At 37.2% G+C, this 461373-nt stretch carries 469 protein-coding genes, 3 tRNA genes, 3 rRNA genes, 1 other RNA gene, 18 pseudogenes and 5 riboswitches (2 of these 499 only partly in view); of the genes and pseudogenes, 247 read left to right on the top strand and 247 right to left on the bottom strand.

Translation table 11 applies throughout. The features are described from left to right. From lysS to JEM45_RS08530, 26 genes and pseudogenes are all read right to left on the bottom strand, one after another. Positions 1 to 536 carry the beginning of a lysine--tRNA ligase gene (lysS, locus tag JEM45_RS08655; RefSeq protein WP_198687302.1) on the bottom strand. 952 nt of this gene lie to the left of the window's left edge, so only the first 536 of its 1488 coding nucleotides appear in the window; its start codon is at positions 534 to 536; its stop codon lies off the left edge, out of view. A gap of 22 nt (positions 537 to 558) precedes the next feature. Further along, complete coding sequence (gene folK, locus JEM45_RS08650; RefSeq protein ID WP_198687301.1) at positions 559 to 1026, bottom strand: 2-amino-4-hydroxy-6-hydroxymethyldihydropteridine diphosphokinase; 468 nt, start codon at positions 1024 to 1026, stop codon at positions 559 to 561. Beyond that, the gene (gene folB / locus JEM45_RS08645; RefSeq protein WP_198687300.1) at positions 1026 to 1391 is read right to left on the bottom strand and encodes a dihydroneopterin aldolase; all 366 of its coding nucleotides are present in this window, start codon (positions 1389 to 1391) and stop codon (positions 1026 to 1028) included. The genes folK and folB overlap by 1 nt, the downstream gene beginning before the upstream one ends. Further along, positions 1391 to 2179 carry a dihydropteroate synthase gene (gene folP / locus JEM45_RS08640; RefSeq protein ID WP_166627027.1) on the bottom strand — a complete coding sequence of 263 codons (789 nt, stop codon included), beginning with the start codon at positions 2177 to 2179 and terminating at the stop codon, positions 1391 to 1393. Before folP ends, folB begins: the two co-directional genes overlap by 1 nt. A gap of 150 nt (positions 2180 to 2329) precedes the next feature. Beyond that, positions 2330 to 3265 (bottom strand): cysteine synthase A, encoded by a 936-nt coding sequence (gene cysK / locus JEM45_RS08635; RefSeq protein ID WP_198687299.1) that lies wholly within the window; start codon positions 3263 to 3265, stop codon positions 2330 to 2332. 70 nt (positions 3266 to 3335) lie between these two features. Further along, complete coding sequence (gene hslO / locus JEM45_RS08630; protein ID WP_198687298.1) at positions 3336 to 4208, bottom strand: Hsp33 family molecular chaperone HslO; 873 nt, start codon at positions 4206 to 4208, stop codon at positions 3336 to 3338. 157 nt (positions 4209 to 4365) lie between these two features. Beyond that, positions 4366 to 6435: an ATP-dependent zinc metalloprotease FtsH gene (ftsH, locus tag JEM45_RS08625; protein WP_026866177.1), complete on the bottom strand. Its 2070-nt coding sequence runs from the start codon at positions 6433 to 6435 to the stop codon at positions 4366 to 4368. A gap of 72 nt (positions 6436 to 6507) precedes the next feature. Next, positions 6508 to 7050, bottom strand: a complete 543-nt coding sequence (gene hpt, locus JEM45_RS08620) for a hypoxanthine phosphoribosyltransferase (RefSeq protein WP_198687297.1) — start codon at positions 7048 to 7050, stop codon at positions 6508 to 6510. Then, complete coding sequence (gene tilS, locus JEM45_RS08615; RefSeq protein ID WP_026866179.1) at positions 7034 to 8278, bottom strand: tRNA lysidine(34) synthetase TilS; 1245 nt, start codon at positions 8276 to 8278, stop codon at positions 7034 to 7036. The genes hpt and tilS overlap by 17 nt, the downstream gene beginning before the upstream one ends. A 63-nt stretch (positions 8279 to 8341) precedes the next feature. Next, complete coding sequence (locus JEM45_RS08610) at positions 8342 to 8722, bottom strand: S1 domain-containing RNA-binding protein (RefSeq protein WP_026866180.1); 381 nt, start codon at positions 8720 to 8722, stop codon at positions 8342 to 8344. Positions 8723 to 8803: 81 nt separating this feature from the next. Then, positions 8804 to 9193, bottom strand: coding sequence for an FtsB family cell division protein (locus tag JEM45_RS08605; RefSeq protein WP_035855733.1), 390 nt, complete (start codon positions 9191 to 9193; stop codon positions 8804 to 8806). Between the two features lie 75 nt (positions 9194 to 9268). Beyond that, positions 9269 to 9541 carry an RNA-binding S4 domain-containing protein gene (locus tag JEM45_RS08600; RefSeq protein ID WP_026866182.1) on the bottom strand — a complete coding sequence of 91 codons (273 nt, stop codon included), beginning with the start codon at positions 9539 to 9541 and terminating at the stop codon, positions 9269 to 9271. Next, complete coding sequence (locus JEM45_RS08595; RefSeq protein WP_198687296.1) at positions 9531 to 10703, bottom strand: MazG nucleotide pyrophosphohydrolase domain-containing protein; 1173 nt, start codon at positions 10701 to 10703, stop codon at positions 9531 to 9533. The genes JEM45_RS08600 and JEM45_RS08595 overlap by 11 nt, the downstream gene beginning before the upstream one ends. Then, the gene (mfd, locus tag JEM45_RS08590; RefSeq protein WP_198687295.1) at positions 10700 to 14170 is read right to left on the bottom strand and encodes a transcription-repair coupling factor; all 3471 of its coding nucleotides are present in this window, start codon (positions 14168 to 14170) and stop codon (positions 10700 to 10702) included. Before mfd ends, JEM45_RS08595 begins: the two co-directional genes overlap by 4 nt. Next, positions 14163 to 14735, bottom strand: a complete 573-nt coding sequence (gene pth, locus JEM45_RS08585; protein WP_198687294.1) for an aminoacyl-tRNA hydrolase — start codon at positions 14733 to 14735, stop codon at positions 14163 to 14165. The genes mfd and pth overlap by 8 nt, the downstream gene beginning before the upstream one ends. A 69-nt stretch (positions 14736 to 14804) precedes the next feature. Continuing rightward, complete coding sequence (locus JEM45_RS08580) at positions 14805 to 15452, bottom strand: 50S ribosomal protein L25/general stress protein Ctc (RefSeq protein WP_026866186.1); 648 nt, start codon at positions 15450 to 15452, stop codon at positions 14805 to 14807. 114 nt (positions 15453 to 15566) lie between these two features. After that, a complete protein-coding gene (locus JEM45_RS08575; protein WP_370545424.1) occupies positions 15567 to 16508 on the bottom strand; it encodes a ribose-phosphate diphosphokinase in 942 nt (313 codons plus the stop codon). 55 nt (positions 16509 to 16563) lie between these two features. Continuing rightward, a complete protein-coding gene (gene glmU, locus JEM45_RS08570; RefSeq protein ID WP_198687292.1) occupies positions 16564 to 17919 on the bottom strand; it encodes a bifunctional UDP-N-acetylglucosamine diphosphorylase/glucosamine-1-phosphate N-acetyltransferase GlmU in 1356 nt (451 codons plus the stop codon). A 262-nt stretch (positions 17920 to 18181) separates the two neighbouring features. After that, positions 18182 to 18466, bottom strand: a pseudogene (gene spoVG, locus JEM45_RS08565) (septation regulator SpoVG); the annotation flags it as partial. Between the two features lie 80 nt (positions 18467 to 18546). Next, positions 18547 to 18921, bottom strand: a complete 375-nt coding sequence (locus JEM45_RS08560; RefSeq protein ID WP_198687290.1) for a RidA family protein — start codon at positions 18919 to 18921, stop codon at positions 18547 to 18549. Positions 18922 to 18939: 18 nt separating this feature from the next. Further along, positions 18940 to 19770, bottom strand: coding sequence for a pur operon repressor (purR, locus tag JEM45_RS08555; protein ID WP_198687289.1), 831 nt, complete (start codon positions 19768 to 19770; stop codon positions 18940 to 18942). 62 nt (positions 19771 to 19832) lie between these two features. Continuing rightward, positions 19833 to 20678 (bottom strand): 4-(cytidine 5'-diphospho)-2-C-methyl-D-erythritol kinase, encoded by an 846-nt coding sequence (gene ispE, locus JEM45_RS08550; RefSeq protein WP_198687288.1) that lies wholly within the window; start codon positions 20676 to 20678, stop codon positions 19833 to 19835. 139 nt (positions 20679 to 20817) lie between these two features. Continuing rightward, a complete protein-coding gene (locus JEM45_RS08545; RefSeq protein ID WP_026866192.1) occupies positions 20818 to 21519 on the bottom strand; it encodes an ABC transporter permease in 702 nt (233 codons plus the stop codon). 1 nt (position 21520) lies between these two features. Beyond that, entirely contained in the window at positions 21521 to 22366 is an 846-nt protein-coding gene (locus JEM45_RS08540; RefSeq protein ID WP_198687287.1) for an ABC transporter ATP-binding protein, read from the bottom strand. A 172-nt stretch (positions 22367 to 22538) separates the two neighbouring features. After that, positions 22539 to 23231: a hypothetical protein gene (locus JEM45_RS08535; RefSeq protein ID WP_198687286.1), complete on the bottom strand. Its 693-nt coding sequence runs from the start codon at positions 23229 to 23231 to the stop codon at positions 22539 to 22541. An 18-nt stretch (positions 23232 to 23249) separates the two neighbouring features. Then, complete coding sequence (locus tag JEM45_RS08530; protein WP_198687285.1) at positions 23250 to 24155, bottom strand: LytTR family DNA-binding domain-containing protein; 906 nt, start codon at positions 24153 to 24155, stop codon at positions 23250 to 23252. 174 nt (positions 24156 to 24329) lie between these two features. On the opposite strand from JEM45_RS08530, the gene JEM45_RS08525 reads away from it, so the two are divergent. Then, a complete protein-coding gene (locus tag JEM45_RS08525) occupies positions 24330 to 24893 on the top strand; it encodes an NADPH-dependent FMN reductase (RefSeq protein ID WP_198687284.1) in 564 nt (187 codons plus the stop codon). Positions 24894 to 24952: 59 nt separating this feature from the next. Here JEM45_RS08525 and JEM45_RS08520 read toward each other — a convergent pair whose 3' ends face one another. The 6 genes and pseudogenes from JEM45_RS08520 to metG form a co-directional block, all read right to left on the bottom strand. Beyond that, the gene (locus tag JEM45_RS08520; protein WP_198687283.1) at positions 24953 to 25525 is read right to left on the bottom strand and encodes an NADPH-dependent FMN reductase; all 573 of its coding nucleotides are present in this window, start codon (positions 25523 to 25525) and stop codon (positions 24953 to 24955) included. Between the two features lie 114 nt (positions 25526 to 25639). Further along, a complete protein-coding gene (locus JEM45_RS08515) occupies positions 25640 to 25906 on the bottom strand; it encodes a Veg family protein (protein WP_026860087.1) in 267 nt (88 codons plus the stop codon). Positions 25907 to 25980: 74 nt separating this feature from the next. Beyond that, entirely contained in the window at positions 25981 to 26865 is an 885-nt protein-coding gene (rsmA, locus tag JEM45_RS08510; RefSeq protein ID WP_198687282.1) for a 16S rRNA (adenine(1518)-N(6)/adenine(1519)-N(6))-dimethyltransferase RsmA, read from the bottom strand. A 2-nt stretch (positions 26866 to 26867) separates the two neighbouring features. Further along, positions 26868 to 27425: a ribonuclease M5 gene (rnmV, locus tag JEM45_RS08505; RefSeq protein ID WP_198687281.1), complete on the bottom strand. Its 558-nt coding sequence runs from the start codon at positions 27423 to 27425 to the stop codon at positions 26868 to 26870. A 94-nt stretch (positions 27426 to 27519) separates the two neighbouring features. Further along, positions 27520 to 28285, bottom strand: a pseudogene (locus tag JEM45_RS08500) (TatD family hydrolase). Between the two features lie 15 nt (positions 28286 to 28300). After that, positions 28301 to 30268, bottom strand: a complete 1968-nt coding sequence (gene metG, locus JEM45_RS08495) for a methionine--tRNA ligase (protein WP_198687280.1) — start codon at positions 30266 to 30268, stop codon at positions 28301 to 28303. Positions 30269 to 30493: 225 nt separating this feature from the next. Between metG and JEM45_RS08490 the strand changes: the two genes are divergently transcribed. Next, positions 30494 to 30775, top strand: coding sequence for a transition state genes transcriptional regulator AbrB (locus JEM45_RS08490; protein ID WP_026866202.1), 282 nt, complete (start codon positions 30494 to 30496; stop codon positions 30773 to 30775). 36 nt (positions 30776 to 30811) lie between these two features. On the opposite strand, the gene rsmI is transcribed toward JEM45_RS08490, so the two are convergent. The 19 genes from rsmI to JEM45_RS08395 form a co-directional block, all read right to left on the bottom strand. Further along, on the bottom strand, positions 30812 to 31624 hold the full coding sequence (gene rsmI, locus JEM45_RS08485; protein WP_166627035.1) for a 16S rRNA (cytidine(1402)-2'-O)-methyltransferase: 813 nt from the start codon (positions 31622 to 31624) through the stop codon (positions 30812 to 30814). A gap of 2 nt (positions 31625 to 31626) precedes the next feature. Continuing rightward, positions 31627 to 31878, bottom strand: coding sequence for a GIY-YIG nuclease family protein (locus JEM45_RS08480; RefSeq protein WP_026866204.1), 252 nt, complete (start codon positions 31876 to 31878; stop codon positions 31627 to 31629). Beyond that, the gene (locus JEM45_RS08475; protein WP_198687279.1) at positions 31871 to 32605 is read right to left on the bottom strand and encodes a tRNA1(Val) (adenine(37)-N6)-methyltransferase; all 735 of its coding nucleotides are present in this window, start codon (positions 32603 to 32605) and stop codon (positions 31871 to 31873) included. Before JEM45_RS08475 ends, JEM45_RS08480 begins: the two co-directional genes overlap by 8 nt. 36 nt (positions 32606 to 32641) lie before the next feature. Then, positions 32642 to 32953 carry an initiation-control protein YabA gene (locus JEM45_RS08470; RefSeq protein ID WP_026866206.1) on the bottom strand — a complete coding sequence of 104 codons (312 nt, stop codon included), beginning with the start codon at positions 32951 to 32953 and terminating at the stop codon, positions 32642 to 32644. Continuing rightward, on the bottom strand, positions 32953 to 33762 hold the full coding sequence (locus tag JEM45_RS08465; protein WP_198687278.1) for a PSP1 domain-containing protein: 810 nt from the start codon (positions 33760 to 33762) through the stop codon (positions 32953 to 32955). The genes JEM45_RS08470 and JEM45_RS08465 overlap by 1 nt, the downstream gene beginning before the upstream one ends. Before the next feature lie 6 nt (positions 33763 to 33768). Then, positions 33769 to 34674 (bottom strand): hypothetical protein, encoded by a 906-nt coding sequence (locus JEM45_RS08460; protein WP_198687277.1) that lies wholly within the window; start codon positions 34672 to 34674, stop codon positions 33769 to 33771. 1 nt (position 34675) lies between these two features. After that, positions 34676 to 35005 carry a cyclic-di-AMP receptor gene (locus tag JEM45_RS08455; protein WP_026866209.1) on the bottom strand — a complete coding sequence of 110 codons (330 nt, stop codon included), beginning with the start codon at positions 35003 to 35005 and terminating at the stop codon, positions 34676 to 34678. Then, positions 35002 to 35634 carry a dTMP kinase gene (gene tmk, locus JEM45_RS08450; protein ID WP_198687276.1) on the bottom strand — a complete coding sequence of 211 codons (633 nt, stop codon included), beginning with the start codon at positions 35632 to 35634 and terminating at the stop codon, positions 35002 to 35004. The genes JEM45_RS08455 and tmk overlap by 4 nt, the downstream gene beginning before the upstream one ends. A 12-nt stretch (positions 35635 to 35646) precedes the next feature. Beyond that, positions 35647 to 36870 (bottom strand): Orn/Lys/Arg family decarboxylase, encoded by a 1224-nt coding sequence (locus JEM45_RS08445; protein WP_198687275.1) that lies wholly within the window; start codon positions 36868 to 36870, stop codon positions 35647 to 35649. A 90-nt stretch (positions 36871 to 36960) separates the two neighbouring features. Further along, positions 36961 to 37075, bottom strand: a 5S ribosomal RNA gene (gene rrf / locus JEM45_RS08440). Positions 37076 to 37148: 73 nt separating this feature from the next. Further along, positions 37149 to 40035: ribosomal RNA gene (locus tag JEM45_RS08435) — 23S ribosomal RNA — on the bottom strand. 194 nt (positions 40036 to 40229) lie between these two features. Then, positions 40230 to 41779, bottom strand: a 16S ribosomal RNA gene (locus tag JEM45_RS08430). Together the 16S, 23S and 5S rRNA genes form the textbook arrangement of a ribosomal RNA operon. A 362-nt stretch (positions 41780 to 42141) precedes the next feature. After that, entirely contained in the window at positions 42142 to 42738 is a 597-nt protein-coding gene (recR, locus tag JEM45_RS08425; RefSeq protein WP_026867057.1) for a recombination mediator RecR, read from the bottom strand. Next, positions 42739 to 43062, bottom strand: coding sequence for a YbaB/EbfC family nucleoid-associated protein (locus JEM45_RS08420; RefSeq protein WP_026867056.1), 324 nt, complete (start codon positions 43060 to 43062; stop codon positions 42739 to 42741). It lies immediately after the preceding gene. Between the two features lie 67 nt (positions 43063 to 43129). Further along, on the bottom strand, positions 43130 to 44764 hold the full coding sequence (gene dnaX / locus JEM45_RS08415) for a DNA polymerase III subunit gamma/tau (protein ID WP_198687982.1): 1635 nt from the start codon (positions 44762 to 44764) through the stop codon (positions 43130 to 43132). Between the two features lie 115 nt (positions 44765 to 44879). Beyond that, positions 44880 to 45146, bottom strand: an RNA gene (gene ffs, locus JEM45_RS08410) — signal recognition particle sRNA large type. Between the two features lie 48 nt (positions 45147 to 45194). After that, complete coding sequence (locus tag JEM45_RS08405; RefSeq protein WP_198687274.1) at positions 45195 to 46256, bottom strand: carboxypeptidase-like regulatory domain-containing protein; 1062 nt, start codon at positions 46254 to 46256, stop codon at positions 45195 to 45197. Beyond that, positions 46246 to 47049, bottom strand: a complete 804-nt coding sequence (locus JEM45_RS08400; RefSeq protein WP_198687273.1) for an ABC transporter ATP-binding protein — start codon at positions 47047 to 47049, stop codon at positions 46246 to 46248. The genes JEM45_RS08405 and JEM45_RS08400 overlap by 11 nt, the downstream gene beginning before the upstream one ends. A 142-nt stretch (positions 47050 to 47191) precedes the next feature. After that, complete coding sequence (locus JEM45_RS08395) at positions 47192 to 47653, bottom strand: YehR family lipoprotein (RefSeq protein WP_026867052.1); 462 nt, start codon at positions 47651 to 47653, stop codon at positions 47192 to 47194. 118 nt (positions 47654 to 47771) lie between these two features. Between JEM45_RS08395 and JEM45_RS08390 the strand changes: the two genes are divergently transcribed. After that, on the top strand, positions 47772 to 48218 hold the full coding sequence (locus JEM45_RS08390; RefSeq protein ID WP_198687272.1) for a DUF1801 domain-containing protein: 447 nt from the start codon (positions 47772 to 47774) through the stop codon (positions 48216 to 48218). A 63-nt stretch (positions 48219 to 48281) separates the two neighbouring features. On the opposite strand, the gene JEM45_RS08385 is transcribed toward JEM45_RS08390, so the two are convergent. Beyond that, the gene (locus tag JEM45_RS08385; protein WP_235678855.1) at positions 48282 to 48827 is read right to left on the bottom strand and encodes a GMC oxidoreductase; all 546 of its coding nucleotides are present in this window, start codon (positions 48825 to 48827) and stop codon (positions 48282 to 48284) included. Between the two features lie 125 nt (positions 48828 to 48952). On the opposite strand from JEM45_RS08385, the gene JEM45_RS08380 reads away from it, so the two are divergent. From JEM45_RS08380 to JEM45_RS08370, 3 genes are all read left to right on the top strand, one after another. Beyond that, positions 48953 to 49384 carry a hypothetical protein gene (locus JEM45_RS08380; protein WP_198687271.1) on the top strand — a complete coding sequence of 144 codons (432 nt, stop codon included), beginning with the start codon at positions 48953 to 48955 and terminating at the stop codon, positions 49382 to 49384. Between the two features lie 77 nt (positions 49385 to 49461). Continuing rightward, positions 49462 to 49866 (top strand): general stress protein, encoded by a 405-nt coding sequence (locus JEM45_RS08375; RefSeq protein WP_166626456.1) that lies wholly within the window; start codon positions 49462 to 49464, stop codon positions 49864 to 49866. A gap of 83 nt (positions 49867 to 49949) precedes the next feature. Beyond that, complete coding sequence (locus JEM45_RS08370; protein ID WP_166626455.1) at positions 49950 to 51236, top strand: D-serine ammonia-lyase; 1287 nt, start codon at positions 49950 to 49952, stop codon at positions 51234 to 51236. A 174-nt stretch (positions 51237 to 51410) separates the two neighbouring features. Here the strand turns inward: JEM45_RS08370 and JEM45_RS08365 are convergent, their stop codons facing one another. The 8 genes from JEM45_RS08365 to JEM45_RS08330 form a co-directional block, all read right to left on the bottom strand. Further along, complete coding sequence (locus tag JEM45_RS08365; protein ID WP_026867048.1) at positions 51411 to 52655, bottom strand: MBL fold metallo-hydrolase; 1245 nt, start codon at positions 52653 to 52655, stop codon at positions 51411 to 51413. Positions 52656 to 52672: 17 nt separating this feature from the next. Beyond that, entirely contained in the window at positions 52673 to 54028 is a 1356-nt protein-coding gene (locus tag JEM45_RS08360) for an ABC transporter substrate-binding protein (RefSeq protein WP_198687270.1), read from the bottom strand. A 6-nt stretch (positions 54029 to 54034) separates the two neighbouring features. Further along, entirely contained in the window at positions 54035 to 54856 is an 822-nt protein-coding gene (locus JEM45_RS08355; protein ID WP_198687269.1) for a carbohydrate ABC transporter permease, read from the bottom strand. Between the two features lie 12 nt (positions 54857 to 54868). Further along, the gene (locus JEM45_RS08350; RefSeq protein WP_198687268.1) at positions 54869 to 55762 is read right to left on the bottom strand and encodes a carbohydrate ABC transporter permease; all 894 of its coding nucleotides are present in this window, start codon (positions 55760 to 55762) and stop codon (positions 54869 to 54871) included. Next, positions 55752 to 56807: an ABC transporter ATP-binding protein gene (locus JEM45_RS08345; RefSeq protein WP_035856455.1), complete on the bottom strand. Its 1056-nt coding sequence runs from the start codon at positions 56805 to 56807 to the stop codon at positions 55752 to 55754. Before JEM45_RS08345 ends, JEM45_RS08350 begins: the two co-directional genes overlap by 11 nt. A 303-nt stretch (positions 56808 to 57110) precedes the next feature. Continuing rightward, positions 57111 to 57902, bottom strand: a complete 792-nt coding sequence (locus JEM45_RS08340; protein WP_198687267.1) for a VLRF1 family aeRF1-type release factor — start codon at positions 57900 to 57902, stop codon at positions 57111 to 57113. Positions 57903 to 57998: 96 nt separating this feature from the next. Continuing rightward, a complete protein-coding gene (locus JEM45_RS08335) occupies positions 57999 to 59180 on the bottom strand; it encodes an MFS transporter (protein ID WP_035856450.1) in 1182 nt (393 codons plus the stop codon). 89 nt (positions 59181 to 59269) lie between these two features. Further along, entirely contained in the window at positions 59270 to 60682 is a 1413-nt protein-coding gene (locus tag JEM45_RS08330) for an FAD/NAD(P)-binding protein (RefSeq protein ID WP_198687266.1), read from the bottom strand. Between the two features lie 107 nt (positions 60683 to 60789). Here JEM45_RS08330 and JEM45_RS08325 point away from each other — a divergent pair, with 107 nt between their 5' ends. Genes JEM45_RS08325 through JEM45_RS08315 form a run of 3 tightly spaced genes read left to right on the top strand, consistent with a single transcriptional unit; the run spans position 60790 to position 63046 of the window. Continuing rightward, positions 60790 to 61302 (top strand): pyridoxamine 5'-phosphate oxidase family protein, encoded by a 513-nt coding sequence (locus JEM45_RS08325; protein ID WP_198687265.1) that lies wholly within the window; start codon positions 60790 to 60792, stop codon positions 61300 to 61302. Positions 61303 to 61312: 10 nt separating this feature from the next. Beyond that, a complete protein-coding gene (locus JEM45_RS08320) occupies positions 61313 to 61828 on the top strand; it encodes a GNAT family N-acetyltransferase (RefSeq protein ID WP_026867042.1) in 516 nt (171 codons plus the stop codon). 21 nt (positions 61829 to 61849) lie between these two features. Beyond that, positions 61850 to 63046, top strand: a complete 1197-nt coding sequence (locus tag JEM45_RS08315) for a CynX/NimT family MFS transporter (RefSeq protein WP_035856440.1) — start codon at positions 61850 to 61852, stop codon at positions 63044 to 63046. A gap of 47 nt (positions 63047 to 63093) precedes the next feature. Here JEM45_RS08315 and JEM45_RS08310 read toward each other — a convergent pair whose 3' ends face one another. From JEM45_RS08310 to JEM45_RS08295, 4 genes and pseudogenes are all read right to left on the bottom strand, one after another. Then, a complete protein-coding gene (locus JEM45_RS08310) occupies positions 63094 to 64272 on the bottom strand; it encodes an Nramp family divalent metal transporter (RefSeq protein ID WP_198687980.1) in 1179 nt (392 codons plus the stop codon). Positions 64273 to 64335: 63 nt separating this feature from the next. Next, positions 64336 to 65276 (bottom strand): annotated as a pseudogene (locus tag JEM45_RS08305) (agmatinase family protein). A 360-nt stretch (positions 65277 to 65636) separates the two neighbouring features. Continuing rightward, on the bottom strand, positions 65637 to 67799 hold the full coding sequence (locus JEM45_RS08300; protein ID WP_198687264.1) for a DEAD/DEAH box helicase: 2163 nt from the start codon (positions 67797 to 67799) through the stop codon (positions 65637 to 65639). Positions 67800 to 67905: 106 nt separating this feature from the next. After that, positions 67906 to 68388, bottom strand: a complete 483-nt coding sequence (locus JEM45_RS08295; RefSeq protein WP_235678853.1) for a response regulator transcription factor — start codon at positions 68386 to 68388, stop codon at positions 67906 to 67908. A gap of 208 nt (positions 68389 to 68596) precedes the next feature. Between JEM45_RS08295 and JEM45_RS08290 the strand changes: the two genes are divergently transcribed. The 6 genes and pseudogenes from JEM45_RS08290 to JEM45_RS08265 all read left to right on the top strand — a co-directional run bounded on the left by JEM45_RS08290 (position 68597) and on the right by JEM45_RS08265 (position 73485). Further along, the gene (locus tag JEM45_RS08290) at positions 68597 to 69220 is read left to right on the top strand and encodes a DUF2848 family protein (protein WP_051220529.1); all 624 of its coding nucleotides are present in this window, start codon (positions 68597 to 68599) and stop codon (positions 69218 to 69220) included. Between the two features lie 5 nt (positions 69221 to 69225). After that, positions 69226 to 70023, top strand: a complete 798-nt coding sequence (locus tag JEM45_RS08285; RefSeq protein ID WP_026867038.1) for a carbon-nitrogen family hydrolase — start codon at positions 69226 to 69228, stop codon at positions 70021 to 70023. Between the two features lie 23 nt (positions 70024 to 70046). Then, positions 70047 to 71033: a TRAP transporter substrate-binding protein gene (locus tag JEM45_RS08280; RefSeq protein ID WP_198687263.1), complete on the top strand. Its 987-nt coding sequence runs from the start codon at positions 70047 to 70049 to the stop codon at positions 71031 to 71033. Positions 71034 to 71048: 15 nt separating this feature from the next. Further along, the gene (locus tag JEM45_RS08275; RefSeq protein ID WP_051220528.1) at positions 71049 to 71522 is read left to right on the top strand and encodes a TRAP transporter small permease; all 474 of its coding nucleotides are present in this window, start codon (positions 71049 to 71051) and stop codon (positions 71520 to 71522) included. Beyond that, positions 71504 to 72789, top strand: a pseudogene (locus JEM45_RS08270) (TRAP transporter large permease). Before JEM45_RS08275 ends, JEM45_RS08270 begins: the two are co-directional and overlap by 19 nt. 24 nt (positions 72790 to 72813) lie before the next feature. Then, positions 72814 to 73485 carry a GntR family transcriptional regulator gene (locus JEM45_RS08265; protein WP_051220527.1) on the top strand — a complete coding sequence of 224 codons (672 nt, stop codon included), beginning with the start codon at positions 72814 to 72816 and terminating at the stop codon, positions 73483 to 73485. Positions 73486 to 73538: 53 nt separating this feature from the next. On the opposite strand, the gene JEM45_RS08260 is transcribed toward JEM45_RS08265, so the two are convergent. From JEM45_RS08260 to JEM45_RS08200, 13 genes and pseudogenes are all read right to left on the bottom strand, one after another. Next, positions 73539 to 74855 carry a purine-cytosine permease family protein gene (locus tag JEM45_RS08260; RefSeq protein ID WP_051220526.1) on the bottom strand — a complete coding sequence of 439 codons (1317 nt, stop codon included), beginning with the start codon at positions 74853 to 74855 and terminating at the stop codon, positions 73539 to 73541. A 13-nt stretch (positions 74856 to 74868) separates the two neighbouring features. Further along, positions 74869 to 75195 (bottom strand): cupin domain-containing protein, encoded by a 327-nt coding sequence (locus JEM45_RS08255; protein WP_051220525.1) that lies wholly within the window; start codon positions 75193 to 75195, stop codon positions 74869 to 74871. A gap of 6 nt (positions 75196 to 75201) precedes the next feature. Next, on the bottom strand, positions 75202 to 76881 hold the full coding sequence (locus tag JEM45_RS08250; RefSeq protein WP_198687262.1) for a hydantoinase B/oxoprolinase family protein: 1680 nt from the start codon (positions 76879 to 76881) through the stop codon (positions 75202 to 75204). A gap of 1 nt (position 76882) precedes the next feature. Further along, entirely contained in the window at positions 76883 to 78919 is a 2037-nt protein-coding gene (locus tag JEM45_RS08245) for a hydantoinase/oxoprolinase family protein (RefSeq protein WP_026867034.1), read from the bottom strand. An 18-nt stretch (positions 78920 to 78937) separates the two neighbouring features. Then, positions 78938 to 79477, bottom strand: a complete 540-nt coding sequence (locus tag JEM45_RS08240) for a helix-turn-helix domain-containing protein (RefSeq protein ID WP_026867033.1) — start codon at positions 79475 to 79477, stop codon at positions 78938 to 78940. Positions 79478 to 79700: 223 nt separating this feature from the next. Beyond that, positions 79701 to 81584: pseudogene (locus JEM45_RS08235) on the bottom strand (endonuclease MutS2). Positions 81585 to 81900: 316 nt separating this feature from the next. After that, positions 81901 to 82227, bottom strand: coding sequence for a branched-chain amino acid transporter permease (locus JEM45_RS08230; protein ID WP_026867028.1), 327 nt, complete (start codon positions 82225 to 82227; stop codon positions 81901 to 81903). Next, positions 82227 to 82934 (bottom strand): AzlC family ABC transporter permease, encoded by a 708-nt coding sequence (locus JEM45_RS08225; protein WP_198687261.1) that lies wholly within the window; start codon positions 82932 to 82934, stop codon positions 82227 to 82229. The genes JEM45_RS08230 and JEM45_RS08225 overlap by 1 nt, the downstream gene beginning before the upstream one ends. Before the next feature lie 16 nt (positions 82935 to 82950). Further along, positions 82951 to 83505, bottom strand: coding sequence for a helix-turn-helix domain-containing protein (locus tag JEM45_RS08220; RefSeq protein WP_026867027.1), 555 nt, complete (start codon positions 83503 to 83505; stop codon positions 82951 to 82953). A 482-nt stretch (positions 83506 to 83987) separates the two neighbouring features. After that, positions 83988 to 84461 (bottom strand): nucleoside 2-deoxyribosyltransferase, encoded by a 474-nt coding sequence (locus JEM45_RS08215; protein ID WP_166626438.1) that lies wholly within the window; start codon positions 84459 to 84461, stop codon positions 83988 to 83990. A 51-nt stretch (positions 84462 to 84512) separates the two neighbouring features. Further along, positions 84513 to 85904 (bottom strand): Na+/H+ antiporter NhaC, encoded by a 1392-nt coding sequence (gene nhaC / locus JEM45_RS08210; RefSeq protein ID WP_198687260.1) that lies wholly within the window; start codon positions 85902 to 85904, stop codon positions 84513 to 84515. 25 nt (positions 85905 to 85929) lie between these two features. Then, positions 85930 to 87024, bottom strand: coding sequence for an NAD/NADP-dependent octopine/nopaline dehydrogenase family protein (locus JEM45_RS08205; RefSeq protein ID WP_198687259.1), 1095 nt, complete (start codon positions 87022 to 87024; stop codon positions 85930 to 85932). 83 nt (positions 87025 to 87107) lie between these two features. Further along, the gene (locus tag JEM45_RS08200) at positions 87108 to 87461 is read right to left on the bottom strand and encodes a DUF2200 domain-containing protein (RefSeq protein ID WP_198687258.1); all 354 of its coding nucleotides are present in this window, start codon (positions 87459 to 87461) and stop codon (positions 87108 to 87110) included. 70 nt (positions 87462 to 87531) lie between these two features. Here JEM45_RS08200 and JEM45_RS08195 point away from each other — a divergent pair, with 70 nt between their 5' ends. From JEM45_RS08195 to JEM45_RS08180, 4 genes are all read left to right on the top strand, one after another. Then, on the top strand, positions 87532 to 88413 hold the full coding sequence (locus JEM45_RS08195; protein WP_198687257.1) for an SAP domain-containing protein: 882 nt from the start codon (positions 87532 to 87534) through the stop codon (positions 88411 to 88413). 140 nt (positions 88414 to 88553) lie between these two features. Further along, positions 88554 to 89732, top strand: a complete 1179-nt coding sequence (locus JEM45_RS08190; protein ID WP_166626434.1) for a M20 family metallopeptidase — start codon at positions 88554 to 88556, stop codon at positions 89730 to 89732. A 15-nt stretch (positions 89733 to 89747) separates the two neighbouring features. Then, positions 89748 to 90554 carry a DUF3100 domain-containing protein gene (locus tag JEM45_RS08185; RefSeq protein ID WP_026867021.1) on the top strand — a complete coding sequence of 269 codons (807 nt, stop codon included), beginning with the start codon at positions 89748 to 89750 and terminating at the stop codon, positions 90552 to 90554. A gap of 2 nt (positions 90555 to 90556) precedes the next feature. Next, positions 90557 to 91012 (top strand): hypothetical protein, encoded by a 456-nt coding sequence (locus tag JEM45_RS08180; protein WP_198687256.1) that lies wholly within the window; start codon positions 90557 to 90559, stop codon positions 91010 to 91012. A 42-nt stretch (positions 91013 to 91054) separates the two neighbouring features. Here JEM45_RS08180 and JEM45_RS08175 read toward each other — a convergent pair whose 3' ends face one another. The 5 genes from JEM45_RS08175 to JEM45_RS08155 form a co-directional block, all read right to left on the bottom strand. Next, complete coding sequence (locus JEM45_RS08175; RefSeq protein WP_198687255.1) at positions 91055 to 91456, bottom strand: hypothetical protein; 402 nt, start codon at positions 91454 to 91456, stop codon at positions 91055 to 91057. 128 nt (positions 91457 to 91584) lie between these two features. Continuing rightward, complete coding sequence (locus tag JEM45_RS08170) at positions 91585 to 93237, bottom strand: BCCT family transporter (protein ID WP_166626431.1); 1653 nt, start codon at positions 93235 to 93237, stop codon at positions 91585 to 91587. 325 nt (positions 93238 to 93562) lie between these two features. Next, positions 93563 to 94444 carry an RluA family pseudouridine synthase gene (locus JEM45_RS08165; RefSeq protein ID WP_166626430.1) on the bottom strand — a complete coding sequence of 294 codons (882 nt, stop codon included), beginning with the start codon at positions 94442 to 94444 and terminating at the stop codon, positions 93563 to 93565. 23 nt (positions 94445 to 94467) lie between these two features. Next, the gene (locus tag JEM45_RS08160) at positions 94468 to 94911 is read right to left on the bottom strand and encodes an SRPBCC family protein (RefSeq protein WP_026867016.1); all 444 of its coding nucleotides are present in this window, start codon (positions 94909 to 94911) and stop codon (positions 94468 to 94470) included. Between the two features lie 32 nt (positions 94912 to 94943). Further along, positions 94944 to 96347, bottom strand: coding sequence for a YfcC family protein (locus JEM45_RS08155; protein WP_198687254.1), 1404 nt, complete (start codon positions 96345 to 96347; stop codon positions 94944 to 94946). A 356-nt stretch (positions 96348 to 96703) separates the two neighbouring features. Here JEM45_RS08155 and codB point away from each other — a divergent pair, with 356 nt between their 5' ends. The 4 genes from codB (at position 96704) to JEM45_RS08135 (ending at position 100125) form a co-directional block, all read left to right on the top strand. Next, complete coding sequence (gene codB / locus JEM45_RS08150) at positions 96704 to 97984, top strand: cytosine permease (RefSeq protein WP_198687253.1); 1281 nt, start codon at positions 96704 to 96706, stop codon at positions 97982 to 97984. Beyond that, the gene (locus JEM45_RS08145; RefSeq protein ID WP_198687252.1) at positions 97962 to 99236 is read left to right on the top strand and encodes a cytosine deaminase; all 1275 of its coding nucleotides are present in this window, start codon (positions 97962 to 97964) and stop codon (positions 99234 to 99236) included. The genes codB and JEM45_RS08145 overlap by 23 nt, the downstream gene beginning before the upstream one ends. A gap of 104 nt (positions 99237 to 99340) precedes the next feature. Then, positions 99341 to 99487, top strand: coding sequence for a hypothetical protein (locus tag JEM45_RS08140; RefSeq protein ID WP_166626425.1), 147 nt, complete (start codon positions 99341 to 99343; stop codon positions 99485 to 99487). Then, positions 99487 to 100125 carry a DsbA family oxidoreductase gene (locus tag JEM45_RS08135; RefSeq protein ID WP_198687251.1) on the top strand — a complete coding sequence of 213 codons (639 nt, stop codon included), beginning with the start codon at positions 99487 to 99489 and terminating at the stop codon, positions 100123 to 100125. Before JEM45_RS08140 ends, JEM45_RS08135 begins: the two co-directional genes overlap by 1 nt. A gap of 35 nt (positions 100126 to 100160) precedes the next feature. Here the strand turns inward: JEM45_RS08135 and JEM45_RS08130 are convergent, their stop codons facing one another. Then, a complete protein-coding gene (locus JEM45_RS08130) occupies positions 100161 to 101300 on the bottom strand; it encodes a glycerate kinase family protein (protein WP_198687250.1) in 1140 nt (379 codons plus the stop codon). A gap of 117 nt (positions 101301 to 101417) precedes the next feature. On the opposite strand from JEM45_RS08130, the gene JEM45_RS08125 reads away from it, so the two are divergent. Then, the gene (locus JEM45_RS08125; RefSeq protein ID WP_166626422.1) at positions 101418 to 102416 is read left to right on the top strand and encodes an acrylyl-CoA reductase family protein; all 999 of its coding nucleotides are present in this window, start codon (positions 101418 to 101420) and stop codon (positions 102414 to 102416) included. A 128-nt stretch (positions 102417 to 102544) separates the two neighbouring features. On the opposite strand, the gene JEM45_RS08120 is transcribed toward JEM45_RS08125, so the two are convergent. Together JEM45_RS08120 and JEM45_RS08115 are read right to left on the bottom strand one after the other, a co-directional pair. Then, positions 102545 to 104140, bottom strand: a complete 1596-nt coding sequence (locus JEM45_RS08120; protein WP_198687249.1) for a M20/M25/M40 family metallo-hydrolase — start codon at positions 104138 to 104140, stop codon at positions 102545 to 102547. Between the two features lie 126 nt (positions 104141 to 104266). Further along, positions 104267 to 104773: an SRPBCC family protein gene (locus JEM45_RS08115; protein WP_166626420.1), complete on the bottom strand. Its 507-nt coding sequence runs from the start codon at positions 104771 to 104773 to the stop codon at positions 104267 to 104269. A 100-nt stretch (positions 104774 to 104873) separates the two neighbouring features. On the opposite strand from JEM45_RS08115, the gene JEM45_RS08110 reads away from it, so the two are divergent. Further along, positions 104874 to 105554: a DUF554 domain-containing protein gene (locus JEM45_RS08110; protein WP_166626419.1), complete on the top strand. Its 681-nt coding sequence runs from the start codon at positions 104874 to 104876 to the stop codon at positions 105552 to 105554. Between the two features lie 34 nt (positions 105555 to 105588). Continuing rightward, positions 105589 to 105661 (top strand) — tRNA-Ala (locus tag JEM45_RS08105). A gap of 178 nt (positions 105662 to 105839) precedes the next feature. Here JEM45_RS08105 and JEM45_RS08100 read toward each other — a convergent pair. From JEM45_RS08100 to JEM45_RS08085, 4 genes are all read right to left on the bottom strand, one after another. Then, the gene (locus tag JEM45_RS08100; RefSeq protein WP_198687248.1) at positions 105840 to 106244 is read right to left on the bottom strand and encodes a hypothetical protein; all 405 of its coding nucleotides are present in this window, start codon (positions 106242 to 106244) and stop codon (positions 105840 to 105842) included. Positions 106245 to 106582: 338 nt separating this feature from the next. Next, positions 106583 to 107611, bottom strand: a complete 1029-nt coding sequence (locus JEM45_RS08095; protein ID WP_198687247.1) for a M42 family metallopeptidase — start codon at positions 107609 to 107611, stop codon at positions 106583 to 106585. A gap of 117 nt (positions 107612 to 107728) precedes the next feature. Continuing rightward, positions 107729 to 109483 (bottom strand): GMC family oxidoreductase, encoded by a 1755-nt coding sequence (locus JEM45_RS08090; protein WP_198687246.1) that lies wholly within the window; start codon positions 109481 to 109483, stop codon positions 107729 to 107731. After that, on the bottom strand, positions 109483 to 110277 hold the full coding sequence (locus JEM45_RS08085) for a gluconate 2-dehydrogenase subunit 3 family protein (RefSeq protein ID WP_198687245.1): 795 nt from the start codon (positions 110275 to 110277) through the stop codon (positions 109483 to 109485). The genes JEM45_RS08090 and JEM45_RS08085 overlap by 1 nt, the downstream gene beginning before the upstream one ends. Before the next feature lie 288 nt (positions 110278 to 110565). Here JEM45_RS08085 and JEM45_RS08080 point away from each other — a divergent pair, with 288 nt between their 5' ends. From JEM45_RS08080 to JEM45_RS08070, 3 genes are all read left to right on the top strand, one after another. Further along, the gene (locus JEM45_RS08080; protein WP_198687244.1) at positions 110566 to 111300 is read left to right on the top strand and encodes a hypothetical protein; all 735 of its coding nucleotides are present in this window, start codon (positions 110566 to 110568) and stop codon (positions 111298 to 111300) included. Positions 111301 to 111399: 99 nt separating this feature from the next. Continuing rightward, a complete protein-coding gene (locus JEM45_RS08075; RefSeq protein WP_198687243.1) occupies positions 111400 to 112134 on the top strand; it encodes a class I SAM-dependent methyltransferase in 735 nt (244 codons plus the stop codon). A 24-nt stretch (positions 112135 to 112158) separates the two neighbouring features. Beyond that, the gene (locus tag JEM45_RS08070) at positions 112159 to 114303 is read left to right on the top strand and encodes a DNA topoisomerase III (RefSeq protein ID WP_198687242.1); all 2145 of its coding nucleotides are present in this window, start codon (positions 112159 to 112161) and stop codon (positions 114301 to 114303) included. 131 nt (positions 114304 to 114434) lie between these two features. On the opposite strand, the gene JEM45_RS08065 is transcribed toward JEM45_RS08070, so the two are convergent. The 3 genes from JEM45_RS08065 to JEM45_RS08055 form a co-directional block, all read right to left on the bottom strand. Continuing rightward, positions 114435 to 114731: a HesB/YadR/YfhF family protein gene (locus JEM45_RS08065; RefSeq protein ID WP_198687978.1), complete on the bottom strand. Its 297-nt coding sequence runs from the start codon at positions 114729 to 114731 to the stop codon at positions 114435 to 114437. Positions 114732 to 114812: 81 nt separating this feature from the next. Further along, on the bottom strand, positions 114813 to 115499 hold the full coding sequence (locus JEM45_RS08060) for a phosphoribosylaminoimidazolesuccinocarboxamide synthase (RefSeq protein ID WP_166626415.1): 687 nt from the start codon (positions 115497 to 115499) through the stop codon (positions 114813 to 114815). A gap of 173 nt (positions 115500 to 115672) precedes the next feature. After that, positions 115673 to 116266 (bottom strand): TetR/AcrR family transcriptional regulator, encoded by a 594-nt coding sequence (locus JEM45_RS08055; RefSeq protein ID WP_026866999.1) that lies wholly within the window; start codon positions 116264 to 116266, stop codon positions 115673 to 115675. Between the two features lie 147 nt (positions 116267 to 116413). On the opposite strand from JEM45_RS08055, the gene JEM45_RS08050 reads away from it, so the two are divergent. Then, entirely contained in the window at positions 116414 to 117616 is a 1203-nt protein-coding gene (locus JEM45_RS08050; protein ID WP_026866998.1) for an ABC transporter permease, read from the top strand. A 27-nt stretch (positions 117617 to 117643) separates the two neighbouring features. Here the strand turns inward: JEM45_RS08050 and JEM45_RS08045 are convergent, their stop codons facing one another. Then, on the bottom strand, positions 117644 to 118561 hold the full coding sequence (locus tag JEM45_RS08045; protein WP_198687241.1) for a DMT family transporter: 918 nt from the start codon (positions 118559 to 118561) through the stop codon (positions 117644 to 117646). Between the two features lie 157 nt (positions 118562 to 118718). On the opposite strand from JEM45_RS08045, the gene JEM45_RS08040 reads away from it, so the two are divergent. Together JEM45_RS08040 and JEM45_RS08035 are read left to right on the top strand one after the other, a co-directional pair. Continuing rightward, positions 118719 to 119231: a CHAP domain-containing protein gene (locus JEM45_RS08040; protein ID WP_235678851.1), complete on the top strand. Its 513-nt coding sequence runs from the start codon at positions 118719 to 118721 to the stop codon at positions 119229 to 119231. A gap of 120 nt (positions 119232 to 119351) precedes the next feature. Further along, positions 119352 to 120026, top strand: coding sequence for a hypothetical protein (locus tag JEM45_RS08035; protein ID WP_051220521.1), 675 nt, complete (start codon positions 119352 to 119354; stop codon positions 120024 to 120026). Between the two features lie 57 nt (positions 120027 to 120083). Here the strand turns inward: JEM45_RS08035 and JEM45_RS08030 are convergent, their stop codons facing one another. From JEM45_RS08030 to JEM45_RS08010, 5 genes are all read right to left on the bottom strand, one after another. Then, positions 120084 to 121256, bottom strand: coding sequence for a hypothetical protein (locus tag JEM45_RS08030; protein WP_026866995.1), 1173 nt, complete (start codon positions 121254 to 121256; stop codon positions 120084 to 120086). A gap of 16 nt (positions 121257 to 121272) precedes the next feature. After that, positions 121273 to 121626, bottom strand: coding sequence for a DoxX family protein (locus JEM45_RS08025; RefSeq protein ID WP_198687240.1), 354 nt, complete (start codon positions 121624 to 121626; stop codon positions 121273 to 121275). A 117-nt stretch (positions 121627 to 121743) separates the two neighbouring features. Next, entirely contained in the window at positions 121744 to 122814 is a 1071-nt protein-coding gene (locus JEM45_RS08020) for an ABC transporter ATP-binding protein (RefSeq protein ID WP_026866993.1), read from the bottom strand. Beyond that, entirely contained in the window at positions 122789 to 124540 is a 1752-nt protein-coding gene (locus JEM45_RS08015; RefSeq protein ID WP_035856381.1) for an ABC transporter permease, read from the bottom strand. Before JEM45_RS08015 ends, JEM45_RS08020 begins: the two co-directional genes overlap by 26 nt. A gap of 12 nt (positions 124541 to 124552) precedes the next feature. Beyond that, positions 124553 to 125629: an ABC transporter substrate-binding protein gene (locus JEM45_RS08010; RefSeq protein ID WP_026866992.1), complete on the bottom strand. Its 1077-nt coding sequence runs from the start codon at positions 125627 to 125629 to the stop codon at positions 124553 to 124555. 160 nt (positions 125630 to 125789) lie between these two features. Between JEM45_RS08010 and JEM45_RS08005 the strand changes: the two genes are divergently transcribed. Then, positions 125790 to 126677, top strand: a complete 888-nt coding sequence (locus JEM45_RS08005) for a LysR family transcriptional regulator (protein ID WP_026866991.1) — start codon at positions 125790 to 125792, stop codon at positions 126675 to 126677. Positions 126678 to 126720: 43 nt separating this feature from the next. Continuing rightward, a complete protein-coding gene (locus JEM45_RS08000) occupies positions 126721 to 127608 on the top strand; it encodes an acetamidase/formamidase family protein (RefSeq protein WP_026866990.1) in 888 nt (295 codons plus the stop codon). A 64-nt stretch (positions 127609 to 127672) separates the two neighbouring features. Here JEM45_RS08000 and JEM45_RS07995 read toward each other — a convergent pair whose 3' ends face one another. Then, positions 127673 to 128125 carry a CNNM domain-containing protein gene (locus JEM45_RS07995; RefSeq protein ID WP_026866989.1) on the bottom strand — a complete coding sequence of 151 codons (453 nt, stop codon included), beginning with the start codon at positions 128123 to 128125 and terminating at the stop codon, positions 127673 to 127675. A gap of 207 nt (positions 128126 to 128332) precedes the next feature. Then, positions 128333 to 128587: a hypothetical protein gene (locus JEM45_RS07990; protein ID WP_198687239.1), complete on the bottom strand. Its 255-nt coding sequence runs from the start codon at positions 128585 to 128587 to the stop codon at positions 128333 to 128335. Positions 128588 to 128602: 15 nt separating this feature from the next. On the opposite strand from JEM45_RS07990, the gene JEM45_RS07985 reads away from it, so the two are divergent. The 7 genes and pseudogenes from JEM45_RS07985 to JEM45_RS07955 all read left to right on the top strand — a co-directional run bounded on the left by JEM45_RS07985 (position 128603) and on the right by JEM45_RS07955 (position 134486). Then, positions 128603 to 129277, top strand: coding sequence for an IS6-like element IS257 family transposase (locus JEM45_RS07985; RefSeq protein ID WP_198687238.1), 675 nt, complete (start codon positions 128603 to 128605; stop codon positions 129275 to 129277). Between the two features lie 375 nt (positions 129278 to 129652). Next, entirely contained in the window at positions 129653 to 130537 is an 885-nt protein-coding gene (locus tag JEM45_RS07980) for a cidABC operon transcriptional activator CidR (protein ID WP_010529476.1), read from the top strand. 154 nt (positions 130538 to 130691) lie between these two features. Further along, on the top strand, positions 130692 to 131078 hold the full coding sequence (locus JEM45_RS07975; RefSeq protein ID WP_026867301.1) for a CidA/LrgA family protein: 387 nt from the start codon (positions 130692 to 130694) through the stop codon (positions 131076 to 131078). After that, positions 131075 to 131758: an LrgB family protein gene (locus JEM45_RS07970; protein ID WP_008592735.1), complete on the top strand. Its 684-nt coding sequence runs from the start codon at positions 131075 to 131077 to the stop codon at positions 131756 to 131758. The genes JEM45_RS07975 and JEM45_RS07970 overlap by 4 nt, the downstream gene beginning before the upstream one ends. A gap of 112 nt (positions 131759 to 131870) precedes the next feature. Then, a pseudogene (locus tag JEM45_RS07965) lies at positions 131871 to 132581 on the top strand (thiamine pyrophosphate-binding protein); the annotation flags it as partial. 229 nt (positions 132582 to 132810) lie between these two features. Beyond that, complete coding sequence (locus JEM45_RS07960) at positions 132811 to 133485, top strand: IS6-like element IS257 family transposase (protein WP_198687238.1); 675 nt, start codon at positions 132811 to 132813, stop codon at positions 133483 to 133485. Between the two features lie 242 nt (positions 133486 to 133727). Continuing rightward, the gene (locus JEM45_RS07955; RefSeq protein ID WP_198687237.1) at positions 133728 to 134486 is read left to right on the top strand and encodes an aminoglycoside adenylyltransferase domain-containing protein; all 759 of its coding nucleotides are present in this window, start codon (positions 133728 to 133730) and stop codon (positions 134484 to 134486) included. 52 nt (positions 134487 to 134538) lie between these two features. On the opposite strand, the gene rpsN is transcribed toward JEM45_RS07955, so the two are convergent. The 3 genes from rpsN to JEM45_RS07940 form a co-directional block, all read right to left on the bottom strand. Continuing rightward, positions 134539 to 134808: a 30S ribosomal protein S14 gene (gene rpsN, locus JEM45_RS07950; protein WP_026867169.1), complete on the bottom strand. Its 270-nt coding sequence runs from the start codon at positions 134806 to 134808 to the stop codon at positions 134539 to 134541. Positions 134809 to 135365: 557 nt separating this feature from the next. Further along, positions 135366 to 135587 (bottom strand): hypothetical protein, encoded by a 222-nt coding sequence (locus JEM45_RS07945; RefSeq protein WP_026867170.1) that lies wholly within the window; start codon positions 135585 to 135587, stop codon positions 135366 to 135368. Positions 135588 to 135888: 301 nt separating this feature from the next. Continuing rightward, positions 135889 to 135963, bottom strand: a complete 75-nt coding sequence (locus JEM45_RS07940; RefSeq protein ID WP_156889177.1) for a type I toxin-antitoxin system Fst family toxin — start codon at positions 135961 to 135963, stop codon at positions 135889 to 135891. 492 nt (positions 135964 to 136455) lie between these two features. On the opposite strand from JEM45_RS07940, the gene JEM45_RS07935 reads away from it, so the two are divergent. Then, positions 136456 to 137223 carry a hypothetical protein gene (locus JEM45_RS07935; protein ID WP_198687236.1) on the top strand — a complete coding sequence of 256 codons (768 nt, stop codon included), beginning with the start codon at positions 136456 to 136458 and terminating at the stop codon, positions 137221 to 137223. 52 nt (positions 137224 to 137275) lie between these two features. Here JEM45_RS07935 and JEM45_RS07930 read toward each other — a convergent pair whose 3' ends face one another. Further along, entirely contained in the window at positions 137276 to 137878 is a 603-nt protein-coding gene (locus JEM45_RS07930) for a recombinase family protein (protein WP_026867172.1), read from the bottom strand. 293 nt (positions 137879 to 138171) lie between these two features. On the opposite strand from JEM45_RS07930, the gene JEM45_RS07925 reads away from it, so the two are divergent. From JEM45_RS07925 to JEM45_RS07885, 9 genes and pseudogenes are all read left to right on the top strand, one after another. Beyond that, entirely contained in the window at positions 138172 to 138492 is a 321-nt protein-coding gene (locus JEM45_RS07925) for an ArsR/SmtB family transcription factor (protein WP_026867173.1), read from the top strand. 77 nt (positions 138493 to 138569) lie between these two features. Then, the gene (locus JEM45_RS07920) at positions 138570 to 139499 is read left to right on the top strand and encodes a cation diffusion facilitator family transporter (protein ID WP_026867174.1); all 930 of its coding nucleotides are present in this window, start codon (positions 138570 to 138572) and stop codon (positions 139497 to 139499) included. A gap of 1221 nt (positions 139500 to 140720) precedes the next feature. Next, positions 140721 to 142065 (top strand): annotated as a pseudogene (locus JEM45_RS07915) (NAD(P)/FAD-dependent oxidoreductase). Between the two features lie 296 nt (positions 142066 to 142361). Beyond that, positions 142362 to 142646: pseudogene (gene merR / locus JEM45_RS07910) on the top strand (Hg(II)-responsive transcriptional regulator MerR); the annotation flags it as partial. A gap of 153 nt (positions 142647 to 142799) precedes the next feature. Continuing rightward, positions 142800 to 144350 (top strand): IS21 family transposase, encoded by a 1551-nt coding sequence (gene istA, locus JEM45_RS07905; protein WP_198687235.1) that lies wholly within the window; start codon positions 142800 to 142802, stop codon positions 144348 to 144350. Further along, positions 144347 to 145102, top strand: a complete 756-nt coding sequence (gene istB / locus JEM45_RS07900) for an IS21-like element helper ATPase IstB (protein WP_026867177.1) — start codon at positions 144347 to 144349, stop codon at positions 145100 to 145102. The genes istA and istB overlap by 4 nt, the downstream gene beginning before the upstream one ends. 399 nt (positions 145103 to 145501) lie before the next feature. After that, positions 145502 to 146443, top strand: a pseudogene (locus JEM45_RS10935) (NAD(P)/FAD-dependent oxidoreductase); the annotation flags it as partial. Next, on the top strand, positions 146426 to 146884 hold the full coding sequence (locus tag JEM45_RS10930) for a hypothetical protein (RefSeq protein ID WP_235678970.1): 459 nt from the start codon (positions 146426 to 146428) through the stop codon (positions 146882 to 146884). The pseudogene JEM45_RS10935 and the gene JEM45_RS10930, both read left to right, overlap by 18 nt. A gap of 13 nt (positions 146885 to 146897) precedes the next feature. Then, positions 146898 to 147047, top strand: coding sequence for a hypothetical protein (locus tag JEM45_RS07885; protein ID WP_156889175.1), 150 nt, complete (start codon positions 146898 to 146900; stop codon positions 147045 to 147047). 255 nt (positions 147048 to 147302) lie between these two features. Here JEM45_RS07885 and merB read toward each other — a convergent pair whose 3' ends face one another. From merB to merR (JEM45_RS07845), 8 genes are all read right to left on the bottom strand, one after another. After that, positions 147303 to 147956 (bottom strand): organomercurial lyase MerB, encoded by a 654-nt coding sequence (gene merB, locus JEM45_RS07880; RefSeq protein WP_026867179.1) that lies wholly within the window; start codon positions 147954 to 147956, stop codon positions 147303 to 147305. Positions 147957 to 148088: 132 nt separating this feature from the next. After that, the gene (gene merR2 / locus JEM45_RS07875; protein ID WP_051220548.1) at positions 148089 to 148478 is read right to left on the bottom strand and encodes a mercury resistance transcriptional regulator MerR2; all 390 of its coding nucleotides are present in this window, start codon (positions 148476 to 148478) and stop codon (positions 148089 to 148091) included. Positions 148479 to 148641: 163 nt separating this feature from the next. Continuing rightward, entirely contained in the window at positions 148642 to 149154 is a 513-nt protein-coding gene (locus JEM45_RS07870; protein WP_156889176.1) for a hypothetical protein, read from the bottom strand. Positions 149155 to 149358: 204 nt separating this feature from the next. Next, on the bottom strand, positions 149359 to 151002 hold the full coding sequence (gene merA / locus JEM45_RS07865) for a mercury(II) reductase (protein ID WP_026867180.1): 1644 nt from the start codon (positions 151000 to 151002) through the stop codon (positions 149359 to 149361). A 19-nt stretch (positions 151003 to 151021) separates the two neighbouring features. Further along, positions 151022 to 151702 carry a cytochrome c biogenesis CcdA family protein gene (locus JEM45_RS07860; protein WP_026867181.1) on the bottom strand — a complete coding sequence of 227 codons (681 nt, stop codon included), beginning with the start codon at positions 151700 to 151702 and terminating at the stop codon, positions 151022 to 151024. Beyond that, entirely contained in the window at positions 151699 to 152193 is a 495-nt protein-coding gene (locus JEM45_RS07855) for a TlpA family protein disulfide reductase (protein WP_026867182.1), read from the bottom strand. Before JEM45_RS07855 ends, JEM45_RS07860 begins: the two co-directional genes overlap by 4 nt. Position 152194: 1 nt before the next feature. Next, the gene (locus tag JEM45_RS07850; RefSeq protein ID WP_026867183.1) at positions 152195 to 152479 is read right to left on the bottom strand and encodes a hypothetical protein; all 285 of its coding nucleotides are present in this window, start codon (positions 152477 to 152479) and stop codon (positions 152195 to 152197) included. Between the two features lie 27 nt (positions 152480 to 152506). Then, positions 152507 to 152905, bottom strand: coding sequence for a mercury resistance transcriptional regulator MerR (gene merR, locus JEM45_RS07845; protein WP_026867184.1), 399 nt, complete (start codon positions 152903 to 152905; stop codon positions 152507 to 152509). Between the two features lie 906 nt (positions 152906 to 153811). On the opposite strand from merR (JEM45_RS07845), the gene JEM45_RS07840 reads away from it, so the two are divergent. The 9 genes from JEM45_RS07840 (at position 153812) to JEM45_RS07800 (ending at position 162611) form a co-directional block, all read left to right on the top strand. Further along, on the top strand, positions 153812 to 154180 hold the full coding sequence (locus JEM45_RS07840) for an ArsR/SmtB family transcription factor (protein ID WP_026867185.1): 369 nt from the start codon (positions 153812 to 153814) through the stop codon (positions 154178 to 154180). Then, positions 154173 to 156407: a heavy metal translocating P-type ATPase gene (locus JEM45_RS07835; protein WP_198687234.1), complete on the top strand. Its 2235-nt coding sequence runs from the start codon at positions 154173 to 154175 to the stop codon at positions 156405 to 156407. Before JEM45_RS07840 ends, JEM45_RS07835 begins: the two co-directional genes overlap by 8 nt. After that, complete coding sequence (locus tag JEM45_RS07830; RefSeq protein WP_198687233.1) at positions 156404 to 157024, top strand: CadD family cadmium resistance transporter; 621 nt, start codon at positions 156404 to 156406, stop codon at positions 157022 to 157024. Before JEM45_RS07835 ends, JEM45_RS07830 begins: the two co-directional genes overlap by 4 nt. A 409-nt stretch (positions 157025 to 157433) precedes the next feature. After that, entirely contained in the window at positions 157434 to 157967 is a 534-nt protein-coding gene (gene resA, locus JEM45_RS07825) for a thiol-disulfide oxidoreductase ResA (RefSeq protein ID WP_026867188.1), read from the top strand. An 88-nt stretch (positions 157968 to 158055) separates the two neighbouring features. Beyond that, positions 158056 to 158760: a cytochrome c biogenesis protein CcdA gene (locus tag JEM45_RS07820; protein WP_026859514.1), complete on the top strand. Its 705-nt coding sequence runs from the start codon at positions 158056 to 158058 to the stop codon at positions 158758 to 158760. Positions 158761 to 158869: 109 nt separating this feature from the next. Further along, positions 158870 to 159376 (top strand): CueP family metal-binding protein, encoded by a 507-nt coding sequence (locus JEM45_RS07815; protein WP_026859513.1) that lies wholly within the window; start codon positions 158870 to 158872, stop codon positions 159374 to 159376. 255 nt (positions 159377 to 159631) lie between these two features. Continuing rightward, a complete protein-coding gene (locus JEM45_RS07810; RefSeq protein WP_198687231.1) occupies positions 159632 to 161680 on the top strand; it encodes a copper-translocating P-type ATPase in 2049 nt (682 codons plus the stop codon). 108 nt (positions 161681 to 161788) lie between these two features. Beyond that, positions 161789 to 162220 carry a CopY/TcrY family copper transport repressor gene (locus tag JEM45_RS07805; protein ID WP_166626279.1) on the top strand — a complete coding sequence of 144 codons (432 nt, stop codon included), beginning with the start codon at positions 161789 to 161791 and terminating at the stop codon, positions 162218 to 162220. A gap of 139 nt (positions 162221 to 162359) precedes the next feature. Beyond that, complete coding sequence (locus JEM45_RS07800) at positions 162360 to 162611, top strand: copper ion binding protein (protein WP_198687230.1); 252 nt, start codon at positions 162360 to 162362, stop codon at positions 162609 to 162611. 179 nt (positions 162612 to 162790) lie between these two features. On the opposite strand, the gene JEM45_RS07795 is transcribed toward JEM45_RS07800, so the two are convergent. Further along, the gene (locus JEM45_RS07795) at positions 162791 to 163414 is read right to left on the bottom strand and encodes a YdhK family protein (RefSeq protein ID WP_198687229.1); all 624 of its coding nucleotides are present in this window, start codon (positions 163412 to 163414) and stop codon (positions 162791 to 162793) included. 707 nt (positions 163415 to 164121) lie between these two features. Between JEM45_RS07795 and JEM45_RS07790 the strand changes: the two genes are divergently transcribed. Together JEM45_RS07790 and JEM45_RS07785 are read left to right on the top strand one after the other, a co-directional pair. Further along, complete coding sequence (locus JEM45_RS07790) at positions 164122 to 165510, top strand: sensor histidine kinase (protein WP_198687228.1); 1389 nt, start codon at positions 164122 to 164124, stop codon at positions 165508 to 165510. Continuing rightward, positions 165503 to 166174 carry a response regulator transcription factor gene (locus JEM45_RS07785; protein WP_026867194.1) on the top strand — a complete coding sequence of 224 codons (672 nt, stop codon included), beginning with the start codon at positions 165503 to 165505 and terminating at the stop codon, positions 166172 to 166174. Before JEM45_RS07790 ends, JEM45_RS07785 begins: the two co-directional genes overlap by 8 nt. Before the next feature lie 110 nt (positions 166175 to 166284). Here the strand turns inward: JEM45_RS07785 and JEM45_RS07780 are convergent, their stop codons facing one another. Together JEM45_RS07780 and JEM45_RS07775 are read right to left on the bottom strand one after the other, a co-directional pair. Beyond that, positions 166285 to 166611 carry a four-helix bundle copper-binding protein gene (locus tag JEM45_RS07780; RefSeq protein WP_026867195.1) on the bottom strand — a complete coding sequence of 109 codons (327 nt, stop codon included), beginning with the start codon at positions 166609 to 166611 and terminating at the stop codon, positions 166285 to 166287. A 203-nt stretch (positions 166612 to 166814) separates the two neighbouring features. Further along, the gene (locus tag JEM45_RS07775) at positions 166815 to 168383 is read right to left on the bottom strand and encodes a multicopper oxidase family protein (protein ID WP_026867196.1); all 1569 of its coding nucleotides are present in this window, start codon (positions 168381 to 168383) and stop codon (positions 166815 to 166817) included. A 402-nt stretch (positions 168384 to 168785) separates the two neighbouring features. Here JEM45_RS07775 and JEM45_RS07770 point away from each other — a divergent pair, with 402 nt between their 5' ends. Continuing rightward, the gene (locus JEM45_RS07770; RefSeq protein ID WP_235678967.1) at positions 168786 to 169304 is read left to right on the top strand and encodes a recombinase family protein; all 519 of its coding nucleotides are present in this window, start codon (positions 168786 to 168788) and stop codon (positions 169302 to 169304) included. 4 nt (positions 169305 to 169308) lie between these two features. Continuing rightward, positions 169309 to 170586 carry a site-specific DNA-methyltransferase gene (locus JEM45_RS07765; RefSeq protein ID WP_198687227.1) on the top strand — a complete coding sequence of 426 codons (1278 nt, stop codon included), beginning with the start codon at positions 169309 to 169311 and terminating at the stop codon, positions 170584 to 170586. A 103-nt stretch (positions 170587 to 170689) separates the two neighbouring features. On the opposite strand, the gene JEM45_RS07760 is transcribed toward JEM45_RS07765, so the two are convergent. From JEM45_RS07760 to guaB, 4 genes are all read right to left on the bottom strand, one after another. Further along, positions 170690 to 171556, bottom strand: coding sequence for an IS3 family transposase (locus tag JEM45_RS07760; protein WP_051220504.1), 867 nt, complete (start codon positions 171554 to 171556; stop codon positions 170690 to 170692). 20 nt (positions 171557 to 171576) lie between these two features. Next, the gene (locus JEM45_RS07755) at positions 171577 to 172248 is read right to left on the bottom strand and encodes a helix-turn-helix domain-containing protein (RefSeq protein WP_198687226.1); all 672 of its coding nucleotides are present in this window, start codon (positions 172246 to 172248) and stop codon (positions 171577 to 171579) included. A gap of 98 nt (positions 172249 to 172346) precedes the next feature. Continuing rightward, positions 172347 to 173891, bottom strand: a complete 1545-nt coding sequence (guaA, locus tag JEM45_RS07750) for a glutamine-hydrolyzing GMP synthase (RefSeq protein WP_235678849.1) — start codon at positions 173889 to 173891, stop codon at positions 172347 to 172349. An 18-nt stretch (positions 173892 to 173909) separates the two neighbouring features. Continuing rightward, on the bottom strand, positions 173910 to 175379 hold the full coding sequence (guaB, locus tag JEM45_RS07745; protein WP_026867114.1) for an IMP dehydrogenase: 1470 nt from the start codon (positions 175377 to 175379) through the stop codon (positions 173910 to 173912). Positions 175380 to 175635: 256 nt separating this feature from the next. Here guaB and JEM45_RS07740 point away from each other — a divergent pair, with 256 nt between their 5' ends. Next, complete coding sequence (locus JEM45_RS07740; RefSeq protein WP_166626409.1) at positions 175636 to 176016, top strand: general stress protein; 381 nt, start codon at positions 175636 to 175638, stop codon at positions 176014 to 176016. A gap of 62 nt (positions 176017 to 176078) precedes the next feature. On the opposite strand, the gene JEM45_RS07735 is transcribed toward JEM45_RS07740, so the two are convergent. Together JEM45_RS07735 and JEM45_RS07730 are read right to left on the bottom strand one after the other, a co-directional pair. Continuing rightward, on the bottom strand, positions 176079 to 176750 hold the full coding sequence (locus JEM45_RS07735) for a YfbU family protein (protein WP_166626408.1): 672 nt from the start codon (positions 176748 to 176750) through the stop codon (positions 176079 to 176081). A 97-nt stretch (positions 176751 to 176847) separates the two neighbouring features. Beyond that, complete coding sequence (locus JEM45_RS07730) at positions 176848 to 177594, bottom strand: helix-turn-helix domain-containing protein (RefSeq protein ID WP_035856580.1); 747 nt, start codon at positions 177592 to 177594, stop codon at positions 176848 to 176850. Between the two features lie 123 nt (positions 177595 to 177717). Here JEM45_RS07730 and JEM45_RS07725 point away from each other — a divergent pair, with 123 nt between their 5' ends. Beyond that, positions 177718 to 178173 (top strand): general stress protein, encoded by a 456-nt coding sequence (locus JEM45_RS07725; protein WP_198687225.1) that lies wholly within the window; start codon positions 177718 to 177720, stop codon positions 178171 to 178173. A gap of 22 nt (positions 178174 to 178195) precedes the next feature. Continuing rightward, entirely contained in the window at positions 178196 to 178390 is a 195-nt protein-coding gene (locus JEM45_RS07720) for a hypothetical protein (RefSeq protein WP_198687224.1), read from the top strand. A 77-nt stretch (positions 178391 to 178467) separates the two neighbouring features. Here the strand turns inward: JEM45_RS07720 and JEM45_RS07715 are convergent, their stop codons facing one another. Further along, positions 178468 to 179367 carry a VOC family protein gene (locus tag JEM45_RS07715; protein ID WP_026867110.1) on the bottom strand — a complete coding sequence of 300 codons (900 nt, stop codon included), beginning with the start codon at positions 179365 to 179367 and terminating at the stop codon, positions 178468 to 178470. Positions 179368 to 179529: 162 nt separating this feature from the next. On the opposite strand from JEM45_RS07715, the gene JEM45_RS07710 reads away from it, so the two are divergent. After that, complete coding sequence (locus JEM45_RS07710; RefSeq protein WP_026867109.1) at positions 179530 to 179955, top strand: DUF2188 domain-containing protein; 426 nt, start codon at positions 179530 to 179532, stop codon at positions 179953 to 179955. A gap of 53 nt (positions 179956 to 180008) precedes the next feature. Here the strand turns inward: JEM45_RS07710 and rpsR are convergent, their stop codons facing one another. The 19 genes and pseudogenes from rpsR to rpmH form a co-directional block, all read right to left on the bottom strand. Beyond that, positions 180009 to 180248 (bottom strand): 30S ribosomal protein S18, encoded by a 240-nt coding sequence (rpsR, locus tag JEM45_RS07705; RefSeq protein WP_017547433.1) that lies wholly within the window; start codon positions 180246 to 180248, stop codon positions 180009 to 180011. 139 nt (positions 180249 to 180387) lie between these two features. Next, entirely contained in the window at positions 180388 to 181161 is a 774-nt protein-coding gene (locus JEM45_RS07700; RefSeq protein ID WP_026867108.1) for a hypothetical protein, read from the bottom strand. Position 181162: 1 nt separating this feature from the next. Continuing rightward, on the bottom strand, positions 181163 to 181489 hold the full coding sequence (locus JEM45_RS07695) for a PadR family transcriptional regulator (RefSeq protein WP_026867107.1): 327 nt from the start codon (positions 181487 to 181489) through the stop codon (positions 181163 to 181165). A gap of 169 nt (positions 181490 to 181658) precedes the next feature. Then, positions 181659 to 182348 carry a molybdate ABC transporter permease subunit gene (modB, locus tag JEM45_RS07690; RefSeq protein ID WP_026867106.1) on the bottom strand — a complete coding sequence of 230 codons (690 nt, stop codon included), beginning with the start codon at positions 182346 to 182348 and terminating at the stop codon, positions 181659 to 181661. Continuing rightward, positions 182329 to 183123 (bottom strand): molybdate ABC transporter substrate-binding protein, encoded by a 795-nt coding sequence (gene modA / locus JEM45_RS07685; RefSeq protein WP_051220541.1) that lies wholly within the window; start codon positions 183121 to 183123, stop codon positions 182329 to 182331. Before modA (JEM45_RS07685) ends, modB begins: the two co-directional genes overlap by 20 nt. 95 nt (positions 183124 to 183218) lie before the next feature. Continuing rightward, positions 183219 to 184148 (bottom strand): molybdate ABC transporter substrate-binding protein, encoded by a 930-nt coding sequence (modA, locus tag JEM45_RS07680; protein WP_026867104.1) that lies wholly within the window; start codon positions 184146 to 184148, stop codon positions 183219 to 183221. A 220-nt stretch (positions 184149 to 184368) separates the two neighbouring features. Further along, a complete protein-coding gene (gene ssb / locus JEM45_RS07675) occupies positions 184369 to 184869 on the bottom strand; it encodes a single-stranded DNA-binding protein (RefSeq protein WP_026867103.1) in 501 nt (166 codons plus the stop codon). Positions 184870 to 184895: 26 nt separating this feature from the next. Continuing rightward, positions 184896 to 185198: a 30S ribosomal protein S6 gene (gene rpsF, locus JEM45_RS07670; protein ID WP_026867102.1), complete on the bottom strand. Its 303-nt coding sequence runs from the start codon at positions 185196 to 185198 to the stop codon at positions 184896 to 184898. A gap of 168 nt (positions 185199 to 185366) precedes the next feature. Continuing rightward, the gene (ychF, locus tag JEM45_RS07665) at positions 185367 to 186467 is read right to left on the bottom strand and encodes a redox-regulated ATPase YchF (RefSeq protein WP_026867101.1); all 1101 of its coding nucleotides are present in this window, start codon (positions 186465 to 186467) and stop codon (positions 185367 to 185369) included. Positions 186468 to 186485: 18 nt separating this feature from the next. Further along, the gene (locus JEM45_RS07660) at positions 186486 to 186665 is read right to left on the bottom strand and encodes a DUF951 domain-containing protein (protein WP_026867100.1); all 180 of its coding nucleotides are present in this window, start codon (positions 186663 to 186665) and stop codon (positions 186486 to 186488) included. A gap of 3 nt (positions 186666 to 186668) precedes the next feature. Then, entirely contained in the window at positions 186669 to 187601 is a 933-nt protein-coding gene (locus tag JEM45_RS07655; RefSeq protein ID WP_235678847.1) for a mechanosensitive ion channel family protein, read from the bottom strand. Positions 187602 to 187622: 21 nt separating this feature from the next. After that, positions 187623 to 188396 carry a ParB/RepB/Spo0J family partition protein gene (locus JEM45_RS07650; RefSeq protein ID WP_051220540.1) on the bottom strand — a complete coding sequence of 258 codons (774 nt, stop codon included), beginning with the start codon at positions 188394 to 188396 and terminating at the stop codon, positions 187623 to 187625. A 100-nt stretch (positions 188397 to 188496) separates the two neighbouring features. Beyond that, entirely contained in the window at positions 188497 to 189309 is an 813-nt protein-coding gene (locus JEM45_RS07645) for a ParB/RepB/Spo0J family partition protein (protein ID WP_026867098.1), read from the bottom strand. Between the two features lie 15 nt (positions 189310 to 189324). After that, a complete protein-coding gene (rsmG, locus tag JEM45_RS07640; protein WP_026867097.1) occupies positions 189325 to 190038 on the bottom strand; it encodes a 16S rRNA (guanine(527)-N(7))-methyltransferase RsmG in 714 nt (237 codons plus the stop codon). After that, positions 190035 to 191905: pseudogene (mnmG, locus tag JEM45_RS07635) on the bottom strand (tRNA uridine-5-carboxymethylaminomethyl(34) synthesis enzyme MnmG). The gene rsmG and the pseudogene mnmG overlap by 4 nt, the downstream one beginning before the upstream one ends. Before the next feature lie 33 nt (positions 191906 to 191938). After that, positions 191939 to 193315 (bottom strand): tRNA uridine-5-carboxymethylaminomethyl(34) synthesis GTPase MnmE, encoded by a 1377-nt coding sequence (gene mnmE / locus JEM45_RS07630; RefSeq protein ID WP_026867095.1) that lies wholly within the window; start codon positions 193313 to 193315, stop codon positions 191939 to 191941. Positions 193316 to 193328: 13 nt separating this feature from the next. Beyond that, complete coding sequence (gene jag, locus JEM45_RS07625; RefSeq protein WP_166626405.1) at positions 193329 to 194183, bottom strand: RNA-binding cell elongation regulator Jag/EloR; 855 nt, start codon at positions 194181 to 194183, stop codon at positions 193329 to 193331. Positions 194184 to 194198: 15 nt separating this feature from the next. Then, entirely contained in the window at positions 194199 to 194534 is a 336-nt protein-coding gene (gene rnpA, locus JEM45_RS07620) for a ribonuclease P protein component (protein ID WP_026867093.1), read from the bottom strand. A gap of 116 nt (positions 194535 to 194650) precedes the next feature. After that, positions 194651 to 194788, bottom strand: coding sequence for a 50S ribosomal protein L34 (gene rpmH / locus JEM45_RS07615; RefSeq protein WP_026867092.1), 138 nt, complete (start codon positions 194786 to 194788; stop codon positions 194651 to 194653). Between the two features lie 435 nt (positions 194789 to 195223). On the opposite strand from rpmH, the gene dnaA reads away from it, so the two are divergent. The 6 genes from dnaA to gyrA all read left to right on the top strand — a co-directional run bounded on the left by dnaA (position 195224) and on the right by gyrA (position 203871). After that, on the top strand, positions 195224 to 196564 hold the full coding sequence (gene dnaA / locus JEM45_RS07610) for a chromosomal replication initiator protein DnaA (RefSeq protein ID WP_198687223.1): 1341 nt from the start codon (positions 195224 to 195226) through the stop codon (positions 196562 to 196564). Between the two features lie 167 nt (positions 196565 to 196731). After that, positions 196732 to 197865 carry a DNA polymerase III subunit beta gene (gene dnaN / locus JEM45_RS07605; protein WP_026867090.1) on the top strand — a complete coding sequence of 378 codons (1134 nt, stop codon included), beginning with the start codon at positions 196732 to 196734 and terminating at the stop codon, positions 197863 to 197865. Positions 197866 to 198058: 193 nt separating this feature from the next. After that, positions 198059 to 198277, top strand: coding sequence for a S4 domain-containing protein YaaA (yaaA, locus tag JEM45_RS07600; protein WP_370545354.1), 219 nt, complete (start codon positions 198059 to 198061; stop codon positions 198275 to 198277). After that, entirely contained in the window at positions 198274 to 199377 is a 1104-nt protein-coding gene (gene recF / locus JEM45_RS07595; RefSeq protein ID WP_026867088.1) for a DNA replication/repair protein RecF, read from the top strand. The genes yaaA and recF overlap by 4 nt, the downstream gene beginning before the upstream one ends. Before the next feature lie 14 nt (positions 199378 to 199391). Further along, positions 199392 to 201311, top strand: coding sequence for a DNA topoisomerase (ATP-hydrolyzing) subunit B (gyrB, locus tag JEM45_RS07590; protein WP_026867087.1), 1920 nt, complete (start codon positions 199392 to 199394; stop codon positions 201309 to 201311). A gap of 16 nt (positions 201312 to 201327) precedes the next feature. After that, positions 201328 to 203871: a DNA gyrase subunit A gene (gyrA, locus tag JEM45_RS07585; RefSeq protein WP_198687222.1), complete on the top strand. Its 2544-nt coding sequence runs from the start codon at positions 201328 to 201330 to the stop codon at positions 203869 to 203871. Between the two features lie 107 nt (positions 203872 to 203978). On the opposite strand, the gene JEM45_RS07580 is transcribed toward gyrA, so the two are convergent. Further along, positions 203979 to 204434, bottom strand: coding sequence for a DUF2975 domain-containing protein (locus tag JEM45_RS07580; protein WP_198687221.1), 456 nt, complete (start codon positions 204432 to 204434; stop codon positions 203979 to 203981). Between the two features lie 136 nt (positions 204435 to 204570). Between JEM45_RS07580 and hutP the strand changes: the two genes are divergently transcribed. The 18 genes from hutP (at position 204571) to rlmH (ending at position 224015) form a co-directional block, all read left to right on the top strand. Further along, positions 204571 to 205014, top strand: coding sequence for a histidine utilization transcription antiterminator HutP (gene hutP / locus JEM45_RS07575; protein WP_026867084.1), 444 nt, complete (start codon positions 204571 to 204573; stop codon positions 205012 to 205014). Between the two features lie 93 nt (positions 205015 to 205107). Then, positions 205108 to 206598 carry a histidine ammonia-lyase gene (gene hutH / locus JEM45_RS07570; RefSeq protein WP_198687220.1) on the top strand — a complete coding sequence of 497 codons (1491 nt, stop codon included), beginning with the start codon at positions 205108 to 205110 and terminating at the stop codon, positions 206596 to 206598. A 21-nt stretch (positions 206599 to 206619) separates the two neighbouring features. After that, positions 206620 to 208278 (top strand): urocanate hydratase, encoded by a 1659-nt coding sequence (hutU, locus tag JEM45_RS07565; protein ID WP_198687219.1) that lies wholly within the window; start codon positions 206620 to 206622, stop codon positions 208276 to 208278. Continuing rightward, complete coding sequence (gene hutI, locus JEM45_RS07560) at positions 208278 to 209510, top strand: imidazolonepropionase (RefSeq protein WP_026867081.1); 1233 nt, start codon at positions 208278 to 208280, stop codon at positions 209508 to 209510. The genes hutU and hutI overlap by 1 nt, the downstream gene beginning before the upstream one ends. Positions 209511 to 209814: 304 nt before the next feature. After that, the gene (serS, locus tag JEM45_RS07555) at positions 209815 to 211092 is read left to right on the top strand and encodes a serine--tRNA ligase (RefSeq protein ID WP_198687218.1); all 1278 of its coding nucleotides are present in this window, start codon (positions 209815 to 209817) and stop codon (positions 211090 to 211092) included. A 66-nt stretch (positions 211093 to 211158) separates the two neighbouring features. Continuing rightward, positions 211159 to 212079: a DUF2232 domain-containing protein gene (locus JEM45_RS07550; RefSeq protein ID WP_198687217.1), complete on the top strand. Its 921-nt coding sequence runs from the start codon at positions 211159 to 211161 to the stop codon at positions 212077 to 212079. Between the two features lie 2 nt (positions 212080 to 212081). Next, positions 212082 to 214058 carry a DHH family phosphoesterase gene (locus JEM45_RS07545; protein ID WP_198687216.1) on the top strand — a complete coding sequence of 659 codons (1977 nt, stop codon included), beginning with the start codon at positions 212082 to 212084 and terminating at the stop codon, positions 214056 to 214058. Beyond that, entirely contained in the window at positions 214055 to 214501 is a 447-nt protein-coding gene (gene rplI / locus JEM45_RS07540; protein WP_166626395.1) for a 50S ribosomal protein L9, read from the top strand. The genes JEM45_RS07545 and rplI overlap by 4 nt, the downstream gene beginning before the upstream one ends. Positions 214502 to 214524: 23 nt before the next feature. Further along, on the top strand, positions 214525 to 215913 hold the full coding sequence (gene dnaB / locus JEM45_RS07535) for a replicative DNA helicase (protein WP_235678845.1): 1389 nt from the start codon (positions 214525 to 214527) through the stop codon (positions 215911 to 215913). A 114-nt stretch (positions 215914 to 216027) separates the two neighbouring features. After that, positions 216028 to 217314 (top strand): adenylosuccinate synthase, encoded by a 1287-nt coding sequence (locus JEM45_RS07530; protein ID WP_198687215.1) that lies wholly within the window; start codon positions 216028 to 216030, stop codon positions 217312 to 217314. Between the two features lie 216 nt (positions 217315 to 217530). After that, positions 217531 to 217602, top strand: a tRNA-Glu gene (locus JEM45_RS07525). A 34-nt stretch (positions 217603 to 217636) separates the two neighbouring features. After that, positions 217637 to 217709: transfer RNA gene (locus JEM45_RS07520), tRNA-Asp, on the top strand. Positions 217710 to 217828: 119 nt separating this feature from the next. Continuing rightward, positions 217829 to 218533 carry a response regulator YycF gene (gene yycF, locus JEM45_RS07515; protein ID WP_198687214.1) on the top strand — a complete coding sequence of 235 codons (705 nt, stop codon included), beginning with the start codon at positions 217829 to 217831 and terminating at the stop codon, positions 218531 to 218533. Beyond that, entirely contained in the window at positions 218534 to 220384 is a 1851-nt protein-coding gene (gene walK / locus JEM45_RS07510) for a cell wall metabolism sensor histidine kinase WalK (RefSeq protein WP_198687213.1), read from the top strand. Next, complete coding sequence (locus tag JEM45_RS07505; protein ID WP_198687212.1) at positions 220377 to 221690, top strand: YycH family regulatory protein; 1314 nt, start codon at positions 220377 to 220379, stop codon at positions 221688 to 221690. The genes walK and JEM45_RS07505 overlap by 8 nt, the downstream gene beginning before the upstream one ends. Further along, a complete protein-coding gene (gene yycI, locus JEM45_RS07500; RefSeq protein WP_198687211.1) occupies positions 221690 to 222436 on the top strand; it encodes a two-component system regulatory protein YycI in 747 nt (248 codons plus the stop codon). Before JEM45_RS07505 ends, yycI begins: the two co-directional genes overlap by 1 nt. 11 nt (positions 222437 to 222447) lie before the next feature. After that, complete coding sequence (locus JEM45_RS07495; RefSeq protein ID WP_026867070.1) at positions 222448 to 223230, top strand: MBL fold metallo-hydrolase; 783 nt, start codon at positions 222448 to 222450, stop codon at positions 223228 to 223230. A gap of 305 nt (positions 223231 to 223535) precedes the next feature. Then, the gene (gene rlmH / locus JEM45_RS07490; protein WP_026867069.1) at positions 223536 to 224015 is read left to right on the top strand and encodes a 23S rRNA (pseudouridine(1915)-N(3))-methyltransferase RlmH; all 480 of its coding nucleotides are present in this window, start codon (positions 223536 to 223538) and stop codon (positions 224013 to 224015) included. 192 nt (positions 224016 to 224207) lie between these two features. On the opposite strand, the gene JEM45_RS07485 is transcribed toward rlmH, so the two are convergent. From JEM45_RS07485 to JEM45_RS07445, 9 genes are all read right to left on the bottom strand, one after another. Beyond that, positions 224208 to 225200 (bottom strand): LacI family DNA-binding transcriptional regulator, encoded by a 993-nt coding sequence (locus JEM45_RS07485; protein WP_026867068.1) that lies wholly within the window; start codon positions 225198 to 225200, stop codon positions 224208 to 224210. A 51-nt stretch (positions 225201 to 225251) separates the two neighbouring features. Continuing rightward, a complete protein-coding gene (locus JEM45_RS07480) occupies positions 225252 to 225536 on the bottom strand; it encodes a hypothetical protein (RefSeq protein ID WP_198687210.1) in 285 nt (94 codons plus the stop codon). Positions 225537 to 225721: 185 nt separating this feature from the next. After that, positions 225722 to 226204, bottom strand: coding sequence for a metallophosphoesterase family protein (locus JEM45_RS07475; protein ID WP_198687209.1), 483 nt, complete (start codon positions 226202 to 226204; stop codon positions 225722 to 225724). Then, positions 226201 to 227247, bottom strand: a complete 1047-nt coding sequence (locus JEM45_RS07470; protein ID WP_198687208.1) for a hypothetical protein — start codon at positions 227245 to 227247, stop codon at positions 226201 to 226203. The genes JEM45_RS07475 and JEM45_RS07470 overlap by 4 nt, the downstream gene beginning before the upstream one ends. 23 nt (positions 227248 to 227270) lie before the next feature. Next, on the bottom strand, positions 227271 to 229148 hold the full coding sequence (locus JEM45_RS07465; RefSeq protein WP_198687207.1) for a glycoside hydrolase family 97 protein: 1878 nt from the start codon (positions 229146 to 229148) through the stop codon (positions 227271 to 227273). Further along, positions 229138 to 230250, bottom strand: a complete 1113-nt coding sequence (locus JEM45_RS07460; protein WP_026867064.1) for an ABC transporter ATP-binding protein — start codon at positions 230248 to 230250, stop codon at positions 229138 to 229140. The genes JEM45_RS07465 and JEM45_RS07460 overlap by 11 nt, the downstream gene beginning before the upstream one ends. 29 nt (positions 230251 to 230279) lie before the next feature. Further along, positions 230280 to 231146 carry a carbohydrate ABC transporter permease gene (locus tag JEM45_RS07455; protein WP_198687206.1) on the bottom strand — a complete coding sequence of 289 codons (867 nt, stop codon included), beginning with the start codon at positions 231144 to 231146 and terminating at the stop codon, positions 230280 to 230282. Between the two features lie 15 nt (positions 231147 to 231161). After that, on the bottom strand, positions 231162 to 231896 hold the full coding sequence (locus JEM45_RS07450; RefSeq protein WP_198687205.1) for a carbohydrate ABC transporter permease: 735 nt from the start codon (positions 231894 to 231896) through the stop codon (positions 231162 to 231164). Positions 231897 to 232130: 234 nt separating this feature from the next. Further along, complete coding sequence (locus JEM45_RS07445) at positions 232131 to 233459, bottom strand: ABC transporter substrate-binding protein (RefSeq protein ID WP_051220538.1); 1329 nt, start codon at positions 233457 to 233459, stop codon at positions 232131 to 232133. 291 nt (positions 233460 to 233750) lie between these two features. Here JEM45_RS07445 and JEM45_RS07440 point away from each other — a divergent pair, with 291 nt between their 5' ends. Beyond that, on the top strand, positions 233751 to 234044 hold the full coding sequence (locus JEM45_RS07440) for a SemiSWEET family sugar transporter (protein ID WP_026867061.1): 294 nt from the start codon (positions 233751 to 233753) through the stop codon (positions 234042 to 234044). A gap of 689 nt (positions 234045 to 234733) precedes the next feature. Here JEM45_RS07440 and JEM45_RS07435 read toward each other — a convergent pair. Next, entirely contained in the window at positions 234734 to 235240 is a 507-nt protein-coding gene (locus tag JEM45_RS07435) for a carboxymuconolactone decarboxylase family protein (protein ID WP_051220537.1), read from the bottom strand. Between the two features lie 117 nt (positions 235241 to 235357). On the opposite strand from JEM45_RS07435, the gene JEM45_RS07430 reads away from it, so the two are divergent. After that, positions 235358 to 235921, top strand: a complete 564-nt coding sequence (locus JEM45_RS07430) for a TetR family transcriptional regulator (RefSeq protein ID WP_051220536.1) — start codon at positions 235358 to 235360, stop codon at positions 235919 to 235921. A 235-nt stretch (positions 235922 to 236156) separates the two neighbouring features. Continuing rightward, a complete protein-coding gene (locus JEM45_RS07425) occupies positions 236157 to 237578 on the top strand; it encodes a sodium:solute symporter family protein (RefSeq protein WP_198687204.1) in 1422 nt (473 codons plus the stop codon). A gap of 132 nt (positions 237579 to 237710) precedes the next feature. Here the strand turns inward: JEM45_RS07425 and JEM45_RS07420 are convergent, their stop codons facing one another. The 3 genes and pseudogenes from JEM45_RS07420 to JEM45_RS07410 form a co-directional block, all read right to left on the bottom strand. Then, complete coding sequence (locus JEM45_RS07420; protein ID WP_169515939.1) at positions 237711 to 237860, bottom strand: hypothetical protein; 150 nt, start codon at positions 237858 to 237860, stop codon at positions 237711 to 237713. Positions 237861 to 238979: 1119 nt separating this feature from the next. Beyond that, positions 238980 to 240287, bottom strand: a complete 1308-nt coding sequence (locus JEM45_RS07415; protein WP_198687203.1) for an NtaA/DmoA family FMN-dependent monooxygenase — start codon at positions 240285 to 240287, stop codon at positions 238980 to 238982. Positions 240288 to 240299: 12 nt separating this feature from the next. Further along, positions 240300 to 241048, bottom strand: a pseudogene (locus tag JEM45_RS07410) (3-oxoacyl-ACP reductase). 105 nt (positions 241049 to 241153) lie between these two features. Continuing rightward, positions 241154 to 241256: riboswitch (TPP riboswitch) on the bottom strand. 234 nt (positions 241257 to 241490) lie between these two features. Continuing rightward, a riboswitch (TPP riboswitch) is annotated at positions 241491 to 241600 on the top strand. Positions 241601 to 241670: 70 nt separating this feature from the next. Between JEM45_RS07410 and JEM45_RS07405 the strand changes: the two are divergent. From JEM45_RS07405 to JEM45_RS07390, 4 genes are all read left to right on the top strand, one after another. After that, the gene (locus tag JEM45_RS07405) at positions 241671 to 242261 is read left to right on the top strand and encodes a thiamine phosphate synthase (RefSeq protein ID WP_198687202.1); all 591 of its coding nucleotides are present in this window, start codon (positions 241671 to 241673) and stop codon (positions 242259 to 242261) included. Positions 242262 to 242356: 95 nt separating this feature from the next. After that, positions 242357 to 242557 carry a sulfur carrier protein ThiS gene (gene thiS, locus JEM45_RS07400; protein ID WP_198687201.1) on the top strand — a complete coding sequence of 67 codons (201 nt, stop codon included), beginning with the start codon at positions 242357 to 242359 and terminating at the stop codon, positions 242555 to 242557. Between the two features lies 1 nt (position 242558). Further along, positions 242559 to 243326 carry a thiazole synthase gene (locus tag JEM45_RS07395; RefSeq protein WP_115885531.1) on the top strand — a complete coding sequence of 256 codons (768 nt, stop codon included), beginning with the start codon at positions 242559 to 242561 and terminating at the stop codon, positions 243324 to 243326. Continuing rightward, positions 243326 to 244330: a HesA/MoeB/ThiF family protein gene (locus tag JEM45_RS07390; RefSeq protein WP_166626380.1), complete on the top strand. Its 1005-nt coding sequence runs from the start codon at positions 243326 to 243328 to the stop codon at positions 244328 to 244330. The genes JEM45_RS07395 and JEM45_RS07390 overlap by 1 nt, the downstream gene beginning before the upstream one ends. A gap of 397 nt (positions 244331 to 244727) precedes the next feature. Here JEM45_RS07390 and JEM45_RS07385 read toward each other — a convergent pair whose 3' ends face one another. After that, positions 244728 to 245870: a cation:proton antiporter gene (locus tag JEM45_RS07385; protein WP_198687200.1), complete on the bottom strand. Its 1143-nt coding sequence runs from the start codon at positions 245868 to 245870 to the stop codon at positions 244728 to 244730. Between the two features lie 297 nt (positions 245871 to 246167). Here JEM45_RS07385 and JEM45_RS07380 point away from each other — a divergent pair, with 297 nt between their 5' ends. Both JEM45_RS07380 and JEM45_RS07375 read left to right on the top strand, forming a co-directional pair. Continuing rightward, positions 246168 to 246464: a dehydroquinate synthase/iron-containing alcohol dehydrogenase family protein gene (locus JEM45_RS07380; protein ID WP_198687199.1), complete on the top strand. Its 297-nt coding sequence runs from the start codon at positions 246168 to 246170 to the stop codon at positions 246462 to 246464. A gap of 168 nt (positions 246465 to 246632) precedes the next feature. Next, positions 246633 to 247457, top strand: coding sequence for a hypothetical protein (locus JEM45_RS07375; RefSeq protein ID WP_198687198.1), 825 nt, complete (start codon positions 246633 to 246635; stop codon positions 247455 to 247457). Between the two features lie 88 nt (positions 247458 to 247545). Here the strand turns inward: JEM45_RS07375 and JEM45_RS07370 are convergent, their stop codons facing one another. The 8 genes and pseudogenes from JEM45_RS07370 to JEM45_RS11010 all read right to left on the bottom strand — a co-directional run bounded on the left by JEM45_RS07370 (position 247546) and on the right by JEM45_RS11010 (position 257777). Next, entirely contained in the window at positions 247546 to 249351 is a 1806-nt protein-coding gene (locus JEM45_RS07370) for a M3 family oligoendopeptidase (protein WP_198687197.1), read from the bottom strand. A gap of 143 nt (positions 249352 to 249494) precedes the next feature. Next, positions 249495 to 249764, bottom strand: a pseudogene (locus JEM45_RS07365) (DUF1307 domain-containing protein); the annotation flags it as partial. Between the two features lie 15 nt (positions 249765 to 249779). Beyond that, the gene (locus tag JEM45_RS07360; protein ID WP_198687195.1) at positions 249780 to 249941 is read right to left on the bottom strand and encodes a DUF1307 domain-containing protein; all 162 of its coding nucleotides are present in this window, start codon (positions 249939 to 249941) and stop codon (positions 249780 to 249782) included. A gap of 225 nt (positions 249942 to 250166) precedes the next feature. Continuing rightward, positions 250167 to 252296: a bifunctional glycosyltransferase/CDP-glycerol:glycerophosphate glycerophosphotransferase gene (locus JEM45_RS07355; RefSeq protein WP_198687194.1), complete on the bottom strand. Its 2130-nt coding sequence runs from the start codon at positions 252294 to 252296 to the stop codon at positions 250167 to 250169. Beyond that, entirely contained in the window at positions 252289 to 253890 is a 1602-nt protein-coding gene (locus tag JEM45_RS07350; RefSeq protein ID WP_198687193.1) for a glycosyltransferase, read from the bottom strand. The genes JEM45_RS07355 and JEM45_RS07350 overlap by 8 nt, the downstream gene beginning before the upstream one ends. A gap of 262 nt (positions 253891 to 254152) precedes the next feature. Then, positions 254153 to 255259, bottom strand: coding sequence for a YSIRK-type signal peptide-containing protein (locus JEM45_RS07345; protein WP_166626370.1), 1107 nt, complete (start codon positions 255257 to 255259; stop codon positions 254153 to 254155). A gap of 370 nt (positions 255260 to 255629) precedes the next feature. After that, on the bottom strand, positions 255630 to 257255 hold the full coding sequence (locus tag JEM45_RS07340; protein WP_198687192.1) for a BCCT family transporter: 1626 nt from the start codon (positions 257253 to 257255) through the stop codon (positions 255630 to 255632). Between the two features lie 306 nt (positions 257256 to 257561). Next, positions 257562 to 257777, bottom strand: coding sequence for a VOC family protein (locus JEM45_RS11010; protein ID WP_370545422.1), 216 nt, complete (start codon positions 257775 to 257777; stop codon positions 257562 to 257564). Between the two features lie 330 nt (positions 257778 to 258107). On the opposite strand from JEM45_RS11010, the gene JEM45_RS07330 reads away from it, so the two are divergent. Beyond that, positions 258108 to 260165 carry a heavy metal translocating P-type ATPase gene (locus tag JEM45_RS07330; RefSeq protein ID WP_198687191.1) on the top strand — a complete coding sequence of 686 codons (2058 nt, stop codon included), beginning with the start codon at positions 258108 to 258110 and terminating at the stop codon, positions 260163 to 260165. A gap of 66 nt (positions 260166 to 260231) precedes the next feature. Here JEM45_RS07330 and JEM45_RS07325 read toward each other — a convergent pair whose 3' ends face one another. Next, positions 260232 to 260579 (bottom strand): c-type cytochrome, encoded by a 348-nt coding sequence (locus JEM45_RS07325; RefSeq protein ID WP_198687190.1) that lies wholly within the window; start codon positions 260577 to 260579, stop codon positions 260232 to 260234. Between the two features lie 142 nt (positions 260580 to 260721). Here JEM45_RS07325 and JEM45_RS07320 point away from each other — a divergent pair, with 142 nt between their 5' ends. Next, complete coding sequence (locus JEM45_RS07320; RefSeq protein WP_198687189.1) at positions 260722 to 261150, top strand: Rrf2 family transcriptional regulator; 429 nt, start codon at positions 260722 to 260724, stop codon at positions 261148 to 261150. 115 nt (positions 261151 to 261265) lie between these two features. Next, entirely contained in the window at positions 261266 to 261904 is a 639-nt protein-coding gene (locus JEM45_RS07315) for an NAD(P)-dependent oxidoreductase (protein ID WP_198687188.1), read from the top strand. A gap of 60 nt (positions 261905 to 261964) precedes the next feature. Here the strand turns inward: JEM45_RS07315 and JEM45_RS07310 are convergent, their stop codons facing one another. Then, entirely contained in the window at positions 261965 to 262723 is a 759-nt protein-coding gene (locus JEM45_RS07310; protein WP_026865974.1) for an SDR family NAD(P)-dependent oxidoreductase, read from the bottom strand. Between the two features lie 133 nt (positions 262724 to 262856). Here JEM45_RS07310 and JEM45_RS07305 point away from each other — a divergent pair, with 133 nt between their 5' ends. Further along, entirely contained in the window at positions 262857 to 263393 is a 537-nt protein-coding gene (locus JEM45_RS07305; protein ID WP_026865973.1) for a DUF1697 domain-containing protein, read from the top strand. A gap of 48 nt (positions 263394 to 263441) precedes the next feature. Next, entirely contained in the window at positions 263442 to 263936 is a 495-nt protein-coding gene (locus tag JEM45_RS07300; protein ID WP_198687187.1) for a dihydrofolate reductase, read from the top strand. A gap of 56 nt (positions 263937 to 263992) precedes the next feature. Here JEM45_RS07300 and JEM45_RS07295 read toward each other — a convergent pair whose 3' ends face one another. Then, entirely contained in the window at positions 263993 to 264667 is a 675-nt protein-coding gene (locus JEM45_RS07295) for a TVP38/TMEM64 family protein (protein ID WP_198687186.1), read from the bottom strand. A 165-nt stretch (positions 264668 to 264832) separates the two neighbouring features. Between JEM45_RS07295 and JEM45_RS07290 the strand changes: the two genes are divergently transcribed. Beyond that, entirely contained in the window at positions 264833 to 265849 is a 1017-nt protein-coding gene (locus JEM45_RS07290) for a DUF418 domain-containing protein (protein ID WP_198687185.1), read from the top strand. Positions 265850 to 265903: 54 nt separating this feature from the next. On the opposite strand, the pseudogene JEM45_RS07285 reads toward JEM45_RS07290, so the two are convergent. Further along, positions 265904 to 266587: pseudogene (locus JEM45_RS07285) on the bottom strand (SDR family NAD(P)-dependent oxidoreductase). Positions 266588 to 266678: 91 nt separating this feature from the next. Between JEM45_RS07285 and JEM45_RS07280 the strand changes: the two are divergent. Beyond that, positions 266679 to 266969, top strand: a complete 291-nt coding sequence (locus tag JEM45_RS07280; RefSeq protein ID WP_026865969.1) for a hypothetical protein — start codon at positions 266679 to 266681, stop codon at positions 266967 to 266969. A gap of 112 nt (positions 266970 to 267081) precedes the next feature. On the opposite strand, the gene JEM45_RS07275 is transcribed toward JEM45_RS07280, so the two are convergent. The 4 genes from JEM45_RS07275 to JEM45_RS07260 all read right to left on the bottom strand — a co-directional run bounded on the left by JEM45_RS07275 (position 267082) and on the right by JEM45_RS07260 (position 268910). Next, positions 267082 to 267459 carry a thiol-disulfide oxidoreductase DCC family protein gene (locus tag JEM45_RS07275; protein WP_026865968.1) on the bottom strand — a complete coding sequence of 126 codons (378 nt, stop codon included), beginning with the start codon at positions 267457 to 267459 and terminating at the stop codon, positions 267082 to 267084. Positions 267460 to 267540: 81 nt separating this feature from the next. Beyond that, positions 267541 to 268173 carry an NAD(P)/FAD-dependent oxidoreductase gene (locus tag JEM45_RS07270; RefSeq protein ID WP_198687184.1) on the bottom strand — a complete coding sequence of 211 codons (633 nt, stop codon included), beginning with the start codon at positions 268171 to 268173 and terminating at the stop codon, positions 267541 to 267543. A gap of 159 nt (positions 268174 to 268332) precedes the next feature. Then, positions 268333 to 268440, bottom strand: a complete 108-nt coding sequence (locus JEM45_RS07265; protein WP_156889122.1) for an FAD-binding protein — start codon at positions 268438 to 268440, stop codon at positions 268333 to 268335. Between the two features lie 86 nt (positions 268441 to 268526). Continuing rightward, the gene (locus JEM45_RS07260) at positions 268527 to 268910 is read right to left on the bottom strand and encodes an RrF2 family transcriptional regulator (protein WP_026865967.1); all 384 of its coding nucleotides are present in this window, start codon (positions 268908 to 268910) and stop codon (positions 268527 to 268529) included. Positions 268911 to 269057: 147 nt separating this feature from the next. Between JEM45_RS07260 and JEM45_RS07255 the strand changes: the two genes are divergently transcribed. Continuing rightward, entirely contained in the window at positions 269058 to 269444 is a 387-nt protein-coding gene (locus JEM45_RS07255) for a hypothetical protein (RefSeq protein ID WP_026865966.1), read from the top strand. A gap of 27 nt (positions 269445 to 269471) precedes the next feature. Here JEM45_RS07255 and JEM45_RS07250 read toward each other — a convergent pair whose 3' ends face one another. Further along, complete coding sequence (locus JEM45_RS07250) at positions 269472 to 269858, bottom strand: GtrA family protein (RefSeq protein ID WP_026865965.1); 387 nt, start codon at positions 269856 to 269858, stop codon at positions 269472 to 269474. 150 nt (positions 269859 to 270008) lie between these two features. Between JEM45_RS07250 and fabF the strand changes: the two genes are divergently transcribed. Genes fabF through JEM45_RS07230 form a run of 4 tightly spaced genes read left to right on the top strand, consistent with a single transcriptional unit; the run spans position 270009 to position 273416 of the window. Then, positions 270009 to 271244 carry a beta-ketoacyl-ACP synthase II gene (gene fabF, locus JEM45_RS07245; protein WP_026865964.1) on the top strand — a complete coding sequence of 412 codons (1236 nt, stop codon included), beginning with the start codon at positions 270009 to 270011 and terminating at the stop codon, positions 271242 to 271244. 29 nt (positions 271245 to 271273) lie between these two features. Then, positions 271274 to 272155 carry a DegV family protein gene (locus JEM45_RS07240; protein ID WP_026865963.1) on the top strand — a complete coding sequence of 294 codons (882 nt, stop codon included), beginning with the start codon at positions 271274 to 271276 and terminating at the stop codon, positions 272153 to 272155. Beyond that, the gene (gene plsX / locus JEM45_RS07235) at positions 272156 to 273142 is read left to right on the top strand and encodes a phosphate acyltransferase PlsX (protein WP_051220432.1); all 987 of its coding nucleotides are present in this window, start codon (positions 272156 to 272158) and stop codon (positions 273140 to 273142) included. A 43-nt stretch (positions 273143 to 273185) separates the two neighbouring features. After that, a complete protein-coding gene (locus JEM45_RS07230; protein WP_156889121.1) occupies positions 273186 to 273416 on the top strand; it encodes a glycine zipper domain-containing protein in 231 nt (76 codons plus the stop codon). A 104-nt stretch (positions 273417 to 273520) separates the two neighbouring features. Here the strand turns inward: JEM45_RS07230 and JEM45_RS07225 are convergent, their stop codons facing one another. Then, positions 273521 to 274492, bottom strand: a complete 972-nt coding sequence (locus JEM45_RS07225; RefSeq protein WP_342664959.1) for a YkvI family membrane protein — start codon at positions 274490 to 274492, stop codon at positions 273521 to 273523. Between the two features lie 274 nt (positions 274493 to 274766). Between JEM45_RS07225 and JEM45_RS07220 the strand changes: the two genes are divergently transcribed. Genes JEM45_RS07220 through JEM45_RS07210 form a run of 3 tightly spaced genes read left to right on the top strand, consistent with a single transcriptional unit; the run spans position 274767 to position 276800 of the window. Further along, a complete protein-coding gene (locus tag JEM45_RS07220) occupies positions 274767 to 275660 on the top strand; it encodes a MurR/RpiR family transcriptional regulator (protein ID WP_026865960.1) in 894 nt (297 codons plus the stop codon). 6 nt (positions 275661 to 275666) lie between these two features. After that, positions 275667 to 276314, top strand: coding sequence for an HD domain-containing protein (locus JEM45_RS07215; protein ID WP_198687183.1), 648 nt, complete (start codon positions 275667 to 275669; stop codon positions 276312 to 276314). A 15-nt stretch (positions 276315 to 276329) separates the two neighbouring features. Beyond that, a complete protein-coding gene (locus JEM45_RS07210) occupies positions 276330 to 276800 on the top strand; it encodes a peptide-methionine (S)-S-oxide reductase (protein ID WP_026865958.1) in 471 nt (156 codons plus the stop codon). 52 nt (positions 276801 to 276852) lie between these two features. Here JEM45_RS07210 and JEM45_RS07205 read toward each other — a convergent pair whose 3' ends face one another. The 3 genes from JEM45_RS07205 to JEM45_RS07195 all read right to left on the bottom strand — a co-directional run bounded on the left by JEM45_RS07205 (position 276853) and on the right by JEM45_RS07195 (position 280646). Beyond that, positions 276853 to 277986, bottom strand: a complete 1134-nt coding sequence (locus JEM45_RS07205; RefSeq protein WP_198687182.1) for a trans-sulfuration enzyme family protein — start codon at positions 277984 to 277986, stop codon at positions 276853 to 276855. A gap of 121 nt (positions 277987 to 278107) precedes the next feature. Beyond that, positions 278108 to 278821 carry an aggregation-promoting factor C-terminal-like domain-containing protein gene (locus JEM45_RS07200; protein ID WP_026865956.1) on the bottom strand — a complete coding sequence of 238 codons (714 nt, stop codon included), beginning with the start codon at positions 278819 to 278821 and terminating at the stop codon, positions 278108 to 278110. Between the two features lie 256 nt (positions 278822 to 279077). Next, the gene (locus JEM45_RS07195; protein ID WP_198687181.1) at positions 279078 to 280646 is read right to left on the bottom strand and encodes a YhgE/Pip family protein; all 1569 of its coding nucleotides are present in this window, start codon (positions 280644 to 280646) and stop codon (positions 279078 to 279080) included. A gap of 142 nt (positions 280647 to 280788) precedes the next feature. Between JEM45_RS07195 and JEM45_RS07190 the strand changes: the two genes are divergently transcribed. From JEM45_RS07190 to mqo (JEM45_RS07175), 4 genes are all read left to right on the top strand, one after another. Then, a complete protein-coding gene (locus JEM45_RS07190) occupies positions 280789 to 281379 on the top strand; it encodes a TetR/AcrR family transcriptional regulator (RefSeq protein ID WP_026865954.1) in 591 nt (196 codons plus the stop codon). Between the two features lie 107 nt (positions 281380 to 281486). Further along, positions 281487 to 281909 (top strand): universal stress protein, encoded by a 423-nt coding sequence (locus tag JEM45_RS07185; protein WP_026865953.1) that lies wholly within the window; start codon positions 281487 to 281489, stop codon positions 281907 to 281909. 21 nt (positions 281910 to 281930) lie between these two features. Continuing rightward, positions 281931 to 282353: a universal stress protein gene (locus JEM45_RS07180; RefSeq protein WP_026865952.1), complete on the top strand. Its 423-nt coding sequence runs from the start codon at positions 281931 to 281933 to the stop codon at positions 282351 to 282353. Between the two features lie 69 nt (positions 282354 to 282422). After that, positions 282423 to 283898 (top strand): malate dehydrogenase (quinone), encoded by a 1476-nt coding sequence (gene mqo / locus JEM45_RS07175; protein ID WP_198687180.1) that lies wholly within the window; start codon positions 282423 to 282425, stop codon positions 283896 to 283898. A gap of 22 nt (positions 283899 to 283920) precedes the next feature. Here mqo (JEM45_RS07175) and JEM45_RS07170 read toward each other — a convergent pair whose 3' ends face one another. Next, the gene (locus JEM45_RS07170) at positions 283921 to 284349 is read right to left on the bottom strand and encodes a MarR family winged helix-turn-helix transcriptional regulator (protein ID WP_026865950.1); all 429 of its coding nucleotides are present in this window, start codon (positions 284347 to 284349) and stop codon (positions 283921 to 283923) included. Positions 284350 to 284416: 67 nt separating this feature from the next. Next, a complete protein-coding gene (locus JEM45_RS07165) occupies positions 284417 to 284653 on the bottom strand; it encodes a DUF896 domain-containing protein (RefSeq protein ID WP_026865949.1) in 237 nt (78 codons plus the stop codon). Positions 284654 to 284808: 155 nt separating this feature from the next. Between JEM45_RS07165 and JEM45_RS07160 the strand changes: the two genes are divergently transcribed. Next, entirely contained in the window at positions 284809 to 286473 is a 1665-nt protein-coding gene (locus tag JEM45_RS07160) for an ABC transporter substrate-binding protein (protein ID WP_198687179.1), read from the top strand. A gap of 37 nt (positions 286474 to 286510) precedes the next feature. On the opposite strand, the gene JEM45_RS07155 is transcribed toward JEM45_RS07160, so the two are convergent. Further along, positions 286511 to 288766 carry an ATP-binding cassette domain-containing protein gene (locus JEM45_RS07155; RefSeq protein ID WP_198687178.1) on the bottom strand — a complete coding sequence of 752 codons (2256 nt, stop codon included), beginning with the start codon at positions 288764 to 288766 and terminating at the stop codon, positions 286511 to 286513. A gap of 149 nt (positions 288767 to 288915) precedes the next feature. Here JEM45_RS07155 and JEM45_RS07150 point away from each other — a divergent pair, with 149 nt between their 5' ends. Genes JEM45_RS07150 through JEM45_RS07135 form a run of 4 tightly spaced genes read left to right on the top strand, consistent with a single transcriptional unit; the run spans position 288916 to position 293440 of the window. Next, positions 288916 to 290448 carry a DUF6583 family protein gene (locus JEM45_RS07150; RefSeq protein WP_198687177.1) on the top strand — a complete coding sequence of 511 codons (1533 nt, stop codon included), beginning with the start codon at positions 288916 to 288918 and terminating at the stop codon, positions 290446 to 290448. A 28-nt stretch (positions 290449 to 290476) separates the two neighbouring features. After that, positions 290477 to 291697, top strand: coding sequence for an ABC transporter permease (locus JEM45_RS07145; RefSeq protein ID WP_198687176.1), 1221 nt, complete (start codon positions 290477 to 290479; stop codon positions 291695 to 291697). Further along, entirely contained in the window at positions 291694 to 292800 is a 1107-nt protein-coding gene (locus JEM45_RS07140; protein WP_026865944.1) for an ABC transporter permease, read from the top strand. The genes JEM45_RS07145 and JEM45_RS07140 overlap by 4 nt, the downstream gene beginning before the upstream one ends. Then, positions 292787 to 293440, top strand: a complete 654-nt coding sequence (locus tag JEM45_RS07135) for an ABC transporter ATP-binding protein (RefSeq protein ID WP_198687175.1) — start codon at positions 292787 to 292789, stop codon at positions 293438 to 293440. The genes JEM45_RS07140 and JEM45_RS07135 overlap by 14 nt, the downstream gene beginning before the upstream one ends. 36 nt (positions 293441 to 293476) lie before the next feature. Here the strand turns inward: JEM45_RS07135 and JEM45_RS07130 are convergent, their stop codons facing one another. Further along, positions 293477 to 294052, bottom strand: a complete 576-nt coding sequence (locus JEM45_RS07130) for a TetR/AcrR family transcriptional regulator (RefSeq protein ID WP_166626338.1) — start codon at positions 294050 to 294052, stop codon at positions 293477 to 293479. Between the two features lie 143 nt (positions 294053 to 294195). On the opposite strand from JEM45_RS07130, the gene JEM45_RS07125 reads away from it, so the two are divergent. The 3 genes from JEM45_RS07125 (at position 294196) to JEM45_RS07115 (ending at position 299214) form a co-directional block, all read left to right on the top strand. Continuing rightward, the gene (locus JEM45_RS07125) at positions 294196 to 297423 is read left to right on the top strand and encodes an efflux RND transporter permease subunit (protein ID WP_166626337.1); all 3228 of its coding nucleotides are present in this window, start codon (positions 294196 to 294198) and stop codon (positions 297421 to 297423) included. Between the two features lie 129 nt (positions 297424 to 297552). Continuing rightward, a complete protein-coding gene (locus JEM45_RS07120) occupies positions 297553 to 298236 on the top strand; it encodes an AraC family transcriptional regulator (RefSeq protein ID WP_198687174.1) in 684 nt (227 codons plus the stop codon). 81 nt (positions 298237 to 298317) lie between these two features. Continuing rightward, positions 298318 to 299214: a DMT family transporter gene (locus tag JEM45_RS07115; protein ID WP_166626335.1), complete on the top strand. Its 897-nt coding sequence runs from the start codon at positions 298318 to 298320 to the stop codon at positions 299212 to 299214. Positions 299215 to 299261: 47 nt separating this feature from the next. Here the strand turns inward: JEM45_RS07115 and JEM45_RS07110 are convergent, their stop codons facing one another. Next, on the bottom strand, positions 299262 to 299831 hold the full coding sequence (locus JEM45_RS07110) for an immunodominant staphylococcal antigen IsaB family protein (protein ID WP_026865938.1): 570 nt from the start codon (positions 299829 to 299831) through the stop codon (positions 299262 to 299264). A 237-nt stretch (positions 299832 to 300068) separates the two neighbouring features. Here JEM45_RS07110 and JEM45_RS07105 point away from each other — a divergent pair, with 237 nt between their 5' ends. Further along, on the top strand, positions 300069 to 300617 hold the full coding sequence (locus JEM45_RS07105; RefSeq protein WP_198687173.1) for a helix-turn-helix domain-containing protein: 549 nt from the start codon (positions 300069 to 300071) through the stop codon (positions 300615 to 300617). A 21-nt stretch (positions 300618 to 300638) separates the two neighbouring features. Further along, positions 300639 to 301598, top strand: coding sequence for a zinc metalloprotease (locus tag JEM45_RS07100; protein ID WP_198687172.1), 960 nt, complete (start codon positions 300639 to 300641; stop codon positions 301596 to 301598). 53 nt (positions 301599 to 301651) lie between these two features. On the opposite strand, the gene JEM45_RS07095 is transcribed toward JEM45_RS07100, so the two are convergent. The 7 genes from JEM45_RS07095 to JEM45_RS07065 form a co-directional block, all read right to left on the bottom strand. Beyond that, on the bottom strand, positions 301652 to 302734 hold the full coding sequence (locus JEM45_RS07095) for an MGDG synthase family glycosyltransferase (RefSeq protein ID WP_198687171.1): 1083 nt from the start codon (positions 302732 to 302734) through the stop codon (positions 301652 to 301654). Between the two features lie 146 nt (positions 302735 to 302880). Next, a complete protein-coding gene (locus tag JEM45_RS07090) occupies positions 302881 to 303672 on the bottom strand; it encodes an energy-coupling factor transporter transmembrane component T family protein (protein ID WP_198687170.1) in 792 nt (263 codons plus the stop codon). Further along, a complete protein-coding gene (locus JEM45_RS07085; RefSeq protein ID WP_235678844.1) occupies positions 303662 to 305113 on the bottom strand; it encodes an ABC transporter ATP-binding protein in 1452 nt (483 codons plus the stop codon). The genes JEM45_RS07090 and JEM45_RS07085 overlap by 11 nt, the downstream gene beginning before the upstream one ends. After that, positions 305073 to 305654 (bottom strand): ECF transporter S component, encoded by a 582-nt coding sequence (locus tag JEM45_RS07080; protein ID WP_026865933.1) that lies wholly within the window; start codon positions 305652 to 305654, stop codon positions 305073 to 305075. Before JEM45_RS07080 ends, JEM45_RS07085 begins: the two co-directional genes overlap by 41 nt. A 60-nt stretch (positions 305655 to 305714) precedes the next feature. Continuing rightward, positions 305715 to 305805, bottom strand: a riboswitch (TPP riboswitch). Positions 305806 to 305857: 52 nt separating this feature from the next. Beyond that, positions 305858 to 306271, bottom strand: a complete 414-nt coding sequence (locus JEM45_RS07075; protein ID WP_198687169.1) for a 6-pyruvoyl trahydropterin synthase family protein — start codon at positions 306269 to 306271, stop codon at positions 305858 to 305860. A 12-nt stretch (positions 306272 to 306283) separates the two neighbouring features. Beyond that, positions 306284 to 307780, bottom strand: coding sequence for a pyruvate kinase (locus JEM45_RS07070; RefSeq protein WP_198687168.1), 1497 nt, complete (start codon positions 307778 to 307780; stop codon positions 306284 to 306286). Between the two features lie 60 nt (positions 307781 to 307840). After that, positions 307841 to 308104 (bottom strand): 4a-hydroxytetrahydrobiopterin dehydratase, encoded by a 264-nt coding sequence (locus JEM45_RS07065; RefSeq protein ID WP_035855308.1) that lies wholly within the window; start codon positions 308102 to 308104, stop codon positions 307841 to 307843. Positions 308105 to 308231: 127 nt separating this feature from the next. Here JEM45_RS07065 and JEM45_RS07060 point away from each other — a divergent pair, with 127 nt between their 5' ends. Both JEM45_RS07060 and glnA (JEM45_RS07055) read left to right on the top strand, forming a co-directional pair. Continuing rightward, positions 308232 to 308660 carry a pyridoxamine 5'-phosphate oxidase family protein gene (locus JEM45_RS07060; RefSeq protein ID WP_198687167.1) on the top strand — a complete coding sequence of 143 codons (429 nt, stop codon included), beginning with the start codon at positions 308232 to 308234 and terminating at the stop codon, positions 308658 to 308660. A gap of 73 nt (positions 308661 to 308733) precedes the next feature. Further along, positions 308734 to 310068, top strand: a complete 1335-nt coding sequence (gene glnA / locus JEM45_RS07055; protein WP_156889120.1) for a type I glutamate--ammonia ligase — start codon at positions 308734 to 308736, stop codon at positions 310066 to 310068. Between the two features lie 46 nt (positions 310069 to 310114). Here glnA (JEM45_RS07055) and JEM45_RS07050 read toward each other — a convergent pair whose 3' ends face one another. Together JEM45_RS07050 and JEM45_RS07045 are read right to left on the bottom strand one after the other, a co-directional pair. Continuing rightward, complete coding sequence (locus JEM45_RS07050; protein WP_198687166.1) at positions 310115 to 310843, bottom strand: SDR family NAD(P)-dependent oxidoreductase; 729 nt, start codon at positions 310841 to 310843, stop codon at positions 310115 to 310117. A 34-nt stretch (positions 310844 to 310877) separates the two neighbouring features. Next, positions 310878 to 312308 (bottom strand): phosphate--AMP phosphotransferase, encoded by a 1431-nt coding sequence (locus JEM45_RS07045; RefSeq protein WP_166626330.1) that lies wholly within the window; start codon positions 312306 to 312308, stop codon positions 310878 to 310880. Between the two features lie 146 nt (positions 312309 to 312454). Further along, a riboswitch (FMN riboswitch) is annotated at positions 312455 to 312584 on the top strand. 133 nt (positions 312585 to 312717) lie between these two features. Between JEM45_RS07045 and ribD the strand changes: the two genes are divergently transcribed. From ribD to ribH, 4 genes are read left to right on the top strand one after another with little or no spacing between them, the layout of a single operon-like run. After that, complete coding sequence (ribD, locus tag JEM45_RS07040) at positions 312718 to 313761, top strand: bifunctional diaminohydroxyphosphoribosylaminopyrimidine deaminase/5-amino-6-(5-phosphoribosylamino)uracil reductase RibD (RefSeq protein ID WP_235678843.1); 1044 nt, start codon at positions 312718 to 312720, stop codon at positions 313759 to 313761. Continuing rightward, positions 313746 to 314360 carry a riboflavin synthase gene (locus JEM45_RS07035; protein ID WP_166626329.1) on the top strand — a complete coding sequence of 205 codons (615 nt, stop codon included), beginning with the start codon at positions 313746 to 313748 and terminating at the stop codon, positions 314358 to 314360. Before ribD ends, JEM45_RS07035 begins: the two co-directional genes overlap by 16 nt. Then, entirely contained in the window at positions 314353 to 315522 is a 1170-nt protein-coding gene (locus tag JEM45_RS07030) for a bifunctional 3,4-dihydroxy-2-butanone-4-phosphate synthase/GTP cyclohydrolase II (RefSeq protein WP_026865923.1), read from the top strand. Before JEM45_RS07035 ends, JEM45_RS07030 begins: the two co-directional genes overlap by 8 nt. Positions 315523 to 315533: 11 nt before the next feature. Next, on the top strand, positions 315534 to 316001 hold the full coding sequence (gene ribH / locus JEM45_RS07025) for a 6,7-dimethyl-8-ribityllumazine synthase (RefSeq protein WP_026865922.1): 468 nt from the start codon (positions 315534 to 315536) through the stop codon (positions 315999 to 316001). A 58-nt stretch (positions 316002 to 316059) separates the two neighbouring features. Here the strand turns inward: ribH and JEM45_RS07020 are convergent, their stop codons facing one another. Further along, positions 316060 to 316398: a DUF6176 family protein gene (locus tag JEM45_RS07020; protein WP_026865921.1), complete on the bottom strand. Its 339-nt coding sequence runs from the start codon at positions 316396 to 316398 to the stop codon at positions 316060 to 316062. Positions 316399 to 316542: 144 nt separating this feature from the next. Between JEM45_RS07020 and JEM45_RS07015 the strand changes: the two genes are divergently transcribed. The 4 genes from JEM45_RS07015 (at position 316543) to JEM45_RS07000 (ending at position 320391) form a co-directional block, all read left to right on the top strand. Further along, positions 316543 to 317994, top strand: a complete 1452-nt coding sequence (locus JEM45_RS07015) for a SulP family inorganic anion transporter (RefSeq protein ID WP_166626327.1) — start codon at positions 316543 to 316545, stop codon at positions 317992 to 317994. 15 nt (positions 317995 to 318009) lie between these two features. Next, positions 318010 to 318399: a universal stress protein gene (locus tag JEM45_RS07010; RefSeq protein WP_026865919.1), complete on the top strand. Its 390-nt coding sequence runs from the start codon at positions 318010 to 318012 to the stop codon at positions 318397 to 318399. A gap of 138 nt (positions 318400 to 318537) precedes the next feature. Beyond that, positions 318538 to 320058 (top strand): acetaldehyde dehydrogenase ExaC, encoded by a 1521-nt coding sequence (locus JEM45_RS07005; protein ID WP_026865918.1) that lies wholly within the window; start codon positions 318538 to 318540, stop codon positions 320056 to 320058. Next, on the top strand, positions 320059 to 320391 hold the full coding sequence (locus JEM45_RS07000) for a DUF779 domain-containing protein (protein WP_166626326.1): 333 nt from the start codon (positions 320059 to 320061) through the stop codon (positions 320389 to 320391). Between the two features lie 79 nt (positions 320392 to 320470). Here JEM45_RS07000 and JEM45_RS06995 read toward each other — a convergent pair whose 3' ends face one another. After that, positions 320471 to 323035 (bottom strand): choice-of-anchor I family protein, encoded by a 2565-nt coding sequence (locus tag JEM45_RS06995; RefSeq protein ID WP_235678842.1) that lies wholly within the window; start codon positions 323033 to 323035, stop codon positions 320471 to 320473. 141 nt (positions 323036 to 323176) lie between these two features. Between JEM45_RS06995 and JEM45_RS06990 the strand changes: the two genes are divergently transcribed. Genes JEM45_RS06990 through arsC form a run of 3 tightly spaced genes read left to right on the top strand, consistent with a single transcriptional unit; the run spans position 323177 to position 325186 of the window. Continuing rightward, entirely contained in the window at positions 323177 to 323494 is a 318-nt protein-coding gene (locus JEM45_RS06990; RefSeq protein ID WP_166626325.1) for an ArsR/SmtB family transcription factor, read from the top strand. Beyond that, the gene (locus tag JEM45_RS06985) at positions 323491 to 324780 is read left to right on the top strand and encodes an arsenic transporter (protein WP_166626324.1); all 1290 of its coding nucleotides are present in this window, start codon (positions 323491 to 323493) and stop codon (positions 324778 to 324780) included. The genes JEM45_RS06990 and JEM45_RS06985 overlap by 4 nt, the downstream gene beginning before the upstream one ends. A gap of 10 nt (positions 324781 to 324790) precedes the next feature. Then, a complete protein-coding gene (gene arsC / locus JEM45_RS06980) occupies positions 324791 to 325186 on the top strand; it encodes an arsenate reductase (thioredoxin) (protein ID WP_026865914.1) in 396 nt (131 codons plus the stop codon). Between the two features lie 52 nt (positions 325187 to 325238). Here the strand turns inward: arsC and JEM45_RS06975 are convergent, their stop codons facing one another. Genes JEM45_RS06975 through JEM45_RS06960 form a run of 4 tightly spaced genes read right to left on the bottom strand, consistent with a single transcriptional unit; the run spans position 325239 to position 329508 of the window. After that, positions 325239 to 326510: a M20 family metallo-hydrolase gene (locus JEM45_RS06975; RefSeq protein ID WP_026865913.1), complete on the bottom strand. Its 1272-nt coding sequence runs from the start codon at positions 326508 to 326510 to the stop codon at positions 325239 to 325241. 12 nt (positions 326511 to 326522) lie between these two features. Then, the gene (locus tag JEM45_RS06970) at positions 326523 to 327578 is read right to left on the bottom strand and encodes a YkvI family membrane protein (protein ID WP_026865912.1); all 1056 of its coding nucleotides are present in this window, start codon (positions 327576 to 327578) and stop codon (positions 326523 to 326525) included. Between the two features lie 14 nt (positions 327579 to 327592). Beyond that, complete coding sequence (gene menC, locus JEM45_RS06965) at positions 327593 to 328699, bottom strand: o-succinylbenzoate synthase (protein ID WP_026865911.1); 1107 nt, start codon at positions 328697 to 328699, stop codon at positions 327593 to 327595. After that, positions 328699 to 329508: a GNAT family N-acetyltransferase gene (locus JEM45_RS06960; protein WP_198687165.1), complete on the bottom strand. Its 810-nt coding sequence runs from the start codon at positions 329506 to 329508 to the stop codon at positions 328699 to 328701. Before JEM45_RS06960 ends, menC begins: the two co-directional genes overlap by 1 nt. Positions 329509 to 329704: 196 nt before the next feature. Here JEM45_RS06960 and JEM45_RS06955 point away from each other — a divergent pair, with 196 nt between their 5' ends. From JEM45_RS06955 to JEM45_RS06925, 7 genes are all read left to right on the top strand, one after another. After that, positions 329705 to 330145, top strand: coding sequence for a MarR family winged helix-turn-helix transcriptional regulator (locus JEM45_RS06955; RefSeq protein ID WP_026865909.1), 441 nt, complete (start codon positions 329705 to 329707; stop codon positions 330143 to 330145). Between the two features lie 17 nt (positions 330146 to 330162). Further along, positions 330163 to 331125 carry a ring-cleaving dioxygenase gene (locus JEM45_RS06950; protein WP_026865908.1) on the top strand — a complete coding sequence of 321 codons (963 nt, stop codon included), beginning with the start codon at positions 330163 to 330165 and terminating at the stop codon, positions 331123 to 331125. 12 nt (positions 331126 to 331137) lie between these two features. After that, entirely contained in the window at positions 331138 to 332031 is an 894-nt protein-coding gene (locus JEM45_RS06945) for a VOC family protein (protein WP_026865907.1), read from the top strand. Between the two features lie 11 nt (positions 332032 to 332042). After that, positions 332043 to 332657, top strand: coding sequence for a flavin reductase family protein (locus JEM45_RS06940; protein ID WP_166626318.1), 615 nt, complete (start codon positions 332043 to 332045; stop codon positions 332655 to 332657). Between the two features lie 19 nt (positions 332658 to 332676). Then, positions 332677 to 333270 (top strand): alpha/beta hydrolase, encoded by a 594-nt coding sequence (locus JEM45_RS06935; RefSeq protein WP_026865905.1) that lies wholly within the window; start codon positions 332677 to 332679, stop codon positions 333268 to 333270. A 96-nt stretch (positions 333271 to 333366) separates the two neighbouring features. Continuing rightward, positions 333367 to 334074: a gamma-glutamyl-gamma-aminobutyrate hydrolase family protein gene (locus JEM45_RS06930; protein ID WP_026865904.1), complete on the top strand. Its 708-nt coding sequence runs from the start codon at positions 333367 to 333369 to the stop codon at positions 334072 to 334074. 85 nt (positions 334075 to 334159) lie between these two features. Continuing rightward, positions 334160 to 335827: an ABC transporter substrate-binding protein gene (locus tag JEM45_RS06925; protein ID WP_026865903.1), complete on the top strand. Its 1668-nt coding sequence runs from the start codon at positions 334160 to 334162 to the stop codon at positions 335825 to 335827. Positions 335828 to 335844: 17 nt separating this feature from the next. Here the strand turns inward: JEM45_RS06925 and JEM45_RS06920 are convergent, their stop codons facing one another. Beyond that, on the bottom strand, positions 335845 to 336522 hold the full coding sequence (locus JEM45_RS06920; RefSeq protein ID WP_026865902.1) for a phosphatase PAP2 family protein: 678 nt from the start codon (positions 336520 to 336522) through the stop codon (positions 335845 to 335847). A gap of 128 nt (positions 336523 to 336650) precedes the next feature. Between JEM45_RS06920 and JEM45_RS06915 the strand changes: the two genes are divergently transcribed. Further along, a complete protein-coding gene (locus tag JEM45_RS06915) occupies positions 336651 to 337409 on the top strand; it encodes a hypothetical protein (RefSeq protein ID WP_035855298.1) in 759 nt (252 codons plus the stop codon). Between the two features lie 50 nt (positions 337410 to 337459). Here JEM45_RS06915 and JEM45_RS06910 read toward each other — a convergent pair whose 3' ends face one another. Then, on the bottom strand, positions 337460 to 338032 hold the full coding sequence (locus tag JEM45_RS06910; RefSeq protein WP_026865900.1) for a thymidine kinase: 573 nt from the start codon (positions 338030 to 338032) through the stop codon (positions 337460 to 337462). 119 nt (positions 338033 to 338151) lie between these two features. On the opposite strand from JEM45_RS06910, the gene JEM45_RS06905 reads away from it, so the two are divergent. Further along, on the top strand, positions 338152 to 338496 hold the full coding sequence (locus JEM45_RS06905; RefSeq protein ID WP_026865899.1) for a zinc ribbon domain-containing protein YjdM: 345 nt from the start codon (positions 338152 to 338154) through the stop codon (positions 338494 to 338496). 41 nt (positions 338497 to 338537) lie between these two features. Here the strand turns inward: JEM45_RS06905 and JEM45_RS06900 are convergent. From JEM45_RS06900 to JEM45_RS06885, 4 genes and pseudogenes are all read right to left on the bottom strand, one after another. After that, positions 338538 to 339446: pseudogene (locus tag JEM45_RS06900) on the bottom strand (iron-hydroxamate ABC transporter substrate-binding protein). 106 nt (positions 339447 to 339552) lie between these two features. Further along, positions 339553 to 340584 (bottom strand): FecCD family ABC transporter permease, encoded by a 1032-nt coding sequence (locus JEM45_RS06895; protein ID WP_026865897.1) that lies wholly within the window; start codon positions 340582 to 340584, stop codon positions 339553 to 339555. Continuing rightward, positions 340581 to 341633, bottom strand: a complete 1053-nt coding sequence (locus JEM45_RS06890) for a FecCD family ABC transporter permease (RefSeq protein WP_026865896.1) — start codon at positions 341631 to 341633, stop codon at positions 340581 to 340583. Before JEM45_RS06890 ends, JEM45_RS06895 begins: the two co-directional genes overlap by 4 nt. Continuing rightward, entirely contained in the window at positions 341626 to 342432 is an 807-nt protein-coding gene (locus tag JEM45_RS06885; RefSeq protein ID WP_035855293.1) for an ABC transporter ATP-binding protein, read from the bottom strand. Before JEM45_RS06885 ends, JEM45_RS06890 begins: the two co-directional genes overlap by 8 nt. Positions 342433 to 342691: 259 nt before the next feature. Here JEM45_RS06885 and JEM45_RS06880 point away from each other — a divergent pair, with 259 nt between their 5' ends. Both JEM45_RS06880 and JEM45_RS06875 read left to right on the top strand, forming a co-directional pair. After that, the gene (locus tag JEM45_RS06880) at positions 342692 to 343543 is read left to right on the top strand and encodes a DUF368 domain-containing protein (RefSeq protein ID WP_235678841.1); all 852 of its coding nucleotides are present in this window, start codon (positions 342692 to 342694) and stop codon (positions 343541 to 343543) included. Between the two features lie 135 nt (positions 343544 to 343678). Continuing rightward, entirely contained in the window at positions 343679 to 344563 is an 885-nt protein-coding gene (locus tag JEM45_RS06875) for a cation diffusion facilitator family transporter (RefSeq protein ID WP_035855289.1), read from the top strand. A gap of 15 nt (positions 344564 to 344578) precedes the next feature. On the opposite strand, the gene JEM45_RS06870 is transcribed toward JEM45_RS06875, so the two are convergent. Both JEM45_RS06870 and JEM45_RS06865 read right to left on the bottom strand, forming a co-directional pair. After that, the gene (locus JEM45_RS06870; protein WP_035855288.1) at positions 344579 to 344851 is read right to left on the bottom strand and encodes a GNAT family N-acetyltransferase; all 273 of its coding nucleotides are present in this window, start codon (positions 344849 to 344851) and stop codon (positions 344579 to 344581) included. Between the two features lie 59 nt (positions 344852 to 344910). Then, positions 344911 to 345825, bottom strand: a complete 915-nt coding sequence (locus tag JEM45_RS06865; protein ID WP_026865891.1) for a LysR family transcriptional regulator — start codon at positions 345823 to 345825, stop codon at positions 344911 to 344913. A 320-nt stretch (positions 345826 to 346145) separates the two neighbouring features. Between JEM45_RS06865 and JEM45_RS06860 the strand changes: the two genes are divergently transcribed. Next, the gene (locus tag JEM45_RS06860) at positions 346146 to 347288 is read left to right on the top strand and encodes a globin domain-containing protein (RefSeq protein WP_026865888.1); all 1143 of its coding nucleotides are present in this window, start codon (positions 346146 to 346148) and stop codon (positions 347286 to 347288) included. 63 nt (positions 347289 to 347351) lie between these two features. Here JEM45_RS06860 and JEM45_RS06855 read toward each other — a convergent pair whose 3' ends face one another. Further along, entirely contained in the window at positions 347352 to 347813 is a 462-nt protein-coding gene (locus tag JEM45_RS06855; RefSeq protein WP_026865887.1) for a hypothetical protein, read from the bottom strand. A gap of 10 nt (positions 347814 to 347823) precedes the next feature. Beyond that, positions 347824 to 349164, bottom strand: a complete 1341-nt coding sequence (locus JEM45_RS06850; RefSeq protein ID WP_235678840.1) for a PepSY-associated TM helix domain-containing protein — start codon at positions 349162 to 349164, stop codon at positions 347824 to 347826. A gap of 128 nt (positions 349165 to 349292) precedes the next feature. On the opposite strand from JEM45_RS06850, the gene JEM45_RS06845 reads away from it, so the two are divergent. The 5 genes from JEM45_RS06845 to JEM45_RS06825 all read left to right on the top strand — a co-directional run bounded on the left by JEM45_RS06845 (position 349293) and on the right by JEM45_RS06825 (position 354656). Continuing rightward, on the top strand, positions 349293 to 349970 hold the full coding sequence (locus tag JEM45_RS06845) for a response regulator transcription factor (RefSeq protein ID WP_026865885.1): 678 nt from the start codon (positions 349293 to 349295) through the stop codon (positions 349968 to 349970). After that, a complete protein-coding gene (locus JEM45_RS06840) occupies positions 349967 to 351349 on the top strand; it encodes a HAMP domain-containing sensor histidine kinase (protein ID WP_198687163.1) in 1383 nt (460 codons plus the stop codon). Before JEM45_RS06845 ends, JEM45_RS06840 begins: the two co-directional genes overlap by 4 nt. 78 nt (positions 351350 to 351427) lie before the next feature. After that, positions 351428 to 352453 (top strand): ABC transporter permease, encoded by a 1026-nt coding sequence (locus JEM45_RS06835; RefSeq protein ID WP_198687162.1) that lies wholly within the window; start codon positions 351428 to 351430, stop codon positions 352451 to 352453. 1 nt (position 352454) lies between these two features. Beyond that, positions 352455 to 353135 (top strand): ABC transporter ATP-binding protein, encoded by a 681-nt coding sequence (locus JEM45_RS06830; RefSeq protein WP_198687161.1) that lies wholly within the window; start codon positions 352455 to 352457, stop codon positions 353133 to 353135. A 114-nt stretch (positions 353136 to 353249) separates the two neighbouring features. Further along, entirely contained in the window at positions 353250 to 354656 is a 1407-nt protein-coding gene (locus JEM45_RS06825; protein ID WP_198687160.1) for a YfcC family protein, read from the top strand. 52 nt (positions 354657 to 354708) lie between these two features. Here the strand turns inward: JEM45_RS06825 and JEM45_RS06820 are convergent, their stop codons facing one another. After that, the gene (locus JEM45_RS06820) at positions 354709 to 355365 is read right to left on the bottom strand and encodes an SDR family oxidoreductase (protein ID WP_198687159.1); all 657 of its coding nucleotides are present in this window, start codon (positions 355363 to 355365) and stop codon (positions 354709 to 354711) included. A gap of 35 nt (positions 355366 to 355400) precedes the next feature. Then, the gene (locus tag JEM45_RS06815; RefSeq protein ID WP_198687158.1) at positions 355401 to 356762 is read right to left on the bottom strand and encodes an aldehyde dehydrogenase; all 1362 of its coding nucleotides are present in this window, start codon (positions 356760 to 356762) and stop codon (positions 355401 to 355403) included. 132 nt (positions 356763 to 356894) lie between these two features. Here JEM45_RS06815 and JEM45_RS06810 point away from each other — a divergent pair, with 132 nt between their 5' ends. Then, entirely contained in the window at positions 356895 to 357839 is a 945-nt protein-coding gene (locus JEM45_RS06810; RefSeq protein WP_198687157.1) for an ABC transporter ATP-binding protein, read from the top strand. Further along, positions 357836 to 359353 carry an ABC transporter permease/substrate-binding protein gene (locus JEM45_RS06805; protein WP_198687156.1) on the top strand — a complete coding sequence of 506 codons (1518 nt, stop codon included), beginning with the start codon at positions 357836 to 357838 and terminating at the stop codon, positions 359351 to 359353. Before JEM45_RS06810 ends, JEM45_RS06805 begins: the two co-directional genes overlap by 4 nt. Before the next feature lie 31 nt (positions 359354 to 359384). Here the strand turns inward: JEM45_RS06805 and JEM45_RS06800 are convergent, their stop codons facing one another. Both JEM45_RS06800 and JEM45_RS06795 read right to left on the bottom strand, forming a co-directional pair. Beyond that, positions 359385 to 360239 carry an aldo/keto reductase gene (locus JEM45_RS06800; RefSeq protein WP_235678839.1) on the bottom strand — a complete coding sequence of 285 codons (855 nt, stop codon included), beginning with the start codon at positions 360237 to 360239 and terminating at the stop codon, positions 359385 to 359387. 63 nt (positions 360240 to 360302) lie between these two features. Beyond that, positions 360303 to 362264, bottom strand: a complete 1962-nt coding sequence (locus JEM45_RS06795; protein ID WP_305066898.1) for a fructose-1,6-bisphosphatase — start codon at positions 362262 to 362264, stop codon at positions 360303 to 360305. A gap of 141 nt (positions 362265 to 362405) precedes the next feature. On the opposite strand from JEM45_RS06795, the gene JEM45_RS06790 reads away from it, so the two are divergent. Then, positions 362406 to 363068, top strand: a complete 663-nt coding sequence (locus tag JEM45_RS06790; protein ID WP_026865874.1) for a PepSY domain-containing protein — start codon at positions 362406 to 362408, stop codon at positions 363066 to 363068. A 41-nt stretch (positions 363069 to 363109) separates the two neighbouring features. On the opposite strand, the gene JEM45_RS06785 is transcribed toward JEM45_RS06790, so the two are convergent. Continuing rightward, positions 363110 to 363397 (bottom strand): YerC/YecD family TrpR-related protein, encoded by a 288-nt coding sequence (locus JEM45_RS06785; RefSeq protein WP_026865873.1) that lies wholly within the window; start codon positions 363395 to 363397, stop codon positions 363110 to 363112. 141 nt (positions 363398 to 363538) lie between these two features. Between JEM45_RS06785 and JEM45_RS06780 the strand changes: the two genes are divergently transcribed. From JEM45_RS06780 to hisIE, 8 genes are read left to right on the top strand one after another with little or no spacing between them, the layout of a single operon-like run. Next, positions 363539 to 364351, top strand: a complete 813-nt coding sequence (locus JEM45_RS06780; protein ID WP_198687155.1) for an ATP phosphoribosyltransferase regulatory subunit — start codon at positions 363539 to 363541, stop codon at positions 364349 to 364351. Continuing rightward, on the top strand, positions 364348 to 364953 hold the full coding sequence (gene hisG, locus JEM45_RS06775; protein ID WP_198687154.1) for an ATP phosphoribosyltransferase: 606 nt from the start codon (positions 364348 to 364350) through the stop codon (positions 364951 to 364953). The genes JEM45_RS06780 and hisG overlap by 4 nt, the downstream gene beginning before the upstream one ends. Continuing rightward, positions 364950 to 366179 (top strand): histidinol dehydrogenase, encoded by a 1230-nt coding sequence (gene hisD, locus JEM45_RS06770; RefSeq protein WP_198687153.1) that lies wholly within the window; start codon positions 364950 to 364952, stop codon positions 366177 to 366179. The genes hisG and hisD overlap by 4 nt, the downstream gene beginning before the upstream one ends. A gap of 4 nt (positions 366180 to 366183) precedes the next feature. Continuing rightward, positions 366184 to 367173, top strand: a complete 990-nt coding sequence (locus JEM45_RS06765; protein ID WP_051220428.1) for a pyridoxal phosphate-dependent aminotransferase — start codon at positions 366184 to 366186, stop codon at positions 367171 to 367173. After that, positions 367166 to 367750 carry an imidazoleglycerol-phosphate dehydratase HisB gene (hisB, locus tag JEM45_RS06760; protein ID WP_166626297.1) on the top strand — a complete coding sequence of 195 codons (585 nt, stop codon included), beginning with the start codon at positions 367166 to 367168 and terminating at the stop codon, positions 367748 to 367750. Before JEM45_RS06765 ends, hisB begins: the two co-directional genes overlap by 8 nt. Before the next feature lie 15 nt (positions 367751 to 367765). Next, positions 367766 to 368467 (top strand): HisA/HisF-related TIM barrel protein, encoded by a 702-nt coding sequence (locus tag JEM45_RS06755; protein ID WP_198687152.1) that lies wholly within the window; start codon positions 367766 to 367768, stop codon positions 368465 to 368467. Next, positions 368464 to 369225, top strand: coding sequence for an imidazole glycerol phosphate synthase subunit HisF (gene hisF / locus JEM45_RS06750; protein ID WP_166626296.1), 762 nt, complete (start codon positions 368464 to 368466; stop codon positions 369223 to 369225). The genes JEM45_RS06755 and hisF overlap by 4 nt, the downstream gene beginning before the upstream one ends. Further along, positions 369225 to 369848 (top strand): bifunctional phosphoribosyl-AMP cyclohydrolase/phosphoribosyl-ATP diphosphatase HisIE, encoded by a 624-nt coding sequence (gene hisIE, locus JEM45_RS06745; protein ID WP_198687151.1) that lies wholly within the window; start codon positions 369225 to 369227, stop codon positions 369846 to 369848. The genes hisF and hisIE overlap by 1 nt, the downstream gene beginning before the upstream one ends. A gap of 109 nt (positions 369849 to 369957) precedes the next feature. On the opposite strand, the gene JEM45_RS06740 is transcribed toward hisIE, so the two are convergent. The 4 genes from JEM45_RS06740 to JEM45_RS06725 form a co-directional block, all read right to left on the bottom strand. Continuing rightward, on the bottom strand, positions 369958 to 370650 hold the full coding sequence (locus JEM45_RS06740; protein ID WP_026865865.1) for a DUF3169 family protein: 693 nt from the start codon (positions 370648 to 370650) through the stop codon (positions 369958 to 369960). Then, positions 370650 to 370853 (bottom strand): helix-turn-helix transcriptional regulator, encoded by a 204-nt coding sequence (locus JEM45_RS06735; protein ID WP_026865864.1) that lies wholly within the window; start codon positions 370851 to 370853, stop codon positions 370650 to 370652. The genes JEM45_RS06740 and JEM45_RS06735 overlap by 1 nt, the downstream gene beginning before the upstream one ends. Before the next feature lie 154 nt (positions 370854 to 371007). Then, positions 371008 to 371472, bottom strand: coding sequence for an SRPBCC family protein (locus tag JEM45_RS06730; RefSeq protein ID WP_026865863.1), 465 nt, complete (start codon positions 371470 to 371472; stop codon positions 371008 to 371010). Positions 371473 to 371532: 60 nt separating this feature from the next. Beyond that, on the bottom strand, positions 371533 to 372069 hold the full coding sequence (locus tag JEM45_RS06725) for a helix-hairpin-helix domain-containing protein (protein ID WP_198687150.1): 537 nt from the start codon (positions 372067 to 372069) through the stop codon (positions 371533 to 371535). 110 nt (positions 372070 to 372179) lie between these two features. Between JEM45_RS06725 and JEM45_RS06720 the strand changes: the two are divergent. Continuing rightward, a pseudogene (locus JEM45_RS06720) lies at positions 372180 to 373605 on the top strand (APC family permease). Between the two features lie 52 nt (positions 373606 to 373657). Continuing rightward, entirely contained in the window at positions 373658 to 374002 is a 345-nt protein-coding gene (locus JEM45_RS06715; protein ID WP_198687149.1) for a DUF488 domain-containing protein, read from the top strand. Between the two features lie 24 nt (positions 374003 to 374026). Here the strand turns inward: JEM45_RS06715 and JEM45_RS06710 are convergent, their stop codons facing one another. Next, complete coding sequence (locus JEM45_RS06710) at positions 374027 to 374575, bottom strand: DUF4256 domain-containing protein (protein WP_198687148.1); 549 nt, start codon at positions 374573 to 374575, stop codon at positions 374027 to 374029. A gap of 88 nt (positions 374576 to 374663) precedes the next feature. Here JEM45_RS06710 and JEM45_RS06705 point away from each other — a divergent pair, with 88 nt between their 5' ends. The 3 genes from JEM45_RS06705 to JEM45_RS06695 all read left to right on the top strand — a co-directional run bounded on the left by JEM45_RS06705 (position 374664) and on the right by JEM45_RS06695 (position 376260). Then, entirely contained in the window at positions 374664 to 375434 is a 771-nt protein-coding gene (locus JEM45_RS06705) for a class I SAM-dependent methyltransferase (RefSeq protein WP_198687147.1), read from the top strand. Between the two features lie 37 nt (positions 375435 to 375471). After that, positions 375472 to 375566: riboswitch (guanidine-I (ykkC/yxkD leader) on the top strand. A 59-nt stretch (positions 375567 to 375625) separates the two neighbouring features. Then, positions 375626 to 375949, top strand: a complete 324-nt coding sequence (locus tag JEM45_RS06700; protein WP_247348499.1) for a DMT family transporter — start codon at positions 375626 to 375628, stop codon at positions 375947 to 375949. Further along, positions 375946 to 376260, top strand: a complete 315-nt coding sequence (locus JEM45_RS06695) for a DMT family transporter (protein ID WP_026865856.1) — start codon at positions 375946 to 375948, stop codon at positions 376258 to 376260. Before JEM45_RS06700 ends, JEM45_RS06695 begins: the two co-directional genes overlap by 4 nt. 47 nt (positions 376261 to 376307) lie before the next feature. On the opposite strand, the gene JEM45_RS06690 is transcribed toward JEM45_RS06695, so the two are convergent. Both JEM45_RS06690 and JEM45_RS06685 read right to left on the bottom strand, forming a co-directional pair. After that, the gene (locus JEM45_RS06690) at positions 376308 to 377297 is read right to left on the bottom strand and encodes an NAD(P)/FAD-dependent oxidoreductase (RefSeq protein ID WP_166626293.1); all 990 of its coding nucleotides are present in this window, start codon (positions 377295 to 377297) and stop codon (positions 376308 to 376310) included. Between the two features lie 136 nt (positions 377298 to 377433). Then, complete coding sequence (locus JEM45_RS06685; protein ID WP_198687146.1) at positions 377434 to 378597, bottom strand: MFS transporter; 1164 nt, start codon at positions 378595 to 378597, stop codon at positions 377434 to 377436. A gap of 110 nt (positions 378598 to 378707) precedes the next feature. Between JEM45_RS06685 and JEM45_RS06680 the strand changes: the two genes are divergently transcribed. Beyond that, positions 378708 to 379634, top strand: a complete 927-nt coding sequence (locus JEM45_RS06680) for a cation diffusion facilitator family transporter (protein WP_198687145.1) — start codon at positions 378708 to 378710, stop codon at positions 379632 to 379634. 33 nt (positions 379635 to 379667) lie between these two features. Next, entirely contained in the window at positions 379668 to 380774 is a 1107-nt protein-coding gene (locus tag JEM45_RS06675; protein WP_198687144.1) for an alanine racemase, read from the top strand. A gap of 49 nt (positions 380775 to 380823) precedes the next feature. On the opposite strand, the gene JEM45_RS06670 is transcribed toward JEM45_RS06675, so the two are convergent. From JEM45_RS06670 to JEM45_RS06660, 3 genes are all read right to left on the bottom strand, one after another. Continuing rightward, positions 380824 to 382455, bottom strand: coding sequence for a BCCT family transporter (locus JEM45_RS06670; RefSeq protein WP_198687143.1), 1632 nt, complete (start codon positions 382453 to 382455; stop codon positions 380824 to 380826). A 197-nt stretch (positions 382456 to 382652) separates the two neighbouring features. Further along, on the bottom strand, positions 382653 to 383921 hold the full coding sequence (locus JEM45_RS06665) for an amidohydrolase (RefSeq protein ID WP_370545353.1): 1269 nt from the start codon (positions 383919 to 383921) through the stop codon (positions 382653 to 382655). A gap of 19 nt (positions 383922 to 383940) precedes the next feature. Next, a complete protein-coding gene (locus tag JEM45_RS06660) occupies positions 383941 to 385467 on the bottom strand; it encodes an AbgT family transporter (protein ID WP_026865850.1) in 1527 nt (508 codons plus the stop codon). Positions 385468 to 385653: 186 nt separating this feature from the next. On the opposite strand from JEM45_RS06660, the gene JEM45_RS06655 reads away from it, so the two are divergent. The 9 genes from JEM45_RS06655 (at position 385654) to JEM45_RS06615 (ending at position 393582) form a co-directional block, all read left to right on the top strand. Beyond that, the gene (locus tag JEM45_RS06655; RefSeq protein ID WP_166626288.1) at positions 385654 to 386532 is read left to right on the top strand and encodes a DegV family protein; all 879 of its coding nucleotides are present in this window, start codon (positions 385654 to 385656) and stop codon (positions 386530 to 386532) included. Between the two features lie 48 nt (positions 386533 to 386580). Continuing rightward, positions 386581 to 387354, top strand: a complete 774-nt coding sequence (locus tag JEM45_RS06650) for a DNA alkylation repair protein (protein ID WP_166626287.1) — start codon at positions 386581 to 386583, stop codon at positions 387352 to 387354. Between the two features lie 124 nt (positions 387355 to 387478). Continuing rightward, on the top strand, positions 387479 to 388324 hold the full coding sequence (locus JEM45_RS06645; RefSeq protein ID WP_166626286.1) for a PepSY domain-containing protein: 846 nt from the start codon (positions 387479 to 387481) through the stop codon (positions 388322 to 388324). Positions 388325 to 388404: 80 nt separating this feature from the next. Beyond that, positions 388405 to 389079, top strand: coding sequence for a response regulator transcription factor (locus JEM45_RS06640; protein ID WP_166626285.1), 675 nt, complete (start codon positions 388405 to 388407; stop codon positions 389077 to 389079). A gap of 4 nt (positions 389080 to 389083) precedes the next feature. After that, positions 389084 to 390457, top strand: coding sequence for a sensor histidine kinase (locus JEM45_RS06635; RefSeq protein WP_026865846.1), 1374 nt, complete (start codon positions 389084 to 389086; stop codon positions 390455 to 390457). Continuing rightward, positions 390441 to 391211, top strand: coding sequence for a prolipoprotein diacylglyceryl transferase (locus JEM45_RS06630; RefSeq protein WP_166626284.1), 771 nt, complete (start codon positions 390441 to 390443; stop codon positions 391209 to 391211). Before JEM45_RS06635 ends, JEM45_RS06630 begins: the two co-directional genes overlap by 17 nt. A 69-nt stretch (positions 391212 to 391280) precedes the next feature. Then, on the top strand, positions 391281 to 391715 hold the full coding sequence (locus JEM45_RS06625) for a MarR family winged helix-turn-helix transcriptional regulator (RefSeq protein WP_026865844.1): 435 nt from the start codon (positions 391281 to 391283) through the stop codon (positions 391713 to 391715). Between the two features lie 132 nt (positions 391716 to 391847). After that, positions 391848 to 392366 (top strand): GNAT family N-acetyltransferase, encoded by a 519-nt coding sequence (locus JEM45_RS06620; RefSeq protein WP_166626283.1) that lies wholly within the window; start codon positions 391848 to 391850, stop codon positions 392364 to 392366. A 13-nt stretch (positions 392367 to 392379) separates the two neighbouring features. Next, the gene (locus JEM45_RS06615) at positions 392380 to 393582 is read left to right on the top strand and encodes an MFS transporter (RefSeq protein ID WP_035855250.1); all 1203 of its coding nucleotides are present in this window, start codon (positions 392380 to 392382) and stop codon (positions 393580 to 393582) included. A 44-nt stretch (positions 393583 to 393626) separates the two neighbouring features. On the opposite strand, the gene JEM45_RS06610 is transcribed toward JEM45_RS06615, so the two are convergent. Further along, positions 393627 to 395054 carry an aldehyde dehydrogenase family protein gene (locus JEM45_RS06610; protein ID WP_166626282.1) on the bottom strand — a complete coding sequence of 476 codons (1428 nt, stop codon included), beginning with the start codon at positions 395052 to 395054 and terminating at the stop codon, positions 393627 to 393629. Positions 395055 to 395135: 81 nt separating this feature from the next. Further along, positions 395136 to 395483: a hypothetical protein gene (locus JEM45_RS06605; RefSeq protein WP_026865841.1), complete on the bottom strand. Its 348-nt coding sequence runs from the start codon at positions 395481 to 395483 to the stop codon at positions 395136 to 395138. Between the two features lie 185 nt (positions 395484 to 395668). On the opposite strand from JEM45_RS06605, the gene JEM45_RS06600 reads away from it, so the two are divergent. Continuing rightward, positions 395669 to 396685 (top strand): PTS sugar transporter subunit IIC, encoded by a 1017-nt coding sequence (locus JEM45_RS06600; RefSeq protein WP_235678961.1) that lies wholly within the window; start codon positions 395669 to 395671, stop codon positions 396683 to 396685. A gap of 237 nt (positions 396686 to 396922) precedes the next feature. After that, positions 396923 to 398425, top strand: coding sequence for an SLC13 family permease (locus tag JEM45_RS06595; protein WP_198687142.1), 1503 nt, complete (start codon positions 396923 to 396925; stop codon positions 398423 to 398425). Between the two features lie 46 nt (positions 398426 to 398471). Here the strand turns inward: JEM45_RS06595 and JEM45_RS06590 are convergent, their stop codons facing one another. The 3 genes from JEM45_RS06590 to JEM45_RS06580 form a co-directional block, all read right to left on the bottom strand. After that, a complete protein-coding gene (locus JEM45_RS06590) occupies positions 398472 to 399464 on the bottom strand; it encodes a YeiH family protein (RefSeq protein ID WP_198687141.1) in 993 nt (330 codons plus the stop codon). A 115-nt stretch (positions 399465 to 399579) separates the two neighbouring features. Then, a complete protein-coding gene (gene putP / locus JEM45_RS06585; RefSeq protein WP_026865837.1) occupies positions 399580 to 401145 on the bottom strand; it encodes a sodium/proline symporter PutP in 1566 nt (521 codons plus the stop codon). A gap of 170 nt (positions 401146 to 401315) precedes the next feature. Then, positions 401316 to 401756, bottom strand: coding sequence for a YtoQ family protein (locus JEM45_RS06580; protein WP_026865836.1), 441 nt, complete (start codon positions 401754 to 401756; stop codon positions 401316 to 401318). Between the two features lie 103 nt (positions 401757 to 401859). Here JEM45_RS06580 and JEM45_RS06575 point away from each other — a divergent pair, with 103 nt between their 5' ends. The 3 genes from JEM45_RS06575 (at position 401860) to mqo (JEM45_RS06565) (ending at position 404562) form a co-directional block, all read left to right on the top strand. Next, positions 401860 to 402531, top strand: a complete 672-nt coding sequence (locus JEM45_RS06575; RefSeq protein ID WP_026865835.1) for an HAD family hydrolase — start codon at positions 401860 to 401862, stop codon at positions 402529 to 402531. A gap of 11 nt (positions 402532 to 402542) precedes the next feature. Next, a complete protein-coding gene (locus JEM45_RS06570; protein WP_166627137.1) occupies positions 402543 to 402872 on the top strand; it encodes a hypothetical protein in 330 nt (109 codons plus the stop codon). Positions 402873 to 403050: 178 nt separating this feature from the next. After that, the gene (mqo, locus tag JEM45_RS06565; protein ID WP_255527068.1) at positions 403051 to 404562 is read left to right on the top strand and encodes a malate dehydrogenase (quinone); all 1512 of its coding nucleotides are present in this window, start codon (positions 403051 to 403053) and stop codon (positions 404560 to 404562) included. A gap of 59 nt (positions 404563 to 404621) precedes the next feature. On the opposite strand, the gene JEM45_RS06560 is transcribed toward mqo (JEM45_RS06565), so the two are convergent. Then, positions 404622 to 405713 carry a PLP-dependent transferase gene (locus JEM45_RS06560; RefSeq protein WP_026865832.1) on the bottom strand — a complete coding sequence of 364 codons (1092 nt, stop codon included), beginning with the start codon at positions 405711 to 405713 and terminating at the stop codon, positions 404622 to 404624. A gap of 193 nt (positions 405714 to 405906) precedes the next feature. On the opposite strand from JEM45_RS06560, the gene JEM45_RS06555 reads away from it, so the two are divergent. Beyond that, positions 405907 to 406824, top strand: a complete 918-nt coding sequence (locus JEM45_RS06555; RefSeq protein ID WP_198687139.1) for a hypothetical protein — start codon at positions 405907 to 405909, stop codon at positions 406822 to 406824. A gap of 133 nt (positions 406825 to 406957) precedes the next feature. Further along, entirely contained in the window at positions 406958 to 407941 is a 984-nt protein-coding gene (guaC, locus tag JEM45_RS06550) for a GMP reductase (RefSeq protein ID WP_035855240.1), read from the top strand. A gap of 51 nt (positions 407942 to 407992) precedes the next feature. Here the strand turns inward: guaC and JEM45_RS06545 are convergent, their stop codons facing one another. Next, positions 407993 to 408847 (bottom strand): prephenate dehydrogenase, encoded by an 855-nt coding sequence (locus JEM45_RS06545; protein ID WP_026865829.1) that lies wholly within the window; start codon positions 408845 to 408847, stop codon positions 407993 to 407995. A gap of 407 nt (positions 408848 to 409254) precedes the next feature. Between JEM45_RS06545 and aroF the strand changes: the two genes are divergently transcribed. Further along, a complete protein-coding gene (aroF, locus tag JEM45_RS06540; RefSeq protein WP_198687138.1) occupies positions 409255 to 410292 on the top strand; it encodes a 3-deoxy-7-phosphoheptulonate synthase in 1038 nt (345 codons plus the stop codon). Positions 410293 to 410307: 15 nt separating this feature from the next. Next, positions 410308 to 410598, top strand: coding sequence for a chorismate mutase (locus tag JEM45_RS06535; protein ID WP_198687137.1), 291 nt, complete (start codon positions 410308 to 410310; stop codon positions 410596 to 410598). 33 nt (positions 410599 to 410631) lie between these two features. Here JEM45_RS06535 and metA read toward each other — a convergent pair whose 3' ends face one another. Continuing rightward, on the bottom strand, positions 410632 to 411555 hold the full coding sequence (gene metA, locus JEM45_RS06530; protein ID WP_198687136.1) for a homoserine O-succinyltransferase: 924 nt from the start codon (positions 411553 to 411555) through the stop codon (positions 410632 to 410634). 105 nt (positions 411556 to 411660) lie between these two features. On the opposite strand from metA, the pseudogene JEM45_RS06525 reads away from it, so the two are divergent. From JEM45_RS06525 to JEM45_RS06515, 3 genes and pseudogenes are all read left to right on the top strand, one after another. After that, positions 411661 to 412973, top strand: a pseudogene (locus JEM45_RS06525) (Na+/H+ antiporter family protein). 202 nt (positions 412974 to 413175) lie between these two features. Then, positions 413176 to 413352, top strand: a complete 177-nt coding sequence (locus JEM45_RS06520) for a hypothetical protein (RefSeq protein WP_156889119.1) — start codon at positions 413176 to 413178, stop codon at positions 413350 to 413352. 78 nt (positions 413353 to 413430) lie between these two features. Continuing rightward, positions 413431 to 414210: an N-acetylglucosaminidase gene (locus JEM45_RS06515; RefSeq protein WP_026865824.1), complete on the top strand. Its 780-nt coding sequence runs from the start codon at positions 413431 to 413433 to the stop codon at positions 414208 to 414210. 25 nt (positions 414211 to 414235) lie between these two features. Here the strand turns inward: JEM45_RS06515 and fdhD are convergent, their stop codons facing one another. Next, a complete protein-coding gene (gene fdhD / locus JEM45_RS06510; RefSeq protein ID WP_035855233.1) occupies positions 414236 to 415033 on the bottom strand; it encodes a formate dehydrogenase accessory sulfurtransferase FdhD in 798 nt (265 codons plus the stop codon). A gap of 113 nt (positions 415034 to 415146) precedes the next feature. Between fdhD and JEM45_RS06505 the strand changes: the two genes are divergently transcribed. The 4 genes from JEM45_RS06505 (at position 415147) to glnA (JEM45_RS06490) (ending at position 421738) form a co-directional block, all read left to right on the top strand. Further along, the gene (locus tag JEM45_RS06505) at positions 415147 to 416388 is read left to right on the top strand and encodes an L-lactate MFS transporter (protein ID WP_198687135.1); all 1242 of its coding nucleotides are present in this window, start codon (positions 415147 to 415149) and stop codon (positions 416386 to 416388) included. 56 nt (positions 416389 to 416444) lie between these two features. Next, complete coding sequence (locus tag JEM45_RS06500; RefSeq protein ID WP_166627143.1) at positions 416445 to 418802, top strand: FdhF/YdeP family oxidoreductase; 2358 nt, start codon at positions 416445 to 416447, stop codon at positions 418800 to 418802. 111 nt (positions 418803 to 418913) lie between these two features. After that, positions 418914 to 420266 (top strand): sodium-dependent transporter, encoded by a 1353-nt coding sequence (locus JEM45_RS06495; protein WP_235678959.1) that lies wholly within the window; start codon positions 418914 to 418916, stop codon positions 420264 to 420266. 134 nt (positions 420267 to 420400) lie between these two features. Then, positions 420401 to 421738 carry a type I glutamate--ammonia ligase gene (glnA, locus tag JEM45_RS06490; protein WP_026865820.1) on the top strand — a complete coding sequence of 446 codons (1338 nt, stop codon included), beginning with the start codon at positions 420401 to 420403 and terminating at the stop codon, positions 421736 to 421738. Between the two features lie 85 nt (positions 421739 to 421823). Here glnA (JEM45_RS06490) and JEM45_RS06485 read toward each other — a convergent pair whose 3' ends face one another. Continuing rightward, complete coding sequence (locus tag JEM45_RS06485; protein WP_198687133.1) at positions 421824 to 423488, bottom strand: Na/Pi cotransporter family protein; 1665 nt, start codon at positions 423486 to 423488, stop codon at positions 421824 to 421826. 231 nt (positions 423489 to 423719) lie between these two features. Between JEM45_RS06485 and JEM45_RS06480 the strand changes: the two genes are divergently transcribed. Beyond that, positions 423720 to 424832: an HAD family hydrolase gene (locus JEM45_RS06480; protein WP_198687132.1), complete on the top strand. Its 1113-nt coding sequence runs from the start codon at positions 423720 to 423722 to the stop codon at positions 424830 to 424832. Between the two features lie 89 nt (positions 424833 to 424921). Here JEM45_RS06480 and serA read toward each other — a convergent pair whose 3' ends face one another. From serA to JEM45_RS06460, 4 genes are all read right to left on the bottom strand, one after another. Continuing rightward, complete coding sequence (serA, locus tag JEM45_RS06475; RefSeq protein ID WP_026865817.1) at positions 424922 to 426517, bottom strand: phosphoglycerate dehydrogenase; 1596 nt, start codon at positions 426515 to 426517, stop codon at positions 424922 to 424924. A 1-nt stretch (position 426518) separates the two neighbouring features. Continuing rightward, entirely contained in the window at positions 426519 to 427652 is a 1134-nt protein-coding gene (locus JEM45_RS06470; protein WP_198687131.1) for a pyridoxal-phosphate-dependent aminotransferase family protein, read from the bottom strand. Positions 427653 to 427712: 60 nt separating this feature from the next. Then, the gene (locus JEM45_RS06465; protein ID WP_026865815.1) at positions 427713 to 428765 is read right to left on the bottom strand and encodes an AAA family ATPase; all 1053 of its coding nucleotides are present in this window, start codon (positions 428763 to 428765) and stop codon (positions 427713 to 427715) included. Between the two features lie 67 nt (positions 428766 to 428832). After that, positions 428833 to 429081, bottom strand: coding sequence for a hypothetical protein (locus JEM45_RS06460; RefSeq protein ID WP_026865814.1), 249 nt, complete (start codon positions 429079 to 429081; stop codon positions 428833 to 428835). A 64-nt stretch (positions 429082 to 429145) separates the two neighbouring features. Here JEM45_RS06460 and JEM45_RS06455 point away from each other — a divergent pair. Next, a pseudogene (locus JEM45_RS06455) lies at positions 429146 to 430324 on the top strand (lipid II:glycine glycyltransferase FemX); the annotation flags it as partial. Continuing rightward, positions 430218 to 430454 carry a hypothetical protein gene (locus JEM45_RS11005; RefSeq protein WP_370545421.1) on the top strand — a complete coding sequence of 79 codons (237 nt, stop codon included), beginning with the start codon at positions 430218 to 430220 and terminating at the stop codon, positions 430452 to 430454. The pseudogene JEM45_RS06455 and the gene JEM45_RS11005, both read left to right, overlap by 107 nt. Positions 430455 to 430735: 281 nt before the next feature. Here the strand turns inward: JEM45_RS11005 and mspA are convergent, their stop codons facing one another. From mspA to JEM45_RS06440, 3 genes are read right to left on the bottom strand one after another with little or no spacing between them, the layout of a single operon-like run. Further along, a complete protein-coding gene (gene mspA / locus JEM45_RS06450; RefSeq protein WP_235678838.1) occupies positions 430736 to 431053 on the bottom strand; it encodes a membrane stabilizing protein MspA in 318 nt (105 codons plus the stop codon). Then, complete coding sequence (locus tag JEM45_RS06445; protein WP_026865811.1) at positions 431050 to 432204, bottom strand: MFS transporter; 1155 nt, start codon at positions 432202 to 432204, stop codon at positions 431050 to 431052. Before JEM45_RS06445 ends, mspA begins: the two co-directional genes overlap by 4 nt. Then, positions 432201 to 432392 carry an SE1832 family protein gene (locus JEM45_RS06440; protein ID WP_198687130.1) on the bottom strand — a complete coding sequence of 64 codons (192 nt, stop codon included), beginning with the start codon at positions 432390 to 432392 and terminating at the stop codon, positions 432201 to 432203. The genes JEM45_RS06445 and JEM45_RS06440 overlap by 4 nt, the downstream gene beginning before the upstream one ends. Before the next feature lie 263 nt (positions 432393 to 432655). Between JEM45_RS06440 and JEM45_RS06435 the strand changes: the two genes are divergently transcribed. Both JEM45_RS06435 and JEM45_RS06430 read left to right on the top strand, forming a co-directional pair. Then, the gene (locus JEM45_RS06435; protein ID WP_051220436.1) at positions 432656 to 433240 is read left to right on the top strand and encodes a YczE/YyaS/YitT family protein; all 585 of its coding nucleotides are present in this window, start codon (positions 432656 to 432658) and stop codon (positions 433238 to 433240) included. Positions 433241 to 433263: 23 nt separating this feature from the next. Continuing rightward, positions 433264 to 434595: an NCS2 family permease gene (locus tag JEM45_RS06430; RefSeq protein WP_026865809.1), complete on the top strand. Its 1332-nt coding sequence runs from the start codon at positions 433264 to 433266 to the stop codon at positions 434593 to 434595. Positions 434596 to 434758: 163 nt separating this feature from the next. Here JEM45_RS06430 and tnpA read toward each other — a convergent pair whose 3' ends face one another. Next, positions 434759 to 435214 carry an IS200/IS605 family transposase gene (tnpA, locus tag JEM45_RS06425; RefSeq protein WP_166627299.1) on the bottom strand — a complete coding sequence of 152 codons (456 nt, stop codon included), beginning with the start codon at positions 435212 to 435214 and terminating at the stop codon, positions 434759 to 434761. A 404-nt stretch (positions 435215 to 435618) separates the two neighbouring features. On the opposite strand from tnpA, the gene rpsJ reads away from it, so the two are divergent. The 36 genes from rpsJ to JEM45_RS06245 all read left to right on the top strand — a co-directional run bounded on the left by rpsJ (position 435619) and on the right by JEM45_RS06245 (position 454472). Beyond that, positions 435619 to 435927 carry a 30S ribosomal protein S10 gene (rpsJ, locus tag JEM45_RS06420; protein ID WP_026865808.1) on the top strand — a complete coding sequence of 103 codons (309 nt, stop codon included), beginning with the start codon at positions 435619 to 435621 and terminating at the stop codon, positions 435925 to 435927. 22 nt (positions 435928 to 435949) lie between these two features. Further along, positions 435950 to 436612 carry a 50S ribosomal protein L3 gene (gene rplC, locus JEM45_RS06415; RefSeq protein ID WP_026865807.1) on the top strand — a complete coding sequence of 221 codons (663 nt, stop codon included), beginning with the start codon at positions 435950 to 435952 and terminating at the stop codon, positions 436610 to 436612. Positions 436613 to 436633: 21 nt separating this feature from the next. Continuing rightward, positions 436634 to 437254, top strand: a complete 621-nt coding sequence (rplD, locus tag JEM45_RS06410; protein WP_026865806.1) for a 50S ribosomal protein L4 — start codon at positions 436634 to 436636, stop codon at positions 437252 to 437254. Continuing rightward, positions 437254 to 437526, top strand: a complete 273-nt coding sequence (gene rplW / locus JEM45_RS06405) for a 50S ribosomal protein L23 (RefSeq protein ID WP_026865805.1) — start codon at positions 437254 to 437256, stop codon at positions 437524 to 437526. Before rplD ends, rplW begins: the two co-directional genes overlap by 1 nt. A gap of 38 nt (positions 437527 to 437564) precedes the next feature. Continuing rightward, positions 437565 to 438395, top strand: a complete 831-nt coding sequence (gene rplB, locus JEM45_RS06400; protein ID WP_026865804.1) for a 50S ribosomal protein L2 — start codon at positions 437565 to 437567, stop codon at positions 438393 to 438395. Positions 438396 to 438449: 54 nt separating this feature from the next. After that, positions 438450 to 438728: a 30S ribosomal protein S19 gene (gene rpsS / locus JEM45_RS06395; RefSeq protein ID WP_026865803.1), complete on the top strand. Its 279-nt coding sequence runs from the start codon at positions 438450 to 438452 to the stop codon at positions 438726 to 438728. A gap of 34 nt (positions 438729 to 438762) precedes the next feature. Continuing rightward, on the top strand, positions 438763 to 439140 hold the full coding sequence (gene rplV / locus JEM45_RS06390; RefSeq protein ID WP_026865802.1) for a 50S ribosomal protein L22: 378 nt from the start codon (positions 438763 to 438765) through the stop codon (positions 439138 to 439140). A 21-nt stretch (positions 439141 to 439161) separates the two neighbouring features. Beyond that, a complete protein-coding gene (gene rpsC / locus JEM45_RS06385; protein WP_026865801.1) occupies positions 439162 to 439803 on the top strand; it encodes a 30S ribosomal protein S3 in 642 nt (213 codons plus the stop codon). 18 nt (positions 439804 to 439821) lie between these two features. Then, positions 439822 to 440256 (top strand): 50S ribosomal protein L16, encoded by a 435-nt coding sequence (gene rplP / locus JEM45_RS06380; protein WP_026865800.1) that lies wholly within the window; start codon positions 439822 to 439824, stop codon positions 440254 to 440256. Beyond that, positions 440246 to 440455 carry a 50S ribosomal protein L29 gene (gene rpmC / locus JEM45_RS06375; RefSeq protein WP_026865799.1) on the top strand — a complete coding sequence of 70 codons (210 nt, stop codon included), beginning with the start codon at positions 440246 to 440248 and terminating at the stop codon, positions 440453 to 440455. Before rplP ends, rpmC begins: the two co-directional genes overlap by 11 nt. Positions 440456 to 440473: 18 nt before the next feature. Further along, complete coding sequence (gene rpsQ, locus JEM45_RS06370) at positions 440474 to 440737, top strand: 30S ribosomal protein S17 (RefSeq protein WP_026865798.1); 264 nt, start codon at positions 440474 to 440476, stop codon at positions 440735 to 440737. A 28-nt stretch (positions 440738 to 440765) separates the two neighbouring features. Next, positions 440766 to 441134: a 50S ribosomal protein L14 gene (gene rplN, locus JEM45_RS06365; RefSeq protein WP_026865797.1), complete on the top strand. Its 369-nt coding sequence runs from the start codon at positions 440766 to 440768 to the stop codon at positions 441132 to 441134. 27 nt (positions 441135 to 441161) lie between these two features. Next, on the top strand, positions 441162 to 441470 hold the full coding sequence (gene rplX / locus JEM45_RS06360) for a 50S ribosomal protein L24 (protein ID WP_026865796.1): 309 nt from the start codon (positions 441162 to 441164) through the stop codon (positions 441468 to 441470). Between the two features lie 26 nt (positions 441471 to 441496). Beyond that, positions 441497 to 442036 (top strand): 50S ribosomal protein L5, encoded by a 540-nt coding sequence (gene rplE, locus JEM45_RS06355; RefSeq protein ID WP_026865795.1) that lies wholly within the window; start codon positions 441497 to 441499, stop codon positions 442034 to 442036. Positions 442037 to 442055: 19 nt separating this feature from the next. Beyond that, on the top strand, positions 442056 to 442241 hold the full coding sequence (locus JEM45_RS06350) for a type Z 30S ribosomal protein S14 (protein ID WP_017547659.1): 186 nt from the start codon (positions 442056 to 442058) through the stop codon (positions 442239 to 442241). 29 nt (positions 442242 to 442270) lie between these two features. After that, positions 442271 to 442669: a 30S ribosomal protein S8 gene (gene rpsH / locus JEM45_RS06345; protein WP_026865794.1), complete on the top strand. Its 399-nt coding sequence runs from the start codon at positions 442271 to 442273 to the stop codon at positions 442667 to 442669. A 25-nt stretch (positions 442670 to 442694) separates the two neighbouring features. Beyond that, a complete protein-coding gene (gene rplF, locus JEM45_RS06340; RefSeq protein WP_026865793.1) occupies positions 442695 to 443231 on the top strand; it encodes a 50S ribosomal protein L6 in 537 nt (178 codons plus the stop codon). A 24-nt stretch (positions 443232 to 443255) separates the two neighbouring features. Then, the gene (gene rplR, locus JEM45_RS06335) at positions 443256 to 443618 is read left to right on the top strand and encodes a 50S ribosomal protein L18 (protein WP_026865792.1); all 363 of its coding nucleotides are present in this window, start codon (positions 443256 to 443258) and stop codon (positions 443616 to 443618) included. 22 nt (positions 443619 to 443640) lie between these two features. After that, on the top strand, positions 443641 to 444144 hold the full coding sequence (gene rpsE / locus JEM45_RS06330; protein ID WP_026865791.1) for a 30S ribosomal protein S5: 504 nt from the start codon (positions 443641 to 443643) through the stop codon (positions 444142 to 444144). A gap of 14 nt (positions 444145 to 444158) precedes the next feature. Further along, a complete protein-coding gene (rpmD, locus tag JEM45_RS06325) occupies positions 444159 to 444338 on the top strand; it encodes a 50S ribosomal protein L30 (protein ID WP_026865790.1) in 180 nt (59 codons plus the stop codon). Between the two features lie 27 nt (positions 444339 to 444365). Beyond that, positions 444366 to 444806: a 50S ribosomal protein L15 gene (gene rplO / locus JEM45_RS06320; RefSeq protein WP_026865789.1), complete on the top strand. Its 441-nt coding sequence runs from the start codon at positions 444366 to 444368 to the stop codon at positions 444804 to 444806. After that, positions 444806 to 446107 (top strand): preprotein translocase subunit SecY, encoded by a 1302-nt coding sequence (secY, locus tag JEM45_RS06315; RefSeq protein WP_026865788.1) that lies wholly within the window; start codon positions 444806 to 444808, stop codon positions 446105 to 446107. Before rplO ends, secY begins: the two co-directional genes overlap by 1 nt. A gap of 16 nt (positions 446108 to 446123) precedes the next feature. Next, the gene (locus JEM45_RS06310) at positions 446124 to 446771 is read left to right on the top strand and encodes an adenylate kinase (RefSeq protein WP_198687129.1); all 648 of its coding nucleotides are present in this window, start codon (positions 446124 to 446126) and stop codon (positions 446769 to 446771) included. A 138-nt stretch (positions 446772 to 446909) separates the two neighbouring features. Next, complete coding sequence (gene infA, locus JEM45_RS06305) at positions 446910 to 447128, top strand: translation initiation factor IF-1 (RefSeq protein ID WP_017547668.1); 219 nt, start codon at positions 446910 to 446912, stop codon at positions 447126 to 447128. Between the two features lie 30 nt (positions 447129 to 447158). Then, entirely contained in the window at positions 447159 to 447272 is a 114-nt protein-coding gene (gene rpmJ, locus JEM45_RS06300) for a 50S ribosomal protein L36 (protein WP_003156543.1), read from the top strand. Positions 447273 to 447296: 24 nt separating this feature from the next. Next, positions 447297 to 447662 carry a 30S ribosomal protein S13 gene (gene rpsM, locus JEM45_RS06295; protein WP_026865786.1) on the top strand — a complete coding sequence of 122 codons (366 nt, stop codon included), beginning with the start codon at positions 447297 to 447299 and terminating at the stop codon, positions 447660 to 447662. Between the two features lie 30 nt (positions 447663 to 447692). Continuing rightward, positions 447693 to 448082 (top strand): 30S ribosomal protein S11, encoded by a 390-nt coding sequence (gene rpsK / locus JEM45_RS06290; RefSeq protein ID WP_026865785.1) that lies wholly within the window; start codon positions 447693 to 447695, stop codon positions 448080 to 448082. Between the two features lie 80 nt (positions 448083 to 448162). After that, complete coding sequence (locus JEM45_RS06285; protein ID WP_026865784.1) at positions 448163 to 449107, top strand: DNA-directed RNA polymerase subunit alpha; 945 nt, start codon at positions 448163 to 448165, stop codon at positions 449105 to 449107. Positions 449108 to 449126: 19 nt separating this feature from the next. After that, positions 449127 to 449525 carry a 50S ribosomal protein L17 gene (gene rplQ / locus JEM45_RS06280; RefSeq protein WP_183369118.1) on the top strand — a complete coding sequence of 133 codons (399 nt, stop codon included), beginning with the start codon at positions 449127 to 449129 and terminating at the stop codon, positions 449523 to 449525. Between the two features lie 147 nt (positions 449526 to 449672). After that, positions 449673 to 450461: an energy-coupling factor transporter ATPase gene (locus tag JEM45_RS06275; RefSeq protein ID WP_026865782.1), complete on the top strand. Its 789-nt coding sequence runs from the start codon at positions 449673 to 449675 to the stop codon at positions 450459 to 450461. After that, positions 450458 to 451318: an energy-coupling factor transporter ATPase gene (locus JEM45_RS06270; protein WP_198687128.1), complete on the top strand. Its 861-nt coding sequence runs from the start codon at positions 450458 to 450460 to the stop codon at positions 451316 to 451318. The genes JEM45_RS06275 and JEM45_RS06270 overlap by 4 nt, the downstream gene beginning before the upstream one ends. Beyond that, complete coding sequence (locus JEM45_RS06265; RefSeq protein WP_198687127.1) at positions 451311 to 452108, top strand: energy-coupling factor transporter transmembrane component T family protein; 798 nt, start codon at positions 451311 to 451313, stop codon at positions 452106 to 452108. The genes JEM45_RS06270 and JEM45_RS06265 overlap by 8 nt, the downstream gene beginning before the upstream one ends. A 5-nt stretch (positions 452109 to 452113) precedes the next feature. Continuing rightward, positions 452114 to 452848, top strand: a complete 735-nt coding sequence (truA, locus tag JEM45_RS06260; protein WP_198687126.1) for a tRNA pseudouridine(38-40) synthase TruA — start codon at positions 452114 to 452116, stop codon at positions 452846 to 452848. A gap of 174 nt (positions 452849 to 453022) precedes the next feature. Then, the gene (gene rplM / locus JEM45_RS06255) at positions 453023 to 453460 is read left to right on the top strand and encodes a 50S ribosomal protein L13 (RefSeq protein ID WP_026865779.1); all 438 of its coding nucleotides are present in this window, start codon (positions 453023 to 453025) and stop codon (positions 453458 to 453460) included. Between the two features lie 19 nt (positions 453461 to 453479). Further along, positions 453480 to 453872 carry a 30S ribosomal protein S9 gene (rpsI, locus tag JEM45_RS06250; RefSeq protein WP_026865778.1) on the top strand — a complete coding sequence of 131 codons (393 nt, stop codon included), beginning with the start codon at positions 453480 to 453482 and terminating at the stop codon, positions 453870 to 453872. Between the two features lie 264 nt (positions 453873 to 454136). Next, positions 454137 to 454472 carry a DUF3784 domain-containing protein gene (locus JEM45_RS06245; RefSeq protein WP_235678836.1) on the top strand — a complete coding sequence of 112 codons (336 nt, stop codon included), beginning with the start codon at positions 454137 to 454139 and terminating at the stop codon, positions 454470 to 454472. 134 nt (positions 454473 to 454606) lie between these two features. On the opposite strand, the gene JEM45_RS06240 is transcribed toward JEM45_RS06245, so the two are convergent. The 6 genes and pseudogenes from JEM45_RS06240 to JEM45_RS06215 all read right to left on the bottom strand — a co-directional run bounded on the left by JEM45_RS06240 (position 454607) and on the right by JEM45_RS06215 (position 458408). Further along, on the bottom strand, positions 454607 to 454723 hold the full coding sequence (locus JEM45_RS06240) for a monooxygenase family protein (protein ID WP_370545352.1): 117 nt from the start codon (positions 454721 to 454723) through the stop codon (positions 454607 to 454609). Positions 454724 to 454779: 56 nt separating this feature from the next. Continuing rightward, a complete protein-coding gene (locus JEM45_RS06235) occupies positions 454780 to 455232 on the bottom strand; it encodes a DUF3021 domain-containing protein (protein WP_198687125.1) in 453 nt (150 codons plus the stop codon). Further along, positions 455229 to 455666, bottom strand: a complete 438-nt coding sequence (locus tag JEM45_RS06230; RefSeq protein ID WP_026865765.1) for a LytTR family DNA-binding domain-containing protein — start codon at positions 455664 to 455666, stop codon at positions 455229 to 455231. Before JEM45_RS06230 ends, JEM45_RS06235 begins: the two co-directional genes overlap by 4 nt. A 285-nt stretch (positions 455667 to 455951) precedes the next feature. Next, entirely contained in the window at positions 455952 to 457097 is a 1146-nt protein-coding gene (locus tag JEM45_RS06225; RefSeq protein ID WP_198687124.1) for an NADH-dependent flavin oxidoreductase, read from the bottom strand. 141 nt (positions 457098 to 457238) lie between these two features. Further along, positions 457239 to 457968: pseudogene (locus JEM45_RS06220) on the bottom strand (glucose 1-dehydrogenase). Between the two features lie 26 nt (positions 457969 to 457994). Next, a complete protein-coding gene (locus JEM45_RS06215; RefSeq protein ID WP_198687123.1) occupies positions 457995 to 458408 on the bottom strand; it encodes a MarR family winged helix-turn-helix transcriptional regulator in 414 nt (137 codons plus the stop codon). Positions 458409 to 458589: 181 nt separating this feature from the next. Here JEM45_RS06215 and JEM45_RS06210 point away from each other — a divergent pair, with 181 nt between their 5' ends. The 3 genes from JEM45_RS06210 (at position 458590) to JEM45_RS06200 (ending at position 461208) form a co-directional block, all read left to right on the top strand. Continuing rightward, entirely contained in the window at positions 458590 to 459279 is a 690-nt protein-coding gene (locus JEM45_RS06210) for a YjjG family noncanonical pyrimidine nucleotidase (protein ID WP_198687122.1), read from the top strand. Positions 459280 to 459363: 84 nt separating this feature from the next. Further along, a complete protein-coding gene (locus JEM45_RS06205; RefSeq protein ID WP_198687121.1) occupies positions 459364 to 460080 on the top strand; it encodes a 3-ketoacyl-ACP reductase in 717 nt (238 codons plus the stop codon). A gap of 195 nt (positions 460081 to 460275) precedes the next feature. Beyond that, a complete protein-coding gene (locus JEM45_RS06200; RefSeq protein ID WP_235678835.1) occupies positions 460276 to 461208 on the top strand; it encodes a hypothetical protein in 933 nt (310 codons plus the stop codon). A 48-nt stretch (positions 461209 to 461256) separates the two neighbouring features. On the opposite strand, the gene JEM45_RS06195 is transcribed toward JEM45_RS06200, so the two are convergent. Further along, positions 461257 to 461373, bottom strand: partial view of a uracil/xanthine transporter gene (locus tag JEM45_RS06195; RefSeq protein WP_198687120.1) — the 3' portion only. It continues 1254 nt past the right edge of the window; 117 of the gene's 1371 nt are visible here — the last part of the coding sequence; its start codon lies off the right edge, out of view; it ends in the stop codon at positions 461257 to 461259.

The following is a 461373-nucleotide window of genomic DNA, read 5'->3' as shown; positions in this document are numbered from 1 at the left end:
CTTTTAATAAATGTTTCTCTAGACTCTTTACTTGTAATTAAATCTAAGTAACGTTTACGATAACGCTCTTCAACATCTTTTAGACCGTGATATTTATCGGGAAGTGGACGAAGGGCTTTTGTAAGTAATGTAAACTCTGTTGGTTTAATCGATAATTCGCCCGTATTCGTTTTGAACATCGGTCCTTTAACACCAACAAAATCACCTAAATCTGCCTGGTTCCATACCTCAAACGCTTCATCACCAATTTGATCTTTTCTAACGTATATTTGAATCTGACCGTTGATATCTTGGATATGTGCAAATCCAGCCTTACCTTTGCCACGCTTAGTCATGATACGTCCAGCAATTACTGTTACTGACTCATCTTCTCTTTCTGCTAATTCTTCTTTTGAGAACTGGTCCCACTCTTCAACGAGTTCATTAGTATAATGTAAACGGTCAAAACGTTTACCAAATGGATCTAATCCTTGTTCTCTTAATTGTTGCATTTTCTCGCGGCGTACAGCCAGCTGATCATTTAGTTCTTCAGACACTATATTCCACTCCTAAAAGTCATTATTGTTCGTTATCTAATTTGTTTTTAATTTCTTCGATTGTCATTTTCAAAGTTGGATGTTCTCTTTTTGGTGCAATCTCACTCATCGGATCAATCACAAAAGAACGGAGGTGCATTTCCGGATGAGGCACCTTCAAATCTGTTAAATCTAGTTCCAAATCTTCGTATAAGAGTACATCGATATCAATCGACCTCGGACCCCATGTTTCCTTACGTACACGACCAAGTTCACGTTCAATGCCAAGTACGACTTCAAGCAAATCCAAAGGCGTTAAATTTGTCTCCAATTCTACAGCCATATTTATAAAATCTGGCTGATCTGTCTTACCATATGGTTTAGTTTCATATCTTGAAGATATTTTAGTAACGGTAATCCCAGGAACTTCAGATATTTTTTTTAGGGCTTGTCTTAAACTCTCTTCTCTGTCCCCGATATTACTACCGAGTCCGAGATACGCTATAGCCATTATCTTTCCCACTTTCCTTTTAAGGTAATACCCACACTGTCATAGTTACCATCTATCGGTGGATTAGGTTTAGTAATCGTAGTTTCTACCTCTACTATTTTAGCATATCGGTCAAATAGCTGGGCATTGATTTTCCCTGCTAAATGCTCAATTAAACTCACTGAATCACCTTTAACAATATTTTCAACAAGTTCGTATACTTCACCGTAATGTACCGTTTCATTCAAATCATCCGTCAAAGATGCTTGAGATAAATCTAAGCTAATTACTAAGTCAGTAATAAAGTACTGACCAAGCACACGTTCTTCTTTTATTGCACCATGATAAGCATAAGTTTTAATACCGTTGATATGAATTTTATCCATTATAGTTCACCTTTTAACTTCATATAGACATCTGCACCCTGCCTATTCATTTTTACGTTGTGCACTCTCACAGCATCGACACCTGCATCAATGCCTAAAATCGTTGTTGCGAGGGTTGCTGCGTCCCGTTCGTCAGCATCTGTATCATGACCAATCAGTTCTTTTACCATACGTTTACGGCTTGTCGCGAGTAAAACAGGATATCCCTCTTTAACGAGTTCATCCAAGTTACGCATGACCTCGATTTCTTCATCTCTAGATTTTACAAAACCGATACCTGGATCCAGCCAAATTTTTTCTTTCTTAACGCCAGCTTCAAGGGCTTTATCAGCTGATAATTTTAACTCATCAATCATCTCACTAACCACATCTTCATATTGAGCGTGATTGTTGTTGTGCATAAGGAATATTTCAGCATCGAATTCAGCAACAACATCTAAGATTTTTTCATCATAAAGACCTCGCCACTGATCATTAATCATCGTTGCACCCTTTTCTAAGGCTGCCCTTGCAACTTCTGAGCGAAATGTATCTACAGAGATGTCTGTCTTTATACCTGCTGCTCGAATCGCCTGTACGACAGGGACAACCCGCTCTATCTCTGTTTCCACTGTAATTTCACTATAGCCAGGTCGTGTAGAGTAGCCACCGACGTCTATAATATCGACGCCCTCCTCTACCATTTCCTTGGCACGATCTACGGCTTTCTCTACAGAGTCATATTTTCCACCATCGCTAAAAGAGTCTGGTGTTGTGTTTAAAATACCCATTATCTTCAGTTTTTCCATCATACCAACCTCTACTTATACATTTGTTGAATAGTCATATTATAACATGTTTAAAAGTACATGCCTGATTAAAAATCTCATACAAAAAAGCTTAGAAATCTATGTTCATATAGATCTCTAAGCTCTTTAGTTTGGATTAAGATTATTGACTTAAGCTTCAAAGTTAAATAGTGGTGTAGATAAATATCTCTCACCGTTTGATGGTAGTACAACGACCACATTTTTACCTTTGCCTAGTTTTTTTGCTGTCTGAAGTCCTGCTAAGACAGCAGCACCAGAAGAAATTCCACCAAGGATACCTTCTTCTCTACCTAACTGACGAGCAGTATCCATTGCTTCTTCATTTTCAATCGTAATGATTTCATCATAAATATCTGTGTCTAATGTCGTTGGTACAAAGCCAGCACCAATCCCTTGAATCTTATGCGGTCCTGGTTCTTTACCACTTAGAATTGCTGAATCCGTTGGTTCAACAGCAATCACTTGTACATCTTTAAAGTTATCCTTCAACACTTTACCTACACCGGTGATCGTACCACCTGTACCAATACCAGATATGAAAGCATCTATAGACAAGCCAGCACTATTCGCTTGTTCCACTAGCTCTTTACCAGTCGTTCTCTCGTGGATTTCTGGGTTGGCTGGGTTTTCGAACTGTTGGGGCATGAAGTATCCATCTTTCTCAGCAAGTTCTCCAGCTTTTTTAATTGCACCTTTCATACCGTCAGCACCTGGTGTTAAGACAAGTTCTGCACCATATGCACGTAATAGATTACGACGTTCCTTACTCATCGTATCAGGCATAACAAGAACTGATTTGTACCCTTTTGCAGCTGCTACCATTGCCAGACCAATTCCCGTGTTACCACTGGTTGGTTCAACAATAATCGTGTTTTCATTAAGTTTGCCTGCTTCTTCTGCAGCTTCAATCATCGCTAAGGCGATACGATCTTTTACGGAACTACCTGGATTCATAAATTCAACTTTTACATAGACATCTGCACTATTTTCATCTGTTAACTTATTTAATTTCACTAAAGGCGTATTTCCAATTGTTTCTAAAATATTGTTATATACATTACTCACAATCAAACACTCCTATTCCTAGTTTTTAACTATGAATAATATAACATTATCCCTACTATTTTTCAATTAATTAGTGTGTGATAAGGGCTTGAAGCTCTTCTTTTGTAATCCATTCTTTATTACGGCAGAAATGACAATCCGCTTCAGCACCGCCATCTTCTTGAATCATAGACATAATTTCTTTAGGGTCTAAGGCACTTATCGCATTAATAAAGCGTTCTTTAGAACAGTTACATTCAAAACTAACTGGCATCTCACTCAGTTGTCTCCAATTTTCCTCACCGATTGCTTCATCAATAATTTGGTTCGGTGTCATACCCTTAGCGAGCAGTTTAGAAACCGGCGTCATTTCTTTGGCACGTTCATTAAGCCGGTTAATCGTTTCCTCACTTGCTGAAGGTAAAACTTGGATTATAAAGCCACCCGCTGCTTGAATTGTGTTATCCGGGTTTACAAGCACGCCTAAAGCGACAATAGATGGGACTTGTTCACTCGCATAGAAGTAATAAGAGAAGTCCTCTCCTAATTCTCCAGAAACAATCTCAGTAGATCCAGCAAAGTTATCTTTTAAACCAATATTCTTAGCGACTCTAAGGTAACCATTTGTACCAACTGCTCGTCTCACATCAAGCTTTCCTTGATCATTTAAATCAAAGTGGACTTGTGGATTACCAAGGTATCCTCTGACATGACCGTGTGCATCACTATCTACAACAATCGCACCAATTGGTCCACCACCCTCAATGGTAATTGTATTCTTGTCTTCACCTTTTAACATAGCACCCATCATTACTCCTGCACTCATCGCTCTACCTAGCGCTGCAGCTGCAGTTGGGTAAGCCACATGTCTCTGCACTGCCTCATTTATAGTAGCTGTAGTATCTACAGCAAATATTCTTACTTCATCATTTAATCCTAATCCTCTTATTAAGTGGTCTGTCATAGTCGTTCCTCCAAACGATTTTTACATCAAATTTTTTATAAACATAGTTTACTATCATGCATAATATAGGAAACGTCAAAGATAGTCAATTTACGTGCTTTATGTCATTTCCTACGAAAAAAATAAGCGCAGCATCATCCGCTGCGCTTAAAGTTTCTTATCTGTTATCTTTACGGTCTTCTTCTAAGTCATTTGAAGATTGATTTTCTTGGTCAGTCGACTCATCAGGTTCAACCATGTCTGGTCTTTCCTCAACTTGTTCTTCAGACTCAAGGTCTTTTTCATCATGTGACATCTTTTCTTTAACTTCATCATAAGATGCTCCTGCTTTGTCTGAATCCTTATCTTCCTCAACAGGTTCATTATCAAAGTTTCTTTCAGGTAGTTTCCCGTTGTAGAAAAGTCCTTCGATTTGTTCTCTGTCGAGTGTTTCCACTTCAAGTAATGTTTCAGCAATTAATTGAAGCTGTTCTTTATGCTCTGTAAGGATCTGACGACAACGCTCATATTGTGTTTTCACAATGTTTTGCATTTCTTGGTCGATTTCATAAGCGATACTATCTGAGTAATTCGAATCGTTAGACATATCTTTACCAAGGAATACTTGACCGTTTGATTCACCGAACTGAATTGGACCGAGTTTTTCACTCATACCGTATTCAGTTACCATGCTTCTAGCGATACTTGTTGTTCTTTGGAAGTCATTGTGGGCACCTGTTGATACTTCACCGAAGTTAATTTCTTCGGATACTCGACCACCAAGTAATCCAACAATCTTATCTTCCAATTCTGGTTTCGTCATAAAGTAACGATCCTCTTTAGGAAGCATTACAGCATAACCACCAGCTTGTCCACGAGGGACAATGGTAACCTTGTGAACTGTCTCAGCATCGTCTAAGACCATACCGATAATCGTATGTCCTGCCTCATGGTAGGCAACGATATTACGTTCTTTCTTACTCATTACACGACTCTTCTTAGCTGGTCCTGCAATCACACGGTCAGTCGCTTCATCGACATCACGCATATCAATCAACTTCTTGTTTTGTCTAGCAGCGACTAAAGCAGCTTCGTTTAATAGGTTCTCAAGGTCTGCACCAGAGAAACCTGGCGTACGCTGTGCAAGTGCTGCAAGGTCTACAGTCTCATCAAGTGGCTTGTTACGTGCGTGTACTTTAAGTACAGCCTCACGACCTTTAACATCCGGACGCCCTACTTGAATCTGTCTGTCGAAACGACCTGGACGTAAGAGTGCTGGGTCTAGAATATCAGGGCGGTTAGTTGCAGCAATCATAATGATACCTTCATTATCTGCGAAACCGTCCATCTCAACTAATAGTTGGTTTAGTGTTTGTTCACGCTCATCGTGACCACCACCAACACCAGCACCACGCTGACGACCCACTGCATCAATCTCATCGATAAAGATGATACAAGGCGAGTTTTTCTTAGCATTTTCAAATAAATCACGTACACGAGATGCACCAACACCAACAAACATCTCAACGAAGTCAGAACCACTGATTGAGAAGAATGGTACCCCTGCTTCACCTGCTACCGCTCTTGCAATCAATGTTTTACCAGTACCTGGAGGACCAACAAGTAGTACCCCTTTAGGAATTCTGGCACCGATTCTATCAAAGCGACGTGGATCTTTTAGGAAGTCGACAACTTCCACTAGTTCAGCTTTTTCCTCATCTGCACCAGCGACATCGTCGAAGCGAACTTGTTTTTTACTTTGGTCATAAAGCTTGGCTTTACTCTTACCAAAGTTCATCATGCGGCCTCCGCCGCCTCCGCCGCCACCTTGGGCTTGGCTCATGAGGAAGATGAATAAGAAGAAGATAATAAGTAATGGAATAATTGTAAATAACATGCTTGTCCAAGGACTTGGTTCTTCTTCAGGTTCTACATTAAATGTTAGGTCATCTTGATTTCGTGCCGTGTCTGTAATTTGCTGGATATCATCCGCACTATTAAAAGGCACAACAGAAGTAAATGACTCTTGGTCACTTTGATCAGCTAAGCGACCGCTAACTAAATAAACATTGTTTTCAGGCTGCAATGTTAACTCAGCCACTTCACCATTTTCTAGGGCATCGACGAACTCATTATATTGAAGTTCTTCTTCGTCGCCGTCAGAGCCGTTGAAACGTTGGAATATACCAAACATGACAACTGTTAATATGGCGATAAGTAATATGTTACGGCCAGTATTCTTCGGCATCCGTAATCCTCCATTTCTAATACATTACAAAAAATAGTAACAAAAATAACTTTTAACTTCCAGTGATATGATTTAGCTGTAAAATTCAGATTTTAACAAACCAATGTACGGTAAATTTCTGTATTTTTGATCAAAATCCAAGCCGTATCCTACAACAAACCCATCTGGAATTTCTGTTCCAACGTATTTTACATTAACATCTAACTTTCTTTCTTCAACAGGCTTATCTAATAAGGTTACAATTTCAATGGATGCAACCTTTCTATACTGCAGAAATTCGATAATAGAATTTAAAGTTGTTCCAGTTTCAACAATGTCTTCAACAATCAGTATATGCCTACCTTCTACAGAAGTTGATAAGTCCTTAAGTATTTTAACCTCTCCAGTTGACTTTGTCCCAACATAGCTAGAGACATCCATGAAATCAATTTCCATGTGTGTATCCACATGCTTAATGAGGTCTGCCATAAACATAATTGATCCCTTTAAAAGGCCCACCATAATCGGCGTCTTACCTTCATAGTCTTTAGTGATTTTCTCTCCGAGACGTTTGTTAATTGCATCTATATCTGACTCAGAAAGTACAATTTCACTGATATCATTTTTTATTGTCATCTTCTTGCTCCTTCGTTATCTTTAAAATTCGATTTTCAGCTGGTTCAATTATATTATAAATGGTACCGACTGCAACAATTATACCGTGTTGATTCAAAACCACCGGCATCGCCTCTCTTTCGCTTGCCACTATCTTTTTATCGATAAAAAGACGACTGACTTTCTTACTACCGCCTTGTTTAAGTTGAACACGGTCACCATCTAATCTAGGACGTATAGTCAACGGAAGTTCATCACTCGGTAATTTTACCACGATATGATAATTATTATAAATAAAGTTCCCATTATCCTCAACAATCAGAGGTTCGCTAATGGGGCTTAACGTTGTTTTTTTTACATAAACTTGATCGTATTCGATATGTACTGTATGGGAATCAAGTTGATATACCGTCTGTGATGGTCCTGACATCAATGTTTGATCAAGTGATTCCAAAGCCTTTCGACTCATTATAGTTGATGACTCAGATAAGAGTGCATTTAAAATATATATTCTAACTAATGGACTATATTGTTTATAAGTTTCCCTCGAAAGACTACCATTACTAGTAAAGTTTTTAGCAAAACCACTAACAAAATCACTTAACGCATTTATGTCATTTTTTAGGCTCACTAACTGCTTTAAATCTAAAGTCTCTGTGTCTTCGATGTCTGGAACAATATGATGCCGAATATAATTTCTTGTGTAAGTATCTTCATGGTTACTTTCATCTTCAAAATACTTCACCATATGTGTGCGTTGATATTTCTTGATGTCTCTTTTACGTACCATCATCAGCGGCCTTGATATTTTTATACCTGCTCTTTCATTGGCTTCTGGTATACCGAGGTTGCCGTGTAAATACCGTCCAGTTAATAGCTGATGCAAGACAGTTTCATACTGATCATCCTCATGATGCGCCATCAACAAAACATTTAGACGATGTTTTTTTACAATATCTCTAAAGAATGCATACCGCTTTTTACGTCCTGCTTCTTGAGAAAAATGCCCCTCAAAATCAAGAACAACTGACTCAAAGTTTACACGATCTTTTTCAGTCATTTCTTTTATGTAAGCCGCCTCAGATATGGATGCAACTCTTTGATTATGATTAACGTGTAAGACGGTCAAACTTTTATAAGTATCTTTGTAAGTCGTCGTCAAAAGATGATAGAGCACCATAGAGTCGATGCCACCAGACAAGGCCAGGCCAATATGACTTTTTGTTGTCCATGAAATATTCAACTTCAAAAGTAGCACCACCTTATAAAAACTAAAAAGGCTAGAGCGACTTGCTCTGGCCTCTTCATTTCATTATCTACGCCCTCTACCGCCACGACGTGACTCAGCTTGTCTCTTAATTGTAGACATTCTTTCTTCACTGTCTTTTAAGAACCCTGAAAGTTTTTTCTCAAAATCTTCAGGTGACGGTGCCTTCTGACGAGGTTTTGGTTTAGGTTTATCTTGTGCTTTCTTGATAGATAAACTAATCTTGTTATCATCACCGATAGATAATACTTTAACTTCTATTTCGTCACCGACTTTTAAGTGTTCATTGATGTCTTCTACATATTTGTCCGCTACTTCACTAATGTGAACCAAGCCTGTTTTACCGCCTGGTAACTCAACAAACGCACCAAACGGTTTAATCCCTGTAACTTTGCCGATAACTTTACTGCCCGCTTCAACTGACATGTTTATATAATATCCTCCCAAAATCGTTATACATTAATATATTAACACTTAATAAAGGAATAATCATTACATATGTAATGATTATTCCTTTTCCGGCCTTTCTTCTCCAGATTCACCTTCTGGTAAATTGAAGATTAGTTCTCCTTCTTCTGATAAGAAGAACTCACTTCTTGCTATACGTAATATATAGTTGTCATCATTTAATTGTTTAATCTGTTGCTCGAGATCCGAATGCTGCTTATTTTTATTGTCTAGGACTTCAGATGTTGCAGCAACTTCTTGCTCTAGCTCTTGATTGGCCTTCTTTTGATTAATGCCAATCATCAATAAGACGATAACGATTATCATTAGCACACTGCCAAAAACGAGGGCACGACGGCGTGACACACGCGCTTCAGTCTTTAATTGTTTCTTTTCACTATCTCTTTTTTTAGTATAGTTATTCAAAAGACGAACCACTTTGTTGTTCATTTTAGTCACACCTCTCCCATCGTTTTGTACATTATCCTTTATATACAAGATACATCAAATGAGCTTTGGTTTCTATTAAAATTCTGTTTCTTTTTCAATTTTTTCCTCTTTTAATACTTTATACATTCTTTCTGCATCTTCTTTTTTTGTTGTATCGTTTAATTGCATCACTTCATAAGTGACAATACTACGTCCAAATTTGATGACTAAGTGATCTCCAACTGATAAGTCAGTACCTGCTTTTGCCATACGTCCATTGACTTCGATACGACCATCATCACTAATCTCTTTTGCAAGTGTACGTCTTTTAATTATCCTTGATACTTTTAAAAATTTATCAAGTCTCATCTACATCATCCTTTAGCAAGGTTTTTAGTGGGGTATCTGAATGGATGGTTTCTTTCATCCATGCAAGCATTGTCGTTGCATATTCTTTTTCATGCTTAATTTTTTCTTTCTTACCTTCGGCTCTTTTCGCTTCTTGCCACACCTTATTTAAATCTTCCATTGACTCCACTGACTCATCGCCAAAAACATGTGGATGACGTCTAACTACTTTTTGATTTAAAGCAGCTAGAACATCATAGAAATCAAAGTAGCCATCTTTTTTACCTATTGCTGAATGCAAGGCGACTTGTAGAAGGATGTCTCCAAGTTCTTCTACAATACCTTCATCATCTTCATGCTCTATTGCTTCAATGACCTCATACGATTCTTCTAACAAGAATCGTTCAAGTGATTCATGGGTCTGTTCTTTATCCCACGGACAACCATCTTCCGATACTAGCTGGTCAAACACATCTACCATATGCGTGATTGTTCTATCCGCATATCGAATATCATCTTGTTTTGGAACAAACATACACATTAAGTTTGAGTCTGGTACATGATGATCAATTTCCGCGATAGTCGTTTCTATAATATGCTCATCTTCACTGCCAGCCTTGTCTACAAGGTAAGCTTTGGCATCGTAGTGATAATAATCTAGGAGTGTCACCTTCACTTCACTCACAGACAATTGATTATACACTTGAGTAATCAGTGTGTGCTTTTGGTAATCTAAGTCTTTTAAGGACAAATTCGTTCCGTCTAACAACTGAAAGTTCTCATTTACTGGAATATTTAACGCACTTATCACTTCATCTATAAAACTCTGACCACCTTTAATCTCGACGTTGACTTCACCTTTTAGCTTTCTGTCTAATAGCAGTTCAGTCGTCGTCTCGTAAAACATTGGATGCCCTGGTACAGCATAGGTGAGATTACCATTCTGAGCATCCTTCACTAAGGTATCAACGATACGTTCATACACTGCTTCGAAAGTTTCAGATGCCTCATAATATTCATCAAAACTGATTAATTTTATATCACTATCTTTTAAAAGTGACACTGCTGGATGGTCCATGGTTCTCAGATAAATTTTTTCTTCTGCTAATAGTGATTTGTAAACACCTAAGGGCATTTTATCGATATCAGATGTACCAAGCCCGATTACTGTGATTGTGTTCATGACACACCCTCCATTCTACTCTCTTGTATTGCTGCCATTACTGAGACTAAATCTTTAAGTTGTTTCGAGCGTATGGTTAGGTTGATTTCTCCACTCTTGACTGAAATCTTCAAGATTCTACTAAACGCTTGAGTGTCTTCAAATAATTTTTCACCATTGATCTCTGCTGTTGCAGATTGAGATACATTAAGATAGAAGTGACGTGCATCCTCAGATACTTTATAGATACCATATAGAAGTGCATATATTTTAACTTTAACTAAGTCAATTAATGTTTGTACTTCTGTTGGATACTCACCAAAACGGTCGATGAGTTCATCTTCTATATCTCTCAGAGTCTTTAGAGAATTTGCTTTTCTAAGACGCTTGTAAATATCAATCTTAGATTGCTCATGGGTAATATATGTTGCCGGAATATAAGCATCTGCTTCGATATTAATTGGAATATTAACCGGTTCTTCTTCTTTTTCAACACCCTGTTTTTCTTTTACTGCACTTTCTAACATATCACTATACATCTCATAACCAACTGAATCTATAAAGCCTGACTGATTCTTACCAAGTAAATTACCCGCTCCGCGTGTATTCAAATCACGCATGGCAATCTTAAAGCCGGATCCAAGCTCAGTGTATTCCTTAATCGCTTCTAATCGTTTTTCTGCTACTTCTGTTAACACCTTATTCGGTTGATGGAATAAGTATGCATAAGAGATACGATTACTACGACCAACGCGCCCGCGTAATTGGTAAAGTTGACTCAAACCAAAACGGTCTGCATCTTCAATAATTAGCGTATTGGCATTCGGAACATCTACCCCAGTTTCAATGATAGTCGTGGTGACGATAACATCATACTCACCATTAACAAAGGCAAGCATGGTCTCTTCAATTTGCTTTTCAGTCATCTGTGCATGCATGACACCTACTGCAGCGTCTGGTACTAACATTTCTACGTGTGCCAGTTTGTTATAGATTGTCGCAACACTATTGTGGAGGTAAAAGACCTGCCCGTTTCTAGCAAGTTCCCTTTCAATCGCTTCTTTAACAAAGTTTCCATTGTATTCTAAAACATAGGTTTGAACTGGAAATCTATTTTCTGGAGGCGTTTCTATGACAGAAAGGTCTCTTACACCCGTTAAACTCATGTGTAAGGTTCTTGGAATTGGTGTTGCTGTTAAAGTTAAGACATCTACATTATTTTTCAACTGTTTAATCGCTTCTTTATGCTTAACTCCAAACCTTTGCTCCTCATCGACAATTAAAAGACCGAGATCTTTATACTCAATTGATTTACCTAAAATTTTATGCGTACCCACGACGATATCAATCTTTCCTTCTTTAAGTCCTACAGCAGTCTCTCTATTTTCTTTTGCCGTTCTAAAGCGAGACATCATCGCCACATTCACAGGGTAATCCTCAATTCTTTCGATTAAGCTTTCAAAGTGCTGGGCTGCGAGTATGGTTGTCGGCACTAAAAATGCGACTTGTTTGCCATCTTGAACCGCTTTAAATGCTGCACGAATTGCTACTTCGGTTTTTCCGTAACCGACATCACCACAAAGCAGTCGATCCATAGGCTTACTATCTTCCATGTCATTTTTAATTTCACGGATACTCGCTAGTTGGTCAGGCGTTGGTTCATAAGGGAAACGTGCTTCGAGAGCCTCTTGCATCTCTGTATCTGGACTATACTTAAACCCTTCAGACATCGCACGTTCTTGATAGAGTCGAATCAGTTCTTCTGCGATATCATTAACATTTTGCTGAACCTTCGCCTTAGTCCGTTTCCATTCAACACCACCAAGTTTATGCATCTTAGGTTGGCCGTCATCACTTGCCACATATTTTTGCACCAGGTCCATCTGATCCACAGGAATATACAGCTGGTCTGTCCCTTTGTACTGCAACTTCATATAGTCATTATGAATGCCGCTAACTTCAAGGGTTTCAATGCCTAGATATCGACCGACACCGTGATGTACATGGACGATATAATCACCAGGGTTTAATTCCTGATAAGATTTAATTTTCTCTGCGTTAGATAACTTCTTATTACGTTTTTTACGTTTTTGTACTTTGTTATACAATTCTTTAGAAGTTAAAATAGTTGCACTCATGTAAGGCAGGATAAAACCAGATTCTATAGCACCCGTCGTTAAGACAATACCTGAATCACTCGGTATATTTTCAATATAGCTTTGAATTTTTAGGTCTTCAAGAAGTTGCTTTGTTTTATTAAGCTCATCTTCGTCTCTTAAAATAATATTGATGAGATAGTCATTGTCCAACATCTTATTTAAATTCGACGCTAGAATGTCATACTGCCCATAGTAGATTTCTGCTGGTTTAACAGAAATTTTAATCATTTCTCCAATGGACACAGGCATACTCTTCATAAATAAATTAAAGTAAGTAACACCATTTAGGTTTAGCAATCTATCATATTGATGCTCTAAATAGTTGGCCGCACCTTTAAACATTTGCCCTGCTTCTAAGACAGAACTAAAGTAATTATTCACCGCTTCAAACTCTGCATCATAAGCTGATTTAATTGCATTTATATCATCTGCAAACACTCTATGCTTATCGGTCATATAATCTAGGAGTGATTGATCATGATCATCTAAGAGATGAGCGAATTGATTTAAGTGTTCTACAAGTAAATCAGGATGTGTCACCTTGTCATAATATTCATCTAATGACTCTTTAGCGACAGCCTGTAAGCCTTCAGAAGTCTCCTGATATAAGGTGTCAATTTTCTCTATCAATTCCACACGTTCACTCGTATCAACAATATATTCAGCATAGGGTTCAATTTTCACTGATTCAATATTTTCTAAAGAACGTTGAGTCTCTGGATCCAAAAGACGCAGTGAATCAATCTCATCGTCAAATAGCTCTACACGAAGAAATAAATCATGCATATAGATATCAATAATATCTCCTCGAACTGCAAATTCTCCGAAATTAGAGGCCTGATTCATACGTTTATATCCTAAACTAACTAAGAACTCGAGAAATTCATCGTAATCAAGTGTACTTCCTAGCTCTAATGTTTTTTCATAAGCTAACAACTTTTCCTTAGGCATCAACGGTTTTAATAAGGCATGTATAGGCACGATAAATAACCCTGGCTTCTCATGTAGCAAGGCCGATAAGGTCGACATTCTTGCCTTCATAAAATCAGGGCTTTGTTTAGACATGTTTTCAATCATGATGTCACCAACTGGGAAGGTATAGACTTCATCCATAACGTCCATCATGCTATTTGCGAGCTTTTCCATGTGGTGGTTATTTTCAACAAAGACCACATTGGCACGCTCTGAGTTTTCTGTAAGTTCTTTGAGTAAGATTGGTTTAAAGTCATCATTTATTCCAGTGACAAGCAGGTTTTTATCATCGTTGAATGAAATGATGCTCTGGACGCGTTCATCATTTAAAATGCGATCGCTAATTTTATTATGCATTCACATCACCATTATACTTATTCATTACATCTAGGAAGTCATTTGAAACAAAGCTTTGACACGCTTCAGATGACACTTCTAAAACTTTTTGTAAAGTATCTTCATCTGCCTTACTAAACTTACCTAAGACATAACGTGTCATTGGCGTACTATCAGTTGGACGATCTATACCAAGGCGTATACGATTGTACTTTTCGCCACCTAGATGTTGATTCAGAGACTTGATACCGTTATGTCCACCACCGCTACCTTTTTGACGCAATCTTATACGACCAAGAGGTAGGTCAAGATCATCATAAATTACAACAATATCCGATAATTCGATATTATAGTAATCAACAAGTGGTCGCACACCTTCTCCAGATAGGTTCATAAACGTTTGTGGCTTAACCAGCATAATCTTTTCACCGTTGAGTACACCTGTTCCAAAGTGACACTTAAATTTCTGCTGATCTAAGGCTAGACCAAGGTCTTCTTGGAGTTGATCAATCGCCATAAAGCCTATGTTGTGCCTCGTTTTTTCATATTTAGCACCTGGATTCCCCAGGCCAATAATACATTTCATTTCGTCACCTCATAAACGTTAAAAAAGGCGATGGAAAGCCCACCGCCGTTGTGTTTAAAATGTTCAAGATTACTCTTCTTCTTTTTCAGAGTCTTCTTCATCTTTTTGTTCAGTTGCTTCAACTTCAGTTTCTTCTTCTTCAGAAACTTCTTCGTCTTCATCCGGTTCTTCAGTTGGCGCACTAATAATAATTAGTGAGTCTTCGTCTTCGTTTTCGATTACGAAGTTACCTTTTTCACGGATGTCTGCAACGTGAATTGCATCACCAATGTTAAGTTCTGAAATATCAACTTCGATAGTTTCAGGAATGTCAGCTGGTTTAGCAGTTACAGAAACTTCAAATAATGGCTGCTCGATTACGCCGCCTTCTTTTTGCCCTGGTGCCTCACCAGTTAATTCGATTTGAACATCAACAGTCACTTCAGTTTGCATGTTAATTGCAATGAAGTCGATGTGTAAAATTTGGTTTTTAAGTGAATCAAACTGATAGTCACTTACCATTACTTGTTTTGTACCGTTTTCTAATTCAAGATCGATAACGCCGTTACGTCCAACTTCACGGATTAGTTTGATGAATTCAACTTCATCAACTGATACTGAAGTACTTTCAGTTTCATAGCCATATACGACTGCTGGAACTTGTCCATTGTAACGGAGCTCGTTCAGTTCAGATTTCTTAGAATTTTCAGCTCTAGAGCTTGAGGCTAATTTAGCCATAGTTATTTCCACCTTTCATCAAATAAAGCAATTTATAATAACGCCTATCCTAACACATAGCCACGCATTATAATACCACAAAACACACTGTTTTGTAAAAAATATGTTAAATTATCACGTTTGGTCGAATAAAATACTTACTGATTCTTGCTCATGTACTCTGACAATTGCTTGTGCAAGCAGTTCACCTACAGACAGTTCAGTCACTTTCTCAATTTTCTTTTCTCCTGGTAATTGAATTGAATTTGTGACAACTAACTCTTTGATAACTGACTCTTCAATTCGTTCAACTGCAGGTCCAGAAAGTACTGGATGTGTACAACAAGCGTAAACATTTTTCGCACCTTTGTCTACGAGTGCTTGTGCAGCAATTTTAATCGTACCACCAGTATCAATAATGTCATCAATAATGATAGCTGTCTTACCATCAATTTCACCAACAATATTCATCACTTCTGCGACATTCGGACGCGGACGTCGTTTATCAATGATGGCAATTGGTGCTTTTAGGCGATCTGCCATACGTCGTGCACGCGTTACACCACCGTGGTCTGGTGACACGATAACGACTTCGTCTAAATTAATATCTTTATGTTCCAAGAAGTAATCACTTAAGATTGGTACACCCATGAGATGGTCGATTGGAATATCGAAAAATCCTTGGATTTGTGGTGCGTGTAGGTCAAGTGAAATCACACGGTTTGCACCAGCTGTTTCAATAAGATTAGCAACCAATTTGGCAGTGATTGGTTCACGCGCACGACTCTTTCTGTCTTGGCGTGCATAACCATAGTAAGGCATAACAATATTAATAGTATTCGCTGATGCACGTTTTAAGGCATCAATCATGATTAGTAATTCCATTAAGTTTTCATTTACCGGCTGACTTGTCGGTTGAATTACAAAAACATCGCAACCTCGCACACTTTCTTCAACGTTAACCTGAACCTCTTCATCAGAGAAACGATTAACTGTACACTTCCCAAGTGGAATACCGATGTGCTCAGCGATTTCTGCTGCTAGGGGTTCGTTACCTGTTAATGTAAATAGTTTCATTTTGTTAGAACTTTTGTTTTGATTGCTAGAAGCTAACATTTTGATCCTCCAAGTATTATTTTTTGTAGTAGCCGTCTTTTGTCGTTTGCTTACTTCTTGCGATTGCTAGACTATCATTTGGAACATCGTCTGTAATTGTAGATCCTGCTGCAGTTATAGAACGTTCTCCTACAGAAACCGGTGCAACTAAGTTCGTATTACAGCCGATAAACGCATCATCTCCGACCGTCGTTTTAAATTTGTTTACACCGTCATAGTTTACAGTGATTGCACCACAGCCGATATTTGCACGTTCACCAATTTCAGCATCCCCAATATAGCTTAGATGTGATACTTTAGCGCCGTCTTTTAAGACTGCTTTCTTCACTTCTACAAAGTTTCCAACTTTAACAGTAGACCCAAGTTTGGCCCCTGGACGAAGTTGTGCATACGGACCAACAGTCGTTTGATTACCGACTTCAGCATCTGATACTACTGAGTGTTTAATCTCGACTTCATCACCGATTAAACTATTAGAAATCTCACAGTTTGCAGAAATAATCGTACCTTCACCAATAACAGTGTTTCCTTTAAGTACAGTATTCGGATAAATAATAGTATCCATACCAATCTTAACACTTTCATCGATATATGTGTTTAGAGGATCGATAATTGTGACACCTTTTTCTAAATGTCCTTGGTTAATTCTCAATCTAAGTATTCTGGATGCCTCGGTAAGAAGCATACGATCATCAACACCGATAATTTCTTCATGGTCAGCAGTAACATAAGCACCAACACGTTGACCCTTGCTACTTAAAATACCAATGATATCTGACAGGTAATATTCACCAGCTTCATTATCGTTCGTTACTTTTCTTAAAGACTTAAACAACTCAACATTATTAAATAATGCAACACCAGCTGAAACTTCTTTTATATCTTTTTGTTCTTCTCTTAGTTCAGCTGCTTCTAAAATTTCTTTTACTGTGCCGTTTTCCTTACGAATGACACGTCCAAAACTTCCAGGATTTTCTGTATAAGCAGATAAAATTGTCGCTTTAAAACCATTTTGTTCATGCTCACCTTGTAACATCGAGAGCGTGTTAGGACTAATTAATGGCGTATCGCCACATACAACGAGGGTCTCACCTTCTTGGTTTTGGAGCTCACTCTCTAACTGTTTAACAGCATCTGCTGTACCGAGCTGTTCTTTTTGTTCAACCGTTTTAATGTCTTCTGGTAAGATTGCTTTAACCGCTTCTGAATCATTACCTAAAACAACGTAAATCTCTGAAACACCTGCATCTTTCACACTATTGATCACTCTAGTAATCATTGGAATTCCACAAACTTCGTGTAATACTTTCGGTTGTTTTGAATTCATTCGCTTGCCTGTGCCAGCAGCAGTGATTATCGCTCTAACTTGCATAATTAACCCCCATTTAAATACGATGTTTTAATTATATTTCAGACTGTCACATCTTTCAAGACAGAGCTTAGGCCGGACACTAATGGCCCGGCCTAAAATCCAATTATTATTATCTTTTTTCGTCAGCTGTATCTTCAGTGACTTCAGGGCTATTTTCATCATTAACCTTTTCGTTTAAACTCTCATCAGATTCTTCTGATGCTGTTGATTCAAGCGTACTATCTTCGTCTTCTGCTGGATCAGATTCCACTGTTGGTTCAACAGCCTCGTTTGAATCCTCAGACGCTGGATCTTCAGTTTCTTCATAGACACGCATCACTTCTTCTTGTACATGCTGGCGCATCTCTGTGTTGATTGGGTGAGCAATATCTCTAAATTCGCCGTCCGGAGTACGTTTACTCGGCATAGCGACAAACAGTCCATTATTACCATCGATGACGCGCAGGTCATGTACGACAAATGCCTCATCAAATGTCACAGATACTAACGCTTTCATTCTAGTATCTTGATTATTGACTTTTCGTAATCTTACATCTGTTATTTTCATGTGTTTGTCCTCCATAGATTTGTGTTTTAGATCCTCTGTGTAAAACGCTTATCTAACTAAGAACCCACTAAAATAACCAGTTATTCAAATGATGCGACTACTTCAATTTCTACTTTCGCATCTAATGGGAGCCGGCTAACTTCTACACATGATCTTGCTGGTAGTTTACCCGTAAAATAAGTCCCATAAACTTCATTAATTAACGCGAAATCGTTCATATTAGTAATAAAAATAGTAGTTTTAACCACATTTTCGTATGATAATTCAGCCGCTTCAAGAACGCCACCAACATTATCTAAGACTTGCTTCGTTTGCTCTTTGACGTCTTCAGACACAATCTTCCCCTCAAGTGTTAGTGGTACTTGTCCAGATGAGTAGAATAAGTTGCCTGTTTTGACACCGTGGCTGTATGGTCCAACGGCTGCTGGTGCTTTATTTGAATTGATTGGTTCCATGAATATCGACCTCCTAGTTTATTTATCTTTAATGTAATCTAAACAGTTGCCTTCTTCAACTACAAACGACTCGTTGTATTCATCAATTTCCGACACTTTAAGTAAGGACGTATAGTCCTTGAAACGACGATTCGCAACTTGCTTCGCTTCAACAAGTACACTCACACCAGCAACCGTGGCATTGAACTCCTCCATGAGATTCGTAACGCCTGTGATCGATCCACCAGCTCTAAGAAAGTCATCGACAACAAGTACATTTGATCCTTCTTTAAGAGTGCGTTTTGATAAGACCATCGTTTCAATCTTACGTGTCGAACCTGATACATAGTTAATTGAGACTGTTGACCCTTCTGTAACTTTGTTATCCTTTCTAATCACAGCAACAGGTACATTCAATTTACGTGCAACTGCATTAGCCAAGGAGATACCTTTAGTCGCTATCGTTACAACTGCATCGATTTCAACATCACCATACATCGTGGCTATTAAATCCCCGAAATCGTTCATCATCTTAGGATCTCCCATGATGTCCGACATGTATAAATAACCGCCTGGTAAAAGCCTTTCACTTTCCTCTAATTCTTTTTTGAAGTATTTTATAATCTCTTCAGCACGTTCCAGACTAATTTTAGGGATAAACATTGCACCCCCATTTGCTCCAGCTGTGGTTTTTAAGACACCGAGCCCCTCTGAATCCATTACATCCTTAATTATTCTTATGTCCTCACTAATTGATGATTTCGCTTGGCTGAACTTCTCTACGTATGTTGTGAGTGGAATTAATTGGTTCGGATGTGAAACTAAATGCTGGGTCATATAGACCAATCGTTCACTGCGTTTAAATTTCATAACTTAACTCCTAATCCGTATTATTGACAACAATTCTAACATATATGTTCGGTTTTTAACACTTAGCCGAGTAATCTTATTCTATAAACTTCAGAACAGCATCCTTTAATCGCATTATATACGTGATTCGCTTGTCTTTCTTTTTTACATATTCCGAATACCGTCGGTCCACTACCACTCATCATCGCTCCATCAGCACCAGAATCTCTCATATTTTCTACAAGCTTTTTGACCTCTGGATACTTTTTGACCGTCACTTCTTCTAAATCATTTTTCAAGAGTCGAATAATTGAATCATAGTTTCCATCGATGATGGCTGTTTTCATTTGCTCTGACCCAGGCTGATTCTTTCCTGGTCTAAGCGCTGTATAGATAGATTTTGTCGACACGCTAATTTTCGGTTTTGCTAAGATCACCCATCCATGTGGAGGACTCGGTAGTCGCTCAATCATCTCGCCGCGACCTGTTGCGAGTGCCGTGCCACCATATACGCAAAATGGGATGTCTGAGCCGAGCTCGGCAGATAAATCAGCTAGTGTCTCGAGTTCGATGCCGAGCTCGTACAAGGCATTCATGCCACGGAATGTCGCTGCCGCATCCGCTGAGCCACCAGCTAAACCAGCAGCAATTGGAATGTGTTTATCAATGTGAATCGTAACACCCGTTCTTATGTTATATCGCTTCATCATCAGCTCGGCGGCCTGATATGCTAAATTTCGCTTGTTAGTCGGCACAAATTGATTGTCAGTTTCTATGACTATCCTCTTGTCTGTCCTTTTTTCAAAGGACAGGTGGTCATTCAAATCCACTGTTGTCATAACCATGCTCACCTCATGATAGCCATCATTACGTTTATATAGCGTATCCAGTGTTAAATTTATTTTTGCAGGTGCTGTTTCATAGTGCATATTTCCATGTCCTTTGTTAGTTTATTAATCGTCTCGATATATGCGTTATTTTATCATATATTTAAAGATCTAAGGAGGTAAATTAAAACAACCCTCACCAGAAACGGTGCGGGTTGTTTAGAATTATATTAGTTATTAATTAATCATCTGATTTTCTTGCTTTGAAGCCCCATAGTGTCACTACGAAACTGACTGCGACCCAAGCGGCAAGGATAATGAACTCTTTAATTCCACCTTCACCGTTTAAAATGAAGATATGCTGGTATAAGGGGAAGTATTCGGCAATTTTTATAGCGATACTGTCTGGGTCCGTCACCAGTAGTTCGATATAGGGTGTAAAACCAAAGATGAACATGATTGGTATGAGGTACACTGATGTTGTGGCAACTGATTTCACAATCAGCCCAATCCCGATACCTAGGTTGATAAAGAACACACCGAGTAATATTAGGCTCACAATATTTTCCCCTGTCCAATAATCTGTTGGACCAATTACAAATATAGAGGCAACCAAGGAAATAATCGTCATCAATCCGATAACCATGCTCTTACCTACGATAATGTCCATAAAGGTAGCTGGTGATTGTAAAAGACCTCTTAAGGTGTCTTTTTCATTTTCTTCTGCAATCATCGTCATGATTGCACTGAAAGTCACTGCTGAAAATACGACTCCTGCGATGAGCGCTAGGGTTTCAGCGGGTAGTCCGCCTGTCGCGTCGCCTAGGTTAGTAAATAAAAAAGCTAAGATAATCGGAATTAGCACCGAAGTAAACAGCATCATATTCTTCATAAATTCTTTAAGGTCTTTTTCAAAAATCGCCATTATTCTAGTGATATTCATATTAATACAACTCCTTACCTGTTACTTTTTTGAACACTTCACCGAGGGTTGGGAAATCCGTTCTGACATCCACTGCAGCCTCATCAAGTAATACTGATTTTAAGAGGGCTTCGTTGTCCGCTGACTTATCAATCGTTTTTTGTGATCCGTCGTTATACGTGACATGAACGACATTACGCTTGTACTTATGTCTGAGCTCACTTGGTCCACCGTGATCCTGAATCACACCTTGATATAAGAATGCGACATGATCACATAATCTAGTAGCTTCATCCATGTTATGCGTCGTCAGTAGAACTGTTGTGCCTTCATCTCTTAGACCTTCTAACATTTCATGAATTTTTTCTGCTGTTGTAGGATCTAAAGCTGAGGTCGGTTCATCTAAGAATAAGATGTCTGGTTTATGAATAACTGCCTTACAAAGCAGAATTCTCTGTTTCATCCCTTTAGATAATTTAGAAACTGTCTTGTTAATTTGGTCAGCAAGTCCAACATCTTTCAACACGCGTTCAACTGAACCTTTCGGTGCGCCGTATAACTTTCTAAATAATTCTAAATTGTCCTTCACCGTTAATCTTTCATATAAAGAACTCTTGTCGGATAAAATTCCAAGTTTACTCACATACTCATTCTTCCCAAACTGTTCATGATTGAAGCCATTTACAATCACCGTACCTGAGCTAGGTTCAAATTCTCCAGTCAGTATTTTTATAGTTGTCGTTTTACCTGAACCACTTGGTCCGAGAAGACCAAATATTTCGCCCTTCTTCATTTCAAAAGAAACACCTTTTAATGCTCGCTCACTACCAAACGTTTTTTCTAAATCTCTCACTTTAATAACAGTCATTTAAAAACCTCCTAATTCGATTCCTTGTTCGTAATTCAAGCCTAAAAGAAATACAAAAAAGCCGCGATAAGATCGCGGCGAATTGTAGCTATTTCATTTTAAGTTGTGGTATTCAAGCGTTGTATTGTTATGAATTTTTACTAAGTTGTACCAAAAATAAGCTCAACTGTACTCAGTTTTTTTCATCTATTTCTAAACTTCTATAGACAAGGAACCCTATTATACCAAGCCATATCAACAAAATAGCGATGGGCATTACACTAGCGTTATTTTGTAATGCCATCAACTGGTAAACAGGTGTAATGTCTGCCAAAAACCTAATAAACGATACATTTGTGAGCCCCATGCTCTCAACTATGGGTGTCATACCGAGTAAGAACAAGATAATAACACCTGCAACTGCTGATGTTGTTTCTAGTTTTGAGCGAATACCAAATAGTATACCCAGTCCTAAAAATGCTAACATTGCTAGAAACAAGCCAAGCGACAAACTGAGTGACAACATGTCTATACGATCAATAATCACAAGTGAGACAATGATTAACAAGGCTGACATTATGATTACAAGCGCACTTCTTCCAATGATCATTAAACAAAGATCCTTTTTATCTTTGACCACCATACGAATCATACCGTGCTCTATTTCATCTGCAAATAACATAAGTGGCACATTCGTTGTGACTGCAGCTAACACCGTCCCAATAATTATAAAGACCATGATATTTGGTATCGTTTCACCAGCATCTTGCCCAATCATACGGTAGATAAGTGCCATGCCTAATGGCATTAAAAATAGTATAAATACAGAATAATTTGCAAGGTACTCTTTAAAATCACGGTATATTGTTGCATAAATTTTGTGCATTTTAATAAGCCACCCTACCTATAATGTAATGAGACGCTCTTGAATTTCATTATGCTTCGTTCTTGATAAAGGGATTTTAGATTTTTCATGGTTATCGATAATCACAGAGTACGCATTCTTAGACCATGTAATAATCTCCTTCACCTTATGTAAGTTGACGATGTAGGAACGATGACATCGATAAAAACCGTGACTGCTCAACTCAACCTCTGCATTTTGTAAGGTTGTTTCCATCATAAATTTCTCACCATCTAGATTTATATAGACCTTACCATCCTGACTCTCTAAAAATTCAATATCACTAATGTCCACAAAAATCGTCTTATCATTTGCTTTGACTTTAATTTTTGTATTTTGCACTTCTTTATCATCAACTGTATTTTCTGACGTTTCTACAATTTTCAATCCATCCTCATTAATCTTCATAACGTCTGATTGTAATACAAAGGCATCTTCTAAACGAGAGGTTACCACAAGCAGTGACTTATTTTGGTCTATAAGTTGTTCCTTCATCTTATGAAAGAGATGAATATTATCGTTAATCGTATGTAAAAAAGGGTCAATAAACACAATGTGCTGTTCATCCGTTAACAGAGCTTGTATATAATTAAGCTTTTGTATCTCGTTTTTATTTTGTTTTGATAGTTTCTCATCAGGCGTTTCAATTCTAAATTGTTGAATTAAATCATCAACTTTTAGTGGACTATTATACCATTTTTTAAAGTAATGAATATGAGCTTTGAAAGTGATACGTTTATAAACAGGGATATCATTAGTAAACACATTGGCATCCGAATCCCTAACAACTTCCGATAGCCTCTCAAAATAATCGTAGGGCATCTGTACTGCATAAGTCTTGCCATTAACGAGTTGAATCTTATCTTCTGTTGGTTTACCAATCACAGTACCAATCTCTAAGTCCATTAAATAACCCTCCAAGCTAATTAATCTATTTAAATTTATCATGTAAACGTAATCATTACAATTTCATTGAATAATTGAGCTAAAAGACTTTATTTCTCTTTCGAAATAATGTATATTATTAATCAGTTACAAAATGTAACTCAATATTAATTACACACCTCGGAGGTATTTTAAATGACTAAAATTGGTATTGTAACTGGAAGTGTTCGTGAAGGACGCGTCAACTTACAAGTTGCAGAATGGGTAAAAGAACAAGCAGATAAATTAAATCTAGATGCAGAATTCGAAATCGTAGACATCAAAGATTACGAGCTTCCACTTTTCAATGAAGCTATGCCACCAGCAATGGCTAACAAACAATATACAAGTGAAGACATCAACCGTTGGTCACAAAAAATCGACTCTTTAGACGGATTCATCTTCATCACACCTGAATACAACAAATCAACTTCAACTGTACTTAAGAGTCAAATCGACTACTTAGGACCTGAATTTGGTAACAAAGCTGCTGGTATCGTAGGTTACGGTTCAACACTTGGTGTTGCTGCTACACAATCTCTACGTCAAATCCTAGCAAACTTCAACGTTGCTACAGTAGGACCTTTCGGCGCATTCAGCCTATTCACTGACTTCGAAAACATGTCAACTTTCAAGCCAGCTGAAGTACACACTGCAACAATCGAAGCAGTAATTGCAACTACAGCTAACTGGGCTAAAGCTCTAAAAACAATTAGATAATTCAAAGCTTTATATACATTAAAACGCGTACACTTTATTGGTGTACGCGTTTTTTTATCTTACACTATCCCTGTACTATGTTCTTCATATTTACTCAACACATGTCGCTGAGCTTCTCTTTCATTAAAAGTCGCTTCAATCAAACGATCAATTCGGTAGTGAATATCGTCACTTTCTACACCTGTAGAACCAAAGTCAGAATCTATAGCATAGACATAACCTTGTACAATATTTGCCTTCATATAGGCTAAAATAGGCTTAAGTTGTTGCTCAGCAACTAAATAATGTTTCTGAGATCCTGCTGTAATTACCATACCTACAGTCTTATTACGGAATCCATCTGGTGGAAGAAGATCGAATAAGTTTTTTAATGGTGCGGGAATAGAAGCTTGGAAGATTGGTGTCCCTATAAAGACCACATCCGCTTCCATTATTTGTTTTAAAGCACTGGATGTTGAATCATCATAATCCAAATAATTCCTGCCATCACTATAGGGCATATCATAGTCTTTTAAGTCTATATAAGAAATTTCATAATCACTGTACTTCTCATCAATTTTTTCCTTAATTTCAGTTGTAATCTTTCGTGTTTTACTGCCTACAACTGAACCACTCACTATGGCCACTTTCATTTATAGCCCTCCTTTGACATTCATTTATACCTATCATATATAATTCAGACTAATTCAGTCAGTTATTTAGCTCATAAATTAAAAAAACCATCCTAAAGGATGGTTTGTCATATGTTATTGAATAAGAAATTCTTCTGTAAAATCGTCATTATAGAATGTTACTTCTACATTTGATGTTAGAACGTCGGTGTATGTATATGATACACGTTCGAAATTGTGCTCGTCTTGATCTAGTTCAACTACGAAAATCGATGGATATGTTTCTCTTAAAATACCTTTTCTTTCAATCAACTTCTTGCGTCCTCCGTTTGCACGAAGTACACATGGATTTCCTAACTGACAATCAAGAATCTTTTTGATGTCGATTAATGTTTTTGGCATTATACCCCACCTCACTAGATTCATTATATCAAGTTTACATAATTCTGTCAAAAATTAGCCAATAACTGTGCAAATTACACAATTTCCAAGTCACTTTTCTTGAAAGCTTCATAAATTTTTTGATAATCTTCTAAGTTTAAACTTTCCCCTCTGCGATTTGCTTCTATACCTGCATCCTCAAATAGTTGCCTAATCTCATCTTTTTTCTTTTTCCCGTCTAAAAATAGACTTTGATAATTATTTAATATCGTTTTTCTACGATGTAAAAAGGCCCCTCTTGTTAATTTAAAGAATGTTGATTCATCATCAACCTGAACCTTTTTCTCTCTTCTCGTTTTCAATTCTACGATGATTGAATCCACATTAGGTGGTGGCATGAATACAGTTTTTGGTACATTTTGTACTGTCTTCGCTTCAGTGTAATAATCAATCGCAATCGATAAAGACCCGTATGCTTTCGTATTTGCTACTGCACTAATTCGTTCTCCAACTTCTTTTTGCATCATGACATAGTAGCGAGATATTGGGAGATTACCAGTTAAGAAATTCATCAATATCGGTGTTGTAATGTAGTAAGGGAGATTTGCCACAACAACGATTTCATCACAGTCTGACAGATGTGTTTCAATACTATTTGGTACATCTGCTTCTAATATATCTTCATTGATTACTGCCACATTATCATATTCACTTAAAGTATCATCTAAAACTGGAATTAAACGTTGGTCAATTTCAAAAGCGAGTACTTTTTTAGCATGAATCGCCAAATGTTCAGTCAAAGAACCAATCCCAGGACCAACTTCAATGACACCAGTATTTTTATCGATATTTGCTTTACGGATAACTTCCCTAATGACATTTGAATCAATTAAAAAATTCTGTCCAAGACTCTTTTTAAATGTAAAACCATGCTTTGCTAAAATTTCTTTTGTCCGACCTGCACTTGCGATATATTTCATATTTAACTCCTCTTATCTTCAGCTAATATCTCAGCTATTTTTTCACGTGTTATGCCATAACGATTGAGTTTATTTCGAAGTGCGGATGCATTTGCATATCCAATATTTAAACGATTTGTTAGGTACGCTCTACGCGCTTTGGATTCCCTGTCACCAGACAAACCAAAATCCTGCATATCTTTAATACTAATCACTTCTGTATCTATTTCCACACTCGTCACAGAATGTTTAAGGGCCTGTCTGATATCTTCTATTGAAGCATGTTCAACACCTAAACTCTGCCCCACTTTACCTTTTGCCTTTCTCTTTGGCAAAAATGCTTCCTTTATATTTGGAAATCTCGCTATGATTGTATTTCTAATTTTATGTCCTGGAAAATCAGGGTCAGTAAATATAATGGCTCCTCTCGTATTGAGGGCGACTTCTATTTCTCTTAATGTTCTTTCGTTAATCGCTGAGCCATTCGTTTCAATCGTTTGGCAAATGACAGATTCTTTTAAACGCCTCGTGTCATCTCTACCTTCAACGATTACAACTTCTTTTATGATGGGTTTATCCATAAGTTCACCTCTATATCCGCTTAGTATCATACCATAATTTAATATAAAAAATATCAGTGTTTTACCTTGACTGTGCAAAGTAAAACACTGATTTTTATAAATTGAACAGACGTTCAGCATTTTCAGTTGTTGCTTGACCTAGCGCTTCATATGAAATGTTGCGAAGTTCCGCAATTTTCTCTGCCACTAATTTAACATGTGCAGGTTCATTTCTTTTCCCTCTATATGGATGAGGTGTTAAATACGGGGCATCCGTTTCAACAAGTAAACGATCTAATGGAACATGAACTGCAATATCCTTAGGTAGCTGTGCATTTTTAAAAGTCACAGGACCACCTAAAGAAACATAGAAATTCATTGCGATAATCTCATCTGCAGTACGTTCATCTGCAGAAAAAGCATGCATAATACCACCGACTTCATGTGCATCCTCTTCTTTTAAGATTTCTACACAATCAGCAGTTGACTCTCTATTATGAATGATAATAGGTAAATTCACCCGTTTAGCTAAAGCAATTTGTTTTCTAAACAATTCTTTTTGTACGTCTTTAGGTGACTTATCCCAATGATAATCAAGACCAGTTTCACCAATACCGACAATTTTTTTCATGCTTAGACAATTCCTCGATCCACTTGAGGTCATCATCCGTACAATCGATTGCATCCACAGGATGCCAGCCAATGACACCGTATATATCATCATACTCATCAATCATTTCCATAGTACGCTCGATTGATTCACGGTCACAGCCAACAACCACCATCTTTTCAATACCGTTGTCTCTTGCTCTGTCGATGACTGCTTCTAAGTCTTCATTATATTGTTCTGCATTTAAGTGGACATGCGTATCGATTAACACAAAATCACTCCCGTATTATTTTACAACGCTACCATTCTCAATACCATCTGGTACGTCAATTAGTGTCAGGCGATTTCCTTTTTCTGCAGTTAAAATCATGCCTTCAGATTTTTCACCACGAAGTTTTACAGGTTGTAGGTTAGTTACAACAAGTACCTTCTTGCCAATGATATCTCCTGGCTCATAATGCTCATGGATACCTGAAACTATCTGACGTTCTTCATTACCTAAATCGACTTGTATTTTAAGTAATTTATCCGCTTTTTTAACTGCTTGTGCTCCAACAATTGTGGCAACTTTAATTTCTACTTTGTTAAAGTCATCAATTGTTATCGTGTCGCTCTCAGCATCATCAACTTCTTCAACAGGTGTTGAAGGTTTCATTTGATCCTTAATATGTTGAACCTCTTCTTCGACATCGAGTCTAGGATAGATTGGGTTCGGTTTCGATAAAGCTCCGGCGGGCTTAATGACACCGTAAGTTAAAGTAGAATCATAAGTCTGTTGATCTTCATCAACAATATTTAATTGCTTAAATATCTCTTTAGGTCCGTGAGGTAGATATGGTTTTAATAGAACTGCTGCAATACGGATATTCTCCGCTAAGTGCACCATAACATTACCAAGCTCTTCTTTTTTCGCTTCATCTTTCGCTAAAACCCATGGAGATGTTTCATCAATATATTTATTTGAACGGCTAATAATCGTCCATACTGCTCTTAATGCAGTATTGAACTTCATATTTTCCATTGCTGTTTCATATTCGCTGATGTTTTCAGCTACAACAGCTTCAAGGTTTTTATCGATATCATTATGCGCACCTGTATAGCTAGGTAACTCTCCATCAAAGTACTTATTAATCATTGAAATCGTACGGTTGACGAGGTTACCGAGATCGTTTGCTAAATCAAAGTTTGTTCTTTCGATAAATGACTCAGGTGTAAATACACCATCGGAACCGAAAGGTACTTCACGCATTAAGTAATATCTCAGTGAATCAAGACCATATCTTTCAACGATTTGGTCAGGGTAAATTACGTTACCTTTAGATTTAGACATCTTACCATCTTTCATGAGTAACCAACCGTGACCGAGTAACTTTTTAGGCAATGGTAAATCTAGTGCCATTAACATAATTGGCCAATAGATTGAGTGGAAACGTACAATTTCCTTACCGATCATGTGCACATCTGCAGGCCAATATTTTTTAAATAGTTCATCATCATCTGATGCATAGCCGAGTGCTGTAATGTAGTTTGCTAATGCATCGATCCAAACATAGACAACGTGTTTCGGGTCAGATTTTACAGGCACACCCCAAGAAAATGTCGTTCTAGATACAGCCAAGTCTTCTAAGCCAGGCTTAATGAAGTTATTCAGCATTTCATTCTTACGCGTTTCCGGTTGAATAAAGTCCGGATGATCTTCATAGTATTGAACCAGACGATCCGCATATTTACTCATCCTAAAGAAATAGCTTTCCTCTTTTACGAGTTCAACATCGTGTCCACTTGGTGCGCGACCACCAATCATATTACCCTCATCATCCCGGTACACTTCTTCCAACTGTGTTTCAGTAAAGAATTCTTCATCTTGTACTGAATACCAGCCTTCATATTCACCTAGATAGATATCGCCTTGTTCAAGTAAACGTTCAAAGATATATTGAACTGCTTTTTTATGCTTTTCACTTGTCGTACGTATAAATTGGTCATAGGTGATATCTAACATCTGCCATAAGTCTTTCATGGTTTTTGCCATATCATCAACATAATTCTGAGGTGATATACCCATATCTTCTGCTTTTTGCTCAATTTTTTGCCCGTGCTCATCCGCACCAGTTAAATAATAAACATCATACCCACGCATTCGTTTATACCTAGCCATTACGTCACATGCTATCGTAGTATAAGCATTACCGATATGGAGCTTTCCACTCGGATAATAAATTGGCGTCGTGATATAAAATGTTGGTTTTGTCATGGAAAATCCTCCTATAATATACTAATCTACTATATCTAAAATATGTATTTTTTTCAATTACAAGCAGTTTTTAATAGTTTTTAAATTCATTATGTGCTATAGTCATGAATATCCATTTACCATGGATAATTAAGTCATGAATATACAATTATTTTTATTCAATTGACATTTACAATATCCACTCATTATCTTTATGTTTGGGTAGTAATGTAGGAGGAATTCTTAATGAAATCTACAGGAATTGTGCGTAAGGTCGATGAACTTGGACGCATCGTCATTCCTATCGAACTACGCCGCGTACTCGATATAGAAGTTAAAGATGCACTTGAGATCTTTACGGATGACGACAAAATCATCTTGAAAAAATACCACCCACGTATGACTTGTGCAGTAACTGGCGATGTATCAGACGATAATCTATCTCTTGCTGATGGCAAAATCGTTTTGAGTCCTGAAGGCGCAGAACTATTAATTAATGAAATTCAAAGAAAACTCGATAATAAATAATATGTGAGTTAGCCATGAAGATGCTTCATGGCTTTTTTATTTGTGAAACTCGTCATATACATCTTGTTTCTTCATGCCTCTTAGTTCTGAAACAAGTTTAATCGCATCTTTAGGTTTCATTCCTTCATTGACAAGTTCAGAAACATGATCCTTAGCAGTCCCTGTAAAATTGACTGTTTCCTCTTCATAACCTTCAATTACAACAACAAATTCACCTTTTAATGGAATTTCTTTATCCATCATATATAAAAGTTCATTTGCAGTTTTTCTTTCATGTTGCTCAAACTTCTTAGTAATTTCTCTGGAAATAGAAACTAGTCGTTTGGGATCAAACTTTGCCAAGTCTTTTAACAACTGTTTCATTCGGTGTGGAGATTCATATATCACAGCTGTCTTTCGATGGTGCAGAATTTCTGTCAGTTTTTCTTGCCTCTTCTGATTGCTTTTTGGTAGAAAACCAAAATATGTGAATTCATAAGAAGGAATCCCACTTGCAACAAGCCCCATTGTAAAAGCAGATGCCGCTGGAATCACCGTATAGTCTAATGACTCATCCTGTAGGCGACTAACAAGTTCAAAGCCTGGGTCTGAAATTACTGGCATACCTGCATCAGTAACCAAAGCAAACGACTTACCCGATTTAAGTTCTTCAATAATCTCTTCAGTTGCTGTCTCTTTATTAAAGTCATGATAGCTTCTAAGCGGTGTGGTAATTTCAAAATGATTGGTTAGTTTCCTCGTGATTCTTGTGTCTTCACAGAGTATTTCATCAACTGCTGATAAAGTACTTACCGCTCGATACGATATATCATCTAGATTGCCAATTGGTGTGCCAGTTATATACAACATATTCAGCCCTCCATCAAAGCTTTCTTTTCTACTTTCGATAATTGCTTTATTGCGTACTCTCTTTTTAAAGCCTCACTTTTTGTATGATACATCTCCACGTACCTTAAGATTACAGGTAACCGTCCGCGTGTATACTTTGCACCTAGTCCTTTATTATGTATGTCCACTCTATGCTCTATATCAGTGGTATAACCTGTATAAAGCGTATCGTCATTACATTGTAGAATATAGACATAATATACCTTATCAGTCATTGCCGTAATAGACCTCCAACATTTCAGGAGAGTATGTCCCGACTGTGTCATAGATATAAAAAGACTTGAGTACATCAACGTAAGCATTAGAGTTAAATATTGCCTCTACCACTATAAACATCGCTTCTTTTGACTGTGGATCATTATAAACATAACGCGCACGTCTCACCCTAAATCCACTATTGTGAAGTAAGGCAAATACTTCTGCACTTCTTTCAGCTCGATGCACCATATAAAGCCGACCTTTGTTTGTAATCAAGTAGCGGCATGCTTCAACAATACCTTTTAAATCGATGTGAATCTCATGTCTAGCAGTACGTTCAGCATCTCCAATTTTTACAGGTTGGTTGTTTGTAAAATACGGAGGATTGACTGTGATCACATCATAAGTAGAATGATTAAACTTCGATTTTATATCTTTAATATCCAAATTATATACTGAAATCTGACCAGTTTTTCCATTCATTTCTACACTACGTTTAGCCATATCACATAGACGTTCTTGGATTTCAACAGCATCAATTTTTTTATCCGTACGATAACTTAAAAGTAATGGAATGATGCCATTACCACTACAGAGATCCATGATATTTCTATCACGTTTTCTTAATTTTACAAAGTCACCGAGTAATAATGCATCGACTGAGAATGAAAATGTTTCGCTACTTTGAATAATTTTCATTTGTTCTCTGTATAGTTCATCGATTCTCTCACTTGGTTTTAACATCGTTTCACCTCAAAAAGAAAAGCAGCCAACAGCTGCTTAACCTTGTCTTTCATTAAAAAATGATTGGCAGAAGAGGCAATCGTCACCATGTCTATGAGTACCAAAGTGAATACTACATACATGAAACCCTTCATCATATAGACTTTTTAAAGAATTCTCTTTAAATGGAACGTCTTTTTCTTCTTTCTCATTTAATAATTGTTCATAGTTCTCTTTTTCTATCTCTAAACTGACGTTTTCTTCGACCAGTTTAACAGTCAATTCTTTTAAAGTTTGCATCTCTTCATTCATAACATGCAAATTTCGTTCAAGCTGTTGAATGTGAAGGAACAATTGTTCACGGTCCATCAATTCACAACCTCCAGCTTATCAATATCTTCTTCACCATATTCTTCAATATAGTCATCAGAACCCTTTACTCTAACAGCTAGGTCTAAAATATTAATACCAATAACTTTACCGATACCAGCAGGTGTTTTTACTTTCTCGCCTACATCAGGTAACTTCACTCTGGCTTCTTCATAGTACTCATCTTCATAATTGAGACAACACATTAAACGACCACATGCACCAGAGATCTTACTTGGAGACAGTGATAAGTCCTGATTCTTCGCCATTTGAATACTCACGGGCACAAAGTCACCGAGGAATGTAGAACAGCAGTGTGCACGTCCACATGGGCCTATACCACCTAAGTATTTCGCTTCATCACGTACACCAATTTGTCTGAGTTCAATTCGTGTTTTGAATTTTGTCGCTAATATTCTTACCAAATTTCTAAAGTCCACGCGCTCATCAGAAGTAAAATTAAAGATTAACTTTTTCAAATCGAGTGTGTATTTAGCATTGACGAGATTCATTTCAAGCTTTTCTTGTTTGACAGCATCCTTACAAAAATCAAGCGCTTCAGATGCTTTTTCATCATTAACTTTGAATTTAATCAAGTCTTCTTCCGTTGCTAAACGTAGATATTTACCGTCCGGCTCAACGATATTATCTTTTGGAATTTCATAAGTCCCTTTAACTACACTAAGTAGCTCAAGACCTCTTTTTGTTTCTGCAACGATATAATCGTGTCGCTCTATAGAATCATCACTACATGTGATGTAGAGATTGTCATAATAATCAAGTTGCGTCACCTTGATGATTTTAAACATAGTCCATCAACCTTTCGCACCTATGACCATACCTTCAAAAACAAGCATTGGATTGACGTTAAACGTTAACAATCGGTTTGCTTCTTGAATTTCTTCAAGTATTCGAGTTAATTTAGCCGGGTGAACATCATTACCTTCAGGCATATGGGTTTCAAATGGCTTAAAATCCTCTAATCCGATAGCATGGTGTAACGTTTGTCGTACAAATCCACTAATTAGCGCCAAGAGCATGACCTGATCCCTTCGATCATCACATAAATCAAGCATTCGCTTCATATCGATTAGCGTAAGTGGATGGTCATGGATCCAACGATTCGAGAAATTGATGACTTCATTTCTAATAGTAGAAAACTTATCATCTAGCTCCAGAACATGAGTTGTATTTAAAGAGAGGACATTGACAGTCGTTCTTTCCGCTTCTGACAATTGGGGTAATGCATTAATACGATCCTCATCTTCACCTTGGATTGAGATATGTTGACTTCTCGAATGTATCGTTGGCAAAATGCCGCTTTTGTTAATTGTAAGTAGTATGGCAATGGTTTTTTCAGGTGGTTCTTCTAAAAATTTTAACACGCTATTTTCCGCTTGAGGTGTTAATTTCTCAAACTGCTCTATAATATAAACTTTATAGTCAGATTCGATTGGTTTTTGATTCATCCTACGAACCAATTCTTCAATCTGTTCTTTTTTAATCGATGTTTCTTTAGTGGATAAATAGTACAAATCCGGATGATTACCTGATTCTACCAACATTTGGTTTCTCTCAGTATCCCCAAAAATATGCAATGCAAAAAACTTACTATACTTAGACAAGGTTTCTATGGTGTCACCTTCAAACATATAAGTATGGCTCAGCTTTTTGTTATCAATAATTTTTAACAGTTGTTCTTTTACTACCCTGTTGTTCATTCTAGAATCTTTCGAATTGTTCGATTGGTAAGACGAATACTGTTGCGCCGCCTACTTCCACCTCAACTGGGTAGGGAATGTAAGAGTCAGCGTTACCACCCATAGGTGTAACTGGAGCAACTGTTTGCTCTCTGTTACCACATGTGTCATCAATTAATTTCAACAACTCATCGACACGTGCATCTTCTACCCCACATAGGAAAGTTGTATTCCCAGCACGTAAGAAGCCACCTGTAGATGCAAGTTTTGTATTACGGAAATCATTCTTAGTTAATTTATCATTTAATCTTTGGCTATCGTGGTCTTGTACAATCGCAATTACCATTTTCATAAATATTCACCTCTAAAATTTATATATTCTTCAATTATAGTTAAAGTATCGCTGACTACCTTCTCGACTGACTGTGATGCATCGACAACTTTAATCCTTTCAGGGTAAAGCATCGATAACTCATTATAACCCGAGACAACTTTTTTGTGAAAGTCTATAGTCTCTTGATCTAAACGATTATTTTCACGTCTATTGTCACTAATCCGCTTAAGACCAACCTCTGGTGCCAAATTTAAATAGATTGTTAAATCCGGCATATGATTGTCGATTGCAAATTGATTTATTGCCATCACTTCATCAAAACCAATTTCTCTCGCCATGCCTTGATAGGCAAGTGAGCTATCTACAAAACGGTCACAGAGCACAATTTCTTTTTCGTTTAATGCAGGGATGACTCGTTCCACTAAATGCTGACGTCTAGACGCAGCAAACAAAAGTGCTTCAGTTCGCCCATCCATAACGTTTCCCTCATCTAACAGAAGGTCACGAATTTTTTCACTAATCGCAATACCGCCAGGTTCTCTCGTTGTAATTACTGGACAAGTTTTCGATAAGGCCTCATGTACGTGTTTAATCACTGTGGACTTACCAGAACCTTCAGGTCCCTCAAAAGTAATGAAGTAACTCATAATCTGCCTCATTCATAAGTAATAATTAATATTGTTATCTATACCCTCTATTTTAACATGATTAAACAGATATTGTTTGACAGTTTTAATGTCATCCTTAGTAAAGACACTTCCTTTTAACACCAAAGGTACACCAGGAGGATAAGGGACTACATTTTCTATGCATGTCTTATCTATAAGAAAGTTTAAATCAACGTCATTACTATGGTTCTCTTCTACCTCCTCTAGATGTTCTAAACGCTCTAACAACAATTCAAATGGATAACGATCATTTTCGTGCCATAGTGGTAGGCACCACAACACACCTTCATCCGTCGTCATTTCACTGTAGATATTTTGAGCGATAAATTGTGCGTTAAGCTGGTAAGGACCATCCTCACTGTTTAAGAGCAACTTTGCTGGATCATTAACTTCAGTAACACTGATGTTTAAAGTTTTAAGTTTATTAATTAAAGCTTGTCGTTTAACAAAAAAGATTTGATCATCATATGTATTATAAAAATGCTGAGCATATTCGATAGAAGCCAAAACTAAATAGGACGGACTTGATGTTTCAAACTGATTAATATATGAACTAACCTTTTCATAAAGTTCACGTTCTTTCACAAAGATAACAGATGCCATGGTTAAGGCAGGTAGCATTTTATGATAGGATTCAACAACAATATCTGCACCTGTGACATGCGCGCCATCAGGAAAGTGATCCGTTATAGATAAATGTGCACCATGGGCAGCATCTATAAGCACGTAGCCTCCAGTATTTTTAACATGGTTAACGATGGCCTGTAGATTATGAAGAAGTCGTCCTTCATATGATGGTGAAGTTAGCACTAATACTTTATCTTTAAATGAAGCATCAAATATTTGGGTATCTTCTATATAAGTATAAGAAGAGTTTGATAAAGTCAGAGCATTATATACAGATTTATGTAAATCACCTAACAGAACAAAACTAAAATCATCACTGAAAGCAAAAATACTACTCAAAATACCATTTGTTGTCCCATTGACCATTGCTTGTGCATAATAACCAGGTGCCTTACTAGCCAAAGACAAATTCAATTCTTTTAAAACACTTTCCGGGGCATGTAAATTATCTAAGCCTAAAATTTCAGTTCGATCAAAGTCTACAAAGATATGTTCAGATAAATTACCGATGGTTCCATTTTTATGACCCGGTACATGCATAGATAGGGCATTTACTTGTCTTAAATCTCTAAGCGTTTTATATAACACCTTACCACCTCATTAATCTGCACTTATTATTCTTTATATTATAGTATAAATAGACAAAAAAAAGAGACCTAGAAGGTCTCTAATATGTAAGCCTGGCAGCGTCCTACTCTCACGGGACGTCAGTCCAACTACCATCGGCGCTGGAGAGCTTAACTACTGTGTTCGACATGGGAACAGGTGTGGCCTCTCCGCCATCGCCGCCAGACTTTGAATGTATATACATTCAAAACCAAATAGAAGTGTCAGTAAAGAGTGAACGCACTCATTTATTTCTTACTTTGAATAAGTCTTCGATGGATTAGTATTCGTCCGCTCAATGTGTCACCACACTTACACGCCGAACCTATCAACCTCATAGTCTCTGAGGCATCTATTGGGGAAATCTCATCTTGAGGGGGGCTTCATGCTTAGATGCTTTCAGCATTTATCCCGTCCATACGTAGCTACCCAGCTATGCCGTTGGCACGACAACTGGTACACCAGTGGTATGTCCATCCCGGTCCTCTCGTACTAAGGACAGCGCCTCTCAAATTTCCTACGCCCACGACGGATAGGGACCGAACTGTCTCACGACGTTCTGAACCCAGCTCGCGTACCGCTTTAATGGGCGAACAGCCCAACCCTTGGGACCGACTACAGCCCCAGGATGCGATGAGCCGACATCGAGGTGCCAAACCTCCCCGTCGATGTGAACTCTTGGGGGAGATAAGCCTGTTATCCCCGGGGTAGCTTTTATCCGTTGAGCGATGGCCCTTCCATGCGGAACCACCGGATCACTAAGTCCGTCTTTCGACCCTGCTCGACTTGTTGGTCTCGCAGTCAAGCACCCTTGTGCCTTTACACTCTATGAATGATTTCCAACCATTCTGAGGGTACCTTTGAGCGCCTCCGTTACTCTTTAGGAGGCGACCGCCCCAGTCAAACTGTCCATCTGACACTGTCTCCCAGCCGGATTACGGCTGCGGGTTAGAACCTCAACCACACCAGGGTGGTATCCCACCAGTGCCTCCACATAAACTAACGTCCATGCTTCTTTGGCTCCCACCTATCCTGTACAGGTGGAGTCGAGATTCAATATCAAACTACAGTAAAGCTCCACGGGGTCTTTCCGTCCTGTCGCGGGTAACCTGCATCTTCACAGGTACTATGATTTCACCGAGCCTCTCGTTGAGACAGTGCCCAAATCGTTACGCCTTTCGTGCGGGTCAGAACTTACCTGACAAGGAATTTCGCTACCTTAGGACCGTTATAGTTACGGCCGCCGTTTACTGGGGCTTCAATTCGTACCTTCGCTTGCGCTAAGCACTCCTCTTAACCTTCCAGCACCGGGCAGGCGTCAGCCCCTATACGTCACCTTTCGGTTTGGCAGAGACCTGTGTTTTTGGTAAACAGTCGCTTGGGCCTATTCACTGCGGCTTATATTTCTATAAGCACCCCTTCTCCCGAAGTTACGGGGTCATTTTGCCGAGTTCCTTAACGAGAGTTCGCTCGCTCACCTTAGAATTCTCTTCCCAACTACCTGTGTCGGTTTACGGTACGGGCAGATCAATTACTCGCTAGCAGCTTTTCTTGGCAGTGTGAGTCCGTATGCTTCGCCTACTATTTTCGGCTCCCCATCACCACTCAGCCTTATGCATGCCGGATTTGCCTAACATGCAGCCTTATGGCTTGGACGCGCTCTTCCTTCCGCGCGCTCATCTTTTCCTTCTGCGTCACTACTTCACTCAAATGCAATCATCTGGTACAGGAATTTCTACCTGTTGTCCATCGCCTACGCTTTTCGCCTCGGCTTAGGTCCCGACTTACCCAGAGCGGACGAGCCTACCTCTGGAAACCTTAGTCGTTCGGTGGACGGGATTCTCACCCGTCTTTCGCTACTCACACCGGCATTCTCACTTCTAAGCGCTCCACATGTCCTCTCGGTCATGCTTCACCGCACTTAGAACGCTCTCCTACCATTAAAATAAATTTTAATCCACAGTTTCGGTAATATGTTTAGCCCCGGTACATTTTCGGCGCAGCGTCACTCGACTAGTGAGCTATTACGCACTCTTTAAATGATGGCTGCTTCTAAGCCAACATCCTAGTTGTCTGTGCAACGCCACATCCTTTTCCACTTAACATATATTTGGGGACCTTAACTGGTGGTCTGGGCTGTTTCCCTCTCGACAATGGACCTTATCACCCACTGTCTGACTCCCATACATCACATCTATGGCATTCGGAGTTTGTATGAACTCGGTAACCCGGGATGGGCCCCTCATCCAAACAGTGCTCTACCTCCACGATGCTAATATGAGGCTATACCTAAATATATTTCGGAGAGAACGAGCTATCTCCAGGTTCGATTGGAATTTCACCCCTACCCACAACTCATCCGGTCACTTTTCAACGTAAGTCGGTTCGGCCCTCCATTCAGTGTTACCTGAACTTCAGCCTGGTCATGGGTAGATCACCTGGTTTCGCGTCTACAAACATATACTCATTCGCCCGTTTCAGACTCGCTTTCGCTGCGGCTCCACATTCGCTGCTTAACCTTGCATATATTCGTAACTCGCCGGTTCATTCTACAAAAGGCACGCCATCACCCCTTAACGGGCTCTGACTACTTGTAAGCACATGGTTTCAGGTTCTATTTCACTCCCCTCCCGGGGTGCTTTTCACCTTTCCCTCACGGTACTGGTTCACTATCGGTCACCAAGGAGTATTTAGCCTTGGGAGATGGTCCTCCCAGATTCCGACGGAATTCCTCGTGTTCCGCCGTACTCAGGATACATTCTAAATTGTTTCATCTTTCAACTACGGGACTCTTACCCCCTACGGTTGGCCTTCCCAGACCATTCGTCTAAATGTCACAACCCGTTGTGAATGTCCTACAACCCCAGCTAATGCTGGTTTGGGCTCTTCCCGTTTCGCTCGCCGCTACTCAGGGAATCGATTTTTCTTTCTCTTCCTCTGGATACTAAGATGTTTCAGTTCTCCAGGTCTCCTTCGCTAACGTTATGTATTCACGTTAGGATAATACCTCGCGGTATTGGGTTTCCCCATTCGGAAATCTCCGGTTCATCGCTTACTTACAGCTCCCCGAAGCATATCGGTGTTTGTTCCGTCCTTCATCGGCTCTTGGTACCTAGGCATCCGCCATGCGCCCTTCAATACTTAATCGTATTGAAATGTGTGAGTGTATCTCTCGATACTTTGCGTTCTCGTTTCTATTTCTGCTTGAAATGAAATCTTTTTTCTCTTTACTTTACTTCTATTCGGTTTTCAATGTACATACTTTAGAATGTTTCATTTAAAAACATTCAAAACTGAATACAATATGTCTGCCGCTTAATTCCGCTCCGTTATATCCTTAGAAAGGAGGTGATCCAGCCGCACCTTCCGATACGGCTACCTTGTTACGACTTCACCCCAATTATCAATCCCACCTTTGACGGCTACCTCCATTAAGGTTAGTCCACCGGCTTCAGGTGTTATCGACTTTCGTGGTGTGACGGGCGGTGTGTACAAGACCCGGGAACGTATTCACCGTAGCATGCTGATCTACGATTACTAGCGATTCCAGCTTCATGGAGTCGAGTTGCAGACTCCAATCCGAACTGAGAACAGTTTTATGGGATTCGCTTGGCCTCGCGGCTTCGCTGCCCTTTGTAACCTGCCCATTGTAGCACGTGTGTAGCCCAAATCATAAGGGGCATGATGATTTGACGTCATCCCCACCTTCCTCCGGTTTGTCACCGGCAGTCAATCTAGAGTGCCCAACTGAATGATGGCAACTAAATTTAAGGGTTGCGCTCGTTGCGGGACTTAACCCAACATCTCACGACACGAGCTGACGACAACCATGCACCACCTGTCTCTCTGCCCAAAAGGGAAACCATATCTCTATGGCGATCAGAGGATGTCAAGATTTGGTAAGGTTCTTCGCGTTGCTTCGAATTAAACCACATGCTCCACCGCTTGTGCGGGTCCCCGTCAATTCCTTTGAGTTTCAACCTTGCGGTCGTACTCCCCAGGCGGAGTGCTTAATGCGTTAGCTGCAGCACTGAGGGGCGGAAACCCCCCAACACTTAGCACTCATCGTTTACGGCGTGGACTACCAGGGTATCTAATCCTGTTTGATCCCCACGCTTTCGCACCTCAGCGTCAGTTACAGACCAGAGAGCCGCCTTCGCCACTGGTGTTCCTCCATATCTCTGCGCATTTCACCGCTACACATGGAATTCCACTCTCCTCTTCTGCACTCAAGTAAAACAGTTTCCAATGACCCTCCCCGGTTGAGCCGGGGGCTTTCACATCAGACTTATTCTACCGCCTACGCGCGCTTTACGCCCAATAATTCCGGATAACGCTTGCCACCTACGTATTACCGCGGCTGCTGGCACGTAGTTAGCCGTGGCTTTCTGGTTAAGTACCGTCATCTCTAGGCCAGTTACTACCTAAAGTGTTCTTCCTTAACAACAGAGTTTTACGAGCCGAAACCCTTCTTCACTCACGCGGCGTTGCTCCGTCAGACTTGCGTCCATTGCGGAAGATTCCCTACTGCTGCCTCCCGTAGGAGTCTGGGCCGTGTCTCAGTCCCAGTGTGGCCGATCACCCTCTCAGGTCGGCTATGCATCGTTGCCTTGGTGAGCCACTACCTCACCAACTAGCTAATGCACCGCAGGCCCATCCTTTAGTGACAGATAAATCCGCCTTTCATTAAGATTACTTGTGTAATCCAACTTATCCGGTATTAGCTACCGTTTCCGGTAGTTATCCCAGTCTAAAGGGTAGGTTGCCCACGTGTTACTCACCCGTCCGCCGCTCGATTGTAAGGAGCAAGCTCCTTACGCTCGCGCTCGACTTGCATGTATTAGGCACGCCGCCAGCGTTCATCCTGAGCCAGGATCAAACTCTCCATGATTGGAAAGCTTTTACTAAGCTCACTCGATACTGCTGACAGTATCTACTTGCGTTTATATTGTTCGCCTCAATCTGTGCTCCTATCTTAATAGAAGACTTTTTATTCGGAATTAAACGTTGACATATTGTCATTCAGTTTTCAATGTTCTCGTTTGTAAAGTTTGTATGAATTTCTTGTTGACTGTTTTTAATTATAACACGTTGTCGACTCGAACGCAAGTATTAATTTTTGTTAACTCTTATGTTGTGTTTTGTTGTGTTCGTGTTTGTCGCTCAACAAGATATAACTATACAGGACACTAAGAATTAATGCAACCCTTTATTTAAAAATTTATTTAAAAAATTATAAGGGCATGCACGCCCTTATAATTCAGTCCTATATTCTATTGCCTTAGATAGGGTGACTTCGTCCGCATATTCTAGATCGCCACCAATAGGTAAGCCATGTGCCAGGCGAGTTGTCTTGATACCAATCGGTTTGATGAGCCGAGTTAAATACATGGCAGTCGACTCCCCTTCAATATTCGGGTTAGTTGCTAGTATGAGTTCATTTACTTCTTCATCTTTTAATCTTTCTAATAATGAAGGAATGTTAATATCCTCAGGTCCAATTCCGTCCATTGGGCTAATTGCACCATGGAGAACGTGGTACAGACCTTTATACTCACGCATTTTCTCCATAGCAATGACGTCCTTAGTATCCTGAACTACACAAATCGTCGAACGATCCCTATTCTTATCTTGGCAAATATAACACGGGTCTATATCTGTAATATGCCCACATACACTGCAAAAAGTTAACTCTCTTTTAACTTGCATGAGGCTTTTAGAAAAGTCTACTACGTCGTCTTCTTTCATATTAAGTACATAAAATGCCAGGCGCTGAGCTGTTTTCGGCCCAATACCTGGCAATTTCATGAAGCTGTCAATGAGCTTAGATATCGGTTCTGGGTAATGCATTTACATCATCCCTGGAATATTTAAGCCTTTTGTGTGCTTACCAAGACGTTCACTTGTTAGTTCATCAGCTTTGTTCATTGCTTCATTAGTTGCCGCGACAATGAGATCTTGTAACATATCGATATCATCTGGGTCTACAACATCTTCTTTGATTACAACGTCAATGACTTCTTTATGTCCAGAAACAACAACGGTCACCATACCGCCACCTGCAGTACCTTCAACTTGTTCTTCTTTCAGCTTCGCTTGTTCTTCTTCCATTTTCTTTTGCATTTTCTGCATCTGCTTCATCATGCCTTGCATGTTATTCATACCACCGCGCATGTTTTCATCCTCCGATACATTTTTATTTCTTCCATATTATATATGATTATGACTTTTTTACAAAGTATCAATCATTCACCTCAACGATATCTCCAAACATTTTCTTTGCGATATCTGAGGATTTCTCTTCAGTAGACTGGTTTTGCTGAATGTCACTTCTGTGTTGATCAATATAATTTTGTCTGACTTGCTTCCAACTCGAATCTGGGACCCCAACAACTTGTACTTTCTTACCTATAATTTCCAGTATTAACTTTTCAAGCTCTTCTTTTTTGCTGGCATTCTGATTGATAAGTTCACAGTGCACATCATTATCAAACTTGATTAAGACATGCGTATCGCTTGCAGCAACCGGTACAGAATCTTTGATTAGAGCTCGTAAAGATTGAAGACCTTTATCTTCAATGTATTTATAGACCCCTGGCCAACCATCTTTAAGTTTAACTAAATCCTCTTTATTCGCATTTTTCAATACACGTTCTATCTTCTCAATTGAGAACCCTTGCTTACTTCTTGCAACAGTTTTCTTCGGTTTTTCTTTCACTTCAATGCCTTGTTCTATCTTCTCTTGTAGAGCATTAATTTGAGCCTTAAGTTCTACAATCTCATTAGACGAAGCTTCATTGATGTTCGCAGAAGGATGTACTGATTCAAGTACACGAATCAGTTTAACAATGACAATTTCCAAGTGCACACTCGTATTTACTGAAAATCTCATGCTGACCATTGCATCATTTAACACATCAACCATCTTGTACAAAATTTCATTTTCTGTATGAACAAAGGCTGTACCCTCAGTAATCTTATTAGAGTGCTTCATCAATATAACATCTCTTATAAAGAATACAAGCTCATGGACTAGACGTGTCGGGTCCTTACCTTCATCTATAAATTGCTGATATTTATGAAATGCCGCTTCTGTGTTTTTATCCTCTATTGTTTTTAACCAGTCATTTAATTCATCTTGTTCAATACCGCCTGTAATCATTACCGCGTCTTCCATAGTCACTTCATCACTTGAAAAGGCAATGACCTGATCCATAATTGACAATGCGTCACGCATTCCGCCTTCTGCAATTCTCGCAATATAGCGTAGTGCATTTGGATCGTACTTAGTACCTTCTTGGTCCGCAACAAATTCAAGTCGCTCAGTTATTTCATTAAGATCAAGTGATTTAAAATCAAATCTCTGTGTTCTAGAAATAATCGTCGCGGGAATCTTATGGGGTTCTGTAGTTGCTAAGATAAATATAGCATGTGCTGGTGGTTCCTCTAGAGTTTTTAACAGCGCATTAAAAGCACCTGTCGTTAACATATGAACCTCATCTATAATGTAGACTTTGAACTTCGTTTCCGCTGGTGCATACTTCACCTTATCACGAATATTACGAATTTCATCTACACCATTATTACTTGCAGCATCAATTTCAATCACATCGTTCGCACTACCGTCAGTAATAGATTGGCAAATTTCACATTCATTACACGGTTCACCATCCTGTTCGTTCGGACAGTTTAAAGCTTTAGCAAAGACCTTAGCGATACTTGTCTTACCAGTACCTCTTGGTCCACTAAATAAATAGGCATGTGATTCCTTACCGCGTTGAATGGCATTTTGTAAGGTTTTAGTTACGTGACGCTGGCCAACAACATCACTAAATTTCTGAGGCCGAAAAGCTCTATATAACGCCTGATATTCCATCAAAAGGCACCTCATCTTTTCATTATTTCTAGCTGTAATTATAACATATGGTGTGCTTTAGACCCTTATATTTAGGCATAAAAAAAGACTTCATTCTTATGAAGTCAAAAAAGTACCGTGCACCGCTTTGTCGTGTCTGATGAACAAGCGTTACTCGTAAGTTCAACTCAATCACGGCAACCCTACGGCACATAGAATTGGCCACTTAATGCTGCTTCCTTCCGGACCTGACATGGTTCATGACGTTCTATTGCATAGGACCGCAATATCAACATTGAAGCTTACGAGGCAGTCCTCACACTCCAAACCCTCAAAAGCGGGATTCAGCCTTGCTAGAGCGGATTGCAAGTACAGGGCACCGCTACCTCCCCGCTTAGCACGGTAAGTTATATAATATCAAATTACTTTTCTTCATGCAAGAAATATTTGCTTATCTAACAAAACGTCGGTAGACGATAACTCCAATTGTTGACAGTAGTAGTAAGACGCCGACTGAAATTAAAGTAATTTCCAACCCGGATATACTGTCCGAAATTGATTCTTCAGACTTTTCATCTGTTTCTGTTTCTTCTACAGGTACTTCATCCGCTTCAGACGTTTCTTTTTCTTCTTCGGTGTCTTCTTCAACAGGTTCTTCACTTTCAATTTCTTGAACCTCAATAGAATAACCTAGCTTATCTCTATTGCCGACCTCAACATCAATAGGTTCTGTTGTGGTTTGGTAAGAATCGTTTTCTTTCATATTTAATGTATATGTACCTGGAGCCACATCTTCAAAAAGAAATTCTCCATTGGCATCAGATTGAGATTCAACAGAATCTTCTCCATCCGTTAATACGAGCGTAATACCTTCCACACTCGCTTCACTGTCATCAATAACAGAGCCACTAACTGTATAACCTTCTCCCTCAAGCGCTTGAATCGAAATACCTTCTTCATTCTTAGGTTCTTCAGCTACCTCTTCTTCCACAACTGGTTCTGTCTCTTCCACTACAGGCTCTTCATATGTTTGAACAGACTCTTGATATTCCGTTTCATTGGCTTGATCACTATAACCGTCATCTTGAGTCTCTCTTTGATTGCCTTCTACCCATACACCATTGGAATCATAATAACCTTCTGTATTATCGCCCTCTATCCACACACCGTTGGCATCGTAATAACCCTCTGAGTTATTACCATCATTCCAATTATTATCATTATAGTTGTTCGTGTTACTTTGACCACCTTCTACCCAGTTACCATTCGTATCATAATATCCTTCAGACGTCGAACCATCATCCCACGTTTCATTATTAGCATTCGGGTCTTGATAACTATCATTTGTCACACCATTTTGACCTTCATTATATGTATCTGTTTGATTATTATTTTGCCAAGGATCTTGATATTCGTTGTTATATTGATTATTATCTCCTTCAACTGCCTGAACATTTAAAGGACTAAATACAATTAAAAATGCGATAAAGATTAAGATGTATTTATTTTTCATCCTTAGCCTCCGTCTCTTTAATGATTAAACTCGGTCTGTCATTATAAAATCTAACAGCCACCGGTGTCTTATACACTTCACTTAAATTATAATCTGTTAACACTTCTTTTTTTGGTCCTGCCTTTAAAACTTCCCCATCTTTAATAAGTAAAACATGGGTAATTGGTTGAATTAATTCTTCTATATGATGCGTCACATAGAGTAAATGTCGGTCTTCATCACTTATTCTTTTTACAATGTTTAAGACATCTTCTCTCGCTCTCGCATCAAGTCCACTACATGGTTCATCTAAGATCAACAGCTCAGGCCCTCCCATTAGCGCACGTCCAATCAATATCCTTCTTCTCTCACCTTGTGAGAAAGTATCATATGTACGGTCGCGCAAATGACTAAGATTCAACATATGGAGTATTGAATCCGCAAGATCGATTGTTTCAGGATCTAGATCTTCGTAAATACCAAATGAAGCAAATTTACCACTGATGACAATGTTAATTGCTGTCTCTCTATTCAATGTTTGATGAAATTTATCGAGACTGGAGCTGACATAACCAATCTTCTTTCGCATCTCAGGTAAGCTTGCCTTACCAAATTCAGTCCCAATAACCGTAGCTTTGCCACTTGTAGGATAATTATAACCGAGCACAATATCTAAAATAGATGTCTTACCCGAACCATTTAAACCAAGAATTGCCCACTGTTCACCACTATTAACTGTCCAAGAAACATCTTTCAAAATTTCCTTTTTGCCGCGGCGCCACGTAATATTTTTTAATGAAATAATCTCTCCCACGGTTGTCACTCCTAAAACTTCACTTTTAACTCCATTATAACTGTAATACCACCAGTTCAACATAGCTAGAAGATAAAAAAGGATGAGTAGTCTCAAATTCAAGATTTCTCATCCAAAGCTTATATATTATCATTTTGTATTTCTATTCTTCTGAATCTTCACCGACTTCTGTATAACCTTGAGATTCTAACATTTCAGCAGACCTTTCCATGCTGACACCTTCTTCTGGATCACCTTCAAGATCAATACCTGTCACATTTTGTGCTTCATCATAATCTAGTTCTTCATAATTCACTGTTAACTGTTCTACAGCCTCGTCATCACCAAATTCAATACTGTAGTCAACACCTTGTAGACCTTCATATTCTTCAGAGACAGGTCCTAGAATTTCTTCCGCTTCTTCTTTAGTGATACCTAGTTCTTCATAGTTAACGATATTCTCAGCATCTTGACTGATTACTTCATCCCCATTGTAAGTATAGACTAAGGTACTGTCGATACCGCCTTCATTCATTTCAAATGTCCGCGTCTCTTCACTGCTTCCACAAGCCGTCAGTACAAGCATTACAGCAATAAATAAAAATAATGCCCAAGCCTTCTTCATATACATACCCCCATTTGTTTATATTCTATAAATTACCCTAATAACTTACAATAAACATTTTTTTATGTACTGCCTTTATATATTTTTATAGTAAAATTGAATAAAAGGAGGTTAAAGTATGACTTTTGATGAGTATGTAGCATCCATAGATGATAAATGGAAAGATGCATTTCTAAAGACATGGGAAACATTTGAAACACACTTACCACCAGGTTTTGAAGTTAATACTTCTCATGGCATGCCTGGCTTTGACGTGCCATTATCTACCTTCCCTGAAGGCTATCATGTTGACAACTCCCCCTTACCATTCATCGGTATAGCAGCTCAAAAAAGACACCTTGCTGTTTACCATATGGGGATGTACAGAGAGCCTGAAGTGCTTGATTGGTTTACTGAAGAATATCCAAAACACATGACAACAAAGTTAAATATGGGTAAAAGTTGTATACGATTCTCTAACCCTAAAAAAATTCCTTATGAACTACTAGCAGAATTAGCAGAGAAATTTACTGTTGAGGAGTGGATAGAACTCTATAAGTCAAGACCCACAGGACCAGATGCATAAATTAAAACACCTCTATGCCAGAGTATGAACTCGAAGCCTAGAGGTGTCTTTATTACTAAATTCTTAATTCGCAGTCGCTGTCGTAGCATCTTCAACTAATATTCTGTTGTCGTCAAGGTAAGAATCAATTCCTTCTGCTGCACGGTAAGCAAAGGCACCAACTGTACCAGTAGGATTATAGCCACCGTTATGCGGGAAAAGTGACCCACCAATAACGAAGACATTTTCTTCTTCCCACATTTGACAGTAGTTATTTACTACGCTGTTTGAAGAATCCGCACCAACAATGACTCCACCAACAATGTGGTCATTATGAGGCGGGTAAATGTCAAAGTGTTCAGGGAGCTCTGAACGTACAACTTCTGTCGCACCCATTTCTTCCATAATTTCAGCTATGCGCTCACCAATGAAATCATAAGCCGCTCTATCATGATCTGTAATATCATAGGTCACACGTAACAACGGACGACCATAATCATCTTTATATGTTGGGTCCAGTGAGAGATAGTTATTTTTATGTGGAAGTGTAATCATTTGAGCATGTGATGTTAATGACTGTGTAAATGATTTGATTGATTCTCTCTTAAATTCAGCTCCCCAATTTTTCACGCCTGGTGGTACTGTATTTTGTTCAATCGGTCTCTTACCTGTTTGTTTTAAGGCAATACTCGCACCGTGAATAAAGTCTAAAGTTGACTTTTATTATTAAACTTATTTTATTTAGGAGGCAGATTATGAATATTCCTTTTAGACAATTTTTCCATTATTTATTCAGTCACAACCCTGTTGTAGACATCAAATATCAAGAAGAACGTTTCAGTGGCGATATCAAAGTGACGAAGTTTTTAGCTGACGACGCAGTGCGTGAACTTGATAGTCAAGACAAAGAAAGATACGACCGCTTCAGAGAGGACATCACTGCCACTGTTAGGGATCAAATGAGATACTTTAACTTATACCGTTTGGTAACTATTTTCTCCTTACTGTTTGCAGTAATAGGATTAGGATTAATACTTTATTTCAATTCTGGTAATCCTTGGATTATTATAGGTGCGTGCTACTATGCATTCTTCGCCTACTTGTTAGTCGAAGCCTATATTCAAGCAAATAAAAATTACTTTGAAGATCAGCTGTATAAAACTTTCAAACAAGAATATATCAGATAATTAAACGATTAATATTGTTTTAACTCATCTCTCCAGGGTAGATATCTAGTAAATGTTAATCCTCAGGAGGGATGAAAATGTCTAGAGTTGAAACTTTCGTCAACGAGAAAGATTTATTGAATCGAATTCACGAATTGAAAAATGAGTTGAACGTCGACAGAAGAAAATTAACAGTGTATTCAAATGATTCTTTTGAAAGCTTGGAATTAAATGAGGATGTGCAATCGAAGACGATTGATGGTAATGCTAGTGATAAATTAATCACTTATTTCTCTGCAGGTGAGCCTGAAGACAGACGTATCGAAAACATGAAATTAAACCACGAACAAGAAGAAGCTTACAGATTTGCTTTAGAACATCACCAATCCGTGTTGTTTATCGATAGTCCAGATTTTGAAGGTGCGCATAAGACTGAGTTAAAAGATATGAACTATGATGCTGGTACAGTTGTTATCGATATGAACAAGCTTGATGACAAATAGTAAGAAAGGTTCCCCAGCAAGGAACCTTTTTTATTTTGCCTAAATTTAATACACTAAGTGAAAAGGGTTAAGGAGTTGATTTTGTGATTGCAGATAAATCTAAAAAAGAATGGATACGCGAATATCCTAAAATACAAGATTTGATCGATTATAAGGAGACCATCTGGTTAAATGACAATATTAAATCAATGGATACTGTGACAGATGATTTAGCACTTACAGAAGATGATATTCTAGATGCTGAGGCTCGTTTAAAACGTTTTGCACCCTATATTGCACACGTATTTCCAGAAACTACAGACCAAGCTGGTATTATTGACTCTGCTTTAACAGAACTCACTCATATGCCTAAAGCCTTAGAGTCTTTGTTTAATCAAAAAGTTGATGGTCCACTATATTTAAAACAGGACAATCTCCTTCCTATTTCTGGTTCTGTAAAAGCGCGTGGTGGTATTTATGAAGTTTTATGGTTTGCTGAAAAAATCGCTTTGAATGCGGGATTAATCAGCACTGAAGATAATTATATAAAATTTGATAGTGATGACTTTAAAACATTATTTTCACACCACGAGCTAGTCTGTGGTTCGACTGGAAATCTTGGTTTAAGTATCGGAATAATAGGTGCTAAATTAGGATTTAAAGTAACAATCCACATGTCCCTAGACGCACGTCAATGGAAGAAGGATCTTCTTAGAGAAAAAGGCGTAAACGTGGTTGAACATGAAGATGACTATTCCAAAGCAGTCTTACAAGGCAGACAGGATAGTTTAAATGATCCAAATAGCTATTTCATTGATGACGAAAACTCAAAGACCCTATTTTTAGGTTACGCTGTTGCAGCCATTCGTCTAAAAGCTCAACTTCAAGATCAAAATATTAAGGTCGATAAAAACCAGCCCTTGAATGTCTACCTCCCATGTGGTGTTGGTGGCGGCCCAGGCGGCATAGCATTTGGCTTAAAAACTGTTTTCAGAGATTCTGTAAATTGTTACTTTGTCGAACCCACACACTCACCTTGCATGTTACTCGGTATGATGACAGATTATCATGATCGATTATCAATCCAAGACTTCGGTTTGGATAATTTAACTGCTGCTGACGGCCTTGCAGTTGGGCGACCATCAGGCTTTGTCGGTGACTTGTTAAAAAACCTTATTTCAGGAATCAGCACTGTGAGTGATACACATCTGTTTGAAATGTTAACTGCAATCTACGATACTGAATCCATAAAACTAGAACCATCCGCACTAGCGGGTATCTACGGCGCGATTCAAATGGATAAGAGCGGCACACATATTGCCTGGAGTACAGGTGGAGATATGGTTCCCGATGATGTTTGGCAGGATTATTATGAAATGAGTAAGAATTAAGCGGGTTGTTGAATGTTGGATGGGCACGAGGATTTCTCATCACTGCTCTAGTTGAGTTGGATGGAGATGAGTATTCCATGTCACCACCCGAATATCCTTAACCTAGAATGCAAATACCAGCTCACCCCACAAAAAGGAACGGCAAAAATATGCCGCCTTCTTCCTTTCAGCTCATTATTCAGCTGCTTCATCGCTCAAAATTTCCTCTAATTTATATGCTTTAGCCGCTTTTGGTAAAAAGGTCCTGACACCATTTTCGTTCAAAGCTGCTGCTTGTGCCTGAGGTTCAAAAGTATGCCAAGGCACCGTCACATCGGGATCTATATCCTTTACAATATCGATAATGTCTTTTCTAGATGCATGACCTGAGACACTATAATCTACAAAATCAAAACCGACTTCTTCTAAGGTTTTCATCAATACTTCGTATCGTGGATCATAGTCACCCAGTGGTTCTCCGTTCATATGAACATAGACACCTGCTTCTAGTTCACTAATTTTATCGATATCATCAAAATGAGTCTGCACGACTTGATGATTGTAATCACTTAATTTTTTCCATGTACAAACTGCTTCTGTTGTATAGTGTCTTAATAAATCAGAAAATCGTTTATCCCAATATATTGGACGACCTATTCTATGTCCTAAACGATTCAATTCTACCAATCGTTCGACGTTTCTCGGATAGGGATTAATCACTATCGTTCGATTTTCATCGAGTAAGAGTTGTGTAAAGTCATCTATTAAATCTTTCTCACTTCTATAATCTTTATCATCCTCATCCGGAAAACTAAACGACGTACCTTCTATCATGAGTAGATCTACAGATTTAACATGACTAGTTAAATCCTTAATATTTCCCGGGTGATATCCATGTTTTCTAACATCACCACTGTGCAGAATTTTTTTACCATCTACTTCGATTAAGATACTGGATGTACCTACAATATCATGGTCATTAGGGACAAAAGTCACTGTGTAATGTCCGATTTTCACAGGTCTGTTATAGCCAACAGCATGTAGCTCTGCTTTTACTTCTACTTCGAGATCACTCGATAGTAAAGCATCGTATAAGGCTTTCGTTTCTTCTGACATATATACTGCCGTATTTTCTGGCAAGTATTTTAAGCCTGCATTATGGTCTAGATGAAGATGACTGATAAACACTGCTTGGTTTTCATATGGACGATTGGACACACCTGCTAAATCAGATTTAAAACCCTCAGTGTTAAATAGATGTGGAATTGCCGGTAACTTACCCGCTTCAATTAATGCTTCTGTCACAGATAAGTTACCTCCGTCTTCATACATTTCATTCGGCATGCCAAAATCCATAATTAGACGATCCTTACCATTGTCTAATGAAAATATATTGGAGCCTATGGACTGTAGTCCATTCCAAAATATAATACGTTCCATTTTTACGCTCCTAATACCTAATTGTTTTCTTCAATAATTGTCGTCACTTCTTCTTGTAATCCTTGCATTGTTTCTGTTACATCAGCACCATCAATTAGAATTGCATCTTGTGCTTCTAACATCGCATTACGGTACTCACCTGAACCTGCAAACATTGGTGATGCAATCGCATATTCTGTTTCCGCTGCTGCAGCTTCTGCATTCGGGTTTTCTTCTAAATAAGTCTGATATGACTCATGTTCAATTCCAGCTTCTGTAACTGGCACATACCCCGACGCAATTGCCCATTCTGCAGTGTTTTCAGGCTGTAGTAAGAAGTTCATAAATGCCGCTGCACCTTGTTGTTCTTCTTCAGATGCTGAGGCAAAGACTGTAAGATCGTTACCTGCTAATAATGTCAGTGGTTCTCCTTCGTTGTACACTGGTAATTCAGCAGTTGACCAGTTAATACCACTTTCCTCCGCACCAGGTTCAACATGTGATAATCCTGCAGATGAACCAAGGTAAACTGCGATGTCACCACGGCTAAATGGACCTGACATATATCCATCTTCCCCAGCAGTTCTTGCCCATCCTGCGTCAATTCCATCTACTATATACTGCATCGGTTCTGTCGCATTTTCTTCACCGATATCGACTGTTGAAAGGTCATCTGAAATCCAGTCAGCCCCATTTTGTCTCGCCATTGTTTCAAGTTCCATTTCAACACCTGCTTCAAGACCTAAAGCAAAACGCTCATCTCCAGCTTCTTGCATCTCTTCACCTAATGCTTGTACATCTTCAAATGTTGTTGGTAATTCTGCGTCATACTCTTCTAAAATATCTTCATTTACATACATGATTCTTACTGATTTAGAAAAAGGTAAAGCCATCGTTTGATCTTCATATGAAACACCTTCTAAAAATCCTGGAATAATGCTGTCATAAGTCTCTTGATCAAAATTTTCTCCTGACAATAAGTCATCTAATGGGATGATTAAATCATTTGATGACCAGTCAGGAATATTCGAAGCAGTCGCCTGTGAAATTGTCGGTAGATCATCAGATACCCCTGAAGCCATAATACTTTGGTTTAGAGTTTCATAGTCACCTTGATTTTGTTCAACCACTTCATACTCATCTTGTGATTCATTAAATTTGTTTGTTAGTTCCGTGATCGCTTCTTGGTGTGGACCATTCATTGCATGCCAAAAAGTAATTTGTGTCGTGTCACCTGAAGTTTCTTCTGCCGATTCTTCAGAAGTTTTACTACTTTCTGTTGATGTTTCATCTCCTGAAGCTTCTTCTGTCGTACCCTCTTCTCCTCCACCACAAGCTGCAAGTACAAAAATCATCATTGTTAACATTAATCCCATCAATAATTTCTTGTTCATGGTAAATTATCCTTTCGTTCCGGTATTTGCAATACCTTTAATAATATATTTTTGGAAAATCATGTAGAACACTATCATTGGTACAATCACAAATGTCGATGCTGCCATAAGTAGTTCAAAACGCGTACCAGCCTCTGTCGTGAAGGCTTGAAGTCCAACAGGTAAAGTTCTCATCTCAGTGTCATTCGTTACAAGTAACGGCCATAAGAAAGCATTCCATGAGCCAATTACTTTTAAAACAACCATCGTAATAATAGACGAACGACTTAAGGGCACAAGCACTTGCCATAGAAATCTAAAGTCCGAACAGCCATCTATCTTCGCTGCGTAATAGAGGTTATCTGATATCGACTCAAACCTCTGTTTAACGATAAACACTGATAGCACACTGGCTAACCACGGCACAATCAGTGCCATGTATGTATTTATCCAGTCTAAGTTGGCTAAGGTTACAAAGTTCGGAATGATCAATAATTCTCCAGGTACCATCATCGTCGCAAGCAGTAAGGCAAATAGTACATCTTTTCCGTAAAAATTTAATCGCGTAAAGGCAAAGGCTGCAAGAATTGCCGTTAAGACCTCTCCTAAAGTACTCAGTGCTGTAACAATCACACTATTGACGAGGTACCGTACAAAAGGTGCGACTTGAAAAGCTTCAACGTAATTACTAAACACCATCGATACTGGCCACCAGATGGGTGGCATTGCAGTTGCTTCTCCAGCTGTTTTTAACGATGTTGCAATCATCCAGTAAAAAGGAATTATCATTGTTAATGCACCGATGCCAAGTAATACATAGATGATTATTTTCTTTGAAACACTCGCCATGAAATTCCTCCTCTATCTGTAATGTACAAATCGCTTGTTCATCCAAAGTTGGATGAGTGTAATAACGAAAATAATTAGAAACAATACAATTCCTGATGCTGATGCAACACCGTAGTCAAATTCTGTATAGAATTTTTTGTATAAGTAATACACAACGGTAATTGTTGAGTTCGACGGTCCAGGTTGACCATTAAATAAGGCATATATTTCATCGAACACCTTAAAATTATTAATTATTGAAAGAATTGAAACTAAAAATATTGTTGGTCCAAGTAACGGCACAGTCACATTGGTAAATCTTTGCCATGCATTCGCTCCGTCAATTCTCGCAGCATCATAATAGGTTTTACTGATGTTGTTTAAGCCAACTAAGAACAACAAAATATTAAATCCTAAACTCTTCCATATCGCCATAATAATTGCCGCAGGCATAGCCCAATCCGGGTTTGTTAACCAGTTGATACTGTCAATTCCAAATATGCCCAACAAGTAGTTAATTAATCCGTAATTTGAATGGTAGAGCCATCGCCAAACGATGGAAATAGCTACTGTGCTCGTGACAAATGGGAGAAAGTAAATAGATTGAAATAATGGTTTTAAGAAATTGACATTATTTAACAATATTGATATCGCTAAGGCAATCACAATAGAAAGTGGTGTGACAAAGAGTACATAAACAAAAGTGTTCATCAAGGATTCAGCAAATTCTTGATCACTAAACAATGTTTCAAAACTCGTTAAACCATAACCGCTTGTCTCACCTGTAAAGATGTTGTAGTCGTTGTAAAATGCCATCGCAAAAGATTTTATTATCGGGTAAATGTTAAAGACACCAATGATGATAAACAAAGGTAATATGTACCAGAATGCTTGAAAAGTCGTTTTCCAAGTTTTTCTATTCTGCATCTTTAATCACCACTCGATTTCCATATCCATCAAAGAAATGCATAGCATCAAAGTTCGTTGTGAAAGAAACTTTATCACCTTCAGTGAAGTTGATATCAACATCTGTAATGTCGACAATTTGTTCATTATCTAGCTTCAATCGAACTGTACGTTCCTTACCTACGATTTCTATGCGGTCTACCACACCCGTTATAAGACCTGACTCACCATCAACTTGGGTAAATGATTCTGGTCGTATACCGATGAGCTTAACGTCTTTACTCTGTAATCTGTCTCGAAGACTTGAGTCAAAACCTGCTTTTAAATCATCAAAGTCAAAGGTACTAATCTCCGGACTTCCAAGAAACTGAGCGACAAAAATATTATCCGGTCGGTCATAGAGCGCTTGCGGTCCACTATGTTGTTGTATTAACCCTTCATTCAACACCATCACTTTGTCTGAAATACTTAAGGCTTCTTCTTGATCGTGAGTAACAAAAACCGTTGTCACACCCGTCTCCTTTTGAATTCTTCGTATTTCTTCACGCATGCCCTTCCTCAATTTTGCATCGAGATTAGATAATGGTTCATCCATCAACAAAATTGACGGTTCCTTACTGAGGGCTCTCGCAATGGCGACGCGCTGTTGCTGTCCGCCTGACAATTGTCCAGGCTTCTTGTTCAAGTGCTCTGAAATTTGTACAAGTTCTGCTAGTTCTAAGGCTCTTTCCTTACGTTTCTTTTTGTTTACTCCAGCCATTTTTAAAGGAAACATAATATTATCGATAACGGATAGATGGGGGTATAAGGCATAATTTTGAAAGACCATACCCACTTTTCGTGCATTCGCATCTTTTTTCGTAACATCTGTATCACCGAAGAATATTTTTCCGTCCGTTGGCATGAGTAACCCTGATATAAGCATGAGAGTTGTGGACTTACCACACCCAGACGGACCTAGAATTGAAACCAAGGAATGATCTTGAATGTCAAAACTCATGTCGTCTAATATCGTCCTATCATTGCCATCATATTTCATTGATACATTTTCAAATCTTACTTTCATGTAAATCCTCCTTGATCCGTCTGTCTCTCTTACCAGGCGTCTTCAAGTTTAGCAATTCACCTTTAAATCCTTGTTAATTTATAGAAAAGTTATTGTTTCTTTTATCATTTTGAGCTAATCTAAAGTGCTACACTAATATAGATTTAGCTATAAGTAGTGAACAGAATGCCTCAAACATTAGCTTTCTCTGAATAAAGATTTACGATAAACAACCTTGAACCCCACACTTTGTGTTAAAAATTTGTAAAAATTCATAAAAAAAAAGCACTTAACTAGGCTCACATAGTTAAGTGCTTTTAAATTTTAGACTAAGGTATCAAATACTTCTGCAACAATCTCATGATCTTGCTTAGATCCCAGATTTTTTGTAATTACACCAAGGACTTTTGTGCCATTTAAATGCGTTTCTACTTCTTGTACACTCTCTTGACTACCCACTAAGTAGACACCTTCAAGCTTACGCTTTTTGACATCCCTATCAATTTCTGCTGCGAGATTCTTATACCAGCGATGTTGGTTTTCTTCAAACCGTCGTTGGAACTCGTCTCTTCCACCGCCGCGTGTCTGTTGATGGACGACTTCATCATAATCCAACCAACTTTCACTTTCAACGTCCCATGAGAACTTTTTGGTATCTCTAATAATACCTAGTGATGTTTCGATAAAGGTCACATCAGCCTGTTGGACAGACACGATTGCCGTTTCTGGGAAGCGTTGTTCTAATTCTTCAATCTGCTGAGTTTCTGCAGTCTTACCCCAATGGAAAGATGTTGTTACTGGAACTTGTAAAACTCTTGCACGGTAGAGTTCACCATCTGACGAAGCAACGAGAATAAACCCTTTACGCATCTCTCTTTGATGCATGGCCACTTCCTTCTCTACCTTTTCTTGTAACTTCTTCAAAGCTTTTAACTCATCATCAGCGTTTCTGTCCTTCACTTCTTCTTTTAGGGTCTTAAAGCCATTTTTTAAATGAATTTTCCACTCACCATTATTACCGTTACCTGCGCTTGAGTCTGTATTCAAATGAATCGTAAGTATTCCTGTCTCGTCGCGTTTTTCTCTGATTTCTTCAATGATTTTGGCTAATGACATAGATGTATTCCTCCTCATATTAAAACAGATAATTCCAATACAGTACCCTGGTCACGTAAAAATAAACCAGGGTAGCATTTTTTATCTTTTTTAATTTTACTGAGAAATATATTTGTCCTTACGCCCATGTAAGAATAAGTATATCGGAATAATAGCTAAAACAAATATCGATAGAATAAAGTACAAGCCACTGTACCCAAAGGCTGCTACAATACTACCTAAAATAAATGGTCCAAAACCGAGACCGAAGTCTAAGGCAATAAAGTAAGTTGTATTGGCTAGACCCACACGTTCTGGCGGGGTCACCTTGATGGCGAGTGCTTGTGTGATGGACTGAGCATTCCCATATCCAAAACCAATAAATATTGCTGCCAGTAGGAATATTAATGTGTTTGATGCTGTTCCAATAATGAATAAACCGATGGCGAATGAGATTAGTGCTGGGTACATAATGATGTTGGCACCTTTACGGTCAAGTAGAGGTCCAGTAATCGGTCTAGATAAGAGGACCGTAATACCATATACCGTAAAGTATAAGCTACCAGCTTGAACTAAATTGATGCTATCTGCATAGGCTGTCACATAGGATAAAATCCCAGAACAAGCGAAAGCTAAGAAGAACATCACTATAGATATTGGTGCCGCTCGCTTCTCAAAGAAATCACCTAGACTTATGCCTTTACTCACAGGTTTCGACAACTTCATTTGCGGTGCACGAACTGTTAAACCAAGTCCGAGTGCAACGACTGCCATAATTGAAGAAAATACAAAAATACTAGTAAAGCCGTAAACATTGATAAGTGACACACCGATTAATGGACCCACTGCTGTTGCGAGAACGACCGACATACTAAAGTAGCCGATACCTTCACCATTTCGACTAGGTGGAATGACTTGGGCAATAATTGTACCTGTAGCTGTCATCGCAAAGCCCATAGCAATACCATGGAAAATACGTACACCAATCAATGGGTAAATACCCATCGGTATAAAGTAAGTTAACGCCGCTACTAAGACAAATATAGATGAAATGACAAGCATTCGCTTACTACCAACGCCAGCAATTGAACGCCCACCAAATAATCGACCGATCAGAGATCCAATAATAAACGAACTGGACACAAGTCCTGCTAATCCTATCGAAGCACCGTATTCATCAATTGCATACATTGTCATAGTTACCAACAATAGATATTGAGACATCATCAATGCAAAGTTAACGATCGAGGTATTGATGAAGTCTTTGGTCCATAATTTTTCTTTAAATACTTCTGACAAAACAATTGCACTTCCTTAAAATTTAATTGACTCTACTATTCTCCGCCTAATTAATCTACTTGTCTACCACTTTGACCAAAACTTCCTTATTAATTACGTGTGAGAAAATGATTTACTAGATGGTAGGTCTCAGTTGATAACATCGTCACCCCTTTAATTAAATAATCTGAACCGACAGTTAAGGCACCAATTGTATAAAAATTGTGCATCGTTCCATACCTCGGACTGATGACCCTATGGTATTTATCGATCAATAGTCCTCCAAATTCATCCGGTTCAACAAGCATCCTATTGTAGAGATTTTTAATCAATAAGGTGTTATCTTTTCTAATATCAGACACGGGTCCTGTTGCATTGATGAGTACATCGAATGGTTTTTGGTTTTTATCTTCAAATCCAACTAAAAACTCATCATTAACTTCTACCGATTCCATATCATCTAAAAATTCGAGACGTCCTTTATCAATCCATTCAAGTATTTGTTTGGCACCATGCGGTGGCATTGGCGAATGATTGCTTTGAATAAGTTCGTGATATTCTTCCATAAACCGAGTTTTGTCTTTTCTTGATAAATATTTATACAGTACTTTAAATGTATCTTCTAGACTAGTAATAAGATATTGTATCTTTCCGACTTCATCTGGATGTTCTAAATCAAACTTTAAATCAATCTCTGGCCGGTCAGTTTTTCTAGTTAATAATTCTTCTTGTATACCGTGCGCCCTAAGTTCTTTTCTAAATAAATCTACAATACGATCTAATGGGATTAGATCTTGATTTTTGTCGGACATCGCATGCTCAATAGAGAAGTATTCCCCACTGAGATCATAATAAGTGCCTCTAACAGAAGGTAATTCTCCACTTCTCGACAAAACAGTCACCTTAGAATGTCCATTTTTTAATAAATATCTAAAACAATCTATCGCAGACAAACCGCTTCCTATAATTCCAATTCGCCCTTTAACATTTTTCAAAACATCTTCAATTGGATACGGATTATATATGAAGTTCTTTTCACCTTTTAGCTCATAAGGATCACTATATGACATCTCACCATTTGTTAAGAAGATTGCATCATATTTCGAGACAGCACCATCTGTATAAACAGTATAAATATTTTCGTCATTCTCAAATGATATATCTTCAACAAAGCTTTCGACTGTATTTATATTTTGATGACGATGTACAAAATTCATCAGAGTAGAATGTATGTATTCTCCATATAAGCTTCTACTTGTGTAACTTTCAGCTTCATATTTATTACTTTCCAACCACTTAATATAGTCTCCTTGATCTGAAGTGAGTGACATCAGCTCCGCTGGGAGATTCACAATTAAGTTTTCATCATCATGCTGATAGGCATAACCACGTCCCATTGTCTTTTTACCATCATATAAATCAATTTCATAATTCTCGTTAAAACGTTCATCACTTACAAAAAATTTTACTAGAGACGTCCCAGCAACGCCTGTTCCAATAATAGCTATTCTTTTCTTAGCCACATCATCACTACCTTCTTAAGAAATGATTCTCTTTATCTAAAATATACCTATATGTGATAAAATCCAACCATAATATAAATAGGAGTGTCACCATGAATATTAATGAAATGCTTAGCCAATCACCAGTGATGTCTGGACCTTTCCCTAGTTTCGATGATCGTACTTTTAGTTCACCTTTATCTCATTTTCAAGAATGGTTTAAATGCGCTGTTGCAAAAGAAGTGCTGGAGCCAAGAAGTATGGTGCTGGCTACTTACGATCAAACTCACCTTGTAGATTCTAGAGTCCTGGTTATAAAAGCAATGGATGATGAAGGATTCTTTATTGAAAGTGGTAAGGGAAGAACAAAGGTCGAACAACTTAAAGAAAATAGTCATGTAGCAATGAATTTTTACTGGCGAGAACAAGGTAGACAAATTCGCTTGCAAGGTAAAGCTGTAGAAGTAAGATCAGAAGATTTTAAACATGTCAGAGACTATCTCGATGCTAAGACACGAGACTTGGCAGTTTATAAAGTCATACCTGATAGAATGGAATTCTACCAAGCTCTCGAACAGGGCGGTTATGAGAGAATGCTGTATACTAAAGAGAATAATAAGTGGCTAACAAGCTGGCTATAGGAGTATTTATATGACAATACATATTAGAAAATGCAATTTAAATGATTTAGATCATCTTCTCGCGATTAGTTATCAAACATTCCATGAGACATTCATGGCACAAAATTCTGCAGAAAACATGAAGGCTTATTCTGATGAGGCATATACAAAGGAAAACTTTGCAGCTGAATTAAAAAATCCACATTCTCAATTTTTCTATATATTCTATGATGATGAATGCGCTGGTTTCTTGAAATTAAATATTTTAACAGCTCAGTCTGAACCGATGGGTGATGATGCACTCGAAGTCGAAAGAATATATATACTGAATAAATATCAGGGACTTGGGCTGGGTAAAGCATTGTTAAATTTAGCGCATGAAGAAGCTAAACGACTAGATAAGAAGTCGATTTGGTTAGGTGTTTGGGAATTTAACAATAAGGCAATTTCCTTTTATAAAAAGAAAGGTTTTAAAAAAGTGGGTTCACATTCATTTTTTATGGGTGATGATGAACAGACGGATTATATATTCCGAAAAGAATTATGATTGTAATGAGGTGGATAATCTTTGAACAATGAATTGGACCAAAATAATAACAAAAATTTATATATTTTCCTAATAATTGGGGTGATCTTGGTCGCAGCAAACTTGCGTGCACCACTGACATCTGCAGGTGCCTTAGTATCATTCATTAGGGATGACTTTGGCATCAGTAATGCTTTAGCAGGAAGCATTACAACCTTACCGCTTATTGCCTTCGCTTTACTATCTCCATTCGCACCAAAAATTGCGAGACGAATTGGCATGGAAACAACGATTGCACTATCTTTGGTCCTCCTGATTTTAGGAATGTTTATTCGTTCAGCAAGTGGTATTGGACTTCTGTTTACTGGTACATTAATGATTGGCTTAGCCATTGCGGTTGGTAATGTTTTAATGCCAGGTATCGTTAAGATGAATTTTCCGCATAAAATTGGCCTGATGACAGGCTTATATGCAATTGTAATGAATGTCTTTGGCGCCCTTGGATCTGGTTTGAGTATACCGATTGCGACCTCAGGAAATTTCAACTGGCGTAGTGCACTCTTAATCTGGGTGTCTTTATCAATCTTGGCACTGTTAGTTTGGCTCGTACAATTAAAAAATCGAAGCAAACCAAGGGGCAATATTAAAAACCAGCAGTTAGGGGGACTATTTAAGTCTCCACTCGCTTGGAAAATCACCATATTCATGGGTGCCCAGTCCTTAATTTTCTATACATTAATTACTTGGTTGCCAACGATTCTTACTGCCAATGGGTATGATATACATTTAGCCGGTTGGGGTGTATTCGCCTTCCAACTTGCCAGCATTCCTTTTACATTCATTATTCCTGTGGTTGCCGATAAGATGAAAGATCAAGTACTCATCGCTGCTCTGAGCGGGTTAATCATTCTAATAGGAATTGGAGGATTATTACTCGGTCACTCAGAACTATCGCTACTTTGGGTCATTTTACTTGGTGTCGGTAACGGTAGCGCATTTTCATTATCTATGATGTTCTACACACTAAGAACAAGAGATGGCTATCAAGCGGCTGAACTATCAGGTATGGCACAATCCTTGGGCTATTTATTAGCAGCCCTTGGACCCGTTTTAGTTGGTGGCTTACAAGATATTTCAGGATCTTGGTTCCTACCACTAAGTTTAATGCTCATTGTCTCACTCGTTATGGTACTTACCGGTATCGCTTCTGGTAAAAATAGAAATGTTACCGAGTCTTAAAAAATGAAATACACGAACATCTCGTTATAAAGATGTTCGTGTATTTTTTATGCTAGAAATGAGATTACAGCATCAATTACACTGTAAATACCTAAAAACGATACAACAACGACAACTAGGAAGCCTATCACATTTAAAATAGGTCCATTCTTATATTGTCCCATCAATCCTTTTTTATTTATAATGACAAAAATTAGTATTGCAATTAACGGTAAGATGACACCATTTAAAGCCTGTGCTAATAGGATGACTTCTAACGGTTCAAAACCAATTGCAGATGTGACAACACCAATAAGTATTACTGTTCCAAACACGATTTTATACTTGGTGTTTTTCATGCCACCTTCCCACTTGAAGAAAGAACTGACTGTTGCGGCTGCCCCCATAGGAGAAGCCAGAGCAGATGAAAATCCTGCAGCAAACAAACCAACACTGATAAATATCGGTGCCCAAGTTTCACCTAACACTGGTACAAGTGGCCCTGCTAAGGCGATGACACTGTCAATTTCTTGACCAACAATTAATGCACCTGCAGAGATGAGGATAGCAGCAGATATAATCCCACCAATAGTAATAGAAATAATCGTATCCCAGCGTGCAAGCTTCAAGTCTTGCATACCGTTAAAACGTTCATGTACCGTCGTTGCATGAAGGAAGAAGTTGTAAGGCACAACTGTTGTTCCGATCAGAGCAATGACCATAATAATAGAGCCAATAGGAATTGAAGGCATGAACATACCTTGGAATACCTCTCCCCAATTGGGTTGAACCATGAACATCGTCGTGATAAAAGTACCACCCATGATGACCATCAGTCCTATAATAATTTTTTCAACTAGCTTATAACTACCCTGGATGCCAATCAGAAATATTATAATCCCAACAATCGGTGCGAGTATGTTAGTTGGAATGTTGAGCAAGTGACCTAAACCGAGTGATGTCCCTAGAAGATCACCACTCATGTACGCTGCACATCCGACTGCAACAGCAATCATAGAAATCCATACTGTTATAAACTTACCTATTTTATGATTGAACAAATCGTAAATCGCTTCACCTAATCCTCGACGCGTCACAAGTGCTAGTCTGATAATCATCTCTTGAAGGACGATCGTCGCAATAACAGAGAATAAGACAGCCCATAAGAGACTATAACCGAAACCTGCACCCGCACGGGTCATGGCAGTCACAGTTCCAGGTCCAATAAATGAAGCAGTAATAATCATTCCTGGTCCGAGTGCCTTAACAATATCTAAAATCTTGTTAATAATCACCAACCCCTTTAAGGTTTATATCTTGCCTAAATACTTAACATGACCCGCTAAAACGTAAAGTACTGCATATGAGACAAAGTGAGCAGATTGTTGGTTTTGATCCATCATTGGATAGACTTCCACATAATCCATGCCGACTAAACCGAGTTTACCGAATTCATGAATTAAAGTGAGTAATTCGTAAGACGTTAAACCATTACCATCAACTGGCCCACCAGGATTGTATGCGAAGTCCAGGACATCACTACAAATAGACAAGTAAACCACATCAACGTCTTTTGCAGCTTGCTCGTAAATCTCTTTAGCTAAAGTTCTTAGATCATTAGATTCTTTAATTTCATTAATGCCAATAGTTACAGCACCATTTTCCTTAGCATACTTCCCAGTCTCAGGCTTATTACGTGGCCCATGAATCCCCGTGTGAATAATCGATTCATTTCTCACACCTTCTGTTTCATATAACCTCATAAAAGGTGTGTTTCTTGCATATTTCTCACCTTCATAATCAGGCATGTTGTCATAATGTGCATCCAAGTGAATGATTCCAACAGTCTTCCTACTATCTGCCAGTGCTTTTAAAATTGGATACGTTACACCATGCTCACCACCAAAACCAACAAGAAACTTGCCCGTTTTCCATAGCTCAGCAGAAAAATCTTCAATGTTCTGATAAGATTGTTCATTATCATGCGCAACAAATGGCACATCACCCGCATCACCAAAAGTTAAATGTTCCTTCACATCAATATGATCTAACTCAGGTAAGTAACCACTATAACGCGCAGAAGACGAACGAATTTGTTTGGGACCGAGCTCCACACCAGTGTAGTCCCCCACGTACTCTCTCCTTCGAATGGTGCACCATAAAAAATAACGTCTGTATCATATTCACCTTTTTGCACTAAATTCTCTGCCCCTAAAAAACATGGAATATTACCGTAAATATTATCTTTCACTTCAATAACCCCTTTATTTTTATAATAGTTCGATAATTCAATTTATATCATACTTCTATGTTTTTACAAGATAAATTTCTAGCTAATGGTGGAAGGTGGATTGTCTATTCGTTGCTGAATTATTCAGGACGAATAAACTTTTTAGCTTGTTTTTCTATTGGAGTCTAGATTTTTGCCCTCTAATAGAATTTCTCGCCCGTTTTGTCTATTCGACATCCGATTTTTGCTCTTGAGTAGAAATCCTCTCCACATCACTACATTTATATGCGTAGTCGTTGTTCCATTAATCTGGCCATTTTACTAATACACAAAGCGCGATGATCAAACAAATTTGATTGTCGCGCTTCTTTATGTTTATACTTATCCTGCCTGTTTTTCTGCCAATCGTTTTTTCTCCATTTCCATGACTTGTTTGGTCATAGATGCTTCTGACTCTTCTTCTGATTTCAGCAATGCTTCAGCATTCATCTGTCTTTGTGCAATATCTGCAACTTCTGAGTCTCTGGCATACATATCAAATAACTTAGATTTTTCACCAAGTAATTCCAACATGCTAACGTCAATGCTATCTTCAGTCAACAGTCGATAAACGACAACACCCCGTGTTTGCCCCATTCTGTAAGCACGACCAATAGCCTGTTCTTCTGTAGAAGGCTTCCACTGTGGTTCACATAAAATAATAATATTGGCTGCTTGTATATTTAAACCTACCCCACCTGCGATAATCTGAGCGGTCATGACTGCACCAGCTTCTGCACTTGTAAATTCATCGATAATTTTTTGCCTCTCATCATTTGGAACATCACCGGTGATTGCAGGAAATTTTGCTTCTGTCACATGTTCTTGAACTGTCTCGATGACATCTCTAAAGAATGAGAAGACAAGAACCTTATGTCCATTTTCTTTTGCTGAATCACAAATATCAACGAGGGCATCAAGTTTAGGTGATGCTTCAGGTGTCCCACCTTTCCATGCTGCCCGTCTCATCGCCATCATCTGACCTTCAGACACTGCTTGATCGTATATCTCTTCTTCTTTTTCACCAAAGTTAGACCATTGTTCAATGATTTCAAGGTCTGGTAATTCTCCTAGTACATCTGCTCGATTTCTTCTTAGGTATACTGGGGAAATCTCTATTTTAAACTTCTGTGGATCTAAAAGATGAAGTTCTTTTGATATTTTATTAGCAATATCCGGCTGCAATACACCTAATAATTGTTTCATCTCAGCAAGTTTATTTTCTAAAGGTGTTCCGCTCATATAGAGAACATGGCTGGCGAGTTCTGATAAGGCATAGATACTTTTAGAACGTTTGGCCTCAGGATTCTTAACGAAGTGAGCCTCATCAACAACGAGCATATTCAACTCTTTAATGAGACTTTTATCGAAATTACGGGTATGTTCGAAGGTGGTAATCAAAATACCTTTCTTATCTAACCACTCTTGAAATACTTTTTCTCTACCATTGCCATGGTAAATAAAAGCATTGAGCTTAGTGAATTTTTCAGTCTCACGTTTCCAGTTGGCGACGACGCTAAGCGGACAAACAACAATCGTATAAGGCTGATTATTCAAGTTTAGATGATTAATAACAGCAAGTGCCTGGACAGTTTTACCAAGGCCCATCTCATCACCGAGTAGAATCCGCTTATTATATAAAGCATACTTGGCACCAAATTCCTGATAGTTCCTTAGTGTCAGATCTAGTCCATCAACATTTAGTTCCACATTATTGACTGCTTCAACTAATTCTGAAGGAATATCATCTGCCTGCTTTTGATTCGTATAGCCAGTAATATTTTCAATCGCTGTGTAATACTGAATACTATTGTCGATAAAATCTTGTTTTAACGTATCATCAGTCACTTCAAATTCCTTGATTGCAGAATAAGCTGATTTTATATCAGTAAATTTTTGTTCTACCCCTTTTTGATTTACCGCTTCAATTGCAGCATTAACTTCCTCCTTCTCCTGAGCATTTTGAAATAGTTTCATAAAGATATTTTTCTGTTTTTCTATCACAGAGAAGTCTTGTTTAAATTCTTGTTCAAATGCTTCAATCTGATTTTCTACTTTCTCAGCATCAACAACTAGTTTCCTTTTTAGGTAAATTGTACGAAGTAAGTCGAAATCTAATCGTTCAAGCTTATCTGGATCAATACGCCCTTTGGCACGAATATGCACCGACTGCTTTACCTTTTCAACCGCTTCTTTTAAAAGATATGCAGATTTCTCACCTACCCCTTTAATTTGGAGAAACTGCTCTGGGGTATAGTTTGAAATTACATATATATTCTTAAAGCCTGCATTTTCTAACTGACTAAGTGGCATCCCTTTTTCAAAATCTTTAATACTATCAATTGGCATCTTTTCTAATTGATGTTTGGCAGCACGTTCTTTTACATATTGCCAAAGCTCAATAATTTTTGGGTCATAGGCAGGCTCATCATAATTATGTAAATCTGTTTTTATATCTTCTAAGTCTTTTTGAATCTTTTTTATATCCTTCTTACTGCTAACCACAACTTCACCCTCTTTTATCAGACTGTTTATACTATTACCCTAAAATTGATAAAAAATATATAAAAATAGAGATTCGAACCTTGTTATTCGAATCTCTACTGCTAAACTAATTAATTTTCTTAAATTTGTACCCCACGCCCCATACTGTTAGAATCCATTCTGGTTCAGCGGGATCACGCTCTATCTTTTCACGTAACTTTCTAATATGGACTGTCACTGTCGTATTGTCGCCTACAGCATCTAGTCCCCAAATTTTTTCAAACAATTCTTCCTTGGTAAACACCCGGTTAGGGTTTAGCGTTAAAAATAGAAGTAAATCAAATTCTTTAGCAGTTAGGTTAACTGAATGATTCCCGACCTCCACAGTACGACCCTCAATATCGATGATCGTTTGGCCGAATACTATGAACTTCTTAGCATCATCACCTTTCAGTCTGTTGTAACGTTCAATATGCGCCCTCACCCTAGCAACGAGCTCATTAGGGTTAAACGGTTTTACGATGTAATCAATCGCTCCATGACTAGAGCCTGTTAATTTTTCTAAGTCATCACCTTTAGCCGTTACCATAATAATCGGTACATCAGACACTTCATTAATCTGCAATGAGAGATATTTTGTATTAATTATGTAATTCTTAAATATTTCTTAAGTATAATTTTATAATTTCTACTTATCTTTATTTATATTTCTATAATTTTTACATATATAAGTATCAGAAATTTCTGCATGTAAGCCTTTACAAAATATTTTACTTTTATATAATGTATACATAATACATTAAAGGGGATGTTTTTAAATGGTTAAGCTTTTTGCAATTGGTTATGCAGGCAGAGACAAAGATAAAACGTGGGAACATATTGAAGAATTAAAAGAGATTGGCGTTCCAGAGCCAGCGAGTGTGCCGGAACTCTATGCATTAAGCCCTTCTCTTATCGATCAATCAGATGAAATATCAGTGGTTGGTAACAAAACAAGTGGCGAAGCTGAAATAGTTTTAATCTTTGATGAAGATGGTGACGTAAAAGTTACAGTAGGTAGTGATCATACAGATCGTGACTTAGAAACCGTATCAATTCAGAAATCCAAACAAATATGCGATAAGCCTCTAGCTAACGAAACAATTGATTTAAATGATATTAAAGATGAATGGGACGACATTAAATTATTTTGTGATGTCCTAGTTGACGGTGAATGGAAAAAATACCAGGAAGGTACATTCGCTTCTATAATTCCATTAGATGAAATCTTAGAATTTCTAGATCAACATGACGTTCCTAAAAAAGATTCTATTGTTTACTCAGGTACTGTTCCTTTACTAAATGGTTTTATATATGGTGACGGTTACCGTTGCAGTATTCACTCAGAAAAATTAAACAAAACAATTAGCGTTGAGTATAAATTAGAGAAATTAAAGGAGTAACTGATATGAAAATCAAAGTTTTTCAATTTGCAGTCAAAGACGGTAATGTTCAAGAGAATCTCGATAAAGTAGCTTCACTATTCCACTCTAAAGACTTATCAAATACCGATGTCGTTGTACTACCAGAAATGTGGACATCAGGCTATGATTTACCAAACATTCATGATTATGCCGATAATAATTTGGAGCCGACTTTTAGTATTCTATCTGAACTTGCAAAGCAATATGAGGTGAACATTGTTGCAGGATCTGTACCAAATATTAAAAATGGCAATGGTGTTTATAACACTGCCTTCGTCGTAAATACACAAGGTGAACTGGTTCACGAATATTCCAAAATGCATCTAGTGCCAATGCTTAATGAGCCAGAATATCTGAAGGCAGGTAATGAATCTGTTGAGACATTTAAATTAAACGGCGAGAATGCAGGTCTAGCAATTTGCTATGATCTCCGCTTCCCTGAATTGTTCCGTGACCTTACCATGTCTGGAGCTAAAGTCATATTTGTGGTTGCGGAATGGCCAATAGAAAGAACTGATCACTGGCTTACACTGCTAAAAGCAAGAGCCATTGAGAGTCAGTGTTACTTAGTGGGTTCAAATATTATAGGAACTCAAAGTAATCAAACAACTTTTGCTGGTCATTCAATTATCATCAATCCCTTTGGGGAGGTACTTAACGAAGCTTCTAGTGATACAGAAAATGTCATTTCCGCAGAACTTGATTTAAATTACATCGATAAAATCCGCAAGGATATTCCGATTTTTGATAGTCGTCGTAAGGACCTTTACAAAAATCTATAGCCACAATAAAGGGGGATGGAACTATGAAGAAACTCTTTCTTGTCTTGCTTTTAACAATTTTTATATCTGCTTGTAGTAACGAGACAGCTGATGAAAACTCTGGTGAAAAAGTGATTAAACTAGCACACACAGGCTCTGAAACTCACCAATACCATGTAGCAGCTGAAAAGTTTAAAGAAGTTTTAGAAGCTGATGAATCCACCGATATATCCGTGGAAATACACTCAAACGGAACTTTAGGGTCTGAAGGAGATGTCATTGAACAAGTAATAAACGGATCAATTGAAATGACTACAGTGGCGGCGGATAGTAACCTAGCCAACACTGTCCCAGAAATGAATTTATTTGGAATTCCTTTTCTCTTTGAAGATAAAGAGCATGTCTACAAAGCCTTAGATGGTGACCCCGGCAAAGAGATGTTGGAATATGTGGATCAAAAAGGAATGAAAGGTCTTGGCTATTGGGAGGTTGGGTTCAGACATTTAAGTAATAACACTAAGGAAATAGTAACACCTGAAGATGCAGAAAATCTAAGCATTAGAATCCAACCTGCATCAGTTTGGGCAATGTATTTTACAGCAATTGGTGCAAATCCTATTCCTGTTGATTTTAATGAATTATACTCTGCACTAGATCAAGGAGTAGTCGATGGACAGGAAAATCCACTCCCTACAGTAAATTCCATGAAATTTTATGAAGTTCAGCAATATATCTCGCTCACATCACATACCTACACACCTGCCGTCATCTTGATGAGTGATGAGTTTTATTCTTCCTTATCTAAAGAGGAAGTTACTGCAGTAGATAAGGCAATAAAAGAAGCAAGAGATTACCAACGTGAAGAACTGAGTAATCAAGAAGATGAGATTCTTACTATGTTAGATGAAGAAGGCATTACCATTACCGAACCAGATAGAAAAGCATTTGAGGAAGCGACGCTTTCTGTTCGAGATGAAATCTCTGACAAAGTTTCAAAAGATATCATACAAAGTTTCATAGAAGCAAAATAATAAGGATGTGATTAAATGTTTGAGAAAATCGATGATTCAATCACAAAATTCTTAGAATTCATCATGATCTTATGCTTATCACTGACAGTAATCGTAACCTTCTTACAAGTGTTATTTCGTTACTTCATTCAAATTAGCATACCATGGTCTCAAGAATTTTTGATGATTTGTTTTGTCTATAGTGTATTCTCTGGAGCCGCTGTACTTGTAAGTAAAAATGAACATCTTGTAGTAGATTTATTTGAAAAATTACCTAAAAAATACGATGTGCTCTTCAGAGTAATAGAATGTCTGGTCGCTCTGTTTGTACTCTCAATCCTTGTCATATATGGCAGTATTCTAGTCAATCAAAATCTAGTTTCAGGACAAACACTCGGTTTACTTCCCATACAAAGAGCGTACTTGTACATGGCTGTCCCATTATCATCACTGTTTATGATTTATTTCTATGTAAGGAGGCTATATAAAGTATGCTTTGGATATTCCTAATCATTTTACTTTTTGTTCTCATCATCTTGCGTGTTCCTATCGCATTTGCAATGGCGTTTATTTCACTACTAGGAATTATGGGAAGTGATATATCTTTACTCGCAAATGTTCCAAGAAATATATTTAGCGGTACGAATAGCTTTACGCTAGTCGCTATCCCTCTGTTTGTACTAGCAGGTGAAATCATGGCTAAAGGGGGTATTTCCGAACGTCTCGTTAACTTCTCTAAAATAATAGTAGGTCCAATTCCTGGGGATTGGCTTTAGTTGTAATCATCAGTAGTATATTCTTTGCCGCCTTAACGGGTACTGCATTAGCTGCCGCTGCCGCAATTGGAGGAATGTTAATTCCAACCATGTTAAGAGAAGGTTACGACAAAGGATTTACAACTTCTTTAATAGCTTGCGCCTCAACAATTGGACCTATAGTGCCACCTAGTATTGTACTAATACTTTACGGAGTAATTGCAGGAGTTTCAATCAGTGATCTATTTATTGCTGGATTTATTCCCGGAATTCTTATGGCACTCGGTTTGATGGTCTATAGTATTTATGTTGGTAAGAAAAATAATTACGTCATTAAACAGGAAGAGAAAATCACTGTAGGTGTTTTTCTCAAGTATTTTAAAGATGCAATCCTCGCTTTAATGATGCCAGTCATTATCATAGGAGGAATTATTTCCGGACTATTTACAGCAACTGAATCAGGTGTAATTGCTGTTGTTTATGCCCTCATAATCTGTATATTTGTCTATAGAGAAATAACATTTAAAGACATAGTAGCTGTTTTAAAAAGTACAGCTTACACTTCGACAGGTATAATTTTCTTAATTGGTTCTGCAGCTATTTTTATCTGGTATATTAATTATGAAAATATCCCAAATCAATTGATGAATCTGCTTGGATTCGCTGCTGAGAATCCAATTTTACTATTGCTTATTATCAATATTATTCTACTATTAGCAGGAACATTTATAGATACAATCAGTGCCGTAACAATCTTTACACCACTGTTTGCACCAATGATTGTTGCAGCGGGAATTGACCCGGTACACTTTGGCATAATACTTGCAGTAAACCTAACAATTGGTATGGTCACTCCACCATTAGGTGTTTGCTTATTCGTAGTATCTTCAATTGCAAAACAGAAGATACCTGTAATGTTCAAGCACCTATTCCCGCAAGTTGGAATTTTAATTCTTGTACTACTTGCAGTCACTTATTTACCGAGCATCATTATGGCTCCAGTTAAATTCTTGAACGGTTAGATTATCTCAGAAGGAATGATATGTATGAATGATTTCAAAATTAAAGGCATCAAACACAAAACACTGAAAGATACGATTTACACAACCTTAAAAGACATTATTCTAAACGATGGATTTCCTTCTGATGATTATATAAATGAACAGAGCCTTGCCACACAGCTCGATGTATCCAGAACACCCTTAAGAGAGGCAATGTATGATTTAATAAATGAGGATTTAATTGAATTTCGACCAAGGAAAGGCTATCGCTTAAAACAACATACTCAAGAAGAAGTAAAACAGATTTTCCTCTTAAGAGCGACGATTGAAAAAGGTATCAAAGATCCTTTGTTTGATAATGTCGAGGACACAGACATTCAAAAATTGAAGAATATCATTGAGAAACAAAATAGAGCGATGGAAGAAAAAAATAGTTATCACTTTATGCAACTCGATAAAGAATTCCATCGAACAATGTTCATGATTGCCAAATACAATATCTTCTTAAAATCGTATGATGTGTTTCATAACCTCACCATACTTATTGGATCCAAAGCAATTACCAAACAAGGTCGTATGAAAGATGTTATTCAGGAACACATCGAGATTGTTGAAACAATAGAATCTAAAAACAAAGCTGATTTTGGTGAAAGAATAGATAAGCACTTGTCCATGACTTTAGAAGCACTAGACTCCGTAGATTATTTGTCAGAGTAATGAATGAAGAGCCGCCTTTCAAATGAAAGTCGGCTCTTCATTATTAGAAGTTATTATTTTTTCCTCCACTTACCTGGTGTAAATTCATCAGGTTTTATTTTAGCTTTTAAGAACATAAGTAAATAATATGAAATTAACGCGCCAAACAATGATTGGACTGCGGGTAAACCGATAGGATTCATATATTGAGTATAATATCCAATTGCTATACCAATAATTACTGCTACTGTGGCAACGTAGTTCCATTTTTTAATATTCTTCCATTCTCTTGATCTTAAAAAGAAGAAGTCTGCAAAAAGAATCCCGGCAATAGCTGGGTACACTAGTGCAGTAAGGTATAAGAAATCTTCAAAGTAATCTAATATCCCCATCAAAGCTACCGCTAGTGCGATTATGGTACCTAGTAATGTTAGGAACATTCTCCCTTTATTACTATTCACGTTGAGTAAATTCGAGAAGGCAAGACCCATACTATAATTGTTTACTAATTGAGAAGTCCAAGTCGCCAACCATAAAATCAAGAATCCCCATATAGGAAAACCTAAATTTAACATAACACTTACAATATCTGCATCACCGACACCAACAGACATGACTGCACCAACCATAAATAAAGGTACACCTACTCCAATAATTCCTAATGGAATTAAGAGGTTATCTTTCCATGTTGGCTTAGCGTATCTAGTGTAGTCTGCAGCAATCACCCACTGAGACACGTTAACACCTATTACTAAGCTAATTGCAGCTAAAATTGTCATTTCTCCACTAGGATTCCATTCCAATATTTCTGAGAAACCTGTATTTCTTAAAGCAAAATATATACCGCCAATCACAAGAATTAAGCCAGCAGGCACTGCTAAGTAATCTGTCCACTTCATTGAGTTATAGCCAATTATAGATGGTATGGCAAACAATAATCCTGAAACCACAGTAATCACTGCCCACTTGCCCCATTCTTCCTCATAATTTATTCCTAGCATAGCTGCAAGTGCATTTGCTGTTACTGCTGTTTGTAACGCCCACCAACCAAGTGAAGCTATAAAAATAGTTCCACCAGCTATAAGTCTGGCTTGAATATCTCCAAAACTATTTTTTGCTATTACTGAAGAGGGACGTCCTGTTTTTGCACCAATATATCCACTCAAAGCGTTACCAAACCATTGAATAAGTACCATTGCTGCCATGACAATCCAAAATATTTCGCTAATTCCGAAAGCACCTGCAAGTGTTGCACCAACCATTAAGACTGGAACTGTAAACTCCAAACCACCAAAGATTACAGCTGGTGTTAACCATTTTTCTCGACGATTTAAAGGTACACTTTCGAGCGGATTATCATTCCCCATCCCACTTGCTTCTTTATTAGACATCGCGTCACCCCTTTTAAATTAATAAACTTACAATTTTACAAATTTCATTTTGTCGATTGTATGTCCGGTGCTGGGTCCCCTTTTTAATATAGGTGTAGTCACCTGCACGAACGGTATACAATTTACCATCCACCTCTGAGTCTAATTCTCCTTCAAGAATGATTGAGAATTCGTCGTGTTCATGTACCGACCATCCGTCCTCAGGCAAGATTGAATTTCCGGAGATTTCGACATAGTTAAAAGTTCCATCTATATTCTTTTCCTTCAATACATCCTCAAATAGGCCATGCATATAAAGTACATCAGTCTGTTTATTTTCAGGTAAATTTCTTATCTCCATTTAAGATCACCCTTTATATCCATAAAATTCATAAGCTTGCTCAACAGTAATATATTCATTTAATATATCTCTTTCAATATCTTCCTTACTTCTTTCTTTAGGATCACCATAACCACCACCAGTAGCAGTTCTCAATATGACTTTATCGCCTTTATTTAACTTATATTGATTATATTTACCAAATGGTCCTTCAATTGTTCCATCAGCTTTTTCGAATAAGAATTCATTATTGGAGCCGTCCATGCCGCCATTCGTACCCCAAACATTTAATTTGTGATGACCATAGCTCGCCGTGAAGAATTGATTGTCAGTTAGAGCTCTATAACTTCTTATCACACCAGGACCACCTCGATGCTTTCCTGCACCTGCACCATCAGTTCTCATTGAATATTCATCAATAATTACACCGTAAGTCGTCTCAGCTATTTCTACAGGTACATTAAATGTTTCTCCATCTAAGATACAGAATTGTCCTGTATCTCCATCTTGATTATCTGCTGCTCCCCATCCACCTACAGATGGTTCAACGATAAGAAAATCTCCTTCTTTATCTGGATGCTTACCTCCCATTATGACTGTACAAACTGACATCAAGTGTCCTGCGGTTAGTTTTTCTGGCAAGTATGGGGCTAAGACTTTCCAAATCAATTCATTCCCGTACAACATTGACTCCCAGTACATTGAGGTAGGTGCAGGACTAGATGTATTAACAATTGAACCTTTTTCTGCAATGACTTTCAGTGGTCTAAAAGCACCATCATTTATGTCTTGTGCTGGATTGGTAATAGCCAAGAATATAGTCCTAACAGAAGATACTAATCCTGTATATGAACTGTTTATAGGTCCATTCACTTGTGGATCCGTTCCGGTGAAATCACATATAAATTCATCATCAGTAATCGTAATCTTTATTTGTATATTAATTTGGTCATCAGTAATACCATCATCGTCAATCAAATCACTAAGTTCGAAAGTACCTTTCGGCAAATTATTAATTTCTTTTAGAGATAAAGTCTCGCCCTGATCTAAAAATCTCTCAACACTTTCTAAAATAACTTCTTTATCGTACTTATCACATAATTCTTTAAGCCTTTTTTCACCTGTTCGTAAGGCTGCTACTTGCGCCCATAAATCACCAATAGATATCTTAGGATATCTTACGTTTGCTTCAATGAACTTGAGTAAAGGTTCGTTAACTTCATTTTTCGAAAATAGTTTTAAGCATGTAAACTGGAGTCCTTCTTGAAATATTTCTGTTGAGTTTGTAGACATCGATCCTGGATCTTTACCACCAACGTCAGTCCAGTGCGCCTTATTCGCAACAAATGAAATTAATTCACCTTCATAAAATACCGGCATTACTAAACCTACATCATTTAAATGCGATCCCCCTCCTTTATATGGGTCATTAATGATATAGATATCACCTTCTTCTATTGAATCACCGTGTTTCTCGATCGTATCTTTAACCATAAACGACAACATTCCAATAAATCCTGTTACACCATTTCCTTGAGTAACTAGTTCTCCCTTATTGTTAGTTAAACCACATGCATAATCCAACACTTCATAGACAATTGGACTCATTGAAGTTTTAGCTAGTGCTATGAACATTTCTTCGCCAGTCGCTATTAGTGCATCTTTTATAACTTCATAAGTAAACGGGTTTGTTTGATATGATTTCATATTAATTACCTCCTATAGTAATTACGAGGTTGCCATATTTGTCTTTTATCAATGTATCGCCATCATGTAAAATTACAGAAGATGACTTCTCTTCTATAATTGCCGGGCCATTCACCTTTTCGCCCGGGCTTAGTTTGTCTTTATCAAAAACAGATAGGTCAATCCAGCCACTCTCTTCAAAGTAAACTTTTCTTTCTGCTTTAAGAGGTTCCCCTTCTTCTACTTCAGCTTCAACTAATGTCGGTTTATCTAACTTACCTAAAGCTTGAATTTTGATATTTACAATTTCAACTCCGTTTTCCGGTAAAGTGTATGAGTATAATCGATTATGATTTTCGTGGAAATTCTCAATAACATCCTCGATATTTTGTTCATTAATCAAATCAAATGGTACGGGAATTTCAACAGTGTGTTCTTGCCCTTCGTATCTCATATCTAACCTTTTGGTTATCACAATATTTTCCGGTTGAACTCCTTCTGTGCCCAGTGTATCAGCAGCATTGTTAACCATTTCTCTATATGAACTATTTAATCCTGTATAGTCTAAACCTTCTACAGGCACAAGTAATGTTTGAGAATAATCATGACGAATATCGGACATTAGCATTCCCCATGATGCAAAAACAGCTGATGTCGATGGTATGATAACTTTCTTGATTCCTAACTCTCTTGCTAATGCTTGTGAATGCATTGGTCCTCCACCACCAATTGCAACAAGTGTGAAATCTCTAGGGTCATAACCTTTTCTTACAGAGATTAATTTTAATGCGTTTAACATATTGGAGTTTGCAATTTTTATGATACCCATTGCTAAATCAACTGGCTTTATGTTTAGTTCGTTCCCCAGAGACTCATCAAATTGCTTACGTATTTCATCCAATGAAATACTTGTGTCAAAATTCTCTAGAGATAGTCTGCCAAGCAACACGTTAGCATCTGTAGTAGTAGGATTCTCACCATTCCTTCCATATGCTATTGGTCCTGGATCAGCACCAGCAGACTTAGGACCTACTTTTACTGAACCACTGTCATCTATCCAAGCAATGGATCCTCCACCGTTACCAATTTCAATAATATCGACTACCGGTACTTTCAAAGGATACCCAGCAAATTGTTCCGTTTTCTCCATATGATAGTTAGTAGAAATATTCACTTCCCCATTTTCAACAAGTGAACATTTCGCTGTAGTGCCACCTATATCGAGCACAATGAGATTCTCCTCTCGAAGTAGACCTCCCAAAATGGATGCCCCAAAAATACCTGCAACAGGTCCAGATTCCACCATGTTAATCGGACTTTCTTTAGCAATTTCAAATGTACTTGTACCACCATTTGATTGCATAATATAATTCCGTTTACAATTGCTTTTTTCCATAAGATGCTTTTCCAAATTAGTTAGATATTCGTTTGCAATTGGTTTTACATATGCGTTAAAAACTGCTGTTGAAGTACGCTCGTACTCTCTCCACTCTTTACTTAATTCGCTAGATGCAGTCACACTAAACTCGGGATATTTTTCTTTTATGTAACTAACTACTTCTTTTTCATGTTTATCATTTTTATAACTGTGGAGCAATGACACTGCAATCGCTTCTACTTCACATTCTTTAAAGTATTCAATGATGTCATCAACTTCATTTAGTTTTAACTCAGATATTACTTCACCTTTATAATTTAATCTTTCAGATATTTCTTTTCTCAAATGTCTTTCTACAATAGATTGTGGCTTTTTATATTTCACATTGAATAAATCCGGTCTGTTCCCACGACCAATTTCCAATACATCTCTAAATCCTTTAGTAGTAATTAATCCGGTCTTTACACCTTTCTTTTCTGTTAAAGAGTTAATGACTACTGTTGTACCATGAAAAAATATCTCTATTTCTTTAAAATCAATACCTGCCTTTTCAATAACATTGAATATACCTTTCTCAAAATTACCTGGTGTTGTGTCGGATTTTCCGACTGTAATTTTCCCGTAATCATCAACTGCTACTAAATCTGTAAAAGTACCACCAATATCTGTAGCTACTCTCATAATATCTCCCCTTTTAAATTAAAATAGTGTAGGTGTTATCACGCATAGTATTTTTGCAACTTTATCTCCATTATTTTCGTAATGATGTGGTATATTAGACGGAAAATGTATCACATCATTTTTTTCTAACTCGTATTTTTTGTTGTTCACATATACTGTAAGATTTCCTTCAATCAAGTAATACATTTCCTCTCCCACATGTCGAACAGTCTCATTACTACTTCCTGACGGTATTTCTATCAAATAGTTTTCCAATGCTCTATTCTCAAAATCACTAGACATCCTATACATAGTCTGTTCTGAGTATTCAACACTAAGGGGTACAGAATCTTTATACGAAATCTTATAATCCTCTGTCATCAGTGGTGTAAAAAAATATGTGATATTAACGTCTAAGGCTTCAGCAATTCTATTTAGTGAAGTAATAGCTGGAGAACTCTCTCCCCTTTCAACTTGTGATAAAAAGCTGACTGATAGATCAGTTTTGTTGCTCAACTCCTTTAAAGTTAGCCGCCTTTCTAAACGTAATGTTTTTATCGAAGTCGGTATCGTCTTCATTAGTTAGCCTCCAAAATTCCAGTATTACTGTAATTCCCAAATATCTTATCATACTATTCAGATAATTAATAGCGAAAATATAGAATTGTCTGATAAATTATTGAGTGGTCAATTAATTGCTAACAAAAAACTGAGATATGAAAGGATTCATAACTCAGTTAAAAATTTAAATTTTTCGACTGTCTAAAATAGTTTGAACTAGTAACGAGCATAACATGCTGTTTTAATTATTCATTTCTTTCTTAATCTTCTTCAAAGCTTTCTTAGAGCCTCGCTCTATATCGTGATTCATCTTCCTATTTTTATAATCAGTGAATAAGGTATCCAAGTCATAGTCATTTGGATAAATTTCTTGTGCGTTCATTTCAATTTCAGGCGTTTTTGATTCACTACAAGCATCTCGCCTTTATAATACACTTGCACATTTGAGAATTTATCTTCTGTGGCATACACAATCCCATAGTCGTCATAGTCCAAAAGTCTCACCCGGTCGCCTTTGTCATAGATTGTAGTATCTACTGTGACTATTTCTTCTTTCTTCTCTTTACGCACCTTATTTTGATCTAAAATTTCTATACCATAGTCCTTATCGACTATATAATTCTCTGCCCGCTTCAGCACGTTTTCCGGCACTTTCATCTACCGAGAAATACACAGGGCGTTGCTGTCTCCTGACTTTCCAATCTGCAGTTTAAACAGTGGTTCCAGTGTTTCTTGATTAAACTGCATCGCTGCATTCATAAAATCTCCATGCATTTCTAAGTAGCGCTTAATTTCACCATAATGCGTTGTTGCGACAGTCATCGCACCTTTATGATAAAACTCTTCCAACAGTGAAATCGCTAAGGCTGCGCATTCATTCGGTTCTGTCCCACTACCGATTTCATCGAATAATAACAGCGTATTATTATTCACTTGCGGTAAAATATTCGAAAGGTTTTTCATATGTGATGAAAAAGTACTCAGGGCATTTTCTTTGCTTTTATTATCACCAATATCAACAAATATTTGGTCAAAAATCGCAATCTCAGTCTCTTTAGACGCTGAAATATGAAAACCCGACATCGTCGCTAGGGAACGAGACCAATTGTTTTAAGTACGATCGTTTTCCCACCTACGTTTGGACCGGTAATCACCAAACTCCGGTAGTCATCCCCAATCTCAAAATCTAGTGGCACAATATCACCTGACAATAAAGGGTGCTTACAACTGACCAACTTTATCTTGCCATGGTCATTGATTTTTGGCTCTAGCCCATCAATCGCCTTACAAAATCTCGCACGTACACTGATTATGTCGTACTGGGCAATCAACTCAATATTGATGTTGATGACCTGCATATTTTCATTAATCAAGCCTGTCAGTGTCGTGAGAATTTGATACTCTAACATGGCCTCTTCTGCCCTTAAACCGTCCAGTTCTTCACTTAGCTTTCTCACCACATCCGGTTCAACAAAGCCGTTGTTCCCTTCGAAGATAACTCCACAATTGTCCCGTTCACCTGATTCTTATAAGTCGCCTTAATTGGCACAGTAAAACGATCATTCTTCACACTAATAAATGCTTCCTACACATAATTCTTGTTGCTGCTTATAAACTTATTTAACTTATCCTTAATTTTCCCTTCTGTTGTGTCGATAAAAACCTGTACTCTTTTAAGTTCCTTGTATGCATGAGAGTCGACCTTATTGTTTTTAATGGACCCACTGATTTCTTCCTCGAGAGACCTCAGTTCTGTCATCGAATTCACATAAGACGATAGGGTTGGGACAATAAATTCTTTGGTCGACATAAACTCAATAATTCTTCTGCACCCTCTTAAAAAGTCGGTCAAATAGATGAGTTCTTCAGGCGTTAAAATTATGCCCTTTTCTATTTTTTCAATCAGAAAGTCAATATTAGACACATTCATAAAAGACATCTTTGTTCCAGTATCTAAGATATTTCTTGCTTCAGTCGTTTCCTTTAGTCGGTGTCTTACCACTTTTAAATTAGCGCTCGGAGCTTGTTTATCGAATAAGTCTTTTCCTAGGCTGGTGACACAGTAGGATTTCACTAGTGTTTTTAGGTCGTTATATTCTAGTTTTTCATAAGTCATTTCATTCATAATATTTCTCCTCAATGTAAGTTAAAAATAAAAAGCTACGGTTTCCACCGTAGCATTAAAAACAAGCATGAATATACCCATAGAAATTCTTTCTTAGAATAACCAATGAATTCAAGTGCCTGTGAGTAAAGTCGGTAGGAATATTTACACTAGGAAAATAGAGCGCATCAAATAAAGGGTGCAAAATCCGTACTATTTCTTCGCGCTTTTAAATTCCTAGTTCGTTCCTACGACACTCACAACATGTACTTCGTAATTTTATTTTCACTTATTGAAGTCGACTTTAGTACACGGGAAACGAACGCCCATGTAAATGTTAGAACACCGCTTGGACTAATATCATATAGAATATGGTCCCGCCTGCAATGGAAAGCAACATGTTTTCCTTCCAGTAATGCAGGATAATAATTAGACCAATCGCTAAGGCTTCAGGCACAAAACCACCCATTGACGTGACATCTACCTCTCTCAGTGCATAGACGACGAGTAACCCAAAAACTGCAGGCGGTAACATGTAGCCGAGATATTTTATATAGGCTGGTGTTTCTTTATCATTGTTAAATATAAGAAAAGGTAGGAATCTCGTCGTCATCGTACCTAAAACTACACAAGCAATGATGATAATTTCTTGGCTCAAAGACATTACGAGATCACCTCTCTTCTAGACATCATTTTTCTGATTGATGTTAAGGCAATGATGATAATAATCATAGCCGGTAGGATAAAGTTCTCACTACCAAAAACAATTAAGCTGAGTACCGATGCACCCACTCCAATGATGGAACTAATATGATATCTTTCCTTTTTCCATTGATCTAAGAAAATCACAGCAAAGAGTGCTGTCATCACAAACTCTATACCTTCTGTGTTAAAGGGGATTGCAGTCCCAAAAAGGCTACCTAATGTTGTGCCACCTACCCAATAAATCTGATTAAACAAGGTCACATAGAACATAAACCAACCCGTGTTGATGTGAGTCGGTACTTTAGCGGTGGAGTTAATTACAAATGATTCATCACACATGCCATATATTAAATAGAATTTCTTTTTTCCTACACCTTTAAATTTATCCAGCATGGCAATACCGTAAAAAAGATGTCTCGCATTAATCATTAAAGTGAGAAGAAAAGCGCTGACGGGGTTAAATGCACCCAGTAGCATACTACCTGCAACAAATTCCATAGAACCTGCAAATATAAAAATACTCATCAATATCGCGTAAGCAGGGCCGAACCCGAGAGATTCCATATAGATTCCGTAAGCAAGTCCTATAAATGTAAAACCTGCCATAATAGGAATTGTTTTTGGGAAGACATATTTGATTGTTTTTATATGTTCATCAAATGTCATAATTAAACCTTCTTCTTTAATTTTTGTAGTACATAATCATCGTTAGTTTCACTAAATCATCAGTCGGATTAATATATGTATGCTTCTGACTGCCATCGAAGATGATCGCTTCACCTTCTTTTAAATCAGTCACTGTCCCATTCACATCCATTTGAAAACTACCTTGGTTAACAAAGATATGCTCTTCCACACCTGCAGTATGAGCCTCTGCGTGATGACGGCACCCTCGATCAATTTCTACTATATACAATTCAAATAGTTTCTCGGGTGAGAACGGTACGATATTATGAACCCTATAGGCTCCATCTTCTTCTGTAACAGTATGTACATCATCTTGACGAATGACTTTAATAGAATGTTGTTGCTGAGTAATCAGAGATGAGAACGAGACCTTTAAGCCCTTAGCTATTTTCCATAATGTAGTGACTGTAGGAGTAGACTCCCCTCTCTCAATTTGAGCGAGCATCGCCTTACTCACCTCAGTAAGCGCAGCTGTCTTATCTAGACTTAATCCACGTTCCTTACGTATACTTTGTAAGTTGTCTCCGATTAATGCTATATTTTCTTTCATCAACCATTCACCTCCACATCAATTTAAGTTACTATAACATATTTTTGTACGCTATAACATACAGAAAATTTAGAACTGCATGATTTTTAGTGTGATGAAGATAGGAGATCCGCCTCGTTTTTGTTTCGAGGCTTAGCTATCCTATTAGATCCGCTTCGTTTTTGTTTCGAGGCTTAGCTATCCTATTAGATCCGCTTCGTTTTTGTTTCGAGGCTTAGCTATCCTATTAGATCCGCTTCGTTTTTGTTTCGAGGCTTAGCTATCCTATTAGATCCGCTTCGTTTTTGTTTCGAGGCTTAGCTATCCTATTAGATCCGCTTCGTTTTTTTTTTATTAGATCCGCTTCGTTTTTGTTTCGAAGGATTTCTTTTGTAATTCCTATCCTTCGAAACAAAAACGAATATTACCATCTCTCAACAAATACAAAAAATCCCGTTAAACTACAAATATCTGTAGTTTAACGGGATGTATATTAAACACGCCTACGCCTCATCTTTCGCAACCGGAGCGTGAGTGTAATTTTCATAACGAATCGGTGTCTTTTCATTGAAATCATAAGTTGCTAGATCTTCAATGTTTTGGAGGTAAGCATCCAATGAATCAGTTAACATTAAGTTAACTGGCGCTTCTTTTATAGGATCTTTTTCTTGGTATAAAACAATGAATTTATCTAAAGCTTTACCATAACCAATTTCAAAAGCAGTACCTGGGTCGACATGTTCACCGACGTAATCATGAACTGCGACGACTGCATCGCACCACTCTACATGTTTGATATCGTTGTTGTAAATTGTTTCTCTCCATTCATCAGAACCATGTTCAAGGTGATCATCTTGTTGTAAACGTGGCGAAAACACTTCTTCTACAGTTGGGTTCTTTTCCAATGCCGCTTCAACACGCTTTACACGTTCAACTTGTTCTTTATCGAAAAATGGACTTGCTAAGTAAATCCTCATAAAATAACGCACCTCTTTTTTCTTTTAGGATATCATAAAAATTTGCAACACCTAGGCAGCTTTTTTCTTCATTCCGATTCCTGTTACTGCATAAATCATGGCAAATACAATACAGAGGTAACATGGGACAGCCCACATCCAATAATCTCCTACCCCTACACCTAAAACTTCCATGTAGTAAATAGCAGAAACACCCCATGGTACAAATCCTAAAATCATCGTTCCAGAGTCTTCTAATGTTCTAGATAGATTAAGCAAATTTAGGTTCTTCTTATTGTATGCGTCCTTCATTAGAACACCAACCATTATAATAGATATCGATGCAACGCCAGCTGTAAATACAATGATTATACTACCTAAAATTGTTGATCCAATAATTTGCCAAGTGGATTGAACCATTTTTGTAAATGATTCTAATATTCTATCTAAGCATCCTGCTGCTTCTACTATTCCAGCAAAGGCATATCCACAAAAGATTGTCACGACAATTGTTACCATTGAGAATATTCCACCGCGGTTAAGTAGTGAAAGGACTGTCTCTGAAAACTCTGCATTAGAGTTGACCATATCTACCGAAAAGCCATTGGCCATTGCTGTAAAGCCATCAACGAGAGAAAAACCATTGGATAATACCCCAATAATCACTGCAACAACTGAGGATAATAACATGATTGGAACAATCGGTTTTTTAAAGAAGGCGCCCCATAGAATTAATACAAAAGGTAGAAGCATAAATATATTCCAGTTAAATATTTGATCCAAATCTGTTGTTAAACCACTCACACTATTTCCAGAAGCGCTACTCGCATCGATTTGCATACCTGCAATATACCAGACGATTATACCAATTAAAGATGCAGGTAAGGTTGTCCATAACATATGTTTAATATGATCATAAAGGTCTACACCTACAACTAATGGTGCTAAGTTAGTTGTATCCGATAAAGGCGATAATTTGTCACCAAAAATAGCACCAGAAATAATAGCGCCTGCTGTTATACCTAGGGGCATATTCATTTCTACTGCGATACCCATCAATGCGACACCCGCTGTAGCAGATGAGCCCCAAGCTGTTCCTGTTGCTACTGACACAATGGCTGAAATTACAAAGGCGGTTACTAAGAAATATTGAGGATCAATTATGAGTAATCCATAATAAATTAGCATGGGAACTGTTCCTGAATATATCCAAGTTCCAACTATTATCCCGACTGCAAAAATAATAAATATCGCTGGCATTGCTGTATTCAGGCGAGTAGAAATCCCCTTTTCCATATCTTCCCAACTAAGCCCTACTCTATACGCGATAAAAGCTGCATAAGCAGCTGATAATAATAATAATGGCTGGATCGGTATTTCAAAATAACCAAAACCTATACCAATAACAACCGCTAGAAAAACAAAACAAGAAATCGACTCAAATAAAGTTGGTGTTCTCTTCATAAAATTTCCCCTTAGTTTAATTTTTTTACAAACGATTGATAATTTCGTTTACGCTCAAATTAGATAGTCCAACTTTCTCAAGCGTTAAGCCTTCTTTATGAAAGTCCCTATTTAGTATTGTTCCTCCAATTGTAATGACTGCATCGATATTCGGAGTCGGAACATCTGCTTCTCTTCCAAGGTCTGACCAAAAAACCAAGCCGTCTGCAATATCCTCAGTGAAGTATCTAGAGTCCACAGCAGTTGGTCCTTTAATATTTCCATAAACCTTACTCTCATTGAACAAAGTCTGTATATCAGATTCATTGTTCTCGAAATATCCTCTGTTATAGCGACTCGTAATTGCATCTTCTAACTCAAAGCCAAAGGCTCTCCCAATAGCAATTCGTTCACTTTCTATTCCGCGTAATAATCTAACTGTATGTTCTGTAATGCCCTCTTTGTATAAGTAAAATTCACCATTCGAATAATCAATTCGTCCTGCATTAAGTAAAGAAGGGCCAGGGTGAACTTCAGGATTTCCGTTTTCCATGGTCGAGTGTAATACATTTTTAGCTGGTACTAAGCAGTCATACAACGTTTTACACTTATCAATTAACTCACTCGTTTTACTAGCTGGGAAGGCTGAGAAAAATAGTTTTTTTACTCTTAACCCAAGCTCAACTTTTGCTTCCGCTGGAAATGCACGTGTCCCGTAGGTTAAAGAATTTGTTTCTCCAATCTTAAGTTCTTTGTCAAAACCGAGCGCTCTAACTTTGTTTGTGAATCTTATTGCCCCCATAGCACCTGCCCCATTTAGCATTATTACTTGTTCTTTTTGAACAAATGGGGCAAGAGCTTCTGCCATATTTTCTATAGCAAATCCAGGGATTGTTAACATAATCACTTCTGCACCTTCAATAGCTTCTTTTATATCTGTAGTGACCTTATAGACAGGAACAAACTTGTCATTTCCATTCTCATGAAAATGTATACCACCTAGTTCCCTTATTTTTTCTAAATTACTAGCAAAACTTTCATTTTCATAAAGTGTAATTTCAAAGCCTCTATCAGATAAGTCCGCTGCTGCTGTGATTCCACCGTTTCCCGCTCCAATAATTGCTACTTTTTCAACTTTCATTTCAATTCCCCCTTATAAAGATAAGTTACACTAATCTTTATGAAAATAAAATACCTCTACAGAATATTCTGCAGAGTTATTGGCTATCCTTCTCTTAAAATTTTCTCCATCTTTTTACCTTTAGCAAGTTCATCAATCAACTTATCCATATAGCGAATTTCCTGCATTAAAGGATCTTCAATTTCTTCAACTCTTACACCACAAATAACACCTTTGACTTCACGTCTATTTGGGTTCATATTCGGTGCTTGATCAAAGAATTCTTCAAAATTAACACCTTTTTCGAGTTGTTCATGAAGTGCTTCATTCGAATATCCTGTTAACCAAGTGATAATTTCATCCGCTTCTTCTTTGGTTCTATCTTTTCTCTCTGCCTTTGTAACATAATGAGGGTAAACACTAGATACTGCCATCTTAAAAATTTTATGCTCTGCCATATTACTTCACCTCGTTTAATTTTTCATCTATAATTATATCAAACATACGTTCGTAAAGGATGTGATATTATTGACCTTAAATGCAACAGATCTTTTATTCCTTCATCAAATAAAGGATAAGCCAAAACATGTGTTACAACGTTACTATTTTTGGTCGACAGAAGCTCAGTCTATAGACCAACGCTTAGAACATTTACTGTCTGCTGGTCATTTACACGAATCCACACATCTAGCTACTAAATTATCACAATTCACGATTCCTGTAATTAAAGAACTTCTCAGAGCACATGACTTAAAAGTGTCTGGGAACAAGGACATCCTCTTATCACGCTTACATGAGTATGATGGTGTAATTGACTTAAGTCATTTACAAGTAGAGTCTGTTTATATCGTTGATGAAAGTTTACAGGAACTAATGGAACAAACAAGATTTCTTGTTTATATGAGTATGAATGGCCCTTTGACAATTGATGATGCATATTCATTTTACCTTGATCACCCCACACTCACCAATTCAGAAGTCATTATCAAACTCCACGAAAAGGTAATCGCATCTCATCAAAATACTTACCAAGTCATTAAGTGTCATCTCCTACTATCCGATTACTACGATAAGGTACACTATATACAGAGTAAAAGCCTCAATCATTTAAATTCTTTCACTTTACTCATCGTATTAGAAGCTATGAGGCGCTATCTTGAAGTGACACACACACCTGAGGAAATATTTTTTGATATTGATAACAACACCGTTGAAAAATACCGTTCATTGTTACTCATGAAACAATGGACAGTAAGTGACCTATATCAAGGGCTTCTAAGGGCAGGAGAAAATCTACCGTACAGTGATAAGGCAATCACTTTAGCAAGTCAATTTATTATTCGCTATATCATTAATAGTAATAAGGCAGAACAAGAACTGATTTCCGGTATTAAGAGCGGTGACGATTAAACATTGTCACCACTCTTAATTTGTTTTCTCTATAATTCATTTCTATACCCTCTAATTATTTCAGATTATTTTGACTTAACAGATATTTAAGCATATAATTTGGCAATATAATTACTATTATAAAAAGGGGATTGATAGGAATGGAAACACTTTTTGCTAGTCTAGATGAACTAAACGAAGAAATCATTTCAATACGTCGACATTTACATCAACATCCAGAATTATCATTCGAGGAAGTTGAAACACCTAAATACATAGCTGAGTTTCATGAAGTACTTGGCCACGAAGTAAGGACAAGTGTCGGTGGTAATGGTGTCGTCGCTTACTTAAAAGGGGAGCATGACGGACCTACGGTTGCCTTACGTGCCGATTTTGATGCATTGCCGATTGAAGAGGAAACCGAGCTCGACTTCAAATCTGTAAACGAAGGTGTAATGCACGCTTGTGGACACGACGGCCATACCGCTACTTTACTCGGTGTTGCTAAGGCATTAAATAAACACAAGAATGAACTTCACGGTAATGTTGTATTCATCCACCAACACGCTGAAGAATTACCACCGGGTGGTGCGAAACCTATGATTGAAGACGGCGCCCTTGAAGGTGTTGATGTCATCTTTGGCACTCACTTACAAGCACAACTTCCATTGAATGAAATTGCCTACCGCACTGATGCCCTTCAAGCGTCGTCTGATTCTTTTGAAGTGAAGATTCTTGGTAAAGGCGGGCATGGTGCCATGCCTCAAGATACAAAAGATAGCATTTTAATTGCGTCTCAGCTCGTAAATAATTTTCAACAAATAGTTAGCCGACGCGTCAACCCGCTTCAGTCTGCAGTCCTATCAGTCTGTTCTTTTGAGGCAATTGGTCCTTATAACATCATTGCAAATACAGCTAAAATCAAGGGCACTGTGAGAACTTTAAATGAGGAAACACGTGAATTGATGGAGCAAGAAATGGAAAGGGTTATCAAGGGAACATGTGAACTATCCGGTGCAGACTACGAATTTAACTATGAACGTGGGTATCCAGTACTCATTAACCACAAAGAAGAAACTGAATTTGTCGTAAAAGTTGCAGAAACCGTACCTGATGTCGCCACTGTAAAAGAAATTGAACCGATTATGGGTGGAGAAGATTATTCATATTACTTACAAGAAGTTAAAGGCACATACATTTTTACTGGTGCACAACCAGATAATACAGATAATCCATATCCACATCATCATCCTAAATTTGATATTAATGAAAAAGCCTTACTCACAGCAGCTAAAGTACTAGCTAAATCGACTGTTGAATACATGAACCAAAATAAATAACAGTGGGGATATGTCATGGAGAATACTACACTAAACTTATGGAAAGATTGGCGCTTGCATGCTGTTGTCTTTGCCATCGTCATCATAACTGAGTTAATCGGTACGCATCAATTTCAAATTGGTCCAGGTACTGTTTTACTACTGCCAATGCTCTATGCTGTTGTTATCGGTCTAGCAACTTTCTTTACACCATTAATTAGTAAAGTTCAATCAAGTAAAGCTGAATCCTTGGTCTTTATGTCTGTCACCTTATTGATTGCAAAATTCGGTGTTCAAGCAGGACCTGCTCTACCTGAGTTGATTCAGGCAGGTCCTGCACTAATCTTTCAAGAATTCGGTAATTTAGCGACAATATTGATCGCCTTACCAGTTGCTGTGTTTCTCGGGTTAAAAAGAGAAACTATTGGTATGACACACTCAATTGGTCGAGAATCCAACTTAGCACTAATATCAGAAAAATATGGAGTCTCTTCACCAGAAGGTCGTGGTGTTGTATCCATGTATATATTCGGCACATTATTCGGTGCAATATTTTTAGGGCTGACTTCTGGTTTCTTTGCGTCCGTTTTTCCGATTAGTCCACTATCATTCGCCATGGCAACAGGAATCGGAAGCGGGAGTATGACAGCCGCTTCACTCGGTCCACTCGTTGCCATGTATCCTGATCAAGCAGATCTCATCACTGCCTATTCTGGAGCGAGTAATTTACTTACATCCGTCACAGGTTTATACATGAGTATCTTTATAGGTTTACCTTTAACTGAAAAATATTTTTCTCTAATGTCGAGAATTAAAAATAAAAAAGCCAAGGAGAGTGAATAGGTATGGTCGGAAAACTAATAGATTGGACACTCACTCTCAGTATTGTCGCCATCATGACGCTCGTTGGTAATTTCATCGGTTATGAGGTCATGCCTTTAACAGCTTTACCCGGAATCATTACTTTAATGATTATTGTTCTAATAGGAATGGTCATTCATGAAGCTTTACCTTTTAAGAAGCTACCTGCCATTGCTTATATCGGGATACTTGCCTTTGTAGTTACGATGCCATTTTTCCCAGGTTCGGGAAAAATCGTCGCTTGGACTTCAGAAGTAAATTTACTTGCTCTAACTACACCGATTCTTGCCTATGCAGGTATTTCCATAGGTAATTCATGGGTAGATTTTGCTAAGATGGGATGGAAAACAATCATCGTTGGTATGCTCGTCTTATTAGGAACTTATCTTGGATCAGCCATTGTCGCTGAGATAATCTTAAGAATACAAGGTATTGTATAAATAATTACCCGGAGCAAGTCATTGATATGCTCCGGGTAATTTTTATTCTTGAAAGTGATCTTCGATAAAGGCCTTGTAGCCAATCACTTTTTGTGTGTCGTAAAATGTTTTAAATAACTCAACAACTTCTTCTAGTGTTAATGATTCCTTATGATATATCTTCCCAAATTCCTCTGAATCTTTTGCAGGGAGCGCTTCAAATGAGTAGTATTCCTCATCTTTAATACATTGAATTGTATCCACTTCTAGGTTGTAGTTAACAAAGGATAAGGTCGCAAAACTATCTTCTGAATCCACAACATCATGTACAGCACTTTCTACTTGTGACCATGAAGGATTTTCATAATCATCTAAACCGGTGGACAGCTCAACGTAGGGCTCACCATTCTTTAGTTGTTCATCATCTATTTCATCTTCATTTTTTAGGAAGCCAAATATTCCCATAGAAAACACTCCTATATTCTTACAGTATTTAAACAGTCTTTATTTCTTATATATTCCCCTTTTTATTTAAGTTAATCATAAAAAAACTGCTTGGCTTAATTAAGCCAAGCAGTGAAACAATAACTTTATTATTTATTTTCTTCTTCGCTACCATCATCTGCAAGGTGTGGCGCAATCTCATCTGGTAATGTTTCTTCGAAAGCTTCTCTTCTTTCTTCAAGTTCTTTCTCAGTTTTTACTCTATGAGAATCTTTATAAAGTAATTGTTGTCTTTCTAATTCGATAATTCCATATTCACTCCGTAAGGCTTTATATAGAGAAATACCGAGCATAGCAACAATGAACGTGAATGGGAAGGCTGCGATTAACATCGCCATTTCAATGGCTGATAAACCACCAGACCATAGTAATACGATAGCAGTACCAGCTAAGATACCACCCCAGATTAATTTAACTTTAAGTGGTGGGTTTAATGAACCACCAGTTGTTAACATACTGATTACGAATGTACCACTATCAGCTGAAGTTACAAAGAATGAAGCGATAAGTAGTATCGCAACACCCATAATTAATGGTGCAGCTGGGTAGTTTTCTAAGAATGCGAATAGAGCGACTTCATTACCTTCAGTCTCGATTAAGCTATAGATTCCGCCACCTAAGATGTTATCTGATTCAATACCAGCAACACCGAAGATCGCAAACCAAATCGCACTGAAGACAACCGGTACACCCATCACACCAACGATGAATTCTCTAATTGTTCTACCGCGTGACACACGTGCGATGAAGCTACCAACAAAGGCAGCCCAACCGATCCACCATGCCCAGTAGAATAGTGTCCAGTCATTTAAGAATGAACGCTCGCCTGTAAATGAATTCATGTTAAATGTCATACTGACTATGTTATTAAGGTAGTTACCTAAGTTCGTCATAAATGCTTCTAGCATTTGTACAGATGAACCAAAGATAAATACGAATAACATTAAGGCTATCGCAATAATAACGTTACCAATACTCAAGTAACGGATACCTTTATTGACACCTGTAGATGCAGAAATCATAAAGGCTACAGTAATAATTAGGACGATAATTGTCTGCGTCCAAACATTGTTTTCAATGCCGTCAAAGCTGTAGCTAAGACCTGCTGTAATCTGAGTTGCACCAAGTCCAAGTGATGTTGCGATACCGAAAATTGTACCGAATACTGCTAGAGAGTCGATACCTGTACCTAACCATCCTTTAGAACGTTCACCAATTAAAGGTGATAAGGCTGAACTCATAAGTAGTGGTGCATTGTGTCTGAAGTTAAAGTAAGCTAGAGACAGACCCACTACTGCGTATACACCCCAAGGGTGAATTCCCCAGTGGAACAGTGTATGCATCATAGATTCTTCCTGAGCAGCAATAGAACCAGGCTCTGCCGATGGTGGGTTGTGGAAGTGAGTTACAGGTTCGTTAACACCGTAGAACACTAAACCAACACCCATGCCTGCTGTGAATAAGAATGAGAACCAAGTAAAGTAACTGTACTGTGGTTTTTCATCCTGTCTACCTAAACGTATCTTACCGTATGGGCTGAAAACTAAATAAATCGCAAAAATAACAAAAGCTGTCATGCCCAGCATGTAAACCCAACCAAGTTGGTTAGAAATAAAATTGTTAATTACACCAAGAACTGAACCAACATTTTCTGGGAAAAATGCACCCCATAAAATGAAGACAGCTGCTAATGAAACAGAAACGTAAAAGACCGGTGTGAGTACCGATTTTTTTTCTTTCATAAAAAAGTATACCTCCTGTAAATATAGTTTCTGTGATTAAGACAAAACAAAAACGCCAGTCTTAAAAATGATAGTTTATCGTGCTGTATCGTGAAATTTGGGAACTGAAACTTCCCTAAAAAAAGAAAATAGAAATGTTACATGAAAAATCATGTCAAAAACTGCAGTGAGTGCATCTCACAGCTAAAAAGGATTTTACTTGACTTAAAATAAAGCCTTGGACAACTTGTAATGCTAACACAGTTATATCGAAATTAAAACAGTTCTGAAACAATTATTTATAATAATTACAAAAAGCCAAACCCCAATACGGTTTGGCTAGCTTCTATTTAAACCCTCTTGTAAAACTGCTAGGTGGCTTTGATTCAAACCTCAAAGACTTTCCACTAGTTGGGTGTTTAAACTCTATAACACTTGCATGAAGACCAAGGCGATTGATTGGTTTGGTTGTTGATCCATATTTTTTATCGCCTACTATTGGATGGCCAATCGTTTCCATATGCACACGGATCTGATTTTTTCGTCCCGTCTCTAAGTTGACTTTTAATAGAGAAAATCGACGATTTTTTCTCATCACTTGGTAATGAGTAATTGCTTTTTGCCCACCATTGTCTTTAGGACTTGAATGCATTTTAAAGGTCTTATCTTCTTTAAGCCAAGAAGTAATCGTCCCGTCTTCTTTAACTTGGCCCTCTACTAAGGCAATATAAGTTCTTTCACTTACGATGTCTTTCCAGTTATTTTGTAACTTTTGTTGTACTACACGTGATTTTGCAAGTATCATCACACCTGAAGTATCTCTATCTAAACGATGTACTATAAAGATGCGATTGTTTGGTCTGATACTCTGTACATAATCCATTAACATTCTAAAGGCTGTCGCTTTTTTCTCGAGTTTAGAGCCCATAGTTAAGAGTCCATGTGACTTTTCAATGGCAATAATATCATCGTCTTCATAGACAATCTCTATGCCTTTCATCTTAACATCAGGCGATGCGGCACGGTCTCTTAAGGTGACGACATCACCCTTTTTCAAGCATTCATCAAACTGTGTCGTCGGTTTACCATTAATAGTAACTTGGCCTCGTTTTAACATTCCTTTGACTGTACTTCTGCTCTTATTTGGCATCACTTCAAATAGGTATTCAAGTAGTTCGTTATTCTTTTCTACTGTCCATTCGGTATTACCTTTATTCTTATTCTTCATTTAATAATAATCCCTTTCATTGATCAGGCTGATTTATCTTCTAGATATTTAACTAATTTATTCATTTCTTTATTCATAACAGCCTTCACAATAGGTTTCACTGTCATTACAAACATTCTGACTCCCATTTTACTATCGATGCTAGAGCGTACAGTTAGCTCTGAATATTCTCCATTTGGAACGATATTAAATAACGTTGTAATAACGCCTTGTTTAAGCTTAGTTTTCATTGTAATACTACGATTCTCGCTGTATTCAACTATTTCATTTCTAAATCTGTATGTCTTATTTCTAACGCCTAGCGTTATTCTAAATTTTGTACCCTTAGCACGTTTTTCTTTCGTATTATACTCAACTTCCTTTAGGATGGTGAATATGTCTATTAATTGATTGTCATCATTAATTACACTAAAGATATCATCTGCAGATGCATTAACCTTTTCATTTCTATAGCTATAAATTTCCATCTAAGCCCTCACCTGTATCATCGTATTTAAATCTAAAATGGTCCTAGATTTATCAATGTTGCTACCACTAATAGTATCATAGCAATGACTGACCAGATAATAAATAACGGCAAGAACCACTTTGCCCATTTAATCCACGGTACACCCGCAACAGCTAAACTCGCCATTAGTGTGCCTGACGTTGGAAAAAGTGAGTTAGAGAAGCCATCGCCAAACTGGAATGCAAGTATTGCGACTTGACGGGTCACCCCTACCATATCAGAAAGTGGTGCTTGAATCGGAATCATAATTGCAGCCTGTCCACTGCCCGACGGAACAAAGAAGTTAAAGATTGAGTTCATGATGAACATACCTATTGCTGTTGCAACAGGAGGTAAGGCAGATAAAGGATCTGATAGCACACTAACTAATGTATCTAAAACCATGCCGTCTTCCATAATAATGAGTACTGCTCTTGCTAAACCAATGATTAAGGAACCGTATACGAGTCCTTTACAACCTTCCAAGAAAGTTAAGGTAATTTCATTATAGTTCATCTGAGCAATCATACCTGCAATAATTGCAACGATGATAAACAAGGCAGCCATATGATTGGTCGTCCATTGGAACTGGATCACTGCAAATATGAAGAAGATTAAGGCTAGAGCGGTCACAGCCAGTATCCATTTATGTCTTATAGTAAACTTTTCTGTGTTCTTAAATTCTTCTGCTGATGCTTCAACACCCATAATACTTTTTGTAGGGTCATTCAATATTTTTTTACAGTATCGCCATGTAAACCAAATCGTTACAGCAGTTAAAATCACAAAGGCAATCAATCTAATCAGCATTCCCGAAAAAGGTGGTAGTTCAGCTATATTGTGTGCAACACCCACTGTATATGGATTTAAGAATCCTGCTGAAAAACCAATAAAGGCCGCATTAAATGTAATTGCAACTGCTACAATGGCATCGAGTTTTAACGCTTTTGCTAACATTACCCCAATGACTACAAATGCGATGACCGAGTTACCTAATGCACCAACCGCACCGCCGATTGCAAAGAGAACAATAATCGATGAGATTAATAGAAATTCTCTCCCTTGCATCTTATCAATTGCAGAATATATTCCTGCCTGTATAGCACCTGAGCGATTAATGACTTCGAACATCCCACCTGCAAATAGAACTAGAAATATAATATCCGCACTCTCTATCATCCCAGTTTGAATCGCTAAAAAGACATCCATTAATCCTGCAGGTTCACTTTCAACCGTTTCATATGTATCGGGTACAATCGTCGTTACCCCTTCAATTTCCTCTCGTTCAAATGATCCTGCTGGCATTAAGTATGTGGCTAGAACCGCAAGCAACATTACTCCAAATACTATGACATATGTATCCGGAAACTCCCATCTTTTCTTCAATTTCTTGTTTTTTGATGAATTCACCGACATTCATTCACACTCCTTAGTTAAATGATTGTTTCTATATTACCATATGATGAATTTATAATTAAACTTTATTATGCATATTTAAACGTAAAATATTAAGTAGACAGTTCAACTTTTATATGTAATACTATTCATGAACTAAATACTGGTGCCTTTAACTCAGTCCAGAGAGACTGACAAGGACAGCGCGTATAATATCGATTCGGTTAAACATATCCTAATTCTGGGTGTTTAATCTTCTTTATTATAGAAATCAGCTTCTTGTCTTCTTTCGGGCAAGAAGCTTTCTTTTTGTCTGAATGAAACAAGTTGTGCCCTTTCGGCGCCAGTTTCTTAAATAAGAATCTGGAGGAATGAACATGTCTATTCAAGACAAAGAATTTTCACTTACAGCAGTACCTCAGTCTAGCCGTAAAGGATTTTGGAACATCTTAGTCGTTATGGTATCACTCAGCTTTTTCTCTGCCAGCATGTGGTCAGGTGGGACACTAGGAGAAGGTTTATCTCTTTTGAACTTCATTTGGATTGTCCTAGCTGGTAATTTAATTCTCGGTTTATACACTGGATCACTTGCTTACATCTCAGCCAAAACTGGTCTCTCTATTCATCTACTCGCTCGCTATGCCTTCGGTAAAGAAGGTTCATATATTACTTCATTTTTACTCGCAGCCACTCAAGTGTGCTGGTTCGGTGTTGGTCTTGCCATGTTCGCCGTCCCTGTCTCAATGGCAACAGGTGTCAATGTCTACATACTCATCGGTGTCTTTGGAACCTTGATGACTATTTCATCTATATTCGGTCTTAAAGCTCTTGCCATCCTCGGTTTCATCAGTGTCCCTACAATTGCAGTCTTCGGAATTTATTCAACATCAGATGCAGTTGCCTCAATGGGCGGCATGGAAGCACTTATGGCCTATGAGCCAAGTCAAACCATGAGTATCGCTCTGGCACTCACAATCTGTGTCGGTTCATTTATCAGTGCAGGTACTTTAACGCCTGACTTCACACGCTTTAGTAAAACTGCTAAATCAGCCGTATCATCTACAGTCATTGCTTTCTTTATCGGTAACTCATTAATGTTCTTATTTGGTGCCATCGGAGCAATGGCCTTTGGTATCACTGATATTTCAGAAGTCATGATGTTACAAGGACTCATGATTCCAGCCATCATCGTCTTAGGATTAAACATCTGGACAACGAATGATAGCGCCCTTTACGCATCAGGACTTGGCTTTGCAAACATCTTTAAGCTACCTAAGAAGTATATTGTTGTCTTCAATGGTATCTTAGGGACAATCGCAGCAATGTGGTTATACAACAACTTTGTGGGTTTCCTAACCTTGTTAGGTTCAGCCCTACCTTCAATCGGAGCCATTATCTTAACGGATTACTTCATCGTAAGAAAAAGACAATATGCTTCAATTGAAAGTGCTAACTTTAAAGCCTTAAACCCTGTCGCAATAATTGCTTGGATTGCCGGTGTTCTTCTAGCAAACTTCGTACCAGGCATTCCACCATTAAATGCTCTAATCGGCACAAGTGTCATCTATGCAGTCGGCATGAAATTAGCGGAGATGAATGCACCAGTTACAGTAAACACTCCACTTAAAGGAAAGGATGAAATGGCACGTGAATATTAAGAACGCAACTTTAAGAGGACAAGAAGGTCTATGGAATATAGAAATTGAAGATGGAAAATTTAAAACGATCACTCAAGATCAGCTAGAAGAATCAGAGGATAGTATCGATGTGAAGGGTGATTTAGTTTTACCCCCCTTCATAGAGCCGCACATTCATTTAGATACGACTTTAACTGCAGGAGAACCTGAGTGGAATATTAGTGGCACCTTGTTCGAAGGCATTCAGAGATGGTCTGAGAGAAAGGAATCACTGACTATAGAAGATGTTAAAAGTCGTGCGAAAAAAGCAATTAAATGGCAGATTGCTGGTGGCATTCAATACATTCGTACACATGTTGATGTCACTGACCCTGAACTGACTGCACTTAAAGCGATGATCGAAGTCAAAGAAGAGTTAAGTGACTTTGTAGATATTCAGCTCGTTGCTTTCCCGCAGGAAGGGATTTTATCGTATCCGAATGGGAAAGAAATTTTAGAAGAAGCAATAAAACTTGGCGCTGACGTTGTCGGTGCGATTCCTCACTTCGAATTCACTCGAGAGTATGGTGTAGAATCTTTAAAAATCGCCTTTGACCTAGCTGAAAAATACGATAAACTCATCGACGTTCACTGCGATGAAATCGATGATGAGCAATCGAGATTCGTCGAAGTCGTTGCAAATGAGGCCTACCAACGCGGCTTAGGTGAGAAGACAACAGCCAGCCACACGACAGCCATGGGGTCTTATAATGATGCCTACACAGCTAAACTCTCCCGATTGTTGAAGATGTCGAACATTAATTTTGTTTCTAACCCATTAATCAACATTCATCTACAAGGCCGCTTTGATTCGTATCCTAAACGCCGTGGCCTCACACGTGTTAAAGAACTGCAAGCAGCGGGTCTAAACATCTGTTTCGGCCACGATGATATTTTTGACCCTTGGTATCCACTCGGCACAGGAAATATGCTACAGGTCTTACACATGGGCATACATGTCGCACAACTCATGGGCTATGAAGAAATCGTCAATTCAATTGACTTAATTACTAAAAATAGTGCCAAGACCCTACATATTGAAGACCAGTATGGCATTGAAGTTGGTAAGCCTGCGAACTTTATCGTCTTAAATGGGGATAATGAGTATGATGTCATCCGAAAACAAGCCGCTGTCACATACTCTTATAGAAATGGTAAATGTGTGGCGAGAACTAAACCCAGTGAATCTACGATTAATCTCGGCCAAGAGGAAATTATCGATTTTGAAAGATAAAACAGATCCTGCTTACAACATGTAGGCAGGATTTTCGTCTTTTTTAATGCATCCTGTTAAGCTATCATTAGTATAGGAAATTACTTATGGAAAGGAGCATTGCAATGACGGAAAAAGAACAAGAAAAGAAAACTGACAAACAAGTTCAAACGATAGAACCTATGGAATTTGGAAGTTCTACCGGCATGGTATGTGACTTTGAAACAGGGATATGTGGCCCAACTAATGAAGAGAAAGAGGATAAGAAATAATGAAAATTACAATTTGGTCAGACTTCGTTTGCCCGTTCTGCTATATCGGACAAGCTAACTTAGATAATGCTTTAAGTAAATTTGAACATAAAGATGATGTTGAGATTGAGTACAAGAGCTTCCAACTCATGCCTGGTGCAGTGCACACTGAGGGAGAAAGCTATGCAGAAACATTCTCTAAACTAAAAGGTATGCCAGTTGAACGCGCACAAGGTATGCTGCAACAAGTCACAGAAACAGGTAAAAATGCAGGCGTTGAGATTAATTACGATATCGCCAAGCTTACTAGCACATTTAAAGCCCACCGCGTGTTCCAATATGCACGTACACAAGGTAAAGGCACACCGTTCTTTAAAGCATTTTATAAAGCCCACTTCACTGAAGGTGCTGACATCGATGACAATGACACAATTCTACGATTAGCAGAATCTTTTGGCTTAGATACTGATGAAGTACAAAATGTTTTAGCTAGTGAAGACTACGCTCAGGACGTTAATGTCGATATCTCACAAGCCTCACAATTAGGCGTACAAGGTGTCCCATTCTTCCTAGTCAATGACAAATACTCAATCTCAGGTGCCCAGCCACCAGAATTGTTTGAAGAAGCACTCAATAAAATTTATAGTGAAGGACAATAGATAGAAAAAGAGCAGTACGCGTGCGCACTGCTCTTTTATTTGCCTATGTTGAAGAGTCTGATGACTTGCTCTGTCGTCCTTCTAATATTTTCTATCGTCACTTCTTTTTCCATTGCCTGATCCAAGGGCATGGGCTCGGCTTGAATGGAGAAGACTGCATTCAAACCACGTTCATTTAACTGATCGGCATCTTTAGACAGGCTTCCAGCGAGTCCAATGACTGGCACTTGATAGTGCTCGGCAAGTGCTGCAATGCCTACAGGGACTTTCCCCATAGCGGTTTGGGCATCGAGTCGACCTTCACCGGTTATCACTAAGTCTGCAGTTTCAATTTCTTCTTCAATTCCTAACATATCTGTAATCAGAGACACGCCTGTTTCTAGTTGACCACCAAGATAGCCATGGAAGGCCGCGCCTAAGCCACCAGCTGCACCTCCCCCTGGAATTTCTGCTATGTCTATGTTCATGTCCTCTAAGGTTTTATCTGCATAGTGTTTGAGTCCTTGATTAAGTACTTCTAAATCCTCAACTGTCACACCTTTTTGCGGTCCGAAGACATAGGTTGCACCCGCTTCACCATACAGCGTGTTATTCACATCACAGGCCACTCTAAAGTTACAGCCATCAAATTTAGCCGCTTCGTTGGTTTTAATAATTTTACTAATTTGATTTAAGGCCAGACCACCCTGCTCAATGTCCTGTTTGTTTTTATCTAGAAATTGATAACCCATCGCTTGTAGCATGCCAACACCACCGTCATTGGTCGAACTTCCACCTAGGCCTACGATAAAGTTCCTCGCACCGAGTGCATGGGCATATTCAATCAATTCCCCCAAACCATAAGTCGTGGCAAGTTTGGGGTTCAGCTCATCTTGACTCAGCAAGGTTAAACCGGACGTTGAGGCGACTTCTATAATCGCTAGATTTTCACTCGGCACCAAACCCACATAGGATGTCACTTCCTTACCCAGCGGTCCTGTGACCACCTTTGGAATCTTTTGACCGCCTAAACTATTGACCAAGATATCCGTTGTGCCTTCTCCACCATCAGCCATTTCATATGTCTTAACTTCCGCCTCACTGAAGGCTGACTTGATACCTACTTCCACCGCGTCACTTGCTTCCTTCGACGACACACTCCCTTTAAATGAATCCATAGCAACGATTATTTTCATAGCGATCACTCCTTAGCTCCACTTTACCATTCCTTTAGTCATTTCTAAAAACGGATTAAATGCATTCCGAATTATAAGTTAGTAAAATAGAACTATATTATATGAAGGAGGCTATTTATGAATTCGTATCGCGCATTAGTGGTGAACAAATCGACTGAAGATGAAGGTACAGAAATAAGCATTCAACCCGTAGAAAGAAAGCCTTTAGCGGATAATGAGTTGTTTATCGATGTGCATTACTCAAGTATAAATTATAAGGATGGTATGGTGAGTGCCCTTGGACAAATCGCTACGACCTTCCCGATTACACCTGGTATTGATTTAGCTGGTGTGGTGAAAGAATCGAATGATGACCGCTTTAAGGTCGGTGATGAAGTCATTGCAACAAGCTATGATATCGGTACATCAATCGACGGTGGCTACCAAGAATATGCAACACTCCCTGGAGAATACGTCATTCCACTTCCTGATGGATTAAGCTTAAGAGAAGCGATGATTCAAGGTACTGCTGGACTGACAGTAGGAATTGCCATTGATAAATTAGAAAAAGTGGGCGTACACCCTGACAACGGAGATGTCTTAGTTGCCGGTGCATCAGGCGGATCTGGTAGTTTAGCCGTGCGCATGTTAAATCACTTAGGCTATGATGTTGTCGCGAGCAGTGGTTCATCATCCCGCGAAGACTATTTAAAATCTATTGGAGCGAAAAAAGTGATCGCTCGTAGTGAGGTAGAAAACACTCAAGAAGGACCTGTAAACCAGCCACTTTATCAGGCTGCGATTGACCCTGTCGGTGGTTCAACTACAGAATATATTTTAAAAACCTTGGAGCCTGAAGGTGCCGTTGTGACCTATGGCCTAGTTGGCGGCATTGACGTTTCAACGACAGTACTGCCATTTATTGGTCGAGGCATTCATTGGATGGGTGCTGATTCGGTCTACTTCCCAATGGCGAAAAGACAACACATTTGGAAGCGCCTTGCGACTGACTTAAATATCGACCTAGAAAGCGAAGGCCTAGTCAACGAAATTGGTCTAGACGACTTACCACAAGCACTCCATGACATTATCGACGGTAACCTGCAAGGCCGTACTATTGTTAATTTGAAATCATAAAATAAAAAGGGAGTTATCACCCGTGTGCACAATACCGGTGATAACTCTCTTATTTTTTATTCACTTATCACCGATTCTTTCTAAAACGGTGATAACTCTCTTTATTTTTTGCCTACTTATCACCGATTCTATATCGATCGGATCACAGTTTTTAATACCTGTGGCATCATTTCAAAGGCGTTCGCCTTGTGAAGTCGCTCTGTCATCTTGTGCGCATCTTTTCCGAAGGGCCCAATATTCATCACGGGTGCATTCAAGATTTGCATGTCTTTGAAGGGAATCTTATAGGTCTCGCCCCACAGCGGTGCGTTATTAACAAACACTTCCCAGCCATCGTCGTCTGCTTGATAGTTAACATAACTTAAATCAGAAATCCCGTTAAAGTAGTGTTTGTTGGTCACTTCATAGTTAAAGTTTTCTTTAAATGTTTCCTTAGTCACAGCAATCAGCTTCTGAACTAAATCGTCATCTGAGGAATTCACAGCTGGCATATACGGTGGTGCAAACATAAGTACTGTTGCTGGCGCGAGTTCCTGACAGTGTTCCATCAAGCGGTCAGCAATTAAAACGGTCGTCTTTCTTTGATCACTCACACCTTGGTTTAAGACCGCTTCAATCACCTGATTCGCTTCTTCTAGGCTGTATTTATCGATAAAATACTCTAGAACTTCATGGTATTCCATAATTCGAATGCAGGTAAATGGTTCGATGCCATTCGTTTCGGCAATCTTCAAGTAATCCGTTCGACATTGATGCATGGCGTCTTCGGCAATCTCTTTAAAGGTGCCCATGACATCTCGCGCGGTTTGATTCATAGTGAATACGTTGTACAACGAATATGCATGATGGGACGTTTGCACGTCATAGTTTTCTTTTAAATCGTTCGACTGCAGACAGATTGGTAAGGGTGTCGTCTCTCCGTCATAGGTCTCTTGGAATCTGTTGGTAAATTCCATTTCCTTGTTTAAATAAGACGATAAAAAGTGCGCTGTAATCCCATTTAACGGTTCCCCGGCATGGGTCGGAATACCGTAAAACAAGGCTGCCGGCATAATCTTGCCGATGGATCCTGAATATATGTAGTGATTATTGTCCAAGGGTTCTTGAGTGAATGAAGGTTCACCATTTAGGAATAGACGAATGTTTAGGTCGTATTCGTCTTTTATTTGAACCAAACCAGGCACAGCTCGGAGCATACCTGCTGAGGCTACCTCTTCATCCGGCACCGTGACGAGGCAAATATTGATTGGCCATTCTTCTTTTATTGCCTGTTCAAGAATATGCATGTGTAAGGCGAGCCCTGGTTTCATATCCATAACGCCTCGGCCAAACACAAAGTCCCCTGTTTCTAAGTCAACCTTCGTATCTTCAGTTAATAGATCTTTACGCGTTTCAAAAGCTGCAGTTAAATTGACTGGATCAAAGGCAAGGTGAGACAACTGACCGTATTCATCTACGCCAACCGTATCAAAATGACTAATTAATACGACTGTATCCTTTGTCTCATCATTTTTATAAAGCGCAGTTAAAGCATTACAGTTTTTGCCTGCATCAAATAGACGGATTTTATCGTCTTGAGTCGAAAAATAATCCAAGGCCATTAACTTATCCTTCAATTTATGTGGAAAATCAATCTCTCCTTGACTGCCAGACAAACTATTCCAAGACACCAACTCATATAAGAGGGCTTCGATATCCTCTGACTTCTGCCATAAATATTCCATATCAGACACTCCTTCTGCCAAATATCCCATATCATCTTTTTCTACCTATCATACCTTTCTTTCGAAAAATATGCTCGTATTTCCTAGGAAATGTTGGGGAATAAATAAAGCACCCATATCGGTGCCCTAGTGACCTTCGCCTGTATAACTTACCTTACCTGTTTCAACTAACTCTTTTAAGCCCATGAACATGTAGGTGTAGCCTTGTTCAGTGCTATCGTGAAATTCTTTTTCTGCTTTTTTGATATCCTCTTCTGTCCAGTTATCCTCGTGCAAGACGGTAATATCGTGGCTGAAGGTCATGAGCGTGCCGGTTTCGGTTTTATCGAGTTGAACGGCTAGCGTATCTGACTCATCATTGAACTGCGGCATATTAAAAGTGAAGACGAGCTTTTCGTTGTCGACGATTTCTTGATAGGTGCCGATTGCTCTGAAGTCCTGACCCTGTCTGTGGTCGACGATTTCCCATTCCCCACCCACTTTGAGGTCATTTTTTGCGACTTTATTTGTTGCTTGTAAGGTCATAAACCAATTTCTAAATAAATCAGGATTTACCCAGGCTTCAAATACCTTAGACGGTTCCACATCAAACGTTCGAGTCATCGTTAAATTTACTACTGATTTTCCAGCCATTCTATACACCTCTCCTAATTTTTTTCTAATTCACATACTACTTTATACTAAAATAGCGTAAGATAATAACTATCTTGTGTTTGACGTAAGGAGAATTTTAATGTTTGGTACAATATTTAACGTTGTCATGATTATCATAGGTACAACAATTGGTAGCCTATTTAATAGAGGAATTAAGAAAGAATATCACGATGTGTTGATGACTGCCATGGGCCTCGTCGCCTTTGCCATCGGTGTTAACGCCATCGTTCAATATATGCCGCTTAGTAATTACCCTGTTCTGTTTATTTTAGCTCTAGCCCTAGGTGGGGTCATTGGCCAGATGCTTAACCTTGAAGATAAATTTAACAACGCCATTAGTAAATACTCCAAAGGCGATCTAGCCCAAGGCCTATCCACTGCGATTTTACTCTATTGCATCGGGACTTTATCGATACTCGGACCAATCGAAGCTGCAGTCAATCAAAACTATACTTACTTAATTACTAACGGAATCCTTGATGGCATTACATCTATCGTCCTTGCCTCAACCTTTGGATTTGGAATTGTCCTATCCGCAGTCGCAGTATTTATTTGGCAAGGGAGTATTTATTTATTCGCCCTATTTATGCAAAGCTCCATCAACGTTGATATCCTAAACGAAGTCAATATCATCGGTGGAATCTTAATTGTCATGGCAGGCTTAGGTATCCTAAACATCAAATCCTTCAAAACGATGAACTACCTGCCCGCCTTAGCAGTTGTGCCAGTCTTGTACGTCATCTTTAACTTTTTTTCATAATGGTATAAACTATGTTTATTATAAAAGTAAGTTCGGGGCCATAGCTCAGCTGGGAGAGCGTTGCACTGGCAGTGCAGAGGTCAGGGGTTCGATCCCCCTTGGCTCCATTATTTGTTTGGATGGTGATGAGAATCTCTCGTCACTTTTTTAATTTGGTTGAATGGTGATGTGCTTGCCTCATCACCATTCAAATCGATTAGAATTGAAGATCAACAACAGTTCACCGTTAACCTCCAAGCAACTAACAAAAAAGCACCCACTATCTGCAGGTCCCACTTCCAAAGTTTAAAAATATCGTTTTTCTTCACGGGTGTTGTCCGTTTTCTTTTTATAATCAAAGGCTCTAAGTAATGGGATAATAATCATAATTGCCCAGAACTCGAATCGTTTAATATTAAGTAAATTACTCGCCGGTTCTCCCCATAATAGGTTCAAGGAAATCACCAACACCACCAAAAATATAATCCACTTCCGACCGCCTTTAGTATCTGTCTCTTCTACTTTCTCCTCATCGTATGGGCGTTTCACCAACAAGCCCACAACTATAATAAAAGCCACAACTGCTGCAATTGGTCCAAACTGCAGTCCAAATGTGACCCACTCGTATTCATGTAAAAAGTCACACACGATAAAATTCACGACCACAAGTGGTAGCAATATTTTAAAGACAAACCATTCTAACTTCCGCACTTAAAATCACCTACTAAAAGTTAACTTCTTGCACCCATTTTACCCTCACCGACTAATTTTGAATCATCTACCTAGTTCTTAATAAATTCAAAAGTATTTTCTCATCATCACTTAAAAAATGGACAGAAGATCAACACCATTTCGCCGTTGAACTCCGAACACCATGGAAGTTCAACACCACTTCGCCGTCGAACTCCGAGCGTCCTGGAAGTTCAACACCATTCCACCGTCGAACTCCGACCACCCTAGAAAATCAACACGACCCCACCGTTAACCTCCGACCACCCAATAAGTCCTGCCCCAACAAAAAAGCACCTGCAATCTGCAGGTGCCATTACCTAGTTCTCAATGTATTTCTTAATTAACTCAAAAGTGTTTTTCAAAGCATCCACATGGGTTCTTTCCATACCGTGACTGCTCGCGACGCCGGGTCCGATCAGTGCGGCCCTAATATTTGCACCGCCTGCGAGGGCAGCGGAGGCGTCACTGCCATACATCGGGTAAATGTCGACTGCATAGTTCAGCTCCGCTTCTTTAGCAAAGTTAATCAATTTAGTGGTCAGTTCGTAATCATACGGTCCTGAAGAGTCCTTGGCACAAATGGACACTTCGTATTCTGTACATTCTAAATCTAAACCAATACAACCCATATCCACTGCTAGTAATTCCGTAATGTCTTCTGGAATCCATGCTGCGCCATGTCCGACTTCTTCATAGGTCGAGAAGATAAACTTCAGGTTCGTCTTCGGCTTCACCCCATTTTCTTTCAGCATTTTGAGAATGCTCACCAACAAGGCGACTGAGGCTTTATCGTCCAGGAAACGTGATTTAACAAAGCCAGATTCTGTCACGGTCACTTTCGGATCATAGGCCACAAAGTCACCGTTTTGAATCCCCAACTTCTGGACATCTTCCTTATTCTCCACACGCTCATCAATTTTGACCACGAGGTTATCGATATCTCTCTCTTTTTTAGAGGCGTCTTTGAAGACATGAATCGACGGTGATTTCGACAGAATTGTCCCTGTGTACACCTTGTCATCTCTCGTGATGATATCACAATACTCCCCGTCCAAGGTTGGCGTTAATGGACCACCCAATTTTGTTAACGATAAAGTCCCATCACTATTGATCGAACGCACCATTAAACCGAGTGTATCGACATGGGCGCTCAAGGCACGGGTCACAGTACTATTTTCACCTTCAACACTCACCAGTAAATTCCCCTTTGGTGTCACTTCAGTTTCATAACCAATTTGCTCTACTGTAGATTTTAAAAACTCTATGGCATTCATCGTGTAACCTGTCGGACTGTTCACTGACAATAAGTCCTTTAAAAATTCTACAGTCTCATCTTGTTTAAACATGAAAACTCCCCTTTGTAATTTGTTATAAGTTAAGTCCAGTATACACTTTTATAATTACTGCAATCAAAAAAGTGAGGCCCGAGAATAATCTAGGACCTCACTATATATTAGCTATATTTACGAATTTGAACTTTCTGTTTGTGGTTCTACAAGTTGTTCTTCCTCTTCAAGGTATCGCTCAACACCTTCAGCTGCACGGTAAGCTAGTGCACCGATTGTTGGTGTTGGGTGGTGACCACCGAACTGCGGAAAGGCTGAACCGCCAACTACAAATAGGTTGTCTACATCCCACATTTGTAGGTAGCTGTTCACTGCTGATGTTTCTGGGTCTGCACCCATCACGACACCACCTGTATAGTGTCCACCTGCATATACATGGTCGAATTCGTCTGGAAGTGGGTCTGCTTCTACAATATCAGCACCCATTGCTTCCATTATCTCAACACATTTTTCTACTCCGAACTTCCCAATCGGACGTTCGTTTGAACCAAATTTATAAGTCGCACGTAAGAGAGGATCTCCGTACTCATCTTTATAAGTTGGATCTAGGTCTAGATAATTGTGCCAGTATGACATCGCAATACTTGTATACCAAATGTGCAGTGCACTATAGGCATATTTAAGTGACTGTTTCTTATACTCAGCACCCCAGCTTGGTGTATCACTTGGATAGTTATTACTGCTGGAGATGGCACCAAAGCCATACTGCCTTAACTCAATCGCGCCTCCACCAATAAAGTCTAAATCAGTGTGGTCAAAGTTATCTGCTGCATAGTCATTAACTGCTGCACCTAGTGCACCAGCACCCATGTAAAGGTTCCACTTCTCATTTTCGAAGTAACCAATTGCACCATGGAAAGCAGAGTTATATTGACCGTTAAAGTTACGTCCAATAACACCTTCACGCGTTTCTGGATCGTACTGTTCACCGATATCAGACAACATAAGTAGACGGTTATTTGTAAATGCAAATGCAGCTAGTACAACAACGTCTGCAGGCTGTTCAAATTCTTCACCTGTTTGCTCATCTACATACATAACACCTGTCGCTCTTTGATCATCTTCGTTATAAAGGACACGGCGTACGTTTGCGCGTGTTCTTAATTCGAAGTTATCATGTCTAAGTGCAGTTGGTACTACTGTAGCAAGTGGATCTGATTTCGCATCAAAGTCACAACCTGCGCGAGTACAGAAAGAGCAGTACATACATGCATTGAGTTTTTCCCCGTCTGGGTTCTCATAGTTTTGAGACATGTTCCCTGCCGCGATTTGGAAAGGATGTAATCCGAGTTCCGCTGTCGCATCTTTAAATAACTTAAGTGATGGTGTTTCGTTTAAAGGCGGGTTTGGCCATTCCATCTTACGCTCTGGCGCAAGTGGATCCTGTTCACCAGAAATACCTGCAGTTTTTTCCCACTTTTCATAGTAGGGTTCCATTTCCTCGTAGGTAATACCCCAATCTTGTAAGTTCATATCATCAGGGATCTTATCTTCACCGTAACGTTCTATTGTTTGGCTACGGATTTCAAATTCATATGGCCAGTAACGATACGTCGCACCTGCCCAGTGAACACTCGCCCCACCTACGTCGGCACCAAGTTGCATATCTTTCATTGTACGAATAGGTAAGGCTGTCTCATCAATTTCGTTTCTGGATGTAATTGTGTCACCTTTAAGTGATTGCATAATCTCAAATCTATTATCGAATCTAAGCTCATCTTTAACACCGATGTAGTCACTACGCTTCGCATTGTGTCCTTTTTCAAGGCCGACTACATTTTTGCCTGCTTTAGCTAATTCTGCACTGACGATACCGCCAGACCAACCCATGCCGACTACTACAACGTCTACTTTATCTAATTCGGTCGCCATTACATTCCGCCTCCTTGATACGCTCTTAGAGATTCTGGTTCAATCTCTTGGAACTCTTCTTCCATAATTTTATCCATCCAACCCATTCGTGGGCCTGGATATTGAATCATCTTCCAACCTTCCATATTGCGGTTACCGCCGTATGTAGGATCAGAATACACGCCTTCAATAGTTGTACTTCTTAGGAGTGAGAAGAAGGCAGAGGATTTCATACCACCTATTTCAACCTCATCGGCTTCAAATGCTTTTAGAATTTCGTCTTGTTGCTCTCCGTCAAGGTTCACAAACTCATCATCAAATTCTTCAACCGCATATTCCATCATACGTCTTATACCCATCAAGAACATTTCACCACGGTCCATCTTTTCCTGACGACCATGAGTGTCTGATGCCATTGGTTGATAAGGCCCCATACGATAGTCTGTTCCGTTCGTACCCCACGTACCATAGAGCTGCTTATCAATGAAATACGGCACACCAAGCTCGATTGCACCTGGACCGTTATCATCTTCTGGATAAATTCTTTCCGTTGCCGCAGCAAGTGCAGCAAAGTCCTCTTGTCTACTAATGAATGTTCTAGCATCCGCTAAAGCTTGACCCGATTCACCTTCGCCGCTAGCTGTTTCTCCACCAGTATTCGTCTCTGCTGAATCCCCTTCAGATTGGTCTTCACCGAACTTAAATCCAGTAAATCCTCCTAAAAGTGCCCCACCAGCAATCCCACCGGCAGCAACACCTGTTGTCTTCAGGAAATCGCGTCGCGAAAATATTTTCTCATCTTTCTCTCCAGCCATAATATCCCCTCTTTTCTATATTAAAGCGCATGTATGAAATCTAATCTCTTCTCCAGTTTATAGTCGTTACAGAAATATGTCAAAATTAAATTGAATTTCTAAAAATATCCTATTTATTGAAAATTTTTTGACAATTATATTAATCTTATATTCTTATATAAAGGAAGCAAATAGAATTTGTTGTGATTATCTCTCTGTAATATTTGTAACATATTTGAAATATAATATTACATATGCTATTTTAAGTGTAGAAATAAAGTTAGATATTCAGGAAGGATATTTCTTATAATGAAGAAAGTAACTTTATTTAGCACAGCTTTAATTGCAAGCGCTTTAGCTTTTAATGGATTAGGTGCAACAGCACAAGCGGACCAAGCTGAAGAACCCAGTGGTGCCAAAACAGTTTGGGGAGAGTATCTACCAAGTAGTACTGACCCAGATGGTGACGGATGGGCAAACACACACTTTGATGCGTCATGGATGCCACAAGAATCTCAAGACAAAATTAGCGACTTAAGCGTACAAAAAGACTCAGGTGAAATTACTCAAGTTGAATATAACGAAGCCGTTGCGGATATCTTTGCAAGTGAACAAAACAAAGGCATACCAGACGGATATGACGATCCAGCAAACGAACCAGTCAATGATAATAATGACGAAACACCAATTACTGAACCATGGACTGAAGAGAAACTTGCTGATCTAGCTCTAAACAATCCAGAAAAACTTAATGAAGCGCCGCTTCACGACGTACCTTACAATTATCATTTCACTTATGACAATCGTGAATTCTTCTTTAGCTATGATGGTAACGAATGGTCATGGTTATATGAGGATAAGGTATTAACAGAACCGACAGATGAAGCCTACCTCGCTAAGTTAGCTCTACACAATCCAGAAGTTTTAGATGAAGCGCCGCTTCATAACGTGCCTTATGATTTCAACTTCAAGTATGGTAGTTTCGACTTCCACTTTGATTATGATGGCACGTACTGGAATTGGTCATACGAAGTAAGTAAATAATTAAGTTAAGATATTTTGGCATACTGGGGATTACCCTCAGTATGCTTTTTTCATGTTAAATTAGTATAATAAAACAGTCTTAGTCAGGGGTATGCTCCAATGAAAGAAAATAAGTATGATAATCCGAAATTCTTTAATGCCTATAGTCAGATGGCACGCTCAGTCAATAGACTAAAAGGTGCTGGGGAATGGGAAATGTTCAAAACACTGTTACCGGATTTTAAAGATAAAAAAGTTCTTGATTTAGGCTGTGGCTTAGGTTGGTATTGTCGCTATGTAAGCGAGCAAGGCGCACATTCAGTAATTGGAGTAGACATATCTGAGAAAATGATTGGAAAAGCCAAGGACATGACTGATGACCCTAATATTACCTATCTACAAAGCTCGATTGAAGATGTTAATTTTACAGATCAATGCTTTGATGTTGTCATCAGTTCTTTAGCCTTTCATTACATTGAATCCTTTGATACAGTTTGTCAAAGTGTATACAGATGTTTAAAGACTGGAGGTACTTTTGCATTTTCTGTTGAACACCCTATCTTTTCATCTCGTCCCGAACAAGATTGGATCTATGACGACGATAGTAATCCTTTATATTGGCCAATAGATTATTACAACATAGAGAGTAAGAGAGATACACAATTTCTAGAATCTACGGTAACAAAGTATCACCGTACCTTCTCAACTTACATCAACCAATTGATTCAAGCTGGTTTTACTGTAGAATCATTTAAAGAAACTCTACCACCCGATGAAATTATAGGACGACCTAAAATGAAAGATGAGGTCCGTCGACCGATGTTCCTCATGATTCTAGTTACAAAAAATAGTTAGAGTACGCATGAAAGGATGAATGTTTTGGCAAAAAGTCTTGTACTTGCTGAAAAACCATCAGTTGCACGTGATATCGCGCGTGTACTGAATTGTAAGCAGAAAGGAAATGGTTACTTAGAGGGTAACCAATACATTGTAACCTGGGCACTCGGTCATTTGGTGACCTTAAGAGATCCAGAAAAATACGATACTAAATATCAAAAATGGGATTTAAATGATTTACCTATGTTACCTACACCATTGAAACTGACTCATATACCTAAAACGACCAAGCAATTTAAAGCTGTTCAAAGTCAGCTTAATCGTAAGGATGTCAATGAAGTGATTATCGCGACAGATGCTGGTCGTGAAGGTGAGCTTGTTGCACGTTGGATCTTAGATTATGCAAGGGTCAATAAGCCTGTCAAACGTCTATGGATTTCATCTGTAACGGATAAGGCAATTCAAAATGGTTTTAAGAACTTACAGCCAGGTAATAAATATCTTAATCTCTACCATGCTGCCGTCGCTAGAAGTGAAGCGGATTGGTATGTCGGTCTCAATGCAACAAGAGCATTGACAACTAAACACTATGCCCAACTCAACTGTGGTCGTGTGCAGACACCAACACTTGCTATTATTCATGCACGTGAAGAAGCCATTAAGAACTTCAAACCGAGAATATATTATGGTATCGATGTACAAACACCTGTACTTAAATTCAAATGGCAAGATCCTTCCGGTAAAACAAGTATCTTTGATGAAAAGAAAGTCAAATCAGTAGAAGAAAAAATAAATGTTAAATCACTGACTATTAAAGATGTTCAGAAAAAACATAAAAAGCAACATGCCTCAGGACTTTACGATTTAACAGAACTCCAAAGAGATGCAAATAATATCTTTGGCATGTCAGCTAAAGAAACCTTACAGACAACTCAAAACTTATATGAGCGTCATAAAGTCTTAACCTACCCTCGTACAGATTCTAAGTTTTTATCGTCCGATATTGTAGAAACTTTAAAAGAGAGAGTACAAGCGAGCAGTAACGGAGAATTCAGCAAGCCGGCAGCAAAGATTTTACGTTCACCGATTAAAGCCCATGGCTCCTTCGTCAACGATCAAAAAGTAAGTGACCACCACGCCATTATTCCTACGGAAAGTCCGGTATTTTTTGCTGACTTTACCGAAAGGGAAAAACGTATTTATGAATTGGTTGTTAAACGTTTCTTAAGTGTCCTTCTGCCACCTTATGAATATGAAGAGACAACTGTTACTGCTGAGGTGAGTGGGGAAACACTTATCAGTAAGTTTAATCGTGTGATCGATCAAGGGTTCAAAATTTTATATAAAGAAGCAGCTTCAGATGTTGAACACAGCATAAAAGTTGGAGACACCCTTTCTATTAATAAGATTATTCAATCGACAGGTGAAACGAACCCACCATCAAGATTTACAGAGGCCTCTCTACTCCAAGCTATGGAAAATCCAGCTAAGTACTTTGATATGGCGGATCAGCATAAGAAAACATTATCCGCTTCAGGTGGCTTAGGTACTGTTGCAACACGTGCAGATATAATCGATAAGCTGTTTAATACGTTTTATCTGGAGAAAAATGGCCAGGCAATTAAGCTGACATCTAAAGGGAAGCAACTTCTAGAGCTAGCACCTGAGGTTTTAAAATCCCCTGTCACAACAGCTGAGTGGGAAAAACAACTGGAGCAAATTGAAAAAGGTCATTTGAAAAAGGATAAATTTATCGACTCCATGAAACAGCATACCAAAGAGATTGTCGCAGACATTAAAGCCAGTGAGAAAACCTTCAAACATGACAACCTGTCCGGTCGTGACTGCCCAGAGTGTGGTAAGCCATTACTTGAAGTCAAAGGCAAAAAAGGGAAGATGCTCGTCTGTCAGGACAGAGAATGTGGTTACAAGCGAAATGTCGCAAAAACTACCAATGCCCGCTGCCCTAACTGTAAGAAGAAAATGACCTTGAGCGGTTCAGGTGAAGGACAAATCTTCACTTGTACATGTGGTCATAGAGAAAAATTATCTACCTTCCAAGCCCGTCGTAAAAAACAGAATAAAGGTAAGGTCGATAAGCGCACGGTAAATAAATATGTGAATCAAAAAGAAGAACCGATTAATAATGCTCTTGCAGAACAATTAAAAGGTCTTAAATTTGATTAAAAAGTAAGAACAGGGTAGGAAATTGTTGATTTCCTACCCTGATTTTTGTTGATTTATTGATATACTCTTGTTTATATGACGTCGTTACTTTCACGATGGCACACAAATCAATCCGGTCCAGTATACCTGACCTACTGATCTATATACTCATACTTCACTTCATCTTTATCTTCATCAAAGGCGACTTTTAAATCATAGCCATCAAAGAACCACACATCTTGTTCTTCGATGTAAAACTCTATATCTTCTTTCTCAACATGCACTGCTTTCTTAGAGTCATCATTATCAATCTTAAATGCTAAAGAATAACCTTCTCGAATTGGACTTGTCCCATATATCTGGACGATGAATTGCACCTTATCTCCCGCTTCAAGTTCTACTTCATCTTTATACCACTTTAAAGCGTCATCGGTAATCGTAATGTTCATCAAACATGCTCCTCTCCCCATTGGTTACCTTCATTGTACTTAAAATGTCTCAAATATAAAAAAGTAAACCCTCAAGTTATCTTATTCATTGAAGAGATAAGCATTTAATTTCAACGGTTCAATATACGCTCCGTCTCTATATACACGCATATTGCCACCGGAGATTTCATCGATCAGTAAAATTTCTCCTGTTTCCTCATCATAACCAAATTCTAACTTGATATCATATAAGTCTAAGTCTTTCTTGGCTAATTCTTCTTTTATAATCTCACTGATTTTCACAGTTAAGTCTGTAATTTCCTTATAAGATTCAGCGGATAAAATACCCAAAGCTTCAAGGGTCGATTCACTGATAACAGGATCTTGGCGATCGTCGTCTTTTAAAGTCACTTCCACTAAAGCAGGTAAGTCAGCACCCTCTTCAACATAAGCACCATATCGTCTGTAAAAACTGCCGACTGCTTTAAAGCGACATACCACTTCTAATCCTTTACCGTAGACTGCCACTTTTCGAACTTTCATTAAGCGATTTTCAATGTCAGCACTGAGGAAGTGTGTTGGAATGCCACTTTCGTTTATTTTTCCAAAGAAATAACTCGTCAATTCTAATCCAGCCATACCTGAACCTTCAACTTGTAACCCTACTTGGTTTTCTCCTGGATCAAAGACGCCGTCTTTACCTGTCATATCATCTTTAAAATATAGTACAGTGTCACCATTCTGATCTTTGAAAACATCTTTCGTCTTACCCTGATAGATTAATTCCACTACAAACACACTCCTAAAGTCAGTATATATGACTAACATTTTACTGGTTAGGTGTGTAATTATCAAGTAAATGACGAATAAAAATTGGATTTTATGTTAAAATGTTCGTATTAAACTAGGAGGCAGACTAAAAATGATAATATTTACACATTAAAACGAACATTAACGAAAGTTTAAGACTCATAAAAGCCCATCACTTTTGCAGGACCCTGTAGGACGATTTTAAAGATATAGTCTGCAGTTTTTTCTATATCCAGCTCATCTTCTGAAGTATATGAATATTTAACTAAGCCGATGAAAATTGAAGTAAATACAACCACTAGAACTTCTTTCGGAATATCATAATGCATTCGTTGTAAATGTTCACTAAATTCACCTTCAACTATAAACAACATCTTATCTTGCAATTTCTTTTCAAAAGAGTTGATATAGTTAGATTGGAGAATAAGCTGCATCAATTTTTGATTCTCCTCATAGCATCGCAATACCTGAATTAAGGTGTCGTAACGAGATGGTAAAAACTCTTGCTTGAAGTCTTCAGTCGGTAAGTTTTTCCGAAAGACATCCTCTAATTTCTCAATCATTTCATTTTCAAACTGCTTCATCATGTCATACTTATCTTCAAAGTGTAGGTAAAAAGTCCCTCGATTAATATCTGCCTTTTCAGCAATATCATTAATAGTAATGTGATGTAAGTCTTTACTTTTCATTAAATCAAAACACGCATCGATAATTGCTTGTCTGGTCTTCTTTTGTCTTCGGTCCATAGTGTCCCTCTTTTCTTAATGAACATATTTAATTCAAATATTGAGTACTCAATAAAATGGCGGTTTTTGCTTATGGCAACTGATTTAAATGCAGAATACAATAAAGTCACAAGTTATTCAACAATATGTTCATTAAGGAGTGTTTAAATGGATAAACTAAAAAATTCAAACAAAATTTTTCTAGTCCCAATTTTATTTGTTATCGTCTTCACCTTAATCATGCTTCCAGCATTCTCACCAATAGTCAAGGTAGAACCGAATAATATGCCAATCGGTTTAGTCATTAATGATGAAGGTGAAATGGGACAAACGATCGAAAATCAAATCAGTGAAAACGCACCGGATATGGTGTCATTCACATCTTACGATTCTGTTGATGAAATGGAAGATGCAATGGATCAACGTGATATTTATGGCGCAATAGAACTACCAGCGGATTTTTCAGAGAATATTATGAGCTTACAATCTGCAGAAATGACAAAAGCAAATGTTAATATATATGTTAATGAAGGCGCTTCTGCTATGGCTGCGTCTCAAATCGAAACAGCTCTAAATAATATGGTCTCCATGATGAATCAGCAGATCAGCAAACAGATTGTTTCAGGTATTGAGACAAAAACAGAAGAAATGAAATCTCAACTGCAACCTGTCTTAGAAGCTCAAGGTTCAGATAGTCCACTTCAAGGATTATCTAATATGATTTCACCAATTTCACCAGATATGGTCGACGCTATATCTAATCCCATTGAATCTGAGGTAATTAAGGTCAATGAAGCAGGAAGTCTCGCAAACATTCCAATGGCATTCCTTGCGTTTACATGGATTATTTCTATTGTTGGTGCAGTCATGCTGTACTTCTCAGATAATGGCAAAAGGTTTAATAGTCTTGGACAAAAGTACAGCTTTAACTTAGTTCAATCTATAGCACCATTTGTTTATGCACTAACAGCAGGATACTTCGCAACTTGGTTTTCAACATTAATTATGGATATTCAGTATCAGTCATTTAATACAATGGCCTTGTACTTATCACTAGTAATTGCAGCCTTTATGTTGATGATTTTTGCAGTGCTCAAATGGCTGAAACTTCCGAGTATAGTACTATTTGTTCTCTTGATGTTCTTTAGTATGGCAGCAATTCAATTACCACCGGAAATGTTACCTGATTTCTATAGAGATTATATCTATCCTTGGGTACCTTTAAGAATATATGCAGATGGATTAAAAGAAATTCTTTTCTTCAGTAAAGAATTAAATAATGGTTACAGCATGATATTTGTGTGGATCATTATCACTTCTCTTATCTTCATCTGGCTGAAGAATTTTAACGAGAAAAAGAAAACAGCATAAAATAAGAGGCTAGAGAATCTGAAATCTCTAGCCTCTTTTCAATTTACGTTTCATCCATAGTCGCTCTAAATAACCCGTACCAAAGAGTACACCGCCGACAATAAACACAAAGCCAATCAATTGGGTGGCAGCTATTTGTTCTTTTAAGAAAATAACAGAGAATACGACACCAAAGAATGGGACAAAGTTATTAAATATTGCAGTTTTAGAAGCACCAATTTTTTGAATAGCTGAGTTAAAGACCATATGACCAATACCTGTCGCTACAACACCGGATAAGAGTAATATTCCGTATACACCAATTGTCGAATCAGTCATCTCAGACAATCCAGATGGTTCAGTAATCAAACTAATACCCAGTAGTCCAAATGATCCAGCAAGATTCATAATCGCTGTAACCTGTTTAGAATCCAAAGTCGCCGTCGCCTTTTTAATAAAGACAAAACTAATGGCTTGTGCAAACATTGATAAAAACAAGACAAATTCGCCTTGTGATAATTGTAACCCTGAAAATGAACCGCCTTGTATAAAGAAGACACCGATTAAAGCTAAAACAAATCCAACCGATCGCATCTTAGTTAGTCTTTCATTTAAAAATATCATGCCTAATATTGCTGTGGCTAATGGCACTAAAGATAATATGAGTGAACCTGTTGATGCTGGCGTCGTCATCAAACCTATCGCTAAAAACAGGTGGTGTATCATGACCCCAAAAATCATACCAAAAGCAGTAAACACCCACTCTTTTATAGTTAAAGCTCTCAATGACCTTCCAAAAATAACGATAAGCATAGCAGTTACACCAGCAATCATTATCCTAAATGCTGTCATGGTATGTGGAGGAAGGTTCTCTACTAATACCTTTAGAAATACAACATTAAGTCCCCAAATTGCAGTAATTAGAAAAACAAGACCATAAGTAAATATAAGACTTTGCTGCTTCAAGATGCCACCCCGCAATCTGACTTTATTAATTTCATTTATTTTCTCATAAGTGGATAAAATAAACGATATTAAATGCTTGGGTCATCCTTTTATTTGACCTAGGACGTGTATTCTTTAAAATTATAACCAGAAAATATAATCATAATGAGTTGATAAATTGAAGCACATAATTAATACAAAGAATATTGTACTTGTTACTTTAATAATATTGTTAGGCCTATTCGGTTTCTATCTATATAATACCTATCATGCAGAAGATCCTCCAACTTGGATGGCAAATATTAAAGAAGATATAAGACAAATGAGAGATCCAATGCATCACAACACTTATGACAAAGGTGAATGTACCTATTATGTATTCGATAAAGTCAAAGCTGATGGCAACATGATTGAAAAATCATGGCGTGATGCTGAACACTGGGCGAATAAGGCTGAAGAAGATGGCTATATAGTAAATAACACACCAAAAGAAGGTGCGCTTTTACAGACTGACACAGGCCCAATTGGTCATGTGGCTTATATTGAGCATATAAATGATGATGGTTCAGTCCATATATCTGAAATGAACTTACATGAAGCTTATGAGATTACAGAGCGAACAATCGATTCAGAGCAGTTGGAAGCTTATCAAGTCATACATCCTAAAGAAAATCCACATGCACCAAAATAGAGCGATAATAAAGTTGAAAGTGTAATTCATGTAATATTTTTGTAATATAATTGCAATATTTATTTTACCGTGTTATTTTGTCCGTATAGATAAAGTTAGATATTCAGGAAGGGGATTTCTATGAAGAAAGTAACTTTATTGAGTTCATTATTGGTCGCGGGTGCGTTAGCATTCACTGGCATCGGTAACAATGCAGAAGCGGATGAAATTGAATTTGACGCTGCGAAAACCGTTTGGGGTACCTTACAACCAGCAGAATCTGATATAGATGGTGATGGTTGGTCAGATGGTGGATATGATTTCGACTGGCTACCCAAAGCACAACAAGACAAAGTTGAACAACTTGCAGATCAACAAGAGGCAGGAGAAATTACTCAAGTAGAATACAATGAGGCAGTTTCTGATATATTTGACGAAGAACACGCCTTACTCAATGGTCCCTATGGTGGGTTTTTCACATCAGAAAATGAGAACCTTGCAAGCTACGCGTTTTATGCACCTAAAACATTAGATGCTGCGCCACTAAAAGATGGTGCTTATCACTATAACTTTATCTATGATGGTTATGAGTTTGACTTTAAGTCTAACGGTGAAGAATGGACTTGGTCATATGACGAAGCTCAAAATGAATATACGGATGAGGAACTAATTGATTTAGTGCATAACAACCCGGAAGTATTAGATGAAAAGCCAGTTAAATCTGGTGCATATGACTTTAAGATTGAAGATGACAAATACGTTTACCACTTTGCTTCTGATGGGGAACAGTGGACTTGGTCGTATGAGTCAAAATAATATAAGTTAACAGACGAACGCCCCAGAGCAAAGCTCTGGGGCGTTCGTTTTTGTATATCAATCATTCTCTGCTTCTTGTTCAATTTCTTTAGTTGTTTGTTGTCTTTGTTGCTGCCTATATCCATAGGTACTATTTAAAAGTACATCCTCATTATTAACGGAAGACCCTAGTGCACCAATAATTGTAGACAGACTCGTTGCAATCCATGTTGTATATGCATAGGAACTAATATTTACAGCACTCACTGTCATATTTTCTTCAGCCTGACTTGGTGGAATTAATAATGAGGTGAGAACCATAAACATTACAAATAACAGTACATAGTACATCACTACTGTTAACAATAATGTGAAAAACGTTGTTGCATTGTATAGTTTACCTAGAAAAGCATGTTCATCCTTTACTTTACTCTCCCATAAATTATTAGAGGTAATAATCCAAGCAACTAAGGATAATATCGCAACAAACATCAGTACGATTGCTCTAATTGTACTGAAATGTGTGCTTAAGCCCCAAATAGTGGGAAAGACTAAGGCATAAGCACCAGTTGTAAAAGCAATGATAACTATATTTAAAAAGGCTTTAAATAACTTCATTGGTCTGTTGGCATTAATCATACCTGAAATGATCCTAAGTAAGCCTTTTTTCTCTGATTGAACAGTAAATCTTGCATGTGTACTATTTTTTGTATTTGAAGTTTCACGTTCTAATGGAGAGAGTTTTTCAAAAAATCTCTGCCCAATTAAACTTTTTGAACTTTGATATTGAATATCATCATTCGATTTTTCGTTACATTCCTGAGTTTGCTCTGATTCTTTTCTCTCTCTTTCAGAACTACCATAATAGATTTCATTCATCATTTGAAGAATAGACTCCCTGACACGCTTTTTCATTGGGGCAAAGCCAAAACCAGGTAAGCTAATAAATGCGACATGCTCATCACTATGAACTTCAGCAATGATCGGTTTTTTACCATCAAATAAAGGAAGGTCTGTTAAAGTAATCGCGTAATCCCATCCCTTGTTCGACATCTCCGCTTTCGTCCATTCTATTGCCCTATCCGCCCGGTTCGTACCACCCGTCCAACTATCAACATGACACTCGATTTCCCATGTCACATCATTATTAACGTAATGTTTTAGGTGTCTAGGAAGGTCATCTATTAAATCATCGATAATCTCTTCAGCATAATCCGGCGCTGTAATTAAGCCCAGGGTTCTTTTCTGCATGGAATCCACCCTTTCTCTATATTCTCTTAACCATACCCATTAATACAAACTGTAGTGGTAATCTTAAGTAAAGGAGCCGCTTAGGTAGTTCGATCGTACCAAGTGGGAGTTTCTTTCTAGCCATATAAATATTTGCTGGAAAGACAGCAAGTAGGAAAGCATTGATTAAATTTTTAAGAGTCTTGCCCGGTCGTTTGAAGAAAAGTAACAATCCAAATACGATTTCAACCACTCCAGACGCATGAACAATGAAGCGTTTAAAAGGTAAATAATCTGGGACAACTTTTTCAAAACTCTCTTCTCTTTTGAAATGTAGAAAACCTGCAACACTAAATACTATTGCGAGTGAAAATCTATATATGTGGCGCATAAATCAGTCTCCTTTTTTAATTTACTTGGTTCAGTTTAACATAGTTGTTTATAAATATTGTTCGATAAATTAAGAAACATACCTACTACGTTAGTATTAGGTATATTTCTTAACAATTTATACTTTATAAAATTTTGTTCTCTCTTCATTGAACTTTATCTTTACGTAGGATTCTTCATCTAGTTGACTATTGTGAAGCAGCTCTACATTTATACCATTTTTTGTTTGTAATCTAATTCTCCAATGATGACCCTCATAAATACAGTGAGTTACTTTTACTTCCATGACATTGTTCTCTATTTCTGAACCATTATATAGCGATACTTCTTCTATTTGAGACATAATGATTATCTCATCATCCATCAATAAATCAGCTCTGCTATCACTGATAAATTGATATCCTTCGACTTCCACAATACACTTGTCGTGATCAATATAAGTTATTTTTCCTCTCATGGTATTTTGGAAACCTAATAATTCTGCGACAGCCTTTGTAGCCGGGTTATCGAATATTTGTTGAGGTGTATCAAATTGAGCAATTTTTCCATCATCTAAGACAATGATACGATCTGCTAGTGAAAATGCTTCTAAAATATCATGTGTGACATAGATTGTTGTGACTGATAATTCCTTTAATATCTTAGAAAGCTCTGCTCTCATTTCAGTTCTTAATTTAACATCCAAATTAGAAAGTGGTTCATCCATTAATAACACTTTAGGATTTGTTGCTAAAGCCCTTGCTATCCCTACTCTTTGTTGCTGTCCACCGGAAAGTTCAGATGGGGTTTGAGAAAGTAAACCGTTAAGCTGAAGCATTTTAATGTATTTCTCTATACGTTTTTCTCTGTCTAAAGCCTTCATTTTTTGTCTTTTCAATCCATACTCGATATTTTCTTTAGCTGTCATATGTGGCCAAAGTGCATAGTTTTGGAATACCATATTTAAATTTCTTTTCTCTGGTGACACGCTTTTTTTATCGTTAAAGATAGTTTCATTTTCTATAGTGAGTACTCCAGAATCTGATGAGAGGAGTCCTGAAATTATTTGTAATAGGGTAGATTTTCCACTACCTGAATGGCCCAATAGGCATACGCACTCTCCTTCATTTACGGAGAAAGAAATATTCTTAAGGACTTCTTTAGAATCAAAAGCCTTAGTGACATTATCCACGGTTAATATTTGATTCATAAAGCATTATCTTCCTTTTTTTATTATTTTCCATCAATCTACTCAAGATACTATTAATTATCTGAACCGCTATAATAATCAAAACAACTACAGCTGCTCCCAGTACTGAAGCTGCCGTCGCATAGCCATAATCGCCTACTTCAAATGCACGATCAATCACTATAGGCAGTAAGGTATAGTTAGGAGGCTGAAGCATTGATGCGATAGCTAAGTCAAATACACTAGAACCAAATGATGCTAATGTAGCAATGAGCAAGGTATTTCTCACAATCGGTAGCAATATTGTACTCATTCTCATTAGCACACTTGCACCTTGTACTGAAGCAGCCTGTAATAGTACTGGAGACACATTAGAAACCGCACCTAATTGTATCCTTACAGCATATGGAATCGCTCCTGCCACTGCAGCGATAACCAGTAGTGTCGGTGTTCCATATAAATTCAGTCCAAGCGGTTCTAACCATCTTTGATTCCAAATGAAGATATATCCTATACCTAATACAACTCCAGGTACTGCCAAAGAAATCACTGTAAATACTTGTAAAGGTCCTTTCATTTTTGATTCTGTAAAAACCAAAACAAAGGTTACAGTAAACGCTAATATCATACTAATTAATGCTGCAATTATTGCTAAAGAAATTGAATTCTTCAGTCCCTCAAATACAGAAGAAATCGCTGCATAACGATTATCTCCTCCTGCAAAAAGCGTTCGATAATTATCAAATGTCAGATTATCAAAAACCAATCCTCTAGAAAGACTATCCATGAATGATACAGAGACACTTGTAAATACAGGTATTCCTAAACAGATTAAGAGCAATACTAGAGTTATTAAATTAACAAGCCAAGCATTCTTAGGTTCTACTCTCACAGTTCTTGATGCAGTACTCCCTAAAAAGTCGACTTTAGATTTTTTTGTGGCAATAAACAAAATCAACATTGCAAATACTAATATCAATACTAAATAGAAAGATAAAACCCCTGCCATATCAAAACGTACCGGTGATTGGTTGATTGCAGTGTATATCGAGTAAGGCAAGGTTGGAAATCTATACAGTGTTGACAGTGCTGCCGGTAAACCAAAATCCCCAATTATATCAATGAAAACTAAAGTCCACCCTGCGACCACTGATGGCATTGCTAAAGGTAATTGTATAGTACGAAGCACTGTGAAAGGTTTAGCACCGTTCAGTTTAGCTGCATTGTCCAACTGAGAAACGTTCCATTCCATTGCCGCAACAATAGTGAGATAGGCAAGTGGAAATTTGGTCATACCCATAATAAAGATGAGTCCTACTGGTTGAAAAATAAAATCCGTTACCCATTCCCAACCAAAAACAGAACTTGCCATACCCGTTCTATTTGCAAATAATAACCATCCTTGTGCAATCATAAATGAAGGAATTATGAGAAGAATCCATGCAGATAGATCTAACCATTTTCCTAACAAAAATGACCATCTTGCTCTAAAATAAGCAAGTATAAATCCTACTAAAACACCAAGAAATGCACCACCAATTCCAAGAATTAAGGAATTTTTTAAAGATACGAGCCAAAGCTGTCTTTCAAAAACTTCAAATAATATCGTAAAACTATTAAAATCTAATTCACCGAAGAATAGTCCGGGTAATATCGCATTGAGTATTACTGCAAGTAGTGGCAGGAATACCATTACAAACAGTACTCCTGTCACTAAGTAAGCATAAAATTTCCCACTGAATTTCACTGATAAAACCCCTTACTGAACGTTCTGGTCTGCAAACCAAGTTTTAATTTCTTCTTCATATTCTGCAGCCCATTCAGCTTCTGGTAGCATCATTTCTGGATTTTCAGGTCGACCTTCTCTTACTTCCACACCCTCAGCCATAGGAGTGAAGAAACTTGCTGCATCTGAATCAATTGAAGTTAAGAATTCTTGTGTTTCAGCGTCCATTAAAAATTCTACAAATTGTTCTGCTTCTTCAATGTTGTCAGATTCCTTGTTAATTGCTACAACTCTTAAACTACCAGGTGCGCCTTCTTCCGGCCAAATAAGATCTACAGGTTCATCATCTAAAATAGCCTCATATGCATTATGCTCCTGAAGTGCTGCCAAGTGTATTTCTCCATTGATCAATCCAGTTGTTAACGGTCCATTTTTTGGATATATATTAATACCCTTTTCGAATCGCTCAGTATAAATCTCTTTACCTTCTTCAATACCCCATTCATTAAATATTCCAGAAACTAATGGGTAGGCTGGAGCAGCAACTGCAGGGTCCGCATGTCCTATTGGTCCGTCATATTCATAAAATTCTTCCCATGTTTTAGGAACTTCTTCTTCAGTTAGAATGTCCGTGTTGTATGCTATGACTCCTGCTGCATGCATACCGATTGGGAAATATGCATTGTCTTCAGGTATTAATTCTTCGTATTCATCTTTAACATTTGAAATATTTTCAGGTTCAAAATCTGTATGTAAAAATCCTCTGTCTGCTAGATTACGTATTGAACCGTGACCATCCATAAAAATGATATCCCAATTAGGATTTCCTTGTTCCGCTTCTATTTGCGCTAAAGCTTCACCACCACCAAAATGGACACCTTCTACAGAGATACCCGACTCTTCTTCAAACTTTGGTCCAATAACTTCAATAAAATCATTACCGTACAATACTAGCTCGCTGTCTTCTGTTGCTTCTTCAGTTTCTTCAGATGCACTCGCACTATCTACGTTTTCGTCCGCTGATTCTTCTCCAGTTTCATCAGACATACCGCAAGCAGAAAGTAATAAAATGGATGTCAAAAATAAGTAAACTAAGTATTTTTTATTCATAATTCTCCCTCTCTCATTTAATTTCTACTCTAAATATAAGGACTGAATATTAAAGTCATATATGTATAATGTAAATTGAAAGTAAAATATTATCTATGTTATTTATTTTTTAATAGATATTATCTATTATAGAGTTATTGGAAATTGCTGGAGGCTGATTATGAATATTCAACAACTTAAAGTTTTTGTTTACACTGTCAAATACGAAAAACTATACCTAGTTGCCAAAAAATTAAATATTAAGCAACCTACTGTTACTTTTCATCTGAACAAACTCCAAGACAGTCTTGGAGTTGATCTCTTAAAAACAAGATCTTTCCACTCCATAAAATTAACAAAGGCTGGTGAAGAATTTTATAAAACAGCACAGATTATTATCAACCAATATGATGAGCTAGACCTCTTGATGAGTGACTATAAAAATTTAAATAAAGGTTCACTCTCAATATGTAGCAATCACACACCTGCTACATATATGATTCTTCCATATATAAATGACATCACTAAAACACATGATAATTTATCTATTTCTGTACATGTATATGGAACCTCAAGCATAGTTAATAAGGTTAAGAACTTCGAATGTGATATAGGTATTATTAATTCCAATGATTTTAATGATGATGAGTTAATTGCCCATCACTTCAGTGATGATCCTTTAATTGTTGTCTTTACCCCCGATCATCCGCTAAATGAGTTAGACCAGATTACTGCATATGATTTAGAGAGACACTCTTTCATCAATCATGAAGAAGGGTCTACAACTCGTTCCTCTATAGATAATTGGACACGTGAAAACAATATAGATTTAAATGTTAAAATGGTTTCCTCAGGGTCTGAATCTGTTAAAGAGGCTGTAAAATTAGGTATGGGCTTTGCCATACTTTCTTCAACGCTTGTGTCAGCAGAAATTAAAAATGGTACTTTAAGTTTCCATCAAATCCCAAAATGGACCTTAAACAGGAAAGTGTATCTTATATACAGAAAAGGTCGCATTATTACACCTACGATGAAATTATTTATAGAAAGTTTAAAACACCAAGTTTAACCGAATGTTATAATGACAGTAATTTTAAGGGGTGAGTGAACTTATGAAAAAATTAGAATGTGATCAAACAATAAATTATTTCACACCTGATCTGGTGTCTGTGATGACTGTGGATTTAAATGAGCAGTTCAAGGTAGAGACTCATGACTGCTATGGGGGGCAAGTACAAGATGAACATACTTCTAGATGGGACATTGATCGTTCAATTATAAACCTAGCTACAGGTCCGATTTATATAAATGGTTTGAAAGCTGGTGATGTGGTTAAGCTTGATATTGATAATATTGAGCTCGGTTCTTCTGGTATTATGATGACAGCTAAGGGGCTCGGCGTCCTGGGTGATACCATACAAAATGAGTCGACGAAGATTTTATCGGTTGAAGATGGATTCGTGAAGTTTAGCGAACGTCTATGCCTCCCTGTTAAACCGATGATTGGTGTCATCGGACTGGCAACAAAAGAAGATAAAATCCATACTGCTTCACCAGGTTGTCATGGTGGCAATATGGATACGACTGACATTACTACAGGTAATTCTCTTTACCTTCCTGTTTTTCAAGATGGTGGCTTACTTGCTATGGGAGATCTTCATGCAACAATGGGTGATGGAGAACTCGATGGTACCGGGGTAGAAATTGATGGTGAAGTCACTTTAACAGCTTCTAAAGTAGAAGGCTTATCAATTTTAAACCCGATCGTCGAAAGTCCAGATGCTTTTTTCTTTATCGCATCAGCTAAAACATTAGATGAAGCCATTAAAATTGCATCACAAAATACGGTCGATCATCTAACGCTTGTACTTAAGGAAGACTATGAGATGGCCTATCGATTGTTGTCTGCCTGCTGTGACATTCGCATCAGTCAGGTCGTTAATCCTTTAGTCACCGTTAGAGTGAGAGTGCCTAAAACACTGCTCCCTAACTTAATATAAATTTAGTGATAATTTATTTTATTCCACATAAAAAGGTGCATCTGACAAAAGTCAGATGCACCTTTTAACCATTAATCGTAATTAACCAGCCAAAAATAGCTAAATATATGTTTGTAGAACGTGCCATACCAAGTGCTAAAGGTTCAGGGTTAGCAATCGCTAAGTTTTTAGGGTATAACTCACCAAAAATCATTTGGACAACTGTAGATAAGGCTAAAGCCAATACTGTCCCTAAGATTACAGCTAAACTATTACCTACTAAAGGTTCCGCAACAAAACCAATCAATAGTCCAGTTATAGTAATCCCTAATTGAGCACCTGAGAGCATGAACGAAGTTTTTCTCGTTACAGATAGTGCATTTTTAGCCGCACCATTCCCCTCTTCTGCAAGTGTACTTAAACGAGAACGATCGACAGACATATATGCAAATTCCTGAGCAACAAAATAACCATTCGCAGCAATAATCGCGAGAATGATTATGATACCTAAGAGTAATGTTAAAACGGCGCCTAACATTGTGCATCACCTACCCTCTTGAACTTTATGGGTCGACTCGCATCATCCGCTTCATCAGTACTCGTAGTTTCGTTCTTCGAGTATGAATCCAAAATCTCCTACTTCATTGTCATTGTATATTATCTCCTCCAAAAATATAGTTTATAAAAATATTACAGATACTTGCAATCTAAAACAAAAAATACGATTGCAAAAACCCTTCATGATTTAATTTGAAGATGTCGTTGCTGTGACAATAGTTTCAGCTGACTCCACTACTTCCTCCACCGTATCTAAAGCGACGATATTAATGTCCTTACTAAGTACTGCGCTTAAGTCGTCAGTAAATTTCTCTCCTTTACTTGGTGTTCTGTTATATAAATAAATATTTTCGATATCTGCCGCTTCAACTGCTGCAATTAACTGGTAAAATCCTTGTAAGGGTTCTGTTGCAAAGTTGAATTTATAGTATAATTTTAACAAAAAGGAGTCTTCTGTATGAACTATTTCAGATATAAACAATTTAACAAGGATGTTATCACTGTAGCCGTTGGCTACTATCTAAGATATGCATTGAGTTATCGTGATATATCTGAAATATTAAGGGAACGTGGTGTAAACGTTCATCATTCAACGGTCTACCGTTGGGTTCAAGAATATGCCCCAATTTTGTATCAAATTTGGAAGAAAAAGCATAAAAAAGCTTATTACAAATGGCGTATTGATGAGACGTACATCAAAATAAAAGGAAAATGGAGCTATTTATATCGTGCCATTGATGCAGAGGGACATACATTAGATATTTGGTTGCGTAAGCAACGAGATAATCATTCAGCATATGCGTTTATCAAACGTCTCATTAAACAATTTGGTAAACCTCAAAAGGTAATTACAGATCAGGCACCTTCAACGAAGGTAGCAATGGCTAAAGTAATTAAAGCTTTTAAACTTAAACCTGACTGTCATTGTACATCGAAATATCTGAATAACCTCATTGAGCAAGATCACCGTCATATTAAAGTAAGAAAGAAAAGATATCAAAGTATCAATACAGCAAAGAATACTTTAAAAGGTATTGAATGTATTTACGCTCTATATAAAAAGAACCGCAGGTCTCTTCAGATCTACGGATTTTCGCCATGCCACGAAATTAGCATCATGCTAGCAAATTAAGCGAACACTGACATGATAAATTAGTGGTTAGCTATATTTTTTTACTTTGCAACAGAACCGAATTATGAGTATTACTTGGCAAACAAGTTACGTCCACAAATTATTTCATCAGTTGAAGCCAAAGTTGCCTCATAGATCATTTTGTTACGCTTATTCATCAAGGACTTCCCCAATAACATCGGTTGAATACTCTAATTGTAACCCAAGGCTTCACTAATCGCTAAATCACTATCGTATCACCAGAGTGTAAAATTGGAAGTCTCCTAGCGCCACTAATTTAGATGACCTAAATTATAGGGATTTACCATGCCATTCATAACCTGTTTACTTTATGATAATATCTTCATTAAGCATCTGAAACACAGGAGGAATAATATGGATATACAACACATGGTCTATTTTGTTGAAGTTGTAAAACAAGGAAGTATGACTAAAGCATCGGAAAAACTATTTATCGCCCAACCTACTATCAGTAAAACGATTAAAAACTTAGAGGATGAATTGCAATTAATTTTATTTGATCGAAGCAAAAAAAGTTTAAAACTAACAGATGCAGGTAAAATCTTTTTTGAACAATGTAATGAAATTGTAAATTTATACAAAGACTTACCAGTTGTGATGGATAATTTACTTGGGGTTAAAACTGGACATCTCAAAATTGGTCTTTCTCCAATTATGAATGTTAAGAAACTCATAAAAATTTTAGCCGATTTTCATAATTGCTATCCCAATATCACTTATGAGCTTATCGAAAATGGTGGAAAAACAATAGAGCAAAGTATTCAAATTGATGAACTCGATGTTGGAATTACTGCTTTACCTGTTGATGATCGTCTTTTTCAATCCTTTCCATTTTACGAAGAAGAATTAAAACTTGTTGTAAATAAAAATCACCCTTTAGCAGATAAAGAAAAAGTGTCTTTAATACAACTAGAAAATGAAGGCTTTATATTATTTAACGAAAATTTTTATCTGAACGACATAATAACTGACTCTTGTAAACGCGCGGGCTTTATACCTCATATTGTTTCGAAAATTTCTCAGTGGAATTCTATTGAACAAATGATTATTGCACAAATTGGTATTGGTATCCTTCCTAAAAGTATTATTGAAATGCTAAGTGACGATGTTCGAAGCGTTAGTATCGAGTCGCCATCTATTGTATGGCAACTTGGTGTGATATGGAAAAACAATAAATACATGAATTTTGTCACTAAAGAATGGCTTCACTTTATGCAAAAACAGCTGGATTCAAAATAGAAGATATCGCTTACATAGATAAACGTAATATCTATTATGACAAACCACTATTTTTGTAATAACATGTTCCGTCTTATAATGAGTATGTAAACAAAACGAGGGAGGAAGAATTAAGGATTTTTTAGAAGCAAAAGACAATAAGGAATGAAGCCGAATGTTATTTAAGTTTTTTAGAATTCTGTCACAGATTTCCATAATATTTTTAATCACCGCGTTAGGTAATAAGATACAAAGTGTGTTACACATACCAATTGCCGGAAGTATTGTAGGGTTAGCGACTTTCTTTTTATTACTTCAATTCAAAGTGATACCTGAAAGATGGGTTCAAGAAGGGGCTAATATATTATTAGGTACAATGGCTCTCTTTTTCATTCCCTCTATAGTTGGAGGTATGAACATCATTGAACAAATCAACCTTAATTACTTAATATTTATCGCTTTAATCATATTAGGTACATGTATTGTTGCGTTAGCATCTGGTTATTTGGCCGAAAAAATGGTGCAAAAATGGACACCTAACGAAAAGCATGATTCACCATGATTTTAACGGGCTTTATGATGGTTATTTTAACAATATGTATGTATGTCATTGCACGCTATATCCAGAACAAATTCAACTATTCCATACTGAACCCGGCACTGATTGCATCACTGGCAATCATCTTCATTTTAATTATATGCGGCCTTGATTATAAAGATTATATGATTGGCGGCCAATGGATTTCCAAATTTTTAGACTGTACCGTTGTATGTCTAGCTTACCCATTATATAAATATCGACATATGATAATGCGTAATCTTAAAGTCATAATGACCAGTGTGGTATTTGGTATTTTACTTAATTTTATCATTATCTATTTCGTTATGAATTTATTTGGATTTTCAAAACAAATGATTGTTACATTGCTGCCGCGTTCCATTACGACAGCAGTTGGAATTCAAGTATCCCACCAAATGGGAGGATTAGAAACACTTAGCATTATCTTTATTATAGCAACCGGATTAATAGGGAGCATATTAGGTTCTTCTTTAATAAAGATAGGTAACTTCCAAAGCTCAATTGCCAAAGGATTAACTTATGGTAATGCATCCCACGCCTTTGGTACCGCAAAAGCACTTGAACTGGATTTAGAGTCTGGTGCTTTTAGTTCAATTGGTATGATACTCACTGCCGTTTTAAGCTCAATATTTTTGCCTTTTATCATCACATTATTCTATTAATTCCTTGTTGAAGTAATTTTAAATAACGGTAGTGCACGTTAATCCCTTGATGCATAATTGAATACGCAAATTGGCACACTAAATCAAGAAAAATAAAGGAGTAAATGTATGTATGCCTAAAAAAATCAAAGCAAATCACGCATTAATCTCAGCCTTGAAAGCATGGGATATTGATCATGTATACGGAATTCCAGGAGATTCCATTGATGCGGTCGTTGATGGATTAAAAGTTGTAGAAGATGAAATTGATTTTTATCATGTTAGACATGAAGAAGTAGCAAGTCTGGCCGCCTCCAGTTTCACAAAACTGACTGGTAAAATCGGTGTGGCATTAAGTATCGGGGGCCCTGGAGCTATCCACTTAATAAATGGAATGTATGATGCAAAACTGGACAACATCCCTCAATTAATATTAGCTGGTCAATCTGACAGTGATGTTCTCGGTACAAAAGCATTTCAAGAAACAAATCTTACGGAATTGTTCAAAGATGTTGCTGTCTATAATAAACAGATTAAGGAACCGGAAACTATCTTTGAAACAGTAAATGAAGCAATTCGTACTGCATATGCCAAAAAGGGTGTAGCTGTGCTTGTATTACCAAATGATTTATTAACTCAAAAAATTGACGACCATACAGATAAAAAAATAGATAAGGAGCCACCTGCACCAAAGAAACCATCAGTTGAGTCTATTCAAGATGCAGCAAAACTGATTGAAAATAGTAAAAAACCTGTTATGTTAATTGGTTTAGGTACCAAACATGCAAAAAAAGAATTACGCATATTTATTGAAAAAGCAAAATTCCCATCGATTATTACCTTGACCTGGTACCTCCTAAGTTTACAGATGAAATAAAAAATCTGTAGACTTAGGAGGTACCAGGTCAAATCTATAAGCATAGGATTTTATAGTATTTGGTGATCTATTTATAGTATCTAAAAACTTTAAATACTTGTTTACATATAAAAAAGGAATGCCTTCATTAGAGGTTAAAAGGTTCTGTTGCAAAGTTGAATTTATAGTATAATTTTAACAAAAAGGAGTCTTCTGTATGAACTATTTCAGATATAAACAATTTAACAAGGATGTTATCACTGTAGCCGTTGGCTACTATCTAAGATATGCATTGAGTTATCGTGATATATCTGAAATATTAAGGGAACGTGGTGTAAACGTTCATCATTCAACGGTCTACCGTTGGGTTCAAGAATATGCCCCAATTTTGTATCAAATTTGGAAGAAAAAGCATAAAAAAGCTTATTACAAATGGCGTATTGATGAGACGTACATCAAAATAAAAGGAAAATGGAGCTATTTATATCGTGCCATTGATGCAGAGGGACATACATTAGATATTTGGTTGCGTAAGCAACGAGATAATCATTCAGCATATGCGTTTATCAAACGTCTCATTAAACAATTTGGTAAACCTCAAAAGGTAATTACAGATCAGGCACCTTCAACGAAGGTAGCAATGGCTAAAGTAATTAAAGCTTTTAAACTTAAACCTGACTGTCATTGTACATCGAAATATCTGAATAACCTCATTGAGCAAGATCACCGTCATATTAAAGTAAGAAAGAAAAGATATCAAAGTATCAATACAGCAAAGAATACTTTAAAAGGTATTGAATGTATTTACGCTCTATATAAAAAGAACCGCAGGTCTCTTCAGATCTACGGATTTTCGCCATGCCACGAAATTAGCATCATGCTAGCAAATTAAGCGAACACTGACATGATAAATTAGTGGTTAGCTATATTTTTTTACTTTGCAACAGAACCGCCTCTTTCATATTGACTACATTTCTTATATGACTCTCATTTAGTAACAGAACTTTATCACCCTCTTACGATATTTATCTATATTCTATCTACCATTAAAATTAAAATCTATTCATAAAAAGTATACTGTCTCATTATGGTATAAAGGTTATATATAATGCTTTAAATCGGAGTGTTCTTATTATGAAAGAGGATAATATTCAAATCGATAATGTCTTAAATGAGTTGAAAGACTTGTTTACAAATGACTTATTAGGGGTCTATCTGTATGGTTCCTATGTTGAGAGTAGCTTAAAAACCAATAGTGATATTGATTTTTTAGTTATTTTAAATAGAGATATGACATATCAAGAGAAAGAACAACTAATTTCTAAAATTATGCCTATTTCCAAAAGTATTGGAGCGGACAGTAATCTCAGGTACATCGAGTTAACAGTGCTTAATTACAATGACAATGTCCCTTGGACCTATCCTCCTACTGAAGATTTTGTTTATGGAGAGTGGCTCAGGGAAGATTATTTAAACAATATAATTCCAACTAAGAAAACTAATTCAGATCTCGCTATTTTGCTTTACCAGGCGAGGTCAAACTCAATTTCACTTTACGGGGATAAAAATATCAAAAATCTAGTTCCTGAGATTCCTTTGAACGACTTACAAAAAGCGATTGAGGATGCTTCTAGAGTATTAATAGGTGATTATGAGGGTGATGAAACGAATGTCATTTTAACCTTTTGTCGCATGATTCTGACCTATACTACTGGTGAGGTCTATTCGAAAGAAACTGCCGGACAAATTGTTATGGAAAGCTTATCAGATGAAGAAGCTAAGCTAGTTCAAATGGCTGTTAATGATTATAAAACTGGGGAGTATATTGACTGGCATCTTTACCCAGTTGAGACTTTAATTCAGGTACTGCAAAATCGTATAGGACATGAATAATTTATCAATAAAGAGCCAGCAATCTTTTAATTAAGATTACTGGCTCTACTTTTTACCAACTTGCCTTTTTTACACCTGGAATCTGCCCTTTATAGGCATGATCACGAAAGGCAATACGAGACATATTAAATTTACGCATGTAACCACGAGGTCTACCGGTTACACCACAACGGTTGTTTACGCGTGTTGGTGATGAATCTCTAGGTAACTTCTGAAGTGCTTCATAATCACCTTTTTCTTTTAACTCTTTTCTTAACTCTGCATACTGTGCAACCATTTTTTCTCGCTTCTGTGCTTTAACTACTTTAGATTTCTTTGCCAAGTAAACACTCCTTTTGATTTTATCTTCTAACTCATCTAAGTGAATGAATTATAACGTAATCATTACGATTTATCAAAATAAAATATTATATAACAAAAAAACCGATGTATGATTTAAGATACATACATCGGCTTTGAAAGCAACTTTCTTATTCCCACTCAATGATGTACTCCAATTATCACCCTACAAGGGTTAATAAAAATCCTTTTAGATCAATGTTTTCCAACTATTTTCTTAAAAAGAATTCCAATACTATCTGCCCTTTTCCAGATAGTTTGCCCTTTTATTGCCCTGAAAACTCCACTAGGTTCTTATTTAAGAAACTTACTTAATTTAAAGTAAGAAGGCAGCATGTCATGTATAGAATCGATGTATTATTACCTAATTAATCATAGCAGTTATTTAGAGTACTTAAAGTTTATTCAAAAAACACAAGATGTTTCATTCAATCTCTGATGTGCTCCTCCTAAAGTAGACACTTAAAAATTAAAATAAAAAAAGCTTTCTAAATCTAGTAATTTAAGGATTTACAGTAAACGAATTTAATTAAATTGGTTCTAAAAAAAAGTGTTACCTACACTTATAAAGTCGTTATTTACAATAGTATCTCTTAGCTCTTTTCCAATTTCTTTAGCTTTTCTCTCTAGCATAGCTTCTAACTCCTTTTTATTCTGTCCATCTTGAAACTCGACAGTTTCTGAGTATTCTGCTTTAGAATCCTTACCTTCTATGAATTCAAAAACAATATCAAAGTCTACAACTACTTTTTTAAAAGCCATAACCTCTCCCTCCAAATAGCCATTTATTATAATAAAAAAAGTTGGCTTTTTCACTTCTCTCATCATACCAACTATATAATCTAATTAATAGTTCCTTATATTACCACCAAACATACTTAAGTTATCGCTAAAAAATATATCAAAAACGTTTCATTACAAGAATTTTGATTTTAATTAATTAGAATGTTATAATGTAGATAACAAAAATTAGTTCCATGGAATCACCGAACCCCCAATCTACTGGTATAGATTGGGGGTTTTTTGGTGTGGTTATTGTCGCCTACTTATTGTTACGCTTATCTCACCAATAGACAAAGAGCGCAACAATGCCCCCTACGATAATTGGGGCAATGATGTTAACAAAAATTAGTTCCATGGTGTTCACCTCCTTCCTGGTCGATGTTCGCCCAGGAAGTATAGGCGACTATGATATTGTATCATTTTTTATGTCCCGCAATAAGATTCGATCGTGTTTTAATGTAGACGCATCAGTTAGACTGGTTGCCCGTAATATACTGGCTTCTCCGAAACGTCTTTTGATTTTATCATAGGAAAGTTATATTGTGGGGTGTGGGATAAAATAATCCGTGAGGACGCACTCATATGTTGTGATCGACGTTTCTGCATAACTTTTTTCTCCTGTGCTAGAAAAAACAGTGGAGATTCATTTATGCCGAGAAAACTTTTGGTGGGAAAAGCAACCCTGAATAAACTAAAAAACCGGTAGGCATATACCGCGAGGTATCAAAAATGCCTACCTACAGCTTTTGGGTTTTTATGGTTGCCGTTGGTTCACACCAAAAGAAAATTGGAATAAAAATTATTGATATAATTAGTAAAAAATAAAAGTATATGAATGGAGAAGTGGATGCATAATAAACAATCATTTATCGAAAAAATAGTGACTTATGAACCTGTTTTAATTTCTGATTTATTAGCGTTTATTTCCTCAATAATTTTATTAATAATTACTTGGAAATCTGTTTCTAATGCTAAAAAGAGTAATGAAATCACTTTAGATTCTTTGAAAATTTCAGAAGAGACATTAAAGTTACAAAAACAGCAATTCAATGAAAATATTAAACCTGTTTTAGTGATGTATTTTCCTGATGTAATGACAGAAGAGAAATCTCATTTTAACGAAAGTTGGGTTGCTGAGAATGTGTCTATGCTTTTTGGAGATTATCGTTTTAGTATTAAAAATACATCAAAAAACATTGCTTATAATGTGAGGGTTTATTTGTATTTATATGCAGAAAATGAGACTTGGATGAAACATAAAGATAATGGTTATAAGGATTTGGGGTTAATATTTACTACTAACGGATCATATCATTTAGATAGTAATGAAAAATTAAAAAATACTATTCCTTATCACTATTTTAAAGGTAAGATGAAAAATTTTTATACTGACATTTATATAATAGTTTCGTATGAAAATAAAATTGGAGATGTTTATGAAGAAGGTTATGTATTAAGACAAATGGGTCATGTTTATGGTGAATCTCATGTCACTGTAAGTTTTGAACCAAAAAGTATGGAGGTTGTAAAACTAAAAGAGACAGTATTGAATCAAAAAGAATTTTTAGAAAAACATTTTGAGAAAGATCTTTTTTATTATTTTGTGCCTAAATAATTTTGATTTCTTCTTATCTTGATACTATACGTCACATTTCTGTTGATAAACACTATTTCATTTCTTTCTTAATTCTATATATAGTCTGTCGTGTAATTCCTACTTCTTTCACAATTTGGGATATGGCAATGCCTTCTTTCAACTGAGAAACGACACGATGATACACGAGTCGCTTTTGAGGATCTTTCGCATTTGGAAAGTAAAGTATCGGTCGGCCTTTATAGATTCCTTTACTTTTTGCCAATTTAATACCTTGGGCTTGTCTACGCTTTGATTCCGAACGCTCCTGTTCTGCAATCATGCCTAGTATTTGGATGATTAGATCTTTGATGAACTTATCCAACAGTGGATTGCCGATCGCTTCACTCATAATAGGCAAACTTGTGATAACCAATTGAACATCTTTTTGCTTTAAGAAATTAACTGTATCTATGATTTCATCGTAATTTCTTCTTAATCGGTCAATAAATTCTACAATGAGTTGGTCTTCCGAACGCACAAAGTCTAAGACTTCTTTGAAGACACTGCGCTCATTTACGGTGGCACCAGATCTCTTTTCTCTAAAAACCTTTTCTGCACCAAATTCTTCTAATACTTCAATCTGTCTATTCAAATTCTGATCCAATGACGACACTCGAGCGTAGCCTATTTTCATATAACCATCTTTTCTGAATATAATTAAAATACACCCTAATCATACACTGAAAAACCAGTGAAAATAATATCCTTGTAATGTCTATTTAGGGTCTACCATAAATAGACGTTAATAACATAACATCAAAAAATATAAATATAATTGATAGGAAAAAGATAGTTGCGATTGTGTATCAATTAGAATGAGAGGCTTGACAATAATGCTAGATATTTTTAATATATGACTATATATAGATATACCAATATTAATATTAGACCTACTTAAATAGGGAGAGGTGAGTAATCATAAAAGACATGGAAGAAAACGAAACAGTGGTTAATCATAAAGATCTTGATGAAGAAACTTTATTTGTTGTTTCCCAGACTTTTAAAGCATTAAGTGACCCGACGCGAATCAGAATACTAAATTTGCTGTTTCTTAAAGAATATTCCGTAAATGATATCGCTGAAAACTTACATTTAAGACAATCTACTGTCTCCCACCAATTACGGTTTTTGAAGAATTTACGCTTGGTCAAATATAGAAGAGCGGGGACGACTCTATATTATTCCCATGACGATGCACATGTAATGAACATGTTGAAAGAAACAATTGATCACGCTTGTCATCACTGACCAAAGAAATATGAAAGAACTATATATATAAATCGATTTAATATATCGATCTGCAAATATTCAGAGGAGGGGATTGGATGAGTCAGGAGCATGACCATACACATGGTGCGAACAAAAAGACCTTGATGATCAGTTTCATAATTATCACAGTTTATATGATTATTGAAGCAATTGGAGGATTCCTGACAAATAGTCTCGCCTTACTAGCTGATGCGGGACATATGTTAAGTGATTCAATTTCGCTGGGTGTGGGATTGTTGGCTTTTATACTTGGAGAAAAAGCGGCCGATTATAGTAAAACATATGGATACAAACGATTTGAAATTCTTGCAGCAGTATTTAATGGCGTTACTCTGGTACTGATTGCTATCTACATTTTTTATGAGGCATATCAACGTTTTGCGAATCCACCTGAAGTGGCCTCTACTGGCATGTTGATAATTGCTACCATTGGGTTATTGGTAAATATACTTGTAGCATGGCTCCTCATGCGAGGAGGAGATACAAAGGAAAACTTGAACATACGTGCAGCATTTTTACATGTGCTGGGCGATCTGCTTGGTTCAGTAGGAGCCATTATTGCGGCGCTGATGATCATCTTCTTCAACTGGGGTTGGGCAGATCCGTTGGCGAGTGTGATTGTTGCAGTGCTTGTATTGATAAGCGGATGGCGTGTGACAAAAGATTCCATTCATGTACTGATGGAAGGCACACCCAAAAATGTTGAGATCGATGCAGTGATTAGAACCATAGAGCGCATTCCCGGTGTAAATAACATGCATGACTTGCATGTATGGAGTATAACAAGTGGTCAAAATGCACTCTCGTGCCATGTGGTAGTGGATGGCACCATTCCTATTCAGGAAAGCGAAGAAATACTGAGAACAATTGAACAAAAGTTGGAAGACGAGAATATTGGGCATGCAACTATTCAGATGGAAAGTGAAAATCATCCTCATAAAAATTCTGTAATGTGCAAGGATGAAAATCCGGAGCATGAACATTAAACAGTAGAATATATTGGATTGTAAAAAAGCTGTCATTATATTCTGGCAGCTTTTTTAGCACGTTTCATTACGATATATTTGACGATTTCATTACAACTTTTATAGCAAACATTGTATTAATTGTTTAAGTGATATCATTGCTATATAAAATATGATAGTTTGAACAGGAGAATGATACATGTTTGATTTGAGAATAATATTTATGGTTACAGATGTCACTTAAGACGCTATTTTACGCCTGTTTTTAAGCGCTATTTTGCACTATAACACATTTGAAAAAAGGTAGAACACAGCCTTTTATGTTCCAACTGTCACTTTCGATGTTATTTTGCACTGATTTAGGCGATAATTTGTACTATAGTTAAGAAACCCGGCTAATCTTTTCACAAAGACAGCTAGGCTTTAAAGTTGGTTATGCAAAATAACACTTAAAATATATGCAATTTATCGTCAAAAATGACACACATCTACAAATTGTTTAACCAGAAGATTACTTTTCTAATTATAAATGAAAAACGTTCGTAAAAGTATATGGAAAATATTGAACGTTCGTAAACTATTTTTATATGTTTAAGAACGTTTATTTTGATCTATTTCAAATGTTTTTAAACCGTTCTTAAAAGTGTACTTTTATGAACCTTAATGGTACTGTAAAATATTTAATTCAACTTATATAGTCGTTTCCCAATCCATGACAGACGCCTAGATACTAAAGTATAGTCATAAATTTTATGCTTTTCTCAATAGATATGAGGTTAGCGATTACTATCATTACGATATTTCCTTTAGGGTCGCGCACACTTGCCCAGAAATGAATCCGAAAATTCATGCCAATCATGCAGACATTGGTGGCATTTATCATCTTGTTATCCGGTGTTTACTTGCTTATTTATTTGACACACGGGCCGATTTTTTAATGCATGAAAAGGATGGAGTTAGTGGCAGATACAAAAATATTGAGGTGTTAGGGGCTCATCTTGTATCCGAAAATGCATGAAATGTGATTTACACGATGACATTAGCCGTTAATTTGCTTAACCATAGAAGATTTAAAAGAAAGTCTTGCTATATATTTAACAATGTTGTGCGGGATAACAACAAAATGAATCCACCGTTTAGTTAAATACGGTGGATTTTTTCAACCTTGGACAAGGTACGGGGTTTCATTAGATAGAAACAAGGCAAACGTATTACAGAGTGATTTCTATGAGGAGGATAATGATGACAAAGAAATACGATCTTATTGTGATTGGTTCAGGTTCTGCTGGTTCCATTACAGCAGCAAAATGTAATAAAGCCGGCTGGAATGTAGCTATGGTAGATGACAGGCCGCTTGGGGGCACGTGTGCACTACGTGGATGTGACCCAAAAAAGGTTCTACATGGTGCTGCCGAGCTTATTGATTGGAACAAACGAATGGTTAGGAACGGAGTACCATCTGAAGTCTCCATCAACTGGAAAGATCTAATGAGCTTTAAACGAACCTTTACAGATCATGTCCCGGAAAAAAAGAGCAAGCATTGAATAAACAGGGAATCGATACGTATCATGGCAATGCATCTTTCATGAGTGAGGACAAACTTGAAGTGAATAAAGAAGTGCTCGAAGGGGGTCATTTCTTGATCGCTAGTGGTGCGAAACCTACCCCTTTGCCCATACAAGGAGAAGAACATCTTACTTATAGTGATGAGTTTTTGGAGTTGGATGAATTACCACAAAGAATCGTCTTTGTTGGTGGGGGGTATATTTCGTTTGAATTTGCTCACATCGCGGCACGTGCTGGATCAGAAGTTCATATTATCCATCGAGGTCAAAAACCTTTGGAGAATTTTGATATAGATCTTGTAGATATCCTTTTAGAAAAGTCGAAACAGATTGGCATACAGGTACATCTTCAACATTCCGTTGAATCCATTGAAAAAAAACAAGGTAAGTTTCATGTGTACGCTCGAAAAAAAGAGGATATAACTCGGTTTGAAGCAGACATTGTTATTCATGGAGCTGGACGGGTCCTGCCTTAGATATGAATCTTGAAAAAGGGAATATAGAAAGGAAAAAACATGGTGTCCATGTTAATGAGTATTTGCAAAGTGTAAGTAACCCGAATGTCTATGCAGCCGGAGATGCTGCAGCAACGGATGGCTTGCCTCTCACACCTGTAGCCAGTGCAGATTCTCATGTCGTAGCATCTAATTTATTGAAAGGGAACAGCAAAAAAATTGAATATCCCGTGATTCCATCTGCTGTATTTACCGTACCTAAAATGGCATCGGTAGGTATGAGCGAGGAGGAAGCCAAAAACTCTGACCGGAGTATTAAAGTAAAGCAGAAAAACATCTCCGACTGGTTTACGTATAAACGGACAAATGAAGACTTTGCTGCGTTTAAAGTGCTGATTGACGAAGATCATGATCAAATTGTCGGTGCTCATTTGATTAGTAATGAAGCCGATGAACTGATTAATCATTTTGCAACAGCCATTCGTTTTGGAATTTCAACCAAAGAATTGAAACAAATGATATTTGCCTATCCAACGGCAGCTTCGGACATTGCCCACATGGTGTAAGTTTACGTAATGTGAGATGTTTATAAACCACTTTATCGTCTAATCTTGTTATATGATCTTAGAATCAAAAAGAAAATAACTTTTTTGACAGCCGCATTTTTCAACGGAAGAATGTGGCTTCTTGGCGTGAAGAGCAGATAGCTTTATTCTTAAACTTCTAAAAAACTTATGTGAACAATTGATAAATAAGGTTTTTTATCTGATCTGTTTTATAAGATTATTCTATAAAAGAAAAATAATGTATGACTTAACCGTGTACTATGGTACAGAGTTTATATTTTTATTGAGGTGACAATATGGGGATGAAAATCAGTGAATTGGCTAAAGCGTGTAATGTGAATAAAGAAACCGTTCGGTATTACGAGCGGAAAGGATTGATAGCCGGACCTCCCAGAAACGAATCAGGGTATCGAATATATTCAGAGGAAACAGCAGATCGGATACGGTTTATTAAACGAATGAAGGAATTGGACTTCTCGCTAAAAGAAATCCACCTGTTGTTTGGTGTAGTTGATCAAGATGGGGAGAGATGTAAAGATATGTACGTCTTTACCGTTCAAAAAACCAAAGAAATCGAGCGGTGATTACGGCCAGAAAAATGTACCACCTCTGCCATCTTTCTTACCATTAAATGACAAGGAATGTACCAAGTCATGTCAGTATGTTTACCACTACCTCCGATATAATTAATGCGCACACCAATAGGTGTGACATTTTATATCGGAGGTATTTTTATGATTCATTATCGAAAGATATTAGAATTACGTGCTGAAGGCATCAGTCTTAGAGGCATCGCGACCAGTACGAATCATTCTCGACAAAAAGTGACAGAAATTATTGATTTGGCGGAGAAGAAAGAATTAGTCTGTCCATTAGATGAAATAATGACAGATGTATGGATTGAGGCGTTTTTATATCCGGAAAAGACATTGGAGGCATCAGGCAGACAACCGTTAGATTTTGATTATATTCATCAGGAATTAGCGAAACCCAATGTGACGCTCTCACTCCTTCATCATGAATATGAGGCGGAGTGTCGGACGAATCAAAAAATACCGTATTCATATCGGAGCTTTGTCCGGCACTACAGTAAGTATGCAGATAAGCATAAAGCCACTTTACGCATCCGTAGAAAACCAGGGGAAATCATGGAGGTGGATTGGGCAGGATCCACAGCTTTTATCATTGATCGAGATACGGGTGAAAAGTTAAAAGCGTATGTATTTGTCGCCACTCTACCATGCAGTCAATTGTCTTATGCAGAGGCGACCTTGTCGATGGACTTACAGTCATGGATTCGAGTACACAATCATGCGTATGCTTACTTTGGCGGGACGACACAGATTATTGTTCCAGATAATTTGAAAGCGAGCGTGACAAAGCACACGTCTCAAGAGCTTATTTTAAACCCAACATACAGAGAAATGGCTGAGCATTATAATACAGTCGTCATGCCAGCACGTGTGCGGGCACCTAAAGATAAGTCGAGTGTTGAGGGCTCAGTCAGTACGGTTTCTACACGGATTATTGCCGCACTCAGAAATACTCAGTGCTTCAGTATCGATGAATTAAATGAAGCAATTGAACAAAAGTTGGCTGACTTCAATCAACGTGCATTTACACGTAAACAAGGGAACCGACTGTCAGCATTTGAAACAGAGGAGAAATTTGCGCTTTCCCCTCTGCCTGCCACACCGTATAAACTTTCTGTATGGAGAACAGCGAAAGTCCGTCCAGACTACCATGTCTCTGTCGAAAGTATGTTTTATTCTGTGCCTTATGAGTACATTAATCGGCAAGTTGACATCAGACTCTCAGAGACCCTGGTAGAAGTTTATTTCAATCATATGCGAGTGGCCTCTCACAAACGATTATATGGGAAATTTGGACAACTATCTACTATGCGGGACCATATGCCAGATAATCATAAATTATTTGTAGACCAGACACCGGAAGCTGCGATTGAGTGGGCAAACAGTATTGGTTCATGTACTCTGAAGGTCATCGAATATATATTGGATACGGCTCAAATTGAAAAACAAGCCCTCCAATCGATATTTTCACTGAAAAGATCAGAACGTAAATATACAAAGTATGAGATTGAACGAGCGTGTAAAATGGTAATTTCCCTCACTCAACGACCGACGGTCAAAAGCATTCAAACCCTCTTAAAAAATAATAAGAAGAATGATGCCGAACAGACACTGAAACAGAATACAGAAATGACCGAAAACAACTATGGCTTCACCCGTGGCGCATCTTATTATGGAGGTGAGGATAAATGATGAATGATCAGACTTTAACTAAATTACACGAAATGAAATTAAATGGCATGGCTGAAGCCTACCAGGAACAAGCGATGAATCAGGATTTTAAAAAGATGAGTTTTGAAGACCGATTTTCTTTACTGGTCGACTTGGAACATTCCCGTCGTAAAAATAATCGTCTGCAGCGCTTGATTAAAGCAGCGACATTCGTTAACTCAAATGCCAGTGTTGAAGATATTGAGTATCATGCAGATCGTCGACTGGATAAAGATTTGATTTTAAAACTAGCGAGTGGCACTTATATTCATCACGCGCACAACATCATATTAAAAGGACCCACAGGGTCAGGTAAGACATTTTTAGGCACCGCATTCGGTATTTCGGCATGTCGTCAATTGTACAAAGTGAAGTACATTCGTTTACCCGAGCTATTAGATGAATTATCTCTGGCCAAATTATCCGCAGATGGAAGTTACCGAAGAAGTATTAAAAAATATACAAAAGTGGACGTTCTAGTACTGGATGAGTGGTTACTCACTGATTTAACACCTGAAGAAGCAAGTATGCTTTTGGAAATTACAGAAGCCCGTCATAAGGTATCTTCAACCATTTTCTGTTCTCAAATTGACCCAAGTGGTTGGCATTTGAAACTGGGTAATGAAACAATTGCCGAAGCCATTTTAGATCGGATCATCCATGACTCCTATCAGATATTAATTGACGGAGAAATCTCTATGCGTGAACGTCATGGCTTGGAAGGTGGTTTCTAGTCTGGCACTACTGACTAAAAAAGACATCAATTCTTTCTCAACATATGATTACCATTAATTTTTATATGTATTGGTAAGCTTGTTGGCAGGGTGTGGTAAATACTATGTCATTTAGTGGTAAGAAAGATGGCAGAAGTGGTAAAATCTTGTGGCCGTAACCAAGCTTTTCCTTTAACTTGTTCCATTTTAAAAAAACAGCTCCTTTATCTAAATTTTTTACAAAGCTATTGTTAACCAAAATTCGAAGATTAATGCATTCCGTTTTGAAATAAAAGAGGATAATAAGTCTAAAATATAGGAAATTCATTTTCATTTCTAAAACATTTTATTCGAATAATAACAGTGCGTCGTGTGCATTTTATATAAGTAGAACCATTATTTTGTAAAGGAGAATTCTTAATGACTAATTACGATCTTATAGTCATCGGTGGCGGTATGTGCGGTATTCAAGCTGCGAAACAAGGGGCTGCACTCAATGCCAAAGTAGCTCTAATTGAAAAAGATGATGTTCTTGGTGGTACCTGACTTAACAGGGGGTGCATCCCCAAAAAGGCCTTGGTAAGGTCTAGTGAAGTTTGGGATTTAGTTAACAATGCAAAGGAATTTGGAATAGTGGTGCAAAACGCATCTTTGCTTTGGGACAAAGTGATCGATCGAAAAGAAAAAATTATTAAGTCCTTTGAGGAAGATAAAGAAAAAGGTCTAAAAGAGCGAGGAATTGATTTAATTCGTGGAGAGGCATCGTTTATATCCTCAACGACTATCAAGGTCAATGACATGGAGATTTCAGCGGATAAGTTTGTGCTTGCTTTGGGATCAAAAACATCCACACCCCCAATTGAAGGTATCGAACACACGATAAACAGTACAGAAGCGTTAAATCTCCGTGAGTTGCCGAAGAAAATGGCGATTATTGGTGGTGGCGTTATTGCGATGGAATTTTCTCATATTTTTGCAAGTGTAGGTGTGGACTTGACTGTAATAGAAATGGGAGATCGCTTGTTGGCCAGTGAAGATCATGACTCTTCACAAACCATTGAAGCAATCTCAAAAGAAATAGGCATAGAAATTTTGTTAAACAGTAGAGTTCAGAAAGTCCTCAAAAGTAATGACGGGAAAATCATTGAGGTCGAAACGCTAGATGGAAAGAAATCTTTTGAAGTAGATCAGGTGTTATTGGCTACTGGACGTGTGCCAAATGTCAGTGGACTTGCTTTAGAACAAATTGGCGTTAAAGTCGAAAAAACAGGAATCCAAGTAAATGAATATCTTCAGACAACAGTGGAACACATCTATGCTGGCGGTGATGGCATTGGAGGATATATGTTAACTCCTGTTGCATCTTATGAAGGAAGAGTTGCTGCCAAAAATGCCATTGAAAATAACATTGAAAATGTCGATTATAGCTTAGTAACACGGACGACATTCACTCACCCGCCTATTTCTAGTATAGGTTTAACAGAACAAGAGGCGATTGAAAAAGGAATGGATATTGATACGAACCGGTTAGATTTTGCAGATGTTGGACCAGCAGTGGTATTAGGAGAAACAAGAGGATTTGTTAAGTTAATCAGTGACAAGAAGTCCAAACACCTTGTTGGTGCTCACATTGTTGGACCAAGAGCAGAGGAATTGATTCATGAAATTGCCATAGCCATGAAAGGCAAATTGACTATAACCGATCTTTCAGAGATTATATCTATTCATCCGAGTATTTCAGAAGCCGTTATTGGTACTGCCATCTCCGCTGACAAAGGATACCAGGAAAGCTGTTGTGGTTAAGGAGGTGAATGTTATGGCAACAAATAAAATAAAACAACAGGAGAAGAGAATTGATAAATGTTGCTATAAGATTGAGAGTACCAATTCGCCTGAAGAAATTAGTCATCAAGTTAAAGAGATACAAGGTTGTTGTAACAATATTGAGCAGCAAATAAAGGTGTGATAATCATGTTTCGTTGGATGAAAATGATGATGATGATGACTATGTGTGCCTTATGTGCTTTTAATGTCGTTAACAATGTATATCAATCCTATTTGTTAACAATAATTACTCAAAGAAAAAGATGCTAACCAAAATTAAGCATACGATAATTTTTTCAATTTATCTTGGTTGAATTTTTTTTCAATATACAAAAAGCCGATGTCCTATTAGGATGCATCGGCTTTTTCGCTAACATAACGATAAGCGTATCTATTTTCAAATGTTACAGCAAGACCCATTGGTAGGGTCGACTTCCTCGTAACTCTTCCCCATAAGATTTCCAAGTTCAAAGGCATCTTCAACAGATAACACCTTTCCCCCTGGATGTTGGTTAAGCCAGTCCTGCGCTTCACTCGCTGAGCTGAAAAAATGGACTTCGTTGCAGAATGCCGAGCGAATTGACGACATATCATCCGGAGTAACTATCGAGACAACAGATGTGGAAGGTTCCACGCTTATAACGCGGTCAGGTTCCACCGTCAACTTTACAGGCTTGCCGGTGCCGTGGCAAGGCGACTCTATTTGGGCCTTGCGTCCGATGAGTTTTGGGAACATAAGTGTGTCAAGGGCACACCATGTATATAGTTCCTTCCCATCTACCTTGAATCGGTGGGGGGTAGGGACCAAGGTGAGACCAAAACCAACGACACGACGCTGTTCGTTTAGTTCCACGCTTGGTAGGGTCTGAAGAACCTTTCTCATTTCCTCGACAGGCTTCCCGGTCGCAGAAGCGATATCTTCAACAGTCACCGGCTCCCCCTCTGCTAGCATTTGTAACAACGGGTGGAAGAGCCACTTCATGGAGCCTGCTTCCCCTTGGTCAGACTGTTGGTCTATTCGGGTTGCTATTTGTTTAATTTCATTTTTCATATCTTTTTCCTCCTTAGCATTTTTGTTTAATCTTCATTATTGTTCCCGATGTTATATTCAAAAAATTTCCTGTCTATAGTTAGAATTTTACGAAGTGATCTCAGTAAAACCCTTTGTATTGTGTTTAATTCTTTAATGTCTAACTCCCTCCATATGATTGAATACCTCATTCGGTGTATCAAGAAACGATGCAACATGTTGACGTAATTTTTGTAGATCCTTGATATGCTCATCTATTTCAATAAGTTTCTCTTTTAATAAATGTTGAAGATGAGGTTCTACATCTACCGTATTTTTTTCAAAAATCACGATCAAATCTTTCATTTCCTCTAGTGATACGCCTAATGAACGGAGTTGTTTAATTCCATTGATACAAAATACATGCTCTTGATTATAGACGCGGTAATTGCCCTCGCTTCGCTTAATGGAAGGTAGGATCAATCCCTTTTCTTCATATAATCGAATGGCTTTTCGACTGACTCCTGTTTGTTGGGCTAGTTGACCAATCGTAAAACACTCCACTTCCTCCCCCCTTTCTTTAAATCATCAGCGGACTAAATAGATTATATAACCTTAACCTTAGGGTAAGGTCAAGGATAATTTTATACTTTAAACCATTTTAGTTTAATGAGGTGTAAATTTTATGAATACACTAGGAAATATATCTTTATTTAAATCGCCTATTCTATCTTTCACCATTCACAAAATCTCTTGCAAAATCCTCTGCTCCTCTCCATATTGTTTCGTGGTTTTGACCATCTATTGGATGTAACAGCCATAATCTTTCTGATGCTTTTGTATACAGTTCCTTTTTTGAATCGATATGAAAGGGTTTATTTATGAATCCTATTTTTTTCAGCGTGTCAAACTCTGAAAAAATTCGTTTCCCGTAAATTTCTTTATCGTCAATTGTAACCACATTGTTATGATTGGAAATGATATGTCCATTAAAAAGAATGAGGTGCATATCGTCTCCCAATTCCTCTATGTTCCAAGGCATTTCACTATTTTCTTCAATAAAAGACTGGAACTTATCGAAGAATTGTCTAATGTTTTTTCGAGAAAACTCACTTAGAACTAATGCAGTAAGCTCTCCATATGACGAAAGATGAAAGGCGGTTGCTATTTCAAGTGGACCATCTCCAATAATGATGGTCTCAAAATGTATATATGGATCAATGGAGCAACATCCAGCCATGTTAATCATCCTTTCTTTTAAACGACCCGTACATTATTATATCTAAAATTCCTATAATTACTAAAATAATTCTGACTATTTGTTGAACTTGAATAAATAAGGTGGATCATACAGCAATTGACTTATCGAAATTCAAAAATTCATACATGATAATACCTTTTTTCAGTATTCAAAAAGGGAGAGATTTTCTCCCTCCCTGAATCTCTACCCTGCACAACAAGATAATTTACTTACATCTTTATCCAATGTTAAGGCTGCAAGTTTCAAGCCTTCAGACATCGTTAGATAAGGAGCCATCGTATTTCTTAAATCATCAGCTGTTAGACCGAACTGAACAGCTAATGTCGCCCCATAAATCACTTCACCTGCATTTTCGGCAACTACATGTGCACCGACGATTTTCTTAGTTTGGTTATCAACAACCAGTTTAAAGACTCCATTAGTTTCACGGTTTACTAGTGCTCTAGGTACACTATTTAGTGGAAGTACGGAAGTCTTTACATCATTTCCTTGATCCTTGGCTTGTTGTTCAGTTAAACCAACTGTGGCAATGGATGGGTTAGTAAATGTTACTCCCGGTACAAAGCGTAGATCCACTTTCTTATTGGCAGCTCCTAGTGCGTTTTCTACAACAATTCCACCTTCGTATGCTGCCACATAAACAAATTGTGGGCCTAATGTCACATCACCTGCTGCATAGATGTTTGGATTGCTCGTTTGTAGGTAATCATTGACAACAACTTCTCCTCTTTTACCTATTTCAACACCTGCAGCTTTTAAATTGAGTGATCCTGTGTTCGGTCTTCTTCCAGTAGCAACCAATAACTGATCGGCTTCAATGACTCGTTCTTCACCATTCACTTCAATATAGACTTTTTTCATATTACCGTTTTGTTCAACCTTTTTGTAGGTGACTCCGGTGATAAAATTTAGCCCTTGTTTGGTTAATGCTTCATCGACGGCTTCTGAGATTTCAGGATCATATTCTTTTAGAAGTCGTTCACTTCGTTGCATCAACGAAACTTCTGAGCCTAAGTTATGAAACAGTTGTCCTAACTCCATCGCAATATATCCAGAACCGATAACGGCTAACTTTTTCGGAACTTCCTTTAACTCTAAAGCCGTTGTGCTTGTGAGAAAGTTCACCTCTTTTAGTCCAGAAATATTTGGAATAGATGGGGATGCCCCCGTTGAAATAAGGAACTTGTTTGCTATATATTTTTGACCGTTCACTTCAACCGTGTTCTCATCAATAAATGAGGCTTCGCCACGAATCAAATCAATACCATATTCATCGATAAGATCTACATATTTTTGTTGTCTCATACCCTCAACGAGTTTATCCTTATTCTCAGTTAATGTAGCCATATCCACTGATTCGGCTTTTGTATTCAAACCACCAAAAGGGTTTTTTCCTGCCAAGTGATTGATTTCGCCGGCACGAAGCATTGTTTTAGAAGGTACACATCCTATATTGACACATGTACCGCCAATGGTTCCTCGCTCAACCATGGCTACTTTAGCCCCTTTTTCAACAGCTTTGATCGCAGCTGAAAAAGCCGAACCACCGGAACCAATGATAAGTAAGTCATAATCGCCTTCATTACCTAACACCACATTTTCTTGTGATGATATTTCTTCTATTTCTCCAGGTTGATATTTCGCCTCATCAATAGCCTTTTTTGCACTTTCAATCCCAATATCATCGGGTAATTCAAATAATACTTCACCGTGACGAAAACTAGCTTCTACATTCTTGGCACCAATATTTTCAAGTGCAACTGCTACATGTTCTTCACAACCCATACAAGTCATGCCACTAACTTTCATACTGATTTTCTTAGTCATTTTTTAACACTCCTTTTAATTATCGAAATATGCCACCCGGACCAATTCCCCAATAATAAGAAATATAAATTCCTGAAATTAAAATAACAATGGAGGAAATAAATTGGATCATTGCCATATTTTTAGAAAGTAATTGTTGGACATATCTTTTTGAAACCAAAGAAACAATGGTTATGGAAGTAACGACAACACCCATACCGATTGAGTACACAATAAATTTAAGTATAACCATCAATAACGAATTACCTTGCATAGATTCAGTGAGTACAAATAAAAAGGCTGGCAACGTACAACTTAATGATGTGATTCCATAAGCAATACCATAGAAATAAACTGATCGTTTACCTTGTTTAATATTAACTCTTAAAGGTAGAGAAACTTTTTTTCCAAGCAACATCCCTAGTCCTAAAAGAAAGATAAGTACGCCCATTAGAAATGACCAAATTGGAAAAACATTGATTAAAGCTCTACCTAATAACGATAATAGAAAACCGGCTATCACAAAAATAGTTAGAAATCCCAACGTCATAGACAATCCTAACCATAGCCCCTTTGATATTGTCCTTATTAAGGAACGCCTCGTTTCAACCTCTCCTTCACCAATTAAATAACTAATATATGAAGGCAACATAACAATCCCGCAAGGATTAAACGCAGCAACCATTCCTGCTGAAAAAATAAAAATAAAGGGAACCGTCATGAACTACTCACTCCAATACGTGTTAGTTCCTTTTGTAAATCATCAAAAGAAGGGTTAACCGCGTGATATATAACTTCTTGATTGCTATCTATCAAAAAAACTTCTTCCAATTGTTTTACTTGATACTTTTTAGTGAGTTCATATTCTTTATCGATTAAATGTGTCCATTCTCCACCATATTGACGTTGGAAATCCTTTAAATCTTGTTCTGTATCTCGTTGGGGATCCATATCAACAGTTATAAGTTGAACATTGTTTCCATATTTATTATGAATCTGTTTAAATACCTTTTCCCCTGCTACACAAGTCGGACACCAAGATGCCATGAAATAAATGAGTGTTGGCTTCTCGGAACTTATTTTCTCGGAACTTATTGGTTGTGTTTTTTCATTGTTTATCGTGTTGGTTCCATTGGATATTCCACATGCTGAGAGACTTACAATAATGAGAGCTGGTAATAAAATTTTTTTAAAGAACAATACTGATTTCAAATCACTCTCCCCCTTTTTCTTCTGTTTCATTGAATTTAGAATGGCAACAATCCGACTGACATGTATTACGACTACCTCTTCTTTTTACCAACATAATCAGTCCGACAATTAACAAAACAGCACCAAATATCCAAACTTCTTTTCCTATTAAGAAAGCACCCATAGAACTCAATCCAATTGCAATTAAAAGGATTGGTAAAGCGCAACATAGAACCAACAATGCTGGTATTCCTAAAAACAATAATTTATCATTATCCTTTACATTTTTTCGCTTTTGTACAGTCAATTTACATCACCTGCTAAAAAGTTGATTTTAACCCTCAAACATTTTCTCAATAATAGGGCAAGAATATAAATATTCTTCATTCGGACAACATTCTTTTAAATCATTCAACATATTCTCAACACGCATTAAATCTCTAATTTGTTGTTGTACTTCATCAACTTTTTGAGAAACGAACTCATACATATCCGAACACCGCACATCATCCTTATCTACAACACCAAGCAACTTGTGGATTTCACTTAAAGAAAAACCAAGCTCTTGCATCCGTTTAATAAACCATACACGCTTAACATCATCATCTGAATATATCCGATAACCAGCTTTCGTTCGGGAAGGTTCTTGTAATAAATTTTTTTGTTCGTAATATCTAATCGTCTCTTTATTTACCCCACATTTTTCTGCAAATGCAGTAATACGATAACTCACATAGTTCACCTCTAAATAATAATAAACCGCGTACCATAGTACGCGGTCAAGTATAATACATTTTTCTTCTTCAAGTGTCTTGCTTGTACTTTAAGGGAGCCTATCAACTCCACTTGGTTATTATTGTGATCTACTCAAACATTATAGTCAAATGACCATTTGATTGTATTTGTTATTCCTTTAAATAGTGACATAAATGAACCCGTCGGGAAAATAAGCTTAGCGTTGTAAATCTGCATTTTCCTGACGGGATTACTTCAAGAAATAGTAATCATACTATTACTAAGGAAGCAGAGCATCGAGTCTAACTTCCCTTTGAATTATTATGAATTTAGAGACTTTAAATAACTCCTATTAACTTAGACTCCGCTGGTTCACACGGTTCGATCCATCTTGCCCAAAAACAATACGTGTTTCAATTCCACCAATACATACCGAAGTACACTTATCTGACCTTTTTCTGTAACAAGAAATTGCATCGCGTTTATAAAAGTACAACTTTTATCGTCCTAAGAACCATACATTCTATTCTTCCAATAAACGACCGTTTATTGAAACATTTTAGGTAGTTATATTTTCAGTTTGTCATTTTTAAAGATAAATTGCATATATTTTAAGTTTTATTCTGCATAACTAACTTTAAAACGAGCTGTCTTCTTGAAAAGATAAGCTCTGGACTTTTTAACTATAGTGCAAGTTATCGCCTAAATCAGTGCAAAATAACATCGAAAGTCACAATAAAGTTCACTTACGATATCGTAATTTCTTTCAGCTTTATTTCAGAAAATTCTTTCTATGTCGAGAAAAACTTATACAAATTTATTATTATTCAAACATCTGCTTGAATAAAGAAAAACAAGATGTTATGCTATATTCAAACAAATATTTGAATGATGAGGTGTATGTATGAATAAGAAAGAAACATGTGAAGTTTTTTGTTATGACGAAGAAAAGGTTAACCGGATGCAAGAGAATTTACAAACTGTAGATATTGCCGGTATATCACAGATGCTTAAGGCTATTGCCGATGTGAATAGGGCAAAAATCACCTATTCCTTATGCAAGGAAGAGGAATTATGCGTCTGTGATATCGCAAATATACTCGGTGTGACTGTAGCAAATGCATCTCATCATTTACGCATGCTCTACAAAGAAGGCATCGTTACATTCAGGAAAGAAGGGAAACTCGCGTTCTATTCACTGGAAGATCAGCATATTAAAGAAATCATGACGATTGCATTAATACATAGGAAAGAAGTGATAACCAATGTCTGAAGGGATTGCAGAGCTGACTGAAGAAGAAAAAAAAGTTTACCGTGTTCAGGGGTTTTCCTGTGCGAACTGTGCAGGGAAATTTGAGAACAATGTGAAGAAACTACCTGAAGTTCAAGATGCGAAGGTGAATTTTGGCGCATCAAAAATTTCTGTATATGGTTCTGCAACGGTTGAGGAACTGGAAGAAGCAGGAGCATTTGAAAATCTCAAAGTGGTGCCTGAGAAATCCCGGGAAGAAAGTGGACAAGACAAAAAAGAAAAGGAAGTAACCATTCCATTTTATAAAAAGCACAGCACTCTGCTCTATTCGCTACTGTTTATCGCTTTTGGCTTCATTTCAATGTTGGTGAATGGTGATGACAATATTCTTACACCACTGCTATTCATCACTTCCATGATTGTCGGAGGGGCTTCAATGCTGAAAACGGGTCTCCAGAATTTAGTCCGGTTTGAATTTGATATGCGAACCCTGATGACAGTCGCAGTGATTGGCGGTGTCATCATCGGAGAATGGGCCGAGGTCGCCATTGTTGTCATCTTGTTTGCCATCAGCGAAGCGTTGGAGCGTTTCTCGATGGATCGAGCAAGGCAATCCATCAGTTCATTGATGGATATTGCTCCTAAAGAGGCACTTGTCAGACGCAACGGACAGGAAATGACAGTGCACGTCAATGATATTGCTGTGGGCGATATCATGATTGTTAAGCCTGGACAGAAAATTGCTATGGACGGCGTAATTGTCAATGGCTACTCTGCAATCAACCAGGCAGCAATCACAGGTGAATCAGTGCCGGTTGAAAAATCGATCGATGATGAAGTATTTGCAGGGACACTGAACGAAGAAGGCTTACTGGAAGTTAAAATCACTAAATTGGTTGAAGATACGACCATTGCCAAAATCATTCATCTGGTGGAAGAAGCACAAGGTGAGCGTGCTCCTGCCCAGGCATTCGTTGATAAATTTGCAAAATATTATACACCCATCATTATGGGTGTCGCAGTGCTGGTTGCGATTGTACCGCCGTTATTTTTCGGTGCGAGCTGGTCCACTTGGGTGTATCAAGGGTTAGCGGTTCTCGTTGTAGGTTGTCCATGTGCATTGGTAATTTCCACTCCGATAGCGATTGTTTCGGCAATCGGAAATGCTGCCAAGAAGGGAGTCCTTATAAAAGGCGGGGTCTACCTCGAAGAAATGGGTGGATTAAAGGCCATTGCATTTGATAAGACCGGCACACTCACAAAGGGCGTCCCGGTTGTAACTGATTATCGTTTAATCGACAATGCAATTGATGAAAAGGAAATGCTGGCAGTCATCACAGCATTGGAAGATCGTTCCCAGCATCCATTGGCATCCGCGATTATAAAGAAGGCAGACGGTTATAACCTTCCTTATTCTGATATCTTTGTCGAAGACTTTTCTTCTATTACAGGCAAGGGGATACGGGGCAAAATCAATAATGAAATGTATTACGTTGGCAGCCCGGCATTATTTGAAGAGATGGAGGCAGCTAATTTCAATGATGCAATTAAAAGTGATGTCAAAACACTTCAAGAACAAGGTAAGACCGTTATGGTTGCAGGAACAAAAAATACAGTTCAGGCAATTATTGCAGTCGCGGATGAAGTCCGCGAATCAAGTAAAGCGGTAATCCAGAATCTGCATCAGGCAGGCATCGAAAAAACAGTCATGCTTACGGGAGATAATCATAGTACTGCCCGTGCGATTGGTTCACATGTCGGTGTCACAGATATTCAATCTGAATTGCTCCCGCAGGATAAACTAGACGTAATCAAGCAATTAAAAACTGATTATCGTCATGTAGGCATGGTCGGCGATGGGGTCAATGACGCCCCAGCGCTGGCAGCTTCCACCGTTGGTATCGCTATGGGTGGCGCCGGTACAGATACCGCTCTTGAAACAGCAGATGTCGCTTTAATGGGCGATGACCTGAGGAAACTGCCCTTTACCATCAAACTTAGCCGTAAAACATTGAACATCATCAAAGCGAATATCGCTTTTGCCATTGGAATCAAACTGATCGCTCTATTGTTGGTCATCCCAGGATGGCTGACACTATGGATTGCGATTCTCTCGGACATGGGTGCCACTTTAGTGGTGGCCTTGAATGGCTTGAGGCTTATGCGTGTGAAGGAAGATGAATTAAGCTTGGGTTCTTCCCAGATAAATAAAAGTACTGATGCTGAAAAATTGGAGTTGGAACTATGATTGTAACGGCATTTACAGCTGCTGCCGTTTATGTAGCGACAGGAATCGACTACCTCGTTATATTGATTCTTCTGTTTTCGCAAATCAAAAAGAGTAATCAAATAAAACATATTTGGATTGGACAATATATAGGGACAATCATTATTATAGGCGCAAGTCTTCTGGTCGCATTGGGAGTAGCCAATTTTATTCCTCAACAATGGATGATCGGCCTCCTTGGATTGCTGCCACTTTACCTGGGTATAAAAATATGGATTCAAGGTGAAGAAGACGAAGATGAAGGCAACATTCTCTCCTTCTTCTCTTCAGGTAGATTCAATCAATTATTCATAACGGTCACTTTCATTGTACTGGCTTCCAGTGCGGATGATTTCGCTATCTATATACCGTACTTTACGACTTTAAATATGATGGAAATCATTATTGCCGTCATTGTTTTCATGATCATGGTTGGTGTTCTATGTCTAATCAGCTATCGATTGGCTTCCTTGAATTTTGTTTCAGATAAAATCGAAAAATATGAACGTTGGATCGTTCCAATCGTCTTTATAGGATTAGGAATTTATATCCTATTTGAAAATGGCACATTCAACGCTCTGTTCTCATTCGTATTTTAATAGAAAATTTTATAAGCCGATATCTCTCTTTTAATGTGAGATATCGGCTTCATTTTAGTGCAAAATAAAGTCAAAAGTCACAGCAATCAATATTTGTATAATAAGGATCTACTCAAAACATCCGATTTTCATAAGCAAATTTATCTGGCTTATTTTAGTGTTGAATTTAAATTTATTCATAATTTGAAATGTCACATTAAATACTAATAAAATGCACAGTTTCTTTAAAAATTTGATTTAAGCTAAATAATTAGAGGGGAATTTTTTAATAGCTAAAATTGGTAATAAGACTAGTGTACGAATGATTTCTTATTCTAATAGAATAGTAAGTTTGTTTGAAAATTATCTTTCAAAATTAACTATGTATGAGGTGCAAGATGAAAGTAATTGCTACTGGAGGTGTAAGAGTATGAAGAAAAAAACAAGGAAGATTCTAAGAATCAGTATTATACTGAGTGTCATTATTTTGTTAGGTGTGACCTTATGGTTCAACTTAACTTCTGATACAAAAGCCTTACAAGTAGGCGATGAATCAATTGATTTTCAATTGGAGACGTTAAATGGTGATTCAATACAATTATCGGATATCAATTCAGAAAAAGGTGTTATTTTGAATTTCTGGGGGACTTGGTGTAAGCCGTGTCGTGAAGAAATGCCTGATATGAACCGAATTTATAATGAAGGACATGAAGACTATGAAATCATTGCAGTAAATGTTTCTGAGGATGAGCAGCAGATTAATCAGTTCTTATCCAGTTTAGATGAAAAACTTAATTTTCCAGTTGCATTGGATCGCAATAGAGAAGTGACTAAAGCGTATCAAGTAGGCCCACTGCCAACGACAATAGCAATCAATAAAAACGGCATTGTTGTGGAGAAGAAAGAATATCAGTTAACTGTAGATGATATTTATAGATTTGTAGAACAATCATCTTCTGAATAGGATGAGAGTTTATAGGATTGAAAGAAATAAAATGTGGAAGAAATTCGTTCGGATTATTTAAAGGATGCAATATGAATGGAGTGTTTTTTTGGGTAGTGAAATGACTTTCTTTCTTGCATTTGGAGCTGGTTTTTTAAGTTTTGTCTCACCTTGTGTGCTTCCAGTATTTCCTGCTTTTATCTCTTACATAACAGGAATGAGTTATAATGAAGTAGAAAATCAAAAATTCAATGCACGCGCAATATTCCACACAATTTTCTTTCTTGTGGGATTCAGTTTGTTCTATATAGCATTAGGGTTTGGCACGGCCTTTTTAGGTGGAATATTGATTGACCATGCGAACCTGATTAGACAACTAGGTTCAATCCTGATTATTATCTTCGGGCTTATCATTACCGGTGTGCTTAATTTTAATTTCCTGATGAAAGAGAGAAAAATACAATTCAAAAATAGACCGTCAGGATTTTTAGGTTCAACTTTAATAGGTATGGCTTTTGGTGCCGGATGGACGCCGTGCAATGGACCGATTATCGGAGCTATTTTCGCAATGAGTGCCAGTGCACCAAACGATGCTTTAATGTTAATGGTTATTTACTGTCTGGGCTTTGCAATTCCATTCTTTATACTGAGCTTTTTCGTATCTCGTACACGCTGGATGCTGAAATACTCGAATACGATTATGAAAGTTGGTGGGGTCATCATGATATTAATGGGTGTACTTCTGTATTTTGATGGATTGACTCAGATTATCATTTGGCTGCAGCCGTACTTTGGAGATTTTCAAGGCTTCTAATTATGAATACATTAAATGACTTGTTTATATAACTTTCATAGAAATGATATATTATTATAAAATTTGTTTAAAAATTATTGTTAAAATTAAATATCAAGGAGGAATCTGGATGAAAAAATATTTAATGCCAGTTTTGATGGGCGTAATCTTTATTTTAACAGGTTGTAGTGATGACTCAGCATCGAACGAATCAAATATTAAAGAAATGGTTTCGGAATTAAGCGCTAGTAATATTGTAGAATCAGCATCTATAAATGATAAAACACTTATTGTTAAAGATAGTGGAGATGAGAATGTCTATACTTTGCCAGACGATGAATTTTTTGTATCTATTGCACCATACATCTCATATACACATCCTTGTGAATTTCATAGCTTAACAGGTTGTCAGGGAGAGCTGATGAATGAAGAGATGGATGTAAAAATTACAGATGAAGATGGAGAAGTTCACGTTGATGAGAAGTTGACTACCCTTGAGAATGGTTTCTTGGATTTTTGGCTGCCAAGAGATAAAAATTACTCTTTAGAAATTAATTATGATGGAAAAAAAGTTGAATCTAATTTTTCAACTTTTGAGAATGACAGCACCTGTCTGACAGATTTACAGCTTAAATAATATTATTAAATGCAGATTACCCAATGCTATTTAGTGTCGTGGAATCTGCATTTTTAATTCAATGTTAAATCTCAGAGTAGCAGTTAATTTATTTTTACTTAGTTTTTAAATACATGTAGTGGATAGTTTCTGCACATATATTTTTTATAATAAACTTAGTAAATTAACAGCTTGACAAATAACGATTACAGACGTAAACTTAATTTAATAAATCGATTACAGTTGTAGTCGTATTATAATGTAGGAGGGGAAAAAATGAATAAAGAAGGTAATCATAATCATGCTGAGCATGAAGAAAATCATCATAACCATGAGGAGAGCCACGAATCCCATAATCATAGCGGACACGATCATCATGCGCATATGGTGACAGATTTTCGTAATAAATTCTTCATTATCCTGATATTCACAATTCCAATTGTACTTCTATCTCCGATGATTCAAAATTTCATAGGTGTGGATTGGCAATTTACTGGAGATAGTTATATTGTGGCAGCGTTGGCCACGTTCGTTTATTTCTACGGGGGTTGGCCATTCATTAAGGGCGCTTACGATGAATTGAAAAACAAAGAACCAGGCATGATGACATTAATAGCAATGGCGATTTCTGTCGCTTACTTCTATAGTATGGCAGTTGTTTTTGGATTCAATGGGGAAGAAATTTTCTGGGAGCTGGCAACTCTTGTATTAATCATGCTTCTGGGACATTGGATTGAAATGCGAGCTATTAACAATGCTTCCAAGGCTCTGGAATCCCTCGCATCATTAATGCCTGATACGGCAAACCGTATCACTGAAAATGGTGAAACAGAAGAAGTTCAGATTGATGATATTAAAGCGGGTGATTTACTATTAGTAAAACCCGGAGAAAAAATGCCGCTGGATGGTAAAATCGTTAAAGGAAAGGCGCAAGTTGATGAATCAATGTTAACGGGTGAATCTGTTCCAGTTGGAAAATCCGTTGATGACGAGGTCATTGGAGGTTCAATAAACAGAGAAGGTTCTCTCACTATTGAAGTAGAGAAACTGATGAATGAATCTTATCTGACACAAGTTATAGATATGGTTAGAGAATCACAACGTACTAAATCGAAAACTCAGGATGTAACTAATAAAGCAGCTAAATGGTTATTCTATATCGCTTTAGCTGCCGGTATCATCACATTTATCGTTTGGATAAGTATTGGAGCAACTATAGATACTGCTATCATGAGATTGGTAACAGTTTTGGTTATTGCTTGTCCTCATGCTTTAGGTCTGGCAGCACCGTTGGTTATTTCAGTATCTACATCACTTGCTGCAAAGCACGGTTTGTTAATTCGAAAACGTCCACAGTTTGAAAAGGCTCGTAAAATTAACGCTGTGATCTTCGATAAGACGGGTACTTTGACTGAGGGTAAATTTGGTGTTACAGATATACAGACTTTCAATAATATTGACGAAAATATCCTTTTAAGTTATGCAGCAACAATAGAAAATGACTCGGAACACCCTATTGCGAGAGGTATACTCAATGAAGCCAAGTTAAAAGAACTTGAATTGCTTGAAATGTCAAATTTCAATTCAATTACTGGTGTAGGAATTGAAGGGACGATTGATGATAAACAAGTCAAAGTAGTGAGTCCGGGATATGTACGTAAACAAAAAATAGATTTTGACGATAAGAACTTTAATAAATGGTCAGAACAAGGTAAGACGGTAGTTTTTCTTTTGGTAAACGAAGAATTAGCAGGTGCCATTGCACTGGCAGATAAGATTAAGGAAAGTTCTAAGCAGACAATAGAACAGCTGCATAAGAGAAATATTAAAGCTATAATGTTGACCGGAGATAACCAAAAAGTCGCAAATTATGTCGCAGAACAAATTGGGATTGATGAAGTCTATGCTGAAGTAATGCCCAATGAGAAAGCAGATAAAGTGACAGAAATCCAAGAACGTGGTTTGGTTGTTGCAATGACAGGTGACGGAATCAATGACGCACCGGCATTGACTAAAGCAGATGTTGGTATCGCAGTGGGTGCAGGCACAGATATCGCGATGGATAGTGCAGACATCGTTCTCGTTGACAGTAATCCGAAAGATATTCTTGCAATATTCAGCCTATCTAAAAAAACATATAATAAACTGGTACAGAATCTGATTTGGGCAACCGGATATAACGTGATTGCTCTCCCATTGGCAGCAGGAGTACTGGCGCCTTGGGGGATAATACTCAGTCCGGCTGTAGGTGCGATTTTGATGAGTCTCAGTACAATCATCGTTACAATCAATGCGCAGTTACTTCATAGATTTGAAGTAGAATAAAATAAATGCCGACAAATCCTTACTTAAGGATAGTCGGTATTTTAATTCTTTACTGTATGAAATATGAAAGACATCTTAAAAATACTTGAAAAAATTAGAGGTGAAAATATGACCAAAGCAATTGATTCAAATATCACAGATTCCGAATGGGAAGTGATGCGGGTCGTTTGGGCACAAAACAAAACTACGAGTAAAGATATTAGAGATATTATAGAAAATAAAAAGAATTGGAAACCGGCCACGACCAAAACACTTATTGGGAGACTTGTTGATAAAGGTGTATTAAACACAGAAAAGGACGGCAACAAATACATTTATTCAACTAATTTAAAAGAAAGTGACTTTCTCAAAAGTACACTTGAACAAACTTTCGATAATATATGTAATAAAGACATTGGAAAAATTATTGCAGATTTAATTTCAAAATCAACATTAAGCTATATAGATATAGAAGAGTTGGAAAAAGTGTTAGAGATGAAAAAAGAGGATGCAGTTGACGTAGTGCCATGCAATTGTGTTCCAGGTCAATGTAATTGTTAATCAGCAGTAGACAAAATTAATAAATTAAGACAGATAATTGATTTGTTAAATAAAAAATGAAAAAGGGTAAAATACCTACCATGGGTATATTGAAACTTTCGTATAAAATAATATAATAAAATTTTAAGGAGAAATTTATATGTCAAAAGTAACACTTAATGTAGAAGGTATGTCATGTAGGGCTTGCGTTAATAAAGTCGAAGAGAGCGTCGGTCAATTAAATGGCGTTGAATCAGTTAAAGTTCAAATTCCTGAAGGTAAAGTAGATGTAACATTTAATGACAGTACAATTAATTTGGCAAACATCAAAGGTGCTATTCAAAATACCGGCTACGAGATTAAAGAGGATATTGATAAAGAAGATGGTTCTGCGTGTTCATGCTGCAGCTAGTTAATGACAAAAGATTTTAAGAATTTAGAGTATCATTTTTTTATGTCATATTGATTCTATATAATAATTGTAGAAAGAGACCAAGATAAAAAATCCGGCAAATCTTAATTCAAGATTTGCCGGATTTTTTCTTTGTAATCAGGAATCCATGCTTTTATCCTATATTACTATTCACTAATTTATTCCACAGGTGCCAGTTCACTTTCTGTAACCCACTTATGATTCTGAACTTCTTCTTCAGTATCTGTTGTAACGAAATCCACCATATAGACAGTGGTCTCTTCAGCAGAATCAATCGTAGCCGTTGCACCTTCCATGCCTTCCATGTGTGATGCATTCATTACTGCTTCATCGCCTGGTTCTAATGGGGCTTCTCCCGGTTCTTCCAATTCTTCATGAATGACCCATTTATGATCTTCTACCAGTTCTTCGCCGTTCGTCGGTGTGTATGAGACAGTATAGACAGTGGTGTCAAAAGCACCGGAAATTGTTGCTTCAGCACCATCCATACCTTGCATGTGTTCTGCTTCAATAATCGCTTGACTTCCAACTGCATAAGTTGGATTTTCTGCTTCTTTCAAGTCTTCAGGTACTTCACCGGAACTGGACATCTCATCAGCTGAATGTTCCATATGACCTCCGGAATCTGATTCCATGTCCATTTCCTCCTCAGATCTGGACTCTGTTTCAGTGCTTTGGCTTTCTTCATCTTCATTAGGCTGAGTTTCCCCATTACCACAGGCAGCCATTAAAAATACAGCGAATATGGAAAGAAGCCCTAATAATATTTTGTTTTTAACCATGTATATACCCTCCATTTTATTAGTTCTACTGATAACTCTACCCATAACTTTTGCAGTTTACGTGCAGATTCAATGAAAAATAAATGTATTTAATCAAGAATAATATTACCGACTCGACATATTGGATTTCAATTTAAAGGTTTATTAACCGTGGATGATATCTCAGCGCTTCCTTCAAATCTGCACGAAAAATCGATATTTAAATAATAAAATGTATAAAGAGAGTAGCGAATCATGATACCAAGAAAATTAATAATTAATACTATAATATTATCATCTATATTTTTAGCGGGATGCGGTAAAATCACTCATGTAACTTCGAGTTACCCTTTAAATTTAAAAAGTTTTGACGGTCAGGTGTTATACTTAGTCATACATTTTTCAGACTAAAACTTCGTTGCAGCTGCTACCTCTGCTAGATTATTTTTATCGAAAGATACTGGAGATGAAAGATGATGGTATTTTGTATGTTGCAATCAATCCACAGAACGAAGATGAGTTAGCAATCTAGACTATAAGCAGAAATAGTTATGTGTCTAATGACGGCTCATAAGAACAGTGGAAGAAAATTTTAGTTGTGGGCAAAGTAAAATAAGCTGAATTATTCATAATAAAAATACTACTTTTCTATATAATATGACTAATGAACAAAATGATAAGATGATCTATTACGATTTATGCTGTTGCAGAAAACTGAGGAGGCTTTTATGTTCAATAAATTAGCTTTAAAAATCGGACTTTTGTTTTTTCTGGTGATTCTTATTATTGAAATCATATTATTCTATATCCTATATACAAATCTGGTCGCTGATCGTGTGGAGGAAGTGATGGGGGATTTATTGGCCCGGGGGAATACACACAGAGACGTATTGGAAGAAAACTATACAACCACGACATTGGAACATGTTGTGATTATGGAGTCAGAATCAGATTTTATTGTGGTGATAACAGATGAGAATGGAGAGATAATCACCAATTCTGATCCGGTTGAACCAGAAATGATAACTGTTATTGAACATACTGATTATGGTGAAATACCACAAGAAGGAGTTATCCTGAAATCAAATTGGTCAGAAGAAAAATATGTCTCTACAGACAGCCCCCTAACTTTTAACGAAACTCATAGCGGGCATGTTTTTATGTTTGCTGAAAGTGATAGCATCGAACGGATTATTGATCATCTCAGCCATAAGTTTTGGCTTGTGGGTCTATTGACTTTACTTCTGACTGTTATAACGGTGTTTATTCTTTCCAGAGTTATTACCCAACCGGTATTGAGGATGAAAAAAGCGACAGAACAATTAGGTAGAGGCAATCATAACGTGGAATTGTATACACATCGAAAAGATGAGCTTGGAGATTTGGCGACTTCGATTACTTTGCTGTCGCAAGATCTGGAACGTTTAAAAAACGAGAGAAATGAATTTTTAGGGAGTATATCGCATGAGCTACGAACACCTTTAACCTATATGAAAGGGTATACGGATATTATTAGCAGAAAAGAAATATCCACGACGGACAGGAATAGATACATTAAAATCATTCAGGAAGAAACAGAGCATTTAGCAGACCTGATAAAAAATCTGTTTGAATTAGCTAAAATCGATCATAATGAATTTGCCATCACAAAAGAGAGGGTAGTATTTAGCGCTTTGATTGAGACGGTTTTAGCACGAATCTATCCAGCGCTCAATGAAAAAAAGATAGAGCTTTTCTTTCATTGTCCGGACAACTTGGTTGTTATGGCAGATCCCGAAAGAATTCAACAAGTTATATTGAATATATTAGATAATGCAATAAAGTATACTCCCGAGAAAGGTCATATCACAATGGAAGTGATTCAAAATAAAAATGAAATTTTAACAACTATTTCAGATACAGGAGAAGGAATCCCAGAAGAAGATATACCCTTTATATACGATCGACTGTATCGTTCTGAAAAGTCTAGATCCCGGGTAAGCGGAGGGTCTGGTCTCGGGCTGACAATCGCTAAAGAAATTGTGGCGTTGCATGGTGGCGAGATTGGAGTAGAAAGTACACTCGGCAAGGGGACTGTTTTCGTCATATCTTTAAAGAAGGAGAATGTAAATGAATAAAGTGCTGTTAATCGATGATGAAGAGAGAATGCTCGAACTGTTGACATTATACTTGAAACCTTACCCTTATTTTTGTCGAAAAGCAGTAGGTGCAAAAGCAGGGCTTAAGTTTGTTAAAGAAGAGAAGTTTGATCTTATTCTACTGGATATCATGATGCCTGAAATGAATGGATGGGAAGTATGCAGAGAAATACGGCAATACTCAGATGTACCTATTATCATGGTGACTGCACGTGAGCAGAAAGAAGATATTGTAAAAGGACTCAAGCTGGGTGCAGATGACTATATCACAAAACCTTTTAATGAAGAAGAATTGGTTGCAAGAATGGATGCATTACTAAGAAGAACAAGACCTGTCAACCGGATTGAAGTCGAAAGACTGTTATGGGACGAAGATCAATTTGAACTATCCTATAAAAAACAGCTTGTAAAATTAACACCAAAAGAATTTGCAATCATTGGATTACTCATGAAAAATCCAGGAAGGGTATTTTCTAGAAATCAATTGATTGATTTAGTGTGGGGCATGCATTCTGAAACGGAAGGACGTACTGTGGATTCCCATGTTAGAAATATGCGGGAAAAAATTCGGGAAGTCGGCTTTCCTATCGATGATTACTTTCACACGGTGTGGGGCGTTGGTTACAAATGGATTAAAAATTAAAAAACACTTTCAATATTAGAACGTTAGACTGATTGCTTTTGTTCTATTAATAAGAAACGCCATGCCAGAATTATTATCTGACATGGCGTTTTTTCTATATAAGTTTTATTTTAAGCGATTTCCTTACAAGCTTCTGCACATTTAAAGCACGCTTCTGCACATCTCTGACAGTGTTCGTGGTCGTGTTTCTGACATTCATTTCCGCAAGCTTCGCAAATTTTGGCGCATACTGCTGCTAAATCAGAAGCAAATGGTGTACCTCTCATTAATGCTTGTTCCAGAAATGCACAGATATCTGCACATTCACGGTCCAGACGGATGCATTCCGCCATCATATTTACGTCCTCTTCTCTCAAACACGCATCGTAGCAGTGGTTACAGGCTTCCATACATTCATGTAACGTCTGAATCAGTTGTTGGTGTTGTTCATGAGCCATTGTAAATACCTCCTATAGATTTAAATACGCTTGCATTAATTGAATTCCCATCCATTTCGCATATAAACCGATATTGGTAAACTCCATAGAAAATGCACATAATTTTAATGATGATTGTCCTTCTCCACTTATTCAATAATGTAATTCGCCTAGAAAAATCAAAAAATAGTTCCTTTTTTATTATTAGATTGAAGATTTGGATCTTATTCTACTTTAACCTGTCCCATCATCCCATTGTCCTCATGTTCAAGTATGTGACAGTGGAACATATATATGCCTTTATTTTTAAACTGAATGGCAATTTTCACAGTCTCATCCGGGGCAACGGAAAAACTATCTTTCCAGCCTCTTTCGTTCTCAGGTGGTGCTTCTCCATTCCTGGAAAGGATTTTAAACTGAGCACCATGGATGTGGAACGGGTGAATCATGCCGCCCATCATGTCTGGTTTATTATAGATTTCCCATACTTCGGTGACACCTTGTTCCTGCGTAAAATCAATTCTTTCAGAGTCAAATTTTTTACCATTTATCGTTACCTGATCCATCATGCCGAAAAGTTCAATTTCTTTTGTTACTGGTAAATTCTTTTCTTCTTCCGTAACTGAAAAGTCATTCATTTCATCAGGTATATCTATGGTTTTACCTGTTTGATCTGTGATTTCAAAAGGTAAGAGCGTGGTACCTTCTTCGTTTACTAAAGCAATCTCTTCATTAGTTTTAACTTGTGAGAAGTCAATGACTATTTCGGCCCGTTCTGAAGGCGTGAGTGTGATTTCTTGCATTGAGACCGGTTCATTTAAAAATCCGCCTTCCGTTGCGACTTGTACAAAAGAATCTTCTGTATTTAGTTTAACGGTGTAGTTTCTTGCATTTGAGCTATTTAAAAGTCGAAGCCTTACTTTTTCTTTATCTACAGTTAATTTTGGATTTAATGTTCCATTAATTAATGATGTATCTCCGACAGTGCCATCTTCATTTGCTGCTGCTTTATAATTCAACTGTTTTTCGTCATCAAAGACTCTGTCCTGGAAAATGAGAGGAATGTCATTTTCTCCATATTCACTTGGTAATTCGAGATTTTTTGAATTTTGGTCCTCGATATAAATTAACCCAGCAAGTCCGTTGTACACTTGTTCAGAGGTTTTTCCTTCCGGGTGGGGATGGAACCACAATGTGGCAGCTTCCTGTGTCACTTCAAATTCAATAGTACTCTCTTCGCCTGGCTCCAATACATTGTGTGGACCACCATCGTCATTCCCTGGCACTTCCAATCCATGCCAGTGAAAAGTGGTATTTTCATTGAGTTCATTGATTAAGTTTATTTTCACAGTATCTCCTTTTTCAAATTGAAGCATGGGACCTAGAAACGAGTCATTATAGCCATATGTTTTTGTTTGAACGCCATCAAATATTTCTGTTTCTCCTTTTTGCGCGCGTATTGTATACTCAGTTCCTTTGTTGCTGTCGCTTTTGAGTACAGGGGGGATATTCAGTTCATTCTCTCCTGTCGAATCAATTAGACTTACCACATCATCATGATCCATATGACCATTACCCATGGAACCATTATTCATTTCTCCTTCACTGGAGGAGTTATTCATATTTTCTTCCATAGAATTTTCATTGTCCTCATTCATATTCATCTGTTCATTTGAATCCTTTCCATTGTTAGTATCTTCTACAGATGCTTCTCCGTCATTGCTTGTACAAGCTGATAAAACAATGACCATCATCAGAGAAAACAAACTTATCAATAGGTTCTTTTTTCTCATACTTTACAATCCCTTCTTTCTACTTTTAATAAAGAACTTGTCATTCCTTTATGTATTAGACTAGATTATAATTTTCGAGAATCCGTGCATAAAATGAGTATTTAATATGACAAAAACTACATGTAAAATTAAGTTTAAAAAACGACCGTTTATTGGAACATCAGGAAGAGAACAAACATAGTTGATTTTACTATAGATTGAAAGTACAAAAACCCGTACAATTATCTTTGTACAATATTTTAAAAACTTATTGAGTTTTTGTACTATAGCCAAAGCTTATGAATGCTAATTAGAGTATAGAATACATATAACCCCCCACTAAGAGAAACATAAGGAGGAAAAATTATGAGCAAAGTTGGTTATGCCAGGGTCAGTACGAGAGATCAGAATTTAAATAGTTAAATTGATGTCTTAAATAAATATGGTTGTAATCGAATATTTTCCGAAAAGTTAAGTGGCAAGAAATATAAAAGAACAGAGCTTGACAAATGTCTCGACTACCTACGTAAAGGGGATACTTTAGTAATCACAAAGTTAGATCGACTCGGACGTACAACGAAACAATTAATAGAACTATCTCAATACCTCGATGAAAAGAATATAGATTTGGAAATAATAGATATGAATATTAATACCAAAGATGCAATGGGGAGGATGTTCTTCACTATGATGAGTGCTTTTGCAGAGCTCGAAGCAAATCTATTGAGTGAAAGAACGAAAAAGGGTTTAGAATCTGCTCGATCAAGAGGTAGAATGGGAGGAAGGCCTAAATTTCCGAAAGATAAAAGGGAAATGGTCATTTCTCTGTATGAGAGTGAGAAATACACAATAAATGAAATCATCAGGATGACAGGGGTATCAAGAGGTACCATCTATAACATGATTAATAGCAAGTCTGAGAAAAAGATCGGAGAGAAATGATTTTATGGAAACAAAGCTCCAGCAAGAGATAAATAATGTTCTAAAAGTATTTCCTGAATATTGGCATGAAGATATATTATTGAAGAATAAGTTGATTGAAGATATACGTTCTTACAATGAAAAATTAATAGAAGCTCTTCTATCGAACGAATCGATAAGAGATACATATTCCCTCGAGCTACCGTCGGGCTTAGTTTTTAAGATAGAAGAGTTCATCAGTATGCTACGTTTCAAAAACTACTGGGATAACAGCTACACAAAATATACAAATGAAATTGGTCTCACCAGTGAAAATAAGTATTTTAAGTATAATTCTGATGTAGTTCTAGATTTTCCGCACAAAGATGGTGTTTTAGAAGGAGGAATGACGACAGAAGAAAAAGGGAAAGACGAAGTTTATTATCATAACACCTTAGCCAAAGAAGAGATTGATACACTTTTAGCTCCTAAAATTCTAACTAATATTATCAAATATGCTAAAAACGAAGAGACGAATTTAGATAAATTCTCAGATAAAGATAATTTGATTCTAAAAGCTAATAATCTTATTGGATTATATTCATTGAGAGAACGTTACGCGGGGAAAGTAAAGTTAATTTATATAGATCCACCTTACAATACTGGTGGAGATAGTTTTAAATATAATGACCAGTTCAACCATTCTACGTGGTTGGTATTTATGAAAAATCGGTTGGAAGCCGCCAAAGAACTATTGAGTCCTGATGGTTCTATATGGATTAATATCGATGATAATGAGTCACATTACGCAAAAATATTGATGGATGAAATATATGGTAGAAACAATTTTGTTGCTAATATAGTTTGGCAAAAAAGAACCTCTCCTGATTCTAGAATCTCTTTAGGAGCTGCGCACGATAATATATTAGTCTATGCAAAAGATATTAATTTATTCAAACCAACAATTAATAAAGTTCCTTTGTCAGAAAAGAGGATTTCAGAATACAAAAACCCAGATAATGATATAAATGGCCCTTGGGTCTCTGTAGATATGACAGGGCAAACAGGACATGCAACTAAAAGCCAATTTTACAATGTCACACTCCCAAACGGTACGATAATATCTTCTCCTTCCAATAGATGTTGGGCGATAAGTGAAAAAGAATTTGTAAACCTTAGAAAACAAGGAAGGATTTGGTTTGGTATTAATGGTGATTCATTTCCAAGATTGAAAAAATATTTGAGTGAGTCAGATGGTGCAACAAGTTGGACTTGGTGGACGAATGGTGATGTTGGACATAACCAAGAAGCAAAAAAGAAATAAATAAAATATTGTCTGATGTGGAGTGACCTGATGTCACTTAAGTTTACAGTTGAATAAAATAAATTTTTCTCTGGGATATGAACATGTTCATATCTCAGTTTTTTTATGCAGCCACACGACGAAGTTCGATTGGTGTCAAACCAAACAGCACATCTTGTGGTCGTTCATGGTTATAAAAATGGATATAATGATTGAGATCTTCCACCAGGTGTTGGTAGGTGGCATAGCCACCTGACTTTCTAACTAAGTGATAACGCTCTGATTTTAACTTACCAAAAAATGACTCCATCGGCCCATTATCAATACATTTCCCCACTCTAGACATGCTCTGAGTCATCTGATTCACATTTAACAGTTGTCTAAAACCATAAGAGGTAAACTGGTATCCTCGGTCACTGTGCACCATGGGTGAAGCCAGTGGATTGCACTTTAAAGCAGCTTTAAACGTATCCAACACAAGTTGATTATTATTCCTCAAACTAAAACGATGGGCGACAATACTATTATCAAATAAGTCCAATATCGCACACATGTAGACACGCGAGCCATTCTTAAGCTTATATTCTGTAACATCCGTTAGCCATTTCTCATTCTTAAATTCAGAAACGAACTGTCGACCCAATGTATTTGTTGCAGTCAAATCACCAGATTTCTGTGTGCGGACTTGTTTCTTTTTACGTGTGACGGATTGTATACCCATGAGTCGCATGATGCGTAAGATACGTCTCGCACCGTATGCGGTATTAAGTTGGCGATTCACTAGATGACGCATCATTCGATATCCAGGGACACCTTTATATTTTAGGTATAACTCAGCAATGGTGGATGCGATGACTGCATTCTCAATCTCATATTGTGGGGGCTGACGGTTCAAATATTTATAATATGCTTGACGACTGATATTTGCGACCGCACATAGTTCCGAGATTGTATAGCCGACCCTGTGTAATTCAGTAATGGCTTCATGCACCCTATGGCCACGAACTCGGCTTATTTTTGTCTCCGCTCGAGTTCTTCCAACTTTTTTAGAAACGCATTCTCTACTTCCACTTTCCGACGTTGACGACGCTCTTGTTCTAGCGCGCGTTTCAATTGATCGACTTCACTCAATGCATCTTCAGGCTTTCGCTTGCCGCGTCGGTCTTCTAAACCATACTTTCCAGCTGCTTCATATTTTTTCACATATTGATAAGCTTGCTGATAGGTGACATCAAAAAGCTCAGATAGTTCACGAATACTCACTTCATTTGCCTCATAATACTGTGCAATGTCTAATCGTTCTTGGTATGTGGTCTGTCTTGACTTAACCATCAATGGCTTACCTCCGAAGGTAGATTTAACTCGTTTACCTTCAGTATACGCCTTAACCCATTTCTTTACAGTAGAATGGGTACGAATATTGTATTTTATAGCTAAGCTTCTATAACTAATGGATTGATTAAGATACTCCTCTACCACCATTGACTTAAATGCTTTTGTGTATGTCTGATGCTTGGGCTCATGTCTCAAAGCTTCAGGGCCCTTCTCTTGATATAATCTCATCCAATCTTTTAAACTTTGGATGCTTACATTAAATTTCTTTTGTGTGTCTTGCTGGCTACCATGCTTCAAGTAGTATTCAATAATACTAATTTTTTCTTCAAAACTACGATGTCGAGCCATAATAAAACCTCCTAAGTCTACAGATTTTTTAATTCATCTGTAAACTTAGGAGGTAGCAGGTCAACATTGCAGTTAAAGGGTTTTAGTGTTTTATATAGTTATTCCCACTCAATCGTTGCTGGTGGCTTACTTGTAATATCATAAACGACACGGTTGATGTGCCTTACTTCATTGACTAGGCGTTTTGATACTCTTTCTAAAACATCCCAATCAATTTTTGCAAATTCACTTGTCATACCATCGATGCTCGTTACTGCTCTGACACCGATTGTGTAATCATAAGTTCTATAATCGCCAGTGACACCAACTGATCTGATATTTGGTAATACTGTGAAGTACTGCCAAATATCTCTTTCGAGTCCGGCCTTAGCGATCTCATCTCTTAAGATCCAATCACTTTCTCTAACGATTTCAAGTTTTTCTTCAGTAATTTCACCTAAGACTCTAATACCTAATCCTGGTCCTGGGAATGGTTGTCTCCATACTAAGTGTTCTGGAATTCCAAGTTCAATCCCTAACTCACGGACTTCGTCTTTAAAGAGTGTGTTTAGTGGTTCAATTAATTCAAACTGCATATCTTCAGGTAGTCCACCTACATTGTGGTGGGATTTGATTGTCTTCGCAGTTTCTGTACCTGATTCAATAATATCTGTATATAGTGTACCTTGTGCTAGGAAGTCGATACCTTTAAGTTTAGATGCTTCATCATCAAAGACATAAATGAATTCATTACCAATAATCTTACGTTTTTCTTCAGGGTCTGACACCCCTTCAAGTTTGGATAGGAAACGGTCTTTCGCATCGACTTTGATGATGTTCATGTTGAAGCCTTCACCAAATTGTTCCATTACCATATCCGCTTCACCTTTACGTAAGAGACCATGGTCTACAAAGATACATGTCAGTTGGTCACAGATCGCTCTATGAATCAGCACTGCTGTAACGGATGAGTCTACACCACCACTCATGGCACACAGAACTTGTTTGTCGCCAACTTGTTCGCGGATTTTCTCCACTTCAATGTCAATAAAGTTATCCATCGTCCACTGTCCATGGCAACCACAAATATTACGGATAAAGTTTTCAATAAACTTATTCCCATTTTCAGTATGTCTGGATTCCGGATGGAACTGCACACCATAAAACGGTTTTTCATTGTGTTTAACTGCTGCTGTTGGGCATAGTACTGTCTCAGCAATTGCTGTAAAACCATCACCTAGACGTGTCACTTTGTCTCCGTGACTCATCAGTACTTGTTCGATTGTGTTCCAACCTTCAAAAATATCAATTTCATTATTTAAGCGCATCTCAGTTTGACCAGATTCTTTTTCATTTGAATCTACCACTTCTCCGCCGTTCATCTGCATCATCAGTTGCATACCATAGCAAATACCAAGTACTGGCACACCTAATTCAAATACACCTGGATCTACAGTAAAGGCGTCATCCGCATACACTGAACGTGGTCCACCGGAAAGAATAATCCCTTTTGGATCGAGTTCTTTAATTTCTTCAATCGTGATGCTTGGATTATGCAATTCACTATACACACCAAGGTCACGAATGCGGCGGGTAATCAGTTGGTTATACTGACTACCGTAATCAATTACTAATATAAGTTCTTGTTCTTTTCCCATTTCCATAAGCGAATTACTCCTTAGTTATCTACTGTAGTTTGGTGCTTCTTTAGTCACTTGTACATTGTGTGGATGACTTTCAATTAAGCCAGCTGCTGTAATCTTCACAAATTGACTTTGTTCTCTAAGTGCCTCTAAGTTCTTACTACCAGTATAACCCATACCTGAACGGAGACCACCCATTAATTGGTACACTGTATCCGCTACTGGGCCTTTATACTCTGTGCGGCCTTCAATGCCTTCTGGCACAAATTTCTTCGCTTCAGAATCTTCTTGGAAGTAACGATCTTTAGAACCTTGTTCCATAGCACCCATAGAACCCATGCCACGGTATGTCTTGTAACGACGCCCTTGGAACATTTCAGTCTCACCAGGTGCTTCTTCAGTACCTGCTAATAAGCTACCAAGCATAACTACATGACCACCGGCTGCAAGGGCTTTAACGATGTCACCAGATAGTTTAATACCACCATCAGCAATAATCGCTTTACCATGTTTACGTGCCTCTGTAGCTGCATCATAAACTGCAGAAACCTGTGGTACACCTACTCCTGTTACGACACGTGTTGTACAGATTGAACCTGGTCCAATACCAACTTTAACTACGTCAACACCCGCTTCAATTAAAGCACGTGTCCCTTCTGCTGTCGCAACATTACCGGCAATTAATGTCACTTCAGGGAATTGGTTACGAATATCTTTAATCGCATCTAGAACACCTTGTGAGTGGCCGTGTGCCGTATCAATAACTAAAGCATCAGCGCCAGCTTCAACAAGCTCAGTTGCACGTTTTTCAGTTTCTTTAGCAATACCAATCGCTGCTGCAACGAGTAGACGTCCTTGGTCATCCTTTGCAGCATCTGGGAATTCAATAACTTTTTCAATATCTTTGATTGTAATTAATCCTTTTAAGACATTATTGTCGTCAACTAAAGGTAATTTTTCTATACGGTGCTCTTGTAAAATACGGCCCGCATCTTCTAATGTTGTACCAACCGGGGCTGTGATAAGGTTATCTTTTGTCATAACCTCTTCGATTGTAATCGAATAGTTTTCGATAAAACGCATATCTCTATTAGTAATAATACCTATTAATTTTTTCTCTTCAGGATTATTAACAATCGGCACACCTGATATACGATATTTGCCCATTAAGTGTTCAGCTGCAAACACTTGCTCTTCTTTTGTTAAGAAGAACGGATCTTTAATTACACCATTTTCTGAACGTTTCACTTTCTCAACTTCATCACGTTGACGTTCGATAGACATGTTTTTGTGAATGACACCTAAACCACCTTGACGTGCTAATGCTATCGCCATTTGTGATTCAGTAACAGTATCCATTCCTGCACTGATTAAAGGAATGCTTAACTTCAAATTCGGTGCGAGCTCTACTGATAAATCAACTTCTTTAGGAAGGACCTCAGAGTGTGCTGGTAAAAGTAACACATCATCAAAAGTTAATCCTTCTTTTTTAAACTTATCTTCCCACATAAAAACTGCCTCCTAGTATGTAATTATTAATAAATAAAAAGATGCTGAAAATATTAATTTCAATATTATAGCAAAAATCCGAACTGTTTAGCAATATTTTCTTCAAGATAAATATAACTCATTATAAAACACTATACAATTTAAAAAAGGTAGGACTTAATGTTCGGAATTTTATGATATTATAAGTAAAACTTTGGTTTACATTCGTTTTTCAAGGGAATAGATAGATATCAAGATTTTTGTAGAGGTGAGCATTGTGCAATATATTGAGAAATATGACACAGATAGTGAAATTCTAGAACGTATTGATCAACTTAAAAATGAGCAAGATTATTACGAATCAGATTTTAATGTACTAGGTTTAGATGAAAAAGAACCTGATTGGACAGAATATATGGGGTTCACATACAACCCACACTCTGAGAGCACTTCATTTAAAGATATTTTTACAAATAATGAAAAGGCCGAGAGTTTTTTACTGACTTCAGGCTTAGAGGAAGACCTAGTTTCATCATATCTCAACTTTGTTGAGGAAGGAAAGTTTTTACTCATCTATGACGACAAATCACTTAATCGTGACGAGCGACGAGATAGCGTGGAAGCTACAATTCAAAAAGGACCAGAAGAAGAAAAATAAATCGTAAAAACCAAGCAGAGTTAAATGACATCAGGTCATCATAACTTTTGCTTGGTTTTCTTTTATAAAGTAAATTTAATTTGTTGATTGCGACCAATACATATGTAAATCAGCATCTCTTCAGTTAGAAAGGTACACAATTTATGCCTTTCGTATCTCGCCAACATGTTCCTGTAATGTTTTAGTGTCAAAGGCAACTTCTCATTAAAAATAGCCTGGCTGTGCTGCTTGTGTTTAAATAAAAAGATATAATGCGACAAGTGCTGTTCATCTGCATTTTCAAATCCGCTAAACCTTGTGTAATAATTCCTACCTATTAAATCTGCAGTTTTCAGTGGTAGCTTGGATAGAGACAAGGAAATATGAGCAAACATCTCTAAAATATGCTCCACTTCAACTGAAACATTTGCTGACACTGGATTGTTGTTTAAACCTAAAAAATCTCTGATTTCATCATAATAAAAAAGAAGTCCATCTCTTACCGCATCCAAATAGAAGTCACATTTATTTCTGTACTCCATATCGGAACAATTGTCTTTCTTTCGCTCAAGTAAATTAATCACTTCGATTTTCTCAGCTGCACTAATAAAATCTAGCCTTCTTGGCCACAGGATATTTTCCATACTTAAATACGATCCAATGCAGTCACACGATTTCGTGTATACCTTTTTTTGGACAAACAATGCTACGATAATACAAAATGCCATACAAGTTTTATATAATCTTTCTTGCATGTTGATCATTCCTTTTCAGTTTTTCTCTGATGTCTCAGAGTTAAACCTATTATATTTCATTTTCTTACTATTTCCTATCTCTATTTCGTAAAGTTCCTTATACGGGATATTGTTTGATTTTCTCACACAATTTTTTAATCCGATTCATCATATAAGTGGATTCATTTTCCTTTAATAAGTGCATTGCACGTTTACCATAGCGTTCTACAAGATCATAGTTCTCCACCTTAATATTACTATCCATCATATACGACAACAGTCTCACACGAGTCCGATAATCCAACTTTCCATCATCTTTACGCTTCATGTAAATTGCTGACTTATAATACGGGTTTCCATCTTCACCTAGCATATGTAAAACATAACCCTTACTTGTATATACACTAGCCTTCAAATATTCCAGTGAAGGCAAGTCATCTAAACGATCTAGCGTCTTATCTATAAAAGTCAGAGCATCTTTATATTTCTTCTTATGTAGATATTTCAAACCCATATGCCAATCGTAATATACAGAGTGCAGCGTCGTAGATCGCCATTGCTGCAAGGTCAACTGGTTCAGTGTGTCTTCAATAAGGTAAAGCTCACGTGTTTCTCGAATTTCATCCAGTACTTTTAATACTTTAGTGTCGATTGATTTTGTGACTGTAATAATCAGCTCATCCAAATTCAAATCAAGCACATTCATAATTTTAATCGCGTCAATGAATCGAATATTACCGTTATTACTGTCATTTTCCATACGGCTAATTGATGATTTTGAAACACCTGTCTTTTTACTGAGTTGTAACTGCGTCAAACTATATTCCGCACGTCGTGACTTAATAACTGAACCATTAATTTGCATAAATGACCTCCCTTATTTATAAATATAAATAATATGCAATATTTGTCAATAAAAGAGTAAACTGCGTTTCTTTATAAGGATATCAGGGTATAATCATAAAAAGACTGTGATGGAGGATTGAACATGACTACTATTGAGAAATTCTCAAATATCGATGATTTAAGTGATAAGATTTATGAACTACGTGCTGATGGTGTTAAAGACAAAGATATGATAACGGTCGCAAAAGACCGCTTTAAAGCAACGGTCCTACGCTATACAAATGTCGGCTTTAAAAAAGCTGATGGAAACATGTGGGATAAGGTTGCAGCTAAATTTTTAGATGAGAACTCAACAGATCGTGTCTTTGATCAACTAGACTTGAGCTCAGATGAGCTGAATACGTTCAAAGCCGCTGTAGATAACGGTCAGATTCTCTTATTAGTGAGAGAATCTGCAGTGAAAGAAACTAAAAAAGAAAAAGCAGCTACTTCAAGACAAAATGAAGACCATTTAAGAAAAGCTGAAGAGAAAAAAGAAGCAGGAGAGCAGAATCAATCTGCTAGAGAAACTGAAAAAAAATCAAAAAGAGAGCAGTGACCAACGTTCAGGTACGATTGATGTGAGTGCTTATCAAAGCAAACTTGATTCAATGACTTCTGAAAAAGATATAAAGAGAAATAACCAAAAAGCTGAAGCAAAAGAAAAACACGATAACTTCATGGATGCAGCAGAAATTATCCAGGAAGACGGTAGCCGTCGTACAGTATCAATCAGTGATACCGAGCATACCGTTATTGATTTAAATCAAAAATAATACAGGCGAAAAAAAACACTTAAAATTAAAAACTTCCCTTACACTGGTTGAATTACCAAGTTAAGGGAAGTCATTTTTTATTTACCTTTATATGCCGCTTCAAGTTTTGCGATATCAAATTTCTTCATTTTAAGGAATGCCTCAGTAACGCGTTGAAGTTGTTCCTCTGTACCCTCAGTCATCATTTCATCCATCACTTTATGTACAATCTGCCAAGATACACCAAACTTATCCTTCAACCATCCACACTGTTCAGCATCAGGATCTGCTGATAGTGCACTCCAGTACTTATCAATTTCTTTTTGGTCATCACATTTCACCATTAAGGAGATACCTTCTGAGAATTGGAAGTCGTGTTCATAACCACTATCTTGGAATGAAAATCGTTTTTTGCCTAATTTCGCTTCTGCATGCATGACCAAATCTTCAGTATTTGGTTCCATGCCTGTCGGATAATTTCTCGATGCTAAATGTTCACTTTTCTTAAACGTATCAACATACAAATTCATGGCATCTGTAGCCTTGCCCTTATTTTCATTTACAAACATTAGAGAAGGGACGATATGATTCTTGCCATTGCGATGATCGCGTAACCAAAACTGCCAAGAAGTACCGTACTTATCCTCAATCCATCCATACTTATCATTGAAAGGATACTTATCTAGTGGCATCAACTCTGTACCACCATCCTCCATAAGCTTTTCATACATTTCATCAATCAAATGTTCATTCTGCTTATTAATTTGAACAATAAAAGAAATAGAAGGATTTTTCTTAGCAAAAGGTCCAGCACTAATTGCCATAAACTCATAACCCATTAACTTAAATCCAAGCTGTTCAGAATCACCTGATGGTGTGTCTTTTATAACTTTACGGAAGGTAATCTCTGACTCTGGAAAAATTTCGGTATACCACTCTACAGCTTCTCCGGCTTCTGTATCAAACCATAAATGTGGAACAATCTTTTGATACTTCACATCTACATCTCCTTAGGCTCATTTTTTCAAGTCCATTGTAACAAATGAATGTTAAGAAACTATAACGATAACTTGACTTCGATTAAACATTTAAATCATAGGGTTTTGACTGTATGGAAACGGGAACTATATGAGTAAATTCATAAGGTAAGGATGATAGCTATGTCTTGGAATATGCAAGATTACCCTGATTCATTAAAAAACTTTGAGACACTTGAACGTAAAAAAATTATCGAGATTGCGAACGCACTTTTAGACAGCGGATACGATGAAAGTCGTGCGATTGCTATCGCTACATCAGAAGGTAAAGATTGGTATAAAAATGCATCAAAAGAAGAATTAGATTCATTTGATAAGGAAGGTAATCCTTCAAAAAATGATCAGCATGACATAGATAGTGCGAATCCAGATTTACTAGATGAGAATGTTCAAGTAAAATATGATGCCGAAAACGAGGAATGGGTTGTTAAAACTGTTAAAGCCGAACGTGCAGCTGGTACATTTAAATATAAGAAAGATGCGGTGAAGCGTGCAGAAGAAATTGCTGAAAATAAAAACTCTAAAGTAATAACGTATACAAAAGAATGACTGTATAAGAAAAACCGCTCTAGATCAATGATCTAGAGCGGTTTAACTATAACTTACTGTTCTTCTTTAACGTATGGTAACAATGCCATGTGACGTGCGCGTTTAATCGCACCTGTTAACTGGCGTTGGTACTTAGCTGAAGTACCAGTTACACGTCTTGGAAGAATTTTTCCACGTTCAGAGATGAACTTTTTAAGAAGATCTACTTCTTTATAGTCGATGTGTGTAATTCCGTTAGCTGTGAAATAGCAAACTTTTTTACGACGACGACCGCCTCTTCTTGGACCTGCCATAGGTAAGCCCTCCTTTTATAGATTATTATATTCGACTGTGTGGATCGAATGTCTAATCCATAATCTTGTTAGCTGAACGCGTGTTTTAAATGTGTGTATGTGCACGATATATATTACAACTTTAAGGTTAAAAAGTCAATTACTTTTTAGCTCGATTCATTACTCTAATACCTATAAACAAGATTATGACTGCAGCTAATAAGCCCACTGATGAAATTATAATATAACTTTCTGAGTTCGGACCACCACTTGCAAATACTTGTGCAATCATCTCAGGTGCTGCCAGTACTAAAGCTAGAATGGCATAGAACCATTGTTTCATCAAAAGTGACCCGATAACTAGAATCGCTAACAGTATAAATCCAATAGTAATATTGATATCTCTACCTGGTTCAAAGAACGTCACGATTGGATAACTTCTCACTAAGAATATCGATCCGACTAAAAGTCCCATATACAAGAAACTAAATACAAAAATTAATACTGTACCTTTCACTTCAATCTTCTCTGATTTAAAGCTTGCATAATTGACTAATATATATTTAAAGCCATAGTAAATCAGTACTGGGCCTAAGACAATAATTCCAAGATAATATAAGAGATTACTCAAGGTCCAATCAAAATCACCACTAATTAGATTCGGGACTGTAAGAATTCCAGCTAAGTAGACTATAAATAAGGCGATATACTTTTGAATATTGTTAATACGCGGCATTTCCCCGGAAATATTCTTAATATATTCCTTCGCTGATCTGCCTGTCACATCTTCTAAACTTTTACCGTCTTTTTCTGCTTGAATTAAATGATCTTCTAACTCCGCTTCCATATCATCGATCGCTTCATCTTTTTTTCCATGTGCCATCATCTCTAATCGAAATTCTGTTAAAAATTTCTCTGCTTCTTTACTCAACATTTTACTCACCTCTTACCAAATTATTCATTCCAGAATTTAATTTTTCCCATTTTTCTTTAAAAATTTTTAGTTCTTCTTTTCCACTTTCACTAATTGAATAATATTTACGTTTCGGACCACCACTATCGGATTTCACCATGCGGGTATTTACATATCCCTTTTTACTTAACCTTAGTAATACTGGGTAAATACTACCTTCGCTGATACCTGGGAACTTATGTGCTTCTAATTTTTTAGTAATTTCATACCCATAAGTTTCGCCCTGTGAAATCAATCCTAATATTGCACCGTCGAGTAAACCCTTCATTATTTGATCACTGACAGACATGGTTTCTCTCCTGACTATCTGTTATTAAAAGGTAGTGACCTATTAAAAAAGACAGCGCCATAAACAACTATCTTACATAGAAAGATACTATACATGATTTTAAATGTCAACTATCTTTTATAAAAAGGTAGTTAATTTAAAAAGTAGCGCTTTACTTAAAAGCAATGCGCTACTCTTTCACTTTTGTTCTTACAAACAATAACATAACAAATGAAATCGCAACAATTGTGATCACCCATAACCATGCAAGACTCATATTTCCTGATTGTAAGGCAACATATATAGCTGTTGGTAAGGTCTGTGTGCGACCTGGAATATTCCCTGCAATCATTAAAGTTGCACCGAATTCACCAAGTGCCCTAGCAAAACTTAACACAGCACCTGTCACAAGTGATACTGAAGCGAGTGGCATGGTGATTTTCATAAAGATACGAAAATTACTCGCCCCATCAACTTTTGCCGCATCTTTGATATCTTTATCTACACTTAAAAAGCCTGTTTTTGCAGATTGATACATCAGTGGAAAGGCAACCACTGTACTGGCTAATACAGCTGCATACCAAGTAAAGATAATGGATTGATTAAAGATCCACTCAATCAAGTTTCCAATAATGCTATTGTTACCAAAAATAACAATCAGTATAAATCCTACTACTGTCGGGGGTAAAACAATCGGTAGCATTATAATCGTTTCTAAAACAACCTTGCCTTTAAAGTTCACAGATGTCATAAATTTTGCTATTAAAGTTCCAAAGATAAATGAAAAAATCAGTGCAATGGTCGCAACTTGCAAGGAGAGCAGTATAGGGGGAAGAAACTGCGACGATGTCACACCAAAATTACTCAGTAACGAATCCATATTCACCAAATACTTCTAAAGCTTCATCAGTCTGAATAAAATCATAGAACGACCTTGCAGCTTCAGTATTCTCTGAATCCTCAATTAAACCAACTGGATACTCTATTGGATCATGTGCATCAGCTGGTGCGGCGTCGATGATATCCACTGAATCACTTGTCATCGCATCGGTACGGTACACTAACCCAGCACTTACCTCACCACGTTCAACATAAGTGAGCACTGCTCTCACGTCCTCTGCATATACTAACCTTTCTTCTAAATCTTCAGTAATACCCATAGATTCAAAAGTCTCCATAGCATATTCCCCAGCAGGTACTGATTCCGGTGTGCCAACAGCAATTTGTTTAGCCTCTGTAATATCATCGAATGATGTCACTGTTGTATCCCCTTCTGGTACAACCAGTACTAATTCATTTTTTAATAGTTGAGTTGAATCACTTTCATCGATAAAGTCACCTTCTACTAAGGTATCAAAATCGCTTTGTGATGCAGAGAAAAACATATCTGCTGGTGCACCTTGAGAAATCTGTTGTTGCAGTGCACCTGAACCCCCAAAGTTAAAATCCACTTGTACATCTTGGTTTTCTTCATTATAAAGTTCTGCAACTTCTTGAAGTGCGTCTGTCAAACTCGCTGCTGCTGAAACTGTTATTGTACCCGATGCTTCGCTTGTTTCTGACTCTTCATTGTCCGTACTAGAACTGCATGCTGCCAAAACGAGTGTGAACATTAAAGAAACAAATACTAAGCCCAGTTGCTTTATCTTACACATCTTTTTGCCTTCTTCCCGAGGATATTATCTTTATCATACAACAATTTAAAAATTAAAAAAGCAGAACTACGTGTTTCATAGTTCTGCAGTATATATTAAACGATATAACCATACTCTGAAAAGATATCCAGTGCTTCTTCGGATTGTAGGAAATTATAAAAATCTCTCGCTGCACTATTGTCTTCCACACTTTGTGAAAGTCCTAGTCCATAAACAAATGGTTCAGCAAGTGATCGTGGTGCTCTCGCTACGATACGAAGACCTTCTTCATCAGAAATATCTGTTCTTAAGAGAAGGGCAGCATCTGTTTCACCTTCAGAAAGTGATTCTAGAGCAGCATCTACATCTTCGCTCTCTTCAACATTATTCACTTTATTATTGCTCTCATTTTCTGCATCAAGTAACGTCTTAGCATGACTGCCAGATAGTGATTCTTCTGGGTTTACTATAGATAGGGTAACATCCTCATTATTGAAAATAGTGTCGTATGAAGTAATATCCTCATTATCTTCATGAGTCACAAGTACTATTTCATTAATGAGTAAATATTTCGTTGCAAGTTGGTCTAATATCCCAGCTTCAACTAAAGAATCATAACCCTCATCAGAACTAGAAAAATATATATCCATATCTTGATCTTCACCGTTAATTAAGTCTTCTGTTAACGTTTCTGTATGACCATATTGAACATCAATTTTCTGTCCTTCGTTTTCTTCTTCATATGCAGAAATCAATTCGTTCATCACATCTTCAAGGCTTTGCTCGGCAGTAATATGAACGACTTCACTTTCTTGACTTCCATCTTCTTCTGTAGCAGTTTCCTCTGAAGATGAATCCTCTTCAGTCTCTTCTGCAGTTTCAGATTCGGTCGACTCTGTTCCTTCTTCTGTTGTCTCCTCAGTATTCTGAGTATCACCAGATTCTTCTTCACCAGAGGAATCGTCACTGTCATTATTACTACAAGCTGCCAAAAACACACACAGCGATAGTAAAAGTGCCCATTGCAGGACATTTTTTCTAATCATTGCGGTTCGCTCCCACCTAAAAAATTGTCTACATGTTTCATTATAAACACTGTAAAGTCAAAACTACACTATAAACTAATAATAAAAACAATAAAATTAACTTATGTATCTTCAAAAGTAAAATAAAAACCCGAGATAGTATATCCCGGGTCTTTCACACATTTTACACACACAATTTTAAAACACACGATAACAAAATTTGGATTGTAATTTTTTTATTTTAGAATGGTAAATCATCATCGCTGATGTCTACCGGACCTTTAGAGTTCGCAAATGGATTATCCTCTTTTGGCTGTTGACGTCCCTGGCTTTGACCAGTCGACTGATTGCCAGATCCATATGCATCTGCATATGCGTCCGTTGAGTTATTTCCATAATTGCTTTGAGATTGATTACCGCTATTCTTAGGCTCTAAGAACTGAACACTTTCACACACAACTTCAGTTACATATACTCTTTGTCCGTCTTTGTTCTCGTAATTACGAGTTTGTATTCTTCCGTCGATACCAACAAGACTGCCTTTCTTAACATACTGGTTAACGTTCTCAGCTTGTTTTCTGAAAACAACACAGTTGATAAAGTCCGCACCTCTTTCACCATTTTGGTTAGTAAAAGGACGATTGACAGCTAAGTTGAAATTAGCGACAGCGATATTATTTTGACTGACTCTTAGTTCTGGGTCTTTTGTTAAACGACCAACTAAAACCACACGGTTTAGCATGTAATCAACTCCACTAAATATTTAACTTATTTTTTTGCTTCTGCTTGTTCGTCGCGAACAACGATATGACGAATAATGTCATTGTTGATCTTAGCTAAGCGGTCAAACTCATCAGTAGCTTCGCTTGTCGCGTTAACTTTGATGATGTGGTAAATTCCATCTTTGAAATCTTCAATTTCGTAGGCAAGACGACGTTTACCCCACTCTTTAGACTCGACGATTTCCGCACCATTGTTTGTAAGAACCTCATCAAAACGCTTAACTAACGTCGATTTAGCTTCTTCTTCAATGTTTGGGCGGATTACATATAAAATTTCATATGCTCTCATCTTTTGCACCTCCTTATGGTCTTTGCGGCTGAAAACCATTCGTTTTCAGCAAGGAATAATTTTCATTACTCACAATCAGTTATTATATCAGTAATCCTAACAATTTACAATAAAACTAAAGAAAAAAACGATAAGACCCCATCACAGGATTTCATCGTTTGGAGAGATCTAAACGTTGAATCTAAAGTGAACAACATCTCCATCTTTCATAATGTACTCTTTTCCTTCTAAACGAACCTTACCAGCTTCTTTAGCTTTAGCCTCATTACCCGCTTCAACTAAATCATCGTAACTTACAGTCTCAGCACGGATGAATCCTTTTTGGAAGTCTGTGTGAATAATACCCGCACATTCTGGTGCAGTCATACCTTTTTTAAAGGTCCACGCTCTGACTTCTTGTACACCGGCAGTAAAATAAGTGGCTAAGCCAAGTAAGTCATATGAAGCTTTTATTAATTTATCTAGACCTGACTCTTCTAAACCGAGTTCATCTAAGAACATTTCACGCTCGTCATCTTCTAAGACTGCGATTTCTTCTTCAACCTTAGCCGAAATGACAATAACCTGAGAATTTTCATTAGCTGCATACTCATTAATTGCATCAAGGTATGCATTACCTTCTAAGGAACCTAAATCGTCTTCACTCACATTGGCAACATAAAGCATTGGCTTTTGTGTTAACAGGTGGAAGTGCTTAACAGATTTTGCTTCTTCTTCCGTAAAATCAAGAGCACGTACTGGACGACCTTCCTCTAAACATTCTTTAATCTTCGTTAGAATTTTAACTTCAGCCATGGCGTCCTTATCTTTTTGTTTCGCCATTTTTTCTGCCTTAGGTAAGCGTTTATCGACACTTTCTAAGTCTGCTAAAATCAATTCCATGTTGATGACTTCAATATCTTCTACAGGGTCAACCTTACCAGATACGTGCGTCACATTCTCATCATCAAAGGCACGAACAACCTGACAGATTGCATCGACTTCTCTAATGTTCGCAAGGAACTTATTACCGAGTCCTTCACCTTTAGAAGCACCTTTAACAATACCAGCAATATCAGTAAATTCGAATGCTGTCGGTACAGTTTTCTTTGGTACAACAATTTCCGTTAAAACATCTAAGCGATGATCCGGTACTTCAACAATACCAACGTTGGGGTCAATTGTGGCGAATGGATAGTTAGCAGCAAGCGCACCTGCTTTAGTAATTGCATTAAATAATGTTGATTTTCCGACGTTTGGTAAACCAACGATTCCAGCTGTTAAAGACATAATAGGGTCTCCTTTAATTTATAATACTTTTTTTAGACGTTTGTTAAAGTCTCGACGCGGCATCATAATTGTGCGGTCGCAATTTGTGCATTTAATTTTAATATCTGCACCCATGCGGACAATTTCAAATTTATTGTTCCCACAAGGGTGATCTTTCTTCATTTCAACAAGACTATGAAGATCGTACTTAGCATCCATGACTTACGCCTCCATATCGTTACCATCGAAATCGGTAATATCCATCATTGGTACAGAAATATAAATACCCTGTGTTTCTAAATACTGCTTGATGCGTTTTCTCATGCGTCGAGTTGAACCGAAGTGTTCCATCGGTCTAGACGTAAGCATGACACGAATAGTTGCTTCACCATTTTGAATGCTCTGTACACCTTGTACAATTGGAGCTTCAACAAGGACATCTTCTTGTCTCCAGTTTTCATTCAGATAAGTTTCAAGCGTAGTTTCAATCTTATCTAAATCTTCTTGTATGGAGAAATTCATATCTAAGAATGATACTGAATTATAACGAGAGAAGTTTATTACTTCGTTAATTGTACCATTAGGAATCATGTACAACTCACCTTCATAACCTTGAATACGAGAAGAGCGTAAGCCTAATGACATTACTTCACCTTCTGCAACAGTTGTACCCGATGTATTCACTCTAACGAAATCACCTTTATCGAATTGGTTTTCTAAAATAATAAAGAAACCAGTTATCATATCTTTTACTAGACTTTGTGCACCAAAACCAATTGCTAAACCAACAACACCGGCACCAGCGAGTAGCGTTGAAACTGGAATGTTAAATGCCTCTAGTATCGCTACAACAACAAAGAACCAAATAAAGATTGCTGCTGTATTTTGGAGCATATTAATCAATGTATTGTTTCTCTTGTCTGATCCTTTTAAGCGTGACTTTGATTTATATTTAAAGAAATTTTCTATTAAACGATTCGCAACCTTAGTAAGAATATAACCAGCAATAAGTAGAATGATTGCGAATATGATTGGTTTAGATATATCTATCCAAAATTGTGGATCTCTAACTCGTTCTAAAAGTGTTTCAATAATCGACAGTTGTTCATCCAGCCCTTCAGTATTCGACGCATTAAATAGCGTTAAAAATTTCATAGTCATACCCTTTCTATTTGATTATTTTTGCTGCAACATGGAAAGAATTCTTTTAAATTCTTCCTTTGATGTAAACTCCAATTGAATTAAACCTCTTTGTTTTACCTTTTTAATTTCAACATTTGTTCCAAAGTGATCTTTCAATTGATTTTCGTAACTCTCAAGAAACCTTAATTTTTTTGTAGACTTCTTAATTCTCTTTTTACTCTTAAAGGTCTTTACATGAGCTTCTAACTTTCTAACACTCATGCTGTCTTTAACTGCTTGTTCTGCTACTTCTTCCATTAAGAGTGGATCTTTTAAGGCTAATAAAGTTCGACCGTGAGCACCTGTTAACTTGCCATTATTAATCAATTTTTTAACCTTAGCAGGTAAGGTTAAAAGTCTAAGCATATTAGCAATATAAGACCTCGACTTGCCAAGTCGTTTCGATAAGTCATCTTGTGTGAGCTTAGCAGAGTGCATCAATTGCTTATAACTTTCCGCTTCTTCTAAAGGACCTAAGTCTTCCCTTTGAAGATTCTCAATGATGGCAAGTTCCATCATCTCACGGTCGGTCATGTCAGTAATAATAGCAGGTATAGTCTTTAATTCCGCAAGCTCAGTCGCTCTTAAACGACGCTCACCCGCAACAAGGGTATACCCTTTTACCGCTTTTCTCACTGTAACAGGTTGCATAACACCATGAACTTTAATGCTCGCAGCTAAGTCTTTTAGTTTTTCTTCATCAAAGGTTTGTCTCGGTTGATATGGATTTTTTCGAATTTCAGAAACTGCTAGCTCAATAATTTCCATAACACGTCACCGACTTCCCAAAGATAAAATACATTACTCATTATAACAGTACAAGCCATGTTTGTAAGTGAAAAAGAGTACCTACATCAATGCAGGCACCCTACTTATAAATTTTAATTGTAAGCTCGTGTAGCTCATCTGTTTCGGTCGATTCAATTTTGACATCGACACCTTTTTCACGAAGCTTCTTAATATCTCTTTCAACATCATTTAATACGAAAGCAACATCGTCATTGAAATTGATTTGTTCAACGCGCACCTTTTGACGGTTCTTAACAGCGAGTTCTGTTTCCTTAACTGTCAGATGATCATTCACGATATTTTTCAATACATCATACTGCATATCGTTATCCAATATAAGTAATGCTCTCGCGTGTCTTTCCGTGATTTCATCATTTTCTAATGCCGTTATAACGTCGTTAGATAACTTTAACAATCTCAATTTATTTGCAATGAATGACTGACTTTTACCAATGCTTTCAGCTAAGTCTTTTTGAGTGATATCATCCATTGCTAGCAGTTGCTTATAGGCTCTCGCTTCTTCAATACTAGATAAATTTTCACGTTGAATATTTTCTATTAGCGCGATAGCAGCAGACTCTTGATCAGTGAGATACTTAACTATCGCCTTGGTATCCTTAAAATCTAGTCGCTTTAAGGCTCTAAACCGTCTCTCTCCAGCAATGATTTCATACATACCTTCTTCAATAGGTCTGAGCGTAATCGGCTGTAAGAGTCCATGTTTCTTAATGGAATGTGCGAGTTCATTAATACGTTGCTCATCAAATACTGTTCTTGGCTGATATTGGTTCGGAACAATGTTCTCTAGAGGTACTTCGACTAATGAATCATCATCTTCAGCAGTTTCACTTTTATCTATTAAGTTGAATAGCTTTGAAAAAGGTTTCTTCACACATTCCACCACCCTTTATTTTAATGGGGATTTATTTGGAGTTCCCGGTTTTCTCGGATATTTCTTAGGTGTCTTTCTGATCTTATCAATGACCAGAATATAACGCTGACTCTCTTCTTCTGGCAAGGTAAGTTGATGAGTTTCTTTTAATGAACCACCTAAGAGGTCAAGCGCAAACTCTGCATCAAGGAGTTCTTCTTTGGCCTTCTTACCTTTCATCACTATAAACTGCCCACCTGTTCTCACTAGTGGTAAACATAACTCTGCTAAAACATTGAGCTCTGCAACCGCACGGGCAGTTACAACATCAAACATGTGTCTTGGTCCGTGTTGGCCAAAAGTCTCTGCTCGGTCGTGAACTAAATGCATTTTATCGAGACCAAGTACGGCAGTCAATTCATTTAAAAACGTAATTCTTTTATTTAACGAATCAACGATTGTCACTTTTAGGTCTGGACGAATAATCTTCATCGGAATGCTTGGAAATCCTGCACCTGCTCCGACGTCACAAATACTCGCACCTTCTTCTATATCCGCATAAAACAGCGGTGTAATTGAATCATAGAAATGTTTTAAATACACTTCTTTTAGCTCAGTGACAGCTGTTAAATTAATTTTTTTGTTCCACTCTACGAGCAATTCAAAGTACGTTTTAAACTGTCCAATTTGTACGGTTGAAAGTTCAATACCTTGATCTTTTAATTTATTAATGAATTCTGTTTCATTCATGAGCCAGTCCTCTTCACATTTCCTTGTTCAATGTAGACAAGTAAGATTGAAATATCAGCTGGATTTACACCTGAAATTCTAGATGCTTGGGCAATGTTTAAAGGCTTAACTTCTTTGAGTTTCATTCGTGCTTCTGTTGCCAATGAGTTCACTGCATCGTAATCAATATTTTCAGGAATTTTCTTATCTTCCATACGTTTCATCTTATCGACTTGTTGCAAGGATTTCTTAATATAACCATCATATTTTATTTGGACCTCAACTTGTTCATACTCTTCTTGTTTAAGAGTGATGTCTTCAGAGAGTATCTCCATGATTGACTCATAGTCCATCTCTGGACGACGTAGTAAATCAGCAGCTAGAATACCATCTTTAAGTGCTGTACCGCCGCGTTGTTCAATAATACTTTGAGTATGCGCATTTGGTTTGATACGCACTTTTTTCAGACGGTCTAATTCAGCTTCAATATTTGCTTTTTTCTGATTGAATCTAGCAAATCTTTCTTCTGAAATTAACTTATGGTCATAACCAATTTCAGTTAGACGCATATCAGCATTATCATGACGCAGTAGTAAACGGTGCTCGGCACGAGACGTTAACAAACGATATGGCTCATTCGTACCTTTAGTGACTAAGTCATCAATTAAGACACCAATATAAGCATCAGTACGGCTTAAGATTAATTCTTCTTGACCAAGTAATTTGTTCGCAGCATTGATTCCTGCAATAAGTCCTTGGCCAGCAGCTTCCTCATAACCACTTGTTCCATTAATTTGACCAGCAGTATATAGGTTTTTAATTTTCTTTGTTTCTAAAGTTGGCCATAATTGCGTTGGTACAAGTGCATCGTACTCAATGGCATAACCTGCACGCATCATACGTGCATTTTCTAAACCTGGGATACTTTTCACCATATCACGTTGAACATTTTCAGGCATACTCGTTGATAAGCCTTGAACGTAAACCTCTTTAGTATTACGACCTTCTGGTTCTAAAAAGATTTGGTGACGTGGTTTATCGTTGAATCTAACGACCTTGTCTTCGATTGATGGGCAATATCTTGGACCTGTACCTTGAATGACACCTGAGTACATTGCTGATAAGTGAAGATTTGCTGTAATAATTTCATGTGTTGTTGCTGACGTATATGTTAACCAGCATGGGAGTTGATCTAAAATAAATTCAGTCGTATCAAAGCTGAACGCTCTCGGAACATCATCACCTGGCTGAATCTCAGTTTTACTGTAGTCAATAGAGTCTGCATTGACTCTCGGTGGTGTTCCTGTTTTAAAGCGAATAATTTCGAAACCTAAATCCTTGAGTTGGTCTGCTAAAGCCAAGGAAGGAATTTGGTGATTTGGACCACTTGAATATTTAAGATCACCTAGAATAATTTCTCCACGTAAAAATGTACCTGTTGTGATGATGACAGCATCACCTTCATAAACAGTACCAATATTCGTTTTCAAGCCACGAATCTCATTGTCTTCAATAATCAATTCGTCAACTAGCCCTTGAAGAATATCTAAGTTTGGTTCATCTTCTAGAACTGATTTCATTTCTTGCTGATAAAGTACCTTATCTGCCTGTGCACGAAGTGCTCTGACTGCTGGTCCTTTACCAGTGTTTAACATACGCATTTGGATGTGTGTTTTATCGATTACTTTAGCCATTTGCCCCCGAGAGCATCAACTTCACGTACGACGATACCTTTAGCGGGTCCACCGACTGATGGGTTACATGGCATGAATGCGATGTTATCGAGATTGATGGTCAACATTAATGTTTTAAGACCTTTACGGCTTGCTGCGAGTCCCGCTTCGACACCTGCATGGCCAGCTCCGATAACAATCACATCATATTTCATATTTCCGGTCATTATTTTACCTCCTGTTTAATTTTATTTTCCTAGACAGAACTGACTAAATAGCTTATCTATCAGTTGTTCTGAAACATCTTCTCCGATGACCTCTCCAAGGAGTTCCCAAGTTTTAATCAGGTCAATCTGAATAATATCCACGGGCACGTCAATTTCTGCAGAAGAAATTGCGTCACCAATTGAAGTTTTCGCTTGTTCTAATAAGTTAATGTGACGATTGTTAGATACATATGTTGAATCTGCAGATGAAATACTACCATCAAAGAACATTCTTTGAATTTCATTCTCAAGATCATCCACACCTTGGCCATTTATAATAGACGTTTTGATGAGTGGAATATCGAAATGACTTTCTAAGTAGTCAGTATCTAGATTTTGTTCTAAGTCTAGTTTATTGATGATACCGATAACTTTTTTATCATCCACTGTTTCTAGGAGCTCTATATCTTCTGGTGTAAGCTCATCATTATTATTCATGACATACAAGATTAACTCTGCATCTTTTAACGCTTCACGAGATCGTTCCACACCTATTTTTTCAACAATGTCATCCGTTTCACGAATCCCTGCAGTATCGACGAGTTTTAATGGAATACCGTTAACGTTTACGTACTCTTCTAAAATATCACGCGTCGTTCCCGCAACATCCGTCACAATTGCCTTGTTATCTTGAATGAGATAGTTAAGTAAAGAGCTTTTACCGACGTTAGGTTTACCAATGATGACCGTGCTCAAACCTTCTCTTAAGATACGGCCTTCCGCACTAGATTTTAACAACTTACCAATCTCTGACTCTACCTTTTTGGCTTCAGATAGGAGGAAGGACGTTGTCGCTTCTTCTACATCATCGTATTCAGGATAATCTATGTTCACTTCGACTTGAGCCAATATATTTAATATACTTTGACGTAACGATTCAATATATGTTTTCAAACGTCCTTGAACTTGTTGGTTGGCTACTTTTGATGCTTGGTCAGTTTTAGATCGAATGAAATCCATGACCGCTTCAGCTTGAGACAAATCAACTCGTCCATTTAAAAAGGCGCGCTTTGTGAATTCACCTGGTTCAGCCATTCTTGCACCGTGGTTTAAAGTCAGTTGAAGCACACGATTAACCGTGTGAATCCCACCATGACAGTTAATCTCAACGATGTCCTCACGCGTATAAGTTTTCGGTGCACGCATGACTGCACACATGACCTCTTCAACTGTTTCATTGGTAGTAGGATCAACAATATGACCATAATTTATAGTGTGTGAATCGACTTCACTTAGTTTTTTTACGCCGCTGTACAGACGATCTGCAATTTCAATCGCATCTACACCTGACAAACGAACGATAGCAATCGCCCCTTCACCGACTGGGGTGGAGATGCTTGAGATCGTTTCAAATTGCACTTTAAAAACTCCTTTATTTCTTAATAATCACGATGGCGCGTCTTGGCTCTTTTCCTTCTGAATAGGTATCTATTCCCTTTTCACGACTTAAGGCATGGTGCATAATTTTTCTTTCATTCGCTGGCATCGGTTCAAGTCTTACTTTTTCATGAGTACGCCTTACCTTATCCGCCATGTTCAAGGCCAATGCTTCTAAAGTTTCCTTACGTTTACTTCGGTAATCACCGACATCCAGCTCTACTCTGTTATAGCTTGGATAGACTATATTTAAATAATTTTGTGCAAGTTCTTGAAGTGCATTTAAAGTCTGCCCACGCTTACCAATAATCTTTGCAGGGATATCCGCATCAAAATTTAAGTGAATCGTCGACTTCTTCACCTTCATTTGAACCGTGTTCTCGACGCCCATACCTGAAACTATTTCCGAAATATAAAGCGATGTTTTCTCACCAGCTTCAGTGAGTGCTTGGTGCTCTTTATTTTTCGGTTTTGATTCTTCAATAATTGGCTCAATTTTAGGTCGTTCATGCTGCTCATCATCTGCTAATTCTTGAACTGCTTCAGTCTCTTCAGGCTGATTTTCTTCATGTGGCTCGACTACGTCATCTGTTGTCCGCTCTAAAGCGCTATCTGCTTCAACATGTTCGTTTTCGCGTGCTGAAATCATTGCTTCAATAGATTCATAGGATTTTAGTTCCGGGTTGATAATCGTTAGTTTCACTTCAGCCTCACGCTTACCAAAACCTAAAAAGCCAGCCGAACCACTATCCAACACTTCTATTTTAATGTCGTCTTCGCTAACACCGAGTTCCTCTAATCCTTTTGTTACAGCATCATTGACCGTCTTTTCAGTATAAATTCTGTACATATACTAACCCCCGTATTATTTCATACACCTGGCTATTTTTAGGACATGTAAGAGTGATTTTTCCATTTCATGATAGTTCATATCCTTAACAGGATTACGAGCGATCACTACATACTCTAATGGCATAAGTTCATGTTTATGAGTCTGATAAAATGCACGAATGCGACGCTTAATCTGATTTCTTTTTACAGCATTGCCAAGTCTTTTTGACACGCTGATGCCGAGCCTTAAATGTGGCACTTCCTGATTGTCTTTTAAGTACACTACAAACTGCCTGTTCGCAAAGGATTTACCTCGTTTGAAAATCAGCTTAAAGTCCTTCTCTTTCTTAATTCTGAATCGCTTTTTCATCATTAACTACGCTCTTTCATATCTATGATTAATTATTATACTAAAAAGCTTCTATTATATAAAACTTTCGACATTGCGCAAAAAAAAAAGATCATCCTAGTCAGATGATCTAATGGTTATGCAGAAAGAACTTTTCTTCCTTTTCTTCTACGACGCGCAAGAACTTTGCGTCCGTTTTTAGAACTCATTCTCTCACGGAAACCGTGTACTTTAGCACGTTTACGTTTATTAGGTTGATACGTACGTTTTACCATATATGACACCTCCGTCATTTATTTTTTCTCTGTTTTTATATTCTCTTAGAATTGCAACTACTAAAGAATACCAAAAACACGGTGCTTTTTCAACTTTTTATTTGATATTTATTTAGAAGTAATTAATCTTTTCAAGAGATTCTGTGGATAACTTTTAAGTATTATATCACTTATACACAGTTTTTTTAATGAGTTTCCCACTTTTGCACAGGCTGTGTCAGAAATTTTGTGGGAAGCTGTGAAAATTGTGAATAACTCTGAAAAATATTGATAACACAAATTAAATAAGCTATAATTTTACCCGTATCCTTGTGGAAAAGAAGATGGTTTTCTATAGTTATCCACAGATTGTGAATAACCTGTGTAAAGTTTTCTACACCTGTGTAAATGTATTATCCACAGCATGTGATTTGTGAATAAGAGAGGAATTTTTTTATGAGTAGTTTAAATAGTATTTGGGAAAAAGTACTCGAAGAAATTAAAAGCAACCATAATATTCAAAATGTGACATTTCAAACTTGGTTTAAAAATACTGAACTTGTCGATTTGAATACAAGCTATGCTGTCATTAAAGCAGATAGTGATTTTCAGAGAGAATGGTTGAATACGCAGTACAAAAGCATTATCGAAGATAGCATTTATAGCTCTATAGGAGAAAAGGTCACCGTTCAAATTGTCATCAAAGGTGACGAAACTACGCCAATGGTTTCAGAAGAGAAAAATACACAGCAGGAGAGTATTAAGACTACACCAATACACCATGTTCTAAATGAGCAGCATACCTTCGATACTTTTGTCATCGGTAATGGTAACCGCTTCTCACATGCAGCATCTCTCGCAGTTGCTGAAGCACCAGCTAAAGCATATAACCCATTGTTTATATATGGTGGAGTTGGACTTGGTAAAACACACCTCATGCATGCGATCGGTAATTTCGTTTTAGAAAATCGTCCAAATGCCAAGGTGGTCTATCTATCAAGTGAAAAATTCACTAATGAATTCATCAACTCAATACGTGATAACAAAACAGAAGAATTCCGTAATAAATACCGTAATGTAGATGTCCTTTTAATCGACGATATTCAATTTTTAGCAGGAAAAGAATCTACCCAAGAGGAATTCTTCCATACTTTTAATTCCCTGCATGAAAATAATAAGCAAATTGTCATATCAAGTGACCGTACCCCTAAAGAAATTCCTACTTTGGAGGATCGTTTACGTTCACGCTTTGAATGGGGATTAATGACCGATGTCACCCCACCTGACCTCGAGACAAGAATTGCGATTTTACGAAAGAAATGTGAAGAAGAAAATGTTGAGATTCCAAACGAGGCCATGATATATATTGCAAACCATATTCACACAAATATACGTGAGCTAGAAGGTGCCTTAACTCGCGTTGCTGCCTATGCTAAGATTTCCAATCAACCGATGACGCCAGAAGTTGTTTCCGAAGCTTTAAAAGATCTCGTGACAACGACTCAAACCAAGCGCATTACTGTTCAAGATATTCAGCTTGCTGTCAGTGAATATTACGGCATTCATATTGATGAACTATCATCTAAAAAACGGACGAAGTCCATCGCCTTTCCTAGACATGTCGCCATGTATTTATCGAGAGAACTTACCGATAATTCATTACCAAAAATCGGCGAAGTCTTTGGAGGTCGAGATCACACAACCGTTATACATGCACATGAAAAAATTTCAAAGCTCGTTGCTGAAGATGAACTTTTCAACAGTGAACTAAAAGAAATAGAAAGTAAGCTCAATTAAAATAATGTGAATACTGTGGATAAATGTTACACTTGAACCAACACTTTATGCACATGTGGATAAGTTAATACTTAAAGCTTTAACTTAGTTTTCCACAAATTCACAGGGCCTACTATTATTACTGTTATTTTATTACTATATATTTAATAAATAAGGAGTACATACTTATGAAAATTAGTATCAATAGACAATACTTCATCGAACAACTTAATCATTGCTTAAAAGCTATTTCACCTAGAACAACTTTACCTATTTTAAGTGGAATAAAAATCGATGTCTCAGATGATCAAATGGTACTCACAGGTAGTGATTCCGAAATCTCTATAGAAATTACAATACCAACAGAAATAGATAACGAAGAAATTCTAGAAATAGAATCACCAGGTTCTGTCGTTTTAACAGGACGTTTCTTTGTTGATATTATTAAAAAACTTTCCGGTGATTTTGTTGAACTAGAAACCAATGAACAGTTCTCTACTAAAATTACCGCAGGTAAATCAGAGTTTAATTTAAGTGGTCAAGATGCAAACCAATATCCTCTCTTACCAGAAGTTAACGAAGCGGATAGCCTAGTAATGTCTTCAACTGTCTTAAAAACGATTATTAACCAGACAAACTTTGCAGTATCCCTATCTGAAACAAGACCTGTCTTAACTGGTGTGAACTGGTTATTTAAAGATGATCATATTTCATTTACAGCAACAGACTCTCACCGTCTTGCACTTAGAAAATTACTGGATAAAACATTCAACACTGATGCATCAAATGCAATTATTCCAGGTAAGTCTCTATCTGAATTAAGTAAAATTTTGTCAGACTCTGATGAAGATGTCGAAATAAACCTATCACAAAACCAAGTACTCTTTACTTACGGCAATATGAGATTCATTTCTCGATTACTCGAAGGAAATTACCCAGATACAACACGTCTTTTCCCAGAGAATTACGAAACTAAAGTCAATGTAAATAATGCTGAGTTCTATCACGCTATAGACCGTGTTTCATTACTTGCAAGAGAAGGTGGCAACAATGTTATTCGCATGTCAGTAGAAAATGGAAATGTGGAATTGACATCTAATTCACCTGAAGTTGGGACAGTAAACGAAGAAGTTACTGCATCTAGCATTGAAGGTGAGGACATTAAGATTTCATTTAACTCGAAATATATGATGGATGCCCTACGTGCAATTCAATCTGAAGAAGTAACCGTCGAATTTTTCGGTACGATGAGACCATTTACGATTACGCCAAGTGATTCGACTGAAGTTGTGCAATTAATCTTACCTATAAGAACTTACTAGAAAAATAGTTAATTAATTTTTTGACCATGCCTTTTATTTTAAATAAAAGGCCTCTGGTCACTTTTTATTTTTACTAGGTAGGTAAATACCTTTTTGACTTTAAAACGCTCTGTGGGCATCATTTGGCCTGTAAAAGTGAAAAAGTATCAAAAATGTAGTATAATGAATGAGTATGTTCTAGGAGGTTATGTCTATGGAAACAATTCATTTAAACGGTTTGATTACGTTAGGCCAATTTTTGAAACACCAAAACATCATTGGTACGGGTGGCCAAGCTAAATGGTTTTTAAGTGAAAATATAGTGTTTTTAAACGGGGAAGAAGAAAATCGTCGTGGCAAGAAGCTTCATGACGGAGATGAACTCGTCATCGAAGGTATTGGCGAATACAAAATTAAGTATACAGATCAATGATATTAAACAGTATTTCCATAACTCACTTTCGTAATTATGATTCCTTATCTTTAGATTTTCATCCTAAGTTAAATATTTTTATTGGGCCAAATGCCCAAGGGAAGACGAATCTTTTAGAAGCGATATACTTTTTATCACTTGCGAAGAGTCATCGGACATCAAAAGATAAGGAATTAATTCAATTCAATCAAGAAGAAGCTTACATTAATGGGCAAGTGACAACAGAATCATCCAGCATTCCCCTATCGATCAGTATCGGTAAGGGCGGCAAACGAGCTAAGGTAAATCACCTCGAGTCTGCTAAGTTGTCTATGTATATTGGCCATTTAAATACTGTGCTCTTCGCCCCGGAAGACCTCAATATCGTTAAAGGTTCGCCTCAGGTTAGACGTAAGTTTCTTAACATGGAGTGCGGACAAATTTCAAAAGTGTATCTCAGTCATCTATCCAGTTACAACAAGGTCTTAGCTCAAAAGAACCAGTATTTAAAATCTCGTAAGGTCGATGAGCTCATGATTGAAGTACTGAATGAACAGATGGCGGAGCATGCGACGAGAATTATTATAAAGCGCAAGCAGTTTATCGATACGATTGAAAAACACGCATCAAAAATCCATAGAGATATTTCAAATAATAAAGAAGACTTAAAAGTCATTTATAAACCGAATATTAAATATGACAATGAGGATGCAGACGATTTACAACAAGAGATTACAAAGCTTCTCAGTGAAAACTTAGATAAGGAAATTGAACGTGGCACATCGCTCGTCGGACCACATAGAGATGATATCGGTTTTACAATCAATGAGTTCGATGTTCAAACTTATGGTTCCCAAGGACAACAACGTTCAACAGCTTTGTCTGTGAAACTTGCTGAACTTGAGTTGATTAACGAGGAAGTCGGAGAATATCCGGTCTTGTTACTCGACGATGTACTAAGTGAACTGGATGAAGTACGTCAGGCACATCTGTTAACGTCGATTCGAAACAGAGTTCAAACCTTTGTTACGACGACATCAATAAGCGATATCAACCATGCGATTATGGATGATATGCAGCTGTACGAAATAGAAAACGGTCAAATTAAGATCGATGAATAGCGGAAGGTGAGAACATGGCAGAAGAAAATATAGATCAATATGGTGCAAGTCAGATTCAGGTTCTTGAGGGACTTGAAGCGGTTAGAAAAAGACCTGGTATGTATATTGGTTCAACGTCATCCAGAGGATTACATCACTTAGTATGGGAAATTGTCGATAACAGTATCGATGAGGCCCTTGCAGGTTATGCATCTGAAATCAATGTCACAATTGAAAAAGATAACTGGGTTAAAGTGACGGATAACGGTCGTGGAATTCCAGTCGATATTCAAGAGAAGATGGGACGTCCGGCGGTTGAGGTTATCTTAACTGTCCTACATGCTGGTGGTAAATTTGATGGCTCCAGTTATAAAGTGTCCGGTGGACTGCATGGTGTCGGTTCATCGGTTGTTAATGCACTGAGTTCAAAACTTGAAGTGTACGTTCACCTTGATGGGAAAATTCATCATCAATCATATTCACTTGGTATTCCTGATTTTGATTTAAAAGTGATTGGTGAAACTGATAAGACAGGTACAGTCATCCGCTTTAAAGCAGATGATGAAATCTTTACAGAAACGACAGAATACGATTTAGAAATTCTGCAAAAACGTATTAAAGAACTCGCCTTCTTAAACAAGGGTCTGAAAATCAACTTAACAGATGAGCGCGATGAGGAAGCTGTACATTTTGAATACTTGTACGAGGGTGGAATTAAATCATTTGTTGAGGAATTAAATAAGACAAAAGATGCCTTACATGAAGAAATTATCTACATGGACGATGAGAAAGATGAAATCGAAGTTGAAATTGCCATGCAATATAATCATGGGTATACGACAACCCTCCTCACTTATGCGAACAACATTTATACGCATGAAGGCGGAACGCATGAAGATGGCTTTAAACGTGCTTTAACTAAGGTCATTAATAACTATGCAACCAAACAAAATCTAATTAAGTCTACTGATGAAAGACTGTCTGGTGAAGATGTTAGAGAAGGACTAACTGCAGTGGTTTCAATCAAGCACACTGACCCTCAGTTTGAAGGTCAGACGAAGACCAAACTTGGTAACAGTGAAGCGAGATTAATCACAGATCAATTGTTTACTGCTGGCTTTGAGCGTTTCTTATTAGAAAATCCTCAAACTGCTAAAATAATTGTCGATAAAGGAATTAATGCTCAGCATGCTAGAGTTGCAGCTAAAAAAGCACGTGAAATGACACGTCGTAAATCTGCGCTTGAGGTTTCAAGTCTTCCTGGTAAGCTTGCAGACTGCTCAAGTAAAGACCCTGCGAAAAGTGAGTTATTCATCGTAGAGGGTGACTCTGCTGGTGGTTCAGCGAAATCTGGTCGCGACTCTAAGCATCAAGCTATTTTACCGTTAAGAGGTAAGATTTTAAACGTTGAAAAATCACGTCTAGATCGTATTTTAGGCAACAATGAAATCCGTTCTATGGTAACAGCACTAGGTAGTGGTATTGGAGATGAATTTGATATTTCTAAAGTACGTTACCACAAAGTTGTCATTATGACAGATGCTGACGTCGACGGCGCACACATTAGAACCTTATTGTTAACCTTCTTCTTTAGATTTATGAGACCGTTGATTGAACACGGTTATATCTATGTTGCTCAGCCACCACTTTACAAAGTTGAGCAAGGGAAGAAAAAACACTATGTGTATGATGATGAGGCACTCGATGTCCTCCGCAGCACTTTACCGGAAACACCTAAGATCTCAATATCAAGATACAAAGGTCTCGGTGAGATGAATGCCGATCAGCTTTGGGAAACGACAATGGATCCGGAAAATAGAACGTTACTTCAAGTAGAACTGGATGATGCGATTGCAGCTGATCAGACATTTGAAATGTTGATGGGTGATATCGTTGAGCATCGCAGAAACTTTATTGAAGAAAATGCGAGATACGTAGAAAATCTCGACGTTTAAAAAGGAGACTTGAATTATGGCAGACCAAGAAGAAAAATTTCAACAGATTAATATAACGAAAACGATGCGAAGCTCGTTTTTAAGCTATGCCATGAGTGTCATCGTCTCACGTGCTTTACCAGACGTTCGAGATGGAATGAAACCCGTACATCGTAGAATTCTTTACGGCATGCATGACAATGGCATGACTTCTGACAAACCATTTAAAAAATCTGCTCGTATCGTCGGAGACGTTATGGGTAAATATCACCCACACGGCGACTCTTCCATCTATGATGCTATGGTACGTATGGCTCAAGTTTTTTCTTACCGTTACCCACTCGTTCACGGTCAAGGGAACTTCGGTTCTATGGATGGTGACGGGGCAGCAGCAATGCGTTACACTGAAGCAAAAATGAGTAAGATTTCCATGGAACTCATGCGTGATATCAACAAGGATACCGTGGACTTCCAATTGAACTATGATGAGAATGAACGTGAACCGTCTGTTTTACCAGCTCGTTTCCCTAACCTACTCGTCAACGGTTCAAGTGGTATTGCAGTTGGGATGGCAACGAACATTCCACCGCATAACCTACGTGAAGTGACAAATGCAGTCTTAGCACTTGCTGATAACCCAAATGTAACGGCTTCAGAATTGATGGAATTTGTCTCAGGACCAGACTTTCCGACAGCAGGTTTGATTATTGGTAAGAGTGGCATTAAGCGTGCCTATGAAACAGGACGCGGTTCTATTATGATGCGTGCACGTTGTGAAATTGAAGAGATGAAGAATGGTAAAGAACGTATCGTTGTCTCTGAAATTCCATATCAGGTAAACAAGGCACGTCTAGTAGAAAAAATTGCTGAGCTCGTAAGAGATAAGAAAATCGAAGGTATTACAGATTTACGTGATGAAACCAGCCTTAAAGAAGGCGTAAGAATCATTATTGAAATCCGTAAAGATAAGAATGCGAATGTTATATTGAATAATTTATATAAACAGACGCCCCTTCAGACATCATTTGGTATTAATATGCTTGCCCTTGTGAATGGTGAACCGAAAGTACTCAGTCTTAAAGAAGTATTATATTTCTACTTAGAGCACCAGAAAGATGTTGTGACACGTCGTACGAAGTATGAATTAAAACGTGCGCAAGATCGTGCGCACATTCTAGAAGGTCTATTAAAGGCGCTTGATTACATCGACGAAATCATCAAGACGATTCGTGCCTCAGCGACTGATGAAGAAGCGAAGACGAGTTTGATGAGTCAATTCGAATTCTCTGAGCGTCAAGCACAAGCGATTCTCGATATGAGATTACGTCGTTTAACAGGTTTAGAAAGGGATAAAATCCAGTCTGAATACGACGAATTGCTAAAAACGATTGAATATCTAAAAGCAATTTTAGATGATGACAATAAGTTACTTGAAGTTATCAAAGAGGAATTAACAGAGATTCGTGACAAATTCGGTGACGATCGTCGTACAGAAATTACAATCGGTAACATCTCTGATATTGAAGATGAAGATCTTATTCCAAGAGAAAATATCGTTGTCACACTTAGTCATAACAGCTACATTAAACGTCTTCCAGTGGCGACATATCGCGCACAGCATAGAGGTGGTCGTGGTATTCAAGGTATGAATACAGTAGATGACGACTTTGTGAGCCAGATTGTGACGATGAGTACGCATGATTACATCATGTTCTTTACAAATAAAGGTAGAGTATATCGACTGAAAGGATACGAAATTCCTGAGTTATCACGTCAGTCTAAAGGTATTCCGATTGTAAATATGATTGAAATCGAAAAAGATGAATTTATTTCGACGATGATCAGTGTGAAAGACAAAGAAGAGACAGAAGGGTATAACCTACTCTTTGCAACCAAACATGGTCAAGTTAAACGTACAGCACTCGATGAGTTCAAGAGCATAAATAAAAACGGTAAGATTGCGATTCGCTTCAAAGAAGATGATGAATTGCTTGGTGTCCGTTTAACTGACGGTTCTAAAGAAGTTATTCTTGGAACAAGAGACGGTTCCCTTGTCCGTTTTGAAGAAACACAAGTGAGAGAAATGGGACGTACTGCGGCAGGCGTTAAAGGTATTAAGCTCCGTGGAGATGACCAAGTCATTGGTGTAGACGTCCTAGAATCCGGTCAACATGTCTTAGTCGTTACAGACAAAGGTTATGGTAAACTCACTCATGAAGATCAGTACCGTTCCATCAATCGTGGCGGTTACGGTGTTAAAACAGCTCAGCTCAATGATAAAAACGGTAAACTTGTCTTTATCGCATCAGTTGACCGAGATGAAGACATGATGATTGTCACAGAAAAAGGTGTGATCATCCGTTTAACTATCGACACTATTTCAGTGATGAGTCGTAGCACTCAAGGTGTTCGCCTCATTCGTCTTGATGACAATCAAGATGTTGGAACTGTTGCAGTAGTGAAAAGCGAAATCGGTGAAGAAGAATTAGAAGAAGAAACTGACGGAACTGAGGATTCCTTGGAACCTGAAGGCAAGTCAGAAGAAGAATCTGATTCAGCTACTGATTCCGAGGAAAAATAAGATATAGATTGATTAATCCCCCTGTTTTTTTGAAAACAGGGGGATTTTTTGTGTTTAGGGTGTTTGCTGAGCTACGAAAATAAAATGAGTTCGCGTAGAAAGGATACCTACGGAATTTTCTGCAGATCAATCGCCTTAATCAGTATATCTTTCAATACCAATACTAAGAAATAAATAGCGAACGGTATGAATAGTATACCGACGCCAAATAGGACAAAGCCTGGTGCGTCATCAAGGTGAGCGACTGTGACAAAGAATGGCATGAGGCCTAAAGAAATAACGGCAATAGCAAGAATAAGCTTCTGAATACGAGTCATGACCAAGAGTGCACGTGATGTAAATATCTCATCTTTGTCTATAAGTGATAGCATTTGGAACAAGCTAAATATAATCAAGAGACCTAAAATCATATCGATCCACAGAACAGCTGCGAGTAAATATTGAACGAAGAGAATATCAACTTCTGCTGTGAAGAATTGTATACCGATTAAAAATCCGAAAAATAATAGAATGACGACTAAAAAACTTAAGGAGAGTCTTAAGATATTCGTCTTTTTAAACATAGTCATACCCTCTTTCAATAATATAAATAAATTTAGCATTATCGCCCAATCTAAAAAAATATAACATTCTTGTATTCTAAAAATGAAAGCGCTATAATGGATGCAGTTATTAGACATTAGGTAGGTATAAATAGATATGAATCAAAATACTCATCGTGATTTTGGAAAGTTCACTACACTTGTTGCATTGACAGATGAAAAAACAGCCCTAGACATCTTACCTCAGTTTAAATCATTTAAAATCATGACGGGTAAGGTAGGCTCTATGGATTTAAAAAAGGTCATCTCATCGGTAGAAACTGCTGCAAAACGTGGTGATATTATTGATGGTGATATTTACCGAGAAACACACTCACTCTACCATGCGATTCTAGAAGCTTTACAAGGTGTAACTCGTGGAGATCTCAGTGTCGGAGACATCATGCGTACTGTTGGATTAAGTTTTTCAATCGTTAGAGGGAATCCGTACGATAGTGATGATGAGGGTGAATGGCTCGCTGTTTGCTTTTACGGTACCATTGGTGCACCAATTAAAGGTAAGGAACACGAAGCGTTAGGTTTAGGCATTAATCACATTTAAATATTAAGTGTCATAGACATTAGCTAATAGGGACATGAGAATCCAAAGGGATTTTTATGTCTTTTTTTAATAGGTAAATTTAGGAGGGATTACATGACAGTTTTACAGCTCGATGGTGAAAATTTAAATATTGAGTCGCTCAAAGATTTCCTAGGAAATACAGAGAGTACCGTAGAAATTACCGAGGAAGCTTATCAGAAAGTTGATGCTTCAAGAAAAGTAGTCGATAAAATTATCGACCAAGAAAAAACAATATACGGCATCACAACAGGGTTTGGTCTCTTTTGTGATGTGTTGATTTCAAAAGAGAAGGTGAAAGACTTACAAGTGAACCTAATCCGCTCGCACGCTTGTGGTGTGGGTAAACCCTTTGATGAACCCGTCGCTCTACTCATGATGGTACTGAGACTAAACACGATGCTTAAAGGACATTCAGGTGTGACAAGAGATCTTGTTGATCAGCTACAACTCTTCATCAACAAACGGATTATTCCAGTTGTGCCTGAGCAAGGCTCACTCGGTGCCTCAGGTGACCTTGCACCACTGTCTCATATGGCACTCACTTTAATTGGTGAAGGAGAGGTCTTCTATCTAGGTGAACGTCAACCGACACATAATGTTCTAGAATCCCTAGGTATCGAGCCTATTACCCTTCAGGCCAAAGAAGGTCTGGCACTCATTAATGGTACTCAACCTATGACGGCTCAGGGGGTCATTAATTACATTGAGGCCGAAAAAATGATGCAGGACAGCTTTTGGATTGCTTCACTGACTCATCAGGGACTAAACGGGATTACAGATGCTTATAATCATCAGATTCATGAGTCGCGTGGTTATCCAGAACAAATCTATGCTGCACAACAAATGCTTGACTATCTTGAAGGGTCTGAGTTAACAACGAGACAAGGTGACTTAAGAGTTCAAGATGGCTATTCACTCAGATGCATTCCACAAGTCCACGGGGCATCGTTACAGACCCTAAAATACGTTAAAGAAAAATTAGAAATTGAGATGAATGCGGCAAATGATAACCCACTTATCTTTAGTGAGGATGAAGTATTTTCTGGAGGTAACTTTCACGGGCAACCGATCGCTATCGCAATGGATCTCTTAAAAATTGGAGTCGCTGAAATTGCTAATATTTCAGAGAGACGTATTGAACGCCTAGTCAACCCGGCCTTAAATGGTGATCTACCTGCCTTTTTAAGTCCAGAAGAAGGACTTCAATCCGGTGCGATGATCTTACAATATGCTGCAGCAAGTCTAGTATCTGAAAATAAAACACTCGCCCACCCTGCGAGTGTGGATTCTATTCCATCATCAGCTAACCAAGAAGACCACGTTTCTATGGGTACTATTGGTTCAAGGCATGCCAGAGACATTATTAATAACACAAGAAATGTCTTAGCGACTGAGCTTTTTATAGCTTTAACGGCAGTAGAAATTAAAGGGATTGATAAATTATCACCAAAAACTTTTGAGAAATTCAAAGAATATCGTCTGATTGCAGATTTCATAGACCAGGACCGTAATTTTTCATATGAAATTAACGACCTATCAACAGCTTTAAGAGAAATGTTATAAAAATCAAAGGGGATGACCAATATGGTTAGAGAAATCAAAGCTAAAAAAGGCTTAGAAATCGAGTGTAAAGGTTGGGAGCAAGAAGCGGCATTACGTATGCTCTATAACAATTTAGATCCAGAAGTAGCAGAACGTCCGGAAGATTTAGTGGTTTACGGTGGCATCGGTAAAGCAGCTAGAAACTGGGAATCTTTTGAAGCAATCGAAAACACTTTAAGAAATCTAGAAGCAGATGAAACCATGCTGATTCAATCCGGTAAACCTGTGGCAGTATTTAAAACACATGAAGAAGCGCCGAGAGTGCTCTTATCGAACTCTGTACTGGTACCGAAATGGGCGACCTGGGAACACTTTAATGAGCTAGATAAGAAAGGGCTCATGATGTACGGACAAATGACAGCAGGTTCATGGATTTATATCGGCTCACAAGGCATTGTTCAAGGTACTTATGAAACCTTTGCAGAACTTGCCAATCAAAACTACGGTGGTAGTTTACGTGGAACGGTAACCTTAACTGCTGGTTTAGGCGGTATGGGCGGGGCACAACCACTTGCAGTCACTATGAATGAAGGGGTCGCGCTTTGTGTGGATGTTGACGAAACTAGAATCGATAAACGCATCGAAACACGTTATCTAGATGTGAAAACAGCATCACTGGATGAGGCATTAGACTTAGCGGACAAGGCAAGAAATGAAGGACGTCCCTTATCCATTGGTCTCATAGGTAATGCAGCTGAAGTCCACCATGAAATTCTGAGTCGTGGTTTTAAAATTGATGTTGTGACTGATCAAACATCTGCTCATGATCCTTTAAACGGTTATGTGCCTGAAGGTTATTCTTTAGAAGAAGCAAAACCATTGAGAGAAGCTGACCCAGTTAAATACGTGAAATTATCAAGTGAATCAATGGCCAAACACGTTCAAGCAATGTTAGCTTTTCAAAAAAATGGCTCAGTCGTCTTTGATTATGGTAACAATATTCGCCAAGTTGCCTATGATACAGGTGTAGACAATGCCTTTGATTTCCCTGGCTTTGTACCAGCTTATATTCGACCTTTATTCTGTGAAGGTAAAGGACCATTTAGGTTTGCAGCCTTAAGTGGAGATCCAAAAGACATAGAAGCAGCTGATAAAAAGATGCGTGAACTGTTCCCAGACAATGAAAAACTATTACGCTGGTTAGATATGGCAGAAGAGAAGATTGCTTTTCAGGGACTACCATCAAGAATTGCATGGTTAGGCTACGGCGAACGAGCCAAAATGGGACTAGCCTTAAATGACATGGTGAAATCAGGTGAACTTTCAGCACCTGTTGTTATCGGACGAGATCACTTGGACTCAGGCTCCGTTGCCAGTCCGAACCGTGAAACTGAAAGTATGAAAGACGGTAGTGATGCAGTCGGAGACTGGGCAATCCTCAATGCCTTAGTTAACACTGCTGCGGGTGGATCATGGATTAGTGTTCACCACGGTGGCGGTGTGGGTATGGGCTACTCGCTGCACGCTGGTATGGTTGTCGTAGCTGATGGGACCGACCGTGCAGCTCGCCGTCTCGAACGTGTATTAACATCAGATCCGGGGATGGGTGTTGTAAGACATGCTGATGCTGGTTATGATATCGCGATTGAAACAGCCAAGGAAAAAGGCGTTAATATTCCAATGCTAAAGGAGAATCACTAATGAACGACTTAATGATTAAAAATATAAAATCTTTAATTTTACCGAAGAAAACAGAAGGACCTTTGAAAGGCAAAGAGATGGATGAACTTGAAATCATTGATGATGCGGTCGTTGTCATCAATGGTAAAAAAATCGTCTATGCAGGAAAAGATACCAGTGATTTTCAAGCTAAAGAATTCATTGATGCACAAGGAATGATTGTCTCCCCTGCCCTAGTTGAGCCTCATACACATGTGGTTCACGGTGGTTCAAGAGAACATGAGATGTCACTGAAACGCCAAGGTGTGGACTACTTAACCATACTAGAACAAGGTGGTGGTATTTTAAATACCGTTGAAAGAACGAGAGAAGCATCAGCCGACGACTTGTTTAATAAGGCTGCTAAAAATATTACTCGCATGATTCAACATGGGGTTCTGGCCGTTGAAAGTAAGAGCGGATACGGCTTAGACAAAGAAACAGAACTCAAACAACTCGAAGTATCGAAACGTTTAGAAGCAGCATTTCCGATTGAAATGCGTCATACCTTCCTAGGCCCACATGCAGTTCCTAAAGGACGAGACTCAGAAGAATTTCTGGATGAAATGATTGCCTTACTCGATGATGTAAAAGGTTTAGCAGATTTTGCAGATATCTTTACAGAAACAGGCGTCTTCTCTGTAGAGCAATCAAGAAAATATATGGAAGCTGCTAGAGAAAAAGGATTTAGAGTCAAAATCCACGCAGATGAAATAGATCCACTTGGTGGTTTAGAACTTGCGATTGAACAAGATGCGATTAGTGCGGATCACCTCGTTGCGGCAAGTGAAGCGGGTAAAAAACAACTAGCTGACTCAAATACTGTCGCTGTCTTATTACCAGGAACAACATTTTACTTAGGCAAAAATGAATTTGCTGATGCGCGTGGCATGATTGACCAAGGTGGTGCTGTTGCACTTGCTACAGACTACAATCCTGGTAGTTGTGTGACAGATAATCTACAGATGATTATGGCTATTGCAGCCTTAAAATTGAAGATGACACCGAATGAAATTTGGAATGCAGTCACAGTCAATGCAGCACAGGCGATCGATGTGGACAGAGGCACGCTTGATGAAGGTGATGATGCCAACCTAGTCATTTGGGATGCACCGAATCATGAATATATTCCATATCACTACGGCGTCAATCATGCTCATACTGTTATTGCAAATGGGCAGGTTATTTTTGAACGTCCAGGGCTCAAGTTATAAGCTTGCAATTTTTAGTTTGATAAGCTAAGATAGCATCAAATTAATAATTACTACTTCCGAAAGAAGCAGTAGCAAGACCGTCAACTCAAGAGAGGTTATGGTTGGTGAAAATAACCGTCGGAATTGTGAATTTCTATCTTTCATTCAAGAAGTAGTCGGCTTATGCCGTTATCAGATAGAGATGGTATCAGTACACTGATGCTAATTAGGGTGGCAACGCGTAGACCACGTCCCTTACCAGGGATGTGGTCTTTTTGTTTTAATCATCTGAATGAGCATAAATATAAAAATTGGAGGTCATATTATGTTAGACATTAAACTGCTTAGAAAAGATACGGACAATGTGAAGAAAAAAGTTGAATTAAGAGGATTAGATCCTGTAGTCATTGATGATATTTTAGGCCTTGATACAGAACGCCGTGAACTAATTCAAAAAACAGAAGAATTGAAAAGTCAGCGTAATAAAGTCTCTCAAGAAATCGCAATTAAAAAGAAAAATAAAGAAGATGCTGATGATGTCATTAAAGAAATGCGTGAAGTCGGAGAAGAAATCAAAGATATTGATGAGCGCTTAAATACGATTGAAGAAGAGTTTCATGATAAAATGAGCCGTATTCCAAACCTAATTCATGATGATGTGCCTCAAGGGAAGGATGATAGTGAAAATGTAGAAATTAGACGTACGGGAGAGCCGAGAAACTTTGACTTTGAGCCAAAAGCACACTGGGATATCCTAGACGATCTAGAACTTGCAGACTTTGACCGTGCTGCTAAAGTATCAGGTGCGCGCTTTGTCTACCATACAGGTGACGGTGCGCGTCTAGAGCGCGCACTGATGAACTTAATGTTAGATGTCCATGCAAAAAACAACTACCGTGAAATGATGACGCCACAAATTGTTAGAGCTGAAGCAATGTATGCGACTGGTCAATTACCAAAATTCGGTGAAGACTTATTCAAAATTGAAGATGAAGAGATGTACACGATTCCAACTTCGGAAGTGACACTCACAAACTTCCACAAAGATGAAACATTAAAGAACGATCAACTGCCAGTGAAATTCACTGCTCAAACAGCTTGCTTTAGAAGTGAAGCGGGTTCAGCAGGTAGAGATACACGTGGTTTAATTCGCTTACACCAGTTCAACAAAGTTGAGATGGTTCGCCTAGAACGTCCAGAAGATTCATGGCAAGCACTAGAAGAGATGACGAATCATGCAGAAAACATCTTAAATCTTTTAGAAATCCCTCACCGCACGGTGCTATTATGTACTGGTGATATCGGTTTTGGTTCTTCTAAGACATACGACGTTGAAGTTTGGTTACCAAGCTACAATGATTATAAGGAAATCAGTTCAATTTCAAATATGACAGATTTCCAAGCACGTCGCGGCAATATTAAATTCAAGCGTGATAAGGATTCTAAAGCGGAACTTTTACACACTTTAAATGGTAGTGGACTTGCTGTTGGAAGAACGATGGCTGCCCTACTTGAGAACTATCAAAATGAAGATGGTACTGTCACAATTCCGGAAGTTTTACGACCATATATGGGTGGTCAGGAGAAGCTTGAAAGGTTATAATATAAATACTCGATGCTCCTATTCGCAATTAATAGGAGCATTTATTTTTAAAAGAGGAGTGTAACATTGAATAACAAAATATCTACGGGTACCTTAGCCCTTACACTGCTCGCTGTTACAGTTTATATAATGCTCACAGAGATCACCTTGGTATTTGGTGCTGTTGTGATGCCATTCGCGGTATACTTACTTATAAAAATTAAACAGCAATCGGCAACGAATTACTGGATTCTATTCTTCAGTTTCCTAGTTCCAGCCTTGCTCTTTTTATCACCGCTTGCAGCGGCATGTTTCATCATTCTATACATCATAAGTAGTCTGTTAGATTACACACTTAAGAAAAAATTGTCTCAAGAAATCACGATATTTTATACGACATTTGCACTTGGCCTAAGTGTGATGGCCATGGTTTTAATCATGCAAATGATGGGCTTCTTGAGACCTTTATCGGAAATATATTCAACATTTAGGGACTGGTATAAAGAACAATTAAATTCAGTTAGCGCACTGACACCAGAAGCACTAGATCCAGAGACAATCTTGCAGTCATTAGATTTATATTTTCAAAATCTACCAGCCTTCCTCATCATAGGGAGCTTTTTCTTGGCAGTTTACGTCATACTTATCTTTAGGATATTGCCAAACGATACGACAAAAATGTGGCACTATAGAAGCTTTGATAAGTGGATGATGCCACGCATGTTACTTTATGTATACATGATTATCTTTTTAATTACACTCTTTAGTGGTAACTGGGAAGAAAGTACAATATCACTATATAGTAATATCTCAATCATCGTTGAATCAGCAATTTTCATTCATGGACTTGCATTTGCTTATTATTTTATGATTAACAAGAAGGTAAATAAGGTATTATCTATTATCATTTTGATTCCGCTTGCCATCTTTAGACCACTTACAATTCTTATTGGTCTTTTCGAAATGATATTTAGAATCAGGTTGATTATGGAATTGAGGAGGAAGTAGCAATGTTTCGAGTATTAGATAAAAAATTGATGCTCATACCTTTTATCGTATTGGCATTTCATATTGGAATACTTAGCATTGCTATGGTGCTGAACTATACGGTATTTGGAATTATCGCTATCTTGGTTAGTATTGTGATATTAATCTTGGTTTATATTTATTTACACCGTTGGCTCGTCTTAAGTGAGAATCGCTTAATAGAGCTTTCTAAAGATATGGCCGGTGCAAGAAAATATGTTGTAGATAATCTACCACTTGGCGTTATCATGTTAAATGACGATGAGGAAATCGCATGGATGAACCACTATATGTGTGAGCAGATTCCTGAAGATTATCACCATGAACCAATCAACAGAGTCTTCCCGAATATCATGACAACCTTAAAAGCGAATAACATACAGTCTATTGATGCATCATATGGAGATAGGAATTATCAGGTTCACTATTATGATGAACATAATTCACTTCTACTCCTTGATATTACAGATGAGAAAAATATGGAAGTTGCCTTAGAAGATAAGGATCCTGTCATCGGAATTTTATTCCTCGATAATTATGATGACATGACTCAGAACATGACAGAGGCACTTAAGAGTGATTTAAACAATAGTCTGACTAACATCATTAATGATTGGGCAACAGAAAATCATGTCTATTTAAGACGTTTTTCTAATGACCGATTTATTATGGTGATGTCAGCTAAAAGTCTATCTAAAATTGAAGAGACTAAATTTGTTTTACTTGACCAGGTACGTGAGAGCTCAGATGCACATGGTGCTCAAATTACTTTAAGTATCGGTATTGGTGAAGGTTCAAGTGACTATATTGAAGTTGGCGAACTGGCGCAATCTTCACTAGATTTAGCACTCGGGCGCGGTGGCGACCAAGTTGCTATTAAAACCATCAATGGCAGTGCTAGATTCTATGGTGGTAAGACAGATCCAATGGAAAAACGTACACGTGTTAAAGCACGCGTAATGGCTCATGCTTTAAGAGATATCCTCTTAGAGGGTGACAATGTCATAATTATGGGGCACAAGAACCCTGACGTTGACTCAATTGGTTCTTCAATTGGAGTTGCGAAGATTGCCTCTTCCAATGGAATTAAAGCAAATATCATCTTAAATGATGAGGATATCGATGATACTTTATCCCGCTTGATGAAAGAAGTCGAAGCTAAAGAAGACTTATATAATATCTTTATAAATAGCGAAGATGCATGGGATATGATGTCACCGAAAACAACGGTTGTTATCGTTGATACACACCGTCCGTCCATGGTGCTTGATGAAGATATTCTTAATAAAGCGACGAGAAAAGTGGTTATCGACCACCACAGACGTGCAGATGATATGATATCAAGTCCCCTACTCGTCTACATGGAGCCTTATGCTTCTAGTGCGAGTGAGCTTGTTGCAGAGTTATTAGAATATCAAAATAAACAGAAGAAACTCTCTCGTATTGAGGCAACGATTATGTTGACTGGTATTATTGTTGATACGAGAAACTATACACTACGTACGGGGTCACGTACCTTTGATGCGGCAAGTTACTTGCGTAGTAACGGTGCGGATCCTGTACTTGCACAAACCTTCTTAAAAGATGATATTGATACGTTTATTGCCCGCAGTGACTTAATTAAGTCAGCCGAAATAAGCGACAAGGGTATCGCAATCGTTAAGGCAGATGATACGATGACATATCATCCAGTGACAGTAGCTCAGGCTGCAGACCAACTACTACAAATTGAAGGTGTTCAGGCATCATTTGTTATGGCGATTAGAGAAGATGAAACGATTGGTGTTTCAGCGCGTTCTCTAGGCCAAGTCAATGTCCAAATCATCATGGAAGAAATGAACGGCGGCGGACACTTAACGAATGCTGCAACCCGTATAGAAGGCAAAACTATGGATGAAGCGTATAATGAATTAAAAGAAGTCATTGATACTTTTATTAATAATAGGAGTGACACAGAATGAAGGTAATATTTTTACAAGATGTTAAGAACAAAGGGAAAAAAGGCGAAGTAAAAGAAGTAGCAACAGGTTATGCACATAACTTCTTGTTTAAAAAAGGACTTGCAGAAGAAGCAAATCAAACAAATTTAAAAAAATTAGAAGCGCATAACGAAGAGGTTCGTCAACAAGAAGCTGATGAACTTCAAGCAGCTAAAGATTTAAAAGTTGAACTTGAAGGTAAAGAAGTTGAAATCAAAACTAAAGCTGGAGAAGACGGTCGTCTATTTGGATCCGTTAGTTCTAAGCAAGTTATTGAAGCATACCAAAGTCAGCATGACATAAAATTAGATAAGCGTAAGTTAGATATGCCAGAACCGTTTAAGAGTTTGGGCTACCATAAAGTGAATATCAAACTTCATAGTGAAGTGGAAGCAGAGTTAAAAGTACACGTTGTTGAACAGTAAATTTAAGTTAGGAGGAATCGATAATGGAAATGAATCGCCGCATGCCACACGATAATGATGCAGAACAATCGGTGCTCGGGGCAATCTTTATCGATTCATCTATCTTTTTAAATGTGACAGAAGTCCTTGAACCTGAAGATTTCTTTAGGCATGAGCATCAACATATTTTCCGGGCGATGATGCTATTATCTGAAGAAAATGCTGAGCTCGATGTCGTAACGATTTCAGATAAGTTAAGGTCGATGGATGAACTCAATAACACGGTTAACCCACGTTATTTAGCGGAACTCGCAAATGTCACACCGACGAGTCGTAACTGGCAGTTCTATGCAGATATTATTGCAAGACAGTCGCTTAGACGTAAATTGATTGCAGTCGCAGATGAAATTGCGAATGATGGTTTTCAAAATGAAGTCGACATAAATGACTTACTTTCAGAAGCTGAAGCACGTATTATGGGTGTTTCTGAAGGTCGTCGTAATGACGGCTTTAAGTCTATGAAAGACGTTGTGCATGAAGTTTATGAACAAATTGAAGCGCTAGCTGGTAATGATAATGGTATTACGGGTATCCCGACAGGGTTCCGTGATTTAGACTTCATGACGTCGGGTTTTGGTCGTAACGATTTGATTATACTTGCAGCCCGCCCCTCTATGGGTAAAACGGCTTTCGCTTTAAACATTGCGAGCCATGTTGGGACTGCACCTGCAGGCTACACTGTTGCTGTATTTTCACTCGAGATGGGTGCGGATCAATTGGTAAGTAGGATGATATCGAGTCAGGGTATGATCGACGCGACGAAACTCCGTCAAGGCTCACTCGACCATCAGGACTGGGATAACTTCACAACGGCAATCGGTACACTGGCGAACTCTAAGATCTTCATCGATGATTCAGCGGGTATACGTGTCAATGAGATTAGAGCGAAGTGCTTAAGACTCAAACAAGAACATGGCCTCGATATGGTCATCATTGACTACCTCCAACTCATTCAAGGTTCGGGAAGTCGTCGAGGTGAAAACCGTCAGCAGGAAGTCTCAGAGATTTCACGTATGCTAAAAGGCTTAGCACGTGAAATGCAGTGCCCTGTCATTGCACTGAGTCAGCTCTCTCGTAGTGTTGAAGCAAGACAGGATAAAAGACCGATGATGAGTGACTTACGTGAGTCAGGCTCAATTGAGCAAGATGCAGATATCGTTGCCTTCTTATACCGTGATGATTATTATAATCGTGGTGATGGTGAGGATGACGAAGAAGGTGCTCAGAGTGTTCAAGATGAAATAGAAATTATATTAGCTAAGCACCGTAACGGTCCTACAGGGACAGTTAAACTGATATTCAACAAATCGTATAGCAGCTTTTTCGATCAAGATCGAAGAGATTATGACGATAATTATATACCGCCAGCTTAAAAGTCCGAATGTTTTTCATGATCATTGTGAAAAATGTTCGGACTTTCTTGATTTTTAGTATGAAGATTGGTAGAATAATAAACGGTAAATAATCAATCATTTGGAGGCAATCATATGTCTGGAACAGTAGTTGTTGGAACACAATGGGGAGACGAAGGTAAAGGAAAGATTACAGATTTCCTATCTGAAGATGCACACGTTATTGCACGTTTCTCAGGCGGAAATAATGCAGGTCATACGATTCAATTTGGCGGAGAAACATATAAACTTCACTTGGTACCATCAGGAATTTTCTACGAAGACAAGCTTGCAGTCGTCGGTAACGGGGTTGTTATCGATCCAATCTCTTTAATTAAAGAGCTTGATGGATTAATCGAACGTGGTGTGAGTGTAGATAACTTACGAATTTCGAACCGTGCACAAGTCATCTTACCGTATCACCTACTCCAGGATGAGTTAGAAGAAGAAGCTCGTGGAGATAATAAAATTGGTACAACTAAACGAGGAATTGGCCCTTCTTATGTCGATAAAGTTCAGCGTATAGGTATTCGCATGGCAGATTTAATAGATGCTGAAGTTTTCGAGCGTCGTTTATCGGAAAACCTTAAGATTAAAAATCATACATTAAAAGCTTTATACGATCACGATGGCTTCACATACGAAGAAATTTACGAACCATATAAAGCAGCTGCAGAACGTTTAGCACCGTATGTATGTGATACTTCTAAGCTACTAGATGATGCTTTCCAAGGTAATGAAAATGTACTATTCGAAGGTGCACAAGGTATCATGTTAGATATAGATCATGGTACTTATCCATTCGTTACATCAAGTAACCCAGTTGCAGGTAATGTGACAGTTGGTTGTGGTGTTGGTACAGCAAACGTGAAAAATGTTGTCGGTGTGTGTAAAGCCTATACATCACGTGTTGGAGATGGTCCATTCCCAACAGAACTATTTGATAAAGACGGCGATCACATCCGTGAAATCGGACGCGAGTACGGCACAACAACAGGCCGTCCACGTCGTATTGGTTGGTTCGATTCAGTTGTATTACGTCACTCACGCCGTGTGAGTGGTATTACGGACCTATCACTTAACTCGATCGACGTATTAAGTGGATTAGAAACGGTTAAAATCTGTACAGCCTATGAAATCGATGGTGTTGAAATTACAGAATACCCAGCAACATTAGAAGACTTAAAACGTGCAAAACCAATCTACAAAGAAATGCCAGGTTGGTCAGAAGACATTACGGGCGTGAAGTCATTAGACGAACTACCTGAGAATGCTTATAACTACTTACGTGAAATTGAGAAGCTAAGTGGTGTATCTATCTCTATCTTCTCAGTAGGTCCAGACCGTAACCAAACAAACTTACTAAAAGACTTCTGGGCATAAGTTATATATTATGAAGCACCTCGATTTTTAATCGAGGTGTTTTTTGATTAGTTGTTATGAAGGCGTGCTCTGGTGTTAGCTCGGCTTCGAAATCAAAACTACAAGACACAATTAAGAAATTAATCAATTCCACTAGTTAAAACTACAAAAAACTATTGTATTCAAATTTCGCTTCATGGTATAATATATTTTGTGTTATTTATCTATTAAGAATATGGCCCGTTGGTCAAGCGGTTAAGACACCGCCCTTTCACGGCGGTAACACGGGTTCGAGTCCCGTACGGGTCACTTTTAATTTTTATTAAAACTGCATAAGTAAGTTGGTCCCGTGGTGTAGCGGTTAACATGCCTGCCTGTCACGCAGGAGATCGCGGGTTCGATTCCCGTCGGGACCGTCTGTAAGAGTCTGTAGCAATTAAGCTATCAGACTTTTTTATTTGCTTGAAAAGTGATACATTTAAAGATGGATAAGTTTACGTATACTATTATGTACGCGAAACGGAGGGGCATTAAAATGGTCAAGAAAATTGTTGTTGTGGATGATGAAAAACCGATTGCAGATATATTGGAATTTAACTTAGAAAAAGAAGGTTACGAGGTCTACTCAGCCTATGACGGTAACGATGCTTTGGAATTAATTATGGAGACAGTCCCAGATTTAGTACTTTTAGATATTATGCTCCCAGGCATGGATGGTATGGAAATCTGCCGCGAGGTACGTAAAAAGCATGACATGCCGATTATTATGCTCACTGCCAAAGATTCTGAAATCGATAAGGTACTTGGTTTAGAACTCGGTGCAGATGATTATGTAACAAAACCCTTTTCTACTCGAGAGCTCATTGCAAGAGTGAAAGTTAATTTGAGAAGAAACAGTAGTGTATCAACTGCTAAGGAAGAAGTGCCAGAAGACAAGAATATTTATATTCGAGATATTACAGTAATTCCCGATTCTTATGCGATTAAAAAGTTCGGTGAAGATATTGATCTAACACACCGTGAATTTGAGTTATTCTTGTATTTAGCTAAACATAAAGCACGAGTGATGACACGTGAACACTTACTTGAAACTGTATGGGGTTATGATTACTTCGGTGACGTTCGTACAGTCGATGTTACCGTACGTCGCTTACGCGAAAAAATAGAAGATGACCCGAGTCACCCAGAGTACATTATGACACGTCGTGGTGTTGGTTACTTTATAAAAGGTGATGACTAGATGAGGCAGTTTTTGAAAAACCTAAAATCCTTACAATTTAAACTTGTAATGATCTATATGCTCTTGATCATTATTGGTATGCAAATTATAGGATTGTATTTTACTAACAGCTTAGAGCGGGATTTGGTTGGGAACTTTAAAAACAGCATAGAATCTCAAGTATCGATTATCGATACTAGAATCAAGGAAATCTCGGAAGAGACTGGAGATGATCGGGCTGAAATGTTTAGCCAGATTCAAACGCTCTTAGCTGATTATGGGAACAGACCCGATATCGAAGAGATTCGTTATATCAATGCGGATAATTTGCTTGTAGGTACAAGCCGTATCTCTAATGAATCAATGGTTGGCTCAAGAATAAGTGATGACCTCTCTCAAGATGCCCTGAATTCAGGTATCGCTAACGATGAGATTTTCGTCAATGTAGACAAGGACGACCAACGCGTCTGGATTTTAAATCAACCGCTTATCATCGACGATCAAGTTGTCGGTGTTATTTATGTTGAATCAAATATGGAAAGTGTGTATCAGCAGTTAGAAGCAATCAATAATACCTTTATTATTGCGACATTCTTCTCTCTTGTCATTACAAGTATACTCGGTATTTTTGTGGCGAGAACCATCACTAAGCCAATTACAGATATGAGAAACCAAGCCCTCTTAATGTCCGAAGGGGATTATACATCACGTGTACAAATTTATAGTGATGATGAAATCGGACAATTAGCAGGTAGTTTTAACATCCTTTCTAAGCGTGTTCAAGAAGCCCAGGCGAATACAGAAAGTGAAAAGAAACGTCTCGATTCAGTAATTACACACATGTCTGATGGCATCATTGCGACCGACAGAAAAGGTCGTATTAGAATCGTTAACGATATGGCCATTGGTATGTTGAATCTAAATAAATCACCGTATGAGCTCCAAGGCGATGATATGCTCGATATTCTTAAACTGGGTGAAGACTTAAACTTAGAGAACATCATTCAGGAAGCAAACGAGAGTCATCTGATCTTCATTGATACAACGGATGGCGTTACAACGATTCGAGTGAACTTCTCTACAATCGTTACAGATACTGGATTTATTAATGGTTATATTGCTGTATTGCATGACGTTACAGAACAAGAAAGAATCGATGCAGAACGTCGTGAATTCGTTGCGAACGTATCGCACGAATTACGTACTCCACTGACATCTATGAGCAGTTACTTAGAAGCGTTACAAGAAGGTGCATGGCAGGATGAAAATATCGCACCGAAATTCTTGAGTGTAACGAGAGAAGAGACTGACCGAATGAGTCGCTTGGTTGAAGATCTCTTACAGCTTTCAAGAATGGATAATGATGCAGAAGAAATATCAACAGAAGTCGTCGACTTCAAGTTATTCATTAACCGTATTATCGACCGCTTTGAGATGACACATAAGGATGAAGTTGTTTTCAATCGTCACATCCCTGACGCACCGTTATTTACAGATATCGCTGTCGATAAGATGGGTCAGGTATTAGATAACGTCCTTTCCAATGCAATTAAGTATCAGCATGGAAGTCCGAAACGTGTCGATATTCATTTAAAACAGAATACCCTATATAATCGCATGACTGTACGTATTAAAGACTACGGTCTAGGTATCCCATCAAATAAAGTAGAACGTATCTTTGATAGGTTCTACCGTGTCGATAAAGCACGTGCGCGTAAAATGGGTGGTACGGGTCTTGGACTCGCAATCACTAAGGAAATTGTTGAAGCACACAACGGTAAAATTTGGGCGAACAGTGTAGAAAATGAAGGGACAACAATCTTTATCAACTTACCTTGTGAAGTGATAGAGGAGGATGAGTGGGATGTATAAAGGCATATTCAAATCAGTCCTCCTCATTGTACTTGTCTTAACTAGTGTCGTTTTGACCTACAGGGTATGGAGTTACGAACCAGAGTTTTCAGAAATAGATACAACACTTGAAGGCACTACAAATATTGGTCAAGGTGAACGTGTTACATTTGAACAAGTCATGAGTACTTATCAGATGGTCAAGGTTAGTGGTGATGAAGTTAAAGGAACCACAGAACCTGAGACTTTAATTGAGGTTAGAGAACATTTAGATGGCTCCAATGTGACGAGTATGAACATCTATAACTCTATTAATAACCTGAGCGTTCGTGGTGAAGAGACACAGGAAGAAGAGTTTTTAATCATTGATTATTTTTCAGATGTACCCTCTAAGTCGCTATTTCAGATGCTGGGTTTAAATCATGATGAGACGATAGCTGAATTCTCCTTTGATCGTATTGTTGTAGATATGAAAGAAGAAAATGTTGTTTTCAATTTACTAGACGAAAGTCGCTCTAGAGTTGCCGTTGTCGAAACGGATATTAGTGCAGACTTCTTACAAGGTCTCGTAGATGACCATGAAGAAAACTTTGAGGATTATACTGCAATCATTACCAATCAAAATACGTCAAACAACATGACAGCGATATATGGACCTTCTTCCCCTGGTAGCTTAAATGTAGAGAGATTTATGATTTCACAGATCAATGTGGACGTTATGAACAGGGTTATGTTTATGGATCAACCTGTAGAAAGTCCATCTTCAGGAGAGACTTCGATTTATGAAAGTGAGAATAGTATTGCAACGTTTAATCCAGAAACCTTTGAGTATAACTATACAAACTTAAACGAAGCGACAACTGCGAGTGATAACGAGCATAAAACAATTCAAGATATATATTATTTCTTAAACTCTCATAACGGCTTAGCTCAAAATAATCTCTTATTTGAATATAATCCAGAAGAAAATTCAGCAACCTATCGATTTACCCTACATGGACGAGTGATTTTTAGTAATTCACTCTCATCATCTACTACGGTTAAATACGGAAATAATTCAGTGTACGAATATTCCATACCATTGATTCGTACGGCTGCTAAAGTTTCAGATGGTGGAGAAGTTGAACTATACGATATAGAGAACGTCCGTTATCAAATTGCATTAGATGACAACTTAGATTTACAAAAGGTTTCCAAAATTGTCCTAGGTTATGATATGACTTATGCAAACGATGATACTGATTTTGAATTTATTGATTATACACCACAGTGGTATGTTAAATACGACGGTACATGGATGAAATTTAATGAAGGAGGCTTATCATAATGGATTGGAAATTAACAAAATCTATTTTCCTAGCCGCCTTTATCGTCATCAACCTCGTTTTAATCTATATGATATATAATGAATCAAATGAAGAAGTCAGCCGTCTATCAAAGCAGTCAGATGTTTTATCGAAAACGAATATAGATACATCCGTACTCGAAGATTATGAAAGTAGAGAGATGCAGATGATCGTTGGAGAACCTGCAGATATTAAGACTGAAGACGCTAATTCAGCAGATGATTCGACAAATAATCAAACCACTGTACCAATAGATGAAGATGTGGCATTTACACGCGGTGGACTTGAGGAATTTAAAAACAATTCGGTTTACAAAGGCGAAGCGTATCATTATGATGAAGTAATGAGTGAATCTGACGCAGTCGTCTTCAACCAAATGTATGAGGATTATCCAATTTTCTCTAACGAACTTGCTAGGTTATACTTCAGTGAAGAACCAATGACGATGTCACAAGGTTATATAGAAAGTATAAAGCCAAGTGACTATTCTGTTAAGCAAACTGTTAGAAATCCCAATGTCATTATTGAAGAATTGTATATGAACGAAGATATTACTGGTAATGCAGTAATAGAAAGTGCAAAACTGGGTTACTACATCATACTAGAAGAAAATAATCAGGTGATGATGAGACCAAAATGGCAGTTCGAAATCACAGATGGTGATATTGAACGCATATTATATGTAGATGCACTGAGTCAGACAGAAGATATTATTGAGAGAGAGTGAAGCACATGAAGATGAGCGTATTAGCAAGTGGCTCAACTGGAAACAGTACATTCATAGAATCAACTGAAGGCAGTGTACTCGTTGACGTTGGACTATCGTGTAAAAAAACGGATGAAACGCTCCATCAAATTGGCAAATCACTCCAAGATGTTGATGCTATATTTATTACACATGAGCATGTAGATCATATTAAAGGTTTAAAAGTGATTGCTAAAAAGTACGATATTCCAATCTATGCCAATGAGAAAACATGGCAGGCCATAGAACGTAAGGATATTATTGTTAATCCCGAAAAGAAATTCTTGTTTAATCCAATGGAAGAAAAAGATATCTTAGGAATGAATATTCAATCGTTTAACGTGTCACATGATGCGATTGATCCACAGTTCTATACCTTCTCTAAAGAGAACAAGAAAATCTCATTGATTACAGATACAGGCTACGTATCAGACACAATGAAAGGTATTATCAAAGAAAGTGATATCTTTGTCTTTGAGTCCAACCATGACGTTGATATGCTTCGTATGGGGCGTTATCCATGGAATACTAAACAAAGAATCCTGTCAGACGTTGGTCACGTTTCAAACGAAGACGCTGCCCATGCTATGAAAGACGTTATTACTGACAGTACAAAACGCATTTATTTAGGACATTTGAGCTTGGATAATAACATTAAAGAACTCGCACGTATGAGTGTTGAACAGATTTTAAATCAGTATGACATCGATACTCATAACGGTGTAATGATATGCGATACAGATAAAGCTGTACCGACAGAACTGTATCAAGTATAGAAGATAGCCAGATTATAGGAGACTGTAATCTGGCTATTATTTTAGCGAATAAACAAGTTATCCACAGAGATAATAAAAACTGTGGGTAAATGCGTTTATAATGTGGAAAAAGATGTGGAATTCAAAAAAATGAATAAGAAAATAGGGTTTCGCCCCAAAAAAATGGCGAAAACAAAGGGTTTTTGGTAGAAAAGTTATGCACAGGTTGTGGATAAGTGCTTGATAACTCATAAAATTACAGTGTATATGCGTTATTTTCCACAGTTTTGTATAATAGAAAATAATGATGAAAGATAGGTGAAAACGTGAAGATTACGTTGATTACGGTTGGGAAATTAAAAGAAAAATATTGGGTTGAAGCGGTAAAAGAATACAAAAAACGTATAAGTAAATATGCAAAAATAGATGTGATTGAAGTCGCAGATGAAAAAGAACCGAATAATGCGAGTGAGAAAGATATAGAGCTGATTAAAGATAAAGAAGCAGAGAGAATTTTATCGAAAATAAAAGACAATCAACATGTCGTGACGATGGAGATTAGAGGGAAACAATTTACGAGTGAAGGATTCGCAGAAGAATATCAAAAATGGATGAATGTAGGAAAAAGTGACGTTGTATTTGTGATCGGTGGCAGTAATGGGATTGGTGAATCAGTGAAGAAAAGAAGTAACCAAGAAATCAGCTTCGGTTCCCTCACCTACCCTCACCAGATGATGAAGGTGATGTTGATGGAACAGATATTTAGAGTGAATAAGATATTGAGGAATGAAGCTTATCACCGTTGATGCGTGTTTATTAAAATAGTTACGTACATACAATTTAATCTAAATAATACTTTAGCAAAATAAACATTAAACTTGTTTACTAGATGCTGAATATATGTCTCTTATGTTCCATAGTTTCTTTTTCAACAATTTTAGTTCTTATACACAAACTTTTCATAAAAGAAAAAATAGAGAGTAAGATTAACTTACTCTCTAAATTTGTTTACTACTCTCTCTGATTACTAATTCTGTAGATATATACGTTTTTTTCGATACTTCTCTTCCTGATATTTGCTCTAATAGTAAATCAACCGATGTCTCCCCCATTACTTCTGTATAAACTTTAACAGTGGACAATGTTGGATATACATACTTTGTTACACTAATATCATTAAAACCAATAACACTTACTCGATCAGGTACATCAATTTTTTTCTCAAGTAATGATCTCAAAGCACCGATTGCTAATAGATCATTTCCTGCAAAAAAGGCAGTTGGTAAATTATCTCCCAGTTTTTCAATTGCTTCTTTCATCAGTTTATACCCATGCTCAACAGAATAGTCACCTATGAACATTCTATCTTCATGCATCAATTTTTTTTCAGCTAGATATTCTTTAAAAGCAATTTCTCTCCTATCTTTTAAACTCGCTGAATTATCTGTATATGATTCTCTTCCACCAATGTATCCAATATTGACATGTCCATTTTCAATAAAATGATTTAATACTTTTTTTGTAGCAGTTTTAAAGTCTATTACAACTGAATCATAAATTTCATCATTTGGACTTGAATCTACAAAAACAATATTAGAAGAAATGCTCGATAAAGTTTTGATTTGGTTATCACTGAATTTTCCAACCGCAATAATCCCCTGTAGTTCTTCAGATTTTAAGTTTTCTATTTTATTATAAAATTTTACTAGATGTACATTAAGTAGCTTACTTCTATTTTCTATTCCGTGCCTGATTGATCTATAATAAAGATCATTAAGCTCTTCCTTTTCTGTGTACCACATCAGGACACCTAACTTGATAGTATTATGATTGCGTAGATTTTTCTTCTTATATGATAATTCTTCTGCAGCATCAAGTATTGTTTGTCTAGTCTCCTCACCCACAGATAAAGTAAAATCGTAATTAAGCACACGTGAAACCGTTGCAATTGAAAAACCTGTTTTCTCCGATATGTCTTTTATAGTAGCCAAATTAGATTCCCCACTAACATATGTTTTTAATAAATTACTATATATAAATAATTATAATTTTATATGGTAATCACTTATCTTCTGAGAAATACCTTTCTTTTCAAGATATTCATCCTCTTTCATTTTAAGTGGTTGTCTCCCGTAGATACTTAAAAAATCTTCTTTTAATTCTACTATAGCAAAAAGCGGTTTTCTATACCTTATTATATAAGGGAGAACAGGATGATCTTTTAAATCTTCCTCGTCTATTTCATTTTGTAAAAGTTTATCTCTACCTTGCCAAAAATAAGAAGCACTATTGATTTCTACATAGACTATATTATCTTCAACTTCCATTTTATCAATATGCTTATGCCCGGATAAACATACTACTCTGCTACTCATTTTATTTATTATTTTTTTGAACTTATGAGCATTCGCAATACCTCTCTTTTCATCTTTGAGAGGATTGTGAGATAGTATAATTATTCTTTTATCGGTAACTAAAGCAACATTCTCAAGCCATCGTAACTGTTCATCACTTAATACTGCTTGTTTTTTTCATTAAAATTATTACCACATTCATAATCTATTTCTTTCGAACTATCAGAAATATAATAATTTGTATCCAAAATTACTAGTCTTACCTCTTTTAAATCTTTATAGTAGAAATTATTGGGAATGTCATAGGATGCAATCGCATCACTTTTTGTATTAAAATCCATATCGTGATTTCCTAAAACATTAATAAGAGGTATTGGTAGCATTGAGAAACTTTCTAAAATTTCATTCGTTCTATCTTTATACTTCAGCGTATCTTCTTCATAAAAAATATTATAATTAACAGGCTGATTTTCGACTTTACAAAGTGAATTAGAAGTCTGTCCGAAATATCCCATATCTCCTAGATTTATTATAAAATCAGGTTGAGATATCACCGATTCACCAATAATATTAGCAACTCTCTCCTTGTAATTATCTATAATCTCTGAGTGAAGGTCTGAAAAAACTATAAATTTAGTCATATTTCCCCCTTACCATAATCAGTCTCAATTTCGAAAATTTTCCCTGTATGTGGATCATAATGAAGTGATTCTTTTAAATATGTTTCATCAATAGATGACTGAGAAATAATCGTCATTTTCCCATCTGATGAGTTGTCATCAACAAAAATATATTTAATTTTATGTCCATTCATGGAAATTGACACTCCACTGCCACTTTTATATGGTGCCACTTTGTATACTGTGACTTTATCATTTGTTAAACTATAGCCACCATCATCATCAACTTTTATAAAAAGTTGTTTTTTTCCATACATATCCACAAACCCAAACCATTCATCGACATTATAAGTAGCAGATAATTTCGGCATACAATCGATTGATACTCTATTAGAAACATTTTTTCCTTCTTTGTCTAAATATATATGTGGAGCTTGAGAACCAGCACGATATGGCCATCTCAAAATTAAATGCCAATGTGGAGGGAAGTCTTTATGCATGAAATTATTTGTCTCGAAACCTAAAATAAGGAAGTGCCCTAATTTATTTTCTTCTACTGTCTTAGCTGCACCGGATAGTCTTAATATTTCCCTTGAAGCAGACATATAATGGAGTGCTGCCTTTACTTCAGTTTCAGGGTATTCAGTATACTCACCGATTAATCTATCGGGTTGATTATGTTCTATCCTCATAATTTGGCCTCCTTCACGTAAAAGTGAATGTATTTCCAGTGTATGTGTCCTTTCTGATAATTCACTAATAGTTAGTGAAAATTTAACTTTCTTTCCAAACTCGATAAAGTCTAGATATTGATTATCTATGATTATCTTGTCTATCAAATTTTCTTCGCTCAAACTAACGACTATATCTAAAAGATTAGCGTCATCTAATGGTGGATGGCTAATGAAGAACACATACTCTGATTCAAGCTCGTAAAAGTAAGGTTTATTGTCAATAACTTCACAAGGAAAATCCGCTAATACTTTTATACTTGGCATACCTGTAATTTTCTTTTGGTTTTTAATTATTTTTATACAGGTCTTTATTTGTCGGTCAAAACTCAAAATACTCACCTTCTCACTAAGTTTTATTTTGCTTTGAAGTGTGCAACAAAGCCGCCACCTTCATTAAGAGAAATACTTATTTCACTGGAATTATTACGTTTTTCTTCATTAATTTCATATTTATTATTTTCATTTTTAATGTCTGAATACTCTAATGAGGAATATTCGATATCTTCATCGAGAAAATCTAATCTAAGATTTAACGATTCTTTATTGTCGGAAGAGTTTTGAACTGCAAGGAACCAGTCATCACCTTTTCTTTTAGCGAACACAGATAATTTTCCTATTCCACTTTCCGGTAGTACAATAGTCTCATCCCAAACTGCCGGTACATTTTTCACAAACTCAGCTCCGTCATTCTTCATTATAGTATTTGGACTATCCATGAAGGTAAGTAAATTAGATTGAATAATAACCGTGTTAGCTAACATATGTGTCCATGTTCCATCACCTAATCTGACTGGATCGGTAAAGTTTATAGGTGTAAAATCTGCACCACCTGAGATTAAACGTGTGTATGGTATGATATTAGTATTATTCGTACTTAAATTATATTGCATTCCACGAACTGCTTCTTGTGACAAAAGATTTGGATATGTTCTTGATAATCCTGTAGGTTTATTGGAATTATGGAAAATTGCTAAAAGTTCTAAATCCATACTTGTTTGGAGTAATTCATGATATATGTTAACTGCTTCTGCATGTTCTTGCTCTATATGACCAAATTTAACCCCTGAAATCCCAGTCTCTTTTACTTTTTTTAAGAATTTATCCCTTGTATCTTTTTCATATAAATTGTATTCCAAATCTGGAACATCCTTACCGATAAATATACCGATATCATAATGATTAGCCATATTTACAATCTGTTCTACTTTTAGTAAGGAATCATCTAGAGTCTCTCCCCAGTTAATCCAATCGTTACCTATAACCATGTATTTAATTCCAAGTTCACTAGCATTTTCAAGTACTTCTTTTCCGTCTTCTTCATTTAAATTTCCACTATCATCAACTGCATGAAACCATGTCGCTTTTCCTGGTTCAATCCAATCGTACTTACTTAATTTTCTATTTGGAGGATCAGATACATTTTCTGCAATGTTATTGTTAACCAAACCATTAAGATCATCTGAAATTACTGCTATTCGCCATGGTGATTCTTTTGAATTGGTATCAAACCCATTTCTTTCATTCCAAAAATGAGCCTTTAATGATTTCTCATCTGTTACTCTATAAGCAATTCCTGCATAATCTTTTAAGTTCGCTTCTGATAAAGATACATAACCTTGATTATCTGGTAATTCAAAAGTCGATAAAGCTGTCATAATCTCATTACCATTTAGATCCTTCACTTTTTTACTATTATAGATGTCTTGCATTGTATTATTGTTCATTTGATACCAAGCTAAAGTCTCAGGGTCAAATTTAAATGTTGAATTTTCTTCATTAATCGATTTATTCTGAGTATTAGGATATTCATATTTAAAGGCTATACCGTTATCCCATATTTTCCAGTGTAGAAAATATTCATAGTTATTTTTCTTAAGCTTCAACTTCAAATGATTATGATGATTATGTTCGACATTTGTGTTTCCATGGTTCAAATATTCCTCATTTACTTCTTCAATATCGTATTCAATTAAACTAGCACCATGACCGATATCTCCAATTCCCTCGATATCCACGCCTAGGTCGGAAGGTAGTATTACTTCTTTGTCATTCATTGAAATTGAATACTGTAATTGGTCATCTTTGTTTTTAAAAATATTAACTTGAATTTTTTCTTCTGGACTAGTTAAGCTCATATCTATTCGATTCTTATTAAACAACCAAATCGCTAAGATTAATGTAAACACAGTTATCAATATTAAAGTGACAAAAATGTATTTTTTATTTTTCATCTCCGAAATCAAAACTCTCCAATCTTTCACCATTTTCATAATCAAAAAAGTGTAAGTTATCAGCTTGCAATCCTAGAGAAATTTTTTCATCGATATTAATTTTTACATTTTCTGATACTTTAACAATTAATTCTACACCACAGTTACAGTATAAGATTTGATCTGAGCCATGAAATTCATTTAATCTTATATTAGAGTCTATAACTGTTTCATATTCATCTTCATTATTAGTTATAATATTTAATTTTTCTGGTCGGACACCGATTTTTACATGTTCAATTCTACTATTACTGAATATTTCTCGTTGTTTGTCATTCAGTACTATTTCAAATTCTGTATCCTCTATAAATAATTTACCGCTGATATACTCTGCATCAACAATATTCATTGGAGGCGAACCGATGAAATCTGCTACAAATGTGTTAGCGGGTTTGTGATACACTTCCCTAGGCGATCCAATCTGTTGAATCTCACCTTTGTTCATTATTACAATTCTGTCTGCCATAGTCATTGCCTCTACTTGGTCATGAGTAACATAAATTGTTGTGGTCTTTAGTCTTTTATGTAATTCTATGATTTCTGCTCGCATGACTACTCTTAACTTGGCATCAAGATTAGATAGTGGCTCATCCATAAGAAATATATCTGAATCCCTGACAATGGCTCTACCTAAGGCTACTCTTTGTCTTTGTCCACCGGAAAGTTCACCCGGTTTTTTATCTAAATAATTAGATAATCCTAATATAGACGCTGCTTCTGTGACTTTACTCTCTCTATCTTTCTTAGGTATTTTTCTTACCTTTAACCCATAACTAATGTTTTCTTCAACAGTCAGGTGAGGATAAAGTGCATAGTTTTGAAATACCATTGCAATGTTTCTGTCTTTAGGTTCAAGTTTATTGACTTTTTTATCGTTAAAAAGTAAATCTCCACTGCTTATTTCCTCTAATCCAGCAATCATTCTCAATGTTGTAGATTTACCACACCCAGAGGGGCCAACTAAAGCGATAAATTCTTCACTGTTTATATCTAAATTAAATTTCTGTACAGCATAAGCATCTCCATATGTTTTAAAAATATTTTCTAATTTAATATTTGTCATTCTTATTTCTCCTTAGTAAATACAAGTAATTATCCTTTAACGCCATTTTGTTCTACACCTTGCAATAGCCTATTGGCTAAGAAGAAGTACAGAATAATAGTTGGTGAAGCTGCTAGTACAACAGCCGCAAACATTCCACTGTAATTTCCAGTAGTTATCATTGAAGTAATAGTCGTTTCTAACCAGACCCCGACCGGTCGCATACCTGGAGTATTTGCAAAAATTAATGGTAAAAAATACGCATTCCATTTTCCTATTAAATTAAAAATTGTAATTGTAATTATTGCTGGCTTAGCCATGGGAAACATGATTTCCCAAAAAGTTCTTAGCGGACCTGCACCATCTATAGCTGCTGATTCTTCATAACTATATGATAAATTTTTATAATATGCGGTTAAGAAATATACATCAAATGGTATTGAGTTTGCTGTAAACAATAGAATGATAACCAGTCTAGAGTCATGAACACCTAGAGAACTAAAATGGAAAAATAATGGCATCGTAATCATTATTCCAGGTACTGAAAGTGCTATGACCATTAATTGTTGAGTCAACTTATTACCTTTAAATTCAAATCTTGCTAAAACGTAAGCTGCTGGTGCGCAGATAATAATAAGTAATAATGAACTAGGTACTGTATAAATTAAAGTGTTAAAGATTGTTAAAAGTCCATTACTGTTAAAGAGTATTTGACGATAACTATCTAAATTAAGTCCATCTTGAAATAGGTTACCTGTGAAAATACCACGAGTTGAAGAAAAGGAAGCGAATAGTATCCAACCCAACATGTATGCCATAAATACTGTAAAAGCAATCAGTATAATATAAGCAGGAGTCAATTTGAGTTGGTTTTTATTAAACGACATTCTTGATAATCTTGCTTTTATATTTTTCATGAAATCCCTCAGCATTTAATATTCGTAATCTGACTTTTTAATAATATAATTCGATAGAATAAAGAAGAATATTCCAACTAGTGACATCATTACACCTGAAGCCGCACCCATACCAACATTAGTTTCAGGATTTATTTCTGTACCGAATATTTGATTGTAAGTAAAAAGCATCGGCGTAATTGTAGAAATATGACTAAATACACGTGCGAAAGCAAAGAACCCAATTGTTGATGTCGTAAATAATACTGCAGTAGTTCGAATAACATCCTTTATTAAAGGTAACGTAATTTTAAAGAACTGATAGATACTATTTTGACCTTCAATTCTTGCTACATTATAAAAGTCTTCAGGAATTCGAGTCATTGCGGATAAGTACATTAATGTGTACTGACCTATAGCCCCAAATACAGCAGCAATGATCATAGAAATTAACAACATATCAGGTGAGGTCCATTCAATATTAGAAAGACTCTCTAATCCTATTACCGAGAAGAATGAGTTTATTAAACCAAATTGACTATTAAATACATAAAGTAACCAAGCGTATCCAATAGCAATTACGGATATAACTTCTGGTAAATATATAATAGAAGTGAAGAATTTACGTCCAAAAATTTTAGTGCTTAAAATTGCTGCAAAAACAAGCGCAATACCTAGTGTAAAGAAACCAGTTATAGCCCAAATCTTTATTATATTTACCATTGATATTCTAAATGTTGGATTACTAAATAAATCTATGTAGTTTTGCATACCAACAAAGCTCCATTCATTTGTTGGAGAAGTTATTGTATTTACATTGAAAAAGCTCATTATTACAGTTCTCACTACTGGATAAAGTATAAACAAACCAAACAATATTAATGCTGGGGCTAAAAACATGAATATCGTTTTCTTCTTCATTACCATAATTTAACACCTTCAATTTTAATCAAGGGATTGCCTGATCTAGGCAACCCCTTGTGTGATTTTCAAAAAGTATATTAACTAATTTGAATCCTGGATTTCTGCAATAAATTCTTCAGCAGTTGATTCTCCTGAAATTAAGTTGATGAAAGCTGAGCGAATTATTTGTGAATTATCTGAGTTAGTTGCGATTGCTGTTTGAGAAACATAGTTACCTTCTGTATTTTCAAAAATCTCAGCCATATCTGTTAAAGCTTCTGGGTTTTCGTTATTTGTATCAATTGGTAATGCTTTAGCTTGATCTACCATTTGTTGGTCCCATTCACCTGTGTTGACAAAAACAGCAAAATTGAAGGCTGCTTCAGCTTCTTCATTTGTATTATCTTGATTTACACCTATACCATATGAACTATACGCAGTATGTGTATTATCATTAACTCCGCCTTCAACTGTAGGGAATTGGAATTGCCCCCACTCGAAGTCTTCGCTCACTGTATCTTGTACCTCCCCAGGCATCCATGTTCCATTAAGATACATAGCTATATTTTCATCAATAACAAATTCTTGTTGAGCTTGTGGGAATTGTACTGTTGAAACATTATCCGCATAGAAACCTTTATCTGCTAATTCTTCAATAGCTTTGGCTGCTTCTAAAACCGCTGGATCGCTCCACATTTCATAAGTTTCGTCCTCAACTAAATCGAATACCCAATCTTCTCCCTTGAGACTTGATAGGTAATACCCGAAAATCCCTGTAGAGTAATTAGGGTCTGTTGTTAAAGGCGTATATCCTGCTTCAATAATTTTTTCGCCGGCTGCAACAAACTCTTCCCATGTTTGTGGAACTTCATTAACACCAGCCTCATCAAAAATTGACTTGTTATACATGAATACAAAAGCTTGTGGATTCATAGGTACATAGAATAATTCGTCTTCTCCTAAATCTCTAGCGAGATCGATCATTGGCTGTGAAATGTAATCCTTTAGAGGTGTATCTTCTGTAGTTGGATATGACTCTTCAAAAAATTCATTTAAGTTCATGTTCGAGTTTGAAAAGCGATTGATAATATTAACTGCATTGGCATCATACATATGTATGTCTCTTCCACTTTGAATGGCTGTTGGTAATAATTCAGAGTTGTCTCTACCATTGAAAGTAAATTCTATTGAAACACCTGGGTTTTCTTCCATAAACGCATCTGCTGCATCAAGCAATACTCTAGCTTGTGGCTCACTTTCATTATAGCTAGACCAATATTGTAGGTCCGCTGATAAATCACTTTCTGAGCCTGCCCCGTCACCACTTGCCGTTTCTTCATCAGTTGATGAATCATTACTACAGGCTACGAGAACAAAAATCATTAACATCAATGAACTAAATAATAATAAATTACTGCTTTTTTTATTCATTTTATTCCTCCTGAAATTTTTATCACTCTTATGTGACAGTGTCATTATAAAATCCTTTTATTAAGCAATAGTTAACTTCAAGTAAAAATAAGTAAAAAAATTAGTAAAATAAAATTTTTAAATAGTAATTTAGCTCAATTTAAACGGTTAATAGATAAATTTAAATAGAAAAATAACAATATAATGTAAAAAAACTATATATTTATGATTTTTATAGTAAAAACTTTACTAAAATATTTATTTGTATTATCTTATTATAGAATAATTATAAAAATAAAAAGGAGAGGAAAAATGTCAATTACACTTTTGGGTATACTAGCGGGCGTTTTAACTAGCTCTGCATTTATCCCACAAGCATTTAAAGTTATTAAAACCCAAAGAACACAGGATATCTCTATACCTATGTATAGTCTTTCAACGACTGGTGTGCTTGTATGGGTTATTTACGGAATATTAATAGGTGATTTAGCGATATTCTTGACAAATGTTGTTACTTTTATTCCCGCAGTTATCATTTTAATTGTATCTATAAGAAATTACCGTGTAGAAAAAAGTGAGAAGAAGATAGTTGTAGAAAATTTATAGTTATATAAACTGTTTGATATTCTTTTTGTATTGCATCTTATTGGTTAAAAAAGCTCATCCAAAAAAGTCGTCAAAAAATAACTAAACGATTATGCCTTAAATAAAGAAAACAGCTACAATAAAAAGAGATAATATCATACTTGGCTGGGAAGATCTTAATATACCATAACCTGAGTATGTGTAATAATAAGAGACGATCTGAGATTGCGATAAGCAACACGAAAAAATGTGATGCACTACCAAAAAGTGAACTTTTAGATTTAGTCTGATTTTAAGGTGTGTTTCCTGAAATGCTCAAAGGGGGACATGCCTATTAATTTTGTCTCGTTTCTAGACTTATTTAATAATTAATGTACTCACTGAATACATAAACTACTGCTAGTGATTGTATCTTCCATAATAAGTTGAGGAAGGGATGAAGTGAGAAATTAATAATATTTACAAAAAGGCCGCATAGAAAAACGATACGCCGAAGCTTATCACCGTTGATGCGTGTTAATTATAATTTATGGTTAATGAATATAGACCTAATATCTGATTGATATTAGGTCTTTTTTTATATTTACAATTTATTAGCCATTAATTCTGCTTGTTCGACTACATTATCCACTGTAATTTTTTAAAGTTTAGGTGAGTATTCATTACTTGAACAATCATAATAAATAAAAAGATTTGTATAAGTACTAAGTTTAGTCAGTTGGTATATCTTTGCCTGTATTACCTGAACTAATCGAAATACGATTCCAGGTATTCACTTGATTTATGAGCAAAACAAAATCAATATATTCTTTTTCTGACAAGTACTTTCTTACATCTAGGTACTCTGTATCAGAAATTCTATTTTCTGAAATTATAGTTACTTTTTTTGCAAAGTTTAAAAGTGTTTTTTCTTTCTCACTAAATAATTTATTATCCGTATTTAGTTTCAAAATACAGTCAATACGATTCTGATCAATTTTCTTCTTAGTAGCTTCTTTATAATGCATCTCAATACAATATGAGCAACCATTTAAAAGAGAAATATACAGTTTTACTAATGGTATAAATTTTCTATCTAACTTAATTTTATTTACATATCTTTCCTGTTGGATGACATTCTCCATACCGTCAGGGGCTACCTTAAAGTAATTAATTCTATTCTTTAAGTTCATTAAACTACCGACTTTTATAGTACCTTTGGATAAAATCTTCCCCATTCTCCCACTCCTAACTGCAACACTTGTTGAACTTTTGACTATAGAGTATATTTAAATTAATTGTATTTCAATACTTTGCCTTGAAGTTCAACATAATTTGATTTTTGTTGCTAGGAGATGAATAAAATAAAGTATTCTAACAATCCATCAGTTAAAAACTCTCAGCTATGGCTTTATGAAAGTTTAATTGAACTTATGAAAGATCAATCTTTTGAGAAAATAACAATTTCTGAAATAACAAAAAACGCAGATCTAGATAGAACAACATTCTACAGAAATTATAATTCAAAACTAGATATTCTCAATTACGGAATAAATTTAATAAAAACAAAGTATGTAAATAGATTGAAGTATGCAAATAAGTTAAATATGAAATATTTATCTAGGGAATTCTTTTCAATTTGTTTAGAAGAAATTGAGTTTCTGAAATTAATTAACCTACATAACTTAACCCCATTCTTATTACTTCAATTCAATCAGTTATTACCTGATATACATTTAGAAGTTAAAGAAAAGTTTAATTTTCGAATAGAAGATACTCATATGGTATATGCTTTATATTACAATACAGGAGGATTTTTAAATATTTTAATGAAGTGGATTGAAGATGGTTGTGATGCATCTATTGACGAACTAGTCGCAAGCTTCTTAGAAATTTGTAGATTTAATATATCAGATTGAGTGATATCATAAGTAAAACCATATCAGGGACTGGTACTCCTGAGAAATTGTTATTCATCAGTCTCAATTTGAATGATTTTAGTGAGTTCTTACTTGCTTAAACTTTTCAGTCATTTAATGTTTCCTGTGGCAGTATGGATGATTCAGGTTAAGATATGATATTATTAAAAAGATGCTTTAGCAGCATAATTCATTACACCCATGACAATTCAAAATTAAGGAAGAGAGTGGTTATTTGTTTGATGAAAATGAGAGAATCATCTTATCAGTCATTGTTTTTGTGTACTTCATATTATTGATTTTGCTGGCTCTGTATATCAACCGAAAGACGAAAACATATGAGGATTATAATGTTGCCGGCAGAACTGTTTCATTCTTCCCTTTAATCCTGACATTTATCGGCACCGGCGTCGGGGGATCGACCTTGCTCGGCTACATGGAGAATGGTTACAGCCTCGGGATGGGCCAGCAGTGGATACATATTACTATGTTTATGTGCGTCATCATTTTTGCATTGTTTGTCCTCAATCGTGTCCGAAGTCTTGGAGAGACTTATAAGATGGTCACAATCGGTGACTATACCGCACTGCGTTATGGTGAGAAGACGCGCATACCGACAGTCATCAGTATACTATTTTCATATTGTGCGATGACCGGTATGCAGTTTGTCGCCATCGCGACGATATTGAACGTGACTCTCGACCTGGATGTTACGCTTGGAATTATCATCGGCTGGGTACTGCTCACGCTTAAAACTTATTTCGGCGGACTGAAGACCGTCATATGGCAGGATACTTTCCATGGAATTATTCTTGTGCTCGGTGTTGTCCTGCTGTTTGCATCAGTATTGATAGCTGCAGGAGGCTGGGGTTCGATTGCGGACCGGGCCGCATCTGCCGGTGAAGGCGATATGCTCAGCGTGATGAATATTACACCGGGTGAGATAATGATTTATCTTCTCACGCTTGCAGTCTTCCAATTTGTCAGGCAGGATCTCTGGCAGCGGGTCTGGGCAGCCGACAGTATAAAAATAGCAGGCAGCGGATATATTATTTCCATGATCGTCGCGGTAACGATCGGTGCGGTTGCTGTCGCCATCGGCGTACTCAGCCGCTACGGCCTCGAGCTTGGAAATATTGATCCAGTTCTCGTCTATTACGGAGTCGTAGGTGAAGTATTCCCTTTTCCGCTGGTCGTCTTTATGATTGTCCTGCTGCTCGCAGCCGTCATATCCAGTGCGGACTCTTTCCTTCTGGCAGGGTCGTCTTCGCTCGTCAATGATATCATCAGACCGAACTTTTCACACCACGGTGATAAAATGATGCTGTTATGGAGCAGGTTGTCGGTATTGATTATATCCGTCATTGCGCTTGTGCTGGCACTTACCATTCCTGGAATTGTCAATCTGATGGTGACCGGCACGGCGATGACAGTCTCAGGTTTGTTTGCACCGGTAATCTTAGGCATGTTCTGGAAAAAGGTGACGACGGCTGCTGGTCTTGCTTCCATGTGGAGCGGACTGATTATCGCCGTCCTCTGGCAGATTGCAGGACATCCTTTCGGTTTGCATCCCATCTTCATCGGGCTGCCGGTGTCTGTGATTATACTGCTTGCAGTGACATTCATCACAAATGGTAAAGAAACAGCCAAAGCATAAAAATTATATGCAATCAAAATAGCAATATCATTAATTGATAGACAAAGGGTTCAGTGTTTGAGATCATCATCTCGAACACTGAACCCTGTTTTTAATCACCTGTGTCTGTTCCTTGCTGTAATTTTTAGATGGTTATTTACTCTCCTTACGTTTACTTCGCCAGTAACCGTAAGAAATCCAAATGGCTGCGAGCGTCGTCATCCAGGCTGTAACCAGGATGATGTCGTTAAAGATAGACTGATGGGCTGCTTTTTTAGCGAAAAACATTCTGGGTCGGTTCATAGTGACCAATCGTTTCACGTGTTCGTCCATATTCATGACGACCAGATGAAATTTTATGCTGTTTTGTGGTTATCTCACAAAGATAATCAATATAATGGTAAAATTTTCGAAGTGGCAGCAGGAAGAGTCGCTGAGAACTTCTTTGGTTCTAACTAAGGCTACTGGGATAAAGATCTTACAGTAGAAAAATTATTTGAAAATGAAGAAGCTATTCTAAATCAAGATGGATATAAGAGTTTAGAAAATACTGTTGATTTATCGAAATGAATGACTGAATATAACACGGGCTGGTAGTATATATACGAAGATACCAAGGTTTGAAAATTACATTTAAAGTCGTTAGACTACATTAATTTAGAAGGATTATTCTGAAAACTCAAAGTGACATTCAATCAAATTGTTAAACGTCCGCATCGAAAAATGATAAGCCGAAGTGTATCATAAGTAATCCAGGAACTAGATTTGATTAGGACAAGAAAACTTGTTATATACTCACCGCCCTAAATTGTTAGAATGGTGAGTTAAGTATCAAGACACAATGAAATTTCTCAAATTATAAGTCTTTAAATTTTATCTTATCACTTTCTCTATTTTTATTTATCAAATCCTCTATATATAATCCCATAAGTACTACAACTTGAAATAGGATTAAACTAGCACCAAAAGTGAGTGACACTAAATGGTATAGATAGGGCTGTAGAAGCTATCAAAATAAGGCTTGGTAAATCCATTTATTCATCTGTTTGTTTTTAACAAAATAAACTTCTAAATGGCCGAAAGATATACCTATTAATAAATATACTATTATATAATTATTCACTTTCTGAACCCTGATTTCTTTTTTGACATTGGAATGAATAATTAAATTTTCTCTGTCTGCAGAAAAATGATTTATATAAGCGAAAACCTGAGTCTCAGCTGTTAATGTTTTTTTTGTGAGTTTTGACTTCATCCTCGCTTACCGGGATATTAATAAGCAATTCAGCCCTTATAACCTTCGTACTTGGGGATCGGGGACATAAGTTCTCAAAAGTTATTATTTTTTCTGGAGATATTTATGTCCCAGCCTCAATATGAAAACACAACGTAAAATTGAGATGTACCTATGAATCATTCAGCTTAATACTTATCGAGTTCCAGCATTTCTCTAAACGTTTCACCGTTATAATCTCTTCTAAAAATGCCGCGTTTTTGCATTTCCGGAATGACTAAGTCGACAAAGTCTTCAAGACTTCCTGGGAGTGTTGGAGGCATCAAGTTAAATCCATCTGCGGCACCTTCATTCATCCATCTTTCTAATTCATCGACAATTTCTTCAGGCGTGCCAATGAGTGTTAAATGTCCACCTCCAGCGTTGAGATAACCGAGTAGTTCTCTGACTGTGGGATTTCTGTCTTCTATAATTTCTAAAACAGTTTGATAACGTCCAACAGGTCCTTTGAATTCTTCGACTGGCGGCAATTTTGGTACTTTTTCGTCGAGTTTCCATGATTTTGTATCTTGCTGAATAAAGAATTCGAGCTGATTAAGTGCAGTATCAATTGGAAGTAGGTTGTCTAATTTTGCTTTCTTTTCTTGCGCTTCTTCTCTTGTTTTACCCACGTAAGTCACTAGTCCCGGAAATACTTTGATATAGTTGTCTGGACGACGGCTTTCTTTTATGGCTTGATTTAATTTTTCACGATAAATATTTGCTTGTCTTAAATTCCAAGAAACTGAATAGACAGCATCAGCATATTTCGCAGCCAGTGCAACACCTTCTTTTGAAGCCCCGGCTTGCATAGCCACTGGCTTACCCTCTTTTCTTAAAGGTAAAGTTAGCGGACCTTTAACTTGGAAGTTTTCACCATTGTGATTGAATGGCTGAATATTCTTATTTTTAGTAATTGTGTTATTTTCTTTATCTGGCTTGTAGCTTTCAATTGACCACGATTCAAATAATTTATTCATGACTTCAGCAAATTCATCCGCTTTCTTATAACGAACGGCTCTCTCAGGCAATTCAGGTATACTGTGGTTTTGTGCTTCGCGGTCGGTCATTGATGTCACTAGATTCCATCCCATGCGTCCTTTTGTTATGTGTTGCAATGTGAGTAACTGTCTTGCTGTGGTAAATGGGTTATTAAATGTACCTGAAATAGTTGAAACAAGTCCAACGTTATCTGTGACTTTACTCATAGCAGTTAATGCAATCATTGGGTCAAAATAACTCGCTGGTAATTCTGTTGGACTATCTGCGGGGAAGGCTTGTGAATCTGCGAAAAATACGGCATCAAATTTTCCGCGTTCTGCAATTTTTGCCAGATTTTCATAATATTCAATTGTCGTGAATTCATTGACACTCGAATCGTCTTCTAACCATGCTGCCTGATGGTGACCCACACCATACAATAAAATTCCTATATTTAACTGTTTAGAATTATTCATAATATATACCGCCTAGTTCATAGTAAGTCCGCCGTCTACCGTGATGTTTTGCCCTGTAACCCCATCTGCTGCCTCAGAACAAAGATAAACAACCATATTAGCAACGTCTTGTGGGGTTGTTACTTTTCTCAATGGTGTGGACTGTGCGATTAAATCAAATACTTCTGGTGTTGTGACTGCACTTGCGTCTGTTGTTTTCAGTAAACCGCCAGAAACAACATTTGCTCGGATACCATACTGTCCAAGTTCTGCTGCAACGTTTCTGGTGAACCCAATTAAAGCAGCTTTTGCAGTGGTGTACTCGTGATATGGTACTACAGGATTTTGATATAGATTAGTTCCAATACTAATAATTGCACCGTCTTTACGTTCTAAAAACTGTGGTATTACACTTTGTGATACGTTGAATGCAGCTTTTAGTGTCCCGTCTAACTGTTGCTCGTAATCTTTATAAGTCAAATCTTTGAATGATTTTTGAGCGGTTGGATCAAATTTAAAGTTAACGAGTGCATTGTTTACAACAACATCAATCTGTCCGAAATGTTCAGTTCCTTTTTAACTAACTGCTCAACTGCTTCACGGTCTGTAATGTCCGCTTGAATCGCAATGGCTTGTGCTCCAATTTCGTTTTTTAACTTCTCTGATTCTTCTTTACTGTTGTTGTAGTTAATTATGACATTAAAACCTTTTTCACTTAGTGCTTTTACGATATAGCTACCAAGTCCTCTTCCACTTCCCGTTACTAAAACTGTCCTTGTCAAATAAATCACTCCTATAATTTTTTAGAATAAAAAAATACGCAGCCTTCATAGGAAAGTTACGTACCGAGAGTAAATTATATGCCCGCAAAGACATAGATATACAACTGTATCGATGTAACACTTTCCTACGCCAGTTTTAACTGGATCAGGTTCAAAGGGTCTGAGGTTACCCTCATCTCAGTTTATAAAAACGCCCCTAGTGCGAATCTATTCTATTTAACATCATTGTATTACTTTACGAAGATACGTCAAGTAAATCACAAATTATGTGAATTGGAACAAACACAATTCAAATTCAATTCTGTAACTGTACTGCTATCTAGTTCCTATATGATTGAGTAAATGTTAAAAGATAGTTATCAGTATAATTAAAATATAATTTTATTTGCAATATTTAACTTTTTAGAGTAACTTGAAGTTATTGATTGGAAAATTAAATAGTTAAGACCACTGGAAGTGTCTTTGAAAAAGGCTGAGATTAAAGTGTAGACTTTGGGATTCCGGGAACCTGATACAGTTCATACTGGCGTAGGAAAGTGGCGAAAGTAATATGTGTTGATGCATACTTGCGCTGTTTTTCTATATAGAAAAACAGCGCTTTTTTATATTAAGGGGTGACATAATGCTTATTGCAATTACACATTTTAAGATATTAATTTCCAAGGACATTGTTCATTTCAATACGATTTCATCCTGTATCGATTATCTTTTACTTCGTACACCCATGTCCGACAACGAGTTATCATCTTTCCTTTGTCAGCTTATTCAATCAGGTTTCCCTAAAGAAAAAATCATCATTCATACTTCGACTAAATTGCTGGAATCTTTTCGTTTAACTGCCATCCACTTTAGAGAAAACGATCCAACTGCATTAACGTATAAAAAAGAACATCCGGATATTTCAGTCAGCATGTCTGCTCATTCACCTGAATCTGTCAAGAAAGCACAGGACAATCATCTCGACTTTGTATTATACGGCCATATATTTGAATCGAGTTCAAAGAAATTTTTGCCACCGCGTACACATCAAGAAGTACGTGATGCACTGTCTTATGATATTCCTGTGATAGCACTTGGCGGTATCAATTTAACAACTATCAATCAATTACCGACAGGATTCAGTGGTATCTCGGCAATTTCTGCATTTATGGATGCTTCACCCAATCAAATCACCAGGTTAAAAGAAAAAGGTCAAATATTAAATTTGATGTAAGCAAATGCTCCATAGCTTAGACATTATAAAGTGGTTAATACACTTCCCAGCTGTCGCAGTACTTAAAAATCTATCACTTGAAAGGATGAAACAATATGCAGTGCACCGTTAACGGAGAACTCCATTATTTTGAAACGGATATTACCATAGCTACCCTGCTGGACCACCTGGATGTAGATGATAATCGTATTGTAGTGGAACACAATGGGGAATTGATAAAAAAAAGTGTATTTAAACAACAAGAAGTGAAAAATAATGATCGACTTGAATTATTAGAATTTGTAGGAGGCGGATAATATGTTAGAAATTGGAGATTTAAAATTTAACTCAAGGCTATTTTTAGGTACTGGAAAGTTCTCAGATGAGAAAATACAGGCCGCTGCAATTGAAGCGTCAGGTACAGAAGTGCTGACTTTCGCTGTCAGACGTATGAACTTATTTGATAAAGACCTGCCCAACCCGCTGGCAAATATTGATTTAAGAAAATACACGACATTTCCGAATACAGCAGGGGCGAAAACAGTGGAAGAAACTGTACGCATCGCAGAAATCGCAAGACATGCGGGTGTCTGTGACATGATTAAAGTTGAGATTATTGGTGATGATAAGACATTACTGCCTGACCCAATTGCGACATACGAAGCGTGTCAAATACTGCTGGACAAAGGTTATACAGTCTGTCCATATATTTCAAACGATGTCGTGCTTGCAAAAAGACTCGAAAGACTTGGTGTTCATGCAATCATGCCGCTCGCTTCTCCTATAGGTACGGGACGCGGTATTAATAATCCATTGAATTTAAGATATATTGTAGAACAATCCAGCATCCCTGTTATTGTGGATGCAGGAATCGGTTCACCCAAAGATGCGTGCTATGCTATGGAGCTGGGTGCAGATGCGGTATTATTAAACACCGCTGTATCGAATGCCAAAGATCCGGTTAAAATGGCAGAAGCGATGAAGCTTTCAATTGATGCAGGGGTACTGGGTTATGATGCAGGACGTATTCCGGTTAGGTATTCTGCACAGGCCTCAAGTCCTGCTGAAGGACTGGAGTTTCTTTAATGGAGAGATACGACAGACAAATGAAGTTTAATGAATTTGGAGAGAATAGTCAAAAAAATCTGATGTCAGCCACACTAATGGTGATGGGCGCCGGTGCACTTGGAACACACGTTTCTGAAATGCTTGTGCGTATGGGTGCAGGTAAACTCATCATCATTGATATGGATATTGTTGAAATGACCAACCTGCATCGTCAGGCTTTATATACTGAAAAAGATGCAGAAGATATGACGCTGAAAGTTAATGCTGCCAAAGAAAAATTGTGTCAGATAAACCGTAATGTTGAGATTGTACCGATCAATGCAGAAATAAATTCCAGTAACATCTCCGCAATCTTAAGAAAGTATCAGCCGGATATTGTAATTGACAGTATGGATCATTTTGAAATTCGATTTCTGATTAATGAAGCCTGTCATAAGCTTGATATCCCCTGGGTATATGGTGCTGCTGTAGGCAGTAAGGGAAGTGTGTACGGGATTGATTTTAAAGGACCTTGTTTAAAGTGTTTGATGGAGACTCTGCCATCGACAGGGGAAAGCTGTGCAATCAACGGTGTGCTTCCTCCTGTAATTTCCCTCATTGCCAGTATGGAAGTTTCTGAAGTCATTCGTTATTTATCAGGAAAAGGTTTTTCCAAGCAGCTCATTACTGTAGATACTTTTAAAATCGGCTTTCAAACGATAAATATAGATGAATTAAAGAATGAAGACTGTGTAGTCTGTAAGAATCGGATATATGAACAGTTGAATAAAAATATGCTGGCCACTGTACAATCTAATTGCGGAAGTGTATATACACTCAGGTTCGACGAATCGGTTTTCAATCAGGAGCTGCCCGGTAAAATTATCAGGGCAAGTGCGTTTGTTAAGTTATTGACTTATAAAAAATATAAGCTGACCTTATTTAAAGATGGCAGAATGAATGTTCATGGCATCTCTCGAAAAGAAGAAGCCAATGCTTTATATCAAGAAATGATTGAGAAACTGAGTGAATATCCTGTATAAATATAGTGTGAACTATCTCAAATAGATGAGTTTTTTATGGTGTTTTAGAAATAATAGACAAAGCATTAAAAAGGCATCAGTTATTTCTATAGGGTGTTGAATTAGGTGAAGATACGGTAATCAGAAGGAACTATTTATTACAAATTTCGGTGGAACGTTAAGAGAAAACCGCATCATAAAGTGATACGCTGAAGCTTATCATCGTTAGTGCGTGTTTCCTAAAATTATTTATGATGATTTGAAGCTTATCACGAGTAGTGGGTGTAAGGGATAAATTAAATCACAATTGTAATGAAATAGAAAAGCGGAGATTGATACCAATCTCCGCTTTTCAGTGCCTAAAATCCCTAGAACTACGTGCTCAAATACTACGTCCCTCACCACTTATTATGCATATTCAGCTACTCTTCGTCAGAATGAGTTTTGCGATAAGGGGGAAGATGAGCACCGTCACTGCCCCGCCGGTCACCATAGTAGCAGCTGTTACCTGATCAATGATCTCCGAAGACGCAGCAACTTGTGTTACCGCTACGATAATCGGCAGTCCGGTAGCGGAATATAAGCCTAAAGCAATCTGTTCTCTCGATGATTCGATACCCGAATATGTGTTGCTCCAACGTTCTCTAAGGAATACCACCAAACCGCGAACAATCGCAATCAATGCGACGAATCCCAGCAGAAGTTGCCATTCCCCGAGTACCTGACCGAGGTTAATTGCCATTCCGCTGGTGACAAAGAAAATCGGAATCAGGAAGCTAAATCCTACAATCTCAACTTTGTGTGCAATTTCCTCCCCGTGTTCCGGATCAAAAGTCTGGAATACAACGTTGAGCAGGAGCCCTGCAGAGAATGCGCCCAAGGCGATATCAAGTTCAAATATTGCTGTGACTAACATTAGAGTAACCAATGCAAAGACAGTCATCCTCAGCGTCGTTTGCATTGTTGTATTGGATGCCGATACAACAGCTTTTCCAAGCAGTGGGACCTTTCGAATGAATCGTATTGGAATGCCGACTACGAAAACAGCAATCATGGCGAAGAAAATCAGGACCAAGGAGGCCTGCCACGGTGCAAATGCGGAAAGCAACAATGACATGGCCACGATTGGCAGCAGCTCTCCGTATGCGCCGTGCGTCATCGCCGCCCTGCCCAGTGGGGTATCCATCCCGCCTGAGTCCTTCAGAATAGGTAATAATGTTCCCAAAGCCGTTGAAGTGGAAGCGATAGCGAGCACTATAGCTACACGGATATCAAAATCGGTAAGTAAAAGACCGGCACCAACGCCCAATACGGCGCAAATTATCCATGTGAGGGCGGCATGCTTACCTTGGCGCGCACGCATATCGGAGGTGCTGACTTCAAAACCTGCCAGCAAAAACAGAAAACCCATACCGAGTTCACGAAGAAACGCCACGGCCTCAGTCTGCTCAGCTAGCCCGAGCATGTTGGGACCGATGATGACTCCGAATGCAAGCAGCCACACCACATCAGGCACATATTTACGCGAGATGAGTGCAAATATCGGTGCGAGTGCTGCCATCAGCACTATCCACCATACTGAGGTAAGGTTATCGATTAATAGATGATGATCGGGCATATTTAAAACTCATTTCATATAGTATTTTCCCCGTACCAGGGAAGAGTTGCTATGTAGTTGCTGTAATCGGTTCAATTTATCAGGAGTCAATGGAATTGCACGCGCATCATAAACATTTGATTTTTATAAACTTAAAGGGTTTCCCAAAGAAATCCCCGGAGGTAAATATTTTATTCCTTTTGATGTTATAATATCAATCTCTTAGATTAATTCAAATTATAACAAATTCTGAGTTATAAATTGAAGGAATATGGAACTACCGTCCATGAGGATCTGGCAAAACTTGCTGATTGTGCAGGTGTGACTGTCCCGGGTGATACTGACAAGGTAAAAGCAGAGAAATTTATCGACAGTATTCTGGACATGAATAACGATCTCGGTATCAGTGACCATATCCCTAATATCAAAGAGTCTGATATCGATGAAATGGCCGGCTACGCATTTGATGAAGCGAATCCAAATTATCCAGTGCCGGTGATTTTCAGTAAAGAGATGTTTAAAGAGATGTATATGAAAGTGAAAACTGGAGATATTTAAAAAGTAATCCGACTTTTATTAATAATATCTAACATTTATGGAAAATATATGGATTTAATTTTAAGGAATAGAGATAATAGATGTAGTGATGCAAGGACATTTATGAAGTAAAAAATTGAATATGAACTTGCATTCACAAAATCATCTTGAAAACCGAGGAGGGTAATTATGAAACGATTGTTGGTATTGATTTTTGTTTTAGTACTTGCACTTTCAGCTTGTAGTCAGCCAGCAGAAGAATCAGATGTGTCAAACGCTGAAGAGAATAATGGCTCTGAACAAGAAAGTGAAGCTACAACTGAGGAAAGCACAGATGAGGAAGCAAGTGAAGATGCTGAAAGTGAAGAAGCATCGGATGAGTCCAGTACTGAAGAGAGTGATGGCTCTGAACAAGAAAGTGAAGCTACATTTGATGAAAACACGGATGAGGAAGCAAGTGAGGATGCTGAAAGTGAAGAAGCTTCAGATGAAACAGATGGAGCAAGTACTGAAGAGAACGAAGAGACATCTAGTGAAAATGGAACAGAAGATAACCAAGAAGAAGATACTGCAGCATTAGAAAAACAACAGGCTTACGAAAGTCTTACTGATGCAGACATTGTTGCTATGGCGATACAAGATGAATTTGTGAGTGATATTAGTGTGACAGCTAGTGAATTATTGAATGGTTCATTTGAACCTACTGGACCGGGACCATCTACTGTTGAAGAGGTAAGTCAATTAGTGTTACAATCTCAAGATTACAATATGTTCCCTGGCATGACAGAGCAACAAAGAGTTTATCAAGTATTACCAGCTAAGGCTAATGCGACTGCACTTATGATCGTTGATAGTGCCACAAATGAGGTTGTTGTGACAGGTACACAAGCTCCTTTGACTTATGAAGAGCTAAGACAAATTGGAGTAATCTATAATATCGATCAGCTATTTGAAACATATTATGGGAATCCTACCTTCAATGAAACTTCTGCAAGGGTCGTTTTCTCTCAATAAATAATAATAGATTCAAATATAAAATAAGGCCGTACTTTAGACTTCTAGGGATTCCTCCTGAAATACTAAGGTACGGCTTATTTATATATTAAACATATGATTCTGTTAGCTCTAAAAATTCTTCAATATCTTTATGCACTGAATCCAGTGCTTTTTGCCAGAAGTCTGGTTTTCTTAGGTCAACATTTAAGTGTTTCTCAGCTAGGTCTTCTGTAGTCATGCTGGCAGTATCGCGAAGTAGTGCAATATAGTCATCTTCACTTAACGTTTCGTCTTCTAAGAAACGGTTATATATACCTAAGCTAAAGAAGTATCCAAATGTATAGGGGAAGTTATAGAATGGGACACCTGTAATATGGAAATGTAACTTTGTTGCCCAGAACATTGGATGGTATGAAGAAAGTGCCTCTTGATAGGCTTCTTTTTGTGCTTCTTTCATCAGTTCTTTCAGTCTGTTGCTGTCTACAGTGCCTTGTTGGCGTTCATCATAGAAATTGCGTTCAAAGATATAGCGTGCATGGATATTCATCATAAGAGTCGCACTTCTAGCAATTTTTTCATCCAATAAGTTGATTTTTTCTGCATTTGAAGTTGCATTTTCAATCGTTGCGTTTGAAACGATAAGTTCTGCAAATGTAGAAGCTGTTTCTGCAACATTCATTGCATAACGTTGGTTGAATAATGGTAAATCACGTAAGACATAGCTATGGAATGCGTGTCCGAGTTCATGTGCGAGTGTTGACACATTGCTAGTGCTTCCCGCAAATGTCATAAAAATACGTGACTGTTTAGATTCAGGAAGGTTTGAACAGTATCCGCCTGGGCGTTTTCCTGGACGATCTTCCGCTTCAATCCATTGCTCTTCAAAAGCTCGACGTGCCATCTCTGACATTTTTGGACTGAATGAATTAAAGTTATCGATAATAAATTCTGCTGCTTCATTGTACGTATACTGCTTGTTTGTATAATCACCCACATCAACACTTGCTGAAACATCAAGCCACCCTAATTGATCAACACCAATTAGTTGCGCTTTTCGTTCAAAGTACTTTTTGAAAGGTTCTTTATTTTTTGTAATAGTATCCCACATCGTATCGAGTGTTTCTTCTTCCATACGGTTGTAGTCTAGTGGTACTTTCATATAATCTTTATAGTCGTGAAGTTCATAGTCGTTTAAACGGAATCCTGATAAATGATTGAGCGTTGTAGAGAATAAATCAGCTTTCTCTTCCCATGTATCTTCCCAAGTTTTTAAAAGTTTTTCACGATTTTTTGGATTCTCTTCTGACTTCATCTTGTTTTCAAATTGACTGGCTGAATAATAAACGGTTTCATTATCTTCAATTACTGGAATTTGAATAGAAGCAACGAGTTGATTGTACATATTACCCCAACCCTGTAAGCCGTCTAATGATAAGTGATTGATGATTGTTTCTTCTTCTGTTGATAGTAAGTCCTTTTCTTTTTGTCGTTTTTCTTCTAACGGGAAACGCATTGCTTTAAAGAAATCATCTTCTAACATCTTTGCAAATTGGTCCTCAGTCAGCGCACTGATTTTTTTATTTAATATAATATTCTGTGATGAGAGGTCCTTAACTAAGTTATGAACTGCATTTAAATTCTGCATTGCTTTTTGATCGGTAACATCTGCAGATACTAAACCATTCGAAAAGCTCCCCATCTCACCAAGTGCGTTTGAAATTTTTTCGTAGTGTTGTAAGATCCCCTTAAGTGACGCAAAATCATTTGAATGTTCGTCTAGCTCCCAATTATCAAGTTCGTGAGAAAAAGCTGTAATACTATCTCTTACTTCTGATAATCGGTTTTGAAAATCAACAGATGCACTTCCACCAGGAAACACACTCTCCATATCCCATTTGTTTTTGTAGTTCATCAAATTCCTTCCTTTCTAAATTAAAATTCGTTTCTTTAATCATACAGGAAAAAGATGTAGAGAAACATCAATCACTTCAATATTGAAAAAGGCTACCTAACTTGCTCATGCAAGCTAGGTAGCCATCTATTTATGTTTATGAATTATTCTTCAACTTCTGTGTAACCTTGTTCTTGTATAAGTTCAGCTGATTTCTTCATGCTAACGCCTTGTTCTGCGTCACCTTGTAGATAAAAACCATCTACTTTTCTAGCTTTTTCAAAATCTAGTTCATCATAGTTGAAATCAATTATTTCAACTGCTTCTTCTTCTCCGTACTCGATATTATATTCAAGTCCATCTATACCCTCATATTGTTCAGCTAGAGGTTTCATAAATTCTTCTACATCTGCTTTCTCCATGCCTAATTCTTCATAATTAACAACACTTTAACTTTTTTGGCTGATTACTTCATCCCCACTGTAAGTGTAAGTGAGCGTGCTCTTTACCCCTGATTCTTCCATTTCAAATGTTCTAGTTTCTTCACTTCCACATGCCGTTAATACAACAGCAATCATAGATAAAAATAAAAACAACAAAGTTTTCTTCATAATAGAACTCTCCTTTAAGTTTGGTGAAAAATGTTAAGTTCATAATATGAATTATATACTAAGTTTTCACAATAATTGTTTTCTTGTTTTTGTTTACGAAAAGCAAAAAAATGAGAATAATTATATAAATATAAGTAAGATGTTTCCTAGGGTATAAAAAACCCGAATAAAAAGCAGCACTTTAGCTGCCTATTATTCGGGTCAAAGCTCAATCATTCTTTATAATCACTTTTCAAACATTGCATCAACAACTTTTTCTGATGCTCTTCCATCATCCCAGCTACAGAATCGTTCATAAAATTCGTTGTAGCGATCCTCGTATTTCTCACATACTGCATCAATGTTTTGAATGGCATCCATCACCTCATTATTATCCATGAGTAATGGACCCGGAAGCTCAGTCTCCATATCGATATAGAAACCACGTAGCTGTCCTTGATATTTTTCAATGTCGTAAGTGAAGAATAAGATTGGACGTCTAAGATTCGCATAATCAAAGAATACAGATGAATAGTCAGTGATGAGAATATCAGACATCAAGTATAATTCGCTCACATCACTGTAACTTGAAACATCGTATGCAAAGTCTTCTAAACCTGTTAAATCCATGTTGGAGGCAACAAGATAATGCATTCTGAGTAGAATGATATACTCATCTCCAAATTGTTCTTTCATTCTGTGAAGGTCGAGTTTTAGATTGAATTTGTATTTCCCAACTTTGAAATATTCATCATCACGCCATGTTGGTGCGTACAGAATAATTTTCTTATTAGTTGGTATATGGTTTATTCGTTTCAATCTATTGATCGTATCTTCATCATTTTGGTTCGTTAAAATATCATTTCTTGGATAGCCAGTTGGCAGCATAGTGTTGTTGAACCAAAATGCTCTTCTGAAGATATCAGCAGAATACTGATTTGGCGCAATCAAGTAGTCCCATTTATCAGTTTCACGGTTAAAGTTTTTCTTATACCGTTCAGCATTAGTACCTGGCATATGAACATTATCCATATCACCGGCGAGTCTTTTAAGCGGTGTACCATGCCAAGTTTGCAGATATGATTGCTCTGGTCTTTTAATATATTTGTTTGGCATTCTTACATTACTCACGATATATTTGGCTCTGGCAATATAGTAGTAATATCTGAGTGTGTTCCGTTTAACAGTTTTAGGATTACCAGGAATCTTGTTCGAGTTATTCATCACCCATACGTAATTGTAGTTACTCTTATTTTTAAGCATGTATTCATAAATATATTTAGGACTATCGGAATAAGATTTCCCTTGGAAACTTTCAAAAACAACGAGATTATCCTTAAGCTTCATATAATTGAATACACGTTTATAAATTAGATCTTTTCTACCTCTTCTTGAAGTAATGCCATTTTTAATATCTCTAAGAAAATGGTTGAAATTACTAAGTTTTCGGAAGCGACGTTTGTTGTTAGATTTTATAACCTTCACATCATTCTTTAGTATGAAATCCTTGTTTTTCAGTCGATCTGGATCAATTTTATTTATACTTTCTACTAAGCTAGAAAAATAGTAATCAATCGTGGTATCATCTCTGAATTCACTCACCAAACGTTTTCTATAGAAGTTAAGGAGTTTGTCATCTAGATATTTTCTTCCTTCTTCACTCATATTGTCTGATCTCAGCTGATTGTAGACGCCAAAGAGATCGGGTGTGAGCTGTTCGAGAGAAGACTGTCTAAGTGTCGGGTTGTTAATTGGGTCATTCCCTCTTCTTCTGAAATAGATTGCTTCCTCGGCGTAAGGCACTATATCAATTTCTTCCATTAATGGAACCATGAACGTGAGATCTGAATAAGTTTTAAATTGTTCGGAAAATCTTAAATTCATTTTATCGATGAAGTTCTTTGAAATCAGATAGTTGATTGCAGATTCTGATCTAAGTAGATTGTACCTTCTATTTGAATACATTTTAATTTTATTTGTACCGGGTAGTATAATGACGGAACTTGTGCTGAAATCCGTCGTTTTCATTCTTCCACGAATCATCGGGAATTCTCCGATGCTTTCATGTAGTAGTTGCAACATGTTCTCGGCGATATAATCGTCGCTATCTAGGAAATACAGGTAGGCACCTTTTGCTTGTTCAATTCCGATATTTCGTGTGGCACCGACATAAATATCTGCTGGCGTATTAATAAATCGATACCTGTCATCATTTAAGTATTCATCATTGACGATACTTTTTAATGCCTCTATATCTGAGTGTAGGACGAGTACCTCGAAATTTGTGTATTTCTGGTTTCTTAGTGACTCTAAAGCTGTATTAATATATTTTTCATTATTTTCTGCTGGAGTGATAACAGAAATTAGGTTATTCATTGTGATTGTTCCTTTCTAATACTTCAAGTAGCGTGTCTGTTAGAGAAAACCATAGTTTCTGATAGATTTCCTTGCTAAATTTTGTTTGAATTGTGTTTTTTGCTTCCTTACCCATATTTCTTGTTTTATCAGGGTTTTTCAACATCTGTATCATTTTTTCTGATAAAGCATCTATATCATTTTTGTCTATGAGGAATCCATTTACCCCATCTTCAATCATATCAGATGGTCCATATCTAATATTATAACTCACAACTGGCGTGCGATTTGCCATGCTCTCCATGACTGCAAGGGAAAATCCTTCAGCGTTGGAGGTTAGGACTGACAAACCACCGCTTTGGTATATTTTTTCAGGGTGCTCAGTATAACCCTTAATCAATACGTTACCACTGAGGTCGAGTGATTCTATCAAGTCTGCATATTCTTCTTTTTGATCTCCAGAGCCCCATATTTCTAATTTAGCTTCTGGAACTTCTGTGACCACTTTTTTAAATGCTTGGATGGTATGGTCTATATTTTTAATGCTTGCAAACCTTGATACAATAACGACTTTAGACATATCTCTTTTAATTTGAGCGCTGTCTTGATTCTCATTAATAAAAATGGATTTTAACCCTTTTGGCTTAGGTGCTTTCGCGTCATAATAATTTGGAATGACATGAACTTTATTCTCAAGTCCAAAACGGTTAACGATATCATGCTTCTGTTTGTCTGTCAGCACAATCAATGCATCGACATTTTTTATATTTTCTATTGCATAGCCATTTCGTTTATTTAACTCAGAATCAGGATTATCTGGATTTTTAAGGTGATTGCTGTGCATGCGGAGTGATCTTACTGTATTTGGATGCTTTAGTTTAACAAGTAATTCATCCGTGCTACGTGTATCTGAGATTGCCATTATTCTTTCATTTGATTGGTTCAATACACTTTTTAGCCAGTGAATTTTATGAGGTATGGTATCTCCAGTAGTCTCACTGATTATATTATTATTTGAACCTAAATGGATGACCCGGCTGACTTTTCCAGTGGAAGGTTCTTTCCAAAAATTCAAGAATGCTTTTCCTGTTTTATCGAAAAACAATTGTTGTCTTACCTTGTTTTCTTCAAAGCTGAAATACTGTACCCTACTCACATGACCATAGTAGTTGTAATTTTCTCGTTTCACTCTATAGCGATTTTCATTAAAGTAGTCTATGAAATCTAGAGTATCATCCTTACGTAGAGCGATATACTTTTCATATAGACCATTATTATAAAGTCTATAAGCATTATGATTTTTTCTCTGAGATATGGCATAGTGTTTTTCGTAATCAGATAATTTCACTTTAACTTTGCGTATATTGATTTTATCTTTATTTCCGTATAGTGCCTTTTCCTCAAACATATTACGTATGACGACATTATTACTTACTTTGCCCATCTCTTTGAGTTTTTTACAGATGATAGGAAAGCGCGGTTCATAGTTGAAAGTTAGTATCTGTGTATCATATCCAGCATCTGCAAAAGTACTCGCCTGTCTTAATGATGCATGCGTGAGGCCACCTCTATTAATATCTATGGAGTTTAGCAGAATTATAATCCTAGGTTTCATAAAATCATCCTTATCTGATTCTCGTTCATTAATATACTATATTACTCTGATTATATTATAATCGTAAAATTTAAATGTGTATTTGGGTAAAAATGAGCGCTTCAAACTTACTTATTATTAAAATATGCTTGATAAATGTTAACACATTATACAATGTTTAATACCCTAAAAAGGAAAAGAGCAAGCAATTTCTTAATCAATTAATGATTAGAAACTACTTGCTCTTAAAAATTTTAGAAATATAGCTTAATTTAAGATGATATTACGAATTTTTGTTAGATTTTTTACGTCTAGAAAACAGAAGAATTGAGCCTAGTAATGAAAGTACAAGTGCAAATGTTGGAAGCAATGCATTTTGTGATTCACCAGTGTCTGGTAATTTTTCTTGACTAGTCTTAAATGTCATATCCTTATCGATATTAGGCTGACTGGATACTTTTTCTGTTTTAAACTTCTGTACTTCTAGGTTTGAAGCATCAACTTGTTGATTTACATATTCGAATGTAGAGATATTTTTTGAGTTTGAAGAACTTGACTGTTTTGTTTCTACTGTCTGTTCTATTGAATCTATGTGTTCAATTGATTCTGCAGGCTCAGTCGGCTCCTTTGGATCTGTCGGATCTGTTGGCTCCGTTGGTTCGGTCGGATCCGTCGGATCGGTTGGTTCTGAAGGGTCAGTTGGCTCTACAACTTTAGTACCTACTCGAATAATTTTGTTTACAGGGCTAGAAGTTGAACCAGTTTCGGGATAGTTTTCATCAATATAAGACAATGATTCCTCTGGATCTTCACTTATACTATCATCAGTAACAATCTCTTCAGGACTATCATTTATTTCTTCTGTATTTTGAGGTTCTTCGATATTTACTTCTTGCTCACTGACAGTCTGGTCTATAGACGGTGTTTCCCCAGTGGGTACTTCTTCTGTTTCTGTAATTGAATCTGCTTCATTAACTTCTACATTATTTGTTTCTTGTGTAGTCACTGCTTCTTCTACAGAATCTTGACTTTCAATTTCTTCTGTAGGTATAACTGCTTGTTCGGTTTGAGTAGTGGAATTAGATACGGCATCTTCTGTTGTTTCTTGTTCTTGTGGGGTAACATCTTCAGAAGTAAGGGGTGTAGCATTGTTTTCTTCTATAGAGGTAAGTGCTTCATCAGTTTGATTAGTTGAGGTGAGTTCAGTAGTTTCTAAATTCGTATCTTCCGTAGTTTCAAGTGTGTTATTATCAGCAGTCACTTCATCAGCTTGTACAACAAGTGAACCACTTAGAAAGATTAAAGTACCTATGATTAGGGACCCTACACCAGTTTTAAACTTACGGATTGAGTAACGATTCAGTTTCTTATTTTGTTGGTTGTTTTCCATGTTTCATCTCCAGATTCAATGTATAGGAAATTATTGGTTATATATCCTAATGTATCTATTAAGTATTTTTTGAAGAAACTGTCAATTACAATATTTTCTGATTATAAGAAAAGAAGAATTAGAAGGCTTATATGACAAGGGATTTGACTGAATTTATCAACTTTAAGCATTTAAAAACGTAAAGTTGAAGGAGGCTATTTAATCATTTGTTTGAACTGAGGATAGACGAAACATTCTAGTAGAGGACTAAAATATTACTTAGAATTTAGATAAGTAATTGCATTATAAAAATAGTTGTATAACTAAAATAGAGACTACCTCTAAAAAGGTAGCCTCTGTCTTAGTTACGGAAGAAGATCGAACTTACAAACTAGTCTTCCCACCATTTATTTTTCTCTTTGGCATATGTGATAGAAAGCGTTCGTCTCTCTTTTTCTTTCACATTTCTTGATCGTTCTTCAAGCTTAACACGGTCGTTACTTAAAGTTTTAATGAACGATATCATTAGCATTATAAATATGATGATTAAAGGTACACCAGCTACTATAGAAGCTGTTTGTAATAGATTTAATGCATCGTCACCACTAATGAGTAATAGTGAAAATGGTAATAGTGATAAAGCAAATGCCCAGAATAAACGGCTCCAACGATATGGCTCATCTTCTATAGATGTTTGAGTTGCACCAGCGAGAATATATGAACCTGAATCGAATGTTGTTGCTAGATATATAATTGCTGTGATGACAAAGACAGCAATTACTAATTTACTTAAAGGCAATTGGCCTAAGACAGCCATTATCGCACCTGGCCCACCTTCATTACTCAGTACTTCTGTTACAGAAAATGTGCCTGATAATTCTAACCATAAACCGTAGTTACCTAGTATTCCAAAGAATAATACACTTCCTAAGGTACCATAGACGATAGTACCTAAGATCACTTCTTTTAAATTTCTACCTTTGGAAATACGTGCAATGAATAATCCTACGAATGGCGCATATACTAACCACCATGACCAATAAAATACTGTCCATGACTGAGGGAAGTTTTCTTCAGGTATATCTGCACCAACGCCACCAAATGGTTCGAGCCAGGTTGCCATTCTAAAGAAATCAGTAATCATTAATCCGAGGCTAGATAGCGTTGTTTCCATTATGAAAACAGTTGGCCCTAAAATGAATACAAACAATAATAAGCCAGATGTTAACCAGATATTAATATCACTTAAAATCTTAATTCCGTATTTAAGTCCTGAATACGAACTAACTGCAAAAATTAATGTAGCGACTACTAATACACCAATGCGAATTGCCATGGTATCTCCGTCGATATTAAAAATCGAACCGATACCGGCTGCAATCATTGGCGTCCCTAAACCGAGTGTTGTACCAGCTCCGCCGAGTAAACCAAAAATAAATAATACGTCTATTATTTTACCGACCCAATTATCTGCATGCTTACCGAGTATAGGTCGACAAGCGTGACTTATTTTAATTATAGGTACTTTTTTAACATATAAAGAGTAAGCGATTGGCAAGGCTGGTAGTACATATATTGCCCATGCAATAGGACCCCAGTGGAACATACCATATGTAGCAGCATAGTTGACAGCTTCTTCACTTCTTGGTTCTAAGTGAAACGGTGGTGCATCGTAGTAGTATGCCCATTCAATCATACCCCAATATAAAATACTTGAACCAATACCAGCACAGAATAGCATTGCTGCCCAGCTAAGCGTATTAAACTCTGGCTTTTCTGATGCTTCTCCTAAAGTCACATGACCATACTTACCAAATGCGATGTAAAGTACAAAAAGTAAAACTGCAAGACCAATGCCTAGGTACACAGTTCCTAATTGACCAGTCACAATCTCATTTAAAGACAGAATAACCTGTTCACTGACTTCTGGGAAATAGATTAAAGGGATTACTACAGCAAATAAAACAATAACAGCCAATATAAAAGTTCCCCAATCCATTGTTTTAAAATGTTTCATAAAAAACCTCCATTATTTAATCGATTACCTAATTGTAAGTCGTTTTAAGACTAACAAAGTAACTAGCTTTTTCAAATTGACCGAAGAAGATTAGTTTCAATTATAGACATTATAGATTTTATTTTCTTATCAAAATTTCGTGTATTTGAGTGTGAAAGTGGTTAAAATTTTTTAAAATTGTAGTCTTAAGGAGTTCATAAGAGAAGTCTTTACGAGTGTATTTTATGAGTATGATATGTTTTAAAATATGATATTCTACAATTCTGATAAAAGAGTGCCATTATTTAATGACGAGATACTTACTATTTACAAGGCATTATAAAACTCTATTACATTACTTTCTGGATCAAGTATATGAAAGCATCTTATTCCCCATATATCACGATTTGTCGGTTCTGTAATTACATTTGTTTTAGACTTAAAATCTTCATAGGTTTGGTCAACATCATCTACTTCAACTACGATAACTTGTTTATGGTTTTTATATTCAGTTTTATCGTTGAAGTTCAGGGCTTTTATTATATGTTCTTTTATAAATAAACTTCTCCCAATTTAAAGTCAGCATAGTTAGAGTTTTCATTACCAAAAACACATTCTAATTTCAAAGTTTCATTATAGAAATTAAACATGCTTTGATAGTGATCAGTTAATAACCTAACATTTGTTATTTTCATGTTAAACCACTTTCCTTCTAGAATTTCTTCTTTTTTAATACCACTCTTTATAACTTGTTAATCTCTATATTTTTAGTTCTGAACCTTTATTTACTTAATAGCAAACAGAAAGCTTTATACCCCCCTACAGTATATGGTATAATTCACTTAATGAAGTAATTACAAAGAGGTGAAATTTTTGGAACATAATGAAAAACATTACGAACATGGTGACAAAAATCATCACCAACATGACGAACATACACAACACAACCATGATAATCATACTGGTCACACTCATCATCATGGAAATTTTAAGGTGAAATTTTTTGTTTCACTGATTTTTGCGATTCCAATTATTTTATTTTCCCCAATGATGGGAATTGACTTGCCGTTTCAATTTACCTTTCCAGGATCTGATTGGATTGTCTTAGTACTAGCGACAGTTTTATTCCTCTATGGTGGACAACCATTTTTAGCGGGTGCGAAGAGTGAAGTAACTAGTAAGAAACCAGGTATGATGACGCTCGTTACTCTCGGTATTTCTGTTGCATATTTTTATAGTTTATATGCTTTCTATATGAATCATTTTACTGATGCAACATCTCATACAATGGACTTTTTCTGGGAACTAGCAACACTGATTTTAATAATGTTACTTGGACATTGGATTGAAATGAATGCAGTTGGAAGTGCTGGAGATGCACTTAAAAAAATGGCTGAGCTCTTGCCTAATACTGCAATTAAGGTAGTAGAAAATGATGAACGACAAGAAATAAACATATCAGATATTATGATTGATGATGTTGTTGAAGTTAAGGCAGGAGAAAGTATTCCAACAGATGGTTTGATTGTTAAAGGGCAGACCTCGGTTGATGAGTCTCTAGTAACTGGTGAGTCTAAAAAAGTTCAAAAAGAATTAAATGACAGTGTAATCGGTGGTTCGGTAAACGGCTCTGGTACCATTCAAGTTAAGGTAACAGCGACTGGCGAAGATGGATATTTATCACAAGTTATGGGACTTGTAGATCAAGCCCAAAATGATAAATCTAGTGCGGAACTTCTATCTGACAAGGTAGCAGGCTATTTGTTCTATTTTGCGGTTAGTGTTGGTTTGATTGCTTTTATTATCTGGCTTCTAATCAATAGTGATGTCGATTTTGCACTTGAGAGACTTGTTACTGTACTGGTCATCGCTTGTCCACATGCCCTTGGATTAGCAATCCCATTAGTCACGGCGCGCTCTACATCTCTTGGTGCACAAAATGGTTTAATTCTAAAAAATAGAGAGGCTGTGGAAACAGCGGGAGATATTCATTATGTCATGATGGATAAAACCGGTACTTTAACTGAAGGTGTATTCTCAGTAAATTACTATGAAAGTTACGTAGATGAATTAAATGATGAAGACGTACTAAGTAAGTTTGCATCATTAGAAAGTCAGTCTAATCATCCACTAGCAAAAGGGATTGTGGATTTTGCTAAAGAAAAAGATACCTCATATTCTACTCCTCAGGATGTAAATAATATCCCAGGGGTTGGTTTAGAAGGTATGATTGATGATCAACATTATAAAATAACGAGTGCCTCTTACCTTGATAACAATCAGATTGACTATAATAAATCACAGTTTACAGAGCTGGCACAACAAGGCAACTCAATTAGTTACTTAGTCCAAGATCAACATTTAATCGGCATTATTGCTCAGGGTGATCAAATTAAAGAAAGCTCTAAACAAATGGTTGCTGATTTAAAATCAAGAAATATTACACCGGTTATGCTTACAGGTGATAATAAAGAAGTAGCTGTAGCAGTTGCTAGAGAATTAGATATTAACGACGTTCATTCAGAGTTAATGCCTGAAGATAAAGAACGTATTATCCAAGACTATCAAGCGCGAGGTAGTAAAGTCATGATGGTGGGAGATGGTATAAATGATGCACCAAGCTTAATTAGAGCAGATATCGGCATGGCAATTGGTGCGGGTACTGATGTTGCAGTGGAATCAGGCGATGTGATACTCGTTAAAAGTAACCCATCTGATATTATTCATTTCCTATCTCTTTCTAAAAATACGATGAGAAAGATGGTACAGAACTTATGGTGGGGAGCGGGATATAATATCATAGCGGTACCACTCGCTGCAGGGATCTTAGCATTTATGGGTCTCATTCTGTCTCCTGCTGTAGGTGCAATTTTGATGTCTCTGAGTACAATTATTGTGGCTATAAATGCATTTACTTTAAAATTAGAATAGATGAAATAAGCCCCACTTAAGTTAAGAAATCCAACTTAAGTGGGGCTTATTATCGGGAGGCTAAAGTTATTGTTCGCTAAAGAATGTGTAGAGTGCAGATAGTTCATCATTACTAACTTGATCTTCACTGAAGGCAGGCATCTGTCCTTGACCATTCCTTACAATTTCTTCGAAATCATCTTGACTTAAGCTCGTTCCTGCAAGTGCTGGACCCATATTACCTGAGAAATCTTCACCATGACAAGATGCACAGTTATCTCTCGCAATGCCTTCAGCGTCAACGTCACCACTCGATGCACTGCTATCTTCTTCTGTTGAAGCATCTTCTGTACTTTCTTCATCTGCACCGCCACATGCTCCGAGTACAAGCACCATAGACAGACCACCAGCTATCAACAATCTTTTGAAATTCATAAACTGACCCCCTAATATTTTTAAAGATACTATATATTTAATATACCCAACTTTTATAAAAATAGGTCAATTTATGTTTTTAATATAGAATGTTTGACTTTCATTTTAGGTGTAAACACAATGGTTACATGAGGTGGTTGAAATGAAAATTAGCAGTCGTTTCACAGTTGGTGTTCATATACTGACTTTAATTAAGATTGAACGAGAATATACATTGTCTTCAACTCAGATTGCAGAGAGTGTAAACACTAACCCTGTAGTTATTAGAAGATTAATGGGTAAACTAAAAGAAGCGGGTTTAATAGAAGTTTCACGTGGAAATACAGGTGCTAAACTTTTAAAATCATTAGATGAAATCACATTGTTTGATGTGTACAAAGCTGTAGAAGTAATAGAAAGTGGACATCTTTTTCAAATTCATGAAGATACCAACCCTAAATGTACAGTAGGTGCTAATATTCAAATGGTCTTGGAAGTAATTTTAGAAAGTGCTCAAGGAGCAATGGAAGCAGTACTAAAGGATGTAACTTTAGACAATATTGTTAATAAGATTCTAGTGAATAACGGATAAACTTATCCGTCTTTCTATATTGTAACTGTAATTGTTACAGTTACAATTATTGAAAGTTATTTAATTCATTCAACCCACTCTACTATCTAAATTTAAAAACTTAGGAGGAAAATTTATGAAAATTGGAATCATCGGTGCAAGTGGAAAAGTAGGTAGTCTAGTATTAGAAGAAGCACTTGAAAGAGGACATGATGTAACTGCAATCGTTAGAAATGCTTCAAAAATAATAAATGACAATGTGGAAGTTGTAGAGAAAGAAATATTTGATATTACTTCAGAAGATTTACAGAACCTAGATGTTGTTGTTAACGCATTTGGTGCCCCACTTGGTGAAGAAGAAGCACACGTTACAGCAGGTCGAGCATTGATTGAAGCACTAAAAGGAACAGATACTAGAGCGATTATCGTTGGAGGTGCAGGTAGTTTATACGTAGACGATGCACAAACAACTAAAGTGATAGATACTCCAGATTTCCCGGAAATTTTTGTTCCAACTGCGAGCGGACAAGGTAGAAACTTAGAAGACTTACAGAATTCAGAAGGTATCACTTGGACATTCTTAAGTCCATCAGTTGATTTTAATGCAGAAGGTCCTAAGACAGGTAAATATGAAACAGGTAAAGATAACCTAATGGTTAACTCTAAAGGAAATAGTTACATTAGTTATGCGGACTATGCTTCTGCACTTGTGGATGAAAATGAAGAACCTAAACATATAAATGAGCGTTTTACAGTAGTTGGAGAAGAAGAATAAGAAAAAAGTTAAAAGGCATAACAGAATTAAATCTGTTATGCCTTTTTGTATAAAACATCACTAATCAGCCTGCATACCACCATCAACATTGTACATTGAGCCTGTAACAAATGATGCTGCATCAGATCCAAGAAAGTATGCAACTTTTGCTACCTCTTCAGGTGTACCAAAACGGCCAAATGGAATGCCTTGTTTAAGTGCTTCACCTGATTTTTCAGGTTCTCCTGGTGATAAGTTATTTTGAATATCTGCTAGCATATCTGTATCAATAGCAGCAGGTGCAATCGCATTGACTCTTATGTTATGTTCTGCTGCCTCTAATGCTGCAGTTTTAGTTAAACCTGCTACGGCATGTTTGGATGCGATATAGCCTGGCATGCCTGCAGAACCAATGTATGCCGCATTAGAAGCGGTATTAACAATGCTGCCATATCCTTGGTTCTCCATTTGTGGAATCACATGTTTTAAGCCGAGAAAAACACCAGTAGTGTTAATTGACATAATCGTATCAAACTCGCTCTTATCTAATTCTTTAATCGGCTTAAATGGACCATTAATTCCTGCATTATTATAGAAAATATCGATACGATCAAACTTTTCAATTGTTCGTGCGACATATTTTTTTACGCTGTCTTCATCTGTGACATCACCAACTATAAGTTCGATATTGTCACCACCGAGGTTATCCTTAGCCGCATTCAATGCTTCTTTTTTTAAATCTACTAGGACGACTGTATTACCGTTGTCTAAATGTTCTTTCGCAATAGCTTGACCAATTCCGCCGGCGCCACCTGTAATGAGCACAATCTTATCTGTCATTATTGCAATTCTCCTTTTTCATTTAGTAATTCAAGTATAGAAATAATTAGAAAGAATAATCAAAATATTAGCTTATTATTTTGGGTATAATAAATTGAAGTGTTCTAAGATACTCATTTTAAGGAGGACGATTATGAAGTATATCGCTCTGTTAAGAGGTGTCATGCCGACAGGTAAGAATAAGGTAATGATGGCAGATTTAAATGAAGTTGTTTCTAAAGCGGGTTACGATAACGTAACAACCTACATTCAAAGTGGCAATATCATTTTTGATTCTGATAAATCAGCAGAAGAAATTAGCAGTGATATTCATGAGACGATTAAGAATGATCTCGGGCCGGAATTACCTGTTATTGTGAAAACTGTTGATCAGCTTCAAATGATTGCAGATCACAATCCCTATAAAGAAGAAAAATATAGAAATAGCGTTGTTTATATCGCTACAAGTATGTCTCAAATAGATACTGAGAAACAAGGAGAAATACAGGCTCTGTCTAAGGAGGGAGAATATATCACTTTTACTGAAGAGGCGATATATTATTATTTGTCTAACGGTATGCATAATGCCAAGATTAATAACAATTTCTTAGAAAAGAAATTGGGAATTACACTAACTACACGGAATCAAAACACGATTGAGAAAATTATTGGAAGGGTAAAGACTAACTAATCAATGATGTAAAGTTGTAGATTAGAAATCTTACAGGAGTGATACTGTATGTTGGCATATGTATGGGCAGAGGATCAAAACAGACTTATTGGCAGTGGTGACAAGTTACCATGGAGATTACCTAATGACGTAAAGTTCTTTAAAGATATCACCATACGTGGTGATGTTGTAACGGGGCGTAAAACGTATGAAACAATACCAAATAGACCTTTAAAAGATCGGAGAAATATTGTCCTCACCTCGGATGAAAACTATGTGGCTGAAGGTGCGATTATCGTTCATTCTAAGGAAGAGATATTAGAAATTGATAAACAGGAAGCACGTGATTTGTATATCATTGGTGGCGCTAAATTGTTCGAACTATTTGAAGATGAGGTGGATGAACTCTTCAGAACAGTGATACACGATACTTTTGAAGGTGATGTATATTTTCCAGAGTCATTTGATTACTCTAAATTCGAATTGGTTTGGAAAGAAGAAGGCATAGTAGATGAAAGAAACAAACATGAACATACCTTTGAGCAATGGCGTAGGAAAAAATGAAAAGTAATCCGTATGTTCTTTAAATAGTTAACATACGGATTTTATTTATTGATATATTAATTATCTTCACGTGCATTTCGCCAATAGCGATAAGACACCCAAGTTGATATCAGTACTAATACCCAAGCCCCTACTAATATGATGCCATTGAATAGTGATTGGTTGGCAGCGAAGGCACCGAGGGCAACCAAGGAGATTTGTCCTGGTATAGATGCAACAAAAGTTGCTGCTACAAATGCATACTGATTAACCCCAAGTGCACCTGCCCCATAGTTAACAGGCCAGTATGGTAGGCCTGGCATCAATCTTGCCGTACACATCGCTAAGAAGCCTGCGTTACTCAAGTATTTTTTAACAGTTGTCCCATGCCGACCCAAGAGTTTAAACGTGAGATCTTGTCCTGTAAGTCGGGCTAACCAGTAGCCAAGCCATGATCCAATCATCACACCTGTGAAGGAGAATAAACTACCTGCAATGACACTGTATAATGAGCCTGCAACAAGCGCTGGTATTGTTACGGGAATTGGTGTGATCGCAATGAGTGCTGTTATCCCTATAAAGACTAACCAACCAGCCCATCCATATCCTTGAATCATATCTCTTAATACGGCAGGTTCAGGCACATTGACATTAAAACTCAACCAAATTAATAGGCCGATTACACCTACTGTTGCTAATAAAGAGATGGTAGATCTTAAAGAAAACCCATCTGATTGTTCTTCTGGATTCATGAAATTTTCCTCCTTTCACAGGTATAAAGTAGTAATTATTATTAAGAATCTATTTTTATCTAACATTATATACTTCTGAAGTGACATTATAGTCACAGTTATTGTAAAGCATGTCGACATAAGTTACGATACATCTTGTTAAAAATTAAGAAACGAGATGAAAAAATGAATACTTTAAACAAGAGGATTGATGCTTTAGATTATTTACGTGGATTTGCCTTGTTAGGTATTATCCTAGTCAATGTTGGCGCAATCATCAGTGTACAGAGCCCGCATACTGAACTTGATATTCTATATAGAAAACTTTTAGATTTTTTTGTAGAAAGTAAGTTCTTTACCATCTTTTCGACATTGTTTGGTATAGGCTTTTATATTTTTATAAATAATGCAAAAAAGAAGTCTCAAAATATTTACATGTTGTACTTAAGAAGAATCGTTGTACTTGCAGTATTTGGTCTATTACACATGCAACTTCAGCCGGGTGAAGCGTTGCTTAGCTATGCGATTTTCGGATTAATATTACTCCTGTTCTCATTTTTGAAAAAGGAATTGAATGTAATCCTTGGCCTGATACTGTTAGTTGCTTGCCTGTACTTTGACGTGAAAATTCTGGCTGCACTTGCTTACTTTATACTAGGTTATGCATTTGCACAATATGGTTTAATCTATACATTTACAAAAGCGAAAAGAAAATGGCAGATTGTTGGTATCCTTTCTGGTTTAGCTAGTGTGGCAGCAGTCCTAATTATGCAATCATACTACGTTTTACCTCATATTGACTTAGTTGAACAAACAAGTCGAACATTTGAAGAGTACCCAGATCAAGTGAACTCATATAATCATATCGTATTTATGCTATCACCAGTGCTGACAATCTTTTATGCAACATTAGTGATCAGCTTATTAAACACTAATCTCGGAATGAAATTACTTTCGCCCCTAAAATATTACGGACGAATGGCATTAACAAACTACATCGGTCAAACAGTTCTAATTTGGCTAGCAGGTACAATATTTTTTGATGGACCAACTCGCCTTATTTACACACTATTCCTTTGCATAGGCATATATGTCATCCAGTTAATCTTTACCTACTACTGGTCGAAAGTCTTTAAGTATGGGCCTTTAGAGTACATTTGGAGATGCCTAACTTACTTGAAAATTATTTGTCATCGGGTGTGACGGACTGATGATACAGGACTGCTGTATCAGTCAGCATCCGTCCCTAATTTATTATTATTGTGCTGTAAAGCCACCGTCGACAGTTAGGGTGTTCGCTGTCATAAATGATGAATCGTCTGATGCTAAGAATAAAGCAGCTTTAGCCATCTCTTCTGATGTACCTAATCGTCCGATAGGTGTGACATCTGATAGTGATTGCTTCATTTCTTCATGAATAATTGGTGTATCAATGAAGCCTGGGCATAAGGCGTTTACTCTAATATTTTCAGCGGCATACTCAACACCGAGAGAACGCGTTAAATTAATTACGCCACCTTTTGCAGCATTGTAAGCAGCACTACCGGCTGCACCAATCCAACCATACATAGAAGCTGTATTGATAATATTTCCGCTACCTTGTTTTCTGAATAAGTCGATTGCAAATTTCGAGAATAAGAATACTGCATCTAGGTCAACATTAACTGTCTTTCTATACTCATCATAAGATACTTCGTGTGTTGGTTTAGTTGCACCTATTCCAGCGTTGTTAAATAATATATCTACTCGACCAAATTTTTCAATTGTCGTATCAAATACCTTCTTAGCATCTGCTTCACTCGTTACGTCCGCTTGTACGAAAACTGTATCTCAACCGATTTCTTTTGCAACTGTTTGTCCTTTATTTTCATCAAGATCTACGAGCACGAGTTTAGCGCCTTCTTGGTTAAATAACTCTACAGTCTTAATATATGATTTTATTCACATTATACAAAATATTTTCTAGAATACTAAGATTGCCCACTTTATATTCTGGGTACATGAAAGTATACACCGAAGGGAGTTTTTATTCATGGAAATTAAGAATGTACAATTAGAAGCAATCCCTGATTTCGAGCATCAGCTTGGACTGGAAGACGTAAAATATTTAACACTATGTACTGAAGAAGGTATCTTTGCCCACTTAAAAGGGGTAGCGACAGAAAATGAAGATGAAATTGAAGTATCTTTTGGTTTTATAAATGAATTCAACGAAAGTATTGCTAAACAATTATATGAGAAGTTTATAGAACAAAATATTTCCGAGGAAATAGTGTTTGATCCAGCTAGTGAAGCTGAAGAAGCATTTGTTGAATCATTATAAAAATAAGCCGTACGTTGTAAGTCAACGTACGGTGTTTTTGATTGTTGGTATAACTAGAAACATAAGGATTATAAGCAACAAAAAACACCCCGCTCTCACGAGGTGCTCTGAATTAAGCTAGATACATAGCTCTAAATTTATCGTTCGACATCTTGCATTTATCATCTTTAAAAACTCGGTGACGATTTTTCGCAATCCATCTATAAAGCTTATCTCTTAAACTTTTCGGAACGATATGGGTAATGCTCACAATTTTGAATAATGGATGAAGTGCTGTCGTAAGTTGAATAACGGCATCGGAATAGTAGTACAATTGGTTATTATCTATAAATATTAGGCTGTCGACATTAGGATTTAAGTCCACATTCTCTATAGTCCACTGGCTATTGAAATCCGTAATATACAAGTTTTTATCTTTATTGATAAAAACAACGAACTGGATTAACCGACTGCACATGTTGCAGTCACCATCATAGATTAAGATTTTCATATAACCACCTTAAAGGTTCAAAATTCTCTTTACTTCATTCTAACAAATTAGTTCTAGACAGCAGACTAACTTGTTTTTACCTTACTTATAAAAGTCTTCTTTTAAACGTTTAATTATCATGAATTTCGCCACATCTCCACCATCGGCGGCAGCATTGATTAATGGTCTTGCAAAGTTAGCTTTAGTCTCCCCACTAACAAATAGCTCAGAAACGGAAGTTTCACCAAATTGATCTGTTATGATTTGCCCTTTTTCATCACGGTCTACATCTAGATTCTTAAGGGATTCATAATCTGTATCCCATTTCATGGAAGCAATCATGCCACCAATTTCTTCGCTTGTATTGTCTTCAAAGATTAAGCTTTCGACTTGATTATCTTGACCAGTCATCTCTGTAATCACAGCGTCTTTATAGGCATAACCTTTTGAGTCAAACAGCGCTTTAAGTTCTTCGGTCAACACATCATTTCCATTGGTACAGATTAATAGATCATCACTCCAATTAGATAGAAGCATGACAATATGGTCAATTGACATTTCATCCACCATTATAGCGATACGGCGATGTTTCATTTCATAGCCATCACACCATGGGCAGTAGAATACTGATTTACCATAAAACTGTTCGAAGTTTTTAATGTCCGGGTAAAATTCTCTTATTCCAGTTGCCAGAAGCACTTGTTTACTTTCGTAGCTTGTTTTTTCTGTCGTCACTTTAAAAACTCCATCTTCTTTGACGATATTCACTACACGATCTTCAACTGTTTCAACATCTTCGTATTTTACTACATCTGCTTTGGCACTTTGTCTAAACTCATCTGGTGATACGCCATCTTGTGTTAAGTAGCCATGTGATTCTGTCGTTACCTTGTTTCAAGGTTGGTTATTGTCTATGACTAAGGCTGCTGTCAAACCTCGTCCAAAATTTAATGCTGCACTTAAACCTGCTGGGCCACCGCCAACTATAATTACATCGTACATATTATTCCACCTTTATATATATTATAGAGTCTTTATATCCATTATAACTCGATTAAAAAAACGAACTGAAGAATCAAATCGTTTTTTTAAACTAAAGAAGCGATGCTTTTACTTTTTAATGATTGAATCATATCATTTTCAACACTCATCATTAAACGATTAATCTTACATTCATCACCATGATTAAAGCTGTCCTCTAAAAGAGAGGGGTGTCCATCAATTGCATGGATAATATCGTAGACTGAAATATCCTGCCAATCCTCTGGTAGAGAATAGCCACCTTTAGCCCCACTACTCGCTATGATATATCTTTGTTTAACTAATCGAGCGAGTATTTTTGAAAGGTATGTTGTCGATACTTTCAGTTTCTTAGATAGGTCTGCAACTGGGAATTTTTCATTCTTATCTTGTTGGCTAGCTAAAAAAGCCATAACATGTAATGCATAATCTGTTCCTCTAGAAAACTTCAAAGCCTTACGCTCCTTTATGGATATTATGAGTCTATAATAACGGTATAAGTTTAATGTTGCAAGGAAAAGATTTAAACTTGTTCATATTGAGTTCATATACGACCAGTACTATGTAGGTATTACTAAAAAAGAAAAAGGAGCATTTTTATGAAAAGTCCGGTTAAAATTCTCTTGGTTGCAGCAGGCTTATTCGGCTTAATTGGTTCAGTCATGGGTGCACATATGGCGGGATCTGGTTCATATGCACTTCGACCAATTCACGCCCATATTCTCGTTGTAGGTTGGTTAAGTCTATTTTCTTGGTCAGTCTTTTACCAGGTATTTAATGTGAAATACAATGGTCTTGCAAAATTCCACGTTTGGACTGCAATTATTGGAACGACAGGTCTAGTATTAGGTATGTTTGTTAACAATGTTGCTTCTCTCGGCTTACCAGAAGTCTTTTCATTGATTCTCTATATTGGTGGCGGCGTTACATTGTTACTCAGCTTTATTACATTTTTTGTACAGACACTCTTATATCAGTCTAAATAATAAAATACCGCCATCAGGCGGTATTTTTTATATCGCTCTATAACGTCTAAACGAAATATAACGGTTAATGACATACTGGACTAGTGTTGCAAACATTGTCGCGAATATTTTTACTAATATCGCATTCCATCCTAGGGTCTGATGGAAGAGAAAGACGAGTAGAGAGACAATAACAAAGCCTATGATCCCAGCACTTAAGAAAGAGATATAGCGTTTGAAAAATTTGCTGGAAGCCTTGAAATTAAAATAGTAGTTGATTAGGAAATTTGTCGTGACCCCGACAAACGTACTAATCAGATTTACAAGCTGAACATGAATATCTGTAAAAGTATACAGGATGTAAAACAGCCCTAAATCCAGCACACCTCCAACACATGCAATTAAAATATATTTAAAAAATTCTACTCTCTTCATCAACGACACCTACCTATATTTCGTTGAAGTATAGCATAATGAAGGCCAATTTTCTAAGGGATTGAAGTTATAAGTGGAATACTTGTCGTTATGATAGGATTACAATGTATATTAAAATGGTATCTATTAAAGGAATTGAAGGGATGAAGTATGGTGCGAGTTGTTGTAACGGGCATGGGTGCCGTAACCCCGATTGGTAATAACGTAAACGATATTTGGCAAAGTATTAAAGATAATAGGCATGGTATTGGACGTGCGACAAAAGTGAATCCAGAAGATTACAAAACGACACTTGCTGCAGAAGTTAAAAACTTTGATCCAGAGCATGTGATCAGCAGAAAAGACGCGAAAAGAATGGATTTATTTGCGCAATATGCTGTGGTAGCGGCTAATGAAGCGATTGATATGAGTGGTTTTACAGTTACTGAAGGGAATGCTTACGATGTAGGTGTCATCGTTGGTACCGGATCAGGGGGTTATCTCGCTATGGAGGATAATGTGAGAAAACTACACGATAAAGGTCCGAACAAAGTAGAGGCACTCTTTCATATCAAAACACCAGTCAATATGGCAGCTGCAAGTATTGCCATGCATCTCGGAATAAAAGGAGACTCAATGGCAGTATCATCAGCATGTGCGAGTGGCACTCACTCTATCGGTGAGGCATTTCTTAAAATCAAATCTGAACAGCTGACCGCTTGTCTTGCAGGCGGTGCGGAAGCGACGTTAAATGATTCTTCTTATAGTGGTTTCTCAGTCTTAAAAGCGATGTCGACAGAGTCGGATCCAGACCGAGCATCTCGCCCATTTGACAAAGAACGTGACGGTTTTGTTCCTGGTGAAGGTGCGGGGATTTTAATGTTGGAATCTCTAGAATCAGCCGAGGCGCGTGGAGCTAAAATCTATGCTGAGATTGTTGGTTATGGTGCGACAACGGATGCATACCATGTAACAGCACCTCGACCAGACGGGCATGCTACTGGTACAGCAATGAAAAAAGCAATCAAGATGGCAAATATCTCAGCTGCTGATATTTCATATATTAACGCCCATGGTACGAGCACACCAGCCAATGATTTAAGTGAAACGAAAGCTATAAAGTTTGCGCTTGGAGAAGCAGCTTATAATGTAGCTATATCTAGTACAAAGAGCTACGTGGGGCATATGTACGGTGCTTCTGGTGGTGCTGAAGCGGTAGTGACAGTTCAATCATTGATGCATGATTTTATACACCCTACACTAAACTTAAGGAACCATGACCCAGAATGTGATTTGGATTATGTACCATTAACTGGTCGTACTCAAATGATTCAATATGCACTCTCAAATTCCATGGGATTTGGTGGACATAATGGTTCTCTATTGTTCAAAAATTGGAATGATTAGAAAGAGATATTTTCTAGGAGGAATTGCGAATGAAGATAGCAGTACTTTGCGATAGCTCAGCTTATTTACCTCAGTCGCTCCGAGAGCGAGAAGATGTGTTCCAAGTTGACTTTACCTTAGCGCTCCCAAATGGTGAGGTAATTACAGAATCAACTGATGAAGTCCATTTAAATGCATTCTTTAAAACATGGATGCAGGATACAAAAAATCAACCTAAGACCTCTCAACCAGCGGTTCAAGACTATCATAGAGAATTTAGACAAATTATCGGAAAAGGTTATACCACTGTCATTGGAATATTTTTAAGTTCTAAAGTAAGCGGGACTTTTCAAACTGCCGAGGCAATTAGTGAAGAATATAGAAACCAGTTAACGATTCATAACATTGACTCTCTGGGGCTGTCAGTTAATATGGAACAGTTAATTATTCAACTCACAAAAATGATTGATGAGGATAAGCCCTATGACACGATTAAAGAAGCGCTCACATGGTTAATGACCTCGAGTTGTTTTTTTGCTGGACTTGAGAAAAGTGATCACTTTATAAAAGGCGGACGAGGAAAGTCTTTAAAACCTGTTGCAGAGAAATCCTTAAAAACCTTCCCAGTATTAGAATATGTACAGGATGATACACCTTTGTTAAGAGAAACATATCGGACTACAAAACAACGAAATAAGGGATTGGCTGAACTTGCTTTAGCTTACAGTAAAGAGTTTCCTAATCACCAAATACAAATCAGTATTGGACATACACTTTCAGAGCACAAGGCGCTCAAATTAAAAGCAGCAATTCAGTCAGTATTACCTGAACAAGTCATTCAAACTAGACTGATTGGTACAGCCTTTTGTTCTCACCTCGGTCAAGGTGCCCTATCACTCGGTTTCATGCCAGTTTTTAAAGAGGTGGACTAGATGATAAAGATTGCAGTTGATACAGTAGGCGGAGATTTTGGAGTCAATACAACAGTCTATGGTGCTTGCCTAGCTATGGAAGAACAAAAAGACCTCAGCTGTCTATTTTTTGGTTCACCTCGTGAAATCAAGGCAGCTCTCCCTGAATTTTCGGACATGAACCGTGTAAAAATTATCGAGTCGAATAATGAGATTACAGATGATGATCATGCATTAAAAGCAGTCAGAAGAAAGCAGAACTCTGCTTTAGTTCGAGGTATAAAGGCCGTCAGTGAAGGACAGGCAGATAGCTTTATATCTGCAGGATCTAGCGGTGCAATCTATCTTGCCAGTATGTTTTATATTGGAACTATTGAAGGTATAGAACGTCCGGCAGCAGTCTCTATATTACCAACGGTCTCTAAAGAATCACCATACTATCTTTTGATTGATGCTGGTGCGAATATTGCGAGTAAACCGAAGTATTTAAGTGATTATGGTAAATTTGGTAGTGCGATTGCTAAACAATTACTTGGCGTGACAGAACCAAGAGTGGGACTTTTAAATATTGGTACCGAACCATCTAAGGGTGATGATTTTAGGAAGGCCGCCTATGCTAATCTAGAAAATGAGCAGACTATCAATTTCATAGGAAATGTAGAACCGACAGATATTTTAAAAGGTACGAATGAAATTGTACTGACAGACGGCTTTACTGGTAACATTCTGCTGAAATCCGTAGAAGGCACTAGCCAAATATTATTGAATGATTTATTGGCAGTTATAACTACAGAAGAATCGTTGGATAAGAAGACATTAGCCGTGGTCGAACGTGCTATTCAACAGAGGGTTAATAGATTCACCAATGAAGATATCGGTGGTGGTTTTATCTTGGGAATTAAGGCGCCAATTGTAATCACACACGGCTCAGCTGATGAGAAAATGTTTAAAAACAGTGTATTAACTGCAGCACGTTTAGCAGTGAACAATGCGTTTAAAGATTATTGATGGTACTATGGAACTAACCAAACAATGTGGGGAGGCTGTATTCTTGGATAATGAAGAGAAAAAGGACCCTCAGAATGAACATGAGAGCGGCTTGAACATGCAGTGGTTTGCGATAGGAATTGCTTTTGGGCCTGTGATTGGGATGTTTATAGGTATATTTATTGATAATCTTGCCTTAGGAGTTGCCTTGGGTATGCCCGCTGGTATCTTATTAGGCGTTATTATGGGAGCGATTGACCCCAAAGGTGAAAAAAATAAGAATAATAGTAAATGAATAATGATATGCTCCCCCCTAAGTAGACACTTAAAAAAGTAAAAACTTAAGGGGGAGCTTTTTTTGAAATCAAATATAGTGCACACAACTAGTGAATTATTATATTACATTAATTTTTTCTTACTTGTCTTGTTTGTAATCCATCTAATGAGTAAGGCTAAGGTAATAAATAGACCGATATAACCAAACAGTGGATAGACAGTATTTACTAAGTCAGCAAAGCCTACAAAGCTAAATAGATAGCCTAATATTAGTAAAATGAATAGTAAGAGTCTATATGGTTTACTATTTGGAGCAGTAAAGCGATTTAGTAGTGGATATAACATACCCACACAGCTGTTAAAAATGACGGCAACCATTACGGTAGCCATTGTATACATTAATACGGGATGGATTTGTTCTGCCATGAGTAGAGTCGGTAATTCAACCGTATTTGCTTCTTGGATATTACTTAAAATACCTGCCACCATTATTAATAGTAATACTGAGAAGATAACTCCGCCGTATAAAGCACCACGTCGAGCAATTTTATGTCTGTCTGCTTCTGCACCGACGATAGTTAAGAATGAAAAACTGTTACCGATAATTAAACCACCATATGTGATAGCGTCCCACCACCAAGATCTTGTAGGTGTGGTAAAAATATCAGTGTGTTGGTTTACCTCACTGAATGGTACGCTCGGATTTAAAATATTATAACCTGCAATAACTAATACTGTTATTACGAGTAAAGGCGTGACTGCGCCTAATATAGAAAGTATGCTGTCGAATTTAACTTGTAATACGACAAATAAGAGTAACACAATAATAAGTGATCCGAGCCAGGTTGGTACACCAAAGCCATCATAAAAGGCTGCTCCACCACCTGCAATCATTATTATAGTTGTTCCATAAAGGAAGAAAATGAGTAGGTAATCAATGATTCGACCTACTATAGGACCAAACATTGCATTTAAAGATATGTCATAAGATTCCGCTTCGAGTCGATAACCGACTTTTGCAACTTGTCTTGTTGCAAAGATAACAATGAGTCCGGAAATTATAGCTCCAACAAGGCTGAACTTTCCATAATTCACAAAAAACTGTAGGATTTCTTGTCCAGTTGTAAAACCTGCACCTACGATAAAACTGAGATAAGCAAAAGCAATTCTGATAGAGTCTTTATTAGCAGTGCTGATAATATTCCTCCTCTAGAGTTTTGAGTCAACAATAAATTATGTTAACATACTTTAGTTATAAATAAAGTATGATAAACCAAATATTTTTATTTTGGTGGATATCAAACCATTTTATTATGCTATAATTTGATACTAAACGTGGTTATGTACCCATGAACATGGAGGTGTGGATATGGATGACAGAACTATACTGGACTATTTAATAGAGAATAAGAGTAAAATGACAAAGAAACATCAGGCTATTTGTGATTATCTATTAGAAAATCATTCAGAAATTAGTATGATGTCAGTAAAAGAATTTGCACAAGAAGTGGGTGTTGGAACAACTACAGTCTTACGTTTTACTCAAGAATTAGGATATAGTTCGTTTTTTGATTTAAAGAAACAGTTCTTTGAAATTCACAAAACCTATGCATCCAAGTGGAGTCGTATTCAATCGTCATTTGATGTGGATCAAGACGAAAACTCTGATAAGTTGATTGAAGATATTTGGAGTGAAAATATTAGTGTATTAAAGCGTACTTTAACACCACAACTTTTAGACAGCGTACATGTGGCTGTAGATCTATTAGTTGAAAGTAAGCATATTCATCTTGCTGGATCAAGACCTTATAAAGCAATGGCGATGTATATGGAAGCTTTACTAACAGAATTTGAACCTAGAGTACATCAATTGTCTATGGATATAGATAATATTTTAGACCGATTAATATTACTTAATCATGAGGATGTTATTGTAGTTATTGCCTTCTCTCCATATTCCAATCGCATGATAGATGTTGCGGAGATTGCCCATAAGAACGGTATTCCAGTGATTCTTATTACAGATGAATTATCAAATCCGATCAGTCAGTATGCCAAAATTATAATGAAGGTAGATACCAGTACCAAACACTTCACTGTAATTTCTTTAGTGACATTAATTGAAGCAATCGTTGTTGAATACGGTAGTAGGCTCGCACCCCAATCAGGTGATAATGTAGAGACATTAGCTGATTTATTAAAGGAAAAGTCTTACTTGACCGGTGTAGATTTAAATTTAAACTCTAAAAAATTTAAGGGGTAAAACTTTATGAAAGCACACATCGCCCTCAAAGAAATTGAGGACTGGGTAAAAAACCAACTCATACATGAGACAACTGGCCATGATTGGTATCACATTGAAAGAGTGACGAATCTGAGTAAAGAATTACTGAAGTCTGAAAATGCAGATACCTTTACTGTAATCGCTGCTTCCCTTCTTCACGATATTCCTGATGAAAAATTAGAGGATGACGTTGAGACCTCAATGAAAAATATAAAAGATTTTTTACTAAGTCTTGATATTGAGGAAACAGTTATCGATAAAATTCTAACAATCATTAGCACAATATCATTTAAAGGTGGTCATGGTGATAAGCTGACATCTATGGAGGCATGCATTGTTCAGGATGCCGATAGACTGGATGCTATTGGGGCAATCGGCATTGCGAGAACCTTCCAGTACGGCGGTGCGAAGGGGCAAGCTATGTATGACCCAGAGGTAGAAGTCAGAAACGATATGAGTGCAAAAGAGTATAGAAAAGGAAACTCTACATCTATCAATCACTTCTATGAAAAACTGTTACTATTAAAGAATAAACTGAACACTGAACGAGCTAAAGAAATTGCACAAGAGAGAGAAGACTTCATGAAATTGTTTCTGGACCATTTCTTTAAAGAATGGAATGGTGAGTTTTAAAGGGGGGTGTAAACTATGGAAACAGTATATCTAGCTGGTGGTTGTTTATGGGGTGTACAAGCCTTTGTAAAAACACTTCCGGGAGTTATACATACAGAAGCAGGACGCGCGAATGGTTCTACAAACACATTAGAAGGTGATTATGATGGTTATGTAGAATGCGTGAAAACGGAATTTGACCCTGATGTCACCTCCGTATCAGATTTAATGAATTTTCTTTTTGAAATCATTGATCCGTTTAGTATTAATAAGCAAGGCGTCGATGAAGGTCCTAAGTACAGAACTGGTTTTTATAGTGAAGACATTGAACATCTAAAGGAAGCTAAAACTTTTATAGAGGTTCGCCATGACCGAGACGAAATTGCGGTAGAAGTTGCTCCGTTATTAAATTATGTAAAAAGCAGTGAAGAACATCAGGATAGATTAGATCATTACCCTAACGATTACTGTCATATTCCACAGGTACTATTAGAAAAGTATAAATGAATTGAAAATAGACGTAACGGCACTTCGTTACGTCTATTTTATTACACATTTATTATATTTGTTCTAGAGCTTGATTTAAGTCGGCTTTGATATCTTCTACGTTCTCAAGACCTACTGATAATCTTAAGAGGTTGTCAGGAGAAATGGTTAATTCTTTTTCGACAGACGCACGGTGCTCAATGTAAGAATGCGTACTGCCTAAACTTGTTGCTTGAACAATCATTTCTACACTATTCGCAACCTTCAGAGCGTCATCTGACCCACCTTCAACTTCAAACGATAAGAGCCCGCCAAAGCCGGACATCTGTCCCTTAGCGATATCATGACTTGGATGATTATTTAGTCCAGGATAATGAACAGCTTTAACCTTGTTGTGAGATTCTAAAAATAGGGCCACATCCAAGGCATTTTTAGCATGTGCATGGACTCTTAAAGATAAAGTTTCTATACCACGAAGTGCCAACCAGCATTCAAATGGAGATGGGACCCCACCTTTATTGGCTTGATGGAGTCTCATATTCTCTAACATTTCACTGCTTTCTTTCGCAATAACTGCACCTAGGAGCACATCACTATGACCACCAATGTATTTTGTAACAGAATGGAGTGAAAAATCTGCACCTAAGTCAAGTTGTTGTTGGAAAACAGGTGAAGCGGTCGTATTATCCACTACGGTAATCGCACCAACACCCTGAGCTAAGGATACGACTTTTTTAATATCAGTGATATTTATTTGTGGATTAGACGGTGATTCAATCCATACTATACCTGTTGGTTTCTCATTGATTGCGGTTTTAAGTGCATCGCCATCAGTCATATCGATAGTAACTATGTCGAAGCGCTGTCCAATATCCGTCTTTTCTATTAATAATTTAACACCGAAATACATCTCGTTAGGTAAGACGATTCTTTTAGGATACTTTTTCGGTAAAGATTCAATGACTGCGGTTATTGCTGCCATACCAGAAGAGAATGCGATTGCATCATAACCGTTTTCTAAGGCGGTCAGACATTCTTCAAGGGATCTTCTATTTGGATTTTTACTGCGGCTATACATTGTCTCATTAATATATCCACCATCAGCTTGTCTTTCGTAGGTCGAAGATAGGTGTATAGGTGCTGTTACAGCACCAGTATTTGGGTCAACACTACGACCAACATGTATTGCTTTTGTTTCAAAGTGCATGCTATCCCCTCATTTCTTTAGATGAAATCATTCTACACTTTATTATCTGAATAATCACTAAAAGCTGACAAAAAAGAGACTCCAGATCATCTGGAGTCTCTTTGGTTATATAATGGTGATCTTACCACCAATTGTTTGCATTACGGAATTGGATAGCGTTATCGATTGAACCATAACGTCTTTCAGCGTAGTCAAGCATACCTGCAGTTTGATCTGCTACTGAACCAGTTCCCCAAGATTCTTTAGTTTGACCAAGACCTTGGTAGCCGTTTGGACTTACTGCGTTCGGGTTACCACTTGATTCTGGAAGAACAATGTTATTCCACATAGCTTCAGTACCACCTGCAGCTAAGAATTGTGATTTAGTTGAACCATTTGAAGATGAAGTAGATTGAGTTGGAGCAGGAGCTGCTGGCTCAGATACTTGTTGTTGTGTTTCTTGAACTTCAACTTCTTCTACAGCAGGTGCTGCTTGTTGGTTTTGTGTGTTGTAGTTAGTGTTGTTTGTTTGTTCAACTTCTTGAACTTCTTCTACTTTAGGTGCTTCTACAGTTTCGTTAGTGTAGTTAGTCGCAGTAGCGTTACCGTTAGCACTGTATGCCCAAGAGTAGTTCGTTCCATCTGAAGTAAAGTCATAGTTCACATTGTTTAATGTGAAGTTGTAGTCATATGCACCTTCATGGATTGGAGCTGCATTTAATTCAGCTGGGTTATTTTGAACTGTTTGTGCAAGTTCTTCTTTATTGATTGATGATGCATCTACGTCTTGATCTGCTACTACGCCTGTTACGCCTAAACCTAAAGCTAATGATGTTGCTAATATTGTTTTCTTCATTTGTTTTCTTCCTCCAAAAAAATAATTCTAAAATTTCAATGCCTATTCTTTAACTGTCGTTCTGTCGACATGCACTGTATTTTTTACTGTCTCTCTAGGACAGTTACTAATGTATCACATAAATTGATTACGTATGTTACAACGCAATAATAATGCAATTACAGTTAGAGACAGCTTTGTAACATTGAAATATTCCTGTATTATTTCAGACTATTGACATTAGGATGTCAAAAATTTGGGAAAGAATTTCTGCCTACTATCCTTCAAAACGACTCATCTTATTGATTTTTTCTTCATATGCAGGGAATTTATCTTTTAGCCAAAGTACGAGTAGGATCATCAAGTAAAGAACGATTGAAATCACTGCTAGATAAATGATTACTGTAGAGAACTCTACGTTGAATGCTTGATTAAATATCGCATCTTTAAAGCCTGAAACAATAAAGGCCATTGGTAATACATCGAAGAGTGATTGATAGAAATTATTAGCAGTTTCTATTGGGAAGGTACCGCCACTTGATGATAGTTGGACAATGAGTAAGACAATACCGAGAAACTTACCAAAGTTACCGAATATGGTAACCATTGTCGCAATGATTATTATGGACACTAATGACCACATAATCATGGCAAAGTAAAATCTCCAATGACTGTATATATCAATCTGCATAATCCAAACAATTGTTGCATAAAGCGAACTTGAAATCAGTACGGAGTGAGAGATAAATAATAACCCACGGCTAATCCATCTTGAGACTACGGAAGCTTCCTTATCAAAAATTTTGTTGATAGGGTAAACAACGTTAAACGTTATTGCACCGATAAATAAGCTGACTGCAACAACCAATGGTGCAAATCCTTGAGCGTAGTTATCAGTTTCCACTGATGTTTCAGTTGTCAGTTCAATCGGATGTGTAATTGCATCGGCACCTTCTGATGTAAATACTAGGCCAGACTCATCCATGCGATTTTGAAGTTCTTGGAATTGGCTCTGAACTTCCTGTAAGCCACCAGATAGTTGTTCTGAACCAGCTTTCAATTCACTTACACCACTGTTCAGTTGACCGATACCGTTATTAAGATCACCTGCACCACTTTCTAACTGACTTTGTGCACCAGTAATAGGTTGAGCGTAATTACCGAGTAAGGCTGATGCTTGATTGAGTTGACTAGAAAATTGTTGTTCACCACTATAAAGCGTATTTGAACCTTCTTGTAGTTCTGCTGTAGAACCTTGAAGTTGTAGAAGTCCCTGATCTAGGGCAACCGCACCTTCAGTCAGTTCATTAATGGCTTGTTCAGCTTCGCCGCTACGATCAGATACTTGAGCAATTTCATCAATTAAACTAGAAGTATAAGTACTAGTAATCTCAGTTTGTATATTCTTCTCTAATTCTGAACCTGCTTGTTGAGCCATAATTGATCCGATAAAGTTATAGCCTGGATTTGTGTGAAGTGTGAGGTTTACTTTTTCTGGTTGTTCACTTAATAAAGAAGCAGCATTATCTGATGCATCTGATGGAATCACTAGATAACCATAAGCATCCCCACTCTGTACTGCTTCTTTTGCTTCATCAAGTCCTGTAAACTTCCAATCGAACCGATCGTTGTCCGACAGTTCCTCTTCAATATTGGAACCTATATTGATATCCTCTGTACCTTCATCTTCATTTACTATATGAAAGGCCATATCTCCTGTACGATCATAGGGATTCCACATTGCGTCGAGAAAAGTTAAGGAATAAATAACGGGGAATAAAGAAACGAAAAATAAAGTCGCTATTAATAAAGGTTTCTTAAATATAAATTTAAAATCTTGAAACATTAAATCATCCTCTTTTTTTATGGTAGAATTATCATACACTGTGTACAATAACCCATTATATGTACAAAACAATATTATTCAATAGTCGATATTCACTAATGTGTAAGATATCCGACACTTTGCCCAGAAAGGTTGATTAAAATTGAAAAAAGATTTAAGAGTACAAAAAACTCTCCGTGCCATAGACCAAGCTATGGTGGATTTACTCAAAGACAAATCGTTTGAAAGTATTACGATACGGGATATCAGTCAAGCAGCAATGATTAACCGTGGAACATTTTATACTTATTATAGAGATAAATACGAAGTAATTGCAAGCTATCAAAGCCAAATGATTAAAGATATTGATCGTCTTTTGTATGAAAATATTAGTGGAGAAAGTCTCAATCTACTAAATGACCAACAGCTTCAGGAGACAATCGAAGGATTTTTTAATTATTTAAAGGATAATAGAGAAAGGGTCATGGTTATTGCAGCTGGTCTTGGTACAAGCGCCCTATCTGAATATTTTTCTCATCATATGTTTGACTTTTATAAAGTAAAAAGCCAAGAGTTTGGTGTAGAATTTGAAAGTGAAGTCGATGAAGAATACCTGATTACTTACATGATACATGCTCATATGGGGCTCTTATTTAAGTGGTTGACTGATGGTTGTGTAGTGCCCGTTTCGAAAATGGCAGATTTTATCGAAACATTTACTGTTAAAGGCGTATTCAAAGCTGTTGGAATCTGATATGCTTTTTGTCAATTCTATGCATATTATTAATTCTATAAGGGAAGATAATAAATGATGTCTAGAAATAGTTTTATACTTATAGAAATATATAGGGAGGTGTAGGTATGTACAAAAATATTTTATTACCATATGATTTTGGGAACTCTTTTGACAACGTACCTAAGGAGCTAGAAAAGCTAACGAATCCAGATGAAGCGTATATGATCACTATTTTTAATGTCATTACTGAAAATGAAATGTCCAGTGATGTGAAGTTTAATGGTAAACGTTTCAATGAGATTGTCGAAGAGAAAAAGAATTTGCTAAAATCTTTTACAGATGAATTAGATAAGCTGAATCTTAACTATGAAATCCGTTTTGAAGTTGGTCGTGTTATTCCTCAATTGCTAAAGGAAATTAATGCCCATGACTACGATATGATAGTGATGAGTAATAAACGATCTAAAAGAGATATCAAGCATGTTCTTGGCCATGTGACACACAAAATTGCAAAAAGAGTCAACGCACCTGTGATGATCGTCAAATAAGTAAAAGAGAGGATAGTAAATATGTATAAAAAAATATTAGTACCTTTTGACTTTGGAAACTCTTTTGTTAATGTTCCTGAGCAACTTCAAAAATTATCTGGTTCGAGTAAAGAAGCTAAGATTACAGTGTTTAACGTAATTGCAGAAAATGAGATGGCTGATAATGTAAAGTTTCACGGGAAACATTTTGATGAAATTGCTAAGGAGAAAGAAGCAGACATTCAATATTTCAAGGATGAGCTGGATAAGTATGATTTAAATTACGAAATTAAATTTTCAACAGGTAGAGTACTCCAAGAACTAAAGAAAGAAATTGAGAATGGAGATTACGAAATCGTTGTAATGAGCAACAAGAGATCAAGAATGCAAATTAAACATGTACTTGGTCATGTGACGCATAAGGTAGCGAAACGCGCGAATATTCCGGTCATTATTGTTAAATAATAGAATGTGAAAATATGCCGGGAAACCGGTATATTTTATTTAATTCAAAAAGTAGAGAGCTGGTTAACTATGACAAATTCTAAAGATGTAATATTAATCGGAGCAGGCATTATGAGTGCGACCCTAGGAACGTTTTTAAAAAATCTAGAAGGTGAGTGGAATTTAAAAATGTTCGAGCGACAAAATGCACCTGCTTTAGAAAGTTCTAATGAGCTTAATAATGCAGGTACAGGGCATGCTGCCTTATGCGAATTAAATTATACAGTAGAACAAAAAGATGGCAGCATTGACGTTGAAAAGGCAAAAGAAATTAACGAGCAATTTGAAATTTCTAAGCAGTTTTGGTCTTATCTCGTAAAAAATAAGGCGCTGGATGAACCTGAGTCTTTCATTCGTCCACTCCCACATATCAGCTTTGTACAGGGAAAAGAGAACGTTAATTTTCTAAAAAATAGATATGAAGCTTTAAAATCACTACCGATGTTTGAGGGATTGACCTATACGGAGAGCCATGAGGAAATCGGCCAATGGATTCCACTGATGATTAACGGCCGTGACAAGGCTGAAAGTATAGCGGCAAGTAAAGTGGATTATGGTACAGATGTGAATTTTGGTGAATTAACAAGGAAGCTTGTAACGAATCTACAAGCGCAGCCAAATACAGCGGTTAGCTTCAATCATGAAGTTGATGGTTTTCGTCGTTTAGATAATGGGAAATGGGAAGTCAAAGTGACGAATTTAGAAACTGGAGCGACGGAGTTTCATTCTGCTGATTACATCTTCATTGGTGCAGGTGGGCATGCGATACCGCTTCTACAAAAGACGGGCATCCCTGAAAGCCGCAATATTGGAGGTTTCCCAATTAGTGGTGCATTTTTAGTGTGTAATAATCCTGATATTGTGAGTCAACATGGTGCCAAAGTGTACGGTAAGGAGCCAAAAGGTAAGCCGCCAATGACGGTACCTCACCTGGATAGACGTTATATTGATGGTAAAGAAAGCTTGTTATTTGGACCATTTGCAGCAATCGGTCCTAAGCTTTTAAAATATGGCTCTAACACGGATTTATTTAAATCAGTCAATCGCTTTAACTTGCTGACTATGATGTCGGCAGGATTGAAGAATATTCCACTTGTACAGTACTCAATCGAACAAGTACTCATGAAGAAAGAGAATAGAATGGAAGAATTGAGACGTTTCGTACCTGATGCGAGGGATGAGGACTGGGATCTGCATATCGCAGGTAAACGGGTCCAAGTCATTAAAGATACGAATGAATATGGACGTGGTTATATACAATTTGGTACTGAAGTTGTAAACTCACAAGATCACAGCGTGATTGCCCTACTTGGAGAATCTCCAGGCGCTTCCGTATCGGTACATGTTGCCTTAGATATTATCGACAAAAATTTCCCGGCTTATAAAGAAAAATGGTTAGATAAATTATCAGAAATGATACCATCTTATGGTCAGTCTCTAATCAGTGATTCAACCTTGTTAAAAGAAATTAGAAATAATAATAATAAAATACTCAAACTAAATTAAGAACTGATGGAGGATTCCTCCATCAGTTTTTTTCTTCGCATATGATATTTAGTAAGTCTTCTAAAGCGGATTTTTCTGAACCTGACAAGTGAGCGAATGCTTCACTTATATCTTTTGTATATACTGGGTGAATTTCGTTGAATACTGATTTACCCTCGTCGGTCAAAATCGCCTTACAAAAGCGCTTATTATCAGCCTGTATTTCTCTACGAACTAAACCTTTTTTCTCTAATTTATTTACAATATACGTAATGCTACCACTGGGTATCATCAATTTTTCACTTAAGGTTTGTATGTAATGTGGCCCATGCTCAAATAGGCATTCTATTACGAGTAAATTTTCAAATGTGAGTCCTTGATTCTTAATATGAGTTCTTGCTTTATCATTTAGAATTTTTGAAGCAGTCATCAATGACTTATATAAATGTAAATCTCTCTCTTGAACTGACATAAGACATCCTCCTCTTTTTAAATAGATAAAGCCCTCATCTCGTAAGAGATGAAGGCGGCTTAAAATTCTATGAGTGGCCGTTTAAAAGGTTTTTAACTTTTTCAACATTTAATTTAGCAGGTGTTACATCTATACCGTCTTCATTTTGAATCGTTATTGAAGTGATATTAGAAGAAACCTGACCACGAATTTCTTTAAGATACTCTTGTCTTAATTCAGCGCGTTCTTCAATTTCTGCCTCTGTTAAACCTACTGTACGGTTCTTTTGAGCAAGCTCATTAATGCGTGTCAAACTAGAAATCATGCGTATTTCTCCTTCCTTCTTTTAATATCCTATTACTAGGCTATATAAATCCTAACATTAGGATGTTGTATTGTCAATACTGAACATAATTAGATAGTATTTTCTGACTATTCAGTATATAATTTATATATTCAACTAAAAGGGGGTTACATATAATGCAAAATTTCAAATGGTTTTTGGTAATTCTTGTTGTCATATTACTTGGAGCTTGTACCAATGATAGTGAGGTCGATGTTGAGGGAGAAGGAAGTTCTACTTCAGAAAAGACAGGGGATGTGGTTGTAGGATTTGACCAAGACTTGTCGACGATTGATCCTCATGGTACGAATGATGTCATTGGAATCCAAGTAAGGCGTCACCTCTTTCAGACCTTAGTTGCAAGAAATCCTGATATGAGTCATAAAGCAGGTCTTGCTAGTGAATGGTCACAGGTGGATGAAACGACATGGAATTTTAAATTAGTAGAAGACGTGACATTTCACAATGGATCAGCGTTTACTGCAGAAGATGTTAAAGCATCTTTAGAGCGTGTTGTTGACCCGAGTGTCGGTACGCCGACGCAATTCTTGTTTGAAATGATTGAAGAGATTGAAATTGTTAACGATCATGAACTTAATATTATTACGAGATATCCATTTGCTCCACTGCCTGATAACTTAGCACATACTGCTGGTAGTATTATGAGTAAAGAAAGTATCGATGCCGATTATGAACAAGCTTTAGAACAGGCAGGCTCAGATGTAAACTTGGATGAATATTATGAGCTAAGAGATGAAGGTGGAGATGACTTTACGGCCCTATCTGATGAAATATCAGCCTTTACAAGCGAGCATATTTCAGCAAATCCAGATGGTACGAACTATGTGAAATTTAAAGCTAGGGCACCTGGACAAAACATAGAACTCGAACGCTTTGATGACTTTGCCGGTGATAGTTTAATTGATAACCTCACCTTCGTTATTATCCCAGAATCTGGTTCGATGATGGCTGAGTTAGAGTCAGGTGGCATTAATATCACAACACCTGTTGATATGGCCATGTTTGATCGTATTAACAATAGTGCGAACACTGAATTAGTTGAATCTGATTCACTTAGAACAAATTACTTAGGGTTTAACACAGAAAGTGAGCCATTTAATGATGTAAAAGTGAGACAAGCAATATCCAGTGCCATCGACAGAGAAGCAATTAAAAGTGGTATATACGATGGTAAGGCAGAAATACCAAATAGTTTAGTGTCGAAAAGTGCATTTGGGAATTCAGAAGCGTTACCTGAATTAAGCCAAGATATGGACTTAGCCAAACAGGCTCTAAGTGAATCAGCTTACCCTGAGGGTTTTAATGCTACAATTTGGGTTAATGATAGTCAGGACCTCGTGGATACAGCAGTGTATATTCAAGAGCAGCTTAGAGAATTAAACATCAATATTGAAGTTGAGCAATATGAGATGGCTACATTTTTAGAACGATTAGGTAATGGTCAGCACGATATGTTTTTACTAAGTTTTACAGCATCGACAGGTGACGCAGACTATCTTTTATCCTCATTGACCTTGGGTAGTAATGAAGGATTTGGAGGAAACCGTGCATTTTACAAGAATGATGAAGTGGATACTGGCTTAGAAGCAGCAAGAAGTGCCACAGATGATGAAACGCGTATGACAGAGTATGAAAATCTTCATAGTATTTTAATGGAAGAATTACCTTATGTACCGCTGGTACACCCTAATATGACGCTCGCCTATAATACCGACCAATTAGAAGGTATAGAACTTGATGCAGCAGGATATATTCGCTTAGAAAATGCTACATTTAAATAAGAAAAGAGCTGAGATATTAATATCTCAGCTCTTTTCTTTATTGCATTATATAACGCTTTAAATGCTTGGCAGTTACAGATTCATCTACATTAAGAAGGTCTTTAGGTAAGCCGCTAAATAAGATTTTTCCGCCTTCTATACCGGCACCTGGTCCCATATCGACAATCCAATCGGCATGGGTCATCATCGTGAGGTTGTGCTCTATGATCAGTACAGTATTTCCTCTTTCGATGAGTTGATTAAAGCAATTTAAGAGTGTTGGAATATCTTCTTCATGTAAACCTGTTGTAGGCTCATCAAAGATATAAGTTTCTTCATTATTATCTGCATCAAGATATTTAGAAAGTTTTACTCTTTGAATTTCTCCACCGGATAAAGTGTCTAAGGATTGTCCGAGAGTCATATACTGTAGTCCGGTAGCTTGTAAGCGACTCAAACGGTTTATAATGCTAGCGTTATTTTTAAAAATGTTGAGTGCTTCTTCTACAGTCAATGCCAGAATATCTGCTATAGAATAGCCTTTCACCTTAGCTTCAAGCACTTCTTTTTTATAACGGGTACCGTTACAAACCTCACATACTTGAGAGAAATCTGGCATAAAGGCAAGTTCAGTTTTGATTATGCCTTTCCCTTTACAATTTGGACATGCACCTTTGGAATTATAAGAAAACATGCTCTTAGAAAGTCCGGTTTCCTTGGCGAATATTGTACGTACTTCATCAAATATATCCATGTAGGTTAATAAGTTTGAACGATTTGATGCATGCACTGCTTGCTGGTCGATAATGATAGCATCTGAATGTTTGAACCCTTCTCTAAGTAAGGTACTTTTACCCGAACCAGCGACACCTGTAAAAATAGTCAGAGCATTTTTAGGTAGCGATACACTGACGTTATTTAGATTGTTCTTGCTAATGTTTTTCAATTTGATAAATTTCTTACCAATCTTGTGATTATCTTTTAAATTATGATCGTGTGTTAATGCTCTAGCAGTTGGGGTATTTGCACTTAAAATATCTTGATATTTCCCTGTAAATATTATTTCGCCACCGTGTTGACCAGCGCCTGGACCCATATCGATGATTTGATCTGCGATTTTGATTACGTCAGGATCATGTTCTACAACGAGAACAGTATTGCCCTTATCTCTAATATCTAACATGATGTCATTAATCTTTTGTATATCTTCAGGGTGAAGCCCTACACTCGGCTCATCGATTATATAAACGAGATCAGTTAATGGACTATTCAAATGGCGAATCAATTTAATGCGCTGTGATTCACCGCCGGATAAAGTCGGCGTTTCCCGGTCTAAAGTTAAATAGTTGAGTCCTACATGTTTCAATACTTCAAGTTGTTTGATTAGAGGTTCAATGATGACTTGTTCTTTCTCACTTTTTAGCTCTCTTAAAAAAGGCACAGTATCTTCAATCGGTAAGGCTGTAAAGTCAGCAATATCAAGTCCATTTATTTTTGAACTTAATACTTCTTCATTTAGCCTCTTGCCGTGACAATCTGGGCACTCACGACTTGTGACAACTCTTTCAACATCTTCTAAAAAACGGTTTTTCTCAAAATTATCATTGAGTAAGAATGAACGTCTAAAACGGTGAATCAACCCTTCAAATTCTGCTGTTCTTGGCCAATTATCTGGGGGATTTTTGAGTTTTTCCGGCTTGGTATATAAAAATGTATTCATTTCATCTTCTGTATAGTCTTTAAGTTTTTTGTCGTTATCAAATAGACCACTATACAAGTAACGCTTTCCTCTCCAGCTATCTGGACGGAAAGAAGGAAATTTAATTGCATCTTCATTTAGCGATTTATTGTAATCTAGAAGCTCGTTTAAATCAATGTCTTCGACATAACCTAGACCTTGGCATCGTTGACACATACCTGCGGGATTATTAAAGGAGTACACATTGGAGTATCCAACAAAAGGTTGACCAACTCTTGACCAAAGTAATCTAACTGATGAGTATATATCTGAAATGGTACCGACTGTTGACCTTGAATTTCCACCTAGTCTTTTTTGATTGATTACCATAGCGACTGGAAGATTATCAATTTGATCTACATCTGGTTTTTCATATTTAGTCAATTGATTTTGAATATATGCTGAGTAAGTTTCGTTCAACAGACGTTCTGATTCTGCGGCAAGTGTGCTAAAAACAAGTGATGATTTACCAGAACCTGACCGACCTGTGAAAACAGTTAATTTATGTTTTGGAATATCGACGCTAACATTTTTTAGATTATTTTGTTGTGCACCGATTATACGTATTGAAGACAAAGTAATCACCTCATCTACTGTTTACCCGAAATTGTATATTTGATACAAAAAGTGACATAAATTTGACTAAATGTTAAAGAAAATGTGTATTATGTTTTCATTTGGGGAAACTTGTAAATTGAAGATAAGAATACTAAGGAGATGAGCATATGGGTAAGAAAGGATTTACTATACTTGGTGTCTCTGTCGGCGCCCTCATTGTTCTGGCAATCGGTGGATACTTTGTTTACCAAAATGTTGTGAATACACCTAAGAACAACTACCTTATGTCGGAGTTGGATAGCACTGAGAATATGACTGAAATGTTCGAGGAAAGATTTGAAGATGAATTAGAATGGTACGAAAATTCTATGGATAATCCAACAGAATCGAGCATGACGCTTACAGCTGAGACTAATGATCCTAACTTAGAAGAAAGTGGTATCTCAGAAATGATTAATAATGCTGAGATTAACATAACTGGGAGTCAAGATATTAACGAAGAACTCGCAACATTTGGTTTAGATGCAAATGTTGGTGCGTTTACCATTGAAGATGTTGCTGGTTATGTTACTGGAGAAAAAATGGGTCTTACGCTACCATTTATTGAAGATTACTTAGTTTTACATGAAGAAGATACAGGGACTTTTCTAAATCAAATGGATCCTGAAACGTTCCCTAATGAAGAAAATATTGATTTCTCTACCTTCTTCCAAACCAATGCATTAACAGAAGAGGAACGTGAGTATTTTGTTGACGAATATTCAAGTTTCCTACAAGAAAATTTACCAGACGAAGCCTTTGAAGAAGAAAGTGAAGAGATAACAGTCGGTGAGACAACAGTTAATGCAGATAAGCTGACGATGACTTTATCAGAAGAAGAAATGCACACATTCTTAAGAGAACTTTTAACAAAGATGTCTGAAGATGAGAGACTGATTGAATTAATCGAAGCTCAGATGACTCAAGCGAATATGAGTATGCCAGCAGGTGAAGAGATTGAAACAGACCCAAGTCAGCAACTAAAAGATGCTGCTGAAAATGTTGAGGATATCGGGTTCCCAAATGGTATGACATCAGTTATTTGGACTGATGATGAAGATAATATTGTACAACGTGATCTAGATGTATCCGTAACGATAGATGAGCAAACGGAAGATATTGAATTGGACTCAACACATGAAGTGCGTGAAGATGGAAATCTAATCAATGTTTCACTGGGTACTGCTGAAGATAAAGTTAACTTTACTTTTGATTTAAACGAAGTAGATTCAGGCTATGAGGATGTAATGACGTTAAATGTTGAGGATGAAGACATTTTAGTCCTTAACTCAACGAAAACTGAAGAAGAAGATAATGAGATTTGGAATCTTGAGGCAACAGTAAATAACTTTAGCCCTGATCAAAGTACGCCATTTAATATCTACATGGAGTCATCAACAAACTATGGAGATGATCAGGCATCAGGTGATATCCAACTATATGCAGACGACGGTACGAATATTACCAGAGACACTGCAGTTCTAAACATTGCACATGAAAGTCAGTCTGTTAATGAGGTCGAGATTCCTTCATCAGAAAATGAAACAGATATTGGTAAGATGAACCAAGAAGAGCTTGAAACATACTTTACTGAAGAAGTGGAACCTAAACTAGAATCATGGCTTAGCGAAAACTTCGGTACAGGTGCTAGTGTTCAATAATTTAAATAATAGGAAGGGTGCGATAGCAATGAAAAAAATGAGACATATCCTCGTATTCATTGCTAACGACCTTCATAGATTTAAGAGGAAGTGGCTATCACTTCCTCTTATTTTACTTGCTCCAATTCTATTTACGGCTCTACTAATCTGGATATTAGGTAATGTTTTATCAGTAGTAGACGAACAAGATATCAACATTGGTTTAGTGAATATGGATGAAAATGAAACGACTGACATGCTCGTCAATACTTTAGCAGATACAGCTGATTTTACAGACGGTATAGAGATGGAGCGATTAGATATAGATGAGGCGAATGCTTTAATTGATAATAACGAGCTGTCTGCATTTATTGTGTTTCCAGAAAATTTTGCAGAAAATATGATGGAGGGGCAAACAAGTCAGCTAGAAGTGACTGGGAATCCAGATCGTAAACTTGAAAGTTATATGATTAGAAGTGTACTGGACACCCTCATTCGACATCTTAGAAATTCCCAATCCAATGTACTTACAGTGAATCACTATGCAAAATCATTTGATATGTCAGATGAACAAAGAGAGGATTTGATCTTTCAAGAATTTGTGAGCCAGTTTGTGCAGGTTATTTCTTCAGACACCTTAGTTGATGAAGAAGAAGTATCACAGAACTTTAGTTTAGGTATATCTTACTTCTTATTAAATGGCATGTTTATTTTATTAACTATTTGGCTGTATTTACTGTACCTGATGTTAATGAAAGATAAAAACCCAGGACTCAGTGAAAGAATGAAACTACTAGGTGTAGGACATCTGGCACAAGGAATCTCAAAAATAACTGCTCTGATGCTAATTATGATCCTACCTTCTGTACTTATTTTGATGACGGCTCTTTATTTAATCGGAAATGCATTAGTCATAGAAAATTTAATGAGAATTGGCATTCTAATTTTCATACATCTATTAATAACGGTTATCTTGCTCCTTATTATCGATTGGTTGTCTAAGAGCTATAAACTAACGATGATATTACAATTAATGATGCTTTCACTCATTATTGTTTTTTCAGGAGCGATTATACCCAGCATTTACTTCCCTTTATATTTCGACTGGATCTTTGACGTAACTTATTCATATCAGGCACTGAATTGGCTTCAGGAAATTGTATTAAATGAACGATTTACGATGGAAATTAATATTATGTTATTCAGCTTGTGTACACTATTGGTGATGATGCTTATCATTGGTTTATTAAAGGAGCGTAGAGTCTCATGATGGATATGATTAAATCGAGATGGATCCTCTTGAAACGGCACCGCTTGAAGCTCATTTTTTGGTTGTTTATACCGTTATTTGTAACGGTAGGTGCAGTCTACGTGACTTCTAATGTATCAGAAGATTTTAGAGTGCCAGTAGCTGTAGTTGATGAAGCTGACGTTGAAGAAACTGATAGGATAATCAAAGGGTTAGAAGAGAGTAATTATATTAGAATAGACCATTTTGAAAGCAGTGAAAAAGATGATGCTTTAAGAGTTTTAGAACAGTATCAATATGACAGTGTCTTGGTGTTTGGTGAAGATTTTGAGGATAAAATTTTGTCAGGTGAGCGGCGTAATATGGTTGAAACATACTATACAGATCGTTCTTTTGCATACAGTACGGTTAAGGAGTTACTTGCCTCGTTAATACAAGAATCCTTAAATAGTCAAAGAATCACTGAGCAAATACAAGACCTAGAAATGGAATTGTTTAATGAAACCACAATAGAATCAGAAACTATACTTGAAACAAAAAATCAAATTGATATGGACTCTAACCTAGTCAGCCAAAACTTCACTTTTAAGGGTAAGGAGACCATGGAACAAAATGATAGCACAATCGATCCTTGGTTAATCTGGGCATACGTATCTCTTTTAACAACGGTATTCATTTTTGAATTTGTTACACGTGAAACAAGGAGCGAGACAAAACAACGTTTTTTATATCTAAACTATTCGTTTAAGGCATTTATGATTACCTCATTTTTAGCTATGCTGATAGTAATGTACATGATTGATCTAGTCACATTACTTATTATTAAGGCAATGTTTGATCAGAGTGTTAGTATAGTTAGCCTACTCATCTACAGAGCTATAGTGAATATTATTGTATTTATTGTTGCATTCTACTCTAGAAGTAAATTATCACTATATAGAAATGGGCTAGGTTTGATTGGTGTCTTATTAGGACTTCATATCATTATGCCATTCTTAAATGGAATATCGAACTTTCACCCTGTTATCGCACTAGTTGAGAATAATAACAACTTCGTGATGCTGTTTGTAACCATCTTAGTATTAACTGTTTGTTTAGGGAGGAATCGCAATGCTAGAAGTTAAGTCTTTGTCTAAAAGCTATGGTAAGAAAAAGGTGCTCGAGAACTTTAATCTTTCTGCATCTAAGGGAGAAGTCATTGGGCTCGTCGGCGAAAATGGAGCAGGCAAGTCCACCTTGTTAAAAATACTTGCGACACTGCTAAAAGAAGATAGCGGGCAAGTGCTTTTGAATGACCGAGATTATAAAAAGCACTACCGGTCACTCAGGCAGTACATTGCATATGTTCCACAAGAACTCGCACTATGGGAAGACCTAACGGTTATGGAGAATATGAAGTTCTTTGAAAACCTATCCAAGACAAGGCGGTCAAAAGAGGAATTAAAATCTATACTTGAAGCAGTTCAGCTTAAGCAAGATGATAAAAGAGTCAATCAGTTATCTGGTGGAATGAAAAGAAAATTAAACCTAGCTGTTAGCATAATTAATGAACCGAAACTATTACTATTGGATGAGCCAACAGCAGGTATTGATTTGAAATCTCGTATAGAGATTGGAGGTTTCTTAAAGAAATTAGCACAAGAGCAAGAGGTGCTTATAATATATACCTCTCATGACATGAATGAAATTGAACAAATATGTGATAGGGTCGTTATAATTGGTCAGGATGATTTTTACAGAAACCTGTTACATCAATACATCTAGATGCGTTATTTTATAACGCATAGTGTTACAAATAGGTTATTTACTAATCAAGGTCTGTAGGATGCTTATTACACCATCCTGTGAAATATCTTCTATGAGTTTTTCTAATTCAATTTGGTCTAAGGTTGACCCTCTTTCTACCCAAAGTTGGAATACACCAATGATGGCTGACATGTGATACTCAATAATAAATTGAATTTTTTCTGGTTCGTTAATATCCGAACCGTTTAGGTATTCCATTAGTATTTCACGTGTGCGTATTTTTAATTCATGAACAAAGGAGGGATCACCTTCAGGTCCAAGTAAAACGATTATCTTCTCTTGGTTCTCCATGAAATAATCATTGGAATGGCTGAGCGTATCAAAGATTAAGTCTTCCTTCTTCTCTATTCTTTGAATCGGGTAAATAATCATGTCCTTACTCGGCATAATAGACTCTTTAATCTCTTTAAGTACTTCATAAGTATCTTTGAAGTATGCGTAAAATGTTCCACGATTATAGCCTGCACGATTTGTTATTTCTTTGACAGTGATTTTTTCGATGGGTTTATCTTTATAAAGTTCCCAGAATGCTTCAATTAAATTTTCTCTTGTAAGTGATTTTTGTAACAATATAGACACACCTTTTCTTTTCCGACACTGCGGATCATACTGTTGATTGATATAGACATGTTTTTTAGTTTAATATATAGAATTGTACAACACGTTGTTGGATACATACAAATACAATAAAAATAATGAGGGGCGAAAAATAATTGAAGCTATCTGATTTTTCTATAAGACGACCTAAATTTACAATCGTCGTTATGATAATACTTATGCTCTTAGGTGCAGTCTCATTAACAAGACTCCCTTTGCAGCTAATGCCACCGATTGAACCTCCTATTGCCGCGGTAGCAACAACTTACCAAGGTGCTGGGCCTGAGGAAGTGATGGAAGACGTTACAGTACCGTTAGAATCTGAATTGTCGTCTATAAATGGTTTAAGTAATATTTCTTCTCAGTCACAGGAAAACTCTTCAGTTGTTATTATGGAATTTGACTATGATATGCAGATTGAAGATGTAGAAAGTGATATTAGAAGGGCGATTGATGCAGTTGAATTACCTGAACAAGCAGAATCACCGTCCTTTTTAGAATTTGATATCTCTATGTTGCCTAGTATTCAACTGGCAGTCACTTCTGAAGGAGAAAGTGTTGTTGATTACCAAGATCAAGTGGAAGACTTAATTACAGAGCTTGAAAATATCGAAGGGGTCGCATCAATCACTGAGAATGGTGCAGTGACTCAAGAGATTCAAGTGAACTTAGATATCGACGCACTTGAAGAAGTCAACATGAGCCAGAGTGATGTGGCAGGATTAATCGAAGCAAATAACATATCGATACCAAATGCTACGATTGTCGATGAAGAAGAACGTACATCTATAACGACGCGTACGGTTAGTAATATTGACAGTGTTGAAGCCTTACGCGAATTAGTTATTACGGACATACCTGATGGCGGGACACTCACTCTAGATGATATCGCAGATGTATCTGTTGAAGCACAGGACTCAAACTCCATCACAAGATTGAATCAAGGTGACGCCTTATCTATAGACGTGATGCTCGCTTCAGATGCGAATGCGTCGCAAGTTAATAAAGAGTTTAATAAAGTTCTTGAAGAAAAACTTTCTGAAGATGAATTTAGTAACCTAACAGTTGAATCACTTTATGATGAAGGTGAGTATATTGATCTTGCAATAAATAGTGTCTATACGTCACTTATTTCCGGTGCAATACTTGCTATGGTTGTACTCTTCGCTTTTCTTAGAAATTTAAAAGCACCGCTGATTATTGGTTTAGCAATACCATTCTCAGTCATAACAACTTTTGCGCTATTATTCTTTACAGATATAAGTATAAACTTAATGACACTAGGTGGTTTGGCACTCGGTATTGGTATGCTAGTGGATAATGCTGTAGTTGTTATTGAAAATATATATAGGCATCTATCTATGGGCAAAAACTCCAAACAAGCTGCAAGTGATGGTACAAAAGAAGTTGCATCTGCTATTATTGCATCAACTTTAACAACAGCGGCTGTGTTCTTGCCGGTTGTGTTTGTTAGTGGTTTAGTTGGACAACTATTTACACCACTTGCGATTACAGTAGTGTTTAGTTTATTTGCATCGTTGTTTGTCGCCTTAACTGTTGTTCCCATGATTGCAAGCCGTATTTTAAGCGCACCTAAACAGAACATGGAAAAAGTCAGACAGGAAAGACCATATATGAAGTGGTTGACGCGTGCGACGCGTTGGACCTTAAAACATCGTCTCTTAGTTCTTTTCATCACGACTATACTAATGGCACTAGGTTTACTAGCTATCTTTAACCAAGGTATGACTTTGATGCCTGAAAGTGATGAAGGTGCCATTACGATTGAAATTGAAAAAGAACAAGGTACTATTTATGAAGACACTCTAGAAACAGTGCAAGAAATTGAGAATTACTTAGAAGATTATTCTGAAATTGATATGTACCTTAGTAACGTTGGCTCTTCTCAACCAATGATGTCGATGACTGAAGAGACAAACAAGGCTAGTGTTACGGCAACGCTTGTTAGTCAAAATGAGCGTAATGTGACGACAAATGAATTCATAGAAGATATTGAAAGCGATGTGGAATCCCTAGATGAATCAGCTGATATCAATGTGATTCCTATGTCTCAATCAGGTATGTCATCAGAACCGAATACCTTGATGTTGAATGTATCTGATGATGATTCAGAAAGATTGAAGAAATCAGAAACAGCAATAATTAGTGCTTTAGAAGAAGATGATCAGATTGACAGTGTGACATCTAGTCGTGAAGATCTAGTTTCCGAGATGCAGATCAATGTTAACCGTGAAGCGGCTAGAGAGAATGGTTTACAGCCAGCTCAAATTGGTCAAGCACTTTATGAAGCTTCCAATGGTATAGAATCTTCTACAGTAGAAGGTGAAAATGATTTCTTAACGATAAATGTGAAGTACCCAGATAGTTATTTAGAAAGTGTAAATAACTTTAGAAATCTAGAAATTGCTAATGCTGAAGGTGAATATGTTCAGGTTAGTGAGGTTGCAGAGTTAGTTGAAACTGAAACTCTACCGTTAATTAATAGAGATAGTCAGGAAGAAACTAGCGAACTCACAGTAAACTACGATTCTTCTATGTCATTAAATGAAGCGGGTACCTATGTCCAAAATATAGTAGATGATGCAGACTTTAGTGATGATACACACTATTCAGTGGGTGGAGATTTAGAAATGCTTGGAGATGCCATTCCACAAATCCTTCTTGCAATTGTCCTAGGGATTGTCTTTATCTACTTAGTTATGGCAGCTCAGTTTGAGTCATTCAGACATCCATTCATTGTTATTATTGCAATGCCATTGACTATCATTGGTATTGCGCTCGGACTGATTGTAACGAATAGTCCACTCAGTATTGTATCCTTTGTCGGTATTATCATGTTGCTGGGTATTGTGGTCAATAACTCCATATTGCTGGTGGATTATACTAATCAGCAGAAAGAAAAAGGAATTCCAACAATTGATGCACTTGAACTCAGTGTGCAACATCGTTTCCGTCCAATACTAATCACAGCCCTAACGACAGCACTAGGTATGTTACCACTTGCTATAGGTATTGGCGAAGGCGGAGAAATGATTGCACCGATGGGTATAGTTGTAATCGGAGGTCTTGTAAGTAGTACCTTCTTCACACTATTTGTCATTCCTATTTTCTATAGTTATATCGACAAAGAAACGCGTAATATGAATAAGAAATATATGACACCAGATGGTGAAGTGATTACTCAAAAAGAAGTCGATGAGATGAAACGTCAAGAAGAACAAGGCGATATGAACATCGAAGAGACTGAAGAAGAAAAAGAAGACTATATCGATGAAATGCAAAAATTAATCGATAAGATGCGTGAAGACAACAATAATAAATAAGTTTCATAAATAGGCTATCCAAGGGGATAGCCTAATTTTTATGAATAAGTCTAAAAAATGGTGTTTATTGTTCAATTATGATTTGATGAAACAAAGCGCAAGATTTGTTCGTAATAAAGGGGGAGGACCATGACTTTAGATATTACCTGTGAGAAAAGAATTTACACGAATGACGTCACATCACACTTTCACGAACATGGACAGCTATTATTTCCTTTGTATGGCTCAATGGATTTAAAGACGATTGAGCAACAGGTGAAACTAACACCAGACTATGTTTACTATTTAGCTCCAAAAAGTAAACATACCTTTCACTCAACTGATCAGAATGAGTTTTTAGTCTTGGATATTCCAAATAATATGTTACCAGGTGAAACGAGAGATATGTATGTTGAGATGAATACGCAGTGGGCATCAGTAAAACAATTATTAATGAACGAAACAGCAAATAATGCGATTGCAAATTTAACCAATTATGTAGTGGATAAGTTAGATACAACTACACCAAAATCTATTGATTACATTCATAAAAATTATAAAGATAGGGTCAGTATTGAAAGGTTGGCTGCTGAGGAAAATTATCATCCTGCATACTATTCGAAGTGGTTTAAAAAACAAACGGGGAAAAGTGTAAAAGCGTATTTAGATGAATTGCGCTTATTAGAGGCTAAAAGACTCTTACAATTCTCATCTTGGACTATCACACGAATTGCGGGAGAAATTGGCTATGATAATGTGTCGTCGTTCACACGCTGGTTCGTAAAGGCACAAGGCATGTCACCTCATGCTTTTAAAGAGCTTAAGAAAAGATAAATCATATGTTTAAAACTATAAGGAAAGTTTCTATGTAACGAGATATGATACTCGTAATAGAAATTTTATGAGGTGATTAATATGATTAAAATTTTGAGCCCACTGCTCATATTATTCGCAGCGATTCTTTGGGGTACGGCTGGGACTGCACAGGCCTTAGCACCTAGTGAGGTACATCCCATTTCGATCGGTGCAGTCAGACTATTTATAGGTGGAGGATTCTTGCTAATGTTAGTCTTAGCCACTCGAAGACTAAGACTTAATGAAATTCCATATAAAATAGTCATTGGTGCAGCTTTATGTATGGCACTATTTCAGCCATTCTTTTTTTCAGCTGTATCTTTAACAGGTGTTGCGATTGGGACAGTCGTAGCCATAGGTAGTTCTCCGGTTCTCGCAGGTTTAATTGAGATGATAATTTTAAGAAAGAAGCCAAGCAAAACATGGTGGATTTCCACCCTACTATCAGTCGTTGGAGTGATTCTTCTATTCTCGAATCAAGGTACGACCCAAGTAGATCCTAGAGGGATTTTACTCGCACTTGGTGCAGGATTGAGCTTTGCAAGCTATACAATAATAAATAAGAAAGTCGTTTCTAGTATTCCGGCCCTACCTGCTGTGGCAGTAGTATTTACGATTAGTGGATTAATGTTATCGCCATTTTTATTTATCTTCCATGCGACTTGGGTTTTCACATCTGATGGATTAATCACTGGTTTGTACTTAGGCGTCATTGTAACAGGTATCGCTTATTTCATGTTTGCTAGAGGGTTAGCTAATGTTGATTCATCAACTGCTGTAACCTTATCCCTAGCAGAACCTCTGACTGCAACAATGTTAGGTGTGTTTATGTTGGGTGAAGCGATGTCACCTTTATCTTGGTTTGGTCTTATCCTTGTTCTTCTAGGTATTGGAGTATTAATATTATCCACTGTAAAGAAATCTAAGCGTTTTGAAGCGGAATATTCAAATGTATAAACGAATGACACAAAAAAGGATCTCACTCGTGAGATCCTTTTTGAATATTAATATGAGCTGCTGTAGCCAATTACAGTTTGGACGACATAATCATCTTCTACGTTAAAGGCAATCACACTCTTTTCATCTTCGTCTTCTTGATCACCAAGTTTAAATACATAGGTGTCGTATGGTTTATTTTTATGCTCAATAAGTTCGTAGTCATCACCGTATGAATCGATGATATCATCGATTTCTAATTGCTCATCTTGTATAGGGAAAACAACCTTAGTTACACTATCCCCACGTACAGTAAACTTCTGATCATTTTCTTCTACAAACTCAGATTGTTCATCTTTAACTTTCTCATAATCTGCTTTAGAAGCTTCAATTTCATGACCATTAAAAGCAAGTGTACCATCTTCCTCTAATGTCTTAGTAAAGGCATCATTTAAAAGGAATTGCCCATCACCAAAGCCAGTATCACCTTGGTATTTATAATTGGTATTACTGTTTTCTTTTTCAGCGGCTTGTATTGTGTTATTGGTGTTAATCTCATTATCGATCTGTAAGCCTGTGACAACTGTAGCTGCAATTCCAGCAGAAGCAAGAACTTTAACTAGTTTATGAATGTTCATGTCTTCATCTCCTAAAAATAGATTCCGAACTTTGAGTCTGACATATTTATTCTATAACTGCAAATGACAAGGGGTAAAATTAAAAATAATGCTATGCATTATATTATAACATATAGCGTTATAATTGCGATATATTTAGTATGTAAAAGTATTTAGACACTGTATTTTGAAAATGTAAAAGACGATTGGTGTTAATATTGTTATAAGATAATTACTTTGAAATTAGGAGAAAACTAAATGGAACTTAATAAGCAGATTAAGAAATTTAGAGATCGAGATGGTTACTCTCAAGAAGACTTAGCTGAAAAACTTTTTGTTTCACGTCAAACAATCTCGAACTGGGAGAATAATCGAAGTTACCCAGATGTGCATAATTTAATGATGCTTAGTATCTTGTTTGATGTTTCAGTTGATGAATTAATTAAAGGAGATATTCAGTATTTACGATATAAAACTGAGCAAAAGAAATGGACAATTTGGTCTAATATCATGTTAATTTCGGCAATCGTTTCTGCCTTCTTATTTGTTCCTGCAATGCTTTTGGACAATCGTGTGTTATTAATCACGTCTATTGTATTGTATATACTTGCGATTGGTGCTTCTATACCCATTGAGATTCTAAAACGTAAAGAAGGTATATATACCTACCGTCAGTTAATTGATTTTTACGATGGTAAGGACATTAAAAAGAAGAAACGTTTCAGTGATATTGTCATCACCTACCTTACCTTTCCTATTCTACTTATTATTGTGATATTGATTAGCTTTCTCATGTTTTCCTCCTAATTCTAAAAAAAGGAATGATTCATGATGAATTTCTTTTCAAGTAATCTAATTGTAATTTTAATCATTTATCTTGTGCTACCATTGGCTGACCTCTTTTTTGACTTAAATGGCATATTGATCGCTTTACTTATTACTGTTTGGATGGCTACTGTTATTTTTCATGAACTTGGCCATTGTTTTATTGCTAAATGTAGAGGTATGAGAATTGCATTTATTTCTGGTTTACTCGGAATGTATATGAATGGCAGATACTTTTTTAAGATTCCGATGTACTTTAGTTTTGGTGCAATGCTTGCCTATAAACCGTTAAGAAAAGGTCATATTACAAAGCATGATATAATCTGGCTGAATTCAGGGGGGTTCATATTCAATTTAATTTCAGTGTTAGTCCTGTTATTAATCGATCAACTCTTTAGTTTAGATAGCTATATTTTAAATTTTGCTATAAGGATGAACATAATTATTGGTGTCGTTACTGGTCTAAATCCATTTGCAGCAGATGGTAAAAGCATTTGGAACTTATTACGTGGAAAAAATGATGAACTGAAATTCTACGACTCTATGAACTATATTTATGATTCTGAAGTTAGTAGTACACGTATTTTAGAAGAGCTTGATAGAGATCGAGATATTATTTCTACTTATGCGAGTAACATTGCGTGGGTTGAACGTCATGTGGATAGTAATGAAATTACACAAGTGTATCAAACTGAACTTCACGATTCTGAGACGCTGAATTATAAGCTTATCAAAGCGTTTCAATTGTTATATAAAGCAGCCGATGGACATCAAATTGATGATAAAGAAGTTGAGATATTTAATGAAGTGAATACGAGTTTATATGTTGTATTTGGACAAGTCTATCAGTACTTTAAAACTGGTGATGAAACAATATTAGATAATCTCTTAAGGAAAAGGATATGGTTACCGAGTCAAAGAGAAAACAAGCTTCTAATCAATGCAATTCAAAGAATAATATAGACAAAAGAGAGCTGTATGTTCTGATATTGAACGTACGGCACTCTCATTTATATTTAAACAAGATTTTCTATGATGTATTCAGCTGAACTAGCAGTTCTTACTCTACGCATCTCCGTTTTAATCGAATGGATGAAATTTTTATCAGCTAGTAAATGCTCTGTATATTCTTTTAGTTCTTTTCGATTGTTTGCAACAAGGGCTAATTTCTTTTCTTGGAAATACAGAGCATTTTCCATCTCTTGGCCAGGAGTCGGTTTATATAGGATTACAGGTGTCTCAGTCGCTAGGGCTTCTGTTAGGGTAATGCCTCCAGGTTTTGTAATCATGATATCTGCACATGACATCCAATGATTCATATTTGTTGTATAGCCAATGATGAGTATATTCTTATAGTTGTGAAATTCTAATTTAAGTTGTTCTCTTAAAATATCGTTTTTACCACAGATAATGATGACTTGATTATCATTTTTAGTAGCTATTTTCTTCACGTACTTCTTAAACCCTTTTAGAAGGCCGAGCGAACCTGTACACACGAGAATAGTGTTTTTGTCTGTTGATAAGTTGAATTTGTTTAGCCAAGCATTCCTGTCAGTTTTAATCTTGAATTCTTTACTGATAGGAATACCTGTGACTTTGATCATCTCAGGTAAAACACCTTTTTTAATTAAGTCGCCCTTCATTTTTTCTGTAGCAACATAATAGACATCAGTATTATTAATTACCCAATTTTTGTGCACACAGTAATCTGTAATCACTGTATGAATTGGGATATCTAGGCCGAATTCTTCTTTAATGAGACTTAAAACAGGTGTTGGGAAAGTATTTAAAATGAGGTCTGGATTATGCTTATCAATTATATTTTTTAAATAAGCTAAACCATATTTTTTGTAGAAACAAGTGTTTAGTTTTTCCTGACGGGCATAATAGAAAAACTTGTAGGTCGGTTTGAAGTGAGCAAAGCACTTTAAATACCAGTCTTTAATAAGTCGGGTTAATAAAGGGTGAGCCTCTAAATAAAGATCGTGTGTTACAACGTCGATATCATAGTCATTGAGCGCCTTGTTTAAAGTATTGCTTACCATTAGATGACCGTTACCAAAAGAGCCAGTGATCACAAGTACTTTAAGTTTAGACATTATTATATTCCCCCACATAATGTAATGAACTAGAGTGCAGTAAGAATCATATTTTTCACTTAAATACTATCATGAGATAAAAGAATTATTGAAAAATAAATAAACTCTTAACAATAGTAAAAATCCCTTTTAAAATTCAAAGGGATTTATCTTGCATCACTAGTATTAAAGATAGGGTAGTTTATGCCTAAATACGATGAGATTAATAGAGCGATTAAAATAGTAATGACAAAGAATATATCATTAAAGGAAAAAGTTGTTTGTCGGTAGTAGGTTCTCTGATTATCACTGAACCCTTTGGACTCCATAGCAATACCTAGGCGATATGCTCGACGTATACTTTGGCTCATCAAGGTAACGATTGTCATTCTTAGTCCTTTAAAACCAGAAATCCGTTTCTTATCTATTAAAGGTGCACGAACTTTTCTAGCACGTCTTAACTGTACATATTCTGAGAAAATTAATGGAATCATATTGATAGCTGCCATAAAAGAATAGGCATATTTTGACTTTATTTTGAAATGAATCATCAAAGCATAAAATACATCCGTAATCTTTAAAGTGAAGATTACTAATGCGCCAAATAACGATAAAATAACGCCTCTCATGGTGATATGAATACCACGGATAAAACTCTCTTCTGTAACATGGATGATACCTAATTTAAATAAGGTTGTATCGCCCTGTCCGTATAGAATCATATAGGTGCTGGATAATAAACCGGACACTAAAATAACGCCTAATAGAATACATAAATAACGCCATTGGATACCACTTAAGGTAAACAATAGTATCGCCATTATACATACAAAATAAAGCAAGGTATTCGGGTTATGAGTAAAGACGACAATCACAAAAAGTGCAGCAGCTGCGATAATTTTGGTAACTGGGTTAACGTTATGAACGAAAGTATCGTTATTCTTAATGCTATCGAACATTGTGTGTGTCCTTTTCTAGGATCATGCCATCCAGAATTTCTAAACGACGGGATGGATAACGCGTTTGAATATTCACGTCATGGGTAATCATAATTATTGTTGTACCAGCTTTAACCAATTCATCAAAAAGTTCCAGCATAAAGAACGTGTTTTTTTGATCCAGTCCAAAAGTCGGCTCATCTAATAACAACAAATCAGGTATGCCACCTAATGCTGTTGCCACACTTAAGCGTCTCTTTTGCCCTGTGGATAATTCTAGTGGATTTAGATGGGCAGAATGTTCTAGCGAAAACATTTTTAAAATATCTTCTGTCTTCTGTTTTGCTAGATTCTCATCATATCGGTGTTCCATATTGATATATATTTCGTCATAAACTCTATGAGTTATAAATTGCAGTTCTGGATTTTGAAAAACTGGGTAGACATCTCCGATGATATCCTTTGTTTTCTTTACAAGCTTATTCTTATAGATAATTTGTCCTTGATGGGGAATCAACTTCATCAATGCACTAAGAAAACTTGATTTACCCGCACCATTTGGACCTTCTAATGTAAGCCATTGCCGAGACCTTATGTGTAAATGATCAATGTAAAGTATATCAATGCCGCGTCTGTCTATTTTCATATCTCTAATTTCTAATAAAGGCGCTCCGTCTTTATTACTTTGTACAAATTGTGGTGCTTGGTTCCACGACATTGGATGCCAGACGCCGTATTCATTAAGTAAGTCAACGTGGTGACTTAGTACAAATTTTGGATCTTTATCGAGAATAATTTCTCCATCATCATTCATTAGGATGACACGGTCGACCTTATCCCAAATATATTCAACTCGGTGTTCTACAATCACAACAGTTAGGTCGGACCAAATAGATAAAATCGTTTCCCAAAGATTTTTTGCAGAATCATCATCTAACATGCTTGTTGGTTCATCTAAAAATAAAGTGTCCGGTTCTTGTATGAGTGCTGCAGCAACAGATAGCTTTTGTTTCATCCCACCAGATAGTTGATTAATTGATAAGTCTAAAGGTACGTCTAGTCCAATTCTTTTTAAAGCGTTAGTCATCATGTTGTTCATCAGACTAGGAGCAATCCTCTGGTTTTCTAGGATAAATGCAAGTTCTTCTTCAACGGTTGGCATGGTGAACTGGGCATCAGGGTCTTGGAATACGTAGCTTGAAGCATTTGGTATATCTAAATAATCTGCTTTTACAGGTGTATGAATGACTTTAGGAATCAATCCGCCCATCACATTTAGTAAGGTGCTTTTACCGGAGCCAGAAGGACCGACAAGTAACACCTTTTCCCCTTTCTTAACACTTATATTGATGTTTGAAAATAATAGCTGCTCTGTCTCAGGGAATTTGAGTTTAAGGTTTTCGATATTTATATCAGTCATATTAAAAACCATCAGACGAATCGCTTTGTTTTTTACCAACATATTTTAAGACACCGGTCCCTTTTACACCTTCATAGAGTTTATGACCTAACCATCCGGCGACGATTGCGCCACTGATAATTCTGAAGATAAGCATCAGCATTAGGTTCCAAGTTTCTAAATGACCAAGGTAGCCATAATACCAATCAAGCGGAATTGTTGATAAGGCTGCTGCTACACCTGCGAGTACAGCTACATATAACTTAGTACTGTTATATCTATAGAGTAAGAAAATGATCTCACATGCCAGTCCTTGGAGTAGTCCATACATGATTAAGACGATATCGAACTGTAACAGAACGATCGTTTCTCCAGAAGCTGCTGCAAATTCTGCAAGTAAAGCGACACCCGGTTTTCTAATAATTAAATAAGCTACAATTGCAGCAATGAACCACATACCATAGACCAATTCATTGATGTGTAAACCAAGGGGCTGCAAGACGGTATATACACCATCCCAGAGAGAATAAAGTACTGCAAAAACTAAGGCGATGACAACTGTGATCAATACGTCTGTCAAAGTTAAAACATTGCTGTTTTTCATAGAATAAACCTCCGTGATTTTTACAAATAAAAAAACACACCACTAACGGAATGGTGTGCATATAAAAATATGCCACTTCCCTACGCTAGTATGATCTAGATCAGGTGATAAGGGTGATTCTCAGCCTTTACAGGCACCCCTAGTGGTGGTGATTTCAATATTTGATTATCTCAATCATAGTACACTTACACATTTTTGTGAAGTTAATTTGTAACAGTCACGCCGTGATTCGTACTTTCGTATAGGGTGACTTTAATTAAATCATCTTGCGGCTTTAAAATTTTGTTAAATTCATCTCTGATCCATAGTGCGATATTTTCCGCAGTAGTATTCATATTTACTAGCGTCTCATTTAATATCTGCCCATCTAAAAGCGGCCGGATTTTATTGTGGTATAAGGCGTCAATAGCCATAAAGTCAGTCGCTAAACCGGACTCATCAATTGGTGAGTTCACATCAACCGTCAATCTATAGGTGTGGTTGAGTAAATCTTTATACTGTGTTTTGAAAAAAAAGATTCGATTATCACAAGTGAATGTGTAATGGAGATGAATGGTGACCTGTTCTTTCTTATAGGCAAAATTGCTTGGTGCTTGTATATGACTCAGTGTTGACATAGTTTTCATCCTTTACTCATTAAAGAGTGCCTTAGATATGTTTAGGGCTCTTAACATTGCTGTTTTTTTATAGTTATGGTCTTCGCTCTTAATCAGTATATCATTCACTGTTTTAACACCTTCTACAATGTAATCTCCCTTGTTTAGCATAATACACTCTGCTCTTGCACCTGCGACAACATCAGATATTTCTGAACGTGTTGGGATACCGTTCTTAATCAGAGATTCTAATACTTGAGTTGCCCAAATCATTGGAATGTGTGCAGCCTCACATATCCATAATAGTTCTTCTTGAATTTCACTCAAGCGTTCATAGCCGATTTCTACAGCGAGGTCTCCACGAGCGAGCATGACACCAAAAGGTCTGTGTGAGGCGGCTTCGGCTATGATATTAGGGAATTCTTTTATGGCTTCTACAGTTTCGATTTTAGCAATAATAGGCATGTCTTTATTGTCATCAGGGAGCTTATCCTGTAATACCGATTCGATAAAAGTCATATCCTCTTTTGATTTAACGAAGGAAAAAGCGATCAAATCGGCATGTTGGCTAGCAAAATCTAAGTCTACTAAATCTTTTTCTGTTAAGACGTTTAAATCGATATCTACATCTGGGAAATTAATGCCTTTCTCTGTCTTAATTTTAACGCCATTTTCTTTAGTTACTTTAGTCACTTTTAAAATTAGGCCTGAGTCAAGAACCTCTGTTACCTTAGCCTCAACTTGACCGTCGTCAATCTTAATCAGTTGCCCAACATCAATATTTTTAAGGACTTCGGGTACTGAAGTGTTAACTGCAATTTCAATGTTAGCTGGTAAAGTCATCGCATCTTCATTAGATAAGAGGAATGATTCACCGGTTTTCAATTTAGGGTTTCTCTTGGAAGTAAGTAGATTTTTAATGCGAACTTTAGGACCGCTAATATCCATCAGAATACGACATTCTGTGTTCCCTTCTTTAGCCGCCTGTTTTATGTTGTGAATCATTTTCTTCCAAACACTACTGTCATCGTGGGCACAATTAATACGGGCTGTATTCATGCCTGAATCTATAAGGTCTTTTACAAGTTGATAGTCTGTTGCTGCGTCACTTGGCATAGTCACCATGATTTGTGATTGCCTGATTTCAGGGCCTTTGCCAAGCAAAAGGTCAGTATTATGTTTAAGCATGCTATATCGATTTTCGCCATCTTGATATTCTGGATAAGAAACATCATCTTGTTCATGGCCTGTTATATAACCTAAGGTTTTAATTACTGAATCTAAGTTTGACAAAATATGGGGCTCGATGCGTCCAAGAGAAGAAACGCCCCAAGGGATTAAATTATTTTGGATTTCTCGATGATCGTACTGCCTGAACGCCATATAATATGCTAAATTTCGAAGACTGTCACTATAGCTACTTCTTGTGTTAGATTCGGACCACTGGTCTAGCAATTTTTGGCCATCATCTAGCACTTGTACTTTCAACGATTTTACATCTTCAAGTATCCTTTTTGCTTCCTCGTTCATGATCAACCTCCTTAAAGGTGAAAAAGCTGCCCGGCCATTCATTAACCGGACAGCCGATCTTTATATATATATTTCATCTGTTGCTTTGGCACCTTCTATATCACGTTCCTTGAGTTCGTGTGTTGAGAATGTAGTCCAAACAACTGTAATCGTCGAATAATTAATTCTGATACCTGGGTGGTGTTGTACATCTTCTGCATACTCTGCAAGCTTATTGACGAAGTCTATGCCTTCAGGGAATGTTTCGAACTTAAATTTTTTAATTAACTTCTCATCTTCAAGAGTCCAACCTTCCAACTGCTCTGCTTCTTCTTTTATATTCATGTTAATACCTCCCGTTTATAATTTATCTATTTATTATTTACCCATATTTAAATATAAAAATCCAAAATGATTTAATATGTTTACCATGTGGTAAAGGATATCTAACTACATAAAGTGGGTGATATAAATGGATATAGAAAAGATAACGACACGTATTAAAGAAATTTTAGAAGAATCAAAAGTAGGCGTATTATCAACTGCTAAGGACAATATTCCAGACTCTCGTTACATGTGGTTTTATAACGATGGTTTAACCCTTTATGCTAAAACAAATGATCAGTCAAGAAAATACGAGGAGCTGATTGATAATCCTAACGTCCATGTATTGTTAGGGTTTAATGATGAGAAAAAACACGCGTTTGTAGAAATAACAGGATCAGTGGAAATAGTAAAGGACCAAGAAGTAATAGAAAATATTTGGGAAGAAGCGGATGAAGAATTTTTTGGATCTGTAAATAATCCTAATCTGGTTGCCCTTAAAGTGAAACCTAATCATATAAAGATTATGAGAGATAAGAATTTTGATGAAGTAGAAATTGATATCGAAGATATATAGTTTAGATTTATTCTTACAGGGCATACAAACTATGAGAAGGATTTTTAAAATCTAATTAGGAGTGATTATGTTAATGAGTAAAATATCTGCTTCAGATATTTTAGAAAGTGCAAAAAAAGAACAGGTAGACTATGTGAAACTTCAGTTCACTGACATACTAGGCGCCCTGAAAAATGTGGAAATTCCTGTTGAACAATTAGAAGAAGCTCTTGAAGGTCAAACAATGTTTGATGGTTCTTCAGTAGAAGGTTTTGTTCGAGTTGAAGAGTCAGACATGTTTTTAAAACCCGATTTTGACACGTGGGCAGTATTCCCTTGGTTGGAAGAAGAGTTCAAGGTGGCAAGGCTCATTTGTGATGTACATGATTTTAATAATCAACCTTTTGAAGGTGATCCGAGAAGTAACTTAAAACGTATTGTAAGTGAGATGAAGGATATGGGTTATGACCAGTTTAACCTAGGTGCTGAGCCAGAATTTTACCTGTTTAAGCTTGATGAGAATGGTGAGCCGACGAATGCAGTAAACGACACCAGTGGTTATTTTGATGTGTCTATTTCAGATACAAGTGAAGCGTGCCGTAGAAAGATTGCTAGAACATTAAAAGAAATTGGTTTTGAGGTCGAAATGTTCCACCATGAAGTAGGTCCTAGTCAGCACGAAATCAGTTTCAAATATAGCGATGCTGTAACGGCAAGTGATAACATTCAAACGTTTAAATATATTGCAAAAACCGTTGCTCATCAGTATGGTCTACATGTAACCTTTATGCCAAAACCCCTTTATAATGAACCGGGTAGTGGCATGCATTATAATGTATCGCTGTTTAAAGATGATAATAATATATTCTTTGATAAAAATGATGAATTTGGCTTAAGTGAAGAGATGCGTTACTTCATGGCCGGTCTATTAGATCATGCTAGGGGTTATACTGCAATTTGTAATCCTTTAGTAAATTCCTATAAACGATTAACTTCAGGTTTTGAAGCACCAAGATACATTGCTTGGAGTGGCAGAAACCGTACACCGCTCTTAAGAATACCGGGTACTAGAGGTGCGGGAACGAGAGCAGAAGTAAGATCGCTTGATCCGTCTGCGAACCCTTATCTAGCGACGGCAGTCATCCTAAAAGCCGGTTTAAGTGGTATCCAAAAAGAGAAAGATTTAACAACGCCTGTTGATGAAAATATATATAATATGTCACACAAAGAAAGAAAATCAGAAGACATAGAAGATTTACCAACAACTTTATATACAGCAATTAAGGCGTTAAGGGCAGATGAAGTCATTCAAGAAGCTCTTGGTCAACATATATTTGATCATTTTGTAGAGAATAAATTATACGAATGGCAAAGATATAGTGCGCAAGTAACGTCATGGGAAATGACAGAATACTTGACTCAGTACTAAAATAACACCGTTATAATGACTATCGTTATAACGGTGTTTTATCGTTTTATAAATAATCTTTTACATTGTAACTCTCTTGATTTCCGAAATCGTCAGAAGTTACAACCTTGATGAGTGCAGCTGCAACATCTTCAGCTTTTGCTAGCGCATTATTTGACTTATATTCTTTAAAACGATCTAGGTTTGGAAATTCATTGATGTCTGAAGAACGAATAGTTTCTTGCATTCCAGTATCAATCACACCTGGGTAGAATATGGCACTCTTGATGTTATTTTCTTGATGTATGTTCTCCTTATTTAAAACTTCATGAACCATATTAATAGCTGCTTTTGAACTACAGTAAGCACCCCAACCCTCAATGCCGTTTACCGCAGCCCCACTTGTTACAGTTAGAATACGTTTGGTACCTTTGAAATCTTTAAAACGATTGATGAATCCCTTGATAAGTAGTGTTGGTGCAACAACATTTGTTTTATAGTTATCTAGCATTTCAGAACCATTTAAATTGCCTAGTGATTGTACAGGGTCTACAGTACCTGCTACATTGAGTAAATACACTTCATCGCCATTACTAGGTTCAATAGCTGAGAAAATATCTGATATTGAATTTTCTAAGGTGTCGATGTCATTAAAGTCAGTGAGAAAACTCTGGTGTATAACTGTATTATTTTCTATAGGACTACGTGTAATGCTAATGATTTTGTCGTCCTTTAGTAAGTTTGCAACTGCCTGACCAAGTCCCCTATTTGTTCCTGTTAAAAACACATATCTCATGATTTAAACTCCCTTATGTTTGATAATTCTTATACTACACTTCTTTTAGGCGTGATTCACACATTTTTATAATTGTTTCAAGGGCAGTAATGCGTGCATAGCGCTTGTTATTTGCAGAAATAATGCACCATGGTGCAATTATAGTCGATGTGTAATTAATCATATCTTCTGATGCTTCTAAATATAAGTCCCATTTATCCCTATTTCGCCAGTCCTCTTCAGTAATTTTCCAAGCCTTTTCAGGTGTGTTCTCACGGTCTCTAAATCGTTCTAGCTGTTCTTCTTTATCTAGAGATAGAAAGAACTTTATTATGATTGCACCGGCGTTGGATAAGGATTTCTCAAAATCATTTATTTCTTGATAAGCCTGTTGCCACTCTCTCATAGTTGCAAAACCTTCTACACGTTCAACTAAAACACGTCCATACCAACTTCGATCAAAGAAGCCGATATGACCAGTTCTCGGAATTCGGTTAGCGAAACGCCATAGATAATGATGAGAAAGCTCAATATCTGACGGTGCACCTATGGCGTTATTTGTATATCCTGTCGGGTCAAGTAATGCTCTTGTATGTTTGATATTACCGCCCTTCCCAGCTGCATCCATACCTTCGTAGACTAAAATTAAAGGTATTTTATGTTCATATAACTGAAACTGAATTTCTCGCATTTTTTCTTGGAGTAAGGGTAATCGTTTCTGATAATCTTTTTTCTTCATTTTTTCTTTGTCAAAATCAAATGTGAACAGCTTCGTTTCAAAATCCCTTGTGAATTTACCGTCGACAACTGGTTCTTCTGCTGTAGAAGCGCGTTCAATTCTTGACTCAAGACGGTCGATGAGAATTTTATACATATCATTGACAGCTTGGTCACTGTTGTGGAAATTCACAACTTCCCAAGGACAAAGTGTTTGTCTGTTGATGAAATACGACATTTCCTCATCATAATCATGGTGCTTAAGTAAACCTTGGAATTCTTCAGCTTTCCATTTTAAAACAGGGTTTCCCTTTAATTTTTTAATATGACGTTCACGCGCTTCTTTGTCTGTATTAATAAAAAGTTTAATGATTTCGTAGTCATTATTAATCAGCGTTTCTTCGAAATTTTCCATATCCTCTTCTAGTTCTGCCATATTAAAAGGTGTATGTGTGGCTTTGTAGTAATCTTTTAGCTCTATATATTGAGAATACCAACTTCTGAAGTGGATATTGATATCGCCTTCCGGCGGTAAATGATACCAATAACGTTGTAAAAATGGATAGCGTACATAAGCCTCTCTTGGTGGCCTAGCTGCAATGAAGTTCGTATACTTTGCATCAAGGGCCATATATAATGCATTAGCGAGTCTTGATTTACCTGAAGCGGGGGCCCCTTCAATTAAAATCATGACAGGTATTTCTAATTCGTGTGCAGCTCTCGTAACTTCACCTAGTTTATTTTCTAACTTTTCGTTAATGTCGTCCATCAACCCATCCCCTTAAGGTAAATATTTTGTCTATTATTTCCCTTGTTATACATAAAGAAAACAAAGTATAAAGTATTGAGAAATCAAAAGATTGCCTTTTCCCGACTTGTATACTATAGTTTAGTCAGAGTTTTTCAACTGAATAAATATTCTTTCGGGGCAGGGTGAAATTCCCAACCGGCGGTGAGAGCCCGCGACCTGTACGTTATTTTACGTATGGCTGATTCAGTGCAAGTCTGAAGCCGACAGTTAGAGTCTGGATGGGAGAGAGAATAATGCAGCAGCGTAAAATCTTTATAATTTTTGCGTTTATTTAACATTGCAATTTGTGCAATGTTATTCAGCATACATTATTTTAGCGCCGGTGGATGATTTCATTCCCGGTGCTATTTATATTCAGGAGGTAAACTTGAATCACTATATGGATATAGCTATATCAATGGCTAAACTAGCAATTGGACAGACAGGTATGAATCCGCCTGTTGGTGCGGTCATCGTAAAAAATGGTCGCATTATTGGTACTGGTTCCCATTTAAAAAGTGGTGAAATGCATGCAGAACTTGCAGCGTTACAGGCTTGTATTGAGGATCCAGAAGGTGCGGATATCTATGTTACTTTAGAACCATGTTCGCATCACGGTAAGACGCCGCCTTGCACTGATGCCATAATAGAATCAGGTATCAAACGTGTTTATTATGCCTATAAGGATAATAATGATAAGGTGTCAGGCATTCAAAAATTATCAGCACACGGAATTGAAGTGATTTATTCAAGGCATGAAGCGGCAAGTGAACTTTATCGTCCTTTTAATATAAGGCTTATGAACAAAAGACCCTATATTACTCTCAAGTGTGCACAGACACTGGATGGTAAGATAGCACGTCAAAACGGTGACAGTCATTGGGTGAGTAACTCGGAATCAAGAAGGGATGTCCATCAAATTAGACAGCTTCATGATGGCATTTTAATCGGTGCAGGTACTTTGATAGCTGATGATCCCTTATTGACAGTTCGTCTTTTTGATAATGATAAACAACCGATACCAATCGTTCTACTGGGTTCAAAAGTTTTAAATCAATCGTTGAATTTATTGAAGCACCCAGTTCAACCTATTGTATTTACGACTAATGAAGAAAATTTGAAGTTTAAGGATACTTTTAAAGTATATGTAGGCAACTACACTTTGACAGAAATATTAACAATATTAATTGAAGAGAATGTCTCTTCCGTGCTTGTTGAGGGTGGTACAACTGTTCACACTCAATTTATAAATGAAAACTTATTCGATGACCTCATCATTTACATTGCCCCGAAAATATTTGGTTATTCTAAATATCAATTACATAGTGGTGTCTTGGATACCCACGATGGACTGATATTGCAAAACGTTGAAAAACTCGAGTCAGACATAAAGCTTACCTACAGGAGGACTCGACAATGTTTACAGGATTAATCGAACACACTGCTCCGGTTTTAGAGATCAATCGACAATCGGAACTTACTTCTTTAAAGATACAAAATACTCATTTCAAAAATTTAATACAAGGTGAATCTATTGCTGTTAACGGTGTATGTTTAACAGTTACTAATTTTACAAATGATACTTTTGAAGTAGACATCGTCAATGAAACCATGAACGTTACAAACTTCAATCAGCTGCAACCAAACCAAAGTGTAAATCTAGAGCGAGCATTAAGACTTGACCAACGTTTAGGTGGTCATCTCGTTGGTGGTCATGTGGAGGGCACTGGTCAAATCATCACGTCTTCAATAGACGGAGATGCCCTTGTTCTTGAAATAACAGTGCCGGATATGCTTATGAAGTACATGGTACATAAAGGCTCTGTAACGATAGACGGCATTAGCCTGACAATATTTGAAGTCGATTATGAACGTTGTAGAATTACTTTGAATATCATTCCAGAGACTCAGAGACAGACGAATTTAAGTAACAGAATTGTCGATGACAACGTCAATATTGAATCGGATATGATTGTCAGACATGTCGCTCACTTAATGTCGTTTAAACAGGCAGGTGGGACCCATGTTTGATGCTATTGAAGCTGCACTTGCAGCACTAAAAAATGGCGAGCTTATTATCGTGACTGACGATGAAAATAGAGAAAATGAAGGAGACCTTATTGGTATTACGGAATTTATCGATGAAGAAGCAATCAATTTCATGGCAACACACGGTCGCGGTCTTATATGTGCACCAGTTTCAAAAGAAATTGCAAGACGAGCTGGTCTTAATCATATGGTCGAATATAATAGCGATGAGTTTCAAACAGCTTTTACGGTTTCAGTTGACCATGTGAACTCGACAACAGGAATCAGTGCTTTTGAAAGGTATGAAACAATTCAAGCTTTGATAAGTAATCATCTTTCAACAAGCGATTTTAATCGACCAGGACATGTATTCCCACTGATTGCTAAAGACGGAGGTGTCAGAGAAAGACAAGGGCATACTGAAGCGGCAGTTGACTTAGCAAAACTCACTGGTGCAAAACCAGCGGGGGTAATCTGTGAAATTATGAATGATGACGGCACTATGGCAAGATTAGATGACCTTATCCCCTATAAGAAAAGGCACAATTTAAAGATGATAAATATTAAAGATTTAAAAGCATATATAGAAAAAAATATGACAGTATCACATGAAAGTACAGTATCTCTACCAACAAGCTATGGTGATTTTAAGTTACATGCTTTTACAGACCAAGACGGTTTAGAACATCTCGCTTTGGTTCATGGTGATATAAAAAAACGTATGAATGTGAGAATTCATTCTGAATGTCTAACGGGTGATGTGTTTAAGAGTGAGCGTTGTGATTGCGGAGAGCAACTAGACCTTGCCATGAAAGTCATGGCTAAGGAAGACGGCGTTATATTGTATATGCGTCAAGAAGGCCGTGGCATTGGGTTAATTAATAAGCTGAAAGCATATGAATATATTGAAGCGGGTTATGATACCGTCACTGCGAATGAACATTTGGGATTCGACGCTGATTTGAGACGTTATGATGCAGCTGGGAGTATTCTGAAGTATCTAGGTATAAATGAAGTAGATTTATATAGCAATAATCCGATGAAGGTCACTGGTCTAAGTAATGAGGGCATTATTGTGCATCAAACTTCACTTATTATTCCGCCCAACAGCCACAATGAATCATACTTGAGAACTAAAAAAGAAAAACTAGGACATTTATTATAGGAGGAAGTATTATGAATGAATTACAGGGAAATATGGATGGAAAAGGCTTAAAAATTGCGATAGTAACTGCAGAATTTAATGGTTTCATCACAGAGCAATTATTAAAGGGTGCCCATTCAACATTGTTAAAATACGGGGTGATTGATGATGACATTGACTCTGTACATGTACCAGGTGCATTTGAATTGCCATTGATCGCCAAAACATTAGCAGAATCAGGTCGTTACGATGGTGTTATAACGTTAGGATGTGTCATAAGAGGTGCCACAACACATTATGATTATGTATGTAACGAAACAGCAAAAGGGATTAGTAATGCTAGTCTATCTACAGGTATTCCCGTTATTTTTGGCGTTATAACGACGGAGAATGTTGAACAAGCTATAGATCGTGCGGGTGTTAAAGTAGGGAATAAAGGTTCAGAAGCAGCGGCCGCAGTCATAGATATGGCAAGAAAATTAAACTTGATTAATGCATAAATTAGGTAAAGAAAACCGGCTGACAAATATAAATTGTCAGCCGGTTTAATGATATCGGTCAGCGAATTAGTTGTCTGATATGATCAGGTAACATAATTACTTCTGCTTGCATATCAGCTGGTCGGAATGTCTTATCGATACAAGCATCCATATATTCTAGGTGTTTCTCATCGATATCTGCATCACTGATTTTCTCACCATCATCAGCTTGAATGCTGTACCAGTATAAGTATTCAACATCCATGAAGACCTCTCGGAAGATTGTTTCTACGTACATCTTTTCTCCTTCTAAGTTCATCAAAACATCATCCATGTTCTCTTGCATGTATTTAATCCACTCATCAACTATTTCGCTTTTTCCTTCTTTAACTTTAAACTTAGTGAGTTCAGCTCTCATGATAGCTCCTCCTCGTATATTTACACTATATATAATTATTTTATATTAAATTTTATCATGTTGCGAATAAATAAGTGTGATCTTAACATTTTATAAACAAACATCTGCTATAATAATATGCATTAATCTTTGAGGAGTTAGAAAATGTTGGAAAAATTTAAAAGAGAATGGTTGACTGCTCCAGGCACAAACATCCTAGCTGGTATAGTGGTTGCCCTAGCATTAATACCAGAAGCGATCGCATTCTCAATCATCGCAGGCGTAGATCCAATGGTTGGTTTATATGCATCATTTCTTATTGCCGTCATTATATCCCTTGTGGGTGGTCGCCCGGCAATGATTTCAGCTGCAACTGGTGCAGTTGCCTTAATTGTCGTACCGCTAGTACGGGATTATGGTGTAGAGTATTTATTTGCAGCAACGATTCTAATGGGTATCATTCAAATCTTACTAGGTATATTTAAGGTAGGAAAACTACTTAAGTTCATACCAAATTCGGTTATGATTGGTTTTGTAAATGCCTTAGCGATCATGATTTTTATGGCACAACTACAGCATATATTTGGTATATCACTTGATACATATATTTATTTCATTATTACTTTAATTATTTTATATGTTGTACCAAAATTCTTAAGGACTATACCCGCTCCATTGATTGCGATAGTGACCTTAACAGCGGCCTACATGATATTTGGAGCTGAGGTTAGAACTGTAGGTGACCTTGGTGCAATTGAAAAGTCATTGCCGAGCTTTTTAATTCCTGATGTACCATTTACATTGGAAACTTTAAAAATAATTTTCCCATATTCACTATCTATGGCAATAGTTGGTTTGGTGGAAAGTTTATTAACCGCACGTATCGTTGATAATGCAACTGATACTTACTCTAGTAAAAATAGAGAGTCTAGGGGTCAGGGTATAGCGAACCTCGTAACAGGTTTTTTTGGAGGAATGGGAGGCTGTGCAATGATAGGACAATCTGTTATTAATGTGAGATCAGGAGCGACGACGAGACTCTCTACTTTTACAGCTGGTTTTGTGCTCATGCTGATGATTATTGTACTGGGCGATTTGGTTGTCCGAATCCCTATGCCGATCCTGGCAGGGATTATGGTCGTTGTTACTATTAGTACCTTTGATTGGAAAACCTTCAAGTATATAAGAACTGCACCAAGGACGGATGTCTTTGTAATGTTATTATCTGTTGCTATAATCTTGTTAACAGATAATCTGGCGATTGGTGTTGTGGCAGGCGTATTCTTTAGTGCCATATTCTTTGCGACTAAGATTTCTAAAGTATCAGTCGAAATGGATGAATCAGAACATCATTTTACATTTCGTGTTGTGGGGCAAGTATTCTTTGCTTCAATTGACACAATGATTGAACAGATAGAATTTAGACCCTATGATAAGCATATCTACTTAGATTTTTCACAGGCACATTTGTGGGATGATTCTGCGGTGGATGCCATTGATACTATAGTTAGAAAGTTTGAAGATAAAGGGAACATGGTATTTGTCTCAAAACTTAACGCTGATAGTAGAAAAATTATGAAGGAATTAAGCGAATTAAACGAACAACATCTTACTTAAACTAGGAGGGGTACGGTGTATCAATCAGTTTTATTGGCAGCGGATGGTTCAGAAAATAGTTTTCGTGCAGCAGTAGAGTTGATGCATTTTATCGGTGAAAAAACAAAGGTAACAGTGCTGAATGTTACCGAAATTGAACATTCGAAGGATGAAGTATTACATGGGCTGAAGCCAGCGAATCTGGATTCCATCACAACGCTATTCGACGAAAGTAACGTTGATTATAACGTTGTTATAGAACGTGGTATACCTGAAGAAACTGTCATTAAATACGCTAATAGCAGAGATTACGATATTATAACGCTAGGCAGTAGAGGATTAAATAGTCTACAAGAGATAATGATGGGAAGCTTAAGTCGAAAAGTCGTTAAAAAATCAGAAATTCCAGTTTTAATTGTTAAATGAGGATGGGTGAGCGAGACTTATGAGAAAGAATATAAGTTAAGCTCACCCATTTTAAATTTGACGAGGTGAAAGCCTTTACATTCAATTGTCTGATTAGTTAGAATACAGATAGAAAGTATAAATGAAGGGGGTAATAAAGTGGTATTTGAATTTCCAAACAAAGCTGACGCTAAGTACAAAATCAAAAGCCAATACGAAAACTTTATCGGTGGAGAATGGACGCCACCATCAGACAATGAGTACTTTGATAATGAATCACCTGTTTTAGGTGAGGTCGTATCTAAAGTACCTCGGTCTAAGCAGGAAGATGTTGATAAGGCTGTTGCAGCAGCAACAGAAGCTCAAAAATCATGGGCATTAACATCACCAACTGAACGTAGTAATATACTCTTGAAGATTGCAGATCGTGTTGAAGAAAACTTAGAAGAACTTGCTGTTTTAGAGACTTTTGAAAATGGTAAGGCAGTACGTGAAACTTTAAATGCAGACTTACCTTTAGTCGTAGATCACTTTAGATATTTTGCAGGTGTAATTCGTGCGCAGGAAGGTGGTATTTCACAAATAGATAATGATACTGTTGCTTACCACTACCACGAGCCTTTAGGTGTTGTTGGACAGATTATTCCTTGGAACTTCCCACTGTTGATGGCAACGTGGAAAATTGCTCCAGCCTTAGCTGCAGGGAACTCAATTGTTCTAAAACCAGCTGAACAAACACCAACGACAATTCTACATTTTGTTGAATTAGTCCAAGACATTCTACCAAAAGGTGTCTTAAACATTGTGAACGGCTTTGGTTCTGAAGCAGGTCAAGCGCTAGCAACACATAATGGTATTAATAAGATTGCTTTCACTGGTGAAACGACAACGGGTCGTATCATCATGCAAAATGCCAGTCAGAACTTAATTCCGGTTACTTTAGAGCTTGGTGGTAAGTCACCGAATATCTTTGCAAAAGATGTGATGGATGCAGATGATGAATATCTTGATAAAGCTATTGAAGGTTTAGTGATGTTCGCCTTAAACCAAGGTGAAGTTTGTACGTGTCCATCAAGAGCACTCGTGCATGAAGATATCTTTGATGCGTTTATGGAACGTGTCGTTAAAAGAGTAGAAGAGATTAAAGTTGGTAATCCCTTAGATCCAAATACAATGATGGGTGCTCAAACTTCTAATGAACAAAAAGAAAAAATTGCTTCATATCTGGATATCGGCCGTAAAGAAGGTGCAGAGATATTAACAGGTGGTAATCTTCAAGAATTTGATGGAGATATTGCAAATGGTTATTACTTTGAACCGACAATCTTTAAAGGCAACAATAAGATGAGAATCTTCCAAGAAGAAATTTTTGGACCGGTATTAGCAGTAGCAACTTATAAAGATGACGATGAAGCAATTGAAATTGCCAATGATACACTGTACGGCCTAGGTGCAGGTGTCTGGACACGTAGTCAAAATAGAGCGTATAGACTTGGAAGAGCGATACAAGCTGGTCGAGTATGGGTGAATACGTATCATGACTATCCAGCCCATGCAGCCTTCGGTGGATATAAGATGAGTGGTATTGGCCGAGAAAACCATAAGATGATGCTAGAACATTATCAACAAACTAAGAACTTGCTAGTGAGTTATAGTGAGTCTCCGAAAGGATTCTTCTAAGTGGCAGTATTAGAACAAGTACTGGCGACAGATGAAGCCAAAACACTCATCAATGAGTTGAAAGAAGAACACGGCGAGTTAATCTTCCACCAATCTGGTGGTTGCTGTGATGGCTCTAGTCCAATGTGTTTAAAAAAAGGCATGATGATTATTGGTGATGTAGACGTACACCTAGGAGATATTGAAGGTGTGCCGTTCTATATGAACGAGAAACAATATGAATATTGGAAATATACTCAGATTACAGTAGATGTTGTAAAAGGTATAGGTGGTATGTTTAGTGTCGAAGGGCCAAGAGGCGTCAGATTTCACATTAGAAGTGAACCATTATAGTAGCGTAGCATTCTTATACAAAGAAACACAATAAAGGCATGCTCTCTAGAGAGCATGCCTTTATTATTGTAATCATGTCTTACTGTTCTTTTCTATTTCTTCTAAAGAAGGTAAAGAAACCACCTAAGCCTAATAGAATTGCAGCAAGTACACCTGTTTCTGGTGCAGTGATTCCAGTGTTTGGTAGGGTTTCTTGGCTGTCTTTCTTACTGCTTTGTTCTGTGACTTGGCTAACTGCCGCAGTAGTAAGGTTTGGATCTGCAGTCATTCTAGCATTCGTTGATGTTTTTGTAACAGCCGTATTTTCACGTGAAACATCATTGCTAGCTGTCACTTCATCTGAATCTGATGCACTAACATCCTTTATAATATCTTCCTTGTCTAAATCTGGTTTTTTATCATTTGAATCTTCTCCATCAACCATGACATCTTCTGTACCGTTATCTTCTACATCTGTAGAACCATTTTCTACGTCGTTATTTAATAATGACGTGAGTTCAAAGAGTGAAATGGTACCTGATAATTCATGACCTACAGCTAGCATTGGTACACCTTCAGGGCTATCTTCTGCGGCTATAAAGTCCATTCCTTCAGGAGAGATGTCTGTAAGTGATGCATCATATACGTAGTCGACGAAATAGGTTGCATCCGGATTGCTCACGTTATATATGAAGAATCCACCAGTACGCTCCGATCCAATAAAGGCATATTGCTCTTCGCCGACTGTACCCACTACTACAGACTCTGTTTCAGGGCCCTTGTTATCACTACGGCCATCCATCGCTAGTTCATCTGGTGCTTCAATATCAACATTGAACCAGTCGGGAATGTAGTTAAGAGTTGTTTTCTCAAATTCATCACCGCTGTCATAGATCATCGCCATATCTGAAGCTCTCATAATAGAGAATGAACGTGCACCAAATGAGACAATTGCATTATGGATATCCCCTGTTTTGAATGGATGATCTAACGTTACTGTTAAACGACCGAGCTGATCGTCATCAAAGAGACCATTTGCTACCATGTCATCTAGTTCTTCTTGTGTAAAGCCGTTATAATACTGTGCATCCAATTGAATCAAGTCTTTAATATCAGAGACTCTAACTTCTTCACTATAACCATCATAGTCTTGAGAGTCACCTTCGTTAGCTGTAACTATATACGTTTCACCGTTAACCTCATATAAAGCAATACCATCAGGTTGATACATACCTAAAACTGGTACAGGTGTAATGTCAGCTCCGCCGTCCTCATCTGAAACATCCATACCCATGCCAGGTATAGAGTGATCTTTATAGCCCATAGATTGGATTCTTTCAAAAGATTTATTTGCGATATTGAACTTACCAATGGCACTTACTTCTTGGAAAGCGACATAAGCATATTCACTGTTATTATCAACAACGATATATTCAGGTTCGGCATTTAAATGATATTCATCAGGGTTTGGACCTAGTGGACGGAAATCTTCTGGAATATCTTCTTTTGTTACATTTACAGTCGTTACATCATCTTGTGTTAAGTGTTGTGGTGATTTTCTTGTATCAATGACTGAGATACCACCTGGTGGATTGATTGTATACTCATCATTTAATTCACCTTCATTCGCAACTAATAATGAGTCACCATCCGGAGTATATGTCAGCATATCTGGAAGTGCGCCAACAGTTAAACGATTTAAATATTTTCCTAGATAATCAAAGAACACAACTTGTCCATTATCTGTTTTTACTTCAGCCGGGGCAGCGACAGCAATATATTCACCGCTAGGGTTAACGGCAACACTTGTTAGGTCGCCCGCTTCAACTCCATAGTCTTCTAAGAATATTTGATTTATAAGCTTTAATTCTTCGGTAGAGCCATCAATGATATCTAATGACGTCTCATAACCGTTTACAGAGTAGATATAGTTATTTTTAGGATTATGCTGTACAATTTCCGTTCCCGCTCCATCAAAAGGTGCCCCAGTTTCGTATCGGCTCTTATGTGTAACTTCAAGTTCTTCATTTGCTGTTTCAGGGTATTCCTCTACCTCTTCAGCTGTATCTTCTTCAACAGGTGTTTCTTCCTCAACTACCTCCTCTTCGACAAGTGTTTTTTCGGTCTCTTCCTCAATAACGTTAGTGTCTTCCACTACAGGTGTGACTTCAGTTTGTGTTTCCTCTTCTAAGACATCTTCTGTAGCATCGTCTTCAACAGGCGCTTCTTCAATGCTTTCTTCAACTGGGGTCTCTTCTAAAAAATCCTCAGAAGGCACTTCTTCCGCTTGTTCTTCAACAGCTGCTTCATTCACTTCATCTGCTGGCGTTGGATCATTGATTTCTTCTTCAATGGGCATAGGCGCTTCAGTAGCTTGTTCAACAGGTTCTGTAGGCGTTACTTCCTCTTCAACAACAGGCAGCTCATTAGTTATTTTTTCGCCTTCTACTCCTTCACTCGTTTCTGCAACTACTTCAGCTGGATTTTCAGAATTGATTTCTTCCTCGATCGTTGCTGTTTCCTCAGCTGTTTCCACTTCATCTGCTGAAGCGGTTTGCCCGAGTCCGGTGAAAAGGAATGTGCCTAAAACTGCAACACCTACACCTGTAGTGAATTTTCTAATACCATATGTATGTTTCTGATTTGTGAAATCTGAATGTTTCATAAAGCCCTCCAAGTATGTTATAAGTTTCACTAATAAAATTAGCACAGTACTGTTAAGGGAATGTTTTCTTTTGTATAAAATATGTAAAAATAATATAGACAAATATCTATATAGATAGTAATCTATATTCGAGGTGAGTATATGAACTATAGCAACCTAGCAACACAATTAAGGATATTGGCAGATGAAAGTCGTTTAGAGATTATAGATTTACTTTCTTGTAATGAATTGTGTGGACACGATATCTTATCTTATTTTAATTTTAGTCAACCCACTTTAAGTCATCATATGAAAGTTCTGGTCGAAAATAGAGTGGTCACTAAAAGGAGAGAGGGTAATAAATTTATGTATCGATTAAATAACGATATTTTAAATGATCTTAAACAATCTCTAGATATGATTAGTCGACCTTCTAGTGAGTGTATTTGTCATTCCATAACGGAGGATTGTAACGCATGACGATACTAGCAATACTCATATTTTTAATTACTTTATTTTTTGTTATTACACAACCACGCGGCTTGGATATTGGTATTTCGGCAGCCGTTGGAGCGATTGTTGCGATCATTTTTGGCGTGGTTTCCTTTTCAGATATCGTTGAAGTAACGGGTATTGTTTGGAATGCCACCCTGACCTTTGTTGCTGTCATCATAATTTCTTTGATACTAGATGAAATAGGATTCTTTGAATGGGCGGCAAGTTTTATGGTGAAAGCCTCAAATGGTAGCAGTAAAAAAATGTTTGTTAATATGATGCTTTTAGGTGCAGTTGTAGCAGCATTCTTTGCGAATGATGGTGCTGCACTAATTTTAACCCCAATTGTACTTGCGATGGTCAGACAGCTGAGCTTTAAGGAACAAGCGATATTCCCATTTGTAATTGCTTCTGGATTTATTGCAGATACGACTTCCTTACCACTTGTGGTGAGTAACCTGGTTAATATTGTGTCAGCAGACTATTTTAATATCGGATTCTTAGAGTATTTCTTACATATGATTATTCCGAATATATTCTCGTTGATTGCAAGTATTATTGTACTGTGGTTATTTTTCAGAAAAGCAATTCCGAAACACTTTAGTTCAGAAGCTATTATTAAACCGAATAGTCTAATCAAAGATCGCTTTATGTTTAAGGTTTCTTGGTTGGTCTTGTCTGTCCTCTTAGTAGGATATATTGCAAGTGAGTTTCTACAGATTCCAGTCTCACTGATTGCCGGTTTAACAGCTATTGTATTTATTCTATTAGCGATAAAATCACCTGTGGTCAATGTTGGTCAAGTAGTTAAAGGGGCACCATGGAATATCGTCGTATTTTCTATAGGGATGTATGTTGTCGTATTTGGTTTAAGAAATGTTGGATTGACTGATGTTTTATCAGACTTACTTTTACAGATAACAGAATATGGATTACTGGCTACAGTAATGGGCATGGGAAGCATTGCAGCCGTTCTATCTTCGATGATGAACAACATGCCTACAGTGATGATTAATGCAATTGCTATCAAAGAATCTGGTGTGCAAGGTGTCATACAAGAGGCAATGATCTATGCGAATATTATAGGTTCAGACCTAGGTCCAAAGATTACACCAATTGGTTCATTAGCAACCTTGTTATGGCTTCATGTTTTAGCTTCAAAAAATATGAAAATTTCATGGGGCACATATTTTAAGATAGGCATCATGATTACCCCACCAGTCCTTATACTGACTCTGTTGGGGTTATACTTTACTTTACTATTCCTTTAGGAGGAAGAAGATGGCTAAAACAATTTATTTTATATGTACAGGAAACTCATGTAGAAGTCAGATGGCTGAGGCATGGGCGAAGGAAATCATGGGGGCTGAATGGAAGGTATATTCAGCGGGTATTGAGGCACATGGCATTAACGAAAATGCAGTTACTGTTATGGATGAAGTGGGAATAGATATTTCACAACAAACGTCCAACATCATTGATAAGCAAATTTTAGGAACAGCTGATTTAGTCGTTACTTTGTGTAGTGATGCTGATAATAACTGTCCAGTCCTACCTAAGAATACTAAGAAAGCTCACTGGGGTCTTGATGATCCAGCAGGTTTACCACTTTCAGAATTTCGGCGTGTTAGAGATGAAATTAAATTAAAAATAGAATCATTTAATTCTAGGATGTAATAGACAATGGCCGATTATTTTGACGATAGTCGGCCATTGTTATTCTAATATTTTATTTTCTCATTTGTTTTTCCATAAATTGCTTCAAGACATGTATAGTGGTCACACAGTCATTTAAAGATGTCCATTCTTTAGGATTATGACTAATACCATCTACACTTCGTGCGAAGATCATTGCTACAGGTATCTCTAAGCCGATATTCATAGAATCATGACCTGCGCCACTAGGCAGTTCAAGTGGTTCTATGTTCATTGCTTTTAAAATTGACTTCAATTCTTCTTTATAGACCGTATCGATTGGGATAGGTTTAACACTGGAAGTACGTTCAATAAAGACTTCAATTCCCCGCTCATCAGAAATTTGCTTCGCTTGTTTGCGGATTTTATCGATGAGTAATTCTCTGGTATCTTCATGAATATCTCTAATATCAACGATGAGTTTCACTGATTCCGGAATAACGTTGGCGCCGTTTGGAGATACTGACAGTTTACCCACTGTAGCAACAGCAGTATCACTAACTGTAGATGGGAGTGTTTCAATTTCAGAAACGAAACGCCCTGCAGCGACGAGTGCGTCCTGACGGTCGTTCATCGGTGTATTACCAGCATGCCCAGCTAGGCCTTTAAACTCGATTTCTAACCATGATTGTCCAGCGATACCACTGACAATTCCTACAGGTAGATTATGTTTTTCTAGAAGCTTACCCTGTTCGATATGTGTCTCAGCAAAAAATGTCCAATCTCTTTGTTTTATATTTTTAAAGTCGTTTAAATTTGAACCATATTGCTCTAAAACTTCTTCCAGATTTAAACCGTCACTATCTCTAACATTTGCCATAATTTCTTCAGTTAATAACCCCGTATATGCGCGACTACCAAAGACTCCACTGGAGAATCTGGCACCTTCTTCATCACTAAAAATGACGACTTCAAAAGATTTCTCAGGCGTAAAATCCTGTGTTCGCCAAGCTTCTACAAGTTCTAGGGCAGCTAAGACACCGAGTACACCGTCAAAATTTCCGCCTGCTGGGACAGTATCTAAATGCGAGCCAGATGCAACAGATTGACTGTTGTCTTTACCTACTAACCGACCAAAGATATTACCCGCACCATCAGTTTCAACTTTAAGGCCAGCCTTTGTCATCCAAGATGTAACAAGCGCTTTTGCTTCTTTTTCTTCTTTAGAAAAACCACGTCGATTCACACCGCCAGACGATAACGATCCGATTTGGGATAATTCGTATAATCTATGTGCTAAACGTTTGCCATCTATACCGTCATAATTTAGTTCTTGATTATAGTCGTTCAGTAATCTATCTAGCATAAGATACCTCCATTAAGATTCATTTGTTTTAGGTTTTCGAAACCAAGCGACGAGCGCTAGGATAATCAGTGCAAAACCAAGATAACCCATGAGTGAATACACACTACTTACTAGGTTTGTAAAGCCAACAAGGCTTGCAATGAAACCTATAATTCCTATGATTATAACAGCTGGATTAAATGCCTTACTCTCTGGAGCGAAGAAACGGACAGTGAATGAGTAGAACATACCGACTGCAGTATTATACATCATACCAAGTAAGGCAATCGCAGTTAATATACCAACGACTGGATTAATCTCTGTAGCGAGTTTTAGGGTTGGCATATCCGAACCAGCTACCACATCAATTCTTGCTAACATACCTGTGTGGATTAGGATGATTAAAAATCCTAAAATTGCCCCACCAATAATTCCGCCTAAACCAGCAACTTTTTTGTCTTTAATGTTCCCCGTCATAATTATAAGTAGGGCAGCACCAGCGGCTAAGTTATAAGAGACGTATAAAAAGGCGCTTAGTAGCCAATTTGATGCTGCAGGTGCTTGGGTTCTTGCGATTTCATCCGCTTCAGAAAAAGTGATGTTCATTGTTAAAATTGAATAGACAACAATAATTAAGATAACTGCAATTAAATAAGGTGTAATTGATGCAATGATACCTATTATTTTATTAGTATCTAACAGTAGGGTAAGAATTGTTAACACAACCATTATGATGCTCCCTACCATCGTATTAATTCCAAGGACTTGTTCAAAAGTCGAGCCAGAACCTGCGAACATTACGACTGCCACACCAAATAGGAAAAAAGTGATGATAATATCTAGAACTGGACCGATATACTTACCACCAATGTAATAAAGTACAGCTCTGTGGGATTTTGCTTGCAATTTAGTCCCTAATTGAGCGAATGTGTAACCTAAAAATATAAAGAGTAGGCCGGTGACTATAGCACCGACTGTTCCCCATAAACCAAAGCTTGTAAAATATTGCATCACCTCTTGTCCGGAAGCGAAACCAGCACCGACAATCAACCCGACGAAGGCACTACCTATTTGGAAGCTCTTTTTCATATTTGTCTCCCCTTTTATTTAAACTCTTTTTTATTTACTGTAAATTGATCCACCGCTTCTAGATTTACTTCATAACCTATACCAGGATTTGTAGGCACAACAATAACACCATCTTCAGACACGACTTCAGGTTCGATGATATCCTTATCCCAGTAACGGCTAGAGCTTGCAGTATCTCCTGGTAAAGTGAAGTTAGATAAGGTCGTTAACGCCACGTTATGTGCGCGGCCAACACCTGACTCTAGCATGCCACCACACCAGACTGGGATGTTATGTGACTGACAGTAGTCGTGAATTTTAACCGCTTCAGTTAAACCACCCACTCGACCAATTTTAATGTTAATAATTTTTGTGCTACCGAGCTCAACAGCCTTACGCGCATCTTCTAAGGAATGGATACTTTCATCTAAACAAATCGGTGTTTTTAATTGTTTTTGTAAAGTTGCATGGTCAATGATGTCATCCGATGCTAGAGGCTGTTCAATCATCATTAAATCAAAGGCATCCAGTTCTTGTAGTAAATGTGCATCTTCAAGACTGTATGCAGAGTTAGCATCTGCCATAATTGCCGTATTTGGAAATTCTTGACGTAGTGTACGCATGACGTCAACATCCCAGTCTGGCTTAATTTTTACCTTAATTCGTTTATAACCTTCATCAACGAAACCTCTCACAATTTCAACCAGTGATTCTATAGAATCTTGAATTCCGATACTTATTCCGACGTCAATTGTTTCTCTTGTTCCTCCAAGCGCTTCTGCTAATGATTGATTGTTTTGACGCGCATAGACATCCCAGATTGCGCCCTCTAGCGCTGCTTTTGCCATATTGTTCTTTCTAATTGGAGAGAATATTTCACTAACTTCATCTGGATGGTTAATTTCTTGATTTAAAATTAGTGGAATTAAATAATCTTCTAACATATGCCAGTTTGTTTTGACTGTTTCCTCACTATAAAGTGGTGCATAAAATGCAACAGTTTCTCCCCAACCTGTTGTACCATCATCAGCAGTTGCTTCGACCAAAATAAACGCTCTATTTTTAAATGTGCCAAAACTTGTTGTAAACGGCGCTTTCATTTCCATTTCCATCAATCTTAATGTAACTTTTTCTATTTTCATTATTTATATGCCTCCAAATTTAATGATGTTATAGGTACAAAAATATAAGTCGCAGTATCATCTTCTGGGTAAAGATGTACTGCGGCATAACCAGCTTTAAAAAGCGCTTGGAATATTTCCCTTGTCTTTAAACGCCAGTTTAAGGCGATTGTTGAATCGATCTTCTTTACATGTTGAAAATCCTTAGGTACTTTCACGCCATATACGGGTTCAGTTAATGTCTGCTGTGACACACGACTAAAGCTTGGTACACCATCTTTTATAGATACCTCATTTAAGACGAGCGCATCATCTAAGCTAGGAGCCTGGAAAGACCGTCTATGCTCACTCGATAAAAACCAGTGAACTTCAAAACAGTCTGAAGGGAGCCCCTTATTTATTCCATCTGTCATTTTGCCGTATGCGTTCTCCATGTACACATTAACGATGCCACCAAGTTTAGATAGGTTTAAATAAGCATTCCTTGTTTCTAAGGGATCAAAAGTCCAGTGCATTTCAGCATAGCCCTTTTTAAGAGCACTCTTTGCTTGAGCTTCCTTAAGTTGTTGACCAATACGTTTAGAACGATAGCTTTCATCAATCCCAAGCATATGTGAACATAAATAGGTAAATCCATCTTTAAAGCCTGCGAATCCATAACTAAAGCCAATTATCTTTTCATTATCAAAAGCCCCTATTACGATCCCGCCGTTTTTAACGGCCGTTAAAGTCTGGTGCATTGGTAAGGGAGTCATACCCCAGATGCTTTTTTCAAGCTCGCCTATTTTTTCTATTTCTTCTAATGTGGTTAACTCTTTGATCTCTATCATCATAGACCCTCTTTGAAACAATTTTTTACTAACAATAGCACAACACTTATCTTAATTCAATAAATATTCAGACTAATCAATACATTTTATTATTAGAAATCGAAATAAAGTCCTTGATTTTTCTATTTCTAACTAATACAATATAAAAAGATTAAATTTAATATATTCAAATTAGAAATATAAGGAGGTGCCGCTAGTGAATCAAAATGAAGCTCGGATTAAAGCATTTACTGTTCTCATCAAATCATCTCAATCTGTTCAAAAGCTAATCAAGCAAGATTTTTTAAAGAAAGAGATTAACTTAAATGAATACGCTGTTCTGGAATTGCTCTACCATAAAGGAGATCAAGCGATTCAATCGATTGGGAAAAGGATTCTCATGGGTAGCGGGAGCATCACTTACGTTATCGACAAATTAGAAGAAAGAGGCTTTTTGTATCGGCAACCTTGTCCAGAAGACAGAAGAAAAATGTTTGCTTGCATCACGGATGAAGGTAAAGCATATATGAGAGCAAGAGTTGTAGAACAAGAAGCGGTTATCAATAAAGTGTTTGAAGAATTAGACGATGAAGAAATCGATACTGCAATCGATTTGTTTAAGCGCATCGGCATACACGCAGAAAGCTTACTTAACTAATAATTGGAGGAATTATAATGACTAAAACAGATTTAAAAGGTATTCACCATGTCACTGCAATGACAAATAACGCGATGAGAAACTATGACTTTATGACAGAAGTTCTCGGTATGAGATTGGTTAAGAAGACCGTTAACCAAGATGACATTCAAACTTATCATACATTCTTTGCGGATGATGTAGGTTCACCAGGAACAGACATGACATTCTTCGACTTCCCGAACAACCCAAGAGGTTCAAGAGGCACGAATGCAATTTCAAGAACAGGATTCAGAGTACCAAATGATGCTGCGCTTGAATACTATTTAGAACGTTTTGAAGAAAAAGGTGTAAAACACGACGGAATTCAAGAGTTATTCGGTAAAAAAGTCTTACCGTTTGAAGAAGAAGACGGTCAACGTTATCAACTCTTCTCTGATGAAAAAAATCAAGGTGTAGAACCAGGACAACCTTGGAAAAATGGACCTGTTCCAGAAGACAAAGCAATTTACGGCTTAGGTCCAATAGAAATTACAGTATCTTATTACGATGACTTCAAAAAAGTATTACAAGATATTTATGGTATGAAACCAGTACTTGAAGAAGAAAATGTGACTTTACTGGATGTTGGCGAGGGTGGAAACGGCGGCCAAGTTATTTTACGTAAAGACCAAGGTGTTGAAGGCAGACAAGGCTACGGTGAGGTCCACCACGTGTCATTTAGAGTAGAAGATCAAGCAGCTCTAGAAGAATGGGAGAAAAAATATCGTACGATGGGTATTGGAAACTCTGGTTTAGTGGATCGCTTCTACTTCGGTGCTCTTTATGCGCGTATCGGGCATATCTTAATTGAATTATCTACTGATGGCCCTGGATTCATGGATGATGAACCGTACGAAACACTTGGTGAAAGCTTAGCATTACCACCATTCTTAGAGCCAAAACGTGAGCAAATCGAAGCTCAAATAAGACCATTTGATACCACGAGATCAAAAAAATAAAGGAGGCGGACCATGGAAGCTATTAAGAGAATACACCATATCACTGCTATTGTTGGAGACCCAAATGAAAACATCAAATTTTACAGAGACGTACTCGGTTTAAGATTAGTAAAACAAACCGTTAACTTTGATGATCCAGGTGTTTATCATTTATATTTTGGAGATGAAGATGGGAATCCAGGAACAATCATTACTTTCTTTAACTGGATCGTTGACCGTCCAGGCTTAAAAGGTAGCGGACAGGTTGGACGTATTGCCTTTAGAATTCCTAAAGGTACTATGGGTGATTGGCAGAAGCATCTAAATGACTTAGATATCAAGACTCAAATTACACAGTTATTCGATAAGGATACCTTAGAATTCGATGATGTGCATGGTCTTGAATTAGCTTTAGTAGAAGGTAATGATGAATCTGACAACAAAGCTATTATCGGTTTCCATGGAGCAGTACTCTTATCCAGTCACCCTGAAGCAACGAATGAATTATTAACTAGTGGACTAGGTTTAACACCAATTCAAACACAGGGGCAAAGTTATCACTTTGAAACCGTCGGTAGTGAAAAACACCACGTTATAACGGCGTTACCACCAAGCCCGAGAGGGCGTTTCGGAATTGGTACAGTACATCATATCGCATGGTCTGTACCGAATTTAGAGACATTAAAAGAATGGCAAAGCTTTATTCAAAGTCAGGAGCTAGGTGTCACCGAAGTGAGAGATAGAAAATACTTTAAGTCTGTTTATACAAGTGAATTTGGTTATATTGTATTCGAATTTGCTACGGATGAGCCTGGTTTTGCTGTTGATGAAGATAAGAAAGACCTAGGAACATCATTACAATTACCGCCTCAATATGAACATCGTAGAGAAGAATATGAACGTACCTTGCCAAAACTAGATTTATAAGGAGTATCGTAATGTATAACTTCAAAGCTTCAGACCTCTCGATAAAAGAACAAAACAAAATACTGATTGGCGCTATTGGGCCGAGACCGATTGCACTCGTTGTAAGTCAATCTGCAGATGAGATAATCAACCTTGCCCCCTTTAGTTATTTTAATATCGTTTCTTATAAGCCTGCGATTTTATCAGTTTCTGTGCAACGGGTTAACGGAGAAATGAAAGATACAGCAAGAAACACCTTAAATAACGGTGAAGCTGTCGTGCATATTGTTGATGAAGACAATGTAGAACAGGTGAATTTAACATCAGGATCGTATGCTCCTGATGACAGTGAATTGAATCATGCAGATTTTACAACTGAAGATTCACAGACAATCAATGTACCAGGTATTAAAGAAGCTAAGGTGAAATTTGAGACAAAATTATATAACCATACTGTCATCTTTGATGGCGATGTACCAACAGCAGACTTATTGTTATTGAGTGTTCAACATTACTCACTGTCTGAACAAATTTTCGATAGAACCACGGGTTATATTGATTCATCAGCACTTCGTGCAGTCGGTCGACTTGCCGGGAGTGATTATGCAAAAATCGGTGAATTTTTCAGTATAAAAAGACCAGAATAGATAAGGAAGTGACTATATAATGGAATATATTTATAAAGAGAACCAAAAAGGTGCCCCAGTATTTGTATTGCTACACGGTACAGGTGGAACTGAGAATGACTTACTACCTTTAGCACAAGTAATGGAACCGAACTACAACGTCCTTAGTGTACGTGGTGAAGTAAAAGAAAATGGTATGAACCGTTACTTTAGACGTCTGGGCGAGGGTAATTATGACTGGGATGATTTAGAGAAACGTTCTGAAGACCTAGTGAACTTTATCGAAGGAAAAGCAGCAGAATATGAATTTTCTACAAATGATGTCATTTTTGTTGGCTTCTCTAACGGCTCAAATATTGCGATTCACATGATGTTAAATCATCCAGATAAGTTTAAAAAAGCAATGTTATTTGCACCGTTATATCCTAAAAATATTGAAACCAAAATTGACTTTAGTCAGGCAGAAGTATTCCTTTCATTAGGTAAGGGAGATCCTATTGTACCAGAGACTGAGAGTGAACATGTTATCGATATATTCAAGAATAATAACGCCGATGTAACGTCGATTTGGGTCAATGGACACAGTTTACCGGGTGAAGCGGTAGAAGCTGGTCAACAATGGATAAATAGATAAGCTTAAAGACAGCTCAAGATGAGCTGTCTTTATTTTCCTTATAAAAATTTAAAAACTCTGATAATATTTAACATAAGAAATCTAAGGGGGATATTTATGAGTTTACCTGTAATTGGTGTGACAACTTTTGTTAGCGAAGACCAGCTAAGATTACCTGAATCGTATAGTATTGCTATAGCAAATGAAGGCGGAGTGCCAATCATTTTACCTAAGGTGGAAAACGATGCGTTAATCAAAGCGCAAATTCAATCATTAGATGCATTAGTTTTATCCGGAGGGGATGATGTTGATCCTGAATTTTTTGGAGAAGCACCTCATCAAAAAATGGGAGCGATTGAACCTGGTAGAGACGCCTATGAAATGAAGCTAATAGATTTTGCACTAGATGCCAATATCCCGATTCTTGGCATTTGTAGAGGCGCTCAAGTACTAACAATTCATCAAGGTGGAACTATCTATCAAGATTTATATTCACAAGTCGGTGAAGGGACATATAAACATAACCAAGAGGTTCCCAAAAATTATTTGACCCATAAAGTTTCTATAAAGGAGAATACGAAGCTACATAGTATTTTAGGTCAGACAAAAGTGAAAACAAATAGTTTTCATCATCAGGCAGTGAAAACTATTCCAGACCATTTTGAAATTACTGCAAAGACAAGTGATGGAATTATAGAAGCAGTTGAAAGTAAGTCATATAATTTTCTAATAGGGGTGCAATGGCATCCTGAAGGGACCTATTTAGTAGATGAATACTCACAGAAAATATTTGCTGCCTTGGTAAAAGCTGCAGCTAAGAATTAACAGAATAATCATTCAATTTATTGAAATTTCGAATTCCGACAGGTATAATTTTATGAAAGCGCGTACATTAATAAGGGGGATGTTTATGCAAAAGAAGTTATGGTTTTTTATGTTGTTTACCATGATTTTACTATTGGTAGCTTGTACGGATGATAGTGATGTTGATGAGGCAGAGAGTGGTGAATCAAGTGGTGAGGGTGGAAACGACCTAGTGATTGGGATGATCAATGAAGCAGTTTCTCTAGACCCACATGTGTCGAACGACATACCATCCGCACAGCTTAGAACACAAATTTTTGATACCTTGGTTCAACAAAATGTTGATATGGAATTTGAAGAAGGTTTGGCGAGTTCATTTGAACAAGATGGAAACGAATGGACATTGGAGCTAAAAGATGGGGTCACATTCCACAATGGATCAGATTTTACAGCTGAAGACGTTGAAGCGACTCTAGACAGAGTGATGGATCCATCGGTTGGGTCCTCTGTAGCGTTCATGTTTGAAATGATTAACGACATTGAAATTGTTGATGATCATACTGTCATCTTTACGACAGATTATCCGTTCACTCCGCTACCGAGTCACTTAGCCCACAATACAGCAGGTATATTGAGTAAGGAAGTTATAGATGAAGATTACCAAAATGCCTTAGACCAAGCTGAATCGGATGTGACTTTAGAAGAATATTATGAGTTACGTGAAGCAGGTGGAGAAGAGTTTGAAGCTGTTTCTGAAGAAATCGGTGAACACGTAGGGGCCATAATTTCTGAAAAACCAGATGGTACTGGGCACTTAAAACTACAAAATCGAGATCCCGGTAATGAAATTGTTTTAGAGAAATTTGAGGATTTTCATGGTGGTGAAAGAGAATTTGATACGGTAACTTACCGTGTAATTCCTGAAAACTCAGCACGTCTAGCAGAATTAGAAACAGGTGGTATTGGTATTACGGATAACGTTGATACAGAATCTATGGACCGTGTAAGAGAGCATGAAGAAACAAATATTATCGATCAAGATAGTCTATCGATGACATATGTTGCATTTAACTACGATAAAGAACCGTTTGATGATGAGAATGTAAGAAAGGCAATTTCCCATGCGATTGACCGTGAACAGATTATAAACGGTGTTTTGAATGAGCGAGGGATCCATGCAAAAAATCATATTTCACCTTCAGTGTTTGCACACAATGAGGAAATGGAAGAAGTATCCTATGATTTAGACTTAGCGAAAGAGTATATGGCTGAGTCGAGTGTACCTGACGGTTTTGAAACGGTTATATGGACATCTGATTCTGAACAGAACAGAGACATTGCCTTAGTCATTCAAGAGTCTCTCGGAGAACTAGGGATTGAGGTTGCAATTGAACAGTACGAACACGGCGCATTCTTAGAGATGGCAAACCAAGGTACACATGATATGTTCATGTTACAGTGGATTACTGTAACTGGTGACCCTAACTACGGTCTATATCCGATGTTCCACACTGATTCTGTCGGCTCTGGTAACAGATGGAATTACTCGAATCCAGAACTGGATAGCTATCTAGAAGCAGGACAAGAATCAACAGAAGATGAAGACCGTATTGAAGCCTATCATACAGCGCAAGAAATTCTCATGGAGGATCTCCCAATTACACCGCTTTATTATGGAGAACTTGGGATTGGTGTAAATGAAACTCTTGTTGAAGGTGTAGAATTAGACCCAGTTGGTATTGTTAGAATTGAAAATGTTACTTTCCCAGAATAAAATGAGGTCCATCTAGATTAATTTCTAGATGGACTTTTATCTTCTATAGAATGTTGTGCTAAATAGTTAATTAACTTTGGACTATATTTGAAGTACAAACTAAGAGATAAGGTAATGATGAAGATACCGAATGTTAGACCTGCAAGGACGTCTGTTGGAAAATGGACACCAAGAAATATTCTTGAAGTCATAACAAATAAAATAACGCCTATCGTTATAACGCCGATCAAATACTTTTGCCAAGTATGTGTGACGAAATAAATGAGCAAGATACCTAAAAGACCAAAAAATACTGTAGAGGCAGTAGAATGACCGCTTGGAAAGCTCTCTGAAGACTCAAATGCAAGTCTGAGAAAATCAGGACGTTCTCTATCAACAAGACGCTTCATCAAACTGACAAGAAAACCAGGTCCGATAACTAGAGTGCTTGAAAACCAAAGTGCAGCAGTATACATCTTAAATAGGAATAAAAGACTAACGGTTAAAATTGAAAAAAGGATAATCGCAAAAGAACCACCAATATCAGTGAGTAAGACGATGATTTCAGCGCGTTCTGCTGTTACAAATCCTTGGATGAAATGGATTAAACTTAGGTCGAATGCTTCAGTCCAATTCAATTTTACTAGAACGCTGAAGCAAATGACTAAATATATAGTTAGAGAAATAATAGCAATAATATTTAAATGTTTATTCATGAGAGACCTCTTTAACGTAATTAACATATTATAGCAGAGTTTATTAAAAATGCTTATATTAAATCAAGTTGTTATTCAATCATGGTAAGTTTACACTTAGATTAAAATTACAGAATTGAGGAAGTGACATGATGAAGTATCGCTTTATAAGTCTATTGTTTTTATCTACCTTGATACTATCCGCATGTAGTAATCCATTTGATCAGTTAGCAGATGAGATTAACAGTTGGATTTCTGGAGATGAACCAACTGAAAAAACGACTAATGATGAACCTGATGACAATTCAACTCAGGACACTAGTTCATCAGAAACTGAAACATCTACAAATGAAGATATAGATTATATTGACTACAGCCATCTTATGAATGAAGGTGCTGCTGTCAGTTTAGACAAAGGAACGCATTCGGTTGGTTCTGATATTGAACCTGGCCGCTATAAAGTGATACCGCATGAAGAAACTAGTAGTATTTCTGTCGAAAATGCAGAAGGTAGAATAGTTGCTGGTGAGACCTTATCTGGTATTAATAACCATGAGGGACAGTATCCTGATAGTCTAGTTGTCTTTTTAGATGAAGGTTATACACTTGAGACACAGCATGACTCAGGAGTAGAACTCGAGCCTTATGAAACATCAGATATTGATGTACTCACTACTGGTTTATGGGTTGTTGGTGAAGATATTCCAGAGGGTGTTTATGATATCAATGTACCGAATACAGACAAGTATGGAAGCCTTAGTGTGTCGAATGTCGTTGACTATGAGAAGATGCAAATTATCATAGGTTCAGAGCAATATGGTGGGACTTCAGAATTTACAATATCATTTGATGATGGCGATGTGCTTAATCTGAGATACCTCCCTAATATTGAACTGGTAAAAAGATAAATGTTTCATGTGAAAAAAGCAACTGTGAATTCACAGTTGCTTTGTATTTCTTATATTAAATCTAAACGTTCTTTGTAGCATTTTCTACAAACTGGAACATATTCCTCATCACCAATTTGAATCGTTTCACCGATGTTTGTCGGAATCCCATTTTGCATTCGAAGGTTCAATGTGGCCTTCTTGTTGCAATACTGGCATACTGTCTTCAACTCATCAATTGCATCTGCTAATTCGAGCAAAGTTTTACTTCCTTCGAACAACTCATTCCTAAAGTCAGTTTTTAAACCGAAGGCAATAACAGGAATATCTAACAAGTCTGGGATATCACTGAGATTGTGAATATCTTTTTTCGATAAAAATTGTGCTTCATCAACTAAGACAGCAAAGACCTTTTCTTTTTCATGTTCTTTTTTAACTTTCTCAAAGATATCATCAGTGACGTATTCGGCATCAAGTTCGAGCCCAACACGCGATTTAATCTTATGATACCCACTTCTTGAATCAATTGGAGAAGTGAAAGCAAGACAACGTTTGCCTTGTGTAGTGTATTGATAATGTGTTGTGATAATTTGATTACTTTTATTACTCTGCATCGTACCGTAGCGATAGTAAAGTTTAGCCATAGAAATCCCCAATCTTTTCAGTATCATTATTTATAGTAACATGAATTGTATATCTTTTTGATAAGGACTTATGTATTTATGGTATCTTAAAATTAGTGATTAAATAATGGAGGAAGACCATGGAGAATACCTTACCAAATTGCCCAAATTGTAACTCGGAATACACTTATGAAGACGGTAGCCTATTTGTATGCCCAATGTGTAACCATGAATGGACTAAAGAGTCTGAAGCGGAAGCTACAGCAGCTTCAATGGTCAAAGATGCCAATGGTAACATATTAAATAATGGTGATAATGTTAGTGTGATTAAAGATTTAAAAGTTAAAGGTGCATCAAATGTAATCAAACAAGGAACAAAAGTAAAAGGTATAAAATTGGTTGATCCAGAAGATGGACATGACATTGATTGTAAAATTCCAGGATTCGGTCAACTTGGCTTGAAGTCAGAGTTTGTTAAAAAATAGATTAGAAGCTACAGAAGCCCCCTATATTAGGGGGCTTCTGTTTATTTATTTAATTCTTCTGCGTAGATTTCTAGAAGATATTCAAGAGTGGTTGGATCACTATAACTCGTTTTTGCAGTATCAATTTCAATGACTCTACCTTCCTTAACAGCTGGTATTGACTGCCATACTTCATCTTCAGTAAATGACATATCAGTGTCTTCACCACGACTTAAAACAATGTAATCACCGGCATATTCAGATAAAACTTCTTGAGAGATCTCATGGTAGCCTTCTTCAGATACAGCTTCTTCAACATTTTCAGGCATATTTAAATCCATCGCTTGGAAGAGAATTTCTGTTCCTCTACCCCATGCTTCACCAAAGATATAGAAGTTGGTACCATTTGTCTCGAACATTGTGACAGTCACATCTTCACCGTGTTTTTCTTTGATTTCTTTACCTATCTAAGATGCACGACTCTCAAAGTCCTCTGCCCATTCACGTGCTTCATCTTCTTTACCTAGAATTTTTCCAATTTCAATTTGTTGTTCTAAGTAGTCAAGTTCTCCCCAAGTAAAGACAACAGTTGGTGCAATTTTCTCTAACTCTTCAAGGTTTTGCATGTTTGTTCCAGCTATGATTAGATCTGGTTCAACTGCTAAGACACTTTCAGGATCTTCTTCAGTAATTTGTGTAACATCTGCAAGGTCTTCAGTGAATAAAGGATTTGCTTTTGACCATTGGTCAACGCCTACTAAGTCACCATCTAATGAAAGGACATTCGGTCCATAAGTTAAGGCAGCAATACGTTTAGGATTCTTAGGGATTTCTACTGGGCCGGATTCAGATTCATATGTAACTGTTTCTGAAGATGAGTCTTCACTATCAGCTGAGGAATTGTCTTCGGATTCTTCACCTTGACTGGAACAAGCGGCTAAAACAAGGACAAAAGTTAATGCAAAAAACATACTAAATAATCTCTTCATAACATACTCTCCTTCTAATTGATAATTATTATCAATTGATGTTTTTTATTTAATCCGGTAGCAGTGAAGCTACCGGATGGAATTACCGTTAATCATTGAGTTTTGCTAATAAGTACAAGAAGTAAGGGGCACCAATTATGGCAACCACTACACCTGTAGGTATTTCAGCTGGTTGTAAGATCACCCGGCCGATTGTATCAGCGGCAAGTACTAGAACTCCGCCAATCAGGGCGCTGATAGGTAAAACATAACGATATGCCTCACCAACTATACGGCGGGTCATATGTGGTGCAATGAGTCCTACGAAACCAATACCCCCACTAACAGAAACACTAGCGGCTGCTAAGCCAACTGCAGCAGCGAGCAAGGTACGACGTTCCTTTTCAAGGTTCATACCGAGACTGACAGCTGTAGAGTCACCTAAGTTCATTACATCTAATACTTTCGCTTTAAAGTAAACGTATGGCATTAAAACAATGAGCCAAGGTAAGAGTGCAAAAACAAAGTTCCAACTTGAACCCCAAATGCTACCTGCAAGCCAGGTGGCAACAAAGTCGTACGTTTTAGGATCGATTTTTAACGTGAGAACGATCATTAAAGCACTAATACCTGCTGCAACTGCTACCCCGACTAGAATCAATCGTATCGGTGATATCCCCTCATCTTTTTTGTAAGAGAAGGCGTAGATCGTCACTGCAGTTAACCCTGCTCCTATGAAGGCGACGATTGGCATTAAGAAGACAGATCCACCGACTTCAGTTGAGAAATACGTTACAAAAAGCGTTATAGCTAAACCAGCACCCGCATTAATCCCGATAATACCAGGGTCAGCTAGTGGGTTCTTAACAACACCTTGGAGCACTGCACCTGACATCGCTAGTCCCATGCCAATTAGAACAGCAATGACAATACGTGGTAATCTGAATTCAAAAAGCAATAGTTCATCTGTGGCTTCGCCTTGACCAAATACTGTCTTGATAACAGTGAGTGGGTCTATTTTCATTACACCAGTGTTTAGGCTGACTACAAACAAGACAATGAGTATCACAACTAAAGATATTCCGACAAATACAGCCTTTTTCTGTCTCTTGATTAATCCAGCTGTCTTTTGTGACATCATAATTCCTTACCTCCTTTACGTGCTAAGTAGAGGAAGAAAGGTACACCGATTAGTGAGATTAAGGCACCAATTGGAATTTCGAAAGGTGCATTTAATGTACGAGCTAATAGGTCTGCAACAACAACCAAGACCGCTCCAACCACTGCACTCACTGGGATAATCCAGCGGTAATCATAACCAACAATTTTACGTGTTAGATGTGGCACAATCAGTCCAACAAAGCTCACTGCACCAACTACCGATACCGCAAGTCCTGCAAGGACAACAATAACTAAGATACTGATCAGCTTAGTTCTAACTGTACGCTCCCCAAGACTCACTGCAACTTCTTCACCTAAACTTAGAATCGTTATTGACCGTGATATACGCATAGCAATGAATATCATAATGATAACGATAGGCGTTATAACTATAAGATGTTCCCATTTCGTGCTAGAAACACCGCCGGCATACCAAAAGGCCATGTCTTGACCAACATTAAAGTAGAGCGCGATTCCTTCACTTAGAGCAGTTAATAATGCCGTTACAGCTGCCCCAGCTAAGACGAGTCTGATTGGTGTTAAACCATTTTTACTTAGTGACCCGACACCATATACAATAGAGGCACCGAGAGCTGCACCGAAAAATGATAATAATACTGTATATACATATGGCATACCAGGGAAGAAACTGAAGCTGATTGCAAGCATCATTACAGCACCAGCATTCAAGCCGAGTAAACCAGAGTCTGCTAATGGGTTTCTTGTCATTCCTTGCATTAGAGCACCTGCAACACTAAATGCTGCACCGACTAAGGCAGCTCCAATAATTCTAGGGAAACGTAGCTCACGAATGATTTGATGCTGTGTAACACCAGTATCAAAATTAAAAAAAGCATTATATATCGTCGAAAGATTTATATCAGCAGCGCCTAAAGATATAGACAAGATAAAACTAAAGCATAAAAAAACGAGTCCCGAGATAATAATGATTGTGCCACGAATTGGTTTTGCAGTCTTCTTAACAGCCTTGACCTGAGCCTTACTTTCTATAGTTGCATTTTTAGCCATGGCTGTCTTCCTGTTTACTTATATGGTAAGAAGTGAAGACTGGGTGCCCACTGTAAGGGCATGATTGAAACTCTGCTTCTATATTAAAGAGTGTTCTTAAATGCCCCTTCGTCATTACTTCTTCCGGTGTGCCTTTAGTGATTAGGTCACCATCTTTCATTGCAATCATATAGTCGGAAAAACGTGATGCAAGGTTTAAATCGTGTAAGACCATAACAATTGTACGGTTTTCTTCTTCGTTCAATCGCTTTAATAGGAGTAGTATTTCTAGTTGATGTGCAAGATCTAAATATGTAGTTGGTTCATCAAGTACTAAAGTATCAGTACCTTGTGCAAGTGACATTGCAATCCATGCACGTTGCCTTTGACCACCCGACATATCACTAATTTGGCGGTCCTTAAATTCATTTAAGCCTGTAACATCTATTGCCCAATGAATATGTTCATAATCTTCTTTACTCAGCGAACCCATCGCTTTTCTATAAGGGAAACGACCATAAGAAACTAATTCAAATACCGACAAACCACCTGGTGATTCAGCTGTTTGCGGCAATATTGCCATTTTCTTGGCGATTTCTCTCGTATCCAAGGTGTTAATCGCTTTCCCATCTAAAAAAATCGCCCCACTTTCGGCCTTTAGAATTCTGGAGACAGTTTTAATTAAAGTAGATTTTCCACAACCATTTGGACCAATTATTGTCGTTATCTTATTTTTAGGTATAGTCACACTAAAATCTTCGATGACTGAACGGTTCTGGTACCCGACTTGTATATTTTGCACTTCTAATGCATCTGACATGGTTATGCCTCATTTCCATTTCTCATTGAGAATCATTATCACTTTGAAATCTTATGACATAATGAGCAATATGTCAATTAAAATTGTGTTTTCAAGGTCTATTGAGAATATACAATTTTGTGACAAAGATACACTAGACTATAAAAAAATATTATTATATCACCTATCATTACAAAATAATGCTCACCGTTACTCCATTTACTAAGTAAATAGTCCTTAATTTATGGCTGATGTGCTAAAATATTGAGAGTGAAAAATTATGAATGGAATTGATAATATGTTTAAGTGGTCGAACCTTCCAAAAGGATTCTTGATGGGTATAGTTGAACTTGTACCAGGTGTGAGTAGCGGTACAATGGCACTATTACTTGGTATTTATGATCAATTTTTAGGTGCACTCAGTCGGTTAGTTTCTAAATTTTATAAAAATTCGATTGGTTTTCTTTTACCGATAGTAATCGGTATGGCTCTTGCAATTTTATCAGTGTCATCTCTTTTGAATTATTTATTACAGAGCCATACCATACCGACACATTGGTTTTTCATGGGAATGGTGTTAGGAGTCATTCCGATGTTACTTAGAATATCTAATGCAAAAGTAGAATTTAAAATACCGCACTATATATTAATAATTATTGGAATAGCAGTACTTTTCTTTATGTCTTTAGCTAATACTTCTGCATCAGATCTGTCTTCAATACCAACGGATGCAGTGAATCTAATTAAATACTTCTTTTCAGGTGTTTTAGCTGCTGCAATTATGCTATTACCAGGTATCTCAGGATCCTTAGTATTATTAATCATCGGTGTATATCCGATTATTATATTTGCTATAGATGAATTTACTTCATTTAATTTCTATGTTCTTCCTGTCTTATTGTCTACAGGGGTTGGTATTATTGTAGGAATACTACTAGGTAGCCGGCTCATCGCATATTTACTTAGACGTTTTACTTATCTAACGTATGCTGGAATCGTGGGGCTGTTATTTGGCTCGCTTTTTGCAATTTACCCTGGGCTACCGACAAATATAATGATGTGGATAGTGTCTATAGTAGTATTTATATTAGGTTGCTATATCAGCTACGTGTTTGGTAAATACAATGAATAAAAAAGAAATAGTCTAAGCTTTAGTTTAGGGCGTTCTAAAAATAAATTTCAACTAATATAAAGTCCACCATAGCCATTGAACTTTTGATTGAATCAGTGCATAATGAGTTTCTATTAAAGATTAGGAGCGATTATATTGGGGGATTTAAATAATCTTAAAGTGGCTCAAAATGGTGCATATTTAAGCATCGGCGTTTATATCATTCTTGCTTTAGTGAAATTTTATTTCGGTACAATTTATGATTCTGCAGCAGTTCGTGCCGATGGTTTAAATAACTTAACAGATATATTAGCTTCTATTGCAGTACTGGTTGGCTTAAAGGTTTCGATAAAACCCCCAGATGATAACCATCCTTATGGTCACTTGAAATCAGAGAATATTGCGGCTTTAGTTGTTTCATTTATTATTATGTTTGTGGGCTTACAGGTATTAATCGAAAACATACCAGCAATCTTTCAACCGGCATCAGAGCCACCACATCCAGTAGTAATCATTGTAAGTATCATATCTGGTTTGATTATGATGGTTGTGTTCTTTATTAATAATCGCTTGGCTAAAAAAGCAAAAAGTGTTTCATTGAGGTCAGCAGCCATGGATAATCTGTCTGATGGCATGATCAGTATCGGTACTGCTATAGGACTTGTCTTAACCCAAGTGGGTCTACCTATCGCTGACGTCATTATTGCATCCATACTCGGACTAATGATTATGTATACAGGTTATACTATCTTTAGAGATTCTATTTTTGCTTTGAGTGATGGCTATAAAGAAACGGATTTAATGGAACATAAAGAAGATATTTTAGAAGTTACTGGGGTTAGAGAAGTGAAGTCTATCAAAGGCCGTTACCATGGTAGCAGTATCTTTTTAGATGTCACAATTATTGTAGACCCTGATATTACAGTGACTGAAGCACATCATATTTGTGACAAGGTTGAAAATCACATGCATGCTAAGGGCATCATGTCTTTATACGTGCATCCAGAACCAAATCTTGAGACAGAAAACTCAGCACCTTAATCGGTGCTGAGTTTTTTACTTGCTAATGACATCTTCATATTTGTCTGGATGTTGATTAAAGCGTTTTGCGACGAACGGACATTTACCAATGAGTTTCAGATTGTTGTCTCTGGCATAATCTGCAGCGTGGTCCAATAACACATCTCCTAAGCCTTGGCCACGGAGTGACTCATCGACGACTACGCTGTCTATCGTATACACATTACCATCTACGGTATAGGATAAGTAACCGTCAGGATTTGAAGCATCACCAAAATAGAACTGATTGTTCTCGTGTTTAATTTCCATTTTTATTCCCCCAACTTTAATTGTTACTTCTATATACCCTTAAATTTATTAACTATCCATTAATGTATATCATAGTTGTCGATAGCAGCATGAAGTTCTTCTAAGTAATGCTTTGCAATACGACTTAAAACTGCTTTGTTGTTGGTTACTGTACCAATAGTGATTTCATCATCAACATCAAGTGGCACTGGGATAATATCTGTACCGTTTAACTCTTCACTGAGTATGCCGCTTGAGATAGTATAACCATTTAGACCAATCATACAATTAAAAATTGTCGCTCTATCACTGACTAGAATATTTTTAGGGCTATCAAGTGTACTGAGTATTTCCTCGGAAAAGTAAAAGGAGTTATGGTCACCTTGATCAAATGATAGACGGGGATAAGCTTGTAAGTCCTCTAAGGTAACCTTATCCTTTGCTGCTAACGGGTTATTTCTACTTATAAAAACGTGAGGTTTTGTAGTGAATAAGACCTCAAAAGTTAAGTGATTTTCTTTTAAGAGTTGAGTAAGAATTTTTTCGTTAAATTTATTCATATACATGACACCAATCTCACTCTTTAAGTCTTTGACGTCATCGATGATTTCGTAAGTTCTCGTTTCTCTTAGAGAGAACTGGTACTTATCTCCCCCGTGATGCTCTATTGTTTTTACCATTGCATCAACAGAAAAAGAATAATGCTGAGTCGACACACTGAGTAGTTGTTCTTGGTGAGGCGTATTTAAATATTTGTTTTCTAAAAGATCGACCTGTTCAACCACTTGTCTGGCATAGCTGAGGAACTCAGCACCATCTGAGCTCAGTGTAATTCCTGTTGAAGTGCGTTTTAAAATTGTGAGACCCATTTCCTTCTCCAGCTCTTTTATAGATTTAGATAAGGTCGGCTGCGAAATGTACAGTTGCTTGGCGGCTTCGTTCAATGAACCTGCTTTTACGACAGCGATTAGATATTTGAGTTGTTGGATAGTCATAGTATCTCCTTTTTATATAGATAAAAGCTATAACATGTAATGAATTTAATAAGGTAGTCTATATCATACAACCATATCGGCATTTAAACAATTAGACTTGCCAAGTAAGTTTTGCTCGACGTGAATATAAAAATGAGTTGATTTAATTTCCTAGGACGCGAATCATACGCCTAATCATGCCTATTTTCAATAAGCCATAGTAATTGTCAATAAATTTCCATATTTATGTGAATAAATTAACAATAATTACCGAGAAGCGTTGAAATAATTGAAAAAGTAAAACATAATGGTAGTAAGTTAATCATACAAGGAGTGTCATTATGTTAAATCAAGAAGAAATTCAAACGATTCATAGCACAGTGCCATTATTACAAGATAAGGGTGTAGAAATTACAACTAAATTCTATAAAAGAATGTTCGAAAACCACCCTGAACTTAGAGATATGTTTAATCAACCTAACCATAAACAGGGTTTGCAGTCGACTGCACTAGCAGCATCTGTAGTTGCTGCAGCACAACATATTGAAGATTTAACACCGATTGTACCTGTTGTTATGCCAATCGCTCATAAGCATTGTGGACTTCAAGTTTTCCCGGAACACTATCCAATCGTTGGCGAAAACTTATTGGCAGCAATATCCGAAGTCACTGGCTTAGATATGGATGATCCAGTAATTCAAACATGGGGCAAAGCCTACGGTGAGATTGCAGATGCCTTTATCGGTATAGAAAAAGAAATATACGCTATTATGGCTTGGGAAGGCTTTAAACCATTTGAAGTATTAGCTGTTCGAGATGAAACTGACATTATTAAATCATTTACAGTAAAATCTGACGCAATCAATGATATTCCATATCAAGCAGGACAGTACATCACTGTTGATGTAAAAGTCCCAGAACTACCTTATAGAGCGAAACGTCATTATTCAATTGTAGATGTACAAGATGGTAGACTGACATTTGCAGTAAGAAAAGAAGAACTTGATGGTATTCGCGGGGAAGTATCGACTTTCTTACATGAACAAATTAAAGCAGGCGATACAATTAATATCTCTGCACCAGTTGGTGTATTTGGAGTTGAAAACGAAGATGCGCCGCAGTTGTTTATTGGTTCAGGTATCGGCGTAACACCGTTATTCCCTATGTTCCGTCAAGCAGCAGAAAAGACGAATGATGTTCAATTCTTACAAGTATCAGACAATAGTGACAACATTGCATTCGAAGTTGAATTAGCAAATATTGCTACTAAAAATAACGTAGAACTTCACAATCATCTACGCGATAAAGATGGTTACCTGTTTAAAGAAAACCTTGAGCAATATTTAAAAGAGAATCAAGAAGTGTATGTATGTGGTGGTGTAACATTCATTCAATCTATTGTTAAGGAATTAGAAAAAGCAGGTGTAGATTCAGAACATATTCACTATGAGCTATTTGTTCCTAGATTGAGTACACCAGTCTAAATTACAAATAAAAAGGTGAGCGTATCTTTGATATGCTCACCTTTTTTTGTGTCATTTAATATTTTAGTGGTGACTGTGTCCACCGGCACTATCATCATTTTGGTATTCCTGTAAAAATACTTCTTCAAACATATCGAGCTCACCAACCGTGAAAAATTTAATTGGTGATGCATCTAAGTGATCCGTTTTGACATTTAGGGTAAGAAGGTAAAGACCATCCCTTGGAATTTCAACATCAGCTGTATAATGATCGTCTACTTTTTTGACTTCATATTCTTCATTCCATACTTCTGCCTCTTTAGCTGGTCGACTGAAGAGGGTGATGTCAGCATCTTCAACTGGTTGACCATTCTCTAAGATGTGAATATTTACGCGTCCTTCTGTCTCTGATTCGGTAATTTCTGACGTATCGATAACGATAACGGAATTATCTAGATTGTTGTACTTATCGTGTGTACTCTGATCGACTATGGAACAACCACTTAAGAATAGGACAGAGAATATTAAAAAAATATATTTAGCCATAAGCCTCTCCTTAATAGTTCAACCAAGAACGAATTTTTTCATTTCGTCTAAGAATCAGACGATCGACAATAAAGATAACAATTAACGATAGACCAACTAAGGGGAAGATAATACCGAGTGCGATTAAGGTGAAGAAGATTCCCTTGTATTCAACGACACTTGCAGATTTAGGTGCCCCACTTTTATTTTTAGGTTTTCTCTTCCACCACATGTAAACGCCAGTAATAACCATGGCTATTAGACCCAAACAGATGACGAGACCAAGCACTTGGTTTACAATGCCAAATTCATGACCTTTGTGTACCGTAATCATCGTTGCCATTATCTTTCCTAACGGTCCGTAGTTATCGTAACGATAGTCAGCAATGACATCACCTGTGTATTGGTCGATATGAATTGTTGCTTCATCTCTTGCTTGGTCAGGAAAGACCGATAAGGTAAAGACCCCTTCTTCTGAAGCGGGGTAGAATATATCGTAGCTAGGATCTACACCTGTACTATCAGCGGTTTCAATGATTTGATCTAAAGAGAGTTGTCTAAAGCCAGATTCCTGGTCTGAATTTTGCACAGGCATTTTTTCAGCTGCCCAGGATACTTCAGCAATATCTTCTGTAACAGTATCAGATTCAGGCGCTGGACCTGTCCAAATGGATGGTGGATAGCCTGAGCCTGAAGCTGTGACGATTTGTTGGACACCATTCCCCCAAAAACCGGTCCACAAGAGTCCGGAGAATAAGAAAAATAGCAGTCCAATAGAAAGCCATGCAGCAGGAACTGCATGAAAATCACGTAAACGAATACGCCCCTGCTTATTAAAACGAATTGTGAATACGCCCTTGATTTTTTCCTTAGTTCTAGGGAACCATAAGAATAAACCAGAGATAATCATAATAATCGTCCAACAAGCAACGAGTTCTACGATTCTATCTCCAATTGTCCCTGCGCTCAGCTCACCATGTAAGGCCTCTAAGATATCCATTGGGCGATTCGCATCCTCAATCATTCCGAGGACCTGTCTATTATATGGATTGACGAAGACAGTGACCGCGGTACCATCAGTTTGAGTGACACCGACCTCTACTGATCGGTTTTCATCTTCACCAGGTCGGTAACGCGTGACGTCCCCACCCCCTGCATAACCTTCAGCAGTAAAGGCAAGATCAGATGGAGGTAATCGTTCTCCATCTTCAGCAGCTTCTACATAATAATAATCTTGGTATATGTAGTTCTCAATATTATCTTTAAACAAATATAGCGCACCAGTTGCTGCAAGGAATATTAAAAATGGTGCTATAATGATGCCGGCAAATAAATGCCATCTCCAAATAAGAGGATATGATTTCTTATTCAAGGCTTTCCCTCCTGTCATCTCACTCATATATTATGGATGGAAAATCAAATTTTGTATATGTACCGAGAAGGAAAGATATGACAACTTAATGGTACAATAATATAAAAGTAGACGATTGGGGGTTCAGTATGAATAAAATCTTGGTCGTTGATGATGATCCTAACATTGTCAAATTTGTCACTTTAAACCTAGAGGAGGCTGGCTTTCTAACTGTCGGGGCGAGTGATGGTAGAAACGCTTTAGAAAAGTTAAAGAAAGAAGCCTGTGACCTTGCTGTAGTAGATATTATGATGCCGTATATGGATGGTTTAGCTTTAACGGAAATTCTAAAAAGAGACTTTGATATACCGATTATCATGCTGACTGCTAAGGGACATATCGATGACAAGGCAGAAGCATTTAAAATAGGGACAGATGACTATTTAGTTAAACCTTTCGAACCTCGGGAACTATTGTTTAGAATTGAAGCTTTATTAAGAAGATATAGTGATGAGACTTCTAATACTACCTTAAAATTGGGAAAAGTTTTGATTAATTCGAACAATTATTCAGTGGAAATTGAAGGTAAGGTGTACATGCTACCTCTAAAAGAATTTGAGTTATTGCAACTATTAGCTCAGTATCCAGGGCAGGTCTTTACTAGAGATGCTCTAATTGAACGTATATGGGGACCAGACTATGAGGGAGATGACCGTACAGTTGATGTACATATAAAGCGTCTGAGATCGCGTTTTAAATCAGCAGTTGATGAATTTGAAATTAAGACAATGCGTGGCAGAGGATATTTTCTGGAGCGAAAAATATGAAATCATTATACGTAAAATTTTTAATTACAACACTTGCTATAATGCTGTTCAGTTTCTTTTTCGCCTTTTTCATTTCAAATTTTATCTACCAGATAAACTTAAAAGAAGAGAATGACACCAAGCATACGAACATTGCACTAGAAGTTGCTCAGTTTATCGAAAACAATCCTGACATTAAAGTAGAAGAATACTTGGATACTGTTGCAAAAACTGGACACCAAATTTACTTAGTGGATGCGAATGGCCGAGATCAGTTCTTTGGTACACAGTTTGGAGACATCAACCTTCAGGATGAGGCAATCAAAGAAGTACATTCTGGAGAAATATATCATGGTATGGCGAATTTTGATGCTGAATTATTCGTTACGGGATTCTTTGCAGATGAGCTTAAGAATACAGTAGGCGTACCAGTAACAATTGATGGTCAATCTTATGCGCTGTTCATGCGTACGGATATTGAATTATTATTCAATGAAATGCACGTCTTGTTCGGTGTCTTATTCTTAATTACTATTATATTAAGTATTATTTTAGTGCTGATTAGTGCCCATTATCTCATTAAGCCTGTAACTAAATTGAGCAAGGCAACCAAACGACTTGCCTCAGGTGATTACTCTCTAGATAACCTTGATATATCAAGGAAAGATGAGATTGGAGATTTGGCTACGAACTTTAGAAACATGACCTTACAACTAGGCTATAATGATAAAATTCAAAGAGATTTCATCTCAAATATTTCTCATGATATCCAGTCGCCACTCTCGAATATAAAGGGCTATAATCAGTTATTGAAGAAACCATTGTCGAATGATGTACGTGAAGATTATGCAGAAACAATAGATTTTGAAATTGATCGTTTATCTACGATGACTAAACAACTTTTAGTCTTGTCTTCCATCGACCATGAAGATTACCTGATGAGAAGGGAAAATTATAATCTCAAGCAACAGCTTGAAAGAGCGATTAAAGTTTACGAATGGCAGATTAATGAACGAGAGCTAATGATATCTCATAAGTTAATCGATATAGATATAAGAGCTGACAAGTCATTGCTGAATACAGTGTGGGATAACCTCTTATCTAATGCTGTAAAATACAATGAGGATGCAGGCAGTATTGATATTGAAATGGCTGACTATGGTTCACATGTAATCGTGTCGATAAGTGATACCGGTAAAGGTATAGATAATGTTCATATCGATAAAATATTCGACCGTTTTTATAGAGCGGATAATGCTAGAACAAATAAGGTCGGTGGCTCAGGATTGGGATTATCTATCGTCAAAAAAATTATCGAAATGCATGATGGCTCTATCAATGTAAGAAGTAAAAAAGAAGGTACAACCTTTACTGTCCGTTTACCTATAACAGAAAAATAAGAAAAACCTCCTTGTTCATATTGAGTTCACATAACTTAAGTAAAGTGTGAATTAACAAGAACACAGGAGGTCTTTTTCATGAAGATGGCATGGAAAGAAATGAAAAAGTTTAAATTACGATATTTGATACTAGGGTTTATCGTATTTTTGATTAGCATATTAACAATGAGCATCTCCGGATTGGCAAATGGCTTATCCGATGATAATGCATCTCTAATTAAACATATGCCAGATGGTACGTTTTACATGAGTGAAGATGCTGAGGATAATTATAGCTTTTCAGCAATTGAGAATGAACAGGAAGAAGCACTAGCAGCAACAGATGAAAATTACACACTCTTTTCCATTCAAATGGGAGAAATCAATAATGCAGATGACAAGAAATTTAGCACGGCTTTTGTAACATCAGATGGTGGGGATTATTTTCCTAATGTGGATAAAGGTGAGATTATTTTAGATCGCTCACTAGAAGATGAAGGCTTTAGTGTCGGAGACAAAGTAACCAATGGTCTAATTGAAGATGATTTAACTATCACAGGTTTTGTAGATGGACAGAAATTTAGTCACACAGAAGCTGGATTTATTAATAAAGCGGACTTCCAAGAAATGTATAGAACCGATGCATTTCAAGTCGGTTTTACCGAAGGTGAAGCGGATGTAGAAGGTCTGACTAATTATAGTAACAGTGACTTCTTAAACACAATCCCAAGTTACAGCGCAGAACAGATGTCACTCAACATGATTATCGTATTTCTATATGTGATCAGTGCCTTATTATTTGCGATATTTTTCTATATGATTAATGTCCAAAAAATGAGTACCTTTGGCATATTAAAAGCGATTGGAGTTAAGCAATCTTCACTATTTGTAATGATGTGGGCTCAAATGCTATTCATTACTGTAATCAGCTTAATTCCAGCTATTGCGATTAGCTTAATCATAAACGCTGTTGCACCAGAAGGTATGCCGTTCTTCTTACCGACTGAGACGATTATCTTTGCAGTTGTGGCCTTTATCGTAATTGGTTTTGTCGGTGCTACGATTTCAGGACTTCAGATTAGAAAAGCAGAACCAATGCAGGCAATTAATCAAGGAGGTATGTAAGATGGTATTATTTGAACTCACAAATATCGATAAGGCAGTTAAAAATGGAAATAGGGAAGAAAAAATATTAAACGATGTGGACTTAACTTTAAATGAAGGTGAATTAACGGCCCTTACAGGTCCTTCAGGTTCGGGGAAAAGTACACTTTTAACCATTGCAGCTTGTTTACAAAACAAAACGAACGGTAGTATTTCATTTAAAGGTAAAAAAATATCTGAAAAGAATGATGGGTCAATACGAAAACTTCGAGCAGAAAAATTTGGTTTTGTCTTTCGACATGCGCATCTCGTACCATTCCTAACTGTTGGGGAACAATTGGCGCTCATGCTTGATACGGCAAATGTCAAACTTTCTAAAGAAGACAAAAATAATAAAATTAATAAGATACTTCAAGCTGTGGATATGTACAAGCATAAGAATAGTTATCCTGAAAATTTATCAGGTGGTGAGAGACAACGAGCAGCAATTGCGAGAGCAATCATTCATGATCCAGAGTTATTGTTTGCAGATGAACCGACAGCAAGCCTAGACTCTAAACGTTCTGAAGAAGTTATGGCACTGATTAAAAGATTATCACAAGATTTAGGTATCACAGTGTTAATGGTGACACATGACATGGATATGTTGGAATATGCAGATCGTAGAATTGAGATGAAAGATGGTCAAATAACTAAAGGTTAATAGGGTAAGAGATATTTATGAAAACATAAATATCTCTTTTTTCTTATATTATTACTTTAGTCGCTGTTGATATTATAAGGTAAACTGTAATAAACAGTTTGAAGGGAGAAATTTATGACGGATAACAATAAGGAAAGAAAATTTAAGATGCCTCATATTTACGTGATTTTATTCCTATTTGGTCTAGTTGCAGCTGCATCTACATATCTTATACCAGCTGGTGAATTTGACCGAGTCGAAATAGAGGAAGGGAGAACAGCAGTAGATCCTGAATCATTCCAATTCACAGAGTCTGAACCGACAGACCTCGTTCAGTTTATGACAGCTATACCACGAGGCCTAATCGATGCAGGTGAAGTTGTCTTCTTCACATTAATCATCGGTGGAATGTTCATGGTGCTTAGAGAAAGTGGGATTATTGAAATAGCGGTTGATAAGCTCGCGCGTAGGTTTTCAAATAAGAGTATTCTTGTGATTCCTGTTTTAATGACAGTATTTGCGACAATAGCGACACTTATTGGAACTGCAGAATTATCGTTAGTCTACATACCCGTTATTATTCCTTTAATTATTGCCTTAGGTTATGACTCCATGACTGCAGCAGCAATTGCCTTATGTGGAACGGTTGTTGGTTATTCGGTGGGGGTATTGAATCCAGTCAATACCGGTTTAGCACAAACCATTTCAGAATTACCAACCTTCTCTGGACTAAGCTTTAGGTTAATACTGTTTGTGATCGTACTGACTATAACAATTCTATTTGTTATGAGATATGCTAAAAAGGTTCAAAAAAACCCTACGGCAAGTATCGTCTATGAAGAAGATAGTGAGAAACGTGCATCATATAAATCAATTGCGGATCAGGAACCACTAAAGGCAAATAATAGACAAATTGCTGGAGCGTTCACTGTACTCATATTCTTTATTATTTTAGTATGGGGCGTAATTACTCAAGGTTGGTTTATGATAGAAATGGCCGGTTTATTCATACTGATGGGCGTGACAGTCGGGATGGTTTCAGGCATGTCATTAACACATATTAGTGAGTCCTTCACTGAAGGCTTTAGAGACGTATTAATGGGTGCTGTGATTATTGGTTTAGCACGCTCTATCGCAGTAATATTAGAAGATGGTCGAGTGATGGATACGATTGTAAATGGACTTGGAACAGTTGTAGGAGACTTACCGCCAGTTCTTGCAGCTGCAGGTATGTACTTCGTTCAGTTACTGATTAATTTCATCATTCCATCAGGATCTGGTCAAGCATTGGTAACAATGCCAATTATGGCTCCATTATCGGATATGCTCGGTGTGACAAGACAAACAGCTGTACTCGCTTTCCAACTAGGCGATGGCTTTGCACACATTTTATATCCAACAAGTGGATACTTCATGGCTGCACTTGTTATCGCAGGCGTTGAATGGCATAAATGGATAAAATTCTTCCTGCCGTTATTCTTAATTCTTATGGGGATTTCATTAGGTGCATTGATCGTTGCCCAAGCAATTGGCTGGTCCTAAAGTTAAAAAAGCGGGGAGAAAATTCTAAGATTTTCTCCCCGTTTTTTTCTTATTAAAATTTAGCCACTGCTGTTGAAATATCTTGGTCACCAGTAACAATTTGAAGTTCTTTACCACGATTGTCAGCATTGTCTACAAGCTCAAATATTACGCTTGCGATATCTTCTCGTGGAACCTCTTTGATCTCGTCAAAGTAGAGTCCTAGCTCGACTTTACCTGTACCTGGGTTATCAGTCAGAATACCTGGGTGAACGATTGAATGTGTTAATCCTGAACGTTTTAAGTGTTCGTCTGCATGGTGTTTAGCAATTGTATAAGGTTTAATTTTCTGAGCATCTGGTGTATCGAATGCTTCTCTTCTTGAATCGAAAGTTGATACCATAACGAAGTGATCAACATTTGCATTTTTGCTTGCTTCTATTGTTTTAACTGCACCATCTAAGTCGACAGAGATTGTCTTATCTGCTCCAGTGCTACCCCCTGATCCTACAGAGAATACGACTTGTTCAAAGCCTGAAACCTTATCTGTTAATTCTTCAATGGTATCTTGGTCTACATCAATAAGTAAGGATTCCACACCATTATCTTTTAAGGCATCTCTTTGTTCTTCTTTTCTAACCCCTGCAGTGAATGTCTTGCCCTTATCTTGTAACTGCTTAACTAGGTGTTTACCTACACCGCCGTTGGCGCCGATAACTAATATACTCATAAGTCATACACTCCTTATAGGTTGATATGTCTATTTTAGCCTAATAAACGTTTGAATAGCTTGGATTTTGCTTGATCAAATGGTGCATATCGTACAGGGAAATCCACTGCTGTGGTATTTTTGACAACACTCTTAAAGTGTGAAAACGTATCAAATGACGCTTTGCCGTGATAGGCACCCATACCACTCGCACCGACGCCACCAAATGGTAAAGAATGACTGGCTAAATGCATCAGTGTATCATTTACACAACCGCCACCAAAAGATAATTTCTGTAACAGCAGGTTTGCTGTGTTGTTATCTTCAGTAAAGATATATGTTGCCAGTGGCTTAGGCAGTGCTTGTTGTTGAACGATTAAATCGTCGATATTATCGTAGGTTAGGATCGGTAAAATAGGGCCGAAAATTTCTTCTGCCATTACATCATCATTTAAATGGCTATTAGGCAAGATAGCGGGTGCAATTTTTCTCTCTTTTACATTGACCCTACCCCCAATAAGTTTAGGGTCATCTAATAAGGCTGTTAATCTTTCAAAGTGCTTATTATTAATGATTTTTGGATAATCATCACGACTTTCTGCATCTTCATAGCGCTCATTTATTTCATCGATTAGACGCTCAATAAATGCATCCTTAATGGACTCATGAATGATAAGATGATCTGGTGCAACACAAGTTTGTCCTGCATTAATGAATTTACCCCAGGCAATACGTCTAGCAGCGACATCAATGTTAGCAGTTTCGTCGATAATGGCGGGGCTCTTACCACCTAATTCAAGTGTAACTGGCGTCAATGTTTGACTCGCTATACTCATAATTTCCTTACCTATTCTTGTACTTCCAGTAAAGAAGATGTAATCATAATCTTGCTTGTTGACCTCATCATGGGGTGTGTCATACGGTAAGCAATGAACAAATTCCTCTACAAAGGTGTAATTTATGATTTTTTCTAAGATTGCAGACGTCTTAGGGCTAGTTTCAGACGGTTTTACTACAGCGCAGTTGCCTGCTGCAATGGCGCCGATTAATGGACCGATTGTTAGATTTACAGGGTAATTCCATGGTGACAATATCAAGGTCACACCATAAGGTTCAGCATAAATATGACTAGATGCTGGTAAGCTCATGACACTAGATTTTACTTTCTTTGGGCTCGCCCATTTCTTTACATGTTTAATTGCATAATTTATTTCCTGGTAAATAATGCCGAGTTCTGTCATATAAACTTCAGTAGATGATTTGCCAAGATCTTCATACAGTCCGTCTAGGATTATTTTCTCGTTGGTTTTTAAAGCTGTTCTCAATTTTCTAAGTTGACGAACACGAAAGTCAACAGGGCGTGTGTAATCATTTAAGAAATATTTTCTTTGTTCCAAGACAAGTGCTTCAACTGACATAGTATAAACCTACTTTCAAAATATATTTATATTGTGAATAATCTTTTAAGATATTGATATTTAGGGTATGGACATTTACAACCAGTTTAACTTATCTATAACATATATGAAATTATAAAGGAGCTTTGTGTCATGATTGAATTTAAAAATGTGTCAAAGCGTTATGGTGATAAAATCGCTGTGAATAACGTCAGTTTTGATATAAATGAAGGAGAATTTTTTGTTTTAATTGGCCCATCAGGAAGTGGTAAGACGACAACACTTAAAATGATTAATCGGCTAATTCCTCTGAGTGAAGGATACATATATTTTAAAGACAACCCAATTAGCGATTACGAAGTTTATGAAATGCGTAGAGACATGGGATATGTACTACAACAAATTGCGCTTTTTCCGCATATGACAATCGCAGAAAATATTGCACAAGTCCCACAGATGGAAAAATGGTCTGACGAAAAAATTAAAAATAGAATCGATGAATTATTAAAGATGGTCGGCTTAGACCCTGGGGTTTATAGAGATAGGAAGCCGACTGAACTGTCGGGTGGTCAACAACAAAGAATCGGTGTGCTTCGAGCACTGGCTGCTGATCCTCCAGTTATTTTAATGGATGAGCCTTTCAGTGCACTAGACCCTATAACTAGAGAAAAATTTCAGAACGATCTAATTGAACTACAAGAGAAAATCAAAAAGACCATTATCTTTGTTACGCATGATATATCTGAAGCATTCAAGCTTGCAGACCGTTTATGTTTGTTCAATGAAGGAGCAGTTGAACAGATTGGTACGCCAAATGAGTTTATTCAGACGCCAAAAAGTGACTTTGTTAGAAACTTTATAGGTGGTCAAAGTGAACCTTTTGATGATATTAAAGCAGGTGATTTAGTATTGAATAAAGCAGTGCTTAAGAATGAACATCAGAGCGTCTATATTTCACAAGATAAATCACTTCATGACGTTTTTACAGCACTCACTGAACAGGATGAAGTTATAGTTGAAGTTGAGGACGGTCCTAAACTATTAACGCGTTCTGATGTGTTTCAACATCTCGCCCGGAAAAGTGGTGAAGTTAAATGAATACATTTCTAGAGACTTTATCGTCGAGACGTGGTGAGATTTTACAAACACTAATCGAACACATACAGATTTCATTTATTGCACTTTTAATTGCGGTACTTGTTGGGGTACCACTTGGCATACTTTTAACCAAGACGGACCGAATTGCTGAGATCGTTATAAATATCGCTGCAGTAATGCAGACTATACCGTCATTAGCACTATTAGGCTTGATGATACCCTTATTTGGTATCGGTGAAGTACCGGCAATTATCGCACTTGTAATATACGCCTTACTGCCCGTATTAAGAAATACTTATACAGGTATTAATGAAGTAGATGAGTCTTTAGTGGAAGCGGCTGAAGGTATCGGTATGAAACCGGTAAGACGACTATTAAAAGTGGAAATACCGATTGCTATGCCAATTATTATGGCAGGTATTAGAACAGCAATGGTGTTAATTATTGGTACGGCAACCTTAGCAGCTTTAATTGGTGCAGGTGGTTTAGGTGATTTAATACTACTCGGTATTAATCGTAATAACACAGATCTTATTCTAATCGGTGCGATACCTGCAGCACTGTTAGCGATTATTTTTGATATCGGTTTAAGAATCATACAAAACTTATCCTATAAACGTGCCATGATTACAGTGGGTACAATATTTGTCATTATTTTAGCAGTTACCTTAGCACCACTATTAACGAATAGAGATGGCGAGATTACTATTGCAGGTAAATTAGGCTCAGAGCCTGCGATTATAACGAATATGTATAAGATATTAATTGAAGAAGAAACCGATTATACAGTGAATGTTGAAGATGGTTTAGGGCAAACTTCATTCTTGTTCAATGCCTTAAGATCTGACGATATAGATGGTTACCTAGAGTTTACAGGTACAGTCTTAGGAGAGCTTGTAAAAGAAGCTCCAGAATCGAATGATGTAGAAGTGGTATACAACCAGGCGAACACTGCATTAGATTCGGAATTTGATATGACCATGCTCGAACCTATGATGTTTAACAACACTTACACTCTAGCAGTAAAAAGAGATTTTGCTGAAGAAAATAATTTAACCACAATCGAAGATTTAAAAAGTATAGAAGATGAAATAAGACCTGGCTTTACTATGGAGTTTAATGACCGAGTTGAAGACGGTTACCCGGCAATTCAAGAAGCTTATGACCTAAACTTTAATGATGTCATTACTATGGAGCCACAATTGAGATACCAAGCAATTGAAAATGGTGAGATTAACTTAATGGATGCTTATGCAACTGATGCAGAATTACGTCAGTACGATATGGTTATATTGGAAGATAACAAACAAGTATTTCCCCCATATCAAGGTGCGCCACTCTTTAAGCAAGAATTTTTAGATGAACATTCTGAAATTATTGATCCATTAAATCAATTGTCTGGCATGATTACAGATGAGGAAATGCAAGATATGAACTATCGGGTAACAGTAGATGACGAAGCACCATATGACGTGGCAGAAGAATTCTTACAAGAAAATAATCTGATAGATTAAAAAAGCTGACTCCCTAGGGAGCCAGCTTTTTTTAGAATTCTTCATATTCATTTGGGTCTTGGTCGTTGATACGTCCATCAAGGCGGTCTAAACGATCGATCGCATGCATCTCGTCTTCAGAGAGTTCAAAATCAAAGATGTTTAAGTTACTTATCTGACGTTCTGGTTTGGATGAACGTGGTACTGGTAAGACACCATGTTGGTAATGCCAACGTAAAATAATTTGCCCGACGTCTTTTTCTTTTTCTTTTGCTAGTTTTTGCAAAAGCGGATCATTAATTACTGATTGTGCACGTGATAAAGGACTCCATGCTTCCGTTATAATGTCGTTATCCTTATTATATTTACGGACCTTCTCTTGAATAAAGCAGGGGTGAAGTTCTATTTGATTGATAACAGGTTTCACACCAGTTTCATTGACTAGACGGTCAATATGCTCAGGTTCAAAGTTAGACACACCGATTGATCTAACGTATCCATTTTTTTGAGCTTGAATTAATGCCTTCCAAGCTTCCACATACTTGTCTTGTTTAGGGTTTGGCCAGTGCAATAAGAATAAGTCAATATAATTCAAACCTGTTCTAAACAAGGATTCTTCAATAGATTCTAATGCAGTGTCATAATCATATAAACCACCACGAAGCTTAGATGTCACGTATATTTCTTCTCTAGAAACATCAGTATTTCTGATAGCTTCTCCAACAGCCCCTTCGTTTCTATAACGGATTGCAGTGTCTAATAACCGGTAACCATTATTTATGGCAGCTTCTATATCTTTAGCACCTTGCTTCCCGTTAAGGTATACCGTTCCAAATCCAATGGCTGGAATTTTGTAACCATCATGTAAATTATATTCTGGGATGCTGTTCATATTATCACCTTCCATTATTACGCTCTATTACATCATCTAACAAAAACTCCAGCTTGTCTTAAATTTTGTTTCTATCTTCTAGTTAAGATATCTCTGTTTCATTAATTCTTTCAGCATATTAATTTCGTAATTCAAGCGTTTACCAGTCTTCGTATCCCGAACTTTTTTACGCTCTACTTCTTCATCGACAATCCTTCTAACAGCAAGTACATCGGATTCATTATTTAGTACATTATCTTTAGAGTTAAACTCTTGGTGGGCAACAAGTTGCATACCATATGAATTATATAACAAGGTGTAGCCGGCAATGCCTGTTGTGGATTGATACGCTTTAGAGAAACCACCGTCGATAACTATAAACTTACCATCCGCTTTAATCGGGTTCTCACCTTTTTTTTCTTTCACAGGCGTATGTCCGTTGATGATATGACCTTCATCAGGATCTAAATCGAACTCTTCTAAGAAGATACGTGCAGACTCGGCTTTTTCTCTAAGGTAATAGTATGGGTTCTTCTCTTCTTTTTGAGCGGGTTTATCATTTACAAAATATCTCTCAAATGTAGTCATGGCACGTTTTCCAAATAGAGAAGATTTTTTACCATTCCATAAGTACCATACAAGGTCAGTGGCTAGATCATCAGTGTCATCTAAGTGCGTAAATGAGTAGCGTAAGTAGTACTCAAACTGATCTAGAAGTTCGCGGCTATAGTATGTTTTACCGTCGATTTCCATACCTTCCATATTGCTATCTTCGTCTACAGGAATACAGCCGTGAATTAATAGATTGCCGTTATAACGTAGGTATAAGTTTCCTTTCTTCATCATGAAACTCATATGACGTTTTAGTTTCTCGGATTGTTGCACACTGATGAGTAAAGTATTCATCACATCTTCTTCATCTTCAGTTAAAGCTGTAGGATTATTCGGATCAATCGTAGAGAAACAAGTATTTTCTAAAGGATATACATTACCATTAACCGTGTATTCAAGTGTGTCGTAATTGATGTTTTCCAGTACTAGACGGTCATCCATTTCAAAATTAGGACGGCGCTTGATAATGGGTGCCTCTAGTTTAAATTGGATCATCGCAATGGCTTGTTGAACCTTGGTCATCTGTAACTGTTCAGCTTCATCCAATGTCTTACCAGTTGTTTTCTTCGGTCTAAATGCCTTGTTATCTCCATAGTACTTATCAGCTAAAGTAAATAAAGGGCGTAAATTTATACCGTAAGCATCTTCAATAATATCTAAGTTATTGTATCTAGCGCAGATACGAATAATGTTGGCAAGACACACTTTGGAGCCGGCATAGGCACCAATCCATAAAACATCGTGGTTCCCCCATTGAATATCAACAGAGTGATAATCGATAAGCGTATCCATAATCTTGTCAGGTTCTGGCCCTCTATCATAAATGTCGCCAACAACATGAAGGTGATCGACAACTAATCTTTGAACACTAAAAGCGAGTCCAGTGATTAATTTATCCGCTTGACCTAAACCGATTACTTCACTAAGAATACTATTATAGTATTGTTTCTTATTATCATTTTCATCTTTCTTATATAAAAGTTCCTCAATGATATAAGCGAACTGTGGTGGTAAGGCCTTTCTAAGTTTTGAACGTGTATATTTTGAAGAAGAGTAAGCAACCAACTCAATTAATTGCTCAACCTTAGTTTTATACCAATGATTTAATTCATCCTTATTGGTAAATTCATTCTTTACTAATTGAAGCTTTTCTTCAGGATAGTAGACGACAGCTGCAAGTTCATTTAACTCGTTCGTTGTCAGTTGGTCTTTAAATAAATCGTCAATTTTAACTTTGACATTACCCGAACCATTTCTTAATACGTGTTGGAAAGCTTGAAACTCACCATGTAAATCACTGACAAAGTGCTCAGTACCCTTTGGCAATTCCATTATAGATTCAAGATTTATAATCTCAGTTGCCACTTTTTCTTCAGAATTAAACTTCTCGGCTAAAAGTTGAAAATAGTGCGCCTTGTAATCCTGGTTGTCGTTATCGATATTTGTCAATCTAAACACCCCTAAGCCTTTTCAAATATTAATACCTCTATTATATCGATAAGCATGTAAATGATAAATGATTTCCCGTACATGTTTGTAGTGAATCATTATTGGTTAAAAGATTAATAGATAGAATAAGGAGGAACGAGGGTGAAAACGAAGATTTTTGGACTAGCATTAGCAACAACATTAGCTTTAGCTGCTTGTAATAGTGATGGAGGTTCTGAAGAAGATGCAGACGATGCAGGTACACCTGCAGAACCTGTGGAAGATACTCAAGGTGATAATCAAACAGATGATGATTCAAACGATGATAACTCCGGCTCAGAAGAGTCTTCCAGTGATTCATCAGGGAATAGCAGTGAAGCAATCGCCATTGACGATGTAAATTTAAGTCCTGAAGATGCTATTGAAATTGCACAGGGTGAATTCGATGGTAATCTGCACGAAGTTCAGCTCGATCAAGATAGAGGAGACTGGGTGTATAAAATAGACCTAAGAAGTGCAGATGAAGAAGCTGAAGTAACGATTAATCAAGAGACAGAGGAAGTCGTCGACGTTAGAACTGATTCAGAAGGTGATGACGATGAAGAAGAAATTCTAGATTACTCTAGCGTTAGTTCAATTGACGAAGCTTTTGAAGTCGCAAGTTCTGATGCAGGCGGCGGAGATATTTCAGAATGGACACTTTCAATGGATGATGGTAAGGCTGAATATGACATTGACTTACTGTATGAAAATGAAATTTACGAATATACAATTGATGCAGATTCACTTGAAATTCTAGATACAGAACGTGATGATGAAGATTAATTATAAGTAAATAAGAAGAACTAATGGAGTAACGCATAGCGTTACTCCATTTTACTTAAAACGGTGATATATCCACCACTACCATAATCTATACAGCGTTTCACACGCGATACTGTCGCGCTAGATGCTCCCGTTTTTTCTTGAATTTTTGAATATGTCATTCCTTCATTAATGAGCTTTGCCACTTGAAAACGTTGTTTAAGCGAGACAAGTTCATTAGACGTGCAAATATCATCAAAGAATTTATAACAGTCTTCTTTTGACTCAAGAGATAAGATACCGTCGAACAAATCATCAAGCTCCTGACCTTTTAACTTATCTATTTGCATGTAATCAACTCCCGTATTTTCATATATCCCACTTTAACATACTAAAGAGCTAAAGAAAATCGTTGTACTTATTTCTGTTCTTTGTTAGTATGTAATTTATCAGATTTCTTTATCACGCTAAAGTAGTAAAGGAGAATATGCATGTCAGCAAATCAGTTAATACTAAAACGAACTGCATTGGGTACAACGTACTTAGACTTATTGGACCGCTCAGGTTTTACCTTAGTCGATATGAATATGATTGAACCTTTTTATATAGACGATAAAAATCATCATCCGACGAGTATCGTGTTTGAACGAGATAGCACAATGTACGCGATACGCAGTGATTGGACGAGAACTTTACTTAATTTCAATAACAATTACTATTCAAATGAAACCAAGTTTGGTTATTTTGGCCCGGTTGTAAGGGAACATGAATCTTTCTACCAGGCCGGTGTCGAAATATATAAGGTCGGAAATCAAGACATTATCAATACTTTACTGATGCATATTCAGTTTGTAGAAAATAGTACAGAAGATACGATTAAGACTTTTGTAATCAACAACGATCAGCTTTTGGATTTGTTTGTCGACAAATACAAACTCAGTGAAAATATCCGCACACTCGTCTACAGTAAAAATATTTCAGAGTTGAGACGGGTGCTTGGTACTGACCATGATTTATACAAGATTATAAGTGCTAAGGTGAGTGAACAATATGGAATGATTCAACATCTTTTCGGCGACACTGAGATAATGCAGTTAATTGAGAGAGTAAAAGACGTTATTAAATCTCAAAATAAAGAAATGAAATTTATTTTAGATCTATCATTTCGGTCACCTCAAAAATATTACAATGGTTTGTACTTCCAAGCTTTCCTCAATGCGAACTCACCTGTACTCAGTGGTGGCCAATACAACAGCAGTGCCTTTGGCATAGGCTTAAATCTTTCTGATGGAGGCTTGTTATGATTACGGTAGCATTATCAAAAGGTCGATTATTTGATGATTTCATAAAATATTTAGAAGAAAAAAATTTAGATATATACAGCGGAGTATTAAAAGAAAAATCTCGGACTTTATATACTACATCCGGAAATGTGCGATTCATTTTTGCTAAAGGGCCAGATGTTCCTGTGTACGTTGAACGTGGTGTCGCAGATATTGGCATCGTTGGATCAGATATTTTAGAAGAGGATTCATTTTCTTATTTAAACGTATCTGAGCTATCATTCGGGCAGTGCCACTTTGCCTTAGCTGGACCACCGAATATAGAACGTTTTGTGACGATTGCCTCTAAGTATATTAATATTGCAAGAAAATTCTTTAATGATGAACAACAGGCGATATCTCTCATTCATTTAAATGGATCTGTCGAACTGGCTCCAATACTGGGTCTAGCAGATGGGATAGTGGATATTGTACAGACAGGTAGTACTTTAAGAGATAACGGTTTAATTGAATATCAAAAGATATTAGATGTTCAAGCAAGATTGATTGCGAATAAGCAAACCTTTTATACAAAAGAGGATGACATCTACGAATTCTTAAGCGAAATTGGAGTGATTGAATGAATGCCGAGCAGTTTATAGAACGTTTTTCTACGTCGACACAAGATGATAGTGACAGCTTGAAGTCGGTTCTAGACATTATCAACGATGTAAAAATATATAACGATGAGGCACTAAAGAAATATACGAAAGCTTTTGACGGTGTGGAAATAGAAGATTTTAAAGTGCCAGAAGAGAGCTTAAAGAATAGTTTTGATGCTTTAACTGAAGAAGAAAAGAATGCCCTGATATCTATCAAAGACCGAATTAGTGAATATCAGGAGTCAATTAAATATAAGGATGTCGAAGGCGATGAATTCTCTTATGTCTACAAACCGATAGAAAGTATCGGTATTTACATTCCAGGTGGTAGCGCACTTTACCCGTCCAGTGTACTGATGACAGCAGTACCTGCCATGGTTGCAGGGGTAAGTAATATCGCCGTTGTAACGCCAACTTTCTCTGATAACAACATTACTTTTGGAGCCTTATATGTCGCTGGTGTAAAAGACGTATACCGTATCGGCGGTGCTCAGGCGATTGCTGCTTTAGCTTATGGTACAAAATCTATTCCAAAAGTGGATAAGATTGTCGGGCCAGGGAATAAGTATGTAGCACTTGCAAAAAAATTATTGTTTGGTGATGTCGGGATTGATATGGTTGCTGGACCTAGTGAGATTCTACTCTATGTGGATGAGAGTGCAGACTATACTGCAATTGCTTATGATATTTTTGCTCAAGCAGAACATGACGTTAATGCACGTACCTTCCTCATCGCTGAAAGTGAGTCAGTGATCGAAGGTGTAGAAGCTGAAGTGAATCGCTTGGTAGACGAACAAGAAAGAGCAGATGTAATTAAAGGCTCTCTTAAAAATAATCACTGGCAAATTGTCGATACTAGAGAAAATTTAAAACAAGTTATCGACTATATTGCACCGGAACACGTATCGATCCAGCATCAAGATGCTAAGTCCATTGCAAGTGAAATTTCTTACGCAGGTGCGGTGTTTATCGGGCAATATTCACCAGAAGCAATCGGTGATTATGCCGCAGGCCCATCCCATGTGCTTCCAACGAACAGAACAGGTCGCTTTAGTCATGGTCTCAATGTCGATGACTGTCTGACTAGTCATGCCATTATTAATTTAAAGAAAGAGACTTATGATGAGATTAGTCAACCTGCTAAGTTGTTGGCTGACAAAGAAGGGCTATTCGCACACGGAGAATCTTTGAATATTAGAATGGAGTGAGCGCATGATCAGTATGGATAGAAACACATCCCCAAAATCACCGCTAACAAAAGACATGATTAATAAGGCGGTTGAACAAGCAAATATTGAAACATATTCAGAGGAAGAACTTGAAAAATTTAAGACACTTTATGCTAAAAGAAATAGATTTAATAGGAATCAAATCGAAGTTGCAAATGGCTCAGATGAATGGATTCAAAAAATTGTAATGACACTTGGTCAGAGTGGTGTGATGTCCTTTAAGCCGGACTTCTTTATGTACCAAGTCTATACAAATCAAGTGGGTATTCGATTTTACTCAGTCGCTTCAAGAGGAGATTTTTCTTTTGATTTTGATGCGGCAGTTAGGGCAATACAAGATAAAAAACCATCCGTCTTCTTTATATCAAATCCTCATAATCCAACAGGCGTCCTATTACCATCTTATGCGATGAAACAGTTAGCCGATGCGATGAAGGCTGTTGGAGGTTACCTTGTTATAGATGAGGCGTACGGAGAGTTTGCTTTGGATCGAGAATTGCCAACAGGCGACCACGTCATCATCTTAAGAACGCTTAGTAAAGTGTACGGTCTTGCCGGCCTAAGAATCGGTATCGCCATTGCAAAAGGAGAAGCTTTCGATAAAATCACCAAGATTAATCATCCTTATCCCTTGAATAGTCTTTCTCTAGTCTTAGCCAATGCACTCTTAAATGACGAAGAGAAACTAGATGAATGGTTTAACTATCAAAAAGAACTTCATCAAAAATTGGTCGATAGCTTTGAAATCGTGCGTCGACACGTCAGAATTAAACCATCACATACGAATTTTGTCTTTGTATATGGTGATAAGGCAAAAGACTTATACAATTATTTACTTGAAAATGGCTTTAAAGGTCGAGTATATGAAGAGGACCAACAACTATCCAATGTGGCGAGGTTCTCAATTGTCGACGAGACAGCTGTAGACGAACTTAGAGCCCTGATCACTAAGTGGGGTGAAGCGAATGACTGAATATAAAAAAGTGAGAGATACAAAAGAAACAAAGCTTGAAATTGTTATGGATCCAAAAAGGGATTTCAAGGAATCTAATATCAATACAGGCGTAGGTTTCTTTGACCACATGTTGACCCTGTTTAGCTTTCACTCAGAAATATACCTGAACGTAAAAGCAGAAGGTGACCTCCATATTGATGCCCACCACACTGTAGAAGATATTGGTATTGTCTTAGGACAATTGATTAGAGAAATATACGTAGATCAACAGAGTTACCTTAGATATGGATCTATGTACTTACCAATGGATGAATCACTGGCACGCGTTGTGCTCGACTTATCAGGACGACCATTCTTGAGTTTCAGAGCGGAATTTTCAAGAGAAAAAACCGGAGACTTTGATACTGAGCTCGTTGAGGAATTGTTCAATGCAGTAGCGATGAATAGTCGTATGACACTGCACATTGATTTACTTAAGCGAGGTAACTCACACCATGAAATAGAAGCAATATTTAAAGCATTTGCACGCAGTTTAAAAATTGCATTGTCACCAACGAATTCGGGAATTCCATCATCTAAAGGCGTCATCGAATAAGAAAGGACTGTCACTATGAATATTGTACCTGCAATCGACCTGATTGATGGCAATAATGTCAGGCTATCACAAGGTGATTACGATAAAAAAACAGCTACGAAAAGAACGCCAGAAGAGGCACTTCGTTTCTACCAAAGCTTTGATTCGGTTTCTCGGATTCATATTGTCGACTTGATGGGTGCCCTCCATCAAGAATCTAAGGAATCGAATCTAGTGAGCCATCTGAGATCTTTATCCTCCAAACCTTTGGAAATTGGCGGTGGACTTCGTTCATTAGAAATGATTGAAAAATACCACGAAATGGGGGTAGACTACTTTATTTTAGGGACTAGAGCCATTGTGGATATTCCGTGGTTGAAGGATATTACATTAAAATTTCCCAGGAAAATCTTTGTCGGTGTTGATGCGAGAGAGAATGATATCTATATCAACGGTTGGACTGAAAACTCAGGAATTACGATTGATGAATATCTAAAGCAAATTGAAAACCTTGAACTTGCGGGTGTCATATATACCGATATTAATAAGGACGGTATGGGGCTTGGACCTAATTTTCTGAACACTGAAAGAATTAATCATCTAACTAAGCACAAAGTTGTTGCAAGTGGCGGTGTGAGAGATAAGCGTGATTTAGATCGTCTAGAATCACTAGGTATTACCGAAGCGATTGTAGGTAAAGCGAGTCACAAAGATGAATTTTGGGAGGACATTACATGACAAAGAAAAAGATTATTCCATGCTTAGATGTAAAAGACGGTAGAGTAGTGAAAGGTGTTAACTTCGTAGATTTAGAAGATATCGGTAATCCAAAGGATTTAGCAGATAAGTATAATCAAAGTGGTGCCGATGAATTAGTATTTCTAGATATTTCAAAAACTGAAGAAGGTCATGATTTATTACTTGATCTGATTAGGGAGACAGCTAAGGACCTAACAATCCCACTCACAATAGGTGGCGGCATCCAATCTGTTGAAGATATCGAACAATTATTTGAAGCTGGTGCAGATAAAGTGAGCATAAACTCAGCAGCTGTAGCCAATCCAGCTTTCGTTACAGAAGCTTCTAAGAAATTTGGTAGTGACAAGATCGTTGTGGCGATTGATACAGAATACGATGATACAGAAGATAAGTATTACGTCCTCACACACGGTGGTAAGAAACGTGCAGATATCGATGCTTTAGACTGGGTGAAACAATGTGAATCACTCGGTGCAGGTGAACTGTTAATCACGAGTATGGATCACGATGGTGTGAAACAAGGATTTGACTATGACTTCTTGAGTAAATCAGCAGAAGCAGTGAGCATTCCAGTTACTGCCAGTGGTGGTGCTGGAAGCATCCAAGATTTTATCGATGTGTTTAATAAGACAAATGTAAGTGCAGGACTTGCAGCTTCCATCTTCCACAAAGGAGAAGTTGAAATTTATGAATTAAAATCATCCTTACAAAAAGAAGGCATAGAGGTGGAGATTTAATGCAGGCAGATTTCTCTAAAAATGATCGACTGCTTTCTGTAATTCTACAGGATAGTGAGACAAAACAAGTGTTAATGAATGGCTTTATGAATGAAACGGCATTAGAAAAGACTATAGCAGAGGGTGTTGTGTGGTTTTATTCTAGGTCAAAACAGCGCCTGTGGAAAAAAGGAGAAACGAGCGGTAATACCCAAGCAGTCGTATCTATGAAGCTCGACTGTGATAGTGATGCCTTACTTATTGAAGTTAATCCTAAGGGACCTACATGCCATACAGGAACAAACAGTTGCTTTGGGGACGATTACTTCAACCTTCAAACACTAGAAAAAACTGTTCAGAAAAAAATGGCACAACCAGAAGAAGGTTCGTATACCAAGTATTTAATGGAAGAGGGACTAGATAAAATCCTCAAAAAATGTGGTGAAGAAATGACGGAAGTCGTCATCGCTGCTAAAAACCAAGACAAAAAAGAGCTCATTGATGAATCTAGCGATCTATTGTATCACTTCTTAGTTCTCCTAAATCAAAATAGTGTGACTTTAAAAGATATTGAAGAGAATTTAGAACAGCGACACGGTAAAAAACAAGAATACAGCGTACGTGATGATATAGAGACGTGGTAAGAGGTTGTGGTGAGCGTCTGGAAGTTCAAAGGTGAGATGGCGTTGACCACAGAGCATCTTGTACTCATAAATAAACCTGTTAGCTACTTAAATAGCTAACAGGCCTTTTTTATTTATCTCTAATCTCAATAGAGTATTTAACTTGATTGATAACTAAGATAATACCGACTAAAATGATTGAGAAAATTTGTGATTCTCCAGTTATAATTGTATAGAACATCATCGCTACTAAGGCAAAAAATAGTAGAAGCGTCGTTAAGTTTGTTGAACGATACATTGCTTTAGCCATGATATAAATTTCACCATCATCAGATGCATTAAACAATTTGTCTGCGTAATCTTTGTCACCTGGTTCAGGCAAGTCTCTATCAGGGAATAAAGATTGAATCAGATTAGGTGTCACGAAGCTGACGCCAACTGAGACTAAAAATAAAATGCCTGTCGCAATCAACAACCATGTATCTCTTGCATGCATCAGTTGAATTGATAATCCAATGAAGGAGAGAATAATTGCTGAAGATGATGATACTGTCAAAATATTATATGAGTTGTATTTATAACGGTCCCACTCATCATCAGTAAAGTCTGTATTATTTCCTTTAAGTCGTGAAATCAATTGATAATTTTTGATGAGTGTATAAATCATTAAACCTAGAGCAGTAATGACAATCACGATACTCAGATAGTAATAAATATTATCCATATAAATATTATTAATATTTCCATATAAAGCTTCAATTAACAAGTAACCGCCTGCAAAACCGATGAGTGCGCCAACAATCAATTTTAGTACCATTTTCATTATAATTCCTCCTCTTCAAAAATGAAGATACTTTCTATTGGTTCGTTAAAGATATTTGCTAACCGCTTAGCTATAAGTAGAGAAGGAATATACTCTTCTCTTTCGATTAGGCTAATTGTTTGTCGTGAAATTTTTGCGAGTTTGGCAAGTTCTGTTTGGTTTAACCTATCTCTAGCACGCAATTCTCTTAGTCTTGTTTTCATATTTTGACCTCACTGATCAATATTTCAAATCGATTTGATATACATAATGTAACATTAACACGTCATATTGACAAGTTTATTTGTCAATATGTAATTATTAATTGTCAATAAAGGCAGTAAAAAAGGGATAACACCGTAGTATTATCCCTTAAAATTATTTATCTAAATTTGCTTCTATATCTTTTTTAGTATGTTCAAATTCATCCATATCCATCTCTAAAGCTTTACCACCTTCAGCAATTGATTTAATGCTCTTAAAGTGGTGTTGCCAGCCTCCAAAGTCTTGAGAGAGATACTCAGTATCTAACGGCAATCTCTGGTTAAGCATAATCTTGCTCGAGTCTTCATTTTCCTCTAATAGAAATTCTATTTCTCCACCATACCATTCGAAATGAAGCACTTTAGGATTCTCGTATTTGAAGATTTCACAATCCTCTTCATCCTGTGTTCCGTGGCCGAAAGTAATTACATCACCACCACGAACTGAGAGTTCTGGAAACCATTGTTGAACACCTAAAGTTGTTCCGAGCAGTGGAAAAATATCGTCAGGGCGAGCAGCAACATCGGTTATCAATTTTTGGTATGCGCTGTCGTGATCTGTGTGATATGACACCTGCATTGATTTTCACCTCAATTATTCTCTAAAGTATTATTTACTAATACCCGAATTTTTATGTGACTAACAGTCAGCTTGAAAATAAATTGAAACTTTTTTAATTCTTGCTTCTTTTTTACTATTTTCAAATTCAAATATATAGGCGTAGGACAATTTTTCTCCTGATTTTAAAGTGGTAATACTTGAAGCGGCCCCTTCCTTACCGTGAGTGATTAAATGGTTAATCTCTAAACTACTTATTGATTCTACATCAGTAAAAAACTCAAAATCACAATCATCTGTGTGTAAATGACGAATCGAAGTTGGCTGGTTAGCATGAACACCAATCACAAAATTCCGTAGTATTTCTCTTTTAGGTGCATTGTTACAAGATAAAGACCCCATAACCGCAAAAGGTGTCCTAAATGGTAAGGGTTCTAGCACTTTGAAATTTAAATTTTCTTCAGCTAAAGCCGTCTTTAAAATTTTAATGGCTTTCGGTCCGACACCGTGAATTTTCTGGAGGTTATCCTCGTCGATTTTTGAAACATGTTTTAATTCAGTGACTCCGATGTTGGCGAGGGCATTTGTAGCGGGCTTTCCGATCTTTGGTAAAGTCATGTCAAATCCTCCCTAAAATTGTCATAAATTTATTAAAGATGTAGCGACTTCAAGCATATTATGACATACTTGACCACAAGTAAAAACTTAAAACAAGAGGGGTCAAAGAAATGTCTGAGAAACGGACTGAATTAGAAAGTACTATGTCAAAACGATTTATTTGGGCGATAGCCTATGGTTCTTCTATTGGTTGGGGGGCCTTTATACTACCAGGCGATTGGTTGATTTCATCAGGAACACTTGGGGCAACGTTAGGTATTACAATCGGTGGTATATTGATGCTCATCATTGCTGTAGGTTACGGCGCACTCACGGCAAAATTCCCGGTATCAGGTGGTGAATTTGCATTTACCTATGCTGGATTTGGTAAATTTGCAGCTTTTATTGCTTCATGGTTCTTGGTACTCGGTTACATATGTGTCGTCGCACTGAATGCCAGTGCCTTTAGTTTACTTTTTAAATTTGTCTTACCAGACTTCTTAGAAGTCGGTTACCTTTATACGATAGCGGGCTGGGACGTTTATATTATGGAAGTGATTTTATCCACCGTGATATTGATCATCTTTGCTTGGATTAGTATGAAGGGTTCAGGACTTTCAGGAAACTTTCAATTTATATTCTGTTTGTTTATGGCTTTAGTTGTAGCTGGATTATTTGTATTGTCTTTCTTCGTCGGAGAATTCTCATTTGAGAATGTACAGCCACTTTTCCATGAAACAGACGGTGTTTGGAAGTCCATCATTCTAATTGTTGCAATAGCGCCGTGGATGTATGTTGGCTTTGATAACATTCCACAGGCAGCAGAAGAGTTTAAATTTAGTGCAGATAAAACCTTTAAACTTATTGTGTTTGGAATCATCGCATCTATCATTACTTATGTCGCAATGATCTTAGTAACATCATGGATTTACCCGGATCAGAATTCTATGGACGGTGCAGTTTGGGTAACTGGTTCAGTCATCCAAAACTCCATGGGTATAATTGGGTTGATGTTTTTTAACATTTGCCATAACTTTTGGTGTCTTTACTGGTCTCAACGGTTTCTATATGTCATCATCACGTTTAATTTTTGCACTGGGACGTGCACAATTTGTACCGGCAATATTTGCTAAGGTGCACAAGAAAAACAAGACGCCACACTACGCAGTGTTATTCGTTCTAATCGTTTGTCTCGTTGCTCCATGGCTAGGAAGAACTGCTTTAAACTGGATTGTAGATATGTCTTCTGTTGGTGTCTCTATTGCTTTCTTAGCGACGAGTGCAGTCGCAGTAAAATACTTCTCCAAACCAGAAAGTAAAAACATTGTATATGTCATATTCGGTGTTCTAGGTGTCATCATCTCATTAGTGTTCTTAGTGTTATTATTATACCCAGGATCACCAGCGGCACTTTCGGCACCGTCATATTATGCCTTATTAATGTGGGTAATCTTAGGTACTATATTCTTTGCATTTAAATACAAGACCTTGAAATCATTGTCTAAAGAAGAATTGGACTTTTTAATTCTAAATAAAGGTAATGATGACGAAAAATAATATAGGAATGGGTATATAGTGAGTAGCATATTTTTTAGGAGTTGGTAGTCATATGTTAAAACTAAAGAGAGTGTATGATGATATTTCCACCCAAGACGGTAAAAGAATTCTTGTAGACCGAGTTTGGCCAAGAGGCATTAAGAAGGAAGATTTAGAACTCGATGAATGGTATAAAGAATTGGCACCTTCTACTGAACTTAGAAAATGGTTTAATCACGATGTAGATAAATGGAAAGAATTTAAAGAGAAATATGAAGAAGAGTTGAAGGATAAGGGAGATCTTATCGCTGAGATTCGGAATGACTCAGATGGTCATAATGTGACACTTTTATATGCAGCAAAAGATGAACATCACAATCAAGCTGTAGTCTTAAAAGAAATAATTGATGACAAATGAAAAAAGAGGGAGTCTCCCTCTTTTTTATATTTTAAGTTTTCCTCTAAAACCTCTAGCGCCATAATACGAATCTGCGCCATTGTGGTATACGAAGATACTATCGTAACGTCGGTCAGAGAAGAGTGCACCACCTAGGAAACGGATTTTTTCAGGTGTAACAATCCAACTAGATGATTTAAGGTCAAATTCTCCAACTTCTTGTAGGGTTCTGTAATCATCTTCACTTAGAATCTCTATACCAATCTCATTAGCGAGATCGACAGCCGAGTTATCAGGTTTATACTTTTTACGCGCTTCTAAAGCTTGGCGGTCATAGCAAACGCTACGTCTACCTTTAGGGCTCTCTTTAGAACAATCTACAAAATGGAGCTCACCGTCTAAAACAATGACATCGGGTTCACCTTCAGTGACTTCCATGTTGTAAAGTGTTACAAGTTTTTTGTCGTCAAGACGAGATTCAATATCTTCAAATGATAAAGACTCATGTCTTTCTTGGTGAGTATCAAAACGAGATTTTAGTTTGGCAATTAACGATTCTTTTTCTTCAGCATTTAGCTTTTGTTTTAATGTCATTGGATAGCCTCTTTTCGTTATTAGTACTATAAAAATATATTACCATGATAAAATACATACATAAACAATTTCGATAGGGGTCTTAGGGATGATTGTGACAACTGCAGGTCGTTATTCACAGGAAACTTTGGCGCTAGCAATAGATATCGCTACGCGTTACAAACTGGTATTTGTAAATAGAGAGAAACGTTCTATATCAGCCATAGAGGAACGATATAACGACGATATACTAGTTGTAAGTTCAGACAGTATCAGTATTAAGCTGTCAGGCGTAGAAAAACCGATTGTCTATCACCCAAACTTTGCTATGGTTAGAGCGAAACGCATCATTAAAGGTGAAGTAGATGCCTTAGTTGAAACATCGAAGCTAGAGCAGGGAATGACCTTTCTTGATTGTACAGCAGGCCTCGGAGCTGACAGCATTATTGCAGGAATGGCGGTTGGTCAGACAGGAAAAGTGTATGCCATTGAGAAAGACTTTTCACTCTATGTCATGTTAAAAGAAGGAATGAATCAATATAAAAGTCACTTAGATGAAATTATAAGCAGTATGAGGCAAATAGAAGTCATCCACAGTGATCATGTAAAATATTTAGAAAACCTTGAGGATTCTAGTATAGATATCGTATATTTCGACCCGATGTTTTCAACAGAAATAGAGGAGTCACAAGGAATACAGGCTATTGCTACTGTAGCAAATCAAGGTCTCACTACTAAAGCTGTAGAAGAGGCACAGAGAGTGGCAAAAAGAAAAGTGATTCTTAAAGATCACTACAGAAGTCCTAGGTTTGAAGCATTAGGCTTTGAACAAGTTAAAAGAAAATCGAGTAAGTTTCATTATGGAATCATAGAAGTTTGACAAAAAATTCACGATGTATTATTATAAAATGAATTCTAAAAAAGTTTTCTAGGGTTCCGTTATGAAAATAAGTCTGGACCGAGAGAAAACGCCGGATTATCCGGTACACGGAGGGACAAAAGCCTGGGAGAGTAACGAATGTTATTCTCCCAGGCTTTTTTCGCTCTAAAACAAAGAAAAGGAGCATTGGTATGTGGTTATTAGTTGTATTAGCAGCCCTTTTTGAGATTGGCTGGGCAAGTGGATTAAAGTATGCAGTAACGTGGTATGAATGGGCTTTAACAGGTTTAGGTGTCGTCGGGAGCTTTTTACTTTTAGTGTATGTTTCTACTAAACTACCAGCAAGTACAGTCTATGCAGTATTTGCAGGACTTGGTGCTGTTGGGACAGTTGTTGTAGACATTGTTATATTTGGTGAGGATTTTAGCCTGACAGTCATCTTTTTTGTTGCCTTATTAATCTTTGGTGTAATTGGCCTTAAAACGGTAACGGATCATGAGGAGGGTGCGAAATGAGTTGGATTATTTTAATATTTGCTGGACTCTTTGAAGTTGCCGGTGTTACTGGTATGACATGGATTGGTCAAGGTAAGAAGATACGCGGTTGGTTGACACTATGTATCGGTTTTCCAATTAGCTTGGGATTATTAAGTCTCGCAATGGAAACAATTGCGCTTGGTGTCGCTTATGCAGTATGGACTGGTATTGGCACAATTGGTAGTGCTTTAGTAGGTATAATTTTTTATAAAGAATCGGCGAGCTATAAGCGTGTAATGTATCTTTCAATCATTGTCATTGCTGTCGTTGGTCTAAGAATATTTGGATGATGTTTCACATGAAAAAAGCACGGTCAAATGACCGTGCTTTTGTGTAATTAATTTTGTTTGAAGACACTTGTAGAGTGTTTTGGTTGGATACGAGACTTAGCATCGTATGAAGATTTAGCGTATGAAATTGCGACTGGTGCCTCACCGAATCCAGTGGCAATTAGTTTAACTTTACCTTCAAAGGTAGTGACATCTCCTGCTGCGAAGATACCTTCGATGTTTGTCTGCATGTGAGCATCTACTTCGATTGAGTTTTTATCCAGCTTTAGACCCCAATCTTTAAGTGGTCCTAGTGAAGAAATGTTACCAAAGTTAACGATAAGTTGGTCTGCTTGAATTACTTCTTCGCTACCATCTTTAGCCGTTAAAACTAATTCTTCAATCTGACCTGCATCACCCTTAATTTCTGTTACATTAAGAGATGTTTTAACTGTTACACTGGAGTCTTTAACTTGTTGGACTGTCGTTTCATGTGCTGTAAAACGTTCACGTCTGTGCACAAGTGTGACTGATTTAGCAAGTTTTTCTAACATGAGTGCCCAGTCAAGTGCTGAGTCACCGCCGCCAAGAACGACGACATCTTTATCTTTGAATTTTTCTAAATCACGAACAGCATATTGTAGGGAAGCGCCTTCGAATTCTACTTCATTTTCTAGACCAAGTTTTCTAGGTTGGAAAGCGCCGACACCAGCTGTAATCAAAATTGTACGTGTTAAATATTCACCTTTGTCCGTTGTTAGGACAAAGTGATCATCTTCTTTTCTATATGATTGAACAGTTTCACCTAAATGAAAATCAGGTTCAGCGTATTTCGCCTGTTCCACTAAATTATTCACAAGATCTTTGGCGAGGATTTTTGGAAATCCGCCGACATCATAAATATATTTATCCGGATAAAGTTCAGTTAACTGTCCACCTAATTCAGGTAAGCTATCGATTAAGCGTACAGACATCTGTCTCATTCCAGCATAGAATGTAGAGAATAGACCTGTTGGTCCACCGCCAATAATTGTTATATCTGTAATTTCATCTTTCATTTATATAACCCTCCAAAATATGTGAGAAATCTCATAACAACTTTCATCTTCTTAATTATTACATAATGCGAATCAAAATTAAAAGTGTTATAACGCGAGATTGAGCGATTGACGCGTAATTCAGACTTTAGTACCACTATATTCTTCGAGGGTCTCGCCAAAATATTACTGTTATAAGAAAACCGATTACTAAAACAACTGCACTGAAGTAATACGGTAAATCTAAATTAATATCAAATAGAATACCACCGATAATTGGACCAACAACATTTGCAAGTGAAGTGAAAAATGAGTTCATTCCTCCAGCAAAGCCTTGGTTATCTCCTGCTATATGTGATAGGAAGGTTGTAGCTGCAGGTCTGATTAAATCGAAACCTACAAAGATAATAAAAGCAATGGCCATGATTGCCCAGTAGGATTCCATAAAGGTAATAATAAATACCAAGAAGGCTGAATAAATGATTGATGCCCTGATAATATTGATTTCTCCAAACTTACGAACAAGTGGTTCAAAAAAGATAATTTGAGCGATTGCACCAATCAAAGCACCACCAGTTATTGCGACTGCAATATCAAACGGTGTAAAGCCGAGTTTTCTATCGAAATATAGACTAAAGAATGATTCAAATGCAGACATACCGAATGTAGAAACAAAGATAACTAAGAAAGCAATAAAGAATACTGGAGTTAAGATTGTTCTAAAGTTGCTCGCCTTAACTTCGGTTTTCTCTGCTGCGACCTCAGTTTTTCTTCTTGGTTCGGTCAATAGAAAAATTGCTGTAACTGCACTGATGATACCAAGTACGGCAGCGACGAAAAATGGTAGACGTGTACTGACTTCCGCTAAGATACCACCAACACCTGGTCCAATTATAAAACCGAAATTTAAAGCAGCGGTCATATAGCCAAGTGCTCTTGCACGGTTTTGATCTGTTGTTAAATCAACAATAAATGCAGTGACAGCTGGCATTATAAATGCCCCTGCTAAGCCACCTAAAATTCTTGAAATGAAAAGGACTTCTATTGTCGTTCCAAGTCCAAATAATAGTTCGGAAAAGGCGAAAATGACCATTCCGATAACGATGATAATTTTCCGTCCAAACTTATCGGCTGCACGACCAGTAAAAGGCGAAAAAATCAGTTGGGTCATTGCAAATGCGGCTGTTAAGTAACCGACGCCAGCACCAGAAATATTAAGTTCATTCATTATTGAAGGTAGAACTGGAATTACTAAACTGATACCTAAAAAGACAAGAAAAATACTATTGTAAAGTAGATATAATTGATATTTTTGTTTCATAATTTATACACCTATATACCTTTTAAAATGTGGTAAAGTATTGATATGCCTATAATACACCCAGAAATAGTAAATAGATAGCAAAAAATCCCAAGAAGCGGAGTGATATTATGAGTGATCATCATCATAATCACGGACATCATGATCATACTCATGGTGCGAATAAAAAAGCACTGACGATCAGTTTAATTCTCATCGGAGTGTTTATGATTGTTGAAGTTATCGGAGGTATTGTTACGAACAGTCTGGCACTTTTAAGTGATGCTGGTCATATGTTAAGTGACGCTTTTTCTTTATTAATCGCACTATTAGCCTTTAAATTTGGTGAGAAAAAAGCGGACAAAGCGCGTACATTCGGTTACAAGAGATTTGAGATTCTTGCAGCGGTTTTCAATGGAGCAACCTTGATTATTATTGCCATCGCAATTTTTATCGGAGCAATTAATCGCTTTATAAATCCACCAGAAGTAGCGTCAACGGGCATGCTAGTCATTGCAATAATGGGTCTTATAGTGAATCTAATTGTTGCAAAGATTTTAATGTCTGGAGATACACATGATAACCTCAATATGCGTGGCGCATTCTTACATGTGCTCGGTGACTTATTTGGCTCTGTCGCAGCAATTGTTGCTGCCTTATCCATTATGTTTTTGGATTGGGGATTCATGGATCCTTTAGCCAGCGTAATTGTTGCTGTTATTATTACTGTCAGCGGATGGAGAGTACTTCGTCAATCTCTACATGTCCTTATGGAAGGTGTGCCACATGACGTTAATTTGAATCATTTATTAGAAGAGGTAAGAACCGTAGATGGTGTTGAAGATATTCACCACGTTCATATTTGGAGTATTACGAGCGGTTTTAATGCAATGAGTGGACATATTGTAGTCAATGGCAGCTTAAATGTGCATGAAACTCAAGCAATCATTAATGATATAGAAGAAAAGATGAAAGACTCAAATATCAGTCATGTTACTTTACAAGTGGAATGTAAACATCATCATCATAATGGTCAAATTCTATGTAATGATGAATAAGATGGTATATATTTAGTATAAGGGGGAGATTTAATGAATTATCAAGAAATCGATACACCTGCACTCTTAATAGATGAAGCAGTTCTAGAGAAAAATCTAGCTTATATGAGTGATTATGCAAAGAAGCAAAATGTGAGTTTACGACCGCATACAAAAACACATAAGATGCCTAAACTTGCACAGAAGCAATTACAAAGTGGTGCGAGGGGTATTACGGTTGCTAAAATTGCTGAAGCGGAAATCATGGCGGTCTATGGTATTAAGGATATTTTTATTGCAAATCAAGTTGCGGGTAAACAGAAACTTGAAAGAATAAAAAAACTTGCAGAAACTGTTGATATTTCATTTGGGGTAGATAGTATTGCTCACATTAAAGAGATTGAAACAGTATTTGAGGGTGCTCAGAAAAAAGCTCAGATTCTAATCGAAATCGAAGTTGGAGAAGAGCGTTCTGGTATTATTGAGGTCAATGATTATAAAGCTTTACTTCATGAAATAAAAGCGTCAAATAACATTGAGTTAAAAGGGATATTCTCACACGATGGCCATACTTACAAAGCAGTAGATCAGGCGGATTGTCTTGATGTGTTTAATACAGCAACAACAAGAACCTTATACTTCAACGACATTGCAGGTGAGATGGGCTTTGAACTCGAAACAGTGAGCATTGGCTCAACACCACCATTCATGTTCGGTTTTGATATTCCTGAGGGTGTCACTGAGATTAGACCAGGCACCTATATTTTAATGGATTGTTCACAATCTAACGCGTTAGGCACTTACGAACATTCTGCCGCTAGTGTACTGACAACTGTAATCTCTAAACCGACTAAAGAACGAGTGATTACAGATGTTGGTGCAAAAGGTCTAACTGCTCAGTCTAGAAGTAAAGGGCTAACGACAACTACAGGATTTGGTAAGGTCAAAGAATACGACGATGTACATGTACGCGGTGTGTTTGATGAACATGCGATTATATATAACGAACACTTTAACCAAGCAATCAATATTGGTGATAAAGTTCGCATCATACCGAACCATATCTGCCCAGTATCGAATCTCTATCATAAAGCATATCTATTAAGAGACGGTGAAGTTGTCGACACATTAGACATCGCAGCTCAAGGTAAATTGCAATAGCACAAAAAAGGCTTGATTCCATTTTGGAATCAAGCCTTTTTTCTTTATATTACACACCTCTAGGCTTATCTTTTTCAGCATAAGCATCGAGTTCTTCTAGATATTCTTCATGAGAAGATTCTTTGTAGGTTTCAAGTCTTTCTTTACTAGGTGTGATAGAAAGTCCGAGATACTTACGTTCGTTGTTTGCGTCCTTGTAGAATGCGAGCATCATACCAATTAATACAAAACTAAATGGTAGTGCAGATATAATTGCGGCAGATTGTAAGGCATTCAGTCCAGTTTCTCCACCTGCAGCTAATAGTGTAAATGCAATAGCAGAAAGCGAGATACCCCAAATCACTTTAGTCATACTAGTTGGATTTAAACTACCATGTGACGTTTGCATACCTAATACAAAGGTTGCCGAGTCTGCTGATGTGATGAAGAAAATTGATACAAGTAAGATAGCGACAATTGACAATAACCATCCTAATGGCAAGGTGTCAAACACTGCGAAAAGTTGAACCTCTGTTGCCATTTCAAAAATTCCTGGGTCGTCATTAACACCAGCCATAATACCAGTGACACCAAATACACTGAACCAAATAATACCAATTACAGTTGGAACGAGTAGTACTGCAATGATAAATTCTCGAATTGTACGGCCTTTAGAAACACGTGCAATAAAGATACCGACAAATGGACTCCAACTCATCCACCAACCCCAGTAATAAATAGTCCAAGAACTAAGCCAGTCTTGTTTTTGAGGATTGAGTGGTGCAACATCAAACGTATTGGTAACGATTGAGCTTAAGTAACCACCAGTACTTGTTGTCATGATGTTTAAAATCATCATAGTTGGCCCGACAATTAAAATAATTGCAAAAAGGATACCTGCTAAGATCATATTTGTATTACTTAGATATTGAATTCCTTTACTCAGACCACTCCAAGCACTGAATAGGAAGAGCACAGTCACTGAAGCAATAATAATTGCCTGACTTGTTAAGTTGACAGGTAAACCGAATAGATAATTTAAGCCACCATTAATTTGAATGGCACCGATACCTAGAGATACGGCCACCCCGATTACAGTAGCGAAAACAGCAAGGACATCGATTACTACGCCTAACCAGCCATCTACTCTATCACCAAATAGAGGTCGGAGCGTTTTAGAAAGTAATCCAACTTCACCTTTTCTGAAACTCGCGTAGGCTAAGCATAAGCCGACGATTCCATATATTGACCAAGCGTGAATACCATAGTGTAGGAAAGTAGATTGCATTGATTCTGCAAGTGCTGCAGTAGTTTCTCCGTCTGCAGTTGGTGGAGAAAGGTAATGGGCGATTGGTTCTCCGGCACCATAGAATACAAGTCCGATACCCATACCAGCACTAAAGAGCATTGCAATCCAAGAGATTGTTCTAAATTCAGGTTCATCATCAGGTTTACCTAACTTTAGTTTTCCGATTGGACTGAAGATAAGAAAAATACAAAACATAACGATTAAAGCCACTAATATCATGTAATACCAGCCAAAATAACTTGTTACCCAGCCGGAAATGGAACCAGATATATCACCGAAACGATCCGGGAAAATTGCACCGATGACAACTAGGGCACCGACGATTAAAGCGGCATATAGAAATACATGAGACATTCCTTTGTTCTTTTCCGAAGATGGCGTTTGATTAGCCATTACATCACTCCTTGGTTTTTGATTAACAATGATAAATAATAACAATCTACACTAACAATTTCAACCTCACTAGACGAAAAGTGTGAATCATGAACGTAGATAAAAATTTAATTATTATAATATAGATAGCCCTGTTTAGGAAAAATAAACGTGAAAAAGGGCAAAACCATGAGATTTTGCCCTATATCTGGTGTGTATTATTGAGTAGATAAACGTTTTGCAGTATCAAAAAGTGTGTTCACAGCAGGTAACATACTGTCTTCATCTATGTCGAAGTTTTCATTGTGATGGCCTGCTTTTAATTCTGTGCCGAAAATAGAGTATGTTGCTTGCCCGCCTTTTTCTTGAACACGGTTGATTAGAAACGTTGCATCCTCACTACCACTCGGTTTATCTTCTTCAATTGTTGTTTCTAAACCATTTGATTGAGCTGCCTGGGTCACGATTTCAGCAAGTGTAGTGTCTCCTTTAGCACTTCTGCCTTCTCCGACAGTTTCAAGTGTATATTCAACCTGAAACATCTCAGCTGCTCCTTTGATAATGGACTCTGCGTAGCTTCTCATATAGTCGTTAATTTCAGAAGTAGTCCCCCTAATTTCCATTTTTAAAGAGGCAAAATCAGCAATGGCATTACGTGAGCTACCTGCGTGTAATTCACCAACATTCACGCGTGTTGCGCCTTCAGAATGGCGAGGAATTGCATTTAAGTTAATGACAGCATTTGCTGCAGCTAACATCGCATTTTTACCTTGTTCTGGATTGCCACCTGCATGAGCTGACACACCTTTAAATGTTACATTGATTTTAGTTGTGGCTAGAAAACCATTGTTTGACCCTAAGAAATGATTCATTGGAACACCTGTGCCTATATGTGAGGCGATGAGGTAGTCAACATCGTCAACGATTCCTTTTTCAGCCATTGACCTTGCACCTCTCGTGCCTTCTTCGGCAGGTTGAAAAATGATTTTTATAATACCAGACAATTCGTCCTTTCTTTCTTGGACAAGTGTAGCAAGACCAAGTCCAATGGATGTGTGGACATCATGGCCGCATGCATGCATATCATTATTAATCGAACGAAAGCCTTCTTTAACAGGTACATGGCTGTCATGTTCTGCCTCGTAGATTGGTAAAGCATCCATGTCGACTCTAAAAGCAGTCGTTGGACCTGCTTTGTTCGTATCAATAGTTGCAACAATTCCAGTATATCCATCTTTTAGGTCATCTAAATATACTTCTACGGCCCCGTGTGCTTTCGCCCATAGGTAATGCGCTTTTGTTTCTTCATCACTTGGTTTACCCATAACATAATTAGGATCCATAACAGACGTACCAATTTCAAAATCAATGCCTAGCTCATTTAGCGTTTGAGCGACAATTGAAGCGGTACGCATTTCTAAAAAACCGAGTTCTGGGTGTTGATGAAAATCACGACGCCATTGAATGAGTTTGTCTTTTAATACCAAAGTTATTCATCTCCTAAGATTATTGTGCGCGGTCTTCTAGAAATACTGATACGCCAGGTCCGAGTGGTAATCCTGTGAAGTAGAAGATAGCTAGTAAAACAATCCATGCTAATAAGAATACTAATGAGTATGGTAGCATCAGTGACATGTACGTCCCAATACTCGCATTCTTATCATAGCGCTGCATGAAGGCTAAAATGATAACCATGTATGGGAATAGTGGTGTAACGATGTTTACAGATGAATCTGCAATACGATAAGCTGCTTGAGTAAAGGCCGGATCGTAACCAAGTTGCATAAACATCGGTACAAATATTGGTGCCTCGATTGCCCATTTTGCAGAACCTGATGTAATCAAGAAGTTTAATAAGGCTGTGAAGATAACGTACCCAATGATTAATGGGAGACCGGTAAATTCAACACTTTCTAAGAATTCAGCTCCATTTACAGCAAGCCATGTTCCTAAATTTGACCAGTTAAAGTAAGCAATGAACTGTGCAATTGCGAATACAAGTACGATATAACCAGCCATGTCCTTGATTGATTCGGTCATGTAATGTGTTGCATCTTTAGTTGAACGAATTTTCCCAGTTGTAATACCAAAGGCAAGCCCAATTAAAATAAAGAATATAAGTATGATTGGAACAATACCGTCTATGAATGGAGATGGAATAATACCACCATCTTCATTTGTTAAAGGACTGTTAGGCAGGAAGATGACAGCAATAATTATGCCCCAGTATACTAGACCTGTTATTAATGCAGCGATCAGGCCTTTTTTGGCATTAGGTAATTCTTCTTCATTTTCTTCCTCAACACTTTCACCTGTGTATTGACCTAACCGTGGTTCAACAAATCTAGAAGTTAAAAGACCACCAATGATTGTTAGCATAAATACTGAGATAATGTTGAAGTACCAGTTGTCTACAGGTGTAACAACGATTGAATCATCAATCAAACGTGCAGCCTCTGTTGAAATACCTGATAAAAGAACGTCGGTACCAGCGATGAAAAGGTTGGCCGTAAAACCAGCCCCAGCTCCGGCAAAACCAGCTGCTAAACCTGCTAGTGGATGACGACCAAGTTTATAGAAAACAAGTGCACCAAGGGGTGGGATAATAACAGCAGCAGCATCAGATGCTAAGTTACCCATGATACCCACAAATACTACTGTATAAGTTACTAGGAATGGTGGTGACTTGAGTATGGTTTTACGGATTGCGTAATCTAGTAAACCAACTTTCTCTGCAAGACCAATACCAAGCATCATAGAAAGTACCAGTCCAAGTGGTGCGAACCCTGTAAAGTTCTCGAGCATGGATGTGAGTATAAACTGAAGACCTGCCCCTGAAATTAAACTATTTATCGGTAGTTCTTCACCGTTACCTGGATGTATAACAGACGCATCGAATAAACTGAAAATCCAAGAAATAACAATGATTAAAAATGCTAATCCTAAAAATAATGCGAATGGGTCCGGAAGCTTGTTTCCGAGACGCTCTAATGTGTCTAGTAATTTCTGAAAAAACCCTTTTTTCTCTGTCATAAAAACCCTCCCATTTGTTATGTAGGTATTTGTGTATGCTAATTCATATACTTGAGTTTACATAATTATTAGAAAGTTGTCCATGCAATATAAACGATTTTGTAGTGGACTGTTTTTAATATACTTATAATACTGAATCTAATATAATAAGCTATAGTAAAATGTACGGATTCTAGGAGGAAAAAAATGAAAATTGCCTATATTGTAGACAGTACTGCAAGCCTGTCAGAAGAGTTAAGTAACCATCCAGATGTATTTCAGGTTCATCTATCGGTTACTTTTAGCGATGGCTCAGTTTTTAAGGATACTACGGATGAAAGTGCCTTGAAATCATTCTATCAACGACTTGCTAATGAAAAGGAATTGCCAAAATCATCTCAACCACAAGTTGGTGAGTACTATGAAGTCTGTGATGAGATAGTAAAAAAAGGCTATGATACTGTAATTGCAATTCATATCGGTAGTGGTATTAGTGGCACATATCAAAGTGCACAAATGGTTTTAGAAGAATACAAGGAAGAAGGCAAATTCGATTACCATCTTATCGATTCGAATGGGACATCATTCATTATTGAACATCTCTTAGCTGAAACAATCGCTTTAATTGAACGGGGTGTAAGCGTTGAAGAAACGGCTAAAGAAATAAGTGATTTAGTTGAAGATACAAAAATATATCTAGCCGTTGATGACTTAAACTATCTTGTTAAAGGTGGGCGTCTCAGCGCAGGGAGTGCCTTTATTGGTAGCTTATTTAAAATTAAGCCGATTGTTCACTTTGCTAAAGATGGCAGCGTAAAACCATATGATAAGGTAAGAACGAACAGTAAAGTTATTAAATTGTGGGAATCACTAATAGATGAAGCGATGGATAAGTTCAATGGAAAAATCAAGATTGCTATTGCGCATGGTAATATCTCTGAAGAAGCTCACCAACTAAAAAAACGATTTGAAAATATGTATCCGGGTATAAGTTGTAGAGTAGGATTTCTAACTCCAGCTTTAGGAGTGCATGGTGGAATCGGAAGTAAGGGTCTCGGCATATTCCGTTATATTGACCATAAATAAAAAAAGGAGTCTCTTTTGAGGCTCCTTTTTATTATAAGGAGAGAGATTATGTATAAGCGACCAGTAATGAAAGATTATTTTAATGAAGACTTAGCTAGACTGTATGCCGAACATATTAGTGAAGTCTACCCTGCTTTTGATAGAGCGAACTTTATTGATGATGTAGTTAAGGAAACAGGAAATAAGAGAATGTCTGAAAGGATTGAAGCGTTTAGCAGGCAACTAAAAAATTATTTACCAAATGATTATATAGCAGCAACAGATATTATTATGTCGATACTTGGTGTAGAGAACGATGAATTCTATTTCCCGTTTGAACAAATGTACTATTACAGAGCCTTATCAAAGTTTGTAGAAATGTATGGTCAAGATCATTTTGAACAATCTATTAAAACTATAGAAGAAATTACCAAAAGAGATACTGCTGAATTTGCCATACGCCCTTTTATAAGAGATGACTACGAGCGAGTTGAAACGGTATTCAGACGTTGGGCTAATGATGAAAACGCACATCTTCGACGCTTAGTTACTGAGGGTACTCGGCCACGCTTACCTTGGGCCAAAAAACTAGACTTTATAAAAGGTGACGTCACTGAGAATTTAAAACTATTGGAACCATTTTTAAGTGACTCATCACGCTACGTTGAAAAATCAGTTGGTAATCATCTTAATGATCTATCTAAATACGATGAGACAGCTGTCACTAATTTTATAAGTGAACATTTCGAGAAGACTAACCCTTTTATTATAAAGCGTGCTTTAAGGACGCTAAAGAAAGCAGGAGATGATAGAGCACTTGCGCTTTTAGAGCAATTAAAATAGTTCAAACACTTTTTAATCATCCTTTAAGAATTGATTAACTAACCCTTAGTTTAGTCTGTCTATACTAAAGTCAGAAAGTTAAACAACCGATATGAAATCGGAAAAAAATGGAGGATGACTGAAGATGAAATTGACAAAAAGTATCTTTGTAGGTGGCGCATTAGTTTCAGCCTTAGTGTTAGGAGCAACAAATGTTAATGCGGATGATATGGAATGGGATGACGACGATAACCAAGAGCAACTAAGTGGAGAAGCTCAAAAGGCAGCAGATAAAGCGGTAGCAGAATACGGTGGTAAGGTGACAGAAGTCGAATACGACGAAGATGACGGCCAATATTACTACGAAATTGAAATTGAAAATAACGGTGAAGACTTTGATGTTAAAGTTAAGGCAGATGACCTAAGTATTATAGAGGACGATCTTGATGTAGACGACCACGATGACGACAGAGACGAAGCAGATGAAAGAGATGACGATGACCGTGACGATAGAAATGAAGTCCAAGCGGCAGAAAAGACTTCTAAATCAAACAACGAAAATACGAATCAAGTTGCATTAAAAGATGCATTTGAAGGCGACAAAGTTGCCAATGCTGTGAAGAAAGCCCAAGAAGAATTTGATGGCATCTTAGAGAGTGTGAATTACCAAGAAGATGAAGGTGAACACTATTACGAAGTGACACTTGTAAACCAAAATGATGAATATGAAGTTAAATACAATGTCAATGATCTTAAGGTTATAGATGAAGAAAGAGACGATGATAGCGATGACTTCAAACGAGTTGAGAAAGCTCAGGATGTAAAGATTCTATCACTACAAGATGCTAAGGCGCTTGCTAAAAGTGAAGTAGATGGCACAATTACAGAATGGGATTACGATGTTGATGACTTCGAATACGATTTTGAAATCGGTGACTATGAAGTTAAAATCAATGCTAAAACTGGTGAAGTAACTGAAGTAGAAGACTAAGAAATACGCCCATATGGGCGTATTTTTACTCATAGTCAACATGATATAATGACCGTAAGAATGAACTGTGAGGGGATATCATGGAGCAAATATTGATTGTAGAAGATGATGAGAAGATTGCTAGAGTGATTCAACTAGAGCTGGACTACGAAGGCTATAAAACTGAAATAGCATATACGGGGAAAGAAGCTTTAGAGAAATATGAAGATGGCGCGTTTGACCTAGTGCTCCTTGATGTAATGATTCCAAAGTTAAATGGTTTAGAAGTATTGAGACGGATACGGCTAAAAGATGAAAAAATTAAAGTCATCATGCTCACTGCAAGGGATGCAGTAATGGATAAGGTCAGCGGACTGGATTCAGGTGCCAATGACTATATGACTAAACCATTTGAAGTTGAAGAACTTCTCGCGAGAATTAGAGTACACTTAAAATCGACGACTGTAACAGAGACTAAATCAGAAGTTATAAAGCACCGACATATTGAAATTAACCCTATGTCTAGAGAAGTGTTCAGTAGTGGTGAAGCGGTCTATATGACTCAAAAAGAGTTCGATGTTCTGTTGTATCTTATGAATAATAAGAATCAAGCCTTGTCTCGTGAACAGATTATCGAGGCAGTATGGGGATATGATTACTTTGGAGATACGAACACTGTAGATGTTTATGTCAGATACATTAGAAAAAAACTAGATGAATCCAAGCCCTCCCTAATTTCTGCAGTTAGAGGAATCGGCTACATGATAAAGGACTAAACTTATGAAATTAGGAACTAAAATCCAACTTTACACCACACTGATGATTGCCATCGTCGTGATTTTAATTAATTTGCTTATTTATTTTTCTTATAAGCACTATTCTTTAGAAGCTGAGATGGGACAGTTAGAGAACAGAGGGAATAATATTATTTCTGAGGTTCAAAATGCGAGGGAAAGCAACATTAGTGGGGAAACAGTCCTACAATATTTCTCACTGTCTGACGGTTATATCGCCTTACAAGATGAAGCGGGTGATTATATCGTTAGAATAGCGACGGATCAGAGCTATGTAGAGCTATCTGAGGACTATAGTACGAAGCAATACACTGACGTTACAAGTCTAGGTGAGCAGCATTTTGTTATGAGTTCCCAGCCTATTATTTGGGATAATGGGGAGGTGTACTCACTCCAAATATTTGAAAATGTTGAGTTCTTATATAGTACTTATAATATTCTGAAGTGGATTCTAGTCATATCAACAGTCGTGATTATACTTCTAGTCTTTATCTTAAACCGAGTAATAACTAACTTAATCATAGGGCCCATTAAACAAATGATTAGACGTATGAATGACAAAGAAGGTGTTCGGCAATTTAAGACAATCTCAACAAACGAGTCTGATACTGAGGAATTAAAAATGCTGACAGATTCTTATAACGATATGATGTTAACTTTAAAGGCGCACGACGAAAACCAACAAGCCTTTATTATGAATGCATCCCATGAGCTAAAAACGCCGCTCACAGTCATATCATCTTATGCTAAGATGTTAGAACGTTTTGGTCAGACAAGAAGTGATTTATTAGATGAAGGTATTACAGCAATTTCGGACGAAACGCTAAGAATGAAATATTTAACTGAACAATTCCTAAGTTTCACTCAAGTATCAAAAGAAGATGCATCAGAGAATAAAGAGTATATACCCGTCGTCCATCTTGTTAATGACGTATCAAAACGATTAGAAAAAGCATTTAATCGACATATCGAAGTGAGTACAGATGGTACAAATCCTCATATCTATATTAATACGCAGTCCTTTGAGCAATTGATTAAAATATTTTTAGATAATGCTTATAAGTATAGTCAAGAATCGATTGAAGTGAACATAAGTAAGGATGCTGAAAAAGTATTTATAGAAATTCGTGATAGAGGTATTGGTATACCTCAGGCAGAACTCAATCAAATATTTGAAAGATTTTATAGAGTAGACAAAGCAAGAGCAAGAAAGACAGGGGGCTCTGGGCTTGGTCTAGCTATAGCCAAAACACTAGCAGATAAAAACGGTATTGAGATTAAAGTGGACAGTGAATTGAACAAAGGTACAACCTTTACGTTAATTATAGATATGGAGGTGGATCATGACGAAGCGGAATAAATTAGTGTTTGCCATTTGCGCTGTTATCATCGGTATCATCGCTGGAATGGTATTTGTATTTTTCAACCAAGAAGACCTGATAAACGAAGATGAGGCCAAGGCAATCGTTACAGAACGTTACGGTGGTTCGGTAGAAGCTGTAGAAGAAGGTGCAGACGATGACATTTACATCGTCAATGTTGAAGGAGATACAGGTACTCATAAGATCACAATTAACCGCCATGATTCATCGGTAGAAGCTATTGAAACTATTGCGAAACCGTCAGAGGATACTGCGGCTGACGATTCAAATACTTCACAAGAACAGAATGAGGGGACTGAAAATGATGAACCTTCTGAACCAGAAAAAACAGAAGATGAGTCAGATACAGCTCCATCTAAAAAAGAGGAACCCGCTGAATCGAATGAACCTGAAATTTTAACAGTTGAGCAAGCAGAAAATGCTGCTGCAAATGAAGTTGGTGGCAACAATGTGTATTCTACTTGGAGTGGTGAAGGGCAAAATCGAGAGTATTATATTCTTCAGATTGTCGACGGTGATGATGAAGGCGCTTTGGTCTCTCTCAATGGTGTGACAGGACAAGTCAACAAGGTCGTCTACCTAGATGTTAGCGATGATGACTACGGAAATATTGAACAATTAATCTATGAAGCAAACACCTATGCTGATATGGTTGATGGTCGCTATATCGAATTCGATGATGAATATTTTGACGAAGAAGAGGATGATGACTACGAAGACGATGAAGACTAAAGTTGACATAATCACCTTGGTGAGGTACAATTTTATCGATTTCGTAGTAGTTGAGAGGTAATTAATTATATGGACAGAGTTGAAGAAAGTCTGAAGGCTTTTGTAGGAATTAAAAGAACGAATGACCTATTAGAAAAAAGCGTTAAAAAAGATGTGAGAAAACACGGTTTGAACATCAGTGAATTTGCTGTCATGGAATTGTTATACAACAAAGGACCACAGCCAATTAACAGAATCCAAGAACGCATTTTAATAGCAAACTCAAGTACGACTTACGTTTTAGATAAGTTACAAGAAAAAGGATATATCGTACGATTACGTGACGAGCACGACAAGCGGAGTATGAAAGTTGAACTCACAGAGCAGGGTCAAGCTTTAATCGGTGACATATTCCCGAGTCATGCGAACCTCTTGTCGAGTCTCTTTGACGAATTGAGTGATGAAGAACTTTCTCAATTCAGAAATATGTTAAAGAAAATTAGTGCCGTAGCAGTCGATAAATAACATTTACCCCTTAAGCTGAACTCAGGGTTCCAGTTTATGGGGTATTTTTAATAGGTTAAATTATTAGTTTGTATTTAATTGTCAAACTGTTCTATAGTATTAAGTAAATACAATTCGAAAGTGTGTGTAAATATGTTAGAAAAACTAGAAGACAAAGCGTTTGATCTTGTTTATCAGCTCATGGCAGAGTCATTTCCAGAGTCAGAGAGACGAACGTATCAAGGTCAAAAAGATTTACTGAAACTTAATAACTATAACATACTCGTGCTAAAGGAAAATGACGATATTCTTGCATTTTATGCAGTATGGGAAAATGAGAAATATCGCTTTATAGAGCATTTAGCAGTTAACCCTAACTATCGTTCAAGAGGTCTTGGATCTAAAACCTTACAAGCTTTCCATGACCTAGATAACAAACCAGTCATTCTTGAAGTAGAAGCCCCTGATGATGAAACGAAGAAAAGACGTGTGCAATTTTACGAGAAAAATGGTTACTATCTAACTGATTTTAAGTATATGCAGCCTAAAATCAATAAGGACTTAGACACCGTAGAACTCGTACAGATGACGTATCCAAGAGAATTAAGTACAGCCGAATTAACTGAAGCTAAAGCGTGGTTAGATCGAACAGTATACAAAGAAGCACATTAAAGAGGGATGAAAAATGAAATTTATAGAGCGGGGTACTTCAAAATATAAGCAGACCGTATTAGCTTTTTTTGCAGCAGGTTTTAATACTTTTGCGATTTTGTATGTCGTGCAACCAATCTTACCAGACCTAACGACTTTTTATAATGTTACACCGACCGCAGCAAGTCTTAGCCTTTCAGTGACAACATTTACATTGGCAATCAGCATGCTGTTTTTTGGGTCTTTATCTGAAACAGTTGGGCGAAAGAATATTATGATAACTTCGATGTTAGTCGCGTCTTTACTCTGTATTTTAACGGCATTTAGCCCAACATTCTCAAGCCTATTTGTGATGCGCGCTATACAGGGAGTAGCCCTAGCGGGTTTACCTTCCATTGCCATGGCTTATCTTGGAGAGGAAATACATCCAACTAGCTTACCTGGGGCAATGGGTCTATACATAAGTGGGAATGCCCTTGGAGCGGTATTTGGACGGGTCTTTGCAGGACTTGCAGCGGGTTTGTGGAGCTGGCAAGTCGGTGTAATCGGAGTTGGGGTAGTGAGCTTAATTGCAACCGTCATTTTCTGGTACTCGTTATCACCCTCTCAACATTTTACTAAAAGAGAATTTAATCTATTAAGTTTATTAAAAACACTAGCTGCACATATAAAAAATCCTTTATTGGTTATTCTATTTGTTATGGGTTTCCTATTACTTGGAACCAATGTGTCTGTTTATAACTACGTATCATTCGTGCTCATTGAAGATTATCAAGTGAGTCAAACTATAGTCAGTTGGATTTATTTAATTTTCTTAGTTGGAGTATTAAGCTCAATGATTTCTGGTCGTTTAGTTTACCAATTTGGGAAGACAACGATGTTATATACAGCATTCATCATTTCGATTTCAGGCTTACTAATTTTGTTAATCCCATCACTTATTGCGGTTATCATTGGACTCGTCATGTTTACCTTTGGCTTCTTTATTGCACACTCATTAACCAGTGGCTGGGTCGGTAGTATCGCCCACAATAATAAGGCTCAGGCCTCATCACTTTACTTGTTTTTCTACTACACAGGATCTAGTGTTGGTGGTACCTTAGCCGGCCTATTTTGGGGAATGGCTGGTTGGTACGGTGTATCACTAATGAATATTTCATTTTTAGTGCTCGGACTAATGCTCTATATGACTTTCTTATACTTATTAAAAAGAAGAATTTGGCATTTTAAAATATAAAAAGTCGTCCGTTTAAAAAACAGACGACTTTCTGTATCTAAATTCTATTCGAAATAGCCTTTAATTGATTTTACTTCAAGGAATTCTTCTAGGCCATAGTCGCCCCATTCACGACCGATACCGGATTGTTTATAACCACCGAATGGTAAATCATTTGTACCTTTACCTTCATTGATAATCACTGTACCTGCTTCGATAGAACGTGCGACTTGTTTAAGTTTTTCTGAATCTTTACCAACGACATAACCTGCTAGTCCATAGACGGTGTCATTGGCAATTTTAATTGCATCTTCTAAAGTATCATATGTGATGATACTCATGACTGGTCCAAAAATTTCTTCTTGAGCAATCGTCATACTGTTGTCTACATTCGTGAAGATTGTCGGTTTAACAAAGTAACCTGTTTCTAGACCTTCGGGTTTGCCTGTACCGCCTAATTGTAAGGTTGCACCTTCAGCTTCACCTTTTTCAATATAACTTTGAACTCTATCAAATTGTGATTTGCTAATTAAGGGTCCAACTTCGACACCACTATCTTTTGGATTACCAACTTTGACTTGTGACATTTTTTCAGTTACTTTCTCGATAAAGGCATCTTTCATACTTTCAGGGACGATTGTACGTGTTGCTGCTGTACAAACTTGGCCTGTGTTTCTAACCACTCTTCCAGTTGCAATGCGAGCAGCTTCATCTATATCTGCGTCATCTAAAACGATCAGTGGTGATTTACCACCTAGTTCAAGTGCAACTTTCTTGAAGTCTTGTGCTGATTTTTCCATGATGCTTCGGCCTGCGCGAGCAGAACCAGTAAATGACATCATACGTACATCTGGGTGTTCACTTAATGGGATTCCGACACCTTCACCGTCACCATTTACTAAGTTGAAGACACCTTTAGGTACACCAGCTGCTTCAAAAATTTCTGCTAGTAGTACTGCAGTAACAGGTGTTTCTTCACTTGGTTTTAAGACAACTGGTGACCCTGCTGCAAAGGCAGCTGATAATTTCAATGCTGTCTGGTTCGTTGGGAAGTTCCATGGTGTTATTAAACCTGCAACACCAATACTTTCCTTAACGATTAAAGCATCGCCACGCTGCTCCTCAAATTCAAAAGTATCTAAGGTTTTAGCAGCAGTTCTAAAGTGTCCTAAACCAGCGTTATAGTGTGTTTGCTCAGTCATATCTATTGGCGAACCAAGTTCGTTAGAAATTGTTTCGATTAAATCATCTTTACGTTTCTCATACTCTTCAGCAATGCGTTCTAACATCGCTTGACGCTCTTTTACTGGGGTATTACGAAATTCTAAATATACGTCTTTAGCTGCAGCAACCGCTTTGTCTACATCCGCTTTGTTACCAGCAGCAACAGTTGCAAATGCTTCTTCTGTTGCGGGGTTAATAACTTCTATAGTTGCTTTACTGTCACTATCAACCCATTCGCCATTTATATACTGCTTGTTATAGTTTAACAATTAAAAAACCTCCAAAATATGTTGTCTTTATATTTATCCTTTAACTGCAATTTTCAAACATAATAAATTAGCTGCTATGCATTACTTACGGAAAGAGTCTAAGAAGCTTAATGTGCTAAGGCCGAGTAGTTTTAAGGCTCTTTTACTTCCTTCAAATCCGTGACCTGCTTTGAAATGTTTTATAACTGCAACACCGAGTACCGCGTTAACTAAAAGTGTACCAATTCTTGTGAAGGTCTTACCAAAGAAAGATAAGAACAAGAAGATAGAACCAACTGCCTCTAAATAGCCTGCTAATTTCATTTGATCAGCATTCACGTTAAACTCAGATTCAAAGTCTTCACCTAGGTTTCCGTCCGCTTTGATCTTGTCTAAGCCACCTTCAATAAGTTGTGATCCAAGATAAGCATTTGCTAAGTATTTAATCATAATAATGCCTCCATATTTTGTAATTTAATGTATTATAACATTTTTAGTTTAACATAAAGATAAGTTATTCTTTAATATAAAGTAATTGACTTAAATTTTTTGCTATGATAACTTAATCTCATTGTAATTTTGAAAGGCTTTTCATAATTATACACTGATAGATATACAATGTGGGGGTTTTGGAAATTGACGAGCTGTTAAGTATTGGATTACTTTTAGTTATTTTACTAGTTTTTACGTTATTTACGCATTTCGCGCCATATGGTTCTAAAGTTATGGGTGCATTTGCAGGTGCAGCTATTGCGACATATTTAGTTGAGGCACTGAATACATTCGTGATAGGTGACATATTTGGAATACCGTTTTTCCAAGATGCGGGTGCAGTTGCAGGTAGTCTCGATGGCACAATTGTCGTTATGTTAGTTGCCTTAGCAATGAAAGTTGCACCGGTCAATGCAGCAATATTAGCTGCTGGTTTTGGTGATATGGGTCTAATTCCTGGTTTGTTTTCTGCTTATCTAGTGTCATTCTTTGTACTTTGGTTGCAGAAAGTTGTACCGAAGGGCTTAGACTTTATTATCGTTATCCTTGTTGGTCTACCAGCAATTAGATTACTTGGATTAGCAATCACACCACTAGTAGACAACTCATTACTAGAAATTGGTGCAATCATTCAAACTGCAACTGAAACAAACCCATTAGTAATGGGCTTAATGCTCGGTGGTATTGTTACAATAGTTGGAATTTCACCACTTAGTTCTATGGCATTAACAGCCTTACTTGGATTAACAGGGATACCAATGGCTGTTGCAGCATTATCAGCATTTGCATCATCTCCAGCTAGTGCTTGGCTCTTCTATAAGTTGAAAATAGGAGATTTAAAGTCCATTATTTCTGTGGCAATAGAACCGCTGTCTAAGGCAGACTTAGTGACTGCAAACCCTTTACCGATGTATGTGACAAACTTTGTAGGTGGGGCTTTATCGGGTGTCGTTATTGCGACGTCAGGTATGGTCAATGATGCCCCAGGAACTGCAGCACCCGTGCCTGGTTTACTTGTAATGTTTGGTTATAATCCTGCAGGACAAGTGCTTATGTACGCTGCAATCTGTGCAGTAATTTCATTTACTGTTGCTGTAATCGGTAGTTATGTATTTAGAAATGTAAAAATTTACAATAGCGAAGCTTTGGAAGAAGATTAATAATATGAAGCAGCCATGCACAAATCGTGCATGGCTGCTTTTATCTCAGTAGGTATATATAATTTCTATTATATAAAAATAAAAGTATGTGAGCAAAAATGAAAACGAATACAATTTTTCTCCTTTTAAATTTTTGATGAAATTATGACAATTGGTATTGTGAAGCGATTAAAGTAACAAAAAATGGTATATTTGCAGTGATAAAGATAATAAATTTTAAAAGGAGAAAGAACTGTTATGGCGAATCAGAAAGAACAAAAAGCGTATAAGCCGCTTTGGATTATTGTAGCCTTTTTAGTTTTAATTATTATTAATTTCTTGCCAGCACCTGAAGCTCTTGGTGTAGTTGGTTTAAGGTCATTATCTGTACTAGCATTTGCAGTCATCATGTGGGTAACAGAAGCAGTGAAATATCCAGTATCCGCAGTAATGATAGTTGGCCTACTCATTATTTTACTTGGGCTGTCTCCAGTACCAGGAAATGAAATTGGGGAAGCACTAGGTGTACCTGATGGAACAGATCAATTTGGTACAAGTAATGCACTTAGCCTTGCCTTTTCTGGTTTTTCTAGTTCAGCACTTGCCTTAGTTGCAACAGCACTATTCCTAGCGAGTGCCATGCAGATTACTAACTTGCATAAACGTTTAGCACTGTACGTTTTACGTATTGTTGGTAACAAAACGAATGCAATTGTCTTGGGTACAATTTTAGTATCTATCTTACTTGCATTCTTCGTACCATCAGCAACGGCAAGAGCGGGTGCAGTTATCCCAATTCTGATTGGTATGATTGCTGCATTCGGTATGCCAAAAGATAGTCGTCTTGCAACACTCCTTATCGTTACAGCTGTACAAGCCGTTTCTATTTGGAACATTGGTATTAAAACCGCAGCAGCACAAAACTTAGTCGCAATAGGCTTTATTAATGAAGCTATGGGAGAAGATGTATCATGGATTCAATGGTTCATCTATGCAGCACCGTTCTCTATCATTATGAGTATTTTATTATACTTCGTAATGACACGTTTCTTTAAAGCGGAAGCGGATGAGATATCTGGGGGACGAGAGATGATCAACAGTGAAATTGAAAAACTTGGTCCAATAAAACCAGTTGAGTGGCGTTTGATAACGATCGCAAGTTTACTTCTAGTATTCTGGGCGACAGAAGGCATTCTTCACCCATTTGATTCTTCATCCATTACATTGATTGCACTTGCAATAATGTTAGCACCAAAGATTGGAGTCTTTACTTGGAAGGAAGTAGAAGGGACGATCAACTGGGGTACAATTATCGTATTCGCAATTGGTATCTCATTAGGTACAGTATTACTAAGAACTGGTGCTGCACAGTGGTTATCTGATGTTACATTTGGAGCTATGGGCTTAGATTCCTTACCACTTGTTGCTATTATTGCGCTAGTATCAATATTTAACATTGTAATTCACTTAGGGTTTGCGAGTGCAACATCACTTGCATCAGCCTTGATTCCAGTGTTTATTGCATTAACGACAACATTGAATTTTGGAGATTCCTCACTAGGATTTGTCCTAATTCAACAATTTGTAATCTGTTTCGGTTTCCTCTTACCAGTAAGTGCTCCGCAGAATATGCTTGCTTATGGTACAGGAACATTTACAGTACAAGACCTACTTAAATCAGGTATCTTCCTGACAGTCGGAGGTTACATTTTAATCATCATCATGTCAGCAACGTACTGGCAGTGGATTGGCTTACTATAAAGCATAAAAAACTGGTGGATTGCCAAAAGGCAGTTCACCAGTTTTTTTAGTTTATAAAGCTTGCGACATAGTAAGTAACTAGGGATAAAATAATAGATATAATAATTAAGGCAATGAGTGGTTTCATTGCTTTTTCTCTAATAGATTTAAGAGAGACACTTAAGCCAAGCCCAACCATAGCCATAACCATTAGTAAGGTAGTGAGTTGATCAATAATATTTCGTATATTATCAGGTATGTAAATAAAACTGTTCAACACTGTGACAACTAAAAAGAAAACTAAGAAATAAGGTATATCAACTTTTCCTTTTGCATCTGTATGATTTCTCTTAGCGAATGCATACATAATAATAAAGCTGACTGGAATTAATAAAAATACTCGACTTAGTTTTGATAATAGGGCCATGGCCATTCCATCATCCCCACCAGTTGCGCCTGCAAGAACCACTTGAGCAATTTCATGTAAGCTTAAGCCGCTCCATAGACCATAAACACTGTTGTCCATATTTATAGCTGGCCCAATAAAAGTATAAACTAAGGCGAAAACTGTTCCGACAACTGAGATTAAACCAATACTAATAGCTGTATCTTCTTCTTTTGCTTTGGTTATTGAACTTACTGCTGAAATAGCGGCAGCACCACATATACCTGTCCCTGCAGCAAGCAAGAACATGATCGATGAATTTGTATCCATGAACTTATTAAAGGCATGCATGAGTAAAAAGGATAAGAGAATCACGCCTGTTCCAAGTACTAGCATAATCCAACCCTCAGAGATAATAAGTTGTAAATTTAATTTAAAACCATACAATACTATAGCGACTCTGAGTAGTTTTTTTGCTGAGAAAGTAATGCCGGGCCGAATGGACTCAGGGTAACCCAATATTTGCCTGTAAATTAGACCGATAAGTAAGGCAATAGCTAAAGCACCAATGTTCTGTACAATAGGCAGTTGAGCTAAGCCCATACTGATTAATGCAATAAGTAAAGTAAAAGCAATACCCAATATAAATGTTCTGTTTAAATATTTTTCTGTCATTTATGCACCTCATTTAAAGGTTATCACATCTCTATATGTAAAAGGGAAAGACTTTTTAAAAAATAAGACCGTAACTCAGTGGTTGTTACCATGAGTTACGGTCTTATTACTTATATTAACCTTTAAGAATACGTTCAGTTTCTTCAAACTCACGCATCATTTCTGGTTTAAGCTCTTTCTTCTGAGTCATTTTACTTACAATAATACCGAGAAGCGTTGATACGATAACTCCTGGAATAATTTCATATAAGCCAGTACCAAATGTACCCGCTGCAATCCAAATGATTACAGTAGCGGCACCACCAATGATTGCGGCAATTGCACCAGAGCGAGTCATGCCTTTCCAATGTAAGGACATTACAACGAGTGGACCAAAAGCAGCACCAAATCCTGCCCAGGCATTGGCTACTATACTTAAGATAACTGATTCATCGTCCCATGCAATAGCAATCGCAACAAGGGAAACAATAACTACTGATAAGCGACTCATCGCAACGTAAATTTTATCAAGTTCAGCTTCTGTTTTAGTTTCCTTACCTTTTAATACACGGTGACGAATCATTTTATAAAAGTCTTGTACAAGTGAACTCGAAGTCACTAATAGTTGAGAAGAAATTGTACTCATAATTGCCGCTAGAATAGCGGCTAAGAAGAAACCACCAACAAGAGGATGGAAGAGTACCTGACTCATTAAAATCAAGATTGTTTCAGGATCTTCAACATAGTGCCGAGTATGGTCTATAAAAACGACGCCCAGTAGACCAGCAAGTGAAACGCCTGCTAGTGAAATAGCCATCCATGTTATACCAATACGTCGTGCAGCAGGTAGTAATTTATGTGTTTTAATGGACATAAAACGTATAATAATGTGCGGTTGACCAAAGTAACCGAAAAACCAAGCTAGATTACTAATTATAGTAATAAAAGAAACACCACTTATGATGGACATGTAATCAACATCGTTTATTGCACCGAGGTCTTCCAATCTTACAAAAGGCTCAACCCCATTACCTGTAAGGGTTAACCATGTTGCAATAGGAACCATAAATATGGCTATAAACATTATTATGCCTTGGAAGAGGTCGGTTAGACTAACTGCTAGATAGCCACCGACAAATGTATAGATAATGACGACACTAGCTGTAATGAAAAGTCCCCAATGATACTGTAAATCAAAGGCATTTTCAAAGAGTTTACCTCCTGACACCATTCCGCTAGCTGTATATACAGCGAAGAATATAACAACAACTAGTCCTGCTATGATTCTTACGAGATGTTTTTCGTCTTTAAAACGATTTTCAAAGTAGTCAGGTAAAGTAATCGAGTTCTCAGATACTTCAGAATAGATACGGAGTCTTGGTGCAACAATGATGTAGTTCACATATGCACCGGCAGTAAGACCAATTGCAATCCATAAACTGGACATACCAACTTCATACATACTTCCAGGTAGTCCCATTAGCATCCAACCTGACATGTCTGAAGCACCTGCAGATAATGCAGTCACCCAAGGACCGATATTGCGGCCACCAAGTGTGTATTCATCCATTGTAGATGTGGATTGTTTGTACGCATAATAACCAATCCCTGCAAGAAGTAAAAAGTATAAGGCAATCATTAGATAATGTTGCCAACCTACAGAGAATGTAAAGCCAGAATTTAATGCACTATTTAAAATCATCTTATAAATCTCCCCTTTTGTAATATATTTTAGTAAGAGCAATATATCTGACACATGGGCCAATTATAGCGGTCATCGGGAAAATTTACAACGTCAATTGGAGTATTAAAAAAACTTAAAAAAATTAAGCCGCGTAGGTAAGGTGCTGAAGCGGCTTAATAAAAGTGAATTTATTTATAGATGTACTCGATAACTTCCATCGCTTGTTGAACATTTTCTGTAACAACATTCGCCTTTTGAGAGATTTCTTTTAAAGGATGAATAAGCTTTTCTGGGCGAACTAGAATGAGTGGTTTGCCGAGATTAATCGCTGTTGTTGCATCCATTGCGGTATTCCACTGTTTGTATTCTTCACCGAATAGGGCAATAACAATATCAGCTTTGTTCATCATTACTTGTGTGCGTAAATTATTGATGCTTGAAGCAGCATCATCACGGTAGTACTTACTTGGTTGCTCACCAAGAATGTTTTCACCAATATCATCAGATAAATCATGGTTGGTTTGTGGTGAGACAAAAGTTAATGGTAAGTTCTTTTCTTTTGATAATGTTTCGATTTCATCTCTCCAGTTAGAATGAATTTCTCCGGCTAAATATACTGTTAAATCCATTTTTACCCTCCTAATCGTCATTGCATAATAGTATATACCCTAAATCATTTATGTTAAAATATTTACTATAGATATTACTATTTAGGGAGAGGACAAAAGCGACATGAAAGTAGCATTATTTGATTTTGATGGCACATTGTACCCACATGAAACCTTCGAAACTTTGCGTTTGCATCTTCGAAGTCATCCAAAATATAAAAAGAATTATAAACGTTTTGTACGTTATTTTGCACCTACATATTTCGGTTATAAATTAAAATTAGTGCCTAAAATTAAAATGCAACAAAGAGCGCTTGAGTCGTATATTCTTTCTTTTAAAGGTTATTCAAAGACTGATATAGAAGAATTCTTCACTGATGTTGCAAGGTCTATGTCTGAAGAGCTTCGTCGTCCCTTACTAGATAAGATTAAACAGTTAAAACAAGACAATTACTATGTCGTTTTAATATCAGGTGCTTTTATTCCTTTATTAGAAGCCCTCTTTAAAGGTATAGGTTTTGACTTAATTGTGGGGTCATCTGTAAACTATAACAATAAAGGAAAACTTGACTATAAGGCCCGTTTTGAGCGTGTCTTTGCTGAACGCAAAATTGATATCATAAAAGATCACTTCAAGAATAAGGAAATTGACTGGAAAAACAGTCGTGCTTATAGTGATAGCATTTCAGATTTAAAAATGTTAGAACTTGTAGGTAAGCCGGTTGCTGTTTCGCCAGATTCTGACCTTTTATCCGTTGCACAGAAAAACAACTGGAAAATCTTGAATAATATATAGGAGGTAACAACATGGATTTGCTCAATTTAACAGAGGCAGACCTGTATCCGACGGAAAAATTTGGGCCGTCACTAACGGGGACTCTACTATATAAAGTGAGAGATCAGAATTATTTCCAGGGAGCGTACATGACAACGAATGAACGTATGTTTATGAATGTTGATATGAACGGCGAGGCTTACACTCGCGTGTTTGCTTATACTGACATCGTTAAAGCAAGTGTTGAGAATGACTCACTGATTATAGAATTCCCAGATGGTATGGGCAAAATCGCAATGGTAAATATCACTTCAGGTGATGCGGATGAATTTGCACAGTTTGTTAACAATCAACTTTCATAATGAAATTCTTTAGTCACTTGTTTGTTATAAACAGGTGACTTTTTTGAATATTTTATTAGTATGACACATTTTTTAATTAGTATAACGCATTACGTAATTTGACTTTAAGAACTTGAGTAAAAAGAGTATACTGTATATAAATAAAACAATTAATAAGAGAATAAGGGGCTTAGATAAGATTATGGCTACTTCTATTAGCAAATCTGATGTCGTTCTAATCGGTGGTGGAATTATGAGTGCCACGCTTGGAACGCTTTTAAAAGAATTAAAACCTGAATGGAATATCAAGGTATTCGAAAAACTGGATGCTGTGGCAAGTGAAAGTTCAAATGCATGGAATAATGCTGGGACAGGGCATTCAGCTTTATGTGAACTAAACTATACACCGGAAATGAAGGATGGGACAATTGATGCAACAAAAGCAATTAAAATCAATGAACAGTTCCAACTATCAAAACAATTCTGGTCTTATCTAGTAGAAAATGGCAAGTTATCTTCGCCATCTGAATTTATAAATACAGTGCCGCATATGAGTTTTGTTGAAGGTGAAAAGAATATTGAATTCCTTAAAAAACGTGTCGACAAGTTAACTGAAAGTCCACTTTTTGAAGGTATGGAAATCTCAGATGATCATGAAGTATTGAAAAAATGGGTGCCTTTAATGATGGAAGGCCGCCAACCATCTGAAGAAATTGCAGTGACTAAAATTGACTCCGGAACGGATATTAACTTCGGAAGTCTAACAGAAAAATTATTTGATAACCTAACAAATGATGGTATTGAAGTTGAGTATAAGCACGAGGTGCAAGATTTAAGACGTACAGAATCTGGCAAATGGCAAGTGAAAGTAAAAGATTTAAATACGGGTAGACTAGAATTTCATACCGCTGATTTTGTATTTATTGGTGCAGGTGGAGCGAGTCTACCACTCTTACAAAAAACGAAATTACCAGAGTCTAAAAAAATCGGTGGATTCCCTGTCAGTGGCCTGTTTTTAGTTTGTGAAGATGAAGAAATCGTCAATAAACATGAAGCGAAAGTGTATGGTAAAGCGAAAGTGGGTGCACCACCAATGTCTGTACCTCACTTAGATACACGCTACATCGATGGTAAACGTTCACTATTATTTGGACCATTTGCAGGCTTCTCTCCTAAGTTCTTAAAAACAGGGTCATATTTAGACCTAATTGCATCGGTAAAACCTTATAATGTCTTAACGATGCTATCCGCTGGTGCTAAGGAAATGGGATTAACAAAATATCTAATACAACAAGTATTATTAAAGCAAGAAGAGCGTATCGAAGAGCTAAGAGAATTTATTCCTGATGCCAAAAGTAAGGACTGGAGAACAGTAGTTGCTGGTCAACGCGTTCAAGTTATCAAGGATACAGACAAAGACGGAAAAGGTACATTGATGTTTGGTACGGAAACAATCGTATCAGAAGATGGTTCGATAGCATCCTTACTAGGTGCATCACCAGGGGCTTCAGTCTGTGTAGATGCGATGCTTGATTTAATCAGTAGAGCCTTCCCAGAAGAGTTCCCGGGCTGGGAAGACAAAATTAAAGAAATGATACCAACTTACGGTACTTCCTTGTCCCAAAATCCAGAGTTGTTTAAAGAAGTAAATGAACGAACTACAAAGGCACTTGGCTTAAAAAGCCATGAAGAAGGTGCTTTGTTAAGCTAATTGAATAGGAAAACCCCTTTCGTTGATAATGCTAACGAAAGGGGTTTTTATAGTGCATTCTATTTTATAGATTTTTCTAAAGCTTGTTCGATATCATTAATAATATCATCTGCATTTTCAATACCAATTGATAACCGGATTAAAGTATCATCGATACCGCGTTTTAATCTTTCCTCATCAGGCATTTCTGCATGAGTTTGTGTGAATGGGAATGTGATAAAGGTTTCAGTTCCACCTAAACTTTCTGCAAAAGTACATACTTCAATATTCTCTAAGAATTTATTGACGCTATAGTTGTCATTGAAACGTAAGCTGAGCATGCCTGTAGTTCCAGCATAAAGTACGTCTTTTATACTCTTATGTCCATTAAAATAGGCAGCCACTTTTTTGGCGTTTTCAATTGAGCGATCCATACGAATATGTAGGGTTTTAAGCCCTCTAAGTAAAAGGAAAGAATCAATTGGTGAGAGTGTTGCACCAACCATATTATGATATAGGAATAATTGTTCTGCTAATTCTGGATTATTAACAGTGACAACACCTGCTAATACATCATTGTGTCCACCAATATATTTAGTTGCTGAATGAAGTACAATGTCTGCACCTTCAGTCAAGGGTTGCGAAAGATAAGGTGTTAAAAATGTATTGTCGATAATGGTGAGAATTTCATGTTGTTCAGCGAGCTTATATAGAGGTTTTAAATCAGTTTTTTCCATTGAAGGATTAGTAATAGGCTCTATAAAGAATGCACGAGTATTATTGTTTATGTGTTTTTTTAATGTCGTTTCATTATTAAAATCGACATAGTGGAATTTTATATTATATTTTCTTTCATAGAAATCAAAAATTCTAAATGTACCGCCATAAAGGTCAAAACTTACTAATATTTCATCCCCACTGTTGAATAGATTACAACACAGTTGAACAGCGGCCATTCCACTCGCAGTTGCAAATGATTGATAGCCACCCTCTAAGTCAGCAAATGCCTCTTCAAAGAATGATCTTGAAGGGTTTTTAGTTCTTGTATAATCAAAACCAGTTGATTTACCTACACCTTCATGTTCATAGGCAGTGGCTAAATAAATAGGATTTGTTGTTGCTCCAGTATGGTCTGGATTTAATGATATTTGTGAAAGTTTAGTATCCAATATGTAACGTCCTTTCTTCTTATGTATTTGTTGAAAGATAGATTAAATATATATAAAAGTAGCTAGCAAAGTCAATGTTTTAATGGAATATTTCGATAATTAAGACGGTGCAACGCCGTTACAACACTATAAAGCATCTAGAAATTTGTAACGATAGGCGTTATAATGATTGTATTAAACCTACAGGAGTGATACGGTGAACCAGTCTCGGAACGTTATATATTATACAACCGCACAAGTAACAGAAATGGTCGAGTTATCCGATCAGAATGTGAGAAAGTATGTTAGGTTACTTGAGGATAGAAATTATGAAGTGGCTAAGGATGAATATAATCGTAGACTCTTCTCTAAAAAGGATGTAAGCATCCTCCAGGAAATGATTAGAATTGCTAAATCTCCAGGTAATACTTTGGATTCAGCAGCAGATGAGATTATAGAGAACTTAAATAGTTTCGATGAAGATTCTTCAGAAGAGACAAACGAAGTTTCTAATATGTCGAACCACGATATTTCAAGAATGTTTTCACTTGTATTAGAGAAATTAGACGAAATACAAAATGAAAACAAAGCATTAAAAACGAATATCAATACTCTGGTTCAAAGACTTGAAGAATATGATCGTGCAGCGCTTGAATATACAGCTTTTGAAGAAGATGGGGTACTTTCAACTGCAGATGAGTTAGAATCTGAAACAGTACCTGAAGACGGGACAGAAACGACTGTATCTGAAGAAGTCACTGAGGAACCGGCTGCATTAACTGAAACGATTAAAACAGAGGCGCCTGGTGTGGAAGAAGTTGATGACTCTACTATAGAACAAGAAGTAAATGTAACAGAGGAAGCTGAAGATACTAGAACTTCAACAGAAGAAGTTTCAAAAACTGAATCTGAGGCAACTGAACCTAAGGAAAATCATATATCAGAGGAAGCACCTCCTGAGCCATCTACTGATGACACAATAGATTGGCCAAAAACAAGTGTGGATATGAGTCAATCTAACGAAGAAAAAGAAACACAGCCAGAAAACCTTAACTATGGTGATTCTGTAGAAAAACAAATTGAAGAACCGAAGAAAGGCTTCTTCGGTAAACTTGCAAGTATATTTAAAGGATAGGACCGAAAATTTTCGGTTCTTTTTTATTTCAACGTCTTTCGTTGACTTTATAATTCATATCCCTTATAATCCCTATTGGCGAACGAGATAATAATATCATGTAATTAATATACGGATTAGAGGAGCATTTATCATGGATAGCGTTTTTGATTATGAAGATATACAGTTAATTCCGAACAAATGTATTGTTGACAGCAGATCAGAGTGTGACACTTCGATTCAATTTGGAAAACACACATTTAAACTACCAGTCGTTCCAGCTAACATGCAAACAATTATTGACGAAAATATAGCCACATACTTAGCGGAAAATGGTTATTTTTATATTATGCACCGTTTTAACCCAGAGACACGTATCGATTTTATTAAAAAGATGCAAGAAAGAGATTTGATCTCATCTATTAGTGTTGGAATCAAGCCTGAAGAATATGACTTTGTGCTTAAATTAAAAGAAGAAAACTTAGTACCTGACTATATTACTATCGATATTGCACATGGACACTCAGACCGTGTAATGGATATGATTAAACACATTAAGAAACATATTCCAGAATCTTTCCTAATCGCAGGTAACGTCGGTACACCAGAAGCCGTACGTGAATTGGAAAATGCGGGTGCAGACGCAACTAAAGTAGGTATTGGACCAGGTAAGGTATGTATTACTAAAATTAAGACTGGATTCGGTACAGGTGGTTGGCAACTTGCTGCACTACGTCTATGTGCAAAAGCTGCATCTAAACCAATTATTGCAGATGGTGGGATTCGTACGCATGGAGATATTGCGAAATCAGTAAGATTTGGTGCTTCAATGGTGATGATAGGTTCACTATTTGCTGGCCACGAAGAATCGCCAGGCGTAGTTTACGAAGAAAATGGTAAGAAATATAAAGAGTACTTTGGTTCAGCTTCAGAGTTCCAAAAAGGTGAACACAAAAACGTTGAAGGTAAGAAAATGTACGTTGAATATAAAGGGCCACTTGAAGGCACTTTAGTAGAAATGCAACAGGACCTACAGTCATCTATTTCATATGCAGGCGGTAAAGATTTAGAATCAATCAGAAATGTAGACTATGTCATCGTTAAAAACTCAATTTTCAACGGGGATAAAGTATACTAAGAAACAAAAAGCGAGACCTGAAGTGATCACTTCAGGTCTCGCTTTTTGTGTTTACTCTTCATTCAAATCATGGAGATCCATGTAGCGTTTAGTACTCTCGACCATCATGTTTTCCATGGTCGAAACATCGTCATTCTCAATTGCTTGAGTCAGTTTATCAAGTTGTACTTTGAAATTATCAATATGTTTAATAAGGTGATCTTTATTCATCATAAATAATTCAGGCCAAAGTTTTTCGTTAATATTTGTTATACGTGTTAAATCTCTATAACTGTCCCCTGTGTATTGCTTTGTATTGCGGTTAGTATCATCACTATTGATTAAAGAAATCGCTATGACATGGGCGAGTTGACTGGTAAATCCAATCACCTCATCATGAAAATCAGGTGTGATCACAGATATATTACCAAAACCAAGTTGTTTAACAAAGTTTTTAAGGAAGTCTATATTTTCCTCGAGATTCCGACTAGTGGGTGTAATTAAATAGTTTGCGCCAATAAACACCTCACGACTACTAAATTCTAGCCCGCGATTCTCACGACCTGCCATTGGATGACCGAAAATGAAGTCCGCACTTTTAGGTAAAAGGGGTTCAATTTGATTGATTACAGATGATTTAACACCGGTCACATCAGTAATGACAACACCATTTTTAAAGTATGGGACGTAGCTTTCGACTAAATTCTTGAGTAAGGTAGGGTAAACAGAAAAGATAATTAAATCTGCTTTAGGTATAATAGCAGTGAAATCATCAGAACCTCCGTCAATTAGCCCAATTGATTGTGCCTTATCTAGAGTAACCGTATCGATATCGATTGCATATATTTTATAGTTAGGGAAACTTGCTCTTATTGATTTGGCAAATGAGCCACCTATATTTCCTAGACCAATAATTGCGATGTTCATAAATATGCCTCCAAGTATTGTTATCTTAATGACTATACAGTAAATGACTAAATTATGTAAAGATTTAATCAATTTTGAGATTTGGTTTGACAAACGAAAAAGCCGAGTCTATAATAACTATCAAATACATTACAAGGAGCGGTTATTATGTTAACTCACAAGATTATACAACCAAATAACACGCTTTACTTTAGCTATTTTTGATACCGTTTGTACTCATCATTTGTACAAACGTAAAACAAATTGTTTGTATCAATGATGGCTGAAGATTTTGTAATGTCTAGCCATTTACTTAAAAATAAGTGGCTAGAGGTCGGGACTTCTAATATATTTTTTTATACCTACTGCCACTTATCTTTAAAGTTAAGTGGCAGTTTTATTTTTAAAATTATTAGGAGGCTATATTTATGATTATTCATGTAAAACGTGACGCAAAGGAAAATGACATTCAGACATTGGTTACAGCAGTAGAAAATGCGGGTTTTAGAGTGCACCGTTCTGATGGTGAAAGAAGAACAATCATCGGTCTAATCGGCGATACATCCAAAGTCTCTGAAAATGATTTTAAAAAATACAGTATCGTGGACGGGGTGTACAGAATTCAAAAGCCATATAAGAAAGCGAACAGAAGTTTTAAAGAAGAAGATAGTGTAATAGATATTGGAAATGGTGTTAAAGTCGGAGCAGATCATTTTATGATGTGTGCAGGACCTTGCTCTGTTGAAGATCTAGACAGCACAGTGGAACTCGCAATTAAACTTAAAGAAGCAGGTGCAAATTCACTGCGCGGTGGTGCATTCAAACCTAGAACATCACCATATAGTTTCCAGGGGCTTGGTGTCGAAGGCTTAAAAATTCTAAATGAAGCAAAGAAAGAAACAGGATTACCAATCGTTTCTGAACTCATGGGTACAGACCATCTTGATACATTCGTTGATATGGTGGATGTCATCCAAATTGGTGCGAGAAATATGCAAAACTTTGATTTACTTAAAGCCTTAGGTCAAACGAACAAACCGATTTACTTAAAACGTGGAATGTCGGCAACAATTCAAGAATGGTTAATGTCAGCTGAGTACATCATGGCTGGTGGGAATGAAAATGTAGTACTTGTTGAACGTGGTATCAGAACATTTGAAACAGCTACACGTAATACATTAGATATTCAAGCTGTACCGGTAGTACAAAAGGAATCTCATCTACCTATTATTGTTGATCCATCCCATGCTGCAGGTACAAGATATGTTATTCCTTCAATGGCAAAATCTGCAGTCGTTGCAGGTGCAAGTGGTTTACAAATCGAAGTTCATGAAGATCCAGAGAATGCTTGGAGTGACGGCCAACAATGTCTGACACCTGCAGAGTTCTCTGACTTAATGCAGTCAATAAATGTCCTGTTGGAGCTTGAGGGTAAAAAAATTGATTGTCCTATCTTAACGAAATAATAGAGGAGGTTTACCATGGAGAGACATGAAGAGTTACGCAATGAAATCGATCGTATTGACCGCCAACTTATGAAATTGTTTGAAGAAAGAATGAATATAACAAGGGAAATTGCAGATTATAAGCGTGCGAATAATATTCCTGTCTTAGATCAAGCACGTGAAGATAAGGTCATTGAGAAAAATGTAACTTATCTAAAAGACCATACGCTAGATAAATACGCTCGTGAATTCACTAAACGCCTCATGGAACTCTCAAGAACAAGACAGAGTGAAGCGTTAAATAATAAGGTTACAAAAACATGCTAACAAAAACTGCTGCAGGTTCGCTGCAGCAGTTTCTTATTTTAACTTATGAAGTTTAGTAAGATCATAAAGCGTATTTTGATAAGTTTCATTAAGCCAATTGTTAAAGAGTAGATGACCATGGCTTCGCCACTGAAACATTGGTTTTTCTTTCGGGTTATCACCCGGGTAATAATTATATGGTGGCTGAATATCCGCACCAGCTTCTATGTCACGGTCATATTCTTTTTTAAGCGTGTCACGGTCGTACTCTAAGTGACCGAAAATAAATAAATCTCTTTGACTAGTAGAAGTGATAATATCTGGTCCAAAAAGCGGATGCTCAGACAGAATTTCTAAATCATCTACAGCCCTCACCTGTTTTTCATTTATTTTAGTATGTCTAGACTGTGGAACTTGATAGATGTCATCAAAACCACGAATGTAAGGGTGGCTAGGTAAGACGTTGTGATAGTCAAAGATGCCGAAAAGTTTTTCATCTAAATGAAGTTTATCGATATTGTGATAATAGTTTAAAGCAAATTGTGCCCCCCAGCAAATATAGAAGCGACTAAAGACATGTGATTGTGCCCAATCGACCACTTTTTTAAGCTCATCGATGTAGGCTACCTTGTCGAAATCGAACTTCTCTACTGGCGCACCGGTAACGATTAAGCCATCAAAATGTTCATCTTTAATTTCATCATGCGTTTTATAATACTTTTGCAGATATGAGGTCGGCGTATTTTTACTTTTGTGAGTAGACATATGTAAAAAGTCGATATCGACTTGTAAGGGAGAGTTGCCAAGTAGGCGCAACAACTGCAGCTCGGTTGTTTCCTTCAGCGGCATTAAATTTAAGATAAGAATTTTTAGTGGACGAATGTCCTGAGATATCGCACGTGACGATTCTATGGTATATACTTGTTCCTGTTGCAATTGTTTTCTAACAGGTAAGCCTTCAATTATTTTAATAGGCATATGGAATGCACCTTCCGTTTCCCAGTAATTAATAATATACAATGTATCAGTGAAAGCGATTTGTAGTCAATATCTAAATTATCAAAAAATTATGGAGGAGAAAGAATGAACTCAGTTTTAATCGCCATCTTAATTATGGTGGTCTTAAGCCTGTGTAAGCTTAACGTTATTTTAGCGTTATTCATCGGAGCGATAGCCGGTGGCTTAATAGCAGGTATGAATTTAAGTGAAGTAATTACTGTGTTTACAGGGGCATTGTTCAAGGTTCAGAAATTGCCCTAAGTTACGCCTTACTCGGTGGATTTGCTGCCCTGATAGCATACAGTGGAATTACCGATGTCCTTGTAGATAAAATCCTATCTATATTACAGCGTAATCAAACGAAAAAAGCGAGAGTTATTGCGAAAATTTCAATCGTATTGGCCTTGTTAATTATCGCAATGATGAGTCAGAATCTAGTTCCTGTACATATTGCCTTTATACCTATACTGATTCCACCTTTAATTAGCTTGTTTAATGAATTGGAAATAGACAGAAGATTGCTAGCAATCGTACTTACATTCGGTTTGACATTTACCTATGCGATAGTACCTTTTGGTTACGGACAAATTTTTCAAAATACAATCGTAAAAAGTTTTAGCAATGCAGGTGTAGAAATCAGCTTTCAAGATGTTGCACCAAATATGTTGATACCAGCATCTGGCTTTATATTCGGTTTAATTATCGCGACTTGGTATTTTAGAAAATCACGTAAGTATATAGATAAAGAAAGTGAGCTAGCTACAAAGAAAATAAGAGTCAGTGCTAGCACTATTGTGACAGCGATTACTGCTATTATCGTTACCTTTACTGTACAGTTCTATACTGATTCTATGATCTTTGGTGCGCTCGGTGGAATTATGATTTTCTTCTTGTCATTCAGATTTAAATGGTCGGAACTTGATACCGAGCTTGTCAACGGCATTAAGATTATGGCGTATATTGGAATGGTAATGTTAGCAGCTAACGGTTTTGCTGGCGTCATTAATGAGACTGGAGATGTGACACCACTGGTTAACAGTATTTCTGATATACTTGGAGATAATAAGGCATTTATTGTACTTGGTATGATGATTGTTGGCCTAGTCGTGACGATGGGGATAGGTTCATCATTTGCGACCTTACCAATCATTACAGCGATTTTTGTCCCGATGGGTGCTGAACTTGGTCTGTCCATGTCAGCGATAATTGCAATTGTCGGTACTGCTGGTGTTCTAGGTGATGCAGGTAGTCCAGCGTCTGATTCTACCCTTGGTCCAACGGCAGGCTTAAACGTTGATGGTCAACATGATCATATATGGGATACCTGTGTGCCTACATTTATCTTTTTAAATATTCCAGTTGTCATTACAGGTTTTATTGCAGGTATGATACTATAAAAATGTAAACTGTTTGTAATAATTCATAAAGTCAGCTTGAAAAGCAATGAATTATGTAGTTTAATGAATCTACTAGTAAAAAAATTCACTAATACGTAGCGTTTTTGTCTTGAGCTTCATAAATACACATATAGACGTGCGTACGATTTTTGTATGCTAGTTTAGCTCTTGATAATTTAGAATCTTTAAGACAGGTGATATTATGGAGACAGATTTTAACATTTTAAAAGGCAATTTAACTGCATATCAGATTAGTGAAGCGATTGGTATTTCTATTGAAGAAGCAACCGATCTTCTTGAGCATCGCATAACTATCGAATCTCTTGATGCTGAAAGTCAGGAGAAGTTAAAGCAACTTGAAAAAGTGTTGTTTGATTAAGGTCCTGATAATACAATATACTGATAACATGAGAATGAGACTGACATTGTCAGTCTCATTTATTTTTGGAGGACGTTCATGGATAGGGTAAAAGAGAATATACCATTTATATTATTGATTATCGTCATGGCACTATTTGTATTCGCATTTATAGTGTCTGAAACGTCACTGTTTGATGAGGAGGAGATACATACGTATACCTTTGAAGAAGCGGTAAGTATGCAAATTTCTAATGATACAACTGACTTAAAACTTGTAGATGAAACGACAGAACAGGCGAATGATAATGATATTAAAAATGCTATGAACATGAATAATAGTAATGATTATCAGTTTCTCCGATTAGATGAATTATCTGGTGCAACTGTAGAACAATTAAATGAGGAACTAGAAGGTAAAGGCATCCTAGAGGGAGAAGGTCAGGCATTTTATGATGCGGAGCAAAATCATCAAATTAATGCAATATACTTAATTGCTCACGCGACTTTAGAAACTGGTCATGGCCAGTCTGAACTCGCTTCAGGAATCCAAGTTAATGATACGGTTTACTATAACTTTTTTGGCATCGGGGCTTTTGACCATGATGCTGTTTTAGAAGGATCGTCTTATGCCGAACAAGCGAATTGGTCAGCACCAGCGCGTGCCATTGATGGTGGGGCAGAATTTATTAGGAAGAACTATATCAACAACAATCAAAACACATTATATAGGATGAGATGGAATCCAGAGAATCCAGGTACACATCTTTACGCGACAGATATCGCCTGGGCGGAAAAAATTGCGCAACTTATGAATGGGCACTACAATGCCCTAGGTCTAGAGCACGGTGAACTTGATAAGGATAACTATATAGAATAAAGGGTGAGACTTAAGTCTCACCCTTTTACTCTACATCATCAGCACCAACAATGCGCCAAGGATGACTATACACGTTAAATGAACTACCACGTATAAAGCCTGCAGCGGTAATATTTAAATCATTAGCAAGATTGATTGCTAAATCAGTTGGTGCAGACTTACTTAGAACAATACCCACACCGATTTTAGATGCCTTGGTGAGTACTTCTGATGAAATTCTTCCACTAAAGACAATGATCTTATCTTTGACTGAGATGTTGTTTTGTAAACAGTGACCGTATAACTTATCTAGAGCATTGTGTCGGCCGATATCACCTTTATGAATGATCGTCCCATCTGGTGAAGCGATACTTGCGTTGTGGATACCACCTGTATCCTTAAAAATTGTACTTGCATTCTGCATTTCTTTCATCAAACTAATGCATTGGTCTGGTGTGATCTTTGTATCTGACAGTGAGAATTTAGAAGTTTCTACGTCGGCTTGGAAATAGAACTGACGACTTTTACCGCAGCATGATCCGATTACACGTTTTGAGAAATCACCGAAATTTTTAGGGAGTTCTCTTGAAATCTTGACATGGCAAAAGCCACCTCGCTCATCTATGTTCATCGATTCGATTTCTTTAAATGATCTGAGTGCACCTTCTGAAGCTAAGAAACCGATGACAAGTTCTTCTAAATCATCTGGTGAACATACTAAAGTGGCAAACTCTACATCATTTAAATATATCGTTAGAGGAAACTCTTCTGCTATCGTATCTTCTACTTCAGTAAACTTCCCATCGTCATAACGTCTTATCGTATTTTTAGTAACGATTTCCATTTTAATTTCTCCTAATCGAAACATATTGTAAATATCTGTTTTTCTTAATATAATCACAACTAAGATGAAATTTCAATTTTCGGAACTTCGTCAAACAAACAGGGGGAATAAAAATGGAGACAAAGAAAAACCGTTGGTTGATAGCGCTTGCAGGTGTGGGAATACATATCTCAATCGGCTCTGTCTACGCATGGAGTGTATTTACAACGCCTTTACAAGAATCTATCGGATGGTCACTTAGCCAAGTATCGTTTACTTTTAGTATTGCTATTTTGTTTTTGGGGTTATCTGCAGCTTTCATGGGACATTTTGTAGAAGCCAAGGGGCCGAGGAAATCGGGGTTAGTATCTACAGTGTTCTTTGCTTTAGGAATGATTACAGCAGGTTTTGGAATTCAGTTAGAAATGCTATGGTTGTTATATGTCGGATACGGAGTGCTTGGAGGTATAGGTCTAGGTATTGGTTACATTACACCAGTGTCTACACTTGTTAAATGGTTCCCAGATCGACGTGGTATGGCAACAGGATTGGCAATTATGGGCTTTGGTTTTGCTGCGATGATTGCGAGTCCAGTCATGCGTTTTCTTATTGAGTCCGTAGGTATACCAAATACCTTCTTTATTTTAGGTGCCATTTATTTTGTTATTATGTTAGTTGCGAGTCTTTATTTAGAGAAACCGCCAGAAGGTTATGTACCAGCTGGTGTAGTTATAGAAGAAACAAAAACAGCGAGTTTAGACTTAGCGCAACTTACTGCAAATGAAGCTATAAAAACTAAGCGTTTTTACTTCTTATGGTTTATGCTTTTTATCAACGTCACATGTGGGATTGCTATATTAGCTGTTGCGAGCCCAATGGGTGTTGAAATTGCAGGCCTTTCTGCTGGCGCAGCCGCTGTCATGGTGGGGATTATGGGTGTGTTCAACGGTGCTGGACGCTTAATCTGGGCATCTATTTCCGATTATATTGGACGTCCAAATCTTTATACAATCTTCTTTGTGTTACAGATTGGGGTTTTCGCAATTTTACCGTTTACAACAAACGGGATACTATTCCAAATCTTACTATTCATCATGATTACTTGTTATGGTGGTGGATTCTCAGCAATTCCTGCTTACATTGGCGATATTTTTGGAACGAAACAGCTTGGTGCCATCCATGGTTATATTTTAACAGCATGGGCAGCGGCTGGTTTAGCAGGGCCGTTTATTGTTGCGGAAATCTATGAAGCAACACAAAGTTATGCCTTGTCACTTTATATCTTTGTGGCTATGTTCGTTGTCGCACTAATCATTTCGATTATTATAAGATTTGATATAAGAAAGCTTAAAGTAAAAAATGAGCACAGGGTCTGAGCAAAGATTAAAAATAGTGTACAATGGAATTATTATAATATAGAGGGAGTGTAATCATGGGGAAAACTCTTCACCCGGGTCCTATAAACAAGACTAAGCGTTGGGATCCTAAACTATGGGTCAGTCCTGTTCCATTCGGTTTAACAAAAGTTAAACCACATCACATGAGAGATACAGCTAAGATTGTTTGGAAAAATAGAGACAACTTGAACTATGCTAAGAATATTATATTAAAAGGTGTGTGTGATGGCTGTGCACTAGGTGTATCTGGTTTACAAGACCAAACCTTAAATGGACCACACATGTGTACAACACGTTTTAACGTTCTACGTTTAAATACAGCACCGCCAATCAAGCCTGAGATATTACACCAGGACATAGATGAGTTACGCAAGATGGACAGTACGGAATTACGTGAACTTGGTCGTATTCCTTATCCAATGATTCGTCGTAAAGGTGATCGTAAATTCATTAGAGTTTCTTGGGATGAGGCTATGAATACGATTGCTGACAAAATGAAAGAATTAGATCCACTTCAATATGCGTTCTATTTAACAAGTCGTGGTATTACAAACGAGTCTTATTACGTCGCTGCAAAAATTGCGCGTTACTTAGAAACAAATCATATTGATAACGCATCACGTATCTGTCACTCACCAAGTAAATCAGCAATGAAACGTTCAGTTGGTGTTGGGGCATCAACTTGTAACTATCAAGACTGGTTAGGTACTGATGTATTAGTATTCTGGGGTAGTGTGGCTTCAAATGCTTCACCAGTATCAACTAAATATATGATGGAAGCTAAAAAACGCGGTGCAAAAATTATTGTAATTAACCCTTATAGAGAACCGGCAATGGAAAACTATTGGGTACCTTCAGTGGTTGAATCTGCCTTATTCGGTACAGAAATTGCGGATGAATTCTACGAAGTAAACATTGGTGGAGACATCGCTTTAATGCACGGTGTAATGAAACACTGGTTTGATCTTGAAGAACAGAATCCAGGTTCAGCAATCAACCATGATTTCGTTAAAGAACACGTTAACAACTATGAGGATATGAAAGAGAATGCGATGAGCCAGAGCTGGGATAAGATTGTTGCATCATCTGGTGTGTCTAAAGAGAAAATCATCGAGTTTTCAAACATACTTGCTCAAGCTAAAAATGGTGTTATGGTTTGGGCGCTTGGTCTAACAATGCACAAACACGCAACTGACAATATTTCACAAGTTGCTAACCTTGCCTTACTACGTGGTTGGTTAGGTGGTAAGAACAAAGGCCTTATGCCACTTCGTGGACACTCTTCAGTGCAAGGATCAGGTGAAATGGGTGCAGATCCATTCTCCTTACCTGGTGGAGATTATAATGATGAAAACCGTAAACGTATTGAAGACCTTTGGGGCTTCAAACTTCCAGAATGGCCAGGGGACAGTGTTGGTGTAACAATTGAAAACTCAATGCTACCTGATGACAATGAGAAAAAACTTAAACTTTACTACATGTCTGGTGGTAACTTCTTAGAAACGATGCCAGATCCAAACTTCGTCGCTAAGGCTTTAGAGAACCTAGATATTCGTGTGCACCAAGATATTATCCTAAACACATCTACGCTACTTGATGCGAAAGAAGCAGTTGTTGTATTACCTGCTAAAACGCGTTATGAGCAAGACGGCGGTGGCTTATCTACATCAACTGAAAGAATGATTTACTTCTCACCAGAAATCGAAGGTAACCGCAACAGAATTGCTGAAGCTAGAAGTGAGTGGCAAATCTATGTTGACCTTGCTAAACGCGTTAAACCGGAAGAATCTCACCTAATTGATTTCCAATCAGGTCAAGATATCCGTAATGAAATTGCTAAGGGTAACCCACAGTATGATGGTGTTCAATATCTTAAGAAAGCTGGAGATGTTTACCAATACGGTGGTGCATGGTTATGTGAAGGCGGTGTTTGCCCGACACCAGATGGTAGAGCGAACTTAATTACTATGGATATTCCAGACAACAATAAGAAAGCTGGAGAGTTTAAATTGTTGATGAGACGTGGTAAACAATTTAACGCAATGATCTACGGTGAAAATGACGCATTCAATGCTATGGGACGTTATGACGTCTTAGTTAATGAGAAAGATGCGAGTAAAGAAGGTTTAGAAAACGGGGAAGCAGTCGTACTTTACAACAAGAATGGTGTCTTCCAAGGATTCGTTCGTTATGCGGACATTAAAGAAGGTAATATTGGAGCACACTTCCCAGAAGGTAACTTCTTAGTAGAAAAAGGAATCTACGAAAGCTTCGTAGAAATGCCGGACTACGTTACAGATGTAAAAATGGAGAAAGCAGATCATTTTAATGCAAATAAAGACCGTCAATATCTAGAGAAATCTATCCCAGAATTAGAAGACAATCCGAACTAAAGTAAAAATGAGTATACTAGCTGGAAGAGTTGTTAACTCTTTCAGCTTTTTTGGTTATATTATTTGTTTCACATATATGATAGAATACCAACATTAGTATTGAAAAGAGGTATAAATTTGTCAGAGAATAACTGGAACTCTAAACTTGGTTTCGTCCTTGCTGCAGCAGGTTCTGCTATTGGTCTCGGAGCGGTATGGAGATTCCCTTATATGACAGCTGAACATGGTGGAGGCGCGTTTTTATTTGTCTTTCTATTATTTACCATCCTCATCGGTTTGCCGTTATTAATAAGTGAATTTGTCATCGGGCGGGCATCAAGACGGAATGCAATAGATGGATTTGAATACTTAAGTGGTAAGAAAAGCTTACGAATATTCGGGTGGTTAGGCCATCTAGGTACAATGGTACTTTTATCCTTTTACAGTGTGATTGGTGGATGGATTTTAATCTATCTTGTCATTGCCTTAATGGATTTACTCGGTTTATATGTTGTTGAAGACTACGGAACACTTTTAGGAGAGGTTATTAGTAATCCATTGTTTGCAGTCTTAGGGCAAGGCGTATTTATCTTTATTACTGCCTTCGTCGTTGCACAAGGGATTCAAAAAGGCTTAGAACGCGCTTCTAAAATCATGATGCCCTTGCTATTTATTTTATTTTTATTTATTATTATTCGGTCTCTTAGCCTCCCTGGTGCATTTGAGGGTGTAAAGTATTTCTTAACACCAAATTTTGGTGAATTAAATGCTAATGCAGTAATGTTTGCGCTTGGTCAATCATTCTTCGCATTGAGTGTGGGAATCACACAGATGATCACATATTCATCTTATTTAAAAGGTGATGAAAGCCTTCCAAAATCTGCAGGATACATTGTGATAATGAATATCGCTGTCTCTGTCATGGTAGGTTTAGCGATTTTTCCTGCAATTGCGTCATTTAATATGGAAAGTGTCGAAGGGCCTGGTTTAGTCTTTATAGTCCTACCAGAAATCTTTAATGCCATTCCGTTCGGTATTATTTTCTATTTGATGTTCTTAATAGCATTCTTATTCGCAACGTTAACCTCATCGTTCTCAATGATTGAGATCAACGTAGCGAATACATTAAAAGGTAATCAAAAACATCGTAAGAAAGTCACTTATTTATATGCATTGGTTGTCTTTATGATTGGTATACCTTCTGCTCTATCTGAAGGTGTGCTAAATGATGTACAATTTTTTACCGGAACTATTTTTGATAATGCAGACTTTTTAGTCTCTAATATTTTACTCCCGGTTGGTGCCTTATTCTCTTCTATTTTTGTCGGTCATATAATGGATAAAAACCTGACAATGGAACAATTCAATTTAACTGAGGGTGGTAAGTATTATGGTGTATTTTTAGCGTGGATGTTTATGTTAAAATACATTTTGCCAGCGATTATTTTTTTAATATTTATCGTAAATATTTTAGGTGTTTTCTAAAACATTTTAGAGAAGGAGTGTGGGACTCCTTCTCTTTTATTTTATATGCTAATTGCGTTTGATATTTACTTGTGGTAACATTTTAACATGAGTTTTTAAGGGCCTTGGTCCAAATCTTATAAAGGGTGTGAGTTATGGAAAATATAACAAGAGAACAAATTCTCAATGCCGCTAAAGAAGAAAACGTTAGGTTTATCCGACTACAATTCTCAGATATTTTGGGAACAATTAAAAACGTTGAGGTTCCATTTAGTCAATTGGATAAAGCCCTTGATGGCCAAATGATGTTCGACGGCTCTTCAATTGAAGGTTTCACACGTATCCACGAATCAGATATGTATCTTGTGCCAGATCTAACAACTTGGACAATTTTCCCCTGGACGACGTCAAAAGGTGACAAAGTGGCACGCATAATTTGTGATGTATATAATATTAACGGAACGCCATTTGAAGGTGATCCTCGTACAAACTTAAAATCTGTACTTAAAGAAATGACTGACATGGGCTATACATCTTTCAATCTCGGGCCAGAACCTGAGTTCTTTTTATTTAAATTGGATGAAAATGGGAAGCCGACAACTGAACTTAACGACCACGGTGGGTACTTTGATTTAGCACCGACTGATTCCGGTGAAAACTGCCGTAGAGATATTGTCATTGAGTTAGAGGATATGGGCTTTGATATTGAAGCATCACATCATGAAGTTGCTGAAGGTCAGCATGAAATAGACTTTAAGTATGCTGATGCAATTTCTGCCTGTGATAACATCCAAACATTCAAACTTGTCGTAAAAACAGTAGCAAGAAAACATAACTTACATGCGACATTCATGCCAAAACCATTATTTGGAATTAACGGTAACGGGATGCACTTTAACGTTTCATTGTTTAAAGGAAAAGAGAATGCATTCTTTGATGAATCTGCTGAAGATGGCTTGAGTCAAGACATGAAATACTTTATGGCTGGAGTTTTAAAACACGTCAGAAGCTTCACTGCAGTGACAAACCCACTTGTTAACTCTTACAAGAGACTTGTACCTGGCTACGAAGCACCAAGTTATATTGCTTGGTCTAAACGTAATCGCTCACCATTAATGAGAATTCCTTCTTCACGTGGCTTATCAACTCGTGTAGAAGTGCGTTCTGTAGATCCATCAGCGAATCCATACCTCGCATTAGCAGTTATTTTAAAGGCCGGTTTAGATGGCATTAAAAACAAATTGGAATTACAAGAGCCAATCGACCTTAATTTATATGAGTTAACTCGTGAAGAACGTGTTCAGAACGGTGTAGAAGATTTACCATCAACGCTATATAATGCCCTTAAAGAAATGCGTGATAGTGAACTTGTTAAAGAAGCACTTGGTGAACACCTCTTTAAGGCTTTCTATGAGCACAAACTTGTAGAATGGGATGGTTATCGTTCTAACGTATCCGATTGGGAATTAGAGCACTATCTAGACCAGTATTAAGGATATACTCAATACAGATAAACCCATACTTAGATTATTTCTAAGTGTGGGTTTATTTTATGACTTTTTAATCTCTGTATTAAGTTTAATCGTAAACTGTGAAGTCTTCAGTGAATTCGTCTACACCTGTACTTAAGTTAGTTTCAGAAATATTTCTAGCATTATAACCAATACGTTCTAGATTAGAAATTAATTCAACGTATAGCATACCACCATCAGTTGAGCATTCACCTCTTGATAGGCGTTTGATGTGCTCTTTACGAAGTTTGTTTTCTATACGATTGGATTTCTGACTTAATCTAACGATATGTTCAAGTGTTTGTGGGTTATATATATCTATTGAATCGAGCGCTAACGTAAATGATTCGTATACGTGATTGTAAAGATGTTCAAGTCCTTCTTTAGCTTCATCTGATAACTCAATTTTTTCTTCGTATTTAATATGGTATTGGTTAGCCAGATTATGTGCTTGAGTAGAAACTTTTGTTAAAATACGAGAAATCTCGAGCAAGGTACTGATACGTTCAGTATCTTCTTGCGATACTTCATATTTAGTAATGTCTAATAAATAATTACGGATGCTATCTTGTAAAGTTGATGCGACGTTTATCTTGTCTTCGATTTGCTTATAAAGTTTCGCATCTTCTTTGTCACTATAACGACGTGCATCTTGTAAAGTACTGAGGACAAGTTCACCTAGGTTTTTAATTTCACTTTGTGCTGATTGAATTGCAATATTCGGTGATTGTTTTAAAAGTAGTGGGTCGAGATGTTTAGGTTTGAAGTCTTCCGAGAAATCTCTACCTGGAACAATCTTAATCACAATCCAAGCAAGAACACCAACAAACGGTATGTGTATTAATGTGTTTATAAAGTTATATGACCCATGAGCAAAGGCAATGGTCATTGGTTTATTTAAAGCAAGTAAACCTTGTAGTTGCTCCACGTATATAACAAAGAATGGCATTAGTATCATGAATATTGTTGCACCGATTACATTAAACATGACGTGTACCATGGCTGCACGTTTGGCGGCAATTGAACCGACCAATGCGGCTAATATAGCTGTTATTGTTGTTCCGATATTATCCCCAAGAAGTATTGGAAGTGCTGCTTGTAAATCTATTAGATCATTCGCATAGAAATTTTGCAGAATCGCGATTGTCGCACTAGAACTTTGTACTACAACAGTTAGAATGACACCAACTGCTAATCCAAGGAATGAGTTATCGCTCATTGCCAGCATTAAGTCCTTAAAGTATTGTAAATCTGCTAGTGGTTTTACGCCATCTCCCATGAGTTCTAAACCATAGAATAAGGCACCAAAACCAAATAAAACACGACCAATATTGATTACTTGATTACTCTTAAAGAAGAATAATAAAAATGAACCCAAAGCCAAAATTGGAAGTGAGTACGCTCCAACGTCTAAACCAATAATAAATGCTGTGATTGTCGTACCTATGTTTGCCCCTAAGATAATGCCGATGGCTTGTCTAAGTGTTAAAAATCCAGCACTGACAAGTCCAATTGTTATTGCTGTTGTACCTGAACTACTTTGTATTAAGGCAGTTACAATGATACCAGCAAGTACACCTTTGATAGGGTTAGAAGTCATACGATTTAAGATTTCTCTTAATCTGTCACCTGCGGCGGCTTGAAGACCGTCCCCCATCTGTTTAATACCATACAAGAAGATACCGAGTCCGCCGAGGAACATAAAGATAACTTCCATTGGACTAAGAGACATAAAAAGTCCTCCAAATTATAATAATTTTACATTCTTATTCACAAATTAATAAACTCAATATAAAGTTTACAATCTACGTTAATCATATTACAAATGACAGCTTTTTTAAACATATATTTAAGAATTGATAAAAGGTCTGAGTTTCCTGAAAATTTGGTAAATCAGTCGACATTTAGAAAAGGCTGTGGCAAACTTAAAAATATAATATAAATAATTAACTGGAGTGGTATTATGGCCACAATTTTATTTGATGTTGACGGTGTATTCTTAAGCGAAGAACGATGCTTTGATGTATCTACGCTTACAGTTGAAGAATTATTATACAATCCGCGTTATTTAAATTTAGACGGTAGGAAGTTTAAAGCAATATATACGGATGAAGAGATTGCCGACATCCGTAATACTATTTTTGTTAACGATAAAATCCTACAATCCTTTAAAGAAGCGGGCTTAAACTCCAATTGGGATATGCTGTTTATAACGTTTTCTGTCATATATTTAGACATCTTAGAGCAGGAAAAATTAAATCTACACGGTGTGAACTTGAACGATTTAAATCAAGTTGGCGATATGTTAGGCGACGTGACAGTTCGTCCAGAAAAAGTACTCGACTTTTTAAAAGGGACGTTGAACTCAAAGGAAGATATTTACCAGGCGCTTATTGACAAAGCAGGTGAGCTAGAAGGTTTTTCTGATCAAGGGAGCTTTCAATTGTATGGAGCACTATGGTCTTTAGGTCACTATAAATACCAAGAGTGGTATTTAGGTAGTGATTTAGTCGAAGCGGATACAGGGAAGGCTGCAGAAGAATTGGATAAGACAGGCTTCATTCATGATGAAGAGTGGATTGTTGATCCTCAGTTAATTGTTGATATGCTAGAAAAACTTAAGGAAGCGGGCTATACCATTGGTGTGGCAACTGGACGACCAAGACAAGAAACTTTGCTCCCTTTCGAACAAGGTGGGCTTGATGAGTGCTTTGATCAGCGTAGAATTTCTACGGCAAGTGAAGTGATGGCCTCACAGGAGAAGAGCGAGGTAGACCATGCACTGACTAAGCCACATCCATTTTCTTACCTATGGAGCTTATATATGCACAACGATACATTGTTCGAAGAAGCAGTTCACGGTAAAAATGTTAGTGATGAACAGATATATATTGTAGGGGATTCTGTTGCAGACTTTTACTGTGCAAAGGCAATTGGTGCGACATTCTTATGCCCCTTAACTGGTCTAACTGGAGAAGATATAAAAGACACATTTTATGAGCTCGGTGTAAAAGAGAGCCACCTTATGGAAAATGTATTAGATGTCCCTTTAGCAATTAAAGAGCTGGAGCATTAGAAGTGATAATGGTGATAAGTGAGTTAAAAAGCAGTGACTTATCACCGAAAAGAGGTCCATCCGTTAACTGAAACGGATGGACCTTATTACTAATCCAAAATAATAGTGTGCACTTTATGAATGTTTTTAATGTCTTTGATTTTCTCTAACGTCTTATCCGGTACTTGATTATCTAGGGTGAAGAGCACCATCGCATCACCTTCACGTACTTGTCTGGCGAGCTGCATGGAAGCGATATTGACCAAATCTTCTCCTAACAAGGCACCGAGTTCACCGATAATACCTGGTCGGTCAGTGTGTTCAATAATTAGGATATGAGATTCTGGCTTGAAGTCAATCGAGTATTGATTCAGTTTTACCAAGCGTTCACCGTATCCTGGGATACTGGATGAACCGATAGTGACGTGTTCTTTATCGTTGATGAGTTCGACTTCTAAATAGTTAGTGTAACCATCAGCCTTAGGATTCTTTTCAATATTATAGGTAACGCCGAGTTCTTTTAAATAATAGAGTGCATTGATAATATTTACCTCATCTGCAAAGTGCGGTTCTAAGACATGTTTGACAAAAGTACGAGTTAGAATACTCGTATCATCAACTGCAAGGTCGCCATAGTATTTGATTTTAACTTCGTGTGGTGGGGCATCTAAGAGTTGGATTCCAAACTGTCCGAGATGCTTAACGACAGACAGATATGGTCTCAGTTCTTCGGTTACAGAACTAGAAATACGCGGTGCATTGACAGCATGTGTGATCTTGTTGTCTAAGAAGTACTCAATAATCTCTTTTGATACACTTACAGCGACTTTTTCCTGTGCTTCAACTGTAGAGGCACCGAGGTGTGGGGTTACCACTGTACGGCGATGTTCTATTAAAGCTGTATTATCTGGGGGCTCTGTTACAAACACATCCAAGGCGGCCCCGTTAACAATTCCCGCTTCAAGTGCTTCTAGTAAGTCAACTTCATCTACAATACCACCTCGAGCAACGTTGATTACATAAATTCCTGTATCTTTAACCTTGTTGAAGAAGTCTTTGTTAATCAGGCTTTTCGTTTGTGGGGTGAGTGGCGTATGCACAGTGACGAAATCTGCGACTGCTGCTAGTTCATCCACTTCCATTTTTTCAATTTCATTATCATTGGCTTTTTCATCTGATAAGTACGGATCAAACGCCACTATTTTCATACCAAAACTCTTTGCACGCCGAGCGACGCCAAAACCAATTTTACCTGCGCCAATGATACCGAGAGTTTTACCTTGGAGTTCAACACCCTTATGCGCACCGCGGTTCCATATACCAGATGTAAGTTCTTTATATGCTTCAGGTATGTCTCTTGCCATGGTAAGGAGCATAGCCATCGTATGCTCTGTTGCAGATATCGTGTTACCTTCAGGTGCATTGATAACAATGATGCCATGTCGAGTCGCTGCATCAATGTCAATGTTATCAACACCAACACCTGCGCGCGCAATCACCTTTAATTTTTGAGCATGCTGAATGATTCTCTTGGTCATGGTCGTTTGGCTACGGACAATGACCGCTTCAAAGTCACTGATGATATCGATAATCTGTGCTTCTGATAATCCTTCTTGTCTGCTAACGATAAAATCATCATGAGCGATTAATTCTTCAATTCCATCTTGGCTCACTGGGTCTAGAACTAATACCTTATGTTTGACCATTTCATCTCTCCTCGTAGGCAGTAAGGGCTTTTCCATAATAGTTTTTTTGTCTGAGTTTACTTAATATATCTTCTAAGGCGCTGAGTATAGTTAGCATATCTTTCGGGAACATAAAGCCCATATGTCCGATGCGTATGATTTTTCCTGACAGATCTTTTTGACCACCAGCAACGGATATACCATAATCATTAAACAGACTGTCTTTAATTAAGGTAATTTCTTCAGGTGACGATTTTACAGCAGTGACAGTGGGTGAAGCATCAGCTTCTCCTACTAATAGTTCTAAGTCTAAAGCCTCTACACCCCTTCTTATCATCTGCTGCATTTTTTTATGACGTGAAAAGATAGCTTCTAACCCTTCTTCTTCAATCATTTCTAAGACATCATCCAAACCTTGATATAAGGTCACTGCTGGTGTTTGAGGTGTGTAATCATCTTCGAGTGACTTTAAGTACATTCTTAAATCTAGGTAATATCGCTTATCTGATGCTTGATTTAATTTTTCATATGACAGGTCGTTAATGCCAACGAAGGCAAGACCCGGTGGTAGCATTAATGCTTTTTGACTGCCCGAGACTAAGACGTCAATATCGTCACGTTTCATATTGATATCCGCACCGCCTAAGGCACTCACTGCATCGACGACAAAAAGTGTTTGTGCATTATAATCTTTTACCACTTTACCGAGTGCATTCAGTGGGTGGAGTACAGAAGCAGAAGTTTCACATGCCTGTGTAAAGACTGCAGATACATTATCAATGGTTGCTAAGAAATCTTTAAATGCCACAGGGTCAACAGCACGTCCCCATTCAACATTGTAAACATGGACATTGTAGTTATAACGCTCGGCGATATCCTTGAATTTACCACCAAAGACACCACTTACGATGATGGCGATATTTTCGCCTTCTTCTACGAAGTTGACCATCGCTGCTTCTAGTGCACTCGTACCTGAAGCGGTTAAAATCACTACAGGATGAGTAGTTCCGAATAATGGTTGAAGACGATTCTGAATTCTAACACTTAAATCTTTAAAGGCTTGGGTGCGATGTGGGATAATACCCTGCGACATTGCTTGGTATGTTCGTCTAGCAACAGGCGTAGGGCCTGGAGTTAATAACAATTCTTCCTGCACAAATACCACTCCTAATTCTTGGATAGATTAACATTAATTATAACAAAATAAATTTAAAATTCAGTTATCTTTGCCATCTTCTAGTAATTCATCACATAATTGATGTGCACGGAGGTAATTTTCTTGGTAACTTTCATTTAAAATGACCGCCTGGTCCATGAGATTATATGCTTTTAATTCCTCTAGTAGTTTGTTGTAAAACTTAATTTCATCATCATTTGCATGTGACTTTGGAGGTAAGATAAATATCAATGCCCAGTTTTGAAGTTGGATATAATGTTCGAATATTTGATTGACATATGCTTTATCTTCTTGGTTGCTTAACATATTGTAGACTTTCGAATACATCACATCTGTATCGGCGAAAAAAATCTTACGCGTCGCACTTGAGTGTATATGCTCACGGTTTAAGTCGAACTGGCCGATGCCAATTGCATGGTAATCTTTCGCATCCAGTTCATGTGGCAAGAGTTGATGTGTTTTAAAATATTCTTTAGCGTACTCAAGTGAATAACTCGATGAATACCGTCTTGCTAAATCCTCAGTCAACATTGATTTGCCACTGTTAGGTGCGCCTGTTATTAATACATTTTGCACGAAGTAACGTCTAAATGGACGTGTGACGTAATCCCAGTTCAAAATAGGGGTCTCTCTAATCTCTGTACCACTAATTCCTAAAATTTTTCGGTCAACCATAGTCATTTTGATGTCGAGTTCTGGCCAGTAGTCAGTAAAAAAGCTTTCAAGTGGTTCCACATATTCGCTTTCTCCAACGTAAAGAGTTAGCTTTTGTACATCAAAGTCAAGTTCATCTTTGGTCTTCTTAATTAGGCTAGAAAGCATCTTTAGCCAAGACTGCCAGCCATCTGGATAACGCGGGATATCAGTCTCATTAAGTTGTAAGACAGTGACATTGGTATCATTTTTAACAAGTTGACGCATCGCACGTGTTCTGTGTTCAACATTCATACCGATCTTATCGCCTCGATCGCCGTCATAACCTGAAACGATGATGACGGCGTGATGATTTTCTCTTTTTGCACGAACAATTTGTTCAAAATGGCCGACGTGACATGGGGCAAATGTTCCGAAATAAACGCCTAAATCTCTCATATAATCGACTCCTAAAAGGTACTCTGAAAAGAACAATTGAGTTAAATATGCTACAATATTTAAGAAATTAAATGTAAATTAAAGCGATAATTGCAAAATGAGCAATACCACTTAAAATAGAAATAATAGATAGTAATTTAATGCTTTTGGATGAACCGACTATAAAGAAAAGAACAGGTAAGATAATAGAGACAGCAAGTAAAATAATCCTTGAACTGAGCAAGGCAATGAGGTCATCATGTTGATATGTTAAATTAATATTGATCAAGCTATAAATATTAAATGCAGTAAGTAAGATTAGAATGATTTGTTTCATTTTTATACGCTCCCTTTGGGGACTTATTATAGCAGAAATAATGAAGAAATGATTGGTGGAGACTATGGTAGAGAAGTTAAATATTACCGATAAAACACACGATGAATTTGTAATGTCACATCCGAATGGTGACCTATTACAGTTAAGCTCATGGGCAGGCACAAAGACATTGACGGGCTGGTATAGTAGAAGGATTGCCGTCGGGCGTGATGGGCAAGTAGAAGGTGTAGGCTTGCTCCTGTTTAAGAAAGTGCCAAAGACCCCATTTACAATGTGTTATGTTTCAAGAGGTTTTGTTTGTGACTACAGAGACAGAGAAGTCCTTGAAGTACTCTTAGCTGAAGCGAAGCGAATTGCTAAGGACGAGAAATCTTATACCATTAAGATTGATCCAGATATCCAAGTAGAGGGTAATGAAGATATTATTGAAAGTTTAGAGACATTAGGATTTAAACATCACGGCTTAACAGATGGTATGAGTAAAAAAGTAATTCAACCAAGAACGACGATGGTCACTGACATAGAAGTAGATGATAAGACACTCTTACAAAGCTTCGAACGTAATAACCGCACCAAGGTTAGAAATGCCTTAAAAGCGGGAACAACTGTTGTTAAAGCAAAACGTGAAGACCTGCCTGACTTTGTGAAGCTTATGAAAGAAACAGGAGATAGGGATGGTTTCTTAACAAGAGATATCACATATTTTGAATCCTTATACGACCACTTAAACCCAGCGGGTCACATGGAATTATTTTTAGTGAAGCTATTACCTCAAGAAGCGATTCTATCAACAGAAGCGGCGATTGAAAAAGTGCATAAGGAAACGTCGAAAGCTAACAAAATAAAAGATGACCAGAAAAGAAATAACCAGCTAGAAAACTTAAACAACCGACTAGAAAAGTTGAATAGCCAACTATCGGATATGAAAGAAATCAGAAGTACGCACCCTGATGGGGTCTTATTATCCGGCGCATTGCTTGCTTTAGCCGGACGAAAAGCCTATTACTTATACGGGGCTTCATCTAATGAGTACCGAGAATACCTACCGAATCACCACATGCAGTGGCACATGATGCAATATGCGAGAGAACATGGTGCTAAAAGCTATGACTTTGGTGGTGTATCAGTATCACCCGATAAGGATGATGAACACTTCGGCTTATGGCAGTTTAAAAAGGTTTGGGGAACAGAAGTATCTGACAAAATCGGAGAATTTGATTATGTCATTAATAAACCTCTTTACACCCTATCCGAATCTATGGTTCCATTATTTCAAAAAGCGAAGATGCAAATCGGAAAAATACTCCGTCGATAATAAAAAGCTGAGCGTGCACCATGATAAGGTGCGCACTCAGCTTTTAGTTATTTTATAAATAGTAAGGTTGCATTATTGCAATATACACAATGAACAAGATAGAAGATATAGAAATAATAATTAATGATAGGGAGAAGTACGAATGTATTTGTCGACTTTCGTTCAAATTAGGTTCAGAGCGAAAGGCTCTAATACCCGTAATGACTGAAAGGGCTGATAAGGTAAACCAAATATAGATATTATAAAAAAAAATACCATCATTAATAGAATAATTAATAAAGAATAAGATTTGAATGATTATCAGCAGTATTAAAATAACGCGTCTCATAATTTATCTCCCTAAAGTGTAATTAACATTATAATCAACACAAGTGTCATAGTTAGTGTAAAAGCGTGAATTAAAAATAAGTTCTTTTGATCACCTTGTTTTTCCTTAAAAGCAGTTATTTCTACACTTAAAACAATACAAATCGCTAAGGCAATTGTCAGGTAAATATCACTACCGTCTAAGGACATCGATGTTGTAATGATCATGATTAAAAATGCTAACCCTGAAAATAGGCGTGCAATGTCTAAAGTTTTAGAACGAAAGGTTAGAATTGTTGCCGCGCTGACTACGATGTAGATTAAAACGATGAGTATGGATAAGAGAATCATGCCAGTCTCCTTCTCTTCTTATAATATTGAAAAATAAAGTGTGTTGAGAATATTGTCATTAAAGCACCGAAGTAGAATGGTATTCCTGGTGTGAATAGGAATAGTGCATTAAACACAAGAGGGCCACAAATTCTTCCTAAACTATCTAAAGAGTAGGTCGTTGCAGTCACTCTACCCATATCATCTTGAGATGCTTCTTTTGTGATCAATGACGTCATCAATGTTTTAACAAGGGCATTGCCTGTCATTAATAAGACAATGCAAATTCCCGCGTAAACTAGGCCAGTCATGAATGGCAACATTATAAATGCGACTACTGCCATGACTTGACCGATTACCATCGGCATTTTTTCGTCGCCGTCTTTAATCCTTCTAATAAATACACCTTGAGTTAGGGCGTTAAATATACCCCCGATGAAAAACAGGACACCCATCTCTGTCGGTGTAATATTTATTCTTTCTTGACCAAGTAGTTGGAAGGTACTCTCCATTCCGCTCATGAAGAACATAACGAAAAATGTGCCGACCAAAAGAATACCAATGGGTTGAGTAAAGTAATCAATCGTGAGACCGATTTTCTTAGGTGCCACATTAGTTTGTCTTTTATATGTCTCAGGTACTTTAATCAAGCTAAATACTAGGGCGCCAAGTATAACCACTGTCGTCATATAGTAAGTGAAACTCAAACTAATGCCTGCTAATAAGCCGCCAACCCCAGGACCAAAGATAAAGCCAAAGCCGATGCACATACCGATTAAGCCCATGTATTTCGTACGTTCTTCTCTTGTTGTAATGTCTGCTACCATACTGGTCGTCGCAGTGTATAACGCCCCTGAAGCGGCACCACCGATAATTCTACTTATATATAAAATAGGTAAGTTGTCGATGAACAACCCAAATATTAAGAAGCTAAATGCAAATGTAGATAAGCCGCCAATTAATAATGGACGTCGACCTATTTTATCCGATAAGCGGCCGAAAAAAGGTGCAGATAAGAAGCTCGCCAAGGAATATATGGCAAGCAAGAGTCCCATATGTAAAGTGCTGACACCAAGTTGGTTAACGAGTTCCGGTATAACAGGGATGATCATACTAAAGCCGAAGTAAATCAAAAATTGTATAATCATAATGACGGATATCAATTGTTTCATCTATATACACGCATCCTGACTTGTTGATTTTTAATAGCTTGTCTTACTTCTTTTATTTCTTTTTCAAGTGCAGCAAGTCGGTCGGTCATTTTTTTAGTCGGATGACCTGTAGATTCAATTTTTTCTAGGTCACCTTGTAAATGTACGTACTCATACTTGAGCTCTTGTAACTTACTTTCTAAGTCCATTTTACCACCACCTAAACTTAACTCATATCATATCATAATAATAATTACTTGAATGTGAAGAGAAATCAAAAATAACATTTTAACAAACAATAAAACGTTTTTATTGATAAATGTACGGATTTTCATGGATTTTTCTGTAATGAGGTGTATAATATATATGTATTTAACGGGAAGCTTAAAGAATAACTTGGAATATTAGGAGTGGTAACTTGTCCGAAAGCTTTATAAAACGTTGCTTGTTTTATTTCGTGGGACTGTTGATTATGTCCCTGGGCGTTGCCCTACAAGTTAAGGGTTTTGTGATGGGTTTATCACCCTGGGATGTATTACATTTTGGGCTCTGGCAGTCACTCGGCCTCACCTTTGGATCATGGTCAGTTATTGTCGGGATCGCCATCGTGATTACCACATCAATTTTGGTTAGGAAATTACCAAAAGGTGGTGTCTATGTCAACTTAGTGGTTATGGGAGCATTTATTGATTTCTTTGTTTGGCTCTTACCTGATGTGGCTTCATGGCCAGTTCAAGCAGTCTACTTTACTCTCGGGGTTTTTGTCGCTTCATTCGGCACTGCTTTTTACATTACGCCGAACCTTGGAGCTGGTCCTAGGGACTCATTGATGATGATACTCGTGTGGAAATTTAATTTGAGAATGGACCGAGCGAGATTCTTAATAGAATTAGTCGTTGCGATTATCGGTTTACTTTTGGGTGGTCCAGTATTTATAGGTACGATTTTAATCGTCTTGTTTTACGGTAAGTTAATCAATATGTTTTTCCCATATACAAGAGAGATGCTCATACGATTCATCGGATATAATGATCCGAAAATCTTGCAATTAAAATAATCTATAATGGATTGGAGTCAGTTATGAAAAAGTTTTTTATGTTTGATGAGCTAGGCACAAACTTTAAGAAAGAAATAATCGGAGGGCTAACGACCTTCCTTTCAATGGCTTATGTCTTAGCAGTCAATCCTTCGATCCTTTCTCTTCAGGGTGTTGAAGGTGTACCGGATGACATGAAGATGGATATTAATGCGGTCTTTGTTGCCACTTGTTTAGCAGCCTTTGTCGGTTGCTTATTCATGGGGATTATTGCGAAATATCCAATCGCACTTGCACCGGGGATGGGACTGAACGCATTCTTCGCCTTTACAGTAGTCTTAACAATGGGCATTCCTTGGCAAACTGCCTTGACGGGAGTTTTATTCTCAGGATTGATCTTTGTAATTTTAACTTTAACCGGGCTGAGAGAATACATAATTAACTCTATTCCGATGGAGATGAAGATGGCTGTTTCCGCGGGGATTGGATTCTTCATAACATTCGTTGGTCTTCAGTCATCCGGAATTATTGCGAATGACGATGCAACTTTAATTAGTTTAGGTAATATACAGGATGGTGGGGTCATCCTCACTTTTGTTGGTCTAGTGATTACAGTTATACTTATGACAAAGAAAGTGCCTGCAGCAATATTTTTCGGTATGATTGTTACAGCGATCATCGGTGTTATAGTAGGAATTGTTCCAATGCCTAATGCAATTGTCGGTTCAGTACCAAGTGTGGCACCGACATTTGGTGCAGCTTTTGAAGGCTTTATGAATTTAGACTCAATATTAAACGTTCAATTTCTAATTGTCGTTTTAACGTTTCTATTTGTTGATTTCTTCGATACAGCAGGCACACTTGTTGGAGTCGCTTCACAAGCTAACCTAATTAAAGACAATAAGTTGCCACGTGCTTCAAAAGCTCTACTAGCAGATGCCTTTGCGACGATTACTGGCGCAGTATTTGGGACATCGACGACAACATCTTATGTTGAGTCAACAGCAGGTGTTGCAGCCGGAGCGAGAAGTGGATTTGCAGCAGTCGTGACAGGTGTGCTATTCTTAGCAGCGATATTCTTCTCACCGCTCATCGTTACTTTCACATCGGAAGTCACTGCACCTGCACTTATAATAGTAGGAATATTAATGGCTTCTAACTTATCTAAAATTAGCTGGGGACGTTTTGAACTTGCGGTACCTGCCTTTCTAACTGTCTTCATGATGCCGTTAACCTATAGTATAGCGACAGGTATTGCGGTTGGTTTTATCTTCTACCCAATTACGATGATTATGGCAGGTAGACGTAAAGAGATTGACCCGATTATGTATGGACTTTTCGTGGTATTCATACTGTACTTTGTCTTTATAAACTAGAACTAATAGTACTTACTATAGAAGAAAAGATATAATTAGTAAGTATCCACCCGTATAACGGGTGGCTTTTTTTCAGCCCTATAAGGGCTCATTCCGCACATACTCCCTAAAGGGAGCTCTCAAAAGACTGCCAACCGCTATTCACTTTACCTTTTATTTGGTTTTACTTTTTGAATGGATCCACGTATTCTCGTTTTGAAATTGAATCGAGCACCCTGTCATCTGCTTCCTGCTCTCTGATATACTTTTCAATCGTTTTTTGGTTCAGTCCGACGGTGCTCACATAGTATCCCTTCGCCCAAAACGTTCTGTTTCCATATTTGTACTTCAAATTCGCATGTTGTTCATGGATAAGTACGGCACTTTTCCCTTTCAAATATCCCATAAATCCAGAAACACTCAGTTTCGGCGGAATTCTCACAAGCATGTGTATATGATCAGGCATCGCATGTGCTTCGATAATTTCTACATCTTTCATATCACATAATCGTCTAAGTATTTTCCCTATGTCTTTTCGAAGTTGTCCATACACAACTTTTCTCCTATACTTAGGAGTAAATATTATATGATACTTACAATTCCATCTTGTATGTGATAAACTTTGGTCGTCTTTAGACATTCAATATGCCCCTTTCTTTTCTAAATAGCGGTTGGTAGCCATTATTTAGTATACAGAAAGGGGCATATTATCGCTAAAGCTACTTCATCCACACGCATAGCGTGTGGTTTATTTGTTTCGCACGTCTACGTGCTCAACCGACTGAAGTCACTAATTAAAATAGCGAAGAAATCTCTAGAATACTATTGATTTCTTCGCTGTTTTGCTGTATTATATCTAACGTTGGACTTGAGTGGACACCAATGTGTCCTTTATAAGTGAAGTGCTGATTTCATGCACATCACACATCGATGACGCGAGAGGTTACTGACACACCCGGCCGCATTGCCATGGCTGATGCGTGAGAAAATTTTCGCTGAGAGAGTCTACCATAATAGGATGACGACCATAAGGAGGTATAAATAATGGCAAAACAAAAAATTCGTATTCGTTTGAAAGCGTACGATCACAGAGTGCTGGATCAATCAGCAGAAAAAATCGTAGAAACGGCTAAACGTTCAGGTGCAGATGTATCAGGACCAATTCCGTTACCAACTGAAAGAACTGTTTACACGATTATCCGTGCGGTACACAAGTACAAAGATTCTCGTGAACAATTCGAGCAACGTACACACAAACGTCTTATCGACATTTTAAACCCTACACCAAAAACAGTTGATGCTCTGATGGGCTTAAACTTACCATCAGGTGTAGACATCGAAATCAAGTTATAAATTATAGGAGGTGCGACTTTCGATGACCAAAGGAATCTTAGGTAGAAAAATTGGGATGACTCAAGTTTTCGGTGAAAACGGAGAATTAATCCCTGTAACAGTAGTAGAAGCTGCTGGTAACGTAGTAGTTCAGAAGAAAACAGAAGAAACAGACGGTTATAACGCGATTCAAATCGGTTTTGATGACAAACGCGAATATAACGCGAAAGCAAGAAGTAACAAGTATGCAAACAAAGCAGAAGCAGGCCACGCTAAAGCATCAGGTGCTGCTCCTAAGCGCTTCGTACGTGAATTCAAGAACTTAAACGTAGACGAATTCAACGTAGGTCAAGAAGTCACTGTTGATACATTTGAGACAGGTGATTTTGTAGACGTGACGGGAACTTCTAAAGGTAAAGGTTTCCAAGGTTCTATTAAACGTCACGGCTTTGCACGCGGACCAATGAGCCACGGTTCACGCTACCACAGAAAATCAGGTGCTATGGCGATGGCTGCGAGCCCGTCAAGAGTATTTAAAGGTAAAAAATTACCTGGACAAACTGGTGGTAAAACAATCACAATGCAAAATCTTGAGATTGTACGCGTTGACGCTGACAAAAACGTTATTCTTATCAAAGGTAACGTACCTGGCCCTAGAAAGAGCTTTGTAAAAATCTCATCATCAATTAAAAAAGGTAATAAGTAATAAGGAAGGGAGGATAAACACTTGGCAATCGATGTTTTATCAAAAGAAGGAACTAAAGTGAGTTCTATTGAATTAAACCAAGACATTTTTGGTATTGAGCCAAACCAACACGTACTTTTTGAAGCAGTTAACTTACAAAGAGCTTCATTAAGACAAGGTAATCATGCTGTAAAAAACCGCTCTGCAGTTCGCGGTGGTGGTAAAAAACCATTTAGACAAAAAGGTACTGGTAATGCACGTCAAGGTACAATCCGTGCGCCACAATTCCGTGGTGGTGGTGTAGTATTCGGACCAACTAAAAGATCGTATGGTTACAGCATGCCTAAGAAAATGAGAAAACTTGCACTTCGTTCAGCACTTTCAGCTAAAGTGAATGAAGAAGTATTCCAAGTGGTAGATAGCCTAGCAATGGAAGCGCCAAAAACTAAAGAATTCGTAAAAGTTCTTGAAAACCTTGGTGCTGCTAAGAAAGTACTTCTAGTACTTGATACTAAAGACGAAGTTGTTGAAAAATCAGCACGTAACATCCCTGGTGTTAAAGTGTTAACTCCAGCTAGTCTTAACGTACTAGATATCCTATCTGCTAACCATGTGATTTTCACTGAAGGAGCAATCAAAAAAGCAGAGGAGGTACTTGTATAATGGATGCACGCGACATTATCAAGCGCCCAGTAATTACTGAGCGTTCTGCTGACTTAATGTCAGAAGACAAATACACATTTGATGTAGACGTCAGAGCGAACAAAACACAAGTTAAACACGCGATCGAAGAAATCTTCGATGTAACAGTAGATAAAGTTAACATTATGAATGTTAAACCTAAGAAAAAACGTATGGGCCGTTACGAAGGCTATACAAACAGAAGAAGAAAAGCGATTGTAAAACTTAAAGAAGGTTCAATCGAAATCTTCTAATAAATATAAACACATACCATTAAGGAGGTATAACGAGGATGGCAATTAAAAAATATAAGCCTACCACGAATGGTCGTCGTAATATGACTGGTTTAGATTTCGCTGAAATCACTTCAACGACTCCTGAACGTTCATTATTACAGCCGCTTCCGAAAAAAGCGGGACGCAACAACCAAGGTAAAATCACAGTGCGTCACCAAGCAGGCGGACACAAACGTCATTATAGAATTATTGACTTCAAACGTAATAAAGATGGAATTCCTGCAAAAGTTAAAACGATAGAGTACGATCCAAACCGTTCAGCTAACATTGCGTTAGTTGCTTATGCAGATGGTGAAAAGAGATACATTCTTGCACCAAAAGGACTTAAAGTTGGTACTGAACTTATGAGTGGTGCTGATGCGGATATTAAAGTAGGTAACACATTAGTACTTTCTGATATCCCAATGGGTACTACAATTCACAACATTGAACTTAAACCAGGTGCCGGCGGTCAAATCGCTCGCTCTGCAGGTGCAAGTGCACAGTTACTAGGTAAAGAAGGTAAATATGCACTAGTTAAATTAACTTCAGGTGAAGTACGTATGATCTTACTTGATTGCCGTGCAACAATCGGTCAAGTTGGTAACGAGCAACACGAACTTGTTAACGTTGGTAAAGCCGGACGTTCTAGATGGAAAGGTAAACGCCCTACAGTACGTGGTTCTGTAATGAACCCTAACGATCACCCACACGGTGGTGGTGAAGGTAGAGCACCAATCGGTCGTCCATCTCCAGTTTCACCTTGGGGTAAACCTACGCTTGGTAAGAAAACTCGTAAAGGTAAGAACCGTTCTAACAAATTAATCGTTAGAGGACGTAAAAAATAAATGAGTTAAGTGTGCGGATTTACTCCGCACGCATTATTGGAAGGAGGCGCCTACATGGCACGCAGTCTTAAAAAAGGACCTTTCGTCGACCAACACCTTATGAACAAGGTTGAGGCTCAAAACGAAGGTAACAAAAAAAGTGTAATTAAAACATGGTCACGCCGTTCAACAGTATTCCCGAACTTTATCGGACATACAATTGCAGTATACGACGGACGTAAACATGTACCTGTGTACATCACAGAAGATATGGTTGGCCACAAACTTGGTGAATTCGCACCAACAAGAACGTTTAAAGGTCACGCAGCTGACGACAAGAAAACAAGAAGATAAACACTAACCATATGCGGTAAAGGAGGAAAGACTCATGCAATCAAAAGCTGTTGCTAGAACTGTGAGAATCGCACCACGTAAAGTACGTCTTATTGCTGACTTAGTAAGAGGTAAAGAAGTTGGAGAAGCGATCTCAATCTTAAAACTTACAAACAAGAGATCTTCACCGGTAGTGGAGAAATTAGTTAAATCTGCAGTTGCTAACGCAGAACATAACTACGATATGGATATCGATAACTTGTATATTTCTGAAATCTTTGCAGATGAAGGACCAACGCTTAAAAGATTCCGTCCACGTGCTCAAGGCCGTGCTTCTAAGATCAACAAGCGCACTAGTCATATCACTGTAGTTGTAAAAGAATATGCTGATGAAGTAGATACTGAAGAAAATCAAGAAGTAGAGAACGCTTAATAATATAAGGAGGTAATTAACTTGGGCCAAAAGATAAATCCAATTGGGTTTCGTGTAGGTGTCATCCGTGACTGGGAAGCAAACTGGTACGCTGACAAAAATTTCTCAACTCTATTACACGAAGACTTAAAGATTCGTAAATATATCGAGACTAATCTCAAAGATGCATCAATTTCTAAAGTAGAAATCGAACGTGCTGCAAACCGAGTTAACATTGCATTGCACACAGGTAAACCAGGTATGGTAATCGGTAAAGGTGGTAGCGAGATCAACAAAACTCGTACAGCTCTAACTAACCTAACTGGCAAGAAAGTTCATATCAATGTTATTGAAATCAAGAAAGTTGATATGGATGCTAAACTTGTTGCTGAAAACATTGCACGTCAATTAGAAAACCGTGTTTCATTCAGAAGAGCACAAAAACAAGCGCTACAAAGAGCAATCAAATCTGGCGCTAAAGGAATCAAAACTCAAGTATCAGGGCGTTTAGGCGGTGCAGATATCGCACGTGCTGAAGGCTACAGTGAAGGAACAGTTCCACTTCATACACTTCGTGCAGACATTGACTACGCACACGAAGAAGCAGACACTACTTACGGTAAACTAGGTGTCAAAGTATGGATCTACCGTGGAGAAGTTCTTCCTACAAAGAATAATAAATAAGTAAGGAGGAAAATTGGAATGTTATTACCAAAAAGAGTAAAATACCGTCGTCAGCACCGTCCGGATACTAAAGGACGTTCAAAAGGCGGAAATCAAGTAAGTTTTGGTGAATACGGGCTACAAGCTACAACAACATCTTGGATTACTGCAAGACAAATTGAGTCAGCGCGTATTGCAATGACACGTTACATGAAACGTGGCGGTAAAGTATGGATCAACATCTTCCCGCACACGCCATATACAAAGAAACCTTTAGAAGTACGTATGGGATCTGGTAAAGGGGCAATCGAAGGATGGATTGCAGTTGTAAAACCAGGCCGTATTATGTTTGAAGTTGCAGGTGTTCAAGAAGAGGTTGCTAAAGAAGCACTTCGTCTTGCGAGCCACAAACTTCCAGTTAAAACTAAGATCGTTAAACGTGAAGAATTAGGTGGTGATACGAATGAAAGCTAAAGAAATCCGTGATTTAACGAATTCTGAAATTGAATCAAATGTCAAAGAATTGAAAGAAGAACTTTTCAATCTGCGCTTTCAGCTAGCTACAGGTCAGCTAGAGAACACTGCTCGTATCAAAGAAGTTAGAAAAACTATCGCTAGAATGAAAACGACGGTTCGTGAAAGAGAGATTGCAGAAGCACAAGCGAATCAATAATTAGAGGAGGTCCAAATCGTGGAAGAGAAAAACGAACGTAAAGTTCTCCAGGGCCGCGTAGTATCCGACAAAATGGATAAAACAGTAACGGTACTCGTTGAAACTTACAAAAAACACCCGATCATCGGTAAACGTGTTAGATATTCTAAGAAATACAAAGCACATGACCAAAACAATACAGCGAAAATGGGCGACATCGTAAGAATTGAGGCTACACGTCCATTATCAGCGACTAAACGATTCCGTCTTGTTGAAATCGTTAAAGAGTCTGTAATTATATAATACTTGAAACAGAAGGAGGGAATCACGCATGATTCAGTCAGAAAGCCGCTTAAAAGTTGCTGACAACTCTGGTGCTCGTGAAGTACTTACAATCAAAGTACTTGGTGGTACTGGTCGTAAAACAGCTAACATCGGTGACGTAATTGTTGCAACTGTTAAAAATGCAACACCAGGTGGTGTTGTCAAAAAAGGTGAAGTTGTAAAAGCTGTCATCGTTAGAACAAAAACAGGTATCCGTCGTGAAGATGGTTCATATATTAAATTCGATGAGAACGCATGCGTAATCATCCGTGATGATAAAGGTCCAAGAGGTACTCGTATTTTCGGACCAGTTGCTCGTGAACTTCGCGAAGGTAACTTCATGAAGATTATCTCATTAGCACCAGAAGTACTATAATCTTAATCCGAAGGAGGTGCGACAACTATGCACGTAAAAACAGGTGACCAAGTCATTGTAATCAGCGGGAAAGACAAAGGTAAAAAAGGGAATGTATTAAAAGCAATTCCTGGAGAAGACCGTGTCATTGTTGAAAATGTAAACATCGTTAAGAAACACCAGAAGCCATCTCAAATGAACCCAGAAGGTGGGATTCTAGAGGTAGAAGCGCCAATTCATGTTTCTAACGTTATGCACGTTGACCCTGAATCAGGTGAACGCACTCGTATCCGTCATGAAATCAAAGATGGTAAAAAAGTGAAGATCGCTGTGAAATCAGGTAAAGAAATTAAATAAGGTTCAAACGGAAGGAGGTCACATAAATGGCACGTTTAAAAGATAGATACAATGAAACAATTAAACAAGAATTAGTAAATAAATTTAATTACACTTCTGTAATGCAAGCACCAAAAATCGAAAAAATCGTTGTTAATATGGGTGTTGGTGACGCTGTGCAAAACGCAAAAGTACTCGACACAGCTGTTGAGGAATTAACTGCAATCACAGGTCAAAAACCAGTTATCACTAAAGCAAAAAAATCTATCGCTACTTTCCGTCTTCGTGAAGGTATGCCGATCGGTGCTAAAGTAACACTACGTGGAGAAAGAATGTATGAATTCCTAGACAAATTAATCTCGGTTTCACTTCCACGTGTAAGAGACTTTAGAGGTATTTCTAAAAAGGCATTTGATGGCCGCGGAAACTACACGCTAGGTGTTAAAGAACAGCTTATCTTCCCTGAAATTGACTACGATAAAGTATCAAAAGTACGCGGTATGGATATTGTAATTGTAACAACAGCTAACACGGACGAAGAAGCTCGTGAACTGCTAACACAATTCGGTATGCCGTTCCAAAAGTAAGATCTAAGGAGGCGAAATAGTGGCTAAAAAATCAATGATTGCTAAACAGCAAAAAGAACAAAAATTCAAAGTTAGAGAATATACACGTTGTGAAAGATGTGGACGTCCACACTCAGTAATTCGTAAATTCAAGCTTTGCCGTATCTGTTTCCGAGAACTTGCTTACAAAGGGCAAATTCCTGGCGTTAAAAAAGCAAGCTGGTAAGAAACATTATTCGAAAGGAGGCAACTTAAATGACAGTGTCAGATCCAATTGCAGATATGCTAACACGCATTAGAAATGCGAACATTGTTAGACATGAAACTTTAGAAATCCCTGCATCAAACATTAAGAAAGAAATTGCAGGTATCTTAAAAACTGAAGGTTTTGTAAAAAACGTAGAATTTATCGAGGATGATAAGCAAGGTATTATCCGCGTATTCATGAAATACTCAAACGATAGCGAACGCGTTATCACTGGTTTAAAACGTATTTCTAAACCTGGACTACGTGTTTATGCTAAGAGAGAAGAGTTACCAAGAGTACTTAACGGTCTTGGAATTGCGCTTATCTCTACTTCAGAAGGTGTGCTTACAGACAAAGAAGCACGTAAAAGAAATCTTGGCGGGGAAGTTCTCGCATACGTTTGGTAATTAATATTATAGGAGGTGCAAAGTAATGAGTCGTGTTGGTAAACGTCTTATTGACATTCCAAGTGATGTAACTATCGACATCAAGGGTAATACTATTACTGTTAAAGGCCCTAAAGGTGAACTAGTTAACACATTCAATGAAGAAATGACATACAATCTTGAAGATACTACACTAGAAGTAGTACGCCCAAGTGATTCTAAAGAACACCGTACAGTACACGGTACTACTCGTGCACTTATCAACAACATGGTTGAAGGTGTTTCACAAGGTTTTGTAAAAGAACTTGAACTAATCGGAGTTGGTTATCGTGCACAAATGCAAGGTAATAAACTTTCATTAAACGTTGGTTTATCTCACCCTGTTGAGTTTGAAACAGGTGAAAACCTTCAGATTTCTGTAGAAGGTAACACTAACATCAAAATCGAAGGTATTAATAAAGAGGAAGTTGGAGCTTTAGCTTCAAACATCCGTAGTGTACGTCCACCAGAACCTTATAAAGGTAAAGGTATTCGCTATAAAGGTGAACTTGTTCGCCGTAAAGAAGGTAAAACTGGTAAATAATAAATAAGTGAGGAGTGACCATCAATGATCGCGAAAATTGACAAGAATAAAGTTCGTCAAAAAAGACATGGCCGCGTGCGTAACATGCTTTCAGGCACAACTGAAAGACCACGTTTAAATGTTTATCGTTCAAACAAGCATATCTATGCTCAATTAATTGATGACACTGCGCAAATTACACTTGCAAGCGCATCTACACAAGATCCAGAGTTCAAAGGTGAACTAGGTTCTAACGTGGAAGCAGCTAAAGAAGTCGGTGCTCTTATTGCAACTCGTGCAAAAGACAAAGGTTTCGAAAAAGTAGTATTTGACCGTGGTGGATATTTATATCATGGACGTGTGAAAGCATTAGCTGATGCAGCACGTGAAAACGGACTGGATTTCTAATAAAAAAGGAGGGACAATAAACATGGCTTACAAGAAAGAAGAGAAAGTACAAGAATTTGAAGAGCGCGTTGTAACAATCAACCGTATCGCAAAAGTTGTTAAAGGTGGACGTCGTTTCCGTTTCTCAGCTTTAGTAGTAGTTGGTGACAGAAAAGGTCGCGTAGGTTTCGGTACAGGTAAAGCCCAAGAGGTACCTGAAGCAATTAAAAAAGCAATCGAAGCTGCGAAGAAAGATCTTATTGAAGTACCTATCGTTAACGGTACAATTCCACACGAAATTAAAGGTCGTTTCTCATCAGGTAACGTATTCATGAAACCTGCTGCTCCTGGTACAGGGGTTATCGCTGGTGGTCCAGTACGTGCCGTACTTGAACTTGCAGGTGTTACTGACATCCTAAGCAAGTCATTAGGTGCGAATACACCAATTAACGTTGTTCGTGCAACACTTACAGGCTTAACTGAACTTAAAGATGTTAAAGAAGTGGCTAAGCTTAGAGATAAAACTGTAGAAGAGATTCTAAACTAAGGAGGGAATAGTCAATGGCAAAAGTGAAAGTTACCCTCACTAAAAGTATTATTGGTAAACCTGAAACTCAAAGACAAACAGTTGCGTCATTAGGTATTAAGAAAATGCATCAAACTGTTGAACACGAAGATACACCTCAACTTAGAGGTCAGATTGCCAAAGTTAGTCATTTAGTTACAGTAGAAGAAATTTAATGATAAAATGATATAGGAGGTGCGAAGATGAAATTACACGAACTTAAACCAGTTGAAGGCGCGCGTAACAAACGTAACAGAGTAGGGCGCGGTATGTCATCAGGTAACGGTAAGACATCTGGTCGTGGTCACAACGGACAAAAATCACGTTCTGGTGGTAAAGTGAGCCTTACTTTCGAAGGTGGTCAATTACCATTATTCCGTAGTATTCCTAAACGCGGTTTTACAAACATTAACCGTAAAGAATACGCAGTTGTCAATGTTGATTCACTAAACCGTTTCGACAATGGTACAGAAGTAACACCTGAACTCTTAGTTGAGACAGGTCTTGTTAAAAATGAAAAAGCTGGAATTAAAATTCTTGGTAACGGTAGCCTTGATAAGAAATTAACTGTAAAAGCGCACAAATTTTCTAGTTCAGCTAAAGAAGCTATTGAGCAACAAGGCGGAACTCATGAGGTGATCTAATGATCGGCAAGATATCGAATTTCTTTAAAATTAAAGAAATACGTAATAAGATACTTTTTACTTTGGCCATGCTGATTATCTTTAAGATAGGAACTTATATTCCTGTTCCAGGCGTTGACCCTAGCGTATTTGACACGGGTGCTTCTAGTGGAGGCGTCCTGGACTTAATGAATACGTTCGGTGGTGGCGCGCTGAGTAATTTCTCTATTCTCGCAATGGGGATTATGCCGTATATCACAGCATCAATTGTTACTCAGTTGTTACAGATGGATATAGTGCCAAAGTTTGCTGAGTGGGCAAGACAGGGCGAAGTTGGCCGTAAGAAACTTGCTCAGTTTACAAGGTATTTCACGATCGTTTTAGCTTTTATTCAAGCAATTGGTATGTCTTTCGCATTTAACCAAATGTTCGGAGGCGCACTTATTGAAAATAACAACATTGGATCGTACTTGCTGATCGCATTAATCTTAACAACAGGAACTGCCTTCCTTTTATGGATGGGTGAGTTAATCACATCTCACGGTGTAGGTAATGGTATTTCAATCATTATCTTTGCGGGGATACTTGGTGCTTTACCAAGTTCATTGATTCAATTGTTCCAGTCTAGATTTACTGGCACATCGGATACGACAATGGCGGTTCTGCAAATTGCAGGTTTAGTAATATTCCTATTATTACTCACAGCCTTTGCGGTGTTTATCTTACAAGCAATTCGTAAAATCCCAATTCAGTACGCAAAAGGTCAAAGAAATGCAGGTTCACAGCTTGCACCACAAGCAACTTTCTTACCATTGAAAGTGAATCCAGCAGGTGTTATCCCGGTAATCTTTGCCATGGCATTCCTAATGATGCCACAGACGTTAACACTATTCTTCCCGGATGCTAACTGGGCACAGACTGTCGCAAGATTTGCTGACCCATCTGATTGGGTAGGAATGATCTTTTACGTTGTTCTAATTATTGCATTTGCTTACTTCTATTCATTTGTGCAAGTGAACCCAGAGAAAATGGCTGACAACTTGAAAAAACAAGGCAGCTATATTCCGGGTATCCGACCGGGTAAAAATACTCAGGATTATATCACTTCAGTACTATATAGATTAGTATTTGTTGGCTCATTATTCCTAGCAGGTATTTCAATCTTGCCACTGTTGATTACTAAGTTTATGGATTTACCACAAGCGATTCAAATCGGCGGTACAAGTCTACTCATCGTTATCGGTGTTGCACTTGAAACGATGAAACAACTCGAAGCACAAGCGAATCAGAGGGAATATCGTGGATTTAGAAAGCGCAGATAAGCAGGAGGAAATATAGATGAATATTATTATTATGGGCTTGCCAGGTGCCGGTAAAGGTACTCAAGCTGCCAAGATAATTAAGAAACATTCAATTCCTCATATCTCTACGGGAGACATGTTCCGACTCGCTATTAAAAACGAGACGGATTTAGGGAAACAAGCTAAAGAATTTATGGATCAAGGTGAACTTGTTCCTGACGAAGTAACAATCGGTATCGTCAAAGAACGCCTATCTCAAAGTGATGCTAAAGGTGGCTTCTTGTTAGATGGTTTCCCAAGAACTGTTGAACAAGCTGAAGCCCTTAATAAGATTATGGAAGAGTTAGGTTCTCAGATCGACCAAACGATTTACGTCGAGGTGCCTGAAGAAGAGTTAATGAATAGACTGACAGGTAGACGCATCTGTGAAACTTGCGGAGCAACTTATCACCTCGTGTTTAACCCACCTAAAACAGAGGGTATCTGTGATTTAGATGGCGGTAAACTTTACCAACGCGAAGATGATAATCCTGAAACTGTTCAGAACCGTCTTGAAATTAATGTTAAACAAACAGCACCGCTTTTAGATTTCTATAAAGAACTTGGAGTTCTGTCTACTGTAGATGGCTCAAAAGATATAGAAGAAGTATTCGAGGAAATCGATGAAATTCTTAATGACTTATAGAGATATTCACCTTCGCAGCCTTTAGGTGAATGTTTATTGTCTATATGTATACGAGTGAGTCGTTATTAGACGTAGTGAATCGTCACCTAGAGCAAATTTCGAATACGGAATTGAAATGCTGTATAAGGAGGATAAAAAGTGAGTAAACAAGATGTAATTGAACTGGAAGGTACAGTGCTTGATACTTTACCAAATGCAATGTTCAAAGTAGAATTAGAAAATGGTCATGAGATCTTAGCTCATGTATCAGGTAAAATTCGTATGAACTATATACGCATACTTCCTGGTGATAAGGTAACAGTTGAAATGTCACCATATGACTTAACACGTGGCAGAATCACTTATCGTTTTAAATAAGAGACTCCATATTCTAAGGAGGTAAAAAACATGAAAGTAAGACCATCAGTTAAACCTATCTGTGAGAAATGTAAAGTTATCCGCAGAAAAGGAAAAGTAATGGTAATCTGTGAAAACCCTAAACACAAACAAAAACAAGGTTAATATATAATTTGGAGGTGCAAAAATATGGCTCGTATTGCAGGAGTTGACGTACCACGTGACAAACGTGTTGTAATTTCTTTAACTTACGTATACGGTATTGGACCAAGCACAGCTGCTAAAATTTTAGCTGAAGCTTCAGTTGATGAAAGTACTCGTGTTAAAGACCTTACTGAAGATGAATTAAACAAAATCCGTGAAGTCGTTGATGGTTACAAAGTTGAAGGTGACTTACGCCGTGAAACAAACCTTAACGTTAAACGCTTAATGGAAATTGGATCATACAAAGGTATGCGTCACCGTCGTGGCTTGCCTGTTAATGGTCAAAAGACTAAAAACAATGCAAGAACACGTAAAGGACCAATCAAAACAGTAGCGAACAAGAAGAAATAAATAGCTTACTTTAGTAAAGGAGGATAACAAATGGCTCGCAAACAAACTAGTCGTAAACGCAGAGTGAAAAAGAATGTCGAAGCAGGAATTGCACATATCCGTTCAACATTTAATAATACAATCGTAACAATCACTGACGAGTTCGGTAATGCCTTATCATGGTCATCTGCTGGTGCCTTAGGTTTTAAAGGTTCTAAAAAATCTACACCTTTCGCAGCACAAATGGCTTCTGAAACAGCATCTAAAGCAGCGATGGAACACGGTCTTAAAACTGTAGAAGTTACAGTAAAAGGTCCTGGTGCGGGACGTGAAGCAGCAATCAGAGCACTTCAATCTGCTGGTCTTGAGATTACAGCTATTAAAGACGTAACTCCAGTTCCACACAATGGTTGCCGTCCACCTAAACGCCGCCGTGTATAATAATTATTTAATCGCTTAAGTAGTTGGGAACAATATAATTTTCTAATATTTTCGGCGTTTAAAGGGAGGATATGTTACACATGATCGAAATCGAGAAACCTAGAATTGAGACAGTAGAAGTATCGGAAGATTCTAAGTTTGGTAAGTTTGTTGTAGAACCTTTGGAAAGAGGTTATGGAACAACACTTGGGAACTCCTTGCGTCGCATTCTTTTATCATCATTACCAGGTGCGGCAGTTAAGACGATTGAAATAGAAAATGTACTTCATGAGTTTTCGACAATCGACAATGTTGTTGAAGACGTGACTACAATTATTACCAACATCAAGAGCCTGGCACTGAAAATCTACTCTGAAGATGAGAAAACTTTAGAAATTGATTTCAGCGGTGAAGGTGTCGTTACTGCAGCTGATATCACTCATGATAGTGATGTTGAAATTTTAAACAGAGATCTTAAGATTGCAACAGTATCTAAAGGTGGAAGCTTGAAATTACGCATGACTGCTGATAGTGGTAGAGGTTACACACTTGCAGATGGCAACAATAAAGCTGACATGCCAATTGGTGTAATTCCAATCGACTCTATCTACACACCGATAGAACGTGCGAATTATACGGTTGAAAATACACGTGTAGGACAAAGTACAAACTTCGATAAACTTACTTTAGACGTATGGACAGATGGTTCAATTACGCCTCAAGAAGCTGTATCATTAGGTGCTAAAATTCTAACTGAACACTTAAACATCTTTGTTGGTCTGACTGATGAAGCTCAAAATGCTGAAATCATGATCGAAAAAGAAGAAAATCAGAAAGAAAAAGTACTTGAAATGTCAATTGAAGAACTTGACTTGTCAGTACGCTCATACAACTGTCTAAAACGTGCTGGTATCAACTCTGTTCAGGAACTCACTGATAAAACAGAAGCTGATATGATGAAAGTACGTAACTTAGGACGTAAGTCACTTGAAGAAGTTAAATTTAAACTTGAAGACTTAGGCTTAGGTCTACAGAAAGAAGACTAGTCATAAAGGAGGAGAAATAATGGGTTACAGAAAACTTGGACGTACATCTGACCAAAGAAAAGCAATGTTACGCGACTTAGCGACGTCTTTAATCGTTAGTGAAAGAATCACTACAACTGAAGACCGTGCTAAAGAACTTCGTAAATTAGCTGACCGTCTTGTTACACTTGGTAAAAAAGGCGACTTAGCAGCTAAAAGACGTGCTGGTCAAACTGTACGCAACGTAGAAATCATCAATGAAGATGGTTCAACAAGTTATGCACTTCAAAAGTTATTTGAAGATATCGCTCCACGTTTTGCTGATCGTCAAGGTGGTTATACAAGCATAAAGAAACTTGGTAGCCGTCGCGGTGACGGAGCTGAACTTGTAATTATTGAATTCGTAGAAGGCGCTCCAGTTACAACTGAAGAAGCGTAAATTCTTAAAAGCAGAGTGAGTGTTATGATGATGAGCCCATCAGGGCTCTTTCGTCTAGCTCGACGTATCCTGCAGTAAATAATCATTGCGCGACTCTTATTGCAGGGTACGCGCTTTTTTTACATAAATTTTTAAAGGAGTGGAGATATGATTAAACTAGAGAATGTCGCTTTTAAGTATAGAGAAGAAGAAGCATATGCTCTTGATCATATCTCCATTAACTTTGAAAAAGGAAAGTGGACATCGATTATCGGGCATAATGGTTCTGGTAAAAGTTCGCTTGTTAAAGTCCTGATGGGGATTACAGAGTCCTATGAAGGCAACATATATATAGATGGTAAACAGTTAAATAATGATAATATGAAAGACTTGCGTAGTCGTTTTGCAATTGTGTTTCAGAATCCTGATAATCAATTTGTTGGTGCGACAGTGGAAGATGATGTCGCTTTTGGTTTAGAGAATATGGGCATAGAAAGAGAAGAAATGATTGAACGAACAGACTATGCCTTAAAGTTAGTTGACATGCTTGATTTTAAAAAACATGAACCACATCGTTTATCAGGTGGTCAAAAACAAAGAATTGCGATCGCGGGAGCCTTGGCTATGAAACCTGAGGTCCTCATCCTTGATGAGGCAACTTCTATGTTAGATCCAAAAGGCAGACAAGAAGTGCTGAGCATACTTTGTGATTTACATGAACGGTTGGAGACGACCATTATATATATCACCCATGATCTGACTGAAATTTATAGAAGTGACAAGGTCGTTGTTATGAACCAAGGAAAAGCAGTTGCTGAGGGTAGCATTGATGAAATCTACAGGGACAAAGAGCTGCTAAAAGAAAGCAACCTGAAGGTGCCTTATACAATGGAACTATCAGAAGCACTTTTAGATGGGACGTACCTGACGCATGAAATGTTGGTGGACCGCCTATGATTATAGATTTTCATAAAGTGAGTGTAGTATATAATCCGAAATCCCCATTTGAGTTCAGAGCTTTAAAACAGATTGAAACGTCTTTTGAAAAAGGTAAGTTCTATGGATTAATTGGTCATACAGGTAGTGGTAAGTCGACTTTAATTCAAACAATGAATGGTTTGATTTTACCGACAACAGGTGACTTAAATGTTGATGGCATTAAGCTTTCTAAGAAGACCAAGCAAAAGGTAATTCATGAAGCTAAAATGAAAGTGGGTATGGTGTTTCAGTTTCCGGAGCATCAATTGTTTGAAAGTACAGTCTTAAAAGATGTCATGTTTGGACCGATGAATATGGGAGCGAGTGAAGAAGAAGCAAGAGAAAAGGCACTTCAATACTTAGAACTCCTCCGCGTACCAGAAACACTCTATGAGCGTAGTCCGTTTGAATTATCTGGTGGACAGATGAGAAAAGTAGCGATTGCGGGAATTCTCTCTATGGAACCAGATATTCTAATTTTAGATGAACCTACAGCCGGCCTAGACCCGGTGAGTCATGATGAGACAATGCGATTATTTAACGATGTCTTCAACAAGATTGATGTGACTGTTATTTTGATAACGCACGATATGGATGATGTATTAGAGTATACAGATGCCGTTAAGGTGATGGATCAAGGAGAACTAGTTAGAGAAGGAAAAACGACAGATATTTTAACCGATGAAAGTTTTATGACAGCTTACAATCTTGAAATACCACATATTATTAGATTGACTAAGGACCTCGAGAAAAAAGGGGTATATCTTAAAGAAATCCCTTTAAATACTAAGGACTTTATTTCTCTCTATAAAGAGTGGAGGGATAGTCATGATTAGTTCAATGTTACTTGGTCGGTATATTCCTGGTGAGAGTGTGATTCACCGCTTAGATCCTAGGGCTAAGTTGATTTCAGTTATTCTTTTTATGATTATTGTATTCTTTGCAAATGATTGGCTAGGATACGGCATACTCATACTTTTTGTACTGGCTGTGACTAAACTTGCCGGCTTATCAGTTCGCTTCCTCTTCAATGGTTTAAAACTCGTTTTGATACTGTTGATATTCACCTTCTTAATGCATATATTCTTAACCAAGGGTGGTACTATACTTGTTGACGGTGGCTTCTTTACGATAGAATCCAACGGTCTGATTACCGGGATTTATATTACAATTCGACTTGCTCTACTAGTGGTTATCACTACACTGATGACCTTAACGACGAGTCCAATAGAATTAACAGATGCTATAGAAAAACTATGTAAACCGTTAAAAGCAGTTAAGATACCTGTTCATGAAATCGCCATGATGATGTCCATCTCATTACGTTTCATTCCAACTCTAATGGATGAAACAGAGAAAATCATTAAAGCACAAAGTGCCCGTGGGTCTACTTTTATGACGGGAAGTCTAAAATCAAGAATCACAGCCTTAGTGCCGATATTCATTCCCTTATTCATGTCTGCCTTTAAACGTGCAGATGAGATGGCAATTGCTATGGAAGTGAGAGGCTACAAGGGTGAAGAAGGACGAACACACTACAGAGTATTAAACTGGCAGTTAAAAGATACGGTCGCCATTATTATTCTCTTAATATTAGGATTGATATTATTATGGGTAAGGCAGTGAATAAAATGAGAGTAAGAGCAAACATTTCTTATAACGGTCAAAACTTTAGTGGTTTTCAGTATCAACATGATTACCGTACGGTCCAAGGCACTATAGAAAAACAACTCAAACGCATGCATAAGACACATACTAGACTACACGGTGCTTCTAGAACCGATAGTGGTGTGCATGCCATAGATCAATATATTCACTTTGATACGACAATCGATTTACCACGAGATAAGTGGCAATTTATTTTGAATAGATCTATGCCAGACGATATTTATATTAAAAAAGTAGATATCGTTGATGACGACTTTCATTCGAGATTTAATGCCAAGGGAAAAACCTATCGTTACAAAATTTATACTGGCAATAAGAACCCTTTCTATGCAGGGTTGAAGACCCATTGTATGGATACCTTAAATTTAGAAAAGATTAGAGATGCAGCAGCACCCTTTGTTGGAGTGCATGACTTCACCACATTCTCCAGTGCCAAAGCGGAGATTAAAAATAAGGTAAGAGAGATTAAACAACTCGACATCGAAGAAACAACAGACGGCATTGATATCGTCATTACTGGCACTGGTTTTCTATATAATATGGTCAGAATCATCGTGGCCTATCTACTTGAAGTCGGTAAGGGTAAAAGAGAAGCGGATACTTTGAATATGCTGAAGGCGAAAGATCGAACAATCATTCCAAAAACCGCACCGGCAGAAGGACTATATTTGGAAAAAGTCTGGTATGAAGACATATAAAATCTATCAATCATATTGACTTTGTTGGTGGATAATTATATAATAACTAACGGTACATTTTTATATCCATCCATGATTATAAGGCCCCGGAACCTTTTAAGATTATGAATATAAAAAGACAAAAACGACTATTAAAAAAACACGAAATATAGAATGGATTTAGGAGGAAATAATATGCGTCAAACGTTTATGGCTAATGAGTCAAACATCGAGCGTAAATGGTTCGTTGTAGATGCAGCTGGTAAAACACTCGGCCGTCTTTCTACAGAAGTTGCTACATTATTACGCGGAAAACATAAACCAACATTCACACCACACGTTGATACTGGTGACTATGTAATCATCATCAATGCTGGTGAAATCGAATTAACTGGTAAAAAAGAATCACAAAAAATTTACTACAGACATTCAGGTCACGTAGGTGGAATCAAATCTGTTACAGCTGGTGAATTAAGAGAGAACAACCCTGTGAGATTATTGGAAACTTCTATCAAAGGAATGCTTCCTAAGAATCCACTTGGACGTAAGCAAGGTAAGAAATTATTCGTATACGGTGGAGCAGATCACCCACACGTAGCACAACAACCTGAAAACTACGAGTTACGTGGTTAAGGATTAGGAGGGAAAACATTTGGCTAAAGTAGAATATTTAGGAACTGGTCGTCGTAAGCATTCAGTAGCACGCGTACGTTTAGTACCAGGTGAAGGTAACGTAACAGTAAACGGACGCGACATGAGAGATTATCTTCCATTTGAAAGTTTAATCTTAGATTTAAGTCAACCATTTGCAGTAACTGAAACTGCAGGTAACTATGATGTATTAGTAAATGTTCACGGTGGTGGATTTACTGGTCAAGCACAAGCAATCCGTCACGGTATTGCAAGAGCTTTACTAGAAGCAGATCCAGAACACCGTTCAGCACTGAAAAGAGCTGGACTATTAACACGTGACCCACGTATGAAAGAACGTAAGAAACCAGGTCTTAAAAAGGCTCGTCGTTCTCCACAGTTCTCAAAACGTTAATAAATCAACACTTACAAATCCCTCAACCACGTGTGGTTGGGGGATTTTACTGTATATGCGGTGCTTTAAAAACAGGGGGAAATTCACACGTAGCATACACGTCACATACAAGTAGCAGACAAATAATTTAAATATAAAGTTCGATATTTATAAAAAGGTTTGATACCATTGAATCTAACAGCTGAATTGTGACAATGCAAAAATATAATCATTATCTGAAAGACCGGATAGTTTACTAGCAACTATATGCAAAGGGGGTACACGGTGGGAGATAACATTATTGCATTGCTGATAATAGCTGGTGTCATTGTATTGTTTATTATATTGGGGATTTTACTTTTAAATGGTAAAGGTTCTTCCTTAATAGCCGGTTATAATATGATGTCACCAGAGGAAAAAGAGAAGTATGATACCGCCAGACTAACTAAGTTTATGGGGAAAATGATGTTTGTCTTATCATTTAGTATGTTGTTCTGGATTTTCAGTATAGCATTTGAAATGAATGGGTTGTTCTATACAGGTCTTATTTTATTTTTGTGCATCGTTGTATATATGATTATATATATTAATACTGGAGACAGGTTCAAAAAAAGAGAATAGCTTTTTCAGTTATACTGTAAAGTTTTATGCTGACCGCTGATTTGGCGGTCTTTTTATGATGCATATAAAGATTGGACAGCTCCGGATATGTAGAGTACGTTTTGCAGTATTGTAAATCACAGAGTATTATTCACTTAAGACGGCACATTCAGAGAAATTTGACTCAACTCTTTCATCATCGGCGGCATCGCTAAGAACACAGGTAACCATTTGTTTACTTTGTACCACTTGTTGATACGTATACCAATCAAAAATACTGTGATATTATCCTGTTGTACCGCAGTATATCGACCTCTTCGTTGATCATTTACTTTCCTCCTAACTTATAATTAATCTCTGCAATATTTCTTTTCGTTCTTCTTCTAATGATCGACCAAATAATGATATAAGCAACAATGAAAATCACGAAGAAGATTATTAAAGCCGAGAGTTTAAGCGGAAACCATCCCGCAAGGACTGCAAGTGGAAAAAATATGAGTAACATAGTTAAAAAGTGTAGGGCTGTTGTTTTTACAATGGTGAGGTCTGTATGAGTAAAAATATAGGTGCCTAAACTAAAGGTGATCCCAATGCATGCCCATACAAGTGCGGCTATCATGACAGTTTGTAATTCTGTAAAATGACTGAAGTAATAATCACCAAAAGTAGATTCGGGTGAAACAGGGTGATACTGACCGTCAGCAAATATTAAAGAAAATATAATTGAAATAACAAGTCCTGAAGATAAGCCAATTAAAATACCCATCAATGCTCTTTTCATAAATTCAACTGCTCCTTAATCTGTTTTAAGTATCGTCTAGAAGAATGAGTGAAATCGTTGTTGGTAAAGATGATTTTGATGATGCCATTTTTACCTAACTCAAGATGGTGAATAAAATCGATGTTGATGACTTCAGATTTTGATATTTGAATAAAATTGTGTGTTGATAAAGCCTCAACCTCATATAACTTCGCTTGTATTGCATACTTTTTATGGATTGTACATGCATACAGCCTTCTGTCCTCAATTCTGAAACTATAAATATCGAAGAGATCTATGAGGGAAATCTCATCATTATATCGACCCTTTACCTTTTTGGATATACGCTTTGATAGTTCTCTTATTAATGATTGGATTTCAGGACTATCTGCTTGAGCGCGGATTTCGACTTCGTCTTTCTTGAGCGATGGATCTCTTTTAAAAGTGATTTTCATTCATCTTGTTCCTTTTCTAAGCAAAGTAAACCATGTATGTATTGCAAAAACCACCTGTTTTGTCTAAGTGGTTGATTAGTATGATTAAGTGGTTATATTTACTTATCCATTTCTATAGATAATTAAGGTAAATTGTATGCGGTGGTGATAAGTGAGTTAAAAGAGAGTGACTTATCACTGAAATCAGGAGAAATGGTGATAAGTGAGTGACTGACTTATCACAACAAAAAGAAATAGCCTAGAAATGTGCCGCAATCACATTTCTAGGCTATTCAAAGATTATATTTATTTAGTTCTCGGTACACCGTAGTGTCCGTCGTTCAATTGATGCCAGAGTCTTTCTGGTAGTTCATGTAAGTCTGCTCTGTCTGGATCAAATTCTGAAGTAATTTCATCTGCGCGTCCATCTTTAATTTTACCAACAAAGTCATGGTCTAGAAGAATACCGCGACCAAGTGCGATGAGTTCTGTATCGCCTGTTTCGAATCCTCTTAGGGCATCTTCTGCTGTGTAAATTGAACCAATTCCAATCAATGGAAGTTTGCCGCCAATCCACTCGTGTAAAAGGTGAAGACGACTTTCTCCACTGTATTTACCTTCACGTGTTTTGGAGTGAATGTCTCCAAGTGAAACATGAAGATAGTCCAGAGGTTTTTGTACTAAAATTTCTAGTAATTCTTTCGTTAATTCCATAGAAATACCTGGTGATTCTGCTTCTTCAGGAGAGAAGCGGTAGCCGACAATGAAGTTTTCATTAGCATATTCTTTTGCAACTGAAACAACTTCATCGATTACAGCAAGTGGGAATTTAAAGTCATCATATTTCCATTCATCAGTACGACGGTTATAGTACGGTGAAACAAATTGATGAATCAGATAGTGGTTGGCACCATGAATCTCAATTCCATCAAATCCTGATTCAATGACGCGGCGTGTCGCTTCACCGAATGCTTTTATAGTTTCATTTATTTCATCAACAGTGATCTCTCTCACGTGATAATCCTCATCTACTTTGCTAGGATTATGTGGAGGCTGAGCTTGCATTTGAATTTCACTTGGTGCAACAACATCACCGTTTGGTGTTAATGAAGGTAACGATTTTGCACCGCCGTGGTGAATTTGAACGAGTGCTTGTGCACCATTTTTCTTCATAGCCTGTGCAAGTTTTTTTAAACCGTCAATATCACTGTCAAATGCGACAGAGGGTTGTCCGGTGAATGCTTGACCAATCGGTGTTACATGACTTGCTGCTGAAATAGATAAGCCTACATCCTTAGAACGCTTTTCTATATATTCCAATTCTACATCAGAGATTGTACCATCATCATGTGATGAAACGTGTGTCATTGGTGCAAGTATAAAACGGTTTTTCAGTGTAACCTTATTTGGAAGCGTTAAAGGTTGAAATAACCCTTCATATTTCTTCTCCATAGTAAGAGACCTCCTAAAATATTTAAATCAATCACTTCCATATTATAAGCATAGGCCAATTAGAGGAGAAAATAATCTGCTTGTATATTACTTAGAATAAAAAAATAGCACATTGATAATAATATCAACGTGCTACATATCTTATTGGGCAGTCAAGCCACCATCAGCAACAAACTCTGAACCTGTTGAGTAGGATGAATCATCTGAAGCGAGGAAGAGAAAAAGTTCAGTAACCTCTTCAGTTTGAGCGACTCTTCTCATAGGAATGAATTTTGAAAATGCTTTGATTTGCTCTGCTGCATCGCCTTGTTTAATCATTGGTGTTTCTGTAACACCAGGGTGCACAGAGTTTACACGAATTTCTAGTGGTGCGAGTTGTAAGGCAGCTGCTTTAGAAAAGCCTCTTACAGCAAATTTTGTATCGGTGTAACCGACAGCGCCTCCGACTAGACCATTAATAGATGAGACATTTACGATGGATCCTTTATTAGCTTCTGTCATTGAAGGAACGACAGCTTGTGTCCCTAGAAACACAGAGACTTGGTTAATATCAACGATTCTACGGTAGTCATCTTCTGTCATTTCCATCAAAGGCTTATTGACACTGATTCCAGCATTGTTCACAAGAATATCAATTTGCCCAAATGAATCCTTAGTATCTTTAACGACCTTATCCCGGTCTTCGTTTTAGTCACGTCTTGTTTTACAAATTTTCTGTTTCTCCAAGGTCTTTTTCAAGCGCTCTACCGGCTTCTTCATTAATGTCAGTAAAAATTACTTTAGCACCTTCTTCGACAAAACGTTTCACGTGAGCAGCACCCATACCTTGTGCACCGCCTGTAACAATCGCAACTTTACCTTCTAATCTCATTTTACCTAGGTCCTTTATAATATGATTTATTGGTTTAACTTTTTATATAAGGTGAGCAGTTGTTGTCTTTCATCTTCAGTTAGTTTTAAAAATATTTCTTTTCGTAAAACCTGTCCGCACTCTATCGCTTTTTCTAAAACATCTTGTCCTTTAGCAGTAATTACTAAATATATGATACGGCGATCATTTTCATTTGCTTCACGTTCGACTAATTCTTTCTTAACCAATTTATTCACTAGATGGGTCACGGTAGGTGGTGTGAGTCCCAAGGCTTTTGAAACATCAGACGGACGAGATGGTGCGTTATGTTGTATGAAGGATAAGGTGAGTATATGAGAAACCCCTAGGTCTTCATCAAAAATTTTATTCCATCGAATCATCATCTGATTAGTGAATGTATCCATTTGGTGGAGAAGGTCAAATATCCTTTTTTCTGTCATAATATTTCTTCCTCAATATACTTTCATCTTTAAATAATTAGACGTCTAACTATATTCAACTTAATTATATACCTTTACTGTTTTATAGGCAAATACTAGATTACTGCTCTTATGTTAAGTTATAGATAGATCTCTGCTATAATTTTGATGACATTGTATAGAAAATAAGGAGCATTGATAGATGGTGAAGCGTAACAAGTATAAGGCGATATTTTTAGATATTGATGATACGATTTTAAATTTCCCGAAATCGAGCGAAGGTGCCTTTAAAGATACATTTAAACACTTCAATTTAGATTTCACTGAAGATCTCTATAAGGTATATTTGGAAATTAATGATGATTTATGGAAACAACAAAAAGAAGAAAAAATAACCGTAAATGATGTTATTAATACGCGTTTTAGCATCTTGAGTGAAAAATTAAACTTAGGTGTAGAACCAAATTTAATAAGAGATCATTTTCAGGCTGGCTTAGGTTGTCAACACTTTTTAGAGGTGAATGCAGACCTCGCTATTAAAGAATTGGCAAAAAGCTATAAGGTATATGCAGCTTCAAATAGTGAACTAAGCATGCAGGAAAATCGATTGAAACTTGCAGGTTTATACGAGTACTTTACAGATCTTTATATCTCTAGTGATATTGGTTATGAGAAGCCGAATGTGAACTTTTTTGAAGAAAGTCTACAAAGAGCACAGCTCTCACCGAATGAGGTTTTAATGGTTGGAGATAGTCTAATTTCAGATATGTACGGTGCATATAATGCAAGGATTGATCGTTGTTGGTATAACCCATACAAACTAGAAAAAAGTCATGAAGTACCACTGAATTATGAAGTGAATGATTTAAAAGAGTTGCTTGAATTCTTGTGATGTAGAGATAGAACGAATCAATCAAATTTTATCTATAAAAATGATAAAGTATAGATAATAATTGATTAATGGGGGAGAACATTCATGCAGGATATTAAAGGAAAAGTTGCCTTAATTACTGGAGGCGGTCGTGGCATCGGTCGTGCGACAGCGATTGCACTAGCAAAAGAAGGTGTCCATGTTGGACTCGTTGGTCGCACGATTGAAAACTTAGAGAATGTTAAGTCAGAACTAGAGGAATATGATATTAAAGTGTCAGTGCAAACTGCAAATGTTGCAGACTTAAATGAAATTACATCAGCAGTAGAAGCAATTAGAAGCGAACTTGGACCAATCGATATTCTACTCAACAATGCTGGTATATCTAAATTTGGTAATTTTATGGAGCTGTCACCAGAAGAGTGGACAAATATTGTTGATGTGAATGTTAAAGGTGTCTACTACACAACAAGAGCAGTCCTACCTGAAATGGTGGAAAGACAGAGTGGAGATATCATTAATATTTCATCAACTGCCGGACAAAAAGGTGGCCCTGTAACAAGTGCTTACTCGGCATCTAAAGCGGCGGTTATCGGCTTAAGTGAATCATTAATGATGGAAGTAAGAAAAGATAATATCCGTGTGGTAACCCTAACACCAAGTACAGTTGCAACTGATATGGCAAAAGAATTGAATTTAACAGATGGCAATCCGGATAAGGTCATGCAAGCAGAAGACCTAGCAGAACTTATCGTTCTACAGTTGAAACTAAATAATCGCGTTGTCTTAAAACACGCAGGTTTATGGTCAAATAATCCATAATATAATAGCTTTCCCTCTAGGATTGATGAAATTATCAGTCCTAGAGGGATTTTTTGTGGGTTGCAGTAACATGAGAGTCAGACGAGTTCAAGAAAATTTAAAATACTCTATTTTACTACCTGAAATAAGGGTATAGTTAGGTTAATGTTAAGTATATACATAACAGGTGTATATTTTATATTAGGGGGGGCGTTTATGAAAGTATTGTTACTTATTATGTTTAGCATCACTACCTTAGCAGCTTGTAGTAATCAGATTGATCAAACTGAAACTACCGAAAGTGAACAAGTAACCGATAATAATACCACTGAATCTAAAGAAGTAGAAAATGATACAGAAACTGATTCAACATCATCTTACGATGATAATAATAGCGTAGAAGACCAAGAGTCTGACGTTGAAGAATCAGAGAAAGAGACTGAGGAACAAGCAGCCACTGATTTAATAGAGGATAGTGACATAATAGAAGGGTATTGGATTAATTATAGTGGTGTGGATGATGCCCGTAGTCATATGAGTCGTACGGATTTTATTCCCTATGATGCCAGTCAAGACTATACTTTAACAAGCGCAGCATATGTTTCTTATTTTTACGGAGATTCATTTATAAAGACGAATAATTATGGGCATGAAGGGCCATACCTCATAGAGAGTGTACCTGAAGCGGACCAAGTGATTGTTTCATTTGGTGAACCAGAAGCTGATGTTGTGGAGCTGAGAAATGAAGCGGTCGATAATGCAACGGCCGATGCTGAAGAAAGCACAACACCTGATGAATATTTAGGACAAGGAAAGCCTGATATTGAAAATCTCCAAGGTCAGATTATGTTTGGTCAGGATTTCCTAAGTGGAGATGATGTTTTTCCAGGTCAAAGAATCGATGAGCGTGGAAGATTTGTTGATGATGAGGAGTATACTGTTACGGAAGCCTTAGAATATAATTCGAGTAGGGACTACGTTATTACAGCACCAGCGATGATCAGCTATTACAGGGGGAGTCGCTTTATAGAAACAGTAGAAATCAGTACTGCACCTGCTTATCTTCCGGCTGTAGATAATGCGAATTACATTAACATCAGCTTCAATGACGAATACGTTTTAGATTTAAACATGATTGAAGTTGAATAGAAAAAAGCTTGGCCATCTACGAATCGATGACCAAGCTTTTACTTATAGCTATAGCTTATTTACAGGCTCTTCTTTTTCAGTATTTACACCAATATTATTTGAGATGGTTGCACCAACCTTATCCCAGTTCAATAAGTTTTCCATCGCTATTGAGATGATGGTTCC

Origin of the sequence: Jeotgalicoccus sp. ATCC 8456 (assembly GCF_016313225.1) — a bacterium.
Lineage (GTDB): Bacteria > Bacillota > Bacilli > Staphylococcales > Salinicoccaceae > Jeotgalicoccus > Jeotgalicoccus marinus.
This window is presented reverse-complemented; position numbering and strand designations above follow the sequence as displayed.

Bases quoted from the DNA above. Each gene is read 5' to 3' on its own strand.
- folK (WP_198687301.1), bottom strand. From the start codon at position 1,026: ATGGCTATAGCGTATCTCGGACTCGGTAGTAATATCGGGGACAGAGAA.
- folB (WP_198687300.1), bottom strand. From the start codon at position 1,391: ATGGATAAAATTCATATCAACGGTATTAAAACTTATGCTTATCATGGT.
- folP (WP_166627027.1), bottom strand. From the start codon at position 2,179: ATGGAAAAACTGAAGATAATGGGTATTTTAAACACAACACCAGACTCT.
- hslO (WP_198687298.1), bottom strand. From the start codon at position 4,208: ATGACAGACCACTTAATAAGAGGATTAGGATTAAATGATGAAGTAAGA.
- ftsH (WP_026866177.1), bottom strand. From the start codon at position 6,435: ATGCCGAAGAATACTGGCCGTAACATATTACTTATCGCCATATTAACA.
- hpt (WP_198687297.1), bottom strand. From the start codon at position 7,050: ATGACAATAAAAAATGATATCAGTGAAATTGTACTTTCTGAGTCAGAT.
- JEM45_RS08610 (WP_026866180.1), bottom strand. From the start codon at position 8,722: ATGTCAGTTGAAGCGGGCAGTAAAGTTATCGGCAAAGTTACAGGGATT.
- JEM45_RS08605 (WP_035855733.1), bottom strand. From the start codon at position 9,193: ATGAACAACAAAGTGGTTCGTCTTTTGAATAACTATACTAAAAAAAGA.
- JEM45_RS08600 (WP_026866182.1), bottom strand. From the start codon at position 9,541: ATGAGACTTGATAAATTTTTAAAAGTATCAAGGATAATTAAAAGACGT.
- JEM45_RS08595 (WP_198687296.1), bottom strand. From the start codon at position 10,703: ATGAACACAATCACAGTAATCGGGCTTGGTACATCTGATATCGATAAA.
- mfd (WP_198687295.1), bottom strand. From the start codon at position 14,170: ATGCATAATAAAATTAGCGATCGCATTTTAAATGATGAACGCGTCCAG.
- pth (WP_198687294.1), bottom strand. From the start codon at position 14,735: ATGAAATGTATTATTGGCCTGGGGAATCCAGGTGCTAAATATGAAAAA.
- JEM45_RS08580 (WP_026866186.1), bottom strand. From the start codon at position 15,452: ATGGCTAAATTAGCCTCAAGCTCTAGAGCTGAAAATTCTAAGAAATCT.
- JEM45_RS08575 (WP_370545424.1), bottom strand. From the start codon at position 16,508: ATGAAACTATTTACATTAACAGGTAACGAACCCCTAGCAGCAGAAATC.
- glmU (WP_198687292.1), bottom strand. From the start codon at position 17,919: ATGCAAGTTAGAGCGATAATCACTGCTGCTGGCACAGGCAAGCGAATG.
- JEM45_RS08560 (WP_198687290.1), bottom strand. From the start codon at position 18,921: ATGGAACCAATCAATTCAAATAAAGCACCAGCAGCCGTTGGACCATAC.
- purR (WP_198687289.1), bottom strand. From the start codon at position 19,770: ATGAAATTTAAACGCAGTGAACGATTGGTCTATATGACCCAGCATTTA.
- ispE (WP_198687288.1), bottom strand. From the start codon at position 20,678: ATGCACTATGAAACAGCACCTGCAAAAATAAATTTAACACTGGATACG.
- JEM45_RS08545 (WP_026866192.1), bottom strand. From the start codon at position 21,519: ATGAATATCACTAGAATAATGGCGATTTTTGAAAAAGACCTTAAAGAA.
- JEM45_RS08540 (WP_198687287.1), bottom strand. From the start codon at position 22,366: ATGACTGTTATTAAAGTGAGAGATTTAGAAAAAACGTTTGGTAGTGAG.
- JEM45_RS08535 (WP_198687286.1), bottom strand. From the start codon at position 23,231: ATGCACAAAATTTATGCAACAATATACCGTGATTTTAAAGAGTACCTT.
- JEM45_RS08530 (WP_198687285.1), bottom strand. From the start codon at position 24,155: ATGGACTTAGAGATTGGTACTGTGATTGGTAAACCAACAGAAGATAAG.
- JEM45_RS08525 (WP_198687284.1), top strand. From the start codon at position 24,330: ATGACTAAAATTGGTATTGTAACTGGAAGTGTTCGTGAAGGACGCGTC.
- JEM45_RS08520 (WP_198687283.1), bottom strand. From the start codon at position 25,525: ATGAAAGTGGCCATAGTGAGTGGTTCAGTTGTAGGCAGTAAAACACGA.
- JEM45_RS08515 (WP_026860087.1), bottom strand. From the start codon at position 25,906: ATGCCAAAAACATTAATCGACATCAAAAAGATTCTTGATTGTCAGTTA.
- rsmA (WP_198687282.1), bottom strand. From the start codon at position 26,865: ATGAAATATATCGCAAGTGCAGGTCGGACAAAAGAAATTTTAGCAAAG.
- rnmV (WP_198687281.1), bottom strand. From the start codon at position 27,425: ATGGATAAACCCATCATAAAAGAAGTTGTAATCGTTGAAGGTAGAGAT.
- metG (WP_198687280.1), bottom strand. From the start codon at position 30,268: ATGACAAAACCAACATTTTATATCACGACGCCAATTTATTATCCGAGT.
- JEM45_RS08490 (WP_026866202.1), top strand. From the start codon at position 30,494: ATGAAATCTACAGGAATTGTGCGTAAGGTCGATGAACTTGGACGCATC.
- rsmI (WP_166627035.1), bottom strand. From the start codon at position 31,624: ATGTTGTATATAACTGGCACACCAATTGGCAATCTAGATGATATATCG.
- JEM45_RS08480 (WP_026866204.1), bottom strand. From the start codon at position 31,878: ATGACTGATAAGGTATATTATGTCTATATTCTACAATGTAATGACGAT.
- JEM45_RS08475 (WP_198687279.1), bottom strand. From the start codon at position 32,605: ATGTTAAAACCAAGTGAGAGAATCGATGAACTATACAGAGAACAAATG.
- JEM45_RS08470 (WP_026866206.1), bottom strand. From the start codon at position 32,953: ATGGACCGTGAACAATTGTTCCTTCACATTCAACAGCTTGAACGAAAT.
- JEM45_RS08465 (WP_198687278.1), bottom strand. From the start codon at position 33,762: ATGTTTAAAATCATCAAGGTGACGCAACTTGATTATTATGACAATCTC.
- JEM45_RS08460 (WP_198687277.1), bottom strand. From the start codon at position 34,674: ATGAACAACAGGGTAGTAAAAGAACAACTGTTAAAAATTATTGATAAC.
- JEM45_RS08455 (WP_026866209.1), bottom strand. From the start codon at position 35,005: ATGAAAATGGTAATTGCGATTGTACAAGACCACGATAGCCAAAGATTA.
- tmk (WP_198687276.1), bottom strand. From the start codon at position 35,634: ATGAGTTACTTCATTACTTTTGAGGGACCTGAAGGTTCTGGTAAGTCC.
- recR (WP_026867057.1), bottom strand. From the start codon at position 42,738: ATGCATTACCCAGAACCGATATCTAAGCTCATTGACAGCTTCATGAAA.
- JEM45_RS08420 (WP_026867056.1), bottom strand. From the start codon at position 43,062: ATGCGCGGTGGTATGAATAACATGCAAGGCATGATGAAGCAGATGCAG.
- dnaX (WP_198687982.1), bottom strand. From the start codon at position 44,764: ATGGAATATCAGGCGTTATATAGAGCTTTTCGGCCTCAGAAATTTAGT.
- JEM45_RS08405 (WP_198687274.1), bottom strand. From the start codon at position 46,256: ATGAAAAATAAATACATCTTAATCTTTATCGCATTTTTAATTGTATTT.
- JEM45_RS08395 (WP_026867052.1), bottom strand. From the start codon at position 47,653: ATGAAGAAGGCTTGGGCATTATTTTTATTTATTGCTGTAATGCTTGTA.
- JEM45_RS08390 (WP_198687272.1), top strand. From the start codon at position 47,772: ATGACTTTTGATGAGTATGTAGCATCCATAGATGATAAATGGAAAGAT.
- JEM45_RS08380 (WP_198687271.1), top strand. From the start codon at position 48,953: ATGAATATTCCTTTTAGACAATTTTTCCATTATTTATTCAGTCACAAC.
- JEM45_RS08375 (WP_166626456.1), top strand. From the start codon at position 49,462: ATGTCTAGAGTTGAAACTTTCGTCAACGAGAAAGATTTATTGAATCGA.
- JEM45_RS08365 (WP_026867048.1), bottom strand. From the start codon at position 52,655: ATGGAACGTATTATATTTTGGAATGGACTACAGTCCATAGGCTCCAAT.
- JEM45_RS08360 (WP_198687270.1), bottom strand. From the start codon at position 54,028: ATGAACAAGAAATTATTGATGGGATTAATGTTAACAATGATGATTTTT.
- JEM45_RS08355 (WP_198687269.1), bottom strand. From the start codon at position 54,856: ATGGCGAGTGTTTCAAAGAAAATAATCATCTATGTATTACTTGGCATC.
- JEM45_RS08350 (WP_198687268.1), bottom strand. From the start codon at position 55,762: ATGCAGAATAGAAAAACTTGGAAAACGACTTTTCAAGCATTCTGGTAC.
- JEM45_RS08345 (WP_035856455.1), bottom strand. From the start codon at position 56,807: ATGAAAGTAAGATTTGAAAATGTATCAATGAAATATGATGGCAATGAT.
- JEM45_RS08340 (WP_198687267.1), bottom strand. From the start codon at position 57,902: ATGTCATTAGCCAAAATCATTGAAGAAATCAGAGAAAAACGCGACGAG.
- JEM45_RS08325 (WP_198687265.1), top strand. From the start codon at position 60,790: ATGCTTAGCCAATCACCAGTGATGTCTGGACCTTTCCCTAGTTTCGAT.
- JEM45_RS08320 (WP_026867042.1), top strand. From the start codon at position 61,313: ATGACAATACATATTAGAAAATGCAATTTAAATGATTTAGATCATCTT.
- JEM45_RS08310 (WP_198687980.1), bottom strand. From the start codon at position 64,272: ATGATTATTACTGCTTCATTTATTGGACCTGGAACTGTGACTGCCATG.
- JEM45_RS08290 (WP_051220529.1), top strand. From the start codon at position 68,597: ATGGTTAAGCTTTTTGCAATTGGTTATGCAGGCAGAGACAAAGATAAA.
- JEM45_RS08285 (WP_026867038.1), top strand. From the start codon at position 69,226: ATGAAAATCAAAGTTTTTCAATTTGCAGTCAAAGACGGTAATGTTCAA.
- JEM45_RS08280 (WP_198687263.1), top strand. From the start codon at position 70,047: ATGAAGAAACTCTTTCTTGTCTTGCTTTTAACAATTTTTATATCTGCT.
- JEM45_RS08275 (WP_051220528.1), top strand. From the start codon at position 71,049: ATGTTTGAGAAAATCGATGATTCAATCACAAAATTCTTAGAATTCATC.
- JEM45_RS08265 (WP_051220527.1), top strand. From the start codon at position 72,814: ATGAATGATTTCAAAATTAAAGGCATCAAACACAAAACACTGAAAGAT.
- JEM45_RS08260 (WP_051220526.1), bottom strand. From the start codon at position 74,855: ATGTCTAATAAAGAAGCAAGTGGGATGGGGAATGATAATCCGCTCGAA.
- JEM45_RS08255 (WP_051220525.1), bottom strand. From the start codon at position 75,195: ATGGAGATAAGAAATTTACCTGAAAATAAACAGACTGATGTACTTTAT.
- JEM45_RS08250 (WP_198687262.1), bottom strand. From the start codon at position 76,881: ATGAAATCATATCAAACAAACCCGTTTACTTATGAAGTTATAAAAGAT.
- JEM45_RS08245 (WP_026867034.1), bottom strand. From the start codon at position 78,919: ATGAGAGTAGCTACAGATATTGGTGGTACTTTTACAGATTTAGTAGCA.
- JEM45_RS08240 (WP_026867033.1), bottom strand. From the start codon at position 79,477: ATGAAGACGATACCGACTTCGATAAAAACATTACGTTTAGAAAGGCGG.
- JEM45_RS08230 (WP_026867028.1), bottom strand. From the start codon at position 82,227: ATGTCTTTGAGCCAAGAAATTATCATCATTGCTTGTGTAGTTTTAGGT.
- JEM45_RS08225 (WP_198687261.1), bottom strand. From the start codon at position 82,934: ATGACATTTGATGAACATATAAAAACAATCAAATATGTCTTCCCAAAA.
- JEM45_RS08220 (WP_026867027.1), bottom strand. From the start codon at position 83,505: ATGAAAGAAAATATAGCATTAATCGGAGACAACTTACAAAGTATACGT.
- JEM45_RS08215 (WP_166626438.1), bottom strand. From the start codon at position 84,461: ATGAGGATTTACTTAGCAAGTCCATTTTTCGATAAAGAACAAGTTGAA.
- nhaC (WP_198687260.1), bottom strand. From the start codon at position 85,904: ATGAAGAGAACACCAACTTTATTTGAGTCGATTTCTTGTTTTGTTTTT.
- JEM45_RS08205 (WP_198687259.1), bottom strand. From the start codon at position 87,024: ATGAAAGTTGAAAAAGTAGCAATTATTGGAGCGGGAAACGGTGGAATC.
- JEM45_RS08200 (WP_198687258.1), bottom strand. From the start codon at position 87,461: ATGGCAGAGCATAAAATTTTTAAGATGGCAGTATCTAGTGTTTACCCT.
- JEM45_RS08190 (WP_166626434.1), top strand. From the start codon at position 88,554: ATGGAAACACTTTTTGCTAGTCTAGATGAACTAAACGAAGAAATCATT.
- JEM45_RS08185 (WP_026867021.1), top strand. From the start codon at position 89,748: ATGGAGAATACTACACTAAACTTATGGAAAGATTGGCGCTTGCATGCT.
- JEM45_RS08180 (WP_198687256.1), top strand. From the start codon at position 90,557: ATGGTCGGAAAACTAATAGATTGGACACTCACTCTCAGTATTGTCGCC.
- JEM45_RS08175 (WP_198687255.1), bottom strand. From the start codon at position 91,456: ATGGGAATATTTGGCTTCCTAAAAAATGAAGATGAAATAGATGATGAA.
- JEM45_RS08170 (WP_166626431.1), bottom strand. From the start codon at position 93,237: ATGAAAGAAAAAAAATCGGTACTCACACCGGTCTTTTACGTTTCTGTT.
- JEM45_RS08165 (WP_166626430.1), bottom strand. From the start codon at position 94,444: ATGAAGAATAAGAATAAAGGTAATACCGAATGGACAGTAGAAAAGAAT.
- JEM45_RS08160 (WP_026867016.1), bottom strand. From the start codon at position 94,911: ATGGAAATTTATAGCTATAGAAATGAAAAGGTTAATGCATCTGCAGAT.
- JEM45_RS08155 (WP_198687254.1), bottom strand. From the start codon at position 96,347: ATGTCGGTGAATTCATCAAAAAACAAGAAATTGAAGAAAAGATGGGAG.
- codB (WP_198687253.1), top strand. From the start codon at position 96,704: ATGTCTATTCAAGACAAAGAATTTTCACTTACAGCAGTACCTCAGTCT.
- JEM45_RS08145 (WP_198687252.1), top strand. From the start codon at position 97,962: ATGAAATGGCACGTGAATATTAAGAACGCAACTTTAAGAGGACAAGAA.
- JEM45_RS08140 (WP_166626425.1), top strand. From the start codon at position 99,341: ATGACGGAAAAAGAACAAGAAAAGAAAACTGACAAACAAGTTCAAACG.
- JEM45_RS08135 (WP_198687251.1), top strand. From the start codon at position 99,487: ATGAAAATTACAATTTGGTCAGACTTCGTTTGCCCGTTCTGCTATATC.
- JEM45_RS08130 (WP_198687250.1), bottom strand. From the start codon at position 101,300: ATGAAAATAATCGTTGCTATGGATTCATTTAAAGGGAGTGTGTCGTCG.
- JEM45_RS08125 (WP_166626422.1), top strand. From the start codon at position 101,418: ATGAATTCGTATCGCGCATTAGTGGTGAACAAATCGACTGAAGATGAA.
- JEM45_RS08120 (WP_198687249.1), bottom strand. From the start codon at position 104,140: ATGGAATATTTATGGCAGAAGTCAGAGGATATCGAAGCCCTCTTATAT.
- JEM45_RS08115 (WP_166626420.1), bottom strand. From the start codon at position 104,773: ATGGCTGGAAAATCAGTAGTAAATTTAACGATGACTCGAACGTTTGAT.
- JEM45_RS08110 (WP_166626419.1), top strand. From the start codon at position 104,874: ATGTTTGGTACAATATTTAACGTTGTCATGATTATCATAGGTACAACA.
- JEM45_RS08095 (WP_198687247.1), bottom strand. From the start codon at position 107,611: ATGTTTAAACAAGATGAGACTGTAGAATTTTTAAAGGACTTATTGTCA.
- JEM45_RS08090 (WP_198687246.1), bottom strand. From the start codon at position 109,483: ATGGCGACCGAATTAGATAAAGTAGACGTTGTAGTAGTCGGCATGGGT.
- JEM45_RS08085 (WP_198687245.1), bottom strand. From the start codon at position 110,277: ATGGCTGGAGAGAAAGATGAGAAAATATTTTCGCGACGCGATTTCCTG.
- JEM45_RS08080 (WP_198687244.1), top strand. From the start codon at position 110,566: ATGAAGAAAGTAACTTTATTTAGCACAGCTTTAATTGCAAGCGCTTTA.
- JEM45_RS08075 (WP_198687243.1), top strand. From the start codon at position 111,400: ATGAAAGAAAATAAGTATGATAATCCGAAATTCTTTAATGCCTATAGT.
- JEM45_RS08065 (WP_198687978.1), bottom strand. From the start codon at position 114,731: ATGAACATTACGATTACCGATGACGCTTTAAAGTGGTATAAAGATGAA.
- JEM45_RS08055 (WP_026866999.1), bottom strand. From the start codon at position 116,266: ATGGACCGAAGACAAAAGAAGACCAGACAAGCAATTATCGATGCGTGT.
- JEM45_RS08050 (WP_026866998.1), top strand. From the start codon at position 116,414: ATGGATAAACTAAAAAATTCAAACAAAATTTTTCTAGTCCCAATTTTA.
- JEM45_RS08035 (WP_051220521.1), top strand. From the start codon at position 119,352: ATGAAGAAAGTAACTTTATTGAGTTCATTATTGGTCGCGGGTGCGTTA.
- JEM45_RS08030 (WP_026866995.1), bottom strand. From the start codon at position 121,256: ATGCAGAAAAGAACCCTGGGCTTAATTACAGCGCCGGATTATGCTGAA.
- JEM45_RS08025 (WP_198687240.1), bottom strand. From the start codon at position 121,626: ATGCGCCACATATATAGATTTTCACTCGCAATAGTATTTAGTGTTGCA.
- JEM45_RS08020 (WP_026866993.1), bottom strand. From the start codon at position 122,814: ATGAATCAAATATTAACCGTGGATAATGTCACTAAGGCTTTTGATTCT.
- JEM45_RS08010 (WP_026866992.1), bottom strand. From the start codon at position 125,629: ATGAATAAAAAATACTTAGTTTACTTATTTTTGACATCCATTTTATTA.
- JEM45_RS08005 (WP_026866991.1), top strand. From the start codon at position 125,790: ATGAATATTCAACAACTTAAAGTTTTTGTTTACACTGTCAAATACGAA.
- JEM45_RS08000 (WP_026866990.1), top strand. From the start codon at position 126,721: ATGAAAAAATTAGAATGTGATCAAACAATAAATTATTTCACACCTGAT.
- JEM45_RS07995 (WP_026866989.1), bottom strand. From the start codon at position 128,125: ATGTTAGGCGCCGTTTTAACATTACTCTTAGGTATCATAATCATTCTC.
- JEM45_RS07985 (WP_198687238.1), top strand. From the start codon at position 128,603: ATGAACTATTTCAGATATAAACAATTTAACAAGGATGTTATCACTGTA.
- JEM45_RS07980 (WP_010529476.1), top strand. From the start codon at position 129,653: ATGGATATACAACACATGGTCTATTTTGTTGAAGTTGTAAAACAAGGA.
- JEM45_RS07975 (WP_026867301.1), top strand. From the start codon at position 130,692: ATGTTATTTAAGTTTTTTAGAATTCTGTCACAGATTTCCATAATATTT.
- JEM45_RS07970 (WP_008592735.1), top strand. From the start codon at position 131,075: ATGATTTTAACGGGCTTTATGATGGTTATTTTAACAATATGTATGTAT.
- JEM45_RS07960 (WP_198687238.1), top strand. From the start codon at position 132,811: ATGAACTATTTCAGATATAAACAATTTAACAAGGATGTTATCACTGTA.
- JEM45_RS07955 (WP_198687237.1), top strand. From the start codon at position 133,728: ATGAAAGAGGATAATATTCAAATCGATAATGTCTTAAATGAGTTGAAA.
- JEM45_RS07945 (WP_026867170.1), bottom strand. From the start codon at position 135,587: ATGGCTTTTAAAAAAGTAGTTGTAGACTTTGATATTGTTTTTGAATTC.
- JEM45_RS07935 (WP_198687236.1), top strand. From the start codon at position 136,456: ATGCATAATAAACAATCATTTATCGAAAAAATAGTGACTTATGAACCT.
- JEM45_RS07930 (WP_026867172.1), bottom strand. From the start codon at position 137,878: ATGAAAATAGGCTACGCTCGAGTGTCGTCATTGGATCAGAATTTGAAT.
- JEM45_RS07925 (WP_026867173.1), top strand. From the start codon at position 138,172: ATGGAAGAAAACGAAACAGTGGTTAATCATAAAGATCTTGATGAAGAA.
- JEM45_RS07920 (WP_026867174.1), top strand. From the start codon at position 138,570: ATGAGTCAGGAGCATGACCATACACATGGTGCGAACAAAAAGACCTTG.
- istA (WP_198687235.1), top strand. From the start codon at position 142,800: ATGATTCATTATCGAAAGATATTAGAATTACGTGCTGAAGGCATCAGT.
- istB (WP_026867177.1), top strand. From the start codon at position 144,347: ATGATGAATGATCAGACTTTAACTAAATTACACGAAATGAAATTAAAT.
- JEM45_RS10930 (WP_235678970.1), top strand. From the start codon at position 146,426: ATGTTAACTCCTGTTGCATCTTATGAAGGAAGAGTTGCTGCCAAAAAT.
- JEM45_RS07885 (WP_156889175.1), top strand. From the start codon at position 146,898: ATGGCAACAAATAAAATAAAACAACAGGAGAAGAGAATTGATAAATGT.
- merB (WP_026867179.1), bottom strand. From the start codon at position 147,956: ATGAAAAATGAAATTAAACAAATAGCAACCCGAATAGACCAACAGTCT.
- JEM45_RS07870 (WP_156889176.1), bottom strand. From the start codon at position 149,154: ATGGCTGGATGTTGCTCCATTGATCCATATATACATTTTGAGACCATC.
- merA (WP_026867180.1), bottom strand. From the start codon at position 151,002: ATGACTAAGAAAATCAGTATGAAAGTTAGTGGCATGACTTGTATGGGT.
- JEM45_RS07860 (WP_026867181.1), bottom strand. From the start codon at position 151,702: ATGACGGTTCCCTTTATTTTTATTTTTTCAGCAGGAATGGTTGCTGCG.
- JEM45_RS07840 (WP_026867185.1), top strand. From the start codon at position 153,812: ATGAATAAGAAAGAAACATGTGAAGTTTTTTGTTATGACGAAGAAAAG.
- JEM45_RS07835 (WP_198687234.1), top strand. From the start codon at position 154,173: ATGTCTGAAGGGATTGCAGAGCTGACTGAAGAAGAAAAAAAAGTTTAC.
- JEM45_RS07830 (WP_198687233.1), top strand. From the start codon at position 156,404: ATGATTGTAACGGCATTTACAGCTGCTGCCGTTTATGTAGCGACAGGA.
- resA (WP_026867188.1), top strand. From the start codon at position 157,434: ATGAAGAAAAAAACAAGGAAGATTCTAAGAATCAGTATTATACTGAGT.
- JEM45_RS07815 (WP_026859513.1), top strand. From the start codon at position 158,870: ATGAAAAAATATTTAATGCCAGTTTTGATGGGCGTAATCTTTATTTTA.
- JEM45_RS07810 (WP_198687231.1), top strand. From the start codon at position 159,632: ATGAATAAAGAAGGTAATCATAATCATGCTGAGCATGAAGAAAATCAT.
- JEM45_RS07805 (WP_166626279.1), top strand. From the start codon at position 161,789: ATGACCAAAGCAATTGATTCAAATATCACAGATTCCGAATGGGAAGTG.
- JEM45_RS07800 (WP_198687230.1), top strand. From the start codon at position 162,360: ATGTCAAAAGTAACACTTAATGTAGAAGGTATGTCATGTAGGGCTTGC.
- JEM45_RS07795 (WP_198687229.1), bottom strand. From the start codon at position 163,414: ATGGTTAAAAACAAAATATTATTAGGGCTTCTTTCCATATTCGCTGTA.
- JEM45_RS07790 (WP_198687228.1), top strand. From the start codon at position 164,122: ATGTTCAATAAATTAGCTTTAAAAATCGGACTTTTGTTTTTTCTGGTG.
- JEM45_RS07785 (WP_026867194.1), top strand. From the start codon at position 165,503: ATGAATAAAGTGCTGTTAATCGATGATGAAGAGAGAATGCTCGAACTG.
- JEM45_RS07780 (WP_026867195.1), bottom strand. From the start codon at position 166,611: ATGGCTCATGAACAACACCAACAACTGATTCAGACGTTACATGAATGT.
- JEM45_RS07775 (WP_026867196.1), bottom strand. From the start codon at position 168,383: ATGAGAAAAAAGAACCTATTGATAAGTTTGTTTTCTCTGATGATGGTC.
- JEM45_RS07765 (WP_198687227.1), top strand. From the start codon at position 169,309: ATGGAAACAAAGCTCCAGCAAGAGATAAATAATGTTCTAAAAGTATTT.
- JEM45_RS07755 (WP_198687226.1), bottom strand. From the start codon at position 172,248: ATGGCTCGACATCGTAGTTTTGAAGAAAAAATTAGTATTATTGAATAC.
- guaA (WP_235678849.1), bottom strand. From the start codon at position 173,891: ATGGAAATGGGAAAAGAACAAGAACTTATATTAGTAATTGATTACGGT.
- guaB (WP_026867114.1), bottom strand. From the start codon at position 175,379: ATGTGGGAAGATAAGTTTAAAAAAGAAGGATTAACTTTTGATGATGTG.
- JEM45_RS07735 (WP_166626408.1), bottom strand. From the start codon at position 176,750: ATGCAAGAAAGATTATATAAAACTTGTATGGCATTTTGTATTATCGTA.
- JEM45_RS07730 (WP_035856580.1), bottom strand. From the start codon at position 177,594: ATGCAAATTAATGGTTCAGTTATTAAGTCACGACGTGCGGAATATAGT.
- JEM45_RS07725 (WP_198687225.1), top strand. From the start codon at position 177,718: ATGACTACTATTGAGAAATTCTCAAATATCGATGATTTAAGTGATAAG.
- JEM45_RS07710 (WP_026867109.1), top strand. From the start codon at position 179,530: ATGTCTTGGAATATGCAAGATTACCCTGATTCATTAAAAAACTTTGAG.
- rpsR (WP_017547433.1), bottom strand. From the start codon at position 180,248: ATGGCAGGTCCAAGAAGAGGCGGTCGTCGTCGTAAAAAAGTTTGCTAT.
- JEM45_RS07700 (WP_026867108.1), bottom strand. From the start codon at position 181,161: ATGTTGAGTAAAGAAGCAGAGAAATTTTTAACAGAATTTCGATTAGAG.
- JEM45_RS07695 (WP_026867107.1), bottom strand. From the start codon at position 181,489: ATGTCTGTCAGTGATCAAATAATGAAGGGTTTACTCGACGGTGCAATA.
- modB (WP_026867106.1), bottom strand. From the start codon at position 182,348: ATGGATTCGTTACTGAGTAATTTTGGTGTGACATCGTCGCAGTTTCTT.
- modA (WP_051220541.1), bottom strand. From the start codon at position 183,123: ATGTGTAAGATAAAGCAACTGGGCTTAGTATTTGTTTCTTTAATGTTC.
- modA (WP_026867104.1), bottom strand. From the start codon at position 184,148: ATGATTAGAAAAAATGTCCTGCAATGGGCACTTTTACTATCGCTGTGT.
- ssb (WP_026867103.1), bottom strand. From the start codon at position 184,869: ATGCTAAACCGTGTGGTTTTAGTTGGTCGTTTAACAAAAGACCCAGAA.
- rpsF (WP_026867102.1), bottom strand. From the start codon at position 185,198: ATGAGAGCATATGAAATTTTATATGTAATCCGCCCAAACATTGAAGAA.
- ychF (WP_026867101.1), bottom strand. From the start codon at position 186,467: ATGTCTTTAACAGCTGGAATCGTTGGTTTACCAAACGTCGGAAAATCA.
- JEM45_RS07660 (WP_026867100.1), bottom strand. From the start codon at position 186,665: ATGGATGCTAAGTACGATCTTCATAGTCTTGTTGAAATGAAGAAAGAT.
- JEM45_RS07655 (WP_235678847.1), bottom strand. From the start codon at position 187,601: ATGAAATTTTTAACGCTATTTAATGCGTCGAATACTGAAGGGCTGGAT.
- JEM45_RS07650 (WP_051220540.1), bottom strand. From the start codon at position 188,396: ATGGAAATTATTGAGCTAGCAGTTTCTGAAATTCGAAAAAATCCATAT.
- rsmG (WP_026867097.1), bottom strand. From the start codon at position 190,038: ATGAATGAAACAGAATTCATTAATAAATTAAAAGATCAAGGTATTGAA.
- jag (WP_166626405.1), bottom strand. From the start codon at position 194,183: ATGTACAGAATTTATACTGAAAAGACGGTCAATGATGCTGTAACAAAA.
- rnpA (WP_026867093.1), bottom strand. From the start codon at position 194,534: ATGAAAAAGCGATTCAGAATTAAGAAAGAGAAGGACTTTAAGCTGATT.
- rpmH (WP_026867092.1), bottom strand. From the start codon at position 194,788: ATGGTAAAACGTACGTATCAACCTAATAAACGTAAACGTGCTAAAGTA.
- dnaA (WP_198687223.1), top strand. From the start codon at position 195,224: ATGAGTAGTTTAAATAGTATTTGGGAAAAAGTACTCGAAGAAATTAAA.
- dnaN (WP_026867090.1), top strand. From the start codon at position 196,732: ATGAAAATTAGTATCAATAGACAATACTTCATCGAACAACTTAATCAT.
- yaaA (WP_370545354.1), top strand. From the start codon at position 198,059: ATGGAAACAATTCATTTAAACGGTTTGATTACGTTAGGCCAATTTTTG.
- recF (WP_026867088.1), top strand. From the start codon at position 198,274: ATGATATTAAACAGTATTTCCATAACTCACTTTCGTAATTATGATTCC.
- gyrB (WP_026867087.1), top strand. From the start codon at position 199,392: ATGGCAGAAGAAAATATAGATCAATATGGTGCAAGTCAGATTCAGGTT.
- gyrA (WP_198687222.1), top strand. From the start codon at position 201,328: ATGGCAGACCAAGAAGAAAAATTTCAACAGATTAATATAACGAAAACG.
- JEM45_RS07580 (WP_198687221.1), bottom strand. From the start codon at position 204,434: ATGTTTAAAAAGACGAATATCTTAAGACTCTCCTTAAGTTTTTTAGTC.
- hutP (WP_026867084.1), top strand. From the start codon at position 204,571: ATGAATCAAAATACTCATCGTGATTTTGGAAAGTTCACTACACTTGTT.
- hutH (WP_198687220.1), top strand. From the start codon at position 205,108: ATGACAGTTTTACAGCTCGATGGTGAAAATTTAAATATTGAGTCGCTC.
- hutU (WP_198687219.1), top strand. From the start codon at position 206,620: ATGGTTAGAGAAATCAAAGCTAAAAAAGGCTTAGAAATCGAGTGTAAA.
- hutI (WP_026867081.1), top strand. From the start codon at position 208,278: ATGAACGACTTAATGATTAAAAATATAAAATCTTTAATTTTACCGAAG.
- serS (WP_198687218.1), top strand. From the start codon at position 209,815: ATGTTAGACATTAAACTGCTTAGAAAAGATACGGACAATGTGAAGAAA.
- JEM45_RS07545 (WP_198687216.1), top strand. From the start codon at position 212,082: ATGTTTCGAGTATTAGATAAAAAATTGATGCTCATACCTTTTATCGTA.
- rplI (WP_166626395.1), top strand. From the start codon at position 214,055: ATGAAGGTAATATTTTTACAAGATGTTAAGAACAAAGGGAAAAAAGGC.
- dnaB (WP_235678845.1), top strand. From the start codon at position 214,525: ATGGAAATGAATCGCCGCATGCCACACGATAATGATGCAGAACAATCG.
- JEM45_RS07530 (WP_198687215.1), top strand. From the start codon at position 216,028: ATGTCTGGAACAGTAGTTGTTGGAACACAATGGGGAGACGAAGGTAAA.
- yycF (WP_198687214.1), top strand. From the start codon at position 217,829: ATGGTCAAGAAAATTGTTGTTGTGGATGATGAAAAACCGATTGCAGAT.
- walK (WP_198687213.1), top strand. From the start codon at position 218,534: ATGAGGCAGTTTTTGAAAAACCTAAAATCCTTACAATTTAAACTTGTA.
- JEM45_RS07505 (WP_198687212.1), top strand. From the start codon at position 220,377: ATGTATAAAGGCATATTCAAATCAGTCCTCCTCATTGTACTTGTCTTA.
- yycI (WP_198687211.1), top strand. From the start codon at position 221,690: ATGGATTGGAAATTAACAAAATCTATTTTCCTAGCCGCCTTTATCGTC.
- JEM45_RS07495 (WP_026867070.1), top strand. From the start codon at position 222,448: ATGAGCGTATTAGCAAGTGGCTCAACTGGAAACAGTACATTCATAGAA.
- JEM45_RS07480 (WP_198687210.1), bottom strand. From the start codon at position 225,536: ATGGAAGTTGAAGATAATATAGTCTATGTAGAAATCAATAGTGCTTCT.
- JEM45_RS07475 (WP_198687209.1), bottom strand. From the start codon at position 226,204: ATGACTAAATTTATAGTTTTTTCAGACCTTCACTCAGAGATTATAGAT.
- JEM45_RS07465 (WP_198687207.1), bottom strand. From the start codon at position 229,148: ATGAAAAATAAAAAATACATTTTTGTCACTTTAATATTGATAACTGTG.
- JEM45_RS07460 (WP_026867064.1), bottom strand. From the start codon at position 230,250: ATGACAAATATTAAATTAGAAAATATTTTTAAAACATATGGAGATGCT.
- JEM45_RS07455 (WP_198687206.1), bottom strand. From the start codon at position 231,146: ATGAAAAATATAAAAGCAAGATTATCAAGAATGTCGTTTAATAAAAAC.
- JEM45_RS07450 (WP_198687205.1), bottom strand. From the start codon at position 231,896: ATGCAAAACTACATAGATTTATTTAGTAATCCAACATTTAGAATATCA.
- JEM45_RS07445 (WP_051220538.1), bottom strand. From the start codon at position 233,459: ATGAATAAAAAAAGCAGTAATTTATTATTATTTAGTTCATTGATGTTA.
- JEM45_RS07440 (WP_026867061.1), top strand. From the start codon at position 233,751: ATGTCAATTACACTTTTGGGTATACTAGCGGGCGTTTTAACTAGCTCT.
- JEM45_RS07435 (WP_051220537.1), bottom strand. From the start codon at position 235,240: ATGGGGAAGATTTTATCCAAAGGTACTATAAAAGTCGGTAGTTTAATG.
- JEM45_RS07430 (WP_051220536.1), top strand. From the start codon at position 235,358: ATGAATAAAATAAAGTATTCTAACAATCCATCAGTTAAAAACTCTCAG.
- JEM45_RS07420 (WP_169515939.1), bottom strand. From the start codon at position 237,860: ATGAACCGACCCAGAATGTTTTTCGCTAAAAAAGCAGCCCATCAGTCT.
- JEM45_RS07415 (WP_198687203.1), bottom strand. From the start codon at position 240,287: ATGAATAATTCTAAACAGTTAAATATAGGAATTTTATTGTATGGTGTG.
- JEM45_RS07405 (WP_198687202.1), top strand. From the start codon at position 241,671: ATGCTTATTGCAATTACACATTTTAAGATATTAATTTCCAAGGACATT.
- thiS (WP_198687201.1), top strand. From the start codon at position 242,357: ATGCAGTGCACCGTTAACGGAGAACTCCATTATTTTGAAACGGATATT.
- JEM45_RS07395 (WP_115885531.1), top strand. From the start codon at position 242,559: ATGTTAGAAATTGGAGATTTAAAATTTAACTCAAGGCTATTTTTAGGT.
- JEM45_RS07390 (WP_166626380.1), top strand. From the start codon at position 243,326: ATGGAGAGATACGACAGACAAATGAAGTTTAATGAATTTGGAGAGAAT.
- JEM45_RS07385 (WP_198687200.1), bottom strand. From the start codon at position 245,870: ATGGCAGCACTCGCACCGATATTTGCACTCATCTCGCGTAAATATGTG.
- JEM45_RS07375 (WP_198687198.1), top strand. From the start codon at position 246,633: ATGAAACGATTGTTGGTATTGATTTTTGTTTTAGTACTTGCACTTTCA.
- JEM45_RS07370 (WP_198687197.1), bottom strand. From the start codon at position 249,351: ATGAACTACAAAAACAAATGGGATATGGAGAGTGTGTTTCCTGGTGGA.
- JEM45_RS07360 (WP_198687195.1), bottom strand. From the start codon at position 249,941: ATGAAGAAAACTTTGTTGTTTTTATTTTTATCTATGATTGCTGTTGTA.
- JEM45_RS07355 (WP_198687194.1), bottom strand. From the start codon at position 252,296: ATGAATAACCTAATTTCTGTTATCACTCCAGCAGAAAATAATGAAAAA.
- JEM45_RS07350 (WP_198687193.1), bottom strand. From the start codon at position 253,890: ATGAAACCTAGGATTATAATTCTGCTAAACTCCATAGATATTAATAGA.
- JEM45_RS07345 (WP_166626370.1), bottom strand. From the start codon at position 255,259: ATGGAAAACAACCAACAAAATAAGAAACTGAATCGTTACTCAATCCGT.
- JEM45_RS07340 (WP_198687192.1), bottom strand. From the start codon at position 257,255: ATGAAACATTTTAAAACAATGGATTGGGGAACTTTTATATTGGCTGTT.
- JEM45_RS07325 (WP_198687190.1), bottom strand. From the start codon at position 260,579: ATGAATTTCAAAAGATTGTTGATAGCTGGTGGTCTGTCTATGGTGCTT.
- JEM45_RS07320 (WP_198687189.1), top strand. From the start codon at position 260,722: ATGAAAATTAGCAGTCGTTTCACAGTTGGTGTTCATATACTGACTTTA.
- JEM45_RS07315 (WP_198687188.1), top strand. From the start codon at position 261,266: ATGAAAATTGGAATCATCGGTGCAAGTGGAAAAGTAGGTAGTCTAGTA.
- JEM45_RS07310 (WP_026865974.1), bottom strand. From the start codon at position 262,723: ATGACAGATAAGATTGTGCTCATTACAGGTGGCGCCGGCGGAATTGGT.
- JEM45_RS07305 (WP_026865973.1), top strand. From the start codon at position 262,857: ATGAAGTATATCGCTCTGTTAAGAGGTGTCATGCCGACAGGTAAGAAT.
- JEM45_RS07300 (WP_198687187.1), top strand. From the start codon at position 263,442: ATGTTGGCATATGTATGGGCAGAGGATCAAAACAGACTTATTGGCAGT.
- JEM45_RS07295 (WP_198687186.1), bottom strand. From the start codon at position 264,667: ATGAATCCAGAAGAACAATCAGATGGGTTTTCTTTAAGATCTACCATC.
- JEM45_RS07290 (WP_198687185.1), top strand. From the start codon at position 264,833: ATGAATACTTTAAACAAGAGGATTGATGCTTTAGATTATTTACGTGGA.
- JEM45_RS07280 (WP_026865969.1), top strand. From the start codon at position 266,679: ATGGAAATTAAGAATGTACAATTAGAAGCAATCCCTGATTTCGAGCAT.
- JEM45_RS07275 (WP_026865968.1), bottom strand. From the start codon at position 267,459: ATGAAAATCTTAATCTATGATGGTGACTGCAACATGTGCAGTCGGTTA.
- JEM45_RS07265 (WP_156889122.1), bottom strand. From the start codon at position 268,440: ATGTACGATGTAATTATAGTTGGCGGTGGCCCAGCAGGTTTAAGTGCA.
- JEM45_RS07255 (WP_026865966.1), top strand. From the start codon at position 269,058: ATGAAAAGTCCGGTTAAAATTCTCTTGGTTGCAGCAGGCTTATTCGGC.
- JEM45_RS07250 (WP_026865965.1), bottom strand. From the start codon at position 269,858: ATGAAGAGAGTAGAATTTTTTAAATATATTTTAATTGCATGTGTTGGA.
- fabF (WP_026865964.1), top strand. From the start codon at position 270,009: ATGGTGCGAGTTGTTGTAACGGGCATGGGTGCCGTAACCCCGATTGGT.
- JEM45_RS07240 (WP_026865963.1), top strand. From the start codon at position 271,274: ATGAAGATAGCAGTACTTTGCGATAGCTCAGCTTATTTACCTCAGTCG.
- plsX (WP_051220432.1), top strand. From the start codon at position 272,156: ATGATAAAGATTGCAGTTGATACAGTAGGCGGAGATTTTGGAGTCAAT.
- JEM45_RS07220 (WP_026865960.1), top strand. From the start codon at position 274,767: ATGGATGACAGAACTATACTGGACTATTTAATAGAGAATAAGAGTAAA.
- JEM45_RS07215 (WP_198687183.1), top strand. From the start codon at position 275,667: ATGAAAGCACACATCGCCCTCAAAGAAATTGAGGACTGGGTAAAAAAC.
- JEM45_RS07210 (WP_026865958.1), top strand. From the start codon at position 276,330: ATGGAAACAGTATATCTAGCTGGTGGTTGTTTATGGGGTGTACAAGCC.
- JEM45_RS07205 (WP_198687182.1), bottom strand. From the start codon at position 277,986: ATGCACTTTGAAACAAAAGCAATACATGTTGGTCGTAGTGTTGACCCA.
- JEM45_RS07200 (WP_026865956.1), bottom strand. From the start codon at position 278,821: ATGAAGAAAACAATATTAGCAACATCATTAGCTTTAGGTTTAGGCGTA.
- JEM45_RS07195 (WP_198687181.1), bottom strand. From the start codon at position 280,646: ATGTTTCAAGATTTTAAATTTATATTTAAGAAACCTTTATTAATAGCG.
- JEM45_RS07185 (WP_026865953.1), top strand. From the start codon at position 281,487: ATGTACAAAAATATTTTATTACCATATGATTTTGGGAACTCTTTTGAC.
- JEM45_RS07180 (WP_026865952.1), top strand. From the start codon at position 281,931: ATGTATAAAAAAATATTAGTACCTTTTGACTTTGGAAACTCTTTTGTT.
- mqo (WP_198687180.1), top strand. From the start codon at position 282,423: ATGACAAATTCTAAAGATGTAATATTAATCGGAGCAGGCATTATGAGT.
- JEM45_RS07170 (WP_026865950.1), bottom strand. From the start codon at position 284,349: ATGTCAGTTCAAGAGAGAGATTTACATTTATATAAGTCATTGATGACT.
- JEM45_RS07165 (WP_026865949.1), bottom strand. From the start codon at position 284,653: ATGATTTCTAGTTTGACACGCATTAATGAGCTTGCTCAAAAGAACCGT.
- JEM45_RS07160 (WP_198687179.1), top strand. From the start codon at position 284,809: ATGCAAAATTTCAAATGGTTTTTGGTAATTCTTGTTGTCATATTACTT.
- JEM45_RS07150 (WP_198687177.1), top strand. From the start codon at position 288,916: ATGGGTAAGAAAGGATTTACTATACTTGGTGTCTCTGTCGGCGCCCTC.
- JEM45_RS07145 (WP_198687176.1), top strand. From the start codon at position 290,477: ATGAAAAAAATGAGACATATCCTCGTATTCATTGCTAACGACCTTCAT.
- JEM45_RS07140 (WP_026865944.1), top strand. From the start codon at position 291,694: ATGATGGATATGATTAAATCGAGATGGATCCTCTTGAAACGGCACCGC.
- JEM45_RS07135 (WP_198687175.1), top strand. From the start codon at position 292,787: ATGCTAGAAGTTAAGTCTTTGTCTAAAAGCTATGGTAAGAAAAAGGTG.
- JEM45_RS07120 (WP_198687174.1), top strand. From the start codon at position 297,553: ATGACTTTAGATATTACCTGTGAGAAAAGAATTTACACGAATGACGTC.
- JEM45_RS07115 (WP_166626335.1), top strand. From the start codon at position 298,318: ATGATTAAAATTTTGAGCCCACTGCTCATATTATTCGCAGCGATTCTT.
- JEM45_RS07110 (WP_026865938.1), bottom strand. From the start codon at position 299,831: ATGAACATTCATAAACTAGTTAAAGTTCTTGCTTCTGCTGGAATTGCA.
- JEM45_RS07105 (WP_198687173.1), top strand. From the start codon at position 300,069: ATGGAACTTAATAAGCAGATTAAGAAATTTAGAGATCGAGATGGTTAC.
- JEM45_RS07100 (WP_198687172.1), top strand. From the start codon at position 300,639: ATGATGAATTTCTTTTCAAGTAATCTAATTGTAATTTTAATCATTTAT.
- JEM45_RS07095 (WP_198687171.1), bottom strand. From the start codon at position 302,734: ATGTCTAAACTTAAAGTACTTGTGATCACTGGCTCTTTTGGTAACGGT.
- JEM45_RS07090 (WP_198687170.1), bottom strand. From the start codon at position 303,672: ATGTTCGATAGCATTAAGAATAACGATACTTTCGTTCATAACGTTAAC.
- JEM45_RS07085 (WP_235678844.1), bottom strand. From the start codon at position 305,113: ATGTTGGTAAAAAACAAAGCGATTCGTCTGATGGTTTTTAATATGACT.
- JEM45_RS07080 (WP_026865933.1), bottom strand. From the start codon at position 305,654: ATGAAAAACAGCAATGTTTTAACTTTGACAGACGTATTGATCACAGTT.
- JEM45_RS07075 (WP_198687169.1), bottom strand. From the start codon at position 306,271: ATGTCAACACTGAGTCATATACAAGCACCAAGCAATTTTGCCTATAAG.
- JEM45_RS07070 (WP_198687168.1), bottom strand. From the start codon at position 307,780: ATGAACGAGGAAGCAAAAAGGATACTTGAAGATGTAAAATCGTTGAAA.
- JEM45_RS07065 (WP_035855308.1), bottom strand. From the start codon at position 308,104: ATGAATATAAAAGAAGAAGCAGAGCAGTTGGAAGGTTGGACTCTTGAA.
- JEM45_RS07060 (WP_198687167.1), top strand. From the start codon at position 308,232: ATGGATATAGAAAAGATAACGACACGTATTAAAGAAATTTTAGAAGAA.
- glnA (WP_156889120.1), top strand. From the start codon at position 308,734: ATGAGTAAAATATCTGCTTCAGATATTTTAGAAAGTGCAAAAAAAGAA.
- JEM45_RS07050 (WP_198687166.1), bottom strand. From the start codon at position 310,843: ATGAGATATGTGTTTTTAACAGGAACAAATAGGGGACTTGGTCAGGCA.
- JEM45_RS07045 (WP_166626330.1), bottom strand. From the start codon at position 312,308: ATGGACGACATTAACGAAAAGTTAGAAAATAAACTAGGTGAAGTTACG.
- JEM45_RS07035 (WP_166626329.1), top strand. From the start codon at position 313,746: ATGTTTACAGGATTAATCGAACACACTGCTCCGGTTTTAGAGATCAAT.
- JEM45_RS07030 (WP_026865923.1), top strand. From the start codon at position 314,353: ATGTTTGATGCTATTGAAGCTGCACTTGCAGCACTAAAAAATGGCGAG.
- ribH (WP_026865922.1), top strand. From the start codon at position 315,534: ATGAATGAATTACAGGGAAATATGGATGGAAAAGGCTTAAAAATTGCG.
- JEM45_RS07020 (WP_026865921.1), bottom strand. From the start codon at position 316,398: ATGAGAGCTGAACTCACTAAGTTTAAAGTTAAAGAAGGAAAAAGCGAA.
- JEM45_RS07015 (WP_166626327.1), top strand. From the start codon at position 316,543: ATGTTGGAAAAATTTAAAAGAGAATGGTTGACTGCTCCAGGCACAAAC.
- JEM45_RS06995 (WP_235678842.1), bottom strand. From the start codon at position 323,035: ATGAAACATTCAGATTTCACAAATCAGAAACATACATATGGTATTAGA.
- JEM45_RS06990 (WP_166626325.1), top strand. From the start codon at position 323,177: ATGAACTATAGCAACCTAGCAACACAATTAAGGATATTGGCAGATGAA.
- JEM45_RS06985 (WP_166626324.1), top strand. From the start codon at position 323,491: ATGACGATACTAGCAATACTCATATTTTTAATTACTTTATTTTTTGTT.
- arsC (WP_026865914.1), top strand. From the start codon at position 324,791: ATGGCTAAAACAATTTATTTTATATGTACAGGAAACTCATGTAGAAGT.
- JEM45_RS06975 (WP_026865913.1), bottom strand. From the start codon at position 326,510: ATGCTAGATAGATTACTGAACGACTATAATCAAGAACTAAATTATGAC.
- JEM45_RS06970 (WP_026865912.1), bottom strand. From the start codon at position 327,578: ATGAAAAAGAGCTTCCAAATAGGTAGTGCCTTCGTCGGGTTGATTGTC.
- menC (WP_026865911.1), bottom strand. From the start codon at position 328,699: ATGAAAATAGAAAAAGTTACATTAAGATTGATGGAAATGGAAATGAAA.
- JEM45_RS06960 (WP_198687165.1), bottom strand. From the start codon at position 329,508: ATGATAGAGATCAAAGAGTTAACCACATTAGAAGAAATAGAAAAAATA.
- JEM45_RS06950 (WP_026865908.1), top strand. From the start codon at position 330,163: ATGACTAAAACAGATTTAAAAGGTATTCACCATGTCACTGCAATGACA.
- JEM45_RS06945 (WP_026865907.1), top strand. From the start codon at position 331,138: ATGGAAGCTATTAAGAGAATACACCATATCACTGCTATTGTTGGAGAC.
- JEM45_RS06940 (WP_166626318.1), top strand. From the start codon at position 332,043: ATGTATAACTTCAAAGCTTCAGACCTCTCGATAAAAGAACAAAACAAA.
- JEM45_RS06935 (WP_026865905.1), top strand. From the start codon at position 332,677: ATGGAATATATTTATAAAGAGAACCAAAAAGGTGCCCCAGTATTTGTA.
- JEM45_RS06930 (WP_026865904.1), top strand. From the start codon at position 333,367: ATGAGTTTACCTGTAATTGGTGTGACAACTTTTGTTAGCGAAGACCAG.
- JEM45_RS06925 (WP_026865903.1), top strand. From the start codon at position 334,160: ATGCAAAAGAAGTTATGGTTTTTTATGTTGTTTACCATGATTTTACTA.
- JEM45_RS06920 (WP_026865902.1), bottom strand. From the start codon at position 336,522: ATGAATAAACATTTAAATATTATTGCTATTATTTCTCTAACTATATAT.
- JEM45_RS06915 (WP_035855298.1), top strand. From the start codon at position 336,651: ATGATGAAGTATCGCTTTATAAGTCTATTGTTTTTATCTACCTTGATA.
- JEM45_RS06910 (WP_026865900.1), bottom strand. From the start codon at position 338,032: ATGGCTAAACTTTACTATCGCTACGGTACGATGCAGAGTAATAAAAGT.
- JEM45_RS06905 (WP_026865899.1), top strand. From the start codon at position 338,152: ATGGAGAATACCTTACCAAATTGCCCAAATTGTAACTCGGAATACACT.
- JEM45_RS06895 (WP_026865897.1), bottom strand. From the start codon at position 340,584: ATGATGTCACAAAAGACAGCTGGATTAATCAAGAGACAGAAAAAGGCT.
- JEM45_RS06890 (WP_026865896.1), bottom strand. From the start codon at position 341,633: ATGGCTAAAAATGCAACTATAGAAAGTAAGGCTCAGGTCAAGGCTGTT.
- JEM45_RS06885 (WP_035855293.1), bottom strand. From the start codon at position 342,432: ATGTCAGATGCATTAGAAGTGCAAAATATACAAGTCGGGTACCAGAAC.
- JEM45_RS06880 (WP_235678841.1), top strand. From the start codon at position 342,692: ATGAATGGAATTGATAATATGTTTAAGTGGTCGAACCTTCCAAAAGGA.
- JEM45_RS06870 (WP_035855288.1), bottom strand. From the start codon at position 344,851: ATGGAAATTAAACACGAGAACAATCAGTTCTATTTTGGTGATGCTTCA.
- JEM45_RS06865 (WP_026865891.1), bottom strand. From the start codon at position 345,825: ATGACTATCCAACAACTCAAATATCTAATCGCTGTCGTAAAAGCAGGT.
- JEM45_RS06860 (WP_026865888.1), top strand. From the start codon at position 346,146: ATGTTAAATCAAGAAGAAATTCAAACGATTCATAGCACAGTGCCATTA.
- JEM45_RS06855 (WP_026865887.1), bottom strand. From the start codon at position 347,813: ATGGCTAAATATATTTTTTTAATATTCTCTGTCCTATTCTTAAGTGGT.
- JEM45_RS06845 (WP_026865885.1), top strand. From the start codon at position 349,293: ATGAATAAAATCTTGGTCGTTGATGATGATCCTAACATTGTCAAATTT.
- JEM45_RS06840 (WP_198687163.1), top strand. From the start codon at position 349,967: ATGAAATCATTATACGTAAAATTTTTAATTACAACACTTGCTATAATG.
- JEM45_RS06835 (WP_198687162.1), top strand. From the start codon at position 351,428: ATGAAGATGGCATGGAAAGAAATGAAAAAGTTTAAATTACGATATTTG.
- JEM45_RS06830 (WP_198687161.1), top strand. From the start codon at position 352,455: ATGGTATTATTTGAACTCACAAATATCGATAAGGCAGTTAAAAATGGA.
- JEM45_RS06825 (WP_198687160.1), top strand. From the start codon at position 353,250: ATGACGGATAACAATAAGGAAAGAAAATTTAAGATGCCTCATATTTAC.
- JEM45_RS06820 (WP_198687159.1), bottom strand. From the start codon at position 355,365: ATGAGTATATTAGTTATCGGCGCCAACGGCGGTGTAGGTAAACACCTA.
- JEM45_RS06815 (WP_198687158.1), bottom strand. From the start codon at position 356,762: ATGTCAGTTGAAGCACTTGTCTTGGAACAAAGAAAATATTTCTTAAAT.
- JEM45_RS06810 (WP_198687157.1), top strand. From the start codon at position 356,895: ATGATTGAATTTAAAAATGTGTCAAAGCGTTATGGTGATAAAATCGCT.
- JEM45_RS06805 (WP_198687156.1), top strand. From the start codon at position 357,836: ATGAATACATTTCTAGAGACTTTATCGTCGAGACGTGGTGAGATTTTA.
- JEM45_RS06800 (WP_235678839.1), bottom strand. From the start codon at position 360,239: ATGGAAGGTGATAATATGAACAGCATCCCAGAATATAATTTACATGAT.
- JEM45_RS06785 (WP_026865873.1), bottom strand. From the start codon at position 363,397: ATGCAAATAGATAAGTTAAAAGGTCAGGAGCTTGATGATTTGTTCGAC.
- JEM45_RS06780 (WP_198687155.1), top strand. From the start codon at position 363,539: ATGTCAGCAAATCAGTTAATACTAAAACGAACTGCATTGGGTACAACG.
- hisG (WP_198687154.1), top strand. From the start codon at position 364,348: ATGATTACGGTAGCATTATCAAAAGGTCGATTATTTGATGATTTCATA.
- hisD (WP_198687153.1), top strand. From the start codon at position 364,950: ATGAATGCCGAGCAGTTTATAGAACGTTTTTCTACGTCGACACAAGAT.
- JEM45_RS06765 (WP_051220428.1), top strand. From the start codon at position 366,184: ATGATCAGTATGGATAGAAACACATCCCCAAAATCACCGCTAACAAAA.
- hisB (WP_166626297.1), top strand. From the start codon at position 367,166: ATGACTGAATATAAAAAAGTGAGAGATACAAAAGAAACAAAGCTTGAA.
- JEM45_RS06755 (WP_198687152.1), top strand. From the start codon at position 367,766: ATGAATATTGTACCTGCAATCGACCTGATTGATGGCAATAATGTCAGG.
- hisF (WP_166626296.1), top strand. From the start codon at position 368,464: ATGACAAAGAAAAAGATTATTCCATGCTTAGATGTAAAAGACGGTAGA.
- hisIE (WP_198687151.1), top strand. From the start codon at position 369,225: ATGCAGGCAGATTTCTCTAAAAATGATCGACTGCTTTCTGTAATTCTA.
- JEM45_RS06740 (WP_026865865.1), bottom strand. From the start codon at position 370,650: ATGAAAATGGTACTAAAATTGATTGTTGGCGCACTCATCGGTTTTGCA.
- JEM45_RS06735 (WP_026865864.1), bottom strand. From the start codon at position 370,853: ATGAAAACAAGACTAAGAGAATTGCGTGCTAGAGATAGGTTAAACCAA.
- JEM45_RS06730 (WP_026865863.1), bottom strand. From the start codon at position 371,472: ATGCAGGTGTCATATCACACAGATCACGACAGCGCATACCAAAAATTG.
- JEM45_RS06725 (WP_198687150.1), bottom strand. From the start codon at position 372,069: ATGACTTTACCAAAGATCGGAAAGCCCGCTACAAATGCCCTCGCCAAC.
- JEM45_RS06715 (WP_198687149.1), top strand. From the start codon at position 373,658: ATGTTAAAACTAAAGAGAGTGTATGATGATATTTCCACCCAAGACGGT.
- JEM45_RS06710 (WP_198687148.1), bottom strand. From the start codon at position 374,575: ATGACATTAAAACAAAAGCTAAATGCTGAAGAAAAAGAATCGTTAATT.
- JEM45_RS06705 (WP_198687147.1), top strand. From the start codon at position 374,664: ATGATTGTGACAACTGCAGGTCGTTATTCACAGGAAACTTTGGCGCTA.
- JEM45_RS06700 (WP_247348499.1), top strand. From the start codon at position 375,626: ATGTGGTTATTAGTTGTATTAGCAGCCCTTTTTGAGATTGGCTGGGCA.
- JEM45_RS06695 (WP_026865856.1), top strand. From the start codon at position 375,946: ATGAGTTGGATTATTTTAATATTTGCTGGACTCTTTGAAGTTGCCGGT.
- JEM45_RS06690 (WP_166626293.1), bottom strand. From the start codon at position 377,297: ATGAAAGATGAAATTACAGATATAACAATTATTGGCGGTGGACCAACA.
- JEM45_RS06685 (WP_198687146.1), bottom strand. From the start codon at position 378,597: ATGAAACAAAAATATCAATTATATCTACTTTACAATAGTATTTTTCTT.
- JEM45_RS06680 (WP_198687145.1), top strand. From the start codon at position 378,708: ATGAGTGATCATCATCATAATCACGGACATCATGATCATACTCATGGT.
- JEM45_RS06675 (WP_198687144.1), top strand. From the start codon at position 379,668: ATGAATTATCAAGAAATCGATACACCTGCACTCTTAATAGATGAAGCA.
- JEM45_RS06670 (WP_198687143.1), bottom strand. From the start codon at position 382,455: ATGGCTAATCAAACGCCATCTTCGGAAAAGAACAAAGGAATGTCTCAT.
- JEM45_RS06660 (WP_026865850.1), bottom strand. From the start codon at position 385,467: ATGACAGAGAAAAAAGGGTTTTTTCAGAAATTACTAGACACATTAGAG.
- JEM45_RS06655 (WP_166626288.1), top strand. From the start codon at position 385,654: ATGAAAATTGCCTATATTGTAGACAGTACTGCAAGCCTGTCAGAAGAG.
- JEM45_RS06650 (WP_166626287.1), top strand. From the start codon at position 386,581: ATGTATAAGCGACCAGTAATGAAAGATTATTTTAATGAAGACTTAGCT.
- JEM45_RS06645 (WP_166626286.1), top strand. From the start codon at position 387,479: ATGAAATTGACAAAAAGTATCTTTGTAGGTGGCGCATTAGTTTCAGCC.
- JEM45_RS06640 (WP_166626285.1), top strand. From the start codon at position 388,405: ATGGAGCAAATATTGATTGTAGAAGATGATGAGAAGATTGCTAGAGTG.
- JEM45_RS06635 (WP_026865846.1), top strand. From the start codon at position 389,084: ATGAAATTAGGAACTAAAATCCAACTTTACACCACACTGATGATTGCC.
- JEM45_RS06630 (WP_166626284.1), top strand. From the start codon at position 390,441: ATGACGAAGCGGAATAAATTAGTGTTTGCCATTTGCGCTGTTATCATC.
- JEM45_RS06625 (WP_026865844.1), top strand. From the start codon at position 391,281: ATGGACAGAGTTGAAGAAAGTCTGAAGGCTTTTGTAGGAATTAAAAGA.
- JEM45_RS06620 (WP_166626283.1), top strand. From the start codon at position 391,848: ATGTTAGAAAAACTAGAAGACAAAGCGTTTGATCTTGTTTATCAGCTC.
- JEM45_RS06615 (WP_035855250.1), top strand. From the start codon at position 392,380: ATGAAATTTATAGAGCGGGGTACTTCAAAATATAAGCAGACCGTATTA.
- JEM45_RS06605 (WP_026865841.1), bottom strand. From the start codon at position 395,483: ATGATTAAATACTTAGCAAATGCTTATCTTGGATCACAACTTATTGAA.
- JEM45_RS06595 (WP_198687142.1), top strand. From the start codon at position 396,923: ATGGCGAATCAGAAAGAACAAAAAGCGTATAAGCCGCTTTGGATTATT.
- JEM45_RS06590 (WP_198687141.1), bottom strand. From the start codon at position 399,464: ATGACAGAAAAATATTTAAACAGAACATTTATATTGGGTATTGCTTTT.
- putP (WP_026865837.1), bottom strand. From the start codon at position 401,145: ATGATTTTAAATAGTGCATTAAATTCTGGCTTTACATTCTCTGTAGGT.
- JEM45_RS06580 (WP_026865836.1), bottom strand. From the start codon at position 401,756: ATGGATTTAACAGTATATTTAGCCGGAGAAATTCATTCTAACTGGAGA.
- JEM45_RS06575 (WP_026865835.1), top strand. From the start codon at position 401,860: ATGAAAGTAGCATTATTTGATTTTGATGGCACATTGTACCCACATGAA.
- JEM45_RS06570 (WP_166627137.1), top strand. From the start codon at position 402,543: ATGGATTTGCTCAATTTAACAGAGGCAGACCTGTATCCGACGGAAAAA.
- guaC (WP_035855240.1), top strand. From the start codon at position 406,958: ATGGATAGCGTTTTTGATTATGAAGATATACAGTTAATTCCGAACAAA.
- JEM45_RS06545 (WP_026865829.1), bottom strand. From the start codon at position 408,847: ATGAACATCGCAATTATTGGTCTAGGAAATATAGGTGGCTCATTTGCC.
- aroF (WP_198687138.1), top strand. From the start codon at position 409,255: ATGATTATTCATGTAAAACGTGACGCAAAGGAAAATGACATTCAGACA.
- JEM45_RS06535 (WP_198687137.1), top strand. From the start codon at position 410,308: ATGGAGAGACATGAAGAGTTACGCAATGAAATCGATCGTATTGACCGC.
- metA (WP_198687136.1), bottom strand. From the start codon at position 411,555: ATGCCTATTAAAATAATTGAAGGCTTACCTGTTAGAAAACAATTGCAA.
- JEM45_RS06520 (WP_156889119.1), top strand. From the start codon at position 413,176: ATGGAGACAGATTTTAACATTTTAAAAGGCAATTTAACTGCATATCAG.
- JEM45_RS06515 (WP_026865824.1), top strand. From the start codon at position 413,431: ATGGATAGGGTAAAAGAGAATATACCATTTATATTATTGATTATCGTC.
- fdhD (WP_035855233.1), bottom strand. From the start codon at position 415,033: ATGGAAATCGTTACTAAAAATACGATAAGACGTTATGACGATGGGAAG.
- JEM45_RS06505 (WP_198687135.1), top strand. From the start codon at position 415,147: ATGGAGACAAAGAAAAACCGTTGGTTGATAGCGCTTGCAGGTGTGGGA.
- JEM45_RS06500 (WP_166627143.1), top strand. From the start codon at position 416,445: ATGGGGAAAACTCTTCACCCGGGTCCTATAAACAAGACTAAGCGTTGG.
- glnA (WP_026865820.1), top strand. From the start codon at position 420,401: ATGGAAAATATAACAAGAGAACAAATTCTCAATGCCGCTAAAGAAGAA.
- JEM45_RS06485 (WP_198687133.1), bottom strand. From the start codon at position 423,488: ATGTCTCTTAGTCCAATGGAAGTTATCTTTATGTTCCTCGGCGGACTC.
- JEM45_RS06480 (WP_198687132.1), top strand. From the start codon at position 423,720: ATGGCCACAATTTTATTTGATGTTGACGGTGTATTCTTAAGCGAAGAA.
- serA (WP_026865817.1), bottom strand. From the start codon at position 426,517: ATGGTCAAACATAAGGTATTAGTTCTAGACCCAGTGAGCCAAGATGGA.
- JEM45_RS06465 (WP_026865815.1), bottom strand. From the start codon at position 428,765: ATGAGAGATTTAGGCGTTTATTTCGGAACATTTGCCCCATGTCACGTC.
- JEM45_RS06460 (WP_026865814.1), bottom strand. From the start codon at position 429,081: ATGAAACAAATCATTCTAATCTTACTTACTGCATTTAATATTTATAGC.
- mspA (WP_235678838.1), bottom strand. From the start codon at position 431,053: ATGATTCTCTTATCCATACTCATCGTTTTAATCTACATCGTAGTCAGC.
- JEM45_RS06445 (WP_026865811.1), bottom strand. From the start codon at position 432,204: ATGAAACAATTGATATCCGTCATTATGATTATACAATTTTTGATTTAC.
- JEM45_RS06440 (WP_198687130.1), bottom strand. From the start codon at position 432,392: ATGGACTTAGAAAGTAAGTTACAAGAGCTCAAGTATGAGTACGTACAT.
- JEM45_RS06435 (WP_051220436.1), top strand. From the start codon at position 432,656: ATGTCCCTGGGCGTTGCCCTACAAGTTAAGGGTTTTGTGATGGGTTTA.
- JEM45_RS06430 (WP_026865809.1), top strand. From the start codon at position 433,264: ATGAAAAAGTTTTTTATGTTTGATGAGCTAGGCACAAACTTTAAGAAA.
- tnpA (WP_166627299.1), bottom strand. From the start codon at position 435,214: ATGTCTAAAGACGACCAAAGTTTATCACATACAAGATGGAATTGTAAG.
- rpsJ (WP_026865808.1), top strand. From the start codon at position 435,619: ATGGCAAAACAAAAAATTCGTATTCGTTTGAAAGCGTACGATCACAGA.
- rplC (WP_026865807.1), top strand. From the start codon at position 435,950: ATGACCAAAGGAATCTTAGGTAGAAAAATTGGGATGACTCAAGTTTTC.
- rplW (WP_026865805.1), top strand. From the start codon at position 437,254: ATGGATGCACGCGACATTATCAAGCGCCCAGTAATTACTGAGCGTTCT.
- rplB (WP_026865804.1), top strand. From the start codon at position 437,565: ATGGCAATTAAAAAATATAAGCCTACCACGAATGGTCGTCGTAATATG.
- rpsS (WP_026865803.1), top strand. From the start codon at position 438,450: ATGGCACGCAGTCTTAAAAAAGGACCTTTCGTCGACCAACACCTTATG.
- rplV (WP_026865802.1), top strand. From the start codon at position 438,763: ATGCAATCAAAAGCTGTTGCTAGAACTGTGAGAATCGCACCACGTAAA.
- rplP (WP_026865800.1), top strand. From the start codon at position 439,822: ATGTTATTACCAAAAAGAGTAAAATACCGTCGTCAGCACCGTCCGGAT.
- rpmC (WP_026865799.1), top strand. From the start codon at position 440,246: ATGAAAGCTAAAGAAATCCGTGATTTAACGAATTCTGAAATTGAATCA.
- rplN (WP_026865797.1), top strand. From the start codon at position 440,766: ATGATTCAGTCAGAAAGCCGCTTAAAAGTTGCTGACAACTCTGGTGCT.
- rplX (WP_026865796.1), top strand. From the start codon at position 441,162: ATGCACGTAAAAACAGGTGACCAAGTCATTGTAATCAGCGGGAAAGAC.
- rplE (WP_026865795.1), top strand. From the start codon at position 441,497: ATGGCACGTTTAAAAGATAGATACAATGAAACAATTAAACAAGAATTA.
- rpsH (WP_026865794.1), top strand. From the start codon at position 442,271: ATGACAGTGTCAGATCCAATTGCAGATATGCTAACACGCATTAGAAAT.
- rplF (WP_026865793.1), top strand. From the start codon at position 442,695: ATGAGTCGTGTTGGTAAACGTCTTATTGACATTCCAAGTGATGTAACT.
- rplR (WP_026865792.1), top strand. From the start codon at position 443,256: ATGATCGCGAAAATTGACAAGAATAAAGTTCGTCAAAAAAGACATGGC.
- rpsE (WP_026865791.1), top strand. From the start codon at position 443,641: ATGGCTTACAAGAAAGAAGAGAAAGTACAAGAATTTGAAGAGCGCGTT.
- rpmD (WP_026865790.1), top strand. From the start codon at position 444,159: ATGGCAAAAGTGAAAGTTACCCTCACTAAAAGTATTATTGGTAAACCT.
- rplO (WP_026865789.1), top strand. From the start codon at position 444,366: ATGAAATTACACGAACTTAAACCAGTTGAAGGCGCGCGTAACAAACGT.
- secY (WP_026865788.1), top strand. From the start codon at position 444,806: ATGATCGGCAAGATATCGAATTTCTTTAAAATTAAAGAAATACGTAAT.
- JEM45_RS06310 (WP_198687129.1), top strand. From the start codon at position 446,124: ATGAATATTATTATTATGGGCTTGCCAGGTGCCGGTAAAGGTACTCAA.
- rpmJ (WP_003156543.1), top strand. From the start codon at position 447,159: ATGAAAGTAAGACCATCAGTTAAACCTATCTGTGAGAAATGTAAAGTT.
- rpsM (WP_026865786.1), top strand. From the start codon at position 447,297: ATGGCTCGTATTGCAGGAGTTGACGTACCACGTGACAAACGTGTTGTA.
- rpsK (WP_026865785.1), top strand. From the start codon at position 447,693: ATGGCTCGCAAACAAACTAGTCGTAAACGCAGAGTGAAAAAGAATGTC.
- JEM45_RS06285 (WP_026865784.1), top strand. From the start codon at position 448,163: ATGATCGAAATCGAGAAACCTAGAATTGAGACAGTAGAAGTATCGGAA.
- rplQ (WP_183369118.1), top strand. From the start codon at position 449,127: ATGGGTTACAGAAAACTTGGACGTACATCTGACCAAAGAAAAGCAATG.
- JEM45_RS06275 (WP_026865782.1), top strand. From the start codon at position 449,673: ATGATTAAACTAGAGAATGTCGCTTTTAAGTATAGAGAAGAAGAAGCA.
- JEM45_RS06270 (WP_198687128.1), top strand. From the start codon at position 450,458: ATGATTATAGATTTTCATAAAGTGAGTGTAGTATATAATCCGAAATCC.
- JEM45_RS06265 (WP_198687127.1), top strand. From the start codon at position 451,311: ATGATTAGTTCAATGTTACTTGGTCGGTATATTCCTGGTGAGAGTGTG.
- truA (WP_198687126.1), top strand. From the start codon at position 452,114: ATGAGAGTAAGAGCAAACATTTCTTATAACGGTCAAAACTTTAGTGGT.
- rplM (WP_026865779.1), top strand. From the start codon at position 453,023: ATGCGTCAAACGTTTATGGCTAATGAGTCAAACATCGAGCGTAAATGG.
- JEM45_RS06235 (WP_198687125.1), bottom strand. From the start codon at position 455,232: ATGAAAAGAGCATTGATGGGTATTTTAATTGGCTTATCTTCAGGACTT.
- JEM45_RS06230 (WP_026865765.1), bottom strand. From the start codon at position 455,666: ATGAAAATCACTTTTAAAAGAGATCCATCGCTCAAGAAAGACGAAGTC.
- JEM45_RS06225 (WP_198687124.1), bottom strand. From the start codon at position 457,097: ATGGAGAAGAAATATGAAGGGTTATTTCAACCTTTAACGCTTCCAAAT.
- JEM45_RS06215 (WP_198687123.1), bottom strand. From the start codon at position 458,408: ATGACAGAAAAAAGGATATTTGACCTTCTCCACCAAATGGATACATTC.
- JEM45_RS06210 (WP_198687122.1), top strand. From the start codon at position 458,590: ATGGTGAAGCGTAACAAGTATAAGGCGATATTTTTAGATATTGATGAT.
- JEM45_RS06205 (WP_198687121.1), top strand. From the start codon at position 459,364: ATGCAGGATATTAAAGGAAAAGTTGCCTTAATTACTGGAGGCGGTCGT.
- JEM45_RS06200 (WP_235678835.1), top strand. From the start codon at position 460,276: ATGAAAGTATTGTTACTTATTATGTTTAGCATCACTACCTTAGCAGCT.